Genomic DNA, 461,373 nt, shown 5'->3' with positions numbered 1-461,373 from the left:
GTACGGCGAACAATAGAGGCCTGCAGGGCAACCGTATCTCCATCGGCCAGCTCCAGGATTTCCCGTGGCTTGGCATAGGGGATATCTTCTTTAGTGAGCCCCATTCCGGCTATAAAAGGCTCTACCGGGGGAAGCTCGTTGTGCATTCCCGGCAACATTGGCATTTCCATATCCATGGGAGGCATCCGCCAAACTGCTTTGGAAGTATCCATGTCCATAGCCCCATCATTCATATTGTGATGTTCATGCTGGGCTTGTAAAGGATGGGTGAGTCCTGCTAAAATCAGCAGCAATAAGAAAGTGTTAGAATACAACTTCAGCATTAATAATATCCGTATTTAGCACATGGTTCCTCGGCAAATGGACCATGACCGGCCATGGTATGCATGAATCCACTCCTGGATAACCCACGAAAAGCAATGGTCCCGGACCACATAGAAGAATTGTTAGCCGGCACGTCCTCCTCCAGTGTGATAACAACAATGTATTTATTCCAATCCACCGTACCACTTGCCTTGAAATCTTTATCCAAAGTGCCCAGTAATTTTATCCTGTCTAATGAAGGAGTGGTCACCCAGGCTACAAAGGTCCCATTCTTCGGTGTATTAGCTTTATGTATTTGAATATCCAATCGGTGGCGATATGAACCGTCTTTAGCAATGGAAATACCAAAAGGATTAGGATTGAATTTCATTACTGCCTTGCCCGTGGCTTGTCCGGTACCGGGAATATTCTTGGTGGTCACAAGATCAATCGTGTAGTATTCGGAGCCGGGCTCTCCACATCGTAAGGGTGGATCTAATATATCTGTTCCAGCCTTCAGCTCGACACCTAAGGCTGTACAGACGAACAGTAAAGCAATAATGAAATTTCTTTTCCTAATCATAACTAAAAACTAATCAGCTGACTTTAAAAATTTAGTTCGCTGTAGGTCCTTCGTCCCAGTTTTGCGCACTTGAGATATTTGGCATACCCCATCCCCGGCCATTCCAGCCCTGGAAATCTTCAAGACGGAAAGCCCAGAATCCGGTCCCCATATCACTTACCACAATCAGGCCGTCTTCATTCCGCACATCTACGCCAAAAGCCCCATTACAGGTTCCATCACCGCACATTCCGGATTGATGTTTACCCAGAAAGGTATCATAATAGGCTACCGTTTTAGGTTCATCAGGACTAAATAGATCAACCACTAACAGCCCATCTTCGTAACCGGATACAAACAGATACGGCCATCTTACTTCGTGGTTATGCACCAGGTTTTCATAGTCAAAATTCCAGGAACTTATCGGCTTACTAATGTTTTGAACATCACCATCCAGGGCAGGCTTCAAATCAAAAATACGCAGCGGGGCATGCATGTATTCTGCCTCACCAACCATATAGCGACCATCAGGGGAAGGAGTAACCGTATGTCCCCAAACTATACCACTGACACCCGTTACGGAAGCTAACATACTCACAGAATCCATTTCGGTTACATCAAATACAAAATATCCGCCGGCTCCCCCTCCATAAAAGCGATCCTGCTGACTATCAGGATGGTAGCCTACATAAAAATCATGATATCCCAGTGAAGCACCGGCCCGACGGGCAGGTGTATCCGGGTTTGGAATAGTTCCGGCAAGAATATCTTCTTCACCTTCTACAAACTTGCCTAAATCATAAACATAGGCATCATCTCCGGATGTGGTAGCAAATAAAAGCGGACGTCCGTCAGAATGTTTGTACATAAATATATTGTGGAATCCACCCGGATGTTCTGAGTTCCGTACATAACCAACTGTTTCGACTTTACTCACATCCGGCAACCCCGTCACATCCACGACAACAGCTCCTGCATCGGTATTTGGTCCGCCCTGAAAAAACTGTAGTGATTGTACTACATAGTAGCGATCGTTATGCTTAAAATATTTAGGATCCATTCCGCCAAGCCCAACATGAAGTTCTTCGTTAGGCATTCTCCAACGGTAAATTACCTCTGCTTTTTCGGGATTGGAAAGGTCAATGATATCAAACCCTTTTTCTGCCTGCATCCTGCCTACATAGGCATATGGGCGGTTTAATTCCTGTTCAATTACAATGTCTGTTACACTTAATGGTGCCCCCAAAGGAACATGGGAAAGCACCTCCAGGTTATCACTCCGCTTTGGCAACTCATCATTTTGCTGAGCCATTACGGAAAACCCGCCCACGTTTAGAAAAATAATTACCAGATAAATAAATAGCTTATACATGTATCTCGATTTTAGCATTATTGAATATTACTAATTACGAAATACCTGCGGGAAATGGAAATCACTTCGGAAATTTTATCAACTTTAACAGAGCTAAAAAAGTCAGATCAACCTTCCCTTGCCCTTCGTAACTGCGCCAAGAATAGCCGTAAATAAAGTGGCACCAATAATAGACCATACTATTGGAAACGGACTCCCGTCAATATTTACCGTCCATAACTCTGGAAGCCCCAGCTCGCCGGCTATCCATTGGCCAATAATAGCGCCGATAAATCCCACTCCGGCTGAAATCAAGCATCCGCCAAAACTGTACCCGCTTATGCTTTGACCTATACCCCCACAAATAGCAGCGATCAGAAGTAATAACAAAAATCCAAATAGTGACATTTTATCTATCTCCGGTTTTATTTATTGAATTGATAATTGTTAATCATGCTTTCTGTTCTAATACTACAGCAGGCTCCAGAGGTTTCACAATTACATGTTCGTCTACATCAAACAGCAAGCGGTTATCGGTGTGTACAATATACCTGTCTCCCTTAAACAATACATGGTAGGTAATATCGTGGCCTCGAAATTCCCGCCCAACGATGATTCCGCTTTCCGTACCATTTGCTTTACAGCGCTCAATAGTAAGGTGTTCCGGCCGGATAGAGCACAGTATTAACCCTTTCGCTTCCTTGTTAATTTTAACCGGGCCCAGTCGTGTTTCTACATTATCGGAACCGTCTGCATGGGCGCGGAATAGATTGGTTCGCCCTAAAAACTGTGCTACAAACTGTGTTTTGGGATGATAGTATACTTCTTCAGGAGTGCCAATTTGTTCAATTTGACCATTATTCATCACTGCAATACGATCAGCAAAAGACAGGGCTTCTTCTTGATCATGTGTCACTAAAATAGCGCTCATCCCGGACTTTTTCAGAATCCCGCGCACTTCTTTCCGTGTAGAATCCCTAAGCATCGCATCCAAACCCGAAAATGGCTCATCCATGAGCACCAGCCTTGGCTTTGGGGCAATGGCACGGGCTAATGCCACACGCTGTTGCTGACCGCCGGAAAGTTCATCAGGCATTCTGTGCTTATATTTTTCCATTCCCGTTCGGCAAAGCACCTCTTCAGCAAGCACCGGCCGTTTTTTTTGTTCCACTTCCCGTAAACCAAAAGCCACGTTATCCAAAGCATTCATGTGCGGGAAAAGCGCATAGTCCTGAAATACGAAGCCAATTTCTCTTTTTTGCGGGGGGAGACGCTTATGAATGCTCTCAACCAATTCATTTTCAATATAAACTTCACCGGAATCACACTGTTCAAAGCCGGCAATAAGACGCAATGTTGTAGTTTTTCCGCATCCACTCGGGCCTAAAAGAGCAAATATCTCATTCTTCCCAACCTCAAAGTTGACGTTATTTACAACGGGTCCGCTTTGGTCGAACGATTTTGTTAATCCGGATATGTGTAAGAGAGGTTTTTCCATTTATTTACTGAACCAAAAAATCTTGATTTAGATTCAGTCTATATAAGATAAGGACTATTCCGGTACTTCTGAAAGTTTTGATAGGTGAATATTTGTGAAACAGGACGGGATGACGTAAGTTTAATTTGTTTCGGGACTATCAGTTACAGCCAAATTATCAACAAACTTATGTTTTTATGAAAAAAATTAGCATTTACTCTTTGTTACTGGCCATGGCTTTATTGAGTATACAAGCCTGTGGTCCCAGTGAAGAAGAACGCAGGGCAGCCGAACAGGCGAGGCTTGATTCACTCAGACAAGTTGAACAACAGCGCATAGCACAGCAAGTACAAGCTTATGAAGACAGCGTAGCGCGTGCAAACCAGCAACAGGAAATGCAGCAAGAAAATGAAACCGAATTTTCTTTTGCAGAAAACGGGAATTATGCCGTTCAGGTTGGTGCTTTCCGTTCTGAAGAGCAGGCAAATTCTTACAGAAACAAACTCCGCGAAAGAGATTACCCCAATGTTTATACGGTAAAAGTTGGTGAGGAAGAAACCGGGGATATTTGGTTTCGATTACGGGTAGGTTATTTTGCTTCAAAAGAAGATGCAGAAGAATTTGGCCGGCAATTGGGACAAGAACTTGATACCGGATATTGGGTTTCCAACGTTCGGTAAACAGCAGTGGCTCTTATTAAATAAGGGGGAGAATTTATAGTTGTATCTCTCCCAAGCATTTGCTTAATTGTATGTGCGCTCAAGTAGCGTCTCTCTTGATGAATAGTCAGGGCATTGCATATGAATAATGCAATGCCCTATTTTTTTGCATCTTTTTTTTTCACAATACGTATTCCTCCACCCTTAAAAACTTTTCTAATTCTACGGTTTACGTTATTATGCAACCTCAACATTATTCCGAAACTTCAATTTAAGCGAAATGAAAAATTTCAGTATCGCTACACGACAAACAGATAACGTAAGTATACTGGATATCAGCGGAGAACTTGACGCACACACGGCTTCTCATCTAGAAAATGCCTTAAAGTCTTTGATTGATAAAGAAAGCTATGCCATTGTAGTCAATTGCTCCGGCCTCGATTATATCGCCAGCGCCGGATTGGGAGTTTTTATGGCCTATATCGAAGATGTACGCAGTTTAGGCGGCGATATTAAACTCACGAACATGAACGATCGCGTTTATAACGTTTTTGATTTACTGGGTTTCCCAACTCTGTATGATATCCTGGAAGACGAGAAGGAAGCCTTAGAAAGCTTTGACAATTAAATAACAAGAGAGTGGCAGGAACCAAACGAATACAATCCCTATCTGTTGAAGCTTCTACGGAGCACCTGGCAGAAGTACGGGATTTTGTCGCTGCTCACGCTGAGAATATAGGGCTCAGTCAAAAAGACATTTCCGAAATACGCCTGGCTGTTGATGAAGCCTATACCAATATCATTAAACACGCATACAAAAACTCACCGACTGAAAAAGTAGAGATTGAAATTGGCTCAGATACCGATCATTTGTGGATTTCTTTAATGGACAAGGGTAAGAGCTTTGACCCGAACAGTTACAGTGAACCGGATCTCATGAAGCGCATCAAAGCTAAAAAACGGGGCGGAATGGGAGTCTACCTGATCCGAAAAGTGATGGATCATGTGCAATACAACCGCAAGGGCCAAATCAATGAAATACGAATGGTCAAAAACCTTTGACTTATCGTGGAAACTAAATCAACTCTTTTAAATACTGAGGAACGCCAAAGCCGGTTTGAGCTTAGAACTCTGCTCGAAACCAGCCGAATGCTTATTGAATCTCAGGAACCGGATTTTGTCTTAAATAATTTGCTGCTCATTACTATGGGCAAGCTATTGGTTCCAAGAGGAATAATCTTAATTAATAAAGGCCCTGATCATTTTTATCAAATTAGCAAAATTAAAGGCCGGAACTCACTTTCTGAGGAAGATACTATTCAGCTTCCTTTTCCTGAAGAAGCATTAGATCATTCAGTTTTAAAAGGGGAAGATCATCCTGAAATCATTGAAAAACTGGGATTTCCTGAAGGAACTATCTTATTTAATCTTCGCACTACCAATCATCACCTTGGCTTTTTATGTCTGGGGCCTAAGGGAACCAAGAAACCGCTTACCGATAGTGAGCTTGAGTTTATTGAAAGCCTGACTATTATTTCTTCCGTAGCCATTGCGAACTCCCGGATGTTCCAGGAATTGCGGTTGATAAACAGAAAATTAGACCGGAAAGTCCATGACTTGCATACGCTTTTAGAGTTGAGTAAAGATTTCAACCTGATGGTAGACCGGGAAGAAATTGCCCGCACTTTTAAATTTGCTATGCTCGGGCAGATGCTGATCCGTACTTTCTTTTTTGTTCTGGATGTGGACAATGAAAAATCAATTGTAGCCAGCAGTGGATTAAAAGAAAAACCTGCCAAAAAAGAACTGCAAACTCTATTCGAGCTAGATGATGTGTTCTATTGTGATGAAGAACATGATTGTCCATTTCTCGAAAAAAATGGCATTCGCCTGGTTATAGCCCTTCGGTTTCAGAACGAAAAAATTGGCGTGGTTGGGGTAGGCAAGCCGGCAAATAATGAGCCTTATAGAAAAGAACAGGTCGACTTCTTACAATCGCTCGGAAATTTAGCGCTTCTTACCATCCAAAAGTCGCTTTTACTGGAAGAACGTATCGAGAAAAAGCGAATGGAAGAAGAATTAAATCTTGCCAAAACCATACAGCAAGGGCTTCTTCCTTCTCCTGTTCCCACTATTGCCGGTTTTGATCTTGAAGCTACCAATATTTCATCGCGGCAAGTGGGAGGCGATTATTTTGATGTGGTAGAAACCCCTGACGGAGGGCATATTCTGGCTATTGCGGATGTCACCGGTAAAGGCGTACCTGCGTCATTATTGATGGCAAATTTACAATCTATGTTGCATGCACTGGCCCCTATTGATATTTCTTTGGCAGAAGCCACGGGGAGTATTAATGATATTATTCATACCAATACCCCTCCTGATAAATTCATTACTTTTTTCTGGGGGAAAATCTCAGCTGACGGGAAACGGTTTGATTATGTAAATGCGGGGCATAACAATCCGCTTTTATTCCGAAAGGGGGAAGAGGATCCACAAGAATTGGATGCCGGCGGCGTAATTTTGGGCGCCATGCCTTCAATGATGCCATATGAATCGGCTGTTGTGGAACTTCAATCCGGAGATGTATTGGTGCTTTATACCGATGGAGTCACCGAAGCCATGAATCCGGAGCAGACAGAAGAATATGAGGAAGAGCGGTTAATTGCTTGCCTGAAAAAAAATCTTGGAAAAACATCCAGGGAAATTCAGAATGCCATTATTGAAGATATCACTGAATTCTCAAATGGAGTTCAATACGATGACATTACCCTTTTAGTACTTAAGGTCGATTAATGGTTTTAAGCCCGAGAATTCCGGTGTTTGTCGCCTGCTTTGTTTGATTATGGGCTAAAATAGTTTGATAGGTATTATAACGATTCATAATCTCGCTTACATACCTTACCGTTTCAATACCCCTGCAAAACCCATAGCGTGCATTCTGATAGTATTTACGCTGCATCAACTTTAACAGCGACTCTGCCACATTATCCCACTCGTTGGGGTCTTGATTATGATCAATGGCAAGTCGGCGTGCATCAGCCAAATGTCCCTGACCTACGTTATATGCAGCTAAAGCAAAAGACCACTGGTTTGTAGAATCCATGTATGAATAATGTTTTAAATGTGAGGCGAGTATTTTAGCTCCCTCCCTAATATTTACTTCAGGAATGTATAAGGAGTCGGATGAAATTTCTGAAAACCTTGGCAATACCTGCATAATACCAACAGCGCCTGCCCAACTTACGGACGAAGGATTGAATTTTGATTCCTGGGCCGCTACCGCTGTTAACATTACCCAATCCACATCATGTTCAACAGCTACTTTCTGAATCATATTATCGTAAGGAGAAATAATACCGAATTGCCCACTCTGATAATTAGGATTGAAATAATCCGCTATTTGGCTGCCGGATTCAAAGTATTTTTTACGAAGTACATTCAGAAATGCTGAGCGCTTGGGCACGCCCTTTTCATTAAAGCGAAAATGCTTATACAAAAACCTGTTTAACTGATGCTCAAGATCCGGTGCATTTTTACGAACGGCCCATGCTATGGTATCACTTTCTGCAATCAGAGGCCCCTTTACCAACCCGTTCATATACTTGTTAGCCGCATCATAAATATTGTCGTCCGCTACTGTAGCCTGAAGGTCTCCATCGGCCACCTGGAAAAGCACCGATTCAGTATCCATGTCTTCAGGAATCACATTAATTTCTACCGGGAACCCCTCCTCTTTAAGCTCTTTTAAGCGTACATAGTAAGAGCTATTTCTGCGAACGCTTATTGGTACATCTTTAAGATCAGTAATGCTTTGTGGCCGGAAACCTAAATCATCAGAAACTACAATCAGCTGGTCAACCAAATTGTAGGGGCGTGTAAATTTTACAACTTGCTTTCTCTCCGGAGTGATAGTGTAATTAGCCGCGATAATATCCCCTCTTCCGCTATTCAAGAGATCATAAGGGCTTTCATCTGGCCCGGTAATCACAACTTCCAGAGCCAGGTCATTTTCTTTAGTGAAAGTTTTAAGTAACTCATACTCAAAACCAACCTGAATTCCTTTATATAAAAAATACGACCCGGAGCTGTAACTGGTAATCATGCGCAACACCCCGTCTTTCCTGATCTCAGCGAGATCTTTTTCAACAGGTTCACTTACCGTAACAGGTAATGTGATATTATTGCTTTCAGAGTCTTCAGAAGTTTTAGAAGAGCAACCAGTAAATAATGAAACCCCAACTATGCCAAGCAGTAAATACCCGACAATTCCAGTAAAATTTATTTTTTTAAAAAGCATTTTTGTGGCTGTTTTCATTATCAAGATTAAAAACTATAATGAATTTACAAATCCATATGCCGTACAAATAATACGCGTATTTACTATCAATTACTTAAATCTTAGTAATGTCTAATCGATTCAGACTTTGTAACGTTGTAATTGAGAAAAAGGTTCATTGAAAGCTATAAGTAGTTGTAAATATTTTATTTATTAATTTTAAAATATCCCCATTAATCCCTTTTTACTAACAATTAATGTGTTTTATACCCCTTCTTTTATGAAAGGAATTTAATTACCCACTTTCTGTTCGCCTGTATTTCGGCTTCTTTTTCCAGGTAAGCATAACCCCTATAAGGGTCACAAAAATGGCAACAAATGATAAGATAACCGGCAGCTCACCCAGGATGAAAAACGCCAGTATAGTTGCAAAAATTGGCTCCGTTAATATGAGGGTTGACAACAACGTTGGTGATACAAACTTTACGGCATAGTTTAACGAACCATGTCCCATCAGTTGCGGCCCCACAGCAAGTCCTAACCCTACCCAAATCACAATAGCATCCACTTGATCGGGAATTCCCTCAACTACCAACAAAATAGTAACACAGGTAGCCGCTGCATATCCATAGACAGGAAATACATAGCCAAGCCAGGATCGATTTTGGCGAATTTTTCTTCCAATTAAAAAGTAAACCGCAAAAATAGCCGCTGCCCCAAAAGCCATTGCATTTCCAAGCAAAGGGTTTGCAAATGTTGATTCCGTATTATAATCGGTGATTCCAAGTAGCACAGATCCTGCAAAAGCAACAAACACACCAATCCAAACCGTTGGTGCAAATTCCATTTTATAAAGAACCCGTTCTGCTATAATGAGCATTATGGGGTGAATGGTAACCAGTACGGACGCTGATGCAACTGAGGTGTAATAGAGGGAACTGATCCAAAGTGTGAAGTGCAGCCCAAGTGCTATTCCTGCAAAAGCCATCCATTTGGTTTCATTTCCGACAGCTTTCACGTCATATTTGTTACTCTTCTTTTGGTAAATATAGAATGGAAGCAGCATTAGAAATGCTCCAACAGTCCTGATAGCTACCAATAAAAGAGCAGAATAATCGGTAGCAAACTTCACTAATATTGGAGCAAAACCAAAGGTGGTTAGCCCAACAGCGAGAATCAGATATACTTTAGCTTTGGAATAAACCTGGCTCAAAATGCTCCTATCTTATTCGATCCATTGAACGAACTAACTCTTCATCTTTTCGAATAAACCTCATTGCAAGTATCTGAAATATCATTCCCAAAAAAACCAACCCCGTTCCCAGTGCTTCATCCCATAAATAGGTTCCTATTCCGCCCAGAGAGAGCAAAACTCCCACACAAAATCCAAACCCGATTACCTGAAACAAGGCCGACCGTTTTACCCAGGTAACCTGATTTTTGCGATTTTTGTATAAAAAGATACTTACCACATTCAGTGCCATTGCAATGAACAGAGAACTTGCTAGCCCAATGCCGATCCAAAGTTGTGGGTCATTCATGGCTTTATCATAAATGGGAGTAAAGTAGACAGAGAGGTTTAACAAAGTGGCTACTGCCAAAAATACAGTTTGAAATCGTTGTATCACGGAATTATTCCTTTTTAATTTTTCTCTTAAGATAAAAGTTTTCATTAATAAAAAAGTCTGCACATTTTTTTATGCGCAGACTTTAAATTTATACTGAATCTACTCTCATCCCGGCGTTGGCTCCAGTGTGGTTTGGGACTTTAACTCCCCATTCAGCTCACTCTGATCTTTAATAATTCCCGGTTCCGTGGTTCCGAACATTACCATATTAAGTTTTCTTCGGCCGCGTTCAATCACGCTGTACAGAACAGGCACTAAAATGAGCGTTAAAGCTGTAGCAAATATCAAACCGACGATAACAGCAATCGCCATTGGGCCCCACCAGGCGGCCTGCTCTCCACCCCAAAAAATATACTCACTGAGATTGGAGAAAAAGGTAATCGGGCTTCCAACTAAAGTTATAAAGTCAAAGTTGAAGCCGATAGCTAACGGAACTAATCCAAGAGTGGTAGTAATTGCCGTGAGAATTACAGGGCGGAAACGAACTTTACCACCTTCAATTAAGGCACTGCGAAGATCCAAACCGTCACGGGTTCTCAGAATATCCACATAGTCAATCAGTACGATGGCATTATTTACCACAACTCCTGCCAGTGATATAATCCCAAGAATAGCCATCAATCCAAGAGCCATCTGGAAAGTCACCAATCCATAGAATACCCCGGCTGTTGACATAATAACCGAGCTCAAAATGATTATCGGTTTCGCTACTGAGTTGAACTGGGATACCAATATAAACGCGATCAGGAACAAGGCAATCAGAAAAGCTTTGAATAAAAACTCGAACGACTCCTGCTGATCCTGCTGCTGCCCCGTCCACTCATAAGAATATCCGCTTGGCAATCCATCAAGATAATCCTCAAGTAAAGCCTGAGCTTCCGCTAAAACCGCGTTGGATTGATATCCCGAACGGACATCAGCGCTTACAGTAATTACACGTTCTGACTCTTTATGACGAATACCGCCAAAGCCATCACTTACCTCCCAGGTTGCCAATTCTGATAACGGAACCTGCACCCCTTCATGGAATATGGTCAGGTTAGCGAGTGTACTCAAATCATCCCTGTATTCATCCGAAAGACGCACAATGATATCGTATTCCTCTTTACCATCACGGAATTTTGATGCTTCCACTCCATTTATAGCTTGGCGAACCGTCATCCCTACCTCGTTGGTATTCAGGTCAAACAGAGCCGCTTTTTCACGATCTACCTGAACTTTAACCTCGGGTCTGGCTTCCGGTAAATCAGATTGAAGTCCATCAAGTTTGGCGAAGATTGAATCTTCTTCCAGGGTCTCAAGTACCTGATCAGAAAAACGCGTTAACAGATCCATTTGAGGACCTGAAATTTCCAGGTTAATTGGAGGGCCGGTTGGTGGTCCATCCTGTGGTTTCTCTACAGTGATTTTAGCACCCGCCACAAATCCTGCCAAATCATTCCGCATATACTCCATAGCCTCAAATACACCTTTTTGGCGCTGTTCATAATCCACAAAATTGATGGCTACCGTGCCAAGATGTGTTGAATTTCCACCTGAAGCAGTTGGATCGCTGGTGATAGCAGCGCCGGAGGTTGCTAAAATTGTATTGTAATCTACATTATAAGGCATCTGTTCCACGCGAGCAGCCACCTTATCAACCACACTTTTGGTGAACTCCACATCCGAACCAATAGGGGTCTCAATCTGTACATAGATGTCACGGGGAGGAATATCCTCAGGGAAGAATTCTGAACCCGGGAAAAACGCAATCAAAACAAAAATACTGGAAGCTAAAACAGCTATTGAAATACCAATGGTGGACAACCGATGATTTAGTGCCCATTCAAGAGTATTTTCGTATTTGCTAAGTACATTATTAAGGCCTTCGCGCTGCCACCAGTTTCCAACAGGTTCGAGAAAATATTTATTGGTAGCCCAAAGTATCACCCCTAAAATGATCAGCATCGTCCAGGTTATAAAACTGGAAACAAGCAATATCACTCCAATAACTCCTAAGAAGCTATAAAGAATTCTTTTTCCTTTCCTGGTCATTGCTGCTTTACCTTTATCGGTATCTACGCGCATGAATAACGCACAGATTACCGGATTGATAATCAGTCCTACAAACAAAGAACTGCTCAATGTGATAATCAAAGTTTTGGGAAGGTAGCCCATAAACTCACCTACGATTCCCGGCCAGAAAATCATGGGAGCAAAAGCAGCCAATGTGGTAGCCGTCCCGGAGATAATGGGCACCGCAACCTCTCCGGTTCCTTTTTTTGCTGCTTCAAAGTTGTCGTATCCCTCTTCCAAATAGCGATAAATGTTTTCCACCACCACAATGGCATTATCAACCAGCATACCCAGTGCAAGAATCAATGAAAACAAAACAATCATGTTCATAGTGATTCCCAAGGCACTCAGTATAATAAACGACAGGAACATGGACAGAGGAATAGATATTCCTACGAAAGAGGCATTTCTAACCCCAAGAAAAAAGAGAAGAACACCCACCACCAGAATTAATCCGGAGATGATATTATTCTCCAGGTTTGCCACCATACTATTAACATCTTTACTCTGATCATTTGTGATTTTATAAACGGTACTGGGTGGAAGGGTAGGTAAAGCCTCTTCAAGAATAGACTTCACAGCTGTAGATGTATCCAGAATATTTTTCCCGGTCCTCTTTTTTACCCCAAGCGTAATTACCGGTGAATTATCCAGCGTGGAATAGGTCTCCCTTTCTTTATACCCAAAAGTTACACTGGCAACATCCCGGATGTATATGGGCTTATCATCATCTGCTGTAACAACGATATCCTCGATGGGAGCAGTCGTTTCATACTGACCGGGAACACGCAATAAAAAGTTCTTGCTGCCCACCGTAATATCTCCACCGGGTATCGTTACATTTTCCTGCTGAATAGCTGTGATAATATCAGTGAAGCTGAGGTTGTAATATTTCATCTTAGGGAGATCTACATCCACCTGAACCTCACGCTCCAAACCACCGGTCAGATCAACTCCCAACACAGAAGGAACGGCTTCGATGTCTTCCTGTAAATCCTCCGCAATCTCTTTCAATATATCGAGACTGTAATCTCCTGATAAGTTTACCTGCATGATGGGGAATTCAGAAAGATTTACCTCCTGAATAACTGGCTCTTCTGCATCTTCGGGAAGTTCGGGCTTGGCTAAATCCACTTTTTCACGCACTTTCTGCAATGCCTCATCAATATCTATACCGGTATTGAATTCGAGGTTGATGTTTGAATACCCTTCAGAAGAAGTTGAGGTCATCGTTTTCACATCACTGATATTACTCAGCTCATCTTCCAGCTTTCGGGTAACCAGGCTCTCCATATCCTCCGGTGATACCCCGGGATAGATCGTGACCACAAATATATTTGGAACCGTAATATTAGGGAAGGATTCTTTAGGAATGGTGATATAGGATACAATTCCCAAAACGGCTACCAACAAAATCAATACCAACACGCTTATGCGGTTATCTATCGAGAATGTTGAAAGCCAAAACTCTTTGCGGTTCGAACCATCCGGCACCGGCCTTCCATTTCCGGCCCCATTTTTTAAGTTATCGGTACTCATCGTACTATTTCTCCAGAATATTTTTTATAAAATCTTTAGTTGGATGCAAGATCACTGCCATGTGTTTCTACGATATTTAATTTTACACCATCATTAAGAAAGGCAGACCCGATCGTGATTAACTCTTCACCGGGATTTAATCCATTTCTTATAATCACATCCGAACGGAAGGAAGGACCTAAAACCACAACTCTTCTTTCAGCAATAGGGTCGCCGTCCTCATTCTCGGTCTTTACATATGTGATGAACTCATTTTCTTCTTTGTAAATAAATTCTTCGCTTACAATCAGCACGTTTTCTTCCATCAGCGTACTCAGTCGAAGGTTGGCAATCATATCCACCTTGTAATTTTTTTGCTGAACCGGGAGAAGAACCTCAATACGAAACGTCCGGCTTTGCGGGTCGATACTATTTCCCACAAATGAGATCGTACCCTGAAGGGTGTCCGTATCTTGAGTATCAAACCAAACTTCAACTTCATCACCGGACAGAACTACATCTGCATAACGAGCCGGGACACCGGCCGTGACGATATAAGTGTTGGTTCCGATCAATCGTACCACCTGCATGCCGGGACTTGCCATCTCACCTTCTTCCAACACATATTGCTCCACTGTACCATCAAAAGGTGCAGAAATGGTGGTATTCTCCAGATCAACTTTTATTGATTCCAGTGCTGACTTACTCTGTTGATAGCTATACTTAGCATTTAGTACATCAATCTCTGAACCGATTCCACTTTCCTCATATACTCGCTGAAGGCGCTCATAATTTTCACGTGCTTGTGCTGTTGCAGCTTCAAGTTGTGCTTTTTCCTGCATTAGTTTGGCATCATCAATTCTCAGAATGGTTTGTCCTTTTCTCACTCTTGTGCCTTCAGAAACGGTTTGCTCCATAATACGCCCACCTACTTCGGCAGAAATCATAATATCGTTCTTGGTTTCAACATTACCTACCACCCGAAGCTGACTTCTGAAAGTCGAAGGTTCGAGGATTCTTGTTTCTACATTCACCGTTTTCCCAACTATCTCATCACCTGCAACTTCTGGTGCTTCTCCGGAGCAGGCAGCAATAAAAGCCGCAAAAACAGTTATTAAAATCAGATTAAATTTTTTCATTTCGATTGAGTTCGTGTCTTTAATGTTTAAAATCATTCTATTTCCGTTTCCATTGTATCCACATAGGGAACCTGACCCGTTGCCAGATCGTATTGAGCTTTTGCACTCAGATATTCAAATACCATCAGCGCGTAATTCACTTCAGCCTGACGAACCTGAACTTCAGCGTCTGTTACTTCTATCTGTGAACCGATTCCATTTTCCAGCCGCGACAATGCGCGCTGATAGCCTTCTTCAGCTTGTTTCAACGCTTGTTTTCGTGCTTCTGCTGTTTCAAAACTTTTATTCAATGCTTCAGCTGCCGAAGCTATTTGATTTTCTGCTTCGAGTTTAGCGGCTCGTTGCTGTACCTCAATATCTTTGCGGGCAATTTGGGCGCGCTGCACATCTGATGTTCGTGCAAAGCCTTCAAAGAGAGGAAGGCTCACATTAACCCCCAGGGTTTGAAACCGTGAACTGTTTTCAAAAAAAGTAGGCGTGCCAGATTCTGCCGAACTCCATTGCAAGTTGTATGAAGCCGTAATTGTCGGCAAAAACCTGCTCTTTACAGCCTGAATTTCTTTTTCATTCAGGTTAAGTCGTGCATCCAATACCCGCAGATCTCCACGATAATCCAGGAAAGACGGCCAGTCATCATTCCGTTTTTGATAGCTAAACGGGTTCATTTGATCAATCTTTTTGATATGCTCATTTTCAGCAGAAACTGCCTCCTGAGACACAATATCAAAAGCATTTAAGTTACCCTTTACTTTGAAATTTATTTCCAGTGGCAAACCAAGGGCTACTTTTAAATCACGATAAGCTTCATCCACCGCATACTGAGCTTCAATAAGTTGAGGTCTTTGATTGCTCAACTGAACTTCTAACTGAAGTACTGAATACTCATCAATCAGACCGGCTTGTTGTCTCGATCTATTTTCACGGAGATTTTGTTCCAATCGATTTATTTGTGCCTCTTGAAGGCGAAGTTGTTCCTTGGTAATCAAGACTTGGTAATATGCCGTTCTTGCCTGAGTAATAACTTGTTGAGTAGTTGCTCTTAAATTTTCCTGTTGTACCGTTTTATATATGGTAGAAGTGGAAAGCCCAACAAAAACTTCTCCCCGGAAAATGTTCTGAGTCACAGTAAAACCACCCTGCCAATTATTATCGGTTCCAAATGCCACAGGAATGAAAGTTCCCGGCTCCCCTCCAAACAGTTCACCGGGCACAAACTGAACCGGCACCTCAAAATTTCGTGTATAATTTAAAGAGGAACTTATATTCGGATACACCTCACTGTATGCAATATCAACAAGTTCGTCTGCATCTTCCAGAGACAGGAGGGCTCGATTGACCTGCGGGTTATTTGCAACGGCAACCTGAATTGCATTTTCAAGTGTCAGCTCTGCATCCTGAAGAAGTGAGTCACCTTTAATTTGAGCGATTATTGATGTGTTTATGAACAAAAATAATCCGGCGGCTATAAAAAAGATTCGCATATAAATGATGAATGTCGTGTTGATTAAAGTGGTTCTAAAATTATTTTAAAAAACGGTCGCTTCTACGAAAGAAATATTATTCTGTTTCAAAAATTGACTTCAAGTCATTATTTATTTCTTCCTCTCCGGTTGCTATTCCGCAGCCAATCAATTTCATATAGGCCGCAAACAATGACTTCATTTCAATCTTGTTCTTCTCAAACAGCCGAAAATGAGGCATGTTTTGATGCATAAAAGCCATATTTACTAATCCGTGCGAAGTACTCCAAAGCAACATGGCCAGTTCTTTAGCATCATAAGTATCCTGTATTGAACCGTCTTGCATTCCTATTTGAATAGCTCGAACCATACTGGTAAATGAGGCGTCTTTATTGCTTTGGCAAAGCTCGATATAATCACTTTCGCTTAGCTGATCGGTATCCTTCAGACTATCAAAAAAGCGCATTGAGCGAAAATACTCAGGGTGAGAACGCACAAAATTCAGATAAGCGGCCCCCATGGTATACACCATTTCAATACCCGGAATATCTTTAGTAAGTACATTTGCGATTTCCTTTGAAAGCATACCTGAAGCTTTGTGGCAAATACCTAAAACCAGATCTGATTTATTTTTGAAGTACAGATACAATGAACCTTTACTCACCTCAGCACGATCGGCCACCTCATCCATATTCAAATGATCCAGGCCTTTCTCCAAAATAAGCTCCTCGGCCGCTTCCAGTATCAGGGCCTTCTTCCTTTCTTTTTCACGTTCTTTTCGTTCTGATATTCCCATATATTGACTTTAAGTCATTTATTGAACTAAGGTCATAAAACTACATACATTTCTAAATAGTTCCCAATTTTTTAAAAAAATAAATCTTTGATGCCTGAGAAAGGAAACCGGGCGGAGCCTGATGATCCAAATAATGTCTACCAATTGACAAATTTCACCTCAAATGCATATTCGGTTCGGTTTAAAAAACAAATCACCGTACCTTTTGCCTTTTAAAAAAATCAAACTATTGAATCGCCCTTATTTAATTGACCTAAGCCTAATTCTTGTTGCCATTATTTGGGCTCTTAACTTTAGCATTGTTAAGGTATCGCTGCGCGAGATGGATCCGTACAGCTTTAATGCCTTGCGATTCATCTTTGCTACTACACTTCTTTGGTATTTTGCGCATAAAAAAGGGTATTCGCTTAAAGTAGAAAAAGAACACTTTTGGAAACTGATTGGGATAGGTATAGTCGGAAATCTTTTCTATCAAATGTTTTTCATCATTGGGTTGAACTATACTTATGCCGCAAATGCTGCTGTGATGCTCGGAACCATCCCTATTTGGGTCGCATTACTTTCTCAGTTTTTCACCGACGAAAAGCTAACCTTTTATAAGGCACTCGGGGTATTTTTCGCGTTTGCCGGGGTTGCATTTATTATTATGGGGGGGCAGGGTGATATTTCATTCGAATCTGACACCTTTTTAGGGAATGTCATCACTCTTATAGCCGCTGTTTGCTGGGCCACATATACTATTCTTTCCCGTAAATACCTTCGGGTTTACAGCCCGCTTCAGTACTCTGCTTTTATGTCGGTTGTGGGATTAATAACCTTGTTAATAGTTGGGCTGCCATTTATGATAAAATTGGATTGGGCAGCAATTTCACTGATTGGCTACGGAGGAGTTCTTTACAGCGGGGCTTTATCAATTGGACTAGCCTATATTATATGGAACAACGGGGTTAAAAAAATTGGAGCCGTTCGAACCGCCGCCTACCAAAATTTAGTGCCGGTTTTAGGATTAATATTCGGGCTGGTTTTACTGGGGGAACAACTTACAACTTTGCAATATATTGGAGCTGCCTTAGTAATTACCGGGATTGTATTGGCACGAATGAAAACCGCTGCGGATCAAAAGCTAAACCTGAAATAGTTCAGCAAACGATGCATTTTAAACCCGATTTCCACCGCTCAATAAATACAAGATCGCCATTCGAACAGCCACTCCATTTGTAACCTGATCAAGGATAACAGCACGGTCACTGTCGGCTACTTCACTCTCCATTTCCACTCCGCGGTTAATTGGGCCGGGATGCATTACTTTAAAATCAGGGTATTTTTCAAGATGAGACAGTTTAATTCCGAACCGCTCGTGATATTCCCGAAGTGAGGGAAAGAACTCAGTGCCCCGGTCCTGCCGCTCAAGTTGAATCCTTAAAGCCATGGCAATATCACACCAAGCCAAAGTTTCGTCCAGATTGTAGGAAACCTCTACCCCCATATCATTTATAAAAACAGGCATCAACGTTTTGGGACCACATAAAACAACCTCAGCACCCAATTTTTTTAATCCTATAATATTCGATCGTACTACCCGGCTATGTGATATATCCCCTATAATTGCAATTTTTTTACTCTTCAAATCCGGATAGGTAGTTTGCATGGTAAACATATCCAGCAACGCCTGAGTAGGATGTTCGTGAGCTCCGTCACCTGCATTTAAAATAGCTGCATCTACACAGTTGGTCAGAAAATGAGGTACGCCGGGACTTTCATGCCTTACCACCACCATATCAATTTTCATGGAACTTATGTTACGGATGGTATCTTTTAACGACTCTCCTTTTTTGGTACTTGATGAGCTCGTTGAAAAATTTACTACATCCGCTCCCATACGCTTTTGGGCAAGCTCAAAGGAAAGCCGTGTACGGGTACTGTTCTCATAGAACAGATTTACAATGGTTTTATCGCGCAGCGTTGGCACCTTGGGAACCGGGCGGTCGAGAATCTCCCTAAAATATTTTGCCTGCTCCAGCACATATAAAATATCTTCACGGGAATAATCCGATAAACCCAACAAATGCTTTTGGTTAAACTCGTATTCAGTTGAAGGTTTATTCATTTTCAGCTACCTCCACTTCTACCACATATACGGCATCTTCATCATCAATTTCTTTCACCTTTACCCGTACCTCTTCGTTCTCATAAGTCGGTAAATATATACCCATATAATCTGCTGAAATTGGGAGTTCCCGGTGTCCGCGATCTACCATACAGCAGAATTTTATGCTTCTTGGCCGCCCATAAGCCATCAACGCATCCATGGCAGATCGAACGGTTCGACCGGTATAGAGCACATCGTCAACTAAAACAATATCTCTGTCGTATAAATCAAAGGGAATTTCGGTGACTTGAACTTCCGGCATTTTTAATTTTGAGCGATAGTCGTCTCTGTAAAACGTTACATCCAGCACGCCAAAATCGATATCGGTATCAAACTCTTTTTTGATTTCCCGCACAATTCGTTTCCCCATATGAACTCCCCGGGTTTGCATTCCTATTATGGCGAGACGGGAAAAATCATCATAACCCTCCAGAAATTGATGGGCAAATCGCAGATACGTGCGATCCAAGTCCTCGGCAGTCATGATTTTAGCTTTCTTCAAGCGGGAACACCTTTTTGCTTTTGAGTTTCAAAGTTAGCGTTTGTAAGTAGTAAATGCCAAAGGTAAATCAATTTTGGCAGATTAGATTTATCAAAAAAATTACTTTGTCCGCCCAGATGTAAAGAATCATCCTTCTCCTTTCTTTTAGCTCCTAATCTCGGTATTATTGGCACCCCTAAAAATCGCTTTTAATACTTAAAAATGTATCCATGAAAATACACGAGTATCAAGCCAAAGAAATTCTTGAGAAATATAATGTAGCCGTTCCTGCCGGAGTTGCTACCACCACCGTTGAAGAAACGGTTGAAGCCGCTAAAAAACTAAAAGAAAAGGGAGCTAAGCTTTTTGTAGTGAAAGCTCAAATTCATGCCGGCGGGCGAGGTAAAGGCCGAACTAAAAAGAATAATGCCAAAGGAGTTGTCCTCTGTAAGACGATTGATGAAGTAAAAGAAGCCGCAGAAAACCTGCTTGGCGATGTACTCGTCACTGTTCAAACCGGAGAAGAAGGACAACTGGTTCAGCGCCTGTATGTGACTGACGGAGTGGATATAAAGTCTGAATTCTATCTTGGTATTTTGATGGATCGTGCCGTGAGTAAAAATGTAATCATGGCCTCTACCGAAGGCGGTGTTGAAATTGAAAAAGTAGCGGAAGAAACTCCGGAGAAGATCGTTAAGGAATGGGTTGAACCCGGAATGGATCTTCAGCCAAACCAAGCCCGGCGTATTGCCTTTGAGCTTGGACTGGAAGGAGAAGCTCTTAAGAATGGCATCAAATTAATTCATGCCTTATACAATGCTTATGAGGAAACGGATTCCAACATGTTTGAGATCAATCCGCTGATTGTAACACCGGACAACAAGGTTTATGCGCTGGATGCCAAAGTTACTTTTGATGACAATGCACTATACCGCCATAAAGACTTAGCAGAGCTCAAAGATGAAGCGGAAGAGAATCCATTAGAGCTTGAAGCACAAAAATACAGCCTCAACTACATCAAACTGGATGGTAATGTAGGGTGTATGGTAAACGGTGCCGGATTGGCTATGGCTACAATGGATATCATCAAGCTTTCGGGCGGTGAACCGGCCAACTTCCTGGATGTTGGCGGCGGAGCAAATGTCGATACCGTTAAGAATGGATTCCGTATTATCCTTGAAGATCCTAATGTAAAAGCCATTTTGATTAATATTTTTGGCGGAATTGTACGTTGCGACCGGGTTGCCAATGGCGTAATTGAAGCCGTAAAAGATCCTGAAATTGCAGAAAAAGTAAAGGATGTGCCCATCATTGTCCGCCTTCAGGGAACCAATGCTAAAGAGGCCAAAGAGATCATCGACAACAGTGACCTCAATGTAATTTCTGCCGTGTTGCTGAAAGAAGCAGCTGAGGAAGTTTCAAAAGTGCTGGCTTGATCCAAATCAAATAACGTAACTATAAATAAAAAGTCTCGCACATAAGTTCTGTGTGAGACTTTTTTTATATGTACGACCGTACTTTACTAAAAAACCTTGGTCAAGAAGTAGGGGACTGAGCTTTCAAACGTTCTCTTACTTCTTCATAGAAATCCTCATACTGTTTAACGATCTCATCTTGATTGAAAAGCTCGGCATGTGCCCGAGCATTTACTGACAATTCCTTGTGAAGTTCAGGATCACTCAAAATCTTTACCCCATAGTCAGCCATACAATCCACATCATCCAGATCACATAGATAACCGGTTTTACCATGCACATTCACTTCCGGAAGCCCGCCTATATTGGAACTGATAACCGGTACGCTACAACTCATGGCCTCCAATGCTGCAAGACCAAATGTTTCCGAACCGGAAGGGATTAAAAACAGATCAGCAATGGATAACACTTCCTCTACCTGGTCGAGCTTCCCCAGAAAACGCACATGATCACAAATTTTCAAGTCCCGGCATTGTTGTTCTGCTTTTTGCCGATCCGGGCCATCACCTACCAGTAATAATTTAGCATCGATCCCCGACTCTAAAATCTTGGCAAACACCGTTACTACTTCAGGGACTCTTTTCACTTTTCTGAAATTTGAAACGTGTACTACCACTTTTTCATCATTGGGGCATATCGCTTTCTTGAAGTGACTCTTATTTGATTTCTGAAAACGCTCCAAATCAATAAAGTTTGGGATTACCCTTATATCTTGTTCAATTTCAAAATATTCGTAGGTTTCTCTTTTCAGATATTCAGAAACTGCCGTAACCCCATCACTTTTATCGATCGAAAATTCTACGACATGTTTATAACTCGGGTCTCTCCCTACCAGTGTAATATCGGTCCCATGCAGGGTTGTGATAATTGGAACATGAATCCCACGTTCTGCCATAATCTGCTTTGCTAAATAAGCACTCGTAGCATGTGGCAAAGCATAATGCACGTGTAGCAGATCAAGATCTTCATATTCAATCAGATTCACCATTTGTGATGCTAGTGCCAATGCATAAGGCGGGTATTCAAATAACGGATACGAGTTGATCGAAACTTCATGATAGGTGATCCCGGTTTCCAGCGTATCAAGCCTTGCGGGGCGCGAGTAACTCATCATGTGGATGTTGTGTCCTCTTTTGGCAAGAGTTTTGGCTAATTCTGTGGCTACAACGCCACTTCCTCCAAAGGTAGGATAGCAGGCAATTCCAATATTCATTTCGGTAATTTAAACATATTCGGTTTGATGTATGCAACTCAAAAAATACACATTCTATTGCAGTGATTAAGCATTGAACACAAGCTTTAACAGATAGGTTTCCTCCCTGTAACTTTTTTATAATCCTATTTCCCTATTCCAAAAGTATTACAAATATTGAATGGCACTTATCTGCTATTTAAAAATATGCTACAAGGTTTCTTATCCATCCTCTCATTTTTGTATATTATGAAGCTTAATTAACGTAATTAATTCATTATTATCTCCTATGGCAGGACATTCGAAATGGGCGAACATACGCCACAAAAAAGCTAAGGAAGACGCTAAGCGTTCTAAAGTTTTTTCTAAACACATTAAAGAGATTACTGTAGCGGCTCGTGAAGGTGGTGGAGATCCGGAAGGAAATCCAAGGCTTTCTTTGGCAATTGAAAATGCCAAAGCTGATAATGTGCCAAAAGATAATATCGAACGGGCTATTAAGCGTGGAACGGGAGAAGATACGGGCGGTGCCAGTTATGAAGAAGCTACTTTTGAAGGCTATGGCCCCGGTGGTATTGCTTATTTTATTGAGGTAACCACAGATAACAACAATCGTACGGTTAGTGAAATCCGAAATATTTTTACCAAACACGGGGGTAATATGGGGACTACCGGTTCCGTTGGTTATATGTTCAATCAAAAAGGAATGATTCAGATTCCGGCAGGAGAATTAGATGAGGAGGAGTTTATGCTGGAAGCTATTGATGCCGGAGCAACCGATGTAGATACTGATGACGAGATGTTTACTGTTTATACCGCTCGGGAAGAACTTTTTGATGTAAGAAATCGCCTTGAAAAGGCCGGATACAATATAGAATCGGCTACCTTAATTCGTGAGGCGGTTACCGAAACCAAAGTGGATGAAAGCACCGCTGTTTCAAATCTCAAAATGATGGAAAAATTTGAAGACAATGACGATGTTAACAACGTATTCACCAATATGTTGATGGATAAAGAAACGATAGCATTAGCCGAAAACTTATAATTACTGTGATCAGAATATTTTCATATACCCTGCTTCTTTTCTTGTTTACAGCATCTGCTGTAGAGGATGGGCGTAAAGCAAATAAAGCCTACGAAGCCGGAAACTATGAAGAAGCGGAACAACTCTATCTTTCCGCTATTGAGCAGGAACCCGATAATGCCAAGTTATACTTCAATCTTGGAAATGCCCAGGCCAAACAAGGCAAAGCTGAAGAAGCCATACAGTCATTTATGGAATTTCGCAGTTTGGCAGAATCTCCTGAAGATAAAGCCAAGGCTGAATATAATATTGGCACATTACTCGCTGAACGTGAAAACTGGAAACCGGCGGCTTCTCATTTTAAAAATTCGCTGAAATTAAACCCTTCTGATACGGATGCCAAGCATAATTACGAACGTGTTTTGGCTGAACAAAAAGAAGAGGAAGGGGAAAATGGGGAGGAACAAAATCAGGAAAATCAGCCACCTCCTGAACCCAGCGAATATGCCATTGCTATGAAAAAACAGGCAGAAAAACTGGTCGCTCAGCGAAAGTATTCTCAAGCATATAACCTTATGCAACGCGCGCTTGAAGCAGATGAAACCGTTCGTGCCTTCAATGATTTTATTGCACGAACCAAAAATGTTTCTGAAATAAACTCGAATTGATTCCTATGAAAAAATTAACCCTGTTTGTTTTCTTATTATTGATATCTGCCACAGCTTTTGCTCAATCTGCTGATGAGTATTTCCACAGCGGGGCACAATCATTTATAAATGCAGATTTACAATCTGCAATCAATCAGGTTCAAAATGGCTTGGATCAATACCCAAATGATGCCAAGCTGAATGCCTTGATGGAAAAACTGCAAGAAGAGCAGGAAAAACAACAACAGCAGCAACAAAACCAAGAACAACAAAATCAGGAACAGCAGGGCGAGCAAGAACAAGAACAGAATCAAAATGAAGAGCAGCAAGACCAGGAAAACCAGCAGCAGGAAAGTGAAGGGGAAAATCAAGAACAACAAGATCCGCAAGAAATGAACCCCGAGCAATTGGAGTCTCAGCAAATAAGTAAAGAAGATGCTGAAAAAATACTCCAAGCCTTGGCTCAAAAAGAAAAAGAGCTGCTAAAAGAATTTAAAAAGAAAAAATCAGCCGGAAGTGCCAAACATGATAAAGATTGGTAAGCTAAATCGGTTTTTTTTACTGTTGATTGCTACTTTTTCCTGCTTTTTTACCGGTTATGCGCAGGATGTGCAAGTAAACGCGACACTCTCAGAGACCAATATTTTTTCCGGTGAACAGGTTAAGCTGGAGCTCAATATTAGCGGCACCTCAATGGGCTCTGTACAGCAACCCGAGCTTCCTGAATTGGAAGGGCTCCGTTGGCTGAGCGGGAGTACTTCCCGGGGTACAAAATATGCCCTTATAAACGGCAAGCCTTCTGTCACTTATACTTTTGGTTATCTCCTTATCGCACAATCCCCCGGAAACTATACCATTCCCTCAATCGAAATTTCAGTGGAGGGTGAAACTTACTTTACCGATCCTATTAATTTTAAAGTGCTGGACCCTTCCACCATTGACTCAGGAGAATCTGCCCGTGCCCCTGATATTTATGTAAGGTTAGAACCAAACACCACTTCTCCTGTTGTCGGTGAACAGGTAATTGCTGATGTGATACTCTACTTCAAAAGTGGGGTAGAAGTCTCATCCTATCAGCCCACACCGGGGTGGAAAGCGGAGGGCTTTTGGAAAGAAGAATTAGAATACCCCCAACGGGCTCAAACAACTTCCACTATTGTTAATGGTATCAGATATCAAAAAGCCCGACTTATTCAATACGCTTTATTTCCCACTAAATCAGGAGAACTTACTTTAAGCCCATTTGAAATTTCTGTTTCTGTACGGTCGCGGCGAAGTTCCTCCGATCCTTTTGGTTTTGGCTTGAACCAAGAGCGCATGAATCTTCAATCCGTCCCCGTCACGTTGAATGTTGAATCCCTTCCAAACTTGCAGAATGCAGACTTTATCGGTGCAGTTGGTGATTTTGAGATTTCCCGAACTATATCTAACCAGAATGCCTTGGTTGGCGAAAGTATTGAGATCATAACACAAGTAAAAGGAACAGGAAATGTTCCTTTGGTAAACAAGCCTGAGTATAAACTCCCCGCATCACTCGAAAAATACAATCCGCAGGAAAGTTCTTCCATTGAGCGAAATAATCGTCAAATTTCCGGAAGCCGGACTTTTACGGACATTGTAATAGCTCGCAATGAGGGTACTTATACTATTCCCGAAAAGCGTATTGCCTACTTTAATCCAACTCGAAACCAATATATTATTGAGACATTACCGGAGTTGTCTTTTGATGTGGAGCGCGACCCTGATGCAACCCTAATTGCTCAAAACGATTTACGATTTGATGTTAAGCCCATTACCGGCCTGGCCCAATGGACCGCCGCCGAAACAACGCCACTTTACCAAAGAACCTCGGTTTGGATAATGATACTATTTCCTGTTTTACTTACCGGAGGAGTTTTTGGCTATAAAAAATATAATGACCGTATGCAAACCGATACGGCATTTGCCCGTTCTCGTACTGCTTCTCAAAAAGTAAATAAGACCATAACCGAGGCAGAAAACACTTCTGATATTAAACAGGGATATTATCTTATTGAAAAAGCCTTGTTTCAGTTTATTACAGATAAATTAAACCTGCCCCCTGCCGGGTTATCCCACCGAGATATCATACAAGAAATTGAACAAGTTGCTGATAATGAAACAACAGCTGAATTGAAACAATTACTCACCAAATGTGAGACTATTGCTTACGCACCCAATGTTACCCAGGAACGCCTTGATTCCGACATCCTGAAAACAAAAGCATTGATTAAAAAAATTGGTAAACTTTCATGAAAGGGAAAATATTCTTAGTGCTTTTCCTTCTATTTTGCGGTCATAAGGTAACTGCACAACAGGTAACTTTTGATCAAGCCAATACCCTTTTTGAAAATGGGGAGCTTAATGAAGCTATGGCTTTATATAAATCTATCGAATCATCCGGACAAATTTCCGGAGCCTTATTTCTGAACATGGGTATTACTGCGGTACAACTCGATTCCATGGGACTGGCTAAATATTATTTTCTGAGAGCACAAGATTTTGAAACCACCCGTGATCGGTCTGTAGCAGCTCTTGAATACGTAAACAATCAGTTTAGCCGACAATCTGCCGTGCTGCCTAAATTACCATGGGATCGGGCTATAGAATGGATTAATGACAAAATAACTGCTTACAGGTTATTCATTTGCGGGTTCCTGGTTACACTTTCCGGACTAGTTCTTTTATACCTGGGTTGGATGAACACGTTTTCCTTACAAAAAACTTTTTCTTACATCCTTACTCTAATTATAGTTGGAACAGCCATAGCCGGGTTAGCTTTTTATGCCGATTACGTAAACCAAAGATATGATGAAGCGGTGCTTATTTCGACTTCTCAAAGGGTGTTGGAGAACCCAAATCCCGAAAGTCCTCTTATAAGTATTGCTTATGAAGGTTATGATTTAACCGTAGATCACTGGAAAACTAATGAACATGAAAACTGGCTGTATATCAGACTTGGAAACGGGCAGTTTGGCTGGATACAAAATGAAGGCATAAAAATATTATAGTTGTTAAAAGCAACAGAAGTTCTGTAACTCTATGTTTATTTTAACGAAACTATGAGGCACGAGAAAAGTGCATTCACACATACATCATTAACTAATTAAGGCAGGTAAAATAGAATGAGTGCTACTCAGGAATATATCGATTCCAATAAAGACAAATTTTTAGATGAACTTTTTGAACTGCTACGTATCCCAAGTGTAAGTACCGATTCCAGTAAAAAAGATGAAATTCAGAAAGCAGCAAATTTCCTGATTCAACAGCTTGAAAGCCTAAACCTGAATACTGTTAAGAAATTTGAGACCCCGGGAAACCCTATTGTCTATGCCGAACACTGCCCGCATGATGACCGGCCTACCGTCTTAATTTACGGGCACTATGACGTACAACCCTCCGACCCGGATGAACTCTGGGATACCCCGGCTTTTGAACCTACTGTTAAAAACGGGTTAATTTATGCACGAGGGGCCAGTGATGACAAAGGGCAGGCATTTACTCACGTTAAAGCCATAGAATCGTTTGTTAAAACCGGACAAGATATCCCGGTTAACATAAAATTTATTTTAGAAGGGGAGGAAGAAATCGGCTCTCCAAACCTGGTTCCTTTTCTTGAAAAACACAAAGACTTGCTCAGCTGCGATATGGTGCTCATTTCGGATACCGCCATGTTTGCTGAAGATCAGCCGTCCATTACTTATGGCCTTCGAGGTCTTGCTTACATGGAAGTTGAAGTAGTTGGCCCGAATCGTGATTTGCATTCCGGGGTTTATGGCGGGGCGGTAGAAAACCCAGCCAATGTTCTGTGTGAAATTATTGCCAAACTAAAAAATGAAGACGGAATCATTCAGATTCCCGGGTTTTATGAGAAGGTCGTATCACTCACCGAAGCTGACCGTGAAGCTTTTGCCCAGCTTCCTTTTGATGAACAGGAGTACAAAAAGACATTGGATATTAAAGCCGTTCACGGTGAAAAAGGATATACAACGCTCGAACGTGCCTCAGCCCGCCCTACCTTAGATGTAAATGGAATTTGGGGCGGTTACCAAAAAGAAGGAGCCAAAACCGTGCTCCCTTCCAAGGCCAATGCCAAAGTAAGTATGCGTCTGGTTCCGGATCAGGATCCTAAGGAAATTGCACAGCTTTTCAAAAAACATGTAGAATCATTGGCGCCCGACACTGTTAAAGTGACGGTTACTGAGCATCACGGCGGTCACCCTTCGATTACAGATCTCAATTTTTACGGTTTAAAAGCCGGCGCTAAGGCCTTTGAAGAAGTTTATGGAAGGGAAGTACTCTTTTCTCGTGAAGGCGGCTCCATCCCAATTGTAGCAGATTTCAAGCGCGTACTGGGAGTCGAATCCATCCTGATGGGCTTTGGCCTTACCAGTAATGCCATTCACTCTCCAAATGAAAACTTTGCTATTAAAGATTTCTATCGAGGAATTAAAACTTCGGCAAAATTTTTGGAATTGCTGCCTGATTTTTCTTCCTGAGTAAGCTTTTGAATAATCGGCCTGCTACAGATCCGTATCTAAAACAATGGGAGCATTTTCTTCAAAATCATATAAAGTAAGCCGGCGGAGATTGTAGTACCCTGTCCAGTAATTTCGAAGAGCCTGAATATAACTTCGTCGCGCGCTGTCTTTTTCATTTTGGGCGATAAATAAGTTAGTAACATCAATATTACCGATAAGGTAGCGATTTTTAGCTACATCGTAGCGGCGCTCGGCAATTTCATCGGAAGTTTCGGCAAGTTGCACCTGACTTTGAAGCTGTGAAAATTCCCGCACCGTGCTTCTCACATTAAGGTCAAACTGGAGCTTTTGGTAGGCAATGGTATTTGCCGTAGCCGCCTGCTGATTTCGTGCAGCCTGGATTTCAGCCGTATTTTTCCCCCAATTAAAAATGGGTATCTGAAATCCTATGGTAAAAAACTGACGGTTTTGCGGATCGTCATAAAGCTGACTAAAATCTTCTGAGGTCTGGTTCAATCCATAGCTGGCCTGTATAGTCGCCGAAAACCCGGCTTCTTTTCGGGCCTGATCATAAGATTGATTAGCCTGAATTTCACTCAATTCATATTCCAGAGAAGTGCTGTTATTTTCGCGCGCAAGTTCCAAGGCTTTATCAACATCGATATTTAATGCAGGAGCTTCATCCGGGATGATTACTTCTACCACAATTTGATCCGGAATACCCAACAGAGCTTTAAAGTTTTCTTCAGCTCGCTGGAAATTCAGGTTTGCGGTAGTGAGTGAAGTTTCAGCATTTCTCAATGCCAATTCACTTTGAAGCAGGTCATTTTCGGCAATACTACCCACTTGGTAACGTCCTTGCGAAATGTTGTAGATAGAATCATTTACAGTCACGTTAAACTCGGCAACTTCCACATTTATTTTAGCCAGCAGGAAATCGAAAAAACTCTGTGTGACATTGAACGCCAAATCTTCCATGTCTTCCACAAACTGCTTTTGTGCAATTTGGTAGCGAAGTGGTTCCGTCTTATTTCTCCATTTCAAACTGTTGTACTGAAATAACGGCTGAAAATAGGTGGCTACCAGCGGCGTACTTTGCCATCGATAAATATTTTCGCCATTCAGTCCTCCGTCAAATAAAATAAGCCGGTTAATACCACTTGAAAGTGAAAGATTACCGCCGGTAGGCATGATGTTTTGGTTGATCGACAAATTTACTGATGACTGAGACTGGCTCTCTTCCTGATACACAGTACTTCCATCATCAAGTCGGTTGGCGGTGATTGCACGACTGTAACCGGGTACGTTTCCGTCTAAATCAAGGCTGGGAAGTAGATCAGCGCGAAACGACTTATAGCGCCACTTTGCAGAAACAAGCTGGAAGTTAGCAGCCATGGCAATCGGACTATTTTCTTTGGCGATCGAAATACTTTGTTCCAAAGTCAGTGTTCGTTGATTTTGAGCCTGAATGTTCAGCGAGCCAAAGGTCAGGATGATGATCAGAAGTCCTAAAAAATACTTATTCATGTCTTAATGCGTGTACCGGATCGTGTTGAGCCGCTCTTTTAGCAGGGTAGTATCCAAATACCACACCAATGACAACGGCAACTCCGAAAGAAATTAAAATTGAAACAGGTGTTACTACTGTAGCTATTTCAGCAGAGGCTTCAATGGCATAGCTAAAAGCCATACCAAGGATAATTCCGATCAGCCCTCCTGAAATACTGATAGTTAATGCCTCGGTTAAAAACTGAAGTTCAATATCTCTTTTCTGGGCTCCAACGGCCATGCGGACTCCAATTTCCCGATATCGTTCAACCACAGAGGCTAACATGATATTCATAATTCCAATTCCTCCTACAATAAGAGAAATGGAAGCTATTGAAGAGAGAACCAGATTAAAAATTCGCTTTGTCCTTTGCTCTTGCTGCAAAAGTTGCTCCGGAACAATAATCTCATAATCAACCACTCCGTTGTGGCGTCGTTTCAACATCCGTGAAAGAACTTCTGCAATAGAAACACTGTACTTTGAATCTGTAACCCTGACGATGAGTTTGTCTAACTGATGATAATTATCTGAGCCAGCTTCTTCCTCTTCATTATCTCCGCCCAATATCATAACCCGCATTCCTCCCCCGGCTGAAGCGTCAATATCATCTTTAGTAACTAATCCCCGATTTTTAAACCTTATCAGAATTGTTGTGGCAGGCGTAAAGATATCAAGGTTATAGTTTCGGATCCCAAGACTTTGAATATTCTCGGTAGTCAAGTCTTTTTTCTCCAAAACACCGATTACAGTAAGCCAGAGATTACCCACTTTTATTTTCTTACCGATTGGATCCTGACCGGCGAAAAACTTAGCCCTGACATCAGAACCAATGATACAAACGGGAGCCGAGTTTTTTATCTGTTCTTCACTGAAGTTATTCCCGTTTTCTATAACAAAGTTATTAATCTCAAAATATTCGTCATTCACCCCGACAATCTTACCGCTACGCATACGAGCATTTCGAATAAAATTGGTATCGAAGATAATCTCAGGGCTGATATATTCGACCTCCGGCATAACATCTTTAATGTTATAAAGATCCTGAAGACTTAATCCAGGGGAGTATTTTCTTTGGCTTCCCTCTTTCTGCTCTTCACCAACTGCACCTTCAACCTGCTCCATTACAGGTTGAATGATGACGTTATTGGTTCCCAATAACTGCATTTGAGATAAGATTTCCTGCTGGGCACCTGTACCTATTGCAAGCATGGCAATGACCGAGGCTACTCCAAAAATAATCCCTAATGAGGTAAGTAAAGCCCTGAGTTTATTTCGCTGAATGGCTTCAATCGCAATATCAAAATTATAAAGTATTTTATTGAGCACGGAAGTTCCTTTATCGCTTAGTGATTGGTTCACTGAGCATCTTCTTCTCGACACCGGCGGTGTCCTCAGGAACGATCAAATACAACTCATCATCCATTGAGACTCCGTTGTAAATTACTACAGAGTTATCGTTCATTTCGCCCAATTCAACCTGCTGCATCAATGGATACACTCCATTTTTCTTGAATACAAAACTTAGTGAGTCAACAGCATGTACAGCTTCAAGTGGTACAAATAAGGCATCATCTATTCGATTGATTAAGATCTTGTTACTGGTGGTCATAGCCGGACGCAGCAAACTGTCTCTTTCATTTATTTCAATGATAACCTCAAAAACTTTGGAGTCATAGTTTTTCCGCTGTTCCCCAATATTAGCAACATCAGTAACCGTTCCCGTCAGTTTTTTGTCCGGAACAGCATCCAAGCCAATTGTTACTTTTTGTCCTAAAGCTACCTTTTGGATATCAACCTCATTGATATAGGTAACCGATTCCATCACTGAAAAATCGGGAAGTTCAGCCACAACGGGATTCCAGGCACTTATTTGCTCACCTTCTGTAATTTTAGATCCATCCCAGTTTCGCCGGTAAATAATCATGCCCTGATCAGGGGCGTACACAGTGAATTGTGTCATCAATTCTCTGATCTTTTTGATCTCATTTTGTTTCTTGGAAAGTTCAGCTTCTACTTCACTAAGTTTGGCCTCATTCTGCTTTACTTTCGTTTGATAGTTCTTTTTCTCCTGAGCTAATTGACGACGGGCTTTATCCAGTGCAATTTCTGCCTGCCGTTGCACAGCCGGAGATTCATATTTAGATTGATCCAGCTCAATTTGGCGTTCTTCTAAAGCAAATTCCAGGTTAATGAGATTATCACGAGCCTGAGATAATTCCAGGGTGCTGTCTAATTGTGCCTGAGTTACCTGAGATTGAGCTGACTGTAAATCAAGTTGGGCATCCTGCAGTTTACCCATAATCTCTGAGCGATCTAGTTCAGCTATAAAGTCCCCTTTCTTAACAATGGTACCTTCAGGGATCAATCGCTGAATTGTGATGTTATTTACACGAAACTCTCTTACACCCTGTGGTCCGGTTATTTCTGTTGAATTTTTTGCACGAAGTTCCCCCGTACTCGTTACATCAACAACAAACTCTCCCTTTTGGGGTGATGTTGTAAGCTCAACGGATTCAGTAGATTCCCCTCCGAAAACAAACCAAGCTACCAGGGAAATGCCTATGGCGATAGCCGGAATTAAATATCTTTTTTTCATGTACCTATAATGTTTGTAAATGGATATAAATCAAAATATAGCCTTTTCAGAATAAGACGCATATACTACATAAATAGTTTTACAATTACGACTAAATATTGTTTTTGTTGCCCCCGATTGTTCTTTATTCCGAAAAAACTAATTGAATTGCCCCCGAAATGAGGCTGCATATCGTTTATTTAATCAATTAGTGTGTTGTCAACTAAGCCGGTTTCCAGGTTAAACTTAGTTTCGGGCTGAGAATTGTCTAAAATTTTGGTTGGTTCATTATTTTCATCCACCACAACCACCCGTGGTTTATGTTTTTTAGCCTCTTCGGGTGTCATTTCTGCATAACTGATTACAATAATACGATCTCCCACCTGGGTTAACCTTGCCGCTGCACCATTGAGGCAGCATACACGGCTGCCACGTTCTCCCGGTATGGTATACGTTTCAAGGCGGGAACCATTGGTAATATTAAGTACCTGCACTTTCTCATATGGAAGGAGGTTGGCGGCATCGAGCAAATCCTGATCAATGGTGATGCTGCCTTCATACATCAGGTTGGCTTCGGTTACTGCCATTTGGTGCAGTTTTGATTTAAACATCGTTATTTTCATCGTACTACGTTCAGAGATCTAAAATTATATTGTCAATAAGGCGCGTTTTACCCAAATAAGCCGCGCCGGCCAAAATATATTTTTTACCGGATTTTAATTTTTCTACCGGTTGCATGTTTTCCATCGAAAACACATTAAGATAATCATTTTTGAAGCCTTTCGCTTCCAGTTCATCTTGCTGATGTTTTAACAATAATCCGGGCTCCATCACTCCATCACGGATCTGTTTCTCCACATACTTCAACGCACGATAGAGGCCGGGAGCCGCCTTGCGTTCATGATCATTTAAATAAGCATTTCGGCTGCTGAGGGCCAACCCATCATTTGCACGAGCAATGGGGCCTGCTATCATTTCAATGTCATGATTAAACTCTTCCACCATCCTCGATAAGATTTGAAATTGCTGAATATCTTTTTGGCCAAAAACCGCATAATCAGGCTTTACAATATTAAAAAATTTGTTCACCACCAATACAATTCCCTCAAAAAAACCCGGTCGGCTCCCCCCATCCATATGCGCATTCAATTCATCCAGTTCAATACGAAAATACTTCTTTCCCGAACCGTACATAATTTTGTCATTCGGAGTAAAAACTAAAGCTACCCCTTCTTCCTCACAAGCGTTGAGGTCATCTTCCATTTGCCGGGGATAACTGCCAAAATCCTCATTCGGGCCAAACTGCTCAGGGTTCACATAAATGGAAACTACAACTTCATCGGCCTTTTCCTTTGCCAATCGAATTAAAGATAAATGTCCTTTATGCAGTGCTCCCATGGTAGGAACAAACGCAATGGTTTTACCCTGAGATTTTAACCCAGTTACTTCAGCCCGAATTGCATCAATTGTAGAAACTTGTTTCATGCTTTAAATAAAAAGAGACGCCGTTTGGGCGTCTCCTAAAGTATTAGGTAAGAATTAAAATTACACTGAACGATCCATATCAAAGTTTTCCAAGATCTCTTTGATGCGATTTAAGAACGCTCCTCCGTGTGCACCGTCAATAATTCGGTGATCATAGCTCATGGAGAGGAACATCATTTGACGAATAGCAATCACATCTCCGGAATCTGTTTCCAGTACTACGGGGCGTTTTTCAATTACCCCCGTTCCAATAATCGCGACCTGCGGCTGATTGATGATTGGCGTCCCCATCAAGTTCCCCACGCTGCCATAGTTTGTAAGAGTAATGGTGCCACCCACTAAATCATCAGGGCTTAATTTCTTGCTTCTGGCTTTTTCAGCAACTTCGTTTACTGCTTTAGCCAACCCAACAAGATTTTTATCCTGTGCCTGCTTGATTACCGGCACAATCAGCCCGCCTTCACCACCGGTTCCCAAAGCCACGGCCAAGCCAAAGTTTATATCTTTTTTCAAGTGAATTTCATCCCCGTTTACAGAGCTGTTAATCAACGGAAATTCTAACATCGCTGTTATAATAGCTTCTACAAACAACGGAGTAAAAGTAAGCTTGGTCCCTGTTTTTTCCTGGAATTTGGCCTTATTTGCATTTCTCCACTTCACCATGTTGGTAACATCTACCTCTGCAAAAGTGGTTACGTGGGCTGATGTTTGCTTAGAACGAACCATATGATCCGCAATCATCTTACGCATGCGGTCCATCTTGATCACTTCTACATCACCGGTTGGAGAATGCTTCACATCCAGCTGCCCGGCTGATATAGAACCATCTGAAGATTTGGCTGCAGGCTTTTGCTGGGAAGGAGCAGAAACTTTACCGGCTTTACGATCTTCCACATAAGCTAAAATATCTTTTTTGGAAACACGCCCGCCTTGGCCGGAGCCATCAATCTGTTCGAGTTCTTCCTGACTTATTCCTTCTTCTTTGGCAATGGACCTTACAAGTGGAGAGTAAAACCTGCCGTCACTGCCCATACGTTGCGGCTCAGAGCCACCAGAAGAAGGAGCTCCATTTGAAGATGCGGCTACGGGTTCTTTTTCCTGTTTCGCAGCTGCTGCTTTTTCTTTTTTCTCTTCTTTTGGTGCTGATTTCTCAGCAGCAGGATCAGAAGCGCCTTTACCTGTGGCAATCACCGCGATGGTTTGCCCAACTTCAATTGTATCATTTTCTTCAGCCATTATTTCGACCAATGTTCCGGCTACAGGAGAAGGAACCTCACTATCTACTTTATCCGTCGAAATCTCAAGCAGCGTTTCATCTTCTTCTACAGAATCACCCACACTTTTCGACCAACCAATTACAGTAGCCTCAACTACCGACTCGCCCATTTGAGGCATCTGTACTTCAACACGTTCACCTTCGTCCCCACCGGATGCCGCGGGAGCCGCCTCATCTTCAGCAGGCTCTTCCTGTGCTTCAACTTCTTCTGTTTCTTCCTCTTCCGGCTCTTCTGATTTTTCTTCCTCAGACCCGCCTGATGAAACATCGCCTGCTGCATCCTTATCCGTTTCTATAATGGCAATGGCTTTACCCACTTCAATCACATCACCTTCTTCAGCTAAAATTTCTACCAGTACTCCGGCCTCCGGTGAAGGAACCTCTGTATCTACTTTATCAGTAGCTACTTCAAGCAAAGTTTCATCAACTTCTACAGAGTCTCCAACCTGTTTGGTCCACTCTATAACTGTGCCTTCCATTACCGATTCACCCATTTGGGGCATAACCACTTCTACCTTCGCCATAAAATTGTTTTGTTTTGGTGCCTATAAGGCGGTTTTAAGGAATTTTTAACGGACTCTAAAGTTCAGGATAATTCCAATTAGTTCAAAATAAGTATCGTTCCTTTAAAAAAGGGAAAAGCGCTTTTTAAGAAGCTGGAGCAACATCCAGTTTCTATTAACTTTAATTTTCATTTTTAAACCGCGATTTCAAAGCTAGTAAACGCACAAAATCTAAATTTTTCCTTTTATAATTCCACATTCAATATTCTTCCCAGTTTGTCCTCACTTCTGATTTTGTTAACTTCGCAAAGTCAGTCAACCAGTATTAAAACAACTCTTGGGATTATGATTGGGAATGAACTACAGGAAATTATCGACGAAGCAGAGCTTCATATGGATGAAGCCACAAGTTTTTTCAAGAAGGAGCTTGCACATGTACGAGCAGGAAAAGCCAGTCCTTCTCTTATTGAAAGCGTAAAAGTTGATTATTACGGCTCTCAAACCCCGCTTCAGCAGTTGGCAAATATCAGCGCACCGGAACCCCGTTTGTTGGTTGTTACTCCGTATGATAAATCAGGTATGCAGGATATTGAGAAGGCAATCATGTCGGCCGGCTTGGGATTAAACCCGAGTAACGACGGTGACCGCATCCTGATTCCGCTTCCCGTGCTCACTGAAGAACGCCGCAAAGAACTGGTAAAGCACTCTAAAGATATTGCGGAACAAGCTCGAATCAGCATCCGAAATACACGACGTAATGCTAATGACGCCGTTAAAAAAACAGTTGAAAGCGAATCACTTTCTGAAGATTCAGGTTATGAGGCAGAAGATGAAATCCAAAAGCTTACGGATACTTACATCGCCAAAGTAGAAGACCTGCTGACCAAAAAAGAAGAAGAAATAATGACGGTTTAAGGGATTCGGGTTGCGAGTTGCAGATTGCGGGTTATTTTGTTCGTAATCTGTATTGTTTGATAATAAATAATCATGAAAAGTTATAGGGACTTAGAGATTTATCAAATAGCTTACGATTTAGCTATGGAAGTCCATAAAATGACCATGGAGTTGCCTAAGTATGAATTATATGAACAGGGCAGTCAAATAAGACGATAATCAAAAAGCATAAAAGACAAGATAGCAGAAGGCTGTGGAAGAAGACGTTACAAAGATGAATTTGTTCGATTCCTGATTTTTTCTCATTCTTCCTGCGATGAAACAATTTCACAATTACAGATGATTAGCGATATTCATTTTAAGGACAAACCTCTTGCAGATTTACTACATCGATATGACACCTTAGGCCGAAAAATCAACAGTTTCATAAACTATGTTGAAACAAGCTGGAAAGTATAATCTAACTTAAAATGACCCATACCGAATCAAACCCGCAACTCACAACCCGCAATCTGCAACCCTAAATGTATATATCCGAACTTGAATTACAGGGTTTTAAAAGTTTTGCCGGTAAGACCAAGGTAAAATTTGACAGCGGGATAACCTCTATTGTAGGCCCTAATGGCTGCGGAAAGTCTAATATTGTGGATGCTCTCCGCTGGGTGCTTGGTGAACAACGGCCATCCCTGCTTCGCTCTTCGGCCATGAGCAACGTGATCTTTAACGGGACGGCTCAAAAAAAAGCACTGGGAATGGCAGAAGTTTCTCTCACTTTTGTAAACGATCAGGGAATTCTCCCCATAGAATACAGCGAGGTCACCATTACCCGCAGGCTGTACCGATCCGGAGACAGTGAATATCTCATTAACAACACCTCCTGCCGTCTTAAAGACATCATGGAATTATTCATGGACACCGGAATGGGCTCGGATGCTTATTCAGTAATTGAGCTGAAGATGGTAGAAGAGATTCTGAATGACAAGAACAACGACCGGCGCCGGTTATTCGAAGAGGCCGCCGGAGTTACCAAGTATAAAGACCAGCGTAAAAAAACTCTTCGAAAGCTGGAATATACCCGGAAGGATTTACAGCGGGTGGATGACCTTTTGGTTGAACTTCGCAAAAAAGCCCGTTCCCTGGAAATTCAAGCCGAAAAAGCTGAGAAGGCCAAAGTTTATAAAGACGAGCTGGAACTGCTTGACAAAGCACTCACGCTTCATGACTTCAATAAAATAAAAGATGAACTGGAGCCTCTCAAAGAACGCATTACCAATGCAGATAAAGAAAAGAAGGAAATTGCCAAGGCTATTGAAGATCTGGAAGAGAGTGATGAGAAAGCGCGGGCTGAGCTTATTGAAAAAGAACGCCAACAGGCAGAAGCTCAGCGCCGGGTAAGCCAGCTTCACAATGCTATCCGTGAGGCCGACACAAATCTCCGAATCACCAAAGAAAAAATTGAGAATGAGAAAAAGGTGATTGCTGAATATGCCAAAGATATTGAGCAGGGAGAAAAAGATTTAAAGGAACTGATTGAACTGTTGGATTCGAGCCGGAAGAAGCTCGAGAGCTTTGATGATGATCTCGCCAAGTCCGAAAAAGCGCTGGAAGACTCAAAGAAGAAATATGGGCAAATTCAGCAGCAGTATAACCGGGAGCGCCACGAATTATATGAAATTGAAGTTCAGCTTAGTGCCACAAATAACGAACTGAATCAGCTTCAAACAAAACGTATTAAAATTGAGAGCCGCCTTGAAAATACTGAAGGTGACCTGGAGCGCATCAATACTGAAATTGTAGATCTGAATGACGAGATCGATAACCTGAACGGTGAGCAGGGGCTGATTGAGAAGAAGCTTGAGAATTTAGTGGTTGAGCGAGACGAACTGGAGGAAGAGCTAGAAACAGCCCGCGAAAAGCGTGAACAATTCGCAGAGAAACAAAATCAGGTTAAAGACGAACTCCGTACCCTTCAAAGTAAAAAAGAATCACTTGAGTCCGAGATTCGCTTAATGAATGATCTTGCTTCCTCAAATGAAGCTTTCCCCGGCAGCGTAAAATTCCTGATTGAAAAACACCGTTTTGATTTCAAGGAAATGACTACCGTTTCTGAGATTTTTGACACAGATGAAAAGCATGCCGTGGCACTTGAAGCTGTACTGGGCGATGTTCTGAACTTTCTGGTTGTTAAAACTTTAGATGAAGCCCAACGGGCTGCCAAAATCCTGAAAGAAAATAAAAAAGGTCGTGCTACATTCATTCCGCTGGATCAACTGGCTGCTACTTATCCTGTAAAAGACGGGAGCCTTTTTGATGAGGTAAAATCCAAACGAGAATATTCTGCCCTAAAACAATTACTGCTTGGTAATGTAATGGTTTTTGATTCGGTGGAAGATGCCTATGCCGGAACCAGGAAAAAAGATGATGTTGTTGGAGTAACTTTTGACGGTGAGGTAGTTACCAATGCCAGGTTCTTCCAAAGCGGAAGCAAGAGTAAAAATGCAGGGATCCGGGTTGGGCTTAAGGATAAAATTGAAAAGCTCGAAAAAGAAGAAGCACAAACCGCCAAAGAAATTGGGAAACTCGATAATTACCTGTCTCAAATTGTCGAGAAATATGAGAAACTGGACATAGGGAAACTCAGTCAATCTCTGAAGGAAAAAGAGCAAGAAGTTCGTCGGTTAGAGCAACAGCAGCACAGTTTGAGTTCCAAAGTACAGGTATATCAAAAGAATATCGGAGAGCTGGTTAATCGCAAAGATAACCTGAAAAGCAGCGAGGGCACCGCTCAGGAAGAATTGGATTCCATCCAACCCAAGCAAAAAGAACTGCAACAAAAAATGTTGGAGTTGGATGAAGAACAAAATGAGAAAAAGGAGCTGCTTGAAACCCTGGAAGAAGAGCGTTCTATCGCCCAAAGCCGCTTTAATGATACACAGTTAAAACATCAAGACTTACGGAATAAAGTAGAAAATCTGGAACGGGACGTTCAAAGAGCCGAAACAGGAATTGAAAATGTAAAAGCCCGGATTGAAAACCGCACTTCCTCAACGAAAGAAAGTAAAGAGCGCATTGAAACCTTGAGTGGCCGTATCAAAGAATTAGAAGAAAATATTGCGTCCAACAAAGAAGCCAAAAAAGATGCGGATGAGGCATTGGAAAAAGCCGAAGAGAATGCAGCAAGGCAACGTGGAAAAATCAATGAGATTGAAAAGGAGCTGAAAGAAGTCCGACGTCGTAAAGAGGTGAATATGGAGTTGGTTCATCACCTGGATATGGCCCGCGAAAAAATGGATATGCAGAGTCAAGCATTATCTGACCACATCTGGGAGACTTACGGCATCCTAATGAAACAAATTGAAGGTGCTGAAATGCCGGATGACAAAACTCCGGAAGAGGTGAAACAGCGTATTGGATGGCTACGTCAAAAGCTAAACAGCATAGGAGAAGTGAATCCACTGGCTATCGATGAATATAAAGAAGAAAAAGAACGGCTCGATTTTTACGAAGAACAAATTCAGGATTTAGCAGAAGCCGAAGAACAGCTACTGGAAACTATCGATGAGATCAACGAAACGGCTACCAATCGTTTTAATGACACCTTTGAGAAAATCAGGGTTAACTTTCAGAGCGTATTTAAGACTTTATTCGAAGAGGATGATTATTGTGATTTGATTATTGAAGAAGATGTAGAGGATCCTTTGGAAGCCCGTATTGAAATTAAAGCACAGCCACGCGGTAAACGTCCATCAGGTATTTCACAACTTTCGGGAGGGGAAAAAACATTAACGGCCATCGCCCTCTTGTTTGCTATATACCTGGTGAAACCTTCTCCGTTTTGCGTTCTCGATGAGGTAGATGCTCCTCTGGATGACGCCAATATTGAGCGCTTTGCCAAAATGATTAAGAACTTTAGCAAAGATACCCAGTTTATCATCATTACCCATAACAAAAAAACCATGAGTAAGGCCGAGATGATGTACGGTGTTACAATGCCGGAAACAGGAATCTCCCGTTTGGTTGGAGTGAAGCTGGATGAAGTGGAAGATGTACTGTAAGAATATGGAATATTTAATATTGAAGTGATTCTCTGTTGGCGGTTATTTAAAAACTTAATTCATACTTATGTCTGTAATTCGACTCCAAATTTTCGCACTACTTTTTCTTTTCCTGGGCTGTCAGAATGAACAATCTATCCGCTTTCAGGATCTGCCCCCGGAAGCCCAAACCATTTCTCTTTTGGGTGATACTCTAGAAACGGAAATTGATTCTCTTCCGGAGACCATGGCTGCGCGTATTGATTCGCTGAGCCGGTTAGCCCTGGATGAAGACCGGATGATAGACAGTTACATTTGGGAGGCTCGAAAAACCGCGTACACCGGAGATTACCGTTTGGCACTCCACCAGCTTTCATCAGCCATTATTGAATTTCCGGAAGAGCCCCGGCTATACCGCCACCGGGGGCATCGATATATTACCCTGCGGGAATTTGATTTGGCTATCCATGATTTTCGGAAAGCAGCTGAGCTTTTTGAAGGACAGGAAGATATTACCGAACCGGATGGCTTGCCAAACGCTCAAAATATCCCCCTTAGTTCTCTGCAAACTAACACCTGGTATCATCTTGGATTGGCTCACTACCTGAAAGGTGAGTATGAACATGCAAATATGGCTTATCAAAACGGACTTGAGGTTTCTAATAATCCCGACATGCGAGTAGCTTTTTGGTATTGGTATTATATGTCGCTGCGAAAAGCAGGCAATGATGTACAGGCAGGTGAATTACTGGAAGAAGTGCCTGAAAATTTAGAGCTCATCGAAAACACAAGTTATTACGAATTGCTTATGGTTTTTAAAGGGGTATTTGATGAGAACCAACTCCTGAGTGAAGACAATTCAGAACTTGATAATGCCACTTTAGGATATGGATTAGGATTTTGGCATCACATCAACGGACGAACAGAACGAGCAAATGAAATCTGGCGGCAGGTATATGATGCAGGCAATTGGGCTGCTTTTGGGTTTATTGCGAGTGAAGCAGAATTGGCAAGGTAGTGCAAAGGTGTTACAGTGTTAATGTGTTCCGGTGGTCTACAAATCCACCGGAACACATTAACACGTTCGCACCTAAACACCATCAATTCCCGACAAAGAAAACTGCATTTCCAAATAATAGCTTTCCGTTGTGCCAAAATCCTCTGAATAACGGGTTGTCAATCATATACACAACCTGTCCGCGTCCCATATTCTGGACTCCGTATGAAAGAGTATTCTCAAGGCTTTTCTTAGCTTCACTTCCCACAAAGCCACTTCGGTGAGCACCTTCTTTGGCCACCCCTACATTCCAGCCATTTTCCAGATAATCGAAGGCTGTTGAGCCTAATTTTAATGACATGTAGGTTTCAGCGTATCCAAAAGCCAATGGGTGAGTATAATCCATCGTAGTCTCAAAAATGGAGCCGGTGTTCATATTTTTAACGCGCTCGCGGGAAGCTTCACCGTATTTCACTAACTTCGCATTCGGATCGTCACTTTCTTCTGCAGCCTCTCCTTCCTTTCGTGTTAAAGCAAAACCATCTTTCCCGGACAAGAGGTTGTTTGCCCCTTCCATTGCGATCAAAGTTCCGCCACCCTGCACCCATTCTCTGATAGCGTTGATCTCACTGTCACCGATCACACTTCCGTACATACTTGGCATGATCAACACATGGTAATCATCCCAGTTTACAGAACCAATATCATCTGTATTGATCAAACTTACGGGATAATCGATCTGCTGATCGAAGTAATTCCAAATATGTCCCACCATATTGGAGCTAGTACCATTTCCTGAAAGCAAGGCTACCTTGGGGGTTTCAATAAACCGAACGCCGGAAGAACCAAAATCCTTACCCGATTCCACAAAGCCGGTAGTGGCCGGAATTACAGTTCTGTTCAGCAAATCGGCTTCATCCTTAACAATGGCATCAAATTCGTCACCCAGGTGCTCATTTCCATTACGTGTAATAATCAAAGTGCCTGCCTTATATTCTTTTCCATTCAGGGTAAAGGCTTCCCTTGCATACCGGGCCTTCACTCCTTTTTGCAAGATCTGAGATAAGAACTTCAGATCGTCCAAGGAATTCCATTTTGCCAGATAAGCATAGGGTTTTTCAACTGAAGGAGTCAATTCATCTTCGGTAGTAGGTGTAACCGGGCCAAAATTCACTTTGCCGGGAATCGCATATCCCTCAACACCATACGCATAGTGCATTTCCCAGGCGGTGATATCGTAGGTCATGGAGTCTGCCAGCTCCGGTTTCGGCTCAAATAATACGCGAGCCAAGGTTCCTTTGGGCTGATAAGTGCTAATCACATAATCACCCTCTTCAATACTAACCCGGCCGGTTTCTCCGGTGCTGTAGTCATAACCATTGGTATTAGATGAACGGCTGGCCACACCAAATTCAATTTTCTGCTTCATCAGATATTGAAGCAAGCTCGTTACTTTATCGGGGTTACTGCTTTTCTTAACAATAAAAGTCTTGTACTCTCCGGCTCCATTTTCAATCGTATTGGTGAAATAATTCGAAAACTCATCAATTACTTTTTGATGATTTTGAGCTGTGATCTCAACCGTTGATAATCCGCTGGCAGAGTGATGTGTAAGCCGATCCTTCAGAGTCAGCGTATCTCCTTCAGCAGTCAGCACTCCCAAACCGGCTGAACCGCCCCCTGCTTGCTCGTAAGTCATCCCGATCGCTCCGTTGAATGTAGGCCAGGTATCCCCGTAACTCGGATAAAACAGGTCAAACACTTCGCGGGTAAAATACAGCCAGTTTTGCTCATCAAAATACTTGATGTGATTTTTCCCGATCATGGTTTGGAAATCGCGCTGCCAGTCAGTGATCGCAAGATGAAACGGTTCGGCTGCCGGAGCAAAATAATAAGGGGAGTTCACGCTCTGCTCATGGAAATCGACATGAACATGAGGCATCCAACTGTTATAGAGGGGAAGTCTCTGCTGACTTTCCACCTGTGTTTGCCAGGCCCAGTCCCGGTTCAGGTCAAAATAATAGTGATTAGTCCTGCCACCCGGCCACGGCTCACTATGCTCGCGTGACTCAGGATTCACATTCATGTCTTCACCAACCACGGTTCGGAACCAGTTCACATAGCGGTCACGCCCATCCGGATTTACCATCGGGTCCATGATCACAACCGTATTTTCCAGCCAATTGGCTTTCTCTGTCACTAATTTATAAATGGTATTTAATGCGGCCTCACTGGAAGAAGTCTCGTTTCCGTGCACATTATAACTGAGCCAAACAATAGCTTTTTGGTTTTGGGTAGGCTCACCGGATTCAAGTCCTGTAAGTTTTAAATTATTCAGGCGGATCTCTTCAATATTGGCTTGATTCCCTTCTGTAGTAACAACAGCATATACCAGCTCTCGACCTTCGTTGGTTTTCCCATATTCACTTAACGTAACCATAGGTGATTCTTCAGCTACATACTGAAAATAATTCAGCACTTTGTAATGAGGAGTCCATTGCTCACCCAGTTCATAGCCTAAAAATTCAGCAGGCGATTGCAGTTGAGCCAAAGCCTGACCCGACATTAAAAACCCTAAGATTAACGTACCTAATATCCCTTTCTTCATTATTCTTCCGATTTGTTTAGTTCATTGTCAATTTGTTGTACCACATCATCTACAATAGAATTTGGGATGGGAATAGTAAGGTTGTAATGGGCAATTTTCCACCCCTTTTCATTTTTTAGCAAAACCCCTGAACCCCGGCTCGGCCCCAGGTTTGGAGTATCCAGTTCTTCATCAAACCAGGCGACTTTTCCATTATCCGAAAAATAAACCTCCCTAAAAGTTGGGGTAAAGGTCCATGCTACACCGTCATCCTCAAAATAAGGCTTTGACCACGGCTTAAACACAGCTATCGTCCACCGTTCGGTAGCATCCGTTCCCATGAAAATGGAAGAGTCACTTTCAAAATAATTGAAGTAGCGTTCGAAGTCTCCTTCTGCCGCAGCTGCGTGCCAGTCATCGAGAACGACATTTACCTCATCCGGAGATGGCGGGATTTGAGTTTCTTTGGGTTGACAGGCTCCCAGTAAAAACGCAGGGATAAAAAGCAGTAACATTAAAAGTCGCATATACATACGGTTGGTTCAAGAGTTAGCCAATGGTAGCTATTCAAATCTGATTGAGCAAACGGGATTTTTAAAGCCTACTATTCTTAAATCTATCCATTGTAAAAACTGTTATCTTTTGTGTATGATTAAAAAAGCTTTAAAGATATTTATCTACCGTGATCATCAGCAGCAATAACAATCAAGTTGTTCCCATTAAACGCATTGCCGCTATTGATATCGGTACGAACTCTTTTCACGCCATCATTGTGGATATCTATTCCGACGGTAGCTTTCGCACGCTCGACAAACTCAAAGAAATGGTACAACTTGCCAAAGGAGGGATGGGGAAGCGGCTTTCCGACGGTGCTTTCAAACGCGGTCTTTCGGCTCTTAAAAACATCAAACGGTTGGCTGACAGTTATGAATGTGAGAAAATTCTGGCCTATGCAACCTCTGCCATCCGCGAAGCAGAAAACGGTGGTGAGTTCATTCAAAGAAGCATTGATGAAGTGGGTATTAAGATGCTAGCCATTCCCGGAAGAGTAGAGGCCGAATTAATTGGCCTGGCGGTTCGTCATGGGGTGAGATTAACGGGGAAACCGGTTTTAGTTGCAGATATTGGTGGAGGAAGTGTAGAATTTATTTTGGGGAATGAAGAAAAATTCTTTTACACAGCCAGTAAAAAAATCGGGGTTTCCCGAATGACAGAAATCTTTAAGCCGGCCGATCCCATCACCCCTGAAGATATCAAAAAGCTGGAATCTCATTACGAGGAACAGCTCCGGGATGTAGCCCAGGCTTTTGCTCAGCACCGCACTGATACCATCATAGGGTCTTCAGGAACCATGGAAAACATTGCCCAGATGATCGCCGCCCAAAAAGGTAAATCGGTGGATGTAACCCTGAACGAGATGGAATTTACGGCCGAAGATTTCAAAAACTTCTATGAATATTTCATCACGCTCGATAAAAAACAACGCAAAAAAGTAACCGGGCTTGATACCAAACGCATCGGGTTTATAAATACTGGAGTGGTTCTGGTTAATTTTCTGATTCGGAAATTCGGAATTAAGTCCATCAAAATATCATCTCAAGCGCTTAGAGAAGGGATTGTAATCCGTTACCTGAAAAAAGAGATGATCGGACTCCCCTGGACCGGTGCTTTTGCTGACCCTCGCCGGCGCAGTGTGTTTGAATTGCTTCGAAAAACTGACTGGCATGAGAATCACTCACGACATGTTGCTAATATGGCACTCACTATTTTTGACGCCTTGGAGGATGAGCTGGAATTACCGGAAGGCGATCGGGAGCTTTTGGAATACGCAGCTTATCTTCATGATATCGGCTATTATATTTCTCATGCCAAACACCATAAACATGCCCTCTATATCATCCGGCATTCTGACCTGAAAGGGTTTAAGGAGCATGAGATTGAGATTATAGCTAATGTAGCCCGCTATCACCGACGCTCAACCCCCAAGAAAAGGCATGGAGAGTATTGGAAGATGTCACCTGAGATAAGGAAACGAATTAAAAAGCTTTCCGGGATTTTACGGATAGCAGACGGACTGGATCGAAGTCATTATCAAAATGTAAAAGATCTTCAGGTTCAATCGGGAGAGAACGAAATCAAGATCAACATACGAACTGAGGGGGAGCCTCATTTGGAGATCTGGGGAGCGGAACGAAAATCGCAATTATTTAAGGAAGTGACGGGGAAGAAGTTGAAGATCGAGCGAGTTATTGAATCGGCCTATTCTTAGTTGAGGTTTTGTGGCCTTGGCCATGTTGATCCACTCCTCGAGCGGGGAAGCTTTTTGATTGGTTTTTGTGTTGAAATATAGATTTTAGCCATTGGCGATATCCTTTAAGCTATATCCTAATTCACCAGAGTGTCTTCCTCTCCCGGGAAAGAAAACAAAGATGAGGGCTGAAGCGGTCAAGGCTCAATAACAAAAAAAGGGACGCAGTTTATACGTCCCTTTTTCAACGATCTTAATTAAGATAAATCAATCAATAAACCGCTTATATACTTCACCTAATCTTCCGGAAACATTGGCTTTGGAAGAGTATTTATTTTTGATATTTCCGATGGTTTCAATGCGTTTTTCAGCTAATGCATTAGAGGCTTTATGAGCCGGGATTCCATGTTCATCAGAATAATTCAGAATATCAGTAATGGTGTTATAAATATTTCCGGCATTCTGGAGGGCGCGTTCTTCGTTGTACCCTTCCAATTCGCTGGCAATATTGATGATCCCACCTGCATTGATAACATAGTCCGGCGCATAGATGATGCCTTTATCCAGCAACATCTGCCCGTGTTTATCTTCCTCATCCAATACATTATTGGCACCGCCGGCAATGATATCGCATTTAAACTGATCTATGGTATCATCATTAATTACTCCGCCTAAGGCACAGGGTGTGTAAATATCCACATCCAACCCGTAAATGGAATCCGGGTCAACTACTTCGGCACCTACTTCTTTAGCCAGCGTCTTGGCTTTTTCTCCGTAAATATCGCAGATAAATAATTTAGCATCTTCTTTGGCAGCATGACGTGCGAAATAAGAAGCTACATTCCCTGCGCCTTGAAGGGCAATTTTCTTGCCTTCAAGGGAATCACTTCCATAAGCTTTTTTGGCACAGGCTTTCACACCCATGTACACTCCATAAGCTGTTACAGGAGAAGGGTTTCCGCTTCCACCTAATGCTTTTGGGATGCCGGTTACGTACTTGGTTTCAGAATAAATCCACTCCATTTCTTTCTCGGTCATCCCAACGTCTTCAGCGGTGATATAGCGCCCGCCCAATCCGTCTACAAAACGCCCAAATGCGCGAAATAAAGCTTCCGTTTTCTCAGTATGAGGATCCCCAATGATCACTGCTTTGCCTCCGCCTAAATTCAATCCGGAAATAGCAGACTTGTAAGTCATACCCCGGGAAAGGCGAAGCACATCTTTCATGGCAGCTTCTTCAGATTCATAATTCCACATGCGGGTACCGCCAAGAGCCGGGCCTAATGTTGTGTTGTGAATAGCGATGATGGCTTTTAACCCGGTTTCGGGGTCAGAGCAGATAACAACTTGTTCGTGTTCTTTATCAGCCAGTTCGTCAAAAAGGGGGAAGTTTGAGTTTTTTGTAATCAATTTTTTGGATTCTTTTACGGGTGCTTCTGTCATGTTCAAATATAGCTAATTTTCAGGGAGATAATTTAATTGGAACCGCTTCCAAAGGTCTTGATTTATTTCATGGTTCTCAACCTATGACTTCAAAATTACTTTACTCATATAAGTTTCGGCTTCCTCGCTTGTTAATAGTGATAGATAAATTCGGGTATTCTTCCATGTAAATGAAAAACAGTCTCACAGCTAATCAAGTGTAATAAAGGCCATAATTATTTGGCCAAAACGATAAAATTGTCTTTTTATGATGAATGTGGTTAATCCTTGTCTCATAATTACTTTAGCCGGGGAATATTCGGGCTGCTCAATCAAATATTTATCCAATGAAAATTTTCAAGGAACCTTCAATTCGTCAGATCACTGTATCCGTATCGATTATATTGATGTTCAGTGTAATATCGATTCAGAGCCATGCGCAACAAAATCTATACCCTTTCACAGTGGGTCTCAATTTTGGGGGCGGGCTCATTGGTGATTCTAACGCGAACTCTGCTTTTCAGCCGGAGCTTGGTTTCAACTATATGCCCGGGAAGTTTGGTGTTGGGTTAAACGCAGGCCTGCTGTCCTATAATCCTTCATTTGACGCCCAACAGTATGCGACGGGTTTTGAAGATTATACTTCCGTGTCCGGTTACGGTGAAAAATGGAGCTCCTTCTTTTTTGGTATTGGTCCCCGTTTTGAATTTGGCAGCCGACTTCCTGTTACCTTTCGCAGCAGCCTCGATCTTTCCCTTTCCTACAACTCACCACCCTCGGTTTCTGTTGATTTTAATGACCCGGATGATGGAAATGGTTTCTCGGATGCAATTGAATCAGCTACTTACAGCATTAGTAAACGCAGTGCGAGAACCGGTCGCAGTTCCGCATCCGTTAAAAAGGAAATTGAAACGATGGAGTGGAATGAAGGTGCCGCAAAGAATCAAGCCTCTGATATCTACAAATGGACGTATAATTTAAGTTCTCTCTCCGACACCGGCGATCTTGATGGTGATGCCCGCCCGGACCTGATGAAGAATGCAACAGTTACTCTCTTATTTACTGAAGGAAAGGTGCATGTAGATCTTCAGATTGATCCTATCGATCCGGATGATGACGGCGACGGATATGATGATCTCCTGCAAAACAGTTCATTCAGCATTAGCAAAAAATCTGCAAGAACAGGGCGTAATTAATTAGTCCTTATTTACCGCAGAAATAAGCATCGCCTTTTTTACTGAGTATCTTTAAAGGTCCTCTCACGGGACTAAATTTTACATTCATTGTTATCAGATACTGAACGGAAAAAGTGCGAAAATATATTTTTGTAAGGAGTTGCTGTGAAATCGCTCTTACTAAGAGAAAAGGGTTAGGTAAAATCAGACTGAGCTTGACGGCTGAATCATTCAGCTAATGCTTCCGAAAACAGTATGCTGATTTTCTCCTGTTAAATAGTATTTTATAAGTAATGAAAACGCATTTAGCGTTGGCGTACCGGCTTGACCGTCGATCAGCCTCTATGAATAAAAATAAAGCACAAAACAATCATGTCATTCCGCTGGGTATACGCGCAGCCGGAACAGGAAAAGTACGTTCTCAAATTAGGGGACAAGCTTGGAATTCCGGACAAAATAGCCCGATTACTGGCTATACGCGGCATAGAAACATACGATGATGCAAAATACTTTTTCAGACCAAAGATAGATAACCTCCACGATCCTTTTTTAATGAAGGACATGGAAGCCGGTGCCGAACGCTTGGCCCTGGCGATCCGCAAAAGTGAAAAAGTTCTCGTTTACGGCGATTACGACGTTGACGGAACTACAGCTACATCTTGTATTTATACCTTCTTGAAAGAATTTGGGGTAGATGCAGACTACTACATTCCCCATCGTTTTAAAGAAGGATATGGAATTAATCCGGATGGCATTAAATATGCCGAAGAAATTAACGCCTCCCTGATTGTTTCGGTAGATTGCGGAATAACGGCTATTGAAGAAGCTAAATCAGCTAAAGAGAAGGGGATTGACCTTATTATTTGTGATCACCATACCGTCGGTGATGAAATCCCGGATGCTGTCGCGGTTTTGGATCCCAAAAGACCGGATTGCAAGTATCCCTTTGACGGACTTTCCGGGGCCGGAGTAGGCTTCAAACTTATACAGGGAACCATAGAAAAACTTGGACTGCCTCGGTCCGTTGCTTATAAATTCCTGGATTTGGTGGCCATCTCCATTGCTTCTGACATTGTGCCCATCATTGATGAAAACCGGGTACTGATGAAGGCCGGTTTGAATATGATCCAGAAAAGTCCGCGTGTGGGAATTAAAGCACTTCTTGATCTGATCAAAGTTTCCAAAGACGAGGTAAATACTTCAAAAATTGTGTTCTCTATTGGTCCGAGGATAAATGCGGCCGGCAGAATGGGTGATGCAAGTACCGCCGTTAAGCTCATGATTTCGGAAACGGAGGCGGAAGCAAAAGCTCATGCCTATGAATTAGAGTCCATCAACCTGCGCCGGCGCGATACAGATTCCAAAACCATGAAAGAGGCGATGGAGCAAATCGACAAAGACTTTGATATGGATGAAACTTCCACCATCGTGCTATATGCGGAAGATTGGCATCTTGGGGTGATCGGGATTGTAGCTTCCCGTTTAGTGGATTTATACCACCGGCCGGCTATTATGTTGAGCAATGTGGATGGGAAAGTGAAGGGCTCGGCACGAAGTATTAAGGGGTTCAACATTTATAATGCCATTAAAAAGTGCGAAGATTTGCTAGAGCAATTTGGAGGACATGAATTTGCTGCCGGACTTACGTTGTCGGAAAAGAACCTCTCGGAATTTCGCCGCCGAATGAATGAACTGGCTTTTACCGATCTTTCCGAAAATTCTTTTGAGCCCGAGCTTACCATTGATGCCAAGCTTGATCTTAGCGAAGTGGATATGAAATTCTGGAAATTATTGAGCCAATTTGAACCCTTTGGCCCCGGCAATTTACGCCCGATTTTTGTAAGTGAGGGCGTGAAGGTAGTGGGCGAACCTACGATTGTGGGAAATGGCCATTTAAAAATGCGCATAAAACAGGAGAAGTCAGGAGTGTTCGATACCATCGGGTTTAATATGCATGAATACCTCCCCGGCGTGCGAAATGGAAATCCATTTAAAATTGCCTACGTGCTGGAAGAAAATAACTGGAACGGCCGCCGCACTCTTCAATTGCGATTGAAAGACGTTCACATCTCAGACTAAGCCTGTCTTTTTTGCTCAATATTGAATTCAATATTGTATGTAGATAATAAACCCTTTATCTTTGCCGTCCTTGTGAAAGGGACTGTAGCTCAGTCGGTAGAGCAACGGACTGAAAATCCGTGTGTCGGCGGTTCAAATCCGCCCGGTCCCACCTTTTATAAAGCCTTGTGTCGCAATAATTTAAAACGACATAAGGCTTTTTTATTTTCTTGATTTAAGAAATATAAATTTCATCGGTTACAGCTCCGTTACAGTTGATAGCTGTAATGCCCTACTTTATGTCAATTCTCGTATTTCCAGAATCCACTATAATATTCTCAGGATTTCTCTGATAAGCAATGGAGTTATATAAAGAAGTATTATTCTTTCTCAGATTCACCAATTTTCTTCATTGAAATCGCCCACAGATATAATAAACCGAAAGTAACTACTAACATCACTAACCACTCAGCATTGGTCAAATAGTCTCCTTCGGATTGCACAAATAAATTATACAGAAGAGCATAGCAAATGATAAAGAAGATCGTTGTCGCTGCTTTCATACTTTTTTACAGGTTATTCGACTTTTTATATTGATCAATGAAGTGAGAGAGTTGGCTTCTTAGGGTATCATAAATTTTATCTGGGTTCTTATTTCTCTCTTTCCCCAACACCGGCGCTCCCCATATTGGTGCAAACTTACTTAACCATTCTGAATCAGTAACTCGAAAATAGTTATTGCGATAAAACAAGACGGACATACTAAAAACGTCGAAGGTAGTAAATATATGTACTCGCAACATACCTGGATCAAATAGCGGATGACAGTTATCCGGTCTTCTATTGCTTGAATATTCTTGAGGCAGTAGGTCGTTTTCAAAAAGCATTTCTCTGGTAATACTTTTGACTTTTGATTCGTCAAACCCCCAACCATCAGAATCAGATGTTACTATTGAGTAATACACGACACTACCCATGCAGTCATTAGTTTCTAAACCTGTACTAAAAGATTGGCTGAAGGACTCGGTTTGAAAAGCAATACATATGATTACTAATAAAAGCGTTGATTTAAATTTAATCATACTCAGCTTAACTCTATTCATCATTATTTTGGCTTGGACAATTGATCCTTATTTCTTTCCGGTTAAAGCCGCTTTTCTCTTCAAGTGTCTCATACCCTGAGGGACATATCTTATTAGCTTTGTTGTAACATACATTAAAACCCGTCGATGCCCCACAGGCAATCAAGTATTCAGTAGAGCCATCAGGGCGTTGAATTTTTTGGGTTGTTGTACAAGAGACAAGGAACCCGGCCATAATTATTGGTATAAGCAGTGATTTTTTCATAACAAGGATTCTTTGGTATTCATAAATTGTGACACTTTGGGCGTAGCCCAATTAAACACATTCCCTTTACTTAGTCAACAGATGGCAAAAGAAAGGGACATAGAAAAAGTATTGGGCAGCGTGATCCGGGAACTACGTTTGTCCCGGAATCTTTCACAAGAGAAGCTTGCTGAATTAGGGGATTTTGAACGGTCTTATATATCGAAGGTCGAGAACGGGGAGAGGGCTATCCAGTTTAAAACTGTTGTGAGATTTGCTGAGGCATTTGGGATTAAAGTTTCTGAATTAGCAGCCAAGTTTGAAGAAAAGTCTCACAGTTAAAAACTAATAAACCACCTCATTCAACTCCTCTCTTACACTTTGCCAACCCGGCATGTGCTTATCCAAAAGAGCTTTAAACCTGTCATTGTGGTGGCGTTCTTTGAGGTGAACCATTTCGTGGAGGATAACATATTCAAGGCAGTGCTTGGACTTCTTAGCAAGCTCCAGGTTTAGCCAGATGCGCCGGTCTTCGATGTTGCAGGAGCCCCACTTGGTTTTCATGAGTTTGACGCCCCATTCTTCAATTTTAACACCAAGCTTGTTTTCCCACTCGACCACGAGTTCAGGGATTTGATCTTTTAGCCGGTCCCGGTACCACTCCCGCATCACTTCTTCTCTCTTGGCTTTATCATTTCCCGGCCGGATGTACAGATCGAGGTATTTCTTATTCCGTATTTCTACTTTAGGCGGGGCTTCTTTCTCGATAATGTTGAGCAGGTAGCGTTGTCCTTCTACCCAGTGACTTTCCCCCTGAATATACTCCCGTTCCGGCTCACGGATTTGGGAGTTCATGTTTCGGATGTGCTTTTTGATCCAGCCCAGCTTGGAGATAATAAACAGTCGCAAGGATTCCCTTTGCATGGTGGCTGGAGATGAAAGGCGTACTCTGCCGGTAGGCGGATAGACCGCAAGGTGGATGTTCTTGATGTCTTTCTGGACCACATCCACATCAATACCGGAGACTTCAATATGGTAATGTTCAGTATTCACGCTGATTCTTTACAACCTCCATCACTAAACTCAAATTCACACCATCGGGTAAATGTCTTTTGACAGCATTTTCTACCTGACGTTCTTTAATTTTGTTCTCTCGCCACCCGTCTTTAGCCGTGTACTTGATCGTCTCGTCAATAGTGAGCGTCAGTTCTTCATTGTTATCGAGGTTATCATACAGAGCCTTTTGTCCATTTGACTGCACCTTAGCCGGATACCGGTCTTGTCCTTCCACTCGCTTCACTTTACGGGCAAGTTCAGCCAACTTTTCAAGGTATTTAGCGTATTCGGAAGCGGCTTTCTTTCTTTGCTCGATCAATTCTTCCAGCAACTCCGACATCTTCTCAAAGTATTTTGGATTCCCTGGCCTTTCTTCAATGATCACTTTGCGGATGTTATTCTCGATGGTCTCGGCTACGGCTTCTTCATCTTTTTTGATATTTTCTGAAAGCACATCATCCAGAGAAGAAAGGCCTTTATTTACGATGAGATCCACCAGCGTGTAATCATCCAGTGACGATACTTTTCGGCTGTGGGATGCATCGATATACCGATCGATCAGGTTCCGCATACCCGGCTCGTACATTTTCAGGTCAATGTAATCGCCGCTCGCTTGCTTCACATCTTCCTTCAGGTCGGAGTAGAACTTGACCTGGTACTTGATGTCCTTGGCTTCTTCCTCGCTATAACCGGCCTTTGCCATTTCGTTAGCGATATCGGCATAGGCGCGTACTAACGAAGACACCATTTTATAGAAGCTGACTCGTCTTTCCTCATCGGCTTTGATCTGATCTTCGGTCTTACCGGCCGTTTCAGTGCCGAAGAATTTAAAGAACTCCTTCTGGGTTCTGGGGTGAACCGGTTCGCAGAGCGCAACTACCTTATCCAGATTATCATCAAGGCGCTCCTTAGCTTGTTCAAACCGATCCTTGAGCAGCCCGTCCACATCTTTCTTATCGTATCCTTCAAAAGCTCCGCTGGTATAGGTATCAATGGATTCTTCGAGGCTTTTGAACAGATCCTTATAGTCAACGATGTATCCGTATTCCTTGCTTTCATCATCGAGACGGTTTACCCGACAGATGGCCTGAAACAGCCCGTGTTCCTGCATCGACTTGTCAATGTACAAGTAGGATGCCGGAGGAGCATCAAAGCCGGTGAGCAGCTTATCTACTACAATGAGCAGTTTCATCCGCGCCGGTTCGTTGATGAACTTACGCTTGGCTTCTTCTTCAAATTCTTCGGTGGTTTTGCCGTCCAGCATCTCAGTATAGATGCGGTACTTCATCTGCTCTTCGGTTTCTCCGGCGCCGGTTTCTTCTCCTTTAATGTCGTTAGCATTAGGTTGAAAAGACGTTACAACCGCACAATGCCCTTTCATGGTATCGAACTCCTGAAAGATCTCGTAGAACTTACAGGCTTCCAGTACCGAAGAAGCGACCAGCATGGCATTACCTTCTCCGCTGTCCAGTCGAGGTTGGGTTTGAAAATCTTTGAATATATCGGTAGCGATCTTCTCCAACCGGTCCCGGGAACTGAGCACCTGTTTCATGGTTCCCCAGCGTTTCTTCAGCTCGATCTTGGCCAGATCATTCAGGCCCCTTGTTTTGGCATCAAACCATTCGTCGATGCTTTCTTGATCGGTAATTTGCTGATCAATATCCCGGGCTTCGTAGCGCAGATCCAATACGACTTTATCGGCTACGGCTTCATCAAATTTGTAGGTATGAATGAAAGGGCCAAAAGTTTCAAGGCTGGTGGCTTTGTCTTTTTTGAGCAGGGGTGTTCCCGTAAATCCAACAAACATGGCATCGGGCAGAATAGCTTTCATGGCCTTATGAAGCTTGCCGGATTGGGTGCGGTGACATTCATCCACAAACACGTAGATATCGCCCTTGGCTTTGAAATTCTTGGGCAGATGCTTTTGAATGTCTTTCAGGTACTCATCCATTTCACTTTCCTCACGGGTTCCAAACTTGTGTACTAAAGAGGAGATGAGAGGAATTTCGTGCTTGTTGAGCTTGTCAATCAGATCCGCGCCGGAGGTGGCTCGTTCCATCGGTTCTTCAGCGTCATTGAACACGCGGGTAATTTGTTTGTCGAGCTCGGTGCGGTCGGTAATCACGACTACTCTGGAGTCCGTCACATTCTCACGAATCCACTGTGCCATCCATACCATGGTCAGACTTTTCCCACTTCCCTGCGTATGCCAGATTATACCATCTTCGTGGTTTCTGATATTTGATTGCGCCGCCTTTACCCCAAAATACTGATGGGGGCGGCAGACAATTTTGTTTCCGCCATCAAAGAGTATGAAGTCGTGCATGATCTCCAGCAGGCGATCTTTTTCACATAGCTGAACCACATGCTTGTCGAGTATGTACTCAAATTCTTCATCGGTCTTTTCCTTCCAGGTCAGGTAGTATTTGGCTGGGGTTTTTGTGGTTCCGTAGCGTAGTCCGGCTGAGTCGTTCCCAGCCATCACCAACTGCATTGTGTTATAGAACGGCTTTATGAAATCGTCTCGCTGATTGTCCAGGTTTTGATAAATGCCTTTCTCAACGGCTACCTTGGATCGTTTAAGCTCTATCACCCCAACGGCAATTCCGTTTATGTACAGCACTACATCCGGGCGTTTGTCGTTGAGTCCGCGTACGGTGACTTCCTCGGCAACTGCAAACTGATTGTTATCTGAATTTTTCCAATCTATAAAATGAACGGTTTCACTGTTTTTACCTACTTCTGCCTTCACACTCACCCCATAGCGAAGCATGTTATAGACGGCTTTATTGCTATCGTACAGTTCTTCCGTTTGGACACCTGCTGCCTTCGTCAGTTCATGAACGGCTTTATCAATGACCTTTTGTTTGTATCCTTGTTTTTTCAGGAAGGCCCGAAGCAGGTCTTCTTCTATATTGGTATTTCCTTCCCGGTCTTGCCAGTCTCCCAGGTATTCATATCCCAGCCGGTCAGCAAATAGCTTGACGATCCGGTTTTGGGTGTTTCGTTCTATTTGGCCTATGTCAGTCATATATTATTTAACTGATTATAAATTCGCATCCATGTCTGAACTTTATCAGGCATTATGTCAAAGTTGTCATCTATGAAACTCTGTATCTCATGTTCTTGAATAACGGTTATTTCTGCAGTTGGTTTACCTATATACTTTCCTCTTGTGGTGAATAAATATACTTTGCTATTCAACTCTGTATAATTATCAAAATATAGGTCAACCTCACCTTTCTTAACTTGAGCTACCCCTTTGTGGCCATCTAAATTGTGCTTTAATATAAATTCATAGTTAACCGTACTTTTTTTGCAAGAACTTGGAATAATATGATAACCTTTATTCTGCAAATACATGCCTACAATATCCTCGCAGTCATCTGAATGTATCAAAGAATAGAAATCTGTTTCAACTTGCTTGATCTGGTAATGGGGCTCACAACTTATTGAGTTGTATAAATATTTTGAGAACTCTCGAATGGTTTCCCCTTTTACACGTTCAATCGTTCCTCCTCTAATAAACCGATTTACCACTTTACCAGGTACGGAATCTACTTCACCCACTTTATACCATCTACAATTTCGGTAATTAACAATGTCTGCTTGTTTATTTACTTGGTCGTTTGAGTATCTCCATTCATTATCCAGAACTCTTCCTATATAATAATTACCATTTAAATCACGAGTCCAGCATAAATCATCTGCTTTTATTCTGTTTTTAATTGCATTTAATGCTCGCCACCAACCATTGTCGTTTCTTTCCTCTTTATAAAATTTTTTAGCTTTTTTATAGTATTCATCCCATTCTATTTTTTTTGCTTTAGTATCAATTGGCCACCCTACACCCATTATATTTTGCTGAAGGCAAAATTTTCTTGGATCTATGTTCTTTGATGCCGGTTTTATATTTAGTCTCCACACTTTCACACTAATATCACCCCTCAATTAACTCAAAACTTACTTTATACCTAAAGAAACTGATCCCAGTTGTCACGGATAGCGCTCTCTTAATTCTAATGTCATCTTCCAGAGCAATGATCACACCTTTAACCTCTTGATCAGTTTCAGCCAACTCCTCTTTCACATATCCCATATATCGTTGAATCTGCCCAACAACATAGTCGCTTGCACGACCTTTTTTTAGTTCAACTACAAGAAGCGTCTCTTTATCTTTGCTTATTGCAAGTATATCTAAAGGCCCCGTATCGGTAGGAAATTGCTTGCCGATGATCTCTCCATCTTCCTTATAGATATCATAATTCTTCCCAAGGGGAGTGTTCTCCCAATTTTCAACTAAAAAGTGTTCCAAGTGTTCTTCTAAAGCAAATACAGAGGGATTTTCAATGGTCTCATCGGCTGAAATGATTTTTGGGGGCCTTTTACCACCAATCATTTGTTCAATCTCATCTGCATATTGTGCTACATCAACGATAACCCCACTCACTGTTGATTTTTGAAATGCTTCACTCATAGCTGAGCGCTCTATAACTACCGGAAGCCAACTTACACTTCTTCGATGTGGCAGGATTTCTCCTTCCTGATAGTAGTACTCAGAATCAACCTCAGCTACATAATAATTACGATCTCCGTCGGGGCATAACAAAATATCTCCTTTATCTAATCCCTTACTCACTACCCATAATGCTCCACAGGCGAGCCCGGCTGCTATTTTACTTTTATCTGGATGAGATTCAAGAAATACCGGTCTCATTTCCTTATTGAACTTCCTCCAGTCATCATATAGGTAAGGAGACAAATCTAAATTCATATCATAGTCTAAGCCAATGAAATTGCCTTTGTAACACTCTTCGGCGTGTTCACTGCCTGCCCCCAGCATTAGTCTTCGATACTGTTTCATATTCAGTCAAAAAGTTCGTTTACCTTATCCATAGCATATTCAATCTGTTCATCTGAAAATACTTTACGCTTTAATTTAGGCCGCCACTCTTCGTGATCACTAATTAATCTTTTTACAGTCATTAATGATACCGGTGTGCCTGATTCATTCAGATCCTGTATAGCAAGATCCACTGTCGTTATAAGTTCAAGCTCATCATTTTTTGCAAAACGGAATTGTTCAAGCCAATCCAAGATTTCAGTACCAAACCAATCTTTGAAATAATCGGTAGCTTCTTCAATATTAACTCCGGGCTTAAAGCCTTTAAATTTTCCTGAAGTAGCAGGGATAATATAGTTTTTATCTTTTGCTATTCTTTCCGGACCACCATATCGGGTTTGAGGGTTATATGGCCCCGCTGCTTTCTTCATGTAGTTCGTAACTTCCATCTCATTATATCGCTTAAGCAAATACGAGTACTTAACATATCGGAAACGACTTAAAAAAAAGGTTCCTTTATTAAACCGATCAATGAGTGTTGATATAATTACCGCCTCTTCAAACGCCCAGCTTCGTTTCCTTTTAGGTTGTGCTGTCTGAATTGGTTCGCTTATTGGTTTCACCAACCTCGTTTTCCCCGTCAACAACTCCTGCATCATGCCCTGCTTTATCTGCACGTACTTCTCCCGCTTTCGGCGGAGGGTTTGGAGCACCCGATCCATATCATCTAAAATATCAACTATGGCTTTTTGCTCATCAAGTTCAGAGGGAAGATTGATTTCAATATTTTCTATTGTTGAGCTGTTTAAGCTTGGCACACCTGAAGCTTCATTGTAAGATCTCCAATCAATTAGTAGAAATTTATAGTACAGAAACTTAGCGATAGCATTATTTTTAATATCTGTATAAAACAAAGTATCTATGGTCCAAAATGGCTTATCAATGTATTGTGGCCGATCAATTGTACCCTTTCTTCCGATCAGTACTGATGGTTTATCATAAAGATATTCGTTTGCCTTACCAATTTGTCCGCCCGTAGCAAATATAGGATATTCACCATCTTTCGATTCTACCTGTTTTTGTGATTTACCATGTTGAACAGAAAGCACATCCCCCAACTTCTTCACCTCCCACTCCCCATCAAACACGGGCAGGCGTTTTTTACCGGTAAGGAGCTGCTGCATGGTGCCTTTTTTGATGGCCTGCTTTTTTTGGATCAGCCCGTCAAGGGAGCGGATCAGCTCATCCATATCGCTGAGGGCCGAGGCAATGGTTTGTTGTTCGGCTAAGGCTGGAGGAGTAGGGTATTTAAAGTTTACAAAGTCTTTTTGATATAAGTGATTTATAGTAGAACCTGCGGTTAACTGGTTCAGAAAACTTTTAAATACTTTGCCTTGAAACAGGTAGTAAAGATATTTTGGAATATATTCATTGCTTCTCGGTCTAACTACAAAAACCCCACTGTTTAATGTTGCTGGTTTGGGAACCGAGCGAACCAAAGCAACTTTACCAATCGTACCATCCTTGGTGATTAGAATATCATCTCCCTTTAATTGGATATTCCTATCTTGGTCATACCTTTCTTTATCTACGAAATAGCATTGATCCCAATCAATTCTACCATTCTTGAAATCAGTTCCAGTTACTAAATAATAACTACCACTTTCTAAATACTCATCTGTTCTTAAACCCTGCCAACCAATCCTTGCTTTCAATGTGGATGTTTTTCCAAGATCGTTAACTTCCCAATCTTCTGGAATCAACCCAACGTCCGTTGTCTTAAAATCTTTCTTTTCTTCAGTCATCAATTCCATACAACCCCCATTGCTTCCAGGTGAGACTGTACACGGGTTTCCAGCTCATTCACTTCTTCATCAATCTCCACCACAGCTTTGTTGTACCGCCCGGCCAGCTCGTTCACCCGCTGGGTGAGGCTTCGGGAGATCGCTTCCACTTCGCCGTCAATTTGTCCTTTTATAGTGGGCAGCCATTTATCGTCCACCACCAGGGTTTTCACTTCGTCTTCGCTGAGCTGCGGGTACTTCTCAATAACCTGCTCATCCAGCTGCTTCTCGGCTTCCTTAACCGCCTTTTTGGCTTTCTTTTCCTTGTCGTAGGCGGATTTGTAGGTCTTCATCAGCTCGTACTCCTCCGCATAATCCGGGTCGCCTTTGATCTCTTTCATGCGCCGGGTGAGCTCGCCTTTGGTGACGTTACCGGCATCGCTTTGGGCCTCTTCCAGCAGACCGCCTTCCACCGCATGTTCCTGCTCCAGCTCTTCCATCGTTTGAGCCGCCGTTTCCTGCGTCTGCTTTAGCCCCTCGATCTCTGCTTTCTCCCGGGCAAAATAGCGGTCAATCACCAGTTCTTTGGGAATCAGCTCACAGGTAAATTCTCCTTTCTTGATCTTCCCCTTGCTGTTGCGCACCGGCTCCAGTGTGGCCGTCCAGCCATCCTCCACAATCATGTACACATCATCGCGCAGGGTCTCAAACCAGTAGTTCATCAGGTGCTGGTAAATATCATAGGGATCGATCAGCGCCTTCCCCCGGTAGCGGTCCAGGAGGTCCTCGGCTATCTCCGCAATAAACTCCTTGGGCCGTGTGTCCTCATCAATGTTTTTCATGGACTCGTAGTGAGCCGATTTCCATCCGGCAAACAACTCCGAGAGTTCCGTGCTGTAACGGCTAAACTCCGGGTGAGCAAACACCGTCTCGTTGATGGCATCCTTGTCCACCTTCAATTGCAGGTAGCCGTCTCGGAGCGGCTCAAACAGCGTATCTTTTATTCCGGGATAGACCTCCCAGAATCGGTTCATGCCTTCCACATCCCGCTCGGGAATACCGCCCTTCAGATGGCCTTCAATATCCTGAATATCCTCCTCGCTGCTATTGTCGATATAACGGGGGATGTTGAGGTTGTACTCGTTGTCGCGGATCTCCTCATTCGGCACAAAGCGGGAATAGCCGGACTCTTCCTTCTGACTGCGAAACAGATCCACGATCTTGTGAATATCCCGCTCCCGAAGCCGGTTCTTATTACCATCCTTGAGATAGCCTTCGCTGCCATCGATCATAAAAATGCCCTCGCGCGACCCGGCCTGCTCCTTATCCAGCACCAGGATACATGCCGGAATACCCGTTCCATAAAACAAGTTGGCCGGCAGACCAATAATCCCTTTAATATATCCCCGCTCGATCAGATTCTTACGGATGGTTCCCTCCGCATTACCCCGGAAAAGCACACCATGAGGCAAAATCACCGCAGCCGTCCCCGTATTCTTCAGCGACTTCACTATATGCAGCAGAAAGGCGTAATCTCCATTTTTGGAAGGCGGAATCCCAAAACCTTCAAAGCGATTATAAGGATCATTCTCCGGATCGAGTCCGTTGGTCCATGCCTTATAGGAGAACGGCGGATTGGCTACCACAAAATCAAAGCGTTTGAGCATGCCGTTATCGAGATGCATAGGACTTGCCAATGTATTCCCTCTTTTTATAGCAGGAACATCTTCTGGTCGGTTGTGCAGTACCAAATTCATTTTTGCTAATGCAGACGTTGTAACGTCCATTTCTTGTCCAAATAGCGAAATATTGATAGGGGCCTCATCGGCTACTTTTAAAATCAAAGATCCTGATCCAGCAGTTGGATCATAGACACTCATTTTTGGGCTATCAGCTTTTTCAACACCGATCACCTTTGCCAAAATACGAGATACCTCAGCAGGAGTATAAAACTGACCCTTGCTCTTGCCCGACTCGGTGGCAAAGTTACGCATCAGGTATTCGTAGGCATCGCCCAGTAGGTCATCATCCCCGGCGCGATTCTGCCCAAAATCCAGATTAGCATTCTGAAAGATCCCGATCAGGTTACTGAGTCGGTTGATCTTTTCCTTATCGGAGCCCAGCTTCTCATCATCATTAAAATCAGTCTGGTCAATCACCCCGGTAAGCCCATTTTCCTCAGCAATTGGCGCTATGATTTTCTTGTTAATATCATCACCAATATTTGAGGTCCCCTTCAGCTTCACCATATCATCAAAAGAAGAACCTTCGGGAATTCTTAGCAGAGCATCAGGATCACCGGCATACTTATCCGACACATATTTAAGAAAGAGCATGGTAAGCACATAATCCTTGTACTGCGAAGCATCCATACCTCCCCGAAGCTCATCACAAGATTTCCAAATGGAGGCGTAGAGGTCTGATTTTTTTATAGGCATTTAGAGAGATGAAATTGGTTAGTATTTGTTCTTAAACATTTTTGTGGGTCATAAATTAAGAAAACTGAATTTAGTAGTACTATCCAATTATCCCATATTTAAAACGAAGAAAGTCTTTTAAATCCTTACCTACAAAGGAGGCAATCTCCTGCCACGTGATAAATCCAACCCTTTGTCTCAGATCATGATCTACAATTGCCTGAGTAGTCTGAAATAAGCCTTGTAATAAATCAGGTCGACGGTAGTCACAAAGAAGCCTGAAGTTGAGACCTTTTTTCTCTGCCACATAAATATTTCTTAGTAACTGATAGTGCAATAACTGATCCCCATTTTGTAGCATATCCAGATCAAAAATATTTTCAACGCCCGGGTATCGTTCAAGAACCCTCTTTTTCTCTTTTTGATTGAAACCTTGTTCAGTAAGTTTAGCTTCATAAATAGTACTCCCAAGTTTCATGTCCACTTCTGTATAGCGAGGGGATGCTTCTACTTTTGGAATCCAGCCAAACTTTGGTTCTGCATTTTCAAAGCCAAGATATTTTTGGGGACCTCCCCACTTAAAAAAGTTGGGATGACAAAATATATTCATCAAAAGTGTATCTGAACTATTAGAAGAGGCCATTTCAACGGTACCATCTTCGAAGTGAGAGTGCACCTTACTTAGACGGTTTTTCCAATCATCATGTTGATTAATATGATTTAGTGTTTTTGGAAGAAAATTTTTATTACTTGCCTCATCAGTGGAAAAAATCACAGCTGAACCGACTACATTATATTTTTCAGTCGGTATACCCGCTTCACCAATATAATCTAAAGTTGACTGCTTGATACTATCTCTTAATTGATCTGAAAAACTCATCTGTCTCCTTATTTATTTCGCGCTCTATAAGAGCGTTTTGAATAATTCTATGCTCCCCGAATCGGTTATAAAATTCAGTTTTCTTAAGCCCATCAATTTCCGGTGGCTCTAATAGCTGTACGATTTTCCAGGCTAAATCAGATAATCCTTTTTCTTCAAGCCCGAATTTTTTAATTAACTGATAATGTTGGACAAATGCATCAAAATTCCAGCAATAAAGTTCATACACTTCCTGACGCTCTTCAAGGAATTGCTCTTCCTCTTTGCTGGGAGCATGGTATTCAAATTCTACCCCAAACCGCTGTTTGAGTTCTTCTATTAGTTCTGATTCGTTTGTGTTTTTATCTTTCATATACACTTAAACTACAATTCTAAAAAAATCAATCACTTTCACTTACTGATTTCCTTTTGTAAATATTCCCGGACTGCTATCCAGTCTTTGAACTCATCCGTTCCAAAATGAATATGTGTTCCCTGGAATTTGTCCACTCCTCTGGCGGTCCGATCATCAATAAGATAATCTCCCACTACCAAATTTTTGTGATGACTTAAGATCAACCGTTTATATGCCGGTTCATGCAAATATTGTTTTACCCAATTTAGCTTATCAGTCCATGCTGATGGATTTCCCCAAGGTGCGGTGGACAGTATATAGGTATCAAAATTCTCACCAAGCCAGTGGTAGGTTTCAATAGCATCTTTCATGGGTTCCATTAATTTAAATATACCCGGCACCTCATCCAGCCTTTCTTCATATTCAAGTTTTGTTTCTTCCGAAAGGCGATCAATACCTGATTGAAAATCAACCAGAACGTTGTCCATATCTACTAATACAATGTCTTTCATAGTTAAATTTATTTGTTTCCCTGATTTCCTCTTTATTAAAACCCGATACCATTCACCGCCAGCTTCCGTTGCAAACTCCCTGCATTACAAACTTCAGCTAAGGTCAAAGGCTGAGTGATTTCAATTTCTTTTCCGAGGTGACCGGCTAACTCGTGAGCCTGTGGAATGGTTAGTTTGGTGAACTCATGTATCCCCTTCAGCCGGCCTTCCCGTAGCAGGGCCGGATCAATATCATCTAAGTTGGTGTTGAAGGTGCATATAATATTCAACTTAAGAAAGTCGGCCGGGAAACCATCGGTGAGGTTCAGTAGGTTAGAGACAGCATTGGAGTTATCCGCCTGCCGTTTCATGAGAACCGTTTCGGCATCCTCAATGACCAGCACACTACCTGGATGGTCCATCAGTACCCCAATCAAATCCGGTGATGAAAGATGTTCAGCAAATCCTGGGGTGATATAGATGGCTTTGTTTTTGATTCTACTCAGCACCGTTTTTATGAAAGACGTTTTTCCCGTTCCCGGCTGCCCATGGAGGAGATAAAGTCCGCTATCACTCTTATTACCAATGGAAGCGATCATCTCTTTTCTAAGGCTCTCCACCTCATCTGCCAAAAACTTCGTGAGATCTTCTTCATACGGAGTGAATTTCCGAAACTTGAGGCGTAATGATCCCAAATCACTTTGTAAAAACCCGATCTCAAACTTAGTATCTGTTCTACGGAGTCCCTTTAGCTCTTTTTTAAAATGTTCTACGGTTTTGGCGTTACTTTCATGATCATAAAACATTCGAATGCATTCATCCTCAGAATCAAACCGAAACGTAATTCCGTGTTCCAAATGAAGGAAGTAACTACGCTTGTCAGAGGATAGTGGATGATCATACATCAATGTAATCCGGTTCTCCGGCAACCATTGATATTCTTGTTCAACCTGTGCGATCCATTCTTCCCATTTCTCTTGGTCCACACTGTTCACATAAAATTTACTGGGTATCTGATCTCTTCTCAGTACATGCAGGCTTTGGCCAAAAGTATGAGACTGTGAAAGGGCTTTAAGTTTATCCCCGATGGTTGATTGATTTGATTTCGATGAATGCTCTGTCATTATTTCTCCCGAATTGGTTGGTAGTGTCTTTTACTCTTTACTAATGTAATTACTACCCCTGACAGAATTTGTCACCCTTACTTACTAAAATATTCTGTACAAAGGATTTCCATTTCCCAGTACTCAATCCATTGTTTTGACTCCATAACCTCGCTCAATAATTCCCAGGATTCCTCCCAAGTCAAAGTACCCCGGACAAGGTTGTGTATGCCTTTAGTTAGTCTAAGCTCTTTTTCCGTCATTTAAAGCTGTTTTATGCTGAAATCCTTACTTAGTAAGAGCGATGAGAATGGGGTTCCTTACAGTAAAATTTCCTTTAAATACTTTACTGAATGACAGGACTATTCACCATGATAACCAACGTAGCGAACGGTTCCATCTTTCTTTGAGACGGCTACATATTGGTCGGCCCCAAAACCGTGGGTTTCTGCAAAAAGCGTAAACCTAACTAAAAATTCATTTTCCTGTATTTTCGGATAGATACTTATTCCTGACGGTGTCTCAGATAAGACCTCTAATTGAATGTTTTTACTGAGGAACTGTCTTGCTAATAGTTTTGCTTTATTCTTTTCCATTTACCTGTCGCTTCTTTTATCCCATAAATATTTACCTATGTACAGTAGTACAACAAGAGGCCATAATACAGAAACAGACAGGAATGTAACAACCTGACCAGATGCACCCACATCAATATTCTTGACATGGTAGTTAGCGTAAATAAGACCTATTAGGCCATATACCAAAGCAATTTTCACCCAAAGTATTTCAGTTTGCCACAGATTATAAATAATCACCCCCATACCACCAAGGACCAAGGGTAATGGCAAAAGTGCTAAGAGGTTAAGCCAGCCCGGAGAATACTTAGCCCGTAAATCTTCTTCATTAGTCTTATTTAATTGAAGATCAACTAAATCTCCCTTTGAAACATATTGCGAAACGTTATTATCCCTCACTTTGGAAACGATATTAGTCAAAAATACCCCTAAGATTATTGAGGTAATACCAAATATATAGATCATGTCTTGCCCTAATTTTTCATGGTGAACCGTTCAACAATCATATAAAAGGGGAGTGAAGTTAAAAGCTACTAAGTTCTCTTTTTCTATTTGAACTTGATGGCTGCTGCTACTGAAGATTTTTTGTTAAGTGAGCTACTTCCTCCGGCCCCCTGGACTGCCCATGGCACACCTCCATCTTTAATTTCTCCGATTATAATTGCATCGGCTCCAATGGAAGCAGCTTCCTTCTTTAATTGTTTAATGACTTTATCCTCATCAACATTTGTAAAAGTCCATCCAGCAGTTTTTTCTGCAGTAACTCTGCCGATAATTTCAAATTCTTTTTCAATTTGCCCATCTCCAAAATAGACTGAAACATCCTCAGCTTTTGTAGGTGGATAATAGTTTTCACCAATTCGAGTTGCACTTCCCGTCGCGCCACAGCTTATCATGATTAAGCTGGAGGTTATTAGCATGCCAAGAAAAGTATAATGTGTTTTCTTCATAATTTTGATCTTCGTTATAAGAAGTATAACGGTGCAGCATTTAGCACACGCAAATACTATGAACTTATTTAACAGTTAAAAATTTAATACAAGCAACCCAGGGATACAATGGGAAGCTTGCGTCAGCGGTTTGGGAATTACTTAATTTTATTTTGCTGTGAATTTGCCGCATCAAAAACTGATTCCTCAAGAACAAATGTTTCTTTCATACCGTCAGCTGTCATTGAAGTATTTAAAATTCCTCTTTGAATTAATGATTCGATTCCTGATGAGGGTAAATCTGATTGGTTAAACTGAGACCATGTCATCACACAACTTCCATTCTCTACAAAGGCTTTAACAACTTCCTTTTCTATATCACTCAATTTCTTATATGAGTTCTTAGCTTTTTCTTTTTCCTGACGCTCTTTTTCTTTGTTATCAATTTTTTTGTGGATATGAGATGCAATTAAACGGAACAGTGGAAATGATATAATCAAAGAAAAAGCTGCAATAACCCAATCATTAAATTTAATATATATGATGAGGCCGATTATTCCGGCTATTGTGGTAGCAACACTTTTACCAAAATCAGTTTCTGAATAAATTCTTTCAATCCATTTCATTTGAATACCCCTTAACTTATTAATGATGAATATTTCATCTGTAATAAATGTATATCATTCATTCCCTAATTTCATAAAAATTATTGGTTAAGGATATTGACAGTTCTTGGAAGTTCAAATAAACCGGATAATGAGCAATTTTCTTCTAAACATTCCTCTCCAAAAAATGCGTATTCCCCTCCACTCGGTATAGCGTATTCGCCTTAGAGATATACTTCTGTCCAAACCGGTTCTTAATTTCATCCATGGCTTTAACCTGGGCGACCTTTTCTTCATCATCCTGAAAGAATGCATTTAGCTGCTGGGTTTTGTTGGCATCGTGAGGGTGAAGAGCAATATTCCGGATCTCCATGCCATGCTTGCAGGCCTTTACGATGGCCGGTTCAATCTTATCCATGCAGGCTTGGTAGATGTAGTCATCAATGTTGGTATAGGCTTCGGTTACAAACCGAAATCCGACCCCTGAAAGGTCCTGTTTGTTAAAACCGAACATCCCGGAAAAGCTGTTTGCTCTCATTCCGTATGCTCGCATCCGGTAGCATACTCTGGCAATAGCTATGGCAAATTCTCCTTTAATCCGTTCCACATCCAGCGATCCTTCCGAGAAAGTGTGTCCGTATCCAGGGCCCTCTTTCGGCGTATAATCTTCTGATAATTCCTCCATAACCCGGCCCTGATCTTTACCGGTAATGGTTTGGTAGAGCATCTTCCCGAAATTGGCACCAAACAGCCGTATAAAGGTTTTCTCATTACCCCGTTCAGCTACGTCCCCGATGGTTTGGTAACCTTCCGCAAGGATATGTTCGTAGCGCCTCTTTCCAACTCCCCAGACCTCATCTAAGTCCAGGGGCCAAATTTCAGATCGTTCGTCATCATCAGATAATATCAGGGTTCGGCCTTTGGGCTTATTCAAGCTGCTGGACAGCTTAGCGTAGGTCTTTGACCGGGCAATACCCACAGAGCCAACCAGTTTTGTGGCCTGATATATCCTGTCCTGAAGGCGCCGGGCAAAATGATCGATGGCTTTCCGGGATTTGCCAAGCAGGAAATCAACCTCCATGAAATATTCATCCATTGAATATCGCTCTACGATGGGAGCAAACTCTTTGAAGATAAAATGTACCTGTTTAGAAATAGCTGTGTAAGCGTCATAGTCCACCTGTAACATGCACACATGCGGACAAAGCTGATACGCCTCAAAAGCACTCATTCCGGTCTTAATACCAAAGTTCCGGGCTTCATAGGAGGCGGTGGCTACAATCCCCTTAACCTGACCGTTATCCTTTCTCCACCCGCCAATAATCAGGGGTAGGCCGTACATATTTTTCCTTAGCTGTTCGACCTGAGCGTAGAAACAGGCAAAATCAAAGTGCAGGTACAGCCGGTCTTTTTTTGAGCGGTGCTGATGCTCAGGATAGATTGTGTTGTACAACGTTATCCTGTGGACATCTTGTTCAGGTTGGTATGGATGGGGTTTCTTTTTTGGCATTTTCTCCTTGCACATATTGATATGTATAAAATATGTGTATAGTTTAAAATGACCAAACAGATTTAATGGTCATGAACGAATTTCCTTTAGTAGACATGTTGGCAATTTTTACCCGGTACTCCGCCCTGGATCAGCTGGACTGGAGATTACCATACCGAAGAGACGTAGCCCGAGTACGTTCGTGCCATTCTAAAGAAGAGGGAGGCGTTAGAAAGTCTTTTTATACCATTGAAACCAAGTCCGGGGACATTATAGATCTCATCTTCAATGAAGAAGAACTGTTATGGTCACTGGTTCCGGCGCCGGGCTATGAAGGTAAAGCTATCGATCGGGTGCTGGTGTACGTGCAACGGCACAAACATTTGCCTTCCCGCGCTCACCGCATTATTCCCTACCGGCTTGAGCTTTTACCAGAAGAAATGGCTAAAAAGCACTATGACGGAACAGAGCGGCCGCTTATACAACGCATGCAGCCGTATAGGTTTCAGTCGGGGAAGATTAACTCAGCACAGGTAACGCGTATCCCAACCCGGCGCATGGAAGATGTGATTATTACCAAGGAATTGAACTATGTGGTTGAAACCGATGCGAACCGGTTTTTTCACCTTGTGTATATCCTTGATCAGATGGATTGGCGGTTTATGCAGGAAGTGGATGAGGAGTTGTTGTTTGTTAGGTAGTGGGCAAGGAAATTATGAGTTAATTTTCAGAATCTGATTCATGAAGTTTAACTGCAGTACCACTCGCTACTAAAAAAAGCATGGATTTACCACCGCCAGAAAATTCATTGTAGTCTAAATCAATTGCTATTACTGCATCTGCACCAAGCTCGTATGCTCTGCTTTTTAATTCTAAAAGTGCTTTTTCTTTAAGATCCATTAACACTTTTTGAGATGCATTACTTTGTCCTCCAAAAATATCCCTTACACCTGCAAAAACATCCCGAAAAATATTCATTCCTAAAACACACTCTGAAGTAACAATTCCAAGACGTTTTTTGATTCTTAAGTCCGAGGAATTCGATTCTGTTGTCAGTAATATTTTTCTAATTTCATCTGGATAATCATCGTCCTCAGGTTGTGAGTCCTCTTCTAACTTAATTTTTTCGTTAATAACTTTCTGAGCTTTTGGCGTATCAAAACAATCTTTGCAGAAAACAGTATCTAAATCACCGTACCGAGCTCCCCAAGATGAAATTGTTTTACCACAACTATCACATTCCATATCAAATTGATCCTATTTTTAGATTAATACAGCTAAAACCCAGAGTTTAAACAGTGCGGGGATTACTATTTAGTAAAAAACTTTGTTATAAGCTCAAACGGCATTTGTAATAAGAGTATTGGACTTAGTATATCAAGTAAAATCTAATAAGTTTGTGAGGAAACAGTGTCACCCTCCAAAGAAAAAATGAGCCATTCTCCCGTTCTTTGTTTGTTCTTGAAGTGGCCCCGAGCAATTAAATACTCATCAAAAAAGATTTTCAAGACTCCATCAGTAGGGATACCATCGACTACATAAAGTGTATCATTAGTGTATCCTCGATAATCACTGATAATACCTGTGAAGGGTATTTCACCACCAATAATTTTTTCCCCATTTTTAGTAATGAAAATATCGTTGGTTTCGAGGATTCTTTCTGGAACTAAAGAATCGGCTTGGGAGTCAATAACTATTGAGTCAACATTATATGTAGAATTTGGGAATGACAATATAAAACCCTTATCTGGATTAATATTGACACTCTTGTAACCATAGTTGTATTCAGTACATCCATATACTGAAATAAATAGAATTATTACCAAAAATAACTTTCCAAAACCTTTTGTATTCATATGTATTTTTCCTGCATTGTTACCTTGTTAAACTAACTATTTTACTGATGATATAAACACTCTTCTTTCATTAAGTCAATTACTTAATAACAAAATTAAAATGATCGAATTATGTAAGTTAGATCATGGATAAGGTATTCCTCTGGCACACTATCCAAAAAGATCAGCTTTTTCAATAAGCCCGGGTTGGTTATTTCTGACATTACCTACCGCTTGTGATACAATGTACTCTTCAATACCATCTTCAGGATAAGGTTTCAGGAAATCCTTCAGGAAGTTAGGATCATCATTTTCCGGGTTAAGCCAGTCATTAAACTCTTCCGGATGCAAAATCACCGGCATACGGTCATGAATATCTTCCATAACTTTATTAGGGTCTGTGGTAATAACAGAATAAGACATCCCGGCTTCAGAGTTTTCAGGGGCAAGTTCAGAGTATATACCTGCAAATCCCATTAACTTTCCATCGGTTGGATGGATAAAATGCGGGGTTTTATTTCCTTTCGGGCCTGTCCATTCATAAAAGCCATTGGCCGGGACAATACACCTGCGCTGAAGAAAAGGAGTCTTCCACATCCGGCTTTTCATAATCTTATCATCCCTGGTATTGATTGGAATGAAAGGGCGATCTCCTTCTTTAGGTTTCCATCCCATAAATCCCCAGTGCATGGGTTCAAGTATCCGTTTTCCGTCTTCATTAACCCGTGCCACAGGCATGATATTAGTCGGGGCTACATTGTAATTAGGCTGGAAGACGAACTCCCCTTGTTTTCCTGGAGTACGCCATCGGCCACTGTCTATCGCATTGAGAAAGTCATTTACATCGTCGAGCTCTTGGTATAAAACGTATCGGCCACACATTTAACAGGTGTTTTTATTTTGATTTAAAGTATTGATTAAAACTTATCTTTAAGAATATTCTTCACTCTTTGGTCATAATCTGGAACTGTATATTTAATCATTTGACCGACATCATTAAACAATCCCCCCATCAAATGCTGAACTTTCATATCAGGTAATTCCCAAGTAGTGGAATAGAAAATGTAATTATTTGCAAGTAGAAAATACTGTGAATAGGTGCTGTCAGGATCTAACTCACCATATTCACTTATCGGATGTTCAAAAATATTTATTTCTTTTTCAGCTTCTCCATATTTGCTTGCAAGTATATCGTTTATCCGGTCATAGTAGATAAGATAAAATTCCTCCGTAGAATACGGCCCTTTAAATTCGATTGTATTTTCAACTAATTCATCATCGATAAATCTGAAATGCACCCGAACATCCATTCTATCCAGCTTGTCATCATAGGCATGACTTATAATACCCGTACCATCATTAGTTATATCGTTTTCCTTTCCCATTATGCTTTGAACTTCATTTAAGCTCATACCTAATTTTGTACCATTAAACTGTGCATGTACGTCAAAGGAGACAAAACTAAGTGTTGTAACAATTAGGATGGCCAATAGATATGTCGAAGATTTCTTCATGTTCTTTAATTTAAATTTATTGATCTAAATCAATGTTTTACTCCATTCTAAAAATTGATGCTTAGTAGTTAATGTAATAAATAGGAATTCAATTTTAAGCAAACGGTTAGTAACATGCATTCAAGATTAAACTATCGCGATCTATTTCTTGTCTTAAGCTCCGAGTTAAAAACGCTGATGTATTATTTCGGAGACGATCCGAAGTATCAGGTGATACTGGAAGTGTTCGCTGAATACAGAGAGGATGAGTATAACCCTATGCCGAAGCAGAAGGATTTGTTAGAACGGCTCGGGCTAACGAGAACTAAATTAATGAAGCTACTACGCGAGTTATACCATGATTTCAAGCATTCCATATTTCAGGCTCACCGGTACCCGGTTAACAAGACTGAGTATTATGTAAGTGCAGAAACATTGGACGGTCATTGTTGGCAGATAGGTTTAGATCACTTGGAGCACCTTCCATCTCAAGGAGATGTGTTTAGGGTTCCATTTGTTAAAAGTGAGTATAGCAGCGGTTATTTTTGGGTAAAACAAGTTAATCACAGCATCGAAAATCAGGTTCATACTGTCTCAATATTTGTGAGTGCAAAGCGTGATGATGACGAGAGTAGTAGGTTTAACAGGTAATAAAATTGGCAGGGCTATATAACCCTGCCAGTTATGTTATTCATGATGCTCAAAGAATACCTCTTCCGGGATGGGAGGTTCTTCACGTTGAGTCTCTGAAGCGCCGGAGGATTCATTCAGCCAGTCCCGCAGCAGTACTCCGGTCTGCTCGGTTATCTGGAAGATCTTCTCACCAAAAAGATTGGTCCGGTCTTTCGAGGTCTGAGCCTGGTGATGCATATCCAAGTCAAATACGGCCGTGAACTCGTATTCTACGCCATCCCGCATAATCGGTGCCATTCCTACCTTTTGGGGGATCTGCTTGCCTTTCTCGTTCTCCTGAATAACGTATTCCATTTTAGAACGCATACAGACAATTACATGAATTTTAGAGAAGAGGATGGCCCTGAGAAACAGATCATACTGTTTGTTTGCTTCCGCCCAGTTCCCAAAATGATTGCCGCCTCGTTTGTCAAGCTTATCCTTGTATTCAAGAATACCATTCCAGAAGTGAGACGCGCTATCTACGATTAACACATCGTAGTCCTGACTGAGCGCTTCCTTAACCGGATTAACAAGTTTGTCAATTGTGTACGGAGCTTCTGCACTGCTCACATCAAACTCAAAGTCATTTGCGTACAGGGAGGCGCTTTCATTTTCCGTATCGATAAGTGCAATCTTGCCGTTGGGCATTAGCCCGCCGGCCAGTCTTAATGCTGAGTACGTTTTACCTGAACCGCTTGGTCCGGTAATAGCCAGTTTAATATGGCTTCCTTTTCGTGTTGCTTTCGTAAACATAATATTCTCCTATTGGTTATTTAATTCTGAGGTGGGTGCCTCTGGGTTCTATTTTGGCAAAGAGGTGTGCTTGTTCATCTCCGTCAAGAAGGGCTTCTCGAATACGGCTCATATCAGGTTCTTTAAAAACCCGAATGAATTGTTCCGGGAGGGATTCAGTAGAAACGTCTTCGTGTAACTTGACCGGGAGCAAGCCCCCGTTGCCGCAGACCGTCACGGTAAACCTTGAGGTTTCTACTTTTTCTTTGCACCGGTATTCCAGGTATAGCTTCAGTCGTTCTTTGAGGCTGCTAACCTTCTTCCGGTAACCTTGTGACCGTTCGGCCAACCGCTGTGCTTCGTCTGCGATCTCCTCAAACTTTCGGATGATGTAGCAGTAGGCATCTACTTTGTCTTCTTCCTTGCCTTCGTACTCTTTGAGCCATTGATCTATTTCCTCGGTGATTTCACCTTCGGTTTCAATAAGCAGAGTCTCAAGGGCATAGAAGTGCTCCCCGATGTCGAACAGGGATTCTTTGGTGGTAGGTGTTTCAGGTTGTGTTGTATTCATAGTTGTGACAGATTTTGTTGTATAACAAAAAAGCCCACAATCACTTGCAGGCTTTGTTATGGGTTGATATGTGAGTTTGATTTCATAGGGCAAAGACTTTTGAGGTCTTTAGTTGCAGTCGTGCCCGTTGAGGCTTGGGCACCTCGTGTGAAATGAAGTACGTGATGTCATTCAACAGCTCCCACTGCGACTTGTCCGGTAGGCGGTCGGTAGAAGTGATGGCTTCCAGCCGCTTTTTGCCAAGGGCTTTCTGAAGCTCCTTTATAAAAGCTTCTTCTAACTCTCTTGATTTAAGCTGGTCGATACGAGTCTGTACATCGGTGATTTTATCAGTGATGCTGTGGAACTGGTCTTCGAGCTTATCGAAAGAAAAGCCGGAGGTATGCCGGGCGTAAAGCGAGCCAAGAACAGACCCAAAGATCATCCCGTTACTGCAGATGCTTCTGATGGCTCCCCAATATAATCGTACTCCTTCCGATTGGTCGTAAGAGTTGTGCAAATATATCGACATCGGAATCTCCGACTGCCCGTCGTGAACTAACACGTGCGGAAAGGTCACCTGCAGGCGCATCCGGTGTGCAAGACAAAAGCTATGGCTCGGGTCAATGAACCAGTCCACTTTTAGCTTTTCCAGATTATCCATAAAGGGATTAATCAGGTCTTTGTTAGGGATGAGCTGGTAACTGTTTTTGGCTACAGAGACGACTCGCTCGGTTCCTCCGATATTAGCCACTATGGCTTTGTAACCGGATATGGGTTTAAGGGTGGAATCGGTGTCGGGGATCAGAGAAATATCCTGCTCCTCAACATCGAAAAAGTAGTTGTTTAATTTCATGGTGATATGTTGTTTTGATGGGTTAATATTTTGAAGTATCGATGGGGATAGAACCGTCCATCAATATCGATGAGATACAGCAGGGGCTCGTCCTTCGTGCAGGATACCCCTGTGATGTTGACAAAAGCGCCGGTCGGAATGAGGCGGGTGCTTCGTATGCACTGTGCTTTTATCGGACAATGCAGACGGACCAGTCCCGATCTGGGAAAGACCAACAGGCTGTCATTGGGCAAGCCCAATCGGCGATGTTCTTCTCCGGTCATGGGCTTACATTAATCCTCGGTTTCGCATCGATACGAACCCGTCCCGGGTTACCAGGATATGATCGTCCAAGGCAATGCCTAAGATCTTTAGCGCTTCCTTTATCCGCTTGGTGAGTTGTATGTCAGCGGTACTGAATTTTTTATGGCAACTCGGATGATTGTGTGCTAAAACCACAGAGTTGGCATTCCCAAGTAAAGCCGTGACAGCTACCTCGGAAACATCCACGATGGTGGCCGTTTTTCCTCCTTCCGATATTTTTGAAAATCCCAGGCAGTTTTTTGAATTATCCAGAAGTACGAGATAAAAGATCTCTTTTAGATCAAGTCTTCCGTCGGGGAAAATGTCCATAAGCATTCCATAGGCATCCTCAGGGCAGCAGATGGACCAACGAGTCCGTTCCGGCGACGCTTTATAGGTGAGTTCAACCTCAGCCATATAGGGAAATTTGTCGGTTTCAGTTTGAGTATTCATAGGGTTCTCCTTTAAATAAAAAAGGGAGATCATTTGTGGTGATCTCCCTTGGGTTGATTGATTAGTTGAATTATAGCGCGGGTTCCAGATCGTTCTTTCTGGAGGTGCCGGCAAACACATGTTTTTCCATGCTGCTTGATTTGGCCGGGGCAGGCGTAGTAGCCTCGGCGGATTCATCGACTTTACGGATATCCCAGCTATGGGTCAGACTCAATACACGGCCATCAGGGGCCTCCCATTCGTATGGATCGGTTTCCTTTTGGTAGATTTCATAACCATTCAAAACTGAGCCTGGAGGGAAATAGGTTTTGGCGGTTTTCTTATCCATACCATTTAAGGGGATGGACACCTCACGCAGGCTGAACCTGCTGTTGCCGTTCTCACTTTGCGAAAAGCTGATCCCGGCAATGATGGCTACCGGGAACATCTCACCGGTATCCTTTCGGGTTCGTTCTTCGATTCTGTCGACTGTCAAAGATTTTATTGTAGACATAGTAATTCACCATTTTGGTTTGTTAAAATTTGAACCGGGATATTCACTTTGAATAGACCCCGGGGCCTATTTGAAAGGCACAGGTTAGCCCGGGTGGATTTGCGTAGGTACTTTCTGCACACGAATGCACATAAAAAAATGGGATTACAGAACTCCTTCTTAGAAGAGGGTGCTATAACAGAATCGTAGAGTAGATGGCGGGGGTGTTTTATAGACCTACCGGAAAAGAGAAATGAAGAGCTGGCCTGAAAAATTTTTTAATAAAATTTCAGAGTAGTCTGATAGAATAGATTCTCAGAAGAGAGTTGTTGATTTGGTATCAGGAAATGGCGCTAAAATGTGGTTTTGTAGCCCGTAATTATAGCTGTTTTGGTATCCTATATTCCCTTGATGCTGCTCAAAAGTGTCATATTAATATAATGAGCATGTTTTCAGTAGGGCGATTTTATAGGGGATTTGTAGGGGGTGGGGGTAGGCGATTGGAGAAGCTGATATACTTGAAAAAATTAAGACCGCAATCGTTAGGTTAGTAACCCGTTGCGGTCTTAAAGTCTTCATGTTTGTTTGTAATAAGCGATGTTATCTTTTAGAGAAATATGGGTTAAAGGCTGGTTTGAGTGCTAATCTGTATTTTTATCAGGTTTACTCTCACCTTGGTTTTCTTCCGGATTATTTAAGACCGCAGGATCTGAATAAGGAAAGTCTGCGGTCTTAAGTTTCCATTTCCATTTACCTTCGTGTGCAGGGCTACCGTCTGCATAAGCTTGGACTCCTAACCTTTCTTTGGCTTTTTCGATAGTCCTCCAGCTTGCAACACTATCTTTTTTAGATAAGTTTTTAATTTCAGTCGATTCCATTGGCCCTTCTTTTAGCAAGGCATGTAGCCAATCCACTGCCTCATCGATTTTTGGCTTTTCTTTATTTGAATTCTCCGTGAAAGCTTGCTCAACAGTAACCTCCACTGGATCTTTTTCCCAATTTACGATTGGAAGTCCATCTCTGTTTTCAGAGATTGAATAGGCCAAACCACCAGTATCAGGTGCTAAGTTATTCTTAATGGGTAATACAAGCCGCCTTTGTGGATCATTCTTGTCCTTTACTACAATCCAAACGGATCTCGCAGCTGCGGTAAAGGCTAAAGAACCCATAATTCTATATTGTGGCTGATCACCACCCTTGTTTAAGTGAGAGACTGCAAGTACTGCTGTATGATGCCTCTTCGCTATTTCTGCTAAGGGCCTCAAGGCACTTCTTACCTTTGAGTTATTATGCGAATCTACCGTACTCATAAATGCAGAAATGGGATCGATGATTATAAGCTTAATATTTCTTTGGGTTAAAATTTCAGTGAGAGCAGCAATTCCATTCGATAAGTCGAAAAACTCCTTTTTGACACTATCTCCTTTGTTATTAAGGACAGCGTAAATAACGATTGCCTTATTGATGTCGCCATTAGCCGCTTCAAATCGAGGTCTGATTGTGTCTGCAGGGTCATCTTCAGCACTAATAATTAGTACTTCTCCCGGGTTATTATCACTTCCATCCGGCCATGTGGCGCCACTCGAAATTCTGGCGGCCATGTCAGTAGTTATTAAACTTTTACCGAGACCAGGATCACCAGCTAAAAGGGTAACTTTACCCAGTGCAATTCTACCTTGCCATAACCATTCTACTTGTTTTGACTCAATGTCACTTAACCGCTTTGTAATAGAATGATTTAGCTTAGGATTGTTTAATTCTTGATCAGGATTAGCTATATTCTGTTGAGCATTATTTTGTGAATCAGCCAGTCCTTTATTAGGGGTTGGCTTTTTCATTTTTCACCCTCCCCATCTTTGTTAAAGAGTTCTTCTACAGTAGGGCGTTCTTTTAGCCATTCCATTAAATCGGATTCCAACCACCCAGAGGTTCCTTGGGATATTTTTCTTCTTGGTGGTAGGTCGCCTCGTTTTTCCATCCGCCAAACAGTAACGGTAGAAACAGAAAGAGCTTCGGCCAGTTCAGTAGGTCGTATGATTTTGATCGTAGTTTTCATGAGTATGAAAATTTAGGTTTGGATTGTAGTTAGGATCTGGTTCAAAAGAACTGTCCTTAAACGGAGTATCTCCGCTACCTAAATTTTTCATCATGTGAGTTGTTTCACGTCATGAAACTACTGGCGAAAGTTGTGTTTCGCGAAGCTTCTTGAATGTACATCTTGCTTCAGAAAAATACAATCTATGAACTCATTTTAAGTAAATTTGTGCTCTTAACTTCTCCTCTGAGTATTTTATCTAATTTGGTGTTCCATTTGGTTAAAGCTGTTTTCTTTTCCTCCCGGTAATTATACCGGTCGTAAATGGCTGTCACCTGATCGTCACCGGCCAAGCCTTTATGATTCAAAATCTTTCCCAGCACAGTCCGGTCCGTTCTCATACCAGCCATGTAGGTGGCCGCAGTCCTTCGCAAGTCATGCAAGCGAAAGTCTTCCACCTTCGATGCCCTTCGAACCCTCCCGGCCGCCTTCTGTAGCCAATCGACAGGCTCATTATCCAGTACCGGGGACTTGAATAAATAGTCTGAATCCCAAGAATAATTTTTCACATCTCGTAGTACCTCTAATGCCATAAAAGGAAGCGGCACCTCATGTGTACGATTTGCTTTAGTTAATTCAGCAGGTATAGTCCAGACCCCTTTTTGTATATGATCCCATCTCGTTTGTCTTGTTTCACCCGATCGTTGGCCACAGATCAGTAGCATTTTAAATAATGAGCGATAAGGTTCTTCTTCAAGCTCAAAAGCATCCCATATACTTACGATTTCTTCGGGTGTATAATATCTTTTTCTCGTGCTTACTTTACCGAGAGGCTTGATGGTAAGTACGATATTATGATCAAGCATTCCCCTGTTCACGCCAAAAGAAAACATGCTTGATAAGATAGATCGGATTCGATTTGAATTTACCGGCGCATTATTATCTTCGGCAATCTCCTCCAGCAACTCTATGATATCAAGGCGAGTAATTGTTTCTAAGGGAATCTTTCCGAGCTTCGGAATAATCGTATTGTTAATTCTTCTTTTGTAATCATCCCTGGTTGACTGTCTTAGAGTGGGAAAATGCTTCTTCTCAAAGACCTTCGCTAAGTCTGCCACTGTTTTTGCTTTTGGTTTATTCCGGTTGGCAACTTTCTCAGCTTGGGGATCATTACCCAGGGCAATTTCAATTTTAAGCTTTTTAGCTACATCTCTTGCTTCAGCAAGGCCAACACTTGGAAAGGTTCCAATGGTATACCGCTTTCCTTTAGTGCCGTAAGCTAAAGCAAATGCTTTGTGTCCGGTTTTCGTGACCCGCAACAACAAACCATTGACAACTGTGTCATAATACTCAGTTCGTTTTTTTGGTTTATCAAGGTTCGTAATGAACGGGTGTGTTAATTTCTTTTTTGGCATTTCATTAGGGTTTAAGAGCGAGCATAAACCTTGCTGGGTTACAGCTCCGTTACAGTTAAATCGGCTAATGGAAACACATTTCATGTCGTTGCATGAAATTTAAAAAATTAATGTAAGTAAATGAAATTTATTTACTTATGTAACGAAAAGAAGGGTGATGAAATGCTATGAAAGGTGATGAAATACAGGCTTGAAAGCCCTGAAAATCCGTGTGTCGGCGGTTCAAATCCGCCCGGTCCCACACTCAAGTAAAGCCTCGTACACCATAAAGTGATGTGCGGGGCTTTTTTGGTTTTTGAGTGCAAACATGGGTGCAAACAATTTGCCCTGAAAATAAAATGTACAAACGGATTTTCAGTCCGTGTGGCCCATTATGACTATTTTCTTTCCCAAATGAATCCGCAGGTGCTTTTGTTGTTTTCTTAAAACAATGAAATCCGCAAGCAGATAAAGTTTCTTATGACACGTGTTTACAGCTTTTTTATGTTGCTGTTTCTGTTTTTTGCAACAGGCTGTTTGCGCCCGGTTACTGATTTATATCCCGAGGAGAAAGAACAGCGTCCGGTTCCGGCTTATGTAGTGGATCACGGCTGGCATACAGCCATTGCTTTTGAAGGTGAATATCTGAGAGAAAAAATTCCCGAACATAAGGCTCTGCCTGAAACCGAATTTTTGATGATAGGCTGGGGAGATAACAAATATTATCAGGCTGAGCAGGCGACGGTTGGACTGTTCCTCCGAGCTGCTTTCTGGCCCACCGGAAGTGTAATGCATGTAGTGGGTTTTGATGAAGGTGTGGAAAGCCATTTTGCTGGAAACGAGATTGTAATGGTACATCTTAGCGAACGAGGTATGGAACAAATGGCTTGCTACATAGAAGGCCGATTCCACGAGGGTGAGGGTGAAAAGCTGGAATATGTTGCTGCCGGATTATATCCGAATAGTGCGTTCTTCAAAGCAAAGGATTTATATTTCTTCCCCAAAACATCCAACAAATGGACGGCTCGCGTCCTTCGCAAAAGCGGGTTTCCCATCACCCCGTTTTATGCTCTTACTGCTTCGAATGTAATACGACAGGTGAAGTGATAACTGAGTAGCATGTAAACCGGAGCTTTGTAACGATGTTAACTGGTAGCAGTATTTAGCTGAAACCACATAATGCAACAAAAAGAGCTTCTTTCTTGTTGGGCTGATACGATGAAATTGGAAAAAACCAACTCATTATTATGAACAAGGAACAAGGTCTTACCGAACGCAAATGTGAAGCCTGCCACCCTGATACCCCGGTACTGAAAGGCCGTGAACTCCGGGAATACTACCAACAGCTTGGAGGCGACTGGAAGCTGGTGGATGACCATCACCTGACCAAGACCTATGAGTTTAATAATTTCAGGGAAGCTCTTGATTTTACCGTCAAAATCGGGGAAATGTCGGAAGATGAAGGGCATCATCCGGAGATAAAGCTGACTTGGGGAAAAGTAACCGTGACGGTGTACACCCATGCTATCGACGGTTTAAGTGAAAATGATTTTATCTGGGCGGCCAAAGCGGATCAGATAGACCAATGACGTCGGCTCTCACTCTCGTTGATAAGCTCGGGCTTAGCAACGCAGTCCCAGTCCCGGAAGCTCCAGCTTCCCGTGATGGGCAAGTCTTATAGCAAAACCTCATCCTAAAAGAGAAAAATCTTACTTGAATACTTCTTGAAAGATATTAATGATCTCTAATTGCTTCATTTAAAATTACATGGTATTAATTAGACATAACAAAATTTAAACGCTTTACCTATTCGGACAATAATATAAGAAGCATTGGTTTTTAAGGGTAAGTACAATCTTAATAGTTTAATATAAGTAACCATGATTAAAAATATAACGCAGCGGGTACAACTGCCTTTGCTATTTTTAACAATTATCGCACTTACATTCACAGGATGTAAGGATATGATGGCTAATAGTTCGGAGGATATCGAATCTGAGTCCTTAACTTCTGTTTTAGAGAATGAAACTGACTCCAATAATACTCCGGACGGATTATTACCAAATTCACAACAATACAATAACAGCAGCAAACCGGTTGCTACCGGAAAAAGCGGAGGAGTAACACTTACTGCAAGAGCAATGATGAACAGTCAAATGATTGTAGATCTTGAAGTAACATCTGGTGAGCTCGACTCTGATGAAGAAGCACCCGGGACCATTACCAAAGTACGGGTTAAAGCTCTTGATACCGACAATCCTGATCCGGATAATCCGGTATGGGAAGAAAACTACAATAAGCTTGATGATGGCGGCAGCTTCACTGAAAGCTTCGAAAATCTTATCCACGGTCAGCAATTGGATATACATGCAAATGTTCGGGAAATGTTTGCAGACAAAAAGAATAGTCACCGAACAGGTATTATATCCCTTTTAGAAGATGTAAAGTTTCGTCCTGATCTCGCTATTACCAACATAGATGCACCGGCTGAAGTTTTTGTTCAGGATCCTGTAATCATTGATGCGGAAGTCTCAGAAAACCTTGGAGATTTAGGGGCTACTGCAGATTGTATTCTCAGAATTGATGGAAATGAAATTGACCGGGCTGCTGGAATTTGGGTTGATGCAGGTGATGCCGTACTCTGTTCTTTCCAAACTCAGTTTGAAACAACAGGTACCAGGAATGGTGAAGTATCTGTAGAGAATGTGACGCCCGGAGATTTTGACAATGGAAATAATAGCAGCACGTTCCAGATTGAAGTAACAGAACCTAATATAAATAACTTTAATTGGTCCGGTAATGCATTGATAGATATCGAGGACTATACCGAGTATTCCAGCAACTGGAGATATGGAGATGTTAGCTCTACTCGCAATCTTACTGGGAAACGGCAGTCCCTAACGATTTACTCTTCTGTTGAAAACTCTATTGGTTTTCCTATGGATATCGATGTCAATGTGACTTCAGGAAGCTATACCTGGCTAAATGAATCATTGACGTCCGTTAACCCTGACAATAGTTATACCCGTTATGATATGCGTAGGGTTTATCTTCCAAACAACAGCTACATACAAATTATAAAGTACAATAACGATAACCTTACTCGTGTAAACTTGCGTAGATATGCCCGCAATGTGGTCTATTATGGATATGATTATTATGGTGATTACTATTATTTTGAATATGATGACACCATGCTTCCATATGGTAATGACGTAACCTTCAAACTTACATTTGACGGATCAAATGGTTTAGCAGCTACTTTGGCGGGTGAAATTCTGCTTATTGAAGGGACTGAAAGTTACAGCTATTGTTATGATTATGGATGTAAATCCCTTGATAGTCACTATCTGAGTGGTGATGCTTCCGGCTCATCTGATTAACAAAAAACTATATTTAAAACCGTATGGAATAAAACCCATACGGTTTTTTTCTAAGTATTTGGTACTTAATTGCTCTCGTTCTGATGGGCTGATCCGGAATATCTTCACGAAGGCGCTATCTGCATCCTATAATAAATAGTTGTAGCTCAATACCCCGCAGCCTGACCATCCACCCTCGACTCCGAAGCTCCAAAATACACGCCTTTCTCATGATCACGCATAATAGCCTGGAAACGGCCGAAGAAGCTGTCTCCGATCTGTACGTTATGTCCCATTTGCCGGAGGGCCTGAACTACCTGAAAATCCACACCCGACTCAATACTGACCTGTCCTGAATTGGTGAGTTTATCTGAAAGGGCATCGGTAGGTTGGGTCGATCCCGAGTGTTCCCACCGGAAGGCATCGCCGGCCTGCTGAATATTCATCCCAAAATCAATCACATTAGTGAGAATACTTACGTGTCCGATCGGCTGATAACCACCGCCCATGTTTCCAAACGCCATGATCGGCTTGCCGTCTTTCATTACAAAACCGGGGATGATGGTATGAAACGGTCGTTTGCCCGGTGCATAGACATTCGGGTGATTCGGATCGAGAGAAAATAATTCACCGCGGTTTTGAAAGCTGAATCCTGTTCCCGGTACCACAAATCCGGTCCCCATGCCCCGAAAGTTACTTTGGATAAGGGAGACCATATTGCCTTCTTCATCGGCAGTGGTAAGGTAAATGGTGTCTCCGTCTTCGAGCACTTCAACTCCGGTGGTGAGATCTCTGCGAGCCCGGTCGCCGATCAGTTCGCGACGCTCGGCCGCATATTCTTTGGAAAGCAGCTTATCATATGGAACCTCATGAAAATCGGGATCGGCATAATGCTTGGCACGATCTTCAAAAGCCAGTTTCTTAGCTTCGATCATCAGGTGCAGGGTTTCGGCAGTGCCAAATCCGGTTTCTGAAAGGTCAAATCCTTCCAGGATATTCAGTATCTGAAGAACCGCTGTACCCTGTACGTTTCCGCCCACCTGGTATACATCATAGCCCCGGTAGTTCACCGTCTGCGGCTCCACCCACTCCGATTCATGCTTATCAAAATCTTCATAGCGTAGGTATCCGTTATTCTCTTTCATCCAGACATCGATCTTTTCGGCTATCTCTCCCCGGTAGAAAGCATCGCGGCCTTCCTCGGCCAATAGCCGGAAGGTATTTCCAAGATCAGGATTGCGGAACACTTCACCCTTTTCAGGTCCGCGGCCGTCAATAGTGAAAGTCTCCTCAAATGCTCCGGGCTGTTGCTTTAAAAAAGGAACACTGCGTCTCCATGAAGCCGAAATCACCTCACTTACCGGGAATCCGTTTTCAGCATAGTGGATTGGTTCAGACAGGATATCACTCATATCAACCGAGCCAAAACGCTCATGCATTTCAAACCATCCATCCACGGCTCCCGGAACGGATACCGATAGCAGATCATAAGCAGGAATGTCATCCTCCCCTTTCTCTTCGAGGATCTCCATCATACGGTCGTAAGAGAGTCCGCGTGGAGATCGTCCGCTGGCATTGAGGGCATAAAGCTGTTCGCTTTCAGCATGCCAGATAATGGCAAAGAGATCACCGCCAATACCGTTTCCGGTGGGTTCCATAAGCCCCATGGCAGCGTTGGCTCCGATAGCTGCATCGATCGCATTTCCTCCGTTACGGAGAATTTCTAAACCCACCTGGGTGGCCAAAGGCTGACTGGTTGCCACCATACCCCGTTGAGCGATCACCTCGGACCGGGTGGAGATAAGGTTTCCGGCTTCACGGTCGATTTGTGCCAATACAGTTTCAAAAGGGATCAGCAGAAGAGCAAAAAGGACCGGAATTGTCAGAGCATAGGTTTTTTTCATCAGAAATTGGATTGGTTAATAATGCAATGGATTATACAATCTGATAATGCCTTTTACAAAACAAACCGTTCCATGCTTGCCAATTAAGCTATCATCTGTAAGCAGGAATGTACAACTTCAGAGGATTGTCCCATCAAGGAGTGATAACCAACTTCCCTCTCGTGTGAAGTTTTTCAATTTCCTGAAGTGCCTGTACGACTTCATCCAGTGAATAGGTTCTGGTAACCGGCACTTTTATCTTACCGTTATCGGCAAGTCCGGCAATATGCTCAAGCTGTTCGGCATTTGGTTCTACAAATACATACTTAAATTCAATGTCATCGCTGATATCGGGTTTACTCTTGGTTATAGAAACAACTTTTCCGCCGTCTTTTAATACATTTGTTTCCATGACTTGTGTAAAAGAATCCCCACGTGAACAATGAAAGATAAGATCAACTCCTTCAGGTTGGACTTTTTCAACAGCTTCTCCCACATGATTATCTTTGTAATCAATCGTGATATCAGCCCCGAGTTCTTTCATATACTCATGATTGGCTTCACTCGCCACACCAATTACGGTTGCTCCAACAGATTTCGCTAATTGAATAGCTAAAGTCCCTACCCCACCTGAAGCACCTAAAATTAACAAGGTCTGACCCTTTTTGAGCTCTCCAAAATCAAAAATCGATTGATAGGCTGTTAATCCCACTAATGGTATTCCACCGGCTTCTTCCATAGAAATATTGGTTGGCCTTTCAGCAAGGTAAGATTCCGGTAGGCTCACATACTCTGCAAACGTACCGTGTTTAATTTTGGGACGTCTTGCATATGCATACACTTCATCACCGGTACTAAAACGGCTGGCCGAGTGACCGGTCTCTTCCACTACACCTGCCACATCCCATCCCGGGATTAAAGGAAATTCACCGGGAATGGCATCTTTAAGCATGCCCCTTGCAACAGCAGCATCAACGGGATTTACTCCGGCAGCTTTAACCCGGATCAAAACCTCTCCTTCCCCTGCTTCGGGCTTGTCCAATTGATCGGTCTTAATATTAGTTAGATCTCCGTATTCTTCAATATAAGCAGCTCTCATTTGTTCACTCATAAATAAATTTAGTTTAAGACAATTGACTTTTCATTTCCCTCAAAAACAAGGGATGGGAAGAATGAGTTCGCAGGAAAGATTTGTTTCACCCTATGAAGGCGATGGATAAAATTGAACAGCCGGTTTCATGCACTACAGATCTTCGATCGTACCCACATCAGTAGCTTCATACCATTCTTTCTTCATGAAAAAGACAGAGGAGATTACAAATAATCCGGCAGCGATGGCGGCCGAGTAGAAAGTGGCATTAAGGCTGATTCCGGCATATACCAAGCCCAGCAAGTAAGGTCCGAGTGCCTGACCGGTACGCATAACCACCCAATTCACGGATAGGAAGGCTGCACGATATTCCTTGTCGGCATAGCCGGTTAGAAGGTTCAGAATACTAGGGATGTTAATGCCTTGTGCGGCCCCGAAGATAATTACGGGGATAATAAACCACCAAATGCTTTCAACGATAGGGAGCATGAGAAAAATGGATAAGTACAAAATAGCAGCCGTGCGAATCAGGTTGACTTCCGAAAATCGCAGGGTGAGTTTGCCGAGCTGGGAAGAAGTGTATGCGGTCATAAAAGATGAGCCGGACAAGATGATCCCAATCCACAATGAATTCTGTCCAAATCTCTCATCGAGTAGAATGGTGAAAAAGGTGATGTACCCTCCATAAAGCATGATGAAGGTCAGAAATATTCCCACAAAAAGCGGGATCACTTTTTTAGAAACAAGTGAGGAAGCTACATTTGAAAAGATCTCAGAAACATTAAGCCCGCCGTCCGAACCTGTTTTCTCGAGATGGGTGAGCACGAAAAGTCCGACCGGAATGGCGAGAAGGCTTAAGAAAAAGGGATAATGCCATCCTAACACAGCAAGTGCCCCGCCCACAGCAGGATAAAAAGCAGTACCGATACTTAAGACACTTCCATTATATCCCATCGCTGTAGCTCTGCGATTCCCGGAATATAAATCCCCGATTAGCGTAAGATTTAATGCTCCGAGAGAGGCACTGCCCATACCCTGAAACGCTCTGAATAATAACATTTGCTCAAAAGAAGTGGCGTAAGCACAAGCCGTTCCGGCAATTCCAAAAAGAAAAAGAGAGGGCACCAAAACAATTTTACGTCCGAAGCGGTCAGCTAAAAGACCAAGAACAGGTGTAATAAAAATACCGGGCAATGTGAAAAAGGTAATTAACAAACCAATTTGCTGGGCTGAAACGTCGAATGCATCAGCTATAGAAGGGAAGGCAGGAGCAATAGAGGAAACGCCCATTACAGCTGTTAGAGTAATGCCAAAAATGATGTAGAGGTTTACATCACGCAATAAACGAGGTTGTGATTCTTCAGCTGTACTGCTCAAAATAGAGTGTTATTAAAATTTCAAGTGTGTTAAGTCGAGTAGGGCTCAACCCGTTCCGTATGCCGCCAATGATACTGATATTTAAAGGGGAGTACCACTTATTCAGTTATTAGAGAGATTTTATTGAAATGATGGTGTGTTTTGATGATATTTTTGTATTCAAACTTGGAGAATTTTCATCAGGTCATGATTAGTATTATTATTACAGAATTCTCCGGCGGGATTCTAAATAAATCCTGAGATGTTGGCGTAAAATGCATGGATACGAAGTTACTTGAAAATAAAAGTGAAGTACAAAATTGAAAGCTGAAAAACAGATTTTACCGGATATTTCTAATCACCGGTACACCGTTAGTATTGCAAGAACAGATGCTGAAATTGAGAAGGCATTGGAACTCAGGTATCGCGTTTTTTATGAAGAATTGCATCGGGAGTTTAATTCTTCCAGTAATATTGATCAAGACAAGTATGATGACCAGTGTCATCATTTAATTGTTACGGAAAACCAGTCCCAAAAAGTTGTGGGTACCTATCGGCTGCAAACCTATGAACAAGCAGTTTCCGGGGAAGGTTTTTATTCTGAAAGCCTTTTTAACCTTAACGAGTTGCCGGGCGAGATTCTTTCCCAAAGCTTTGAGGTAGGACGCGCGTGTATAGAAGAAGAACATCGCAGCGGACGTGTTTTGTTTTTGTTATGGAAAGGATTTGCAGGATACCTGCAAGCATTGAATAAAAGATATTTACTGGGCAGTTTGGGAATACCGGCAAAATCACCGCAAGAAGCACTGGCTATTTACAATGAACTGGAAGAGCAAGGTGTTATCCATAAAGAATACCGGGTTAGTGCAAAAGAACCGTATCGACAAAATGGCGAGGCGAGGAAAACTGTAAGGCAGAAAAAATTCAAGGCGTCCGGACTGCTTGAAAATTATCTAAGCGTAGGTTGTGACATCATCAGTAAGCCGGCTTATCATCAAGACCTTGAGTTGCTGTATGTGATGATTTTTATGGATATTGAGAAAATCACTCCTCGTATCAAAAAAATGTTTTTTGGTTAAAAATCCACAACAAAACTCAACAGCCATTAAGCCATGAGTAAAATTCGCGGTTATTTAAAGCTTGTTTTGTTGTTGCTGTACACTCTTTTTACCTACGGTATTTATGCTGTGGGTTTACTGATTCCAAAAATCTTCAGGTTACGGTATGAACCCTGGCGGAATCTATTTATGCGGACATGGGCCCGGGGGGTCGTTGCTATTTTTAATATGAAAATTACCGTAGAAGGAATCCCTCCTAAGCCTCCTTTTTTTATCGTATCCAATCATCTCAGTTATCTGGATATTGTACCGTTATACCTGAGTTTGCGATGTACATTTGTGGCCAAAAAAGCAGTAAGAAGCTGGCCGGTTTTGGGATTTATGATCGATTCAGTTGGAGTCATATTTGTGGACCGTACCAGGCGAACGGATGTAAAAAGGGTGAATGAAATTCTTTCAAAATCTATGAATGAGTATCAAGGGCTTATTCTATTTCCCGAAGGCACTTCTTCCGGGGGAGAAGAAGTGTTGCCCTTTCATGCATCGTTGTTGGAGTATCCGGCACAAGCCAATACAGAGGTTCATACTGTTTCCATTTCATATCAGACTGCAGAGGAAGATGAACCTGCCCGCGACAGCGTGTGTTTTTTTGGCGCTCGCCATGGGTTTTTAGAGCATTTGATGAAGTTGGCTCAAACTCGCAAAGTATTCTGCAAAATGCGTTTTGGGCAACGGGCCATACAGTCTTCCGACAGAAAAGATTTGGCCGCAAAGCTTCATCATGAAGTTCAGCAAATTTTTGAACCGAGTTCCCCTTAAATCATAAAATGAATTTGTGTACCTCTGTTTACCTTCCTAATGCAAATGTTTTAACCTCTTCCCACCTTTCCCCGTCGTGTTTAAGCAGGCTGAGTGCTTCACCCGTAAAGGAAGCATTAAAAGTTCGATGCTCAAACTCCTTCCAGGCTTTATGGAAATTACTTTTAGTCAGGTCTTTAAAAGCCAGGGTTACATGGGGATGATATGGCCGTTTATCATAATTATAGTTGAAGATATCGGGGTTTGAACGAGCCATATTTTCCAATCTCTGTTGAATATTTATGAGCCCCGGCGTTTCTATTACATCAATAAAAATAACGCGTGGTGGGAAGGTTGAAAAATTATTGAGTTGTACTTCAAGAAAATCGAAAGCTTGGGTAAAGACTTCCAACAGAGAGTGAACGCTCTCCTCGTTTGCCTTATCCAATCGAAAAGGGCTTATGAGAGTAATATGTGGAGGAGCGTTTAAAGAATGTGAACTGTTAAATTTCTCTTTAACCTCAAGTTTCAGCTCCTGTATTTTATCTTTTAGCGGAGCCGGAGGAATGATTGCTATGAAATAGAGCTCATTAGACATGGTTTGAAGTCTCTCATTCGAAATTTAACATGATCTTATTTAGTCTTTTTTCAATTTTTTTGTTTCCTAAATTTCCAATACTTCCTTCATGGGTATGTTTCAGCTCTTTGGGCGGTTCAAAATTTCCATCCTCAATTTGCTGAGCTATCTTTTGATAGGCATCACGAAAGGGTGTTCCGTTCAATACCATTTCATTAACAGCTTCAACCGAAAAAATGAGTTTATATTTAGGATCACCCAGTATCTGATCGTTGATCTGTATTTTTCCGGCAGCATATTCTGTAATAAATAAACAATTTTTAAGCTCTTGTATTGCCGGGAATAAAATTTCTTTTAGAACTTGAAAATCACGGTGATAACCTGAAGTCAGGTTGGTGGTTGCCATTATGATTTGATTGGGTAATGTTCGTAGAATATTGGTTTTTGCCCGAATCAATTCGAATACATCCGGATTTTTCTTGTGCGGCATAATACTGGAACCGGTTGTAAGATCATCGGGAAGTTTGATAAAGTTGAAGTTCTGGCTGTTGTACAAACAAACATCAGAAGCCAGTTTATTGAGCGTTCCGGCAAGTCCCGCCATTGCAAAGGCCAGGGTTTGTTCGGTTTTACCCCGTCCCATTTGAGCATATACTGAATTTACATTCATGCCTTCAAAACCAAGTAATTCAGTAGTCATGGTTCGGTTTAGCGGGAAAGAAGAACCGTAACCGGCTGCTGACCCCAAAGGATTCCGGTTGATGATATGATAGGTCGATTCCATTAGTACCAAATCATCAACCAGGCTTTCGGCATAGGCCCCAAACCACAAGCCGAAACTGGAAGGCATTGCAGCTTGAGTATGGGTATACCCCGGAAGCAGAATTTTCTTGGTTGTTTCGCTCTGTACAATCAGCGTATCAAACAATTTTTCGGAAAGCTTGGCAATTTCCTTGATTTCATCTCTTAAGTACAATCTTAGGTCTACTAAAACCTGATCGTTTCGGGAGCGGCCGGAATGTACTTTTTTACCGATATCTCCAAGTTCTCTGGTCAGCATCAATTCAATTTGGGAATGGACGTCTTCTACGCCGTCTTCAATCTCAAAATTGCCCGGCTCAATAACTTCCTCCAAAATCCGGTTTAATTCCTTTGTCAGTTTATTCAACTCCTCCTTTTTCAATAAACCAACCGATTCCAGCATGGTGATGTGTGCAATGGTTCCCTTTACGTCGTACTTAGCGAGAACCAAGTCCAGTTCACGGTCTTTTCCTACCGTGAATTTCTCGATAAATTCATCGGTTTTAACTCCCTTTTCCCACAATTTTTTCATTTTTTTCAGTGTTTTGGTGCGATAGAGTTACGGTGTTATAGTGTTACCGTGCCTAACCTGAAAACGGTAACACTATAACACCGTAACACATTATATTTCTAATTGATTTAAAAGCTGAATATAGATTTTGATGCCTTCCCGTATTTCATCCAAATAAATAAATTCATCGGCGGTATGCGAACGATGAGTATCTCCAGGGCCGATTTTCACACTGTCAAAGGTCATGTGTACCTGGTCCGACATTGTTTTTGAACCATAGGTTCTGATTCCTGATTGTCTCGCTTTAATTACGATGGAATGATCCGGTGAAATACCTGAAGCATTTAAATTTGTTGACCGGGGATCCACTTCACACCCTACATGCTTGCGGATTATGTTCACTACTTCGTCATTCGTATAAAACTCATTGGGACGCACATCCACAACAAATCGGCATTCATCAGGTACCACATTATGTTGACTTCCGGCCTCAATCAAAGTCACCGTCATGTTAATTTCGCCCAGCACCTCCGATACTTTTTCAAACTGAAAAGTGCGAAACCATTGAATGTCTTCCAAAGCCTTGTAAATTGCATTGTCACCTTCTGCCCTGGCTGCATGGCCGCTTTCACCATGGCTGAGACAATCCAAAACAATTAAACCGCGCTCGGCTATGGCTAAGTCCATAGATGTCGGTTCACCAACAACGGCTAAGTCAATTTTTCCCAAATCAGGTAGTACGATTGGGACTCCATTTTTCCCTGATGTCTCTTCTTCGGCCGATGCCAGAAATACTAAATTATAGGGTTGTTCTTTTTCGCTGAGATATACAAAAGCAGCCAATAGACTCACCAGTGGCCCACCCGCATCATTACTTCCCAAGCCAAATAATTTATCATTTTCCAAAGTTGGTGTGAATGGATCCTTGATCCACTTTGATGAGGTTTTTACAGTGTCGTGATGCGAATTCAACATCAGTGTAGGTTTACTTGATTCAATTTCTCCCGCCCATGTCCAAACATTATTTCCTTTACGATGAACGGTAAACCCGAACTCTTCCAGAGCCCCTAAAAGTAAATCAGCTGTTTTATCCTCTTCACTGCTATATGATGGTATAGAAATCAGTTTTTTTAGAAGCTCAATCGCCTGTTCGCTAAGTCGTTCTATTTTATTCATGTTATTAATTGTGTGCCCGAGGTTATTTTGGAAACGGATTTAAAACTTCGAATACTCACTGTTTTTACTCCATTTTTGAGTGCCTGAAATCCGAGATCTATTTTTGGAATCATTCCATCTGTAATCAGTCCTATATCCCTTAAATGACGATAAAGAAGAAGGTTTATCTCGGTGATTAGCTTTTCCTTATTCATCACACCGGGTTTTTCAAAGCAGAAAATGAGTTCTGTTTCATTGGTTTTTGCCAATTCTGCCGATGCTGCCGAAGCAATACTGTCAGCATTCGTGTTTAGCATATTTCCCTTCCCATCGTGGGTGAGTGGGGCAAGTACCGGAGTTATATCTTGATTTAAAAAATTTAGCAACCATTTAGAATTAACTTGATCAATATCCCCAACCCAACCGAAATCAACAGGTTTAGGATTTCGTTTTTTTGCGGGAATTATATTGAGGTCGGCCCCGGAAAGTCCGACTGCATTTTTGCCAAAAGCCTGTAGTTTAGCTACAATTTTTTTGTTTACCAGGCCTCCGTAAACCATGGTTATGACCTCCAGGGATTTTTCATCCGTAATACGTCTGCCTTCTATCATATTGGGTGTAATACCGAGTTTTTTACCTATTTTGGAAGCTATAGCACCTCCTCCATGAACCAGGATTTTTGGTTCTTTAATGGACACAAAATCTTTCAAGAAAGCATCCAGTATTTGATCATCATCAATGATCTTTCCTCCAATTTTTACCACTTTCACAGAGCTCATTTTTTCATTTCCTCTAAAATATTCTTCAGTACAGTTTGCATGGAAATCACCCTGTTAGTTGCTTGCGGTATTACCAGGCTTTGATCACTGTCTAATACAGCATCTTCCACAATCACATTTCGTCGAACGGGAAGGCAGTGCATAAACTTTCCCTGATTGGTTAAATTCATTTTTTCCTGCGTCACCATCCAGTCCGGATCTTTAGATAATACTTTCCCGTAATTTGTATAGCTGCTCCAGTTTTTGGCATATACAAAATCAGCTCCATCCAATGCATTTTGCTGATTATAAACGACCGTGGCCTTTCCGACTGCTTCATCCACTAATTCGTAACCTTTGGGATGAGTAATGGTGAGATCAAAGTTTGCTGCTTGTATCCACCTGCAAAATGAATTGGCCACAGCTTGTGGAAGTGGTTTTGGGTGAGGAGCCCAGGTTAAAACCACTTTGGGTTTTGCAACCATTTTATTTTCTTCAATGGTGATAAGATCGGCAAAGGCCTGCAACGGATGCCCGGTTCCGGATTCCATATTAATAATCGGTACGGGACAGTATTTTTTGAACGATTCCATCACCTGTTCACTGTAATCTTCATTACGGTCTTCAAGCTTTGCAAAAGCCCTGATGGCTACAACATCAAAATAGGAACCGATTACTGCGGCAGCCTCTTTGATATGTTCAGCTTTGTCGGAATCCATGATTATTCCATCACCAAATTCAAGTTGCCAGCCCTGACTCCCTACATCTAAAACAGCAGTGCTTAAACCAAGATTGAAAGCGGCTTTTTGAGCACTTAGCCTTGTTCTAAGGCTGGGATTCAGAAATATCAAACACATAGACTTTTGTTGCCCAAGCTTGGCATAAAGGTGCGGATTTTTCTTTATTTCCAAAGCATCTTTTAGCAATGCCGGAAGGTTTGAAACATCTTGTATGGACAGAAATGATTTCATGTCAAAACCTCCTTTAAAGCCTTGATCAGGGTATCGCATTCTTCTTTATTAATACCAAGCGGAGGGAGTAACCGGAGGACGTTTTTATTGGCTGATGATCCCGTAAAAATGTGATGCCTATACAACAATTTTTTTCTCCATTTTTCCACCGGGGCCATAAATTCCACCCCAATCATCAACCCAAATCCCCGCACTTCTTTTATCTGTGGAAGTTTATTCAACTCTAATTTCAGGTATTCACCCATTTTCATGGCATTGTCCATTAATTTCTCTTGTTCAATCACTTCCAAAACAGCCAGCGAAGCCGCACAAGCCAGGTGATTTCCTCCAAAGGTCGTTCCCAACATTCCAAAAGAGGCTTCAAATTTGGGATGAATGAGCACACCTCCTACCGGAAATCCGTTACCCATTCCTTTTGCCATGGTGATTATATCCGGTTCAATCGCAAACAATTGATGGGCGAAAAATTTACCGGTACGGCCAAATCCGGATTGGACTTCATCCAAAATAAAGACGGTATCAGTGTTATCGCATAGCTTCCTGAGGTGTTTAAAAAACTCAGGAGATGGAGCAACAACTCCACCTACTCCTTGAATCCCTTCTATAATTACTGCACTTATATCTTCATTTTTCAATGCTGATTCAACGCCATCAAAATCTTCAAATGCATAACGCAGTACTTCGGCCCCTTCATTTACAGGAAAAAGGATATCGGGATTGTCAGTAACAGAAACGGCAAGGGAAGTACGCCCGTGAAAAGCACCAGAAAAAGCCAGGACTTTTTTACACTTGTTATGGGCAGAGGCAACTTTCAGTGCATTTTCATTTGCTTCGGCTCCTGAATTACATAAAAATAAATTCCAGTTTCTATACTCCGTAAGTTTGCCCAATTTGTCAGCCAGCTCTTTCTGGATACTGATGGGAACTGAATTGGAGTAAAAACCAATGTCGTTTAACTGTGCATTCACACGATCCACATAATGCGGATGAGAATGCCCTATGGAAATAACCGCGTGCCCCCCATAGAAATCAAGATATTTTTGACCGTCGTCATCATAGATGTAATTGCCTTTGGCTTTGACAGGCTCTACGTCGAGAAGGGGGTAAACTTGGAATAGATTCATCAGAATGCTCCTGATTTTAGGGTGAGACCGGTTGTTTCATTTAGTCCAAAAAGCAGATTCATATTTTGAACAGCCTGACCGGAAGCGCCTTTTAGCAGGTTGTCTATGACACCGGTAATAAGGATTTGCTCGTTCTCTTTTTGAATGTGAAGTAAGGCTTTGTTAGTATTTACCACTCGTTTTACATCGGGAGAGGTTTCAGAAATATGTACAAAGGGATGGTGTTTATAGTAGGTGTCGAATAATGATTTAATTTCTTGCAGGGAAGCCCCCAAGGGTAAATAGGATGTGGCAAGAATTCCTCTTGTAAAAGCTCCGCGCATAGGGATAAAATGAATGTTTTGAAAGAAATTTGGCTGAAGCTGCTGTATGCTTTGCCTGATCTCACTTAAATGCTGGTGTGTAAAAGCTTTGTAGATAGACGCGTTGTTACTGCGCCAACTAAAATGGGTAGTGTCAGTGGGATTTTGTCCCGCCCCGGTACTTCCGGTGATGGCGGTCACATGCACATCCTGATTCAATAAACCGGCATCAGCCAATGGTAATATTGAAAGCTGAATACATGTGGCAAAACAACCGGGATTGGCGATATGTTTTGCGTTTTTGATATTTTCGCGATTTAATTCAGGAAGCCCATATACAAAATCATGTTTATTGCTTTTGATGCGGTAATCTGAACTCAGATCAATAATTTTTGCGCTTTCCGGAATCGCTCTATTCTCTACAATTGCCGTGGATTTTCCGTGTCCGGAGCAAAGAAAAATAACCTCCACATCTGGTGTTAATTCCGAATCAAATTTGAGCGTTGTTTCACCTTCCAGATCAGGATGTGCAGAAGCTAGAAATTCGCCTTTATGGCTTTGACTCACCACACTTGTAATTTCCGTTTTTGGATGATTCAATAAAATACGAATCAGTTCGCCTGCCGTATACCCGGCTCCGCCAATTATTCCGACTTTAATCATTGTGCTGCTCCTGAACTTGTTTTTGAATGAGCATGGAATTAGCCAGGATTTTGGTAAATCCTTTCACATCTTCCGCACTCCAGGCTTCATTCATTTCACCGTATTGACCAAATTTTGAAGCCATCAGATCACAATCCGATTCAATGCCTTCCAGTTCAAATCGCTTGTTTTCCAGTTTCACGAATACTTTTCCAGACACACTTTTTTGAGTGTCTTTCAGGAAAGTTTCAATGTTGCGCATTACCGGATCGAGATATTGTCCTTCATGCATCAGCATGCCATACCATTCGGCAAGCTGATCTTTCCAGTACAACTGCCACTTGCCCAGGGTGTGCTTTTCCAGCAGTTGGTGTGCTTTGATAATGATCAGGGGAGCTGCTGCCTCAAATCCCACGCGCCCTTTAATACCAATGATCGTATCGCCTACATGAATATCTCTTCCAATACCGTATGGTGAAGCTATTGAGTCGAGCTTTTTAATCAATTCTATTGGCGCAAAGCGATCACCGTTTATCGTTATTGGTTCTCCTTTATCGAATCCAAGCTCTATAGTTAGCGAATCACGATTAACCGCCTCTGTTGGCCATGCTTTTTCCGGCAGGTTTTGGTGTGAATTAAGCGTTTCGGCTCCGCCCACAGAAGTTCCCCACAATCCCTTATTGATGGAGTATTTGGCCTTTTCCCACTCCTGATCGATACCGTTTTGTTTCAAGTACTCCACTTCTTCTTCACGACTTAATTTCTGATCACGGATTGGAGTGATGATTTCCATATCGGGAGCCATCACATTAAAAACCAAGTCAAAACGGACCTGATCATTTCCGGCCCCGGTGCTTCCATGAGCAATGGCATCAGCGCCAATTTCTTTGGCATATTCAGCTATTGCCACCGCCTGGAAAACACGCTCGGCACTTACTGAAAGAGGATAAGTATGATTTTTAAGAACATTACCAAATATCAGGTATTTGATGCCTTTTTGGTAAAACTCCTCTTCTACATTTAAGCATATATGGGTATCAATGCCCAATGTTTTGGCTCTTTTTTCCAGAGATTTTTCTTCAGATTTATTAAATCCACCGGTATTTATAGCAGCGGTATAAACTTCATATCCCTTTTCTTTGGCGAGATAAATGGCACAATAGCTGGTATCGAGGCCGCCACTGAAGGCGAGTAAAACTTTTTTCTTTTTCATAGCAGAGATTTTATCGGACTTAAAAATTTGAGGTACTTCACGGTTTTTAATCGAACCCAGCGATAGTATTTGGCAATGTTTTTTTCGCGTTCTTCCCTGGGCTTTTTATTTGGGTGCTTTGGATCAAAAAGCATACCTGTGCACAAACAATTTTTTCGGTTGTTACGGGTCAGAATATCGTAGTTGGGACAGCTTTGACAGCCCTTCCAAAATGTTTCATCCTGGGTAAGTTCTGAAAATGTAACCGGTTTGTAGCCTAGGTCTGAATTGATTTTCATTACCGGGAGGCTGGTTGTAATCCCAAAAATCTTTGACCCAGGATACTTTTCCTTAGAGAGCTCAAATGCTTTAGCCTTAATTTTTTTTGCCAATCCTTTGCCACGGTAATCAGGATGGACGATAAGACCTGAGTTTGCAACATACTTTTTGTCTTCCCAAACTTCGAGATAACAAAACCCTGCAAACTCGTTACGGTCAAGGGCTATAATGGCATTGCCATTACTGATCTTTTTTTGAATGTATTCAGGTTCACGCTTGGCTATACCGGTACCTCGCTGATGTGCAGCTTGTTCAATTAACACACAAATATCTTGTGAATAGATGTTATGATGCTCTGAAGTGATAAATATTTCTACGGACATGGGTATTGAAGTAATAATGAATGGGTAAACTTCGCCTGAGGAAGTTGTGGGTTAGGATCTTGCGGTAAAGAGATGAGCGCTGCAGAAAAAAGCAGCTATAGTATTATGAGTACCGCCGTCGTAGAGGCCGCCGGAGTACGGTAAAATTGATCCTATGTGTACGAGAAATTTGCATTGCCTAAAGTTAAAGAAAGGAAGAGGTCTAAAACAAATACTAAATTACACAGTTGTGTAAAGATTTGTTTCAGCCCCCCTGATTGAGCTCATTTAGAATCTTTCATTTCCTGGAAAATGAATAAGGAATCTATATGAGCAAAAATCGCACTTTCCTGTTATACTTAGCGTTATTATGAATGCTATGAAATATCATCGATATATAATTTTTGTCTTACTTTTAATGGTGTACAGTCCACTATTGGCCCAGGTACAAACCGATAGTGAGCTTTCCGGTAAAGCTGCATACATACGAGGTATTGAGGCTTTTGAGAATGAAGAATATGAGAAAGCCCGGCAGCTTTTGCTCGAAGCAAAAAGAAACCTTGCCAATGCCTCCGGGGTAGATTATGCTCTGGCGGATACCTATTTGATGCAGGATGACCTTCCTAATGCGGCTTTATATGGTAAGCAAGCAGTTGAAAGCGAGCCTGACAACAAATGGTATCGATTGAAATTAGCTCAGATTTATCGTAGTGCCGGCCAAAATAATGCTACGTTGAGAGAGTTGAATACCTTACTCGATTATCACCCGAATGATTTTGATGGTTTATATATGTTGGCGGATACCTATAAGGATTATGGAGAGTTTGTGAAATCCAACCAAACCCTTAATGAAATATTGAAGCTGACCGGGCCAGATATTTCAGTATTGTTAATGAAATTCCGAAACTTTGAAGCCCTGGTAATTCCTGATTCTGCTATAGCTCAGCTTGAAAAAATTCGTGAAGTTGATCCCGATAATTTGGACATGCTCAACCTCTTAGGACAATATTATGCTAAAACCGGTGATAAAAGTCAGGCGAAGGAAACACTGTATGATGCCTTGGCCCGAAATGCCCGGGATCCCCAGACGCTCATAAATTTAGCAGGGATTTACCTAGACGAACAAAAATGGGACAGTGCCGGAACCTTGCTTACGAATTTTATTTCGGATCCATTAATAAAAGCCGAAGAAAAAATGAATATTGCCCGGTTCATGTATTCGAGAGCTCAGAATGATTCACAAAACATTCAGCTGAGAATTGAAACAGAACGTATTCTAGACTCTTTAACTGAAAATGAATCCGAATTCGGTCCTGCATTCACACTGGCAGGAGAATTTTATGTGCAAACGGATCAACCTGAAAAAGCTCTTCAAAAATTGGAAAGAGCCAACAAGTTATTGCCTCAGGATGATATTGCGTGGCGGCAAAGGCTTCAATTATTGCTGAATCAACAGAAATTTAAAGAGACTATCGAAGTAGGAAAGCAAGCACATGAGTCGGTTCCTGACGATGCATTTATACAATTTTTTGTAGGAAGCGCCTATATGTTAACTGACCAAAATAATGAAGCGGAAAAGTGGTTGGAAAATGCAGCTCGGGCACCGGCTCGACGTCCATTCAAGTCTATTGTTTATGGTACACTGGGAGATGTAAGAGCAAATCTTGAGGAGCATGAAGAGTCAGACGAAGCTTATGAATTGGCTTTGCGCTATGACTCAGAAAATGATAATGCCATGAACAATTATGCATATAATCTATCGATACGAGGAGAAAATCTGGAACGTGCTAAAGATTTAGCACTAAAAGCCATTGAATTAGCTCCCGAAAATGCCGCTTACCTGGATACCGTAGGTTGGGTTTATTATAAATTAAAAGATTATGATCGTGCACAACGTTTTATTAAAGCAGCTATTGATACCGGTGAAGCGAGTGCCGAAGTGTTGGAGCATATGGGGGATGTATATGAAAAACTCGATAATCTTAACGAAGCCCAGAGATGGTGGGAGCAAGCACTGGAGAAAGACTCTACCCGAACCCATTTGCAAGAAAAAATTAATTAACGTGAAATTGAATTCTCACCACCTCCTGCTATATATCATCTTCTTAAGTTTTTTGATTTCTGCCTGTGGTACGTCCAGGCCGATAACAGAGGGTGATTTTAGAGAAAGTGAGGTGCCGATAGAAGAGGTTGTTTCCTCCATTCCTAATTATTTTAATGAGCTTAATACACTTTCAGGCAAGGGCAGGGCATTAGTAAGTGAGCCGGGTAATAGCGACCGGGTAACAATAGATTTTGAAGCAAATCAAAAATTAAGCTTATTGACTATTCATAACCGAATTGGTATTGAAGGTGGGCAGATGCTGGTGGATAAAGATTCCATTCTCATCTACAACCGGGTAGATAAAGAGGCTCAAAAGATTTCCATTTATGATGGACGAATGACAAGTCTGAATGAGCTGGCATCAATTAATATTCTGGACTTGATTAATTTTAAAGTAGATGCCTCAGAAGTAAATGCAATATTCGAAAGCAATAATTCTTTTCAGTTACGTTTAAATAATGGTTCACGTGTTTTTGTAAATAAAGAAGAGAGATGGGTTGAACAAGTGACTCAGACCCGGCCAGGTTTAGCACCCTACTCTAAAATTATTTACGAAAACTATGGAGAGCTGGAAAGATTCATATTACCTCGAAAAATAACGATATTCAGTGCGGATGGAGATTCCCGGGTCGTTTTTTTAGTCCGAAGCCTGACGGTTAATCCGGGTAATCTTGAATTAGAAATCAGTATTCCGGAAAATATAAAGATTCAGCGGCTATGAGAATTAACAGTTATATCAAAACAATTATCTTCGTTTGTATAACATTGTTGATGAGTGTTGATGTATTTGCACAAACTTATGAAGAACGTCGAGAAGAACTGCTAAAGCAGCAGGAAAATACGCGAGCAGAAATTAATGTGCTTGAAGCGCGGATTAAAAATTATCAAGCCAAGGTAAATCAAGCTGAGGAGCAATTTGATCAATCTTATGAAAAATTTCAATCTCTGAATAACCTCATTGCTCTTCAAGATGACAAAATTAAAAATTTGCAAGAAGAGCAAAAGCAAATTGAAGCAGAAATTGAACTTACCGAAGAGGAGATTGAACTGCGTGAGAACGAGTTGGAACATCTGATAGAAAGTTATCAGAAAATCATTTTATATGCTTATAAAAATGGGAGAACAGGAAGCCTTGAATTGCTATTAACTTCAGGATCTATCAACCAAATGTTGGTAAGGTCGAACTATCTACGCCGATTTAATGAGCAAAAAAACAAACAAGCTGAAGCCATAAAAGAAGCAAGGCTTGAATTAGATGAAGTGAAGGATGAACTGGAAGACAGTTATCAAAGAAACCGACTCGTGATTGATGAAATTCAGGATGAAAAACAAGAATTAGATAATCAGCGGCAACAGCAGGAATTAACGGTTGAGGAAATCAAAGAAGAACGCAGCACCTGGCTGGCAGAGCTAAGGAAAGTCCGGGAAGAAAAAGAAAACCTGGAGAACTCATTTGCAAATCTGATTTCAGAAGAAGAATCATTGCGGGAGGCTGAAAATGAGCGCCTGAGGAGATTAGCAGAAGCCCGAAATATTGCAGACCCTTCTCGCCGGGCAGATGAAGTTGAGAAGTATTCGACAAGCTCTGTTTTTCGTGAAAACTATGTGAGTGATGAGATTCTGTTAACCTATGAACAGTCGTTTGCACAGGCGAAAGGACAAATGCCCTGGCCTGTAAACAGTAAAACCGTAGCCAAGAAATTTGGACGAATTCGTAATCCCCTATACGGTTCGGTTACCGAACATCCCGGAATTGATATTATAAGCGATCCCGGTGCTCCCGTGAATGCTGTTTCAGATGGATATGTGATGGATATTCTTCCTATGCGCGGATATGGCGATGTGGTATTTGTGAAACACGGTTCCTACTATACAGCTTATGGCAATTTGAGTAGTATTGATGTGGAGGTAGGGGCTGTTCTAAGTCGCGGAGAAAGATTAGGCCGTTCCGGTACAAGTGAGTCTGAATTGGGTGAAGTTCTTTTCTTTGCCGTTCGTGATGGGAAAGAATTTGTGAATCCGGAAAACTGGCTTTCCGCAAAATAAAACAAATGATTTTTACCCGTGCTTACAATAATTTGAAAGATCAGGTTAAAAGATATGTTCTTATTGGAATTTGGGGTTCGTTTTTAGGAATTTCTGCCTGTCTCATTAAATCAACAAAATAAACTAACAATCCTGATTTGGATAATCTTCCACGCTTTATTTTTTATTCTTCCGGCGTGCTGATAGTTTCAGCTGTATTTACGCTCTTTTCTTCTGAATTTTTAGTTAAGATAAGTGATCCTACCTATGTAGGAACTCTTTTTCTTTTAGGGTTTGGATTGGTGTATTTAAATATTGTTTTTGTGACCGGCAGGCGTTTTATGCGTAGGCTGCAAGGTGTGAATCCGGCTCCTTACTTTTTTGGGCTTTTGGTGGCAGCACCGCCGCTGATCTGGGTTCAGATTTATGATGCAGGATTGGGAGATTTTGAACTCACTTTTATGTTTACTGTAATGTTAGCCTGTGGATTGGGTGCACTTCTTGGCCACCGGGCAGGAATAAAAGCCCAAATCAAATTTCAGCAAAATCTGCGTGAATACCTGAATCAGGATGAAGAAAAACACGAAAATTCCAATTAAAACTAATCCTATGAAATTATTTAAAGCTACTGTTCTACCTATTCTTTTTACTACTCTCCTTATTGGGATTAGTTCAGCACAAACACCTGAAACTGAAGTTTTGCGTGAAATTGGGGCGGCACCATCTGCTGACCGTATTGAGGCAGACATCACCAAACTGGTAGATTTTGGAACCCGACATACCCTTTCCGATACGACTTCCGACACAAGAGGAATTGGGGCGGCACGGCGATGGCTTAAAGCTGAGTTCGAGCGAATTTCTGAAGCTTGCGGAGGCTGTCTGGAAGTCTTTTATGTAAGTGGCGTGATTGAAGGGACGCAAAGAATTCCTGAGCCAACCAATATTGTAAACGTGGTTGCCATTCAACGCGGTACTGCCGATCCCAATCGTTTTATAATGATGAGCGGTGACATTGACTCTCGGGTCAGTGATGCTTTGGATGGAACTTCGGATTCACCCGGCGCTAATGATAATGCATCGGGCGTTGCAGGAGTGCTTGAAGCAGCTCGCGTTTTAACACAGTATGAATTTGAAGGATCTATCATGTATGCCCAACTTTCCGGCGAAGAGCAAGGCCTGTTTGGCGGACAAATTTTAGCTGAACATGCCAAAGAACAAGGCTGGGATATTAAAGGGGTGTTGAATAATGATATGATTGGCAACATTCAGGGAATCAATGGAGTTATTGATAATACAACGGCACGTGTATTTTCTGAAGGGACCCGCGCGGTTGAAACGGAGCGAGAGGCCCGAATCAGACGGTTTACCGGCGGTGAAGTGGATTCTCCTTCCCGTAATCTTGCCCGCTATGTAGACAAAATGGCTGATCTGTACATTCGCAATTTGGATGTAATGATGATCTATCGTTTGGATCGTTTTGGTCGTGGAGGCCACCATCGCCCATTTAATGATGCAGGTTTTCCGGGAGTTCGAATTATGGAGACCAACGAAGATTATAATCATCAGCATCAAGACCTCAGGACTGAGGATGGAGTCGAATATGGAGATGTTCTAAGTGAAGTTGAATTTGATTATGCAGCAAAACTTACCGGCTTGAATGCCGTGGTTATGGCCGGAATGTCATGGGCTCCGAAACCACCTGCTGAAGTGTCAATTTCCGGTGCAGTTCGTCCGAGCGCTACTTTAAGTTGGAAAGCATTGGATCCGGATAAAAACCCACAACTTGCCGGTTATCGAATCTATTGGCGACTTACTGATTCCAACCAGTGGGAAAAAAGCGTGTTCGTTCCGGCTGATGTAACCGAACACACCCTCGAAAACGTCGTCATCGACAACTATTATTTCGGTGTTGCCAGTGTTTCTAAAAGTGGTTTTGAGAGCCCGGTAGTATTCCCGGGTCCTGCCGGTTCTTTTGGGGACTAAAAAATATTAAAGTTATTTAAACGCTCCGTACATTTTGTGTTGGAGCGTTTTTTTAATGGGGTTAATTCACAATTACTGAGCTTTGACGAACCCCTCCCTCGCTTTTATTTCCTATCCCAAGAGAGGAAGACGCTTTGGTGAATTTAGATATGGTTTATAGTTTGTTGCTAGTGGCTACAATCCTCATTTTAGATATAACCTACCAAAGAGCTTCCCTGCTCGGGCGGGGATTGAGAGGTGGATCAGCATCCAAAATAAGCTTAATGCCTCAATTCAACGATGCACCGAGACCAACTTTGTGCGATGAAATTTGATATCGCTTAAAGGGTGTAACCAAAGGCTATAACAATTATTGCAATTCGCCCATCCAATAAAATCCATAATTCTGCGTATCTTTGTTGCATAATAATTTCTAAAGAGCACACAATAAATAGTATCCTATCACTTCTATGAACATCGAAGAGTATAATTTCAAGGACCGACTCATCAAGGGAATCACAAAAGACGGTCATTTCAAAGTCTCTGTGGTAAAAACCACGAAAGTTGTTAAAACTGCAAAAGACAATCACCGGCTTTCATTGCTTAATACCGTAATTTTAGGAAAAGCATTAACCGCCACCATGCTTTTAGCGTCTGAGCTTAAAGGGGAAGAGCGCATACAGCTTCGTATGGATGGTAATGGGCCCATCGGTCATTTAGTAGCTGAAGCAAATTCTGTGGGTGAGATTCGCGGTTATGTTAAGAACCCCACAGCAGAGCTCGATTATGCTGATCCTGAGACTCAACTGGGAGATGGTATTGGCCTCGGTGTGCTGACTTTTTCTAAGATATTATATAATGAAGCAGAACCTCGTACCAGCAGCATCCAATTGATAAAAGGGGATGTAACCAGCGACGTAGCTCATTATCTTGCTCAGTCCGAACAAATTCCTTCAGCCCTTCTTATTGACGTCGGTATTGATGAAGAGGGTAATGTCACACAAGCCGGTGGACTTATGATACAGCGCCTTCCCGGTGCCCCGGATGGTCAAATTGATATGCTGCAAGAACGTTTGGGGGCATTTCCTCCTATTGATGAGTTATTGTCCGACGATCAATACATTGACGAAATTATGCAAAAAGCCATTTCTCCCCTTGAGGTAAAAGAGCTAAACCGACAGCCGGTAGATTTCTTCTGCCGATGCAACCGTAAACGTTTTAAAAATGCCTTATCTATGCTGAGCCTTGATGATCTCAAGGATATGGAAGGGGAAGGACAAGAAGTGGTATGTCAGTATTGCAACAAGAGAGAGTTAATCTCGAAAGAGGAAGTTGAGAACATAATCATGGACGCTAAGGCAAAATTAAATTAGATTAAAATGAGTATTTTTCGAAAGATGAGATAAAGCAGAAAGTAAAGAGAAGCCCAAAATGAAAAAATAACCAACATATACTTGTGAACTATGGGGAAAAACGTCATCATCGTTGGGGGCGGATTTGCGGGCATCTCCGCCGCAAAAAAACTAGCTGAATCTGATTTCAATGTCACCATTGTTGACAAAACCAATCATCATCTCTTTCAGCCGCTATTATACCAGGTAGCTACTGCAGCACTTTCTCCCGGTGATATTGCCATGCCCATTCGTGGAATTTTCACCAAACAGAAAAATGTAACTGTAGTGCTTGGAGAAGTAACCGGCATAGACAAAGAAAGCCGTAGAGTTCATCTTAAAAACGGATCGAATCTCCCTTTTCATTACCTGATTTTAGCGCCCGGAGCTCAATATAACTACTTCGGAAATGACAGTTGGAAAGAGCATGCACCGGGATTGAAAACGTTATCGGATGCCCTGAAAATACGGGAACGAATACTGTTTTCCCTTGAAAAAGCCGAACAAATTATTGATCCGGCAAAGCGAAAACCCTTCCTCACATATGTTGTGATAGGCGGCGGGCCTACCGGGGTGGAGATGGCCGGCTCCATTGCTGAAATTGCCAAGCGAAGTATGATGCGTGATTTCAGGAACATCAAACCGGAAGAAACCCAAATCTACTTGGTAGAAGCAGCCGGCAGGATTTTAAATGGTTTTGATGAACCGTTGCCCGAAAAAGGCCTGAAAACACTCAAAAACATGGGGGTTGAAGTACTTTTGAATTTACCGGTTCAGGAAATCAAAAAAAATGGAGTTCAGGTTGACGGACAGTTTATTGAGACCCCCAATGTTATTTGGGGAGCCGGAGTAAAGGCTTCTCCGTTAATTCAGAAACTTGGGGTTGAAATAGATCGCATGGGACGGGCCATGGTGGAACCTGATCTTTCCATCCCCGGAGATGATTACATTTTTGTGGCAGGAGATGCGGCTCATGTCAAAGATGAAGATGGAAATCCGCTGCCCGGCCTTGCCCCTGTTGCCATGCAGCAGGGAAAGTATTTAGGAAATTTCATTAAAAATGGACAGAAACCTTCTCAGCGAAAGCCATTCCGGTATGTTGACAAAGGAACTATGGCTACTATTGGCCGGGCCAAAGCGGTGGCTGATATCAGAGGCTTTAAATTCAGCGGCTTTTTTGCATGGCTGATGTGGGGACTCATCCACATTTTCTTTCTCATCGGTTTCCGAAATCGATTTCGGGTTTTTGCAGAATGGATCTGGCACTATATTACGTTTAAACGCGGTGTGCGTCTGATTGCGAAGGAGGAAGAGGGTTAATTTATTATTGGTTATTTCGTTAATTGGCAGGAGCTATCTTCTTTTTAACCAAGAATAAATAGCCATTCATGACATCATTTTTGAGATTTGAGTGGTATTCTTAGACGATGTATATTATATACATCATATTTAGAGAGAATTATGAAACGAACACAAATTTATCTTACCGAAGAAGAAAAAAAAGCCATCGAAAAGCTTTCTGATGAGCGAGGTACGACACAGAGCAACATCATCCGCGAGGCAATTGATGAATATGTAGCGAAGGAAAAAGCAAAGCCCAGGAAAAAATCCATCATGGATTTTGCCGGCATCTGGAAGGATAAGGAAGATATTCCTGATGTGGACAAACTTCGCGATGAATGGAAAGAACGCTTAGATCAATTGAACCGTGATCATTGATTCAAATATATTGATCGATTTTTTGAAAGGTAATCCTAATGCCATTGAGTTTATCAGTCAGTTTGATGCAATTATTACTTCAGTAGTTGCTATCTCTGAATTGTATGCGGGCATTATTTCTAAAAATGAAATGCGGGAACTGAATGAATTCTTAGAAACTTCTGTAGAACAAATCCCTGTTTCAGTTGAAATTGCAAAAGAAGCAGGTTTATTGAGAAAACAATATGGGAAAAGCCATGGTATAAGGTTACCAGATGCTTTTATTGCTGCAACAGCCATTAAAAGAAATTTACCGGTAGCCTCTCTCAACAAAAAGCATTTCTCAATTTTGACCGATAATCTAATCGTTCCTTACTGATTATATAAAAAGCGCTGCAATTATTTTACCCCCCCCTCTGCGGAAATGACCTATGGGGTTTAAGGGTGGTTCAGTCACCAAAAGCCCTAACTCACCATGACCCTCATCCCTGCGCAGGCAGGGATTTTATTTAGTGATAGTGATCAAATAGCAAAAGAAGTCCCGCACCCACAATTCTCTACGGCATTGGGATTGTCAAAAGTAAAACCACGTGCATCCAGTCCGTCGGGGTAGTCGATTTGCATCCCCTCCAGGTACATAAGGTGCTTAGGGGCTACAATGATTTCAACCCCATAGCTTTCGAAGATTTCATCTTCATCGGTACGGTAATCAAGACCCAGTTTATAACTGAGTCCGGAGCAACCTCCACCATCAACGGCAACGCGCAGGTACAAATTTTCGTCCAGATCTTCTTCATTCTTGATCTTCTCAACCTGTTTGGCCGCCCGCTCGGTAAGCGTTACAGGCTCGCCGGTAAGCTCATTTTTTTGATAGTCTTCTTCCGTAATCGGTTGCGGAGTTGCAGAATCTTCCTCCTCCACATCGATCAGTGAGGAAATAACATCATCTAAACTTTCTTCTTGAACACTCATGTTTATATCGCTCCTTTTATTTAGAACGAGTCAAAATTACGAAGTTTTATGGGAAAATGTGTAATGTGTTACGCCATCTTTTTCAAACAGGTCGAGTACGCCGGCACTTACTAAATTCACCAAAATTTTAGCCGCCCGATAGGTTGTAACACTTATCAGCAGTGAAAATCTTTTAACGGTAATATCCCCGTATTCATTCAAAAACCGGAAAAGCTGTTGTTCATTTTCTCCGTATTCAAAAGTTACGCCAGTATCGGAGTAATTCTGTTTTAGCACTTCGATGTATTCGTCGCTGGCAACCACACTTTCATCTTCAACGCGAACATACACGAGACGGGTTTGCTTTCCTTTCACATAAATAGGTTTTTCTATGGCTTCAGGGACTTTTACGATCAATACATCCCGTTCCCCAACATTCAGCAATTCAATTTTGATGGGAATCTCGGGAATACATTCTTCAACAGCAGCTTGATTCAACCAAAACTCTTCCTCATGATATCCCTCAACCCCTAAAATCTCTCCGTTGTCTTCAACACCGATTAGGATGGTTCCACCCTTGGTATTTGCAAAGGCGGCCATTTCACGAGCTATTTTTTCCGGAGAAGCTACGCTGTGCTTGAATTCCAAAAAGCTGCTTTCCCCCGTTTGGACAAGATTCTTGAGATCCGATCTTGTCAGTTTAGATACTTTTACCGTATCAGAATACTGCATATAGAATTCAAACTCGTCTTTCATTAGAACAAGGGCTGCGAGTTACAGGTTTCGCGTTGCGGTGAGTTAACAGAGAAAAAACCGCAATACGAAACATGTAACCCGATTTACATTACAATTTCATTTTTAGCGTCGCGCGTCATCAGGTTGTACAACGCATCCCGCGGATCTACATTGTCAAACAAAACACTGTAAACAGCTTTGGTTATTGGCATCTCTACATTATTCTTTATAGCCCAGTCGTATACCGATTTCGTAGTTTTTACGCCTTCTGCCACCATGTTCATGCTCTCAATAATATCATCCAGCTTTTCACCTTTTCCAATACGAAAGCCGACCGATCGGTTCCGGCTGTGCGTACTGGTGCATGTTACAATCAGGTCACCCATCCCCGTCAAACCTGAAAATGTATCGGAGTGTGCACCCATCATAGTTCCCATGCGTTTCATTTCATGAAGCCCACGTGTGATGAGAGCTGCTTTGGCATTATCGCCCAGTTCAGCACCGTCCACGATACCAGCCGCAATAGCCATGATGTTTTTTACCGAGCCTCCAATTTCAACCCCGATCACGTCATTGTTCACATATACGCGAAACATAGGGGTCAAAAATGTTTCCTGAATAATCTTAGCTGTTCGGGTTGAATAAGCCGCTGCAACAACTGTGGTTGGTTTTAATGTACCAACTTCTTCAGCGTGGCTTGGCCCATAGAGAACTCCGATGTTGTCTTCCAGAGTAGTTCCTTGCATCACCTCTACCAAAACCTGAGACATAGTTTTGAAGGAGTCATTTTCGATTCCCTTAGCTACTGTGACCAGAATTTCATGTCCATCGAGGCAAGGTTTTAGTTTTGCAGCTACATCCCGGAGTGTGTGAGAGGGAGTAGCAAAAACAACCATATCCTGAGATTGCATACACTGCTCAAGATCATTGTAGGCAGAAATTGACTTCGGAAGAGCAATATCACTTAGATAAGAAGGGTTTTTATGCTTTTCATTGATGTGATTGGCAATACTCTCTTCACGTGCCCACAGCTGAACATTATTCCCGGCCTGATCCAGTACCATAGCAAGCGCGGTACCAAAGCTTCCGGCTCCAATGACGGTTACATTCCTGTTACTCATGCTTCTGCCTCTGCCAAATTTTCAACATCTTCTTTTTTCTCTTTATTTCCAGAGAAACTTATTCGACTCTCGGTACCATCAATCAAGCGACGAATATTAGATTTATGTTTATAAATAATTCCACTGGCTATAAGAATCGCAAATATGATAATACTTCCATCCACATAATATCCGAATCCATATCGCATTATCAACAAGCTAATTGGATATATAAAACTTGCGACCATGGAAGCAAGGGAAACATACCGGCTAGTGAATACAATCAAAATAAAGATGACTGATGAAATACCGATGGATATGGGCTCGATCCCATACAACATTCCGCAGGCAGTAGCTGCTCCTTTACCGCCTTTAAAATTTGCGAAAATAGGAAACATATGACCGACCACAGCAAAGAGTCCACAAGTAATCTTCAGGAAAGCATCCGCTTCCCAACCAGGGGGAGCGATGGGGCCATTTCCGATCTCAAAAGCATACATAGCTACCCAATAGGAAGCTACAAACCCTTTCATGAAGTCGAGCACTAAAACACTTACTCCCGACTTCCACCCCAAGTTCCGAAAAGCATTGGTGGTTCCAAGATTTCCACTCCCAAAATTACGGATATCCATTTTGTGGAATATTTGTCCCACCCAAAGCGAAGCCGGAACAGAACCCAGCACGTAACTAATAGCCAATACTGTAAATAATGCAATCATATGCCTTGTCTTTTTCGGAAGTTACTATAACCGAGGGTCAGTTAGTAGTTATTGATTAATGTGATTTTTCACTATTAACCAATACGCTAATAACAATTGACCAAACATATTAAACATGACGTTCGGCGTGGTAAGAAGAACGAACTAACGGGCCACTTTCCACATGCTCAATTCCAAGCTTTTCGCCAATTTCTTTGTACTCGGCAAACTGATCAGGATGCACCCAGTCCACTACCGGATGGTGCATCTTGGTTGGCTGCATGTACTGGCCTATAGTAAGCACATCTACTCCATGATCAACACAATCCTGCATGAGCTCAATGACTTCTTCACGTTTTTCGCCAAGCCCAACCATGATTCCGGTCTTGGTTCGGATACCGGCATTTTTAGTTCGCTGCAGGAGTTCAAGTGAACGTTCGTAACGAGCCTGAGGGCGTACTCTTCTATATTTACTTGGAACCGTTTCTAAGTTGTGGCTAAGTACATCCGGCGGGGTATCAAATACAATTTGAAGAGCGGCATCCCATTCACCGCGAAAATCAGGGATGAGGGATTCGATGGTTACACCGGGAATGGCTTTTCTAATTTCTTTATGACATTCGGCAAAAATGGGTGCACCCCCATCTTTGCGTTCATCACGGTTCACAGAAGTAAGCACCACATGCTTCAGCTTCATCTTAGCGGCAGCATCAGCTACGCGTTTTGGTTCGTCCCAATCCAGATCAGCCGGCGGGCGACCTGTTTTAATCGCACAAAAAGCACAGGAACGCGTACAAACATCTCCCAGGATCATAAATGTGGCGGTTCCGGCTCCCCAACATTCGCCCATATTCGGGCAGCGGGCTTCAGAACAAACCGTGTTCAGGTTATTGTCTCGAATGGTTTGTGAAACCTCTTTAAATTTCTCTCCTGATGGGAGTTTTACCCGCAGCCAGTCGGGCCGGCGGTTTTTCTCTGATGGTTTATCTACTACCTGAAGTTCTTTAATCATGGTGCTTTTTTAGTGATTTATTGGAGAGTTGAGATGGATCATGCTGCAAAGCTTGATCCCACTTTACCCTCCTCTTGATCTCCTCCCGGGAGGAGAAACTTGTTGGTGAGAATTTAGTCTGTATCGACCTCTATTCCACTCAATAAATTCAAGCATTAAAGTTACGAAATAATCTGCTCCACTTCTTGCAGAGAACCCTTGCTTAAAATGGAGACTTCAAAAACATCTTGAAAGTGAAACACGATCCGCTCTTTAACTTTATCGGGGTCAATTTCTTCGCCGGAAAGTTTTTGTAAACTTGTCACGGCTTTATCATCGATCCCACACGGCACAATATTGTTAAAATATCTCAAGTCGGTATTCACATTGAGCGCAAAACCGTGCATAGTTACCCAGCGTGAGCACCGAATGCCCATGGCACAGATCTTTTCATTGTTTACCCAAACACCGGTAGCGCCTTCAATTCTATGCGCATCAAATCCATAATCAACACATACGCGGATCATCACTTCTTCCAGGAACCGAAGATATTTGTGCACATCCGTAAAATGTCGATCAAGATCCAGAATAGGGTATCCCACAATTTGTCCGGGCCCGTGATAAGTAATGTCACCACCACGATCTATTTTGATAAATTCAGCCTCCAGTTGCTGGAGTTCCATCATGGATCGGAGCATATGTTCTTCTCGTCCGCTCTTCCCAAGCGTATAGATATGCGGATGTTCTACAAAAAACAGGAAATCATCCAGGCGCCTTCCTTGAAACTCGCCTTTCTGCTCTGCTCGCTTTTCATTGATCAGTCGCTGCTGCACAGACTTCTGCAAATCCCATATCGGCTGATATGAAGCATGGCCCAAATCGTACAGTTCGATAGTTTTTTGTGGCATTTGTTTGAATTCTAAATCAAAACTCAGCATCTCCCTCAAGGGAGGACTAATCCTAATTCAACTTTAAAACTTAATTTAAACCTGAGACAAAAATGGCTCCCGCAGGAGCCAAATTCGTTCAACTTTCGATGTTCCTTGTTGGAAGTTCGATGTTCCTACTTCTTCTTAACCGGAGTTCCCAAGTGAACACCTTCGTTATAGGCTTCAGCAACAGCTTCCATCACGGCCTCGGAGAGGGTTGGATGTGGGTGAACCGCACTAATAATTTCATGCCCGGTGGTTTCAAGATCACGAGCCACAACGGCTTCAGCAATCATTTCAGTCACTCCGAATCCGATCATGTGGCAACCAAGCCATTCACCGTATTTGGCATCAAATACAACCTTAACGAAACCTTCTTCGTGCCCGAGCGCTGTTGCTTTTCCGGATGCAGAAAGCGGAAACTTACCAACTTTCACATCATAACCTTCATCTTTAGCGGCTTGCTCGGTAAGACCAACAGAAGCAACCTGAGGCTCACAATAAGTACAGCCCGGAATGTTGTTGTAGTTGATCGGGTGTGGATTTTGTCCGGCCAGTTGCTCCGCAAGAACCGTCGCTTCATGAGAAGCTTTGTGTGCCAGCCATGGAGCACCGATGATGTCACCGATGGCATAAATACCGTCCACGTTGGTTTTGTAGGTTTTCTTATCTACCACGATAGAACCTTTTTCGGTTTTAACACCGGCTTTGTCGAGGCCAAGACCTTCGATGTTTCCGGTCACACCAACAGCGGAAAGAACTACATCGGCAGTTACTTTCTCTTCGCCTTTCTTGGTTTTGATAGTCACTTCAACGCCTTTCCCTTTCTTCTTCACATTCTCAACCGTGCTTTCGGTCATTACGTTGATGCCTTTTTTCTTGTAGATCTTGCCGAGTTCTTTTCCAACATCCGCATCTTCTACAGGCACTAAATTCTTCTGAAGTTCAACCAAAGTAACCTCTGTTCCAATGGTGTGATAGAAATATGCAAACTCAACTCCAATAGCGCCGGCTCCCACAATCACCATTTTCTTAGGCTGCTTTTCCATGGTCATCGCTTTTTCGGAATCGATGATCATCTCGCCGTCGATCTTCAGGCTTGGAAGCTCACGCGGACGTGCACCGGTAGCCACAATAAAATGCTTGGCTTTAATGCTTTCCTGCTCTTTGCCTTTGTCATCATTTACCGCCAGCTCAGACTTTGATTTGAATACGCCGGTTCCCATGAACACCTCTATTTTGTTTGCTTTCATGAGGAACTGAACGCCTTTACTCATTTTGTTGGCAACACCACGGCTTCGCTTTACCATGCCGCCAAAATCTGCTGAGTAATCCTTCACATTAATTCCGTAGTCAGAAGCATGCTCGATCGATTCATACACTTCTGCCGAACGCAACAGAGCTTTGGTTGGGATACAACCGATATTCAAACAAACACCGCCAAGATGTCTCTTTTCTACAATTGCGGTTTTAAAGCCAAGCTGAGAAGCGCGAATGGCGGCTACATATCCGCCGGGGCCTGACCCAATTACACATACATCAAATTCTTTTGCCATGGTACTTTTTTGATAATAGTTTTGAAATTTGGCGCCATCCTCAGAGAAACCAAGCATAGCGGACTTTTAAAAGCCCTAAAAGGTAAGGGTTTTTGGGTTGAACTTCGAATGAACATTCAACATTGAACAAGGAATAATGAATATTGAAGTTTTGTCTATTTAAAAATTGACTCACTCCGATAGAGCGAGTCCTAAAATCAATTTCGAGATCGAAAATGTTTTACGTGATCTTGGTGATTTTTATCCACCCCTCAATCCCCGCCCGACCGGGGAAGCTCTTTGGGATATTTTTGTTCTGAATTGAAGATTACCCCCGTCGACAACAGCCTCTTATATGTCTCAGATTTAGCTAAAACGCCCTCCTCTCCCGGGAGAGGAAAAAAAGGTGAGGGTCGTTGTATGCATGGCTGAGTTTTTTTGATCGAAAAATTCAAAATCTTTAATTCTCTATTCCCTATAGTTTTGTTATAATGAAGCAGAGAGACGATAAAATCCGTTATAGACTATGAAAAAGACAATCATCACATTATTACTGTTATTTATTACCGCACCAACTCTGGCCAATTTCGGCCTCACTGATCCATTGAAGATGGAGGAGAACATCAAAGAACTGGCTGCTTATTTTGAAGCAAAGGGCTACGCGTTTAATGAAATGCTCGAAGATTCCCGCTTTAAGTTAGTGGAGGATATCACCGGGAAGTTTACGCGTGCTGCCGAGGTCAGGATCGAGAGTTTTGAGGATTATCAGGGAGCGGTTGGATATGACAGCAAGAAAGACAATATCCGCAGTTTTATGACTGAGTACGCCACGGAGCTTGACGATGCTGAAAAAGAATATGGAATTCCCAAAAATATAATCGCCGGGATCCTGGGGATTGAATCAGAATTTGGAAGATATAGAGGAAGCTACAATCCGTTCAACGCTTATGTGTCGATGTATGCAGAGGGGCATAGAAGTGAATTTGCCAAAGCCCAGCTGGAAGAGCTTCTCATTTTTGCTAAAAACAATGATCTCGATGTATTGGCAATGGAATCCAGTTATGCGGGGGCCATGTCTTACGCTCAATTTATTCCTTATTCGCTGAACCGATGGTTTGTTGGAAAGGATCTGTATCACATGCCAAACAATATTAAGTCCGTGGCTAATTATTTGGCCCATTTCAAAGAAATAACCGGATCAGTAGAAAAAGCCATTTTTCGCTATAACCCAAGTACCATGTACACGAAAGTGGTGCTGGCTTTGGCTGATGAAGCAGTGTTGGTAATGGATGGGACGGAATGATCTTGAGCTTTCAGGCGTCAGCACTCAGCTTTCAGTTTTTCTTCATAAAACTGAAAGCTGATCGCTGAGAGCTTCCCCTACTCCAAATACTTCGCCAGCGTCTCTATCAAATTATCTGCAGAAAGCGCCATTCCGTATTCCACAATTTCTCCATCGGGGTTGACCAGGTAATAGGTAGGATAGGAATTCACCGAATACAGTTCCTGGATCTCATTGTTCTCTTCGTAGATCTCAGGAATTTGCGGCCAATCGAGGTCTTCACGTCCTACAAAATCTTCGAACCGCTCCATACTGGGTTCATTCGCAATCCCTACGATCTCGAAATTCTCCCCAGCATAGGTATCATAAGCCTCTTTTATAACAGGCAATGCTTCGATACAGGGAGCACACCAGGTTCCCCAAAAATCGATCATCACATATTTACCGCGGAGATCTGATAACGTGAGTTTGGTGCCGCTCAGGGTTTCAGCAGTGAAATTCGGGGCTTCCGTTCCGGGGCGTAAAGCTACTTTGGGATCCACTTCCTCTTCCGAATCTACAATGGTTATGGAACTTCCATCCGCCGCAATTTCCGAGATCTCCCAGCTTTCGCCGGCAATATTAAAAGGCTCGGTTACGGGATAGGCTTCAAATCCATCGTCCATGATGTCGAACTGACCATCTTCATCGAGGTCAATGTAGAAGTAGGTGTAAGGCTCGATGCGATACGGCGGAGCACTTTCTTTGATGAGGGCTACATCGAAGGTTTGATCGTTGACGGTCCATGACCCCATTCGAAGATGATTAAAATAAAGCTGCAGGCTTCCCGAAGGTTTGGTATCAGAAAGATAGAGTAAACTGGCCGGGCCTTCATAACCTACAATTTCCTTCCCATTGAAATACTCCATTCTTGCCGTTACACTCGCCTCCATTACTTCAAACACATTATCCTGAAACTCCACCGTTGACGGCTCAAAATAAACAGGATTCTCTTCATCAAACTCCCCGTTTTCGTCTTCCACAAACACCATCATATCCCCATTTTGATCTTCACCTACGACTACCGTAAAGATTACATCCACCCATTCTTCTGTAACCGTTTCTTCCTCAATCAGCATCATATTCCGCTGATAGATCGATGAATCTATAAATCCTTCCGCATAGCCCTGAACTACATATTGCTCAAGATCCAAAATCCCATGAATAACCTCACCCTCTTCCATTCCATTGGGAAGCTCCGACGGCTCTCCGGGATATTGAGGATCAAACACATAATTACCTCCCATGGTGAGTGCTAAAATAGGCGGAACCTGCCCTGTGTTCTCCGTAAGCGGAAGCTCTACCTTAAAAGGAGGCCCGGTCTTTTCCTCCGTGCAGGAGATCAGCAGAAATATTACAGAAAATAAGATGAATAGATTTTTCATTGAATAAGAAATAGATAGGGTTGGACTAATACAGCAGAATTATAAGAAAATTTTGGAAGTTTGATTTTTTATTCTACATTTGTAGAAACAATTCTAATTTTGTAGAACCTCATGCAATTATCCCAAACTGAAGAAGAACTGATGCAGTACCTGTGGAAGCTCGAAAAGGCTTACATGAAAGACCTGCTGGATGAATATCCTGAACCCAAACCGGCCCCAACTACAGTAGCAACCCTGTTAAAACGCATGACCGAGAAGGGCTTTGTGGATTATAAGCAAATGGGACGCTCGCGGCAATATTATCCGCTGGTGAGGAAGTCAGATTATTTCTCGAAGCATGTGAATGGATTGATCAAGAAGTTCTTCAACGACTCAGCTCCGCAGTTTGCTTCGTTTTTTACCAGGGAAACCGATCTAACAAAAGAGCAGCTTGAGGAACTACAGGATATTGTTGAGCAAGAAATAAAGAGGAGGAATAAATGATCGCTTATTTCATCTACTCGTCAATAAGCTTGGCACTTTTGCTATTTGTATATCGGATTTTTCTGGAGAAGGAAAAGCGATTTTCCTTTAACCGGCTATTTCTTCTCTGGAGTCTTGTTTTCTCATTCACTATTCCCATAATTCCGGTGGGGATCGCGCCGTTGGAGATTTCCTGGTCCGCACTTTTCTCTTCCGGGGAAACAGTATCTGCCACAAGCTATCAAAATTTAAAAGACTTGAGGTTAGACTCAGAAGTTTCGCCAACAGCCACGGAAAATAATTCTGCAGCTATTTCAAGTGAGACACTCTTTGGGATCGCCTTTCTCCTCTGCTTTACGATCTCGGCTTTGCTGCTTATCAGACTGATGCGGATCGTTCATAGAATTCAGTTAAAGATCAGAAGAAATTCAAAACGGTATATGCAAGATTGCAGAGTAGTACTGTTGAAGGAAAAGGTGGTGCCGCATTCGTTTTTCAATACTGTTTTCCTAAACAAAAAACAGTTTGAAAAGGGAGAAATTCCGGAAGAGGTACTCAATCACGAGTTTACTCACGTAAGACAGAAACATTCGCTGGATATCCTCTTTGTGGAGATTTTAAAAGCAATCTTTTGGTTCAACCCGCTGCTTTATTTCTACAAAAACGCTATCGCCCTCAATCACGAATACCTTGCTGACGAGGCGGTAATATCTAAAGGCACTATCATAAAAAATTATCAGCGCATGCTGCTCAATACAATGGAGAGAAATGCTCTACACGGTTTGGCAAGCAGCTTCAATTTTTCATCAACCAAACGGAGATTACAAATGATGACTCAATCCAAAACAAAAGTGAAGTTTCTGATAAAACTTGCAATGCTGGCGCCACTCTTTGCGGGTCTTTCGCTGATCCTGGGATGTGAGCCTGCATCGAATGAAAACCCCTCTGATATTCAATTAGCTGATGAAATTAGCATTGAAATTCTGGATAACAATGCAATGCTCGTGAATGAGAAAAGTATGACATTAGATGAATTGGAGGGCCTTTTGTCAGAAATGCCTGAAAGTCCCGAATTGGTCAGGATGAATGTCAGTCCTGATGCCCAGTTTGGAGTTGTAACGGATGTTCAAAGTATCTTAAAAAGATATGAGATATTTAAAATTAATTACTCTTCCAAAAAAAGTAATGATAGCAGTGACCTGACACTACCACCTGCTCCTCCTGAGCCACAGGCTCCCATGGAAGCTCAAAATCAGATGCTGATCTTAATGAACAGTGACGGTAAGCTTTTAATGAATGAAGAACCTGTGACATTGAACAAGATGAGAGAAAATATTAAACAGTTTGTTGATAACAGCAGTCCGAATTCAAGTGAGGCCATTGTTGTCGTTAAAACTTTACCGGATACACCTTATGATCAATATCTTGAATTGCTGGATGAAATCAGATCAGCATATAGCGAACTAAGAAATGTAGCTGCTCAAGATCGATTTGGTACGGATTTTTCAAATCTTGAAGAGAGCAGTTCAGAAAGAGAGACAATCCGGAAAATGTATCCAATGAAACTGTCTGCTGTTCCACCAGAACTTGAATACCGAAAATTAATTAACAGTCCCGAGGTCTTGGAATTAAAATCTAAGATGGATGAAGCTCTTCAAAATTTGAGACTAAAATCTAGGGTATATATAAATATTGAACCCACTGAATTCAACTCTGAAGATCTAAAGGCATCCTATGATGAAATAATGGAAAGCCTCAAAAATTTTGAAGATACTCAATCTGCCTACTACAATTCCATTAGCAAACAGACTCCCCCCTTGCCTCCGATTCCCCAAAAACCAGAAGATAGAATCAAAAACAACTAAACTTTGCATTCCTGGCTTGAATTTCTCCAGAAACTCAAAGCCATTGTTAAAAAAGAAATAGAGAGGAAAACCAATGATCATCTATTTAGTTAAATCCACTTTACTGCTTGGGCTTCTCTTCGGGGTTTATAAGCTATTGCTCGAAAATGAAAAGATGCATCGCTTCAACCGGTTCTTTTTGTTGTTCGCTTTGATATTTGGACTTACAGCGCCATTGATATCTTTTGAAATCCAGCCTGAACAGTCCCTTGCCGGAGTAAATATGCAGCAGATGGAACGGGTGGTCAATGCGCCGGCTGAGGCGGTAAGCAGATCCGTTGAACCGCTGATCGCTCCTAAACAAACACAGGAAGCTTTACCCAGAGCTGAGATCACCCCGGTTGTTCCCGAAGAGCCCGGCTGGCAGATAAGTACCTTGGATGTTTTACTTGGGATCTATGGATCGGTCACACTATTTCTTTTGTTCCGGTTTGTGGTTGGTTTGATTGAGATCCGTAATAAAGTCAAAGCAGGAAGTCATCAAGAAACAGGTCATGCGACCCTGGTGTTGCTGGATGAACCGATCACCCCGCAATCCTTTTTGGGATACATTTTCCTGGAGAAAAGGCGATTTGAGTCCGGAGAGATCGAACCGGAGATCCTCGACCATGAGATCACCCACATCCGACAGCTTCATTCTCTGGATGTGTTATTTATTGAGTTCCTGAAAGTCATCTTCTGGTTCAACCCGCTGATGTATCTTTTCAAACATGCGATTCAATTGAACCATGAGTTTCTGGCGGATGAGTCGGTAGTCAGCAACGGTTCATCGGTAAGTGACTATCAAAAAATGCTGATCCGGGTTTGCGCCGGGAATAAACCGATGAATACAACCAGCAGTATTAGCTACTCACTGACTAAAAAACGGTTTAAAATGATGAAGAAAGAACTCTCAATTCCAAAAATACTTGGTCGTAAAATAGTACTCATTCCGGTTTTGAGTGCTCTGCTGCTAACCTTTTGTACTTCCGTAAGTGAAAATGGGAATGAGAGAAACAGATATGATGTGGAACTGACTAAAAAAGTGATCAGTGATCACCGATACGCCACTTATGTTTGGTTTGATGAAAAGGGGGAGCGTTATACCGGAACTCAAAAAACAATCTCTAAAGAAACCGGGGAAATCATCAAAGAGAACATATATGAAAACGGACTGCTAATAAAACTAAAATATCATTCCGGAGAAGACTCCAACATCTCTCATTCTGAATATGAATACAAAGACAGTACCGGAATTAAACTTGCCTCACGAACTTATTACAAAAACGGTCAGATCATGATGGAAGGAATTTATCCGGTAGTTTCTAATGATTTCATTGGGACTGGCAGGCATTGGCATCCAAATGGGGTGCTGCAGTTTGAAATGAGCTACAAGAACGAGTTCATCAACTATCACGGAATCATGACTACCTATGACGAAGAGGGAAATATTATCGAGCAAGAACGCTATGAGGATGGAGAGCTCATCGAAAAAATAAAGTAAATGCCATGAAACAGTTTACCAGCCATATAGATTTTTCGTTAACAAGGAAGAGATTCAAAATGATGATCAAGCATTATTCTCCGATCCGTTCCTATTCCATAAAGATGATCCTGCTTCCGGTGCTTTTGATCGTTACAGTTATGTTTTGTACACGGGAGCCTGATTATCCCATGAAAATGACCGGAAACAGTGATGTCCTATATTCAACTGTGGATCTGTATGTCAATCCCCCGAGATCTGAAGAATTAAACATTAAGAAAAGAGGGCTGGGAATAAGATACGATTCCGAAGGCAACCCTTTTACCGGGGCTCAACAATACAGATATGTGAAAAATGACAGTCTGTTCAATGAAGTTGTATATGAAAATGGAATAATGAAAAGTAGTGAAGCTTACATCAAAGATGGAGATTCATTAGACATATATAAATCTGAGTACGACTATATAGGAGAGCACTATAAAGGAGTAAAATACTACAAAAACGGAGTACTTCTCGAAGAATGGAAAGATGCCGAATCCAATGAATTGGGTTATCACAAACAATGGTACCTAAATGGTCAATTAAAATATGAAGCCTATTTTGAAGGTAATATCGAATATGAAGGCTTGATGACTTTGTATGATGATGAGGGGAATATTATTGAACAGGCACGCTATCAAGATGGATCTCTCATCGAAAAAATAAAATAAATACCATGAGACAGTTCACCAGCCATATTGATTTTTCATTAACCAGGAAAAGATTCAAAATGATGGTCAAGAATGTTTCTTCTTTCCGTTCCAATTCAAAAAAGCTGTTATTGATCCCATTATTTGTCGTAATAACATTTACATTTTGCACAAACTCAAAGCATTCAAATGGGTTTTCATTCTATACGGATACAGAACTATCAGCTAATATAGTAAATGATGGAGGGGTTTTTGGCGGCCCGGTGCTTAGGTATAAGGGGACTGACGATAATTACCATTCCGGAACCCGAAATCACTACCATAAAGGTTCTAATGAACTTGCATTTTCAGATACATTTGAAGACGGATATCGAGTTACAAGAATTGACTATGATGATAGTGTTGAAATATCATCTCGATACGAATTTGAATACGACGACAGTAACCTGATTTCAAGAAGAAAGTTTAATGAGTCAGGCACATTGATTGAAAAGTGGACTGCTCCCATAGATAGAAAACCCGGGTCCATTAAAGAATGGCATCAGAACGAACAACTTAAGTTTGAAGTCCATTATCTTGACAACCTGGAATATGAAGGTTTAATGACCTTATATGATGAGAATGGAGAAATAATTGAGCAAGATCGATATGAGGGTGGAGAATTGGTAGAGTCGATCAAATAGCGAAAAACCGTGAGTCTTAAGAACTCAAAGCCTGCCATTGGCCGTAACGCTTGAAGGACCTCCGGACGCTTCAAGGTTACTCCTCCTGCTGCAATGCACGGACAGATCAAAAATATCCACATAAAAAAAGCCTCTTCCGTTCAGAAGAGGCTTTACTTCAACATTCAATATTGAATGTTCAATATTCGTTATTCACTTCACGCCAGGTCTTTGGTCATGAAGTACCATTTGGGATCACCATACTCGAAACCTACTTTTTCATAAAGGTTACGTGCAGGATTGTCTTCCCGAACTTCCAAAGTAACTTTGGAGCAACCCATTTCCCGGGCCTCTTCTTCAATGGTTTCCAGCATCATGGTTCCGATTCCCATTCCGCGTGCATCGGGGTGAACCGCTACATCATGGATTTTGAAAACTTTGCTTGCGGTGAAGGTAGAAAAACCTACAAAACAGGTTACAATACCCAGGGCCTTTTCATCGGCATATGCGATGTAGGTCATGGTGGTGGGAATTTTTTTCATCTCTGCGATCATATCTACCCGAACTTCTTCTTCGAGCGGTTCGTCCTGACCCATGGGGTCGCGGGCAAAAAGATCAACTATCTTGACTATATCTGAGGCGTGTTTAGGGTTATTTAAATCGGCTTTTAAAATCTTGACATCGGTTGCGACGTCTGCTTCTGCAATCACTCTTGTTTTGGTTTAATTAAAATGAACCTAAAGTTAAAAAGATTAGGCGCCGGTTTAAAGTTTATATCCCCTTTCTAACTTTTCTTAGCAATTTGATAATTTGGCTTTAATAGATTTATGGCAGAATTGAATATCGAACGCCGATCAAGGAACTTCCAACATCGAACGAATACTTCGATGTTGGAAGTTCTAAAACTCTTCCGCTACCGCTTGAACTTCATCAAGTACACGAAGCAAGTTTCCGCTCCAAAGCATTTCGATTTCTTCTTCGGAATACCCTCTTTTTACCAGCTCATGGGTCACGTTGAAGGTTTCGGAGGCATCCATCCAGTTATAAACTCCGCCGCCGCCGTCAAAATCAGAGCTGATTCCAACGTGTTCAATACCAATTAATTCCACCATATAATCAATGTGATCCACAAAATCAGCAACGTTTACGGGGGGAGCTATTTCATTGACTTCAGCTTCAATTCTTGGCTCGGCATTATCCTGAGCGGTCCGGTACATTTCCATATATTCCTCTCTCTCAGCTGCGTCCATTTCACGAATATCACCCCAATTTAAAAGCTCTAAACCAATTTTTTCCGCTTCTTCCTCTAAAATTGTGCGCGAAGCTTCCTGCCAGGCCGCATGTTTTTCGCCATCCACATAGCCACGAAAAGCAACGGTCTGAACTACTCCGCCGTTCTCTTTGAGCTTCAGGAGTTCATCATCACTCAGGTTTCGGCTGTGATTGTAAACATTCCGTGCGGATGAATGAGAAGCGATCACAGGAGCTTTTGACAACTCCATGGTTTGCATGTTGGTAGTTTTAGCCGGGTGAGAAATATCGATCATGATTCCGACTCGGTTCATTTCGGCAATAGCTTCACGCCCGAGATCACTTAAACCGTCGTGCTTCCATTCACCATCTCCTTCCCCTGTATTGGAATCACCAAACTGATTGTGACCATTGTGGGTAAGCGACATATACCGGGCTCCACGATTGTAAAATTCTTCAATACGGGAAAGATCTTCTCCAACCGGATAGGCATTTTCAACCCCGATCATGGCTACTTTTTTACCCTCGGCAATAATTCGCCTAACATCTTCAGATGTAGTAGCAAGTTCAATTTGATCGGGAGCAATTTCTTCCGTTAAGCGGTGAATAGCATCAAATTTACTAATAGCATTCTCATAGGCATCCGCGTATCCCTCTTCACTAAGGGTATCCTGCCCGGTATAAACTATAAGCCAAACCACATCCAACCCGCCTTCTTCCATTTTTGGCAAATCAACCTGTGTGTTCAACCGTTGGGTATAATTAGTTTCTTCGGTGAAATTATCCACATTGATATCGACATGGGTATCCAGTGTAATTACACGCTCATGGATTCCCATGGCTTTCTCAAATATTTCCTGATCACTTGTTGTACATCCGAAAATGAGAAATACGGCGAGCAGCGAAGAGCTTAGTAGTTTTTTCATGGGTATAAGTGTTTTTTAAAATGATTTTGAGTAAAGAATCTATGTTAATTTTAGCAAAGTTGGGTGAATAATCGGAACGTAATAGGCCTGCATCCCATTATTTTAATACATATTAACAAACAGGAGGCCGTTTTGACAATCATGAATCTGTTAGCATATATCACTATTGGACTGGTAATTGGGTGGTTAAGCCGTGTGATCACAAAAGACCGGGGTGTCACTATGTATCCCAGTCTTGCATTTGGCGTACTTGGTGCACTATCCGGAACGGCCATTGTTCAGTTTCTTGATTTAGCCGGAGCTGCTTTTTATGCGGTTGTAGGTGCTGTGGGAGTTTTATTTACCGTGAATGTATTTCGCCAGGACGAACCAATTTTTTCGGACACTGAAACACTTTAATAAACTGCACTTTTACGGGAACAAATCACTTGGTTTTGAATTAGGTATTATTGAGATATCATCCAATCCTTAAATTTGTATATGAATGACTGTTAAAGACCGCAGAATTCATCTCTTCCTCCAAGTATTTTTTCTATTCGTTGGCTTGTACCAAATCATATTGCTAATTAATTCTCTGCAAACCGGACAATTTTCCGGGAATTTATTCGAGTTTCAAAATAATAACTTACCTGCTCTTTCAATGGGAGCCACTATCATTGTTGCCTTAACTTCACTTGTAAGCAGCTTCTCACTTTGGACCCGTGCTACATGGACCTATGGCTTTACCCTGTTCTCTTCCGGAATTTTGTTCAGTTATCACCTCATCAATTTAGGGCCTGCTATTCGTCAAAACTCATATGAAATTATCCCCATCATCTTTGTATTGATTGTAATTTTACAGAGTTTTCCCTTTTTGATACGAAGATCTTACCGCAGCGCGTAACTCAATAGCTTTTCATTCGTTGAATAAATCATGAGCAAGATCTCTCAAAAGGATATTGACTGGTTATTGAATCTGGACCAAACCGGAAGGGATGGGATTGCGAAAAATTTTACCCCACAAAAAAATAAAACCTTGCTCAAAATTTTGTTTTGGGTTTTAATGGTTTTTGGTCTCGGGGTTCTGCCTTTTATTTTACTCATTCGCACTTCTATATTTTTAAATTTCAATTATTCCTGGAATGGATGGCTTGCATTGAGCGGTGGTATTTTTGTCACCATCATATTGCTGCTTCTTTATATTATCATCTTATTTCGCCGGGTTTCTAATAAAAAAATGTTATTGAAATATAGCCTGGGCGGCATAGGAGTGTTGGTTTTTGCTTTCTGTTTTTACGGAGTGATGTATATCTCTTCCGTAAATGCCAAAAATGATCAAATTCGACAAGTGTATCGCTCCATGCACCCTATCCTGCGAGTAGCCGTTGCAACAACCACGCTTGCAGATGGAAATCTGGTTATTACTGATATTCAGCGCCGGCCGGAGGATTATACAGCGATGGGGATTCCGGTTAACCATCAATCACTCCATTTTCCCCAACAAACAGGATACGTACATGCAATTGACCTAAGAACATCCGGAAGAAATGAATTTCGAAATTTTCTTCTTCGATCTTCTTTTGAAATCATGGGACTGAATACCATTCGCCACGTTGGCACAGCAGATCATTTACATGTAACTCTTCCTTCATCTCATAAATGACCGCTTTTCCTTGTTTCTGTGTTAGATAATTGCGACCATCAGTCACGCGTAAAACAAGCAATGGAGAAAAGGAATATGTCCACTTATAAATTCTATGAGCAGGTCAACAAAAATTTTGATAAAGCAGCCAAATACACTCGATTTGATAAAGGGATTTTGGCCCAAATAAAAATTTGTAATACCATATATCACGTAACATTTCCTGTTCAGAGAGATGACGGAACCATTGAAGTTATAGAAGGGTGGCGAGTTGAACACAGCCATCACAAAACCCCGACAAAGGGTGGTATTCGTTTCAGCCATAAAGTGGATGAAGATGAAACCATGGCATTGGCAGCATTAATGTCTTATAAATGTGCCATTGTAGATGTTCCTTTTGGGGGCGCAAAAGGCGGTGTCAAAATCAGTACCCGGGAATATTCCGAAACTGAGTTGGAACGCATAACACGGCGGTATACCTACGAACTTATCAAAAAAGGATTTATAGGACCGGGGGTGGATGTTCCCGCTCCCGATTACGGTACGGGTGCCCGTGAAATGGGATGGATATTGGATACCTATCGCCAAATGAAGGATGATTTAAATGCCGAAGGATGTGTAACCGGAAAACCAATTGAGCAGGGCGGAATTCGCGGACGCACAGAAGCTACCGGACGAGGTGTTTATTTTGGTATTCGAGAAGCTTGTGATGTAAAAAAGGACATGAAAAATATAGGCCTTGAAACCGGGGTGGAAGGAAAAACATTTGTAGTTCAGGGACTCGGTAATGTAGGGTACCATGCCTCAAAATACCTCACCGAAGCCGGGGCTAAGTTAATTGGAATAGCCGAAATTGAAGGTTCCATTTATGATGAAAATGGAATTGATCTCGAAAAACTAATGGCGTATCGTAAAGAAACCGGGTCTATCATCGGATTTGAAAATTCGAAAGAGCTGAAAGAACGAGACGATGCTCTTTACCTTGATTGTGATATCCTTATTCCTGCCGCACTCGAAAGCCAACTTACCGGTGATAATGCCGACAGGGTAAAAGCTAAGATTATTGCTGAGGCTGCTAACGGACCTACAACAGCAGATGGACATGACATCCTGAAAAAACGCGGAGCCCTGATCCTTCCGGATACTTATCTGAATGCTGGCGGTGTAGTCGTTTCCTATTTCGAGTGGCTCAAAAACATACAACATGTGCGCTATGGAAGAATGAGTAAGCGTTTCGATGAAACCAGCCTAAAGAAAATTCTTGGGGTAATCGAAAATATATCCGACCGTAAATTCACCGATACCGAATTGGAAAACTTAGCACACGGTGCTGAGGAATATGATTTGGTAGATTCCGGGCTTGAAGAAACCATGATCACTGCCTATCAGCAAATCACTGATACTCGAAATGAACATGATTTGGACGATTTACGAACAGCTGCTTTCATTAATGCCATCAATAAGATCGGCATCATGTACGAACAAATGGGTATTTTCCCGTGATATATTCAAATTCCAATTTTCAAATCCCAATGACCAAATTTTGCGCCATTGGAAATTGGGATGTGATTTTTGGAATTTCTCCCCATGGATGAACTGAATACAATTACCATTGACGGAAGCAGCTATGTTTTAGCCGCATTTATAGGATATCTCATTATCCTATTCGGGATCGGTATCTACTCCGCCCGGTTTTCATCCGAAGGCATTTCCGAGTTTTTCATTGGCGGAAGAAAAATGAACCGTCTGGTTGTTGCCCTTTCGGCAGTAGTTTCGGGACGCAGTGCATGGCTGCTTTTAGGGGTAACCGGCATGGCTTATGCACAAGGTGCTTCCGCCCTTTGGGCTACTGTTGGGTATATTGTGGTAGAATGGTTTCTGTTTATGTACTACGCAAAACGACTTCGCACCTTCACCGAAACATATGATTGCATCACTGTCCCTGATTTCTTTGCTGAACGTTTTGACGACAAAAATGGCAGTCTCCGACTCATCCTCGTTGTCATCTTCCTGATTTTTATGGTGGGATATGTTTCAGCCCAATTTGTGGCAGGCGGTAAAGCCTTCGCTTCCAGCTTTGGGATCACAGAAACTACCGGAGTCATATTATCAGCGGCAATCATTCTTCTTTATACGGTTTTGGGCGGGTTTATGGCCGTCAGTCTGACTGACACCATTCAGGCTTTCTTTATGATTATTGCGCTCGTTTTTCTGCCGATCATCGCAATTTACAATATGGGTGGATGGGGCATGATGGCTGAACAACTGACCCTGCATGAAATTGGTTTTATTGATCCATTCGCCATTGGCTTTGGGGCTTTCATCGGTTTTATTGGAATTGGATTAGGCTCTCCTGGAAATCCCCACATTCTCTCCCGATATATGTCTATTGATGATGCCAAACAGCTGAAATATGCTGCGGTTGTGGGTACCATTTGGAATGTGTTGATGGCCGGCGGTGCAGTTTTAATTGGTTTGGCTGGCCGGGCTTATTTCCCTGAAGTAAGCATGCTTCCCGACGCCGACGCCGAGAATCTATATCCGCTTTTAGCACAAACTCAGCTTCATCCAATTTTATTTGGAGTTGTTATTGCATCTATTTTTGCAGCAATTATGTCCACGGCCGACTCACAGCTTTTAGTTGCCGCTTCCAGTGTAGTCCGGGATGTATATGATAAACTCATTAAAAAAGATGAGGAACTTCCTCAAAAAAAGTTGGTGCTTTACAGCCGTGTAGTAGTCATTGTTTTGGTGATTCTCTCCTTGATCTTCGGTCTGGTTGCCGAAAACATTGTCTTTTGGCTGGTATTATTCGCCTGGGCAGGACTCGGCGCCTCCATCGGCCCTACTTCTATCATGGCACTCTACTGGAAAAAGACAACCAAATCCGGGGTAATTGCCGGTCTCATCACCGGAACCTTAGTTACCATCATCTGGTACTTTGTACCGGTCTTGAAAGACAATATGTACGAATTAATCCCGGGCTTCTTTCTCGGATTATTTGCTACCTGGCTGGTAAGTAAACTCACCAAAACTCCCGAGAAAATTGAAGAGCATTTTGAGGAGATGGTTAAGGAGTAAACCCCAAGGTCCAAGCTTCAAGTTCCAATGACCAATTTTGTTGAGTTATAGAAATCAGTCGGAGGTCCAATATCCAACCGCAATAAACGAAAGAGCCGAAGCAAATATGCCAAATACATTTGGGTCAAGAGTGTAAGGAAGACTTTCTGCGCCAACCCATAGCTGGAGAATTAGAGTAGTACATCCCCCAACCAACATGGCAGTCATGGCAGCTGCAGGGGTACTTCGTTTCCAATATAAAGCACCTATTACCGGCACAAACAACCCCGAAACCATGAATGCGTACGAGTATAACATTAAAGTAAGTACGTTTTCCATGGAGTAAGCCAAGAGAATCGCCATTGCACCAATAATTAGGGTAACTGCCTGCGAGATTTTCAAAAAAGAACCACTTTGGTGATCCATTTCGCGGATTTTGGCAATAATATCGGTCACCACGTTTCCGGATGAAGCCATCAGGCAACTGTCGGCCGTGGACAGGATAGCAGAAAAGTAGGCCGCAAGCATTATGCCCATAAAACCTACGGGAAGGACCGTCCGCAGTAACATCGGGAGGCCGGTCTCAGGGTCAGCCTCAGTGATATTGGCAGCTCCAAGATAATCGAACATCCCCTGATCAGCAGCTACACGGGCAAACAAGCCCAGCAACACGCCCATAAATGCCATCACCGGCCATTCAAATAATCCCGCCATATACCAGGCACGCTTAGCCGTTTTTTCATCCCGGCAGGCATATATCCGTTGGTATAGAGTCATCCCGACATACCAAATCGGAAAGATGGTAACGAGCCAGTATACAAGGTCTTGCCAGGAAATATTTGTCAGCGAGAGCATCTCCGGCGAAACGGTTTCCCGGATAGCTTCCAGGCCTCCCACCGCATGATATGAAATCGGCAGTCCTACAAACACCAAGCCGAACATTAGAATCGTCCATTGAATGGTATCGGTATAAATTACGGCCTTTAATCCGCCCATTACGGTATACACTACCGCAACAATTCCCATAATCAGTACCGCATTATCCAAACTTAGGTTTGCAAAAGTACCATTGGCCAGCTTGGCTCCCGCCAATATCTGGGAACTGGTGAAGCCGGCATAACCGATGGCTGAAATAACTGCAGCAACCATGGCTACGCTTGCCGAATAATGATGTTCAAAAACCTGGGGAAAGGTAAATGCTTTTTTAAAAACCGGGTTACGCTTTACCTTTGGAATAAGTAATACGGCCGCTGACCATGCGCCAAGCAAACCTGTAAAAAGCATCCATGAACCCGAAATCCCCATCGTAAACCCTAGTCCTCCCAAGCCAATAGAAAAGCCCCCGCCTACATCCGTAGCCACTACCGATAACCCTATGTGAAAGCTATTCATTTTGCGGCCACCTACGTAATAATCATCACCGCCTTTATTCTTTCTGTAAAAATAATATCCAAATGCCAATAGCCCGATGATGTAAACAACAAAAATCGCTAAATCGACTGGATGCATAATATTGTTAATTTAATCTTGTCACCTTATAAAAAGGCAATAATCTATCTCACTGATTTTACATACCTAATAAATGATAAATCAGCATAGTATAAGATTAATAAGACGGAGCTTCAATTTGCACGGCTTTAGTCAATTTTTTCTTCTATCCTTTCATTTTGGGGAGAGACAGATTAAAGCGGATAGAAACCGTTCGTATCGTAATAATGACAGCTGTAGTAAGCAGGTAGTTCAAATTATCGGGTAAGTTGAGTTCCAGTCCCAAATAAAAAACTACAGCACCGGTAAGGCAGGCTGTCGCATAAATTTCTTTGCGAAAGATCAGGGGCACTTCACGACACAATACATCACGGGTAATGCCACCCACCACAGCTGAAATCATCCCCATCATCCCAGCCATAAATGGGTTTAACCCAAACGAAATCGCCTTTTCCATCCCAATGATTGTGAACAGCGCAATCCCAATCGTATCAAAAATGAAGAGTGTTTTACTGTAGTTGTTGAGTTTCTTTCCCATCAGGAACGTAAAAGGAACGGCAGCCAAAATCACCAGTGGATACGTCATATCCGCCATCCAGGTAATGGGGTGACTGTCGAGCAGAAGATCCCGAACGGTTCCACCTCCGATTGCCGTTGCAAAACCTACCACCGAAGCCCCGAAAATATCCATATCGGTACGGGCTGCCAAACGAATGCCGCTGATCGCGAATACGAATGTACCGAGGAGGTCGAGTAAGTAGATTATGTCCATGGTTTATAACTCACTGATCAGTAATAAATCCCAAGAACCAAATTCCAATGACCAACTAATTAGAAATTGGAGCTTGGGATTTGGGATTTAACCCTTTATGGCCGGAATTTAATATCCACTTTCTTAGTCGGGGCCTGATCTTTTAAACGCACGGCCAGCTGTTGCTGCATATTTCCGGTTACTTCCATCAATGCAGTTGCTGCCGGTGATTCTGTATCTTCCAGTACAATCGGTTTTCCTGAATCACCGCCTTCCCTCAATGTTTGCTGAAGCGGAACTTCTCCCAATACCGGCACGTTCATTTCCTGGGCAAGATGGGATGCTCCTCCTTTTCCAAAGATGTAATATTTTTTATCCGGCATATCAGGTGGAGTGAAGTACGCCATATTTTCTACCACTCCTAAAACCGGTACATTCACTTTCTTAAACATCGCCACCCCTTTTCGGGCATCATCAAGGGCTACGGTTTGAGGGGTTGAGACGATAACTGCTCCGGTCAGCGGCACCGTTTGCACAATGGTAAGCTGTATATCACCGGTTCCGGGAGGCAGATCCATGATAAGGTAATCCAGTTCGCCCCATTCCACATCTGTCATAAATTGCTTGACGGCACTCGTTGCCATCGGCCCGCGCCATACCATCGCTTGATCCACATCCACCAAGAAACCCATTGAGACCAGCTTGATTCCAAACTTCTCATGAGGTACCAATTTCTTTTGTGTAGTGATATTCGGACGGTCGTGAATATTAAACATAGTTGGGATGCTTGGCCCGTAGATATCAGTATCCATCAATCCCACTTTTAGACCTTTTTTGGCAAGAGAAGCCGCAATGTTTACCGCTATCGTAGATTTACCCACCCCACCTTTTCCTGAGGCCACAGCAATGATATTCTTCACTCCGGACAGAATTTCCTGTTGCTGAGCTTGTTGTTGCCCAGGCTTGGATGCTTCCATCTCTCGCTTTTTGGAAAGATTTACCGCTGCCTGAATATCAACAATAGCTTCCTTGTCAATAAACTTCTGAATAGCTTCTTCACATTTTTGTTTAAGCTGATTTTCGAGCTCCTCATTCTTCTCAGGAAATTCGAGGGTAAATGATACATATTTATCCTGAGCGATTACATCCTGAACCATATCCAGGGAAATGAGATCGCGTTGTTCTTCGGGGTGTAAAACCTGGCTGAGTGCTGATTTTACCTGCTCTTTTTTAATAGACATGAATTAGTTTGAACCTAAATTTTAATGATATGTCTTAATTTCTTTTTTTTACGCCCATAAAGATAAGGATTCTTTAAGAGGGATATGAGTAACAGTTGTCAACTAAAAATAAATCCAAAGGAAACTTAAGAAATACTCTAATTTCAATGATGTTTGCCAATAAATCAGTAAGTTTAGGGGGTAATAATAAATGTGTTAGGATACCGTGATATAAAATAATTGAGTGGTTTTTCTCGGGAGATAAATCTTAAAACCACAATGCAATTGAAATTCAACAAATGAACACCAACGAATTTTAGTACAGTTAATGTCAAAAAAGACTCCTTTCTACTCCATACATGAAAATGCCGGTGCCAAACTGGTTGATTTTGCCGGTTTTCAAATGCCGGTTCAATACGCAGGAATTAAAACCGAGCATGCTGCTGTGCGCGAAGCCGTGGGAATATTTGATGTTTCTCATATGGGCGAGTTCTACATCAGCGGCCCCGAAGCATTGGACCTCATCCAGAAAGTGACGGTGAATGACGCCTCAAAACTGGTGGAAGGCAAGGCTCAGTACACCTGTATGTGTTACGAAGACGGAGGGATTGTGGATGACTTGATTGTGTATAAACTTTTTGATGATGCCGGTTACATAGCCGTAGTTAATGCTTCAAATATTGAAAAAGATCTCAACTGGATTTTAGATAATAATTCCTTCGATGCGGAAGTACATGATCAATCTGATGATACCTGCTTGCTCGCTGTTCAGGGGCCGAAGTCAATTGAAACCCTTCAGAATCTTACTGACCTGGATTTAAGTGATATCGGTTTTTATTCATATAAAACAGGCCGCCTCGCAGGAATCGATAACATTGCTTTTTCAGCTACGGGGTATACCGGCGAGAAAGGGTTTGAACTTTATTTCGACAAAAATACCGCAAACCCTGAAAAAATCTGGAGTGCCATTATGGAAGCAGGCGAAGAATTCGGTATTGAGCCATGTGGACTGGGAGCTCGAGATACTCTCCGCCTCGAAATGGGCTACGCACTTTATGGAAATGATATCACCAAAAATACGCACCCATTAGAAGCCCGGCTTGGCTGGATTACAAAATTTGAAAAAGGACACTTTATCGGAAAGGAAGTCCTGCAACAGAAAAAAGAAGAGGGCTTAAAGCGGCAGCTCGTTGGCTTTGAGGTGGAGGGTGAACGCAATATTCCGCGCCAGGGCTATGAGATTCAAAACGATGCGGGAGAAGCAATTGGAGAAGTTACAAGTGGAACAATGTCTATCACTTTGGGTAAAGGCATTGGGATGGGCTATGTTGCTAAAGAATATGTAGCTGAAGGAACCAATATCCAAATCGCCATTCGCAAAAAAACGGCTACTGCGAAAGTAACCCGTCCGCCTTTTATCAAGAAATAAATCAATAATAAAGAGAGAATATGCCACAATTAAGCTACATCGACGTTTTCTTTTCCGTACAGGCTTTTCAGGAAGAAGAGCTTCGTGGAAAATCTGCGGTTATTATTGATGTACTTCGGGCATCGTCATCTATTGCCACTGCAATCAGAAATGGGGCTAAGAAAATCATACCGGTTGCAGATATGAGTGATGCCATGAAAATTGCTACAACCATGGATCAAAAGGATTATTTGCTATGTGGTGAGAAAAACGGGAACAAAATTGAGGGATATCATCTAGGAAATTCACCCGCCGAGTATACCCCGGATACCGTAAAAGACAAAACCTTGATTTTTAATACCACCAATGGTACAAAAGCTATTAAAAAAGCATCTTTGGCTAATAAAGTATATATAGGAAGTTTCTTGAATCAACAAAGTATTTTGGACATACTCCAAGAGCATGATGATGAAATTGTATTGATTTGTTCAGGCTGGCAGGGCCGGCTTTCTATTGAAGACACCCTTTTTGCAGGCGCGTTATTGTATGCTATTTCGGGAGGAAACCTGCCGGATTCAGCTAAAGACGGTGCAAAAGTAGCATTTGGTCTTTTCGAAAAATATGGGCATGATTTAGAAGGTGCTATCAGTAAAAGTGATCATGCAAAAAGATTGGCTGAGCTGGTGCCAAATGACGATATTTCATTTTGTTGTAAAGTAAATGAATTTGACGTACTTCCCGGAATGCGGGATGGAATTCTGACAAACTTGAATGGCTAGAAATAAACTAAATACATCTACAAATACACCCGGATTAGATTCGAACCGGAAAAAGGAAATCATAGGTATTATTGTGATGTCCATCGCGGTGTTGCTGGGATTGAGTATTCTCTCCTACAATCCCGAAGACTATCAATATGCGCGCAGTATATCTTTCCTGGATTTATTTAACCCGGATGCCAATTCCCGCCTGGTAAAAAACTGGCTGGGTCCGGTTGGCGCATACCTTTCTCATTACCTGGTACATACCTTATTCGGCTATACCAGCATCATTCTGGGATTGATCATTGGGTATCACGGCTGGCATACATTTCGCCGGCGCGACTTTAAAGAACTCGGATGGCTTACCGTACTTAGTATTTGGGGAATGATACTCCTGTCTACTTTTATCGGCTGGTTAAATACTAATGCCGACTTTCCGGATGATTCTATCTGGAGCGGTACCGCCGGAATTGCTATTGCTCAGGTACTCTATAACATCACTAACATTGGGTCCATAATCATTCTCTCTGTTCTGATGCTCGTGACCCTGCTGATGTTTGTAGATCGCGACCTTCAAAAAACCATTGATAACATAAAACTTTGGATTGAGAATATTCAAGAGAAAATGGAAGAAAGACGCGTGGCGCGCCAGCTTCGAAAAGAAGAAAAGGCAAAAGAACGTGAAGAGCGATTGGCAGCAAAACGTGAAGCGAAAAAAGAACAGGAAGTAGCCGAAGAAGAAAAAGAGCTGGAGAAAAAGGAAATTGCAGAAACTGAAAGTGAAGACGAACCGGTAAAACCGGCCCCGTCTATTGATGATTTAGTGGACCAATCGGAAGAAGAAGAACAGAAGCAGCGAGAAAAAGAGAAAGCGGAAATCAACACGCTGGATACCCGTCAGCGAGCCTCCCTCGAAAAAGAAGAAGAAATTGATGATGAGGAAGATGATATCGAGGTTTCGGTTTATGTAGGAAAAGGGGATGAACAAGCCGATGAAAAGGATCTAGATAAGCAAAACCGACAGAAAGCGAAAGAAATACCGGTCATCAAATACAAATTCCCGAAAGTAGATTTACTGGATTCACCACCAGACGAGGGTAATGAAGTAGACCTAGAGGAGATTAAAGAAAATAAACGGATAATCCTCGACAAGCTAAAACGCCATAAAATTGAAATTGTGGGCATTAACGCCATTGTAGGCCCTACGGTTACTCTTTATGAATTGGAGCCCGCGCCGGATGTAAAAATCTCCAAGATCGAGAGTTACTCTAATGACCTCAAAATGGCTACGGCTTCAAAAGGTTTGCGCATGCTTTCTCCAATCCCGGGCAAATCGGCTGTGGGAATTGAAGTACCAAACAGCACACGGGAAACGGTGTTTATCAAATCGGTTATCAACACCAAAAAATTTGTGGAGACCGACTTTACCCTGCCTATCGCTTTTGGTAAAACAATTGAGAATGAAGTGTTCATGATCGACCTTACCAAAATGCCCCATTTGTTAATTGCAGGGGCAACCGGTTCCGGTAAATCAGTTGGAATTAATACCATTATCACTTGTCTGCTGTACAAATGCCATCCGGATGACCTGAAGTTTGTGATGATTGATCCGAAGAAAATCGAGCTTTCATTATACCGTAATATTCAAAATCACTTTTTGGCGATGCTTCCGGATTCTGACGAGCCTATCATCACCGATACATCCAAAGCCCAAGAAACCCTGGAAAGCCTCTGTAAGGAAATGGACGAACGATACGACCTCCTTAAAATGGCGCAGGTTCGGGATATCAAATCTTATAATAAAAAATATAAAACCGGCGAACTGGAAGACGAACTCGGTCACCGCCACCTGCCTTACATCGTGGTAATTATTGATGAGTTGGCCGACTTAATGATGACTGCAGGCAAGCAAATCGAGGAACCTATTGCCCGTCTTGCACAGCTTGCCCGTGCCATTGGAATTCATTTGGTAGTGGCCACACAGCGACCGTCTGTAAACGTAATTACCGGTACCATTAAGGCCAACTTTCCTGCCCGAATTGCTTATCAGGTAGCTTCGAAAGTAGATTCCCGAACCATTCTTGACATGGGAGGAGCTGATCAGCTGATTGGGATGGGCGATATGCTTTTCAATAACGGAACCGGCATGATTCGCATCCAAAATGCTTTTGTTTCTACCGAAGAAGTAGAAAGAATAAACAGCTTTATTGGTCAGCAGGCAGGCTATAAGCAGCCTTTCCACCTGCCCATCATAAAAGATGATACCACAGAGATACCTGATCCGTTAGATGATATAGATGAATACTTTGAGGCCGCTGCTAAACTGGTGATTCTTCACCAACAAGGATCGGTTTCATTGTTACAGCGCAAACTGAAAATCGGTTATAATCGCGCCGGACGAATCATAGATCAATTATTTAATGCAGGCATTGTTGGACCATATCAAGGCAGTACCGCACGTGATGTTCTTATCAGTGATGAAGAAGAACTACAGGAACTTTTGGACGGATTGGATGAGTATAATTAAAAGCTTTCAGCTTTCAGACTTAAGCTCTCTGTTGTCGGCTCTTATTCCGAACCTGAGGTTAGAAGCACCTTCCGGAACCTTCGGTTCCAAAGTATTTGTACAGAGACTTCTATCATTTATTACCGTAATCCTGATTTCAAGCACCGCCATCCTTGCTCAAACCCCGAATTTTGACCAGTTGAAACAGCGTTTTGACAGGGGAGACGTTTTTTCAGCCGAATTTAATCACACTTACACCGATTCCTATACCGGAGAAGTTGTTACAAGTGATGGAAATATTTGGATCGACCAGGCTCGATATAAGCTTGAAAGTGACGGGCAAACTATCGTGGTTGACGGGAAAACTTCCCGTGTCTATGATCAAAATCGTAATCGTGTAATCATTGACACTTACTATCCCGAAGACGATGATTTTGCACCCTCTCGAATGCTTAGCGGTATCGATTCAACCTATACGGTTTCTGAAGAAAAAACAGGTAACCGCACAAAAATCACCTTAACTACGGATGATGAATTTGCGGTTTTTGCACGGGTTGAAATCTTAATCGATGCCCAACGCCATCCTCTTAAAATAAGTGCCTGGGATATTTCTGATAATGAAATTGTAACTAATTTTAAAAATGGCACTTTTATACAGCCCGAACCCGACTTATTTAAATTAGAATACCCCGGAGATGCTGAAATAGTGGACATGAGGTATTGATTTGGCTGAAAGTTATTTGTGCATTTATTTATACCCGATCCTGTCAAACTGCTCCATTAGCTCTTAACGTTTATCTTATAATAGGATGCAAACTAAAAAATTTCTAAAAGTTCTTGGCAGCGTAGCACTTGGCGTGCTTTTTTTATGGCTTGCTTTTCGGGAAGTTGAATTTTCAGAATTGATTGAATCAACAAGGGGGATGTCTTGGTTTTGGATATTGCCCTTTACGGCTGCGACCCTTCTGGCACATTACATCCGGGCTATTCGTTGGGAAATGCTCTTTACTAACAAGGAGAAAGTCCCTGCAAAAACCACTCTATTTACCGGCGTTTTGTTTGGCTACCTGGTCAATATTCCCCTTCCGCGGGTAGGTGAGGTAGCCCGGCCGGTTTATGTGGCTCGACAAGTGGATGAAAGCAACAGTAAAATCATTGGTACTATTGTCTTGGAACGGGTCGTAGATTTATTGGGAATGTTGCTTTTAATGGCTTTTGTAGTCGTATTCTTAATTGCTGACCCTCAGGTTCTATCCCGTTTATTCGGAATTGACATAACGAATCCGGAAACGCAGTTTAATTTTATTCTAACTCTTGGAAAGTATGGATTGATAGCGTTTGCAGGGATTGGAGTCTTGTATTGGCTTTTCAAAAAAGCCAGTGAAAGAACAGAAGGCCGGGTTTCTGATTTTGTATATAAAATTCAGCGCATTATTAAAACCTTTGTTGACGGATTACTCGCTATACGAGAGCTCAAAAACTGGCCCCTTTTTATCTTTCACTCCATACTTATTTGGGTGTTTTATATTGGCATGACTTACATCGGGTTCTGGATGTTTAATATGCAGGAAGTATTTGACCTTGGAATCACAGAAGCGATTGTTTTGACGGTTGTCAGCGCGGTCGGGATTTCAATTCCAACGCCTGGCGGTATTGGTACCTATCATCTATTTATTACAAAAGCCCTCTTCATTTTTTATGCTGTCCCGGAAGCTACCGGCCTCGCTTACGCCACCATTGCCCATGCCACAACCCTCATCATCATCATTATCAGCTCGCCCCTTTTACTCACAATTGATAAGTTTGTGATGATGAAGAATGAAGAGCAGAAATCCACAGAAAATATTCCGGATTAAAACAAATTCATCCCGAATAAGTAAGCATTTTTCCAAAAGGGTTTTATTCCAACCTTATAATTTTTTGATCTCCCGTTATTATTTACCGGGGTTCATTTCAATTTTATAATAAAATTCACTCGGTTCTTCTTTTAAAAAGTTTAATTCAAAAAGCTCACCAGAAAGCCAAGGTTCAACCATGGAATCATAGTTGGGGGAGCCGGGATTTCCGGATTGTCCGCCGGGATAAACACCCCATCCTTTTACTTCAGGTCCAAGTTCTACAATCATTCGCCATGAGGGACCGTGTGTTCCGCGTACAGCATTTATGGCCTCGGCCGAGCCGCTGCTGAATAAGTTTTGCGCACCAAGGCCTGGTATATTTGCAATATGATTCAGGTCATTGTCGATATCATACCCCCACTTCCAATTTTCACTATCCTCACCATACATTCTAGTAAGTCTCGAAATAGTTTCTTTGTAGCTTCTTGTGACGATATCTTCCAATACCTCTTCTTCCTTAGTAATGATATCATCTACAAAAGCCATATTGGGTTCTTCTTTAATAATCTCAACAAAAATATCACGTGAAGGATAACGCAGACTAGCTTCTGTACCATTAAACTCATCATAAAATACTTCACGATAAAATTTATTGAACCAACTCAAATAAACAGTTGGCTGAATGAGTTCAGCTGCCATCATAAAATCCCAGTTCCTAATTATTTCCAGAATTTCAACTTCCTGTTCGCTCAACTCCTCCAAACGAGTCCACTCAATCATTTGTGGGATGATATTAGAAGCGTTATAGGCAAAGTTATCCAATTGCATGCGCTGCATATCTTGCGGGGTAATGTTCTCCATTTCCGCCAATAGATCATTGATCCTGCGACCACGTTCATAGGGGGCAAAATCATCATCCAGATAGTAGGGATAATCAGGTGCAGCTGATTCCTGATTAGCCGAGCTAACAAAGCCCCTTTCAGGGTTTTTGATATGAGGGTTATGACCAGTTGGGATCCAACCTTGCCAATCATATACCGGATCAGTTCCATCACTTACCGTGCGACCCTGAAATTTCCATTTTTGGGGAAGCTTTCCTGAAACCCAAAGTGCGATGTCTCCGGTTGCATCTGCGAATACAAAATTCTGTGCAGGTGCTGTATAATTATTGACCGCTTCTATGTAATCATCATAATTCTGCATTTTGTTGAAGCCGTAGAATGTGCGAAGATCATTGGAGGGTTCATGAGCGATCCATTTCAACGCATGATAGACCGGTTCATCCTCACCTACAGCAGAATCAACTTCGAACACCGGGCCGTGATGAGTATAGATCACCGTATCCAATACCGTTTCCCGGCCTCTGACTTTTATTTCTTCAACTCTGCTTGTGGTGGGCTTCCACTGTCCATCGTGCCAGTATTCCTGTTTGGTTTCGTCCCGGAATTTAATTTCATACCAGTCCATCACATCGGAGCCCACATTGGTGGTTCCCCACGCTGATTGTTCATTAAACCCAACGATAATAGCCGGTGAACCCTGCAGAGTAACCCCATACGAATTATAACCGGGAGCATTCAGCTGCATCTCATACCAAATTGATGGGAGGGTAAGTCCCAAGTGAGGATCATTTGCCAGAATAGGATATCCGGAGGCGGTCTTTTCACCGCTAACCACCCAATTGTTGCTTCCAATCCCCTCTTGGTGGGGAAAGGGATCGATCACTTTTGAAACACCCGAGACAAAAAGTGAATCAGGTGCTTCGGGAACATCCGCTTCAAAATCCCATTCCCGGGATGGCGGTATAATGGGATCATTAAGTTCAGGTTTTTGGGTGAAATATTTCTCCACGAAATCTTCACCAAAATATCGAATGGTATTGCTGGTCCGAACATCATTATGCCCACCGGCCAGTGTGCGGGTCATATTCTTTAGCAAATAAGCTGTCTTTGCTGCATGCCATTTTTCCGGAGCGAAATCCAGTACTTTATACTCCACGGGATATTCCGCCTGTGAAAGCTGATCGATCCAAGCATTCACCCCATCAGCATAGGCTTGTGCCACAGCGAGCATTTCCGAATCTTTCCGAATCTCCTCAAAAGCCTTTTCGGCACCGTAAACCATACCCAGCCTGCGGGTATTCAAATCTCTGTTTATCAGATCAGCCCCCACAATCTCAGCCAACCTTCCGGCTGCATCATACGTTTGCATCTCCATTTGGAAGAGCCTGTCTCTGGCTACTATATAACCTTGAGCTAAAAATAAATCCCGTTCGTTTCGAGCAAAGATGTGAGGAACCCTGCGCTCATCAAAATACACCGAAACCTCTTCTTCCAACCCTGGAATATCTAACACTTCCGATTCCGGCTCTGAGATTTCTGCATTCGCCCAAAACCCTGATTCCGGATCAAAAAACTTTCCTAATGGCGGAACAGCCCCAAATTTGGTATTGAGGGAGATGATAAGGGCGAGAAGGAGGATTCCGGAGATGGAGGTTTTTATAAGGTTCATAATGTGCTTTGTGCTTTGTGCTTTGTGCTATGTGCGAGGTGCTTTGTGCTTGCTTTGTGCTTTGTGCTTTGTGCTTTGTGCTTTGTGCTTAATTAAGAATAAATAAAAAACTTTTTGTAAGGAATGTATTTGAAATCGCTCTTAAGAAGAAAAGGAATAATTATGGGAACTGTATATAAATTTGAAGAATTAGAGTGTTGGCATAGTGCCAGGGAACTTGTTGCTTTGGTTTACAAGTATACACAAAATGGTGAAATATCTAAGGACTATGGATTTAAAGATCAAATAAGAAGGGCTTCTATCTCCGTTATGAATAACATATCAGAGGGGTTTACTCGCTATGGGAGAAAAGAAATGATCCGTTACTTCAATATTGCTCAAAGCTCAGCTTCTGAAGTTATGAGTATGACATATGCTATGGATGATCTTAATTATCAACCAACAGAAATATGTGAAATGATAAGGGCCAAAGCTTTTGAAGCCCGAAATAAGACGTTAGCCTTTATGCGATATCAAATAGAAAAACCTTCTTAATTAAACACATCGCGCAACTTTGACCCCAGCACAAAGCACATTACCAAAGCAACATCTTCATACAAAATACCGAACCGCCGCTTTTGAGAAATTCATAAGTGCTGAATTCGTGGACTTTAAACCCTGCTTCTTTCAGTTTGTGATTTACATCTACACTTCCCTGCTGAATAAATACATTCTTCCCATCAGGGCAGATGGCATTACAAGCAAATAACTTTTCTGCCTCATATTTTGAAGCTTCGATCACATTTTTGAAACCTGAGCGAATGAGTTCCAGACCTTCATCCGTGAACGCTTTTGGGTAAATAAGAGCTGTTTCGGAATCCAGAATGCATAAGCAAGTATCTAAATGATAAAAACGATCGTCAATTAACTCCAATGCAATAACCGGGGTTTTAAAAGTCTCTGAAATCACATCATATACCTCTCTGGAAGACCGATATCCATATCCTCCCCAAATCAAGCGTTTTTTGCTGTGCCAAATAGCATCTCCCATACCTTCAAAATCGGTAAACCTGGTTTCATCAAGATGAACAATTTCATAACTGCTATCTTCATATACTTTTTGAATAAAAGGCACTTCTCCTTTGCGTTGCTTAGAGTGCATAACGCTCATTATCACCTCTTTCTTTCCGTCCTTAGTGATATTAGGTAAGCTCTGGTTAGCACAAAAAACCATATCCGGATATCCGCGCTGCCCCTCTTCAACATGCACATAAAAGCCCAGCTCTTCAAAAGCAGACTTCAGGTGCTCCCATTCATTTTGAGCAGCCAATTTATCCACATCCCCGATATTTCCTTCCATATGCGGATTAATCACATATTCAACCGAAAAATAAGTCGGTTTAACCAACAATACCTTTTCCGGAGCCGGCATTGACTCCAGGTCAGAAATTTTAAAATCTAATTGGTTTACAGATGTGATTACTTTGCTCATGCACTTTTAATTTTAGAATTTTAGACAGACTTATAAATATTGAAAATATCAAAACGAGGAACAAGTACAAGTTTCAACAAATATTATTGCAAGAGAACACTGGATTCTGAATCCTGAATTCTTTTATTCTATCCTATTAACAATTAACCTTAAACAATCCTATTTTCGGCTATAATCTTACTTTATCGATATGTCCCAAAAAAATCTCATTGTTGCCTTCGGAGGTGTTTCCCCCGAACACGAAGTTTCTGTTTTAACAGCTATTCAGGCTATTTCTGCACTTGAAGAAAGCACATATAATTGTATCCCTCTTTATGTAACAAAATCAGGACGATGGCTGACAGGTAAGAAACTTTTAGACCTAAGTAATTATAAAGAACTTTCCTCCCTTGAAAAGGAATCAATTTCCTGTGCATTTGTCAAAGATGAAACAGGTAAAACATTTCTTAAAGAACAAGAAAGCAAGGGACTCTTTTCTAAGCCAAAAAACTATCCGGTATATGCCGTTTTATGTGCTTTTCATGGCAGTGAAGGTGAGAATGGAGCTTTTCAGGGTGTTTGTGAGATGATGGATGTGCCATATTCAGGAAGTGGGGTTTTAGGTTCTTCATTAGGAATGGATAAAGTAAAAGCCAAATTAGTTGCAGCGGCAAATGGCATTCCGGTTACCAAAGCAGTGAATTTTTATGAAAGCGATTGGGAGCAAGAGCAGGAAGAAATTTTGAATGTTGCAGAAGATTTTGATTACCCGTTGATTGTAAAACCCGTTTCATTGGGCAGCAGTATTGGGGTGGCCATCGCAAATGACCGCGAAGAATTGATCAATTCAGTTGAAACCGCATTTCGTTACGATGCTCATCTTCTTATTGAAGAAGCTGTAAATCCTTTAATGGAAATCAATTGTTCGGTGATAGGAACCCCCAGCGACTGCAGACCAAGTATTTGCGAAAAACCTCTTGGACAAACTGAGACTCTTTCTTTTGAAGATAAATACCAAAGCGGAGAAGGAGCAGAAAAAGGAATGGCTTCTGCCGATCGTGAGATACCGGCTGACATCTCCAAAGAACTGACGAAAAAGATTCAGAACTTAGCTACTAAAACGTTTTCAGCTTTGGATGCTTCGGGGCTGGCCCGTCTCGATTTCCTTGTAAATGCAAACACCAAAGAGGTCTATTTCAATGAAATTAATACTATTCCAGGCTCTTTTTCTTTTTATTTGTGGGATAAGTCGGATCTTCCTTTCGATAAACTATTGGAAGAACTAATTGAAATAGGTCTAAAGAAGCACAGGGAGAAGAACGGTCGTGTTCGCAGCTATGAAACCAACTTACTCAGTGAAAAAGCCATTAAAGGCATTAAGGGCTTAAAAGGAAGTAAAAATTGAATTAAAACCACCATATATGGAATGTTTTTCACCGTTCATATCTTTACCTAATAAATCTTAAAGCATAACTTGATGAAAAAACTATTTCTATTTTTACTTCCATTTTTTCTCGTCATTTCTTGTGGAAAAGGTCCGGAAACCGTCACTATTCAGTCGGATCCTTCTGACTTATTCACTGCTCCGGATACTTCAAATGCTGAAGTGGACACCTCAGATGAAGAATTTGTACATGTGAAACTGGGAGAAATAGCTGCCATAGAATCCCTTGATCCTCTTTTTTCTTTTTCTAACAGCGAATGGAGAATTATTAACCTTATTTACCAAGGGCTGGTAGAAATAGGCGAAAACGGGACCCTAATCCCCGGTTTAGCAAAAAGTTGGGACATAAATGATGATTCCACTCAATTCACTTTTTATCTAAAAACCGATGTTTACTTTCACGATTCTCCTGTTTTTGAAAGTGCCACCGGCCGAAGATTCGTCGCTCAGGATGTAAAATATATTTTTGAGCGAATGGCTCATAATAACGTGCCTGACTTTACAGCCGATCATTTTGAAGATATTCATGGTTTTTCTGCCTTTCATAACGAGCAGACTTACGTAAAGAATCCAAGCCGAAGAGTCTTGAACACGGTAGATGGGGTGCAGGTTCGGAATGATTCTACTGTTAGCTTTATTATGAACAGGTCTGCACCTGATTTTCTAACACGGCTCGCCCATCCTATGGCTTCAATTTATCCAAAAGAAATTGTTTCCTCTGCAAATGACCCCATTCAGCAAGCAGTGGGAACCGGGGCCTTTCGATTCGTGAGCAAAGAAGGGAATGCACACCTTTTAACTCCCAATGATGATTATTCGAAGGATATTCCGGCTATTAACCGGTTGGATATAATTTCAGGGCTAACAGAAAGAGATTTATTCCAGGAATTTGCCCGAAACAATCTGGACGCACTCATTGAATTAGGACCTTCAACCCTGCTTACGGTAGCTGATTCTACCGGAAACCTTTTACAAAGCTATTATGAAAACTATACGCTTGACCAAACTTCCGTTTCTGCAAAATACCAATTGTATTACAATGAAAACTCAGGTCAAAGCAGGCAGGTAAGTCACCTCATATCTTCTATTGATCCCCAATCATTATTAACAAATAAAATAATTGGAACCGTTTCTGTTAGTGAAGTAGATACTGCAATAGCCAAAAATATTGACAAGACTCAGCTGATTGTTACACAAACCACACACCCACTTGAGATTTTCTTTTTAAACAACCTGGCTCCCAAAGCTAATGAATTGGGATACACATTTGCTATGAATGCTTCATATGCAATATCGAACGAAATAACTTTCTCTACAAAGCCTTTTCCCGGCACCCAACCATTCCTGACTTGGGAAACACCCATTTTCATTTTAAGTCACAGCTCAATTACAGGTGTCACGGTTCGCCATAAGCCCTGGCTTCTTGATTTATCTTCAATTCAACTCAAACAGGATAATTGATGAAACTTGGTATCATTGCAAATCCTAAAAAGTATGAGGTTCGGGAGGTCTTGTTCAAGACTATTGAATGGGCTGAAAAAAAGAACATCTCATTGTTTATAAATTCAGAAATTTGCAAAGAAACCGGGCTTAATGACAACGCTATCCTCCAAAAAACAAAGTCTGATGAAGACTCCATAAAAGCCTGCGACATTATTCTTGTAATGGGCGGTGACGGTACCATTTTATATACTGCCCGCATTGCCAAAGACTTTGGAAAACCTATTTTGGGTATTAACAGTGGCCGACTCGGTTTTATGGCCAATACTCAAATCGAGGACTTGGAACGAGCCCTGGATTGTTTGATAAAAAATGAATTCACCTTGGATAAACGCTCGTTTTTGAAAGCCACCACTCCAGAAGGAAACGTATTTCACGCTCTGAACGAATTTCTTTTTACCCGAAAAGATTCTATATCAATGGTGAATGTGACTGCAGAATATGATGGCAGTTTAATCAACACATACTGGGCAGACGGGTTGATTGTGGCTTCTCCAACCGGTTCTACCGCATACAGTCTAGCTTCCGGTGGCCCCATCGTTGCACCGGGCACCGATATCTTTTTGGTAACCCCCATTAACCCACATACACTTACAACAAGGCCTTTGGTGTTAAACTCGAATCACCCTTTGAGAATAATTATTGAAAAGCAGGAAAGTGAAATTCTATTTTCCTACGATGGGCAAGTTCATGAAATCAAACAATTCCCTTTTGAAGTAGAAATTTTGAAGTCGGATTTAACCTTTAATCTCGTTCATCTTCCCGGGCATGACTATTTTGAAACCCTTCGCAATAAATTAATGTGGGGCATGGATCGAAGGAGAACTAAAAACTGAAAACGGGAGTCTGTGTTCTGACTCCTGTGTTTTGATTTTGTATCTTTATACCAAGTTCATATAACGAAATTATTTTAATCGAAAACCGAACACTAAAAATACACCCCAAATGAAAGTAACAGTAGTTGGAGCCGGAGGTAACGTTGGATCAACGGTAGCCGATGCCGTAGCGCAACGTGATTTTGCAAAAGAAGTAGTTGCCGTAGACCTCGAGCGTAAAGACGGAGACAAAACATTTTATCCTTCAAAAGGCCGGGCACTTGACCAGTGGGAGTCTGCCCCCATTCATCTTTTTGATACACGCATCAAAGGCACCGTAGATTATGCTGATACAGCCGGTTCAGATGTTTGTGTGATTACAGCCGGCGTGCCCCGCAAACCCGGAATGAGCCGTGATGACTTGTTAGAAATTAATGCAAATATTGTTCGCAGTGTAACCGAACAGTTGGTAAAATATTCACCTGATACCATTATTATTGTAGTTTCAAATCCACTCGATGTGATGGTTCAAGTTGCTAAAGATGCCAGCGGACTCCCATATGAAAAAGTAATGGGGATGGCCGGCATATTGGATACTGCCCGTTTCCGTGCATTTATTGCCGAAGAACTGGATGTATCCCCTAAAGACATTCAAGCTTTACTGATGGGTGGACACGGAGACACTATGGTTCCCCTGCCTCGTTTTACGACCCTCTCAGGTATGCCTATTACACATTTCATAGATGAAAAGCGACTTGATGAAATCGTAGACCGCGCCAAAAAAGGGGGTGGCGAGATCGTTGGCCTAATGGGAACATCAGCATGGTATGCGCCGGGAGCTGCTGCAGCTCAAATGGTGGAAGCTATCTTACTTGATCAAAACCGGATTTTCCCTGTATGTGCCCACATCGACGGTGAGTACGGAATTGATGACCTTTACATCGGTGTGCCCGTGAAGCTAGGCAATGGCGGAATCAAGGAAGTAATTGAGGTTGCATTAAACGAAAAAGAGCAACAACTTATGAATGAATCAGCCAAAGCCGTTCGCGGCACCTTGGATGACTTCAAAAAACTGATGAACAAGTAAATTAAACAAACGAGGACTAAGGTCTTCACTACTTGCACTAATCCCTCACATGATTTTTCGTGTGAGGGATTTTTATTTTCTTTTTAAAACATCATTGGATCTATTTTATATGGATCCAACAATGTTTAATAATGTGAAAACGGTGTAAAGAACAGAAAATATACTTAAACTATTTTTTTAGTATATAATGTAACTAACACAAACCAAATCAAGGAATTGTTTGGAAAAAATTGTTTCTCTGTTGAAAATAAGCTTAGGAGGATTCCTTCTATCAGCAATCTTTATTGGCAGTGCGGGAGCTCAGCAAGCTTCCTTAAGTGGTTTAGTAACTGACTATCAAACCGGAGAACCACTTGTAGGGGCTAACGTAACTCTTATAAACCTTGTGAATGAAGATAACCTGTTTGGTACAGCAACCGACAGAGACGGGCTTTATTCAGTAAACCGCATTAACCCGGGAACTTATCGGGTTGTCATTAGTTTTTTGGGATACACCTCAAAGGATGACACCCTTACATTTGAGTCTCTCGAAAACAAAACCCTGAGCGCTGCTCTTAAAACTGATGATGTTAATCTTGGAGAAGTTATTATAAGTCAAAACACCAGTGCTGCAAGAACAGAAATGGGCCGCCAGCGAATATCTTCTGTTGATGTAAGCCGAATCTCATCTCCGGTAGCCGGTGGAGATTTGGTAAACTATCTGCAAATAATGCCCGGGGTAGTGTCACTCGGGAACCGGGGCGGACAGATTTTTATCCGGGGAGGGACTCCTTCAGAAAACATGGTCATGGTAGATGGTGCTTTAGTCTACAAGCCCTTTCACATACTCTCATTTTATTCCCCCTTCCCAGACAATCTGGTATCCTCAGCAGACTTTTATCCGGGTGGTTTCACCTCTGAACACAGTGGAAGAATATCGTCTGTACTTGATGTAAACATGCGTAACGGTAATAGATTTGAATATAGCGGATCTGCATCTTTAAGCCCTTTTATGGCAGATATCATGGTTGAGGGGCCTCTTAAAAAAGAGGAAACATCTATGGTGGCCTCCTTTAAAAAATCTTTGATCAATGAAACCAGTTCCTGGTATTTATCAGAACAACAACCCCTTAAATTCGAAAGCCAATTCATTAAAGTAAGTGATATCGGTGAATATTCGAATTGCTCCGGGATGCTATTACGAACAAAGGATGAGGGAAAGATAAACTCCCAAAGAGAAGAAACTCTTCAATGGAATAATTTTGTGACCGGAATAAAATGCAGGGCACTGCAGGATCAAAATTTATTTCAGGTAAAATCAAATATTTCAAGTATGTCTAACTCCTCAATCTATGAAGATCGTTCTTATTATTCAGGGGTTACTCAATTTCGTACCGATTTTTCACTTTCCAAGTATTATGGTAATGTCAGAGCCGAATATGGCGTGCTATTTAGAATTGAATGGATCGATTACGATTTAACAGGCAGGGTGAGCGGGTTAACAGCAGAAGAATACAATATGAAGAGCACCGGCGGACATATTCAGTTTTCCATACCAATTGGAGATAATTTAACTATTGAACCCGGAACTGTGGTTTCATTATACAGCAATTATCCTGTAAGTCTTGAGCCCAGAGTTAGGCTATCCTATTTTCCCTTTGGTGAAGATGGTGGAGAAATCAGTGCGGCAGCGGGTATATATCGTCAAGCTATTTATGGATTTAATGATGCCAGAGATGCTACCGGAGTATTTGTAACATGGGCAAAAGTACCGGGAGAATCCAAACAGGCTGAAGCAAGGCACGCTCTTTTAGGCTGGCAACAAACTATCAGTTCAGGCTTTAGCTACTCAATGGAAGTATATTATAAAAACCTTTATAACATTCCAGTTTCCACCTGGAGTCCTATTGCAAAATTTTCAACTGATCTTCAACTTGCCGACGGGACCGTCTATGGAACGGACCTTCGCCTTGAGTATAATATGGGAAGACATTACGGATTACTCAGCTATGGCTATACAAATACAACTTATGAAGCATCCCAGGATAATTTTGGAGAATGGTTTGGGGAACCCGTAGTTGAATATAATCCCTCTCATGACAGAAGGCATCAGGTAAATACCGTGTATAGCTTGGAATTAGGTCGATACACTTTGGGTGCTCGATGGCAATTTGGCTCCGGTGCTCCTTTTACGCGCCCTCTTGGATTTGATGAAATTCTTTGGTTTGATCGCAAATTTCCAGACGTAACAAATACAACCGGCGAACAGCGGGTACTTGTTGACCGGCCGTTTGAAGGAAGACTCCCCACATACCACAGCCTTGATGCCTCAATAGAACGAGTATTCCAGTTCTCAAATGACTCAGGCAGCATTACAACCAAAGTTGGAGCTATTAATCTCTACAACAGAAAAAATATGTTTTACTACGACATATTTACACAGGAGCGAATCAATCAGCTTCCGCTAACTGCTTATATTTCATTAAGAATCGATGTTTAATCAATCTTTTTTAAAATCCAAAGATGCCGGGTCAATGCATTTATCATTGCATTACCTGAGCTTGGTATGCATTATAGCAATTATTTTCCTTTCCGGTTGTAATGAACCCTTTCAACCGCTCGAAGAAAATGATAAATACTTCTATTCCGTATATGGATACCTGGATGCTTCTGCAGATACTCAATGGGTCCGGATCATGCCGGTACGGGAAACGACCAACTATTCTGATGAACCGATTGATGCCATCGTTACCCTCACAGACCTCGATACCGGTCAGGAAACCGTAATGAACGATTCATTATTCAGACTTCCCCAAGTTGCACCGGGAGATGCATTAGTTTGGAATTTCTGGACCACATATGATATTACTCCATCCAATGATTATAAGCTAACTGTGGAACGATCGGATGGAGCCACAACTACAACCACTGTAAATATTCCCGATGACTATCCAGAGCCTGTGGTGGATGGACGATATGTAACTGTTACAGGAGTAGAGCATATTGCAGAAGCCCGTTTAGACTGGAAGGTGCTGGACAAAAGAGATAATACTATACATGAATTTGCAATAACTCATACCCACAGGTTAGTTTATTATAACAACTCCAATAAATACCTTTTAAGAATCTCCCCAAACGATGATTTTGCTAACGAGATACTACAAACTCTGGATGCTATCCAACCTCAAATAGAAATACTGGAAACCAACGTGGTTATTATTGTAGCAGGGGATGATTGGATTAATTTTTCAGAACTTGATAGAGAAGTCATTGCCTTACCAAAAGAAACCTCCAATATTGAAAATGGAGTTGGTTATCTCGTGGGAACAGTCATCAAAACTGTGCCATTTCCGGTATGCGTTGGTGATTTCGGTGAAATTATTGAATGTTACCCATAAATAGGCAAGTCACTCGATATTCATTTATTTCAATAATAATATCCCCCGCTTTTAATCCTGCCTTCTCGGCAGCTCCGCCATTACTCAGACCTGTGATACGAAATCCCTCACCATCATAGCCATAATCAGGTAGTACGCCTAAGGTTGGTCCCTTCATCCGCATGGATTGCCGCTGCTCACCCGGGACTTCGACAAAAGCCAACTTTTCTTTATCTATTTTATCCAACCGCTCAATTACACGGACTATATGTTTCAGCAATTTTGACTGTCCTTTAGCATTAATCCATTCAGCATCATCAGAAGGGCGATGGTAATCGGCATGAGTATCCGTAAAATAGTGAAGAACGGGGATGCCTTGATCATAAAAACTGGTGTGATCACTAGACCCCGTCCCGTCCGGCACTAAATCCAGCTCCAAAGAATCCACATTGGCTTCTATTAAAATTGACTCCCATTTCTCTGCAGTTGCCACCCCAAAAATCATCAAACGATTTTCATTCATACGGCCGATCATATCCATATTGATCATAGCCAATGTGTTTTCTAGATCTATCGTTGGATTCTCCACATAATATTGCGAGCCCAATAGTCCCATTTCTTCCCCGGAAAATGCTATAAACAACACATCGGTTTCAGGGCGACTCTCGGAAAAATATTCCGCTAGCTCAAGTAACCCGGCAGTTCCTGAAGCATTATCATCGGCGCCATTATGGATGGTAGAATCGCTGCTGCTCAGTGAACCGAATTCGCCCAGTCCCAAATGATCATAATGTGCTCCAATAATAATCGCTTCATCAGAATCTCCACTTCCTTCCAGTAATCCGGCAACATTTTTAGCAAGCCTTTTATCGGATGCATCATTGTTTTCAGAAGTATGTGGATTGTCGAGCACGGACATATTCACCGTAAATTCCTGAAAATAGGTCTCGTCATCGCCCGCCGGTTCAAGGCCATAACTTTTGAACAGATCTGCAATATAATTAGCTGCGATGGCTTCCTCCGCCGTTCCGGTTTCACGCCCTCTCATTTCATCACCGGCTAAAAAATTAATATGAGACTGTATATCTAAAAAGGAAATCTCAGGAGCAGTAGAATCTGAAATTTTTGGTGAAGAACAGGAAATCAAAATGAAAACCAAAAGTGATGAAAAAATATATTTGAACTGCATTTCTGAAAAACTTTGGAGTTGAAGCGCTTATTTTATTGAAGATAACATTTTAGTCCGCCTATTTAGAATCGGCAATTTTTTTGAGAATAAATTAAGCGATCAAAATTCGATAAATTCTGTATCGGTAAGTTTATCTAAAAGATCTGCAAATATGATTTACAATTGTGGAACATCCTCTTATCTTAACCCTTCACAAGGTTGGGGGTGCTTGCACCACGGGCTGAGATCATACCCTAATACCTGAACCGGATAATACCGGCGTAGGGAAACCTGTTTAACCGTACAGTACGCAAGTTAACCTCCTCCATTAATCAGCAAATTAAAATGGAGGATTTATGTTTAATCTATTCTTTTCGAAGTCGTTTTTAGCGACCTTTTTGTTCACTATACCGCTTTTCTTTACTACTGAAATTCAGGCACAGACCATCTCTGGTACTGTGTTTGATGCACAATCCAAACAACCACTGGCCGGGGCTGCCATACGGCAAATAGGGACTTCCCGTGGCGTGGTAACCCAGGATGACGGCTCATTCGAAATCCGTCTTTCTGAAAACGGAGACCGGGCCTTACTCATTACATACCTCGGATATAAAGATCAGGAGGTCAATGTTACCAACACCAACCGGTCTTACGAGGTTTTCATGTACCCTGAAACCTATATCACCGATGATGTTTTCGTAAATGCCACCCGTGCTGATGAAACGTCTCCCATCACCTACAGTAATGTGGAGCGAGAAGAAATCGAACGGCGTAACCTGGGACAGGATGTTCCTTTTCTGTTGAAAAGCACTCCCTCAGTTACCACTACCTCTGATGCCGGAGCAGGGATCGGCTATACAGGCATTCGCATTCGCGGCGTAGACCCGGCCCGAATTAACGTAACCATTAATGGTATTCCGGTAAATGATGCCGAATCACATGCCGTATTTTGGGTGAACCTGCCGGACCTTTCTTCATCCACGGAGAACATTCAGATTCAGCGTGGAGTAGGAACGTCCACCAACGGGGCCGCTGCTTTTGGGGGTACTATCAACCTTCAAACAAGTTCATCAAGGATGGAGCCGTTTGGAGAAGTAAACACCGGTATCGGTTCGTTCAACACACAAAAATATAATGTAAAGTTAGGTTCAGGCCTGATGGAAAACGGGTGGCAATTCGAAGGCCGTTTGTCCAAAATCGATTCTGACGGATTCATCGACCGAGCCAGCTCGGATCTGGATTCCTATTTTCTCTCGGCAGCCCGGCATGGCAATCGCAGTTTGTTAAGGGCTGATGTTTTCTCTGGAAGGGAACGAACTTATCAAGCCTGGTACGGAATTGAGGAAAGCGTACTCGAAAATGACCGGACCTTTAATGAGGCCGGAACCGAAAAGCAAGGCGAGCCGTATGAAGATCAAGTCGATAACTATCAACAGAATTATTATCAGCTGCATTATTCTTACCGGCTCACCGATCAATGGAATGCCAATATCTCTGCTTTCTATACCAAAGGATTCGGTTATTATGAGGAATATAAAGCCGATGAAAACCTGGCCGATTATAGCATCGACCCACAGAATCCCGGGGATCCCGCGGAATCCGATCTCATCCGCCGCCGCTGGCTCGATAATGATTTTTATGGCACCATCTTCTCAACCAGATTCACTCCGAACGAAACCTGGAATTTAACGCTAGGCGGTGGATACAATTACTATGACGGCGCCCATTTTGGAGAAGTAATCTGGGCTCGTTATGCCGGCGACAGTGAATCTGAAGATCGCTATTATGATAATGATGGTGTCAAAAAAGATTATAACCTGTACGGTAAACTTCAGTATCAACTCACTGAAAACCTGAATTCCTATGTGGACCTGCAGATACGCGGAGTCAATTATGAGTTTTTGGGGAACGGATTCGTCCGAAGCGCCGGAAGTTCTGTGAGGGATAGCCTTGTAACCCTTCAACAAACCGATAATCTTATGTTCTTCAATCCAAAATTCGGATTCGTATATAACCTCCCGCAACGTCAGCGTTTGTATGCTTCTTTTGCCGTCGGAAATAAGGAACCTACCCGTGATGAGTATGTGGATTCATCCCCAGAAAGCCGTCCTGATCCTGAACGACTCTATAATGTAGAAGCCGGCTACCGCGGTGATTTTAACCGTTACTATGTTGGCGCAAATGTGTACGGCATGTTCTATCGTGATCAGCTGGTACCTACCGGGGCGATCAATGATGTGGGTGAGATCGTTCGGGAAAATGTACCTGAAAGTTACCGGATTGGGTTGGAGCTTCAGTCCGGGGTGAGTCTTTCTCAGCACTTGAGCCTCTCTGCCAACGCTACTTTTAGTCAAAATAAGATCACCGAATACACACAATTCACTGATCAATATGATGCGAATTTTAACTATCTCGGGCAGCAGGCTACTGTTTATGAAAATACCGACATTGCCTTTTCACCATCGGTAATTGCCAATGGGATCATTGGATATCAGGCTGGCGGTTTGAATGCAGAGCTGATTAGCAAATATGTATCGCGGCAGTATTTGGATAACACCCAAACTGAGAGCCGCTCTATAGATCCGTATTTTGTGAATGATCTTCGTATCAGTTATTCTTTGAATGAAGTGCCTTTATTGGAAGGGATTACGGCTACACTTCAAATCAATAATATTTTTGATCACGAATACGAAACCAATGGTTACACCTTCGGATGGCTGCAGGGGGGGAACCCGGTTCACTACAACTATTATTACCCGCAAGCCGGAACTAACTTCCTGTTTCAGGTTAAGTGGTCATTTTGATCGCAGATTAATTTGATTACGCAGATTTCACTGATTTAAAGGCGCATCGTTGATGCGCCTTTTTTTGTGTTGTCAGAATTATTTAGCTTTTTAGTGTTTCCAAAGCTTATGATCAAGGCTGTATTTACCGGGACCGGCCATCATCAACCCAAAAAATACAACCGCCATTTTAAGGGCATGAGAGGAAGCACCCCAGGGATCGCCTTCGCTGACATGGGCAATTACCGCTACAATCATAGTAATTCCAAGTAAGGCTGAAACCGGCCGATATAAAAGTCCAAAGGCAAAAAGTACGGCGCCGAGCGTTTCCGTTAAAGCAGCCATCAATCCCCAGAACAGGTAAATACCCTCCATGTCGAAACCCGGCATGGCAGTTCCGAGCCGGGCCCAGCGTTCAGGACCGCCTGCGAGCTTATTCCAACCGTGCAAAAGCAGGAAATCAATTCCAACACCAACTCTGAAAAACAACAGTCCGGCTTCTTTGTATTTCTCAAGAAAGGTTAAGTGCGCATCAGGAAATTTCATATCACTTGTACCCCTCTACATTTCGCCCAAGTATGATATCCCGTTTACCCACCAACAGGTCATTTTCTTTTTGAAGCTTTAATATTCCATTACTACCTCCTCGTGGATTTTGCTGATCTAACTGCCTGCGGGAAAGGTTTGGATCGTCTTCAAACAAATAACTTCCCAACCAGTAATATCTTCCGTTTGGCTCCAGGATTATGGGATGAATATGTGCGGGATTTCGGCTGTAGGAACCCGGTTTGTAGGTGTAAAAAGTATATCGTCCTTTGGCTCCGGTTTTCAGCCAGGCACGGATATATCCGTGCCTGCGTGCCCATCCGGTTTCATCTCCGCGGGTGGCATATTCGCCCTCTCGGTTGGTGTGATAAACATACAAGATCACTCCCTCGGCCGGAGTTTTTCCATCCTGTTCATAAATGGTTCCGGAAATCTTGATCTTAGGTTCGTTTTCATGGAAACCAGGGAGGGTGTCTGTAGCGGTAAGCTCGCGATCGCCATATTCAAAAACGGCTTCACATCCTTCGCAGATTCCAATTAAGGTACCTTGCGCTTGTAATGGAATGGATATCATGAAGAGCACAAAAAAAGTTATACAGGTTTTCATTGTTGTCCTTTTTTAGATTAAAGTTCACCTGGAAATACAAATCCTGTCGTTCTTTTTTGCGACCTCGGGCTACTTGACCGGCATGCGTTGCCAAATAACTCATTTCACCCTATCAGTGACGTTTAGCTTTTTTCAGGGGTTGTTCAACCTTCAGAATCAGTTGTCCGCCGAACCGGACCCTATAATATCCGTTTCATTCCAACTTAAATGCTACATTTACCGGATATGCTGAACATTCTAAAGAAATATCATCTTACCCCGGTGCGGATCTCCTGGCACGTTCTGTTTTGGACTGCGTTTGTTGGAGCTCACACGCTTTTCTATGGGTATGCTGATGGCTCCTACGCCGAAGAGTTTGCTTTTGTAATCAGATACCTTCCGTTTAAGATGCTGATCACGTATTTCACATTATATATTACCATTCCGAATTTTTTGCTTACCAAAAAGTATATAAAGGCATTTTTCGTTTTTGTTATCTCAATTGCCGTGGGTACTCTCGTTCAGCAAACAAGTGAATATTTTATACTCGCCCCAATTCTTAATCCAAACTGGACAGAAACTCATTATCTATTCTACCCCTCCAAAATATTCCGGACGTTTTTGGGAATGTATCCGGTTGTCATTATCGCAGCATTCATCAAACTGGCAAAGCATTGGTACGAAAAAGATCGCCAGACTCAAGAACTCAAACAGCAAAAGCTGGAAGCTGAACTCAACTTTTTGAAATCCCAAATTCATCCCCATTTTCTATTTAACACGCTGAACAATCTGTATGCACTAACACTCAAAAAATCGGACGATGCTCCGGAAGTGGTGATGAAGCTTTCGGAACTACTGAGCTTTATGTTGTATGAAGGCAGTGCAACCGCCATCTCCCTGGAAAAAGAACTCAAACTAATTGAAAACTACATTGAGCTTGAGAAGATCCGATATGATGAAAGGCTGGATATTCAGTTCAAAAGACAGGGCGAATTTAAATCCAAACAAATTCCGCCTATGCTACTGATGCCTTTTGTGGAAAATGCATTCAAACATGGAGCCAGTAACGAAATAGAGGAAACCGAAATCCATATTGAAATAAAAGTACAGGAAAATACGCTCGACTTTAGTGTTGAGAATTCAAAAGTCGAAAATGAACCTTCAGAAAGGTATGGCTATCAAAAGGGAGTGGGACTGATAAATGTAAGGCGCAGGCTGGAATTACTCTACAATGGATATTACACTTTAGATATTCACGAAAATGAAACGCACTACCATATTTCCCTTAACCTGAAACTCGACAAACTTCGACAAGAGTAAAAATGAAATTATCCTGTTTTATCATTGATGATGAACCGCTCGCAATAGAGATACTGGAGTCTTACATCTCCAAACTTGATTCCATAGAAATAGCCGGTACCTTCGGGAATGCCATCAAAGCATTTGAGGCTTTGAAAAAGGCAGAGGTTGATGTTTTATTCCTTGACATACAGATGCCTAAGCTAACGGGCGTTGAGTTCCTGAGGTCACTGAAAAATCCACCGCTTGTGATCTTTACCACAGCGTATCGCGATTATGCCGTAGATGGCTTTGAACTAAACGCAGTAGATTATTTACTAAAGCCCATTTCTTTTGAGCGATTTTTAAATGCCGTAAATAAAGTACAGGATCTAAAGATAAGGCCGCCAGATCAAAAGCAAGGTTCACCGGATGAAAAAGGATATTTCTTTGTGAATTCAGGAAAAGAGAAGGTTAAGATCCGGCTTGCAGATGTTCTATGCTTGGAAAGTAAAGGAGACTATGTGTTAATCAAAACCTTGGATAAAGAAGTGCAAACCCATGCTACGCTAACTTCCATGGAGAAAAAACTGGCTGGAGAAAATTTCATTCGTGTGCACCGATCCTTCATGGTAAACATCAACAAAATTGAACGCTGGTCTCAAACAGATATATGTATGGAAGGACAAATCATTCCCATTGGCCGATCTTACAAACAGCAGACCATACAGTGTTTTAACAAAAAATTTGATGCATTGTAGATTACTTTATTTCAGACTCTTCTCAATATGGTTAGCAATCTGCAGGGCATGGATCCTGGAGTTTTCGATGAACAGGCTGCTGGTATCCTTTCCGCCACAAACAACACCGGCTACATATAGCCCTTTCTGCTTGGTTTCCAGGCTGTCTTCGTCATATACCGGCATACATTTTTCATCTTCGGTAAGCTCAATTCCAAGGTTCTCCATCAGCTCATAATTGGGATGATAACCCGTCATGGCCAGCACAAAATCATTTTCAAGAATGACTTCGCCATCAGGGGTATTCAGTACCACTTCTTTCTCTCGAATTTCCTTCACTTCTGAATTAAAATAAGCAGGTATTTCTCCATTCTTAATTCGATTTTCGATATCCGGCTTTACCCAATATTTCACAGTGGGTTTAATCGTATCATACTTCAGCATCATTGTAACCTCAGCTCCGCCGCGCCAACACTCGAGAGCTACATCCACCCCGGAATTTCCCCCGCCTATTACCAGCACTTTCTGCCATGCATACGGGTGAGGCTCATCATAATAGTGTTTCACTTTTGGGAGGTCCTCGCCGGGAACACCCATCATATTTGGTTTTCCATAAAAGCCGGACGCTACGATCACTTTATCGGCTTTATAGGTATCCTTATCTGTTTTTACGGTGAAATTACCATCCTCTCCTTCCATAGATTCCACCCTCTCATAGAGATGCACCGGCAGCTTGTAGTGCTCGGCGACCCGACGGTAATATTCAAGAGCCTCAGCTCGGGTCGGCTTAGAGCCATGAGAGATAAACGGAATATTTCCGATCTCGAGTTTATCGGAGGTAGAGAAAAAGGTCATATTGGTAGGATAGTTGTAGATCGAGTTCACCAAACAACCGCGTTCGATAATTTTAAATGGGATGTTTTTCTCTTGAAGGGCAATTCCGGTTGCAAGTCCAATGGGCCCTGCACCAATAATGATAACCATGTGAATATCTGTCGTTATAAGTTCGAGTAAATGAATTGAATTAACAGCCTGAAGATACGAATCGTTTGTGTTTTTATGGAATGATTCAGAATCGAACGATTTGGGAACAATTCTTGATATTGTACCTTTCAACGAAATCAAAATCACCGCTTAATATTCATTACATGCGTGTATTTATTCCATCCGTTCTAATCGTATTTCTTCTTGTTTCTGCACCTGTTCATGCCCAGCTTTTGAATGTGGAAAGCGTTCGTGCCAATGCCAACACAGCCGGGTGGCATGGAGAACTGGAATTTGACCTTTCTTTGAACCAATATAATGAGCAGGTTTTTGAATTCTCCAATGAATCCAACCTTTCCTACTTCACGGAAAGCCATGCCTACATGCTGCTCAATAAACTAAAGTTTGTGAATCTGGATGGAACATCACTTATCAGCAGTGGATATATCCATCTTCGCTCAACCTTGCTGCAAAATGAAAGGCTCTCCCCGGAAATCTTTCTACAATATCAATACAATAATAATCTCGGATTGAATAACCGTGCACTCGGAGGAGCAGGGGTCAAGTATCGCTTTTACAGCACGGATAACTGGCAGGCGAGTATTTCCACAGGCCTCATGTATGAATTTGAAGAATGGCAACTTGCAGATCAGCCTGCCATCAAAAATGAGTTTTTGAAAACTACGAGTAATCTTCGCTTAAACGGTAAGATCAGCGGCGATGCTACCTTCCTGCTGGTGGGATATTACCAAGCCAGACCCGACCAATTTTTTGAAGCCCGCTCCATCCTTGAATCAAAATTAAAGATGGACCTAAGTAAACGAATAGCAATATCCATCAGCTTTGTGGCATCCTACGATGCAAAACCTATCATCGATATCCCTCACTGGACCTATGAGCTGAGCAATGGATTGGTAGTGAAATTTTAAGGTGTTAGGTGTTAGATTCATGGTTTCAGTGGGATTCAGCTAACCAAATTACCCTTTGTCCCAGCCAGGAATTCACTCCGTGTTTTGGGGCTGTTGATTTACAATTTAGGAACAGTAATTGAAGATCTATGCATTCAGCCACTTTAGAATTATACGAAAAAGCCAGCCCGGGTTTGAGCTTAGAAACCCTACGTGCCCACCTTCTTCAGTAAAGCAGGTTTGTATAAAACGATTTTTTTCAATTGTTTTAAAAGGAGCAAACTCAATAGGACACAAGGTATCCTCTTTACTATGAACGACCAATAAATCTGTTTTTACGTCTTTATAAAAATGCTTGCTTGAACACTGATGATAGTAGTCATCAGCCCCTTCAAATCCATGAAGCTTCGCTGTAACCTGGTCGTCAAATTCATAAATCGTTTTTCCGGTAAATTCCGGCATTTCCGGAATCTTTCTGCGCTTTTGCTCCAATTTTTCTACCAGCGTTTTTAAAAAATTGATTTCATATATACGGTTAAACCCTTCTTGTAATTTCAGCGAGCCGGCTTTCAAATCATACGGCGGAGATACTGCTACAGCACGGCACACCTGACTCTGATGCCCTTCTTCCCCCAAATACTTTACCAACGCATTAGCACCCAGCGAGAAGCCAATGGCATAGATTTTTTTACTGGGATAAGCCTTTGAAATCCAATTAAAAAATGTTCGGTAGTCTTCTGTTTCCCCCGAATGATAAAAACGGGGCTGTTCATTCATCTTACTCCCACATCCCCGAAAATTTAAGGCCGCAGACGAAAATCCAATGGCCTGCAATTCCCTCATCAAATTCCCTATGTAATAGCGATCAGCAGAACCTTCCAGGCCATGAAACAAGGCAACAATTGGCTTTTCATTTTCCAGTATGCAAGTATCAATTTCCAAAAAATCAGCATCCGGTGTTGATATCTCAATTCGCTTGTGATCAGGTTTCACCACCTTCGAAAATTGCGATGCTACAATAGTGTGAACATGCGCATTCCATGCCCACCAAACGGACTCAAAAGGTTCCAGTAAAATTTCAGATTGGATATTCTTGTTCTGTTGCATAAATACGTCAATTAGCTGGCAAAACTATGGAGAATTGACGTATGATTCCATTTACCATTTTTAGTCAAGCTTCGCTTCCGGTATATTCGGATTCAAAATTCAATCTGCGTATGGCAACTACTCTGACTCCAATTGAATACATTCGAAGCATATTGGCCATCTTGGTGTTCTTCCTGATGTTTGCCATCTGTACCCCTGTAATAGCTTTATTGTTATTGTTTACTTTTGGGAAAGCTACCAATTTCATTATTGAAAATTTCGGGCCACTGATAGCCTATCCTGTTTTATGGACTCTGGGCATTAAATTCAATGTAATCCAACACGGCGAGCCCATTGCACCACCCGTCATTTATACCATCAATCACAGTTCCACTTTAGATTTGGTAACAATGATAGCATTGGGATTACCACATATTCGGTTTGTGGCCAAGTGGGAACTACAATATAACCCCCTCTTTTTTATTGTAGGCAGACTTACCGGGCAAGTTTTTATTCAGCGCCAAAAAACTGAGAAAGCGGTCCGTAAAATTCGAAATACTTACGACCGATTGAAACGGGATAAGCTTTCCATTATGGTAGCTCCCGAAGGCTCCCGAAAACATCCCGGTGTTATCGGGCCGTTTAAAAAAGGAGCATTTCATATGGCCATCGATCTGGGTTTCCCTATCGTCCCTATTTATTTTGACGGGAATCAGGAACTGAGTTTAGGCAGCTCACTTCTTAGTAAAAGTGGAACCATCAATGCCCATATTCATCCACCTATTGACACTTCAAATTGGCAAAAAGAAACCATTGATGAGCACATCACCGAAGTAAGATCAAAATATTTGAAATGGGCCGGAATCGAAGAGTAATTATTCTAATTCAGACATCAAGCCTTGATGCTTACTTGTCTCTGTAAAAATATATTTTTTTGTTGTCTGCATCTCTTCGGCTTTTCACTTTAAAATCATTTTGTTTCCCAAACTGATAAACTGCCGTACGCATTGAGTTAATATTTTTTTCGTTCGTATAGCTCACTTCAACCGCTTGTCCACCGGGCTTCAGCTTTTCAATTGCTTCAAGAAGTGGTTTAAATTTTGACGTTCTTTTTTTCGATGACTTTACATTCGAACGTTTTACAAACTTAATGTCCATTGGTCTTTATTTAATAATAATATTTACACATAAATATAATAAATGATTTTATACATGTATTCATTATTAAAATATTTTACAGTCTTATATGATATTTTAATAAATCTTATACTATTTCTGCATTTTCATTTTATAATACTCTTCCTTAAAAAGGGCAATTTTTAATCATTATAAATGCTAAAATAATCCAACAATTTTCAGCAAATGTCCTGATAGAAATTTACCTTATGAGAGTTTTATCACTCACTTAACAACATACAGTTATGACTGGAATAGATATTGCAGTATTCACAGCTTATTGCCTATTGATCGTTGGAATCGGACTTTGGGTTTCCCGGGAAAAAGAAGGACATCAGAAAAATGCTGAAGATTATTTTTTAGCGGGTAAATCACTTCCTTGGTGGGCTATCGGCGCATCACTTATTGCTGCCAACATTTCAGCCGAACAAATTATCGGAATGTCGGGATCCGGATTTGCGGTTGGCCTGGCTATAGCCTCTTATGAGTGGATGGCAGCCATCACCCTCATTATAGTGGGTAAATACCTGCTTCCGATTTTTATAGAAAAGAAACTTTATACTATTCCTGAGTTCATTGAGCACCGTTTCAATACCACATTGAAAACCATTCTCGCCATATTCTGGATTGGTTTATTCGTATTTGTAAACCTCACCACGGTCATCTTTTTAGGAGCCAAAGCACTGGATACTATCATGGGAACCGGAGATGGCAGTTTGTTGATTTATGCTCTTGTCGGACTGGCTCTCATTGCCGCAGCTTATTCATTGTACGGGGGGCTTTCAGCTGTTGCCTGGACCGATGTACTGCAGGTTAGTTTACTTGTTCTTGGTGGGTTTGTAACCACATTTATAGCTCTTCATAATATCACTCCGGAAGGAGGTATCTTTAATGGGTTTGCTCATTTATATGATGTGGCCGGAGAGAAATTTCATATGATCCTGGACCGCTCCAATCCTGAATATGCCAACCTTCCCGGCATAGCCGTTTTAATAGGGGGCATGTGGGTGGCCAACCTCTATTATTGGGGCTTTAACCAATACATCATCCAACGCACACTGGCTGCTAAATCATTAAAAGAAGCTCAGAAAGGAATCATTTTTGCTGCTTTTCTGAAGCTGTTAATTCCGCTGATTGTAGTTATTCCAGGCATCATTGTTTATGTGTTGTACATGCAACCTGAGGGTACTGCCCAAATTCCCGGTATTTTCGATGTCTTTACCAAAGCCGATGGAAGCGTAAACTATGACAATGCGTATCCATGGCTTATAAAAGTGTTTTTATCGCCCGGCTTTAAAGGCTTGGTTGTTGCTGCCCTGGCTGCTGCTATTGTTTCATCATTGGCTTCTATGTTGAACTCCGTTGCCACCATTTTTACCATGGATATTTACCGGCCTTATATCAACAAAAATGCCACCGACAAACAAACGGTTAACATGGGTCGGATAACGGCTGCTGTTGCACTGGTTACCTGTGTTCTTGTAGCTCCACAACTTCAAAACGTACCCCAGGTTTTTCAGTATATTCAGGAATATACCGGTCTGGTAAGCCCGGGAATCCTCGCCGTATTTATGATGGGATTATTCTGGAAGAAAACCACAACACAGGGAGCTATTTATGGCGTACTTTCTTCTATCGTAATTGCTCTCTTGTTGAAAGTCCCCTCACTTGAACTTCCGTTCCTTGATCAAATGTACTACACACTAATTCTCACAATCGTAATTATTGCCGGAGTAAGTTTAACAACCAACCCCGCAGATGAGGATCCCAAGGCCATTCATACCACGGCAAGCATGTTCAAAACCGGCCCGGCCTTTAACATAGGCGCTTATGCCATTTTGATTATTACCGCCCTGCTTTATGCCATTTTTTGGTAAGAAGAGTTTTAGCATTAGTATTCATTCAGGATTAGGGGGCTATAAGGGCGTATCGCAACACGCCCTTACTGTCACTTAACTCTGAAAATAGATTCTATTTATGCTTATAGTGTACTTCGGAGAGTTCTCTTAATAATCCGGCACTGTATTCAGCCGTAACATCACGCTGAGAATTAGCCAGCATTTCGTAGCCCACCCTGAATTTTTTAATCGTAGCCGATCGTAACAATGGCGGATAAAAGTGCATGTGAAAATGCCATTCGGGATGTTCTTCTCCATCTGTGGGGGCAGGATGGAATCCGGCAGAATAGGGGAATGAAACTTTAAATACATTATCGTATTTAATCGTGATTTTCTGAACAATGTCAGCAAGTCCCTTTTTCTCTTCTTCACTCATATCGGTAAAACGGGCAAATGGTCGTTTGCTGATTACCAAGGTCTCGAAAGGCCAGAATGCCCAAAAGGGAACCACCACAGCAAAATGGTCATTTTCCACAACCAGTCGTTCTTTTCGCTCCAGCTCCAGTTTCAGGTAATTGGATAAAAGCGTGTGTGTATGCTTCTCATAATAATTTTTAAACTGTTTGAGCTCTTTGGCAGGCTCTTCGGGAATAGTTTCCTGAGCCCAAATTTGCCCGTGCGGGTGTGGGTTGCTGCATCCCATCACCTCTCCTTTATTCTCAAAAATCTGAACATAGTTGATGAAAGGTTTTGCACCTAATTCACGATATTCTTTTACCCATAAATCCACCACATCTTCAACCTGAGAAATTTCCATTTCGGGCAGGGTTAAATCATGCCTGGGAGAAAAACAGATTACCTTGCACATGCCACGCTCTCCTTTGGAAATCAAAAGATCGTTGTCGTTAATTTCCTCGTTTGAGGTATCCGGCAAGAGGGCACTGAAATCGTTTACGAATGAAAATGTAGAAGTATATTCCGGATTAGAGGCGTCTCCGGCACGATCATTACCGGGACACAGGTAGCACTTTGGATCATATTCCGGTTTTCCATCACCGGAAGTTTCCTCTTCCTGTCCCTGCCATGGACGTTGAGTTCTCTGCGGCGATACTTGTACCCATTCACCTGTTAACAAATTTAATCTTCGGTGTGGATGCTTAGTGAAATCTAACTTCATAGTTACTCCTCTGTTATTTCAGTACCGCCGTTAATTTGTGTGATATAGATTTCTGCCTTAATGCCGGTTCGGGATTTATATTCCCTGGAAACCGTTTCTTTAAAATCTTCTACAAATGCTTCCTCAACCAGGTTGATTGTACATCCACCAAAACCACCACCCATCATTCTCGAACCTAAAAGCCCGGGTTGATCTTGCGCAATTTCAACCAACACATCCAGTTCTTTACAGCTTACTTCATAGTCTTTACTCAATCCCTGATGAGATTGAAACATGCGGTTTCCGAATGACTTAAAATCCCCTTTTTCTAAATCCCTGCAGGCATCATGTACCCGCTGATTTTCTTCCAATACATATTTACATCGGCGATAAACTACTTCGTCCATTTCATTCCGATGTGCTTCCAGTAATTCCAAATCTGCATCTCTCAGATTTTTTATCTTCGGCTCATATTTCTGAAGTACTTCAACTCCGGATTCACATTGCTCCCTTCGGACATTGTATTCAGAATCGGCAAGATTATGACTCACTTTTGAATTGCAAAGTACAATCTTAATATCATCCCGCTCAAAGGGGTATAGATCATATTCCAGGGACCGGCAGTCCAATTTCAGCACTTTGTTAGCTTCGCCATGAAGGTTTATAAACTGATCCATAATTCCACAGTTAACACCCACATGGTTATGCTCGGTTAGCTGGCCAATTCTCGCCATCTTTTTGCGGGTAAAGCCAAGCTTAAATAACCGGTCTAAACCGACCAACAGCCCACCTTCCAAAGCTGCTGAGGATGAAAGTCCCGCGCCGATTGGGATATCACCTCCAAAAACCAAATCAAATCCCTTTAGTTTTTTTCCTTCTTTTTGAGTCTCAGAAATAATGCCTTTAACATAGTTGGCCCAATGCTTATCACTTTTATGGAGATCATCCAGATCCATTACAACCGATTCATTCATGTCCACAGAATATGCCCGCGCTTTTCCCGCATCATTTACCGCCATGGCCAACACTATCACTTTATCAATCGCCGCAGGTAATACAAAGCCGTCATTATAGTCTGTATGCTCCCCGATCAAATTTACCCGGCCCGGGGATTGCACCATCAATGGCTCCTTATCAAATTTTGAGAGAAATAGCCTTCGTATTTTTGGTAATAAATCAGTCATTTCAATTTTAAAAATTATTTCACTTACTCTTGATGAATCCTAAATTTTCTCGAAATCAATATAGTCTAGTCCAAAAAAAGCTTGTTCAGAATCAGGACTGTTTTTTTGAATTTCTACTTCTAAGTAGTTGTCCCCTTTCTCTAATTCAAATTCCCCAAGTTCTATTTTTTCAGTTTTAAAAGATTCGGAATAACCGTTAAAATCTTTGGACACTCTTTTGCCATTTACCCATATTCTGACCGTGCTGAATTCCGGTGCTTTTGTCAGGTTTGCCATCAGTTTAAAAGTACCATCTTCTTTTGATTTAAACCGAAGATGAAGTTTATCGCCCGGTTTTGCCTCATGCCACCAAAGATGTTTATTGCCTGTAAATCCGACATCATATAAATACTGGAAACGCATTTTTCCACCGGAAAAAAAATCAACAATCAAGTTTTGACCATCAATTTTATTATGTTCGATCCATGATGAAAATACATCTTCCCGTTTCAAATTAACTTCACGCTTTACATTAGCAGTATCATTCTTTACCAGTATATCCCCGGCCGGACGAAGATAGAAATAGGTGACTGGAGCATAATCAATCAGAGTACTTGTCCAATGCCAAAGCTCCATGTCCAACTTTAGTTCTTTATTAAAGGGAATAGCATCCAATACTCGGAACCGAGTATTTATAGTATAACCCGGCGTGATGTTTCCGCTTCCATCTGGCTGGGCGATAAATGGATGATTATTGAAGATCTCTGGACGAACCCACGCATATCCGTAATAATCTTCAGTTCCTGTTCCAAAATGAGAAGGGAAATCCTCCCCATCAACATAGATCTTCTCGTCTCCTTCGCCCCACCAGTCATAGGCGGTGTTGAACAAGGTCAGAACATCTCCTACAAACACACCTTGCCCCTTAAGATGAGTGAAGCTTACATCAAATGGATCTCCTATACCCTCCATGTTTTTTTGTTCTCCGGTGTATAGATTCGAATATTGTTTCCAGCTTGAGCCGAAATACATGCTTCGCTCATCCCAATTCCAGTCAGAATAACTTACAACTGCATTTTGAAGATGAACGGTTTGTTCTCCCATGTTATGAAAAGTGATCTCTGCATTCCTCTGAAACGGCATTACCCAATAGGCACTCATCATTCCATGAGAAGTAACGGTGGTATACCAGGTGTTCGATTCTCTGATCTGATACCCCGTTCCAAAAAAATCGCCTACCGGTACCCAAAAGGTTTCGTTGCCATCAAATCGTATTTCCATTACCGTTGACCGCAGTGCCTGTTTTACATTATCCGCTAAAAGTTGAAGCATGACCTTGCGAATTGCTGCCGGTCCTTCAACTTCTTTAGTAAAATTATCACCCGGCTTCAGGGTTCTGGATAATGGGAGATGAGCCAGCTCAAATTCTTCCAGTTCTTGCTCTTTATCTTTTTCGGCCAGTTTTTGCTGCACTTCATCCAGTAAAGGTTCTGCCCCTTCCAGCTGCTCTGTTGAAAAAGAATGTACATTAACTTCGGGAGGATAAGAACGATAGTTAATATTGTAGTACACGTCTTCAGAACCATGTTTGGCCCCATTCTCGGCAACATTTTCACTTTCGTAAGTGATCTTAAGATTTTCAGCGTAGGGAATAGGTAAATATAAATTATGCCCTCTGCGGCCATAATCAGTCAGGGGAGAAACGGAAGAGGAAAGTGGTGCTCCGGTGATAATTCCGCCACTCAATACTTCCATGGCATTGCCTTCTATTACCGGTTTTTCAGATCCGTCAATATAAAATCTAAGGATGCCTTCTCCCGCACCGGGGCCACCAAAGGTCATCCAATAGCGAACCATCACACCGGGGCCATCCGCATCATAAAGCACAAATTCCCGACGCCCTGAGTTGTTCTCTTCTCTTAGAAAGTTGGTGCGATCCCAGTTAGCAAACCATTCCTGAGTACCGGCCTCTTCAGAGGCACGGTCATAACTGCTGAATTGTTTATTTATGTATTCAGGATCAGGAAATCTGGCAATTTGATCTCTGTCCACCATTTCCTTCAGCAATGACTCCAATGATATTTGCTGAGCCTGAACCCCGGTTGGTAGCACAAACAGAATCGCTGTAAGTAAAGTAGCGAAAGACCTTATTGTCATTTTGCATATTCGCATAAAAACCTGATCACAGGGATTACTGATTATAAATTCTATTCCACACTAAACCTGTACACTGAAACAGTGTTATAGGTCTCACCCGGCTCCAATGTGATAGAGGGAAAGTTGGGCTGATTTGGTGCATCCGGAAAGTGCTGGGGTTCCAGACAGAATGCTTCTCTGAATTCAAGCGGTTTTCCGAATTTACCGGTGTCACTTCCGTCCATGAAATTTCCCCCATAAAACTGAATTCCAGGTTCGGTTGTTAAAATTTCCATAGTTCTCCCTGAGTTTGGCTCATGTACTTTTGCTGCTAATGTCAGATATTCTTCATTTTTGTTCAGAACAAAATTATGGTCGTAACCCATACCATATTCCAACTGAGTATTATCTGATTCAACACGTTCTCCGATCGCTGTCAGCTCACGAAAATCAAACGGAGTTCCTTCAACCGAAGCGATTTCTCCAAATGGAATTAAGGTTTCATCCACCGGCGTATACCGGTCTGCATTGATCATTAGCTGATGATCATTTATTGTTCCCCCTGCTTCTCCTTTCAAGTTGAAAAAGGTATGATTAGTAAGATTTACCACTGTTTTCTTATCCGTAGTTGCAGTGTACTCAATCCGAAGTTCATTTTCATCCGTAAGGGAATACATTACTTCAACATCAAGAGTGCCGGGAAATCCTTCTTCGCCATCTTCTGAGGTGTAGCTCAATTTCAGGTTTTTATTGTCAATCTGCTCGGCATCCCAAACTACGTTATGAAATCCTTGCGGACCTCCATGCAAGCTGTTTGGCCCGTTGTTCTGTTCCAGGGTATAAGTTTCACCGTCGAGAGAAAATTTCCCGTCGGCAATCCGATTTCCTACGCGACCAATTAGCGCTCCATAATAAGGTTCATTGGCTTCCAGATAGGCTTCCACATTATCAAAACCGATAGAAATGTCAGCATATTCTCCATCTTTTCCGGGAACCATCCAGCTTACAACACGGCCTCCCAAATTTGTAATAGCCAGTTTTATTCCATTATCACTTTCAACGATAAAAAGGTCGGTTTTTTTACCATCTATGATTGATTGAAAGTCAGCTTGATTCACGGGTATTTCTACATTTTTTGTTTCTGATTTTTCACTTCCACACCCGGATATCATCAGGGCTATGGCCATTAAGCATAGGTTTAAGTTGGACTGTTTTTTCATGGTTGGCTTTCCTTTAGTGATCAATTCGATCCTTTTGTCATGCTTTTTATGAACTCCACTTCTTCCTCATCATAGGGAGTACCATTATTTCGGAGTATGTCATGGAACCACACATCAGGCTCAGCTGTGTAAGTACTGTCCCAGGAATTCCATGGGTAAATAGTTTGTGATTTCCCTGCTACAAATCCCCAGTTATATGCTCCAACATTCTCTTCTTTCAAGATCGGGAGCTCAGCTTCAAAGGTGCTTCCTCTTGGGCGAGCCATATATTCTGTACAGAACATCGGGCGGTTGTATCGCTTTAAATTGTCAATGCGTTCCTGCATTACTTCCGGACCTTCATAGGCATGGAAAGTGATGACATCAGAGTTTTCTACCATGAACTGATCCATCTCTTTCATCTCTTCATGCTCAGACCAATCGCCATACCATAGTCCTGATGTAATTGGCTGACTTGGATTCGCTTCTCTTGCCCACTCAAATGACGCTTTAAGCAGTTCGAAGGCCCGCTCTTTTTTATCCTCGAGTTCAATATCACCGTAAGCACGGTCATTGGTGTTATCTGGTTCATTATAGATATCCCAAACATCCACGCGTTCATCATTGGCAAAATGCCCGATCACACCTTTTACATAATCTTCCAGATGATCCCATTGAGTTGAATCTGCCAATACATCAGCACTAGGACTTTGAACCCAACCTGAGTTATGAACATGCGGGGTTGGTTCTGGTTGTTCCCCCAATTCAGGATATGGATGCCAAACTCCATCAAACAATACAAACATGGTTCCGATATTGTGACTTTCGGCAATATCCAGATATTGCTCGATCCGTTCTATAAATCCTTCCGGATCTTCTTTCCAAACCAAATCATGCAAGTATACACGCATGGAATTAAACCCAAGGTCAGCCGCCCAACCCAGTTCCCGATCAATCACTTCAGGATCAAAGTCATCCTTCTGCCACATTTCAAGCTGATTAATAGCTGTACTTGCATTAAAATTTGAACCAACCAGCCAACCTTTTTCTTCATACCACTCATTAGCCTTTTCTTCCGACCATCGACCATTATTAGCATCAGGAGCTGTATTTGTACACGAGACCAATAACCCTATAAAAAGTCCTAAAATTATATTTCGTTTGTTCATAGCTGATTCTATTAGTAGTTAATTGAATTAAATTCTTTAAAGTTTATGACGGCACCATTTTCCCCTTTAGCAGTCAGGCCAAAACGGAAACCCATTCCCCATGGCACCAAATGGGAAGCGTCTATGTTTTCGGCTACCACTTCTTTTCCATCACTTTTTGTAATGGAAAAAGTAAGCATATAACCATCCTTAACGCTCATACTAAGCTCAACTGTTTCACTAGAGCCATCCAGTGAAGCTGTTTCCATGATGGTGGTTTCACGATTCCGAGTTTCCCAAACTTCAACCTCACCAGATTGGGCTGAAATTCCAATAGCTGCAACCGGGGCGCCAAACCCATTATTCGCAGCTCCAACAAGAGCCACTCCACCTTTTGCATTTTCATCAGAGTTAGAAACATCAATTACGGCAGAAATATCATAATCCGGCGACCTAGTTTGCTGTACCAAAAGTGTTCCAAGGTCTTCATTTTCACGAGACGCATGAATTATTAGCCCGTTACTACCGGTTTCAAACTCAATATCTTGCGTTACCCTCCATTGCCAAAGCAGATTTAGCTCATCTCCTGAAAAGTTATCAGAAAAGTCCCATGCCCCACGTGAACGATTATATTCGGCATCGTTCTCAAATACTGGCCATCCGTCTTCCGTCCACACAAATTTTTCCAATACTGCTTCACGGCCTACATACACGCTTCCATCCCTGCTGTATGCATGATACAGATAGTAATAGTCACCGTCTTTTTTGGCAACGGAGCCGTGACCTGTACATTTCCAGTCGTCATTGTTGGTAAGAGTAGGATTGCCTTCATATTTTTCCCAAGGTCCCAATAAATTTTCAGCGCGGGCTACACCAGTGCGGTAATCACAAGCAACATCACAGCAGGAGCCTGCAGAATACACTGCATAAAAGTAATCGTTTTCTCTGAACACACTAACTCCTTCAATTAAATGGGCTTCCCATTCCTCATCATTTCTGAATAATTCAATCTTTTCACTAAGCAGTTTTGTTCGTTCTTCATTTATTTGCTGTGCCCACATTGGGGTGGGCTCTCCTCGGCTATTCCCGTCTTCTTTCCAGAGCATATAAAGTGTTCCATCCAGATCACGAACTTCATATGCGTCTATTGACCCAAGCTCTTGAGCAACTAACGCTCCATGATCAGTGTAAGGGCCCTCAGGGCTGTCGGCACTTGCTACGGCTACACTTAATCGATCCGATTCTTTATCTCGAGCAGTGTAATATGCATATACTTTGCCTTGCTCTTCATCATAAGCAAGTTCAGGTGCCCAAAAATTATTTCTCGCCCAATCAGGTGCGCCTTCAGGAAATACATAGGAAACTAACTCCCAATTTTGCAGATCCGTAGATTTAAAGATCGGAAATAGGGGAGACCATTCGTTTGAAGTAGCTGATGCCCAATAGGTATCTCCGATCTGAATAACGGTTGGGTCAGGTCGATCTCCGGGTAAAATTGGGTTCTGAATCTCAGAGGAAGCTTCCTTTGTCTGATTCTCTGAGCAACCACTCCAAAGCATTGTACCGAAGATTATTGCCACAAATAAGAATACATATCGTTTGCTCATAAACTTTAAATCTATTGTTAATTTTTTGGCCTTATATAGCCATCAATAATGTAAAATTCACTTTGTCCAGTGTTGCTGTATGCATTTGTAGAAGTTACGGCGGTTATGGTCGTATCGTTCTTTATAAATACTGAACTCCACATGGCTGAACGGCCTTCCGGAACATCAAAAGGTTTAGATATTTCAGAAAAATTCTTTGCTTTCTCATCTCCCAAAGTTACGGCCATTGTCGAATTGGTCCAGTCTCCGGAGCGACCTTCATTGGTCTGAAATGATAACACTGTCTTCCCACTTGGCAGTTGACGCAAATAAGGAGCACCCCCATATTTATCCGCGCCAATCTCATGTTCTTCTGAAAGAGCCCCCCAACGGTTGCGTGAGTCACCCGTTATCACATCAGGCCATCTTTCTTCCAGGGAAGTCCATACAATAGCAGGCTTGAAGGTGTTCCCATAGAGTCCGTTGTCTTCAATGGCTACGGCAATTCCTTTTTCATCTTGGAGAATCAACGGAACCGGCATGCCATCTCTGAATCCTTCCCGGTAACTAATGGTTTTGGGATCACTCCAGGTTTCTCCGTTGTCCTCGGAATGAACCATGCTGATTTCCTGATCTTCGCTGTTTTCGTAGGGATGTTCATTGGCAAAGAACAAATTAATTTCTCCATCCGGAAACTGTATCATAGCCGGTTCCCAAACTCCACGATTCCATTCAAATCCGCCTTCATAGATATTCTTTTCTTCACTCCAGGTTTCCCCATTATCTTCACTTATCTTGATCTTGATCCCAAATCTTCGATCCGGGTCATCATTATCTTGAGGGGGGCGGGTGTTATAGGCCACAATAATATTACCGTTTTGGAGCTGGATCACTTCCGGCACTGCAGCATTTATTCCATTTTCTGAGCTTGCCACTTCTAACGGCTCCGACCACGTACTGCCTTCATTATCACTTTTTGTAACCATAGTAGCACCCTGACTTTCAAATACTCCCATCAATGTTTGATCTTGAAGGCGAGTAATTCTCGGGTAGAATGCAGGACCATTATACACTTTCGTAAGGGTGTTCCGATCCCAAGCTATTGGCGGTACTTCAATAGAGTCTCTATTTTCAGAGTTTCTGTTGTTTGAATTTGGACTGGCACATCCCTGAATTAAAAAACCCGCAATTAGTAATAGTGTCACATCTTTAATTCTCATACTCTACTCCGTTTCACATTCGCCGGATGGTCGTTGCAGTTCGTTTCCGGGTTGTACAGGTGTTCCAAAATCGGGAGAGCCATCTTCATTCCAGCTGAAAGACTGCAGATATACTACACGATCCCAGCCCGGTTCTTCATCTATTTTAGTATGAAATGCGATCCAGCTCTCTGAACCATCGGGAGATTTTGTGAAACTGGCATGGCCGGTTCCATATACTTGTCCGCTGCCACTAAATACGGATCCTGATTTCTCCCAGCTTGCCGGATCCATAGGGTCATCGCCAACCAGCTCAAGTTGTCCAAGGTTATACGCCGGCAACCATGATTCACTTGCAGAGTAAATAACAAAAGTTTGGCCTCCATTTTTCAAGATCTCCGGACCTTCATTGATTGCCAATTCAGTTCCGGTTTCCCATGGTTCTTCAGGTGAAGAAATTTTAACCCGGTTGCTGCTTATCGTCCATGGGTTTTCCATTTCAGCTATATATAAATGTTGGGGAGTACGGTCTGTCTCAGCATTTTCTTCCCAGCCCGACCAAATCGCATATAAATTACCGGCATGCTCAAGAACGGTAAGGTCGATAGCCCATTTTTCATTTTCCAGAGTTTCAATATTATCCCCGGTATAAAGCATACCCATGTCTTCATAATCACCAAGCGGGTCACCGGATGTTGCCCGCAATACTCCGGATCTTTGTGAAATAAAAGGCGGGCCTGATTCCCCTGCCGTATAGTAAATGAACCACTCACCCTGCACATAATGGAGTTCAGGAGCCCAAAGATGCTGCCTATTCCACCCTTGAGAAGGCTGACGCCATACTTCTGCTCGTTGTTGTGATTTAAGAACCTCGGTTAAGTGCTCCGATTTTGATACCTGAATACCTCCGCTGACAGATTTAACTGAGTAATACACTTTGTCCTTCCGGATGATCCAGGGATCCGCCCCCTCTGCCACGGGATTAGTGAAAACACATGAAGGTTCTTCTTCCCCCTTTGGAGGGTCTACAGATTGGGAGCTGCATCCCACAAATGAAAAAGAAAAAATAATAAGCAGTAAAAGGGATTTCATAATAATATGTTTTAAATACCTATGCCGGGACTTGCCATCTAAAAGTCCCGGCCCGGTATTTGCTACTCGAGAGTTAAGCTATATATGAACATACAGCAAGCTACTATGAGTGATTTTTTTTATTCTAAAGGAGTCGCTTTTGCCTCTGTGCGAGGTTGTTGCACCTCCAGTGTAAACCTGTTTTCTCCTTCAACTTCTTTGAACGTAACCGGATTGTAATACGCCTTCCTTGGGTGAACTTCTTCCGTTGAATTATGTGCATGATATACCATATGCAATTGATCGGCTTTATCTCTAAAAAATGCACTGTGCCCGGTTCCTACCAGACTATCCGGATTTTGGAGAATGGGGTTGTTTTCATCTTTGGTCCAGGGGCCAAGTGGATCGTTAGCATATGCAAGGCCAATACCATAATCCGGGCTGGCATAATGATTTGCTGAATAGATCATGTAAAACATGCCTTCATGTTTTATTACATGGGGGCCTTCGTTTACCGTGCCAACCGGCTCTTTTGTGCTCTTTTCCCAATTCTGAGATTGTGACAATCCTTTTTGCATCGTTACTTCTTTGATTCCTGAGAGGTCGTCTTCCATTTCGGCAACCCATATTTCCAATCCTTCTTCAAATTTAGCAAAATATAAGTACTTGCTGCCGTCATCATCTATAAACAAATGATGATCTATGGCATTGAATTCTTCCAGGTATCCCGGATCTTCTTGTATAAAAGGCCCTTCCGGAGTATCGCTTACTGCAACAGCCATGTGTTCCTGAACACTATAGAACATGTAAAACTTACCGTCTAACTCATACACTTCAGGCGCCCAAAAGAAATGATCGCCATACACATCGTCTTCATGTAAAGCGAATCCTTGCGTAGGACCTACCGGGCCAACCCAATTCTCAAGGTCTTCGGATTTATATACTTTGATTCCGGTATCACTGTCCGGTCCGGTACCATACATGTAATAAGTTCCGTCAGCTAATGTAATACTTGGATCTCCAAAAAAGATGTTGGTTTCCGGAGCCTCATCACCAAAATAATTTTCGGTATCATTTTGTGATGCACAGCCTACTAAGCCGGCTATAAGTACTGCTGTAATAATTAATTTCTGCATAGATCAGAGATATAAAATTTGCTTGCAAGCTGCCAAGAAAACAGCTTTGCAAGCAAATTAAATGAAAGTTAGTTATAGCTGTTAGTACTCGGGGTGTTGATCCAGATTTGGATTATTCTCTACTTCACTTTGAGGAATGGGAAGACGATGATGTTTGCCAACTACAAAGTTGTTAAAGCTTGGGTCGCGTTGAGCAAGTTCATCAACGGTTGTTTGACTGTCAAACATCCCCCATCTCTTCAAGTCCATAAAACGAACGCCTTCATGGTTCAATTCAAGTGAACGCTCAATTTTCAAACGCTCTCTGAATGCATCGCGAGAATTCATGGCTGCTGAATGCACACTGGTTTCAAGTGGAGCCAGATTAGTTGATGGACGTTGGCGAACTCTGTTCAAATATTGGACAGCTTGTGCGGGCCCTTGCAATTCGTTAATGATCTCGGCATAACTTAGCAGAACATCAGCATATCGAATCACCCGGAAGTTGTTAGGGGAGAAGTAGTCTTCGAAATCCCGGAAATAAGATGAAGAATATTTACGTATAAAGGCGTCATTACCCCATGCTCCTACATCCCATGGACGGCCATAAACCAAATTATTATTAGCGAAATCATTACCCATCTCTTGGTAATAAATACTCCATTTTAATCGAGTATCAAATCCGCCATCCAGATTATTCTCCGTTTTATATTCATCAATGATCCACTTGTTGCTTTGGCCATCAGACCATCCTATTCCTCTGGGCGCAAAAAATTGCGGGCGTTCATTTGATAAACTTGAATTACTACCATCGCCTTTGCCGCCACGGTTTTCGTCAGAAAATTGAACCTCAAATACTGACTCTATGTTGTTTTCCGTGGTGTGCCTGAAATTATCCTCATAATTATCTACAAGGCCATAATTAGCGGCTCCAGGGCCTTCTACCAACCACTCCATTGCATCCTGAGCTAAATCCCACTCTTGCTGCTGCATATAAACCTTTCCTAGCAATGCGTGAGCTGCCCCTTTGGTTGCACGCCCTACATTATCTGCAGACCAGGTTGGTGGAAGATTATTCATAGCAAACTCCAAATCAGTAACGATTTGCCCCCAAACTTCCTCTAAAGGTTTTTGTTCAGGTTTGTCATCCGGACTTGAAGGCTCCAATACTATCGGAACATCTTCATAAAGAATGGCCAAATTAAAATAATAGAGAGCCCGTAAGAACCTTGCTTCTCCTAAAATCTGATTTTTCCGGGTCGTATTATCGAATTCAATATCCGGTACGTTTGCCAATACCTGATTTGCTCTAAAGATACCTTTATAGTGATCTCTCCAGTGAATTGCGTTTCCTTCCCAGAAGTTATAATTCACATAATTGAAACGAGTCCAATCAGCTAATTCCGTCCATGGACTTCCGCTGAATCCTTCATCAGATGAAAGGTCATATCGAAAGAATATCCAACGTGAGTAAGTTCCCGGTTGAAGTAATTGATGGTAAACAGCATTAATTCCTAACTCAGCATCCTCCGGAGTCTCCCAAAATGCCGTATTCGTAGGTGCATTTGGATTTTCGTAATCTAGCAAACTGTCATCACATGCACTCAGCGATACGAATAAAGCAAGTACTATCGGTATAAATAATCTTCTTGTTTTCATAGTTCTTTTATTATGCATTTGAATTATAGTGACAGTTGTAATTTGAATGACACATTTCTTGTACTTGGATACATGAAATCGTCATGTGTTCTTCTAAAGATATTTGGAGCGCTGAACTCAGGATCCAGCCCGCTGTAGTTAGTAAATGTGAACAAGTTTCTGCCTGTTACAGATACTCTTAACTTTTTAACGGCAGCTCCAAATAGTTGCTCGGGAATGGTATAACCCAATGTAATCTGCTTAATTTTGAAGAAAGAACCATTTTCCAACCATCTGTCAGTGTCTCCTCTGGCATTTCTTTGATCTCCATAAATTATTCTGGGGAAATCTGTGTCTGGATTTTCCGGCGTCCAAGGCTGAATTCCGTCTCGATAATTTGAGTTATCATCAAACCTGTCCATTAAACTTTTCGGACCGTTGAAGATATCAAACCCAAAAGAACCGAACCCCTGTACCATAAAGTCTAAGTTCTTCCAGTTTCCATTGAAACTTAAGCCAAGGTCGAAATCCGGCCACGGGTTGCCTGCAAGTTGACGATCGCTTCCGGTAATCTGTCCGTCATCGTCAGCATCTAAATAGCGAATGTCTCCAGGCTCAGCATTTGGCTGAATGACATCACCATTACTGTTTACGTGATTATCAATTTCCTGCTGAGTTTGAAATAATCCGTCTGTTTTAATTAAGTAATACATGCCGATCGGCTCGCCTACTTGATTGATGGTTTGCCAGGTTAAAAACTCAACCTGTCCATCTCCAAGTTCCACAATTTCATTTTTGACCGTAGCTACATTCATCCCAACTGAATAATTGAAATCTCTATCATCCTGATAATTTCTCCAGGTAAAGTCTGCCTCAAAGCCTTTATTTTTCAAGCTTGCAGCATTCACAAAGGGATTACCGCCATCGTTTCCTGTAGTCATTAGAATTGGCAGTTCAGTCAACACTCCATCAGTCTCAGAAATAAAATAGTTCATTTCTGTTGAAAACCTTCCGTCCAGGAAAGTTGCTGCAAATCCAACGTTTGTTTGTGTAAGTACTTCCCATTCTAAATCTTCGTTTACAAGCTGAACTTGAGTGGCACCGTTTCTGACTTCCTGATCAGTCCCATAAACATATTGTGGATTAATATTTAAAACGCCCTGATAATCGTAGAAACCAATATTAGAACTACCTAATTGGCCCCAGCTGGCATTTATTTTCAAATCATTAACCCAGCTCACATCAAAGAAGTCCTCATTGCTAATTCTCCATGCACCCGATACAGAAGGAAAGTTGCCCCATCTGTTATCTTCATTAAACCTGGAAGTACCATCCCAACGAATAGTGAATTCAGCTATATATTTGTCATCATGATTCAGGTTAACACGACCAAAATAAGATAGAATGGCACCCTCAGTAATGTAACCTCCTACTCTGTCATTTTGTGTAGCAGCATCCAATACAGAATAATATCGGTCTCCAACTTGAGCCAGGTTAGTCCCTTCTGCAAATTCTCTGTTGTTATTAAAAGTTTGATAGGATTGACCCAGTAATATCTGCCCCCTTGTTTCTTTATAACTCTGAGTATAATCAATCGTATTTTCAAACAAGTGCGACACATTGCTGCCTCTTTGTACGGCAACCCTGGAAGGATCATAAGGCTGATTCAATGTCCAATTGCCCTCTCTTCTAAGAAAATCAAAATTATGTACATTGTAATTTATACCGTAATTAAATCTGTACTGCAGGTTTTCCATAAAGTCCAGATTTGCATATAGATTACCTCTGACACGTTGATTTTCTGTCGTTCCGTCTTCAAGAGCTTCTCTTGCAACCGGGTTGACACCAAATGTCCTCGCACGCGCTTCATCACCATAGCCAAAACCCCCAGGATTAGATTCGTCATAAACCGGAATAGTGGGTAACATCCGGGTCACATCAGCAATTGGGTTTGTATTAAGTTCCTCTACACTGAAGTTTGTAAAAGCCAGATTTTGACCTATTTCAAGTATCCCTTTGTTTCTGGATGAATTTAACCGCAGGCCTAGTCTTTCTGATTCGCTGCCAATAGTTGTCCCATCATTTGTTTGGTAGTTTAATGAAAGTAGATACCGGCTGTCATCAGTCCCACCTGAAAAGGTAAGATTTTGTTCTTGTCTTAATCCGTTTTGAAAGGTCACATCCTGCCAATCTGTATTCGCATCAAAATGATTTTGCCGTGGGATACCAGCTTCATCATAGGCTCTGTTATTAAAATCAACCCACTGATCTCTTCCCATAAGGTCAAACTGCGGAATCCATTCCCGGCCAACAGTGGCATTATAATCAATTACAAGAGGACCTCTTTGGCCGCTTTTCGTTGTAATTAACACAACGCCATTTGCAGCCCTGGATCCATAAATTGCTGCAGCTGAAGCATCTTTCAGAATCTGTACTGATTCAATATCATTCACATTAAAGTCTCGGTTTGCACGAGAAGGCACACCGTCAATAACAAACAAAGGCTCATTATTGGTAAAGTTGCCAAGCCCCCTTATCTCCATGGATGGCTCTGAACCTGGGGCACCGGTACTTCTAATATTCACTCCGGGAACCACGCCTTGAATAGCATCCCCAAAATTTGTCACCGTCACATCACCAATATCTTCAGTAGTTACTGTAGAAATAGCCCCGGTAATATCAGCTCGACGCTGTTGACCATAACCCACAACAACTAATTCTGTACCTTCAATGTATTGAGATTTTAACTCTACATTGATTTCAGTATTTCCATCAACTGGAATTTCCTGGGTTATATATCCAACATAACTAAACACGAGAACATCGCCTTCAGCCACATTAAGGTTATAATTCCCATCCACATCTGTTGTAGTACCCCGATTTGTTCCCTGCACTAAGATGCTAACTCCCGGAAGTGGGATTCCGTCATCTGCATCAACAACAACACCGGATACATTAAAATTATTCTGCGCAGTTGCCGTTTCCATTGCTCCAATCAGCAAAAACGACAGCACGAACATTGCCATTGCCGTAGCTCTATTTAACATGTGATTTCTCCTAAAACGTAGTTTTATTTTTTATTCCTTTTAACACGCTGCCATTATTTGAAACCGCTTCCACAAGCTTCAAAAAAAACATGTGTGTTATCGTTAACATCACTTCTGATAAAAAACGAATAAGAGTTATCATAGTCAAAATAATTTTTCAAAAGTTTAAAATGTTTTTAATAGTGAGCCAATCAAATTATTGATTTTATATATTTTATAAACTTAAGAAAAGAACCCGATAACAACCTGATACTTTATAAATGAGCTTTATAATATTAAGCTATTTACAGTAAAATATTAGATTCACCTTAAACTTATTCTTTATTATTATGTTATCGATAACAATTTCGAAAAAATAAATTTAGAGTTTTCTATCCATAATTGTTTCCGCAAGTACGCTATCTGTACCTGATTTTGTATTACTTTTATATATAACAACGAGAACAGCTTGAAAAAATAAGGCTCTTCACAGACATAACGTAAAATACCTGTTCTTTAGCAGACGCATCTTATTTGTTCAACAACCTTCGATGCAGTTCCCTTAGGAAATCATACTCAAATTTTACGATTTCCCGATCATAGGTCATAATACCATTTACTTCTGATTCTACATCGGTTGTTTGTGTATATACAGCACCGGCCAAACCTTTATCTCGAAGCTCAATCAGCTTAATGAGCAAATCTTCATAAGTTTGAAACAGTTCTTCTTTAGATTGAGATGTTTCATAGTGGCTGGGGGCTTTTGAGAAATCCTGAACCCACAAATTTCCCTCTACTACAAGTGCCTCTCCTCCAAATTCACCGAGAATTGCGGCTCGATCTTCTTCCGGTTCCGGCATATCAGGACCCGGATAGCTGTGAATATCATGCATATCACTTACCCCTCGATCTTGCCATCCACTTACTACATTAACCAACCGACTAGGGTCTAACTTTTGAGTAAGCTCTGCGATCTTCTTTGTCTGAAATTGCCCCCAACCTTCATTAAATGGAACCCATGTAACAATTGAAGGGTGATTATAAAACTGTTCAATCAATTCCTTGTATTCTTTTTTGAAATTGTAATCTGATTGAGCCACACGGTCAATATCATCTTCGCCCGGTACTATATGCCGGTCTCCATTTGGCATATCTTGCCATACTAAAACGCCTATTTTATCAGCCCAATAATACCATCTTGCCGGTTCCACTTTGACATGCTTCCGAATCATGTTGAACCCAAGATCTTTAGTAACCTGGATGTCGTATTTAAGAGCTTCATCTGTTGGAGCTGTGTAAATTCCATCCGGCCAAAAACCCTGATCAAGCAGTCCATAATGAAACAATGGCTCATCATTTAAAAACAAACGCACAAACCCATCCTCTGCTTTATCAATTCGAACTTCTCTCATGCCAAAGTAGCTTTCAACTTTATCAATCTTTTTTCCATTTTTATGAAGTGATATTTTCAGATCATATAAAAAAGGACTGTCCGGCGACCAAAGCTTCATGCCTTCCACTGGTAGCCTTAGATTTTCTCCAAGAGCCCCCTTCACCTCTCCAACTTTTCTTCCATTATCGAAGGCGGCAGCTTTAACGATAAAATCGCTTTCTTTTTTATTTCCTATTACAGTAAGGCTTAAATACTCCTCATCTATATCAGGGGTCGTCTTCACATCCTCAATCGCAACATTTGGAAGCGGTTCAAGCCATACCGTTTGCCAAATACCTGTGGTGGGAGTGTACCATATACTTTCCGGGGAGCGAACCTGCTTGCCCCTCGGCTGGAACCCCTCATCTGTAGGGTCCCAAACCGCTACGGTAATTGTTTGCTCTCCTTCACCTTTCAGAACCTCAGAAATGTCTAACGAAAACCCGGTATAACCACCATCATGGCTTCCGACTTTTTTACCATTCACCCAAACTTCTGCCCGCCAGTCTACCGCGCCGAAATGTAACGCAACTCGCTTATCAGCCCAAGCTTCCGAAACTGTAAATGACCTTTGATACCAAAGTTTATTATCCGGGCCTACCCGTCTCTTTACACCCGATAGTGCTGATTCAATGCCAAATGGGACCAATATTTCTCCCTCCCAGCTTTCCGGCTTATCATCCAATGCCGGCGCCACAGCATACTTCCATAACCCGTTAAGGTTTTTCCATTCCGGCCTTGCCATTTGAGGGCGAGGATACTCTGCCAGTGGCTGCTCCGGATTAATATCTTCTGCCCATCTTGTCATAAGCGGATTTTCAGCAGGCTCCCAACTTATATTTTGTGACTGTATAGACAGAGGAACCATTAACAAGAAGAATAACAGGGTAGTTGCAACAAGCGATTTTATTTTAAGCATTGGCTCTCGGTTTTATATATGAAACACGCTATAACTTGAAAGCGACAATTATCAAGATTGTATTTTTCAATACAGTTCGTGTTATCGTTAACATCTTAAAATACAACCTCTCGAATAAGAGTCAAGTGTAACCCCTAAAAACAGGTTAGTGAAATAGCCACTTCATAGTCTAACTCTGCGAGATATAAAACCGCTTTACTAATTAAGTATTTTCATGGCTTCCACATGATGAGCGAATTTTCAAATTCGTGTGCAGCTCTATATTTTCTATAGGTTCGTCATCGCTCTCAATTGATTTAATCAGTTTTTCTGCTGCTTTTTTTCCAAGCATGAAGGCCGGTTGCTGGACAGTTGTAAGGGGGCAAGACATTAATTCTGCTCTTACATCATCACTAAATCCAACTATAGCTATATCATCAGGAATGGAAAGCCCCTGTTCCTCGATGGCTTTCATTGCTCCAAAAGCGGCCGGATCATTTAAAGCAACAACGGCTCTGGGCCACTCACTTTTTGGTAAGGCAAAAATAGAGTTCATAGCTTTATATCCTCCTTCTTCACGAAAACCACTTTCTACTATCCACTCATCTTTGACGGGAAGGTGATTTTCCTCCAAAGCCCTCTTATATCCCCTTAAACGCTCCCGACCCACTGACAGGTTTTTTGGCCCGCTTAAATGAGCTATTGAGGTGTAACCATGGTTTATCAGATGTTCTGTAATCTGATATGAACTTGTTTCATCATTAACACTCACGCAACTCGCCCCAATATTTTCCACACACCGATCAAAAAATACTAAGTTTAGTCCGGATTTGATCAACCGTTTATAGTAGCCCAAGTCTTCTGAGTTCTCCGCACAGGATATTAGAATACCATCAACCCTCTTGGATCGAAGGGCCTCTATCACATTTTTTTCTCTTTCGGCATTTTCAGCTGAGTTTGTTAAAAAAAGCTGATAATCGTTTTCGTACACCACCGCTTCGATTCCACTTACTACTTCTGAAAAGAATACATGGTGAATTTCAGGGATGACAACCCCGATGGTATGAGTTTTTTTTGACACCAGACTTTTAGCCACATGATTGGGAGTATATCCCATGCTCTTCGCCTTCTCAAGTACCCGCTTCCTGGTCTTTTCATCAACATTGGCTTTATTATTTATAACCCTCGATACGGTCATTGCAGAAACACCGAGGGCTTCAGCAATCTGCTTCAATGTTACATTAGAACTCAAATCAACTCTTTTTTATAATATTATTAACCTTTCTTAAGCAGAAATTTTGTCTCGCCAAACTAATTACTTAAATAATAAATGCAAAAGCATCATTAATTTTTAACCATTGAAGATTGGCTTCATTACTGCCTTTTATATTTATCAAAAACATTAATCACCGGTAAGGCATTTCCTTCATCATCAAAATAACCCCTTGAGCGAAGTCCTCCGGTAACAGCCGGCTCCCACCAGAAAATTCCTTTTATTCGTGTGCTGTTGATATTGATCAGGGTTTCATGAACCGATTCCAGAAAGTCTTTCTGTCCTTCCGGGGTTTCGGGCCAGGGGGCTAATTTACCCTCCTCAGTATATTCAGAAGGTCGCCAGTTATAGGCTGTTTCTACCAAAATGATATCCTGATCGTAATGCTGCATCAGGGAAAGTAAATTTTCCCGGAGTTCCAGTAAATTTCCATGCCACCACGGATAGTAGGAGAGTCCAATAAAATCAAAAGGAATACCATAGGACTCGATCTTATCATAAAACTGACGGTTCCCTTTTGCATCGGCTCCGTTATCATAATGCACCATGATAAGAGGACGCATTTCCTGTCCGCGCCCTGCATCCACTCCGTCGATCCCGGCTTTCAGCAATCCGGCAAAAGCATCCCAGTTATCGGGGAGTTTTCCGGTGGGCCACATCATGCCATTTCGGATCTCATTCCCGATCTGCACCATCTCCGGCATCACCCCTGCCTTCCGAAAAGCTTCGATGGTTTTTTTTGTGTATTCATAGACGGAATCACGCAGGGTTTCATAATCCAATCCCTCCCATGCTGCAGGCAGTGGCTGTTTCTGAGGATCGGCCCAACTGTCGGCATAATGATAGTCGAGGAGGAATTTCATCCCTCGTTCCCGGGCTTCCTGTGCCAGCTCGATCGTATATTCCAGGTCATTGGGAAGCCGGTCGGGGGTATGGAAGAGGCGAAGACGAATCCAGTCATATCCATGATCCCGAAATATATCGAGACCGGGTTTTACGACTCCCTCATCTTTGAATTCCGTTCCGTTATCTTCGGCCATTTTTAAAAATGACATATCGGCTCCAACGGCATAATTCAAATGAAAAGCTTCAGAATTTGATTCCTGGGCAAATGCATTTGAAAAACCAATACTCACGGCTAACACAAAAATAGTTGTTTTGAACTTCATGACTTCCTCAGTTTATGGTTAATTGGATGGAACCGGCTTCAAGTCCTTCTGAAAAGGCTTTAATGGTTACCGTCCCGGGCACTTCCCCGGCTCTGAAAAGAATGGTTGCGATTCCTGCTTCGGCATTTATCGGGTTATGGCCAATCAGCTCGCCTTCGCCTTCCAGTCTAAATTCTACCGGGTTTTCCGCATCCCAAACAGTGGTGCCATCTTCATCGGTAATATTAGCATAAATAAATACCGCATCATTCACGCCACTTTGAATTTCTTTGCCGCTCAGATCCACGCTCATCTCTATTTTTGCGGGATCTTGTGGAGTGATGCGTTCGTCAGTGGCTACCACTTCACCATCGATGTAGGCTTCTGCTTTTAACGTTCCCGGTGTGAATTCATCCAGTTCAAATGTAAAAGGAGGGTGATTCAATTCAGTGGAAACACGGTTAATATCCGGCTGCTTACGGGCAATTTCTTCTCCATTCAAAAGCAGCGCCACTTCTTCGGCATTGCTGTAAACCCTGACCTCGGTAAAGTCGGGGTCAGACCAATAATTGGCGATGTATGCCATCGGGCCATAGAACTCGGAGTTACTTTCTTCCAGCTCCGGCCCGGCCTGACTTTGATAGAAATAGTTCGCGAATTTCGGGATGCGAAAAATATCCCAAATTCCGGACGATTCAATATCCGGAGCATACCCACGATTGTAGTCAAACATCACCCAGTTGGCATCCCCAAAGGAATTGCCTTTCAGGTTTGAATTATGTGCTTCCTGAAAATTAAGAGCCTGCTGTGCCAGTCTGCGTTGACCGTCACCCCGCAATTGACGGGAAGTCCGTTCTTGTTCCTGAAGATCTTCAAAAGCATCCTGATTGAAGCCGGCATTTTGCGCATAATATTCCCAGTCGCCATACTCTGCAATGAACAGGGGCTTGTCCTTGGAATATCCACTCCAATACTCGGGCGGAGTGGAATGCTGCCGCGCCGGGATAAAAATATCGTAGGCATAATCAGCCCAGCCACTGGTGTAATTATCTTCAATCGGAAGTTCTTCCTTTACAGCCTGATGTGCCTGGTCCATGAACTCCTCCGGCATTTCGGATTCATTCAGCGATGCTTCCCAGAATATAATACCGGGGTGATTGCGGTCGCGCCGGACCATCTTACGCACATCCTTCAGGGCGCGTTCTGCAAATAGCCCGTCTTCATAATACTGCCAGCCGGGGATGGCATCCATGAACAACAATCCCAGTTCATCGGCCGCTTCCAGGAATGCGGGATCGGGCGGATAGTGAGCAATGCGGATGAAATTAAATCCGGCTTCCTTAATCTTGTAGGCATCCCGGTATTGAGCCTCATTTGAAAGGGCATATCCAATGTATGGATAATCCTGATGACGGTTCGTTCCCCGCAAATACAGACGCTCACCATTCAGCACAAACTGATTTTCATCGTCAAAACCGAACGTTCGAATTCCAATTCGCTGCTGTTCACTATCTATCAATTCTTCTCTTTCAAATAACTGAACCGTGAGGGTGTAAAGATAAGGAGAAGCAGGCGACCAAAGATTCGGGTTCCGTACCATCATTTTTTCGGTTTGAAGGCGGTTTGATCCAGACTCAAGTTTAACCTCTGCTTCTGCTGAGGTCACTGCATTTCCATCCGCATCCTGAAGAATATATTTCAATCGGGCATTGGCAGATTCGGTCCGGCCGTTTTCAATATCGGTTTGAACCGAAACCGTAGCTTCGCTGTCTGATACATTTTCGTAAGACACCAAGATTCCGCCGCCTGCCACACGATCCGCTTCAATGGGATCGGAAATTCGCAGCAGATCTTTGGCTGCCAGGTACACATCCCGATAAATCCCTCCGTAATAATTAAAGTCTAGCACTTCGATGGCTTTGCCCGGAGGGATCTGACTGTTGTCTTCATTATTCAATTTCACCAGCAGCACATTTTCTTCATCAAACTTCAGGTGGTCCGTGATATTTACCACGAATGGAAGATATCCCCCGGCGTTGTATCCAACCTTTTCCCCATTCAAATAGATGTCTGCTTCATGCATCGCTCCCTCAAATTTCAGGGTGATGTGCTTGCCTTTCATTTCAGGATCTACCTCAAAAAACTTTCGGTAAAACATATCGCCCTGCCACTGCTGATCTTCAATCACCAGCGGTTCGATATTGGCCGTGTGGGGAAGCCGGGTCTGCTCCCATTCCAACTCACTTTCAGACTGTTCAAAAAGCTCATCAGTGATGGTGGTGTCCATGTCTTTCACAAATTCCCATTCGGTATTAAAATCGAAGTGGGTTTGTACGGTTTCTATTTCCCGGGACTGATTACATCCGTAAATGAATCCCACCAAGAAAAACAGATATATAAAAACTCGGGATATCGACTGACTCATACTATTGATAAATTTTAGTAAATCGGATTGAGATTCAAACAGACTTTAACCTCTCCTGAAGTTTATTGTTACCGCTAACAAATATAATTATAATTCGAACACTTCGGGGGGTAAATGATCATCAAAAGCTAATAATTCAGTTTATACCTGCGGACTTCTTCGGTATACTTTTTTCTGTTCAGTGCTTTGGTATACACATACCCGTCTTTGATAAGCATAATCTCACTTTCTCTTGGCAGATCAAAAACAGCAACCGGTTCTCCGGAAGGTTCAAGAACGAACCATCGGTATTGGCTTAGATCCGAGATTATTGTGGCCACCCAAAGTCGATCCTGATCGTCTGTTTTCAAAGCGGCTAATGCCGGCCATTTTGCAGGGAGGCTTGCCCGGCGAATGGCCCGCCGCCGATGGGTGTCCGTGTACAGATCAATAGCGTCAGACCGGTTTAAATTATATTTTTCGAACGGGTAATAGCGGGACTCCACATTTTGTCCGGCACGGTCGGTAACCTTGATTAAAAAATGATCTGAAAATGCGGTGTAGATCAGGCCGCCGGAATCGGTTACAGTCAATGTTTCCGGCTCATAAGGCAGCATGATGATCAACGGCGGGGTGACGGCCTCATCTACATAAAGCCTTTTGTTTTTGAAAGCGAGCAGCTGATTTGAAATAACTTCTCCCTCAGGATTTACTTTGTAGTACACCAGTTTTCTGTCTTGAGGAGTATTAACTGTTTGAAAAGCCACGAGATAATTTCCGTCATTCAATACCTCGAAGGCAAAAGGTTTGGCCTCACTCAGTGAATCCACTCCCAAGGAGCGGGCGGTAAATTCCAGCTCTGTTATTTCTTCAAGCTCTAATTCGGGGAGGCTGTACCTGTAAGCTCTGAATAAACTTTGGTCGTACGCGTATAAATTCTGTCCCTCCACTTCCAGGTACGCCGGATTCTGAAAATCCCCGGGGTCTCTCCCTAAACTCCCCAGACTACCGATATTATTTCCTGAACCGTCAAAAACCCCGATCTTTTTTCTGTGCTCATCAACCACATAAACTGTTTCTTCCCCGTCCACAGCTATGGCACCGATGTTGTTTACCGTCTCATGAGATCCTACTGAAAAATCCCGGTCTCTGATCAATTCAGCGGGAGCCGCTTCATCCGGGTTAAATTTTTGGGCTTCGGAAATTTGTTTTGAAAGCCCTTCTTCTTGCTGACACCCTGCTGTTAATAATAACAGGATGATACAAGGGGCGACTCTAAATAATGATCTCATCCTGATAAACTAAAAAATTGCCGCTCCATTTGTTTACTATTTATAGTAATGATGTGCAAAAAACAGGTATTGATAGTTGCTTGTCTGTTTCTGATAATGTCCTCAGAACATTAATTTAATAAAAGATATGTCCTTTAAATTTGAACAACTTCAAAATATATCTGAAGAAGAACTGATTAAAAAACATGATGATAATTCAGGAACACTGAATGGTCAATCAAATAAGGAAACACCTGAAATGGTAAGAAATGAATTATTTAGAAGAGAGCTGAGAAAATTAGTTGAAGAGGTAAATGATGGGAATAAAACTATGACTCGTTTAACTGGGGTTATCACTTTCCTTACATTTTTGATATTTGCCTTAACAATTGTTTTGGTGATAATCGAATTTCAGTAAGTTTATAATTTCCTGTTTCTGAAATTCTTTTTGTTATACTCGTCAAATACTTTCTGTCGTTTTTTGTATGACTTGATTTTTGATTCTACTTCAAAATATCTCGCTTTTAACATTTCTTTTTCTTCATCCGAGTTTTCAGTTATACCTAATTCTTCATGTTCTTTTATTTCTTTTAGTCTTTCTTTTATTTGGGATAACTCTTTATTCAATTTATGGGTCTTTGATTTATAATTAGGTAATACACTTTTTTTAGTCTTTTGCACTCTTTTTGATGATAGACCTATAAGGATTCCAATTATTGGGGAAAGCAAAAGTGATAACCAAAATACATTCATCTGACCTATCTCTCGATCATCAAAAAAGGTAGAAATTACATATGATAATCCTCCCCAAAACCCTACTATTAATAAGACAATAAGTATTTCCATTTTTAATCAACTAAATGTTTAAAAATACATATGATAATACAAAATATTGTTTAGACCCTTACAAAATCAAAAGCCCTTCATCTATTTCCATTTTATATTGTTTCTTCTAAAAATCAAATTCAGTTCTAACTTAGAATCTAAGATTTGAGGTTTAATAATTATCCTTCATTTGACTATTCTATTTAAAAGTAATTCTTTTCACAGACACATAAGTTTCATTAAACAATAAAATTATCTTAGGGGTACATATGGAAGATTTATTATTTGAAATTGAAGCTCAAAATTATAGTAAAGCCTATCAATCAATTTCGGAACTAAGTAATGAAGACCTAACAGACGAACAATGGTTTTTAAGGGGAATTGCATCAATTGGTTTATCTGATCCTGACAATGATAAAACTAAAGAAGCATCCATGTGTTTAAGCAAAGTCACACAGGTAGATAACACATTGATTTCTCATTTAAATGATGCAGTAGATTCTTTGACGAAAAAATATTCACAAAGATTTCTTGATGTCTATAATGGGAATATGCAAAAAGATAAGCCTGATAATGTAGACTATGGACTGCAAATGCTCGGTGGGGACATACAAAAGGCAGGCTATATATTGAAAAAAGCTGATGTGTTAGAAAATGTGAGTGAATGCTATATCATTATTTCTGACTTAATCGGGGACGATAAAAAAGCATTGAAAAATTCAATTAATACATTCAAGAGTTTCTTAAACACAGGGTTTAGTAAAGCACTCAACCAATCCGATAGAACATGGAGGACAGCCCTTAAAAAGCTTGAGAACAAATATAAAGAGTTAGAACCTGAGTATGTTACAGGTCAGGGAACAGGTGAAGGAGCATGTTTTATAGCATCTGTTGTATATGGCTCTTACAACTCTTCTGAAGTTAAGGTTCTTAGAGATTTTAGAGATAACAATCTATCAAATAGTAGAGCAGGTAGTAAGTTTATCAAACTGTATTATACATACGGTCAATATCCCGCTAATTACCTATCAAACAAATCAAAGATAAAACGTGGTTTGAAGATTTTGATATTTGATCCTCTTGTGAAAATCTTATCTAAACTTTAAACGGGAAATATCTTGATTGACAGGGAACTCAATAAAATGTTGGAGAATTTGAACATAGACTCTTCATTTACAGATAGTACTTACTTAAAAATTGAACTACTCAAATCAATGAAGTTAATTCCTATTGAGCTGTTAGAAATTTGCGGGTTACTCAATAGCATTAGGAACAAATTTGCTCATCATTTAGAGGCAGATTCATTTGAAAAAGAACCTATTAAAAGCCATATGAATAACTTAAGGAAGCACTACAAATGCTTCTACCCAAACAGTAAGGACACCTATGGTGATTATGATTACTTCAGGGGTATAACTATAGCTACACAAACGATGATTATTGAGTACAATGCTTCAATTTATCTTTACGGAAAGAAAATAAGAGAACAATCAATCCTTGATTCACTTAAATGAAAACAGGGTTATATATCTAACCAAATTTTAAGGAGTATGCTTCTCTAATTCTGGCTACCTATATTAATACCTCGAAAGGTAGCCACTCAAGGACTCAGTTGTCCTATAGTTGTTCTTATTGAAATATTGACTCAGATTAGCAGATATAAAAAAACCTTTGTCTTGATGTAAGTACATGCAAAACAAAGGTTTTATTTCGGTGGGCAATGAGGGACTCGAACCCCCGACCCCCTCGGTGTAAACGAGGTGCTCTGAACCAACTGAGCTAATTGCCCGACTTGCTTGAAGGGCGACAAATATAAGAACATTTCAAACGCAGACAAAGAAAAATAACACTACATCTTGATTTATTAGTTAACACTGTTAACTTATGGGTGCAATTTTGCTTTTTAATTCAGCAGGGACGTACTGTGATACGCCCCTGCCGGACAATTTATTCACCCAGATTAATTATGAATAAAAGCCAAAACGACTCCCCAAAAGCTGTTCTTGTAGATGGATGCCGAATCCCCTTTCAGCGCTCCGGAACAAATTACAACGACCTGATGGCTTACGACCTGGGCCGAATGGCCATCGAAGGATTGCTTGCCCGAAACCCGGTAGATCCTGCGGACATCGATCGCGTGATTATGGGGACCGTCATCCAGGAAGTGAAAACCAGTAATGTGGCCCGTGAATGCGCACTTGGCGCCGGCATCCCGAATTCTGTCCCTGCTTTTACCATCACCATGGCGTGTATCTCTTCCAATCAGGCCATTGCCAGTGGGATAGATTTAATCAGATCCGGACAGGCTAAGATTATATTAGCGGGGGGAACCGAAACCATGTCCGACATCCCGGTTCGATTCAAAAAGAAATTCCGGCAAAAGGTATTGGAGGCCCGCAAATACAAGTCACCCCTCGATTTTCTGAAATTTTTTAAGGGATTGGGATTCAAAGATTTTCTTCCGGAGCTACCGGCTATTGCTGAGTTTTCCACCGGGGAAGTAATGGGCGAAAGTGCCGACCGGATGGCCGCGCGGTTTGGGATCTCACGGGAAGATCAGGATGAATATGCGATGCGTTCGCACCACCTGGCTGCCAAAGCCACCAGTGAAGGCTTACTGGATGGCGAACTTATCCCCGCCAAAATTCCCCCTGAATTTGATGTGGTGAAGCATGACAACGGCTTCCGCGAAGATACCTCCATGGAAAAATTGAGCAAGCTGCAGCCTGCATTCATTAAACCACATGGAACCGTTACTGCCGGCAATTCCTCTTTTTTGACAGACGGAGCATCGGCCGGCTTCATCATGGAAGAACAAACAGCCCTGAAGTTAGGATTGAAACCCAAAGCTTATATCCATGAATACAATTTTGTATCTCAGGATCCCGGTGAAGAATTGTTGCTCGGCCCGGCTTATGCCATCCCTAAAGTGTTGGACGCCATGGGGCTTTCATTGAATGACATGGACGTAATTGAATTGCACGAGGCCTTCGCCGGTCAGGTTCTTTCAGTTTTAGCCGCTTTAGATTCCGATGCCTTTGCAAAAGAATCGCTGGGCAAAGACAAAAAAATCGGTGAAATACCCATGGATAAGCTGAACACGCTGGGTGGCTCTCTTTCTTTAGGGCATCCATTCGGAGCCACCGGCGTTCGGCTTGTCACCACCGCCGCTAACCGGCTCATTCGTGAAGATGGAAAATATGCGCTGGTTTCAGCCTGTGCTGCAGGCGGGCAGGGGCATGCGGTGGTCCTGGAAAGGTATTCCAATTAATCAAAATTTAACACCCTTAGGTAGAGACGCGATGCATCGCGTCTCTACCTAAGGGTTCATATATAAATAGATATCATGAGCTACCTAAACATCACCCATAAGAATTCTGTCGCCATCATCACCCTCGACCTACCGGGCGAAAAGGTGAACAAGCTGAATGAGTCTATGATGGATGAATTTTCTTCCTTCCTGGATGAGCTTGAGTCAAACAACGAGCTGAAAGGAGCTGTTCTCATTTCCGGAAAGAAAGACAACTTCATAGCCGGGGCCGATATCGATATGTTTCAGGAGCGGGATACAGCTGAAGAAATTGAACAGCTCAGTAAAGACGGGCACAAGATTCTGAATCGTATTGCGGATTTCCCAAAGCCTATTGCCGTGGCAGTGCATGGAAGCTGCATGGGGGGCGGACTCGAGCTCTCTCTCGCTTGCCATTATCGCGTCTGTTCCGACAGTTCAAAAACCGTCTTTGCTTTGCCCGAAGTGAAGCTGGGATTACTTCCCGGTACCGGAGGAACACAGCGGCTGCCGCGAACCATCGGTCTTCAAAAATCTCTTACCTATATGTTGACGGGTAAAAATATCTACACCCGTCAGGCTAAAAAAATGGGATTAGTGGATGAAGTAACTCATAAAGATGCCATTGAAACTGCCGCCATCAAAGGCATTAACAAAATAGTTGAAGGAAAATTCAGCAGAAAAGATAAACGGTCTTTAACGGAGAAACTACTCGAAGGAAACCCTGTCGGAAGAAAGATTATTTTCTCACAAGCACGCAAAAAAACAGCCGGTCAAACAAAAGGAAACTATCCGGCTCCGCCCAAAATCATTGATGCGGTTGAATACGGGTACAAACACGGGTTAGAAAAAGGGCTGGAAAACGAAACCGTTTTATTTGGTGCGTTGGGAGCAACACAAGAATCCCGAAACCTTGTGAACCTGTTTTTTGGCATGAATGCTTCCAAAAAAGTACCGAATCCGGATCTGGTGAAACCGGTGGAAAAGATCGGTGTATTGGGTGCCGGATTAATGGGATCGGGGATCGCAGAAGTCAGTATGGATAAAGGAGGTTACCGTGTATTGCTGAAAGATCAAACGATCGACCAGGCCGCGGAAGGTGAAAAAGAAATCTGGAAATCACTTAATGAGAAAGCTCAAAAACGCATCATTTCTGAATTTGAACGAGATAAAATGGCCAGTAAAATCACCGGGGTCGATTCTTACGATGGATTTGATTCCGTTGACCTTGTCATCGAAGCTGTATTTGAAGATCTGGAACTCAAACGAACCATTGTAGAACAAATAGAATCAAATGCGTCTGAAAGTACTATCTTTGCATCTAACACCTCATCCCTGCCAATCTCAGAAATCGCCAAAGGCGCCAAACGCCCGGAGAATATCATCGGGATGCATTACTTTTCCCCAGTTCAAAAAATGCCTTTGCTGGAGATCATTGCTACTGACCAAACCGCTGACTGGGTCATACAAACGGCCTTTCAGGTTGGAGTAAATCAGGGTAAAAATGTGATCGTAGTTGGGGATGGCCCCGGGTTCTACACTACCCGAATTTTAGCCCCTTATATGAATGAAGCCCTCAAACTTCTGGAAGAGGGAGCCTCCATCGAATTTCTGGATAAAATCATGAAAGATTGGGGATTCCCGGTTGGCCCTATGGCCCTTTTTGATGAGGTAGGCATTGACGTGGGGGCGCACGTAGCTGAAACGATGTCGCCCATGTTTGCCAAGCGCGGGGTGGATACAAAAAACCAGGCTCAGGAATTACTGGACGCCGGATACAAAGGCCGTAAAAATAAACGCGGAATGTACAAGTATGCTTCCGGTAAGAAGAAAGAAGTCAACACTGAGATCTACAAATATTTCGGTGGCCGGAACCGAACGAATCCCGACAAAAAAACAGCACAACAACGGATGGCTTTAACCATGATTAACGAAGCGGCCTGGTGCCTGGAAGAAGGTATTCTGAAATCTCCGACTGATGGTGACTTAGGGGCTATTCTTGGTTTGGGATTTCCTCCCTTTCTTGGCGGCCCTTTCCGGTATATAGATCAAACAGGAGTACAAGATATTATAGACCAATTGAATGATTTTAGTGACAAATTTGGAATTCGATTTAAGCCGGCTGAAATCTTAACGAATTATGCCAAAGAAGCTAAACAGTTTTATAAATGACATCTTACTTTTCTGAAATTTGAAAGTAATCAGCCTTTTCTGTAGGCTTTAGGGAATTATTCTTCGCTGTATATCTTTCTTATAATCAGTTATTTCAATAAGCTGATTCTATGTGGCAATAATTATTGTCCGAATTTGGAGTACATGAAGCAATGGAATTTAAACTTCGGAAATATTCCGGTACGATTATTTGGGGTGAAAATATGCCCTGTACCTTTTCCATGTATCCAAATCGATTCGCGGCTGAGTTGAGTATTGATGGCAATTATTGAGTTAATTTTAACTTTTTAAATTTACGAACATGGCAATACGAGGAGACGAGGAGAAACCCGGTAAAAAAGCAGGGATAAATAAATATTTTGATATTCATAAACCGGTTTTTTGGCCTTCGGTCATACTTATCACTGCAATGATAGCAGGAACCCTGCTCTTAGGTGATCAAGCGGAAGATTTATTTAGTTCAATACAGTCCGGCATTACAGATACCGGTGGTTGGTTCTTTGTAATCGCTGTTAACATCTTCATTGTGTTTTCTTTGTTTATTGCCTTTAGCAGGTTTGGGGTCATACGATTGGGGGGAGAAGATGCAGAACCTGATTTTAGCACAATGGCATGGTTCGCTATGCTGTTTAGTGCAGGAATGGGTATCGGAATTATGTTTTGGAGTGTAGCTGAACCCATTTTCCATTATTTATCACCTCCCATGGCCGATGCTGAAACTGCTTTAGCTGCTCAGGAGGCTATGAACATTACCTATTTGCATTGGGGTTTTCATGCCTGGGGAATTTATGCGGTAGTAGGTCTTTCTTTGGGGTTTTTTGCCTTCAACCGCGGCCTTCCACTTTCATTTCGTTCTGTTTTTTACCCTCTGATAGGCGACCGTATTAAAGGATGGATGGGGGATGTGATTGATACCCTGGCTGTATTGGCTACCTTATTTGGTTTGGCCACCTCACTTGGTCTTGGAGTCCTCCAGGTAAGTGCCGGGTTAGATCATGTGTTCGGGCTCCCCGATAATATATACCTGCAAGTTGGAATTATTTTTGTAATCACCCTGGTAGCTACCGGATCGGTTGTACTCGGCATTGACAAGGGGGTTCGGGTGCTGAGTGAACTGAATATTCGCATTGCAGCCGTTTTCCTTCTTTTTGTAATCTTAGTAGGGCCTACCATTTTCATTATGGATTCTTTTATACAAAACTTTGGAGGGTATATAAGTTCAGTAGCAACCTTCAGCTTTTGGACAGAATCTTATTCAGGGACCAATTGGCAAAGTTCATGGACTATATTTTATTGGGCCTGGTGGATTTCCTGGTCTCCCTACGTTGGCATGTTTATCGCACGTATCTCAAAAGGACGAACCGTTAAAGAATTTGTCCTGGGAGTATTAATTGTTCCCAGTATCATCACCTTTTTATGGATGTCGGCTTTTGGCGGATCCGCGATTAACCTTGAAATGTCCGGAATTGGCACCATCGGGGAGGCCGTTAATGAAAATGTAGCGACCGCTCTTTTTGTTTTCCTTGAACAATTTCCTTTAGCAATGGTTACTTCAGTGATAGCTATTGTTCTTATACTCAGTTTTTTCGTCACCTCATCCGACTCAGGTTCTTTGGTAATCGACGGCTTAACCAGTGGGGGAAAATTAGATGCCCCAGTCGGTCAACGAATTTTCTGGGCTCAAACAGAGGGACTTGTTGCGGCAATTTTATTAATTGGAGGGGGATTAAGCGCCCTTCAGACAGCTTCCATAAGTACGGGATTACCTTTTGCACTTATTTTATTGGTCATGTGTTTCAGTTTACACCGGGGTTTAAAACGAGAGCACAAGGAGAATCAGCAGAAAGTAAAAGACAAAGAGCGGGATTCGTATAAAAAACTTGTTGAAGACGCCATCAGAAACCAAAAAGAAGAAAATTAAGGAGTCTTATTATGAAAAAATTTGAACACTGGTTTGTATGTTTAGACTTATCCAAGATGGATGACATTCTTATTGGATATACTCATTTCTTAGCCTCTGTCATTAAACCAAAAACCATTTCTTTTTTGCACGTAATAGAATCGGGAGCAGTTGCACAAGAGATGGTAGAGCTCTTTCCTGAATTGGAAAACAATGAGGATTTTGAAGATGTTATCCGAAAGGAATTAAATAATAAAATTGATGCTCAGTTTGAAGACTCCCCGCTGGAAACTCGCCTTATTATAAAAAAAGGACGACCAACCGATGAAATCATTGAGATGATGAACACCATGGATCCCGACCTTCTCATGATGGGCAAAAAAACCGGGTATGTGGGAGAAGGAATCATTGCCCGCCGCATTGTAAAATATGTGCCGGCATCTATTTTATTTGTTCCGGAAAACAGCCGCTATTCAATTAATACCGTTCTTGCCCCGGTTGATTTTTCAGAGCAATCTGCCAATGCCGTTAAAATAGCATCAACCATGATGGAAGTTAATAATGGCTCCGTAAGGGCGCAGCATATTTTTAAATATCCTACTCATTTTTTCCCTTACATGCCTACCGATGAGGAAAAAGATAAAATCAATAAACATATCCAGGACCAAAAAGAAGAGTTTATTTCGGAATATAACATTCCGGAAAATGTTGATTTCACCCTCACTCTGCACAAAGAAGGCCGGATCGGCGATGAAGTATATGATGAAGCCGTTCGTAATCAAGCTGACCTTATTATTGTCGGGGCTAAATCCAGTAAAAAAATCACGAGCATTTTACGGGATGATTTCACCGATAAAATGACGTATTACTCATTCGGCATTCCTTTACTGATTGTGAAGAATAAAGAACGACATCAAAAATTCCTGAAGTCTTTATTTAACTAAACTCTCCGTATCAAAAAAAGATGGGCATCTTCAAGTCATTGAACAATGGCTAAAAAACCTTTGGTTTATCCATACAGTTTATTCTGCATGAATAATCGTCATTGAATTCAGAAAATCGTATCTTTTGCCCGCTAAAATACAATCGCACACTAATTTAATAACTATGCAATTTTTACCTTTATTTTTAATGGGCAACCCCGACGACCCTAATGCAGGAATTATCAATTTGGTCTTCCTTGGGGCTATTTTCCTGGTTTTCTATCTCTTCATTATTCGCCCCCAGAGTAAACGCCAAAAGGAAATTCAACAAAAAGTTTCTGAAATGAAGAAAGGTGACAAAATTGTTACTTCTTCAGGAATTATCGGTATTCTTGATAAAATCGAAGAAACAGAAGTTTTGGTTGATGTAGACAGCGGAACAAAAATCCGTATGCTTAAATCTGCCATCACGGATGTGAACCCAAATAAACCCGATAAAAAATAATTCTCAGGCACGGCTTTTATCGTTTCTGTGTTTAGAAACACAGATTTTTCACTATAAGTATTTGTCATTATGAGTCAGGAATTTCATTTCAATACTATTCCCGAAGCCATTGAAGATATCAAGAATGGTAAAATGGTCATCGTTGTAGACGATGAAGACCGTGAAAATGAAGGAGACTTCCTGATGGCCGCAGAGATGGTCAGCAAAGACGCCATTAATCTTATGGTTACACACGGGCGTGGGCTTGTTTGCGCACCCATCACCAAAGAAAAAGCCGATAAGCTTAAGCTTCGTCATATGGTACAGGAAGGTGCCGATCCCGATGAGGCTAACTTTACCATTTCCATTGACCACAAGCGTCAAACCACCACGGGAATTTCTGCACAAGATCGAGCTAATACCATTCGGGAATTAGCCAATGATGAGGCCAAGCCGGTTGATTTCCGTCGGCCGGGGCATGTATTCCCTTTACTTGCTGCTGAAGGCGGTGTGCTGCGCCGTGCCGGACATACCGAGGCTGCCATTGACCTTGCCCGGCTCGCAGGATTGAAGCCGGTAGGCATTATTTGTGAGATCATGAAGGAAGACGGTGAAATGGCTCGCGTTCCTGATCTCATAAAAATGGCGGAAGAATTTGAGATGAAAATCATTACCATAAAAGATCTCATTGCTTACCGAAATGAAAACGAGACCCTTGTTCATGAGGTAATGGATGTCAATCTTCCAACCATGTATGGCGATTTCAGCCTCCGTGCATTTAAAGAAAAGCTGACCGGAGATATTCATCTTGCCCTCACCAAAGGCAGTTGGACCAAAGAAGAGCCTGTACTCACCCGTGTTCATTCTTCAGATTTAATTGGAGACATTTTTGGTGCCCGTAATAAAGACACCAGTGAACAGCTTCATCAGGCAATGCTTCAGGTTGAGCGGGAAGGAAAAGGCGTTGTATTATACATGAACCGAAACCAGCGTGGCTCAGTTTTAGTAAATCAGCTGAAAACACTAAAAGCCCTGCAAGAAGGTAAAATGGGGAAAGAAGATGATATCAACCCCCGGAGTGATGCCCGGGATTATGGAGTAGGTGCGCAGATTTTACGCTCACTGGGGATTCGGAAATTGAAGCTAATGACTAATAACCCTGTTAAGAGAATTGGCATAAAAAGCTTTGGGCTGGAAATTGTAGATCAGGTCCCCATCGATCACAATTTTGATTTTTCGACTCAAAGCCTTCCTTTTGAAAAAGAATAGCTTAACTAACTGAGCTCAGATCCTGTTGGATTTACTTTAGAGTCTGAGTTTGGAACTTGCCCATCCAGACTTTCAGCCGACTGTGACTTATCATTTTTTTGCGTGATAAAGAACCTTCGGTTAAAGATCAGCAACAGTATGATAGATACTGAAATTGCAATATCAGCTACGTTGAAAATGTAAGGGAAAACAGTCCAGTCACCAATTTGCAGAGAGAAGTAAATAAAATCTACTACATGGCCTTCAAGCACCCCACCGTAGTCCCCAATTATTCCCATAAAAATTCGGTCTGCAATATTTCCAAAAGCGCCGCCTACTATTAAGCCCATGCACATTAAATAGCCAACCGTAGCCTCTTCTATGTTCTTCAGGATATAAATTAAAATTCCTGATACGGCAATAATAGCAATGCTGCTAACGACCGGAGTGGAAAGCACATCAATCCCCAAAGCCATACCGGGATTTTTGGTGTAATAAAATTGCAACCATCCATCAATCAGGATTTTATTTTGCAACTCAGGTGAAGTCCTGATTAGCCATTTCGTAATCTGGTCAATAACCAGTACAAATATGGCCGGGACAAAAATAGCAGTCAGTTTTTTTTGGTTCAAATCGGAAGAATTATCTGCGTTTCAATTTTGCATCAATACTCAATTGAGTATGCGGTACAGCTTCCAGGCGGCCCTTGGAAATTTTCTTTCCGGTTACCTTGCAAACACCGTATGTCTTATTGTCAATGCGTTTAAGGGCATCATCCAAATACTTTACGAACTTCTTAGTCCTGTTGAAAAGCATATAGGTTTTTTCCCTTTCCTGAGCATCAGTTCCGGCATCAGCCATATGGTATGAATAGGCAGATTCATCCGAAGCGTTTTCCATACTTTCGCGCAGTGTACGCTGTAAAGTATTTAACTCTTCTTCAGCCTCTTCCATTTTTTTGATGATTATCTCGCGGAAATATTCCAGCTCTTCATCGCTATAAGGAGATACTCTTTCGTCGTTTTTAGGTTCTTTCTTAGCCATAGCTGCTTAGTTATGAATTAATATTTCTTCGGATGGAGATCGTACATTCTTCATCTCCAATTTCCCAAGCTTTTGTAAAATCTGAAACTTCAAGTTCTGTGATTTGGATTTCTTCAGCCAGTGTTTCTTTTTTAATATAATCACTCATTGAAACAACAGCTTCTTTAATCGTATCGGATCCTGTAAAGCCAATAGCAATTCGGTCTGTCACCTCAAAATTGGCTTCTTTTCTCATATTTTGGACCCGATTCACAAATTCACGTGCAATACCTTCCTGAATTAATTCTTCACTTAATGCGGTATCCACTGCAACGCTAAATCCTTTTTCTGTTTCAACAGTCCAGCCTTCCAAGCCTGTTCGCACTATCTCAAGGCCTTCAGAATCAATACGGATCGTTTCTCCTTCTATGTCGAGATCAATCCATCCGTTCTTCTCAAATTGAGTAATTTCCTCCGTACTCAACTGATTAACCCTGGCTGCAACAGCCTTCATTTTTGGTCCCAGGCGCTTTCCTAAAACCGGGTAATTAGGCTTTGCTGACTTATGTACAATACCGGAGTCGTCGTCCACAAACTGGATGTCTTTAACGTTTACTTCTTCCAATATAATGTCCCGAACCGACTCAATAGCCTGCCGCTCGCTCTCATCTTTTATAGGAAGAATAATCCGCCCTAATGGTTGCCGAACATTCAGATCGATCTGATTTCGTACACGCAATACGATGTATGAAATCAACCGAGCCATTTCCATTTTATGCTCGAGGCTTTTATTAATAGCTGTTTCTTCTACCGTCGGGAAAAATGACAAATGTACAGATTCTTCATCCTGATGAGTCACTTCATTCAGCCTTTGATACAGCCATTCACCCACAAATGGCGCAATAGGGCTGATTAATTTACTAAGATTACTCAAACATTCGTAAAGAGTTTGGTAAGCAGCCGTTTTGTCGAGGGTATTTCCTTCTTTCCAGAAGCGCCGGCGGTTTCTCCGTACATACCAGTTACTGAGTTCCTCCACGAAATTCTCTAATTCCCTGGCTGCTTTTGTCGGTTCATAATCTTCCAAATACCCTTCTACCAACTTAACGGTAGTATTGAGCCTTGAGATTACCCATTTGTCAATTTCAGGACGATCGGCAATCGGAATGGCCGTTCCGGAAAATGTAAAACCATCAATGTTAGCATACATTGCAAAGAAAGAGTACGTATTTACAATCGTATTAAAGAACTTACGCTGTACTTCTTTGAGACCGTCTTCACTGAATTTCAGATTTTCCCAGGGAGAAGAATTGCTCATCATATACCAGCGAACCGTATCGGCTCCAAACTCCTGAATAACTTCAAAAGGATCTACCGAGTTTCCTTTTGACTTACTCATTTTCTCGCCGTTCTCATCCAGTACCAAACCGTTTGAGACTACATTTTTATATGCTTCTTCATTAAAAAGCATCGTTCCCAACGCATGAAGGGTATAAAACCAGCCTCGTGTCTGGTCCACTCCTTCGGCAATAAAATCAGCCGGATAATTTACCTGAAAGTCATGGTCATTATCATAAGGATAATGCCATTGAGCAAAAGGCATGGCGCCGGAATCAAACCAAACATCCAGTAAATCCGGAATACGGTGCATGGTTCCTCCATCAGGGGCTTCCCAGGTCAAATCATCTATATAAGGCCGGTGAAGGTCAATTTCAGCCTCTTCATCTAACCCAGCTTTTTCCCGTAACTTATCAATGCTGCCGATGCATTCTACATATTCAGGGTCTTTATCACTCACCCAAATAGGAATTGGCGTTCCCCAGTAACGCTGACGTGAAACAGCCCAGTCCACATTGTTTTCCAGCCAGGTTCCGAAGCGGCCGCTCCCGGTGCTTTCGGGCTTCCAGTTAATTTTTTTATTAAGCTCCACCATTCGGTCTTTTACTTTGGTGGTTTCAATAAACCAGGACTCTACCGGATACGACATTAACGGAGTGCCTTTCCGCCAGTCAAATGGATAGTTGTGAACCATGGTCTCATGTTTATACATGAGGTTTTTTTCCTTAATAGCGCGTGCAATCTCTTTGTCAGCCTCTTTAAACCACTGTCCTTCAAAATCAGGTGCCTGAGCGGTGAATTTACCCTCTCGGTCAACTGGATTGAACATTGGGATATTCGCCTTTTGACAAGAATCATAATCATCTGCACCAAAAGCAGGCGCAGTGTGTACTACTCCGGTTCCATCTTCGGTAGTAACATAATCAGCCGGAATTACCCTCCACGCCTCGGACTTATCAAACTCTTTAAGCGCAAAATCAAAAATAGGTTCATAGGTTTTGTGTAAAAGCTGAGAGCCTTTCATTTCTTCCTGAATGATATAATCCTCACCAAGTACCTCTTCTACACAATCCTTTGCCATGATGTAAGTCTCGTCAAAATGACCAACTTTTACATAGTCCAGATTTGGATTTACCGCAATAGCCATATTCGAAACCACCGTCCATGGGGTTGTAGTCCATGCCAGGAAGTAAGTATTTTCTTCGCCATCCACTTTAAACTTGAAATAAATGGAAGGATCCTGGGTTTCTTTATATCCCAAACTCACCTCGTGGGAAGAAAGCACGGTTCCGCTTCCGGGTGAATACCACTGAATTTTATATCCTTTATATACCAGTCCTTTATTGAAAAGCTTATTAAAAGCCCACCATACGGATTCTATATAGCTGTTTTCAAATGTAACATAGGGATTCTCCTGATCTACCCAATAGCCCATCCGGGAGGTCAGTTCATCCCAAAGATCTTTGTATTTGAGAACACTTGTTCGGCATTCAGCATTATATTTTTCAATACCATATTCTTCAATCTGAGCACGGCCTTCCAACCCCAGCGCTTTCTCAACCTCAATTTCTACAGGGAGCCCATGTGTATCCCATCCGGCCTTCCGTTCTACTTTAAAACCCTTTAGTGTTTTATACCGACAGAACATATCCTTAACCGTTCGGGCCATTACGTGATGAATCCCCGGCTTTCCGTTGGCGGTAGGAGGGCCTTCATAAAAGGTAAAAGGAATCCCATCCTCGCGAGTAGTAAGGCTTTTATCAAAAATCTTATGGTCTTTCCACCAATTCAGAATTTCTACTTCTGATTTAGGAAAACTTAAATGCTTTATTTCTTCGAATTTTTTTGCCATAAAAAACTTAGTTCAGGCGAATAGTTTTAAGCCTCAAATATACAAAATATCAGGGAAAAGCATGTACTCACTTCAATCAAAAAAATCTGGAACTTGACGCTAAAGACCAGACGTTATACTATCAAAGGATATTTTTAAAGATGAAAAGCTATTCATCAACGCATACCTTCCATAAAAAACAAAATTTTGTGAGCGTGAATAAAACTAATTTTAAAACCATTACAAAAGAAGAACCCTACAAACTTGTATTTGTATGCCTTGGTAATATTTGTCGCAGCCCAACTGCTGAAGGGATTTTTATACATACGGTTCAGGAAGCCGGATTAGAGGATTACTTTTATATCGATTCAGCCGGCACAGCTGCCTATCATGTGGGAGAATCAGCTAACAGTAAAAGTCAGGCTACTGCTAATAAACATGGAATCCACCTTCCTTCCAAGGCCAGAAAATTTGAATATTCAGATTTAGAGGAATTTGACCTTATTTTGGTTATGGACTCTGAGAATCTCAAAAATATCAAGCAGTTAGACCGAAAAAATCGTTTTTCTGATAAAATTAGAATGATGCGCGAGTTCGATCCCCAACCGGAAAGCGGAGAAGTACCTGACCCATACTATGGCGGTCTCGAAGGCTTTGAGAATGTTTTCCAGGTATTGAACAGAAGCTGTAAATCACTTTTGAAAGAATTAAAACTTCATATTGACAACTAATTATGCTTCCTGAAGCTTTGCAACATAGAATTGAGTCTGAATTGAATGCCGAAATTCTGTCTCAGAAATCGGTGCATGGCGGAGATATTAATCATGCAGTTAAATTAACTTTAGATACCGGAGATCCGGTTTTTGTAAAATGGAATGAAAATGCTCCTGAGAATATGTTCTTGGTGGAAGCGAGGGGGCTGGAATTACTTTCTTCGGCTGGGGCCGGCCTTCAAATTCCTGCTGTGCGGGTCACATCGGATAATTTTCTTGTATTGCAGTGGATTGAAGAAGGAGGAGGGCGGCAAAATTCAGCTTATGATTTTGGAAACGGATTAGCCAAGGTTCATAAAAGTACTACCAATTACTTTGGACTTGACCATAATAATTTCATTGGGCGTTTACCTCAATCTAACACCAAGCATGCCACCTGGCCCGATTTCTTTGCCCTGGAGCGAATTGAGCCGCAAATTAAAATGGGGGTTGAGTCCAATAAGTTAACCCGCTCTGTATTAAGAGACGTGGAAGCCCTTTATAAAAAACTTGGTTCTATCTTTCCAAGTGAGAAACCTGCTTTACTCCATGGAGATTTGTGGAGCGGAAATTATATGTTTACCAAAACCGGGGTGGCAAGTATCTATGATCCGGCTGTTTACTATGGCCACCGAGAAATGGACATTGCCATGACCCGGCTGTTCGGAGGATTTTCAGCGAATTTCTATGAAGGTTATAACGATGAATTTCCGCTCGAAGCCGGTTTTGAAGACCGGATTACACTTTGTAATCTTTACCCAGTTTTGGTCCATGCCAATCTGTTTGGCGGCAGTTATTGCCGTCAGGCTGAAAATATTATACACAGTTATGCCTGATTTACCTTATCAACGAATAATTTCTTTGGTCCCAAGTTTAACGGAGCTTTTAATTGATCTGGGGCTAAAAGATCATCTTGCCGGGCGTACCCGTTTTTGTGTTCACCCTAAAACAGATGTGGATGATATTGAGATTATTGGGGGCACAAAGAATCCCCGCCTGGGGAAAATTATTGAGATGGATCCTGATCTAATTATCGCCAATAAAGAAGAGAACCGTAAAGAGGACATCGAAGATCTAAGCAAATACACTAAAGTTCAAGTTACGGAAATTGACACCATTCAAGATGCATTATTGGAAATAAGCGGTTTGGGACTGTTGTTGGGCGTCAATGAAACAGCTCAACAACTCATTACCAATATCACCGATCTGCTTTCAAAAAAGCCGGAAGTCCAACCTTTATCTACGGCTTACTTCATCTGGAAGGATCCATGGATGACCGTTGGAAGTGACACTTATATCCATAATGTGATGCAGGAATATCAGTTGCATAATGTATTTGGAGATCAAACACGTTATCCCCAAACTTCGCTAAAGAGTCTTGCATCAAAAAACCCGGATCTCATTTTGCTAAGCAGCGAACCCTATCCATTCAAAGAGAAACATATCAAGGAAATACGCAAAGCTTGTCCCGTATCAAAAATTGAATTGGTGAACGGAGAGTGGTTCAGCTGGTATGGTTCACGCATGATCAGCGCTTTTAAGTGGCTTAATAACTGGCGCAGCAAAATCTAACCTTCACTTTTATTGTTTTCAGAAAAGGTCATGGATTCAACAGATCTTGCCGTCTTTAGGATTTATATAACACCCGTCTCCACTCAATGACCGCTGCCAGTCAAGTTCTTCCTTAATTTCCCTAAACCAGTCTTCTATTTCTTCATCGGTTTTAAATACTTTACCATCTTCTTCTATAAACGGAAGTCCTTTTTCAGCTTGCGAATAAATCTTTTTCTTAAACGTAATTACTAACTCTGCAAGCCTTTCTTCGAGCAATTCAGAATTACGGTGGGAGTCTTTTTTATGAAGTACAATCATAAAGTGCTGTATTGTTGCTTGTTGCAACCAAATTTTAAAGAATTACATTTTTGTTGGAAATATTAAAAACTTCTAATATATTATCATTAGAAAATTTTAATATACGTGGTGAATTATGGGACTACTTAATAAGGTAATGATTGTGGAGGATGATCCGTTGCTTTCCATTGTAGAAGAAAAAATGGTTATAAAGCTGGGTTATAATGTTGTTGGTAAAGCAAAAAGCGGAGAAGAGGCCTTGGCTAACATTCAAGATATCGATCCTGAAATTTTAATTATCGACATTCAGCTTGCAGGGACTTTGGATGGGATTCAAACCGTTAAAAAACTTCGGGAAAAGCACCTGGACATACCCGTTATTTTTCTGTCCGGTGATAAATCGAATGCCGTGCTTCAGGATACAAAAGGCATTAATTATATCGACTTCCTCTTGAAGCCGGTAACACCCAAAGAATTATCTGTTCCGCTAAAAACAGCGGCAGAACAAATTGCAATGCTTTCACAGAGCGCTGCCTAGCAAAGAACTTAGATCAAACATATACCCATAACTCACATAAAGTAAGCTTGAGGGCTGCTTTATGATTATTAAGAGCCTGCTATTTGAAAGTAGCAGGCTTTTTTATGCTATTTATGTTCTACAACAACTCTGCCCGACTGCTGCCCCTTTAAAATAGTTTCCACTTCTTCCTGAAGCCCCTTCAAATTAACTTTTTTGGAAAAATCATCAGGAAGCTTTTTGTGATTTATCGCCGCAATAGATTCCCAGATTTTCAATCTCATCGGCATCTTGCAAATTGCTGAATCAATCCCCAACAAACTTACACCCCTCAAAATAAATGGATAAATACTCGTTTTAAGTTCGTGCCCAAGAATATTTCCACAACAAGCTACCGCACCATCATGATTGGTTTGGCGAATAACCGCATCCAGCATTTTACCTCCCACAGTTTCAATGGCACCATTCCATTCACGGCTTAATAAGAAACTATCTTTCACATCCGTAATTTTATCTCGATGTATCACCTCAGCTGCCCCAAGCTCTTCCAAGAAATCGGCCTTGTCGGTTTTACCCGTAGCTGCAACCACCTCATATCCGAGTTCAGATAAAAAGAATACCGCCAATGAACCTACCCCGCCTGTTGCACCGGTAACCAGCACCTTTCCATCCTGAGGTGAAATTAACTCCCGCTGTAATCTCTTTATTCCATACATGGCAGTAAATCCGGCGGTTCCGTATTTCATAGAAATTTCTAAATCCAGTCCACTCGGTAAACGCACTACCCATTCTTTGGGAACACGGATCAATTGCCCAAATCCACCGGGAGTATTTGATCCCAAATCCTGTCCTGTTACTATAACTTTTTGCCCTTCTTTAAAAAATCCTGAAGAATCTTCGACCACTGTTCCCGCCGCATCAATTCCGGGAATGTGCGGATAGTTTCGGGTCACCCCTTTATTACCTGAAGCCGATAAGGCATCCTTATAATTCAATGAAGAAAACTGAACCTGTATCAATACTTCATGGTCGGGTAAAAATGAAACCGGAACTTCAGTTACATTTGAACTGAAATTGCCTTCAGAATTTTCTTCTACCAGAAAAGCCTTAAAAGTCTTACCACTCATTTTAATTCAATATCTTTTTTAACCATTTCAACTTTCCATTATAGGGAGGATACCGAAAGGGAAGATCCGCCCAAAAGGTTTTCTTCATTATCCCTTTGCTGTGTGAAAACGTTTCAAAACTTTGCTTTCCGTGATAAGCACCCATTCCGCTTCTTCCCACCCCGCCTAAAGGTAAGTAATGACTACCAAAATGAGCTACAACATCATTTACTGCGCCTCCGCCAAAGGAACACTTCTCCAACACCAGGTTCTCCGTCTGGCTATCTGTTGTGAATATATACAAGGCCAGTGGCTTTGGCTTCTCCTGTATAACAGCAATAGCTTCCGATACTTTCTCAAAGGTCAGAACCGGTAGAATCGGTCCGAAAATCTCTTCCTCCATTATTTTTGAACCGGGTTTTACCTCCGTTAATACCGTTGGTTCTATATAGCATTCAGACCGGTCTGTTCTTCCGCCATGGTAGAGGTGGCCGTCTTGTAAATACCCTTCCAACCGGTTAAAGTGGGATTCATTCACAACTCGCGTATAATCCGGGCTAATTTTGGGGTTTACTCCATAAAACTCCCGCACTATTTCTTTAAAATATTCCAGGAATTCTTTCTGAACCGAAGCTTGCAACAACAAGTAATCAGGAGCCACACAAGTTTGCCCGGCATTCAAAAACTTACCCCATGCTATGCGCTTAGCCGCCGTTTTCAGATCTGCCGTTTCATCTACAATACAAGGGCTTTTACCTCCCAATTCCAGTGTCACCGGAGTGAGGTTTTTAGCTGCAGCCTCCATTACAATTTTACCCACACGCGTACTGCCCGTAAAAAATATATAATCAAAATCCTGGGCTAGAAGATCCTGAGTCACTTCCACTCCACCTTCGGCCACCGCTATAAATTCTTCTTTGAACCATTTACTCATGATCAGGTTCATAACTGAAGAAGTATTTGAAGTAATCTCAGACGGCTTCACCACAACGGTATTACCTGCTGCAACGGCCCCAATCAATGGCATCAGGGTAAGCTGAATGGGGTAATTCCAGGGAGCAATAATCAGCACCGAGCCATAAGGTTCCTTGAAAACAAAATTAGAAGATGGGAAATTAACCCAATCCCTCGAAACACGACGAGGTTTCGCCCATTTTTTTAGATTTTTTATTGTGAAACTAATCTCCTGATGAAGCAAACCCAGTTCAGTGGCATAGGTTTCAAAAACCGGTTTTTTAAAATCTGCATAAAGTGCATCATTCCATTCTTCTTCATGCTCAATAAGTAATTTTTTTAGTGTTTCAAGCTGATGAATTCGAAACTCCACACTTTTGGTTGCCCCTGATTTAAAATACGTTTTCTGTCGCTCTAATAAGCTTGCTGCGTCCATCAATCTTCCTTATTTCTTCCAATAAATGTATTCATAGAGTCATAAACTCCAAAAATCTTACCTGCTACAAAATCATATATTTTCGCTGGAAGTACTCCGCGAAAAAAAGGTGTCAATTTCACCATAAAAGGCTCCCTGAGGCGAGCTTTCCCGCGCTCCACGGCATCCAGTATCTTGGTTGTAATATCATCGGGATCAAGAAGCGGCATCAGTAAAGGGGCTGTAACCCCGGCAAACATGCCGGTATTAATATAACTAGGCATAACCGTAAGCACTTTTACAGGAGCTTTGCTTTTCTGAAGTTCTAAATTTAAAGACTCAGACCAACCCACTGCGGCCCATTTACTGGCCGCATAAACTGTCATTCCCGGATTGGGTGTAAGTCCTGCCGCTGAAGCAATATTAATAATATATCCATCGCCGTTTTTAATCATAGCGGGAAGAAAAGCCCGGGCTACATACATCAACCCCAAGCTGTTAACATCCATAGTTTTTTTGATATTTTCCATCGTTTGTTCGTCAAATTTTCTCCCCGTTACAATGCCGGCATTGTTAAACAAGATATCAATCGAATCATGCTCTGCGAGTACTTTTTTTGCAGATTTTAGAACACTTTCATGATCACTGACGTCCACAACATCCGTAAACACTGAGTATCCCAACTTTGATAAACGGGAGGCAGCAGCTATAAGCGCATCTTCATCTACATCCCAAATAATTAATTTTACTGCACCTCTGTCGAGTGCTTTTCGCCCCATAAGTAAACCAATACCCCGGGCACCGCCTGTTATTAAAACGTTTTTATTTTTAAAAGAGGACATATAAAAACCTTATATTTGAGACTTGAAATTAACCAAAAACTGAACACAAATTTTCACGTTTGTTGAAGTGTTCAGGGTAATCAAAAACCAGACAATAAGTCCATTATTATACAAATGAAAAGAATATTATCACTATTAAGCCTTGTAATTTTTGTGGCATCCTGTCAGCAAGCACCTAAAAAAGTATCGATAAATTGGTCAGAAGCTGCACCTTTACCGATGCCCATTTCGAATAACGCCGTAACCTCTGCTGTTATTGATGGCAGCCCCTACCTGTTTACCTTTTTGGGACTTGAAGAAGGCAAAACTTACGAAGATGTTACCGACTTCACCGCCCGCTTTGATGTTCAAAATGGTACCTGGGAAGAAATCCCGGGTGTTCCTGATGAAGTTGGCCGCTTGGCAAGTACTGCAGAAACCGTAAATGGAAACATCTACATTTTTGGCGGTTATACTGTTGCTGAAAATGGAGATGAAGTTTCTACTCATGAAGTTTTCAAATATGACCCGGTTGCCAATACCTACGAACAAGTGGCTGACATGCTGTTGCCGGTTGAAGATGCGGTTTCGCTTGTTTACCAAGATCGCTACATCTATTTGGTAAGCGGTTGGAATAATACCAACAATGTTTCTAATGTACAGGTGTATGACACTGAAACTAATTCCTGGGAGCATGCCACTCCGTATGCAGGACCTCCCGTATTTGGCCATGCCGGCGGAATTGTTGGAAATACCATGATTTTATCTGATGGGGTGCAAGCTATTGTTGATGAAGGTGAGCGTATTTTTAATATGTCGCCAGGAAGTATTATGGGTGAGATAAATCTGCAAGACCCTACCGTAATCAATTGGACAAGAATTAAGCAACATCCCGGAAAAGCCCGATACCGCATGGCTGCTATTGGTGTTGACAGCCCGGTTGAGATGGTTGTATTTGTCGGCGGTTCATCAAACCCCTATAACTACAATGGTATTGGATATAACCTGAAGCCTTCTTTCCCGGACAGCACTGTTTTTGCCTATCGTCTGGATACAAACGAGTGGGTAGAGCTGGGGAAACAACCTACGCCAAGCATGGATCATCGCAGTATCGCTAAAACCGAAAATGGATACTATATCATTGGCGGAATGCTCGATAACCAACAGGTAACTGACTTGGTTCAGAAATTTACCATTGAAATTGAAGACCGACTCTAATTCCTGATTTTTACAGTGAATTTTTAAAAGCGAGGGGTTAAGAGCCTCTCGCTTTTTTTGTTTTTAGCGGGTGGTTAGTCCTATTCAACAAAATAATTGCCTCCACCTTTAACTTTTTTTGATGAACATTGAGAGCTATTTTTAGCTATAATCTACAGCACACTAATTTCACATTAAAATTCATTCCGACATGAAATCGTTTTATTTAACTCTTGCCTCTCTTTTTCTATTTGTTGGCTGTAACACATCTCCCGCCGACAAAGCCGCTAAAAGCATTCACAAAGATTCCCTGCTTCGGCATATTGAAACTCTTTCTTCCGATGAATTCATGGGCCGGGGCACCGGAACACAGGGGGAACAGGTGACCGTAGATTACCTGGTTGCTGAATTTGAAGCTATGGAAGCAGCACCCGCTGCCGGTGATGGAAGCTACGTTCAAGAATTTCCGTTATTAGGCCAAACAACTTCCAATGCTAAAATGTCGGTTTCAACAGACGGAAGAACCCCATTTGCATTACAGTATTATGATGAATTTATGGCATGGCCCGCAAACCAGGCAGAACAAGTGGATGTGCAAAACGCAGAACTGGTTTATGTCGGATATGGGATTCAGGCACCGGAAGAAAATTGGGATGACTTTAAGGGCGTTGATGTGGAAGGAAAAATTATCGTGATTAAAAATAACGACCCCGAATATGATCCTGACCTTTTCGGAGGAAAAGCCCGTTTATACTACGGCCGGTATGATTATAAATATGAAAAAGCCAAAGAACTTGGCGCATTGGGAGCCATTATCATTCACACCGATGAAACCGCCGGATATGGATGGAATGTAGTTGCAAATAGCTGGAGCAGTGAACGTTTTTATTTGAAAGGAAACGGACGGGCTTCAACTTCTCAAACCGAATTTAACGGGTGGCTTACACTGCAGGCAAGCCGATTGCTCTTCGAAGAAGCAGGACTAAACCTAAATGAACAGCTGGAAGCCGCCGACAGTCCTGATTTTGAACCTGTATCCCTAAACAATCTTTCCATGAATGTAAGTATGGATGCCGATTACCGGGAAATCAATTCCAAAAATGTTGTAGCTGAAATAGAGGGAACTGATCCGGAATTAAAGGATGAGTATTTACTGCTTACCGCACATTTTGATCATCTCGGAATAACAGACCCGGTTGACGCCGATTCTATCAATAACGGCGCTTCCGACAATGCAGCGGGAGTCAGTGCTTTACTGGAAATGATGGAAGCATATAAGTCCATTCAGCCCGTTTTAAAACGAAGTGTATTGGCCGTTGTGGTCAGTGCGGAAGAAGTTGGATTGCTGGGCTCTCAATATTGGGCCGAAAACCCGACGGTTGAGCCGGGCAAGATTACCGCCAACATCAACCTGGATGGAATGAATGTATATGGCCAAACTAAAGATGTGGTTGTGGTTGGTTATGGTCGTACATCACTAAGTGATTTACTGGAAGAGGAAGCCCAAAAACAGGGCCGCACAGTAAAACCCGATCCATATCCCGAAAGAGGATATTTCTACCGTTCCGATCATTTCAATATGGCAAAAGTGGGGATCCCGGCTATTTTCCCAAATCCCGGAACTGAATATATAGGTAAAGGCGATGACTTTTTAGCACTGCGCGACAGCGTGGCCGATGCCAATTACCATACCGTAAATGACGAAATAAACGAGTATTGGGATTTAGCGGGAGCCGAAATTGATACCCGTCTATTTTTTCTTACCGGTTTCAGGGCTCTCAATGCTGAAAAACTTCAATCCTGGAAAGCCGGAGATGAATTTGAAGCCACCCGTTTACGGATGCTGGGAAGGGTAGAGGAGTAACTCCCAATCCTTATACCTTGTTAGTTTTTACCAATCTGTCTTAAACATTATTAACATTGACTATTCCTTTGATTTAATATCATATTTTGTCACTTGTTAGAATTGAAGGGAGACTTTTACCCTTTGTAAAGGCAATGGTAGTTAGCAAGAGATAAGATGAGTGGAGACATAATAAGTGGAAAGCATAGGGAGGTAGCCTACTGGTCATGGGAGGTTTCTACCGGAAAAATAAAACTGGGTAAAGCTTTTTCAGATTTTTTTGGATGTAAGCCCGGGGACTTCCCAAAAACATATAAAGAATCAGCTCCTTTCTTTAGTAAAGAAGATATTGGCCAGCTAAAGGAAACTTTTCAGGCTCATGCCGGCAGCCACGGAGAAACAGATTTTCACTGTGTAACGTCCCATCATTCGGTGGATGGAGAACAAACATTTAATCTTCAGTGGCGGGGCGAGGTTATCCAATGGGATGAAAATGGTGAACCCCTTCTTATGATTGGTGAAACAACGAAAACTGCTCAACCGGAACCCGGCAAGGTTACCTGGCGTCAAAAAGCAGTTTTATTCCAACAGATGATGGAATACATCCCGGACAGCATCTACTTTAAAGATCGTCAAAGTAGGTTTTTAGCCATAAACAAAGCCTGTGCAGAAAAATTTGGGCTTAACAGTCCGGAAGAAGCTATTGGAAAAACTGATTTTGATTTCTTTGATGATTCGCATGCAAAACAGGCCCGGCAAGATGAAAAACAGGTTATGCAAACAGAAAATCCAATTGTTCACAAAGTAGAAAAAGAGGTAACCTCTGATAATGCGTCAAAAGAACGCTGGGCTTCAACTACTAAGCTGCCTCTTTATGATAATGAAGGACAAGTAATTGGCACATTTGGAATTACCAGTGATATCACAAAGCAAAAGAATACAGAAGAGGAATTACAACGTAATGATGCCATGATTTCAAAGCTCTCGGAGCAGGTGCCGGGCTTCTTCTATTTATATCATTATGTTTCTAAAAGCAAAAGCTATTGCCCCTTTGCCAGCCATGGAATCAGGGATGTTTGTGAACTTCACCCCGAAGATGTTTCAGAAAGCATAGACCCTATCATTGACAGAATACATAAAGACGATGTAGAACGTGTCAAAGAATCTATCTTTGAATCGATTAAGACCCTTAAAAACTGGAAAATTGACTTCAGGGTTAACTTACCAAATAAAGGACTGCGATGGCTCAGAGGTAAGGCAAAGCCTGAAAAACAGCCGGACGGTTCTGTCATGGGATACGGCTACATCACAGACATCACCGAAGAAAAAGAAATTTACAGGATTAATGTTCGGCTTAAACGTCAATTTCAAGCTATATTTGATTCGGTTCCTAACCTTATCTTCGTAAAAGATCTCCAGGGAAAATACCTGATGGCTAACAACGCTTTCGCCGAGTTCTTTGGATATGAACCGGAAAATATGATCGGCAAAAAAGACACTGATTTTGGTATTTCAGAAGAAAAGGCACAAAGATTTTTAGAAGCCGACAAAAAAGTCATAAAAAACAACGAGCCTTTCTTTATCCCTGAAGACAAAACGAAACACCCGGATGGTACCGATGTTTGGCACCAAACTATTAAAGTGCCTTTTCAGCATACCGAATCGAATAACCCGGCCGTACTCTCCATCGTAACTGATATCACTCAAAGAAAGAAAAAGGAAGCTCAACTCAGCAATTCGCTCGACATTATTGGGGAGCAAAACAAGCGATTGATGAACTTTGCCCATATTGTTTCTCATAACCTTCGAAATCACGCCGGCAGTATCTCCATGGTACTGGAGCTTTTTGCGATGGAAGAATCGGAAGAAGAAAAGAAAACCTTGCTCGAACAATTACAAAAAGCAGCCAAACGCCTTAATGAAACTATTACTGATTTAAATGAAATAATTGATGAGCAGTATAAAAACATCCATGATGAAAAAAAGGTGAGCTTAGGCGAGTTTATCGACAGAACAAAACAGATACTGACTTCAGATATCGACGCCCATAAGGTGACATTTGAAGAAAATATTCCGGAAACCCTAACCTTCAAATACAACCCTGCCTATCTTGAGAGCATTTTGCTGAACCTATTGTCTAATGCCATAAAGTATCGCCATCCGGATCGTAATCCTGTTATTAAAATTCATGCATATACCAAAGGTGATAAAGTCCATTTAGACATTACAGATAATGGGCTCGGAATTGATCTCGAAAAACACGGAGATAAACTTTTCGGGATGTATAAAACCTTCCATCAAAATGAAAATTCAAAGGGCATTGGCTTATTCATTACCAAAAACCAGATAGAAAGTATGGGCGGGTCTATTGAGGCAGAAAGTGAGCCCGGCAAGGGCACCACGTTCAAATTAGTCTTGAATTGATTCTTTCCTGAATTAATTCTTATCAATTCAATCTAAGATCATCTCTGCCTCGCATAGAAAGACCCTATCTCACCGATGGAACATTACTATGAATTTTAAATATAGATTAATCTGCAATAGCCGTTTTTTTTGGTTTCTATTTTTTTAATGAGACAGAATTTCTAATTCATTGCATTACTTAACATTTGTACTTCAAGAGAGAAAAATACTGAGCTTCGGGTTGTCCTTTACCTTCTTTTCCAGTTTTGGTCAAACGTTCCTGATCTCTTTATTTGTACCGTTTTTCCTGGCTGATTTCAATCTCACCAATACTGCCTTTGGATCCATTTATTCCATGGCAACACTCACCAGCGCCGCCTCTTTGCCCTACCTGGGCAAATGGATTGATGTTCTTCCTATTGGCCGATACAGCCTGTATGTAGCGTGTGGACTGTTGATCGCTTCCCTGACTATGGCTTTATCGTGGCACATAGGATTTTTATTTGCGGGGATATTAATGCTTCGTTTGGCCGGACAAGGACTCAGCAGTCATACAGCCGAAACCGCTATGGCCCGGTATTTCAAACTCCAGCGGGGTAAAGCCCTGAGTGTTTCAAGTCTTGGACATCCTATTGGTGAAGGGCTCCTCCCTACAGCTGTAGCCGGAGCATTGGCCGTCATGAGTTGGCGTTCTGCCTGGGGCTTGATTGCTGTTATTATTGCGCTCTTATTTATTCCTTTCATTCTATTTGTATTAAAGAAAACGAAAATTGAACAGGTCAATCAAAAGTTTAAAGAAATCACGGATGAACAGAATATAACTTCAGGCCAACCCTACAAAATGATTATTGAGGAACCCCGTTTTTGGCTGATTTTGCCCGCCGTCATCATTCCGCCTTTTTGGTTAACCGCGCTATTTCTCTACCAGGTTTCTATTGCTGAACAACTGGGATGGACGGCAACAATCATTGCCTCCGCCTTTATCTTTTTTGCAGGAACCCGGATCATCAGTTCGCTCAGCATCGGACCGATTATTGACAAATTGGGTGCACAGTCCATTTTCCCATTCTATATTCTTCCTTTTGGAGCAGGGCTGCTGGTTGCTTCCCTTCACCCGGGAATTTGGTCTGCTTTTTTGTATATGGCTTTGGTTGGGGTAACTATGGGCTTCAGCAATGCCTTAAAATCAGCACTGTGGGCTGAACTTTACGGGGAAAAAATGATTGGAACCGCGCGTTCATTATTTGCTTCCATCATAGTTTTCAGTACCTCCTTAAGCCCGTTTTTGATGGGATGGATGCTGGATCACGGGGTTTCGATGGAATCTATCCTGTTATCTGCGATAGTCTCAATATCAGCCGGAACTGTTCTTGCTTTTATAGGCCTATCCGATTCCGATCCCCAGCCGAATTCATGAAATCATTCTGAACCTTCTGATTCTTGAATGAGTTATAATTATACCATTAATGAAAAATATCAGAATGAAAATTGAAATTTGGTCAGATGTAGTTTGTCCCTTTTGTTATATAGGTAAAAAACATCTTGAAAAAGCATTAGTGCAACTCCCGGATCTGAAGGTTGATATAACCTGGAAAAGCTTTGAATTGGATCCCAATGCGCCGGTAGATTCCAACCTGGACATCTACGATACGCTGGCCAAAAAATATGGGCGGGACCGGAATTGGGCAATACAAATGAATGCCAATGTGGTGGATATGGCATCCAGTGCCGGGCTTGATTATCACATGGATGAAGTAAAGCCAACTAATTCTTTTAATGCCCATCAACTCATTCATCTTGCAAAAGAAGTAGGTAGACAAAACGAAATGAAGGAAGCCCTGCTTTCTGCATATTTTGTAGAAGGAAAACATATTGGTAAGGAAGAAGTGTTATCAGATTTAGCTGTTAGCGCCGGATTAGATGAAAGCAAAGTCCGGGAAGCACTTCAAAATAATACTTACTCAGACAAAGTAGTTCAAGATATTGAAGAGGCACATCGTATAGGTGTTCAGGGAGTCCCGTTCTTTTACATTAACAATAAGTACGGCCTTTCAGGAGCACAGCCGGTTCAGGTTTTTGTAGAAGCACTTTCAAAAATTGCATCCGAAGAATAATTTTCTGCTTTCAAACTTTAATGCCTTTTATTTGACGGTTTAAAGATTTTAAAATAGATTTTAACCTAAATTAAATCATTTAGAGTATCATGAAAAACTTATTTATTACTCTCTTACTTGCAACTCTTTTTGCAGCATGCAGCACTTCTGATTCTGATAATGCTGCATTTGTAACCTTACTCGGCAGCGACACTTTGGCCGTTGAACAACTCCATAAAACGGACTCAAGTATTACTGCACAGGTAATTCTAAGAAGTCCCGAAACCAGGTTTTCCACCTATCATCTGGACCTTGACGAGACCGGGGGCATCAAAGAGATGGTTCGTACGGACTATCCTCCAACTACCGGCTTTACGGGAGAAGGAGCTATTGGCCAAACTATTATACGCTCGGGTGACAGCCTGGCGATAGAAGTAATGCGTGATAATGAGATGACAAGCTATATGGCTCCATATCAGGAAGGAGTGCTTCCTTTTATTGATATGGTCCATTGGCCATTTGAAGTGGCTTTCAACCACGCTGCAGAAACCGGACAAGACTCAGTAAATCAGCCTATGCTGAGCGGTAATCGAATTTCTAATTTTGTTATAGTTGCCATTGAAGATGACTCCATGACCATCCGGCATCCTTTCCGCGGAGTTATGGGCGTAAATGTAAACCCCGAAGGTAATCTCGAATTTCTTGATGCCGGACTTACCACCCGAAAACTAAAAGTTCATCGTGTGGCCGAACTTGACATAGACGCCCTTAGCTCTCGATTTGCAAATAATCCTATCGGTGAATTATCAGGAGCTGTGAGTGCCGAGTTCTCCTTTAAGGACACTGATTTCCGTGTTGATTTCGGCTCACCCCAAAAACGAGATCGTGAATTATTTGGCGGAGTAGTGCCCTATGGTGAAGTCTGGAGAACTGGGGCGAATCGTGCCACGCACTTTTACACTTCAAATGACCTCCGCTTTGGAGACCTTGAAGTGCCGGCCGGCGAGTACACGCTTTTCTCCATCCCGGAACCAGATGGCGGAACACTGATCATCAATGCTCAAACCGGGCAAAACGGAAATTCTTATGATGAGTCCCGTGATTTAGGCCGGGTTCCTATGGAAGTTTCAACCCAGGATGAAGTAACTGAAGCCTTCACCATTACGGTTGAGGAAACCGATGAAGGCGGAAGAATTAATTTGATCTGGGGAGATACTCTTTATTCTTCAGATTTCGTGATCGAGTAATTTTTACTGATCACTTTTCATCTAAGTAACCAACCAGTAGGGGCGTATGCGATATGCCCTTACTGGTTTTTTTGTGTTTTCTTATCCCTATAATTCATAACAATTGAAACCAACAAAGCCCCGACTCCCAATACCGCCACTAAAATGTCCACAGTAAGAGAATCCCAGCTAAACCCAAACAACTGATCCAGATAATATTTTATATACGAAGCAGGAAGTCCGGTTTCGCCCAGTTCACGCTTTACCTGCCAATGCCAATCGGTACAGGGACAGTAACCCCATCCATAAAAAAAACCCAGTCCAATCCACGAAAAAATAGTAACTGATATTACGTATAAGTGAAGCTTTCTGGTTTTCTGCCATATCCACCCTGTGAGGTTGAAGAGGATCAACGAAAAGTGAAAGATAACGAAGAAGTAATCCAGAATTTGGTAGGCGGTTTCCGATAACATGATAGGTCAAAATAATGAATACCTCTTTTTAAAGAAAAGGCTTGGGGTATTTTAAAGACTTGGCAATTTAAACCTCTTATCCTTTCTTATTCATAAACTTCTCCACTCTGCTAACATGCTGTTCATCCACCCAAAGTTCAGAAAATGGTGCGATTTCAGCCTCCAAAGCCTGTTCTCGGTGGACTGAAAACCGCATAGCTCCCTGTTTCAAAACCCGGATAAACTTTCGGTCGTTTTTAGTAAAATTTTCTGCCCATTCAAGGGTTTCTTTCTCCGGTGAATTCCCTGGTAGAATGTGTTCAATCAAGTCATAAGCTAATACGATATTGGTGGAAAGAACTTCAGATTTACCCAGCCATTCCAGAGCTTTAGCGCGGCCAACTTTTTCTACCAGTCTTGTTAGTCCTCCCCAGCCCGGAACCAAGTAAAAGCGACCTTGAGTGAAACCAAATTTAGCATCCGGTACGGATACTCTGAAATCAAAAGCCAGCATCAGTTCGATGCCTCCACCGTACGCATCTCCATTTATATGAGCAACGGTCCAGCAGGGAAGTTCTTCAATGCGAGTCAATAATTGCTGCATTCGTTTGGCCTTTTCTATCGCCTTGTCTTTAGATTTGATGGTATGAAACTTCTTTAAATCCCCTCCCGATACAAACGATTTTTTTCCGGCTCCGCTTAGAATTAAAACCCGAATCTCCTCATCCCGTTCAACTTCATCAACCAAAGACTCTAATTTTTCCATCACCTCAAAGTCAATAGCATTTCGGGCATCGGGACGATTAATAGTCGTCCATAAAATTTGTTCAGATATACGCTTTTGCGTCAAAACCATAGTGCGTTTTTTCTTTATAAAATAGACAATTTGACGATCTTGATATTACGAAATCAAAAAATCTTATCAAGATTATACCTTCATGTGGTAAAAAAGCGCTTGCAAAAAATTAAATGTACTTTTCTGAATCCAGCTATTGAAAAAACCTTTTGAATGTAAGATAATGAAGCATGGAATCTCTTCGGGTAAAACAAATAAATAAGTTGCTTTTTGCAGCTCACAATGATGTCAGGATTGCCCATATCCTGAACAAATATCAGGATAAGGTCCTCATTACAACTTCTTTCGGAACCACTTCTGCATTGTTGATTCACATGATCAGTCGTATTCGTCAGAATCATCCCATTCATTTTATTAATACCGGACATCTTTTCCCGGAAACGCTGAAATATAAAAATCGACTTATTGAACGATATGGGATCAATGTCATAGAACATGTTCCCGATAAGGAAAAACACAGCATCACTAAGAAAGAAAAACTTTGGAAGTCGAATCCAGATTTATGTTGCCACTACAACAAAGTTGAGCCGCTCGAAAAAATAAAAGCTAATCACGAGGTTTGGATATCCGGATTAATTGGCTACCAAAACAGCTACCGAAGCGAACTCGAAATCCTTCAGCAACGTGATGATCTGCATCGCTTTTATCCCCTTATAGACTGGACACCCGAAATGGTGGATGATTATTTTGAAAGTTATGGTATTCCGCGTCATCCTTTAGAGCGCTTTGGCTTCCACTCCATTGGCTGTACTCATTGCACTACAAAGGGGGATGGACGTGATGGGCGCTGGGGTGATTCTGATAAAACCGAATGCGGATTGCATTGGTAATAAATTTGACCCTCTCGCATATTAATTGCTAAAGTTCAAACGGTTGCTTCGACGTTTTTTCGAGCCATTGCAAGTACTCTTCATTTCCTTCGTCTTCCGTTATGGTAAACGAAATCACGCACGGACACTCGTAGCTATGCATCTCCTTGATAAGTCGGGTTACTTTTCTGACCCTGGAATAATGGGTTTTAACAATGAGTATGCATTCATCATCTTCCTGAATTTCCCCATTCCATTTGTAGACAGACTGCATCCCATCAATAATATTTGCACAGGCCACAAGGTTTTTTTCAACCAAAGCACGGCCTATTTTCCGGGCTTCATTTTTGTCTGATGTTGTGATATAAAGCAGGCGAAGGTTTTTATACATGATGATCCAAAATTCTATATTTCATGCTCCAAATTCCAATGCTTTTTCTGCTCCATTTACAGGATTATATTAAGATCTCTTCAAGCAACACTTTCTGAGTCAATTTGGTTGAATTCAGAAGTTTAAACCCTTATCTTTGCAAGCTCTGAATTTTGCGAGAGTGGCGGAATTGGTAGACGCGCTAGATTTAGGATCTAGTATCTTAACCGATGTGGGGGTTCGAGTCCCCCCTCTCGTACTTCCTTCCTGTTAATAAAAATTGAAACCCTGTTCATTTATTGAATTTAGTTAATTAAAGCGGAGAACACGTGGACATTTCTGTAGAAGAGCTCACATCAGTAGACAAAGAAGTTACTTTAAAAGCAAAAAGAGAAGATCTTCAAGAGGACTTCGATAAGGCTTACAAAAAATATAAAAGCCAAATTCAATTGCCCGGATTCCGTCCCGGAAAAGTACCAATGGGCATCGTTAAAAAGCGGTTTGGTAAAGAAATAGAACAAGAAGAAATCAGTAATATCATTCAGAAGTACTTCGAAAAAGAAGTCGTTCCTGAATATGAACCGGTTGGCGAAACTGAAATGCTTGACTTTACGTGGGAAAACGACCAATTGGAAGTAAAATTCAAAATTGGCTCAAAACCGGAAGTTGAAATTTCTGACCTCTCCAAAATCAAGGTGAACAAAATGGTTCACGATGTAACTGAGGAAGAGGTGGATGAAGAAATAGAGCGTACACTCGAAAGAGAAGGCAACTGGGAAGAAGTAGATGAAAAAGCAGAAGAAAAATCCAAGCTGATTGTTGATGTTGTTACTTTGGATAAAGATGGAAATCCGGTTGACGGAGAAGTAGATGAAAATCAGGAAATTGATTTACGTCAAGAAGGTGCCAAAGAGTTTCGCAAAGAATTAACCGGAAAAAAACCCGGTGATGTCGTTGACATGAAAATGGGGGAAGGCGATGAAATTGACCGCTTCCGCGTTACAGTCAAGAAAGTCCAGAAACTTCACAAAGCTGAGTTAAACGATCAGCTCATCAAAGAACAAAGTAACGGCGAAGCCGACAATGAGGATGAGTTTAGAAGCTATATCAAAAGCCGGATGCAGCAGTATTACGATCAAACTGCAGAAGATTTATTTAAGAATGATGTTGCTGATGCTCTTGTTGAAGAACATGACTTCGAAGTTCCCGAAACTTTTGTGGCACAAATTCAGGGTTCTTATGTTGATCAGTTGAAACAGCAGCAAGGCGGAGAACTTCCCGAGCATTTTGATGCCGAACAATATAAAGCCGGCATGAAGGATAGGGCGGTGCGTGAGGCTAAGTGGTCGTTTATAAGCCAAAAATTGCAAGAAATATTTGAAGAAATCGAAATAAAACCCGAAGATATCGATGAACATCTCGGTGTGGAGGCAGCACGATATGGCGTTGCCCTTGATCAGCTGAAGCAATATTATGCGCAACAGCCTCAAATGCTGGAACAACTTCGAAGCAGTATTCGCGAAAATAAAGTATTTGATATACTACAGGATAAAGTAGCTATCAAAGAAATTGGCAAAGACAAATACCGGGAATTGCAGGAAAAGAAAGACAAGAAGAACAAATAACCGATTATTCAGGACAACATGATTACTAAGCAACCTCTTTTTGAAGATCCAAATTTAGATTCAGTGAAACCTATCCAAAATAACCTGGTGCCTATGGTGGTTGAAACAACCAGCCGGGGAGAACGTGCTTATGATATTTATTCACGCCTGCTTAAAGACCGGATTATTATTCTTGGGTCTGCCGTAAATGATGCTGTAGCAAGTTCCATTATGGCTCAGCTGTTGTTCCTGGAATCAGAAGACCCTGAAAAAGACATTAGCTTTTATATTAACAGTCCGGGAGGTGTAGTATCTGCCGGTTTGGCTATTTATGACACTATTCAGCATATTAAATGTGATGTATCTACAACCTGCATGGGAATGGCGGCAAGCATGGGAGCTGTACTTTTAACAGCCGGAACCAAAGGGAAAAGAAATTGTCTGCCGCACTCCCGGGTTATGATTCACCAACCTCTTGGCGGAACCCAGGGACAAGCCAGCGACATTGAAATTGAAGCCCGTGAAATTATTAGGGTTAAAAAAGAATTAAGCCAGATTTTAGCTGATCACAGTGGTAACTCAGTGGAACAAATTATGGAAGATTCAGACCGCAATAAATGGTTGACAGCAACTGAAGCTAAAGACTATGGCTTGGTTGATAATGTACTTTCTAAACCTAATGGTTCTAAATAACCGGCATTTTCATTAAATTTAGCTTGTTATGAGCGAAAAAGATAAAAACAGCGATATTGTACACTGTTCATTTTGCAGTCGCTCCAGCCTGGAAGTGAACAGTATGGTAGCCGGTCCCGGAGTTTATATTTGTGACCGTTGCGTGGAAGACGCTTCAAGTATTATTGAAAGTGATTTGGCATCGCTTGCCCGCCGCAGGGAAAAAAGCTATAAACCGATGCTCAAGCCCGTTGAGATCAAAAATAAGCTTGACGATTACGTAATTGGGCAGGAACTCGCTAAAAAAACCCTCTCCGTTGCCGTTTACAATCACTATAAGCGTATTTCTGCAGAAAGTGCTGAAATTGATGATACTCAGATTGAAAAGTCTAACATTATGTTGCTTGGGCCAACCGGAAGTGGTAAGACGCTTTTAGCCCGCACCCTTGCTCGTATTATTGATGTTCCTTTCACGATAGCCGATGCCACTGTATTAACGGAAGCCGGATATGTTGGTGAGGATGTGGAAAGTATTCTAAGCAATCTTTTACAATCTGCCGATTACGATGTTGAGCGTGCAAAACGCGGAATCGTATATATTGACGAGGTGGACAAGGTGGCCCGCAAGAGTGATAACCCTTCAATAACCCGTGATGTAAGCGGAGAAGGCGTACAGCAGGCTCTTCTGAAGATTTTAGAAGGAACTGTGGCAAACATTCCGCCTAAAGGCGGCAGAAAGCATCCGGAACAGAGTTTTATTCAACTTGATACTTCCAACATCCTATTTATTTGTGGCGGTGCTTTTTCCGGTTTGGAACAAATTATTTCTCGCCGGCTTTCTACCAGTGTGATGGGATTTCATACCAAAGAGCAGGTAAAGTTCGATAAAGATGATCCGGAGATTTTCACTCACGTGGAGCCCGAAGACCTGCAGCATTATGGGTTGATTCCTGAACTTATTGGGCGATTACCTGTCATCTCAGGGCTTCATGAACTTTCTGATGATGCCATGCTCGATATTTTAACCGCTCCTAAAAATGCATTGGTTAAGCAATACACAAAATTGTTTAATATGGAAGACGTGGAGCTGGAAATTGAAGAAGAAGCACTGAAAGCGATCGTAAAAAGGGCCAAAGCCCGGAAAACGGGAGCTCGCGGTTTGCGTTCCATCATGGAAGCCGCCATGCTTGATATCATGTTTACCCTTCCTTCAATGAAAAATATTGCACGATGTGTAATCACCAGAGAGACTATTGAGAAACAAGCCCCTCCGGTCTATGAAAAGCAAAAAGCATCTGCTTAAGCTAAACTAATTATAGCCTCCCTTTTTGTTAATTCATCAGGGAGGCTTTTTTATGCTGTTTCCTTTTTATTTTTGGCTAAAAGGATTACCCTTTACTTATGAAACTTTTCGTCCCCTCAAATAAGATTAAGCTTATCCTGGTCTTTTTGCTCATTTTTTTGGGAATTGGATCGGTGGTTTATAATCAATATTTGGTTTCAAAAATATTGGAGCAAGAGCGGGCAAGTGTAGAACTTTGGACTCGCGCTATAGAGTTTAACAGCCAGCCGGTAAATGAACAGGCAACCACAATGTTGCTGAAAGCCATTGATATACTTGAGGGCATTAAAGAGGTGCCGGACAGTGTTATTGCATTGATCGAAGAAGCAGATGCTACGCGGAGCTCTAATGATTTTGTCAGTGAAGAAATCATACTGCAGGATCGGTTTCGTATCCCAACTATTCTTATTGACTCCAGTGATGTCATCCTTGCCCAAAGGAACATTGATTCAGTACGACTGGCAACCCCTGAAAACCGGCGTGAGCTTGTGCGTGAGCTTAAAAGCCTGAATAACCCCATCAATTTCGTATATGGAGATGAAAAAAGACAAATTACTCAGTTTGTTTATTATGGGGAAAGCCCAACCGTACAAATGCTTCGCTACTTCCCTTATATACAAATATTACTGTTAGGCCTGCTCCTTGGTATAGGTTATACCACATACCGAAGCATCACTCGTTCCGAACAATCTAATTTATGGGTGGGGATGGCGAAAGAAGCCGCTCACCAATTAGGCACCCCCATTTCTAGTTTATATGGATGGTTACAACTTCTAAAAGATGAATATCGCTATGAAGAAACCGCTGTTAATATTGCCAATGAAATTGAGAGAGATATTCAGCGGTTACGCGGTGTTGCTGAACGTTTTGGAAAAATAGGTTCCGAACCTGAACTCAGGAAATTACAAATAGGTCCTGTTTTGGAGCAGGTTATGGTGTATATGGAGCGAAGATTACCGCGACTTGGCAAAGCCATTGAAGTGCGTAAAAACCTAAATGCCCAAGCAACAGTTCGTGCTAATCCCGAGCTCCTGCAATGGGCTGTTGAAAACCTGGTCAAAAATGCAATGGATTCGCTTCGGGATATAGAAGGCGATTCATATATCTCAATCTCCTCAAAAGTACAGGAAGGAGAGGTAATAATTGACATTGAGGATTCAGGAACCGGAATTGATATCAAAAACGTTAAAAATATCTTCAAGCCAGGCTTTAGTACAAAAAAGAGAGGGTGGGGATTAGGACTCAGCCTTACCAAACGTATTATCGAGGAATATCACAAGGGAAGTGTTTTTGTTTTACGCTCTGAACTCAATGAAGGAACAACCGTACGGATTACACTTAAAGTTCAAAAAAATGAAGAAACAGTGTATCCCATGGTTGATCAGTCTCCGGTGTAGCCTCTCTTCTTAGCGTATTCCAATAATTCCGTTTTAAGTAAATTCCGTCCACGATGTAGCCTTGATCGTATGGTTCCAATAGGTACATCAAGCATATTAGCGATTTCTTCATAGGTGTACCCTTCAACATCACATAATAAAACTACCGTTCGAAAATCTTCAGGCAAACGTTTCAAAGCCGTCGACAGGTCATCATCCATCATCTCCCGAAACATCAGGTTTTCCAGGTCAGAAGTCTCTGTTCTTTCTGCCCGAATAGATTCATAATAGGAGGAAACCTCATCGTAATCTACCTGAGATGGTTTTTTTGAGGTTTTTCGATAATTATTGATGAATGAATTCTTAAGAATCCTAAACATCCATGCCTTGGCATTTGTCCCCTTTTCATAGCTGCTGAAGAACCGGTATGCTTTTACAATAGTATCCTGAACAAGATCTTCTGCATCATTGGGGTCCGTTGTTAACCTAAGGGCAAAGTTATACAACGCATCCATATGAGGGATAATCTCTTTATCAAAATCCTTCTGTTTTTTTATTTCATCTCTCGTTAATTGAGACATTTACCCATCCCTTCTTTACCGATACGTGTTAACTGCTTTGTTACTTGGACGATATCAATCTATTAAATATTACTGCTATAATACTTTAATGTTAAATAGATTCTATTGATCAACCCGTTAATAAATACCTTTTATGATAGAAAGACGATCACCATTATATCATAAATTGCATGGGTCCATGCAGCTACACCAAATCCTCTCCAAACATATATTCCATTAAGTATTATACCAAATAAAAACCTGTAAAGAAATGACCCGAGCGTAAAAGCATCGCCCATCGAACCAATGTAGTGAACGGCTGAAAATAACAGCGCTGAAAGCACTACTGCTGCTGTAATTCCTGCCCATTTTTTACCCAACAGTTTGGAAAAAGCGAGTATGAACAATGTTACAAGTATAACCCTAAAAAACAGTTCCTCATACAAACCTGCCCCCAACGATAATGCAATTTTTTGAGCCATCGATAAGCTATTGATAGGGTCTGAAGCTGCCATATTAAGAATAAATGACACCATCGACTGGCTAATTATTGCAACTACTATTGCATAAACGGTAGCTTCTAAAATCAATACCGGAAAGTAGGTGAATTGAAGCTCTTTCAAACGGTGCCGTTCTTTATATAGGATAAAAAGTCCAATAATCGCTACCAACAGCAGTGAAAATGAAACAGCATTTACTCCGAGATAAGCAAAAAGCGTTTTGATCCACACATCTACACTTATGCGAACAATGGCTTCTCCGGAAGGCTGGGAAATGATAATTAATAATTCATATAACAAAAATAACGGCAAGCTTACCAGGAAGCTGTAGAGTAAGGTATTTGTGTTCTCAAAATATTTTTTAACGTGGTTAGTCATTCACTTCTGTGTAAATAGTTACCGCCGGCTGAGTAGCCTGATTGAGTCGAAGTGTACTAAATGCTCTATGCGAAAGTTTCAATCCTGCCCCGGTAATTCGATCATTTATTCTAACATACACACCATTTCCGGTTTGCACGTTTTCCACAAAGATAATGCTCCCCAAGGCAATATTAGAATGCGCGGCAGTCAGTGCTTCAGGATCATATAACTCGCCATTTGTGGTCGTCTCGCCAAATTCAGAATCATCATAACGGTTAACCCGAACTTCACCTAAGTCTTGTAAGTTTGCCTTTTGCAAATAGGGATTCTCATAGTTTCGCGATGGAGGCAAGAGAACCGTCACATCCTGGCCTGTCGGTAGCCTGCCAGAGTTTAATTCCGGATTGAGTTTTTTAAATTCATCTTCAGTCATTTTAAAACGGGTAAGAAGTTCTGCAAATGAATCTCCCCTTTTCACCTCATAAACTGAAAAAACACCTTGTGGTGAAGATTCTTCGGAAAATCGCGCAACTGAAGGAGGGGCTTCATTTAATTTCTTCACGGCGAGCTCTTGCCCGATGCGAATATTATTATCCGTCAGGTTGTTCAGGCTTTTTAGTTCTTCAAGGCTCATGTTATGCGTCCGGGCTATCCTAAATAAGGTATCCCCGCTTTTTACAACATAAATTACATTTTGATTGCCGGACGAATTAGTTACTAAAGGATTGGATGGTTCTTCAGGCAACTCTTCATTTCGAACGCTTTCATCACGAAGATAATAGATCAACTCTTGCCCTAATTCTATTTCATTACCGGAAATGTTATTCCATTGTTTAAGTTCAGCAATTGTTACATCCAGTTTTTTTGAAATTCCATATAAGGTATCCCCTTGCTTCACCAAATATGTGGCTTTTTCCTGACCCATTATATTTGTGCTCAGCAAAAAAAACATTATAATCGCAACCGGAGCTAATTTTTTTAAAAAACTGAATATTTTATTCATAACTAATCTGCCATTTCAATTTCAAGGTTCAACAGAGCCGCTGATAATTCTGACTTTGTATGCTGATCGTTCTGATTTTCAGCCATTTTAATCCCCTCTTTATAGGAACCCAATGCCTTTTTGTTCTCTCCCAATTCAATATAAAGTTTAGCTAAATGATAATATACGCCTACATATTCAGGATCATCCTGTCTGATAGACTCAAATAAAACCCTCGCTTTTTCAGGTTGACTTATTTTCAACATTTCCAGTGCCAAAGTAAACTTGTAGAAAGAATCTTCCGGATGTTCTTTTACCGCCTTTGCCAACGTTGAAATCCTGGAACTCATTGTGTATTAGTTTTAAAATTTGCTTCAATTTCCTGAATCGAATCTCCGCCAAATTTCTCTAAGAAAGCGTTCGCTATTATCGGGGCTACAACACTTTCTGCAACAACTACTGCACGGGGTAAAGCACAAACATCAGAACGTTCATAGCGGGTTTCGGTTTCTTCTTTTGTTTGCATATCCACAGTACGCAGTGGATTCAGCATAGTAGGAATCGGCTTCATAACACCTCGGATTATAATAGGCATTCCTGTACTCATACCACCTTCAATGCCTCCCATACGGTTGGTTCTTCGGCTAAATTTATTTTTTTCATGAGTTATTTCATCATGAACTTCATGCCCCGGCTTGTGTCCCGACTCAAATCCAAGCCCAATTTCCACACCCTTCATCGCTTGTGTACTCATGATAGCCTGAGCCAGCATGCCGTCTAATTTTCTATCCCAGTGAACATAACTTCCCAGCCCAACCGGCAACCCTGTAATCACAATTTCATAAATACCACCGAGCGAAGAGCCTTCTTTTCTGCGCTTTTTAATTTCTTCTCTCATTTCTGCCGAAAGCTTTTCATCCAAACACCGAACATCAGATTCATCCGCTGCTTGGTAAATCTTCTCAGCACCTTGTTCGGCCAGGGGGTCGGTAAGCGCTCTTACTTTTTCCCAACTGTCGAATCCTACTGACCCAATTCGTAATACATGCCCGCCAATTTGAATTCCAAAATGCTTTAGAAACTTCCGTGCTATACTGCAGCACGCTACACGCATAGCTGTTTCCCGGGCACTTGATCGTTCAATCACCGGACGGATATCATCGAAATTATATTTTTGGGCCCCTACAAGATCCGCATGCCCCGGCCTGGGGAGTGTGATTTTTTCAATCCCTTCAGCTTCAATTTCTTTATTCATCACAGTTGGCCAACCTGCATCATCCTTTTCAAAAGCACGATTAGGCATGTTCATAGCAATAGGCCCACCCATTGTTTTACCAAAGCGAAGTCCGGAGCTGATGGTTGCAAAATCTTTCTCAAAAGCCATACGCCCACCTCGGCCATAACCTTGTTGACGACGCACTAAATGAACGGCAATATCTTCTTCCGTAAGAGGGAGCCCCGCCGGCACGCCTTCTACAATTCCAGTGAGTCCCGGCCCATGCGATTCTCCGGCTGTTATATATCTGATCATATGATGAATTACTTTTAAATAATTATAAACTAAAGTATGGGTGAAAGGTAATTAAAGCAGCTTTACTTTAAAGCTAAATATCGTAATTCCTCCCAAATTTGATATCAGTTCCTGCTGAGATTAAACAACATTTTTAAAATATTAGATCCGGCATCTTAAACTAACCAAGAAGCCTTAAAATCTCTCTGTGTTCTAATCTTTTTTGTTGCTAGTTAATCACCCTGAACAACCTTATCTGAACCCTTTCGATTACCACGATGTTGTTCAAAAAGAAAATGATTAAAACACTTGATGTATTTAACCTGGCTGTCGTAAGTTCAGTTGTTGGAAAATTATCGGCAACCGATGGCAACCGCTGAACTTATTAACTATTTATAAATCACAATTGGCAAAAATGTTTTGTAATATAATCAAATGCTTCGGCAATACGTCAAGATTATTAATTAAGAAATGATTACCAATTTACCTGGGGCTGCCGGATTAAAACAATTTGGCAATTACGCCCTTCTATTATATCAGGCATTACGTTCGTCTACAGAATTCAGCACCTATCGCAAAAATCTGTTTCAGGAATTTGTAAAGGTCGGCTATGAATCTATCCCTATTATCTTTCTGACAGGTATTTTTACCGGGGCTGTTTTGACGTTACAAACTGCCTATCAATTAGATACTGATATATATCCAAGTACAATAATTGGCTCTATTGTTGCCCAATCTATTGTTATCGAGCTCGCCGCGGTAATCAGTGCCCTTGTCTTATCCGGAAAAGTTGGGGCACGAATTTCAACAGAGCTTGGCACCATGCGTGTAAGTGAACAAATTGATGCACTTGAATCTATGGGGTTTAATTCTGTTTCTTTCCTGGTGGTTCCGCGAATATTAGCCGGTCTGTTAATGTTTCCAATTTTGTATACCACTGCTGCGGTTTTTGGAATTATAGGGGGAGTTTCTGCAGGGGCTTTAGATGGCATTCTACCTGCAGCTGAATTTATGGAAGGGGCACGCGCTTTCTTTTTTGAATCAGATATTATTTTCGGTTATATAAAATCTATCGTATTCGGATTTGTAATCACTTCCATAGCCTGTTACAAAGGTTATTATGCTTTTGGGGGCGCCGAAGGAGTGGGGAACGCTACTACACAAGCAACAGTATTAAGTTGTATCTTTGTACTTTTAGCTGATTTTGCACTAGCCGCTATATTGCTATAACCCATGATTGAGATTAAAAACCTGACAAAAAGTTTTGGCGAGTTGCTTGTTTGGAAAGATGTTTCTTTTGATATCCACGATGGAGAAACTACAGCTGTAATCGGTAAATCCGGTTGCGGGAAATCAGTATTGCTAAAACACCTGAATGCTTTATTATACCCTGATGAAGGGGAAGTATTGATTGACGGAAAGTGTGTATTTGAGCTTAGTTATTCTGAACTCAGAAAGGTTCGACAACGTTTTGGCATCTTGTTTCAAGGCGGGGCCCTCTTCGATTCCATCAGCACTTTTGAAAATGTGGCCTTTCCCTTACGATATTTTACTGAGCAAGGGGAGGAGGAGATTACCCATAATGTAAATGAAGCGTTAGAAATGGTAAATCTTAAAGAAGCTGGAGACAAATCAACTTCAGAACTTTCCGGTGGGATGAGAAAACGAGTCGGATTAGCACGCGCCATTATTTTGAAACCAGACTATCTTTTGTATGATGAACCTACATCCGGGCTCGATCCCAAAACTTCCGAAGAGATAAATGAACTGATTATGACTATGGCCGATAACCTCGATATTACTTCCATTGTAATCACTCACGACATGCACAGCGTTTTAGCGATATCTGATAAGGTGGCTTTTTTGGATGACCAAAAACTCAGCTGGGTTGGGAAAACCGATGACATGAAGCATAGTGACAACCAGAATCTGCTCGAATTCATCACAGCAAGTGAATATCAAATAAATTCTTAAACTGCATAGGAGATCTGTTTTGGCAAAAGTTTCGAACGAACTTAAAATTGGGCTTACCATATTAGTGGCTACCATCGTAGCCTTTGTAGGCTATAATATTATGAAAGACATACCGCTTTTCAGGTCTTCCACAGTGGTATATACCAAATTCGATCAAGTGTATGGGCTTATTCCCGGAAATGTGGTAAATGTAAAGGGGTTCAAAATCGGTACAGTTAAAGAAATGGACCTCCTCGCTTCCGATTCTACATTAGTGACCCTGAATATTGAAGAAGGCTACCGGATACCTAAAGGCTCCATTGCAGTTTTGAAGTCGAGTGGAGTTCTCGGAGGAAAGTTTATTGAAATTGAAAAGTCTGATTCAGAAGAAATGGTGCCAAATCAAGGAGCCATAAAAGGCGTTTTTGAGCAAGGGATGATGGATACTTTTGCTGAAGAAGGTGAAAAAATCAGTAATGATATCTCTGCATCAATTCGTGGAGTTGAACAGTTGGTCGGCAGCCTAAATGAAACCCTTAATGAGGAGAACAAAGAAAACATCTCCGGTATTGTCCGCAATTTGGAATCAACTACCGGTTCGCTCAACGAACTCATCCAAAAAAGACAAAGTGATTTAGACCAAATGATATTGGACGCAAAAAGCACTCTGGAAAATCTTAATGATCTCAGTGCAGAAAATAAAGAGCAGCTCACTTCACTCATAAATAACCTGGAAGCTACAAGTGCGGAATTAGAAACTTTAAGCCGAGGCTTAAATGAAACCAACCTCACTTTAAGTGAAGTACTAACAAAAATTAACGACGGGGAGGGAACCCTTGGAAAAATGGTAAATGACTCGTCTTTATATAATAATATCGACAGCCTTTCAGTTAATCTTAACAAGCTGATTAAGAATATTAACAATGATCCCGGCAAGTACTTAAAGCACATGCGCCTGATTGAGGTATTTTAACCTGAGATTGGTTTTAATTTCTTTCAATTCCTTGGGTATTCGCTTATATTTCCAAGCTTACTGTCAAAGGTTCAAAACAGACACCGGCAGTATCCAAATCGCAATTTATAAATGTTTTTTTAGAGGTAACCTTTTATGGGTGTAATGGAAAAAATGAGAAATAGCACCGGATTTATCCTATGGGTGCTGATAGGTTCTTTTGGCCTTTTGTGGGTTTTGGCAGATGTTAACTTTTTTGACGCAATGCAAGCCGGGCCAAACGCTTTAGGCAGTGTAAATGGTGAAAAGATTTCGAATGAAGAATATCAAAGCCGTGTCCAATACTATACGAATGCGTACAGCCAGCAAACCGGCAACTCCATGACTGCCGAAATGAGGGCTAATTATGAGAATCAGGCTTGGGAAGAATTGGTTAATTCCAGATTACTGAACCAAAAAATGGATGAGTTAGGAATTACTGTTTCAGATCAAGAAGTGCTGGATATGGTTTTCGGTGACAATCCCGCCCCCATTATCCGACAAAATTTTACTCGTGAAGACGGAACTATTGATCGTGAAGCCATCCAACAGGTTCTTTCTTCCAGTGAGTTTTCTCAACAAGCTGTAGCCCTTGAGCTTCAATTGCGTGAGCAACGCCGCCAGCAAAAATTAAATAATTATATTTCTGCAGGCCTTCAAGTAACTGAATCAGAGGTTGAGCAAGAGTTTATCAAAAACAACAGCACAGCTAACGTAAATTACATTCGCTTTCCATACAGTGAAGTTACTGAGCAGGAACTTGAGATTTCTGATCGCGAACTGCGTAATTATTACAATGACAACAAAGAACGTTACACCAGGGAAGAAAGCTATCGCTTCAGATATGTAACTTTCAGCAAATTACCCACTGCGGCGGATACTGCTCAGATTATTGAGGATGTTAGGGAACTCAAAACAGCTTTTGAAAATGCTGAAAATGACTCGCTATTTTTGGTAAGGCAAGCCTCAACAACCAATTATCGCTCTTCATTTGTAAATAGTGCTGACATTCGAGAAGAATACCAGGCAGCAGTCGATTTAAACGTTGGTGAAGTTTCAGATGTGATACTTACATCAAATCAGGCAGCCATTTTGAAAAAAGAGGCTCAGCGTGGAAACGAGATAAAATTTCAGATTATGAGCTATAATATCCAAGCTCTTCCTTCTACCATTGATGAAGCAAATGACAATGCCGCTGACTTTGAGTTTTTCGCTTCAGAAGAAACCGGTTTTGCCGAAGAAGCTGAAGCACGGGATTTGGAAGTGAAAGAAGCCTTTGCTACCAAAGGGAATAACTTTATCTCAGGTCTTGGAAGCAGTCAACAAATTATGAACTTCCTGGAATCAGCCGACGAAGGTGATATTTCAGATATACTTGAATTAAATTCTGATTTTGTAGTTCTAGAAGTTTTGGAAGTGACTCCGGAAGGCTATCGGCCACTTGATGAAGTGCGGTCTCAAGTTGAAAACATGGTAAAAATTGAACGCCGCAAGGAATTAATTAAAGAACAGGTTCAAGAACTGCTTCAGCAAAACCAAACTCTGGAAGCTCTAGCTGAAGCAGCTGACAAAGAAATTCAAAATGAAAGCAATTTGAGAGCCAGTGCCACTGTGCTTTCCGGAGCCGGACGTGAACCGATGATTATTGGAGCAATCTTTGCCCTTAACGAAGGCGAAACTTCCGATGTTTTAACCGGTAACAGTGCTGCTTTTGTAGTCGAAGTTTTAGATAAAATGGAAGCTGATATTGCCAATCTTGATCAACAAACACGCAGAGATATCAGACAGCGCTTAGAGCAACGTAAGTCTCAAGAGTTTTCTTCTGTTTGGTTAGAACAACTTCGGAAAAATGCTAAAATTGTAGACAACCGATCTCGTTTACTTCGATAAAATAAACACATCGTTTTAGATACTGAGGGTGAGGGGTTTCTTCTCACCCTTTTTTGTTATATCTGATATACAAGTAATAACAAAAAGTGTAGATTTAGTCTATGGCTTCTTCAAATACACCCTCTGACAGCTATTGGATGCAACAGGCACTCACGCTTGCCAAGAAAGGAAAGGGATACGTATCCCCAAATCCTATGGTAGGGTGTGTTATTGTCTCTAAGGAAGGTGAAAAAATTGGAGAAGGATATCATAAAAGCTTTGGAAAAGCTCATGCTGAAGTCAATGCTGTAGAGTCTGTTCAGAATAGAAAAGAACTCAAGGATGCCTCAGTATATGTTACGCTTGAACCGTGCTCTCATTACGGAAAAACACCGCCTTGTGCAGAAATGTTGGGTAAGCTTCCAATAAAAAAAGTAATCGTTGCAATGCCTGACCCAAATCCGGCGGTAAATGGAAAAGGCATCCTTCATCTTCGAAACAAAGGTATTGAGGTGGAAGTCGGGGTTTTGAAACATGAAGCAGAGGAACTCAACGAGTTTTTTATTCATCACCAGACTTTTGGCCGTCCCTTCATCACTCTTAAAATGGCACAAACTGCTGATGGTTTTCTCGCTGCTGCTGATGGTGAATCGCAATGGATAACCGGAAAACAATCTCGAAAATTGGTCCACAAATGGCGCACTGAATATGATGCCGTATTGGTAGGCAGAACTACCGTTATGGTTGATAATCCGAGCCTCACTGTCCGGCATGTTTCCGGCCGGCAACCGCAGCGTATCGTAATTGACGGCCCTTATGAATTACCTAAAGAGTTGAACCTTTTTTCCGACAAATTCGAAGAGAAAACCACCATTATTACATGGAATAAAGAGGCCTCAGCCACTGATGCAGACCCTATGTTAAAGGTGATGCAGCAAAATTATTTTCGCGGAGAAGTACTCCAGGTTTCTAAGGTTGACGGCCATGCTGACCTTAGACAGGCGTTAAAACTATTAGGTGAAAAAGGAATTTCATCCATTTTAGTAGAAGGCGGCCAGCAATTATCCTCCGCTTTAATACGTCAGGGTTTGGTAGATAAACTTGAATTATTTATTGCTCCAAAATTGTTGGGTGCAGGAACACGGTCGTTGATAAATATTGGTATCGATAAAATGAAAGAAATTGCCGAACTTAAAGAGGTTAAATGGACCCAAGTTGGAAATGATATGTTATTAACCGGATATTTCTAAAAATATGTTTACAGGAATTGTACAAGAAGTTGGGAAAGTTGTTGATATCAAATCTTTAAATGCTGGCGGACAGGAGATGAAAATTGCCTGTTCCTTTGCAGACAGCTGCCATGAAGACGAAAGCATTTCCATTAACGGAGCTTGCCATACCGTAACTGCTTTTGATAAAAAAACTTTTACTGTACAAAGCGTTGAAGAAACCTTGCGAAAAACATCCCTTGGAGCGCTCGAACAAGGCAGCCCTGTTAATCTGGAACGCTCACTTTCTTTGCAGGGCGGTATTGAAGGTCATCTTGTTCAGGGACATGTGGATATAGCCGGCATAGTAACAGAAATAGAAAAAGAAAAGACAGGCTGGTTACTAACTATTGAATATCCTGAAGAATTTAAAAATATGATTGTGGGGCGCGGCAGTGTAACCATAGAAGGAATTAGTATGACCGTTGCCCGTGATACAGGGAACTCTTTTGTTGTGGCCATTATTCCTTACACATGGAATCATACTAACTTAAAAGACAAAAGTGTGGGCGATGCCGTAAACCTTGAATTCGATATTATCGGAAAATATGTAGTAAAGTATCTGGCCGGTATTGGGCGGGATTCACTTTAGTTAATTTATACCACCAAAGCCTCTTCTGCCCGATCCACCCCTTCGCCCTGCCCCAGATGGGCTTGAGCTTCTCTCCAGATTTTTGAGGACAGGAAGTTTCTGGAATAAGCTCTGAATTTGAGAGCTATTCACGCTCAGGCGAAAGAAATAATACTGAAACTCTCCAAAAGGATTAATCTGGAATGAAAGATCCCAACACTCCAGATTCCGGGTAAGTGAAAATTGGGATGGCGTAAACTCACTTTCTATAAAATCATACCCTACATCTGTGTTAAAACGCCATTTTGGAGTTAAATTGAAAGATATGCTTGAAGCACGTAAAGTTGCTCTCTTTTCTGGCTTTTCCCCAAAGCGATAACGCCAACTATAACTGAAATTCAATGATACACTCCAGGGAGAATTTACCGGTGGAATCGGCTCATATCCAAACCGGGAATCAACAGGATGAAATGTAGATTGGTTATAGGGATCATACCTTCGGCGATACTCAGGGGTGTATACCTTAATTCCATTCCCTCCCCTGAACGAGGTACTTGCATTGACCGAGAATGATCTCATTTGAGCCAGCTTTTTCCCATCTTCAATAAAAAACCTGTCATATTCTCTTCCCGTAGAGTCAAATTGATAGAATGAAAAGTCAGCAGAAGCTCTCAGATTTAATCCCGGAATCGCACTGGAACTTATGCTTGTATTTAATGAACTGAGCTTCAAGCTATCGGCCGCAAAATTATATGATGAACTCAAAGAAAGGTTGTCAATAAATCGAATATTATTTTCTGACACTTCGCCGGTGCTGTCTCGCTTTACCATCTTTGTTTCAAATACATTTCTGACAGAGAAATTAAGTGACCGTTGTTCTCCTCTTCCCGGACCTCTGAAAATCTCATTCTCAAAAATTGAGTATTGTCGTGTGTTTTCCAAACTATCCGTTTGTACCGTTCTGTAATATCCCCACTTTTCCTTGCTGAAATCCGGCCGGTAACTAAAACCAATAGAAGGGCGCACCGTATGCCGAACTCCTTCAAAGTTTCCTATTTTCATGTTTGAAATTCCATAAAACGTAGTTCCAAAATTCATGCTGGTGCTAAAGTCCCGGGCTGCTTTAAACCCATAAACTTTTTCCGTTTCAACCCGGTTTGAATCAGCATTCCATGACTTTCTGGTTGACGACGGATACCAGTATTCATTCATATTTAAGCCTGCGGAAATATTCAAAAACTGGCTTGGGATTACTTGGCCTATCTGCAGCCCGGCTGATTGTTGAAATCCGGCCTGGATATAATTGTCGTTCCCGGTTGCTTCTTCATATAAATCGGGATCCATCAGAGCATCAAAGAAAGAAATTTCGGAGCTGTCCGCATCAATCGGATCAAAGTTAAAGCGAGACCGGAGTGAATTATCGTAACTTAAGCTAATGGTTTCATACCAGCTTTGACCTCCGGTTGTGGAATTACCCTGAAATGGAGAAAATGTTTTTAACCTGAAATTAGCCGTGGGGCCACTAAGACTGGTAGAGTAGTTTGTAAAGTTTTGAGCCAACTGAGCATTGGTACTGAAAGTAAACAGATTTTCAGGGTGTTTATAATTGTAAGATAGCTTTGAATTGGAGTTAGTTTCTGCCCTATCGTTAATATCGTATGAGTTTCTTTTATTATAGTCCGCAGTTCTCAAGTTTACATTTGCAGATAATGAAGAAAAAGGAGAGATCGTCTGATTGTGTTGAATTGATAGTGACTTCTGTATCGTTTCCGTAAAGCCGGGGTCTGTAGGTTCCAACCCCCTATCTTTCGAATATCCTAACCGAACTGAACCATTATACTGGTTTGTGTTACTGTATTGCACTGATCCATTTACATAAACGGTACCTGAAGTATAAATATCTCCATCAACCTGACCGGTGAGATAATCGTTAAAGTATTGGAACCAACCTACATTTTGCAAGCCAAGCCCCCGGTTATTTTGATTTTGGAATGCATAAGTAGGGGTTAAAAGTCCCGAACGTTTTTGATCAATATCTGTGGGGACATATCCAAAAGGAAAAATAATCGGATATGGAATATCCAGGATATAAAGCTGAGCATTGCTAAAAAATAACTCATCCTGATCTACCACCTTCATTTTTTTTGCCTTTAGATAGTAATACATGTATTCCGGAGGACAAGTAGAATAAATACCATCTTCTATAAAAACTTCACTTTCATTAATGTTTTTAATTTTTGAGCCTATCAGGTGTCCCTCTGCGACTTTAACCTGGGCAGCCTCGAATTTTCCTTTTTCGGTTTTATAATTGAAAAGTATCCGGTTACTTTTAATTTCATCCGATTCCCGAACCAGAACAGGACGGGAAAGAGTATCTTCAGGAGTTAATGTTTTAGCCTCTACTGTTGTTTTTTCAATGTCCATATTAATTTCACCGGCCCGCAATTCACCTGAACTGTGCTTAACCTGTGCAGAGCCGAATAAAAAGGCTTTTTTTCCGCCTTCAAAGTCAATAATCAAGGAATCAGACGATTGAAACCGGACGGCATTTTCCGGTACAGATGAACCCGGTCTTGCACCTGAGTTCTGGGGAGGTGTATCCGTAGTATCAGCAGCTGTTACATTGGTATTTACCCTATCCTGATTCTGACGAACCAAAGTGGTATCCGTTTTTTGGGCTAAAACAGGGATACTCATCAAAAAAAACAGGCAAATAGCTGAGGTGTATTTGCCTATATGTTTCTTTTTGACGAAAAGCATGAGAATTATTAATTAAGAAAAAGAATCAAAAGCCAAGCCGGCAGCACCTAACAGAGCACTGTCATTTCCAAGGTCTTCATAAACGAGCTCAAAGCCTTTTTTGAACGGCTCCATCATGTGTTTTCGTACAATTTCTTTTGCCGGTTCAAAAAGAAAGTCCCCGGCTTTAGAAACTCCGCCGCTTACCACAAACTTACGAATGTCCATCATATGCACATAATTTATAATTGCATAACCCAACCTTTGACCACTTTTCGCCAAAATCTCTATAGCCAGTTCATTTCCTTGTTTTGCCGCATTGGTTAGATCAACCGGTTCCAGCTTATCAAAATTGTTTGCAAATTTTTTATAGAGAGGATTCGACGGATTTTGAGAAATCAAATCGGTAGCAAATCTGCTCAAAAATCTTTGTCCTAAATACGCTTCTACTGTTCCACGGGTAACACTGTTCGAAAGGGGACCGTGATAATCTATAATCACATGACCAAGTTCTCCGGCCATTCCTTCAGTGCCTTTGAACAGACTTCGTTCATAAATGATCCCTCCTCCCACACCGGTTCCCAAAGTAATCATAATAAAGCTGTCAAATCTTTGACCTATCCCAAAATGCATAGAACCCAAAGCAGCTATATTGGCATCATTTTCAATTTTACAGGGGATGTTTGTTCTACTTGTAATCTCTTCAGCGGCATTCACCGACTCCCAACCCGGCAAATTCGGAGGATTGTTAACCGTTGTTTGATCTTTAGACACCATTCCGGGCAATCCCATCCCTATGCCAATGATTTCATGGTCTTTTTTTAGGTCTTTTGCCGTTTCAGCAATACGATCCAACAAGTGATCCCGTCCCAGATTTGCTTGTGTGGGCGTGGTAACTTGTTCAATTATACCTTTTTCTTTATCCACTACGGCGGCTTTAATATTCGTGCCGCCTAGATCTACACCAATAGCTTTCATTCTGTCTGGCTTAGAAGCTTATTTTTTCTTTCCGAAGAAGATAATGGGCATCTCTGCACGAACCAAACAGAAGTCCTAATTCTCACGCTTAACTTTATAGACAGTTTCACCGGGTTTTCTCATACCATATTCTTCGCGGGCAATCTTTTCGAGGAGGGCAGCATCGTTATTCAAATGCTCAATTTTTGTTTTTAGCTCTTCCGATTGGGTATTTAGTGTTTCAGTACGTTCCCTGAGCTCTTTTTTTTGAGAGTTTAAATCCCAGCGCGTTTTTAGGCTATATGAGTCAATAAAAGCAAACCAGACAATTACAAAAGCGGTGAGTAACATCACCAAGACAGATTTCTTCCACCGAAGAGGGTTTAAAAATTGTAGGTTCATAAATAGGCCTGTAGATTTCTGTTATCAATATAAAATACATTATTTTGATTATTAAGTACAATGAGGTGTTTTTCTGTTTATTCTCAAAACGAAAAACGGATTGGGGTTTCCTTTAATGTGTCGACTGATTACTCTAATACTTACTACACATTATGAAGGAACGGCTCGAAAACAGAAAAAAGAATTTTGGAAAAGACCGGTAAAAATTACATCCTATCGTTGCTATAGATCAGCTACTGTAATAAAAAACCCCATCCGAGGTCAATCGTATGGGGCTGGTCAAGAGAGAGTCATTATGAAAATCTTAAAAAAATAGTGTGAATCGGGAGGGGCTCGAACCCTCGACCCACGGCTTAAAAGGCCGTTGCTCTACCAACTGAGCTACCGATTCTCAATTCAGATTCCAAAGATAAGGCATTTATCAATTAGAGTACAACGAAAAAACTTACTTTTTTAGTCATTATTTCTCATTGCCTTTCAGAATCTGAACCAAATCAGTTTCAATCAGCTGGTGTGGTTTTTCTTCAATTCGTCCTAATTCAACATCGCCTTTTAAAACCACAACGGTCGGAATATATTTGATCTCAAACTTTTTTAAAAATGATTCTGGAATTTTTTTTTGAATATCCACACCAATGTACTCAGGCTGTATAAAAGACGTGTTTGCCAACTTTAATGATTTCATTAGTCCGGGAATATATTTTTTTGATTCCCTGCACCAATTTCCGAAAAACACATACAAAGTTACAGAATCCTGTTGAGTACTTAAATATTCGACGGCCTTTTCGTCCGGTTTGTACCTGTTTATATATATTTCAAAGATTCGGTCTTGCTCCACAATTTCTTCTGCTGTAACCGGCCCTGTCAAATCTGAAGTCTGTCCATAAGCAAAATCCATATTCAACATTCCAAATAAAACAATAGTAATAAATAACGCTTGTCTTGCAGAGTTCATAAGGATTTCTGTTTTTTGGATAGTATCTTCACTCAAATTAACATCTTTCATACAGAATTATGTCGAGTATTTTCACCAAAATTGTTAAAGGCGAAATTCCAAGTTATAAGATTGCTGAAGATAAAAAGCATTTTGCTTTTTTAGATATCAATCCGGCAGCTAAAGGACATACCCTCTGCATACCAAAAAAAGAGGTGGATTATCTTTTTGACCTGGAACCTGATGAACTTGCTGCTTTAACACAATTTTCACAAAAAGTAGCTATGGGCATAGACAAGGCGTTGAAACCTATTCGCACAGGAGTAATAGTTGAGGGGTTGGAAGTACCCCATGCACATATTCACCTTATCCCCATTTATAAAGAATCACAAGCATTCAGTCTTGGGAAGAAAGTTGAATTAACTAAAGACGAAATGAAAAAACTGGCAGATCAAATAAGCCAAAACATCACATTATGAAAATCCTGATTATTAATGGACCGAATCTGAATTTATTGGGAAAGCGCAATCCCGGGTTGTATGGCTCCGGAAGTCTTCAAGAACTTCAAGATTTCCTAAAAGCTGAATTCCCCAATCATTCTCTCGAATTCTTTCAAAGCAATATTGAAGGGGAACTCATCGATAAAGTACAGCAAGCCATGGAAGATAATACGAATGGATTAATTATAAATCCCGGCGGATATTCTCATACCTCAGTGGCACTTCGGGATGCATTAGAACCTTTAGAGGTACCCAAAGTTGAAGTTCATATTTCCAATATCCATGCCCGGGAAGAATTTAGAGAAAAATCTATCACCGGAAGTGTTATGAGCGGTATTATAACAGGGTTTGGTAAATACAGTTATGTATTGGGAATTCAGGCATTGGAAAAACTTGAAAAACAGCAGTGATTACTTCCACTTAATTCAGATATAACCAAATTACCGCATTGACTAAACTCAAAGAACTTTTTTCTGACACCTTGGTTTACGGCATCAGCAGCGTGCTGGCAAGGTTTATCGGGTATCTTTTGGTTCCACTGCATACCGGGGTTTTTGATCAAGATCAGTATGGGGTAATCAGCTTGATTTTTGCGGCTATAGCCCTATTCAATGTACTTTTTACGATGGGGATGGAATCGGCCTACATCCGCTACGGCAAAGACCGTGATGAAGCCAAAAGTATTTTTAAAACCTTACAGCTATTTCTGTTAGGCACTTCCGGCATCTTTGTATTGGTAATCTGGATGGCACAGCCGCTTATTTCTCCAATGATCGGGCTTGAACCCGGCGACCCGATATTATGGATGATGTTGGGCATTCTCTTTTTTGATACCATTGCCGTGGTTCCGTTTGCAGAGTTACGGCTGGTACGTAAATCCCTCTCGTTTGCTATCATCAAAACCGGGAATGTATTAGTAAATATAGGTCTTAATTTTTATCTCATCCTTGGGCTTAACTATGGCATTGAAGCTGTGTTCATAAGCAATCTGGCGGCTTCACTTTTAACAGCCCTGGCGACCTGGCTGATAACCCTTCCCATGTTTGCAGGGACCTGGAACAAAGAACTGCTCAAGAAAACCTTATTTTTTGGTTTGCCCTTTGTACCCGCGGGTTTTGGACATGTGATTAATGAACTGATGGACCGTTTTTTCCTGAAATCCATGGATCCTGAAACTGTAGAAGTACTTTATGGGCCGGACTATTCTCCAGACGATATTGTCGGAATATACAGCGCCTGTTATAAATTGGCCGTTTTCATGCTGTTGTTGGTACAAATGTTTCGAATGGCATGGCAGCCCTTTTTTATGCGGCAGTCAGAAGAAGAATCGGCGCCAAGAACATTTTCTCAAACTTTTTCACTATTCAATTTTGCTGCAGCAGTTATTTTTCTTTCTGTAGCCCTTTTTGCTGAACAAATTGTATCTATAAAAGTACCCTTCCTCGATTTTTATTTAGTAGATGAAAAATTCTGGGGTGGACTAGTTATTGTTCCCGTTTTGCTGTTGGCATACTGGTTCCAGGGTTGGTATATAAATTTTTCAGCCGGAATTTTTATCAGTGAAACCACAAAACGCTTACCCCAGATCACCCTAATTGGTGCCGGTATTACCATTATAGCAAACCTGATTATGATTCCATTTTTCGGCATGATGGGATCTGCCCTAGCCACTCTAATGAGCTATTCTGTAATGGCCCTGCTGATTTATTATTACTCAACCACTGCTTTTTCAGTGCCTTATAAATTGGTTTCCGGTTTTGGAGTTATGTTGCTTGCTGCCGGCTTTTATTATCTTAAACCTACGGTCATTAACTTTGGATTAAGTGACCTTGCCGCTTCTGTTTTATTGTTAATAGCCGGATTACTGTCCATCAGTTTAATCACATACAAAACTTTAGTTCTTTCCCGGGAATCCTAATTACTTTTAAGATTATTGATTAATTAATTAGGTTGATTCTGTGCTATTTTTTTGAGTTAATTGATTGGTGGACTTAGAGTTAATATATACGTAGGCAACTCTCTTCCATTCGATATTATTTATTAAAATTACCAATACCCGGATATTATTATGAATACAAAAGAGCGCGTGGGAATTTATGTGGATGCCGTTAACGTCACTATGAATGGAGGTTTCGGGCTTCGATACGATATTTTAAGAATGTTTGCATGCCGAGGTGGCGGTGTGGCCTCCCGTTTAAATGTATATCTATGCTATGATGCCGATCGCCTTAAGGAAGATCATGACTATCGTAAAAAAACCCATCGATTTTGTGAAGTACTTCGGGATTTTGAATACAAAGTGACCGAGAAACCGGTTCAAACATATACAAACCACGAAACCGGGGAAAAAATATCAAAGTCTACCATTGACATGGATATGGCGGTAGATATGCTGGTGCAAGCCGACTATCTTGATAAAATTGTGCTGCTCAGCAGCAGTGGAAGCTACGTGAGTGTAGTAAATGCTTTACAAAATAAGGGTTGCCGTGTAGAACTGGTTGGTTTTGATAATATCTCTTCCTCCCTAAAAAGAACTGTTGATTCATCAGTATCCGGATATTTAATTCCGGGGTTGTTACCCATTGAATCTCCTTACGAATGGGGGGAAAATGGTTCACGTGTTCGGGGTGTTTGCTATGATTTTACTCAAGATGAAGGTTATGGCTTTCTTCGGTTTCTCACCCGCAAAGAAGATTGTCTGTGGATAACTGACTCCCGAGAGGAAAGCTCACCCTACAAAACCGTATTTGCCCACATCTCACAATTTGAAGGTGATTTTGATACCAGCTATCTCCCCAGTCGTGATCTCATTTTTGAATTTGATATCACCGAAAATGACAAAGGATTAATTGCGGAGAATATTGTTTTAGTAAGTGCACCTTAAAGCATTCCCATTATTTCCTTAACATTTGGGAATGATCTTACAGCTTTCCTACCTTTATTTCATATGGATCATCAACACTTTCACATAAAAAACATGGTATGCAGCCATTGCGGCGAAGTGCTCCGGGAAAAACTGGATCAGGCCGGGTTTCCCGTAAAGAAAGTAGAGCTCGGGGAAGTCACCTTGCAAAACCCTATTGATAAAGACCAACAAGAGGATTTTACCGAATTGGTTCGCAAGCATGGATTTGATGTTATTAATGACCAAAACAGCCGACTCGTTGAGCAAATAAAACAACTTATCATTCAATTGGTTCGTACAGGACGCAAACTTGAAAGCCCGCTTTCCGATTATCTCGCCAAAAAGCTTCATAAAGATTATCAACAACTGAGCCGTTTATTTTCAGGGGTAGAGGGAAAATCCATAGAACGCTACTACATCCTTCAAAAAATTGAGCGCGCTAAAGAATTGATAGTGTATGGCGAGCAAAGCCTAAGTGAAATTGCCTACAACCTTGGCTACAGCAGTCAGCAACACTTTTCCAGGCAATTCAAAAAAGAAACCGGCTTATCCCCCTCACATTTCAGTGAGATCAAAGAAAACCGACGTATTTCCATTGATGAGGTCTAACACAATCCTGCACAAGAAAGACAGAAAAGTGTAAGACTCCTTTTTCCCTTCTTAATACTTTAGGACCCGATATTAAAAAACCACTCCTTCTTACATGGAATTCATAAAAAAGTACTATGAGGTTGTTTGGTCGGCCGTTTTTTTAATTGCGGCTTTGGCCGTTCAGCATTGGATTGACTTTTCCGGAAATGAGTATGTATTCTTACCCTTCTACCTCATTTCCTACCTGTTTGTGGGAGCGCCGGTTTGGATTAAGGCTTTCAAATCCATCCAAAAAGGAACCATCTTCAGTGAATTCCTGCTAATGGGAATTGCAACGGTTGGGGCGTTTATTCTTGGGGAATATGCCGAAGGAGTCGCTGTAATGCTCTTCTATATGATAGGAGAATATGCCCAGGGAAATGCTGTACGAAAGGCACGCCATTCTATTGAATCTCTCATTAACCAGCAACCGGATATTGCTGCTGTGGAGCGAAACGGGGGGACAGAAGAAGTTCATCCTTCAGAAGTAGAAAGCGGAGAGATCATTCAAGTAAAACCCGGTGCCAAGGTTCCGCTCGATGGTGAACTGCTCACCAATCGGGCTTCATTCAATACCGCCGCTTTAACGGGAGAATCCAAGCCGATGTCCCGAAATGCCGGAGAGGAAGTTTGGGCCGGATCTGTCAACGAACTCGTTCCGGTACGCATAAAAGTCACCAAGGGTTATGAAGATTCGCGCCTTTCCGATATCCTAAATATGGTACAGGAAGCTTCACAACGCAAAGCCCCCACTCAACGCTTTATGACCCGTTTTGCCAAAATTTATACCCCGATTGTGGTATGGCTGGCCGTAACTCTCACATTCCTGCCCTGGCTGTTTGTTGAATCATATGTATTTGAAGATTGGTTTTACCGCGCATTGATCTTTCTTGTAGTTTCCTGTCCGTGTGGGTTAGTGATTTCTATTCCACTGGGATACTTCGGGGGAATAGGGGCCGCTTCCCAGAATGGCATTCTCCTGAAGGGTTCCGATTATCTTGACCAGCTTCGGAAAATGAAAACCCTGTTTTTGGATAAAACCGGAACCATGACCGAAGGGGTTTTTGAAGTACAGGAGATCCATTCCGTAAATGGGCATGAAACTTCCCAAATATTGCAATTAGCTGCTTCACTGGAACAACACTCATCTCACCCTGTAGCAAAAGCCATTATCCAGTTTACCAACGGTCAGGAAATCCCGGAAGCCGACGATATACAGGAAATACCCGGCCGTGGCCTTAAAGGAACTATCGGGGAAGAGGAAATTCTGGTAGGCAATCGAAAATTACTGGAGGAGCATGAAGTTTCTGTTTCTGAAATTGATAATGGCAAACCATCTGCCTTCGTATATATAGCTGCTGATGGAATACATATCGGAACCATTTTGATTTCCGACAAAATAAAAACAGATGCCATACAAGCCCTTAAAGAACTTCGGAATTTAGGTGTTAGTGAATTGATCATGCTATCCGGTGATAATCAGCAGACCACGGATTCTATAGCCAAAGAGCTTGGTATCGATCAGGCCTTTGGCGGATTGCTTCCTGACGGGAAATATGAGAAAGTAAAAGAATCCTTACGTTCGAATCACGTTGTTGGGTTTGTGGGAGACGGGTTGAATGATGCGCCGGTAATCACTCTGGCCGATGTGGGTATTGCCATGGGCGGCATGGGCTCGGATGCTGCTATCGAAACAGCGGATGTGGTCATCCAGACTGACCAGCCGTCAAAAATTCCGCAGGCTATCCGTATTGCAAAATTTACACACAAAGTGGTTTGGCAGAATATTGGCTTTGCCTTGGGAATTAAGATCTTGGTGATGGCTCTTGCCGCCGTTGGCATTGCAACCATGTGGGAAGCTATTTTTGCGGACGTGGGCGTTGCTTTAATAGCAATTGCGAATGCCATTCGTGTTCAGAGAAACTTCTCAGATGAAAAATTATCGCTTTTGGCTTTCTTCGGAATCGATAAAACATACTCCGAATCAAATAAAGCCTCCGAAAACTGTTGTGAAGTTTGCTGATAAATGCAGCCATCAAATCCATCGACGGACTTCCTTTTTATACTCCAAAAATTTATCCCCGAACTTCTGCTTCATGGCCTCTTCTTCTGGTTTGATCTGAAATTCATTCATGTACCAAACAAAAAGTGGAAGAATTATCAGGATAAATGCATTTCCCCAATAAAACACCGGGCTCAACAAAACAATCAGCAGCCCCAAATACATTGGGTTTCGGGAGAATTTATAGACTCCTGACTGAACAAATTTTTTGGTGTTCTCAGGTTTATGTGGATTTACCGTAGTGGATTCTCGGGCAAACTCTATCACTCCAAGTACACCGATCAACCCACCTAAGGTCATCAACCCAATAGCGATGAATTTTCCTGCTTCAAATAGAACGCTTTGGTTAGGGATAAAATGATGGATTGTCCACATCAAGCCAATGCAAATCAGGAAAATAATGACGGGTGGTATTTTCAGTTTTAGCATGAGTTTATTATTGAGCTTTCAGACTATAGTCTTCATTTCTATAAAACCCCAACTTTCGATAATATCATATACACTCCGCTGATCACCATAACGCCGAGGACATATTTTCGGAAGGTTTCATCAGTCATGAAGCTAAGCAATTTCTTGCCGATTAGGTTGCCGGCTGTGGCCCCCAAGCCGAGAATGATTCCAAAGACCCAAAGGTCTCCATACAAAGCCCCGATAAAAGTATAAGTTCCGATCTGCACGGCTCCCATAAAAAAGGAATTGGCAGTTTTAGTGGCAATCATTTCTTCTTTCAGGATACCGGCATTCAGGTAAAAAGGATTGAGAACGGGGCCGAGTCCGCCAACTATGGTTGAGATCGTTGCCACTCCGACACCAAGCGGAAGCCAATACCATTTCTTCATCTCAAATGTTCGTTCTTTCTTCCCAAAACGATATTGAAAAACCGTACTGACCAAAAATACCCCTATAATGACCTGAAACCAATCAGCCTCAACCCGGGTAAACAACCATCCGGCCAGCAGTACGCCGGTTACGGCAGCTGGGGCGTACCATTGCACCACATCCCAACGAATATCTTTCCAAAAGATGATCAATCTTGATGGCCGCCCAATCATATCTCCCAGATTTATGATAGGAGCCACCGCTTTTGAGCCTACCATAAAATTCATAACCGGGATCATGATTAATGAACCTCCACCCCCAGCAATTACTGAAATAATATATGCTCCCATACCCGCAAAGAAGACACCAGCATACATCCACCAGGGTTCTGTAAACAGGGATTCGATCATTGAATGAATCTATTTTTGAAAATGATCTTGGGCCAGTAAAGAGCGCGTTGCAATGCTTCCTTACTAACTTTTCCAAAGTTAGTATGAGTAGAATTATATTTACGCATCCTTTTTAACTTTGGAAAAGTTGTTGTGGTATCTTCATTTATAAAAATCTGCGACAATCCGTCCAATCCCCGTTCCATTATGAAATCTTATCAAGGGATTTGCGCTCGGGATTTTGCAGCTTTTGATATTCACTCATACTCATCCCCGTTATTTCCTTAAACTGCCGGGAAAGATGTTGCAGATTTTTATATCCAAGTTTATAAGCAATTTCGCTAAAGCTGAGATTCCCATATTCTACTAATTCTTTAGCTTTTTCAATTTTAAGCCGGATGAAATATTTTTCGATGGTGATTTCTTCCTTTCTCGAAAACACCCGGGATATGGACGTGTAGCTTTTTGTCAATTTTTTTGCCAGATAATCCGAAAGCGAGACCTCCTCCGTTTCCAGGCTGCCCGAATCTACCCACTCAATCAACGTAGTTTTCACCCGTTCGACCAAAACTGACTCATCATCTTTAATCAACCCAAAATTGAACCGTTCCAGTTCTTTTTCGATTTCATGCATGGTCGGCTTTTCCCCTTTTCGGGTGACTTCCGCTTTCCCCAATTGCACGTGATTGACTTCCAGCCCAAGCGCCGTAAGCGCAGTTTCAATAACCATCTCACAGCGGTCACAAACCATGTTTTTAATATGCAGTGTCATTTTTTCCATAGCCTTAATGTAAACAGAAGTAGAAGAAACTGCATTCAACGAAAATCAGCCTTACAGGATTTAAAGAAAGACTTATCTAATTTTGAATATTCATTTTGTAAAAACTTTATTCGGTTTTTTTAGTGCTAGAAATAATCAGTACGTTCAAAACGGCAAATCTTTTCTTTAAACCGCCTAAACCTTGAATTTCAACTTCTTACCAATGAAACAGCTTTCTCTCTTAGCACTAATTTTTTGTTTGGGAATATATTCGCCCACAAATGCACAGGAAACAATATCGAATTATCCTGTTGATGAAACACTCTATGAAACTTTAACATATCGAAATATTGGCCCTTTTCGTGGAGGCCGATCAACTACGGTTACTGGTATTCCGGGAGACATCTATACCTATTACATGGGTACAACCGGAGGTGGTGTTTGGAAAACAACTGACGGTGGTACAACATGGCATGTTATCTCTGATGGTTATTTTAATACCACAGGAATAGGTGACGTTACAGTAGCCCCTTCAGATAATAACATCATATACGTTGGAACAGGTGAAGGTCCCGTTCGCGGGGTTAAAACATCTCATGGTGATGGTGTATATAAATCAACCGATGCTGGTGAGACATGGACACATATTGGGCTGGAAGCTACTCGCCATATTAGTAGAGTTTTTATCCACCCAAAAAATCCCGATGTAGTATACGTAGCTGCACAAGGTAACCCCTGGGGACCAAATGAAGAACGAGGTATTTACTTAACCAAAGATGGTGGTGAAAACTGGGAGAAGATTCTATATGTGAATGAAAACTCAGGTATTGCTGATTTAAGTGTAGATCCATCCAATCCTGACATTATGATGGCTACTTCCTGGGATTTTAATCGAAAGCCATGGTATGTTCAAAGCGGCGGGCCGGGAAGTAAAGTTTGGAAAACAACTGATGCCGGTAAAACCTGGAAAGAAATAACCAAAGGGCTCCCGGAACTGAAAGGGAAAATGGGGATTTCTATATCACCTGCAAACCCAAAGATAGTTTATATGGCTATTGAAGCATTGGGCAAAGAAGGAGGAGTTTATCGCTCAGATGACGGTGGTGAAAGCTTTGTGCAGACATCAAATGACCCAACAACTTATGCTCGGGCTTGGTACTACATGCATATTGTGGCAGATCCATCTGATGAAGACGAACTATGGGTTTTAAACAGCTTCGCAATGAAGTCAATCGATGGCGGTAAAACATTTTCCGGAAGTATGTTTACTCATGTTGATCATCACGATATGTGGATCAACCCGGAAAATAGTGACAATATGATCAATGCCAATGATGGTGGTGGTGCAGTCACTTACAACGGTGGAGAAACATGGTCATCAATTAGGAACCAGCCTACCGGACAGTTTTACCGTGCAATAACTGATAATCAATATCCATACCGTGTTTATTCCGGACAGCAAGATAATAGCTCTATCGTAATTGATAGCAGAACATCTGATGGTGGAATTGGTGAGATGCATTGGAATATTATCCGTGCCGGTGAATCCTCCACTGTTGGATTTGACGCTGACAACCCTCGATTTATTTATTCTACCTATTTTGCCAGCAACTTCATTGAGTGGGATAGCGAAATTGATAATGTTAGAATGGTTAGACCCTACCCAGAACGAGTTAGTGGCGAACAACCTAAGAATTTAAAATATAGAGCCAATTGGAATGGACCCGTACTCGTTTCTCCACACAACCCCTCTGTAATCTATTATGGTTCTCAGTATGTGATGAAATCATCTGATAGGGGAGTAACCTGGGATGTAATAAGTAAAGATCTCACTAGAAATAATAAAGATCATCAAGGTAAAGGCGGAGGCCCAATTTCTAACGAACAAATTACTGCCGAAAGTTATAACAACCTTTTCAACATCGAAGAATCTCCAATTAAGGAAGGTGTTATTTGGGTAGGCTCTGATGACGGTTTAGTACATGTTTCTAAAAATGCAGGCGAAACATGGACGAATGTAACCCCGAAGGGTTTACCGGAAGCTATTATTAATGTTGTTGAGCCATCTCCTCATGACCCCGCTAGCGCTTACATCGCTGTGGCTGGATATAAAATGAATGATTTTACTCCTTATATATATAAAACCAATAACTATGGATCATCATGGGAAAAGATAGTAACTGGTATTCCGGGTAATACATTTGCTCGCTCAGTAAGAGAAGACCCTGACAGAAAAGGATTACTTTATGCGGGTACAGAAACCGGAGTTTTTGTTTCTTTTAACGATGGGGAAAACTGGCAACCTCTTCAGAATAACCTTCCGGAAGTGCCCATTACCGATCTTAGGGTTAAACGAAAAGATTTAGTGGTAGCCACTCAGGGACGTGCATTATGGATTTTAGATGATCTGACTCCATTACATCAGATTTCTGATGAGGTAGCAAATGCAGATTACTATCTATATAAGCCCCGTGACTTCAACACTGGGGTTTCCATTTCATATAGCGTAGATGTAGCTCCTGGCGAGAATGCTCCCTCTGACTTACAAATTACATATGTGCTTAATAAAGAAGTTGGTAAAGATGTTCCGATGTCATTGGAAATAATAGATAGTACAGGAAAAGTTGTTCATTCCGAAGCTTCTAATGAGCCTCCAACACAATGTGATTCTATGAAAAGACCACAACTAGAAAGAAGTTCAGGCGCTCATATTTACAGTTGGAATATGCGAGTTGGCATGTTCGATTGTATTAAAGAAGTTACAACTACCAGCCGTAATTTGAGCGCATATGATGCCGCACCCGGCAAGTATAAGGTGAAATTGAGTATCGGTGATTTCAGCCAAACTCAAGATTTTGAACTTAAAATTCACCCAAATATTCTCAAAAGTATTCCAAACGCTGCCTCTTCATTCGATGAACGCGATAAACTTTCTGCTTCTTTATTTGTGGCTGCAACCGAAATGGCTAAAGGTGTTCGCGACCTTCGTCAAGTACAACGCCAAATTGATTTTGCTTTAGATGTTTCAGAAAACAAAGAAGTAAAGGATAAGGGCGCTGCTTTAAACCAAACTATTGAAGATTGGATTGCAGAAATCTTACAAAAAGAGATGCGTACAGGGCAACACAATTACCAATTTGAAGCAAGACTACTACTTAAATACAAGGATTTCTTAAACCAAATGAGTAAAAATATTCCTGTTACAGCTGGCTCAAGGGATGTTACCAGAGATTACTTAAAAGAGTGGTCTGATCTAAAAATGAAACTTAATTCTATAAAAAATCAATCGGTGAAGAATTATAGTAGTTTATTAGTAAGCAATGGTTTGCCTGAAATCTATTGGCCTGAATAAGCTTATAATTTCTTGGACTACTAATTACAATTATTAAGGATTGGATCTCTTGAGGTCCGATCCTTTTTTATTTCAACAATGAAAGTGTTCTTGTCCTAGGTAGTATTTCAGGCTTAGAACGTGAATGAAAGAAAAAACCGGCGAGAATCCTTCCTAATATGATCATTGCCGGGTCTACCGTATTATTAGTTTCTTTGGGTAGATTTATAATTGTTGGCTTCAATCAGTTTTATCTGACCACACTGCAAATTCATTCCCACTGGGTTCAGTGAAATGAAACCGACGCCCTCCTGGAAAAGAGTACGTGGTTTTAACGATCTTACCACCGGCTTCTTCCACTTTCTTTTGCGTAGCCTCCAGATCCTTACTGTAAAAAATAATGAGCGCGCTTCCCGTTTCAGTAGTTCCTTTTTTATTGGATTTGAAAAATCCGCCGTTTATTCCTTCATTCGCAAAAGAACTGTACTCAGGACCATAGTCTGTGAACCCCCACCCGAATACCTTGGTAAAGAATTCTTTGGTAGCGTCCAGGGCACTGGCCGGAAATTCTACATAGTCTATTTTTTCGTGTTCTTGCATAGACACCTTCTTTTTTTAAAAATGTAACTAACCACATCATAAAGAACAATAGACATTAAACTAATAAACTAGCTATATTGTAATGTGTTACGAGACAAGAGACATTTATACTCAAATAATTTTTATAAAATGAATAACCATGAATACTGATAAAAAAGTTAAGCCGATTCATCCGGGAAAAATATTATTAGAGGAGTATTTAGAGCCCCTGAATATAAGTCAGCGTGAATTTGCTCGCCGAATTTCGGTATCACCTAATCGTGTAAATGAGATCGTTCGAGGAAGGCGTACTGTGACGGGAGACACTGCACTACGATTTTCAATAGCCCTCGGTACCAGCGCTGAGATGTGGCTTGGCTTACAAGCTCATTACGAACTTGGTAAGGCACGCAAAGAAATGACAGATGAGGTGAGAGAGAGCATTGTAAAGTTTGAAGGTGAGTTACAGTAGAATCAAAGTTTCAATCATAGGCTCCGCAGCAAAGTAGCGGAATCAAAATGAATACATAAAGATGAAGAAATCACGAATCTTCGTAAATGATCCTGTCCTTTGCCGCGCCCAAACCAATAACAAGCTGCAGAGCTGCAATGACCAACATGCTATAAAGCGGAATGCTCCAGCTATTAGTCAGATCGTGGATTAAGCCAAATAGAACAGGCCCGAAGGCGGCTATAAAGTAGCCGACAGACTGAGCCATCCCGGAAAGCCCGGTGGTTAGCTCGGGAGAATCAGCCCTTAACACCATGAATAGCAGCGCCAGACTGAAGTTCCCGCCCAAACCAAATCCCAATATTCCGGCCCATGTAGAAACCAAAAAAGTATCCGTAATCAAGATTCCTGTAATTCCAATAACTTCCATAGCTCCGGTGACCATTACAATTCTTCGCTGATCGCTAAACCTTCCTGCTATTACAGGAATTATCAGCGAACCTAGAATACCGGTTCCCTGGGAAATAGACAGCACCAGTCCTGCCTTAGTTGGTGTCATACCTCTGTCGATCAGAATCTCCGGTAGCCAGGCAAGAATAGCATAGAAAATGAGGGATTGCAGTCCCATAAAGAACGCGATTTGCCAGGCAATGGGTGAGGAGCTCAGCTTTTTGATCGCCGAAAAAATATGAATCGGATTTTTGGGGTTTGTTCGGTTTCTGAGTTGAGGGATCCAGAATAACATCCCAAGAAAGGCCAAAATAGCCCAACTTCCCAGCGAAAATTGCCAGTTAGTGGCGTGGGCCAAGGGCACACTTACTCCGGCGCCCAACGTAGCCCCGACTCCCATTACCCCGGAATACATACTTGTCATCAATCCCGATCGCTCCGGGAAATCTCTTTTTACGATGGAGGGCATCAGCACATTCATGATAGCGATTCCGATCCCTACAAATAGAGTTCCCATATATAAAGCCGGAATATTTACAAAAGACCGGACAACTGTACCAACAGTTAAAATGAAAAGGGCAGCTCCCAAGGTGACTTCCAGCCCAAATCGTTGCGTAAAATACAGCGTAAAACCGGACAAAGCAGCAAAACAGATCAGGGGAAGGGTGGTGATCAACCCGATCATACTATAGGAAAGCCCCAAAGCATTTTGGATAAATTCGGTGAGCGGCCCCACACTCGACAACGGCGAACGCATAGACAATGCAATGAATACGATACCGAGAATCAGGATATAGCGTTTTTTAGAATCGGGACTGATGAAGGGGCCTCTTGCTTGAATATGTGATCTTATTGATGTGAAATATCGAGGCCAAATATACGGATGTTAGGATAATTTTTTTGAGGGGTCTTCTTGTCTTGGAGGTCTTGTCTGTTAGGAAAAAGAGATAGAGAAAGTGTCCGGTGGGACACGGTAATCAATTAGTCCCACTATGGGAACCAGAGGTTCCCTCAGGCAACAAGCTAAACAAGTTGTCGGCTCTTAAATTATTTTCAATCAACCTTTGTGTTTTAGTGCTTTTGTGCCCAACCTCATTTGCAGAATATGACCTAAAATTTATCAAATCCTGACTTCTTCCCCGCCCCGCTTTGAATTCACTGCCCACTTGACTAATTTCAGTTCGTGAAAATTTCTGCCACATATCGGTTTATCGCCTCGGTACTCAGTTTGAGTATCCTGATTGGGGTTTCTGTACCTATGGGACTTCATGCCATGTCGGAGGAAGTATGTGATGAGATGCAGGAAATGCATCATCCCATGCAACCAATGAGCCAACATGCGGAAGATTGCCCCATGAACGGCCAACCTGCTGAGAAACCGGAACACCAACATCACCCCAAAACGGATAAAACCCACCACAAAGCCCACGATCTTGGTTTTGCCTGTGCCTGTTCCTTAGAGGAAGCGCCGGTTAAGACCGAAGCAAAAGCTCAGCTTAAAACCAAAGTTCCGGTATTGCGCGTAGTGCAGGTCCTGGCGGAAATTCACACCGATGAATCCGAAGCCCATGCTTTTCAAATCCCGGTTTCGGATGCTTATTCACCCCCGCCTATCTATCTCCTTAACGAGACTTTTCTCAAATAGGGATTGGCATACCTAATTGAGTCAGTTGCCTTACCACTGACTATCCTCCCTGCAAAATCAACAAGTTGATTTTCCGGTCCCTCCAGCGGGACACAGGTTTCTTGCCACTTTCAAAGCATTATTTCGAATTCAAAAATCAGAATTCAGCAAGAACCTATCTCTCTTTGGAGAGAGACCGGAATGTGAACTCGTTCACATTGCAAAGAGAGGAAAACTAAGGGCAACCAAGCTTAATCCAACACTTTGGAACCAGAGATTCCCGCATGCATTCCGAACGAGACTTTCGGAACGAGCCCTAAGAGTAATAAATACCATCAACCAATTCCTAATAACCAAATCATGCTAAACAAAACCATCCGGTTTTTCCTGGAAAACAAACTTGTGGCTGTACTGCTTTTGCTAGTCCTGACAGGTTGGGGGCTGTCCGTAACCCCCTTTAACTGGAATCTGGACTTCCTGCCCCGTGACCCCGTTCCGGTAGATGCCATCCCCGATCTCGGTGAGAACCAGCAGATTGTGTATACCGAGTGGGAAGGTCAGTCACCACAGGACATTGAAGACCAGATTTCCTATCCGCTGACTACACAGTTACTGACTGTACCCGGTGTAAAAACTGTCCGGAGTTCTTCCATGACCGGCGTCTCCAACATATATGTGATTTTTGAAGAGAATGTGGAGTTTTATTGGAGCCGCTCCCGGATTTTGGAGAAGATAAACTCTCTACCCGCAGGCACTTTGCCTCAAGCCGCAAAACCTGCTTTGGGCCCGGATGCCACCGCACTGGGTCAAATATTTTGGTATACGCTTGAAGGCAGAGATAAAGACGGTAATCCAGCGGGGGGATGGGATCCGCAAGAGTTGCGCTCCCTTCAGGATTTTTATGTCAAATACGGACTTTCCGGCGCACAGGGGGTCGCTGAGGTCGCTTCCATTGGTGGCTATGTGAAAGAGTACCAGGTCGATGTTGATCCCAATAAACTAAAAACCTATGAGGTCACCTTGCCGGAAGTCATTGATGCCGTGCGAAAAGCCAACGCCGAAACCGGGGCGCGTACTATAGAAATGAACAATGCCGAATATTTGGTGCGTGGTTTGGGCTACATTGAAAACCTGGAAGACCTGGAGACGGCTGTAGTAAAAGTGATAGATAATACTCCCATCCGTATTCAGGATATTGGTTTTGTGAGCATGGGACCAGCTCCGCGCAGAGGTGCGCTGGATAAAGCCGGAGCCGAGGCCGTGGGTGGCGTGGTGGTAGCCCGGCAGGGAGCGAACCCCCAACAGGTTATCGATAATGTGAAAGCACAAATCGAAGAGATATCAGCCGGGTTGCCTTCTAAAACCCTGGATGATGGCATCGAATCTAAAGTTACCATTGTGCCTTTTTATGATCGATCCACACTGATTGGTGAAACTTTGGGTACCTTGGAAGAAGCCCTCTCCCTCCAAATCCTGATTACCATTATTGTGATCATCATTATGGTGATGAACCTGAGGACTTCAGTTTTGATCTCCGCCATGCTGCCCATTGCCGTACTCATGACTTTTATAGCCATGAAATACTTCGGCGTGGACGCCAACATCGTGGCGCTTTCAGGAATTGCCATTGCCATCGGAACCATTGTAGATATGGGGGTGATTCTCTCCGAGAATATGCTCCGGCATATGGAGGAAATGGAAGAAAATGAATCACTGCTGGAGGTGATTTACAACGCCACGGTTGAAGTAGCCGGGGCCATCTTAACGGCTATCACCACCACTATTGTGAGTTTCCTTCCCGTCTTCACCATGATTGCCGCCGAAGGTAAACTCTTTAAGCCGCTAGCCTACACCAAGACTTTTGCACTGATTGCCTCCATTATCATCACAATCACACTGATTCCACCATTTGCTCACTGGTTTTTCGGACTGAAAATTAACAACCGTAAGCTCAAACTGGGCTGGAATGGATTGTTAGTTATTGGCGGGGTGATAACAATCTTCACCATTTCAAGCTGGGGTGGATTTTTGATTTTAGGTTTTGGCCTCATCAATGGTGCCGGATTCTTTTTGGATGAAAATTATCAACGACAAATTCCGTTGCTGAATAATGTCCTCTCAGTTGTGGTTGTTACCTGGCTTTTGACGGTATATTGGCTGCCGTTTGGCCCGTCCGTTTCTTTCGCCGGCAACTTGTTTTTTATCGTGATATTGATTGCCCTGATCTTAGCCGCCTTCTGGCTCATCATCAAATATTATCAATCCATCATTGGGTGGTGCCTCGACCATAAAAAAGCCTTCCTCGCCATCCCATCCGCATTTATGTTGTTTGGGGTAATGATCTGGCTGGGTTTTGCCACTACCTTCGGTTTTGTAGCCAAGAGTTTTGATATAATCGGGGTGGATGTCCGCGAAACTTCTGTTTGGGTCTCTGCTTCTGAAACTTTCCCTGGACTGGGTGAGGAATTTATGCCCGCTCTCGATGAAGGCGCCTTCCTTCTCATGCCCACAACCATGCCGCACGCCGGAGTGGAAGAAGCGGAAGACGTGATGCGTAAAATTGATATGGCTGTAAATGCCATCCCCGAAGTGGAAATGGTCGTTGGGAAAATGGGCCGAACCGAATCTGCCCTCGATCCGGCCCCGGTTTCCATGTTTGAAAATGTCATCATCTACAAATCGGAATACAAAACCGATGAAAATGGAAGGCGGGTTAGATTTAAGGTCGATGATACGGGCGAGTTTGTGGAAGATGAAAATGCCGAACTCATTCCCGATCCCGACGGCGAATATTACCGTCAATGGAGAGATCACATTCAATCACCGGATGATATTTGGAATGAAATTATTTCCGTTTCCCGGATTCCCGGAACCACTTCCGCTCCCAAACTTCAACCCATAGAAACACGTCTCATTATGCTGCAATCAGGAATGAGAGCACCGATGGGCGTAAAAGTGAAGGGAGATGATTTAAATGAAATTGAAAGTTTCGGCTTGGAACTGGAAGAAGTGCTTCGTAAAACAGAGGGCGTCAAGGCCTCTTCCGTTTTTGCCGAGCGCATTGTTGGGAAACCATACCTGGAAGTGGATTGGGATCGGGAGCAACTGGCCCGCTACGGACTTTCTGTTCAGGATGCACAACAGTTCATGTCGATGGGTGTGGGCGGAATGGCCGTGTCTACATCCGTAGAAGGACGCGAACGCTATCCTATCCGTGTGCGATTTGCACGGGAGTTGAGGAGTGACCCCGAGGCGTTGGGAGAGCTCTTGGTTCCGACTAAGACCGGAACCGAAGTACCACTGGCTCAACTTGCTGAAATCAAATACCGACAGGGTCCACAGGCTATTAAAAGTGAAGACACCTTCCTGGTAGGCTATGTGATTTTTGACAAAGTGGACGGCTACGCCGAAGTGGAAGTAGTAGAAAATGCCCGGCGTGAAATTCAGGATAATGTGGATTCCGGAATTCTAACGATCCCGTCCGGCATCAACTTTGAGTTTGCGGGAAATTATGAAAATCAGGTGCGAGCTGAAAAGCGGCTGAGTATCATTCTTCCAATTGCATTGGCCATCATTTTTCTGATTATGTACTTCCAGTTCCGTTCGGTGAGCACTACCGCCATGATCTTCAGCAGCATTTTTGTGGCGTGGGCAGGCGGTTTTCTGCTCGTATGGCTGTACGGACAAGGCTGGTTCCTGAATTTCGATGTGTTTGGCCAAAACCTGCGCGACCTCTTCCAGATGGGAACCGTAAACTTGAGTGTAGCCGTGTGGGTCGGCTTCATTGCCTTATTTGGAATCGCAGCTGATGGAGGAGTGGTAATGGCCACTTATCTCGATCAGCTTTTCGATCGGATCAAACCAAAAACATCGGCAGAACTGAGAGATGTAGTGATTGAAGCAAGTACCCGAAGAATCCGTCCTACACTGATGACGACGGCCACTACCATCCTAGCCTTGCTGCCTGTCCTAACCTCTAGCGGGCGCGGTGCGGATATCATGGTCCCGATGGCGATCCCCAGTGTAGGCGGGATGTTTTTGCAGGTTGTCACCCTGCTGGTCATCCCGGTACTGTATTACATGTGGAAAGAATTTAAAATGAAACGGAGTTTGAAATGAGAGAAGAATATCGAACAAGGAACATCGAACATCCAACTTTGAACGAGCACGAAAAAAAGCCCTCCGCTAACTTTGCGAAACCTTTGCGTTCTCTGCGGTTAATAACAATGGTGATTTTTATTTTATTGCCCATCACGGCAACCGCGCAAATAATCACCCAATACCAACAGGAAGCCGCCGAAAACAATCCGGAAGTGAGAGCAAAATATCAACAGTACTTATCGGCTCTGGAAGAAAATCCTATTATGGGAACCTTGCCCGATCCGGAAGTTTCATTTTCCTATTTCATAAAGCCCATCGAGACAAGAGTGGGGCCGCAGCAAGGACGGATCTCCGTTTCTCAAATGCTGCCGTGGTTTGGCTCTCTGAAGGATCAGCGATCAGCTTCTGACCTGCGGGCAAAAGCAGCATTTGAATCTTTTCAGGAAAGCAGAAACAGATTGTTTTATCAGGTTGAACAGACTCTTTTAGAGCTTTTTGAATTGGATGAAAGCATTCGCATTGCCGAAGAAAATCAAATGATCCTAAATTCCCTGGTGGAATTAAGTCTGTCTCGTTATGAAACCGATCGTGCTACCCAAGTAGATGTTCTGCGAGCCCAAATTGAAGAGGAAGATCTCAATATACAGATTGAACTGTTGAAGGATAATCGGGAGGTATTGCTTCAGCGAATGAATGAGTTATTGAACCGTATTGAGGGATCTAAGATCATACTGCCGGATTCTTTGGGAGAAACTGAAATCAAATCCCGAGAAGAACTCATGGTTCAAATTCGGCAACAAAACCCGAATTTAAACCGACTTCGATATCAAGAAGCCTCTTCAAAGGAAATGAAATCACTGGCTCAAAAGCAGAACAGACCGAGCATCAAACTTGGAGTGGATTACATCTTTACCGGTGAAACCGATATGCCGAACGTAGCTAACAGCGGAGAAGATGCGCTCATGGTCATGGCCGGATTTAGAGTGCCCCTATTCGGGAAAAAGAATAACGCCAAAGTGCAGCAGGCTGAACGAAATATTCAGGATTCTCAATATCAGATCTCATCCCGAGAAAATTCACTGCAAACCGAATTGGATGCATCCCTCCGGGACTACGAAGATGCCCAAAGACGATTCAATCTCTACAACGAAAAACAAATTCAGCGCATTACCCAAGCCATCGACATCATGATGGAATCCTATTCCTCAGACAGCTCCGAATTTGAAGAGATCCTGCGGATGCAACGTAAACAACTGGAATATCAACTCAAACGCATTCAAGCCCGAACAGAACAACACAAAGCAGCGGCTTTTATCAATTATCTGACTGGAAAACACAATCTCACTACTCAATACTCGAAACCATGAAAACTAAAAACACACTTATTTACACCGGACTTATTCTTGGCGGACTCTTCCTCGGATACCTGTTCTTTGGAGGCCAATCCGAACCACAATCAATGGATGAACACATAGCGGAAACTCACACCGATGAGGAAGGAAACATCGTGTACACGTGCAGTATGCATCCCCAGGTGCGTGAAAATGAGCCCGGCGATTGCCCAATTTGTGGAATGGAATTAATTCCCGTTGAAGAGCTTGAGGAAGATAACGGCTCAACCCAAAACCCAAATACCCTCAGAATTTCCCGGGCCGCAATGGCTTTGGCTGATATTCAGACTTCCGAAGTACGACTGGAAACCCCGGTTCAAGAAACCCGGCTTCCCGGGAAAGTTGTAGTGAATCAAAATCTGGTTTCCAATATTACCGCACATTTTCCGGGTCGTGTTCGGGAGCTGTACGTAGATTATTCCGGAGACTTCGTCAGGGAAGGGCAGCGACTAGCTTCCATTTATTCCCCGGAGCTTATCACCGCCCAGAGGGAACTGCTGGAAACTGCTCGATTCAAAGAGCAAAATCCGCGGTTGTATGAGTCGGCAAGGCGAAAGCTCATGCTTTGGGAATTCCCGGAAGAAACCATAGATCAGATCGAACGATCCGGTGAAGTTATGGAAGAGCTGGATTTCTTTGCCCCGGTTTCAGGCTATGTATCGGAAATCAGCATTACCAGAGAAGATCATATCAACGAGGGGATGGTGATGTATCGCATTGCGGATCTTTCGGAAGTTTGGATCGAGTTTGAGGCGTATGAATCTGCTATCGGCGGACTTTCGAAAGGAGATAGAGTGAAGTTCCGGATTTCATCCTTAGGTGGGCAAACATTTAACGGGGAAGTGGATTTCATTGAACCATTCCTGAATGCTGGTTCACGCACCGTCAAAGTCCGTGTTACCACTGATAATCCCGATGATCGAATGAAGCCGGGCATGTTTGCGGAAGGAGTGATCTCATCCGGTTCAACCCAAACAGAAAAACTTTTGGTGCCACGATCAGCCGTTATGTGGACCGGCAAGCGTTCCATCGTCTTTGTGGATGTTTCCGGCGGTGATAACCCCGCATTTGAAGCCCGAGAGGTAGTGTTGGGAGGCAGATCCGGCAATGATTATGTGATCGAAGACGGGCTGCAACAAGGCGAGCTCGTAGTTACCAACGGCACCTTCAAAGTGGATGCCGCTGCTCAGCTCTCCGATAAACTCAGCATGATGAACCGCGAGCCAGGAACCGGAGTCAATCAGGGAGCTCACAACCACGGTGATATGGAGATGGATGATTCTGAGATAGATCAAACTGAAGATCATTCCGAACATCAAATGCAGGAAGATCTGGAAGTACTCGTTCCGGAGTACCTGAAACTGCGGGAAGCTTTAGCCAGCGATGATTTTGATTCAGCCCAGGAACATATTACCGTGTTTTCCGAAGAATATTTCAGTGACATTGAGGAACTGCGAGCTGAGTTTAAGTCTATTTCAGAAATGTTGATTACACGGGTTGAGAAAGAAGGATATGAAGGAACCTTATTCAAACAATACTGCCCGATGTTTGACGGCGGAAGTTCCTGGATAAGTGATAAGGAAGATATTGAGAATCCATTTTATGGATCTCAGATGCACAACTGTGGAGAAACTGTTGAACAAATGAATTGACTTTTCAACCCGAAAAAGGAGGCATTATGAAATTAGTAAAGGCATACATACGACCCATATTACTCGAAGATGTATATAAGGCACTTCGGGCTGAAGGCCATTGTTGCATTACCGTATTCAGAGGTGAAGGAGCGGGACAATATACGGATCCGAATCATGCTCATGGTTCTTTGGAGTTCCCGGCCCTGCATTCTAAAGTTGTAAAAGTAGAAATAGCTGCAGTGGACAAAAACATTGAACCTATCATTGACATCATTCAACAGACCGCCTCCACAGGTTCACGAGGTGATGGGATCATATTTGTCATTCCTATAGAAAATATGACAAGGATCAGGGATGGTAAGCAGGGTGCTGAAGTGATAGAATAGCAAAATCTTTCATTAATCGACAAATATGAATCAATATCGTGTAAGATAAAGCAATTAATAAATAGTATACTAAATACAATAATAATAACTAAATAAATAGAGTCATGAGAAAGATAAAAGCAATAATCCTGTTACTGTTGATCAGTTTTGGGTTTTCACTAACAGTCGCAGCACAACAACAAAATATGGAACAGAAGAAGCAACAAATGATGACCATGATGCAGGACTCATCCATGCAATCCATGGTGATGGATCACATGCTGAAGGATCCGAAAATGCGTGTTAAGATGATGCAAAGAATGATGAGTTCGAAAGACATGGATCACTCCGCTATGATGGAAAATATGAACTCCATGATGAACAACCCTGAAATGAAAGAACGCATGAAAAAGCACATGGATATGATGCAGTCTATGATGGATGGTGAAATGGATCATTCCAAGATGATGAACATGATGGACGATTCCTCAATCATGAAAATGCACATGATGTGTATGCAAATGATGCTGGGAGGCATGATGGATTCCGATATGAAGATGAAATCAGATTCCACCAACAGTAACAAAATAAAAGGACATCACTAATGATGATATGGAAGCTAAGAGGTCGCCTCTATTTTTTAACACTAAAGCTTTAGATACTATGCATGATTTTCATTTTTTCGGAGGAGGCTGGATGATGTTTTTCTGGTGGTTTTTAATAATTGCATTGATCGTAATTATCGTGAAGGCGTTCTTCAGTTCAACTAAGCAAAATTCAAATAATGAATCTCCACTTGAAATCCTTAAACGAAGATATGCAAATGGTGAAATTGATAAGGAAGAGTTCGAGGAGCGAAAAAAGGAATTGCTCTAACTATTTGTCTATACCCAATTACTTTAAACTTAAATAAACAAACATGGACCTATTTATTACGCCCGATTGGGCTCCAAACATCCACCCACTACTGGTACACTTTCCTATTGCACTGTTAGTGGTTGCAGCATTAGGAAATCTTGTCACCTTTTTTGTCCCGGACAAATGGTGGGATGAAACCAAAAATACAATCCTGTATGTAGCAGGAACATTACTTACCGGTGTTACTTATTATAGTGGAACCGTAGCCGCAGATACTGTTTTTCTTCCAACTGAAGCCCAATCAGTACTCAGTGAACATGCCGACTGGGCGGAATATCTTCTATGGTTCTTTGTTCTCTACTCAATATTAAGGATTGCCTTTCACTGGTTTGATCTTTTTGAAAAGAAAAGCTTTAAGATCATTTCTTTCATAACGGTTTTACCGGGATTGTTTATGGTATATGAGACCGCGGAATACGGCGGGAAAATGGTCTTCGGTTACGGAACCGGAACCGGTCAACTTTTGCAACAGGAAGAACCTGAATCATCCGTACCAATGGATAGTACTTCAAACATCTCATCTTTTGTAACTAAAGAGAATGGAAACTGGACCTGGGACATAAACTCAAATTCAGTCAGTGATCTAATCGCTAATTTTCACTGGGTGGAGGGTTCTGTTCAAGACTTAAACCCGGCAACAATTTCAGCGGAATCTCCACTACTTCGCCTTGAGGCCTCAGAACAAGCAAACCTGTTTGTGACCCATGACTCTTTCCAAGATGTACAAATCGATTATTATCTCAACTTAGATGATTTAGATGGAAAAGTAGAGCTTATACATCATTTACAGAATGCGAATAATTACGATTTTGTATCCCTGAGTTCAGATGGAAGCATCCGCCAAGGAAGAATCCAAAATGGCGACGAAATCATATTTCAAGAAGGTACATTTAAAATCAATGGAGAATTATTCCTGCGTGTTGTTGGAGACGGAACTCATTTTCGGGGTTATGTGAACCGTGAAATGAAAGTACACGGCCACGGTGATGCCCCGGAAAGTGGAAATGTGGGACTAAAGCTACAGGGAAGTGGCACAGTACTGCTCTCTCAAATTGAAATGACTCAACTCTAAACAAAAAAAACAACCCTATGAAATCACTTATAAAGATAACCGGTATACTTTTTTTGCTCTCCGGAACTTTAATGGCTCAAACGAACCAGACAAAAACAAACGTATTAAACGCGTTAGGAGATTTTAAAACAGCGATCATAGATAATGACTCTGAAACCGCCAGCAATTTATTAGCTGATGATGCCTTGATACTGGAAGGAAGCGGAATGGAGACGAAAGAGGAATACCTCTCCCATCACTTTCACTCTGATGGCAGGTTCCTGAAGGCTATGAATCGTGAGATCCTTACCCAAAAAGTTACAACTGAGGGTGCTGCTGCCTGGGTAAGCACCGTGAGTACCATGAAGGGAACGTATTCTGAAAGAGAAATGGACCTGACCTCGCTTGAACTTGCCGTATTGAGAAAAGATGGGGACCATTGGAAAATTACAGCCATTCATTGGTCATCCCGATAAGCAACAAACGACCATTAATTTAAGCGGAACTTAAAATGGACCACCAACACAACCATGATAGTCACAATGATCATGACCATAGGATGGATCACAAGCACGAAAATGGTGACCATGGTAGCCACTCCCACCACGAGCACCACAAGCAGATGGTGCAGGATTTCAAATGGCGCTTTTGGTGGGTGCTTGGGCTGACCATTCCAATTATGTCACTTTCCCCAATGATCCAGGATTTTCTGGGCGTGGACTGGAGATTTACGGCCGACAAATGGATACTCGCCGCTCTTTCTACCTTGGTTTATTTCTTTGGGGGATGGCCGTTCCTAACCGGCTTAGTAGATGAGTTAAAGAAAAAGCAGCCGGGCATGATGACACTTATCGGCCTCGCGATCTCCATAGCTTATCTCTACAGCACAGCCGTGGTTTTTGGTTTTGAAGGTGACCTGCTGTATTGGGAACTTTCAACTCTGGTTGGGATTATGCTTCTGGGGCACTGGATAGAAATGCGTTCCGTAATGAGTGCTTCGTCGGCATTGGAAGAATTGGCTGAGCTATTACCCGGCGAGGCGCATCGCGTGAACGAAGACGGCTCAACTGAAGATGTTCCCATTGACGAATTGAAGCAGGGTGACAAGATTCTTATCAAACCCGGAGAAAAAGTTCCTGCTGATGGTATTGTTGTGAAGGGGGAGTCAAGTGTGAACGAAGCCATGCTTACCGGCGAATCTAAACCCATTAACAAAGCTAAAGACGATGAAGTGATCGGCGGCTCAGTAAACGAAAAAGGCTCCATCACAATTGAAATTTCGAAGACAGGTGATGAGTCCTTCCTATCTCAGGTTATGAACCTGGTAGAAGAAGCACAACAGAGTAAATCACGAACTCAGGATCTAGCGAATCGAGCCGCTTTTTGGCTGACCATTGTAGCGATCACAGCCGGACTGATCACCTTTGGAGCGTGGATATTCTTTACCGGACAAAGTTTTGATTTTGCCATGAACCGAACCGTAGCAGTAATGGTGATCACCTGTCCGCATGCTTTGGGGTTAGCGATTCCACTCGTAGTTTCAAGATCCACCAGTATTGCTGCTACCAATGGATTTTTGATCCGCGACCGCGCTGCTTTTGAACAGGCCCGCAATCTGGATGCCGTCATCTTTGACAAAACAGGAACGCTTACAGAAGGAACCTTCACTGTAACTGATATCCTAAATTTCGGAGATGACTTTTCCGATGATGATATTCTGAAATACGCGGCTTCGTTGGAGAAAAACTCCGAACATCCACTAGCCAAGGGTATTTTAGAGAAAGCTGAGGAAACCTGGGAGCCCGATGAATTCAACTCCATCACCGGCAAAGGAATCGAAGGCACAGTGAATGGAAAATCGATCAAAGTAGTAAGTCCGGGTTATATCCGTAAAGAAGAAATGGACTATCCGGAAGATGATGTTGAAGGGCTTTCATCCCAGGGAAAAACGGTGGTTTTTGTGATCATTGAAAATGAGTTGGCAGGAGCCATTGCTTTGGGAGATAAAATTCGTGAATCCTCTAAAAACGCCATCAAAGCACTGCATGATATGGGTATCGAGTGCATTATGCTTACCGGTGACAATCAGCAAACCGCCGATTACGTGGCCAAAGAATTAGGTATCGATCAGGTTTTTGCCGAAGTGCTCCCGAATGAAAAAGCCGATAAAGTGAAGGAAGTTCAGGGGCAAGGAAAGTTTGTTGCCATGACCGGAGATGGAGTGAATGATGCTCCCGCCCTCGCCCAAGCCGATGTCGGCATTGCCATCGGGGCCGGCTCCGATGTAGCTGTTGAAACCGGGGATATCGTTTTGGTAAAGAATAATCCTGAGGATGTTACTGCACTTATTAAACTCTCGAAATCTACCTATCGAAAAATGGTGCAGAACCTGTGGTGGGCTTCAGGGTATAACATCGGAGCCATCCCCCTGGCCGCAGGTGTTTTATTTACCTGGGGCATTATTTTGAGTCCGGCCGTAGGCGCAATCTTGATGTCTTTAAGTACGGTGATCGTTGCCATCAACGCCCGTTTTCTGAAGATGGAGGAAGAATAGTTCTGAGTTCTGAGTTCTGAGTTCTGAGTTCTGAGTTCTGAGTAACAACATTCAATTTTTAAAAATAAACACACTAATTAAACTGACGATGAAATCAATACTAACACTGACACTATTATCCCTTATCAGCTTTACAGCTATTGCTCAGCATGAAGATCATGCCAATCACCAACAAGAACAACATCAGCATGCAGATCATCTTGAAACATTGATCCTGCATTATCTGGAGGCCAAGAATGCTTTGGTTCACGATAATTTTGTATCCGCTAAAGAACATCTCCAGAAATTTTTGGAAGAAGTGCATAGCAGCGGAGAAATGAATGAGCATAAAGAACATGCTGAAAAACACGCAGATCATCATTCAGAAATGCTTGCTGCCGTACAGGAAGCTTTTGATTCGGAAGATATTAAAGCCTTGCGATCCGCATTCAAAAAGATCTCAGGTGAACTTATTACAGCTGTTCAAAATCAGGGATATGAAGGAAAGTTGTTCAAGCAATACTGCCCGATGTTTGAAGGTGGAAGCAGCTGGCTTAGCACCGAAGAGGAAGTTGAAAATCCATTTTTTGGACAGGCCATGCACAGTTGTGGAGACTCCTCTGAATTGATCAACAAAGATTCAGATGAAAGTTAAAACCTCTTCAACAATATCCTGTCCGTTGTGTGGGAATCAAGCTTCGGAAACAATGCCGGAAGATTCCTGCCAGTACTTTTGGGAATGTCCGGGTTGTGGAGAAATCATTAAACCGAAACAGGGAGATTGCTGTGTTTTCTGTTCTTATGGAGATATTGATTGCCCGCCTGTTCAACAAGATAAATCATGTTGTTAATTAATTTATCTGCACCTTTGATAACCTTTTAATTTAATAGATTAATTTTTTCTTTAATTGCTCATTCATATATGGAATCTTTCGTATATGAAATAATAGCCTCACTCAATCTTTACAGTTCTTTTGTATACTTTTTGTTAAACACAAAAACGGCAGCGTAACACATGGTTCCATTTGAAGTTATAAAGGCTACAGGTGAAAGAGAGACTTTTCAGCTATCCAAACTAAAACACTCATTGAGTAATGCAGGAGCTCAGTCAGATGTTATGAATTCTGTGATCAAAGACTTGGAAGATACTGGCTTATTTACAGACGGTATATCTACCCAAAAAATTTACCGGGAAGCCTACCGGCTGCTAAAGCAGAAATCTATCCGAATTGCAGGGCGGTATAAGTTAAAAGAAGCTTTGCTTGAACTGGGGCCTTCAGGTTATCCATTTGAAATTCTGATCTCAGAAATCTTCAAAAAGCTTGGATACGCAACACACGTGGGTAGTTTAATTAAAGGAGAATGTGTTTCTCACGAAATTGATGTGCTCGCCGAGAAGGATAATGAATATTTAATGATGGAGTGTAAATTTCACAACAGACAAAATCATCACTGTAATGTTACCATTCCCCTTTATGTGAGATCCCGTTTTGTAGATGTTAAGAATGCGTGGGTCAAACAGCCTGAGCTCCAATATAAAAACCATGCGGGGTGGGTAGTTACTAACACACGGTTTACTACCGATGCCTCAGATTATGCAAATTGTATTGGACTCAAGTTATTGAGCTGGAGTTTTCCAAAGAACAACGGTCTGAAAGACCTGATCGGTAGAACCGGACTTCATCCCATAACCTGTTTATCAGTTATTGATAAATCTGAAAAACAGCTTCTTTTGAAAAACGACATTGTATTGGTCAGACAGATTCGTAATAATATGCAGGTCCTCACCCGGCTTGGTTTTGATAAACCGCGGGCAGAGCGCATTCATAAGGAAGCAACTGAAATTTTAACCATAACATGAGCTGATCATGAGCAAATCCATTAAGATCCATTTTTTAGGAGCTTCAGGGACAGTCACTGGTTCCAAATACCTTATTGAAACTCCTGAAAAAAATCTAATGATAGATTGCGGGATGTTTCAGGGAATAAAAAAGCTGCGGGAATTAAACTGGCAACAGCTTCCTGTTAAAGCTTCAACAGTTGATCTTGTTTTATTAACGCATGGTCACCTTGATCATAGTGGATTTCTTCCACGACTCGTTAAAATGGGATTTAATGGTTCAATTTGGGGAACAGCTCCAACCCTCGACATAGCTGAGATCATATTGCGAGACAGCGCCAAAATTCAGGAAGAAGATGCTGAAAGAGCCAACAAAGACGGGTACTCCAAACACGACCCGGCCGAACCTCTTTACAATACGGATGATGCTGAAAAGGCCATAAGCCGATTTCAAAAACGGGAAGAAGCCGAGTGGATTGCGGTTGACAACAACACTAGAGTTCGATTTCAATACAACGGACATATTATAGGAGCTACTTTCATTGAGATAGACATCTACGGAAAACGATTTGTGTTTTCAGGGGATATTGGCCGGCCTAACGATGCATTGCTTAGGGCTCCCAAGAAGCCTAAAAGTGCTGATATACTGTTCATAGAATCAACCTACGGAAACAGGAAACACATTGAAGAAGATACTTTAGGAAAACTTAAGCAGCTCATTGATGAGACTATTCAAAAAGGCGGAACACTCATCATCCCGAGCTTTGCCGTTGAACGCGCTCAGTTGCTGATGTATCTGATCTGGCAGCTTCACAAAAAGAACCTCATCCCTGCGTCACTTCCTGTTATTTTGGATAGCCCTATGGGAGCCCGGGCCCTGAGTACTTTTAACAAATATCCGGAATGGCATAAATTAACTGAAAAAGATTCTGCTGATATGAAGGACCGCGTTCACATCGTGGAATCTTTTAAGGAAACCTGGAAGATTATAGATGATTCAAGGCCAAAGGTTATCATCGCCGGAAGCGGTATGGTGACGGGTGGCCGGGTTCTCACCTACCTTCAGAAGTATATTGGCAGAGAGGAAACCACTGTACTTTTAGCCGGCTTCCAGGCTGAAGGCACACGAGGGCGCCAGCTGTTAGACGGGGCTGAAGAGATCAAATTCTATGGAAAATATCATCAGGTCAAAGCCTGTATCGATATCCTCCACGGCCTTTCGGCTCACGCAGATCAAACAGAATTGCTGGACTGGGTTTCTGATATCAAGAAAATGCCCGAACATGTTCTCCTGATTCATGGCGAACCTCAAAGCCTGGACATGATGCGCGTTAAGTTGAAGGATACCTACAACTGGAGCGCCCACATACCTGAGTTATATGAGATTGCTGACATTCAACTTTAACGAAACCGGCACATGATTTTTTACACTTTCTATTCCTTTTGGTTCAAAACTCTCACTTAATTATAATGATGTATAACTTAAAACCAATCTAAGATCTCTATGAAAGAAAAGATCCTGCAATACTCAACCGATGAGCTGAAAGTTACCTGGGATAAAGAACGATGTATTCATGCTGCCGAATGTGTGCGGGGATTACCGGGTGTATTTGATCCAAAGCGAAAACCATGGATAAAACCGGAACTGGCCTCAGCAGATGAGTTGACCGAAGTGATTGAACGCTGTCCGACCGGAGCATTGCACTACGAGCTTAAAAGCTCCGATAAAACGGAAACACCACCCGGGCAAAATATTATTACCATTGAAAAGGACGGACCAATTTACATTCATGGAGAGGTGGTTGTTAAGGATATGGATGAAAATATAGTACTAAAAGATACCCGCATGGCTCTGTGCAGGTGCGGGCAGTCCAAAAACAAACCATTGTGTGATAACTCCCACATCTCTGCCAATTTTAAAGCTGATACTTCTTACAATGCTGAGCGCTTAAGAGTTGAACCAGTGCAGGGCAAAGGAGGAGAATTATCTGTTAAGCTAATTGATAACGCACCTTTTGTGGTAGAGGGAAATTATGACTTAGTGGGCGAAGCCACGGGCCGAGAAACCTGCAGCAAGAAGATGAGTTTTTGCAGATGCGGCGGTTCAGAGACGAAGCCATTTTGTGACGGTACCCATAAGAAGATCGGCTTTGTTTCTGATTAATTAGGGCTATTCGTTATTGGTGGAATCGTTAATCCTCTATTTGTTAACTTCATAGATACTATTTTCCCAATAACGAATAACCATTAACGAGTTTACGAAATGTCTAATCCGAAGATTATTATTGCCATTGCCGCCATCCTGTTAGCTCTTGCCGTAGCCGCCGGAGCTTTTGGTGCTCATGCCCTGAAAAATATACTGTGTACTGAGCGTCTGGAAACCTGGCAAACCGCCGTTCAATACCATGCATGGCATGCCCTGGGGTTGATGTTGATCGCCCTGATCGGAGTTCAATTTGACCTCGTTATTACCTGGCCGGCTTCTCTTATTTTAACAGGAATTGTGATTTTTTCCGGAAGCCTGTATACACTCTGTTTATCGGGTATTGGCTGGCTTGGTGCCATTACCCCATTTGGCGGGATTGCTTTTATAGCCGGTTGGGTTTTGTTGGGAATACAAGTTTTAAAAAGTAACGGGTAAACAATTTTTTCTTCATCGCATAGTTTTTATAACAAATTCAATGCCATGAAAAACCTTTGCTGCTACTTATTGCCGACTTTCCTTTTTTTAATAGCAGGATGTGATTCTTCCTATGAAGAAACCGTAATTGCTACACCCCAACCACCCGAGCTGGAAATATTGAATGACACGGATAAACCAGTTTTTTATTTTGTTATTGAAACAGAAGATAGCTATCTGATAGATTTAGCTGATCCATGTGAAAACTTTCAACCGAATCTTCACCCTAAAAGCACAATCGCAATTCCTTATGACCAGATTTCCGGTATGGACAAGAATGCTGATTCTGTTTGGTTTATGTGGACAGACTGTCAGGGAGAATCAGAATTCATGACTATTAAGCTATATTAGCTGATCACTCAAACTTAAAAAAATGAAAACCCTGTATTTTTTAATACTTACAATCTACTTTTTTTTGTTTAGCACTATTAATTCATATGCTCAGAATGAAGTGCTTCGCGAGCAAAATTCACTTTATGGAATCTCCGAATTTGGGGTAGTTGTGAATGTGGAAAAACCTGAAAGTCTGGATAACGTCTCTATTCCTGTTGATAGCGTTAGAAGTCTGATGCTTAAAGAGCTAAACAGTCTTCCTGTTACTATTTTAGAATATGAGACACTTCAGCAATCCGATCAGCTTCCAATTCTTTATCTGCACATCAATATTATGGAAGGAATGGCCGAAACCCTTGCCTTTACTGCACAACTCATGTTCTATCAACCGGCCAAGCTACCACTGAACAATGACGTTCGGACCATGGCCTCTACCTGGCATGATAGCTTTATAGGAGTGATTACACCTGATCTAGCAAACTACATCACTTCACGATCGTCCCGCCTTTCCGCCAACTTTCGTATCGATTATGAAAGCGTAAACTGAACCATGCATATAGAAGCCTTTTACAACTACTGTCTTTCCCTGCCCGGTACCGCTGAGGATTTTCCTTTTGATGAACAAACCCTGGTTTTTAAAGTAATGGGAAAAATGTTCGCCCTTACTGATGTTGATGAATTCGAGAGCATTAACCTGAAGTGCGATCCTATAAAGGCACTAGAACTGAGAGCCGAATATGAAGAAATTAAGCCTGGATATCATATGAACAAAAAACACTGGAACTCGGTGGATACAACAGGATCTCTAGAAGATGACTTCATCCTTGAGCTTATAAAACACTCTTATGACTTGGTGGTCGCCAAGCTTCCCCCAAAAAACCGCGCTACACTAGCCAGATAAGATCCTGTTTATTTTAACATTACTTACTATTTTTAAATATTATTTATTGGGTACAAATCGGCCCATCATCTTCTTAAAAAATCTCCAGAAAAACTTAAACTGGCCAAAAAGAGCAGCATAGGTCAATAATAGAATGTTGTAAATAGGAAAAATGGTTATCAGCCACATAATTGTTTTATACCAAAACGGATCTGAGGCCTCAATACCTAAAAGCGGAAAAATGAAACGTCTTGCAAAAAGTGCCGTAAAGCCTGTCAAAGAAAACACAAAAAGTATAATAATGATCTGCCAGTTGCTCTCAATATCCCAACGGGCTTTCAATTTTTTGAATATTTGCATGAAATAAAATTTATTTTCCTGAAAATATCCTTTTTCTAAGCCTATATGAAGTCAAATAGTTAGAAATATGCACAATACTTTTTTTACAAATTATGCAAATGCCTTCTTGCAATTTCTCCTTCCTGCAAGTAGTTTCAGCCGCAGGTAAAATATTTAGTATTTTAGGAGGACTAACATACAGGGTATGCACGCTTACATAACAGAAGCGCTCGGAGCCTTTTTTCTCGTATTGGTTTTTGGCTTTACGGGGGATCCGCTCGCCATAGGTTTAACATTAATGGCTTTGGTTTATATTGGTTTCCCGATATCGGGGGCTCATTATAACCCTGCAGTTTCTATAGCTTTTTTCTTAAAGCGTAAACTCCGTGCGGCCGATTTTCTGGGTTATATAGTGAGTCAGGTTATGGGGGGCTTTTTTGCCGCTATTGTTATCTATTTCTTATCCAGCTCCGTTTTTTATGTAGAGCCTCCAACAGATACCGGCCTCTATCAACAAACCTTTGTTGAAGTCTTCTTCGTATCCATTTTTGTTATGGTGATGTTGATGCTTTCCCTTTCTAACCTGCACCGAAAAAACCAATTTGTTGGAATAATAATAGGATTAACATTCACCGGTATGCTCATGGTAAGTACACCTGTATCGGGCGGTGTGTTAAACCCAACTATTTCTATCGGCACAGCACTGTTTGATTTTATAATGGGAGGAGATTCTTACAAGCATATTTTATTGTATACCATTGCCCCTCTCTGTGGCGGAGCGTTAGCTGCTTTCACTTTTGCCTATTTCAATCCAAAATGGGGAGAGTGAAATAAAAACGGCTGCCTTTGCCAACGGTGCTTTCTACTTTTATATCACTTTGATGTGCATTTAAAATTCCCTTTACAACCGAAAGTCCCAATCCTGTGCCCCCCTTATCTCTCGAACGGGCTTTATCGGTACGATAAAATCGATCAAACAAGCGGTCTAAGTGTTCTTTTCCAATTCCCGGCCCGGTATCTTTAACGTAAATCTCCGCAACCTCTCCCTTCTTCTCAAATCCAATTTCAATTTTTCCTTTCAACGTATATTTAATCGCATTTGAAATAAGATTATCCAAGACCTGTTCAATCTTATCCGGATCGGCATTTACTTTACAGGAACAGATGTTTGTTGTAACCAATTCCAGCCCTTTTTTTTCAGCAATGGGCTGATATGCCTGCTCTGCTTCATTTATTAATTCTTTCAGATCAATCTTTTTTCGGGTAATAAAACTCTCGTCAAAATCATATCGTTGTAAGGTTTTGATATCCTCAAACAAACGGGCTACCCGAAGAATCTGTTTTTGAGCCGTTTTCATGTACTGCTTTTTCTTCTCCGGCTGAAGATTTTCCAGCTCCAGCATTTCTAAAGCACCGGAAATAGTATGAAGAGGATTGCGAACTTCGTGAGTGATATCTGCAAAAAACTGGCTTTGTTTTTCATTTAAGCGTTTTAATTTTTCATTATCAGCTCTCAGTGTACTTGCCATGTGGTTAAGTGAGTCAGCCAATGTTCCAAATTCATCATTCCGTTTGAGATCAATTTTACGATCTAAATTACCTCGGGCAATATCCAAAGCAGCTGCATTAAGGTGCAAAATCGGGGCAGCAATATAGCGGGCAAACAAAAAGCTTACGATGATTACAGCTCCAATCGAGAAAAACATTCCTGCATAAATAATATGCCTGATACTTGCTACTGCTGCGTAATACTGTCCCTTATCCTGGCTTATTCGCAAATATTGAGCTGCGTTATCAGACTGGCCTAAATCAACATAGGCAATAAGTTTTGGAGATTGCTCCTTATTTTGAATGATAGGGTTTCCATCGCGCTGTTCCAGCTCTGTCATTAAAGAATCACCGAGATAAGGAGCTACATTTTCGAAAGCCTCTTCAGGAAAAGTAAGAAAACGAACTCCGTCTTTGTCATAAACAGCCATTTCATAACGGGAGAGCTGAGCTTGTTGCTGAATTCTTTCATCAAACTGTTCATCATTTTTAAAACTGCTTGCCGCTAATGCCAGCGAAAGAGCATCTCTTTCAAATTGTTTTTCCCCTTCCTCCAGTAAAAAACTTCGAATAGTAAGAATCGAGTAAGCGCTTATGGTAATAATCCCAATAACTAATAGAATTATATAAGTCCATGCCAGTTTGGAGCGTATTTTCATGCGTGGAGAAATTCTTTATTAAACCCATACCCTACGCCTCGATAGGTTTTAATTAGCCTACCCTCATCGCCCATTTTGAGACGCAAATTTTTAACATGAACATCTACCGTCCGGTCAAATACATATTTTTCTTCATCCGAAATTTTCTCCAGAATCTGCTGACGACTGTACACCAATTTCGGGTTTTGAAAAATCATTTCTGCAATGGTGTATTCCGTATGGGTAAGATCTATCAATTCATCATTGATATACATTTCTTTAGAATCCACATCTACATATACCCTGCCATACTGTATCCAATTACTTTTTTCAGGAGATCGCCGGCGTAATTGAGTTTCCACATGGGCTTTCACCAAGTTTAAGCTTGCCGGTTTTTTGATATAGTCATCAGCCCCCAGCTCTAAGCCTTCAATTTCATCCTTTTCTTCATCACGAGCAGTCAAAAACAATACCGGGATATCATAAATAACAGGGTGTTGCCGAATATGTCTGCAAATATCTTTTCCATCATGATAAGGAACCATGATATCCAAAATAGCTAAGTGAATATCATTCGCGTTGTCATCTATATAGTTAAAGGCTTTTTTTCCGTCTTTTGCCCAAAGTACTTTGTAGTTATTCAATTCTAAAAAGTTTGTCAGCATCTCGCCGGATTCTTCCTCGTCTTCCACTAAAAGTATGGTGTGTTTATTGCTCATCGTGTATGTTTTGTCTGAAAGTGTTTATGTGTTACGGTGTTAAGGTAATCGAGAAAATATTACCTTAACACCGTAACATTATAGCACTGTATTGTATAACTATTTCTTTAAAAATCAGAATTTACGCATGAATTACCAAGGAAAAACAGTATGGATTACGGGAGCTTCCTCAGGCATAGGAGAAGCTTTTGCAAGAGCCTTCTATAAAGAAGGAGCAAACCTAATTCTTTCCTCTCGGAGAAAAGGGGCTCTGCAGGAAGTTAAAAATAGTTTAGGGGAGGATACACCCAATGTTAAAATTATCCCTCTGGACTTAACGGAGAGCGACTCTTTCGCTCAGAAGACGAAAGAAGCTTTAGCCGCATTTGGTAAAATTGATGTATTAATTAACAATGGAGGAATTAGTCAGCGAGCTACCGTGAAAGAAACCGAAATGAGCACTTTTCGACGGCTGATGGAAATTAATTATTTCGGGGCTGTGGGCTTAACTAAGCAAGTGCTTCCCCACATGATGGAGCGAAAATCGGGACACATCATTGTAACCAGCAGTGTGGCCGGTAAAATTGGCACCAAGTATCGTTCAGGATATGCTGCCAGTAAACATGCCGTACAAGGATTTTTTAATTCTCTCCGCCAGGAAATGTACGAACATAATGTGGCCGTAACTTTATTATGCCCCGGATTTATCAAAACCGAGATCAGTAAAAATGCGCTCACGGGTGATGGCTCTAAATTTGGGGAGATGGGGGATGCCCACAAAAAAGCCATGACCCCTGATAAAATGGTGAAAAAAGTGATGCCAAAGATTAAATCAAAAAAAGAAGAAATTTATGTGACCGGCTTTAAGGAAGGGCTGGCTATTTGGGTTCAGCGTGTTTCACCGACGTTGCTGAATAGGATCTTAAAGAATCAAAAGGTGACGTAAATTCGTTATTCGTGTATTCGTTAATGATTATTAGCTTGCTGATTATTACCCCAATCTTCTACGCTTGGTAAGATAGGCCAGCAAAGACTGATCAAAAGGGCTTTGGGTATCCATCTCTTCAAAATCGATCTCGAACTCACTGCAAGCCATTTGGAATTTCTTGGTGTATTCAGCTACTTTTTCCTGATAATCCTGGCGCACCTGAGCCGGAAGCACCTCCACTTCATCCCCTAACTCCATGTCCTCAAATACAAAGCGCCGATCCGGGAAATCAAGATCGCGCTCACTTTTCTTTTCCAGCACATTAAACAACAATACTTCATGTTTTCGATGACGAAGATGTTTTAAAGCAGAAATCAATTCTTCATGTTCCCCGGAATTTTCAAAAAGATCAGTAATGATTACCACCAAACTTCGGTGATTCAACCGCTCTGCTACTTCGTGAATTGCCTGAGCTGACGCCGTTTGTCTTCGTTCAGCATCTTTATTCTCCTCATGAATCAACTCTCGCTCCAATTCTGTGTAAATTTGCCTCAAATGGGCATAAGTTGACTTGGCCGGAATAAAGGCATCAATCTTTGAGTTGAATGGGATCAGCCCGCAAGCATCTCGCTGACGATGCATCAAATACATCAATGAAGCTGCATAATGAATCCCATATCTAAGCTTACTCCATTCTGAAAAATGCCTGAATTGCATGGATGAGCTCGTATCCAACATGATATAGGAACGAAGATTTGTTTCCTCTTCATACCGCTTCACATAAAACCGTTCTTTCTTGGCATATACTTTCCAGTCTATATGTTTGAAATCATCACCGGGGTTGTAAGGACGATGCTCCGCAAACTCCACGCTAAATCCATGAAACGGACTTTTATGTAATCCGGAAATGAAACCCTCCACGATCTTCTTCGCACGCAGTTCAAGCGAGGATAGTTTGGACAGTATATTTGGTTCTAAGATCATAATTCATGGTACTATTATAAATTTATTTATGAAAGGCAGATTCAGTAATAAACGCTCCTTTTCTTCACAATAATTTCGCAAAGATAGCCTATACTCTTATCGGTTCAACTACCATTTGAAGAATCTATTGCCGTTATCATGAAGGTCTTTTCTAAACAATCGGTTTCTATTCTGCTCGGGATCATTGGTTTTATGATTCCTTTTTTTCTGAACATCTCCGGTTTGTCCGAGGCTGGGCATGTTGCTCTCAGTATTTTCTTTATTGCCGCAATTTTTTGGATGCTGGAGCCGGTTCCGATTTATGCTACTTCAATCCTGGTTATTTTACTTCAGGTTTTCTTCCTGAGTAAACAAGGAGTACTTTTCCCGGAAATAACCGCTGATTATAACCCAAACCCTTACACTGATTTCATTGGCACGCTTGCAAACCCCATCATCATTCTTTTTTTAGGTGGCTTTGTTCTCGCTGATGCCGCAGTAAAATATGATCTCGATAAAAACCTGACCCGCCTTTTACTCAAACCCTTTGGTTCAAAACCTAAGTTCATAATTCTCGGGTTGATGGCGGTCACCGCCGTGCTTTCTGCTTTTATGAGTAACACCGCCACTACCGCTATGATGATGACTGTCATTCTCCCCATCATAGCCAAAACCGATCTGGATGATCCACTGAGGATTGGCCTCGCACTCAGTATTCCTTTTGCAGCAAATATTGGTGGCATTGCTACCCCCATCGGAACACCGCCCAATGCTGTAGTCATCGGGGCTCTTTCAACCCAGGGAATAAATATTGCATTTACCGAATGGATGATCCTGGCTGCCCCGTTGGTTATGCTGGTCCTCATTGCAAGCTGGTTGATCCTTTTGTGGATGTTCAAACCAAAATCTGGTTCTCTATCAATGGATATGAAAGGAGCCTTTCAAAAAAACAGCTCTGCTATCTTGGTGTATTTCGTTTTTGGCGCTACCGTTTTACTTTGGATAACAGAAAGTTTTCACGGTATTGGAAGTAGCATCATTGCACTTATCCCGGTAGCTGCTTTAGCTCTCACGGGTATTTTAGATAAAGACGGTATTCGCCAGCTTCCCTGGGAAGTATTATGGCTGGTAGCTGGTGGAATATCACTCGGTATTTCGATGGAAAGTACCGGTCTCGCAGAATGGATTATCACCAGCATTGAATGGAGTGCTTTTTCTACATTATTTATGATTATTGCCTTTAGTTTGGTTGCCATCGTGATGTCAAATTTCCTCTCAAATACGGTTTCTGCTACTTTACTGATTCCACTTGCAGTCAGTTTAGCAAAATCAGGTGTAGCGGGTGAAGGGTTCAGTTTAATCCTTATCAGCCTGGTGATCGGGGTAAGCGCAAGCATGGCAATGATGCTCCCCATTTCAACCCCGCCCAATGCCATTGCAATGAGTACCGGCACCCTAAAAACTAAACATATGACCCGCGCGGGGTTAGTGATCGGGCTTTTCGGGTTATTGATGGTGACTCTTTACGCACTCTTTTATTGGCCATTAATCTTAAATTGAGGGAACTGTTATGGATGAAAAAATTTACATATTGATAGTAGAAGATGAGCTGGAAGTAATGGAAGCTTTGATAAAAGACCTTGAAAAATTTGAGTCTTACTTCCCTGTTGAAACGGCTAATAATGTATCGGAAGCTACAGAGGTGATTGATTACATTATTGACCACGGGCATAAAATCGGTTTAATCTTATGTGATCATGTTCTCCCGGGAAAAAACGGAGTAGATCTGTTGATTGATATGCAGAACAGGCCTGAAACGATGAAAAGCAAGAAAGTACTTGTGACCGGTCAGGCAGGGCATGAAGACACCATTCTCGCTATCAACAAAGCAGATTTAGATCATTACATTGCAAAGCCCTGGGGTCAGGAAGAGCTCGAGCGAGTAGTGGTTAATGAGCTTACCGACTTTGTGATAGCTAATGAAAAAAACCTGCTCCCCTATATGCAAATATTAGATGCAGCCCGGCTTTCCGATGCGCTCCGTAAAAACAGAATGACCGACCATTAGAAATTAGCCATCATGAGTAAATCCACCGGCATCCCCTGGTTAAATGATAATGCAGCCATCCTTAATTTCATTCACAAGTTAGTAGATGAACTAGATGAGTTGCAGGATCAGCTTATGGCGCTGAATGAGGGAGAGCTTTTGTTTTCACAAGGAGAACCGTTGGAGTTTATGTATCTCATTTTAGAAGGAAATATCCAATTAACACGCACTCAGCCTGACGATACTGAAGTTGCCCTCATTACATTGGGCCCCGGAAGCTTTGCCGGGCTGATTGCTTTTACAACCGGAGAACCAACCCTGACAAGTGGGCGCATCACAACCAAGGGATTAGCCTTAAAAATGCGCCCCCAGCAATTCGAGCAATACCTGAATGATCATCCCAGGCTTAAACACCCTTTGCAGCAGCTGATGCTCAATAATATGATCCTGCGATACAAAAGCAATCTGCGCCTTCAAACAAAAACACACCTGTTAAGCAAAGAACTCAACAAAGATCGTAATAACCTAAAAGCCGCTTATAAACAATTAGAGGAAACCCACCAGATGCTCGTGCATCAGGAGAAGATGGCTACGCTCGGAGAGTTGGTTGCCGGTTTTGCCCATGAGGTAAATAATCCTGCTTCAGCCTTAATGCGTTCCGCTGAAAACCTGGTAGAAATTTACACCGGATTTGAAGATTCCGATGCTGCATTCAAGCTATTTAAGTTTGGACTTAACAGTGAACCGGTAGATAGCTCTACTTTACGAAAACGCATGCTGGATATGGAAAAAAAATACCCCTGGATTCATGAAAGAGCAACCATTCGGAAACTCGCTCATATGCCGGATAAAGCCCTGGCCTTGATCAATGAATTCAAGAAAAAAGGGACTCTTCCTGACTTAGTCAATCATTTTGAAGCCGGAAAGATGATTCAAAACATCCGTATTGCAAGTCGCAGAATTGCAAATCTTGTGAAAAGTCTGAAAAGTTATAGCAGACAAGATCAAAATAAGGAACAACTCGCTGACATCCGGGAAGGAATCAATGACACCATACTTGTATTAAGCAATCGGTTAAAATTCGTAGATCTGACTCTACAGCTGAATGAAATTCCAAAAACTTGTGTGTTTGTGGGCGACCTTAATCAAGTTTGGACTAATATTATTGTGAATGCCTGTGATGCCATTGAAGAAAGGGGAGCAATTTCAATTTCTACAAGTTATGATGACAACCTAATCAAAGTTAAAATATCTGACAGCGGCCCAGGAATACCAGATGAAATCATGCCCCACATTTTTGAGCCTAACTTCACAACTAAAAACCAAGGGGCTAAATTCGGGCTGGGGCTTGGACTAGCTATTTCTAACGAAATTATTTTACAAGCCGGGGGAAGCATCACCGCTGAAAATAGAAAACAAGGTGGTGCTGAATTTACGGTAACTCTTCCGGTACGTGATGACTGTTAGTCCTAATTCTTTTCCGCTGCTTTGTTCGCCATAAAATAAAGCTGCATAATGCGAATCTGGTCGTAGCCTATTTTCTTATTCATCCGATCATACACCACCTTCAACATATGCGCTCCTTTTTCATCAAAAATCTTAATAATCTCATCCTGTTGACGAAGCGAGAGTGAGGTTGCCTCGGTAATGCCATCTAATCTCAGTCCATTTCCATCTTTCAGGTAATCCTTCAAATGATTTAGAATGGTGACTTCCTTCACGCCATGTTCTTCTGCAAGGTGCTCTATGGATTGCCCGTCATTAAACGCTTTACCAATCTGAACATGTTGTTCTTCTTTTTCAAACTCCTCGGCCTTCTCCTGAAGCGATGCTTCCCTGGCTTCAATTCCGTGTTCACTGGTGTATTTTTTGATCACTCCGATAAAAACAGAGCCGTATTTTTTTAGCTTTACTTCTCCAACACCATAGAGCGGTAACAAATGCTCTTTGTCTTTGGGGTAGTAATAGGCCATTTCCATCAAAGTGGTATCGGGGAAAATAGTATAGGGAGGGATTCCCTTTTCATCAGCTAATTTTTTTCGTTCCTTCCGTAATATTTCAAATAAAGTCTCATCATATTGAGCTTCTACTTCATTAGCCACTCGTGAAGCCTCCTCAGTACTCATCGTCGTACTGGTTCGGTCCAATGTGCCGAACACATTTTCATCCCCCTTTAAAACTGCCTGAGCTTTTTCTTCCAGCTTTAATTCAGCGTGCTCACCCTTGGCAAGATAATCCTGACGAATTAGCATCCTTGAAAGTTGTTCCCACTGATCTTTAGACCATTCCTTGCCCGACCCGTATGATACCAGCTTATCATGCTCCAATTCTAATATCTTTTTGGCTTTTGAGCCGCGCAGCACATTCACAACCTGGGTTTTTCCGAAACTTTCTTCTAATTCAGAGATACATTGCAATAGCTTTTTGGCCTGCAAAGTGAAATCCTCTACATCCGCATCATCTGCAAGACAATTATCACACATTCCGCATTCATCTTTGGGGTATTCTTCCCCAAAATATTTCATCAACGGAATACGCCGGCATTTTTTTGCTTCTATAAATTTGAGCAGGTCTTCCAAATGTTTCTCTGCTACCTCTTTTTCCTGTCCCTCTTTTTTATTGATGAAGTATTTAATCTTCTGGGTGTCTGCATAGCTGAAAAGCATTACGCAATCTGAGCGCAAACCATCCCGGCCGGCACGGCCAATTTGCTGGTAATACTGCTCTATATTTTGCGGCATATCATAATGCATAACAAACCGAACATTGGGTTTGTTGATCCCCATCCCAAAGGCAATTGTTGCCACAATTATAGATACATCATCCCGAATAAATGCCCGCTGATTAATGGAACGGTCTCTGGATGAAAGTCCGGCATGATATGGCCTTACCGAATAGCCTTCATCATCTAGTTCTTGCGCTAACTCATCTACCTGTCGGCGGGAAATACAATAGATAATTCCCGATTGGTTTTTGCGTGTGTACAGAAAATCGAGTACCTGATTTACGGGGTCATCTTTATCGGCAATTTTCAGAAATAAATTAGGTCGATCAAAGCTGGCTATAAACTCCTCAGATTCCCCAAAGTCTAAGGTTTTTTTGATGTCTTCACGCACCCGAGGAGTGGCCGTTGCCGTAAGCGCCATGCACGTAGCTTCAGGGAAAAGCTCTTTACGTGCAGCAGCCAATTGGCGATAATCCGGACGAAAATCATGTCCCCATTCTGAAATACAATGAGCTTCATCCACCGCAAATAAATCAACCTTGATGTCAGCCAGCAGTTCTTTGGTTTTACCCATGAGCAGTGTTTCCGGAGCGATGTACAGTAGCTTTGCTTTACCCTGCAGCACTTGACGGCGATTATAACCATAAGCTTCCGGAGATAACGAACTGTTCAAATGAACTGCATTAATATCATATTCCCGGAGTTGCTCCACCTGATCTTTCATTAGAGAAATAAGTGGAGATACCACTACCGTTAAACCATCAAATAACAGTGCCGGAATTTGGTAGCAAAGTGATTTTCCTCCACCGGTAGGCATTATTACAAGTGCGTCTTTTCTTTGGGTAACCTGACTGATAATGTCTTCCTGAAGGGGGCGAAAGGTGTCGTAGCCAAAGGTTTCTTTTAGGGTCTCTTTTGCCTGAGTTATCATAGGGTGTTTTTCGATCGCTGATTTCGCGGGTTGCACAGAAGAATTTCTGTATTAAATTATTTTTCTTTTAATGTTAAGATAAGTCTTTTGAATTGCAGGCTTTCCGTTCCAAAATTGATTAGCAAGCCAATCTCTTTTTTATAGGCTTCCAGATAATTCAAAACCTGATTAAAATTGCCTTTGTCCAATTCACTTATTGCTTTGAGCTCTAAAACTACGGCATTTTTAACAATAAAGTCAGCCCGCCTTAGGCCAACCTGAATACCATCATACATTATTGGAATATCAATCTCTCTTGAGAAACTAAGACCTGCTTTATCCATTTCATAAGCCAAAGCCCGCTGATAGATCACTTCCGGATATCCCGGCCCTAACCCTGAATGAACACGCATTGCACAGCCAATGATATCACCTGTGATCTCGCTGTGTTTATAGTCTTTATTTTTTGATTGATAAGATTTCATAAGAAGTACCTCGATTTAGTTTGCTCTTTTATTAGTAAGAGCAATTTCAAGGCAACTCCTTACAAGATTGTTCGAAATCTAATCTGCGACATTCAAAAAATCAGTGTAATCTGCGAAATCAGCGATCGCAATAACCACCCATTCTACTTCGATAAGTACAAGCTCTTGAACTCATACGGTTTCTTAAAGTGCTCATCATTAAAGTCCTTAGCGAAGTAGATGCTTTCACCCGTTGATTTCATCTCGGGACCCAGCTCTTTCTTCACTTCCGGAAATTTATCGAATGGGAAGACCGGCTCTTTTATAGCCCAGTTTTCCAGCTTCGATTCCAGGTCGAAGTCTTTGAGTTTAGCACCCAGCATCACTTTCACACCAATAGCGGCTTCCGGGCGCTGTGTGGCTTTGGCAAGAAATGGGATCGTTCGAGTTGTTCGAGGGTTGGCCTCAAGAACATAGACCTTATTATCTTTGACGGCATACTGTACATTCAGGAATCCAAGGATCTCCATATTTTCAGCGATCTTCAGCTGATATTCTTCAATGGTTTTGATGATCTCATCACTCAGGGAATATGGAGGCAGCACCGCAGTGGAATCTCCGGAATGAACTCCTGCCGGCTCAATATGCTGCATGATTCCTGCTATGTGAAGCTGCTCGCCGTCATACACTGAATCCACATCCACCTCGATGGCATGTTCCAGGTATTTGTCAATTAAAAATGCGTTTTCAGGATGGGTTTTAAGTATGTTAGCTACATATTTTCGCAGTTCCTCTTCTTTCACCGCAATCCGCATTCCCTGGCCACCCAACACATAACTTGGGCGAATAAGTACCGGATATCCAATTCTTCCGGCTATTTTTATGGCTTCCTCAACTTCCCTTGCCGTGCCATATTCCGGGAATGGAATATCGAGTTTCTTCAGGAAATTAGAGAACTCCCCACGGTCTTCGGCAAAGTCGATCATCTCAAAAGCAGTTCCGAAAATTTTAATTCCTTCTTCAACGAAACGTTTTCCTAGTTTGAGGGCTGTCTGACCACCCACCTGAAGGATCACCCCTTCCGGTTTTTCATGGTCAATGATATCCAGCACTCGTTCCCAGTATACCGGCTCAAAGTAGAGCTTGTCAGCAAAGTCAAAGTCTGTAGAAACCGTTTCAGGATTACAATTCACCATTATGGCTTCATAACCCATTTCTTTGGCTGCCAGTACAGCGTGTGTACAGGAATAATCGAATTCGATTCCCTGTCCGATTCGATTCGGGCCACTTCCCAAGATCAGCACTTTTCTCTTATCAGTAACCTCACTTTCATTTTCTCCTTCATAAGCAGAGTAGTAGTAGGGCGTTTGCGCCGGGAATTCTGCTGCACAGGTATCTACCATTTTAAATGAAGGGATGATATTCAACTCTTTACGCCGATCCCGAACTTTCTTGTCATCTAATTTCTCGCCGCTTTTACTTAACAGGTAGGCTATCTGGGAATCGGAAAAACCGGCTTGTTTTAACTCAAAGAAATCATCTTTGGAAATCTCTTTCAGCGTCTGTCCTTCGGTGCGATTTTCAAGCGAGACCATATAGCGTATCTGCTGCAAAAACCAGGGATCTACTTTGGTGATATCCGCTATTTCCTCAACGGATGCTCCCATTTTGAAGGCATTCCGAATCTGCATCGAACGATCCCAGTAGGGTTTGAGCAGGCGCTCACGGACCGTTTTTCGATCGAATTCCTCGTAACCGTCGGCTCCCAATCCATCGCGTCCCACTTCCAGTGATTGCCAGGCTTTATTAAGCGCTTCCGGGAAATTTCGTCCGATCGACATTACCTCACCTACCGCTTTCATTTGGGTGGAAAGCTCTTCATCCACCCCAGGAAATTTGTCGAAGTTGAAGCGGGGAATTTTGCAAACTACATAGTCTATACTTGGCTCAAAACAGGCTGATGTAGTTCCGGTGATCTGATTCTTAAGTTCATCCAGTGTGTAGCCCACCGCCAGCTTCGTTGCTACTTTTGCGATCGGATATCCGGTAGCTTTCGACGCCAGTGCCGAGGAGCGACTTACCCGCGGATTGATCTCGATGGCAACCAAGCGATCCGAACCCGGCTCCATTGCAAATTGCACATTACAGCCACCCGCAAAGGTTCCAATACTGCGCATCATCTTGATGGCGGCATCCCGCATATTCTGGAGCTGCTTGTCGCTGAGCGTCTGGGTTGGTGCCACAGTTACAGAATCCCCGGTGTGAACACCCATCGGATCCATGTTTTCGATGGAGCATATGATGATCACATTGTCGTTGGCATCACGTAAAAGTTCTAGCTCGTATTCCTTCCACCCAAAAATGGATTCTTCGATCAGCACCTGATGAACGGGGCTCATTTCCAATCCACGCAGTACTTTTCGCTCAAATTCATCTTCATTCCAAACGATGCCGCCACCGGCCCCACCCATTGTAAAGGAAGGACGGATAACGATCGGGAGTCCTCCCAATTCTTCTTTGATCTCTTTGGCATCCAGTAATGATTGTGCGGTACGACTTTTACACTGTTCAATACCAATTTCTTCCATTTTATCCCTAAACAACTGGCGGTCCTCGGTCAGTTCGACTGCATCAATATCCACTCCAATAATTTGGATGTCGTTATCCTTCCAGAAGTTTTCTTTTTCAAGATCACGGCAAAGATTCAATCCGGTTTGACCGCCCATGGTTGGGAGTACAGCGTCGGGTTTTTCTTTGGCCACAATTTCCCGGATGGAATCGGTGGTCATTGGCAGCATATATATGGCATCAGCCATGATCGGATCCGTCATGATGGTAGCCGGATTCGAATTGATGAGCACAATTTCATATCCCTCTTCCTGCAAAGAGCGGCAGGCTTGAGAACCGGAGTAGTCAAACTCACAGGCCTGGCCAATTACAATGGGTCCTGAACCAATGATCAAAATTTTATGTATGTCGTCGCGTCTGGGCATGGGTTTTGTTAATGGTTATTTGTTATTAGTGAAATGAGTTAGTTCAATGTTGGAAGTTGAATGTTCCTTGTTCGATGTTCATTTTTTCATCATATCTATGAACTGATCGAACAGATACGCTGAGTCGTGCGGGCCGGGAGACGCTTCGGGATGATATTGCACCGAAAATCCCGGGAAATTTTTGAACTTCAACCCTTCTATAGTTCCATCATTCAGATTGATATGGGTAACTTCCGCCACCTTCTCATCCATGGAATCCTCATCCACAGCAAATCCGTGGTTTTGAGTTGAAATTTCCACCAATCCGGTTTGCAGATTTTTCACGGGTTGATTGGCTCCACGATGACCTACAAACATCTTGGTGGTTTTGAGTCCCTCACTGAGCGCCATCAATTGATGACCGAGACAGATACCGAACATCGGTTTACCGGTTTCCTTCGCGTAATTCACAGCTTCAAGAGCATACTCAGCTGTTGCAGTGGGGTCGCCGGGACCGTTGCTGAAAAAGTAGCCATCCGCTTCCCATTCTTTGATCTCATCTACTGTTGTTTTAGCCGGAAAGATCCGAAGTGTACAACCACGCTTATTTAAATTGTTAATGATGTTTTGCTTGATGCCATAATCGAAAGCGGCAACTCTGAATTCATCTTTGCCATTCACGGTTTGGGCTTCGGAACGAGTGACTTTAGTAGCCAATTCAAGGCCTTCCATATCTTCCCAGTCCTTAGCCATTTGAATAAGCTTCTTTTCATCCATTTCGGTGCTGGAAATGACGGCATTCATTACCCCTTTCTCACGAACATGACGAACAAGTTTACGGGTATCAATACCTGAAATTCCTGTGATCTCATTGTCTTCCAGGTATTCCTGAAGACTGCGATCCGCCATGGTGTTACTGTATTCGTGAGAGAAAGCCCGGCAGATAATACCGGCCACCATCACTTTTCGAGCTTCATCATCGCGTGGCTGGGTTCCATAGTTTCCTATGTGTGGATAGGTCATCATCATCAGCTGACCGTAGTAACTGGGATCAGTGAAGATCTCCTGATAGCCGGTCATGCTGGTGTTAAAACACAGCTCACCGCCGGTGATACCTTCATGGCCAACGGCCTTCCCGTGAACTACGGTTCCGTCAGAGAGTGCAAGTATGGCTTTTTTTCTTTCGTTTAGTGACATGGATTAAATATAGTTCTGGATTGGTGAAATTGGTTGTTGATGAAAATCTGGATTGCAAAGGACAGGCCGGGCCTTGGTTACCTTTACCCACACCTTGATCCCCTCCCAAACGGGTAAACTCTTGGCCTTGCTCAATACGTTCTGCGTTGGAGTGGGTTGGTTACGACGCAGAGCGTCATAACCAGGCAGAAATAGATTTTTTAGCTCAAAAAAAATCCGACTACGGAAACCGCGTCGGATTTGAAAAGTGATATGGGCAAATAATAATGCCATCAATCGCACGACCTCCATTTTTGGGTGTGCGCCGACAATGCTTCAAATCTATGGATTGCTAAATCGTTAATTTTGGTATGAGCTTTTTTGAAGTTTGTCTAAGATAAGGAGTGGGAAGATTGGATTCAATTTTTGATTGTAATATTTGTGAATCTTTGAGGAAGTTTCGCTATTAACATTGGGTTTTGAATCGCAGATTACGCGGATTCAAAGATGAACGCGGATCGTCAATGGAATCCGTGAAATCCCGTAATCCCCTTAATCTGCGATTCAAACCCTCAACTAAACTTCCTCGGAGTCTCCTTCACCAAAGATCCCGTCACAGTAGCCAGCCCACTTACCAACCCTCCAATAATTCCGGTGATCAAAACAACTAATAATGGCGAACCGACAGACAACATTTCAGCGATGCGGGTAGAAAGAATCCCATCATTAGCAAAATGAATATACAGCGCCTGTCCTCCCCAAAGCAGGAATACGGCCAAAAACCCCCAACCAAAAGAAGCAAGAGCCTTTTGATTAAACCAATAACCAAAGATCAATCCGGGAATAGCAATGCTCCACCAGGGCAAGAACAGGTTCAGTAAAAAGGCGGTAATTAATACAAGTGCGGATAGAAGCATTTCTCTTAGTTTTAAAATTTTAAAAATCAGCAAAAGAGATTTTTACCAATCTTCATCAATCGGTGGAACGCCCTCGAAGTGTATGACATATTCGCCATAAATGGGATCATAATAGTGGCCGTTTTCTTCATAGTCAGAATTCCACTCCTTACTTCCATCTTCATTCATTCGATACAGAAATGGCGATAAATGCAAACGCTCTACATGCCAGCGGCCTTCTTCTCCGGATAAAATTTCCTCGCCCTGACCATATACCATCAAACCGCCTTCGGCATATACTTCGTGCTGCGGGCTGATATCCTTGTACTCGTGACTTACGTTGATGGCTTTATGCCCAATTTCATGTGCTATGGTTCTTCTGAACCGATCCGGGCGGTCCAGGTTGGTGATTGTAATAACCCCTCGGTGTTCTTTCGGGATGGTGCCGGGATAGGAATAGGTGGGAAATGAAAGTCCGCCGGTTCGTACTGTTTTCATCATCCAGTTTCTTCCTTCCGATACCGTCAAAAATGGATAGAAGACATCTTGTAATGCCACCAGGTAAATGGTTCGGTCATTATTTGGCGCCGGTTCTATGATGCTTTCAAATGCTTGTTTGGTTTCTTCGGTTAGTTTAGCCGGATTTCGGTAGCTGTGCTCATATAAATTAGTGTATCCGGTATTGGGAATACCCGGCACTTCATTGGCTTGAATGGCAAAATACTTGGGATTGACTTCCCCTGTTTTCACCCATAATAAATTTATCTGAACACCGGTGGGCTCGTAGATTTCTTTTGCAACTTCTAAACCCTCCATCATCCGGTTTAAGGTTACTTTCTCAAAAGAATCATCAAAGTTGGATGGAAAATATATTCCAACATCCATGGTTAACTTGCCCGGCTCCAAATCACTGTTGAATGCTTCTACATCAATGCTGTCCACTTCGGTCCATTCGACCTGATCAACCGAATCTTCATTATTCGTTTTTGTATTTTTTTCTGAACAAGCGCTAAAGAGTACTAAGGCAACTACAGACAGGCGTATCAAATTTTTCATTCTTCTTTACTGATCTCTATTTTCAAAAATTATGATTGAGGAAGTGTAGTAATAATTCCTGAAAACTGTAACCTGTCTCTATACTCGATTAACTATTGATTTTTTAGGACCAATTTATACCGAACCACATATTCAGTTTTATCTTCATCCGTAAAAACCGCCCACACCTTGTCATCCTTTGCCTCTAAAAATACCGCTCCCATTGGCAATGTGACATTTCCATAAAAAGAACCATCCGGGTTGAAAACATCAAATACAGGAGGCTCCCATACTTGAATTCTTGAAGAGAATATCCCTCCATCTACCGGTTGGGCTTTTGTATATCTCCAAACCCATATTCTTCCCTGCGAATCCGTTAACAATTCTTTAAATGGTGGTTTTTTATCCGGAATAGAAGACTCAATATTATATCCGCCTGAAGTAAATCTTTTTTTAAAATTTTCCCATTGTTCTTCTTCTTCAGAAGTCACTTCTAATGGAGAATATTCTCGCTGAATTAGTACCGGCCCGTCCTCTTTATGCAAAACAATTTCATACTGATTATTTACAGCCGTAATGACATGGCCGCTTGAACTAAAATTCTCCAACATCTGTGTATTAAAAGGATAACCGGCTCCTGCATCTGTAAAAATCACAAAAGATTGAGGATAGTCTTCTTCACCCTGAGGTACATGTAGAGTATCAACCAGCTCTCCGGTAGGCGAAATTTTATACCAGGCTTTCGGGGGATTCATATTACTTTGTGGGTTATTACGATCAAAGAACATGACCTTTAAATAAAAATTACCTTCATGATCCACTTCAAAAGTTTTGTAAGATGAGTGCAAGCCTGAAGTTACCAAAAAACTTTCTGCAAAATCCCCATTTGGTTCATACACGTTAATTCGCTGATTGCCTATATCCCAAATGGCCAATCTTCCATCCGGAAAAGACCCTATTCCTCCAATCCTGCCATATTCTCCGGGACCCCGACCATCCCTACCAACATATTTTATGAAAGAGCCATTCTCGTCAAATAATCTAACCACAGGGTCTCCTGCCGGGGAATCAGTCACAAAAATAGTTCCGTCAGCACCTAATGCAAGATCAGAAATTCGCGCAAATATATATTCAAACTCTCCATCAATAGTACCAATACGTAATTCTTCTTCCGCTTTATAGGTGTTTTGAGCTTCGGATTGGAGGGGAATCATCCAAATAAAAACACCCACGACAAAAGAGAATACTATATACTGTTTTGTACTTAACAAGATCAAATGATTAGATATTAAAACCCGAAATTTTACAAAGTTGAATGCCTGATTGTAATAATAATTTTTGAAACCTTTAAGGTTTTTGAATTAACCTTCGTTTTTGCTTCTTTCCAACATGTTTAAATACCTGTTCATACTATTTCTTTTTTTTACGGGATGCTCCGAGAAGCCTGCTTTGGAAAGTGATAAAACCTCACAACAATTCATCACAGTATTAGGCATTGCCCAGGATGCCGGCTTTCCCCAGGCCGATTGTGAAAAAGAACATTGCAAGCAATATTGGGATGGCAGGGTTGAAAAACGGCATGTTGTCAGTTTAGGCCTCTCGGATCAAACCACCGGACAAAACTGGATGTTTGAAGCCACGCCCGATTTCACGTATCAGCTTCATCAGCTTAAATCCACTTCTGCGATTGATGATCTTTCCGGGATCTTCTTGACTCACGCTCATATCGGGCATTATACCGGCTTAATGTATTTGGGGCATGAAGTGATGGGAGCCTCCGGTGTTCCGGTATATACAATGCCGAGGATGAAATCATACCTTAAAAAAAACGGTCCGTGGAGTCAATTGGTAAGTATGAATAACATTGATCTCCAACAGCAAAAAGCCGATTCAACCATCCAAATCAGCCCAAATATCTTGGTAACCCCTTTTCGGGTTCCTCATCGGGATGAATATTCTGAGACTGTTGGATATCGTATAAATTCTGAAAACACGTCTATCCTTTTCATCCCTGATATCAATAAATGGCATGTTTGGGAAAGGGATATCATTGAAGAAGTCTCAAAAGTTGATGTAGCTTTATTGGATGGTACTTTCTATGATGCAAATGAATTGCCCGGTCGCGATATGAGTGAGATTCCCCATCCATACGTTGAGGAAAGCATTAAACTTTTTAACAATCTTCCTGCTTCAGAAAAGGAAAAAATTATGTTTCTTCATTTTAATCATACCAATCCATTGATTTTAGATGGTCCTGAGCGCAGGGAAGTTGAAAATCTTGGATTTCAGGTGGCCTCAGAAGGGCAAATCATTCCATTAAATTAATTCATTATGTATCGATTACATCGCTTATTTACTGCCACTTTTCTACTTGTCATTTTCAGCTCAACGGCTTGGGCTCAAACCTACTACCCCGGAAGCTGGGGTGACTGGGAGAAACGATCTCCCGAAGAACTCAGCCTGAGTGCCGATAAAATTCAGGAAGCCATTCAATTTGCTCAGGATAATGAAACCGATAATCCCCGCAGCATGGAAGAAAATCACTATGGTACGTTTGGACGCGAACCGTTTGGAGATGGAATCGGCCCTTTTAAAGATCGCGGTGAGCAAACCGGAATTATTATCAAAAACGGATATATAGTAGCCGAATGGGGAGAGCCTTTTCGGGTGGACATGACCCACAGCGTGACCAAAAGCTTTCTCTCTACAACGGTTGGAATTGCCTTTGACCGTGGATTGATCCGGGATGTAAATGAAAAGGTGGATCAATACATGGCGCCCATCTATTTCATGGAATGGGATAACAACCAGAACAAAGCCGATGAATTCAAAGAACCCAAAGTATTTGAGCCATTCAAGGGTGAACACAATTCAAAGATCACCTGGAATCATCTGCTCCGCCAAACTTCTGACTGGGAAGGCACATTATGGGGGAAGCCGGATTGGGCCGATCGCCCTTCCGGAGATCGTTCTGAGTGGATGACCCGGGAGCGACATGAACCGGGTTCTGTGTTTGAATACAATGATACTCGTGTAAACCTGCTGGCTTTAGCCGCCATGAATGTTTTGCGGGAGCCACTCCCCAAAGTGCTTCGTGAAGAAGTGATGGATAAGATCGGAGCCTCACCAACCTGGCAATGGATGGGTTATGAAAACTCGTGGGTCATCATTGACGGACAACAAATGCAGGCGGTAAGCGGTGGCGGACATTGGGGCGGAGGGATGTTCATCAGTGCACGAGACCAAGCCCGATTTGGTTTGCTGACCTTAAGAAACGGTAAGTGGAAAGACGAGCAGATCATCTCCGAAGAATGGAATAAAATGGCCCAAACACCCACCGAGGCCAACACCAATTACGGTTTCATGAACTGGTTTTTGAATGTCAATAAAGATCGATTGCCAAGTGCTCCAACATCAGCTTTCTTTCATCTTGGCGCCGGAACCAATATGGTATATGTGGATCAGGAAAATGACCTGGTGATTGTGGCCCGTTGGATAGATGGCGGGGCGATGGATGGTGTGGTGAAAAGAGTCCTTGATTCCATAAATTAATTTTTTGGCAATTTCTTGTCTTTTCAACTAAAACTGATAGATTCCCTTAATTAATAATAAACCGGATATATATAATGAAGCTCTACTTTAAACATTTTGCATTTATTCTCTTTGTTTTTGCACTGCTAACCGGATGTGACTGGCAGCGCGAATCAACCATAAAGAGCAACATAACCAATCTTTCTGCTCCCATCGCTGAAAAACAGGATTCAGTGCTTACCATTCACGGGGACACCAGAATCGACCCTTATTTCTGGATGCGCCTTACTGATGAACAAAAAATAGCTGAAACGCCGGACGCTCAAACACAGAAAGTGCTCGATTACCTAAATAGCGAAAATGAATACACCGATCTCGCTATGAAAGATACCGAGGGGCTTCAGGAGAAATTGTACGAAGAGATTGTTGGCAGAATTAAAGAAACAGACGAATCTCTTCCCTATTTCAAAAATGGATATTGGTATTACACCCGCTATGAAGAAGGAAACGAATATCCCATTTATTCCCGTAAAAAAGGATCCCTTGATGCTGAAGAAGAAATTCTGATCGATGTAAATGAATTGGCTGAAGGACACGATTACTATTCAGCAACAGGACTTCAGGTCAGTCCTGACAACAAAATCCTGGCTTTTGGAGAAGACACTCTGAGCCGAAGGGTGTACCATATTCGATTTAAGAACCTGGAAACCGGTGAGTTTCTGGATGATAAATTAGACAATACCACCGGCGGCGGAGCCTGGGCGAACGATAACCGCACCTATTTCTATACCACCAAAAATAAAGTATCCCTGCTTTCCGAAAAGATATACCGGCATACCCTGGGTAATAATCCCTCCTCGGATAAATTGGTGTATTCTGAAGAAGATCCCTCTTTTTATTTGGGTGTTAATAAATCAAAATCAGATCAGTACATCATAATTAGCGAGCAAAGCACCCTGGCCAACGATTATCATATTCTGAATGCCGATAACCCTAACGGAGAATTCCGGCAGTTCACTCCGCGTGAAGAAGTGCATGAGTATTCTATCGATCACTTTGAGGATAAATTCTATATCGTTACCAATTGGGAAGCACCCAACTTCCGGCTTATGGAAACCTCCGAGAATGCGACTCAAAAAAGTAACTGGACAGAAATAATCCCTCACCGGGAAGATGTGCTTATTAGCGGCATCGAGGTTTTTCGGGATTACCTGGTGGTCAGCGAGCGGAGCAATGCGCTCACCAACATCAAAGTCATAAACCAAAACACAGAAGAAGAGCATTATCTGAAATTTGATGAAGAAGCTTATGTGGCTTATACCTCAACAAATCCTGAGTTTGATACTGAAACCCTTCGGTTTGGTTATTCCTCTTTAACCACCCCCAATTCTACTTACGACTATAACATGAATACCCGTGAAATGGAATTGATGAAGCAGCAAGAAGTTGTGGGCGGACATAACCCGGATGATTACACGACAGAACGTTTCTTTGCCGAGGCTCACGATGGGGTGATGATTCCCGTATCTGTTGTTTACAAAAACTCTGTAGAGAAAAGTCCCAACACCCCCTTGTTGCTTTATTCTTACGGTTCCTATGGCTCCTCAACCGATCCCCGTTTTAATTCTTCTTTACTGAGTCTTCTCGACCGTGGATTTATCTATGCTATTGCACACATTCGGGGTGGACAGGAAATGGGTCGGCAATGGTATGAAGACGGCAAGATGTTCAACAAAATAAATACCTTTACCGATTTTATTGACGTAGCCAAATATCTTGAAGACAATGGCTATTCGTCTGCCCCTCACATGTACGCCCGTGGTGGAAGTGCCGGTGGATTGCTGATGGGAGCAGTCGTAAATATGGCTCCAAACCAGTTTAATGGAGTAATCGCCGCCGTGCCTTTTGTGGATGTAGTTTCAACAATGCTGGATGAAACCATTCCATTAACTACCAATGAATTCGATGAATGGGGGAATCCCAAAAACGAAGACTCCTATCATTATATGCTTTCTTATTCCCCTTACGATAATGTTGTGGAACAGGAATATCCCAACCTATTGGTAACTACCGGATTATTTGACTCACAGGTTCAGTATTGGGAACCTGCAAAGTGGGTGGCCAAATTAAGGGATAAAAAGGCCGGCGATAATGTCCTTCTTTTGAAGACCAATATGAAAGCCGGGCATGGCGGCGCTTCAGGCCGCTTTGAGCGCTACCGTCAAACCGCATTGGAATATGCTTTTTTACTCGATCTTGAGGGAATGAGACGTTAATTCCCTGGTGATTTTTTTTGCCGTGGGATTGTTGAATAGTTGGGAAATGAGAGTTGAAAGTTGATAGGGTGATAGTTTCATTGATTGTCCCCCAGCTTGTAATTAGGCAATATCAACTTTCACCCTATCAACTTTAATTATGAATAAAACAGCTATCGTAATAGGGGCAACCGGGTTAGTAGGCTCCCATGTGTTGAACCTCCTGCTTCAGGATGAGCGCTATCAAACAGTGAAAGTTTTTCATCGGCGAAGTACAGGAATTAACCATCCCAAACTAAAGGAACACCTAGTAGATTTTAAAAACCTGGATTTCTGGAGATCACAGCTTACCGGTGATGAATTATATTCCGCTTTGGGAACCACCATTAAAAAAGCCGGAAGTCAGGAAGCCCAATACACTGTCGATTTCACTTACCAATATGAAACGGCAAAAGCTGCAGCAGAAAATGGGGTCTCTAAATTTGCACTCGTTTCTTCGGCCGGAGCCAACCCGAAATCCCGGGCATTTTATCCCAAATTGAAAGGGGAATTGGATCAAGCTGTTAAAGAATTACCATTTGAAGTAATCACCATTTTACGCCCTTCTTTCTTAGAAGGAGATCGAAGCGAAAACAGGCTAGGTGAGACGGTCGGCATTATTCTCGCCAAAATGTTTACCAAAATTCCGGGACTTAAAAAGTACCGTCCCATTTTTGCTGAAACTGTGGCCGAGGGAATGATCAATTCTCTTCAAAAATGCCCGCCCGGATATCATATTTTCGAACTGGATGAGATTTTTTATTTGTAAGCCTGTTTGGTTAATATCTGACTCAACATTTTAAATCGGATTACCCCATGAAAAAACCGTTATTGCTCTTCTTAATTTCACTTATCTCTTTAACCACATACGCCCAGGACCTTAAGCAAATCATCGATCAGAAAGCTGATGAAATTGAAGAACAGGTCATCGAGTGGCGCCGCCACTTTCACGAAAATCCCGAGCTTTCGAACAGAGAATTTGAGACCGCATCCTACATAGCAGAATACCTGAATGAATTAGGATTGGAAGTTGAAACCGAAGTTGCTCACACCGGAGTTGTCGCTCTTTTGAAAGGAGGAAAACCCGGGCCTGTAATCGGTTTGCGTGCGGATATTGACGCCCTCCCCGTTACAGAGCGCACAGATGTTCCCTTTAAATCGGTAGCAACCGGAATGTATCAGGGAAAAGAAGTTGGAGTGATGCATGCTTGCGGGCACGATACCCACATCGCCATGATGATGGGCGTTGCAAAGATCTTAACAGACATGAAAGATGAGATCAAGGGAACCATTAAGTTTATTTTTCAGCCTGCTGAAGAAGGAGCCCCTCAAGGCGAAGAAGGCGGTGCCGAATTGATGGTGAAAGAAGGAGTACTCGAAAACCCGGATGTAGATGCTATCTTCGGGCTCCATATTTGGGACAGCACGCCCGTTGGAACCATCGGGTATCGCTCAGAAGGCATTATGGCCAGCGTAAACAGTTTCAGCCTTGAGATCACCGGGAAGCAAGCTCATGGCTCTGCCCCCTGGGCCGGCATTGACCCAATTGTTACGGCGGCACAGATCATCAACAACGCCCAGACCATCGTCAGCCGAAGTATGCCTTTGACCAAACAGGCTGCCGTAGTCACCTTTGGTAAAATTGAGGGTGGAGTTCGCCATAATATCATCCCCGAAAAAGTAGAAATGGAGGGAACCATCCGGGCACTCGATGAAGACATGCGTCAGCTTATTTTTAAGCGACTCGAGACTATTGTTCAAAACACCGCTGAAAGTAACGGCGCCACAGCTAACCTTACCATCAACAAAGGCTATCCCATCACCTACAACGACCCGGATTTAACTGCTCAAATGGCTCCTACTCTGGACCGGGTAACTAATGGCAATGCTGAAATCATGGATGCTGTAACCGGAGCTGAGGACTTTTCTTTCTTCCAGGAAAAAGTCCCCGGACTTTATTTTTTCCTGGGCGGGAAAGAAGAAGGCAGGGAAGCAGCCGGACATCACACTCCTGACTTTTACATTGATGAAAGCGCCATGAAGCTGGGTGTTCGAGCTATGAGCAACCTGGTCATTGATTATATGAACTCAGCCGGAAACTAAATCTCAACAACGTCAGAAAACCTAGTCATGAAGAAGTTTTTATCCCTTACACTGCTTTTACTTTTCAGCTGTAACCTTTTTGCTCAACAGCTTTCAGATACGGAAAAGAATATCCTTGAACGTATTGATGCCAATCATGCCGATGCTCTTCAATTCCTGGAAACCAATGTAAACATCAACAGCGGTACGCTGAATTTTGAAGGCGTTAAAAAAGTCGGAGAAAACTATATAAAGGCATTCAATGAACTTGGTTTTGAAACCCGATGGATTCCCCAAGATGAAGTAAATCGGGCCGGACACTTTTTCGCTGAACAAAAGGGAAACTCCGGAAAAAAGCTGTTGCTTATCGGTCACCTTGATACTGTTTTTGAGCCGGACAGTCCGTTTCAGGAATTTGAAATGCTGAATGATTCTGTGGCCACAGGTCCCGGAGTAAATGACATGAAAGCCGGAAATGTCATGATCTTCTATGCCTTAAAAGCGTTAAAGGAAGCCAATGCCATCCCCGATGCTCAGATCATTGTTGCCTTCACCGGTGATGAAGAAAAAGCCGGAAGCCCCACTTCCATAAGCCGAAAAGACCTGGTTGATGCAGCCAGGCGAAGTGACGTCGCGCTCGGTTTTGAAACCGCCTCGGGATTCAGCTACGCCACGGTTGCCCGACGAGCTTCCTTTTCATGGAAGCTTGAAGTAGAAGGTAGACAGGCTCACTCCTCAGGAATTTTCAGTGATTACACCGGAGCAGGTTCCGTTTATGAAACCTCCCGAATTCTGAATCGCTTTTATGAGGAACTCCGGGAAGAAAACCTCACCTATAATGTGGGCGTTATTTTGGGTGGAAATGAGGTCGATTATGATGAAGAAAATATTCGCGGGTCCGTAAGTGGCAAGACCAACATTGTCCCCAAAAAAACCCTCGCGCATGGTGGGATCCGATTTTTAACTACAGAACAAGGCGACCGGGCCTTTGCCAAAATGCGAGAAATTGTATCTGATCACCTGCCCCGAACTTCGGCTGAGCTTACTATCTATGAAGGCTATCCACCCATGGAGCCTACCGATGGAAATATGGAATTGCTCTCTGTACTAAGTGAACTCAGTCAGGATCTGGGACTGGGTGAAGTTGAAGCCTACGATCCCGGAAGACGCGGTGCTGCAGATATCTCTTTTGTAGCTAACTATGTGGACGGCCTTGATGGACTCGGAGCCATGGGCAGCGGAGCTCACGGTCCAAACGAGACCATCAACCTAAAGACCTACAAAGAACTCACTAAACGAGCAGCTCTGTTGATCTACAGACTTACCCAATCTGAATAATCCATTTTAAACAATCTACTTCCCATGAGAAAAATTACGCTCTACTTCATTCCATTACTTTTCATCTGGATCGCCGGATGCAACACTCCCGACCCGGAAACACAACAAGACATCAGTGCGGCAGATGAAGTCGTACGATCCTATGTGGAAGATCATAACATCCCCGGAATGAGTGTCTCCGTTTATCGGGATGGAGAGATCATCTGGTCGAAAGGATATGGATATTTGAACCTTGAGGATCAGGTTCCCGTCGATCCTGCCTCAACCCTTTTTCGAATCGGAAGTGTTTCCAAAACATATACCGCAACCGGGGCAGGGCTACTTTTTCAAGATAAGAAATTAGATCCCGAACAACCGGTTCAAGCCTATGTCCCCGATTTCCCTGAGAAACAATATGAGATTACCGTTGAACAAGTAGCAGGTCATATTGCAGGAATTCGGCACTACAGAGGCGATGAGTTCATGAGTGATAAAAAGTATACCTCTATTACCGAAGGGCTCGAAATTTTTAAAGATGACACGCTGCTTTTTGAGCCGGAAACCGATTACTCCTATTCCAGTTATGGATGGAATTTAATAAGTGCTGTAATAGAGGGGGCCTCAGGTCAGAAGTTTTTACCTTTTATGGCAGATGAAGTATTTGGTCCCCTAAATATGACTAACACTATGCCCGATTATGCCGATCAGGACATTCCAAACCGCACGCTTTTTTATGTTTATAACGACAGTACCGATACCAATGAGGAGGCTCCTTACGTAGATAACAGCTACAAATGGGCCGGGGGCGGATTTTTGTCAACCACCGAAGACATGACTCAATTCGGGAAAGCTCACTTATCTGCAGGTTTTTTAGATCAAAAAACACTCGACCGGTTTATGGCTCCTTTGCAGACTTCTGATGGAGAATCGACCGGTTATGGGTTCGGATGGAGTACTATTATCGACTCGGAGGGAAATGAGTGGAAAGGCCATAGCGGAGGATCTGTAGGCGGAAGCACCATGTTTCTGCTGCATCCGGAAAACGAGGTTGTTATCGCATTTGCCATCAATCGCTCCGGAGCACCCATGGCAGACCTGCGAGATGAGCTGGCTAAGATCTTTATTGATTAAATTAATAAGTCCATTTCAAACTACTCATTAATCTAATATGTAAGCATTTACATAAGAAAAAGTCTTGGCTGATCTTTATTATCCATCTCGTTGGAATTAACTAAAGATCTTCATGAAAAAACTATTCTCACTCACTCTTGCACTTTTTCTTTTAGCGCCCGTTCTTCAGGCTCAAACACCTGAGGAGATTCAGGTTATTGACCCACCGTTTTGGTGGACCGAAATGCCGGTAAATGAACTGCAGCTTCAGCTTTATGGAGATAATTTAGGTTTATACCGAGCAAGTACTGATCACCCCGGGGTAAAGATAACCAAACAGCTTGCGGTAGATTCTCCCAACTATCTCTTTCTCTATTTCGATATTTCGGATGAGGCTGAGGCCGGTGAAATGGAAATCGTGCTCATCCATCACAACAAGGAGATTGTATTTAATTATGAGCTAAAAACCCGAGAATCTATGAAAGGCCGGAATAATGGCTTTGATCCTTCCGATGTGATATACCTCATGATGCCCGACCGCTTTGCCAACGGAGATCCTTCCAACGATACCGTAGAGGGCATGATCGAATCGGCAGACCGCTCAGACCCTCGGCGCCGACAAGGGGGAGATATTCAGGGTGTGATGGATCATCTGGATTACATTGAAGATCTCGGCATGACCGCCATCTGGTTCACCCCCATGTTCGAAAATGATATGAGCGTGGAGTACGGAGCCTATCACGGGTATGCGGCTACTGATCTCTACAAAGTGGATCGCCGTTTTGGCTCCAATGAATTGTATAAGGAGCTGGTTTCCAAAGTTCAGGAACGCAATATGAAGGTGATCATGGATATGATCCACAACCACATTGGTGATAATCACTGGTGGATGGATGACCTGCCCACGAACGACTGGGTGTTTGATTATGAGGAAGTGGGGCAAACCAATTATCGAGGGGTAACCGCCTCCGACCCATATGCTTCGAAATATGATTCCGTAAAGCTTACTTCCGGCTGGTTTGTACCGGAAATGCCCGACCTGAATCAAAACAATGAACTGCTGGCTGATTACCTCATTCAAAATACACTCTGGTGGATCGAGTATTCCGGGGTTGACGGCATCCGCATGGATACCTACGTCTATCCCGACAAAGACTATATGGCGCGCTGGGCGAAAGAAGTGCTCGAGGCCTATCCTGATTTCAACATTGTGGGAGAATCCTGGGTAGAAAATGTTCCTGCTGAAGCTTACTGGCAATACGACAAAGCCGGAGTAGATGACGGCTACCAGTCTCACTTACCGAGTCTCACCGACTTTCAATTCGCTTTTGCTGCCCGGGATGCTTTCAATGAGGAATTTGGCTGGACCACCGGACTGAGTCAGCTGTATTACGTGCTCTCTCAAGACTTCCTCTATTCCGATCCTATGGGAAATATCATTTTCCTGGATAACCATGATATGAGCCGCTATTTCGAGCACATCGGCAAAGACGAAGATTATTTCAAAATGGCATATGCATTTTTGATGACCACACGAGGAATCCCACAGGTTTATTACGGAACGGAACTGATGATGGAGCATGAATACCGGGGCGGAGATGATGAAGCCTGGCGGCAAACCATGCCCGGCGGCTGGCCCGATGACGACCGCAGCGTGTTCACCGAAGAAGGCCGCACTGACAAAGAAAATGAGATCATGGAATACGTAACCAAACTCACCCAATGGCGAAAAAATGCTATTGCCACACACGAAGGCAAATTGGTGCATTTTATCCCTGAAAATAATACCTACGTCTATTTCCGCGTCCACGAAGACCAAACCATTATGGTGGCCATGAATGCGAATGAGGAAGCTGTTTCGTTAGATAGAAATCGTTTTGCTGAGATCCTGGATGATTTTGAGATTGGGATTGATGTGATTTCCGATGAGCAGATAGATGTGTCAGATGATATAGAGGTGCCTGGAAAAATAGCGGTAATTTGGGAGTTAAAATAACCCGTTTAACCTCGTTCCCAACCTCCCGGTTGGGAATACCTGCCGGGACCTCCCGGTCCCAGTGTACAACAATGAGCTGATCAGCAAAATAAAGCTTTCAAATCCTTAGTCAGCTTTAGCTCTTTTTTCGCAGCCGGTAGCTTTTGTTTCTTTTGTCGGTACAAAAGAAAAGTAAAAGTAGCAGCAGTTTACCTTATATAAGATTTGGATAAAATACGCGTCGACTCATTGTATCAAGCTTAATTCAAACACAAACGACTCAGCGAGTTGATCTACGTTTCACCCCTCACTCTCCACTACAAACTTCACTCAAAAGGCCGTATCTTTAAGGCTTCAATAAAGCTGAACGAGATACTATGAGCACGGCCACTGCCGAAACACAAATTACCAAAGAGGCGAAAAAGAGGCGAACCTTCGCCATCATTTCGCACCCCGATGCGGGTAAAACCACTCTCACCGAGAAGCTATTGCTGTATGGCGGAGCCCTGCACGAGGCCGGATCGATCCGTGCCCGAAAGGCCACCCGGCACGCAGCCTCTGACTGGATGTCGATTGAGCAGGAACGCGGGATTTCTGTAACCTCCTCCGTGCTCCGGTTTGAAAAGGACGGCATCAAATACAACCTGCTGGACACCCCGGGTCACAAAGACTTTTCTGAAGATACCCTCCGAACCCTGGTAGCTGCCGACAGCGGTCTCATGGTGATTGATGTGGCTAAAGGCGTTGAGGAACAAACCGAGAAATTATTTGAAGTCTGTAAGCTGCGGAAAGTACCGGTCATTACTTTTGTGAACAAGTGCGACCGTCCCGGTATGGATCCGCTGGAAGTACTCAGCAACATTGAAAATAAGCTGGGCATAGAAGCCGTACCGGCCAGCTGGCCGATGGGTTACGGGCAGAAGTTCCAGGGCATCTATGATGTGATTGACAACAAAGTACACATGTATCAAAAAACGGATCACGGGGCTAAAAAAGCGGTGACTGAAATTTTGAGTGTGGAAGATGCCATCGCTGCCTCTTCGCTTTCAGATGCTGAAAAAGAAGCTTTCCAGGAAGAGGTGATGCTGATTGAAGACATGTACGAGAATATGAGCAAAGAAGATTATGCTACCGGAAAGGTTACACCTGTTTTCTTCGGTTCAGCCTTGCACAACTTTGGACTGGATGTCTTTCTGAATTATTTCCACCAGCTGGCTCCGCATCCCCAGCAGTATAAAACACCTAATGGAGTTGTTCGTGACCTAAATGACGGGTTTTCCGGGTTCATCTTTAAGATGCAGGCCAATATGAATCCCGACCACCGCGATTGCGCCGCCTTCATCCGTGTCGCTTCCGGTAAGTTTGAACGAGGGCAGCAGGTCACCATCGCATCTACCGGCAAGAAAGTAAAAATGTCAACTCCCCATACGTTAATGGGCGATGATCGCCAGCTTATGGAGGAAGCCTATCCCGGTGATATCGTATCTATTTTTAATCCCGGTTCATTCCGTATCGGCACCACCATTTATGAAAAAAATGAGGTGGATTTTGACGTAATTCCGCTTTTTACTCCCGAACATTTTCAGAAAGTAGCTACCAAAGACCCTTTCAAGAGAAAGCAGCTGCGCGAAGGGTTAAAACAGCTTTCGGAAGAAGGGGTAGTTCACGTATTTGAAGTGCCGAATGGAGTTGGAAACGAACTTCTGTTAGGAACCGTAGGTGTACTTCAATTTGAAGTGGTGGAACACCGCATGCTCACTGAATATGGCGTTGAGCTTATAAAAACTCCCGTTTCTTATTACTGCGCCCGATGGCTGCCTAATGACCGTGATGACATCACCGACAAACTGGAAGCCAGTTACTCCACCCATGTAACCAAAGACATGGAAGAAAACCCGATCGTCCTTTTTGATTCTATGTATGCTTTAAATCAAGGAGAAGAAAAAGTCGGTAAGGAAAACCTTTTCAAGTTCAAGCAAGGGTAAGGACTTCCAACACCGAATAATGAACGTTTCATATAGAACTGTTAGCTTTTAAAGCACTTTTTTCTTTTGCATTAGCTTGATCAGACGTTCATTTGTATTCACTCTTTTTTTGTTTAGATCAGCTATAGAATCGATGTTCTCAATGAAATTGGTATACTCAGAAGGGAAACCCAGAAACCGACTGCCTTGAGCCACCAATTGCTTATACCAGTGAAAAGGCTGACAGGTATAATCCACGTACTCACGCATTCCCTGATAAGTGAAACAGGTTATCTCTTCTCCTTTCTCCAACTCCACTTCAACTATCAATTTATTGTAGCCAAATCCTAACGATTCAAATTTATCGAGCAGTTTTTCCTGACTTTTGGATAGCTCATACATAGCTCCCAATACATATTTGCTGCGCTCAGAAGAACTTTCAATCGTTGCTTTTCCGGAACCATCACTCCCGGTTTTATGAAAGTGTATTTCCGTGTAGCTTAACTTTCCGATTCCATGGAAATCCACTTTTCCCAACCGGTCTTCCAGTCGGATGGGGTGAAGGTTTGATCCATAAGCAAAATAAAGATTCTTTTTTTTATACTTTTTGCTCAACGGCACGGATATCTATTTTCCTCCGTTAGCCTGAAGGTCCGCTATACAATTGGCATCCAATTCAGCCACACTCTCATCAAAGAATTGAGAGATCAAGTCGGATCGCTCCATGGCGTAATACATCAGGCAATTCTCATTATCGCAATGATGGCCATTTTCTTCGTCTTGGTGATCGGTTTGCATATCGGTTCCTGACCCATCAATATTTACCAACCCAAATAAATGGCCAAACTCATGCCGAAAAGATGTAGACTCTACCTGATAGCGTGATGGTGCACCAAAACCACTGGTTGCATCATCATAAGCCACACCGAAAAAAGCATTAGAAGTATTGTAATATGCAATCCCCAACACATTACTTTGCGAATATCTGCCATCCAGTATAATCATGTAAGCAGTCAAAGTTTCTCCCTCACTAAATTGATCACGATGCTGGCTTTCTAAATCTCGAACTTGATTGGCTGTATATGCATTCTGATCTCCGGAAGGAATTTCAGTCGGCTCTAAAATAGTAACCGATGTTTTGTTTAGCCTTTGTTCCAAAAATGCCTGTAAACTATCCAAAGCCCGTTCATTGGGAGGATAATTGGGCATGTAATCTATTTCTATTACCAACTCTGTGAAATCAGAATCAGAAAGAAAGGCATTTGCAGAAATACCCGGATTTCGGGTATGAGAAAATTCATCTTCACCATTTTCATTTCCCGGATCAGATGGATTCTCAAAACAACTGACTGTGGCAAAAATCAGGGTCAGAATAAATGTGCAATAAATAACAAACTGCTTTGATAGCTTCATATAAAAGAATGTTTTTTTGATCTTTTCTAATTTAATGACTTTTCGGAAACTTATGTTCCATAAACTCTCAATACAAGCCTTTCTAACAATGCTACTACCTCTTTATTATCTAAGTTTTATGCTATTGCATTTTTGTATATGAGAATATATGTGTAATTTATGTTATGGAATCAAATTATCCTTGTCGCAAAATTATCCATATTGATATGGATGCTTTTTTTGCTGCTGTAGAGCAGCGGGATAATCCTGAATTGCAAGGAAAACCGGTGATTGTGGGAGGCTCCCCAAATGGCCGCGGAGTCGTATCAACTGCAAGCTATGAAGCTCGAAAATTTGGAGTTCATTCAGCGATGCCCGCATCCCAGGCTGCACGACTATGTCCGCAAGGTATTTTCGTCAAATCTCATTTCGATGCTTATAAAAAAGCTTCTCAGCAAATTCGTGAGATCTTTTTTGAATACACGGATTTAGTAGAGCCGCTTTCCTTAGATGAGGCTTTCCTCGATGTCACTGAAAATCATAAGAATATCCCGTCCGCCACGCTGATTGCTAAAGAGATCAGGGAACGGATATATGAAACAACCAAGCTGACGGCATCCGCTGGTATTGCCCATAATAAGTTCTTGGCTAAAGTAGCTTCAGATATCAACAAACCTGACGGAATGACGCTCATCCCCCCTGAAAAAGCAGAAGCATTTTTGGAAGAGCTGGAAATCAGTAAATTTTATGGGGTTGGGAAGGCAACGCAAAAAAAGATGCATGCGGTAGGTATCAAAACCGGGGCAGATTTAAAGAAATGGACTGAAATTGATTTAGTAAAAGCTTTCGGTAAATCCGGAAGATTTTATTATCGGATTGTCCGGGGGATTGATCACCGGGAAGTAAAACCACACCGGGTTCGAAAATCGTATGGCAAAGAGCGTACGTTTTCCGATGACATTGAGAGCCTGGAATGGATTTATAATTTCTTAGATGAACTTGCTCAAACCATTGCCGAAGGGATGAAGAAAATAAACGCTGCAGGCAAAACCATCACCCTGAAAGTTCGTTATAAAAATTTTGAGACTATTACCCGAAGCTCCTCCCTGCCACATTACACCAATCGATATACTGATATCACTGAAACCGTCCGAACATTACTGGAAGAAACAGACGTTGGAAATCGCTCCGTTCGTTTATTGGGGATTACGTTGTCTAATCTAAATCTGAATGAGGAGACAGTTTGGGAGCAGTTGGAGCTTTCGTTTTTGTGATGAAGTGACAAGTGATAAAGTAAATTTTTCAAACAATATGAGCTTTTCTTCTGTCGGAAATCATATTCAACAACAGTTTTATGATTTTTGTGATCAGGCTAATTCTTTGTTCAGCTAATTCAGGAGTGAGGATATGACGACTTTTAAAATACCATCCGCGTGCTTCACGTGCTGAACCAAATGCAATCTCGTAAAATCGTGCTTTTTCCTTATTTGAGATTCGGGAATAACCTTCAGAAATATTAGCACTTATTGAGCCGGAAGACCTAATCAACTGATCAGCCATGGAGAAATACTTCTCTTGTAAAATTTTTTGTGTATCAAACCAACATATATCTGCCAGATATAGTGAAAGTCGATATGCTTCAACTTTCCATAAAACATCATTTTTAATGTCTGGATGCACTTCTTTTTCCCAATCTTTTAAATTCATACAAGCTCCTTTTTACTCTAGTAAGAGCCTCCAAATTCGAATTCCTTACAAAAAATTCTTTAAAACCTACTTTATCACTCGTCACTTCATCACTTTATCCATACATAACTATCATTTTACCGAGATTATCGTGAATTTCCCCGCATACCATTCAACAATAAGAAATTGACATACAATGAGTGACGGTTACGGATTATTAAAAGGAAAAAAAGGAATTATTTTCGGAGCATTGGATGAGCGCAGCATAGCCTGGCGAATTGCCCTCGCCTGTAAACGCGAGGGGGCTGACTTTGTGCTTTCAAACGCGCCCATTGCATTGCGTCTTGGAACATTAGATGCTCTTGGAGAAGAAACAAATGCTCCCATCATTCCCTGTGATGTTTCAAATGATGACGATGTTGCAGAGCTTATGGCTAAAACAAAAGAGCACTTAGGCGGTATTGATTTCATACTTCATGCCATCGGGATGTCTCCCAATATCCGCAAGAAAAAAGAATACACTGACCTAAACTACAATTGGCTTCAGCAGACGCTGGACATATCCGCTATTTCTCTGCACCGCGTTCTTCATCACGCAGAGAAAGCAGAAATTTTGAATGATGGCGGGAGCGTTGTAGCACTTTCATACATAGGGGCACAACGTATTTTTTCCAAGTATTCGGACATGAACGATGCCAAAGCTTTGCTGGAGAGTATTGCCCGCAATTACGGAAGTCGCTTAGCCAAACGAGGCATTCGTGTGAATACCGTTTCCCAAGCCCCGACTAAAACATCCGCCGGAACCGGGATTAAAGGTTTTGACGGAATGTATACTTTTGCCGATATGATTGCCCCCATGGGGAATCCTACGGCCGATGAATGTGCCGACTACTGTGTAACCCTGTTCTCGGACCTCACACGGAAAGTAACCATGCAAAACCTGTTCCACGATGGCGGTTTTGTAAACTCCGGTATTTCAGAAGAAATGATCAACGATCTTGCTAAAGTTTACGGCGACAAAGAAGACAACAAATAATATATGCCTGATATAATCCTCGGTATTGATCCCGGCTCCCGAAACACCGGTTACGCCCTGTTGACGGAAGAAAACGGAAAGCTGATCGCCTTAAGGTGTGATGTAATCCGTATGGCCGATATCGATGATCACGCCGAGCGACTGCAGGTTATATTTGATAAAATCTCTGCTATCATCCGCTCTAACAAACCAACTTCCTGTGCAGTAGAAACCCCTGTATATGGAGTTGACCCTATGGCAATGCTGAAACTGGGCCGGGCCCAGGCTGCTGCCATGTTGGCCATCACTAACAACGGACTTCCTGCAGTAGAATATTTTCCAAAAGTGGTAAAAAAGTCTATCACCGGAAATGGAAACGCCAGCAAGGAACAGGTTGCTTTTATGCTGAATAAAATGGTAACACTCCCCGACGAAAAATTATCGAATGATGCCACAGATGCTTTGGCGGTGGCTTGGTGCCATATGATGAAGGCTAAAGGAATCCCCGGTTCCTCCAAAAAGAAAACGCATCAGAATAATAAGAAGGGGGATTGGGCGAGTTTTGTGGCAGATAATCCTGATCGGGTGAAGGGGTTGTAATTTGAGATAATTACCGTAGGGGGCGTATCGCATACGCCTAAATTTGTTTGATTCAAACATCAGGGCGAATGCGATTCGCTCCTACAATAATAAATAACACATGATCGCATTTTTGAAAGGTTACATCGAAGAAAAGAAAGAAGGGCTAGTGCTCCTTGATGTGCAAGGCGTGGGTTACCGGGTTGAAATTTCTTCGATCACCCAAGAGCAATTGGAAAGTGCCGGCTCAGAAGTAAAGCTGCTGATTTATCATCACATCACCGACAGCGATCAGCGGTTGTTTGGGTTTTTCTCTTCGGATGAGAAGGCGTTGTTTGAGAAACTGATCACTGTAAAAGGCGTTGGCCCCAAACTGGGACTTACCATCTTATCCGGCTTGCCGGCCGATCAGCTTATTGGTGCCATAACCGGTTCTGATTCCGCAGCACTTTCTAGGGTAAATGGAATCGGAAAGAAAACAGCGGAACGCATTATTGTAGAATTAAAAGATAAACTCGCAGAATATGCTGCATCGGCCGGCGTTTCCCCAACCGGCTCTAAAGACGCAGGAGTAACCGGTGAGGCTATATCTGCCTTAGAGTCGCTTGGCTTCAAAAAGAAAGAATCGGAACAAGCTGTGATGAGAGCTCTCAAAGAAACCGGAAGTGATAATGCATCGGCAGTTATTAAAAAAGCCCTGGCGAGTTTAAATAAATAGCATTCCCTGATTTAGAAATTTTGAAAAACTCCCCGGCTTTCCCCGGAGGGTAATCTTAGCCTAATTGACTCTTTGGCAATCAGTTTTAGATCGCTATAATATCTGTTGTTATCTTCCCACACATTTCAGCACACCAATGCATACATAATGGCCGATAATTTTTTCGATTTACTGCAATTAAATCGGTTCCCTGGGAATTTTTATTTACGGAATGAAGGTCTTCAGTGACGGGCTGCAAAAGGTAGCAGGTAATAAACTGAGAGCTATTCTCAAAAGGATGACCACCACCCGACTCCGTGGGCTTTTTACCGGGTTTACTGCCACTACGATTACATAGTCATCGTCAACAACTACGGTAATGGTGGTTAGTTTTGTAAATGCCGGCCTTATCACCTTTGTAGAATCAACCGGGGTAATTATGGGGGCCAATATTGGAACCACAGTGACAGCTAATATTGCCGCAATTATTGGGAATGTTTATGCTAAAAGAGCCGCCCGGTTTCACTTTGTTTTCAATGTGTTTGGGGTAATATGGATGCTCATCCTTATGCAGCCATTTCTTATCGGCATAGACAATGTTATGGGATATTTTTTAACGGATGCCGATTCTGTTCTTCAAGCCACGGATCAAATCGGCAGGGCTAATGCAACGTTAGCGCTTTCTTTATTTCACACCACCTTTAATGTTATAAATGTATTGCTTCTTTTTGCTTTTGTGCCGCGCCTTGTTCGATTTGTTGAGAAATATCAGAAAGAAAAACCCGGGGCCGACAGCACTTATCGTTTGCAGTATATTTCATCAGGAATGATGTCTTCTCCCGAATTGTCTATTTCTCAAGCTCATAAAGAAGTGGAGCTTTTTGCCAAGTTGATCGAAAAATGCATTTCAGCATACAGGGACTCCTATTTAAAAAGCAGAATAAACAGGAACAGTTCCTAAAAAAGATCAAGAAGAGAGAAGAGATTACCGATACCATCGAGCTTGAAATAGCTGAATACTTAACAAAAATATCCAGCTATAATTTGACAGAAACAGCCACACGGCGTATTCGCGGGATCCACAGCATGATAAATGATCTTGAACGGATTGGTGATATCTATTACCAAATGTCAAAAACATTCGAACGAATGCAGAATGAAGGCACCATGTTAAACGAAGACTCAATGGAAGGGATTCGAAAAATGCTCAACTTAATCCATGAGGCCATACGCAACGTCCGGGATAATTTGGAAAAGGATAGTGAAAACATTGACCTTGAAAAAGCAATGGAAATTGAAAACGCTATCAATGACTATCAGGATAAATTACTGGAATATCATTACAATCAACTTGAGAATAAGGTGTATTCAAACTAAAGTAGGGTTTGTATTTCTTGATTACCTGAATCGCCTCGAAAAAATTTGGGGATCACTTGTTTAATGTAAACGAAGCCATTGCCGGGGTGAAGGTAAAAGCCGCATACGAAAAAGTGGTCGAAGAAAGAGGGTAATTAAAGTGAATGAATGCCGGTGAATAATCTGTGATTACTTTATTTTTTTCTTTCTTCTTCTAACACAGAAATAAATTCTTTAGGGTTATCCGGAGAGATAACAACCGGCTCATCATTTGAGTTTTCAGCTTAATTCTTCCTATTCAATGTTCAGCACGCTGTGGTCTCCTACATCCACTTTTCCCTTCACATTTTTGAGTAAAGTATGGGCACCAATAGTAGATCCTGAAGTTTCCACATTTTCCAGGGTGGCGTTGTTGCGAATAATGCAGTTATCTAATTTAGAGTTTTTAATCACCGTGTTGGCTTCTATGCTTACTTTCGGGCCAATGGTGCTGTTTTTGATTTCTACTCCTTCCCCGATAAAAACAGGAGGTATGATTTTAGAGTCAGGATACTTGTAAACATCGATGTCATCAAACTCTTTTTCTGTTATAATGCCGGTGGTTTCGAGCCAGGCAGGTAAGGTTCCGCAGTCCAACCACTCGTCAACAGTAGCTGTTTTAAAGACTTTACCTTCTTTGATCATCATATCCAAAGCAGCAGTTAAGAAGTATTCTCCCCCCGGCCCTTTCATGTCTTTCTCAATTACCTCATTAATTTTCTCCTTAAGAGCATTTCCGCTCTTGAAATAATAAACCCCTATAATGGCTAAGTCTGAGATAAATTCTTCCGGTTTTTCTACAAATCCGGTGATTGTATCCCCTTCATATACCGCAACCCCAAAACGAGATGGATCTTCCACCTTTTTTAGCCAGATTACACTATCTGCCTCACCAAGATCAAAAGGTTTTTCACTGTCAAAAATAGTATCAGCAAAAGCAATTATTACTTCGCCATCCAAATGCTCATTGGCGCAAGAAACAGCGTGGGCAGTTCCCAATGCCTCGGCCTGCACTTCAAAAATAGCTTTGGCATCATGCCGTTTGCTCATTTCACGGAGGGGTTGTTTGATATCTTCACCAAAATCAGGCCCGAGTATGTACACAATTTCATCAATTTTACGATCAAGTGTGCGGTTAAAGGTTTCCACAATGCGCTCAATAATCATAGTTCCTGCAACGGGCAAGAGCGGTTTGGGTACAGTATGCGAATGTGGACGAACACGAGTTCCTCGGCCGGCCATCGGGATAATTAATTTCATATATTTGTTTTCGATTTTTGAAACAATTTTGTTGAAGTGACGGTGAATATAGGAAGGTTATGAATCGATTTCGACTCTCTGCCTAATTCATACCTTCCTTATATTCCCCGGCGGCTATTAACCTTTTAACTAAACCTTACTAATTTGAGTTGGTATTACACGCTTCTTAATGTCGGCGCTATTCTTTTTTGTCTCGTATTTCTACGGTACACTTGGTATCGCATGCGCTTTTTTCTGCACTCTTATCAACAAGTTGGCTATAAAAACAACGAGTTCTGGCAGTGGATGAAAGCTCATTGGGACGAAAAAATCATTCCTTCCAACATTGCCCTAATCAACATTTTCATTTTTCTTTTACTTTGGTTTGATGAGTGGGTTTTTGAAACCATCACTTATACTTCCCTCAGTCTTGTTTTCTTTGTTTTTACCTTTTATTGGTTTGGCTCCGTTGCGCGATACCGTCCTAAAAAGGTAAAAAAACCCTTAATTTATACTTCACGGGTTAAACGACTGCTGGTTCCGTTTGTAACTTTATCTTCTCTTTTCCCCGGCTTGTTCACTTATATGAGTTTCACAGGAACCCTCCCATTTTTAAACCTTCCTCTCCCGAATCATTTTACAGGACTCCTTTCTTTTGATTTATTAATGCTGCTGATCGGATGGGGGTTTGGAGCCGCATTTATTCCTTTTTATCTCCTTTTAGCAGGCCTGACTACCAAACCAGTTGAAAAATACATTCAAAAAGGATTTAAGAAACAAGCCCGGGCAAAGCTGGCTTCTATGCCGGATCTAAAGGTAATAGCCATCACCGGAAGCTATGGAAAAACCAGCACTAAATTTATGATCCGGGATTTACTGAAAGAGCGTTACAGCGTATGCTCAACACCCGGCAGCTATAATACTCCAATGGGAATTTGCAAAGTAATTAACAACGACCTGCAATCTCACCATCAAATCCTGATCCTGGAAATGGGGGCTCGGTATAAAGGAAACATTCAGGAGTTATGCGATATAGCGAAACCTGATATCGCAGTAATTACAAATGTTGGGGTTGCTCACTTAGAAACATTCGGCTCACAAGATGTAATTGCCAAAGAAAAAGGCACCTTAGTGGATAACCTGGCGGAGGGTGATGTTGCTGTCTTAAATGCAGATGATAGTCGGGTTGCTAAAATGGGAGCCGGTCGGCCTGAAATTTCCCGCATTTTAGCAGGACTGGAACACGGTGAAATTCGCGGAAGCTCCATTTCTTACGGCACTTCAGGTATGGAATTTGATGTTCAGGCAGGAGATTACAAAGAGCACTTCCAAACGAAGCTCTTGGGCGCTCATAATGTGCAGAATTTATTGCTGGCGGTGGGAGTAGCCAGCCATTTTGGGATTCGCCTGAAGACCATGGCTATAGCCGCGGCAAATATTAAACCTATTGAACATCGCCTTGAATTGAAACAACAGGGGGATATTTTTGTAATTGACGATGCCTTCAACTCTAATCCTGTTGGGGCTAAAAATGCCGTTGAAATTCTTTCACAATTTAACTCCGGGCAGCGCATAATTATCACTCCGGGCATGATAGAATTAGGAGAAATTGAAGCTGAAGAAAACTATAAATTTGGAGAAACCATAGCTAAAGCCAACCTGGATTTTGTTGTGTTGGTTGGTGAGGAAAGGGTGCAACCTATCTTGGAGGGAATTAAATCAAAAGACTCTGCTTCTTTAAATGTCCGGGTCGTCAATTCTTTGTTTGAAGCCAATGAACTGGTTCAAAAACATGCGCGCCCCGGAGATATCATTCTCTACGAAAACGATCTCCCGGATGTATATAATGAGTAAGTAATTTTAAATTATTGAATGCTAAATGTTAAATGAGTCCATTATTTAACATTTAAAACTCAACATTATACATTATCTCATTCATATCGAACGGCATCTGCCGGCTGAACTTGAGCGGCCCGATGTGCAGGATACCAACTGGCCAATACGCAAAGCAGTAAGCTGGCTGTTAAAATTATCGTCACGTCAACCGGACTTATTTGCACCGGATAGGCATCAATAATAAACGCGGATGAAAGCTTAACCAATCCAAATTTCATCTGTGCCCAGCTTAACAATAAGCCGAGGGTTCCTCCAATACCGCAGCCAATTAATCCAATATATAACCCTTGCTTCCTAAAAATAGACTTGATGCCTTTTTTACTGTATCCCATCGACATCAAAATCCCAATATCTCGCTGTTTTTGAATTACAATCATTGTCAATGATCCTATGATATTCAGCACGGCGACAATTACTATAAGAATTAAAACCACAAAGGAACCCCATTTCTCCAGGTACATGACATCGTATAAAGGTTTCTGAAGATCATACCATGTAGAAATTTCGAAATCGTCTCCAAGTATTGTCGATAATTTCCCTTTTACCTGTTCCGCATCTTCATTATTGTGAAGTTTTATATCCATTCCTGTAATTCCATTTCGAACACGAAAAAGCCTTTTTGCGGCTTCAATATCCACAAATACTTTAGGTCCGCCGGCTACCTGTTGTAAAAAATATGCCCCGCGTAAGTCAAACCGATAGGTTTGGGGAACCGTTATTTGAGTAAGGGCATTTTTCATGCCTGCCGCGCTCAATAAGGCAATGTCATCTCCTATATTAAGTCTCAAGCGGTTTTTGAGTTCTTCATGAATGATAATACCCGGGGTTTTATCTCGTACTGAAACATCAAATACACCTGTTGTTACGCTTTTTTCAATGTCGACCAACTGAAAAAACAACTCCCGCTCTATACCTTTGACATCCACAACTTCATTCTGGATGCCCTCTAAAGCCAACAATGCCTTCCCTTCTACATAAGGAGATATAATTCGCACTTCTGGGAGTGAGCGTATTTGCTCCATTTTTTTCTCATTCTGTGCGAAGGTCTCAGCACCGGATGCTTCTATTCTTACATCAGGATCATAAGAAAGCAAGAAGCTTTTGATTACATCAAAAAAACCATTGAATACAGACAGAACCACAATGAGCAGGGCCGTACCGATAGTTATACCGGTAATACTAATAAAGGTAAGTGTGGAAATCAGCGATATATGTTTTCGGGAAAACAGATATCGCCTTGCAATAAATCCGGAATTATTCATAGACCCAAAATATATAATCAAGCAATTGAAAGCACTTTAAATGAACACATACATTTCATAAACTTTTAGTATCTTTATCGCCCTTTCTAATCCAATAACGGTGATGAGTTCTACACTTACAAAAGAAATTATTACTTCCCTGTCAGACGGATCACATGGTGATCCTTTTTCGGTTTTAGGACTGCATGAAGTTGACGTTGCCGATAAAACAAAATTAGTACTGCGGACTTTTCGCCCAGAAGCTAAATCTGTAACGGCCGTTATTGGTAAAAAGAAGTATGAACTGACTCAAATATCGGAAGAGGGCCTTTTTGAAAAAGTTTTTTCCAGGCGCAAAAATCGTTTTAATTATAAACTGGAAATTACTCCGCACAAAGGGAAAACATTTACTATCACCGATGCCTATCAATTTAATTCATTAATCAGTGATTTTGACCTTCAGCTTTGGGGGGAAGGGAATCACCATCAGGCTTATGAGTTTATGGGAGCCCATGAGCGAAGTATTAATGGGGTTGACGGAACCCATTTCGTGGTAACTGCTCCCGAAGCTACACGAGTCAGTGTAATTGGCGAATTTAACGGCTGGGATGGTCGTGTCCACCGAATGCGTAAATTTCACGATCAGGGAATTTGGGAGCTTTTTATTCCACATGTCAGGAGCGGAGATTATTATAAATATGAAATTAAATCCCCTGTTCAAGATCCGCCGCTAAAAAAAGCCGACCCATTTGCTTTCTATTCAGAGTTACGCCCGGGGACAGCTTCAATTGTCTCTAACATTGAGAATTATTCCTGGAATGATGACAAATGGCTTAAATCTCGAGAGAAAAACCAAGGGTATAGTCAGCCAATCTCTATTTACGAAATACACCTGGGCTCGTGGCGCCGTAAAGTTGGAAAAGAACCCGGATTCTTAACTTACAGAGAAACGGCAGACCAACTCGTTCCATACTTGAAAGATCTTGGATATACCCATGTTGAGCTGATGCCCATTGCAGAGCATCCTTATGATCCTTCCTGGGGGTATCAGATCACCGGTTACTTTGCACCGACAAGCCGTTTTGGCACGCCTGAAGATTTCATGTATTTTGTTGATCAATGCCATCAGGCGGGTATTGGTGTTATTTTGGACTGGGTGCCCGCTCACTTTGCTAAAGACGATCATGGACTTCGCCGTTTTGATGGCACTGGCCTCTTTGAACATGACGATCCCCGAAAAGGTGAACATAAAGATTGGGGAACCTGCATTTTCAATTTCGGGAGAACGGAGGTGCAAAACTTCTTGATCTCAAATGCCATTTACTGGTGTGAAAAATTTCATATTGACGGCCTTCGGGTTGATGCAGTAGCTTCTATGCTTTATCTGGATTATTCCCGTGATGAAGGCGAATGGGTTCCCAATAAATATGGTGGACGAGAAAATATTGAGGCTATCGATTTCTTAAGGAGATTCAACGATTCTGTTCATCACCATTTTCCCGGCGTAATTACTTTTGCTGAAGAGTCCACTTCTTGGGGAGGAGTTTCCCGGCCTACTGAAACCGGGGGGTTGGGCTTTGACTTTAAATGGAATATGGGATGGATGAATGATACCCTCACATATATCGAAAAAGATCCTCTTTACCGAAAGTACCATCAGGATCAATTGACTTTTTCTTTGATATACGCATTCTCAGAACATTTTACACTTCCATTTTCTCACGATGAAGTTGTCCACATGAAGCAATCTATGCTTTCAAAAATGCCGGGCGACGATTGGCAAAAATTCGCAAACCTTCGTTTACTTTATTTATACATGTATGCCCACCCGGGCAAGAACCTGCTTTTTATGGGGAGTGAGTTTGGGCAATGGGCAGAGTGGAGTGAAGCACGATCCCTCGACTGGCATTTACTTGAGTGGGAAAAACATCAAGGACTTAAACTCTTGCTCAAAGATCTAAACAGACTTAATAAACAAGAGAAAGCCCTGCACGAAGTAGATTTTGATTGGCGCGGATTTGAGTGGATCGATATAAGCGATGCCGATAACAGCATTATTTCCTTTATCCGGAGAGCAAAAGACCCGGAAGATTTTATCGTTGTAATTTTGAATTTTACCCCCAAAGTGCATTATGGGTATAAAGTTGGTGTTCCTCACGCAGGGGAATATGAAGTGCTTATGAACAGCGACTCTGAATTTTATGGTGGCAGTAACGCCGGAGACAGTAAGATTCATGCAGAATGGGGGGAATGGCACAGCCAAAAAGCCAATATCGCAATAACAGTACCGCCATTAGCCGGTATAATCTTAAAACCAAAGAGTTAGACATTAAATGAGGTTTCCACGATCTTGCGGCTGCTTAGTTCATCCAACCTCGTTTCCCGGAAAGTATGGTATGGGAGACTTTGGATTTGAAGCCCGTAATTTTATTGATTTTTTAACACGCACCAATCAAACCATTTGGCAAGTATTGCCACTCACTCCTACAGGATATGGAAATTCTCCTTATGCCAGTTATTCTGCATTTGCAGGGAATGTTTATCTTATCAGCCCGGAAATCCTTCATAAAAAAGGATTACTCACACAAGAAGAAATTAAATCCATTCAGCTTCCCTCTGAAACAGTAGCAGACTATGAAGCTTCTTTTGAGAATAAAGACCGGGTATACAAACTTGCTTCGGAGCGCTTTTATAAACGGAAAATTGAGGAGGAAGAACTAGCTTTCAATGCTTTTAAAGCTCAAAATAAACATTGGTTAGATGACTATGTGTTGTTTATGGCTTGTTCTCTCCATTACGACAAACAGCCCTGGAATACCTGGGATAATGATATTGCCTTGCGAAAGGCAAAAGCACTCGAAAAATATCGTGAAAAATTCCAGGACGAAATCGAGTTTCAGTACTGGTTGCAATTTGAATTCAACAATCAGTGGATTGACTTAAAAAAATATGCAAATGAACGCAGAATTCGGGTTGTAGGGGATATTCCAATCTTTGTAGACCACAACAGTGCCGACGTTTGGGCCAACCCAAAGTATTTTGAAGTCGACGAAGGGGGAAACCGTCAATTAGTAGCGGGTGTGCCCCCTGACTATTTCAGTGAAACCGGACAACTTTGGGGCAATCCTTTATATAAATGGGATGAGCTTGAAAAAGACGGGTTTTCTTGGTGGGTAGATCGCTTCAAGCATATGTTTAATGCGTGTGATGCTATTCGGGTCGATCATTTCCGTGGGTTTGATGCTTATTGGGAGGTAAATGCCTCCGAAAAAACAGCAGAGAACGGCCGCTGGGTAAAGGGGCCGGGTGAGAAGTTATTCGATACCATCCTGGAACAATGTGGAGAACTGCCCATTATTGCTGAAGACCTTGGGTTTATGACTGAAGGTGTGCAAAAGCTTCGGGATAAATACAATTTTCCGGGCATGAAAATCATTCAGTTTGCTTTCGATTCTGATTCTTCAAACAGTTTTTTGCCTCACAATTATTCGCAAAACAGCGTAGCTTATTCAGGAACGCACGATAATGACACGGCATTAGGCTGGTACAATACCACTGCTGAGAAAGAAAAACACCGAGCACGCACATATACTCGTTCAAATGGCGAAAATATCCATTGGGAGTTTATTCGATTAGGGATGCTTTCGGTTTCAGATCAAGCTATATTCCCGCTGCAAGATTTTATGGGATTAGACAGCGCGCATCGTATGAATATTCCCGGAACATCCTCCGGTAACTGGCTTTGGAGATATACTACAGAAATGTTAGATAATATTGATGAAGAACAAGTTCAGCATCTTGTAGAACTAAGTAACAGACAAATTAAACCTAATACTTAACCTTACAAATGCTTGATTTCATATACAGACTGTGTTTTTGTATATTTCAGGCTTAGAAATTTTAACATACACATATGGCATTTTCACTTAATCACTTACCTAATCGAACTGATAAACCAAGAAAAAAGGGGCTTACCCTAGCCTTAGATAAAGGATATAGCGTTCGGCAAGCTGAGGATTTTGTAGAGTCGAGCTCCAATTACATTGATGTGGTAAAACTGGGTTGGGGAACTTCGTATGTAACTCAAAATCTTGAAGAAAAGATTGCGGTGTACCAACAAGCTAATATTCCTGTTTATTTTGGTGGTACTTTATTTGAAGCTTATGTCTTAAGGGATCAGCTGGATGGTTATGTTGCATTAATGAAAAACTATGGCATTGAGCACGTAGAGGTTTCAAACGGAACTATCTGGCTGTCTGATGACCGAAAGCAATCTATAATAAAGGATCTGAGTAAAGAGTTTACGGTCTATTCAGAAGTTGGAAGTAAAAACCCCAACGATATTATTCCTCCATACAAATGGGTAAGAATCATTGAAAATGAATTAAAAGCCGGGGCTCAAAAAGTTATTTGTGAAGCCCGTGAGAGTGGAACCGTTGGTGTTTTCAGGCCTAATGGAGAAGTTCGATCTGGGTTAATAGAAGAAATAACCGATCAAATTCCGGAAGAAAAGTTAATTTTCGAAGCTCCTCAAAAAGAACAACAAGTTTGGTTCATTCGTAAATTCGGAAGTAACGTAAACCTTGGCAACATTCAACCTGCCGACGTCATTTCCGTTGAAACCTTACGACTTGGTCTCAGGAGCGACACTCTGTTGGATTTTTACTCATTGGATGACGATGAAGATCTAAACAAAGTTATGAAAGACAGTAATACAATATCTAACAAAGAGTAATCACTGAGAGCTAATATTTATGAAAATTCTTTACGTTGCAGCAGAAATTTCCCCTTTCGCACGCATGACTTATACGGCCGATTTACTTCGGTTTTTACCTGCTTCATTACAAGACAAAGGATTCGAAATTCGAATTCTGCTTCCTAAATACGGAACTATTAACGACAGAAGGAACAGGCTGCACGAAGTAATCCGCCTTTCCGGTATTGAAGTGGAAGTAGGAGACAAGGTAGAAACCATGAAAATTAAGGTAGCCAGCATTCCTAATGCCAAGCTACAGGTTTACTTTTTGGATAATGACACTTACTTCAAGAGAAAGGGACTTTTCAGGAAACCGGATTCTGAAGAATTTTATGAAGATAATGACGAACGTCTTGCCTTCTACAATAAAGGCGTACTCGAGACAGTTATTAAGCTCGGCTGGGAGCCGGATATTATCCATTGCCACGACTGGCCGGCTGGATTAACTCCGCTTTTAGTGAAAACACTATATAAAGACGAAGACATTTTCAAAAACACAAAAATCGTATATAACTTACATCACCCCATAAATGAAGGTGATTCTGATTCTGCGAGAGTATTGGAGCTTCTCGGATTACCGGCCGATACCGATATCGATAATCTTACAGAAGAAGGAAAAGTGGATTTACTGAAACTTGGATTGAAATACAGTGATCACGTGGTAACAGGCAATTACCTGAAAGATGAATTTGACGACATTTTCAAAGAGCTGGGTATCAAGCCGGAGAAAATCCAGGGATCCCCGGAAGATGTATCTGATAAATTTGCCGAATATTATCGGACTATTTCCGATGCAGAATAGAATAAAAGACTAGATAGAGAACATTTAAATATTTTTTTAATGACCAAACCAAATAAGGGTTTTGTTTCCTTATATATATCGCTTTTAACGCTAATTTTAATTTTTAATGGATGTGAGGACCCTGGAAGTGTCGGCAATAGTTATATTGACGAGCCTACTACGGTTATTGACACCTTGTTCCTGGACAACATAGCAGTTGAGAACTTTCAGGGATATTCCGGGAACTTACAATCCATCAGCATCGGAAAATATTCAGATCAGATGTTTGGAGATATTCAAACTACTGGCTTGGTAAGGCCTATCCGGAACCCAAATATTCCTGACAGTTTAAATATTGAAGGCAATAATTTTTCTTTAAAGCTTGAAATCCAATTGGATAGTGTCAATACTTATGGAGATACATTGTCTGTTTCTGAATTTTCTATCTATGAAATAACTTCCCTTTGGAGAGGCAATTCCTACCGTCTTGACTCTGAATTAACTTATGACGAGGGGACCGAGATTGGCAGCTTTACCATCGGACAAGAAAAAAATATTATAGTAGATCTTTCAGATTCCTGGAAGGATAAATACGCAACTTATTTGAATAGCGATGAAGCGAATATAGATTCTCTCTACCAATATGAATTCCATGGGTTAGCAATTGTCCCGACAGGTAACACCAACAAAATATCTTTCCCAAATACTTCAAACAGTCGCTTTCTTATATTAAACGAAGGCATGACTGATACTGCTGCTGTACGACTTAGAAACTGGGCTTATAACTCAGAACGGACGAATGTTCCTCAAAATGCTGTTAAAACTTCTCTTCATTCTACGATTGAAGAAATGATGAAAATAGACATTCCTTTTTCACAAATTCGGGATAAGCATCAAACATCAAATATTCTAAAAGCAGAATTAGTCCTTTACGAAGACAGCATTGGGTTAGCACAAACTTTGCCAACTAGCCATTACAGACCTGATGTTAACTTTATCAATATAGACCTTGCGACCACCTCTCAAAAAGAGTTTCAATATCAGTTATCAGAGCATGCTTTTTTTGGCTTTAAATCTCAGGATGCTCCATACTACAAGGCCAATGTCACAAATTATCTAAATAATTTACTTTTTGGACAAGAAAACAACAGTGAAATTCTCATCGGCCTTGGATCTACATCAGGCATCCTTCGGTCTACATCATTATACAATCAATCTGCGTCCCAACAACTACGACCAAAATTAATTATTACAACGATAGTGAATGAAGAAAATTAAACTTTATAAGCCCTTTTATTTAGCCTTTATAGTCGTCTTTGCCTTTACTTTTAATCAAGCTTTTGGGCAAATTGATGGGAGAAGTATAAGTAACAGCGGTTCTTTTTATTCTCAGTTTGGAGTTGGCTTTCCCTCAGAAAATAATACAGCACGGGAACTGAGCTTGGGCATATCAGGGGTTTCTTTAGACAATTCTCAGTCAATTAGCCTGAGCAATCCTGCTTTATGGGGTAAAAACTCATATACCACCACTTCTTCAGGTTTTCAGCTTTCGCAACATCAATCGGTAGATAATACCTCTGAAAGTATTAACTCTAACTTACAAGCCGGATACTTGCAGCTTACATTACCTATTATAAGAGAACGCTTTGGAGTTTCTGCTTCTCTATACCCCGCTACCCGTTCTAATTATCGATATTTTTCTACTTCCTCCATGATCACCTCTGAAAACGAGACTATTGAATATGCTTATGATATTACCGGAAAGGGGGGTATAAACAAATTCGAGGTTGGTTTTGGCTGGAATATTAACAAGAATATTGCCATTGGTTATGCTCCATCTTTAGCATTTATAACCCAGGAAAATTCCCAGGAATTGTTTTTTAATCAGCAAGACCTTGATTATAACTATACTAATTCTAAAATATCCGGCTCTGCTTTCAGCCACCGCTTTGGCGCACTGCTGACTTTCCGGAACCTTTTAAAAACAAGAGACAAGCTAAGTATTGGATCTTCATTTAACCTCCCGCTTGATATCTCTACCAAAGAACAGATCGTAAGCGCACGAGAGGTCAACGGACAAACAAGGGATGTAATTCTTGATGAAAATATAGGCGGAAATGCCCGGTTACCCCTTGAGGTTAATGCAGGACTGAGCTACTACCCAAGCTATGTAGTTAACTTTTCTATTGAAGGAAAACTGCAACAGTGGAGTGAAGCTCAATCCAATATCAGTACCAACAATCAATCATTTGAACTCTCTGACAGGGCTAAATTAGGTTTGGGCGGTGAATACCACCCATATAGAACAAATTCAACCAGTTTCTTTTCCAATTTTAGATACAGTGGTGGTATTTCTTATGATTCCGGCCACTTAAAATCCCAAAATCACGATATTAATACGCTTTGGTTTTCTGCCGGTTTAGGAATAATTTCACCGTTCTCAAATTCTTCTATTGGTTTAAGTGCTCAATATGGGCTGAGAGGTACTACCTCTGATAATCTGATAAAAGAAAAAATTTGGGCCTTTAATTTGTCAGTTAACTTAACCGAATTTATGTTTCGCAGACCCAAACTGAACTAAAAACAATATTTATAATATAATAATTAAACATTCTGCTTAGTTTTAATAACTAACAGCATTAATAATAGCGAAGACCGATGAAAAAATTAATAACGCTTTTAGGGATTCTTTTTGTTAGCACTCCCCTTACACACGCTCAGGCAAACTGTAACCCAGAGCCACCAAGTGGTTTATCTCCGTTAGCTGCCTATTCCATTTTTTACGAAAATTACAGATCCGGTGATTATGAATTTGCCCTGGATTATGGGCGATGGATGATCTGTGCAAAACCTGAAAAACTTGAAGGAAACCCACGTTTTAGCCTTCTAACACAATACGAGCGCATGGCTAAGATTTACCAAGAGATTGCTCGAAGCAAAGAAGACCCTAGTGAGAAAAGAGCATATGTCGATTCCGCGCTGACCGTCCTTAATGAGGCAATAGAGCTTTTTGGAGAAGATCCAAAAGCAAAATTTGACCTGACTTTTGATAGGGGGCGATTTTATCAGGAAAATTACAATAACATGGATGACGGGCTTCAAAAAGCTTATTCTGACTACGAACAGCTGTTTGAATTAGATCCTCAACGCGCTCTTAATATGGGCGATGGTTATTATCTGCGACAAGCGCTGAATAACATTATCAAACAAGACAGGACAGAGGACGCACAGGCATTTATTGATAAGGTTAAACCTCATGCAGAGGGCGATGCCCTTGAATTTATTGAAGAGAAGCAACAAGAAATTTTAGGGTCTCCTGAGGAACAAATTGCCTATTTCTCTCCTCTTGTGGAAGAAGATCCCGAAAATATTGACGCATGGAAAGCCCTTGAATCTGCTTATGAAAACCTGGATAACCGGGAAAAACTCAATGAAGTAAAGCTTAAAATTAATGAGCTTGAGCCAACCTACGATAGTGCATTAGATTTGGCTGAATTTGCCCGCAGTAATGCAAACTATAGCAATGCTGTTAAGTACTATAAGGAAGCCCTTGACAGAGCTTCTGAAGATGCTCAAAAGAAAGATTTGTACCTGAGACTGGCTGACATGCATATAAGCCTGGAGCAACTGAGTACCGCTAAAAGCTATGTTCAGGATGCTCTTGCCATCGACCCTAATGATGGGCGTGCTTATATAAAAATGGCCACTATTTACGGCGCGGCTGTAACACAATGTACTGAAGGACGCAAGCTTGAAGCCGAAGATAAAGTGGTTTACTGGCTTGTAATTGACTACTTAAACAAAGCAAAGAATATTGATTCTTCGGTTGCTAATACCGTAAATCAACAACTTTCTACTTATGAAGACGTTACCCCTAATTCCGAAGACAAATTCTTTACATTGAATCTTGAAAATGGGCAAAAGATAACTGTTGACGGCTCTTTAAGAAGCTGTTATAGCTGGATTAACGAAACAACTACTGTTCGATAATTTGGTATCAATAAAAACATTTGTATCTTTTCTCATCCACTAAGACATTCAGGTGCGGATAATTAATCCGCACCTCTTTTTTCTCTCCTTCCTTTTTAGTACACAAAAACATCTTTAGTTTTCACTTATCGATACCGGGGGAAGGATTAAACAACATTGCAGTAAGTAAATGGCACGTAAAAAAAATTATAAAAACCGCAATAAGAACAAGCGAAATAATCGCGGAAACAAGGGGGACAATGTATTCATCCCGAAATTTCACTGGAAAAATAATCAGGGTGTAGCCGGTCGCTATGCCGGAGTCCTGGAAATTAATTCGAAAGGATGGGGGTTTATTCGCAAGCTTGATTATGAATTTTCATACCAGCCGCAAGATCCTTTTTTAAAACCGGAAGAGGTCAAAGAGCTGGATCTTCGTCCGGGCCTGGTTCTGGAAGGTGAGTTTGAAGAAGACAACAAAGGCCACAAGCATGTTGCTAATGTAGACGTTATTAACGGAAGACCCGTAGAGGCCTGGACAAAATCCAGTCGCTTTGAACGTCAGACCCCCATTATGCCCGTTGATTGGATAAAACTTGGTTTTAACGCCGATGATGTTGAAATGCGAGTGATGGATTTAGTTGCCCCTATAGGCAAAGGCCAGCGCGCACTTATTGTAGCACCGCCCCGAACCGGTAAAACCGTTTTGCTAAAAAAGATCGCCAAGTCATTAAATGAAAATTATGATGATCTTCACGTAAGTGTGCTTTTAGTGGATGAGCGCCCGGAAGAAGTTACAGACTTTATTAGGACTACTCAGGCTGAAGTTTTTGCCTCCTCAAACGACAAACAAACCCAAAGTCACATTCGCATTACCGAAATGGCCTTAGGCTATGCTAAAAGAAAAGCCGAAATGGGTGAAGATGCCGTTCTGCTAATTGACTCTCTTACACGATTAGGGAGAGCTTATAACGCTATTCAAACCAACAGCGGGAGAACGCTTTCCGGTGGTTTGGATATCCGTGCGCTTGAAATCCCAAAAAAGATTTTTGGTTCCGCTCGTAAAATTGAGGGTGGCGGCTCTTTGACTATCATCGCCACTTGTTTAATTGAAACTAATTCAAGAATGGATGATTTGATCTTTGAAGAGTTCAAAGGGACCGGGAATATGGAATTGGTTTTAGATCGTGAATTGTCAAATGACCGTATTTATCCGGCCATTAACATCGCGGCTTCAGGGACAAGGAATGAACACAAATTTATTACAGATTCCCTGGAAGAGCGAAATATGGTACGGCGATACCTGCTTAAGAAATCTCCAAAAGAATCTATGCTTGGTCTTCTTAAAGTACTGAAGAATACAGATAGCAATCAGGAGCTACTGAATCAGATTGCTGCTTTAGCCTGATCTTTTCTCTGCTACTTATTTTGGGAGTTTTTGGGAGTGATAGTTTTTCCAAAAAGATTCCTTGTAAGCTTTCCGTTTGCCAATGCCTGCTTACCGTTTATAAAGACAAACTCAATACCGGCTGAGTGTTGATGAGGTTCAAAAAAAGTGGAGAGATCCTGAATTGTATTCATATCAAATACCACCAGATCAGCGTAATATCCTTCTTCAATTAATCCTCGATTCTCGATACCCATAATTTGGGCAGGAAGTGAGGTAGAAGAGCGGATAGCATGTGCAACACTAATGGTCTCATCCATAAGTGCATACTTATGGATCTTTCTGGGAAATGTTCCATAATAACGTGCGTGAATATCCTGCCCATCTTCTGGCAGGGTAATCATTCCATCGGTGGTGGTAGCGGTCCAGTCTGTCTTAGCTATAGCATCCAGATCATTTTGATGCATTGAAAAACTTCTCAATCTTGCCCCTCCCGGTCTATCTTGAAAGCCCCTCCGCTGCAATTCTATCACCATATCTTCAGGAGCTATCTCATTTAACCCGGCCAGTTCTTTAATACTTTTTCCAATGTAAGTAGAATCTGGATGTTCAAACACTACAATGCGTTCCGCTCCTCCCCGGTAAGCGAGGGAATGTCTAATATCTTCATATAAAGCTGTTCTTAACTCCGGGGCCTCCAATACTTTGTTCAAAGGAAGGTTATAATTTGGTGATCCACTTTCTTCCAATCCAAACCTTTCAAAATCAAAAACCCACCGAGGTAACAACCTGGTATTGCCATCACTTCCACTGGTATTATAAGGATATTGATCCGCGTAAACAGACACCCCTTGGTCTCTTGCCTGTTGAATCAGTGATACTGCGGCGATACTTCCACCCCAAAAATTTGACCCTCTCGCCTTGAGATGAGAGGCTACTACGGTCGCTCCTGTTTGTCTTCCTATTTCAATGGTTTCCTCTACTGCGTCCAAAAGAGTTGGAGGAGTTGGAGTATTATCACTTGGCAGCCAAAGCATCGGTGTTTTAGCTTCACTCCTTTGGTGTGAAATGTAAACGCCTCCAAATGGAGTAATTTCTTCTACAAGAGCTATTAATTCATCTGTATTACTCCAGCGGCCCGGAAAATACTCTAACCCGGCTGACATTCCGAAAGCGCCTTCTTCCATCGCCTTTCTAACCAACCCCTGCATTTCTTTGATCTGGCTTATAGTAGCCGGCTTCTCATACTCGTCACCCATCACTTTACTTCGGATTGTATTGTGCCCCACCATGAGAGCCGTATTTACCCCAATACCTTTTTCCTTAAGCTCTGCCAGTTGTTGATCAAACGGTTCATCAACCGACCGGCCATCATGGTTCCCAACAATTGTAGTGATACCCTGAGAGATCAAGTTGGGGGCCTGTCTTCTTCTCACATCATCTGAAGCAATACCTCCTTTCATAGCTATTGGTCCATAGGCATGAGAATGAATATCAATAAAACCAGGGGATACATATAATCCCGACAAATCAATCACTTCTAAGGCAGAGGCTTTTTCAAGGTCGCCAATTCGTTGTATTCTCTCTCCTTTAATTCCAATATCTGCTTTAAACCACGGGTTTCCTGACCCATCATATATGTAACCATTTTTTAATAAAACATCGAAGGAATCATTTTGAGCTTTTAGTCCCTGCCAGCTTGCTAAAAAAACAATAAAAAATATAAAAAGGATCTTTAGAACTTTTTCTTTGAAGTAGTTTGGCATGGCAGGCAGTCTATTTAAAGGTTTATATTACCGGAAGTGAAGGATCAATCTCCTTAGCCCATTTTTTCATTCCGCCTTCTAAGCTAAAAACATTTTTGAATCCAGAGTTAAGAAGTGTTTCAGCCGCATCTTTGCTTGTATTTCCGGAGCGACACATTACAATTACCTTCGAATCTTTGTACTCTTCTATTTCATTCATTCTGCTTTCAAGATCATTATAGGGAATATGATGCCCTCCAATATTGGATACCAAATATTCGTGATATTCACGAACATCCAGTAAAAAAAAAGATTCTTCGTTTTCCTTTTTCTTATTTAATTCATGAACAGTAATCGATTTCATAGGATGTTGTTATTCTCAGGTGTAACGGTCTAATTTGAATTGTTTGCCCAAATACAGGTCTTTAGCTTTTTCGTCTTCAGCCAAACGGTCTGCCGAACCTTCCATTAGTATTTTTCCTTCAAACATAAGATAGGCGCGGTCTGTAATGGCCAATGTCTCATGCACATTATGATCTGTAATTAAAATTCCAATATTCTGATGTCGCAACCCTGATACTATCTCCTGTATATCTTCAACTGCAATGGGGTCCACACCTGCAAAAGGTTCATCCAGCAGTATAAATTTCGGATCGGTTACTAAAGCACGGGCTATTTCCGTGCGTCTCCGCTCTCCTCCGGACAAACTGTAACCTTTGCTATCTACCACTTTATGGAGCCCAAATTCTTCAATAAGCTTGTCAACCTTCAGGTCTATTTCTTTTTGGGGAATCGATAAGAACTGAAGAACAGATTCAAGATTTTCGCGTACAGTAAGGCTTCTAAAAACGCTGGCCTCCTGGGACAGATATCCAATTCCCATTCGGGCTCGTTTGTACATGGGTTCCCGGGTCAGGTTTTTATCATTTAGGAAAATTTTACCGGCATTTGGCCGAACTAACCCCACCATCATATAAAAAGTTGTTGTTTTACCCGCCCCGTTTGGGCCTAATAAACCAACCACTTCCCCCTGGCTAACATTAATAGATACATCATCCACAACCGTACGTTTTCGATAACGCTTCACCAGTCCTTCGCTGTGCAACATCAATTTCGGTTGTGTTTCAGTAATCATTATAGCTTGCTTTTAAGCAATCGAAAGTGAATTGAGGATGGATTCAAAAATTGGTTTTCCGTCTTCGGAACCTAAAAGTTTTTCCATTGCTCGTTCGGGATGAGGCATCATTCCCAAAACATTTCTCTTCGAGTTGCAAATCCCGGCTATATGATCGATAGAGCCGTTAAAATTCGCTTCTTTAGTTAATTTTCCTTCGACATCACAATACCTGAACAAAACCTGATCATTGTCCTGAAGTGACTTTAATCCATCATCATCTATGAAGTAATTTCCTTCACCGTGAGAAACAGGGATATCTAAAACACTTCCTTTCTTTAAAGTATTTGTGAAAATAGAATCAGTAGATTCTACCCGAACAAAAACATTCTTGCAAATAAACTTAAGCTTTTCATTGTGCATCATGGCTCCGGGAATAAGTCCGGCCTCAAGTAAAATCTGAAATCCATTACAAATTCCCATTACCGGCCCTCCTTTTTCAGCGAATTTCACCACTTCCTGCATAATTGGGGAGAAGCGGGCGATGGCACCGGACCGGAGATAATCTCCATACGAAAATCCGCCGGGGATAATCAAAAAATCAACTCCCGAGAGATCCATTTCTTTATGCCAAAGGAATTTCACCTCTGAGTTCATGACATGTTTCATGGCATGATATGCATCATGATCGCAATTAGAGCCGGGAAATACTACTACGCCAAATGTGGCCATTATTTTATCCTTTTATTTCAGTAACCAATTGAATTTCTTTTAGTACGCTGTCAATACGGAGGCATTCTTCAAACTCCCCTTCATGCACCAGTGCTTTCCCATCATTATGAACTTTCCATGTCATGTCTTCCGCTTCAGATAAACTGCATCCGGTAGCTTTCATAAGCTGAGAAATCACTTCATCAAAAGTGTGAACGTCGTCATCATAAAGAATTAGCCGCCAGGGGGTTTGAATCTCCTCTTCGACTTCTTCCTCAGTTTTAGTTTCCGTCGTTTCCTCTACTTCCACCTCAGACATCACGATTGTATCGATATGTTGAGTATGAGAAAGCATTAATCAGGATTCTATTATGATTTCAAAGTCTTCCATTACTTCATTTGCCAATAATTGTGCACAGGCAGATTCTACAATTTCTTTTGCCGCAGACTCATCTTTAGCATCTACATCCAATTCAATAAACTTACCAATTCGAACTTGCTGAACTTCATTCAAACCCAGGTTTTGTAATGCATGGTGAGCGGCTTTTCCTTTAGGATCCAAAATAGATGGACGGAGCGTTACATTTACTTTCGCTTTGTACATAGTCGGGCTTCGTTTTAAGTGAATGCCAAAGTTAACCTTTCTGTAACTTAGCTGCTAACTTGTATTTGAGAATTCAGGAGTCAGAACCCAGTATTCAGGATTCTTTTCTGAGTACAGAATCCTGAGTTCTGACTTCCTTTTAATCTTTACTCCTTCAGTTCAATCTATTTAAAACCTCTTCTTTCATTTCCTCAGCACTCATTTCATCAGCATCCAGCCAATGAATAAAATCCCAGCGCTTATACCAAGTCATTTGTCTTTTAGCATAGCGACGGGTGCTGGTTTTGATCTTTTCAACTGCTTTTTCTAACGTCCATTTTCTATCCAAGTACTTTATAATCTCCTGATAGCCCACCGTATTCAGCGATTGTAAGTCTTTAGGATGGCCGGCATCCAGAATAGACTTCACTTCTTCAATCAAACCTCGTTCAATCATCCCATCTACACGCTCATTAATCCGATCGTAAAGTTTTTCTCTTGGCCACTTCAACCCAAAAACAATGGTGTCTTTATCGGGCTGAATTTCACCCTGATTATGAAAGCTGCTAAAGGGTTTTCCGGTTTGCATCCATACATCAAGTGCTCGAATAATACGCTGCGTATTCATCCCATCCATTTTATGGATGTACTCAGGGTCAATCTCTTTCAGCATACCGTATAACGACTCTATTCCCTCAGCATCAATCCTGTTCTCCAGTTTCGCAATGTTTTCTTCATTCGCTTCCGGCATATCGTTAAACGGCTGTATTAAACTTTGGATATGAAGCGTACTTCCTCCCACATAAAAGACATGATCCGCATTTTTCAGAATTTCCTTCTCCCATTTTGCCGCCCGCTTCTGAAACTCCATGGCGCTGTCTTCTTCCTCCAAATCCAAGAGGGAAATATTGTAGTGAGCAACCTTTTCTAATTCTTGAGGTGATGGCTTTGCTGTTCCAATGTTAAGGTGCTGATAGCATTGGCGGGAATCAGCCGAGATGATGGAAGTATTAAGTTCTTCTGCAAGCAAAAGAGAAAGCTTGGTTTTACCCGCGGCAGTAGGGCCCAAAAGTATAATTCTCAAAATATAACGTTATGGTATTTTGTGTTTGGTGAAGTGAACAAGTTAATAATTTTGATGAAAGAAGAATTAATACTTAAACAGGAAACCCATACTTCAAGAAACTATAACAAAAATTATAGGTTACTGTAGCACTTAAACGATATATTCACAGACTTATTCACGTTGAAAATTGCTCTTTCTTAGGTTGCAGAGAGAGTCAGTATTTCTTAGTATAAGCACACTCCACAGAAAGGGCAATTTTGGGTGATTTTTGCTCTTTAACCTATTTAAATAATGAATTTATGAAATTTTCTGTATCGAGCAACGAACTTAACAAGGGGCTTTCGGCCGTGATTGGAGCCGTGCCTTCAAAAGCAACTCTTCCCATCCTGGAAACCATCCTTTTTGAAAGTGAAGACGGCAAACTTAAACTGACCGCAACTGATCTTGAAATTTCCATCATTGAATACATCGATGCCGACATTGAAGAAGACGGAGCAGTAGCCATACCCGCCCGGCGACTGTTGGAAACCTTGCGCCAGCTTCCGAATATCCCTGTATTCTTTGATGTGGATGACCGGAAGAATATTAATTTCCGTACCGATAAAGGAACTTATAAACTGGTCGGAGATGATGCTGACGAGTTCCCCGAAGTTCCAAATCTTGATGATGGAACTAACATCAGCACCACTACCGAGCTGATGAATAATGCGATTCATAAAACACTTTTTGCCGTTTCCAGTGATGATTTACGGCCTGCAATGATGGGAGTTTATTTCCAGATTGGAACTGATGAAAGTAAATTTGTGGCTACCGATGGCCATCGTTTGGTAAAGTATTCCAACAAAGAAATTACTGCGGATAAAGAGGTGGATTTCATTGTCCCCGACAAAGCCCTTAATCTTATCCAAAAAACCATTGCCGGCGACAAGTGTGATTTAACGGTAACAGAAGACCATGCCCGTTTTAAAAGTGAAAGCACCATCGTAATTACACGCCTTATTAATGAGCAGTATCCAAACTACGATTCTGTAATTCCCCGTGATAACGACAAGTTTCTCACCATCAGTAAAGACCAAATGCTTTCCACCGTAAAACGAGTGGCTATCTTTTCCAGTACCACCACTCGTCAAATTCGTCTGCAGCTGAATTCTGACAAACTTACCATTCGCGCAGAAGATTTAGATATGAGCAGCGAAGCTAAAGAAACCATTGAGTGCGAATATTCCGATGAAGAAATGGAAATCGGGTTTAATGCCAAATATCTTGGAGATGTTCTCAGCAATATTGATGATGAGGAAGTTACATTTGAATTTTCATCACCCAATCGTGCCGGCATTGTAAAGCCGTCTAACAAAGATGAGAATGAAGACATCCTGATGCTTGTTATGCCGGTTATGCTCAACAGCTATGCTTGATGAGTCAAATAATTACCCTCACAACTGATTTTGGACTACAAGACCATTACGTGAGCGCTATGAAAGCGATCATGTTGGGAATAGCTCCTGATGCCCGATTTGTGGATGTTTCTCATGAAATTCCCCCACAAGATATTATGGCCGGAGCTTGGGTAGTTCGTAATACTGCTTTTCTTTATCCCCCCGACACCGTGCATTTAGTTGTGGTTGACCCGGGCGTGGGAACTGCTCGTCATCCGGTTGCCCTAAAAATAAAAGACCAATTTTTTGTTGGTCCCGATAATGGCATTTTTTCACTTTTTTTTAATGAATACAACTACAAAGCATACAAGCTGAATAACAATAAATATTGGCGGGAAAGTGTCTCAAAAACTTTTCACGGGCGTGATATTTTTGCCCCGGTTGCAGCACACCTCAGTAACGGGGTTTCATTAAAAGAAGTAGGTGAGCCCATAGATGAACTGGTAACCTATCATTGGGCCGTACCTATTGCCGATAGAGATGGCCTTCAAGGGTGGGTGGTTCACATCGATCGTTTTGGGAATCTGATCACCAACATTTCTGAGCAATTAATTGAAGACCACCTCAAGAGGAAAAATGTGAAAATTTATGTGGGCAACACTATGCTCAAAAAAATTGTAACGACGTTTGGCGACGTGGAAGAAGGCGAGCCCGCAGCTTTCATTGGAAGCTCCGGTATGTTGGAAATCGGGATCAACAAAGGAAATGCCGGGCGCATGCTAAGTGTTGACAAAGGTGCGCAGATCTCAATCGTGTTGCAGAAATAGGGGGTCCCTTTGCTAACTTTTCCAAAGTTAGCTTAACTTCTGGTTGCTGTAACACTAAGGTTTAATTAGCGTATCCCAACAAAATTAAATGATTAGTTTATGAAACTTGAATTACGCTCACCCATTGATGAACGCGCCGGAATTTCAATTCCTGATGAAGTTTCCAACCTTTCTACGCCTTTTAATGGAACAATCGGATCAAAAGAGGGAGATGAATATCAGGTAAAGAATAACATCATCGACTTACTGGGTAAAGAGCCTGAATTCACATCCATTGCCCAGAGCACCAATCACTGGAAAATTACGGCTGCTATCTACGAAGACATCTGGCGAAAGCGTTCGCTCTCATTGCTTTCGGGCGAAGAGTTTCCTATCGAAAAAGAACATGAGTTACTTATCGACTGGACCGCTCCAAAAGAAGATGGCTGGTATCTGGATTTAGGATGTTCAACTGCATTATATGGCCGGGCCCTAAAAGCTGCTCAGAAAAAGGCCAATATCGTCGCCTTGGATTTCTCCTACCAAATGCTCGAAGAAGCCCGCCTAAAGGCTGAAGCAGATGAAACGGACATGACATTCATCCGGGCAGATGGGAGAGAGCTGCCATTCTTTTCCAAAACCTTTGACGGGATTGTCATGGGCGGAACGCTGAATGAGCTTACAGAAGAGCTGAAGGTTTTGTATGAAGCCAAGCGCGTTTTAAAAGAAGACGGTGTATTCTTCATGATGCACCTTATCAAATCGGACGCCTGGTATGGTCGTTTGCTTCAGGAGTCTGTAGCTATTGGAGGTATCAACTTCTGGTCTGTGGATGAAAGTAATAAACTCTTTAACCAGGCCGGTTTTGATGTGGAAGAGCAGCTGGTGAAGGGTATTGTTTGCTTTACGAAATTAAGGCCGGCGTAGCCGAAATGAGAAATTTTAATTGTTGAATGTTAAATGCACTAAGCGCCAACGGCACAGTCCCATTTAAGATTCAGCATTCCCTCATTTAAAACTAACTACATTTGTTCAGGTGCCAATATCCCCAAAATACCCAATCCGTTTCTGAGCACTTGCTGCGTGGCCTTTGCCAACTCCATTCTGGCCTGGGCAAGCTTTTCATCCTCACCCAAAATTCGGCAGTCGTGGTAGAAGCTGGTAAATGCAGATGCCAGCCCATCCAGATAGGTAATTACATGATGAGGTTCTCGGAGTCGTGCCGCATTGGCTACGTTTTCAGGAAACTTCAGCATGGTTTTGATAAGCTTGATCTCACTGGGGTGGGAAAGCAAGCTAAGATTCGCCGTTTCCGAAAAATCATATTCCTCTTCCACTTTGCGGAGGATACTTGAAATACGGGCGTGTGCATATTGCAGATAAAACACCGGGTTTTTCTCGCCGGCTTCTTTGGCCTGGGCGATATCAAATTCCAGGTGAGTATTGGGCGATCTCATCAGGAAGAAAAAGCGGGTTACATCGGCGCCTACCTCATCCATCAGATCATCCAGCGTAACAAAGTTCGCTTTTCGCGTGCTCATTTTGAACGGCTTTCCATCCTTTACCAACGTCACAAACTGGTAAACCACCACATCAATTTTTTCCGGATCATATCCAAGTGATTTTATCCCATTCAACACATCCGGATAAGTGGCAATATGATCCGCGCCAAACACATCAATACAAAGGTCGAAACCGCGATCCAGTTTATTGGCGTGATAGGCGATATCGGGAAGGCGATAGGTAGGCTCTCCGCTGCTTTTTACGAGTACCGTATCTTTATCCTTACCAAACTCTGTGGTTTTGAACCAAACCGCTCCATCTTTATCATACACTAACCCTTTTTCGCGAAGCCTCTCGATGGTTTCTTCAATTTTCCCCTCTTCATACAAGCTGTGCTCATTAAAATAGGAATCCATTTTGATCTTCATGCGCTCAAGCGTGCCGCTAATGTCCGCAAAAATCTCCTGCTCTGCTTTTTCCTTGAATGGCTTTTCATCTTCTGTTTCAGCGAGTTCTTCTCCCTTCTCATCCACTAAAGCCTGAGCGATATCACGGATGTATTCTCCCTCGTATCCCCCTTCAGGAAATTCCGATTCCTTTCCTAATAGTTCCAGATACCGGGCACGAACGCTTTCTCCCAAAACACGCATTTGCCGACCTGCATCATTGAAATAATATTCGCGCTCCACCTCGGCACCGGTCCATTCCAGGAGCCGGGCTACCGTATCACCCAAGACGGCGTTTCGACCATGACCAACCGTAAGCGGACCTGTTGGGTTGGCACTTACGAATTCCACCAACACGCGCTTTCCTTTATTTGACTCACTTTCTCCAAAAGCTTCGCTCTTTTTCAGTATTTCATTCAACTCATCAAATAAATAATCTTCTGCAAAACGAAAGTTGATGAATCCCGGTCCCGCTATTTCTACAGCCGATATTTTTTTCTCATCGTAATTTAATCCCTCAACAACCTGCTGAGCTATGGCTCTTGGATTGTTTTTAAGCGGCCGGGCCAACAGCATCGCAATGTTTGACGATGCATCTCCGTGTTCCGGTTGTTTGGGGTCTTCAATCTGTACCTGAGGCACTTCTTCTAACTGAAACTGCTCAAGAGATTTACTAATGATCTCAACTAAATATTCTTTCATGGAGTAATAACTTTCAAATTCATCCAAAGATAAGGGAATTGTGAATTAGGAATCAGGACAGATTAGAATTCTTGCTCATAAAAAAGGGGCAACGCAAACGCATTACCCCTATAAGTACTTAAGTATGCTCTTTATTCTACTATATTGTCGATAATAGCTTTAAAAGCCTCAAACGTTCTCGGATTTTGTTCAATCTTAACCCCGTTTATATAGAAGGTGGGTGTTGAATTCACGTTCAAATTTAATCCTTCTCTTTTGTCTTGCATTACAATCCGCTGCATGTCGGCAGAGTTCATATCGCTTCTGAATTTTTCAACATCCATATCTAAACTTCTGGCATAACCAATAAACATCGCCTCCGCATTTCCGCGAGCCCACTGCTCCTGTCCTGCAAAAATCATGTCATGCATTTCCTGGTATTTGCCTTGCACCCGAGCTGCTTCAGCTGCCCTTGAAGCTAGCTGAGCATGCTCATGCATATTCAAAGGAAAGTGCTTCGTTGTAATGGTAATATCGCTTCCATATTCTTCTTTTAGCTGTTCTTCAATGGAAACAAAATATTTGCAGGCCGGGCACTGATAATCGCTGTACTTAATAATATTAATTTTTGCTTCTGATTCACCAGCATCTTGTGCTATAGCTGTACCGCCAAATATTAATGCAAAAAAAGTGAGTAAAAATAATCCGCGCTTCATCGTTTTATCCTTTCGTTCTGTAATGATTTACTTTATCAAAATGTCGTTGTAAGATACTATTCATTTTCTCAATTATCTCCGAAATCTGTTTTTCATTATTCTCTTTTCCAAATGATAAACGCACAAACTCCCGTGCTTCTTGTTCACTTTTTCCAATTGCCATCATCGTTTTGTTTGGCTGATCAGACCCCACCTGACAAGCACTCCCTGTTGATATAGCCAAACCGGCCTGATTACATTCCAACATTAGAAACTGACCTTCCATCCCGGGAAACCTGAGCCCTAAAATATTTGGGATTTTTTGATCTGGGTGCTCCTCAACTTCAACCTCAAAATCCATCTTTAAAATTTCAGCGACCAATTTTGTTCGAAAATTCCATATTCGTTCTTGTTCTTCTTCCCTTCTTTGGGTGATCTCTTTTGCGGCTGTGGCAAAAGCAGCTATTGAAGGCACATCGCTTGTTCCCTGTTTTAATTTTTTGGGAGTTTCCGGGTCAGGAAGCATTGGCTTCCAATCAATTTCAGGGTTCACCCAAACTGCTCCAACACCTTTGGGCCCATATATTTTATGGCTTGAGACAGAAATGGCATCAACATTTAATCTCTGAACATCTACGGGTATGCGGCCGTAACTTTGTACACAATCGCTATGCAGAATTACCTTATGCTCTCGTAAAACACCCCCTAATTTGGCAATATCCTGGATGGTTCCGGTTTCAGAATTAACATGTTGTATGGAAGCTAACACTGTATCATCCCGAAGGGCCTGTTCCAGCTCTTTAGGACTAACCGCACCAAATTCATCCACGGAAAGGAACGTCAACTCATATCCTTCCTTTTGCAATTTCAAAAATACATTCCACACTGAAGAGTGCTCGAGAGGCGTGGTGATTATGTGTTTTCCCTTTTTTGCCGCCAACAAGGAATAAATAGCTAAAAAATTGGACTCCGTGGCTCCCGATGTAAAATAAATATCCCGCGAACGGGCATTGAGTGTGCTTGCAATTGTTTTTGCAGAGGCCTCCAAAATTTGCTTTGCCGCGGAACCCTCATCGTGTAAGCTGCTCGCATTTCCATAATATTGCTTGGCCACTTTGGTATAAACTTCCAGAGCCCCATCACTGATAGGGGTTGTGGCGGCATGGTCCAAATAAATCATCCATTATCGCTCTTAAGATTAAAAAAAGGTATCTTTGTTACCCCTTGAAAATAGACAAATAAAACGGCCTTATCATCAAAATGAATCAGCTGGAACTAACCAAGATTTTGCAAACTGCCTTTGCCGAAGATATTGGAATGGGCGACCTTACTTCAGAATCTATTTTCACCGAAACACAGCAAAGCAAAGGGGTGTATACCGCAAAAGCAGATGGCGTTGTTGCAGGGCTGGAAACGATCAGGGTTGGATATCAGCTTTTGGACTCTTCTTCAAAAACCACCCTTCACAAAAAAGACGGGGATTTCGTTGAAAAAGGAGAAAAAATCGCAGAAGCAGAAGCTTCGGTGCGCACTCTGCTTACCGGTGAGCGGGTCATTTTAAATCTAATTCAGCATCTCAGCGGGATCGCCACCGCTACACATCAAGTTATCCGGCTCTTGGACGATCCTAAAATTACCGTTACTGACACACGAAAAACTTTACCCGGGTTACGCATTTTTCAAAAATATGCCGTGCGATGTGGCGGCGCAAAGAATCACCGGTTTCGCCTGGATGATGGCGTCATGATTAAAGATAACCATATCAAAGCGGCGGGAAATATTAAGAGCGCTATTGAATCAGTACGTGCCCGGTGTGGGCATATGGTAAAAATTGAAGTTGAAACAGAGAACAAAGAACAGGTATTGGAAGCTATCGAAGCTAAAGCAGATGTGATCATGCTGGACAATTGTTCTCCTGAAGAAGTAAAAGAATTAGCTTCGATTATTCCCGAAGGAATTGTGATTGAAGTTTCAGGAGGAATTACTCCCAAAAATATCGCCGGTTACAGAAATTGCGGAGCCAATGTAATCTCACTTGGGTGGCTTACTCATTCTGTAAGGGCACTGGATATCAGCTTTAATTTAGTATAGATTAAATTCTTCAGAACCACGAAATCAGCAAATATTTTTCATAACTTTATCGCTGTTCAATAATTTTGACCTAAATAAGCTTCTAAAACATTTGAACACTTTTCGTGCTTTTGTGTTTTCGCAGCAACTATAAATTCTATGGAAGTTTTAGACCTTTTAGAGATTGAATCAGAAGTCACCCTCCCAAAACGATACAGCACCCTTTCCGTTAAAGAAATGGAGGTGCGCGTTCAGGAAATCAAATCTAAATTCGGTGATCGCTTATTTATTCCCGGCCATCACTATCAGAAAGACGAGGTTATTCAATTTGCTGATGCTCGAGGAGACTCCTTAAAACTAGCCCAAATATGCTCCCAAATGCCGGATGCAGAATTTATTGTTTTTTGCGGAGTCCATTTTATGGCAGAAACAGCTGACATGCTCACCAAACCTGACCAAAAAGTAATCTTGCCTGATTTACGCGCCGGCTGTTCCATGGCTGATATGGCTGATATTGATCAAACCGAAATCGGCTGGGAGAAAATGCAGGAGATTTGGGGCGATACCATCCTTCCTCTTACATATGTGAACTCAACGGCCGCGATCAAAGGGTTTGTGGGCAAACACGGTGGAGCTACAGTCACCTCCTCTAATGCAAAAAAAATGCTGCAATGGGCTTTCACACAAAAAGAACGCATCCTGTTTTTACCCGATCAGCATTTAGGACGTAACACTGCTTTTGACTTAGGCATCCCTTTAGACCAAATGGCTATTTGGGCTCCGCTCGAAGGGACGTTTGAGTACGATGGAAATTTTGAAGATGTCAAGGTAATTTTGTGGAAAGGGCACTGCTCGGTCCATGAAAAATTTAACCTCAAGCATATCGAAAATCTGCGTAAACAAGAACCGGAGACGAAAGTGCTTGTCCACCCGGAATGTACTTACGAGGTTGTTCAGGCCTCTGATTTCAACGGTTCAACCAGCTTTATCATTGATACCATTAAACATGCAGAATCCGGATCAAGATGGGCCATTGGAACAGAAATGAATTTGGTGAATCGATTAGCCGATGAAAACCCTGACAAACAGATTATATCCTTAAATCCATTTATGTGTCCCTGCCTTACCATGAACCGGATTGATCTTCCTCATTTACTATGGTCGCTTGAAAAACTTGAAGAGGGTGAAGTGGTAAATCAAATTAAGGTTCCGGAAGAAGTTTCTGAGTATGCAATATTAGCATTAAACCGTATGTTAGAGCGATCTTAACGGGTGCTCTTCATCACGCAAAAAAATCAGTATTAACGGTAAATTTTTTATTTCTTTGGTGGACAGCAAACCGGAACATGAGCCCATACTCAGAGTACATCTTTTTCGTTAGCTAAGCCTTAAACCTTCTATCAATTTTTAGTACCTTCAGGAAACGCAGTCCAATGATGAGAACAAGACCGCTATTATTTCTTCTTTTTGCTTTTTTAATCCCTGTACTGGCCACCGCTCAAGGTGGGCAGGCAGGGGGTGATAATTCCTTATTGCCCGAAATTAATCCACAGGATATAGAAATAAGGAGTGAATTTAAGGCACGCTTTCCGGGCCTTAGAAGGCAACCTATTCTTGGATTCAATCCCAAACCCCGGGTTTTTCAAATTGATCCCAACCGCATGCCTTTTATGGAAACCCCGGAAGAAGCCGTAGCTGATATCTCCATTACGGAATTAGGCCGGCCTGAGCCTCCTTATAGAACTAAAATGAATACCCCGGAACGTATGAACGGATATGTGAGGGCGGGTTTTGGAAGCTTCCTGACCCCGGAAATAAACGGCTATGGGTTTTATGAATTAAGTGAACAAAGCCTTGTTTCCGGAAATTTAAATATGCGGGCTTCTGACGGACATCTTGATACTCAGGAAAGCGGCTTTCGCTATTTAGATGTTAATGGTACTTATGTTACAGAAGTTAAGGAAGGCTTGAAATTGAGTGTAGATGTAGGGGCCCTCAGCGACTATAATTATCTTTTTGATCTCAGCGATAATATTCAACAAAATATAGGAGAGACTTCTGATAAAGATTATACCGGATTAAGCGGTCAGTTATCCCTTCAGAAAATGAAAAACACTTTGACCGGCTGGGATTTTACAGCAGGAGGAAGTGTTTTTGCCTCCAGCCTGAATGCCGGAGCATCTAATTTTTCCGGAAACCTTGATGAGCAAGTACTCCATTCTTCTTTTTCTTATTATTGGCCCGGACAAAAAATGTACGAAACATTTAAAGTGTCCGGAAGTGTGGCAGGCGGTAATTATAACTCTTCCTTTTTTGATGCTCAAAGCTGGATAAATGCCCGGGCCTCTGTAACTTATGAACGGTTATTTAATTTCACCACTCGCGTTAAAGCAACAGGAGGAATAGAGTATATTTCTGACAGCTTTTCTAATAAAATTTATGCCGCCCCGGAAATAGAGGTCAAGCATCATTTAAACGAAAAACTTTCTGTTTCCGGAACAGCTTTTGCCAGGCCTGAACTGCAAACAATGCAAGAACATCACCAATCCAACCGCTTTCTGAACATGCAGATCCAGTTACAACATGCATATGATGTTGGCGCTTCAGGTGAGGTTAACTTCCAGCTATTTGACGGTAACAGGCTTTTCGGGGGGATAAACTACACCCACACCAATGATTATGCCTATTATACCCGTGAGGAAGTTTTACCTACAAACGATTATGGTTTTTATAATGTGAACTATGGAGATGCTAACATTTTTGAACTTTATTTTGGAGCAAGTCAGCAGTTGGTTCCCGAGAAGTTCTGGGCAGATGTCAAGCTTTATGCGCGAAGTCCCAATTTAAAAAACGGGGGAGAAATCCCTTATGAAGAAAAATTAGGAATAAAGGGGGCTGTTTCATTCAGGCCTTTAAAAGAACTTACAATTAATGGCTGGACAGAATATATTGGGAGCAGGGAATCTCCGGAAACAAATACAACATTAGATGCCTTTTTATTGCTTAATGCCGGAGCCGAATATCAGATTAATGAAACATTTGGCGTTTATGCTAAACTGTTGAATCTTATGGGTCAGGAATATGAAATTTGGAACGGATACCAAGAACGGCCACTCCAGATTTTTGGAGGGTTAACTATTAAATTTTAATTATTATGACTAAAGATTTTTTAGAAGTATTGGGAATTGTTATCAGAGACCAAATTATCATGAAAAATTCTGTGGAAATAAAAGGGTTGGGTACGTTTAAACCGGTTCACCATAATCAAAAACAAGAAAAAAGAACCGATGGCACCAACGTGATGATTCCGCCAAAAGACACCATAGAATTTACAGCTGAAAATAAGGGGTAAACTACTATGCACATAGATCATGCAAAACTTGTTGAGATACTTGTTGAAGCTTCGGGCATTGAAAAAGAAAAAGTTGAAAGCCAGCTTAGTGAATTTGTTCAGGAAATTACCGAGGCTCTGGAAGAAGGGGATGCCTATGAATTAGAAGGATTTGGGGTCTTCAGCGGAATTGGAAATAATGTGATTTTCATTCCCTCTGATGAACTTGCAACCGAAATTAATTATAAGTACGTAGGCATGGAGCCCATTGAGATGGATGAGCCTTCTGAAAAAGCCATGTCTCAGGAAGAAGCTCCCGCTCAAGATCAGGAAGCGGAGTTGGAAGAAGAGGATCCTTTTGCCGGATTGCTGGATGAGGATGAGGATGAAATCCCACAAGAAGCCCGTGCTTCTTTTGAACTTGATGTAGAAGATGATGACGATGATGTTAAGCAGGCTGAAGAGGAAAAAGAGCCTGCGGATATTGAAGACTTCGCAGATGAGGATGCTGAGGAAGCACCTTTTGATTTAGCAGACGAAGAGCTGGAAGAGGGAGCAGAAGAAATTCCCGAAAAACCCGGCCCCGAAAAATGGGGTATTGATACTTATAAAGATGACAGTGCCGAAAACATGTTTTCAGGCCTTTTGGGTGATAAAGGAGAGGGGGGACAATCTGCTGAAGATGAAAGTGAAGAAGATTTAAAACCTTTGTTTAACGATGCTGACGAATCTGATGATGACAATCTATCCTCTGAAATTGGCAAACAACTTTCTGAAGATGTAGAAGAAGAGGCCTCACTAAATGAAACATTCAACGCTGATGAAGGCACAAAAAAAACCTCTGAAGGGATAAGCGAAGATGAGAACTCCTATCCTGAAGAAGAGGAAGATTTTGATGATGATCCTTTTAAAAGCCTTGCAGAAGAATCAAACGAAGAAGAAGACCGGCGGGATGAGGCTTCTTCTAAAAAGGAAAAAGAAGCCAAAGATGAAGACATTGTTCCTGTAATTAAAAACCTCGCCTCCAAAAGTTCTAAAAAGAAAGAAAAAGAATCCAAAAAAGAAGACCCCAGACCTGTGTTTTCGAACAATAAAGCCGCCAAGAAATCCAAATCTCAACCTGTTATGCTTTGGATCATATTAATTATTTTATTGCTTGGCGGTGCAACTTATGGTTTGGGTTACTATGGTTTTATTAACATCCCCGGCGTTACCCCATATTCTCAAACTCAGATAGCCAGATCTACTACCCCGGCAACGCCCCCGCCCACAGAACCACAACAGCCTGAACAACAAACAACGCAACCTGAAGCAACGACAGAGCAACAATCTTCACAGCCTCAAACCGCTACTCCTGAACCGGAACAGGAGAATGTTGTTCCGGAGGAACAAGAAGCTCAATCTCAGGTATCACAAAATGAAGTGCCCCCAAACCAACCTACTTACGGGTTGAATGGAGTACCGGTCCCCGAGGCTAATGACGGCTACACTATTGTCATTTATTCGTTGACAAAAGAAAGTAATGCTGAGGCTGTACGAAATGAATTATCCAACGCTGGCTACCGTGTTTTGATTGCTGAAATCCCATCACGGCAATATGGAACACTTTGGCGCGTAAGCTTAGGGCAGTTTAATTCTACAAGCGATGCCGTACTTGCTGTTGAAAACATTGATGCATCTTATACAGAAAATTATTTCATAACCAAAATTCAATAAACAATAAATAAATCATCTACATGCACCCATTGCTGATATTTTTGCAGGATACTACTGCCGTTGACTCCCTGATGGCTATGCAGGAAGAAACCACCTCCTTTTTTGACTTATTAGTTGAAGGCGGTGTTTTAATGATTCCCATTTTTATACTCTTTATGATAGCAATGTATGTAATCATAGAGCGCTGGAGAGCCCTAAACCGTTCCCATGTTGACCCCGATAAATTCCTGGGTACCGTAGGAAGTATGCTGAAAGCGGGTAAAGGCGGGGCCACAAATGCCATGAGCTACTGTGATGAATTCGATAAACCCATTGCTCGCATTATTAAAGCCGGCATTAGAAGGCTCGGTCGCCCCATTCGCGATATAGAAGACGCCATAGATAACGCCGGGAAAAAGGAGATTTTCTTCCTGGAAAAGCGCATGAACTGGCTGGCTACCATTGCAGGTGTAGCTCCTTTGTTGGGCTTTACCGGAACCGTAACCGGTATGATTGAAGCCTTCATGGATATTCAATCCTTGCAAGGAAATGTGAATCCGAGCGTATTAGCCGGCGGTATTTGGGAAGCTTTAATTACTACTGCAGCCGGACTTATTGTGGGGCTAATTGCATATGGCTTTTATAACTTTCTTTTAGGAAAAATAAACCGCTCTATTTTTGAAATGGAAAATGCTTCTGCAGATTTCCTTGATTTATTACAATCACCCGCTAAAAAGGATGAAGATTAATTATGGCCAGAGATTTTAGAAAAGGAGATAAACGGCTTCCGCCATTGTCGCTGTTTTCACAGTCGTCATTGACAGATATTGTGCTGTTATTGCTTATTTTCTTTCTCCTTACATCCTCTTTTGTTTCTAATTTTGGGATACGTGTTGAGGTTCCAAAAGCAGAAAGCAGTGCTGCCACAGATTCTCAATATATTTCTGTTGCTATAACTAAAACCGGTGAGTTTTATGTAGATGGGAATTTAACTGCCCGCGGGTCATTAGCAACGGCCATAAGAAACGCTCGAAATAATAAGCCCCAGGGAACCGTTGTATTAAGAGCAGATAAAGATGCTAAAGTTGATGACGCCGTTCGCGTAATGAATGTCAGTAAAGCTCTTAATCTTAGAATTATAATGGCTACCGAACAAGGCTCGTAATAATTATGGGAAAATATAATTTCACAGAAAATGATAGGTTTGCACTAAAAGTTACTTTTGGTGTTAATCTTGTTCTGTTAATACTTTCTCTTTTATACACTTTCGATATGAATGCTAATGTTCGTCCTTCTTATATAGAAGTGGAATTCGGAGAATTTCAGACCGGACAACTGGCAGAGTATTCGGAAGTTAAAAATGAAGAAGTTGCCCAGCGCCCCAACCCCTCTGAAACTGAGCCGGATGAGCCGGTAGAAGAAGTGCCCGAACCGGACGTAACCCCACAAACTCCCACGGAAGAAGATACAAAACCGGTTGATTTAGCTGACCAGTTAGAAGAAGTAGTGGAAGAGGAAATTAATACCCCTGAAACGGATAAGATTGACCCTAATCAACAGGAAACCGAGCCCCAGAAAGAAGAGGTTGAAATTCCTCCTGTAGCCCAGGAAAATGAGACTACAACCGAGGGCGCTAAAGAAAGCGGGGATGAGGATGGAGCTGTTGGCGACGTAAATTCTGATCAGGGTATTGGTAATGATGAGGATAAAACCTCCCCTTATGATTTGCAATGGGAGGGAGAGCTTGACCGGGCGCCGATGGTACAGCCGTTGCCCGAAAACACCTCCAACTCTGAGGCTGTTATTACCGTTCGTTTTGAAGTTCGTCCGGACGGAACCGTTGGGCGCGTAATCCCCCTAAAAAAAATGAACCCTGAGCTGGAACGTGAAGTTATGAGTACGCTTCGAACCTGGCGTTTTTCTCGACTTCCAAGCGGTGCTCCTCAGCAAGTTCAATGGGGTACTATTACCTTCCGCTTTGTTTTTGACTAAACTATAATTCTTAGAAGGCAGCTGCTATGTATAAAAGACCCCTTTCTCTTTTACTCGTATTTATCACCCTGTTATTCATTGCCTCTTCTTGTAAAAACAATCCCTCCGGAAATGATAAGGGAGAATACCTTGAAATCAATAGCTGGGTCCAATCTCAAATGGAACGCTATTATTTTTGGAATGAATTGGTGCCTGAAGAAGTAGATGGCGTTCTCCCTCCTGAAGACTTTTTTGCTTCTATGCTGGAGCCCAGTGATAACTTCTCATATATCTCGGATGACGCGCAAAGCTTGTTGGCTGAATTAAATGGTTCCTCTTATACGGCAGGGTTCTCTCCGGCTTTTGGGCGTTTTTCCGGCACTGATGATGTCTTCATTGTTGTTGAGTTTGTATATCCCGGTTCACCGGCTGAAAATGCCGGAATTGAACGGGGAGATATCATCCTTGAGATCAACGGTCAAGGCCTAACCATTGACAACTATCTTGATTTATATTACGATGAGTCAGAAACAACCACCTATACCTTTGGGGAATATGATCCCGAACAAAATTCAGTTTCACTGGGAGGAAGCACAACTCTTACAAAAGCTGAATTGAGCCTCGACCCGGTTGTATATACCGATATAATTGAGGTAAACAGTCAAAAAATCGGATACCTGTTCTATGCCCGATTTTTGACCGGTGAAGAAAATCAATTTATTGAAAGTGTAGATAATGCACTTTCAGAATTTGCAAACCAGGGGATTACCGAACTGGTGGTAGATTTAAGATATAACCCCGGAGGAAGAATATCGGCTGCCAAAAATCTTGCAAACTCCATTGCTCCTTCTGCTGTTACTGCTAATGAAGAGGCTTTTATTCGGTACAATTATAATGCCGAGCTAGAGCAATATTACATAGAGCAAGAAGGGCTGGACTCTCCAAATCTGGTTTCCCGTTTTTCAGCAGATCCAACAAATCTAAACCTGGAACGAGCCTATTTTTTAACCACATCAGGTTCTGCTTCAGCCAGTGAGTTACTCATAATTGGCTTGAGGCCATATATGGATGTGATTATGATTGGCACCCCGACTTATGGAAAATTTTACGGGTCTTATGTGCTTACCGGTGAAAATGCTTCCCCACCAAATAACTATGCAATGGTGCCCGTCACCCTTAAGTATGAAAATGCGAATGGGTTTTCTGACTTCAGAGATGGACTTGCTCCCGATTATACTGTTGAAGAAGACTTGTTTCAGCCCAAAGCCATTGGGGATACTACTGATGTTCTTTTGGCTAAAGCCATACAGCTTATTACCGGCGCAGATGAGCCCGCAGCCAAAGTTCCTTCCCGGATTCCATACCAATTACTGGATGATCCAATAAAACTTAGAAAAGGAAACGTGCTTTTTGAGGATGAGAAACTTAAATAATTTTTTTCTTTCCGGCTAAGATAAAGGGGGGTTTCATACTTACATGAAAGGAAGATTAATCTTTTCCTTCCCCGGATTTATCTTCCGATGTTTTTGAATCTTCGGAGCCGTGTTTTACCTCTTTATTTTCCTCATTTAATCCAGATCGCACATGTAAATCTCGTTGCGGAAACGGTATTTCAATCTCGTATTCTTTGAATTTCCGGACGATCGCCTGATTTAGTTTATTTTGTACTTCGTAGCGTTTTTTCACATCCGGAACCCACACAAATAGCTTCATCTCCCAGGCAGAATCCCCAAAACTTCTGAGCTGTACATCGTGTTTTATGTTTTTTAAAACATCATCACTTTCATCAGCCACCTCATTGAGTGCTTTTAGCACGTTATCAAGATCAGAAGAGTAGGAAACCCCGACATCAATACTAAGCCGGTAAGTAGGATCTCCATGAGAAAAGTTGATTACATCTTTAGAAACAAATTCAGAATTGGGCACAATGATGGAGATATTATCCAGGGTTTTTACTTTTGTAGAACGGATGTTAATCTCCTCAATATCTCCTTCGATATTACTTACTGAAACCCGGTCGCCCACGCTGATGGGGCGTTCAAAGAGCACGATTAAGCCCGAAATAAAATTGGAAGTCACATTCTGTAGTCCAAAACCAATCCCCACGGACAAGAATCCGAAAATTACCGCCAGCCCGGTCATATTTATTCCCAAAAACTGAAAGGATATAAAAATCCCGATCACTACTATTATGTATTGAGACATCCTCGAAAGGGTATACCTGAGTCCGCTGTCGTTTACAAAGCGAGGTAATATCCGGTTGTTAAGCATGCGCTTCACAAAAGAAGCCATCATCGAGAAACCAATAATGAGCAGTACAAAAATAACCAGCTTCAAAAAGGTAACCGGGTTATTCTGAATGCTGAACAACTGCACCTGTAAAAGGTCCCAAATATATTCAAAGGTTTCTGCCCATGAATAATTGCTGGGATTTGGTATTTGAAATGCAGAATCCGCAGAAACGATTGAATCTACACTGTCAGGAGCCAGGGTATCTGCCGGATTTGATACGGGGAATTGAATCATAATGCCAAATGTAATGGATTTACTTAAAAAATCATGATGATTTTATCTCAAATAATAAAAAGAGGAGGACTGTAAGCCATCCTCTTAATATATCTTATCAGGAAGCATCATCCCAACGAGTTAAATACCACCAAGCAGTATTTCACATTTAATCCTTTAGACTTACCGTCGGCGCTTTCCAGATTTCATCATTATAGTCATTGATGGTACGGTCACTGGAGAATTTCCCTATATTGGCGGTGTTTAAAATAGCCTTTCTATTCCACTCATCTTGGTTTTTAAACAACTCCGAGACTTCTTTCTGTTTTTCAACATAGGCTTTGTAATCGGCCAACACCATAAAGTAATCCCCTTCATGTAAAAGAGCATTGATAATCGGTTCGAATAGCTTTTTATCCCCATTACTGAAAAACCCGTCCCGAATTTGATCCAATGCCTGCTTTAATTCATCATTGGCATTATAAAAATCCCAAGGGTTATAGCCTTCCCTGCGCATTCGTTCCACATCCTGCTCTTCCAGCCCAAAAATGAAAATATTTTCGTCTCCAACTTCTTCTTTTATTTCAACATTGGCGCCATCCAGTGTGCCGATGGTAAGCGCGCCATTCAGGGCAAACTTCATATTTCCTGTTCCGGATGCTTCCATTCCCGCCGTAGAAATTTGCTCCGAGAGATTTGCTGCAGGGATTAAGCTTTCAGCCATTGTTACGCTGTAATTTTGCAAGAATACGCACTTCAGTTTCTCGTTTACTTCCGGGTCATTGTTTACCACTTCCCCGATACTGTTGATCAGTTTTATATGAAGCTTAGCCATTGTGTAGCCCGGGGCCGCTTTACCTGCAAAAATAACCGTTCGGGGAGCTATATCCAGATCCGGATTTTCTTTCAGGCGATTATACAGGGTAATTACATGCAGTGCCGCCATCAGCTGACGTTTGTATTCGTGAATACGCTTAATTTGAATATCAAACATAGAGTTTGGGTCTATATCTACATTATTATTTTCTTTGATGTATTCCGCCAATCGTTTCTTATTCTCAATCTTTATCTCTGCAAATTTTTTACGGAACTTCTTGTCATCCGCCAATTTGTTCAGGCCTTTAAGCTCATCTAAATCCGTTACCCATGAATCTCCAATTTTTTCCGAAATCAAATCCGACAGGCTGGGGTTACACTGTTTCAGCCATCGGCGAGGAGTAATTCCGTTTGTTTTATTGGTGAATTTATCCGGATACATTTCGTCAAAATCGCGAAACATAGAGTCTTTTAATAGCTGCGAGTGCATCGCCGCCACTCCATTTACTTTACGGGCACCTACAATTCCCAGGTGCGCCATATGTACAACGGGGTGTTCTCCTTCGCTTACAATACTCATCCGGCTTTGGAGGTTTTTATCACCGCCGAGCTTCACTTTTACTTCATCAAGGAAGCGCCGGTTAATTTCATAAATGATATTGAGATGGCGCGGAAGCAAGTTTCTTACCAGGGAAACGGGCCATTTTTCCAATGCCTCCGGAAGCAAGGTATGATTAGTATATGCCATGGTGTTTACGGTTATATCCCAGGCCTTATCCCAATCCATATGTTCCTCGTCCAGCAGGTAGCGCATAAGTTCGGGAATAGCCAGATTCGGGTGGGTATCGTTACACTGGATGGCAACCTTTTCCGGAAACTTGGTAAAATCAGAAGACTGCTTTTTGAACCGCCGGATAATATCCTGCATAGATGCCGATACAAGGAAATATTCCTGTTTTAATCTCAGTTCCTGCCCCACAAAAACCTTGTCGTTTGGATATAATACGCGTGATATATTTTGCTCCAGCTGGTTGTCCCGAACAGCATCAATGTATTGGCCCTGATTGAAGCTTTTCAGGTCAATAGACGCTGATGATTCTGCTTTCCATAGCCGGAGGTAATTAACAATACCGTTATCATAGCCGGGAATTGGGGTGTCGTATGCAACGGCTTTAACTCGCTGAGTATTTTCCCAATTGTAATGTGTATTCCCATTGCTTAATTCTGCCATTCCCTGATTTCCATAAAACTCTACCGGGTACTGTACTTTGGGGCGAATGGTATCCCATGGGTTCCCATATTTCAACCACAAATCGGGCCGTTCCACCTGAAACCCCTCCTGGATCTTTTGATAGAAAATTCCATAATCGTAGCGGATACCATGGCCAATAGCAGGGATTCCCAAAGTAGCCATAGAGTCTAAAAAGCAGGCCGCAAGCCTGCCAAGCCCCCCGTTTCCAAGCCCGGCATCCCACTCTTGATCGCGAATATCTTCATATGAAAGGTCCAGGTCCTCAAGAGCTTCAGCAACAAGATCCCGAACGTTCAGGTTTACCAGCATATTATCCAACAGCCGCCCAATCAGATATTCCATCGAAAGGTAATACACCCGCTTGGCATTGGTTTTATAGTAATGCTGTTGGGTTTTGAGGAGCCGGTCGTTGAGGCGATCCATTATAGTTAGCGCCACACTCTGATATTTATCCCAGCTGGTAGTGGAATATTCATCTTTAGCCAAAGTATGCCGCAGATGCAGTTTAATATCTTCGCGAAGTGAATCTTTATCCATTCCGGAGCGGATGTTCACTCCATTTGTTTTATCTTTACTCATAATGTTTTTCTGATCTAAATAGTCTTTAAAGTGATGAAGTGAGGAGTGATAAAGTAGACTTTGGTTAGTGTTGATTCATCTGCTTACAGCGATGTATCTGTTAAACGGATACCAAAACACTTTTAGAGATACTTAATCACTCCTCACTTCATCACTCATCCTTTAAATAAATTCCTAAATCCGGTTTAAATTTTGGTCTTGTCAGGTTGGCCGGAAATCCAAGCTTATGAAACGACTCGTAGGCATTAATTGCAACAAAATCCTGCTTAAAAACACCAAAAACACTGGAACCGCTTCCACTCATGCTGGCGTATTCAGCCCCAAACTCGTAGAATTGATCTTTCAAGTTTCCCACCAAATGATGTCTGGGAAATACCGCTTTCTCCAAGTCATTTTCTAACAGATATCTCCACTCTTCCGGCTCTTCTTCCATCAATAAATTTCTGAGTGAGAATTCCGGCTCGGGTTTCGGTTCACACATTTGGTAAGCTTCAGCCGTGCTGCTCTCAATATTTGGAAATACGGATACAATCCACGCATCAGGCTGAAGATCAAGCTCCTCTATTTCATCACCTAAACCTGTTGCAAACCCCGGCGTCCCTTTGATGAAAAAGGGGACATCAGCACCCAGCTTTCTTCCCAGGTTTAATAAATCCTGTTGCGACAGACCAAGGTTGGCAACTTTATTCATCATGCGAAGGGTGGTTGCCGCATTACTGCTTCCTCCTCCCAAGCCTGCCCCGGCAGGGATATTCTTCTCTACTTTGATATTATACTCATCTTTAAGCCCAGCCTCTTGCTGCAGCAACTTTATAGCCTTTACAATTAGATTAGAGTCGTCTACAGGAATTTTAGGGTCTGACATTTCCAGGTGCATACGCCCCGGCTTTACTTCAAAACGGTCGCTCCATTCAATAAAACAAAAACCTGTCTCAATAGCGTGATAACCCTTTTCAAGCTTTTCGAGTACATTCAGCCCGAGGTTAATTTTAGCGTACGAATTTGATATCCAGAGATTAGCCATTGTTTAAAAAATCATCTTTATGAGTCATCATATATTCATAAGCCGCATCATGTTCATTTGGAATCTCCCCATTTAGAATTGCCTCTTTTACGGCATCTTTAATCAGCCCAACCGTTTTTGAGGGTTCAATATTGAGAGCCTCCATTATTTCTTCTCCTGAAAGCGGGTTCTTCCACTTCCGAATGCGGTCTTTTTCTTCTACTTCTTTGATCCGTTGTTCAACATAGTCAAAGTTTTTCTGATAACGCTCTTGTTTGTATTCATTTTTTGTGGTGATGTCTGCACGGCAAAGCTTCATTAAATCATCAATATCGTCTCCAGCTTCATAAATCAATCGGCGGATGGCGCTGTCCGAAACTTCATCAGAGACTAATGCAATGGGCCGGAGGTGCAGCCGTACTAATTTTCTCACATACCTCATGCGCTCGTCCAGGGGAAGGCCTAAGCGGCGAAATATTCGTTTAGTCCATTTAGCCCCGAGCGCATCGTGGCCGTGAAAAGTCCAGCCTATTCCTTCCTGAAAACGTTTGGTGGGGGGCTTGGCAATATCATGCATAATGGCTGCCCAGCGGAGCCACAAATCGGCACCGAGTTCAATTACATTATCCAATACTTTCAATGTATGCCAGAAATTATCCTTGTGTCGCACTCCCTTTACTTCTTTAACTCCCTGAAGATTGTGCATTTCCGGGAAAAACTCCTTGAGTAAACCGGTTTTGAAAAGCATAGTGAAACCCAAAGAAGGGTTGGCGCTCATTATAATTTTATTCAGCTCATCTATAATGCGCTCTTTGGAAATTATGCTAATCCGGGGCGACATTTCCGTAATCGCTTCAAACGTTTTTTCTTCAATACGAAAGTCGAGCTGAGAGGCAAACCGGATGGCCCGCATCATCCTCAATGGGTCGTCATCAAAAGTCCGGTGCGGGTCGATTGGCGTCTTTACCAGTTTGTTCTCCAAATCTTCCATTCCCCCAAAAGGATCCTTCAGCGTTCCGTAATCTTCTTTATTAAGGGACCAGGAAAGTGCATTTATGGTGAGATCACGACGAAGCTGATCGTCTTCCAGCGTTCCGTCTTCCACAATAGGCTTTCGCGAATTTTTACGATAACTTTCTTTCCGGGCACCGACAAATTCCAATTCCAGCTCTCCTGATTTAACCTGAGCGGTTCCGAACTGTTTGTAAACCGCCAGTGAGGAGCCGTTTATTCTGCCCGAAACTTTTTTTGCGAGCTCAATTCCCGACCCCACTGTAACAAAGTCGATGTCCATCTCTCCTTCTTTCAATCGGTTCAGGTAGTAATCGCGAACGTAGCCGCCCACAACGTAGACCGGGCAGTCCAGTTTCTGCGCAGCTTCGCTGATCGTTTCAAATATTTTTTGATGTAAAGGCGGTATGTTTTTCATGTGTTTCAAAGCATCGCAAAGATAGGAATGTTAACGATTGCTTTCAGAGGATTACTGAGATATTTTCACTACCATTAATTTCTGCTTTATATTAAGTGCATTAATTCAAAATATTGATATGGGAAATACAAAAAAATGGGTAATCGCCACCAATGGCACAAAATACGCCAGCGCCGCTGTTAAATATGCCGCTGAATTATTTCGGGATTTACGAGCAGAGCCGGAAGTCTATATTTTAGTGGTAGCAGTGGATGATGAATCAATTACAGAGGCCAAGGCTATAACAGAAATGGCTAAATATTCGTTTGAGGATATTGCCGGTAAAGAGGGCTCTTTGACGATGATGGTTGAAACCGGAGAACCCGGTAAAGTGATTATTGATCAAGTGAACAAGCTAAAAGCCGATCATCTTTTTATCGGCGGAGCTGACTTTAAATGGGATATTAATGATGACAGTCCGGGAGGAATCAGTAATTATCTTATTGAGCATATTTCGGGCGGGGTTACCCTGATTAAGTAATAGATCTTAGCTTGATTCACGATTGTGATGATTCTTCGGAAGTGTCCTTAGAAAGACTTAAAAAAAGAACTCTAGAGTCCAAAACTCTGTACTCAAGCGGAGTGGATTATCTGTACTAATAAACCATTTACGTTATGAAAAACACAGCTGCTCTCGCCGCTTTTCTTCTTATCCCATTTTTATTGATGGTCTCCTGTACACCTTCTGACCAATTTTCTTTGAGCGCCCCCGAAATTATCACAGCCGGCTATGAATTTACAGAAGGTCCCCACTGGCTGGATGATGGCAGCCTGATCTTCAGTGACATACCGGCAAATAAAGTCTACCGGTGGCGACCCGGTTCGGCAGAAACCTCTGTGTTTATAGACTCCTCCGGGCGATCTAATGGTATTGATGGCATGCCAGACGGCACCATTGTTCTTACCCAACACGAAGGCCGGGTCTCAAGGTTAATGGAGAACGGAGGCTTAGAAGCCCTGGTAACTGAGTATGAGGGAATGAGGCTGAATAGCCCCAACGATCTTGCCATCCGCTCTGATTCCCTTATCTATTTTACCGACCCACCATTCGGGGTTTCCCCTGAGGATCAGAAGCTAAGTTTTGCCGGCGTTTATAGAATAAATAAAGCCGGGAAATTGACGCTCTTATATGACCAACTTTCTCTACCTAACGGAATCGCTTTTTCACCTGATGAATCCCACTTATATGTCAGTAATTCAGAAACCGGGGATATTCTTCGGTTTGACGTACTTGAAAACGGCGACTTATCTAACAAAGAAGTATTTGCAAATATAGGGGCCCCGGCCAATAACGGTGCAGCAGATGGTATGATCACTGATTCCGATGGTCGCCTTTATACTACCGGCCCTAATGGTTTGATCGTGTTTGATAACGAAGGCAACCGGTTGGCCAATATTAAATTTGAGGAGCAGATTACCAATGTAGAATGGGGAAGTGATGAAACAGAGCTCTTTATTACTGCCGCCCATTCTGTTTATCGTGTCACAGTAAATAATTAACGGGTTTGAGGCAGAGTCTCAGTTAGGTATTACCGGAATAATGCCCCATAACAAAGTTGCGCTGAAAAAAGGCTCTGTTTTTCCGGGTTCATTTGCGTTTTAGAACTTAGACGTAATTCAAAATAGCTCCATCTTCTAGCCATTGATGGATTGCATTTACTCCTACTTTTCTAATAAGAACCTCTTTCTTTCCTATTTCAATTCCTTCTTTAAATTCCATTGAGCGCCTGAAAACAATTATTTGAGGAACCGCCGGTTGTAATACTTCTTGATTCCAAATAAAGTTAATAGAGCCTGTATTTGTCCACTTTTTTCCTATAATAGCTTCATCGAAATAGCCCGTACCGTTCAACAGCCCCCAACCTTTTTCTATAGACTGGTCATTGGCAATTCCTATAACTGAATAATTCATCTCATTGTTTTTTGCCTCTTCATATAGCAAAAGTTTAATCTTTTCAAGGTCTTGTTTAAGAGAATCATCAAGGCAGGGAACGCACCAGCTTGCACCAATGTATACCAGGTTCAGTTCTTCTTTAAGATCACGATCGACTTCATAATGATCGGGACCATAAGCTGTTGAATCTTGTGCTTGTACCGGGCTGGCAATTATTATTAGTATGAGTATAATCGATATGATTGGACTTAATAGTTTCATTTTTTAATGATTTAATTAAGATCCGTACAAAGGTCTAAAGACCAAGCATATAACGGACATGTATTACAATAAAAAGCTGATATATTAAAACAATTAAGTTTTTTAAAATCAACAACAAAAGCTTCTATACTAGGACTGTGAGCCTAAGCTCTGCGCCTGGATCAGGTGGGCCTGACCGGCTTTCCTTACCCGCTGATTGAGAGCTGAGTTAAGTTGATGCTATTTTTCTCCAATGTCGCATAGTGAAATAAAAGTTCTGATTCTTGACCTAAAAACCATTGAGTCTGTAATCACAGTATTATCTTGCCAACCCGTGGCACAGAATTTCCATCGTTTTCTATTAAAGCCCTTGCATTAAGTATTTAAGCTGATCTTCTTCCAAGCAATTTATTATTTATATTTTTGGAGTTATATCATTGGTTAATTGATCTTATACGAAGCTTCATAAATTATCTTTTGTGAGCCCGTATATATTATTTGAAGTAGTTATATTATAAACCATATTAACTGTATGGAACAACAATCAACAGATAATTCCAAACTGTTCAAAGCAGCCACGCTACTTGTTATCGGCACGTTGACAGTTTATATCATGATTGAGGCTCAGTTCATTTTACTTCCCTTGGTTTGGGCTACATTTATTGCGCTCCTTATCCTGCCATTAACAGAAAAGCTGGAAAAGATCCGGTTTCCTCGCTGGCTATCGATAATTACCGTTCTGACTGTTTTTACTACTGTCTTGAGTGTGATCCTGTATTTGCTATCCATTCAGGCAGCCGGATTACTCAGCGATATTCCTGCTGTAACAGGTAAAATTGATATATGGATCTCAGACTTGCAATATTTCCTTGAGGAGAATATCGGTATTTCCCACGAACTGCTAACCCGACAAGCCACAAACTCCGTTTCTCAGATTATCAACACCGGACTGACAGAACTTAGAAATTCACTTTTTTCTGTATTCCGACTGTTAACCGTGATTAGTGTTATCCCTATTTATATTTTCTTTTTGCTTTATTACAGAGATTCATTTTATCGCGGTTCAATGCAGATCTTTGTCAATTACCATGACCAAACGCGATCTCTTTTCAATAAAATCATTAAAGTTGCTCAGCAGTACTTGCGTGGGCTGATGTTGGTCACTATCATCGTAGGTATTTTATTCTACATTGTACTGACCATTTTCAATATCAAATATGCCTTCTTCTTTGCAGTTTTACTGGCCGTATTTAACCTGATACCCTACATCGGTGTTTTTATTTCGTCATTATTAGTGGTTCTATACTCTGTCACCATATTTGATTCCATGTTTTACCCGGTGGCAATTCTTATCTCACTTTGGCTTATTCAACTTCTTGAAAACAATCTAATCACACCCTTCGTGGTCGGCTCACAGGTTAAGATCAATCCCCTGGTTGCATTAATCGCTGTCTTTATGGGAGCATCAATCTGGGGGATCTCCGGAATGATCTTATTCATTCCTATGGTTGGTGTGCTCAAGGTCGTATTTGATGAATTTGAAGGACTAAAACCTTTTGGATTATTTCTTGGCAAGTCCTGAATAGAAGAGTAAATGCAAATAAGACTCTGAGTATTTTGGGACAAAGCAACCCAGGGATAAAAATTACATATTTTTAATCTTCTTCATTTGTGTCATAAAAACCCCTCTCCCGATTGTTGCCTGCTCATTGACCTGTTTATACAGGGTCACCTTTGTTTTCTTTCGAAAATCCTTTGCCCTATTTTAGCTCTGTTTTTAGCAATCATAATAAAAGAATTCCTGCATGACCTTAGATCTCTTTGAACCTGCCGCCGTTACCCAAAAGGAGCGGGTGAATAATGCTATTGATGAACTTCCGCCTCATGAGCCCGGCGTATATACCATGTATGATAAGCACGACCAGGTACTGTATGTGGGTAAGGGGAAAGACTTGCAGCAGCGGGTAACTTCATACCGTTATTCCAAATCAAAGAAGATTCAGAGAATGATTGCTCACCTGGAACGAATCAGTTATGAAGTCTGCAATTCGGAGACAGATGCCATTTTGCTGGAAAATCTGCTCATCCGCTCGCTCCGCCCGCCCTTTAATCACGCCAATAAGAAACCGGAGACCTATTATTACATCTCCACTGCGCGCCGGGGGAATAAACGTGAATTTCGCTTATCTATGCGGGTGCCGGATGATTACCCAAATGTGTACGGCTGCTTTAAGGGCCACCTGAAAACCCGGAAGGGGCTCGGTGCTTTGTTGAAGCTGCTTTACGTCCTGAAGCGCCCTATATACAGCGCACACTATTTGCCCAGTCAATTACTTAACCGGATTACTCCCCAAAAATTTCAGCTTACCCTTGATACACAAACCAGCGTGCTGGTGGATCAGTTCTTAAAAGGTTCGTCCAACTTGCTGGCAGAGGAGTTTGAGGATTATATCTTAGGACAGAAGTTCAACGACCGTTTCACCGAAAACTATTTCGATAATGAGCTTGAAGTGCTACGAATGTTTTTCACCCTTGGGCCCCAGCGCAATTACCGAATAAAAAAAGAATTGAGACTGCAAACCGAACTCATCAACCAGGATGAGATTGATGATTTGCTTGTGTTAATGAAGGGATAGAGGAAATTAAATATCCAATAACCATTACAGAGTATTCAATATTCAAGGTTTTCTACATGGATATTCCGTGTTGAATATTGGCTATTGGATATTCTCACCAACTTCAATCCAATCCATAAAGTCACCAGCCTCCCCTCGCTTATCTGCATTCATTCCGGATTGAGTGTCAACGCTTTCGGGAAATTCATCCGGGAAAAGGAAAACGGCACCAAGTAGAATCTCGTGGTTCGGGATGCCGAGAAATTCCAGCACTTTTGGTTTGCGGATAATTCCCCCGGAAGACCAATAGGCATTGACGCCTCTCGAAGTAGCCGCCAGAATCAGGTTTTGAATAGCCGCACCGGTAGCAGCAATATGCTCCATGTTTTTCAGGTTGGGATGAAATTTCCGGGACAGCTTCCGACTGCGTTCGGGCAGCCAGGTGGCAAGAATTAACGCATCTGATGCGGCCAACATTTGTTTGATCCCTTCCGGGGCTTTCATGGGTTTTTCTTGTTTCAAGGCTTTAAGAAAAATCCGGCAGCTTTCTCCATCCAGAACATGGAATCGCCACGGCTCATTTCCAATTAATTTATAGGAACGTTGCCCTTTAGCACTTTCATAATGAAACGGGGCTTTTCCCGCCAGCTCTATGAGTTCTTCAATTGTCTTTTTAAAGTCCTTTCCTTTGGTAACAGGCAGGGGATTATCAGGATTAGCTCTGAGCTTCAGGGTTTTTCGTGAACGAATGGATTCTTCGGTGGTCATATTATCTTTTAAACTGATTTTTGATCAAAGATACGGAAGAATTGGATTTATCTTACGGAGGCAGGAGTTACCGCGCACCTTCCCAGAAGCAATGAGCAAGCTCATTCTTCCTGTCCCTCCGAAGTGACACAGGTTCTTAACCTTGGCAGGCAAAGTGGAGTAAGTCTAAACACTTTGATCTGACAAGAACCGATCTCTCTTCGGAGAGAGACAGGATTTGGCTTGCCAAAATCCAGAGAGAGGGCCGTGGTGGATGCTAGCAATAAATTTTCAATATCCATCACGGAATATTCAATGTACAAGTGGTTTCTACTTGATCATTCCGTGTTGAATGTTGTTTATTGGATATTCGCCCCCAATCACTCCAGTATATAATTCTTCGCTATCTGTTTATATTCCTTCACTTCCTGTTTTACCCAGTCTTCGTCTTTACCAAATTCTTTAGCAAGTAACCGGCCTACTTCAGGCGCCATTTCCAGGCTGGCTTTGGCGTCTAAAAGAAGGGCACGGGTTCTCCGGGACAGAAAATCTTCAATCGTTTGCGCCATTTCATTCCGGACCGCCCAGACAACCTCCGCTTTTATATAGGGGAGTTTGGGATGAAGCTGTTCGGCCAATGATTCATTCTCTTCAATCAGTTTCATCAATGCTACCTTATCGGAACCGTACACAAAAAGGTGGTCGTCCCGATCTACATTTTTCAGCCATCCGTGAATTCGCAGATCTTTGGTTGGGCATTCTTTTACTTCCAGCCCCGCAACCAACGCGGCGCGGTCTACCGTGTCTTCCGCCATTTTACGATAGGTAGTCCATTTCCCGCCGGCTATAGTCACCAGGCCGGATTCTGATACCTGTATATGATGGCTTCTTGAAATTTCCGAAGTACTTTTGGCGTCTGCCGGTTTGACGAGTGGGCGCAAGCCCGCGAACACACTTTTCACGTCACTCCTCTTCGGATTTTTAGTGAGATACTGAGCCGCATGCCGCAATAAAAATTCTACTTCTTCTTCCAAAGCCACCGGTTCCAGAGCCGGTTCTTTGATCGGCGTATCTGTGGTTCCCACAATTACTTTATCATGCCAGGGCACTGCAAAAAGTACGCGGCCGTCATCCGTGTGGGGAACCATAATGGCTGAGTCGCCCGGCAAAAACTCCTTATCCAACACAATATGAATTCCTTGTGCACATTGTATAATATTTTGATGGCCCTCTTCGTCCATTTCCAGAATTTCGTCTGCGAATATACCTGTTGCATTTACAACAACTCGTGCATTGATTTCATAATCTTTCCCATCCAGCATATCTCGGGCTTCTACACCTTCAATTAAACCGTGACCATTTTTTTTGAGGGAGGTAACTTTCATATAGTTAAGGGGAGTACCGCCTTCATCTTGTATAGTTTGGGCAAGATTAATGGCCAGACGGGAATCATCAAACTGTCCGTCGTAATACATTACTCCTCCCCGTAAACCATCCGGTTCCAGTGTGGGTATTTTCTCCAGCGTTTTTTCCTTGGATAGGTTTTTAGATTTGTTTATTCCCAGTTTTCCAGCCAGGGCATCATATACTTTCATCCCAACTCCATAAAAGGGCCCATTCCACCACTCATAGCTTGGCACTATAAAAGACTGATGGCTTACCAGGTGGGGGGCATTTTGAATTAGAAGTCCCCGCTCATGTAACGCCTCAATAACCAGTGAAACATCACCTTGCTGTAGGTAGCGAACACCGCCATGAACCAATTTAGTGCTGCGACTGGATGTTCCTTTGGCAAAATCGTGCATTTCCAAAAGCAACGTTTTATACCCGCGTGAAGCGGCATCAATTCCCACCCCGAGTCCGGTAGCTCCCCCGCCAATTACTACCACATCCCAATAATCATTATACTCGCTTACTTGACCGAGAAGATCTGTTCTTTTCATAAAATCGATTCCTTGATTTCTCTTTGCTTCAAGAGTATGCTGGTATTTACCTGCTCCAATATGTAGCAAAATGGGATAAAACGGAAAAACGTTCTTTTACGATTCTTCCCCGGTTGAGTTCATCCCTTTTTGATACGCCTTTTTTCCTATTTCCAGGATTTTTTTTGCCTGATCAAAATCAAACATCCCGGAACTATTTCTGGGGATTTCAATAAGTTTATCAGGTTTATAGACTTCAATCATGAGGTTGGTAAGCCGATCTTGGGTAAAGCTGAAAGAACTGTCCATCAGCTCTAATAATGAAAACGATTCTTGTCTCGGTTCTAATTCCGGCTTTTTCTCTCTTCTTCCCATTATTGAGTCTGGAAGCAGGTTTTCAAACCATTTTTGCATTTCATCTATTCTATCTGGCTCCGGCTTCTTATCAAATACAGCCAGTGATTTTCCATTTAGATTTACCGCGACAATAATAGCATCTTCTTTTTTATTTACCAGATTTATAGGTAAGGGGTTCAGCACCCCGCCATCTACCAATACGCGATTATCCTCTACTACCGGCACGAAAAAACCCGGGATAGAAACTGATGCCCGCAGCGCTTTATATAAATCCCCGCTTTTGAAATGTACTTCTTCATGGTTTTTCATATCCGTTGCTACTGCAGTAAAGGGAATGCGGAATTCTTCAATATTCTCTTTACCGGTCACCTCTAGGTGTTTGGCAAACAGTTTTTCTCCCTTCACAAAGCCCTGTTTTGTGAAGGTAAAGTCCAGTAGATCAAAAACCCCTTTTCGGGAAAGACTTATCAACCATTTTTTATATTCTGAAAGATGTCCGGCCGCATAAATTCCCCCAACAACAGCACCCATCGAGCAGCCTATTACCTCAATGATCTCATAGCCTTCTTTTTCCAGTTCTTCAATGACTGCAATGTGAGCAATACCCCGTGCGCCGCCGCTTCCTAAAACAAGATGAACTTTCTTTTTCATTTTTCCTTACACCCGCTCGTTTCTTCTGCCATTCTTACCAATTCCCAATATGGAGGAGTATAATTCTGTCTTTCTGAAAATCCAGCCGCCTGTGTCCTTACTTTTTCTTTCAATGTCACATGCCGGTCGATAAAAGCTTCACTTTTAGCCGCCTGCATGGCGCTCATTCCTTCGGGAACCGGTCCTGTTTTTCCAATTAAATTCATTAAATAACTATATGCTTTTGCCATTCTAACTACGGGTAAAAGCCATTTGTTATACTTTATTTCTTTTCCATTTTCGGCACATACCAGCATCGCATCAATCACAGCATTATACAGGTGATCTTCAAAAAGTGCTTTTGTATCTCTCCACTCACCCACTACGGAAAGTTGAGGATCATACTCCAGATCGGAGGGCATTTGAGTCACAAAGTGTTCTACACCAAAAGTGTTTAACAATGTCACCACACCATATGAAGATATTGTGGATTCGGATTGCCAAAGCTGAATACCATATTTTTTATACGCATAGGACCCCACTTCCGAGCAAAACATTGCTCCGGGATCAAAAAAATTCATTTTAAAATCATACGGGATATGGCGTTTTTGTGCCTCTTCAAACATTAGCTTTGCAGCGATATGGGGTATCCTTGGGTTTTCTTTCATTTCGGGCAGATCCTGTCTCGGGCGAAGTACCATAAATCTTAACTTTCGATCATTGATATATTCTTCAGCAGTTGCTATTGCTACCCCGCGTTCAATATGTGCCTCGATCAAATACGGATCATTGGTTTCTTCTTCCACATAGATAAGTGCCACATGTGAGAAATTACCGGGGTAATCATTCCCCCTTGAAATCAGGGCCGACACTTCTGCTCCGCCACGTGAAACCAAAAGATCTCCGCTGTGAACCTCTATTCCTAAAATTTCGGTTGAAGGGGTGACCGACCCTTCTTCTTGTACATATAGAACCGGGTCTATCTCTTCTTTGGACTGAAGTAATACTTCTTCAACAGTCGCCCTCATGCCATACAATGACTTGTACAAAGCTATTCTGGTTTCTGCTTCATTTATATCCCAGTTAACCGACTCCTCTTTTATAATTCGCCTGCTGCGGTTGTAAAGCTCTGTGAAGTCTTTATTTTGATTTCCGCGGGCCGCAATCAAAGGGGCAAGCTCAAAAAATTGATTTAACAACTCGTTCAACCGAACATCAGAGGGATTAAACCCGGTGTTTTCCAACTCATCCAGCAAGTCATTAACAGCTGAAACCTTGACTTCAATTAAACCGGGATTAATCAGTTCTATATTCGTTCTGGCTTCATTGAACCGCTCCTCCAATTGATCCCATTTTTCATCCTGATCCCAAATAAAAGGAGTGGCACCGGCTTCACTTTGTATACCAATCGAGGTGTTTATCGGGATCAGCAACAAGCCGTATAACAAAAGAATAGCAAAAAGAGGATAAATTATTTTTTTATTCATGATTCAATTTAATGAAACTCTGTTATTCCTTCCTATAGTTTCATAAGCTATTGCTGTTCCGAAAAAATGTTTAAGATATTTTCTTTAACCTGAACAAGGCTTTCCACTTCATTGAAATTTACTGTTCCTTCCCCCATTACAAACAAAGGCACCTTATTCCGGGTATGCGTTTTTGTGGAGAGGTCTTCCAGATTTCCATGGTCACTGGTAATTACTAAAGTATCTGAACTTTTTTTGTGTTTTATGATGTGCAGCAGAAATTCATTCAGTGGACTTAGTACCCGCTCTGCATCTTCTGGGCGTTGGTTGTGGCCGGCTTTGTCGGTGAGGTAATATTCATACAGCACCAAATCATAATCCGGTACCACATTCAGTAATCGCTTGGCGGCATCCGTGGGAGTAATTTTTGGGATATCGATGCCAAGCTTTTCCCTCCAGGCATTTTGTACGATTTCTGCCGTCAATGCCGATTCGTTTAATACTTCTTCCGTAGAATTTAATTTCAAACCCACACTTTTAGTCATAAGGGTAGTGCAACTCCAGCGATTTCGCTTTGCGGCGTGCTTAAAAAAGATAGGGGGGTAGGCATTCATGAAATAGGGGTTTTTACCTAATTCCTTCACTGCATGAAATATGCTTTCTTTCTTAAGAAACGGCTTGATTCCGGAATGAGGAAAAGGCCCAAAGTGCTTCCCGATTTCTTTGGCTGCATTTTTACCGGTAAATAACGTGGTTTGACCCGTTCCGCTTTGTGGTAACCCCTTCACTCCAAGATTGGCATCAATAGGCTTAAAAAGCTGATCTTTATTTATAAACGGATTGGATTTTTTATTAAAGAAACCGCCGGTCAGTATTTCAAATGATTCGTACCTATTTTCAGAAAACGGATTTGAGGGCTCATCTTCTCCCAAGCCAACCCCATCAATAAAAATGAATATTACTGACATTTTAAATTTCCTCATTTGAAAGATTGATAGTTGATCGGGTGATTATCACTTTATTAGCTATCGCCTTTCATTTTTTACTTCTCCAGGATGATGGTTACCGGTCCGTCATTTTCCAGTTTTACACTCATCATAGCACCAAATTCACCGGACTGTATATCTAAATTCGTATTATTTTTAAACCATTCAATCATGTCTTCATACATCGGTTCGGCTTTTTCCGGCCGTGCTGCTTCTATAAAACTGGGGCGGGTTCCTTTATCTGAATTAGCATATAAGGTAAATTGGGATACCACTAAAATGCCTCCGCTCACATCCTGAACCGATTTATTCATTTTACCCTCTTCATCTTCAAAGATGCGGAGTTTGGAAATTTTATTGCACATCCATTCCAATTGCTCATCAGAGTCATTTTCATGGATCCCCAATAAAACTAAAAGTCCTTGATCAATCGCTCCTGTTATTTCATTATCTACCATAACCGAAGATGATCTCACGCGCTGAATAACTGCTTTCATAAAGTGTGTATATGTGGATTACTATGTGGATTACTCATTAATAAAAGTTGGATAACTTAAATGCCCCAAAGTTGTACACAAGTTTCCACATTCTTTTCGCTTAATCAACATTCAAAAAGAATAACTTTTAGTGTTGATGAGTTTTTTGATGATTTTATGTAGAATATATATGCAGATGTTAGTAATTAAAATCAAAACTTGATAAGTGATTGATTTTTATACTCGAGTTACTCACAAAACTATCCACATGTTTTAAGGGCTTCGAAATTAAATCAGGATAAAAAAGTTATCCACTTATCCACACGCTCTATTACTACTACTAAAATTTATCAATCTCATTTTTATAATATTCTGGTGTGGAAAAGTATGAGAAAAAGTTCTCAAAACACTCTTTCAAAGATTCTATATTTGTGTAACAAATTTATGTGTTATGAATAAACAATTTCCTATAGGCAAACTTACTTTTTCAGAAGATTACAGTTCAGATCAACTTGAGCAATGGCTGGATGATATTGCACTATTACCTGAACGTATCCGAAATGAAATTGACGGTTGCTCAGATGATGTATTGCTTTCTTCCTATCGTGAGGGAGGCTGGACCGTAAGACAGGTAATTAGTCATTTATTGGATAGTCATTCCAATGCCATTATGCGCTTAAAGTTGGCTTTAACTGAAGATAATCCCACCATTCGACCTTATGACCAGGATGGCTGGGTAGATATAGAATTCCAGTTTGAAATTCCCCTGGAGCTCACGCTTGATATGCTGGAAAATACCCATGAAAAAATGGTGCGAATTTATCAAAGTCTGGATGATGAACAATGGAAAAGAACATATATAAATCCGGAAGCAGGAAGTTTCAGTTTAGCAAAATCAGCTGCTTTGTATGCCTGGCACTCCAATCATCATTTAGCACATATTCGGTTAGTAACTCAAAGTCAAAAGTGATGAAGTGATAAGTCGGATGAAAAAATATGTTTATCAGATAAAGGTCAGACACTAAAATAATCAACGAAATCAGTGAAATCAGCGATCGCATGAGTGACAAGAAGCAATTTACATACAAAGATTCCGGTGTAGATATCAAAGCCGGGGAAGAAATGGTGGAATCTATCAAAGGAGTGGTGAAGGATACCCACGGACCGGAAGTACTACATAACATTGGAGGGTTTGGAGGATTTTTTAAACCTGATCTCGGCTCCTATAAAAAACCCGTTTTCATAAGTTCGGTGGATGGGGTTGGTACTAAATTGATTGTGGCTTTTAAAGCCGGAAAGTATGATACCGTTGGTCAGGATCTGGTAAATCACTGTGTGAATGACATTGCTGTATGTGGAGCCAAACCACTGTTCTTCCTCGATTATTTCTCAACCGGAAAGCTGGAACAGCATGTTGGGGTAGATGTGGTAAAAGGATTTGCCAAAGCCTGTAAAGAAAATGGAGTAGCGCTGATCGGGGGAGAAACTGCCGAAATGCCGGATATTTATGATGCCGGTGAATTTGACCTGGCCGGAACCATCGTTGGAATTGTGGATGAAGATAAAGTGATCAATGGAGCTGATATTCAAAAAGGAGATGTTCTGCTGGGATTCAAAAGTTCGGGATTGCATACCAATGGATATTCTTTGGCCCGGAAAGTCCTCTTCAGTAAATACAAGGTCGAAAATTATGTGGAGGAACTGGGCAGTACGGTTGGGGATGAATTACTGAAAGTGCACCGTTCGTATTTATCGCTTATCACTGAATTAAAAGAATTGCCCGGCGTAAACGGATTTTCTCACATAACCGGAGGTGGCATTGTGGGTAACACCAAACGGATTCTCCCCGAAGGAATGAAACTGGATATTGACTGGGAGGCCTGGGAACGTCCACCTGTATATAAAATGATTAAGGAAATCGGTAACGTCCCCGAAGAGGATATGCAAGCGACTTTCAATTTAGGAATTGGATTGATCGCTGTGGTTTCTGAAAGTAAAGCGGATGCGGTTAAGAAAAAGGCTGAGGAGTTGGGGGAAGAGGTTTTTGAGGTTGGTTCTGTAATTTGAAATGAGGAATGTTGGATTTTGAATTAAAATCCAACATATTCGCGTCCATAACCCTACTTTCAGCTTACAACTCTCCACCTTATTTTGGTTTCATGGAAAATGAAACCCGGCCTGAACAAACAAATAATGAACTGTCCGGACTGACCACCGGAAGGCTGCTTATAATGTCGGTGGTTTCAGCTAATATCTACGTATTCTTTTCATTTCTGATTATCCGGTACTGGCATGAAGGCGGATTGAATGAAATTTTTGAAAGTACGTTTCTTGATTGGGAACAAGTGGGTATTGGGTTGGCGGCCGGCTGTGGAGCCGCGGGATTAATTTTTATTGTCATCAACCTGCCACCCGTATCTAAAGTATTGTCCGATTTCACCATTTTTGAGGCTTTATCAAAAGCTAACTTTTCTTTTTTTGATAATACTCAGGTTTCATTGTTTGCAGGAGCCGGAGAGGAATTATTATTTCGCGGAGCTATCCAGCCTTTGCTCGGGAATACGCTAACATCCTTCATCTTTATTGCCATTCACGGATATTTCAAATTCAAATCACCCGGACATATTCTTTTTGGATTAATGATGTTTGGACTCAGTTTTATGCTGGGATTTCTTTTTGAGTATATTGGTTTGATCTCTGCCATGATTGCCCATTCGGTTTATGATCTGATAATGCTTCAGGTTATTCAGAGAAAAGAAGCAATTTCTAATTGAGCCATACCTACCCTATCTTAAATCCGGTTAAATTCAGTATTCATATAATCAAAAATGGTTAAACGATATCAGGCTTTTGTGAGGGCGAATCAGCGGTACCTGCCGGTGATATTTTTTATGATGGGTTTTTTGTGGGATTCACTCACCCTGGGCCGGATCGATCGTCTGTATGATCAGGTTATTTTATGCACCTATCTTACCTCACTGACACTATGCTTATACCTGTTCAATCTCTCCGGGGATGATAAATGGAAGGGAACCTTTTTTGAGAAATATGAAGATTATCTGCCTTTAGCCATTCAGTTTTTTCTGGGGGGATTGTGCAGTGCGTATGTCATCTATTATTCGCGGAGTGTTTCCTTTTCCAAAACCATCAGCTTTTTCATAATCCTGTTAGTATTACTGTTTGCCAATGAACTGCTCAAAAAACGGATTTCCAATAAATATCTGCAGTTCAGTGCTTATTTTTTTGTGAATTTTACCTTCTTCACATTCTTTATTCCAATGATTGTAAATAGCATGAATACTTTTCTTTTTATGCTTTCAGGAACCATAAGTTTGGGAATTACACTGGCCCTCATCATTTTTATCTACAACACAAGTCCTTCTACTCAAAAGGAAATCAGCATGGGCAAAATGTCCGGTTTGATACTTGGGATTTACCTGCTTATCAATGTCTTCTATTTCTTCAATTTGATTCCACCCGTTCCCCTGGCGATGGAATCAGGACTGGTAGCTCATAATGTTGAACGTAATATTGAAACGGATGAATACTTTGTGACCTATGAGCAAAACCCCTGGTATAAAATGTGGAGAGATAACCGGCATGAATTCTCATACGAGACGGGTTCTGATGTATATGTTTTCACAAGTATTTTTGCTCCTTCAAAACTTAGTGAATCGGTATTACATCGATGGAAATGGTTTAGTCCGCATACCAATCAATGGGAAGTAATCGATGAAATTGGATTCGAAATAACCGGTGGCCGGGAAGGTGGATTCCGTGGTTATACCGTCAAAAACAAAATGATGGAGGGAGAGTGGAAAGTTGATGTGATCACAAATGACGGGCTGGTTTTAGGGATCATCAACTTTGAAATAGACTCAACTTCAACAGCTGAGCCCAAGCGATTGGGAACCCGGGTTTTTTGATAAGCCATCAAAGTGATCTTTAGTTTTTAAAAAACAAATCAGCTACCATCTGCCCAATCCACCTCATCCACGTTCCATTCCCATCTCAATACCGCGAATTTCTATGCTTCCGAATAATGGGTTTCAAAATATCATCCAATCCGTTGGTTTTTATCTCAAACATGGTCGCTAAATATTGCCCGAGCTGTCCATTTGGCCAACCCTGCCTCGAAAACCATTCCAGATAATGCACCGGCAACCCGGTGATATACCGATCCTTGTATTGACCAAAAGGCATTTTGGTTTGAACCAGCTTTATAAGAAAATTAGGATCGTGCATTGTTTAGATTTGATAATTCGTTTCTTCGACCTCTTCTGTCTTCTCCTTAGCAAGGAGAAGGACTCGTTGATTAATCTCTGATATATGAAATAGTAGCAAAATTATTATAAATAACGGAAAAGCCTCTCCTTGAGAAGGAGAGGTCGAAGTATAAGGCTGGATCGCGTTTAATAAAACCACTCTGATTTTAGAGTTAGTATGGCACAAGAAGCTTGCATCAGAAAGCGAAAAATAGTAATTAAAGCGCAGTTAATTAGAGTTCATAAAAATTAATCCGTAATAAATTTATGCAAGCAAGTTGGGTCGCAGCCTTATCGCTTTTTCTTTTCTTTATTGGATACAGATATTATTCCAAATTCCTGGCTGAAAAGATCTATCAACTCAACCCGGATTATATGACGCCGGCCCATGAGTTCAAGGATGATGTGGATTATGTGCCGGCCAATAAATTCGTTCTGCTGGGACATCATTTCACTTCCATAGCAGGAGCCGCACCTATTGTTGGTCCGGCCATAGCGGTGTACTGGGGATGGCTGCCGGCCATGTTGTGGGTGGTATTCGGAACCATCTTAGCTGCCGGAGTTCATGACTTTGGAACGATGGTTTTATCAGTCCGACATAAAGGCCAGTCGGTAGGAACGCTCGCAAATAAATTAGTAGGCCATAGGGCCAAGCTGCTTTTCCTGTTTATCATTTTGATTCTCGTTTTAATGGTGAACGCGGTTTTTGCGTGGGTGATTTCCAATCTCTTTATCAATTTCCCGGCAACGGTTCTTTCCATTTTTATTCAAATTCCTTTAGCTATCTGGATCGGTGTTCGGGCATATAGAAAGACGGGAAATATGGTGATTCCATCCGTGATTGTTCTTTTTGTGATGTACTTCACGGCCATTATCGCCAGTTATGTTCCGGTTCTGCAAATTGACCTGATACAGTATTTTGGGGGGGCTGAAAATATTGTCCTTTTTGGGCTGACAGGAATCGAGATGGCATTCTTTGTGTGGATCACGGTTTTAATGATCTATGTGTATTTTGCTTCTACTCTTCCCGTTTGGAAATTGCTTCAACCCAGAGATTTGATCAATGCATATCAGTTAGTGCTGGGTTTGGGAATTTTATACCTGGGATTGTTTATCAGTAATCCGGAGATCACCGCCCCAACCACCAATGTGGAAGCCACGGATGTAAGCTGGTTTCCGCTGCTTTTCATTACCATTGCATGTGGAGCTATTTCAGGGTTCCATGGACTGGTTTCTTCCGGAACCACCGCAAAACAGCTGGATAAAGAAACTGATGCCCGTTTTGTGGGATATTTGGGAGCGATCGGTGAAGGTTCTCTCGCTTTAATCACCATTGTGGCAGTTGTAACCTATTTCAACACCTCAGGGGAATTCATGGATGTATATCATTCCTTTTCTGAGGCGGGGGCCGTGGGATTAAATATTTTTGTGGAAGGAGCGGCTCAGCTCGCAACGGCATTACTCATTCCGCTGGAAGCCGCTAAAACCATCATTGCAGTCATTGTGATCAGCTTTGCTGCAACTACCCTTGATACTTCCGTTCGACTGATGCGCTATATCCTCAACGAACTTGGGGAAGAATATAAAATCAAGCCCCTCACGAAGGTACATACGTCTACTTTGATCGCGGTGGGAGCGAGTGCGGCCTTGGTTTTACTTCCCGAAGGCCCGCGCGGATTAGGCTCCGGCGGATATTTATTATGGCCGTTGTTTGGAACATCCAATCAGTTACTTGCTGGAATCAGTTTGTTACTGGTTACCATCTGGCTGAAGCGACAAGGCCGTTCTATTATTTATACGTTAATTCCGATGGTCTTTTTAATGATCATGACACTCTGGGCTATGACCGAACAAGTGATCTTTGATTGGTCGGGATGGGGAAGCAATGATTCCAACATGCTGCTTTTTATTTTTGGTGCCATCATCCTCGGGTTCACCATTTGGATTATTTTAGAAGCCGTGACGTTGGTACGCAAAGAAAAGGGTCAGCCCGATTTATAGAAATCAATGAATCGTTGTTCATCTTCAGACTGGCCAATTAAGATGATCTCACTGTTTTCAGGGATCGGCTTGTTGGGGTCCGGGTTGATATCCTGTTCTCCGTCAACCTGATAAGCAATTACATTACATCCGGTTTTGTTTCGGAGATCAGATTGAATTAATGATTTGCCCACAAGTTTATTGGGAGTATCTAAACTAAATACATTAAGCCCCTGTGCAATCATCACAATATCATTTTCCTCAAAAATGTTGAAGATGGCATTGGCACCCATGGAAGCATAGCTCATCACAAAATCGGCCCCTGCCCGATGAAGAGTATTTACATTTCGCTCTAAAGTAGAGCGGGCAACAATATGAATGTTTGGCCTTAGGCTGCGACAATAAATAGTGAGATAAATATTTACATCATCCTGATTTGTAGTGATAATGACGTTGGGGGCTTCCTCAATCCCGGCTTTTTTAAGGGTATCAAGGTCGGCGGCATCACCAAACACAAAATGAGCAGAATCTTTAATACGATCCGGATTTTTATCGATGATTTTATACTTAATATTTCGCCGTTTTAAATGAAGTGCGGTGGCGCGGCCCACTCTTCCGGCACCAATAATAACTACCGGTTCATCGCTTACGCCGTATATCCCAAACAATTCATCATATTTTCGTAGTTGTTCAACCGTACCGGCGAGTACCAAAACGCTATGATTATGAATTTCGACTCCGGGATGGGCACTTTTGAAATTTCCTCTTTCCCAAACCCCAACAACATTAATGCCCAGATCTTCACGAATACGACTTTCTTTTAATGTTTTACCAACTAATGGAGTGGCATATGTGGTTGCCTCTGCAATTACTAATTTTCCAAACCTTCCAACGGTATGGACCCGGGCATCCTGCCCAAGTGTTCTACGTGATAAGGCCCGTCCTAAAATGTTACCCATGTGCAGAACGTGGTCACTTCCGGCTAATTTCAGCAGATCTATTGAATCGTAAGAGTTAGCCGTAGAGATAATTTTTACATCATCGGAAAATTCGCGGATGGTATGTGCAACGTTAGAATTAAACATATCGGTGCCACCGGTGAAAACAAGTGCTGCTTTTTTAACATACATTTTAAGGTAGGCTTCCGGATCATCCGGTTCCCCAAGCATGACCCGATAGCCCTGGTCATACAATTCAAGAGCTTGTTCAAGCTCATTTACCAGCAAAACATATTCATGCCCATACTGGTCAAGTTTTTGAATTAAAGCTTTTGTAACAGCATCAAAACTAGTGATGATAATATGGTCTTTGGTTCCTTTTGGAAGTTCCCGGGGTGCACGAGCCCGGTGCTGAGCTTCCATCCAGGGAGCGTAGAAAAATTCAATAAAGGTAAAGGGAAGCATGATTAGCAGGGAAATAACGCCTGAAATCAACACAAACACAGAAAAAATGCGCCCGAGGTCGGAAGTAAAAGTGATGTCTCCAAAACCAAGGGTGGTCATAGTGGTTAGGGTCCAGTAAAAACCGGTGACCCAGGAATGCTTTTGCCCTTCATACTCCATGATCTCATGAAAGAGCACGCCATAGACAATGATCATGGCGAACAAAATCAATACAAAACGAATAAGCCGTTTTATGTTTGTTTTGGTATTCCGGTTAGAAATGAAGTAGCTAATCTGTGAAGTAAAAAATTTCATGACGGAATATGAGTGTTAACCTATTGAAAAGAAAGGGGTTTCATGGTAATAAAATATAGGATAAACCTATTCTTTCCTTTTTAAAAACAATGTATCTTTAATATGACTCAAGAGAAAATAACTACTTATCCTATTAAAGGCGTATGAAATACTCTAACGACCAATGGCTTGACTGGATGGACCGTCTCGCCGAAAATGATTTCGTAATAGTTGATGATTTCATCAGTGATGAATTGTTTGCTGATATCATGCACTTTTTTGGTGAAATGGAAGCAGCAGATAAATTGAAAAAAGCAGGCATTGGTACACAAGATGATTTCCAGGTAAAGGCTGAAATACGTGGAGATTTCATTTACTGGCTCGATGAAAATCGTGATACAGCTATTTCTCCTTTTTTTGGACTGATGGATGAGCTCTCTCAAAACTTAAGACGTTTTTGTTATTTAAGCCTCTCAGATTCAGAATTTCATATTGCCAAATATCCGGCCGGCTCGTACTATCACAAGCATTTAGATCAATTTAAGGAGCGTTCAAACCGGCAGATTACCGTTCTCATATATCTGAACAAAAACTGGAAGAAGGGAGATGGGGGTGAACTGGTAATCTTTAAAGATGGACAGGAAATTATGGTTGAGCCGATAGCCAAACGACTGCTTGTTTTTAAAAGTGATGTAATTGAACACGAAGTACTCACAACAAATGTGCCTCGATACAGTTTAACGGGATGGTTGTTGCATCAACCGGCCGGAGTTGGCTCTATTTTAGGCTGAGGCAGGTAACAATTTCTTAACGTCCGAACATTTTCTATTAATGCAGTACATTAGTACCATTGTATATCTGAAACCCTAACAAAATCCCAATCCCGTGGCTAAGAAAACCATACTCGTAGTTGATGACGAAAAAGACTTGTTAGACCTGATTGAATACAATCTTAAAAAAGAAGGCTTTGATGTTCTTAAGGCAGAAAACGGGGAAGAAGGCATTGAAATAGCCAAGAAACATAATCCGGATTTAGTGCTCATGGATATCATGATGCCAAAAATGGATGGTATGGAAGCGGTTGAGAAAATGAGAGGGGATGATAAGCTTAAATCGATTCCAATTATTTTTCTTACAGCCCGGAGTGACGAAAAAACAGAAGTGGAAGGACTAAACAAGGGCGGGGACGATTACATAACCAAGCCGATAAGTACCACAAAATTGATCTCCAGGATAAAGGCGGTTATGCGTCGCTTTGAAGACACGGAGGAAGAAGAAATTAACCGCCTTGATGTTCATGATCTTTCCATAGACAAGGATCGTTATATAGTAACGCGAGGGGAGGAAGAATTTCAGCTGCCAAGGAAGGAGTTTGAGCTTTTGTATTACTTAGCAAGCCGAAAAGGAAAAGTAAGAGACCGGCAGACACTTCTTAATAAGGTGTGGGGTGATAATATTTACGTAGTCGATCGCACGGTGGACGTTCATGTCCGGAAGATCAGAGAAAAACTGGGCGATCACTATATTGAAACGGTGAAAGGAGTGGGCTACCGATTTAAGGAATGAGTACATCTAAAAATAAAAAAAGAAAGGGAATATACAGGTTTGGCCTTAGGATAGGCTTGTTTGTTTCGGTTATTTCTTCCGGAATACTGTTTTTTGGACTATGGCTGGGATATGATTTTACTCCAAATGAAGCCGTAATCTCAAGTGCTTTAATGGGGGGGATAATATTCATGATAACTTATGCTGTAAGTTATTATAACACGCACAAGCGGTTGGAGGTGCTGGAGCAGCTTTTTAAAAACATTGCCCGTAAACGGTTTATAGAATACGAAGATGTAACCTCTTACCGGAATGATGAAATAGACTATCTGGTGAAACAGGGAATTAAATCGAGCCGAACAATAGAGAGGGAAATACAGCGACTGAATCGTATTGAGAACTATCGAAAAGAATTTATTGGGGATATTTCTCATGAGCTAAAAACACCAATTTTTGCGATTCAGGGATTTATCGAAACCTTATTAAACGGGGCTTTGGAAGACGAAGAAGTTAACCGTGATTTTCTCCGCAAGGCCATGCGAAATGTAAACCGGCTTATTTACCTCACCAAAGACCTTATGGAGATTTCTAAACTTGAAACCGGGGAGTTAAAGTCTGAAATCGAAGAAATTTATTTGTATGAAGTGCTAAATGACATCATAGAAAGCCTGAACTACAAGGCTGAAAAAGAAAATATTCAGCTGATTGTTGATGAATTTGATAAAAATATTCAGGTTAAGGCCGATAAAAACCAGGTAAAACAGGTGCTTATTAATCTGATTGAGAACGGCATAAAATATAATGTGCCGGGTGGAAAGGTTGAGGTAACGGTATTTACCAAGCCCAAGCACCCTGAACGAGTGTTTGTCTCTGTGAGGGATACCGGAATCGGAATTGATGAAAAGGATATACCCCGGGTAACGGAGCGATTTTTCAGAGTGGATAAATCCAGGTCAAGGGAGAGGGGGGGAACCGGCCTTGGACTTGCGATTGTAAAACATATCATGGAAGCACATGGAGAAAAATTCACCATTGAAAGTGAGCCCAACAAAGGCTCTACATTTACCATCAGCCTGAGAAAGTTGGATAAAGTTCACGTTTGATTAGATATATCGTAACTTACCGTTTGAATTTAAAATAGAATTTATAGCATGGTCTACGCAGTAATAATGGCCGGAGGATCGGGAACACGGTTTTGGCCAAAAAGCACAAAAAAGCTTCCGAAACAATTTCTGCCCCTTTTCGGAAAGGGGACAATGATCCAGAATACCGCCGGAAGAATTGAGCCCCTGATCCCTCAGGAACGAATTTTGGTTGTCACTAACGATAACTATGTGGATATCGCAAAAGAACAACTACCCTCGGTTCCGGATGAGAATATTGTGGGAGAACCGGTTGCAAAAAACACCGCACCTTGCGTAGCAATTGCGGCTGAAATGCTTTACAAAAAAGACCCCGAAGCTGTTATGGTTGTTTTACCCGCCGATCATCACATTGAGGATCCGGTGGAATTCAACAAAATTTTGAAGGCCGCAATTGCGAAAGCAAAAGACGGGGAACACCTGGTAACTATTGGTATCAATCCCAGCCGCCCGGAAACGGGATATGGATATATTCACGGTAATAACTCGGTAAGTGAATCTTTTCACGGGAAAACGGTTCACCCGGTAAAGGCCTTTAAAGAAAAGCCCGACGCTGAAACGGCACAACAATTTTTAGAATCAGGGGATTATTACTGGAACAGCGGTATGTTTATTTGGTCGGCAAAAACGGTTCTCAATCAGTTTCAGAAACACTTGCCGGAGATGTACACTCAGGTCAAGAAATCGGGTAAAGAATTGTTTGGAAAGAATCACGAATCAGCGATCAACTCCTTTTACCACGATTGTAAATCTGTATCCATAGATTATGGGATCATGGAACACGCAGAAAGTGTATTTGTGGTTCCGGGTGAGTTTGGTTGGAATGATGTGGGAAGCTGGACTGCTGTTTACGAACTCGGAGATAAAACTAAGGCCGGGAATGTAATTCATGCAGAGCATTCAACATTCAGTGAGTCAAAGAATAATTACATTTATACGGAAAGTGGAAAAATGATTTCGGCGGTAGGTTTAGAGGGTGTTGCGATAGTAGAAACAGAGGACGCTATTTTAGTTTGTAAGCTGGATAAAGCTCAGAATGTTAAAGAAATTGTTGAGCAGCTTAAAGAGAACGAAGATTTTAGGCGATTTCTTTAATCCTCAATATGAAGGACTTGCTGATCATAAGCCAGATTGATGTTTTCAGGAAGTCTTTGGTTGGTAGGCTCATGGTCTACATAACTGTTCATGTGGATTAGGTAAGCTTCCGGGATATCTAACTCTTCCAATATTTCAACAGCCTGTGGGATGGTAAGATGGGTTGGGTGTTCTGGTTCCCACCTGAGGGCGCTTAATGCAACCACCCTGGAACCCCGGATTTTTTCTTTTGTCTTTTCAGGGATGTGTTTTACGTCAGTGAGATATGAAAAATCATCTATTCGGTATCCCAGAATATCCAGATCGCCATGGGTGACGGGAAGAGGGGTAATTTTAATGTTTTCAACCCAAAATTCCTCCGGGGCCTCTATCAAATCCAGGGAAGTGGACCCGGGATATTTGTCTTCACCAAACATGTAATCAAATCTTTTGCGAATGGATTCTATACATTGTTTTGATGCATGAACAGGAATAGGAGCTTTTTTAAGATATGAGTACACCCTTAAGTCGTCTAGTCCTGAAATATGATCCATATGTTGGTGAGTTACGAGTAAATGATCAACATTTTGGATCTTAGCCCGAATACTTTGTATCCGGAACTCAGGGCCGGCATCAATCAGAATGGACTTGCCCTTTGATTGTATCCATGCGGCACAACGGGTACGTTCATTTCTTGGGTCATGGGTTAGTTTTTCTCTTCGAAATCCCCCGGCGACAGGCACTCCCATGGATGTTCCGGTTCCTAAAAAAGTAACTTTCATTCTAATTCAAAATCTTCTGTAGAATCGTCGGGGGCTACTTCAAGCTGATCCCATAATTCTTCTAACTTTTTTCTAACGGCAGGTTTTATATAAACTCCGGCTAGGTCAATTTCTCCCAATACCCGCCCCATGGTACCGAGCTGTGATTCTATGGGTTTGTTTTTATTAACAACGACTAGTTTTTGTCCTTCAATAATACATTCATCCCCGCGGAAGGAACCCCTTTCTTTGCGCAGGGTATACCCTGCTTGTTCTAATATTTGTTCCAGTTCAAGAAGAAATTTATCAGGTTTCAAAGTGATATTCCGATAGTTAATGAATGTCCGGCAAAATCGTAATCATATTCTTCTCCGTCAATGTTGTAAGAATCGAAGTTATAGTCATATCCTAAACTAATGTTTTTACCAAAGATGAGTTCGTAAAAATTGATACGGGCTTTCCCCGACAATGAAAAAACATTACCCCCAATAAAGCCACCGCTTGCCGTGCTGAATCCAATACTTGGAATTAATTGAGTGCTGATTCCAAACTTTTGAGGGACCTCTGCTCTCACAATTAACCCTGCTCCGGCACTTAGGTTGGTTTGAGAAAACCCTTCACTTATAACGTCACTTCGGACAGAGGTTAGTTTTGTCTCTAATTTTACCGGTATGCCGGCACTAAAATTTTCATTTCCGAGAAAATAGAATGGATTAGTAAAATTTAAATTAAGATTGAAGTATCGACGATTGTCTAATTGTGTAAGGTTATTACCCAAAGCCAATATAAGATTAAGGCCTCCGGACTCGTAAGCTATTTGTGCTGCAGCCCCGGTAAAAGCCAGAGAACTGGTTCCGCTGAGTTCAGATGGATCTCCCGTATATTGAAAGTCAACCAACTGAACACCGGCTCTTAAGTACGGAGAAAATTGGTTGGATCGCTGATTGGCTCCTTCGTTGACAGAGAACATTTGAGCGAAGCTGAAAACTGGAGCTAATAAAAAGAAGAATAGAAAAAATATTTTAAAAAAAGCTTTATTCATTTGGAATGATTTAGATTATATATTCAGTTTAAACACTAACGCTCCAAGAAAAAAATAATTCGATGAAAATTTTACTCTCATTAATAATCCTGTTTATGACATCTGCGCTGAACGATAACAAGCAAACTTCTATCTACAATTTTGAAATGACCGATATTGATGGCAATGAAGTGTCATTGAGTAAATATAAAGGTAATGTAATTATGGTTGTGAATGTTGCCTCTAAATGTGGATTTACTCCTCAATATGAAGGACTGCAGAATATTTATGATAAATATAAAGAGGAAGGCTTTGTGATATTGGGTTTTCCGGCAAATAATTTTAAAGGACAAGAGCCGGGAAGTGACGAAGAAATAAAGCAGTTTTGTACACTTGAGTATGGAGTAGAGTTCCCCATGTTTTCCAAAGTTTCGGTAAAGGGTGAAGACCAGTCAGAATTATTCAGGTATTTGACAGCACAACCAAACCCAGATTTCGAAGGTGAAATTAAATGGAATTTCGAGAAATTTTTAATTGATAAAAATGGTTCTTTGAAAAGAAGGTTTAGAAGTGATGTAAAACCGGAAAGTGATGAAGTGATTTCCGCCATTAAAGAAGAGTTAGGCCGATAAATATTTTATTTCATTACCATCCCGATAAGAGGGTCGCAATTGATTTTGCGATCCTCATTTTTTAAAAGAGTTTTAGAAATAGCTTGACTTCCAATCGATATGGTCAGTATATTTGATGCTCTCAAAAAGGTCCGGTAGTTCAGTTGGTTAGAACGCCTGCCTGTCACGCAGGAGGTCGAGGGTTCGAGTCCCTTCCGGATCGCAAATAAAAGCTTCCATTTTTGGAAGCTTTTTTTGTTTATAGAAGCTTTGTAATAAAACAGAATTTTTAAGTGCCTCAGTTTGTTGGATGTGTTTCCCTGGTACGACTTTGTAGTTCTGGGGGGCACAATTTCTTATCTTTAGGTTTCCAGAGGTTGGTTTAAATAGTTAAGTTAATAAAAAACAGAGAGTAATGTCAGTTTTAGATCCTACATATGATGTGATAGTAGTTGGAGGAGGACATGCCGGTAGTGAGGCTGCAGGAGCAGCAGCACAAATCGGGGCAAAAACACTTCTGATTACAATGAACCTGGAGGCGATTGCGAAGATGTCTTGCAATCCCGCAATGGGTGGAGTTGCCAAGGGGCAGTTAGTCAGAGAAATTGATGCTCTTGGAGGATTGTCCGGAATTGTTAGCGATGAGACGGGGGTACAATTTAGAATGCTGAATCTCAGCAAAGGCCCTGCTATGTGGAGTCCCCGTTGCCAAAGCGACCGAATGCTTTATGCTCAGAAGATGAGAGAGAAGCTGGAGCAAAAAGAGAACTTGTTCTTTCGTCAGGATAATGTAGTTGATTTAATTTCGGACGACGGAAAATCTATTAAAGGAGTTGTTACCCAAACAGGGCAAAAGTTTTTTGCGAAAGCAGTAATACTGACAAGCGGAACTTTTTTAAATGGGCTTATTCATATCGGGGAGTCAAATTATGGAGGAGGCCGTTCCGGAGAAAGAGCATCTGTTGGAATTTCTGCGGCATTGGAAAATATGGGCTTCGAAGTAGGTCGATTAAAAACAGGAACGCCTCCGAGGGTTGATGGACGAACGGTAGATTATTCCAAGTTAGAAGAACAATTTGGAGATGAAGATCCTTCGGGTTTTTCATTCCTGACCGAGGAACTTCCTTCATTAGATGAGCAACTTTCCTGTTGGATAGGATATACAAATAAAGAAGTTCATGAAGTTCTGAAGACAGGCTTCGACCGGAGCCCAATGTTTAATGGCAGAATTAAATCTATAGGGCCAAGGTATTGTCCAAGCATTGAGGACAAGATTAATCGATTTTCAGATAAAGAGCACCATCAGTTATTTCTGGAACCGGAAGGGTGGAATACTTATGAAATGTATTTGAATGGGTTTTCAACTTCTCTTCCTGAAGATGTTCAATATAAAGCGTTAAGAACAATTCCCGGGTTTGAGGAAGTCATAATGATTCGTCCGGGCTATGCAATTGAATATGATTATTTTCCTCCCCATCAAATTAAGAGATCCCTGGAAACTAAAATAGTGGAAGGCCTTTTCTTTGCAGGGCAAATAAACGGGACAACCGGTTATGAAGAGGCAGCCTGCCAGGGATTAATGGCCGGGATAAATGCCGGGCTCTTTGTGCAAGATAAAGAACCTCTCATTCTTCAAAGATCAGAGGCCTACATTGGGGTTCTTATTGATGACCTTATTAATAAAGGCACAGAAGAGCCGTACCGAATGTTTACTTCAAGGGCAGAGCACCGGATATTATTACGACAAGATAATGCTGACTTGCGCCTGACTGAAATCGGTCACAAAATAGGGTTAGCTTCAGATGAAAGGCTGCAGAAAGTAGAGGAAAAACGTAAGGCAATTGGCGAGCTTGATGATTTGATTAAAGACTATACGGTTCGTCCGGAGCAAATGGACCCTATGCTGGAGAGTAAATCCAGCTCCCCGATGAGCCAGCCCATGAAGGCGGTAAAGATATTATTACGCCCTGAAGTCTCTTTGCAGGATATGATGGATTATGATTCAGAGCTATCTGAACAAATACAAGCCATCAGCACAGACGGGAAAGTTCTCGAACAGATAGAAATTCAGGTTAAATATGCCGGGTATATAGAGAAGGAATTTGAGATGGTTAAGGAGATGGAGAAACAAGAAAACATGTTGATTCCTGAGCAAATTGAGTACTCTAATATTAAGAGCCTATCTACGGAGGGAACTCAAAAGCTTGCTAAAATACGCCCGGAAACAATTGGGCAGGCAGGCAGAATTAGTGGAGTTTCAGCCAGCGATTTGTCTGTTCTTATGGTCTACCTCAAAAATTAAACGGGATGTTTCACGTGGAACACCAGGTCTCCCGCCTCGATTTACCCTTTGAAATAGCGGGTAATACCCGGAAAAATTTCAGCAAAAAAAGAGCGACTCTCGAGGACTATATAGACCGGCTGCTTTGGTGGAATAAAAAAATTAATCTGGTGAGTCGGGATGTTTCACGTGAAACCATACTCCGGCACGTAGAGCATTCACTGGTAATTTCGGGTTCCGGCTTGCTTAAAGAAGCAGAAGAAATTATTGATTCTGGTACCGGAGGAGGCTTGCCGGGGATCCCTCTTGCAATTGTATGGCCGGAGAAAAGGGTGCTGCTTAATGATGTGGTTTCAAAAAAAGTGATGGCCTGTAAGCATATTTCGGCTGGATTAAAACTAAACAATATTGACGCGGTGGCGGATTCTGTGAAAAATATTGAGATAAACAAGGGTGCGGTTATTGTTTCGAAACACGCATTTAAAATAAATGATCTCCTGGAAATGATCCGCGAAAAACCCTGGAAGAACATTGTTCTTTTGAAGGGGGGGGATGAGGTAGAGCAGGAGTTATCGGGTATAAATGAGAAGTTAATAATTAAAATCATTGACCTTGAGCCCGGCTTTGAGCATCCTTTTTATCAGGGGAAAGCAATGGTTGAAATAACTAAACAGGGGACAGAATGAACAGCTCTGAGCGAAGATTAAAATTAATGCTCCTGCTTCAACAGCCCGGGAAAAAATTAACCGTTGATGAATTGGCCGACCGGTTTGACGTAAGTCGTCGCACAATCTTCCGGGATTTTAATGCTTTGCAGGAAATTAATGTTCCGGTGACTTGGGACCGGTACTCAGGTTATGGTCTTATTGAAGGATATAAAATTCCTCCGCTTATGTTTACTTCGAAAGAGCTCGCAACCATCATGGTTGGCTTGAATTTCGTAAAGTCCCAGGTGGACCAGGGGTTGGTGGAAGATGCGAAAGGGGTTGAGGTAAAAATTAAAAATGTGCTGCCGGATGAGCTAAAAGATTTTATGAATTCACTTGAAGGGAGAACCATCGTAGATCCTTATTTAAGATTTGGCGGGCAAAAAAAGAAAGGTGGAAGCTGGTATTTAATAAGCAGCGCAATTGCTCAGCAAAAAAGAATGCAATTTCAGTACACTACAAAATCCGGAGAAACAGGAATCCGAAAAATCGACCCCTATATTTTGGTTTTTTACCAAGACCATTGGAATGTGATCGGAAAATCTCATCTTCGGGGAGAAATTCGAAATTTTATACTGGAAAACGTAGAAGAGGTCAAAATTTTAGAGGAACCATTCCAACTTAAAGAGGAATTGGACGTAGAGGGGCTTATTTTTCGATCTGACGAGAGATCTTATTCTGTGATACTACAGGTCAAAAAAGAAGAGATAACGCGGCTAGAGGCGAATTTACCGGCTAAAATATTTAAGAAAACAGCCCTGAATTCTAAATATTTTAAAGTAGGGTTCGAATTCGATAATTTGGATTATATTAATGAATGGCTGCTTCAATTCGGTAATAAAATTAAAATTGAAGAGCCGAGGGAATTGATTGAAAAAAGAAAAGAGTTACTCAAAAAAATGTTGAGTCAGTAAGAAAGATTAGAGATTTAAAAATTAAATAAAAAAGGGCTTCAAGAATTGAAGCCCTTTTTGTTTGATAGATTTTTAGAAATAGTCAGTGTTAACTAATCTTCATCTTCTCCATCTTCATCACCTTCCGTTTCTTCTTCATTCACGACTCGGGTGACTGCAGCAATAGCGCCATCTGAATCAAGGCGCATAATTCGAACTCCCTGAGTATTTCTGCCCATGGTTCGAATGCCGCCACAACTCATACGGATGACTTTTCCGGCCTCAGTTATGATCATCAGATCATCTGAATCCGTAACTTCTTTGAGGGCTATTAAATCACCGGTTTTTGGCGTTATCTTCAGTGTAATCACACCTTTACCGCCACGCGACTGTTCTCGATAATCATCAACCATTGACCGCTTACCGTATCCGTTTTCTGACATTGCAAGCACAGTGGCCTCATGGGTGTTTTTGATAACAACCATATCGACAATCTCGTCTTTTTTGGAAAGCGTCATTCCTTTAACGCCGGAAGTATTTCTACCCATTTCACGAACATCGCTCTCGTGGAATCGAATAGCTCGTCCGTTTTTGTTGGCTAAAATAATGTTGCTTTCTCCATCGGTAAGCTCTGCCGCAAGAAGGCTGTCGCCATCTTTTACGTTAATGGCAATGATTCCATCCCGGCGAGGACGACTGTAGGCCTCAAGAGTTGTTTTCTTAACAAGGCCGCCTTTTGTAGCCATGATAATGGAGTGATTGTTGATGTATTCTTCATCCTCTAAGGTTTTGACGGGGACAAATGCTTTAATTGCATCATCCTTATCCAATTCAATTAGATTTACAATTGCGCGGCCACGAGCTAATCTTCCTCCCTCAGGAATCTCATATACCTTAAGCCAGTAACACATTCCTTTTTCGGTAAAGAAAAGAATGTAATTATGGGTGGTGGCAACAAATAAATGTTCTACGTATTCTTCATCACGCGTAGTGGTTCCTTTCATTCCTTTTCCGCCACGGCGTTGACGACGATACCCGGTTACCGGCATTCGTTTTATAAACCCTTTGTTAGAGATAGTAACAACGACGTCCTCATTCGCAATCATGTCCTCGATATTAAAATCATCCGCAGAGTGAACCACTTGAGTTCGTCGCTCATCGCCATATCGCTTTTTCAGATCAGCAAGCTCTTCTTTAATAATCTCAGTTTGCTTATCACGGTTTGTGAGAATTTCGCGATAATCGGAAATCTTGTCTATGATTTCCCGGTATTCGCCGTCAATTTTCTCTCTTTCGAGGCCGGTTAATTTTTGAAGGCGCATATCCAGAATTGCCTTGGCCTGGATATCAGTAAGGGCGAATTTCTTGCGAAGTTCTATATTTGCTTCTTGTGGATTACTGGAAGCGCGAATGGTTTTTATAACTTCATCAAGATTATCCAGAGCAATCTTCAGGCCTTCAAGAATATGGGCACGAGCCTCAGCTTGATCTAAATCATAAATAGTACGGCGGATAATAATATCTACCCGGTGTTCTACAAAGTGATAGATCAGCTCTTTAAGATTCATCACTTTTGGTCGGCCCTTAACCAAAGCCAAGTTGATGATACCAAAAGTGGTCTGCATTTGGGTGTACTTATAAAGCTGATTCAGTACAACACCGGCATTGGCAGATCGCTTCAGAATAATTACAACACGAATACCTTCCCGGTCAGACTCGTCTCGAACTTCTGAGATCTCAGTGATTTTCTCGTCATTTACCAGGCTGGCAATTTTTTGAATAAGCGTACTCTTATTAACCTGATAAGGAATTTCCGTAATTACAATTTGTTCTCTGTTTCCGCGAAGTTCCTCAGTATTAGCCCGGGCCCGGAGGGTTACTTTGCCCCGGCCTGTTTCATAAGCTTCCTTAACTCCTTCATATCCATAAATAATTCCGGCAGTTGGGAAATCCGGCGCTGTGATATGTTTCATCAACTGCTTGATTTCAATCTCCGGATCTTCAATATAGGCCGTAATTCCGTCGATCACTTCCGTTATATTGTGAGGCGCCATATTTGTGGCCATCCCTACGGCAATTCCTGAAGCTCCGTTAAGCAAAAGGTTAGGTAACATACTTGGCAGAACGGTTGGTTCTTCAAGCGTATCATCAAAGTTAAATTGATAATCTACCGTCTCTTTGTTGATGTCAGCAAGCATTTCTTCAGAAAGGCGATCCATGCGAACTTCAGTATAACGCATGGCGGCTGCACTATCACCGTCTATGGAGCCAAAGTTACCCTGCCCATCCACTAAAGGGTATCGTAGTGAAAAATCCTGAACCATTCGAACAATGGAGTCATACACGGCAGAGTCACCATGAGGGTGATACTTACCCAACACTTCCCCGACTATACGGGCACTTTTCTTATAATTTCTGTTGTGCAACATCCCCAGATCGTTCATGCCGTAAAGAATACGCCGGTGAACGGGTTTTAGTCCATCACGAACATCCGGCAGGGCCCGGGAAACAATAACCGACATCGAATAATCGATGTAGGACGATTGCATTTCGTCTTCAATGGTAATAGGTATAATTTTTTCTCTAGCCATAAATCAGGTGGTAAAAACGGTTAGTCTGTGTTCAGATTAAAATGATTAAATATCAATGGTGGCGTATTTGGCATTCCGCTCGATGAACTCGCGACGAGGTTCAACATCTCCGCCCATCAGAGTAGAGAACAGTTTATCTGCCCCGGCAGCACTTTCAACATTTACTTGCTGAAGAGTCCGTGTTTCAGGATCCATTGTGGTTTCCCAAAGCTGTTCGGGATTCATCTCACCAAGACCCTTGTAGCGCGAGACATCAAATTTCTTGCGGGTTTTCTTGAGTTCTTTTATCAGCTTATCCCTTGTTTCATCATCCCAGGCATACTCCAGGTCCTTACTGGTGGTAATTCTGTAAAGAGGAGGGGTTGCTATATAAACGAATCCATTTTCTATGAGCGGGCGCATGTATCGATAGAAAAAGGTTAACAATAATGTTCTGATGTGAGAACCATCCACATCGGCATCTGTCATGATGATGATTTTGTGGTATCGAAGTTTGTCTACTTCAAAGTCTTCATCCCCGTGTCCAACTCCTGTGCCCAAAGCAGTGATCATCGCCTGAATTTCCTTATTCTCCAGAATTCGATTGATCTTTGCCTTCTCAACATTGAGGATTTTACCTCTTAGCGGAAGAATTGCCTGAAAACTTCGGTTACGGCCCATTTTTGCAGAACCGCCGGCAGAGTCCCCCTCAACAAGATAAATTTCACTGTGTTCAGGATCTTTGATAGAACAGTCGGCTAATTTTCCGGGAAGACCGCCGCCACTCATTACGCTTTTACGCTGAACAAGTTGTCGGGCTTTTCGCGCGGCCTCTCTGGCCTCGGCGGCAATAACAACTTTCTCTATCACTTTCTTAGCCGCCTTTGGGTTTTGCTCCAGATACTCATTAAGCTGATCATAAACAACAACTTCAACGGCACTTTGAACTTCCGAATTACCTAGTTTTGTCTTGGTCTGTCCTTCAAACTGAGGTTCCTGAACTTTAACACTTAATACAGCCGTCATACCCTCACGAAAATCTTCTCCGGAAACCGAAATCTTACTGTTCGATTTAATAAGGTTATTTTTTTCAGCATAAGATTTAAGCGATCGCGTTAAAGCACGTCTAAATCCGGATACGTGTGTACCTCCCTCCTTAGTATTGATATTATTAACATAAGAATGGACGTTTTCTGAAAAAGAGCTGTTGTACTGAATGGCGATCTCTACAGGAACTTCATCAACTTCTCCGGTAATATGAATCGGAGATTCCAGCATGGATTCACGGTGCTCATCCAAAAATTCAACAAAATCTTTAACCCCGCCTTCGTAGTGATAAACCTCTTTTTTGAGCTCTTCGTCCTCTTCGCGCTCATCAATAAGCTCAATAGTGATTTCAGGATTTAGAAAAGCCAATTCACGCATTCGCTCGGCTATAATATCGAACTTAAACTCCACGGTTTGAGTAAAAATGGTTGGATCGGGAGTAAATGAAATCCTGGTTCCCGTTTCTTTTGTTTTTCCTTTTACCGAAAGGGGAATAGTAGTTGCTCCATGTTCGAATTCCATAACATGGATTTCACCATCACGATGAATTTCAGCTCTAAAATTACTAGACAGGCCATTCACACAACTTACACCAACACCATGCAATCCCCCGGAGACTTTATAAGTATCTTTATCAAATTTTCCACCGGCGTGTAGCTTGGTAAGTACAACTTCAACCGCGGGTATCCCGAGTTTTTCATGAGTATCAACCGGTATTCCGCGCCCATTATCTTCAATGGTCATGGAGCCGTCTTCATTAATAACAACTTTTATGTGATCGCAATAGCCGGCAAGCGCCTCATCAATGGAGTTATCAACCACCTCATTAATTAAGTGGTGAAGGCCGCGCTGGCCCGTGTCCCCAATATACATTGCAGGGCGCTTTCTTACCGCTTCAAGACCCTCCAAAACCTGTATGTTTGACGCCTTGTAGTCGGATCCTTGTTTTTTTGCCATAATTATGGAGTGATAGCTTTGTTAGATGAGTTTATTAACGTCGGAAAATAGAGCTTACACAAGCAAAATCAAAAAAAGGAAGGGTATTTGTTTAAAATATTCGAGTTGAGCTTTCTGGGGGTAAATTTAAGAGGGGATTCACGGGTGAAATTGTGGATAATTCGAGAAAATGTTAATAATTAAAATTTTCGTGGTTGCTGCCGTTGAACTTTGATGTTTATAGCTCTATCTTTGGAGTCTATTTTCATTATGAATTAACCGAATTATACAATGTCGCGAAAAGACGATATTACAGGCAAAGGAGCTTTGAACGGTTACCGTTCATCTAAGTCGAATAATAAAACAAAACACCGCTTTCAGTTAAATTTACAAAAGCGCCGTTTTTATGTTCCTGAGGAAGATAAGTGGGTAACACTTAAAGTTTCTGCAAAAACAGTGAGAACCATCAACAAGAAAGGAATTTCTGCGGTATTGAAAGACGCGCGGAAAAAAGGAACTCTTTTAAAAGAAGTATAGAACTATGGCAAAAGGAAACAGAGTTCAAGTGATTTTGGAGTGCACCGAAAAACCCGGTTCATCTCGATATGTTACAACAAAAAACCGAAGAACCACTACGGATAGACTTGAACTTAAAAAATACAATCCGGTTCTTCGCAAACATACTGTTCACAAAGAAATTAAATAACCAGAGATATGGCTAAGAAGCAAGCATTTGGAGAAGAAGCATTACAAGCGAAAGCGGCTCACCGCAAAATGGCAAAGGTTATTATTTCTACCAAGAATGATAAGGGGAAATATGCCTATAAAGAGGTGATGATGGATCAGGAAAATGTGAGAGAATATATTCAGCAAAACAAATCCTGATAATCAGCTCGCTGATAAATATTTTTTAGGTTACGCAATAATGATTGTGTAACCTTTTTTTTTGGTTATTTTCTGCAAGGAGGAATTATCTTATGACTATACAAGAACAAATAGTTGCTGACATTAAAGAGGCGATGAAAGCAAAGGCCCAGGATAAACTGCGGGTTTTACGCTCTTTGAAAGCAAAATTAATGGAAAAAGAAATCAGTGAACGAAAGGAAGGGGAGGCTAAACTTTCGGATGAACAAGCGGTGGAGGTCTTAATGAAAGCTGCAAAACAGCGGAAAGAATCCATCGAGCAGTTTGAGGAAGGAGGCAGAGAGGACCTGGCTGAAAATGAAAAGGCAGAATTAAAAATAATTGAAACCTATTTGCCTGAAATGATGGATGAAGAGGAGGTCCGCTCTATAGTAAAAGAGAAAATAACGGCAGTTGGAGCCTCAGGAATGCAGGATATGGGTAAAGTAATGGGGCCGCTTATGGGGCAATTAAAAGGGAAAGCCGATGGTTCTTTGGTTAGCAAGATTGTGAAAGAGGAACTCGGGGGATAATAGGAAATGCTAATCCTGGACCTCATTATTGCTGTACCCCTGCTTTATTTCGGTTATAAAGGTGCGGTCAATGGGTTGGTTAAAGAAGTGCTTAACATTGCAGGCATAATCCTCGCCATATTTTTGACCTTCAATTATCTTGACGCTTTTACGGGAATCCTGGCTCCCATGTTTGAAGAAGGAGCTTCTTACGTTCCTTTTGTCTCCGGAGCCATTTTGTTTATTGGTACCCTGGGTGTTGTAGCCTTGATTGCTTACGCTACAAAGGAATTATTAAAAGCCGTGAAACTAAGCATGGTAAACAGAATTCTGGGGGCTGCTTTTGGAGCTTTGAAAAGCGGCTTGGTAGTTAGTGCAGTCCTTTTACTTTTAGCCGGATTTAATGTGCCGGGGGACAAGGCGCGAAATAAATCTTATTTATATCCCGCCGTTATCTATTTAGCCCCGCTGACCTATAATGCGGTTGCTTTTATCTATCCAGGAGCAGAAAATTATACGGAAACGCTCAAAGCAAATATTAGCGAACATAACCCATTAGAAAACATCCCATTCTTAAACGATAATTAATCAAAATGTCATTTAAATCTGTTGAAGAACAATTGGAAATTATCCGTCGCGGTACGGTCGAAATTGTTCCTGAAGAAGAACTCATTAAAAAACTCAAAAGATCCAAAAAGGAAAACAAACCCCTTAAGATCAAGTTGGGAGTTGATCCTACGCGGCCGGACTTGCACTTGGGGCACTCGGTCATCCTGAGAAAAATGAGACAATTTCAGGATTTGGGACATGAGGTAATATTGATTATTGGTGGATTTACTGCAATGATCGGGGATCCCACCGGGCAAAACAAAACCCGTCCGCCACTCACGCCGGAGGAAGTAAATGAAAATGCCCAAACCTATATTGAACAAGCCAACAGTATTTTGGATGAAAGTAAGCTCACTCTCACCAATAACAATGATTGGCTGGGTGAAATGAATTTCATGGATGTGGTGAAATTATCTTCCAAATTGACGGTGGCCCGGATGATAGAGCGGGATGATTTCTCCAAGCGTTTTGAGAAAAACGAACCTATTTCTCTTCATGAATTTTTATATCCACTTGCGCAGGGACAAGATTCCGTTCATCTTAAATCAGATGTTGAGTTAGGGGGAACAGATCAGAAATTTAATTTACTTGTAGGCCGTCAGCTTCAAAAAGAAGATGGTCAAGAGCCTCAGGTTTGCCTGATGATGCCGCTTTTGGTTGGCACCGATGGCTCAGCAAAAATGTCGAAGTCTTATGATAACTACATTGGGATCAATGAGCCGCCGAATGATATGTATGGGAAAGCTCTTTCTATCCCCGATGATTTAATCTACACCTATTATGAATTGGTAACAGATGTAGAAACGGCGAAACTTCCGGCGATCAAAGAAAAGATCGAATCCGACCCTCGTAATGCAAAACACGACCTGGCATTCACCATTGTGAGAATGTATCACGGAGAAGAAGCGGCCAAAGCAGCTAAAAATCATTTCGAACAAACCGTTATCAACAAAGAAGTGCCTGATGACGCTCCTGAGTTTTTCTTTGAGACAGGTCAGGAAATTCGTCTGCTGGATATCGTGGCAGAAACCGGTTTTTCACCGAGTAACGGAGAGACCAAGCGGATGATAAAGCAGGGCGGAATCAGTATTGACGACAAAAAAGTTACGGACAAAAACTATACACTCACTTTTTCAGAGGGAGATGAGTTTGCGTTGAAAGTTGGAAAGAGAAATTTTGGAATTCTAAAAGCAAAATAGTCGGTTTGGTTAAAATAAGTTCGTATAACGTAAATGGAATCAGGGCCGCACACCGAAAGGGATTTGTAAATTGGGTTGAAGAAAGTAAGCCCGATGTGATTTGTATTCAGGAGCTAAGGGCGCTGGAAACGCAAGTCCCCGATGAAGTAAGAGAGCTTGATTACCATGAAGCCTATCATGTAGCAGAAAAAAAAGGATATTCCGGGGTTGCTATTTATTCCAAAGAAAAGCCCATTAAAGTTGAGGAAGGACTGGGGGTAGACTGGATAGACAGTGAAGGGCGGGTGCTGATGGCTGAATTTGAATCTTACAGGGTATTTAGCGTTTATGCGCCAAGCGGAACGACCGGTGATATCCGGCAAGATATGAAAATGGATTTCCTGGAGAAGTTTATTCGGTTCGGAACGCAGCTAAGAGAAGATAGTAAACCCACGGTTTTTTGCGGGGACATTAATATCTGTCATACTGAAATTGATATACACAATCCGGATAAACAGCACAGAACCTCCGGCTTTTTGCCGGAGGAGCGTGAGTGGGTGTCAGAATTTTTGAATGTTGGGTACGAAGATGTATTTAGAAATCTACACCCAAATAAAACAGACTTGTATAGTTGGTGGAGCTATAGAGCTGCCTCGAAGGAAAGGAACAAAGGCTGGAGAATTGATTATCATTTAGCCACCCCTGCACTGGCAGAAAAAGCAAGAAAAGCCGAAATTGAAATGAAGTGGGATATCTCAGATCATGCCCCTGTAAGTGTCATTTATGACCTGTAAATGAACGCCTTGTGATGGGATACGGTTAACCCTATAGAAAACAAACTGAAATTATGGGAACACATTTTAAGGGCAGTAAAGAAGAGCAGAAGACGCTGAATGCGTTTATTAAACTAACTCGTGCCAGTGAAAGTGTAAACGGACGCCTTTCCCGCCACCTTTCAGATGCAAATCTTACAGTAAGTCAGTTCGGTACGTTAGAGGCATTGCTTCATTTAGGTCCGTTAAACCAAAGAGAGCTGGGGCAAAAGCTATTGAAAAGCGGTGGCAATATTACCCTGGTCATTGACAACCTGCAGAAAAATGGCCTGGTTGAAAAAAAAACCGATCCCAAAGACCGAAGAGCCGTTATTATTAGCCTCACAAAAAAAGGCCGTGATTTCATTGAAGATTTTTTCCCCCAGCACTTAGCCAGAATAAAAGAAGAGTTCTCGGTGTTAACCTCCGACGAAAAGGAACAGTTGGCATCTATTTGTAAGAAACTTGGGGTTGGTAAAGAAAAGTAGCCTCTAAAAAGCATTTAACTTTCTTAAAAATTTCTTATTTAAGAAGGTCAAAGAATTGAAATGGAGGTACCATGCGCTTCAGCATATCACTACTATTATTCTCAGTAATAACGGTGTCTTTTGGATGCTCCTCAGAACCTGAAAGAGGCAGTACAAATACAGAACGAATACTCATTGCACATGAAGAGCTGAGAATCGGCACGGAGGATGGCGATGAAAACTATATGTTTGGTAACATAAAAGAGGTTGCTTTAGGAACTGAAGGCAGGATGTTTGTAGGGGATCAACAAGGCCCGATTGTCAGGATGTATGATAAAGACGGAAAATTCATCAAGAATATTGGAAGAGAAGGTAGAGGGCCTGGGGAGTATACATTCATAAGCGGGATGAAAGCTTTTCAGGATGGAAGGTTAGCCATTTGGAATGTTGGATTGACAAATATTAGTGTGTATAGTGCTGTAGGAACATATTTAGAAACGCATACAGTGAATTCTACATTGAATGCCCCGGATTTATTTGAAGTTGGCAAAACTGGAGAGTTCTATGTAAAGACAAGGATCAACAGAAACCCCGATGAGCCAAACTGGCAGTTTGGTTGGCTTAAAGTTTCCCCGGAAGGAGAAATAATAGATACCCTGGAAGTTCCGAGAGATGAAGTTGACCGCCCGTTAACATTCGTCCTTTTTACTGCACAGGGTAGTAATCACGCATTTATTACCGAGCCCAGAAGTACAATGAGTTCAGAAAATTATATCGTTTATGCAGAGGACAACAACAAGTATGAAATTGAGTTTTTGAATAAAGAAAGGCCGGATAAGGCTATAAGCCAGGAATTTGAACCAGTTCCTTTGCATCCGGAAGAAAAAAAACAATGGGAAGCCTGGACAAAGGTTTTTGCTCAAAGAGGAGCTGAAAGTGTTGTTCCGGACTATAAACCGGCTTTCAGGCAGATTTTTACAGACAGGGAAGGAAGAATTTGGGTTTGGAGATATGCGGTAGCGGAACTCACGGATATGAGAATAAACTCAACTAATAACCCCGAAAGTAATTGGTGGGAACCCCCAACTTTCGATGTTTTTATGCCTAATGGAAGCTATTATGCGACCGTATCACTGCCTTTAAACGTGAATTTCAAAGATGCAAAAGGAGATAAAGTAGTGGCGGTTGTTACAGGAAATATGGGCGAAGAATATGTGGTTCGTTACGGCCTTAAAGAAAAAAAATGAAGGCAAACTATTTTATATTCATAAAACGACCATAGAAATTATTTAAAAAAAGATGTTTATAAATTTTCAGATAAATACGCAGCGAAAGTCCAAAGAAAGGCAGCTCATAAATGCGTTGCTTACACTGGCAACCGGCATATTAACGTTGGTTTTCCCAAATTTTTTGTATCTGATTGCGGGAGGGTACCTGCTGGCACTTGGACTGATGTTTCTGGCATTTAAATTTCCGGGGGCAGTAGCAGCTTTGCCTATCGTAGCCGGAGCGTTAATCTTTATTTTTCCGGAACTAATTCCCTTTACCTTTGCCGGTTTCCTGGGATTATTCGGGCTGATTATGCTCTTCTCTTTTCAGTTAAGTTTCTTGGGGATTTTAACTTTGATCATCGCCGTTCTTATTGTAATGAACCCTGACTCTGTGGCCTATTTTATCGCCTTTTTTATGTTGGTTTATGCCGTCACTAATCTTATCCAATTCTACAAAGAATGGAAGAATAAGGGGCCCAAAGAGACACGTGATGGGGAGATAATTATCGAATGAGGATTACATTAGCCATTATTTACGGCATCGTAAATGAAATAAGGCGGAATGTTTTTCCAGCAGAACTCAGTGGTATAATTTCCAAACGATTCAGTTAGCGGTTCTTTCAAATGTCCCGAAGTTTGGTAAGCTAAAAAAGAACCCTGAGGCCGTAAAACAGCTTTAGTTTTAGTTAGAATATCGATCTTCATGTTCCAGTCAAAAAAGGAAAAGGGGATCCCGGAAACCACATGGTCGACCGAGCCGAGAAGATCTTCGGGCAATAAGTTCAAAATATCTTCCACGGTTTTATGAAAAACTGTAAGCCGCTCGTCATCAATCGCATTTAACTTTTTGTAGAAATTATCATTGGTCTCGAAAACAAAAAGTTTAGCATCAGGACGCATTTTTTTTAAAAACTCTTTGGTGAAAACCCCGGTTCCCCCACCGTATTCAACAATTACATTTGTGGATGCAAAATCAATATGCTCACATAATTTTCGCACGCAATATTTAGAAGAAGGCGTGATGGAGGCAACGTCTTTATCTTTTACAAAAGATTTTAGAAATGTGATGGTTCCGTTCATGAATGCTAATTATAGTTCGTCTTCTAGTTGTGCAATTTGATCTCTGATTCTGGCGGCCTCTTCAAACTCCATATTTTTCGCAGCATGGTACATGGTTTCGCGAAGATGCTCAATCAATTTATCTTTGTTTTCAAAAGTAACTTCCTTCATCGCCGGACTTGCTTTATACTGAATGCCGTCTTCAGCAACTTTTACCACTTCAAGGGCATCATCGTCCGTTTCTTCACCCGGTTTGGCGAAGTCGAAACTTTTGTTAGATATTAACGCCGGGTCAACCAAAGGTTTTAACTCTTTCTTGATGGTTTCAGGGGTGATGCCGTGCTTCTTGTTGTAATCCTCCTGAACTTTACGTCTTCGTTTCGTTTCGTCAACAACTTTTTGAATGCTTTTTGTGATTTTATCCGCATATAAAATGGCTTTACCGCCAACATTTCGGGCTGCCCGTCCGACAATCTGAAACAGTGAAGTTTCGGATCGAAGGAAGCCTTCTTTATCAGCATCCATAATTGCAACTAAACTCAATTCGGGAATATCAATTCCCTCACGAAGCAAGTTAATACCTACCAATACGTCAAAGTCACCGCGGCGGAATTTATACAAAACTTCGATTCTTTCAAGGGCATTTAATTCACTGTGCATATAAGCAGCACTGACACCAAGGTTTTTTAGATATTCACTGAGCTCTTCACTCAATCGTTTTGTCAAAGTGATGACTAAAACCCGCTCTTTTTTCTCAACCCGTTCCTGAATTTCTGCCAATAAATCATCTACCTGATTGCCAAGGGGACGAATTTCAATTTCAGGCTCCATAAGCCCGGTTGGACGAATAATCTGTTCGGTATAAACACCGCCCGATTTCTCTAGCTCATAATCACTGGGCGTAGCACTCACAAAAATAACCTGGTTAACCAGCGACTCCCATTCATCAAAAGTAAGGGGGCGATTGTCCAAAGCAGAGGGAAGCCGAAACCCGTGTTCTACCAATTCCATTTTTCGGGAGCGATCTCCACCGTACATGGCATTAATCTGTGGGATCGTTTGATGACTTTCGTCCACAACCACTAAAAAATCATCCGGGAAATAATCGAGCAAACAATAAGGCCGCTCTCCGGGTTTTCGGGCACTCAGGTAGCGCGAATAGTTTTCAATTCCGGAGCAATACCCGATTTCCTGGATCATCTCAATGTCAAAAAGTGTACGCTGCTCAATACGCTTGGCTTCCAGAAATTTTTCCTCATCAATTAAAACCTGCCGGCGCCACTCAAGTTCCTCGCGAATCTGATCAATGGAGGTTTCCAGTCGTTCTTTTGTGGTAACATAGTGCGATGCCGGGTATACACGAAATTCATTTACGGATTCAATGATGGAGCCATCGTCCACATTAAAAAGCTGAAGCGATTCAATTTCATCGCCCCATTGGGTAATACGCAACCCTTCATCAGAATAAGCTGGAAATACATCAATGACATCACCGCGGACACGAAAGGAACCGCGTTTAAATTCCAGGTCATTACGGTTATAGTGCAAATCCACTAAATCGTAAAGGATGGTATTCCGCGGAATCTCCTGCCCCGTCTTTAAAGTCAGGATTAGTTTTTCATATTCTGAGGGGGAACCGATACCGTAAATACAGCTCACGGAAGAAACAATAATGACATCACGCCGCCCGGATAACAGTGAACTGGTGGCGCGAAGACGTAAACGCTGAATTTCTTCATTAATGGAAAGGTCTTTCTCAATATACTTATCCTGAGAAGACATATACGCTTCCGGCTGGTAATAGTCGTAATAGGAAATGAAAAACTCTACGCGGTTTTCCGGAAAAAAGTCACTAAGCTCGCGATACAGCTGTGCCGCAAGCGTTTTGTTATGGCTCATTACCAAAGTAGGTTTCTGAACCTCTTCGATAACACTGGCCACGGTACGGGTTTTTCCGGAACCGGTAATTCCCAGCAAAGTTTGGAATTTGTCACCGGAACGAAGGCCCTCCGAGAGCTCGGCTATGGCGGTGGGCTGATCGCCCGCTGGTTTGTAAGGAGAGTGAAGTTTGAATTGCGACATAAATATCTTTTAAAGGTACAAACTGTAACGTAACTTAGGAAACCATAAAATGGATAAGTTATTTGCAATGGAATCACTAAAACGTGAAAGCGGAAATATAATTCCATAATGGCAGTTAAGGGTTATTGGCGTATTGAATTGCAGAAACCAGAGCGTTTATAAAAGAACCAATAACAAATACACAAACAACAAACAATCAAACCAAATGTCTCACCGACATAAAGATTTAGAATCACCACGAAAACGAATTGATGAAATAGATGAACAGATATTAGACCTGCTTTCTGAGCGGGGTGAAATTGTTCGGGATGTCATCAGGCGAAAAGTTGAAAATCAGCTTCCGGTTTTCGTGCCTGCGCGCGAGGAGGAAAAATCCAAGGCCTTTAAAGATTTGGCAAAGAATAAAGGGATTGATCCTGAGTGGGCAGAAGATTTTCTGCGGATGATAATGACGGCTTCAAGAGCAACACAATCTCAGGAAACCTTCCCCATTGCAACCGAGGCCCCCAAACATATTCTGTTTATTGGAGGCGAAGGCGGTATGGGGAAATTGTACAAAAGGATTGCAGATCAAACGGGGCATGTAACTTATTCCATTGATAAAGGGAATTGGTATGAATTAGAGGAAATGGCACCAAAACTGCATATGGTGATTGTTACCGTACCAATTAATGTAACGGAAAATGTGATTGAGCGACTGACCGGGCGGCTGAAAAAGGAAACCATTTTAGCCGATTTTACCAGCAATAAATCCAATCCGATTCTGGCAATGCTCAAGGCACATGATGGGCCGGTAATTGGCCTTCACCCTATGCACGGCCCCGATGTTCACAATCTATCCAAGCAATTGATGGTTTTTTGTGATGCGAGAACCGGAGAAAAAGCAAATTGGTTTAAGGATCAATGTGAGCTTTGGGGGATGCGGGTGATTGAGGCTGATCCGGAAAAACATGATCATGTAATGCACTTGGTTCAAGGATTACGCCACTTTGTAGCCCTGCTTCATGGATCTTTTATGGAGCATTATGACTTGAAACCTTCTGATATGCTTGACTACTCCTCGCCAATTTATCGGGCTGAACTAATGATGACCGGCCGTATTTTTGCGCAGGATGCAGAACTTTATGCAGACATTGTTTTTGCCAACAAAGAAAGGCGAGACTTACTGATGAAATTTTTTGATCATCATAAAAAGCTGGCTGAATTAGTGGAAAAAAATGATCGAGAGGGCTTTATTAAAGAGTTTGAAGGTGTAACGGACTTCTTTGGAAAATTTGCAACTCAAGCGCTAACGGAAAGCGGATACCTGATAAACCGCCTGGCAGATCGGTTTGCATAAAGCATCCTGTTTCAAATAATCCGGGAATACTGAACAGTCAATTATTTTTGGGGTTTCATCCGGCTGAAACGAAGGGCATTAATGATCCAGTTTGGTAAGTTTTTTTCAGGATCACGCTTGGTCATATCAATATACCATCCAAGCTTTTTCATGATAGGTACTTTGTGCGTTTCCACAAACTCAATGAGGGTACCGTCGGGGTCTTCCACGTAAGTAAACCGGCCGGCGGCTTCTCCCATATCAAAGCTGTTGGCAGAGTCAACGGTGAATGGGAAGCCGTTTGATTCAAGTTCTTTTTCCAGCATATCCATGCCCTGAATATCAAAGCAAAGATGGATGAATCCCAAATCACCCCAATAACGATCTTTAAAGAGTTTGCGCGGTTTTCTTCCATGCACCTCAATCAGCTCAATTTCTGTAGGGCCAAACATTTTGCCAAAGCCCCCTTGCCGGGGCTTTGAATGTTTGAGTAGCACTCTGCGGAATGTGTGCTCTCCGCCGGGCAGCCCCTTGAAATCACTAAAAGAACCGGTTTCATCATACACCACTTCATTATATCCTAAAATGTCAGAGTAAAGAGTCCGGGATTTTTCAATATCTGTGGAGCCAATTACAGCCCCGGAAACCCCGCCGGTAGATGTCGGGGTTTTTTTCTTAAAGAAGTCGTGCCCCTGAACCACATGAAAAATATTGCCGTTAAAATCTTTCACAAAAAAGTTATAATTACCAGCCGGACTTTTTTCCAGTGACGTTAAAACCTGCAGGCCTGCTTTTTCCATTTCTTCAAAGGTGTCCGGAACATCTATGGATTTTATTTTGGCACAGTTAATGCCAAGATCTCCAATCATCAGGTCAAAATCAGCAGGTTGAGGAGTTCGGCTGGTATATTGCCAGATTTCAAACCCGCCGCCGCCTTTCATGTTTAGTGTAAGTATAGCGGTGCGGTCATGGGGCTTCCCCCCCGTATATGGAAGCATTAATTCTGCGGTGGCAGCATCTTCAAAAACCTTGATATCCATGCCGAAATATTTTCGGTACCACTCTGTTGCCTTGTAAACATCAGGAATACCGATACCAATCTGTTGAATGCCTGAAATTACTTTTTCCATATATCTTTTTAATTGAAAAATGAAGCCTAACTCAACATCAAGGTAAGCGTTTTTGAAGGATGGCTACAAACGGAAAATTGACTGACTAACTATCTTTTTGTTTGGCGACAGCGATTAAAAATTCTTTAAAATCATTGGTATCGTATTTTGCCATTCCGCGGTGTTCCATCAGAATATTCCCTTGCGGAGAAATAACGTAGGTGGTCGGTACTACTGAACTATCATATATACGGGGCTTTGCAAGAACTGAATAAACCGGGAATGTGAATCCTTTCCGGGCTATGAAGTCCCGCGCTTTTTGGGGATCATCATCCAGTGAGGCCATTACAAACACTATATTTTCATCTTCAATATTATCATATAACCGTTGGATATTCGGCATCTCAGCTATACAGGGCGGACACCAAGTGGCCCAAAGATTCATAAAGATGGTTTTTCCTTTGAATTCGGCAAGTGAAGTACGTTCTCCGTCAAGGGTGAGAAGAGGCATGTTGTAGTCTGCACTGCGGCCATGAACAACAGACTCCTCCGTGTCGGGCTGGAGAATACCGGTATAGAGTAATACGCTTTGAAGCTTGCCAATTACTTCGGTATGATATCCGGTAACATACAAACCGGCACCAATCAAAATAATAACAGCCCACTGTATGAGTTCTTTTTTAAAGGCAGATTTTTTGGAATGAGGATCTTTTTCAGTCATTCAATGAATATCAGAATAAACATAAAGAGAAACAGGGTTGTAGTTACAAGCAAAATACGACGGAAATAGGAAGGTATTCTCAGATAAAAGTAGAAATTTCTTCCAGCGATTTTTTAGTGATGTCCGGCACTTTAACCCCCTCCTCCGGATAACCAACAACGAGTAACAAAAATGGTTTTTCATAGGAAGGCCTTCCCAAAATTTCATTTAAAAACCCCATGGGGCTTGGGGTGTGCGTAAGTGTTGCCAACCCGGCATTATGGAGTGCGGTTATTAAAATCCCGGTGGCTATACCAACAGACTCTTTTACGTAATAATGCTTCTCTTTTTCTCCGTATTCATCAATTTTATAGCTTTGGGCAAATATTCCGATTAAGTACGGAGCTTTTTCAAGGAAGGGCTTATTTTCATCCGTTCCGAAGGGTTGGAGATCTTCGAGCCAGTCTTCGGGAGCACGGCGATTGTAAAATTCCCGCTCTTCCTTTTCTGCCTCTTGGCGAATTTTCTTTTTCACTTCAGGGTCGCTTACAGCCACAAAATGCCAGGGCTGTTTATTAGCCCCATTTGGAGCGGTTCCGGCTGCTAACAAACAATGTTCAATGATTTCTCGAGGAACAGGCCGGCCAGAAAAATCCCGCACAGTACGGCGATTTTTCATCTTATTATAAAATTCCGCTGCCTGCCGCTTCATTTCTTTCACCGGCATCTCTTTGTAAGAAGTTAGAGGGACAAAAATGGCTTCTCGCATAATATAGAGTTCTGAATTAAAATTATTATTCCCCGGAACCTTTGGCAAGCCATCATGGGGGAACTTCAATAGCTAATCGGTTTCTTCGTTAGCAGTTGTATTATAAACTGAAAATGGGCGAAAATCAGCAGGGATTATTTTCCAATCGTTTTATTTAATTCTGAGGTACTAAAGGAAATGGTTAGTCGCTAAAAACGAATATAAGAGAGTGGGTTTACATGTTTTCCGTCCTTAATAATTTCAAAATGAAGATGTACACCGCTTGAGGTTCCTGTATTACCCGCCTTGCCAACGACATCGCCCTTTCGGATACGGTCTCCCTCTTTTACATTGATACGGCTCATATGTGCATAAACCGATTCAAATCCGCCGGAATGTTTTATACGAACCATCTTACCATAGCCCCGTCCATTTCCGGCCTTCACTACAATTCCCTGTTCCACAGCGAAAATATTATCTCGTAAACCGGCATTTAAATCTATTCCCTGATGTTCACTGTTCCATCGGGGGCCAAATTCTGAGGTAACAAAAGTGTCCTTTAGCGGGGAAGAGAAATTCACAGAGGAGACACGCATAAGAGGGGGAAGCTTGGTTTTAGTTCGTTTTTCGCTCTTTTTGGGCCGGCTCCAAGGGAGGCCTATTGAAATACCCACAGAAAATGAAACGGGATTGAAGTCAAAGGATCTAAAAGCCGGGTTTTCGGTGAAACTGCCCTGAGGAACAATATTTTTGGGAAGGTTATAGGTTTGATTAACCTCAGCTTGCAACCGGACAAAATTGAGTAAATAATATTTGATACCCACCGTAAAACCAGTAGTAAACTGACCGGTGAATTTTTCCGGCGCTACCCAAGTTTGGTTTCTATTCGTTGGGCTTGTAGCCCGAACGCGGACATCCCAAACACCGCCTAACTTAACCCCACCATACACTCCAACTTTGGGCCATTGCAATCCGGCTAAAGCCCCCAGGTTAAATTGCTCGTAATTAACGGGGCCGCCAATGAAAAGGCTTTGTTGGTTATGAACTAAAAACTCAGCTTTTCCGGCCAGATAAGCCCTGTAAAACAGATATCGCTCAAGTTCAAACTCAAGTATTCCTTTAGAAACAGCTCCGATATCGCCGCGATAAGTTCGGTTGGGGACATAATTGAGGCTTACGCTTTGAATGTTATAGTTGGCAGAAAGCCTCCAATCCTGGGCACTGGCAGCTTGAGGTAAAGCAGCAAGAGACAGCCATAGCATACAGACCCAACCAGAGAAAAAGTAGATGCTTTTATTACCCATCAAACCCGGCATATCCTATTAATTATTGGCCTAAACATGATTATAAAACGTCTAATCTGCAACAGCATTATAGTTAGAAAGAAAATTAACCCACTCTTGTTGTTCTTGCAGCCGTTCAGAATAACGAAGCCGCAGGTTCAAAGAAGAGGTTCTTTCTATCCATTTTTTTGACAGCTCAAAATGTCCATGATAGGCCAGCTTATTTATAGTGGCCTCATATATATCAAACCAGTCAGTATCAGTAGGATAATTCAAAAGCAATGACGCATAAAGGAAAATCAATTGAGGGCGGTTTTCTTCCACCGCTTTGTTTAAACTCAGCATTTGGTTTGGAAGGTTATGAGAATGGAACTCTGAACTATCAGGTAAAATGGTTGCAAAGCGCCTGTTTGTATGATAAAGCCACTGTAAACTGTCCTGCCTCATTTCCAGCGTATATCGAAAGTTTCGGGCTGTTGAAGACTGTATATCAGGGGCTAAGTTTTTGAGAAGTGAATCGGCCTTTTGATAACCCTTAGCTAAATACAGGGCATCTGTTTTCAGAACTTGAAGGGTTAAGAGGGTATCGTTTGAGGAGATGGCGTTAACTGCTGCCGCATAATTTTTCCGGACTAACTGAGAGCGAACCCAGGCCTCTAAAACCAAATCATTATCAGGAGTAAAGACATATAGCTCATCCAGGTTATTGTAGGCTGCAGAACTATCATTTTCAGACAGTTGAAACTGATAGGTATCCCATAACCGTAATCCCTTGTCTACCGAATGCGGGCAGGGCTTTTCGAACAGAGAGCGTTGAGCAAATATAAATTCAGAGACTTGCCGGTCAACAGAGTCGAGGGGCGTATTATCAAGCGTTTGATGCCAAACGGAAACGAGTTCTTCAACAGGTTTTGGGTAAGCGGATTTTATATTTGCCGATTTATAAGCCTCTTTAAAATACCCAGCGGGATATTCAGCCAGTAAATATTCGGTAAAAGAACCCATGGTTGTATAGCTGATAGCACCGGCACTCCCATAAAACCCCCACATGGATAAGGCTGATTGTATTTCCTCTGCTGTTGGATAGGGTTTCTCTGCAGCTACAATTTGATGTAAGGTGGAGCGAGAAGAAGCGTCTTTGGCAATGCCTTCTGCCAATCCCTCAATTAATCCAATATTCCAGCTCCCGTTAAAAAGATTATTGCCAAATTGTTTGGAAACAACATGTACCAATTCGTGTTTCAGGACATCATCCAGCTGTTGCTTGGCAATGTGAAGTTGATCTTTTTCCAGCCAAATAGGGACATAACTCGTGAACTTTGCCCCGGTAATTTTCTTTTTTTGCCAGGCATGAGCATACAGATAACTTTCTATTTTTCGATTGTCTGGCCAGGTAATATTTAACTGCTCAATGATTTGTTGAAAGTGAAATTCATGTCGAGCAGCCCAATACGAGATTTCTTCCGTTGAATAAAACGTATCATCGTAAAAAAGCTCAAAATGTTTAGTCTGAAACTCTCCTCCCAGTTGCTGCTGAATAATTTGACGAGGGCTGATAATACCGGCTTCATCCAGATTCGTATAGCTGAAAATGAGGCTTAAAAGGGTGAGCGCGGTAATGAGCTTTGTTTGCCGGTTTCTGCTCCACACGGGAATAACCCAAAGCATGACAATCCACAAAAAAGTAAGCCAGCGAAAGTAGAAAAAAGAACCCGTTAAATGAACAGCTTCATCATAAATAGGCCCCGGCCAAACTCCCCAAACGTGATTATAAAAATAGACTTGAGGGAATGTAAAAAACTCAATCAGCCATAATCCGATTGCGCAAAAAAGAAGAACCAGAATAGTTCCCGTTTTAGGAAAGGGAAACCGAAACTTACGAGTCAGACGCCCGATAGCAGTCCCGAAGAAAACACTGGGTAGGGGAATGAATAGCCAAAATCCAATTCCATCAATCGTAAGGCACCCGGTGATAAGGGAATACACAAAAAGAGGAAGGCCTGCGAGGAACAATAACCCGAGAATTTTGAGTGCTGAGAAAAAATCTTGTTTAGCCGTTTGTTGTGAAGAGCGAATTCCGGCCCAAAAGCATCCAATTATTCCGGCTAACATAGCGGATTCAAAATGGAAATCACGAAGGAGAGGAATGCCTAATAATAGCAGACCAATCAAAATGGGCAGAAAGTTTTTTATAGAGAGCTTCAAGTCAGTGAAGTAATAAAGTGATCCGTGAGGCAGTAAGTTAGAAAAACTGACGGTAACGAATAAGTGAGATTAGCTCTGTTTTTTCGAAAGTCTGCTTTATCACTAAATCCCTGCCCAATATACCCACCAGATTAACACAAATTGAAGTGGAAGGCGGGCAATAAGCAGCCAGGTATAAAGGGTGAGGCCATGCTTTCTGTATCCTTTCCGGGCCATCTCAATATTTGCAGGGAAAACGACAATAAGGAGGAGAATCAATCCCCAGGCCGCGTAAATTCTAAGAGCAGGAACCAAAAAGCCAATGCCTCCCAATATCTCAAACACCCCGCTTATAAAAACCATAGCGCGGTGGTAAGGAATGTAATCGGGCATAATCTTGCTATAAACTTGCGGTTTTATGAAATGCAGAATCCCCGCAAGGATAAAAAGCGACCCGATCAGGTAACGATGGAATTCAGGATCAAAAATGGTTGATAAAGTGAGATTAGAGAAAATGATAAGCATCATAAAATATTCATTTGAACGTAAATTTAGTACAAGCCTACTTTATTACTCATCACTTTTTTATTAACTCACTTCTTAAACATAGTGCTGAAAATGAACCAAATATTTTCTTTTCGCTCCATGAGCCTGCGGGTGAAATAGGGAAACCAATCGGTACCAAACGGAACATAAACACGAGTACAATACTCTTCATCCGTAAGCTGAACCATGGTTTCTTCCCGAAGTCCGTATAGCATCTGAAATTCGAACCGGTCTTTGGGGATGTTTTTATCAGCAGTATAGCGCTTTAGCCAGTCGATAAGTTCATCGTCGTGAGTTCCAAATCGGGGGAACTCTGTTTTTTCCAACAAAACTTTGGCCTGTTCCTTAAAGGCTTCACGAATGGCGGGCATATCCTGAAGGGCAATTTTTGCCGGTTCTTTGTACGCACCTTTCACGAGCCGGATATCTGCGCCCATTTCGGCCAGTTCGTTGATATCGTCTTTGCTTCGGAATAACATCGACTGAATTACCGTGCCCACATGTTTACCGTATTTCTGAAAAGCTTCCTTAAAAATATCAAGGGTAATCTGCGTGCAATCGGAACCCTCCATGTCAATTCGAACAAACTGGTTTTGCTCTTTCGCCACATCCAGCAAACGGAATAAATTTTCCTGGCAAAAGTCATGATCGATATCGAGCCCCATCATTGTAAGTTTGATAGAGATGCTACTGATTAACCCATGTTCTTTGATTCCTTCGAGTAACCGAATATATGCATCTACGGTGTCGGTGGCGGTTTGGCGATCTTTTACGTTTTCACCCAAAAGATCGAGGGTAAGCTTGAGGTCTTTATTATTTAATTGTTTTGCTTTGGGAATAGACTCTTTAAATGACTCGCCGGCCACAAAACGCTTTGCAAGAAAGAAAGGTAATTTCATATGATTCCAATTTATTAAGCGCGCAAAGTTAAACAATAGTTAACACTCAAACACTATTCGAAGGTGTAACTATCCGGAATTTTATTCGTGTAAATGAACAGATCTTTAAAACTAATGGAAAAATATTATGAGTACAGATAAAAGATATATATGGAGTCTGGCAATTTCATGGACTGCTTTTCTTGCCCTTATGCTGCTGGCAGTTCAAACCGGCTTAGCTCAGTCAAGTGAGGATGCCTATAGAACTGAAACATTCGGCGTATCCGGAGCGGTGAGCCTTGAGGTTCAGACGTCTGGAGGCAGTATCAGTGTGGTGGGCACAAACAAGGATGAAGTTGTAGTTGAAATGTTTGTACGCCACCAAGGGAATTACATTGAGCCCGGACAAGCTGACCTGGATGATTATGAAATCAGCATTAGCCAGGATGGAAATACCGTTAAGGCGATTGCAGAACGGAAGTCAAACCGAGGGTGGAACTGGAATGACAATTATTCGGTCTCTTTTCTTGTGCATGCCCCCAATGAAACCCGCTCCCGCTTGAAAACCAGCGGAGGCAGCCTAAGTGCGAAAAACCTGCAGGGTTCACAAGAATTGAGGACAAGCGGAGGAAGCATTACCACAGAAGGCATACAAGGCCGGATGATTCTGAAAACGTCCGGAGGCAGTATTACCATCACGGATGCTCAGGGTGATGTAGAAGCCAATACCAGCGGAGGGACAATTCGGGCCGAGATGTTGGTTGGTAATTTAGATGCCAGAACAAGCGGGGGAAGCATCAGGCTAAGCGGAGTAGAGGGAAATGTAGAAGCTAAAACCAGTGGGGGCTCAATACGGGCTGAAATCCTTGCTCCTTCTGAGGTCATTGATTTAAGAACAAGTGGCGGAAGCATCACCATTACCGTACCACAGGAAAATGGATATGACCTGGACCTGGACGGAAATCGCGTTTATGCCGACTTGGTGAATTTTAGCGGAAAAGCCGAAAAAGATGAAATTCGCGGATCATTTAACGGTGGCGGAACAAAGATTAGTGCCAAAACAAGTGGTGGCTCTGTTCGCTTAGAATATTTGTAATTGCACCAAGGAAGAAATTAGTAGCTAAAGTAAAAAGCGAGGGATAGGTTCTCTCGCTTTTTTTGTTGTGAGATGGTGTCGGTTTGCCGACGTTAAATCCTTATATTCAGGGTTCGACGAATTCAGAATTCAATTTCTATATGTCCACAACAGAAACGGCTTCCAAAAAAGCAAAAGAACAAGAAGAAGAGCGCCCGATCATTATTAAGGGTGCCCGGACCCACAATCTCAAAAATATTGATGTAGAGATTCCCCGCGGCAAGCTTACGGTGGTAACCGGAGTGTCCGGCTCAGGTAAATCAAGCCTCGCTTTTGATACTATTTATGCAGAGGGGCAACGCCGGTATGTGGAAAGCTTGTCAAGTTATGCCCGGCAGTTCCTGGAACGCATGGATAAACCCGATGTAGATTTTATGCAGGGTATTTCTCCCGCCATGGCCATTCAACAGAAAACCACCTCAAGCAATCCGCGTTCTACGGTAGGTACGACTACCGAAATCTATGATTATGTCCGGCTGCTTTTTGCACGGATTGGAAAGACGATTTCTCCTAAATCGGGAGAGGTAGTAAAGAAAGATTCCCCACGAACGGCCATTAAGAAATTATTTGAGACTCAGGAGGAAGGAGAGCGGTTTTATGTATTGCACCCCATTCCTCATCACGACAAAAAGAAACTGGATGAAGAGCTGAAAGTGCTCAAAGAAAAAGGGCTTACGCGTCTGCTGAATATGGATGACGAGAGTTTGATAGACTTGACAACAGATGAGGTGAACCCCAAAAAATTCAAGGCAGACAAGCACCGGGTTTTAATTGACCGGTTGGTTTTGAAGGATGATGAAGCCACCCGAACTAGAATTGCGGACTCTCTGGAAACAGCTTTTCAGGAGGGTGCCGGCCGTTGCTCTATCAAAATGAGAGGAGGTGAAGAACTTTCATTCAGTGAAAGGTTTGAAATGGATGGCATTGAATTCACCGAGCCCACCCCTCAAATGTTTTCTTTCAACAATCCATTTGGTGCTTGTGATGAATGTGAGGGCTTTGGCCGCGTAGCCGGAATTGATGAGGACTTGGTGATCCCGGATCATCAAAAAACCATACGAAATGGAGCCATTGCCCCATTTACTTCCCAAAAATTCAGTATGCATTTGCGGGATTTGATTAAAGTGTGTGCCCGTGAAAAATTTTCAATCGACACACCATATGCAGAGCTCCCCAAAGAAGTGAAAGACATCATTTGGAAGGGAAAAGATGAATATATAGGTATCTGGAAGTTTTTTGATGAGATAAAAAATCAATCGTATAAAGTACATATGCGAGTCTTGTATTCCCGCTATCGCGGCTACAGTCGCTGCCCGGAATGTGAGGGTTATAGGGTGCGAAAAGATGCGTTATACGTAAAAGTGGGCGACTTGCATATAGGCGAAGTTTCGGAGCTGACCATTGGCCATGCCCGGGAATATTTTGACGGGCTGGAGCTCACCGAGTTTGAAGAAGAGGTGGCCGGGCAGATCTTGTATGAGATCAGAAAGCGTTTGAAATACCTGGATGAAGTCGGTTTGGATTATTTAACCTTAGACCGGCTTGCGAACACGCTGAGCGGGGGAGAGTCTCAGCGAATCAGCCTTGCAAATGCCCTGGGGAGTTCCCTGATCGGAAGTTTATATGTATTGGACGAGCCTACAATAGGGCTTCATCCCCGCGATAATGATCGTCTTATTAAAATTCTGGAGTCTTTGCGCGATATCGGAAATACTGTTCTGGTGGTAGAACATGATCCCGAAATGATTAAGGCGGCCGATAATGTTATTGATATAGGCCCCTTTGCCGGAACACATGGCGGAGAAGTGGTTTTCAGCGGAACGGTAGATAAGCTTTTAAAAGCGGATACGCTGACAGGTAAATTTTTAAGCCGGCGAAAAGAAATTCCGGTGCCGCAAAAAAGAAGAAAGGGAAGCGGAAAAACCTTGTCCCTTGAGGGGGCTTCTGAACATAACCTGAAAAATATAAATGTAGAATTCCCACTGGGTATGATGACTGTGGTTACGGGTGTTTCCGGTTCAGGGAAATCAACCTTGGTACATGACACATTGTATGCCGGAATTCAAAAACACATTGGTACTTACAATGATAAAGTAGGCCGTTTTTCTGACCTCTCGGGGATGGCTGCAATACACGGTGTTGAAATGGTGGATCAAAGTCCGATTGGGAGATCCTCCCGGTCAAACCCCGCCACTTATACCAAAGCGTTTGATGGAATTCGGGATTTGTTCTCGAACACTAAGCAGGCCAAAATTATGGGTTATACTCCGGGGCATTTTTCCTTTAACGTACCTGGGGGAAGGTGTGAGAATTGCCAGGGAGAAGGAGTTCAGCGTATTGAAATGCAGTTCATGGCAGATATTGAATTAACCTGTGAAGTATGTAATGGCACACGTTTTCGAAAAGACGTACTCAACGTAAAGTATCGGGGCAAAAACATTCATGATGTATTGGATATGCCTGTTTCAGAAGCGATCGAGTTTTTTGTGGATGAAGCTACCATTATCAATAAGTTGCAGCCGCTGGAAGATGTGGGTTTGGGGTATTTAAAACTGGGACAAAGTGCTACCACACTTTCAGGCGGAGAAGCTCAAAGGGTCAAACTCGCACGTTTCCTGGCAAAAACATCCACGGATCATACGCTTTACTTTTTTGATGAGCCTACTACCGGTCTCCATTTCGAAGATGTAGCCAAACTCCTTGATTCATTTAATGAATTAGTTGCGCAAGGCCATTCGGTTATTATTATTGAGCATAACCTCGATATCATAAAATGTGCTGACTGGGTCATTGATTTAGGCCCTGAAGGAGGCTTTGGTGGTGGACAGGTGATTGGCGAAGGTACGCCGGAAGATCTTATGAAAATGGAAGACAGTCATACAGGTCAGTTTTTGAAAGACTACCTGAAAGGGTAGCAGTAAAACCCCGCAAGTTGTTAAGGAACTTAGAACAAATTTACAGGTAAGTTTCAGAAGCTGGTTTAAAGCTTTTATTGTAAAGAGAAGCCAATATTATTACTATACAAAAGCCGGGCGGATAAATAAGACTAGCCGGTTTCAACAACAACTAAAAAAGAGCTAAGATGAATTTAAAGAAAATACTATGTGGAGTACTATTCGGTGCGTTTATAGTAGCAGGAAGCACAGCCCATGCACAGGTGTTACCAAAATTTGGTGTAAAAGCAGGACTCAATTTCGCCACTTTTAATAATACTGACAATGCGGAATACAAAACAGGGTTTTTAGGCGGGATTTATGCCAATATTAACATCCCGGCTACGCCCATGGCCATACAGCCTGAAGTTTTATATGCACAATATGGAAGTAATTTCGAAAACACTGATGCTAACTACTCTTTGGATTATATTCAGATTCCTGTACTGGCAAAATTTGGTTTTGGAGCGCCGGCAGTACCGGTAAAGCCCGAAGTTTTCTTTGGTCCTTATGCCGGGTTTAATATCAATTCAGAATTCGATGACGGGAGTGGTTCCGCGAATGCTGATGACTTATTTGAAGGGACGGATTTCGGAGTTGTTGTAGGTGCGGGGGTATCAATTAGCCGCCTTAGCTTGGAATTTAGATATACAGCGGGTCTAACCAATGTTATATCTGAGCCCACACTGGAAGACGGACAAAAAAATGGAGCGTTTGCATTAACGGCGGGCATACATTTTTAAATATTTAATGTTTTTAACGAACTTAAAAGGCGGTGTGCAAAGCATCGTCTTTTTTTATTGAAAAAACGATCTGCAGCCTACTCTCCGTAAAACCGAATAGGAATATCTACCCGAACCCGGTCCCATTTTAGCGACATGGTTGACATGCTGTATTCCGGTTCCGAAAACTCAATAGTGAAAGCCTCCACCGGCGTGGATAATTTTTGCACGGGGAATTTCATTCGTTTATAGTCTCGTTCAGGATTATATTCAAAAGCTCCCCACTGGCCTAATTCGTGGTTTAAAATAACAGTGAAAGAATCCGGTCCAGGAATGGTAAATAAAGTATAGGTTCCACTGTTAATGGCTTGGTCTCCCATTAAAACAGGATCAGTTATGGTAATTTCCGTAGCTTCATTGGCGCCGGTTCTCCAAACCTCACCCCAGGGCTGCAAATCACCAAAAATAGTACGCCCGCGACGATAGGGCTGCCCGTAAACTACTTTGACATAGGAACCATCTCCTTTGACTGAAGCTATGGCAATAGGGCTTTTTCTGCTTTCCTGAGAGGGTCGGGGGTTTTCAGATCCTTGATTTTGACAGCCGAAAAAAACGCCTAAAAAGAGCAGGGTTACGATAAAGTGACTAAAACGGATAGTATGTTGATTGATCAAAATTGCCCAAATATAAATTGAGAGTTATCCCGGGTAGGTTCATATGCGAAGCCAACCCCTAAATCGAATAACACGTTCGACACTTTAAACTGAACATGAAAACCTGCGCCAAAAATACTTCGACTGGAGTCTAACAGGTTATCAGCATTCAGGTCAGTGAGCGTGTGGGTAAAAGTAGTTAAATATATGCTGCTTAAATAAAAAGGGATGGTGAGCCCGCCGTTATCAGGATAAAAGAGGGGGATGGTATATCGTGTACTGAGCCGCCCAATATTTTGGAAGCCGGAATCATCACTAAGGTCATAATTTGGGAAAATGTCATCTGAAAAGCCCATTGGTATAATGGAACTGTTAGAGTAAATGGGAGAGTCACTTTGCTGCAAAAACTGCATGTCTATCCTCATGGATTGATTCCATCTTCGCAACGGTGAAATAAAGCCAAAAATGCCATAAAGAGCTGACCACTGATTGGTGAAGGTTCTTGCTACCGGCCCACCTGGAAATTCAATTTGAGCGGTTGGTTCATTAAGTGTTTGCTCGTATAAACCAAAAAGCGAAATTCCAGAAGAGGGCTGAACGTCGCGCGGTAAATTCAGAATTCCGAGGCTAAGCTGAGAAAAAACGCCGGCGCGATATCGGGTTGAGAAATCAGAAAGCTCCTCCGCTTGCAGGTTATAATATTTGAACTGTTCAGCTTTGATTTCAGGTCGAACAAAAAGAGCGCTATATCGGGTGTCTCCGCGAAATGTGTAGTCAAAGGGCAGGCTTAAATTAAACCCCCGGTCCTGTCTCATGAGTGAAAAGGCTTCATCGGTATTGGGATCCCGGGTGGCAAAAAACTCGGGATCACTGTATGCAGAAATTTCTAATCCGGGGTAAAACATTTTATTGGTATAAGTGAAGTCATACCAAAGCCGATTTTGAATTCCTGTTATTTCTGCGGAATAGGCCTGCCGGGAAAGAGGATCTATGCTTGATATAACCACACCCGCCTGCGTTGTATTTGCCTTTTCTTCGTAGGCGGGGAAAATAGTTCGTGGTTTAAGCCAGCTTAAATTTCCACGATAGGAAGTTTTAGGATAGCTTTTAACTGAGTCGGAAATTGCGCTACCCAGCAGGGGGCGGTCAAATTCCCGCCGTAATTCTTTTCCTCGCAACAGGCGGGAGTTTGACACGGGCTGATTCAAGAAATCGTCTTGATGCAGCAAAGCAATTTTACGCTCACTTTTTTGCTGAATAACATAGGCTATTTGTTGTCCGTCCGGAGAGTAAGAGGCTTCAAAGGCATTGAATAGAGAGCTTGTGATCTGAAGAATTTCTTTGGTATCCAGGTTGTATTCATACACATTCATGGCCGGAGGAGCATCCAGTGTAAAAAGGATTTTATTTTCATGGGGATGCCATTCTGCATCATGAATAGAAGCGTCGGTAAATGCCAGCTCAGGTATCGCATTCAAGTTTGAGGAAAGAGAGTTCAGGTCGGCTATCCAAAGAGCCTGTACACCCCGCCTGTTAACAGTTACAGCAAGTTGGTCAGGTTTGTTTGGGTTGAATTTGAGGCTAACTGGCGACGCGTCCTGAAACCGCATTAATTCCTTAATGCTTCCGTCAGGAAATATTTCAACAATTTTTCCACCCGGTCCTTCTCCTTGTATTCCCAGTAATCGTTCTCCGTTTGAAGTCGGGGCGTAGACTCGTTCTTTTTTACTTAGCTGCTTACTTTTCCCGCTTTTAAGGTCTAATTTGTGGATATCGGTTTTGTAAACCCCGGAATAAAGCGGGTCTCGTTTGTAACTGCTGAAATACAAGTCTTTCCCATTCTCGATTTCAAAATTGTAGTCACCAACCCCGAAAGTTTCTTTTATAAGCTCAAAGTCTTCCGTGTCGGTATCATATCTGTAAAATCCAATACGCCCATTATAATAAGAGCCGTAAAAAAGCAGGCTGTTCTCAGTAATCCACTTTGGAGCATGCGTTTCTTCCCCACGATATGGGGTATCTATAATTGTGGATTTTTCAGCCGTATTTACTGGGATTTGGGCCAATCGCTTTTGTTCTTCTGCTTCTAAATCTTCCTCATAGAGTTCATAAAGCTGACCGGGCCACTTGCCTGTTTTTCTGCGGAGTGCATAGCCGTAACCCAGGAAAAAATTGTGGTAATGAAAGCGAATAGCCTCTCGGGAAATTTCATCTCCATAGTTATCATGAAGCCAGTCAACAAAAGAATACCCGGCGATATAATGGCGGTTGTAGGGTTGAGTGTAATCAGAGGGAATCAAAGTTTGCCCCATATTCCACCGATTTGAACCGGCGAAATTTGAGTTAAACCGATTGGTAGAAAAAGTGTAGTTGCCACGGCCGCCCATAGGGGCTACGGATTCTGTTTCATAGTAAACAGCCAACCCTTCATGCAAACCTACCGGCGGAAAACCATGAAAGGTTCGGGCCAAATCGGGTGAAAAAATACTGATGAAATTGGGAATACTGATTTTTTTATCGTCCCAGGGTATTTGAACATTGAAATGTGTGGCGTGGACAAGCTCATGAGGCAAAACAATTTCAAGCCAATCTCCTGTCTGCGGGTTCATTCCCTTTCCTTTAAAATCTGCCAGGTCAATTTCAGAGCGAAAGTTAAAAGAGTTTACAAATCCGTTAGACAAGTCATTATAGTTATTCAGAATAACCGGAAAGTTTTTGAGCTTCCCTCCCGTCAATTCAGAAGTTTGGTCATAATGGCTTTCAAGAATTGCGGCAGAGCGGTAAGCGAGGGAATCTTCACCATCTGGAAAAATAATCCGAAAATGCTCCGTTTTAATTTGCTGCCAATTTAATCCTGCCGGCCTGTTGAAGGTAAATGGATTATATGACTGGGCAAAAGCCAAGGCAGGAAAAAGCGATAAAACTATGATTATTTTTAAGAGCTTCATTAAGCCGGGAAATTAAATTCAGGTAAATATTTATAAATTGCCCAATAATGAGAAAAAGCACCGCCCAAAACAAATAAATGCCAAATTTCATGGAATCCAAATGCTCCGGGAATAGGGTCTGGTTTTCTGATTCCGTAAATAATGGCACCAACAGTATAAAACAAGCCGCCCAATGCAATCCAGTATACAAAGGCATGGGGAAGAAGCCTCCAAACCTGGGGGAGAATAATCAGGGAAACCCATCCCATCAACAAATAAATGACGGTGGAAAACCATCGCGGGGCACTCATCCAAAAAGTTTTCTTTAAGATACCGGCCAGAGCAAAAAGCCAAATACCAAGCAGTATACCCCATTGCCACCCCCCCTCCAAAGCAACGACACACATCGGAGTGTATGAACCCGCGATTAAAACGTAAATCAAAATGTGATCAAATAGCCTGAAAAGTTCTTCGGTTTTGTTTTGCACATTCAGCGTATGGTAAATGCCGCTGGATAGGAACATCAATATCACAGAAATTCCATAAACCAGATAAGAAATTTTATGTGAGGTTGGGCTTTCAGCAGCTGCTTTCATTAAAAAAAACAACCAAATTGCAGCGATTAAAGCTCCTAAATAGTGTGAATAGGCGTTAAAAGGCTCTCTTGGTGGAAACAGTGTTTGCAAAGCAGTGAGATAAAATGGTTATCAGTTAACTAGTTGAAATATAGAGTTTCTCAGGAAATTATGAACCACCGACAAAAAGAACCTCCAAGCGTCTGAAAGACCTTGGAGCGTTCGTTGTTTAAGTAGGTTGAGGAATTCATGAACGCCTCTGCAACACTTCCAAGACCTTCGGAGGCCGGCAGGTTGTTGCTAAACAAAAAACCGCCAGTAGAAAAACAGCAGGGCAAAGGCAGTAAGAAAGATTATCCCAAACCAGCTTAACACCCTGAGCCATACCGGAGGCCTATGCTCATCAGGAAAGTACGAGGACATGATGAGCCGGTAATTAATGAAGGCCAGTGCCGGCGCGGTCAGAAATGAAAGTGAAGTGGCCAGGTCAATAATATAGGTAAACTGACTTCCGGTGAGGTAAAGCACGAGCATGGAAATGAGGGAAATGATGATGAGCAACCCCTTGTAAGAAAAAAGCCAGAAACCGGTTACAGGTCCTCCCTTCATTACCTTAAAAATCTCGCGGCTGACCCTCGGATAAGAATCTGTGACCGTGAGTGTGGTGCTGAACATGGTGGTAAAAGCGCAAATAATGATAATCCAGTGCGCCCAATCCCCCAGGGTTTGCGTGTAGAGATCGATAAGTTGTTGGGCAAAAGCAGCGCCGGCCGAAGAAAAACTAACGCCGGAACCAAACATGACTAAAGCTCCCAATCCCAGAAATATAAGAGCTAAAATGGCCGACCCGATGTAGCCGATGTTAAAATCCAGCAGACTTTCCTTCAAACTGGCTTTGTGTTTGGTTTGTTTGCCGCGTTCCAGGGTCCATAAAGAATGCCAGGCCGCCGCGTCAATGGGGATGGGCATCCAGCCCATGAGTGCTATGAGAAAGGTAATGCCGGCCACATCCCAAACGGAAGGAGCTTCATTAAGGGAGGGGGAATGCCCGTCAAATAAGGCCACAAAAAAAGCGGCAATAGTAGAAAGCGTGAGCACGACCATCACTACTTTAATAAGAGAGTCGAGCGCGGAATACTGCCCGCGAAAAAGAATGCCGATACAAATGGCTAAAATGATGATACTCCAAACCAGCAGGGGCAACTCAATACCGGTGAGCTCCACAGCCAGGCTTGCCGTAACAATGGTAACTGCCGCCTGAATGGCGAACATGGTTCCTACCGTAAAAAAGATATAAATCCATAAAGCCCAACCCCCAAGCTTTTTATACCCGGCGATCAGGCTTTCTCCGGTTGCAGAGGCATAACGAGGGCCGTATTCCAGGAAGGGGTATTTCATCAGGCTGGCGATAATTACAGCCCAAACGAGGGTAAAGCCATAATCCGCTCCGGCGCGGGTAGATTGTACCAGGTGCGAAACCCCGATGGCCGCTGCTGCAAGTATCAACCCCGGCCCGAAGGCATATTTAAAAGTTGAGGCTACTTTTTCCGACTTCATGTCCGATTCTTTTATCACAAATTTTGGCGGGATTATAAAGAAAAAATAAACGGTATGATATTTAGCATATGTAAGTGGAAATTCAGGAAGCATTTGTGAACGGTTATTTTTATAACTTTTTTCATTTTGAAACAGTACCATACAGCCTGTTATTTTTAGACACCAACACTTAATAAATTCCTTCCATTATGAAAGCTTTTTCTACTATTCTTTTCTCTTTGATTTTTGGGGTGATGGCTCAGGCTCAGGTATTGCAGCCTGAACCGGTTTCTCTCGATTATTTTCTTCCTGATGGTGTAACGTACAATTCACAAATTCCAACTCCGGAAGAAGTCTTGGGTGCCCAGGTTGGGGAATGGCATGTGCGCCACGATCAACTGGTGAATTACATGTATGCAGTGGCGGAAGCCTCTGATCGGGTTACTATAACCGAATATGCACGTACCTATGAAAACCGGCCGCTGCTGATGCTGACAATTACTTCTCCTCAAAACCACCAAAATATTGACGCCATTAAAGAGGAGCACCTGAAGCTTACCGATGCTTCTGTTTCTGACGACTTAAATCTTTCTGAAATACCGGCAGTAGTTACCATGAGCTACAGTGTGCATGGAAATGAACCCAGTGGGTCAAATGCCTCGCTGGCGGTTGTGTATCACCTGGCGGCGGCACAGGGTGCAGAGATTGACGCAATGCTGGATAATACCATCATCAATGTGGATCCAAGTATAAATCCGGATGGGCTTGACCGATTTGCACATTGGGCGAATACCAACAAGAGCAAAAATGTGTTGGTTACGGACCCTCAAAGCCGTGAGTTTGATGAAACCTGGCCGGGCGGTCGAACCAATCACTATTGGTTTGACCTGAACCGTGACTGGATGCCGATGATCCACCCTGAAAGTCAGGGACGAGTGGCTAAATTCCATGAATGGGTGCCACAGGTACTGACCGATCATCATGAGATGGGAACCAATTCCACCTTTTTCTTTCAACCCGGCATTCCATCCCGTACACACCCGCTTACCCCGCAGCGTAATCAGGCTTTGACCGGTGCCATTGCAGAATATCATGCTGAAGCACTCGACGACATACAATCGCTGTACTATTCAAAAGAAAGCTTCGATGATTTTTATTATGGAAAAGGATCTACCTATCCTGATGTAAATGGTTCGATCGGAATATTGTTTGAGCAGGCGAGCTCCCGTGGCCATGCTCAGGAAAGCATTCACGGTATAGTGGAATTCCCTTTCACAATTAAAAATCAATTTGTGACCTCACTTTCTACCCTTGAAGCGGTGCAGGCACTTAAAGAAGAGTTATTGGCCAACACCCGTGAGTTCTACAAAGAAGCGGCTCAGGAAGCCGGTAATGCTCCGATCAAAGCCTATGTATTTGGGGAAGAAGCCGATCAGGCGCGCACCAAACACCTGGCTGAAATGTTGGATCGAAATCAGATTGACGTGTATAAGCTTGATCGTGATTATCAGGACTTCAAAGCCGGCAAGGCATTTGTGGTTCCAACCAATCAGAAACAGTATAAGTTACTGACGGCCATGTTCGAGCGACGTACTGAATTTACGGACAGCCTGTTTTATGATGTTTCTACCTGGACCATGCCATATGCATTCAATCTGCCTTTCGCAGAATTGAACCGGGACTACAATTCCAGCATGCTTGGAGAGGAATTTTCATTGGATGGATTTGAGTTGATCGGTGAATTAGTAGGTGATGAAGCCCAATATGCCTATGCATTTGAGTGGGATGAGTATTATGCTCCCCGTGCGCTGTACCGATTGCTTGCTAATGGTGTGAGAGCTAAAGTGGCCTCTCAAACATTCAAAGCTGTCGTCGAGAATGCAGTCAAAGATTTTGATTATGGCACCATTATGATCCCAATGGGTGTTCAGGAGGATCCTGATAAAGTGCATGAGATCATTCAGACTATCACCGAAGAAGACGGTATCACCGTTTATAATTTGCCAACCGGGCTTACACCTTCAGGAATGGACCTGGGAAGTGGAAACTTCGAAAATCTTGAAGCACCAAAAGTTGCCATGATAGGTGGCTCAGGAAGTAATTCAAGCGAAGTTGGGGAAGCATGGCACTTATTCGACCAGCGCTACCACATGCCATTGTCGATCATCAAAAGTGATGATGTTGACCGAACCGACCTCAGCAGATACAATGTGATCATCTCCAGCGGATATGGTATTTCTGATGGTGCGGCAGAGAACCTGAAAGAATGGGTTCGCGGTGGCGGCACGTTGATCGTCTTTAAGAATGCAATACGCTGGGCTAAATCACTCGGACTCGCAAATGTGGAGTATGTTGAAGAGGAAGAAGCCGATGAAGAGGAAAAAGAAGAAGTTAAAACTCGTCCTTATGTGAAGGCAGGAGAAGATCGCGGAGCCGGTTTTATCGGTGGAAGTATCTTCAACGCCAAACTGGATCTTACCCATCCCATGGGATATGGGTTCAATGATGAGAATATCACCCTTTTCCGCAACAGCACTCTGTTTATTGAAAAAGGTGAGAACCCGTATTCTACTCCATTGTATTACACCGACGATCCGCTGGCAAGTGGGTATAGCAACGATGAGAACCTTGAGTTGATCAAAGGTTCCGGCGCCGTAGTGGTAAGCGGTTATGGAAGAGGAAATGTGATCTCCATGACGGATAACCCAAACTTCCGTGCCTTCTGGTATGGCACCAATAAACTGTTTGCCAATGCCATATTTTTCGGCCACACGATCAGCGGCGGAACCACAAACTAATTAATTACTTAATTAAAAAAACAGACCCTGCAGGGAATTTTTTGGCAAATCTCTGTGGGGTTTTTTATGTCTATGAATCCCGTGGTGGAAGCCCCAACAATTTTCGGAAATCAAACTCATCTTCAGGCAAAGCTTTTAAATTATTGATCAGCATAATAGCCCGGTCTATTTTCTTTTGACTGCTTTTAACCTGTGAAACATAGTGGATGATATATCGCTGTTTACCGGGAGTAAGCATTTCAAATCTGTGTGCCCCTTCGTCATCCTGTTCCAATAAAGCCTCAAGTTCTTCCGGCATCTCCATTCCGTACTTACTGTTATCCAGCTCTATGGTGGCTTCAACTTCATCTCCCTTTTTTATCCCATACTTTTTCATTCGCTTTTTGTTTACGGTGATGTAAGCGGCACCACCACCCAGGGCAACCATTCCGGCATGGAAAGCTTTATTCCCATTGACGGAACACATCAACCGGGTTCCGATTCCTCCAACTTTGTCTACAATTTCAGCGGGTACGGTGATATGGTGCAGCTTTAATTTTGGGAGGTGGTCGATATGGGATGAGAAGGTTATAGGTTTCATATAGACTTTTTGATTCGCTACTCACGGCTCAGCGAGCCGTGGTACGTATATCGGCTCGCTGAGCCGATTTGTGTTAAAAGACAAAATATTCAATATTCAAAACCGAATCGAAAGTTCTTTTTTGCAATAACTATGCGGCCACTTTCTCCAATTATCTGTCAAGCCGGCCTTAACAGGGTTATGAAGTGTATAAAGAATCACTCTTTCCAATTCATCTGAATCCCTGACAACATGGTCAAAACTTTCAGCTTGCCAAAATGAATTGCCTGTTCTATCTAATTTTTCATTACATAATCTTGAGGTGTATTTTTTGAATGAGGCTAAAATATCTGTTATGGGGTATTCATCATTCTTTTGTTTCAACTTGTTCGACAAATGTCTAAAAACAAAGTGAACATGATTAGACATTATACAATAAGCATACAATTCATAATCCTTGTTATCTCTAAAATGGAGAGATTCTTTAATAATATCTGCTATTTCAACTGATTTTAGCCATGTTGGTCCTCTTTCAGCTTTATCCAGTATTGTTTCATACTTTTTAAATATTCGGCGGTTTATTTTCGTCCGAAGATCTTTTTTATCACCATTCCCATCTTGAAGCAATCGGACCTTTTCTTTATTGAGCTTCTCAATGATTTCTTTAGGTAATGTGCCTGCTAAACGTAAGGTGATAAAGTAATCACCACCTATAGGCTGCCAATGCGGTAAGTTTCTTCGATAGAATGACATTTGTACGTATGTAATATTTATTAGAATAAATAAAACAATCATTCTTAATCATACAACACGGCTCAGCGAGTCGTGGTACATGCGTTTATGATCTAATAATAGGCCCAGGATTTATGAGCCACTCCCGCAGCATCTCCAGAACCTTCGGACGCCGGAAGGTTGCTTCAAAAAAAAGAGCCGAAATTTCTTCCGGCTCTTTCGCTTTTTAAATGTAGTTGTTGTAATAAAGTTACTTCACCTTTTCACCGTTGATGATAACGCCGGTTACGTTGGTAATGTATTCAAGCGGATCCCCGTTGAACATCACCAAGTCGGCATCTTTGCCCCTTTCGAGGGAGCCAACACGGTTATCGATGCCCAGAAGTTTGGCGGCATCAATGGTCAATACTTTGAGGGCGTTATCTTTTCCTAAGCCATTGGCAGCAGCAACTCCTGCTTCATAATGTACCACACGCGTTTTAGGAACGTAGCCTTCATAACCGCTTTGGAAAGCGATCGGAATACCGGCCTCGTAAAGCTTAGCTGCAGTTTCCAGAGATGCATTTTTGGCATCGCCACCCGGACGAATCATAGATGGGTGAATGATGACAGAATAACCGCGGGATTTGATCTCGTCAATGATCATATATGCTTCAGCCACTCCATCCAGAACCATTGGGAAGCCAAACTCTTCCTGAAGTCGAATGGCAGACATGATGTCGTTGGCTTTGTGAACGGTGACCAAGGCCGTTTTCTTGCCTTCAAGTAAATCAGCTAAGGCTTCCATTCCCAGGTCCATGCTGTAGTCTTCCTCACCATTTCTTTTTTCCAGATAGGATTGGGCTTTGATCAGCTCCTGTCTCAGCATAGCAATACCTTTTGCTCGTGTACCCGGCTTGCTGAAAGCACGGCTCAGATTATCGCCTAAAGTGAAAGCAAGCATTTTAGACGGTTCGATCAAATTGTCGTTAACCGTTTCACCGGTGGTTTTAATGATCATGGTTTGGCCACTGATAAGTGCACCCGGTCCATGCCCGGTATGAACGGTGGTTACTCCCTGATCACGCAGAAAATCAACAAGTGCTTCCTGAGCATTGTAGGCATCAATAGCTCTAAGCTCCGGTTGTATAGGATTAGATGTTTCAAGCTGATCCTGATCGGCATCAACATTCAGGTGGCCGGCAAGACCTACCACTGAGTGCGCGTCAATAAAACCGGGTGTTACAACCTTGGCCTCATACACCTCATAATTGGAAGGTATATTTATTCCTGAACCAATACGTTCAATTTTTCCATCCTTAATAAGGACTACTCCATTTGAAATGGGTTGACCGGCCATGGTATAAACCGTTTCCCCTTTAACCGCGATCTGTGCTTCTGCAGTAAAATTAATTACGAGTAATAACGCCGGCAGCAGTATTAATTGTTTCAAAAATTTCATTTCAAACCTCCTTCACCGTGATGTGTATGGATGGTACCGGGATAGATCTGATATCCGCCGGTAGCATATTTTTTGTCCTCTTCATTATTGCGATCCCAGACCTTCTGGCCTTCGATCCAGGTTTGCTGAACATGTGTGTACACACTAAAAGGATCCCCATCAAGAATAACAAAGTCGGCATCTTTGCCTTTCTCAAGGGTTCCGACACGGTCATCAATATCCATCATTACGGCATTTGCAATAGTAACCGCTCTTAATGCTTCATTGCGACTCATTCCTTCTTGTATACCCAAGGCTGCATGACGTAAAAACATTCGGGAGTCCGTAATACCATCATCGGTGTGGAAACCAACAAGAGCTCCGGCATCTTCCAGATATTTACCATTTGAGTTCTTAATCTCGGCTGCTTCAACTTTTCCACCGAATGAATCGAGGGTGATGATAGAAGCTCCCAATACATTCTCTGAGTTTGCAATTTCATCGGCTACTTTCCAGGCTTCACTTACGTGTTGCAACACAAGGCGGTAGTCGAATTCCTCGGCCAATCGCATAGCTGTTAAAATATCCTGATGTTTATGGGTGTGATTGTGAACAATGCGCTTGCCTTCCAAAACTTCCACCAGCGTTTCCATTCCAATATCCCGCGGAGGCATTTTACTTTCGTCACCATCGGCAGCTTCAATTTTTGCTTGATATTCCTGAGCTTTTATATACAACTCACGAACCATTGAAGCGGCTTTAGCCCTTGTTCCGGGTGAGGGAGGGTTTCCTCGGGGGTTGGTCCCGTTCGCCATTTTCAGTCCGCCATAAATAGTCTTTTCATCATCTGTGTAAAGCAGCATGTCTTCTATGACATTAGCATCACGCAGTTTTAGGTAAACGGTTTGTCCACTCATCAAGTGACCTGATCCAGGCATTACATTTACAGAGGTGATACCACCTGCCAATGCACGTTTAAAAGATGGACTTCTCGGATCAATGGAATCCATGATTCGCACATCAGGATGGAGAGTGGCTGAACGATCGCCGCCGTCACCATCGCCAATGTGAGAGTGAGTGTCAACCAGGCCGGGCATGATTACATGTCCGGATACATCGTGAACATCGGCTCCTCTGGGAATCCGGGTATTGGGACCACCAACTGCGGTGATCTTGCCGTGTTCAACAACAAGAACGCCATTATTGATAGGCTCGCCAGAAATAGGTATGATCTGAGCACCTTTAAATATTTGAGGAGTGGATTGAGAAAATCCCTGAACCCCAAAGAAAAGCACACAGACCAATGCGAGCAATAAGCTTCGTATCGGTTTCTTCATAAGAAAATGGTTAGTTAATATTTGCTGTGCACAATTTATAAAAAAAGAAGTGCCATAAAAGAACTGCTTCGTAAAAAGAGGAAAATGAAACAATATTCTGTAGCTTGTATTTAAAGTGGTACAATAAACCAGTGAGGAAAAAATCATGAAAAATAAAGCAGCAAAAATAATTGGCGGATTAGTTGTGATAATTTTAGCGGCTTTAATAGTGATTACCCTGTCATTAGATGGTATGATTAAATCCGGCATTGAAGAAAACGGCTCAGAATTATTACAAACCCCGGTTACTGTGGAAAATGTAAGCGTTTCGATCTTTGGAGGGAGCGGAACTATTAATGGATTCACTGTTCAAAATCCTGAGAATTTCAGCGATGAGCCGGCCCTTTATATTCAGGAAGCATCAATGAAGGTTGATATTCGGTCACTTTTCTCTGATCAGATTGTGGTGAATGAAATCATAGTAAAAAATCCTGAGCTGTTTTTTGAGCAAATAGGAGTTGGTGTCAACCTCAAAACGTTGAATGATAACATGGATTTGGCTTCTGATGACCCCTCAGTTCCTTCCTTAATTATTAATCATTTATTAATTGAGGATGGAAGCGTAAAAGTGAGCAGCAGCTTAGAAAGAGAGCGAACAACCGAAGTAACTCTTGCTGAATTCACCCTAAACGATATTGGACGTGATGGAAACAATACCGTGAAACAAAGTGTACGTCAGGTTTTGAGGCCATTACTGCAAAAGGCTATGAAAGAAGCTCTGAAAAGCGGAGTTACCGAACAACTCGAAAATAAAGTCAGGGATTTGCTAGACAATTGATAACAGAGAGTCTGTGATTATTTAGAGTTCATTCGGCGTAATAAGCCTCAATTTCCTTTAGTTTGTTATCAATCATTTCCCGGGAGTACCATTTCCCCTGAACCATCACGCCCAGGTGATTTTGTATATGAGACAGATCTTCCATTGGGTTTCCGGCAAGTAAAATCAGGTCGGCCCGTTGACCCTCAGCGATGGTTCCAAAATCATCCTGCTGTGCAAAATACTCGCCTACATTTTTGGTGCCGCTTTTGATGATTTCATAATTACTCATTCCGCCTGCTTTCATATGCGGCAGTTCGCGGTGAATAGAAAAACCGGGAACGCTGAATAATTGCGGGGCATCGGTTCCCATCAGAATTTTAACTCCGGCTTTATTCATTTCATCTAGGATCTGCCGGCGCAGTTCGGCATGTGCTTGAGGGTTTTCGGAGGTATAACCACTTTGGGGATTATCTGCGAAATTGAAATAATTTTGCTTAACGGCCTTTGGGATATACTTCAGTTCATCATACTGTTTCATGGTTTCGAAATCGGCAGCTCCGATGATGGTTTCCCACAGCGCCATCGTCGGGACGATCCACACGTTATGTTCTTTGGTAAGCTGAATAACTTCCGCCAATTTCTCCTCCATTTCTTCATTCCCGAACTGCTGCAGGTAATTCACATATCCATCCACGTGATCAATGGTGATCTGCCCGGATTCAATGGCATGGATTACGCCGACCTCTTCCGGAACATGCCCGCCAAAAGTTATACCTACTTCATGTGCGGTCTCAGCCATGGCGTCATATTCTTCGAGGGATAAACCGGGGTGAACTTTGAGCAGATCCCAGCCTTCCTCTTTGTGTTCGCGCACCCGCTCAGCGGCTTGTTCAGGGGATGAAATGGTATTCCCGTTAAAACTCGGGCCTGCCAGGTATAGATTTGGGCCGACCAATTCTCCGGAATTAACGCGATCTTTTAGTTCCAGCTGATTTTCATATCCTAGCATTCCTCGGACTGTGGTAATTCCGGCGGAGATATATAAGAATAACGTGCTTTCCACGTATTCATCATCAAAATAATCGGGGGTGTCAGGTCCGGGATCCGTAGGGGGGACATGCCCATGCATTTCAGCCAGGCCGGGCATCAGGTACTTTCCGGAACCATCAATGATGGCAGCTCCAGGTGGTAAGGTTATTTCATCTGAAGGAACCAAATCAACGATCCGGTCACCATCAATGATTACGGTTTGATCCATCAGGACTTGTTCACTATCCATAGGGATCACATTTACATTTGTGAATACCGTTATAGTATCCTGAGATGGATCAGAAGAACAGGCAGTTAAGATCAGGCTGATGGAGAGAAGGATTAATTTTTTCATGGAATCGGAGATTTGTTGAAGTACAAAAACTAATATAATATTTAAGTTAGTTCTGTTATCTGTTCTTACTGTAAAACTTTCTTTAGCCTTTTAGGGCATCCCTTACAGCCTCACCAAAGGTCCCTTTTTCTTCTTTAATATCTTTCGACTTAAGCACCTCCAGTTTCCGGGCACCACGATAAAAACAATACATGCTGATGGCCATAACGGTATGCGCCACATCCAGGTGGTTGAACCAGGTGTGAACGCCAATCTCACTGGTATAGAAGAAGGCAGCAAGGGTAGCGAAAATTACAGTGAGAAAGAAAATACGACTGCCCTCATTTCGTGTTCGCCAATAAACGAGAAAGTGCAGAGGCAGAACAACCAAGCCAAGACCATAAGCAGAGTGGACCTGTATAAAGAAGAAATTCAAAGTAGAGAAAGTGATTACCGCAAAGGTAAGGAGTTCAACCACATTAGCCACTTCCAGGAACTTGCCGAATTTTTTATTAATGACAGGTTGGGCGTGCATGATAGATGCGCGTTCTATGGCCATAACTGCCAACATACTAATAAGCCAGCCGGGGAGCTTCCATTCCAGTCCGACTGCGTATTGAAAAGCGTGACCCAAAACTCCGCCCAAAAAAGTAGCCAGTGCCATGATCCCAAAATACCAGCGCATGTACTGATGGACTTTTCCCTTTTTATTAAGTTTTATCAGTTTGAGAAGGGCAAATAAACAAACGGCGGTGATCCAAAGGTCGGTGAAGGTTACCATCGGTTCCATGATGGTGATATCAAAAATCTCTATTGATGGCTGACCGGAATCAGACTGAAAGCGCTCGTTATCCATGAACTCCATTGAATTAAGAATTCACGGAAAATAACAGAATTGAGGAGATTGTCGAAGAGAAAGAATATTGTGCTTGGAACCGGAGGCACCGCGATACATTTTCAACTGGACATCGGACATTCAATCTCAAACTTCGAGGTTGAATGTTCCTTGTTCGGTGTTCAAGATTCTCTAACCCAGTTTATCCACATAATCCAACTTCTCCCACGGAAATTCCTCTCTTCCAAAGTGACCGTAAGCGGCCGTTTCTCTGTAAATGGGAGATTTCAGGTTGAACCGCTCAATGATTCCTTTTGGAGTACAATCGAAGGTTTTAGCCACTTTGTCGGCTAGTTCCACATCACTCATTTTCCCGGTTCCATACGTATTTACGTTGATGGAAACGGGTTCCGCAACACCGATGGCATAAGCAAGCTGAACAAGGCATTCATCGGCGAGACCGGCAGCCAGGATATTCTTTGCGATATGCCGGGAAGCATACGCTGCACTTCGGTCCACTTTGGATGGATCTTTTCCGGAGAAAGCACCACCGCCGTGTGCGCCAAATCCGCCGTAGGTATCTACAATAATTTTACGTCCGGTAAGGCCGGTATCGCCATGCGGTCCGCCGATCACAAATTTGCCGGTCGGGTTTACGTGATAGATGGTGTCATCATCCAATAATTCGGCAGGCAGTACTTTGGAGGTCAGGTACTTTTTGATGTCCGATTTAATTTGTTCCTGCTCTACGTCTGCATCATGCTGGGTTGAAAGTACAATGGTGTGAATGCGTTTAGGTTGGTTGTCATCGCCATATTCTATCGTAACCTGACTCTTGCTATCCGGGGCAAGATAAGGCATCAGGTCCGTTTCCTTGCGAATCCGGGCCAACTCGCGCAGTAAATTGTGTGAATACTGCAGTGGCATAGGCATGAACTCGGGCGTTTGCCGGGTAGCATACCCAAACATCATTCCTTGATCTCCGGCGCCATTTCGGTCAACCCCCATAGCTATATCAGGGCTTTGGGTATGAATGGTGGTCAACACCCCACAACTTTCAGAATCAAAACGATAAGAGGGTTTGGTATAGCCGATCTCACGGATTACCTGGCGAACAATCTCCTGCACATCCACATAAGCATCGGTAGTAACTTCTCCGGAAACTACAGCAAGCCCGGTGGTTACAAGAGTTTCTACGGCTACACGGGATTCGGGGTCGTCGGTGAGGAGGGCATCTAAAATGGCATCGGAAATTTGATCGGCTATTTTATCCGGATGTCCTTCGGATACAGATTCTGAAGTAAAGAGATTTTTCATGCTAATAATATATTCTGAATAATAAGGTGCTTTCGGTTAGGAAAATAATGGGCCGTTAAATTCAGGCGGTGATCATAAAGGGCGCAAAGTTAAAAAGATTTGAGGAGAAAAAAGCTATGAACTAAATAAATCCCCATCCTTTTTACTGGGGTCGATACCGAGGTACTGATAGGCCTTCTTCGTACAAATTCGTCCTTTGGGCGTGCGCTGCATAAAGCCTTCTTTGATGAGGAACGGCTCATAAACTTCTTCGATGGTACCTTTGTCTTCGCCAACGGCCACACCCAAGGTGCTCAAACCAACCGGCCCGCCGTCATAGTTTTCAATGATGGCTTTGAGAATACGTATATCCATTTCATCCAGGCCGTTTTGATCCACATCGAGGGCGTTGAGTGCCTTGTCGGCAATTTTCTCGTCTATGGTTTCTACATTATCAACCTGTGCGAAATCTCGGGTTCGCCGAAGAAGCTTGTTCACAATTCTTGGAGTCCCCCTGCTTCTCCGGGCAATTTCGTGAGCACCGGCATCCGTGATGCCCAAACCCATGATATCAGCCGTTCGCAAGGCAATCCGCTGAAGCAGCTCCACATCGTAATAATCCAGCCGCATATCAATTCCGAAGCGAGCACGGAGCGGAGCCGTTAACAATCCCTTACGGGTAGTGGCTCCAACCAGGGTAAAGTGGTTCAATTCAATCTGAATACTTCGGGCATTAGGGCCCGAGTCGATGACAATATCCAGCTTATAATCTTCCATCGCTGAATACAGGTATTCTTCGATCACAGGGTTGAGTCGGTGAATTTCATCAATAAAAAGCACGTCGCCTTCTTCCAAATTGGTAAGCATACCGGCAAGGTCGCCGGGTTTCTCCAAAACCGGGCCTGTGGTCGGCCGAATTTTTACCCCCATTTCATTGGCGATGATATAGGAGAGAGTTGTTTTGCCCAAGCCGGGAGGGCCGGAAAGAATCACATGGTCAAGTGCATCCCCCCGCTGTTTGGCGGCTTTTATAAAAACAGAAAGATTGGAAATGGCTTTTTTCTGCCCAATAAATTCTTGAAGGGAGCCGGGACGAACCGTCTGTTCAAAAACTTCTTCTTTTTCTTCGGGATTTAAAAGCGGGTTATTCACGTTATATTGTTGTCTATTTGTTAACGCTAAGTTTACAGAATTATACTTAGTTTTAAGGCTAAATGCGCATGCTAATTAATTTGTGGCTCTGATGAAAAAGTCCTCGTTATCACCGGATGAAGTTTCTTTGACTCAACCGGGGAACCAAAAAACCAAAATTGCCAAGAAACTGGCAAATCCCAAAAAGAATGAGATTCTTAAGCGGAAGGGTATGCAAAAAGACCTGCGCTCCAGCAAGTTAAAAATTTTTGGCAGTGACTATTTCTTCAATTACGAACTAAGCTGGCTTAAGTTCAATGAACGTGTTTTGGCTGAAGCTCAGAACCAAAAAAATAAAATTCTCGAGCGAATAAAATTTCTTTCTATCGTATGCTCTAACCTGGATGAATTTTTTCAAAAGCGTGTTGGCGGTCTCAAAAGGCAATTAATGGCAGAAGTGAAGGAGCTTTCCGTAGATGGAATGACCCCTTCCGATCAGCTTAAAGTCGTGCGGCATGAAGTTCATAAGATGATCGAAGCTTATCGCGGCTGTTTTTTTGATGACTTGTTGCCAAAATTGTCGAGCAAAGGAATCCGGATCTTATCTTATAGTGAGCTTACAGAATATCAAAAAAGTGTGAGTGACCGATATTTTCAAAAGCAGGTATATCCCATTGTGACACCGCTGGCTGTAGATGAGTCTCACCCTTTTCCCTTCATTTCTAATAAAAGTCTTTCTTTTGCCATAGAATTATTAAATCCGCGAACAGAGGAAAAATCTTTTGCACGGCTCAAAATTCCCGCAAACCGAAACCGATTTGTAGAGGTGCAGCGCAAGGGCAATAATGTAATTTTAATTCCTATTGAGGGATTGATTCGCGAGAAAATGAACCAGTTTTTCCCGGGAATGAAGGTGCTTTCTGCACACATGTTCAGGGTTACACGAAATGCTTCGGTGGACCGAAATGAAGAAGAGGCAGAAGACCTGCTGGAGACCATTGAAGACGAATTGCGGGAGCGAAAATTTGCTGAAATCGTTCGTTTGGAAATTGACGCAGAGATGCCCAAGCACCTGAAAAAATATCTGGTAAAAAACCTGAATATTAATTGGAATGACGTATATGAAATGAAAGGCACCATTGGGTTGGCTGATGTAATGGAAATAGCCCGGCTGAGTGGATTTAACCGCCTTAAAGAACGCAACTGGACCCCTGTTCTGCACCCTGCTTTGAAACATAATCCCGAGGAAGAAATACCCAGTATCTTTGAAGTAATTAAGAAGGGAGACTTTATGGTCCACCATCCCTACCATAGCTTTGAGCTTTCTACCCAACGGTTTATTGAGGAGGCCGCTCGTGATCCTAATGTTTTGGCAATAAAGCAGACCTTGTACCGGACTTCCAAAGATTCTCCACTGATGCACTCATTGATGAATGCCGCAGAAGAGGGAAAACAAGTAGCCGTACTTGTTGAAATCAAGGCCCGGTTTGATGAGGAGCGTAATATAACCTGGGCACAAAAACTGGAAAATTATGGAGTACACGTAGCCTATGGAATCCCAGGACTTAAAATTCATACCAAATTAACGATGGTGGTTCGTGAGGAAAGTGACGGACTTCGGACCTATTGTCATATCGGAACCGGAAACTATCATCCGGATACTGCACAGCTTTATGAAGATTTAGCCTTGTTTACCTGTGATGAACAGCTTGGCTCTGATGTTACGGATGTATTTAACCTGTTGACCGGATATGCTCCGGAACAGTCGTTTGAAAAATTACTGATTGCCCCTCATCATATGCGCAAACAAATGGATGCGTTGATCGAATATGAAATTGAAGAAGCCAAAAACGACAGGCCGGCGCGCATTATCGCCAAAATGAACAGCCTGGAGGATCCGGTAATAATTCAAAAATTATATGAAGCATCTAATGTCGGAGTTAAAATTGATTTAATAGTTCGGGGTGTGTGTCGATTAATCCCAGGAAAAGAAGGACTAAGTGAAAACATTACGGTACACTCTATTATCGGTCGTTATTTAGAGCATTCAAGAGTCTATTACTTTAACCATCGCGGCGAACATAAATATTTTATAGGATCGGCAGACTGGATGCACAGAAACCTGGATGCCCGTGTTGAAGCTATTACCCCAATTGAGAATGAAAATCTAAAAAAGTATCTGCAGTTTGTGCTTAATATTTATTTTAATGACAACAAACAGCGATGGCTGTTAAATGCTGACGGAAGCTATGATCGAGCTAAAAAAATAAAGGGAAGCTCGAAATTAAGTGCACATGATTTTTTAATGAATCATATGAAAGAATCTGACGAACCCATCCCTAAGGCATAGTGACACTTTTGGTTAATCTGAATTATTCAACATAAAAGGTTTCATCGCCGATTTCTTCATTTAACTTTTGCAGCAACCTGAAAGCCGGGTTACGGAAAACCCCATCCAGTTGATAAGCCTCGAACACCGCCTCCCGGGCAGCTTCAAGATCGCCTACATTAATTAGGGCATTCCCAAGATACCAATATGCTTTTTCGGTTATCATGCGGCTGCTTTCTGCACGACTAGCCGCTTCTCTAAAGGCCAAAATAGCAGCCTCATAATCGGGTTCGTTGTAAAGTATAATTCCCTTATTCAGAAAAGCTTTTGAGCTATACGGTTCTTCATCAAAATCATTTAAGACTTCATTAAAAAGCTCGAGTGCACGTTTCTCATTCCCGGAAATAGCAGCTTCAAAACCAAGGTTAAGTAATGAGTCAGCGGTAGTAATCCGTAAATCCTTGGCCCGGACACCGTCAGAGGTTTCAATCTCGCCAAGATTAATTTTTTGTACTACAAGTTGATTTAAGTCTGAGGAGGGATCAACTTTAAACAGCTGAATAAGAGCAATAATAATGATAACGGCAGCTGCAGCGGCACGCCAAGTCCATGTTGGCAGTTTATTTATACGAGCTCCGATAGTGTTTTTTTGGACTTTGCGCTCTATTAATGTCTTTATGTTCACTTCCAATTCAAGTACATCCAGCAATTCAGGATTCTTTGCTATTTCATTCCATAGATCCTGGATTTCTTCCTCGTTAAGCCGCCCTTTTATATAGGCATCGATACGTTGTCTTATTTCTAATTCTCTCGAGTTATTCATCAGTAAAAGTTTTTATTATAATCAGAACAGAATGTATTTAACAAATACATTCTGAACGCTGAACTCATATAGTAAGAGCGATGAAAAAGGAATTCCTTACAGTTAAAGTTGAATTTTTTTTTCGAAGCATTCTTTAAGCACATTTATGACCCGATGTTTTTTGGTCCAGGCATTGTTTACGGAGATACCAAAGTGCTCGGCAACAACGGAAGTTTCGTAGCCGGGGTTTTGAAACCAGTATTCAATATATTTTTTATAATCGGCTTTTAAAGCCTCAATACAGCGCTCCAGGATGGTCATTTTCTCATTATCCACCAATCGGTGAAGTTGATCCGGTTTCTCAAAATGATGCTCAGGAAGGTCTTCATAATTCACTTCCCGTTCCTTTGAAAGTTGCTTAAAATATTCATGTTTTGCGGTAGTGAACAGGTAGTTTATAACGGCATCCGGGTGAGACAATTTGTCATTTCGGATTTTTTCTATAGCAATCATGAGCGTATTTTGTGCGCAATCTTGAGCATCTTCAATGGAGGCATCCATCCGAACCGTTAAGAATTTTATAAGCACAGCAGTAATCACCTTAACCTGTTTATTTATGACAGATTGATCATTCTGTAATACAGCATCTACAAATTTTGAATAATCCATGCTCATAATTATGCTAAATTAAAACAAATGTTAAAATAACATTCAGAATGAAAAAGAAAATAAAGAAATTTAGTTCTTAACAGTGTAGTTTTAGTGTATGTATCGAGTCCAGCTAAATAACTTTGAAGGTCCTCTCGACCTCCTCCTGTTTTTCATTAAAAGAGATGAATTAGACATCTACGATATTCCCATCTCTTATATCACAAAACAGTTTTTGGAGTATATTTATGTGCTTGAAGAATTAGACTTAGATGTAGCAAGCGAATTTATCCTGATGGCCAGTATGTTGATGTCGATCAAAGCGAAAATGATGCTGCCGAGAGAAGATTCTGAAGATGATGAATTAGATGAAACGGACCCACGCTATGAGCTCGTTCAGCGATTATTGGAGTATAAGAGATATAAAGAAATGTCAGAAAAAATGGCTGACATGGATGAAGAAACCCGTAAAAAATATATGCGTGGTTATCCCGAGGCCGATGTCGTAGAAAAACAAGCCACCGGAGAAGCCCTGCAGGATGTAACGATGTTTGATTTAATTGCAGCGTTCAAAAAAGTTCTGCAAGATATTGAAAGAAAAAATGTTGTCCATCATGTTGAAAAAGTAAGTACCACTGTTGAAGAACAAGCTGAATTTGTATTAAACAGACTTCATGAAAAAGGCCGGCAAACATTTATGGAAGTCTGTTCTACACTTAAGAATAAAATTTATGTTGTAGTGACATTCTTGGCAGTATTGGAGATGATTAAAGAGCAACAAATCAATTTATTTCTCGAAGAAGACCCTACCGAATTTTATATCGATTTAAAGCCTGTAGATGAAATTATAGGTGTTTAACCCAAACCGGATTACCGTAATGATAAAAAAAATTATTTTACTGACAGCAATTGCTACCGTTTCAGCTTGCAGCGTTTTTAACAAAAGTTCTCAAACCCCGCCAAATATTTATTCATTTTCATCAACGATTACGGAGAGTGGGCTTTATAATGATTTGGCTGTATTAGCCCATGATTCGCTTCAAGGTCGTGAAACGGGGACCATTGGGGAAGAGAAAGCAGCCCGTTACCTGTCTAAGCGATATGAGGAAATGGGATTGAAACCGGTGGGAGATGACGGTTCTTATTTTCAGCATTATGAACTTATTCAGCCTACCGTAGAACAATTTAATTATGAGCTGAAAAGTACTGCTGCAGACTCTGTTGTTGACAATTCAACTCACAATAAACAGGAGGATGCAAATTTCGTAACAATTTTTGGAGGCAGTGATTCATTATCAGGTTCTGTTGTATTTGCAGGGGCCGGAATGTTCGATGAGGAAGAGGGAATCAACCAATATCCCGAACAAACGGCAGGAAAGTGGCTTTTTATATTGTATGACCGAGACCATACTAACATGAACCATTTGCAAACGATGCTTTCTGGAGATGCTTTGGGAGCAATAATATTAGTGGGAACAGATGTAGCTGATTACGAGATGGAAGCTGAGAACCGCAAGGCCGGTTTTGGTATGGGCAGGGGACTGTCTCTTAAATATCTTCAGGAAAACGGAGGAGGATTAGCACCTGCTTTTAATCGAATTCATCCCGAATTGGCTGCTACGTTGTTGGGGGTTAAAGAAGTAGAGGCTTTGGAGGAAATCCAGAAAAAAATTGTTACCGAGCCCGTGTCTTTTGAAGCGAAAGCGTTAGATTTTACTCTTGATCACAATCCTTTAGTTAATGAAAACACAGTAGTTACAAAAAATGTTGTAGGTTTTTTGGAAGGCAGCGATCCGGATCTTAAGGATGAAGTGATAGTATTAAGTTCTCACTATGATCATGTTGGAATTGGCCAACCGGATTCAACCGGGGATAATATATATAATGGTGCTGATGATGATGGAAGTGGAACCGTTGCAACTCTTCAAACAGCAGAAGCCATGGCCGCTGCAAAAGAAGCCGGGGTTGGGCCAAAACGAAGTGTGCTCTTTTTGAATGTATCAGGTGAAGAAAAAGGGTTGCTGGGGTCCCGATACTATTCAGACCACCCCATTTTTTCAATCGAAAATACCGTAGCCAATATTAATATTGATATGATTGGCCGGGTGGATGAAGAGAATATAGCGGATAGTAATTATGTTTATATCATCGGCGGAGAAATTATTTCTTCCGGCTTGGATAGCCTCACTCAAATGGCTAATACCATGGGGCCAGATCTGACGCTGAGCAAAAGGTATAATGATCTTAACGATCCGAATCAGTTTTACCGCAGAAGTGATCACTGGAACTTTGGCCGACTTGGAGTTCCATTTGTATTCTTTTTTACCGGTGTACATGCCGATTATCACCGGCCATCTGACCATATAGAGAAGATCACTTTTGGGCCGCTCACCAAAAGAACACAGCTGGTGTATAACCTAACGGCCTTGTTGGCGAATTCGCCTGATCGGCCTGAAGTTGATAACCAGGAGTTTATCGAAAAAACGCAGGTTCAGCCGAGATAGAATGTCGGACACTGAATATTGAGCAAGAAGAACTTTCGCAGCTCTTTATTGGGGTATTATTTACCAATTAAGATGAAAGGAGCCCAATAAACCGGGTGTTTGTAGTATGGATGGTCGATCATGTAAAGTTTGGCATCGCGAAGGGCTTTAGCCTTATAATCAAACAGCGGATGTTCATACATCCCGAACCAATCCAGGGTTTGATTCCACAGACCATAATCTTCCTGTTCGTGAGCCAGCATTTGCTTGTAAAAGGTTGACATGAACACAGAAGTGCTCCGGTCAAAAACGCTCCAAAGGCTAACCATCACAGAAGATGCTCCGGCTGATAGAAATGAACGCTGTAAACCTAGTAATCCCTCACCCGTTACAATTTTGCCCATTCCGGTGTTACAAGCGCTTAAGGTCACCAGGTCCGCATTTAATCTAAGGCCGGAAATCTCCCGGCTGTTTAAATAGCCATCTTCTCCAAACAAGGACTCCATCTCCGTTTTTTTTGAAAGGAGTAATCCGCTTCGGGCCGGATTTTCTTCGTTGACTTCGGCATGAGTTGCAAAATGAATAAACCGGAAATCACCCAATTCATGAGACTTTAAAGCAGCTTCGGTAACATCTTCATTCTTAAGAACTTTTAAATTGGTAAAATTCACTGAAATGGAATCCACTTCCAATAAGGTGGATGGTAAGGAGGCAAAGGAAGCCTGGGAGCTGGAGGGGCTGGCATTGCTGCCTCCTTCAAAACCGGAGCCGGCCAGGGCCAGTAATTCAAAACTTGTAGTTCGGTGAGGATTGTTTATAAATGAATAGATAGAAGCGGATGGAAGATATTTGATATGTAAGTCTTCGATTAAAAAACGCTTGTTATTGCTCAGCGACTCAAATGGTAAAAAGGTGAGTGCTCCACCGGGAATAATAAGTAGGTTGGTAATTTTAGTATCATTGTTAAGCTCCAAACCGGGAATAAGTTCATTATATAGACCTGCCCCAAGCTTCGCTATCTTATTCATTGGATCTTTATTGGTAATCGCTTCACGGTAACCCCTTATTTGTTCCGTAAAGTATTGGTTTGCTGTTAATGGATCATTTGGGGTAAAGACGCTTCCCGAGATTCCGGTTCTGGTAATAAAAAGCCGGATTAGGCTGTTTTCAGTAAAAGCATATTCCAGAATAGCTGTCTCTGAGTCCAGCATGACTTGAGCCTGTTTGAGGGTAACCGGCTGGGGATATTTAAAATCTTTAAGATGTGCGTTACTTGTCTGAATTTGATTCAGAAATGCTTGGTACTCAAACTCCAGGTCTTTGAGTTCATCCCGCAGGGAGTTTTTCTCATGTACTGATTTAGCCACTTCAAGCTGATTATACAACCGGTCCAATTGTTTGGCTTTTTGTTGTTTCTTAATGAGGGTGGGTTCGTCCAGAGATGCGAGCTCATTTTCCCGATCCTCAGCCAATTCATCCATCAATACTCGTGCCTTAGCAGACTCGATCAGCTCAAAGGCTTTTTTGGGGTTGTTTTTCCGGTTGATATACCAAGAGGCCACTTCATTATAAAAGCCAGCATGTTTCCGGAAAAAACCGGACCTGAAAGTGAGTCCGGCTACGTTGGTGCGAATAGAGTCGATAAGAGAAAAGGTTTCTTCTGCAATTATAAAGGCACTGTCTGAAGAGACTTCATTATAAGCTTTAGCAAGATTCATTGAGGGCGAAATTCTAGAAGGTATAGACGAAGAGGAGGAAAGTTTATAAGCTTTTTTATACTCCTTCAGACTGTTTTGCAGATCCCCTTCAATTTTATAAAGTTTCGCAAGCAGATTATGTGATCTGACTTGCCGCAATTGAAACTGCTTTTCAAAGGCGATATCATGTGCATTGGAAACAAATTCTTTTGCCACTCCATAATTTCCTTTTAAAAGCTCCAGGTTGGCAATATCCAGGTATAAATTAGAAAGAATTTTTGGATCATTGACCTCCTGCATCCATTCCAAGGCCTCATTATAGAAAGCCGTTGCATTTTCAAGGTCGTTGTTTCTAATAGCAATACGTGCAATTCGAACCAAGCCATCTGCCGTGGAGACCGGGCGGTTAATTTCACGATTAATGGCCAAGGCTTCGTTATAGTAGCTAAGGGCGGTTTCAAAATCTCCTGAACGGTCGAATAAACTCCCGATATTTTCCAGCGTTTGGGTGATATCGTAGGGGTTTTCAAGCATCCTGGACAGCTCCAACGACTTTTGGTAGTAAATGATGGCACTGTCTCTTTTTCCCTGCCGTTCAAAATTCCAGGCCAGATTGTGATAAGCGATATCCAGTAAGCGAGGGTCTTCTAATTTTTCACGTATCTTAAGGCTTTTGCGGATATAGGGCTCTGCTTGTTGATGGAGTCCTAACTCCATCATAGTCAGAAAAATCCCATTTAAGACATACGAAAGACGTGCATCATTATTTAAATCGGTATAAATTTCTTTGGCTTTTTGCTGATGAAAAAGGGCAGTCTCATAGTCACCTGTATTTTGGTAGGTATAGGAAATATTATTATTAAGCCGTGCGATCAAGCTGGAATCAGTTATTCCTTCAGCAACTTTCAAGGCATCCAAATAAAACTTCTGTGATTCATCATACTGCTCGGAACGCCTTAGTATAAGACCAATGTAATTTTTGATGTTTATTTGTAAAGATGTGGGAATCTGCTGGAGAGGTGTTTTGTCGAGTGTACGAAAAATTTCAAGAGCCTCATTCACAGATCCACTTACGTAAAGCGTTTTTGCATATTCAAAGGAAGCTTCCATCCATTTTAAAGAATCACTTTTTTGCAGAAAAAGGTCTATAGCTTTTTGGTAATGCTCAGCGGCACGGGCATAATCTCTGTCGGAATAAGATTCATTTCCAAGGACAAAGAGAGAGTCACCCTGAGATACCTGGGCATTTAAAATTTGCCCAAATCCAAAAGTGATCAAAAAAGTTATGGTAAGTACGTTTTTCATTTAAGAAATATTACTCCTTCCTAATTGAATGTGCTGATAATAAATTGTTTTTTGGTAGAGAACTATTAAGAAATAATATTTAAAAATGAAAAATAACTATTTACCCAACATATATTTTAAAAATACTGATCCTGATGATAGCGGTGAGGATGATGGAGGAAAAGGAGGGGGTTCTGGCAACGGGGAAACCGATGACACAAATCCGGTTTAAAATACTTAAGCTAAAAAAAGCCGGGATTCCCGGCTTTTTTTATTCCCCGAACAAAGCATTCACAAAATCAGCACGGTCAAATACCTGCAAGTCTTCAATTTTTTCACCAAGTCCGATATACTTAACCGGTACATTCAATTCGTGCGAAACGCCAATTACAATCCCTCCCTTTGCTGTCCCGTCTAATTTTGTAAGCGCCAAGCCCGTGATATCAACTGTTTCGGTAAAAGCCCGTGCTTGTTGAAGGGCATTTTGCCCGGTGGAGGCGTCCAGAACCAGGATGACTTCATGAGGGGCTCCTTCTACCACTTTGCCCATAACCCGTTTGATCTTGGCTAATTCTTCCATCAGCGCTTTTTTGTTATGAAGACGTCCGGCGGTATCGATTAAGGCTACATCACTGCCGCGGGCTTTAGCCGCTGCAACGGTATCGTATGCCACTGAAGCCGGGTCAGCATTTTGTCCCTGTTGGATGATCGGGACATCTGCTCGTTCACTCCAGATCTTAAGCTGATCAACAGCAGCAGCGCGGAAGGTGTCAGCGGCTCCCATGATCACTTTTTTACCGGCTTTTTTATAGAGATGAGCCAGTTTTCCAATAGTGGTAGTCTTGCCCACACCATTTACACCAACCACTAAAATGATGTGCGGTTTTACGGGAAACTCAGCTTCAAACTCAGCGGGCTTGTCAGGGGCGTTGTTTTCGAGCAGGTCTACAATTTCTTCACGGAGCATGGTCTGAAGCTCATCTTGGGTCACGTATTTATCTTTGGCTACCCGGGCTTCAATTTTCTTAATAATCTCGATGGTGGTGTTTACACCGACATCGGAAGTAATAAGAATTTCCTCGAGGTCATCCAGGATGGCATCATCAACTTTGTCTTTTCCGACAAATGCCTTACCGATTTTGTTGAGCAAGCCATCGCGACTTTTTTCAACGCCTTCATCCAGCTTCTCTTTTTTCTTAAGTCCTAATTTTTCGAGAAATCCCATGTATAAAACTAATTGAATTTTGCCCCGCGCATAATCAGGCGGTAGCGATTAAAGTAATCGATCCAAGATATGACCATTAAAGTTACCGAACACGCCATCAAAAACATGTGTGTGCTTTGAGCCTCAGGAAAGAAAAATACCGAAATCCAGTATAGTGCTAAAACATTTACTGAAATTTTTCCGGACATGATTGCCATGGCTACTTTATCATATTTCTTTTTAATATAGTATGAGCCCAACATGATTAAGACATCCCGGATCACGGCAACAATCAAAAACCAGAGCGGGATCCAGCCAATCCATACTGTATAAATAAAAAGTACCAAGGCACAGAGCTTATCGGCAATAGGGTCAATCATCTTGCCAAGTTCAGAAATAGTATTGGTCTTTCGTGCAATGAAACCATCCAGATAATCTGATATGACACCATAGGCAATCAAAATTAATATGGCAGTATCTACTTGGAAATTATTTTGATAGTGCAAATACACAACCGGAAAGGCAACCAATATGCGGGTAAAAGAAATGGTATTAGACCAAGTGAGGACTCGTCCGGTAACCTGAACTTTTTTGCCGTCTATATTTTGAGTTGTACTAGCCAAACCTTGTTTTTATTTGCGATATTGCCGATCCAAATTTACAGTCATTGTAGTACATAAACCAATATGAACGAGCATAAATTACTGGTCGAAAAAAAGCTGACATCAAAAGAAGTTTTTAAGGGAAAACTGCTTCATGTTTTTTATGATGAAGCGAAACTGCCGGACGGAGGGGTATCATCACGCGAATGGATTAAACATCCGGGTGCCTGCGCAGTAGTACCGGTTTTTAAAAATGGGGATTTGATGATGATTCGACAGTTTCGCTATCCCATGTCGCAGATATTTTGGGAAGTTCCTGCCGGTAAAATTGATTTCGGAGAAACGGAAGACCAAACGGCTTTGAGAGAATTACAGGAAGAGGCCGGCGTGAAAACCGGCGACTTTGCTTATATCGGGCATTTCTATCCCTGCATTGGCTATTCGGATGAAGTGATCCATATTTATGTGGCTTGGAATTTAGCGCAGACTGCTCAAAAAGTAGATGAGGATGAATTTGTAACCAAAGAGCGAATTCCTTTTAAAGAAGCGGTAAAGATGGTTCACTCCGGAGAGATCAATGACGGGAAAACGGTGATTTGCTTGTTACGGGCATGGAAGTGGTGGCAGGGCGAAGGACCGTTTAAATTAACTAAATAGTCTGCCAAGAAATCGGCGGCTCAGCGAGCCGCGGTACGTATATCGGCTCGCTGAGCCGATATGTCTGGGCTGCCCCAATGTACTATCGAATAATCCCTTCTTCCTTCGCCAGCTCAAACATGCTTTCATGGAGATTTTCGTTATCGAGATCTCCCCGCATACACAGTTCTGCAACTTCCAGGCCATTAAGCATGAGGATACAGCCCATTTCATTAAGTATGGAATCAAATTTCATGGGGTTGGCCTTGCTGAGTTTCTCAACATCAATTCCGTCCGGACTGATTTTCTTATTTACCAATACATAGAATTTATCATCAGAGTCTTCTCCAAAAGAAAATTCCTCCAATCCGGTGTCTTTAAGCTTTAGCATGTTTGTCTAAAAAATCTCTGGCTTTAATGATTTCTGTGATCTCATCTGTCTCCCGGTTCACAATGCGAATCTGGAATAAACTGATAATAGCTTGCTCGTTCAATATCTGAATAACTTCATCAATGGTTTCACATTCTTCAGTTTCACTCACAAGATCATTGATGCCCTGAACAATGTATCGATACTGTTTTTTTTTGTTCTTCTTTTTTTGGGTAGTGCCGGAGTCCGGCTGAGGCTCTTCAAAATATTCCCGGATGGCCTCTTCGGTCACATACCAACTCACCCCCAATTTACGGCCGCGAATTCGGCCTTCGCGCAGGTAGGTGCGAAGGGTCATTTTTGAAATTCCGAGTTGTTCATGCAGATCATCAACGGAATAAAGGGTAAGATTTCCAATTTTTTTAGGCATTACGTCTCTAAATTGAATGAATAAATATTATTGTTACCAACCATTAAACTACAAATAATTTTACATTAGTTACTATTACTTATATAAAAGAAATTAGATTTGGTTGAGGCTAGGCTTCCGCCGTATATTGAGTACAGTTATTCAAAAAACAAGGCAGCGGGTCCCAAAAAGGCCGGCTTTTTTTATGTCTGAGATTTACCTTCCTTTCGCTCCGAGGCATGAATTTTTAGTAACGCACAAAATCACTCCTCTTCATCAATATTTTTGTATGCCTGAGTGATACGCTGATTCATCAACCTGCGATAGTTTTTAAACTCATATTCACTAACTGTAAATTCAGAGTGATATTCCCCGTCAAAGCATTCTACATTAAGTTTGTTGGGTTTATCGGTTTCTGTAATGGTTACCTGCACTTTCCCCAGGCGATAGGAATCTCTTTCTTTCATAGAATAAATTTTTTCTGAAGGTAAAAAAATCTGTCTTTAGCTTTTGAACTTTAACCTGTTTTAAATTCGTTCAGTTAAATCACACGTTAACTTTTAGTATTTTAGAATGTTCAATCTAAAAAACGTCATGAAAAAGAAGAATATTTTCATAATAGTGGTAAGCATTTTCTTAGGGGTCTTTGTGTATGTTTCATTGAGTAATGTACAGGCCCCGGTTAATGATAACTCTCCGGAATGGATCCCAATTCACGAAGCTCAGCAAATGGCAGCTTCCTCTGACAAACTTATTTTTGTGGATGTTTATGAAATTGGCTGCAAATACTGCAGGGCTATGGATCGGGAGGTGTTTCCGGATTCTACAGTAAGGCAGGTGATGGATGCCAACTACATTCCGGTTCGAATAGACGGAAACTCTATGGAGAAGATTCAATTTAACGGAAAGGAAATAGCCGCTAAAGATTTTGCGCAAAGCAAAGGGGCTTATGTATTTCCGACGTCCCTGATTTTGGATGTAGAAGGAAACGTTATTAAGAAAAAAACCGGTTATATGGGCGTGGATGAATTCAGACAATTTTTATATCAATAACATTAATTAATCAGGGATTATTATGAGGATGAAAAAAATTACTGCTAATATGGGCATGGTATTAGCGATCTTTTTGATTGCAGCCGGCTGCAATGGACAAGCCGGAGACCAAGCCCAAAAACCACCGGCTGAAGATTTGCAAGTGGAAGCTGAAAAGGTAGCATCCGGAATCCAGATTGGATGGGGCATTGCTTTTCTGCCTGATGGTGATATGCTGGTAACAGAAAAGTCAGGCTCTTTATACAGAATTCAAGATGGAGAAATTATTGCTGAAATTACTGAGGGAATTCCATCAACACTTCATGTAAACGGACAGGGTGGGTTTTTGGATATAGAGCTTCATCCCAATTATGAAGAAAATGGCTGGATATATTTCTCCCATTCATCAAGTGCGGGCGAAGGGGAAGGAAGTAACACGGCTATAATCCGCGCTAAACTTGAAAACGATGCATTAGTAGATACGGAAGTGCTTTATAAGGCTGAGCCAAATTCAACCCGAGGACAACATTACGGCAGTCGCATTGTTTTTGACAACGAGGGATATTTGTTTTTCTCGATTGGAGACCGTGGTAACCGCGACGTAAACCCTCAAGACCTATCCAGGGATGGCGGTAAGATTTATCGGTTGAATGATGACGGAAGCATTCCCTCAGACAACCCTTTTGTGGGTGAAGACGGGGTTAAAGAAGCTACATACTCTTATGGGCACCGAAACCCCCAGGGAATGGCCTTAAATCCTGAAAGCGGAGTATTGTGGGCGAACGAACATGGGCCTCGCGGCGGTGATGAAGTGAATATAATTGAGCCTGGTAATAATTACGGATGGCCGGTTATCAGCTATGGCATCAATTATAATGGAACCGAATTTGCAGAAGACACTGCCAGGGTAGGAATGGAACAACCGATTTTGTATTGGGATCCATCTATCGCCCCTGCCGGAATGGCTTTTATCACAAGTGATAAATACCCGGGATGGGAAGGCGATTTATTAGTTGCATCGCTCAAATTTTCCTATATAGCGCATTTAGATGTGGAAGGAAATGAAATTCTTGGTGAGACAAAACTGGTAGAAGGTGTAGGCAGAATTCGTGCCATTGAAGAAGGTCCGGATGGCTATATTTACTTTACCGCTGAAGGCGACGGGGTTTATCGTTTAGTGCCGTCTGAAGATTAATCCGGTATCATAGGACTCCCTGGAAAATTCTTCCAAAGCCTGTAAAGTTGTTTGCAATGTGTGTTAATCAGCTTTTGCTGATTTAAAGCAAACATCGATAAAAAAATTTGTAAGGAATTGGGTTTTTATCGCTCTAACTAATATGGAGCGACGATCATCATATCAATTTCCATTTAGCAGATATCCGGCGGTCAGAATTGCCTTAATGCTGATCGCGGGCATTCTGTTTTTTTATTTTTATAACCCCTCTCATTCTCTGGTTACAAGTTTTTTTGCTTTTTCAGCAATTACCTATGGCCTCATAGAATGGCGAAATACCTATGTAATCAGCGCATTTCTCACAAATCTAAGCTCCTTTGCCTTTCTTCTGACAATCATTGCTTTTGGCGTTTTTCGAATGAGCATTGACTCAGAAAAGGAGACCTCCGAAACCATACGGTTGCTCCAGGTCTTTTCCTGGGAAGAAGTTCAGATAACGGGTACGATTCAATCCATTTCTAAAACGGCTGCCGAAAAAGTACGATGGGATGTTTCGGTTGAGGAAACAATTTTTGGACAGGTTTCTTCTTCCCAAAAATATATAGCACGGATTTTGGCAGACGAGCTGTCTGTAAAGCCCACGCTGGGAGACGAAGTGGTATTCACGGGTACGATTATTCCCATTTCCGAAAAACGAAACCCTCAGGATTTTGACTATAAAGGTTACTTACAATCACAGGGAATTTCGGTGCAGATAAAAGCGGTCGATCTTCATAAAATTATACCTAATGATGAGCTGACAGAATGGGTTTGGTGGCGGGAGAAAGCTTTAGACTTGGTGGATAAAAACTTTAACGAAGCAACGGCACCCATTGCCAAGGCTTTGTTGGTTGGCTATAAGCAGGATTTGGACTCCGAATCTAAAGCAGCTTTTGCCCGGGCGGGGCTTTCTCATATTATGGCTGTTTCGGGTTTACACGTGGGCTTTATCGTGGCCCCGTTCTGGGTTATAATTCCATATTTCTGGACCAGGAAACACGGTAGTAAAGTTGGGCTGGCTCTGCTGATTATATTGCTGTTTTGTTATGCGGGAATCACGGGGTTTTCCCCTTCAGTTATGCGGGCATCCGTAATGGCAGGGTTTCTGAGTTACGGCAAATTGTTTCATCGCATAAATGATTCGATAAACCTGACGGCAGCGGCAGCAATTGCTCTTTTAATCATCAATCCGGCTCAGCTGTTTGAAATTGGGTTCCAGTTATCTTTTTCAGCGGTACTGATAATTTTGTTAATCCTGCCTGTAATACAAAACATCCTTCCTTATTGGGTCAGAGTTCGCTGGTATGGGAAACCCTTGATGGTAGTTATTGTATCATTGGTGGTTCAATTTGGCCTTTATCCTCTGCAAGTATATTATTTTGGGGAAATTTCATTAGTAAGCCCCATAGCCAATGCCCTGTTCGTTCCGTTTTTGGGGATAGTAGTCCCTCTTTCATTAGTTGCACTGTTTATAGCAGCAGTTCTTCCGGGCCTTGGTTTTATCCTAAACTACCCTTCATTTCTTTTCTTAGGATGGATGAGTGATTTTGTAAATATAGCGTCAACATGGGATTGGGCGTGGACAACCGCTAGCCTGAAAAGTAATCTCATTTTTGTGCTTTGGCTGTTAGTGATATTCACCATTTCTTCCTGGCAAATTACAGCTCTTAGATGGAAATTAAGCATCGGGATCTTAATGACGGCTTGTTTAATGTTGTCATTTCACGTAATTCAGAAAACTCAACCCGCCAAACTTAAGGTCACTTTTTTTGATGTGGGTCAAGGTGATGCTGCCCTGCTAAGCACCCCTTCCGGAAAGCATATTTTGATTGACGCTGGAATTTGGTCTCCCGGTTATAACAGTGGGAAATCCGTTATTGTTCCACATCTGAAATCATCCGGAATTGAAAAACTGGATGCCGTGATTCTCAGTCATCCGCATGCTGATCATATTGGAGGGATTCCGGATTTAATAGAAGAAGTGCCCATTAATGTGATCTATGATTCAGGCTATGAGTATGATTCTAATCTTTATCAAAGGTATAAGACTTTGGCCCGGGAGAAATCAATCCCTGTCAAACCTCTTCAATCAGGGGATACTTTGGGAATAGATCCGGCGATGCTGTTTTTAATTTTAGGGCCCGACGGTAAATTTTATAATTCTGATCCCAACGAACACTCTGTGGTTTTGAATGTTATCTATGGTGAATCAGAGTTTTTGTTCACCGGCGATGCAGGCGAAAATCAAGAAGAAAGGCTGGTACGTAATTATGGAGACCTATTAGATACAGACTTACTGAAAGTGGGCCATCACGGCAGCAGAACCAGCTCAGGGGTTGCTTTTCTGAACTATGTGACCCCCGAAAAGGCATTGGTTTCCCTTGCTGAGAATAACCGGTTTCGGCATCCTCATAAAGAAGCTCTGCAACGATTAAGCCAAACAGAAGCTCAGGTGTTATTCACAAGCCGAGAACGAGCTATTATTTTTGAATCGGACGGGGAAAACATTAAAAGGGTTGGTTGGTGATACATGGTATAAAAGTTGAGATAGTGAGTTCTGTGTGCTGGCAGTTTTAGTAAATAACTTTTGTTATAATCCTATTCATCCAAAAAAGAACTTTTCTAATCATATCATGAAAAAATCCATTCTTACTATAGTCCTTGCATTTGTATTTAGCAGCCCTCTTTGGGCTCAACAACTTGAACATAAAAATTATGCATTTGTAAATGGGCACCTTGTTGATCAAGAAAGTGAAGAGATAGTTAAAAATGCGATGATATTAGTATCCGAAGGAAAAATTGAGAGAATTATCCGCGGTGAAAATCAAGCCCCGGAAGGATATAATTCCATAGATTTAGATGGCAAGTATATACTTTCAGGTTTCATGGATGCCCACACCCACCTTAGTTCTATGTCTGCCGCTGAACGAGCTTTGCACTCCGGCGTCACGACTGTAAGAAGCTCAAGCGTGTCTTATTTCCAGGATGTAGCGATTAAAAATTTAGTTGATAATAACTATTTGGCCGGGCCGGATATGATACCAGCCGGCATATTCGTAACCCCTGATTTAGGTGAAAGTATTTTGGCGGACCCTGAACTTGCTTCACTTTTTAATGGTGTGACCAGTGAAGAAGCTCTGCGGAAGCTTGTCAGGGTCAATGTTGAACGAGGAGCGATGTTCATTAAGACAAGGGGAACGGAAAGAGCCGGTTTGCCAAATACGGACCCCCGCAAGCAAACGTATTCTCAGGAACAGCTGAAAGTTGTTGTAGATGAGGCTGCCAAGTATGATGTCCCAATCCAGATTCATGCCCATGGAGATGAAGGTTCATACGCAGCGGTTCGGGCGGGAGCAAGGAGTATAGAACATGGAACTTATTTAAGTGAGCAAACACTGAAGCTAATGGCCGAAAAGGGAACATTTTTTGTACCAACTTTCAGTACAGTGTATGATCTAACACAGCCCGGCGGCGATTATGATAATCCCATTCTCAGAAACCGCGGAAGACACATGTTGCCGGAATTGGAAGAAACAGTAAAAAAAGCACGAGAACTGGGAGTAACGATTGTTACCGGGGCAGATACCGGTTATGGACCAAACAGCCTTACACGCGTTAGCCATGAAATGACCTTTTTTGTAGAAATGGGCTTTTCCCCTTTTGAGGCATTACGGGCGGCAACAACAGATGCAGCCAGGTTATTGCAAATTGATGACAAAACCGGCCAAATTGCCCCGGGATTTGAGGCAGACCTGGTTGTCCTAAACAGCAACCCGATTGAAGATATAAAATCTACTCAGGATGTTATCCTGGTTATGAGTAATGGGCATCTTGTTCTAAACAGGTTGCCTTATAGGCTGAAAGAATAAATTATTTTATGAGATAGAATTTATTTTAGGGCTTACTGGTGTTTCAAAACATGCCTTTTTGCTAAAAAACCGGTATCCTTCAGGGTTATTGAAGGTTATAATTAAATTGTTGAAGAAAACTTAATGTCAGAAAAGGAACGACTTAGCTTCGAAGAGGCTTTAAAGAAATTGGAATCTATAGTGGAACAACTTGAAGACGAAGACATTACACTGGAGGATTCCGTTAAACTGTACGAGGAAGGCGTTAAAATGTCTAAATTTTGCACGGAAATTCTTGAGCAAGCCGAGCTTCGTATAGAACAGGTAAACGAAGCTAATACGCAGTAATAGAAAAAATTATGGATCATAAACAACCCAAACCGGGGAAACTGCTGGCAAATATCAATTCCCCATCTGATCTTAAAAAGCTGAAGCCCATACAACTTCAAGATGTATGCGACGAACTTCGTCAATACATCATAGATATGGTTTCTGTAAATGGAGGCCATTTTGGCGCCAGTTTGGGAGTAGTGGAATTAACTACGGCCCTTCATTATGTGTACGATACTCCAAAAGATCTGTTAGTATGGGATGTAGGGCATCAGGCATATGGACATAAGATTTTGACAGGCCGGCGCGATCAGTTTCACACAAATCGGGTTTATGGGGGATTATCAGGTTTTCCCAAACGTTCTGAAAGTGAATATGATACTTTTGGTGTAGGGCATTCAAGTACTTCTATTTCTGCGGCTTTGGGAATGGCTGTTGCCCGTGATCTCGATAAGTCTGACAAGAAAGTGGTCGCTGTAATCGGCGATGGAGCTATGACCGCCGGGCTTGCATTTGAAGCCATGAATAATGCCGGCGCTATGAACAGTGATATTTTGGTTATTCTGAATGACAATAATATGTCGATTGACCCCAATGTTGGTGCACTTAAAGAATATTTAGCCGATATCACCACCAGTAAGACGTTTAATAAAATGAGGGATGATATCTATGATATGTTGGGGCATTTCAAATCGGCGGGGGAGAAAATGAGGAAGGTGGCGTCGAGACTTGAAAAAGCTATGACGGCTGCACTAACACCCGGATCTTTATTCCGGGCGCTCGGTTTTAAATATTACGGTCCCACAGACGGGCATGATGTAGATGGTCTCCGCGGTATCTTAGAAGACCTGAAAGATGTAAAAGGCCCGAAATTACTTCATATTGTTACCGTAAAAGGAAAAGGATTTGCTCCGGCTGAACGGGAGCAAACCAAATGGCACGCATCCAGCAGCCCGTTTGATAAAATTACTGGGAAATCCTTGGTTGCCCCCAAGCCGACAGCCTCAAAGTCAGCTCCTAAATATCAGGATGTATTTGGTGAAGCATTGGTTGAGCTTGCTTCCAACGATGAACGAATTGTAAGTATGACCCCGGCCATGCCCAGCGGCTCCAGCCTGCTGCCAATGATGAATACTTTCCCGGAGCGTGCGTTTGATGTGGGTATTGCCGAACAACATGCTGTTACTTTTGCTGCGGGATTGGCAGCCGAAGGTAAAAAACCATTTTGTGCTATTTACTCATCTTTTTTGCAACGAGGATATGATCAGTTAGTTCACGATGTGGCGATCCAAAACCTTCCGGTGGTTTTTTGCATTGACCGTGCCGGATTAGTGGGCGCTGATGGGCCGACACATCACGGGGCGTATGATATTTCCTTTATGAGAGCGATTCCGAATATGGTTATTTCGTCTCCTTTGAATGAGCAGGACTTACGGGATATGATGTTCACTGCTTCTAATTATGATGAAGCCTCGTGGGCCATTCGCTATCCCCGGGGCAGAGCTACAGGCATGCAAGTTCAAGAAGGGTTTAAATCAATTGAAATTGGAAAAGGAGTTCAATTGAGAGAGGGAGAAGATGTTGTCATTCTGAGCTTTGGGCCGATTGGGAAATATGCCATAGAAGCAGCCGAAAAATTATCAGGAGAGGGTATTGAGATCGGGCATTATGATATGCGCTTTGCTAAACCGCTTGATGTTGATTTGGTGGATGAAGTGTGCCGGAAATATGAGCATATCATAACTTTGGAAGATGGCTCACAGTTGGGTGGTTTTGGCAGTGCAGTTGCTGAATATATTGCCGAAAAGCCGGATCGGCCGACCCTTAAAATAATGGGCATTCCTGATCGTATAATAGAACACGGCACACAGGAAGAACTCCATGAGGAAATTGGAATTGGTGTTGTCGGAATCATACACAGCGTAAAACAAAAAACTCACTTGAAGGTATAATTTTGAAGACTAAACAGTTACTTTTTTTAGTCGCACCATTTTTTTTGGTGACCGGTTGTTTGAATAATAGTGACAAACCCCCGGTTTATGAAGATGTGGAAGGGATGGTCACGTCTAACGGTGAGCCCGTAAATAATGCCAGCATTCACATTCGCAATCATTTTAACCCGGGTGGCTTTATCGTTAGTGGACAGGGAGAAGAGGATCTAACCATTTCAGTAAACATACAAGATGAAGGGCTTTATACAGGTAACTTGTATAGAAATGGAAGTGATACCGTGTTGGCAACTTTTTTCAATGATTCATTACAAACAGGGCAACAAGAAATTAGTATCCCGGATTCATTACTAAGTAATGGAATCTTTGGCTATGAAGTCAGGAACACAGCCGTACAAGTAGCAGGAAATCTGTTTGTAATCAGTAAGCCGGATACCGCACTGCCTGAAAGCCTTCCCTTTACAAGAACAAATGCCAACGGCGAATTTAATTTAAACATTCACTACTTATCTATAGGGCAATCGTTTATCACAGGTAGCGGAGGTTTTGAAGTCACGGACAGTCTTGAAATTATTATAACGGATGGTGAAAATGTCCTTGAAACGGAAAAAGTGAAGGTTGAACCGAATCAAGTAAATTACTTTGAGATTATTCTCAATTAAGTTGACCTTTGGGGAATGAAGTTTACCCTCTCAGATTTTGATTACGAGCTCCCCGAAAAACTTATTGCTCAATCACCGGCCTCCCCGCGTGACCATGCACGCCTGTTGGTTTATGATCGAAGCTCGGGGAAAATTACCGACGACCTGTTTTATAATCTTGGGAATCACCTTCCCAAAAATACCACACTGGTAGTAAATAACAGCAAAGTAGAAAAGTGTCGCTTGTTGTTTGATGAGGGTAAAAAAGAGCTTTTTGTAACCTCAGTACGAAATAATAATACGATAGAGGCTTTAGTGAGGCCGGGTAAAAAGTTTAAGAAGGGAAAAGAGATTGAATTGGCGGAAGGCGTTACCGCCGAAGTCACAAATATAACAGAAGACGGCTTGCGTACTTTAATTCTTTCCTGTGATTTAGATTCCGCCAAACTCGAACCCTATAAGTACACTCCTTTTCCACCTTACATCGAACAGGATGAATCACTGGCCGACGAGTATCAAACGGTTTATGCCAAAGACCTTGGCAGTAAAGCCGCTCCCACGGCGGGATTGCATTTCACTGATTCTCTCCTTCAAAAATTAGAACAAAAGGGCGTGCAAAAAACAGAGGTTACCCTGCATGTAGGACTGGGAACATTTGCTCCAGTGAAAACTGAAAACCTGGACGAGCACAACATGCACAGCGAGTGGTATCAGCTGAATTCAAAAACCTGTGATGCACTGAATTCAGCAGAACACAAAACGGCTGTCGGAACCACCAGTGTGCGAGTGTTGGAGAGTGCTGTTGATGGTGACGGTTTATTCTCTCCAGAGAGCAGGGATACCGATATTTTCATCACGCCGGGCTATAAATTCAAAGCCACAGATTCGCTGATTACCAATTTTCATTTACCAAAAAGCACCCTGCTTATGCTCGTAGCTGCTTTTATGGGTTTTGAGGAAATGAAGAGATTATATGAACACGCCATCAAGGAAGAATACCGGTTTTATTCTTTCGGCGATGCCATGCTGATCCTCTGAAAAAACCATTCTTTTTAGGGATGTTTCTGAATGCATGGATTCTTATATTTACTGCTCTTTGAAATTCGAACTATAAACAAGTTCAACATTCAGTGTTCCTTGTTGAATGTTCGATGTTCACCTGCGCCCGTAGCTCAACCGGATAGAGCGTCTGACTTCGGATCAGAAGGCTGAGGGTTCGAATCCTTCCGGGCGTACATAGACGTACTAATACCAAGCCCTAAGATATTTACTTACAATATCTTAGGGCTTTTGTTTTTTTAGGAGCGGCAAACATACGGCAAACATTTTCACTTAAATGCACTCTGTTGCCTGCTAGGGCTTATTTATATTACAGAGTTGCTTATTTCAGTTTTTTCACCGTTTATTCACTGTTTACTACCGCGAATGCATTTCTAGTAAAAAACTATCGGGGTTATGCTGCGGGCCGTTATGTCACTTTATTCTTATGGGATGGACTATATGAAACAGAGAGGCCGTCTAACTTCAATCTCTATTATCCTGATGCTATTTACAGCGTTGCCGTTGTTTGCTCAGGATACAGGTCCGGTACGCTCGAATGATAGCAATACCAAACTTGCATTTACCAACGTCACCATCATTGATGTTGAAGAGGGCGTAGCCAAACCCGATATGTCCGTCATCGTTACGGGAGACCGCATCACAGCCGTCGGAACCACAGATGAGATTGAAGTTCCAGATGAGGCAACCATCATAGACGGAACGGGCAAATATCTCATTCCCGGACTGTGGGATATGCATGCGCATATAGTCTCCGACGATTGGGTCCTTCCGCTTTTGCGGGTAAACGGTATCACGGGGCTGCGTTCCATGCATGGCGGAGCGCGCATTCATGATGTAATAGATAAACGAAAAGATGGCAGCTACCTCGGATTTAATTTCCATTACTCCGGTCCCATTGTTGACGGGCCTCCGGGACTGTGGGACGGGAGTCTTATCGCCGCCACGCCCGAGGAAGGAAGAGAGGTCGTCCGCGACCTTTATGCTGCGGGCTATGATTTCGTGAAAGTCTACTCGAACCTATCTAGGGAAACGTATTTTGCCATTGCTGAAGAATCCCGCAAGCTGGGTTATACCTTTGCCGGGCATGTACCCTGGTCGGTCACGACTGCTGAAGCAATGGCCTCCGGTCAGAAAAGTATTGAACATATGATCGGCTTAGAGCATCTCGTGAAAAACCCGGATGAACTTCAGCAACTGATCAGGGATAATGATACCATTATTGTAAATTCAACAGGTCAAATCGATCTGTTTAAATGGTTTGAATATGTACTGGAGCATCATGAACCAACACGTATTCCGGTACTGCTGGAGTCTGTCGGCAGTTCGGATGCCTGGTTTTGTCCAACCCTTGTAAACCTGAGAGCCTCTTCCTATTCAAATGATCCCGGTTTTATAAATGATGAGCGGTTAAAATATATACCGGAAGAAGAACGCTCAATCTGGCAGGCCCCTATGGAGTCGGAAGAATTTCCGGAAGAATTTATAAAACAAAATGAGCGGCAATACGAACTTTCCAGTCAGTATTATCACAAGGTATCGTCATTGCTCAACCCCATGCTTAATTCGGGGGCAAATTTTTTGGCTGGTACCGACATCGGTAATCCGTATCTATATCCGGGTTTTAGTGTACACGATGAGATGGAATTGTTCGTAGAAGCCGGATTTACACCGCAGGAAGCCCTCCGCACGGCTACGCTGAACCCTGCCAGGTATCTGAATGTGATCGACTCGCTTGGCACTGTAGAAAATGGCAAACTCGCTGATCTCGTTCTGTTGGACGCCAACCCGCTGGAGGACATCACGAACACGCAGAAAATTCATGCTGTGGTGGCAAACGGCCGCTATTTCGACCGGCAGGTGTTGGATGAGCTTTTGAAAGAAGCAGAAGCTGCGGCCAAAAAATCGAAGACAAATGATGAATAACAGAAGATCATAAAAATCAGACACAGGACCATGAAAACAATCAAACCAGCCCTAATTCTCTCCTCTCTCCTGCTTTTGGCAAGCGGTTTGGTGACGGCCCAGCCTATTGTATTCACCAACGTCACCATCATCGACGTCGAAGAGGGTGTGGCTATGCCCGGTATGTCCGTCATCGTTACTGGAGAACGTATTACCGCAGTCGGAACTTTAAATGAGATCAAAGTTTCTGACGGGGCAACAACAATCGATGGAAGGGGCAAATACCTCATTCCGGGCCTGTGGGACATGCATATCCACAATGTCAACGACGTGTATAAACCTGTACCTTGGGATTTCCACACTCCGGATCCGGAAGGTGCCGAACAGCGTGAAATTTACATGCCGATCTATCTCGCCTTTGGCGTTACCGGCACCCGCGAGCTCAGCGGAGGCCTTGAGTCCATCGAGCTACGGAAACGAATCGAAGCCGGAGAGATTTTGGGGCCACACATGGTAATCGGTAGTCCTCTTCTCGATGGTCCTATTCCGATTTTTCCTGATGCAGCCGTTATGAGAATCGACGGACCTGAGCGTGCCAGGAATGTGGTGACCAAACTCCATTCGCAGGGATTCGACTTTCTAAAACCGTACAGCCTCCTTTCCGCCGAGTCCTATCGTGCCCTCCATGAGCGAGCCCGGGAACTTGAAATGGAAGTTGCCGGCGAAATTCCGATCAGTGTAAGCCTGTGGGAAGCTGCGGAACTTGGCCAGCGATCGGTTGAACATCTCACGGGTGTCGAATTCGCCTGTTCCAATCGGGAGGAGGAGCTGCGCGCTCACTATGTATCTCGGCTCCGTGACCTAAATACTGATCCGTCCTCTGAGGGTGCGCTGGACATCTGGAACCGGAGTGAATGGGAACCTTTTGAAAGTCTCGATCCGGAGCGGTGCCGTAAGCTGTATGGGCATCTCGCAGCGCACGGCACCTGGGTCGTTCCCACGCTCATCATTCAGAAAATGATCTCTCATGCCAATGATCCCCGGTGGGCTAACAATCCGAACTTCCGGTATACATGGCCGATGGATCTGGAAGCATTGGCTGACGAATTCGATCCCGAACGCCGTCTCCGTCCGCTTCACGACTATCGAATGAGTGTGATCAATGAGCTGCATGATGCCGGTGTTGGGGTTCTCGCAGGCTCAGACGTATCCGGAGGTTTCACACTGCACCAGGAGCTGGAAATCTTCGTCGAGAGTGGAATGACGCCGCTCGACGCCCTGCGAACGGCAACCATCAATCCCGCACGCTATCTCGGGCGCGAAAACGACCTCGGATCCATCACACCTGGCAAGATCGCCGACCTCGTACTGTTGAACAAAAACCCTCTCGATGACATCCGCAACACGCAAAGCATTGAGGCCGTCGTATTCCGGGGACACCTTTTGGATCGACCCAACCTCGATCGAATACTTCGGCAGCTGGAGGTGGAGGCGAACCATTTGAAAGATTGATTCATGCGGCTATTGAGCAAAATAGTACCAGCCGTCAAAGCAGGTAGAGTTCAAAAAATAGAAAGAAAAAAGCTTACACCTGTGAAATTTTAACAACCAAATAAAACCCTATAATGATTACTTGGAACTACTCGGCCAGAACGTGTTGGCTACTCGTCACCTTCTCTCTTTTGTTCCTGACATTGTTCATCAGTGAAGCACGTTCTCAGGAAATACCGGCCAACTATTTGGAGTTTGATTTTCCCCAAATGCATATCGGCATTGCCGAATATGAGGAAGGGCCCACCGGTACCACTGTCTTTTATTTTCCGGAAGGAGTTATTGCCGCTGCGGATATACGGGGAGGCTCACCCGGAACGGTAAACGCACCGGCCGTGAGCCTGGGCTACGAGGAGGATTTTATTAACGCCGTCGTATTTTCCGGCGGCTCGTGGCACGGATTGTCCGCTGCCACCGGAGCGGCCGATGCCATTAAAGAGAAAAGGCTCTCCCAAGGCGAGCATAATTTCATTGCAGGGGTATTGGGCGGGATCATATACGATGTGGGTAATCGACGTTTCAGCCGTGTCACACCTGATCATGAGCTAGGCGCCAAGGCATTCCGCGATGCCGTGCCGAATCGCTTCCCTCTGGGAGCACGCGGTGCGGGACGGTTCGCGATGCAGGGGATCTACTACTACTGGGGCGGCGGCGCGGATCACTTTGCCAGCTGGCCACATTCCGGACAAGGGGCTGCGTTCAGACAGGTAGGGCCGACCAAGATCGCCGTATTCACGGTAGTGAATTCACTAGGTACGATCGTTGATCGTGACGGGCGGGTGGTGCGCTGCCACCGCAACGATACTTTGGTAGGGTGCCCGCAAATATCTGAATTGATTACCGGGAAGCTCGGCTCCCTTAATGAGAGCATTAAAAAGACAGGGGGACCGACCAGCAACACGACCCTGACTCTGGTAGTAACCAACCAAAAACTTCCGTACGTGCAGTTGCAGCGATTGGCGATGCAGGTGCATACCTCCATGGGTCGTGCCATCCAGCCGTTTGCAACCGACTTCGATGGAGATGTACTGTATACGGTGACCACGGATGAGGTCGAGAATCCCGATCTCTTACCACACGACCTGGCATTTATTGCTTCTGAACTGGCGTGGGATGCCGTTTTAAATAGCCTGCCAACCCTGCCTGATCGCCCAAAAGAAACGAATGGTTCATTGGAAACCGAAGCCCTTCAAAAGTATGCGGGAACGTATGAATTTCCCGGCGGAAGCAGCCTGGCTATTTCGGCCGATGCAGGGAAGCTTACTGCGCGGTACACCGGTATGGAAAACATCTATTTTGACGAAGAACGGACCTATCGCCTGATACCGGCAGGAACTGAACAGTTCATAATTCAGTCGGCAGCCAGTGATGTAATTCGATTTGATCTGCGGGAAGGAGAAGTAACAGGACTCACCCTGAATCCCGGTCCTTGGAGAATCAGGTCCGAACGTATTAAATAGCCACATTCATGTTTCACTAATCTATATGGAATAAAAATGTCGACAAAACATACATTTCTGATGATCCTTATTCTGACGGGAAACCTGGTGCTCTGCCTCTTTCCCTTTCAGAATACACTTTTTGCGTATGAGGTTTCTGATACGCTATACATCGCTCTGCCGACAGGCGAGCTAGAAACCGACCGAGCAAGCATTTTGACCGCATTGGAGCAGGCTGAGCCTGGCGTCACTGTTCAGTTCGCGACGGGTACGTACTTGGTTGGCGAGGTCATCCAGATCGCGACACCCGGTCTCACCCTCCTCGGACATCAGGAGGGCACTGTGCTTAAAGGCTGTAAACTCGAAGAGTACAAGGCTGCCGAACAAGAGATCATCGAAGCCGAAGGTGGGTTTGTGCGTGAAGCGATCTCCAGGTGCGGGATGTTCGAGCTGACCGGCGGCGGAGTCACCGTCCATGGTCTCACCTTCGAGCAGACCCGTGGGGGCCTGATGCTCGGTTGCTGCCATATGGAGCCGCGCTTTCAAATAACTCCTGTGACTATATTATCGAGGTAAATGTCTCCGCAACTCGTTGAACGGCATCTGCCGCTGTATTTTTGGAGGGCGACAGCAATAGAGTGGAGCGAAGCGTTCCGTCAGATAGTTTTCACTTAAATGCTCTCTGTTGCTTCCAGGGTGTTTATTCATAATTTAGCCCACCAATTTCCAGATATTATTGTTGACAGAATATAAAAACAGCGGTCCTACTTGTGATAAAACTACTGCTCTTCTGTCTCTATTTTAATGTGTGTTTAGATTACTCTGTCTCAAACTGTGCCAATAAAGCCGGAATTACGACCATATTCAGCAAGGTAGAACTCAATAGCCCACCAAGAATAACCTGAGCCATAGGAGACTGAATCTCATTTCCCGGTTCACCGGCGGCAAGAGCCAGCGGGATGAGAGCAAGTCCTGCAGTAAGGGCGGTCATCAAGATAGGATTGAGTCGTTCCATCGCGCCCTGACGTATTGCTTGCAGAAACTCCTTCCCTTCTTTTCGAAGCTGTTGGTAGTGAGAGACCATCAGAATACCGTTTCGAGTCGCAATTCCAAATAAGGTGATAAAGCCGACCAGCGAGGCGATGGAAATGATCCCGCTGGTAAACAGCACGGTATAAATACCACCGATCAAGGCAAACGGAAGGTTTACCATGACAAGCAAGGCGGTTTTGAGAGAACCGAATTCCAGGTACAGCAACAGGTAAATGACCGCAATGGCAATGGTGCTGAGCAACGAAATAGTTCGGGTGGCCTGGGCTTCGCTTTCAAACTGCCCGCCGTATTCCACAAAGTAGCTTTGCGGGAAACTAACGTTTTGAGACACATTGGCCCGGATCTCATCCACCGTACCACGCAGATCTCTTCCCGCAACATTAGCTGAGACTACGATCTTGCGCTGCACATTTTCGCGACTGATGGTACTGGGGCCACTTCGGGATGTCACCGAAGCCAGTTCTGCCAATGGCACAATGGTTCCATCCTCCAGATTAAAGGTAGCTTTTCGCACTGATTCAATGCTGCCACGGTGATCCTCATCGAAGCGAACCAGCAGATCAAACATCTTATCGCCTTCCAACACCTGTGACACCACCTCGCCTGCAAACGCTACATCTACCATCTCAGCGAGTTGCTGAATAGTAATGCCGTATCGCGCCAAAGCTCTGCGGTCAGGTCGGATCTGTATTTGGGGTACATTTTGCTGCTGTTCTACCGATAGATCCACCACTCCTTCGACGGTTTCCATTTGCCCACGCACTTCCTCGGCCAATGCTCGGAGTCGGAACAGGTCGGTTCCAAAGATCTTCACAGCGATGTTGGCTCGTGTTCCCGAAAGCATATGATCAATACGGTGACCGATAGGCTGTCCAATGGTAATATTGGTCCCCGAGACCACAGTTAGGTCTTCCCGGAGTTCTGCCAACACTTCTTCTTTGGTGGTTCCTTCTGGGATATCCAGCTTGGCATCAATTTCTGAGGCATTAACTCCCTGGGCATGTTCATCCAGCTCGGCTCTTCCGGTTCGGCGTGAGGTAGAAGCGATAGCCGGATGTTCCAGTAGAATTGTTTCTATGCGTTTACCGATTTCATTGGATTCGGTTAGTGAAGTACCCGGAATGGTAACTGCACTGATCACCAGCGTGCCTTCATTAAACTCGGGAAGAAATGATCTTCCCAGAAAAGGCAACGCCACTAATGTTCCAAAAAACAGTACCAAAGTTCCAACCAACACGGTCTTCTTGATGCGAAGGACGACATTCAGTGCGTGCTCGTAGCCTGATTTTAACTTTTTGGTGAACCAGCTTTCTTCCAGTTTCCCTTTGGAGGCCTGACCGGGCAGCAGGTAATAACACATGGCCGGTGTAACGGTCATGGCAATTACCAGCGACGCCCCAATGGAAATGATGTAGGCAAGTCCCAGCGGCTGTAACATCCGCCCTTCGATTCCACTTAAGAAGAATAGCGGCAGAAAGACGATCATGATGATCAGCGTGGCATTGATGATGGAAGAACGGATTTCCTTCGACCCTTCAAATACCACCTCAATGGCCGGTTTCTGCTTGGTTTCCGGCAGCTCTGAGTTTTCCCTGAGTCGCCTGAACACGTTTTCCACGTCAATGATGGCATCATCCACGATCACCCCGATGGCAATAGCCATCCCACCCAAGGTCATCGTATTGATGGTGATATCAAAGAATTCCAACACAAAGATCGAGAAGATCAGGGCCAGAGGTATGGCGGTTAGAGAAATTAGTGTCGTTCGGAAATTCCCAAGAAACAGGAATAAGATCACGATCACCAAAAAGGCTCCATCCCGCAGGGCTTCAATGACATTGTCGATAGCCAGTTCAATAAACTCGGCCTGTCGAAATAGGTGCGTATTGATCTCAAATCCGGCCGGGAGGCTGGACTCAATCTGTGCCAGTGTTTCATCCACACGGGAGGTCAATTCCAGCGTATTGGCTCCAGGTTGTTTTTGTATGGAGATGATCACGGTCGGTTCTGCGTTCACTGAAGCATCCCCGATTTTTTGAGCTGCTGCAATTTCTACCGTTGCCACATCGCCGATGTTAATCGGAATGTTATTGCGCTGGGTAATGACTGACTGCTCCAGGTCTTCCACTGAATATGCCCGGCCTATCCCACGAATGGTGTATTCCTGGCTGTATTCTCTGAAGAAACCTCCTGAGAAGTTTTCATTGGCCTGCTCGGTAGCCTGTAATACCTGGTGCAAGGTTATATTGTATTGCTTCAGTTTATCAGGGCTAACTCTTACCTGATACTGCTTTTGTCCACCCCCAATAGGAATGACCTGCGCCACTCCTGGAATAGCCAGTAACCGACGACGAATTTCCCAGTCGGCGGCCGTTCGTACTTCGAGTTCGGAATGTTCATTGCTGTTCACACTCACCAGCATGATCTCTCCCATGATGGAGGAGATCGGTGCCATGATCGGTGGCGGGACTTCTTCTGGCAGACTGGTAGCTACCAGTTGTAGTTTCTCATTCACAATCTGCCGGGCCCTAAAAATATCGGTTCCCCAGTCAAATTCTACCCATACAATGGATATGCCTTTTGCGGTGGAAGAGCGAACCCGTCGCACGCCCGTCGCTCCATTCACCGAGGTCTCGACCGGAATGGTTACCAGTCGCTCTACTTCTTCCGGAGCCATTCCATGGGCTTCGGTCATTACCGTTACGGTGGGAGCCGTAAGATCGGGGAACACATCCACTGGCATGCGGTCCACGATGTAAATTCCAGCTGCCAGTATGACCAC

Annotated in this window: 413 protein-coding genes, 6 tRNA genes, 2 pseudogenes and 1 riboswitch (2 of these 422 only partly in view); of the genes and pseudogenes, 217 read left to right on the top strand and 204 right to left on the bottom strand. The window is 42.1% G+C overall.

Annotated features, from left to right (window positions below; translation table 11 throughout):
* The 5 genes from HUJ22_RS13190 to HUJ22_RS13170 all read right to left on the bottom strand — a co-directional run.
* Positions 1-323, bottom strand: partial view of a multicopper oxidase family protein gene (locus HUJ22_RS13190; protein WP_290878168.1) — the start only. 1,375 nt of this gene lie to the left of the window's left edge; 323 of the gene's 1,698 nt are visible here — the first part of the coding sequence; the start codon lies at positions 321-323; its stop codon lies beyond the left edge, outside the window.
* Positions 323-886 (bottom strand): hypothetical protein, encoded by a 564-nt coding sequence (locus HUJ22_RS13185; protein ID WP_290878167.1) that lies wholly within the window; start codon positions 884-886, stop codon positions 323-325. The genes HUJ22_RS13190 and HUJ22_RS13185 overlap by 1 nt, the downstream gene beginning before the upstream one ends.
* A 31-nt stretch (positions 887-917) precedes the next feature.
* The gene (locus HUJ22_RS13180; RefSeq protein WP_290878166.1) at positions 918-2,237 is read right to left on the bottom strand and encodes a hypothetical protein; all 1,320 of its coding nucleotides are present in this window, start codon (positions 2,235-2,237) and stop codon (positions 918-920) included.
* Positions 2,238-2,339: 102 nt separating this feature from the next.
* Positions 2,340-2,624: a hypothetical protein gene (locus HUJ22_RS13175; protein ID WP_290878165.1), complete on the bottom strand. Its 285-nt coding sequence runs from the start codon at positions 2,622-2,624 to the stop codon at positions 2,340-2,342.
* Between the two features lie 43 nt (positions 2,625-2,667).
* The gene (locus tag HUJ22_RS13170; RefSeq protein WP_290878164.1) at positions 2,668-3,714 is read right to left on the bottom strand and encodes an ABC transporter ATP-binding protein; all 1,047 of its coding nucleotides are present in this window, start codon (positions 3,712-3,714) and stop codon (positions 2,668-2,670) included.
* Positions 3,715-3,890: 176 nt separating this feature from the next.
* Between HUJ22_RS13170 and HUJ22_RS13165 the strand changes: the two genes are divergently transcribed.
* The 4 genes from HUJ22_RS13165 to HUJ22_RS13150 all read left to right on the top strand — a co-directional run bounded on the left by HUJ22_RS13165 (position 3,891) and on the right by HUJ22_RS13150 (position 7,148).
* Positions 3,891-4,373, top strand: a complete 483-nt coding sequence (locus HUJ22_RS13165) for an SPOR domain-containing protein (RefSeq protein WP_290878163.1) — start codon at positions 3,891-3,893, stop codon at positions 4,371-4,373.
* 259 nt (positions 4,374-4,632) lie between these two features.
* Positions 4,633-4,980, top strand: coding sequence for an STAS domain-containing protein (locus HUJ22_RS13160; RefSeq protein ID WP_290878162.1), 348 nt, complete (start codon positions 4,633-4,635; stop codon positions 4,978-4,980).
* 11 nt (positions 4,981-4,991) lie between these two features.
* Entirely contained in the window at positions 4,992-5,414 is a 423-nt protein-coding gene (locus HUJ22_RS13155) for an ATP-binding protein (protein WP_290878161.1), read from the top strand.
* Between the two features lie 6 nt (positions 5,415-5,420).
* Positions 5,421-7,148, top strand: coding sequence for a SpoIIE family protein phosphatase (locus HUJ22_RS13150; RefSeq protein WP_290878160.1), 1,728 nt, complete (start codon positions 5,421-5,423; stop codon positions 7,146-7,148).
* Here the strand turns inward: HUJ22_RS13150 and HUJ22_RS13145 are convergent.
* The 7 genes from HUJ22_RS13145 to HUJ22_RS13115 form a co-directional block, all read right to left on the bottom strand.
* The gene (locus HUJ22_RS13145; protein ID WP_290878159.1) at positions 7,135-8,652 is read right to left on the bottom strand and encodes a transporter substrate-binding domain-containing protein; all 1,518 of its coding nucleotides are present in this window, start codon (positions 8,650-8,652) and stop codon (positions 7,135-7,137) included. The two genes, HUJ22_RS13150 and HUJ22_RS13145, sit on opposite strands and share 14 nt — an antisense overlap.
* A 274-nt stretch (positions 8,653-8,926) precedes the next feature.
* Complete coding sequence (locus HUJ22_RS13140) at positions 8,927-9,844, bottom strand: DMT family transporter (protein ID WP_290878158.1); 918 nt, start codon at positions 9,842-9,844, stop codon at positions 8,927-8,929.
* Between the two features lie 7 nt (positions 9,845-9,851).
* A complete protein-coding gene (locus HUJ22_RS13135) occupies positions 9,852-10,259 on the bottom strand; it encodes a DUF4293 family protein (RefSeq protein WP_290878157.1) in 408 nt (135 codons plus the stop codon).
* A gap of 105 nt (positions 10,260-10,364) precedes the next feature.
* Positions 10,365-13,853 (bottom strand): efflux RND transporter permease subunit, encoded by a 3,489-nt coding sequence (locus HUJ22_RS13130; protein WP_290878156.1) that lies wholly within the window; start codon positions 13,851-13,853, stop codon positions 10,365-10,367.
* Between the two features lie 35 nt (positions 13,854-13,888).
* Positions 13,889-14,971 (bottom strand): efflux RND transporter periplasmic adaptor subunit, encoded by a 1,083-nt coding sequence (locus tag HUJ22_RS13125; protein ID WP_290878155.1) that lies wholly within the window; start codon positions 14,969-14,971, stop codon positions 13,889-13,891.
* A 32-nt stretch (positions 14,972-15,003) separates the two neighbouring features.
* On the bottom strand, positions 15,004-16,452 hold the full coding sequence (locus HUJ22_RS13120) for a TolC family protein (RefSeq protein ID WP_290878154.1): 1,449 nt from the start codon (positions 16,450-16,452) through the stop codon (positions 15,004-15,006).
* Between the two features lie 76 nt (positions 16,453-16,528).
* Positions 16,529-17,227, bottom strand: a complete 699-nt coding sequence (locus HUJ22_RS13115) for a TetR/AcrR family transcriptional regulator (RefSeq protein ID WP_290878153.1) — start codon at positions 17,225-17,227, stop codon at positions 16,529-16,531.
* A 205-nt stretch (positions 17,228-17,432) separates the two neighbouring features.
* Here HUJ22_RS13115 and HUJ22_RS13110 point away from each other — a divergent pair, with 205 nt between their 5' ends.
* On the top strand, positions 17,433-18,365 hold the full coding sequence (locus HUJ22_RS13110) for a DMT family transporter (RefSeq protein ID WP_290878152.1): 933 nt from the start codon (positions 17,433-17,435) through the stop codon (positions 18,363-18,365).
* Positions 18,366-18,383: 18 nt separating this feature from the next.
* Here HUJ22_RS13110 and HUJ22_RS13105 read toward each other — a convergent pair whose 3' ends face one another.
* Positions 18,384-19,334 carry an aspartate carbamoyltransferase catalytic subunit gene (locus HUJ22_RS13105; RefSeq protein WP_290878151.1) on the bottom strand — a complete coding sequence of 317 codons (951 nt, stop codon included), beginning with the start codon at positions 19,332-19,334 and terminating at the stop codon, positions 18,384-18,386.
* Positions 19,327-19,878, bottom strand: coding sequence for a bifunctional pyr operon transcriptional regulator/uracil phosphoribosyltransferase PyrR (gene pyrR / locus HUJ22_RS13100; RefSeq protein ID WP_290878150.1), 552 nt, complete (start codon positions 19,876-19,878; stop codon positions 19,327-19,329). The genes HUJ22_RS13105 and pyrR overlap by 8 nt, the downstream gene beginning before the upstream one ends.
* A 209-nt stretch (positions 19,879-20,087) precedes the next feature.
* Here pyrR and sucC point away from each other — a divergent pair, with 209 nt between their 5' ends.
* Entirely contained in the window at positions 20,088-21,293 is a 1,206-nt protein-coding gene (gene sucC / locus HUJ22_RS13095) for an ADP-forming succinate--CoA ligase subunit beta (RefSeq protein ID WP_290878149.1), read from the top strand.
* Between the two features lie 100 nt (positions 21,294-21,393).
* On the opposite strand, the gene bshA is transcribed toward sucC, so the two are convergent.
* On the bottom strand, positions 21,394-22,545 hold the full coding sequence (gene bshA / locus HUJ22_RS13090; RefSeq protein ID WP_290878148.1) for an N-acetyl-alpha-D-glucosaminyl L-malate synthase BshA: 1,152 nt from the start codon (positions 22,543-22,545) through the stop codon (positions 21,394-21,396).
* Positions 22,546-22,813: 268 nt separating this feature from the next.
* Between bshA and HUJ22_RS13085 the strand changes: the two genes are divergently transcribed.
* The 6 genes from HUJ22_RS13085 to HUJ22_RS13060 all read left to right on the top strand — a co-directional run bounded on the left by HUJ22_RS13085 (position 22,814) and on the right by HUJ22_RS13060 (position 28,712).
* Complete coding sequence (locus HUJ22_RS13085; protein WP_290878147.1) at positions 22,814-23,569, top strand: YebC/PmpR family DNA-binding transcriptional regulator; 756 nt, start codon at positions 22,814-22,816, stop codon at positions 23,567-23,569.
* 5 nt (positions 23,570-23,574) lie between these two features.
* Positions 23,575-24,216 carry a tetratricopeptide repeat protein gene (locus HUJ22_RS13080; protein WP_290878146.1) on the top strand — a complete coding sequence of 214 codons (642 nt, stop codon included), beginning with the start codon at positions 23,575-23,577 and terminating at the stop codon, positions 24,214-24,216.
* Between the two features lie 5 nt (positions 24,217-24,221).
* A complete protein-coding gene (locus HUJ22_RS13075; RefSeq protein ID WP_290878145.1) occupies positions 24,222-24,737 on the top strand; it encodes a hypothetical protein in 516 nt (171 codons plus the stop codon).
* On the top strand, positions 24,721-26,469 hold the full coding sequence (locus HUJ22_RS13070; RefSeq protein WP_290878144.1) for a BatD family protein: 1,749 nt from the start codon (positions 24,721-24,723) through the stop codon (positions 26,467-26,469). Before HUJ22_RS13075 ends, HUJ22_RS13070 begins: the two co-directional genes overlap by 17 nt.
* Positions 26,466-27,224, top strand: coding sequence for an SH3-like domain-containing protein (locus HUJ22_RS13065; protein ID WP_290878143.1), 759 nt, complete (start codon positions 26,466-26,468; stop codon positions 27,222-27,224). Before HUJ22_RS13070 ends, HUJ22_RS13065 begins: the two co-directional genes overlap by 4 nt.
* Before the next feature lie 114 nt (positions 27,225-27,338).
* On the top strand, positions 27,339-28,712 hold the full coding sequence (locus HUJ22_RS13060) for a dipeptidase (RefSeq protein ID WP_290878142.1): 1,374 nt from the start codon (positions 27,339-27,341) through the stop codon (positions 28,710-28,712).
* A 24-nt stretch (positions 28,713-28,736) separates the two neighbouring features.
* Here the strand turns inward: HUJ22_RS13060 and HUJ22_RS13055 are convergent, their stop codons facing one another.
* The 6 genes from HUJ22_RS13055 to sucB all read right to left on the bottom strand — a co-directional run bounded on the left by HUJ22_RS13055 (position 28,737) and on the right by sucB (position 36,103).
* A complete protein-coding gene (locus tag HUJ22_RS13055) occupies positions 28,737-30,221 on the bottom strand; it encodes a TolC family protein (RefSeq protein ID WP_290878141.1) in 1,485 nt (494 codons plus the stop codon).
* Positions 30,214-31,602 (bottom strand): ABC transporter permease, encoded by a 1,389-nt coding sequence (locus HUJ22_RS13050; RefSeq protein WP_290878140.1) that lies wholly within the window; start codon positions 31,600-31,602, stop codon positions 30,214-30,216. Before HUJ22_RS13050 ends, HUJ22_RS13055 begins: the two co-directional genes overlap by 8 nt.
* Positions 31,580-32,839, bottom strand: a complete 1,260-nt coding sequence (locus tag HUJ22_RS13045; protein ID WP_290878139.1) for an efflux RND transporter periplasmic adaptor subunit — start codon at positions 32,837-32,839, stop codon at positions 31,580-31,582. Before HUJ22_RS13045 ends, HUJ22_RS13050 begins: the two co-directional genes overlap by 23 nt.
* 179 nt (positions 32,840-33,018) lie before the next feature.
* Positions 33,019-33,441, bottom strand: a complete 423-nt coding sequence (gene panD, locus HUJ22_RS13040; RefSeq protein ID WP_366871095.1) for an aspartate 1-decarboxylase — start codon at positions 33,439-33,441, stop codon at positions 33,019-33,021.
* A gap of 10 nt (positions 33,442-33,451) precedes the next feature.
* Positions 33,452-34,303 carry a pantoate--beta-alanine ligase gene (panC, locus tag HUJ22_RS13035; RefSeq protein ID WP_290878137.1) on the bottom strand — a complete coding sequence of 284 codons (852 nt, stop codon included), beginning with the start codon at positions 34,301-34,303 and terminating at the stop codon, positions 33,452-33,454.
* Positions 34,304-34,363: 60 nt separating this feature from the next.
* Complete coding sequence (sucB, locus tag HUJ22_RS13030) at positions 34,364-36,103, bottom strand: 2-oxoglutarate dehydrogenase, E2 component, dihydrolipoamide succinyltransferase (protein WP_290878136.1); 1,740 nt, start codon at positions 36,101-36,103, stop codon at positions 34,364-34,366.
* A gap of 324 nt (positions 36,104-36,427) precedes the next feature.
* On the opposite strand from sucB, the gene frr reads away from it, so the two are divergent.
* The 4 genes and pseudogenes from frr to HUJ22_RS13015 all read left to right on the top strand — a co-directional run bounded on the left by frr (position 36,428) and on the right by HUJ22_RS13015 (position 42,028).
* Positions 36,428-36,997, top strand: coding sequence for a ribosome recycling factor (gene frr / locus HUJ22_RS13025; RefSeq protein ID WP_366871102.1), 570 nt, complete (start codon positions 36,428-36,430; stop codon positions 36,995-36,997).
* Between the two features lie 72 nt (positions 36,998-37,069).
* Positions 37,070-37,435 (top strand): annotated as a pseudogene (locus HUJ22_RS14980) (four helix bundle protein).
* A 65-nt stretch (positions 37,436-37,500) separates the two neighbouring features.
* On the top strand, positions 37,501-41,031 hold the full coding sequence (gene smc, locus HUJ22_RS13020; RefSeq protein WP_290878134.1) for a chromosome segregation protein SMC: 3,531 nt from the start codon (positions 37,501-37,503) through the stop codon (positions 41,029-41,031).
* A 67-nt stretch (positions 41,032-41,098) separates the two neighbouring features.
* Positions 41,099-42,028, top strand: a complete 930-nt coding sequence (locus tag HUJ22_RS13015; RefSeq protein ID WP_290878133.1) for a hypothetical protein — start codon at positions 41,099-41,101, stop codon at positions 42,026-42,028.
* An 82-nt stretch (positions 42,029-42,110) separates the two neighbouring features.
* Here HUJ22_RS13015 and HUJ22_RS13010 read toward each other — a convergent pair whose 3' ends face one another.
* Entirely contained in the window at positions 42,111-44,615 is a 2,505-nt protein-coding gene (locus HUJ22_RS13010) for a M14 family zinc carboxypeptidase (protein WP_290878132.1), read from the bottom strand.
* Positions 44,615-45,121: a nuclear transport factor 2 family protein gene (locus HUJ22_RS13005; RefSeq protein WP_290878131.1), complete on the bottom strand. Its 507-nt coding sequence runs from the start codon at positions 45,119-45,121 to the stop codon at positions 44,615-44,617. Before HUJ22_RS13005 ends, HUJ22_RS13010 begins: the two co-directional genes overlap by 1 nt.
* Before the next feature lie 155 nt (positions 45,122-45,276).
* Between HUJ22_RS13005 and HUJ22_RS13000 the strand changes: the two genes are divergently transcribed.
* Positions 45,277-46,863: a Ppx/GppA phosphatase family protein gene (locus HUJ22_RS13000; RefSeq protein ID WP_290878130.1), complete on the top strand. Its 1,587-nt coding sequence runs from the start codon at positions 45,277-45,279 to the stop codon at positions 46,861-46,863.
* A 246-nt stretch (positions 46,864-47,109) separates the two neighbouring features.
* On the opposite strand, the gene HUJ22_RS12995 is transcribed toward HUJ22_RS13000, so the two are convergent.
* On the bottom strand, positions 47,110-48,285 hold the full coding sequence (locus HUJ22_RS12995; protein ID WP_290878129.1) for a Glu/Leu/Phe/Val dehydrogenase: 1,176 nt from the start codon (positions 48,283-48,285) through the stop codon (positions 47,110-47,112).
* Positions 48,286-48,611: 326 nt separating this feature from the next.
* Between HUJ22_RS12995 and HUJ22_RS12990 the strand changes: the two genes are divergently transcribed.
* The 3 genes from HUJ22_RS12990 (at position 48,612) to HUJ22_RS12980 (ending at position 51,669) form a co-directional block, all read left to right on the top strand.
* Positions 48,612-49,460 carry a hypothetical protein gene (locus HUJ22_RS12990; RefSeq protein WP_290878128.1) on the top strand — a complete coding sequence of 283 codons (849 nt, stop codon included), beginning with the start codon at positions 48,612-48,614 and terminating at the stop codon, positions 49,458-49,460.
* Between the two features lie 351 nt (positions 49,461-49,811).
* Complete coding sequence (gene recJ / locus HUJ22_RS12985; RefSeq protein ID WP_290878127.1) at positions 49,812-51,518, top strand: single-stranded-DNA-specific exonuclease RecJ; 1,707 nt, start codon at positions 49,812-49,814, stop codon at positions 51,516-51,518.
* Positions 51,519-51,596: 78 nt separating this feature from the next.
* Positions 51,597-51,669: transfer RNA gene (locus tag HUJ22_RS12980), tRNA-Phe, on the top strand.
* Between the two features lie 208 nt (positions 51,670-51,877).
* Here the strand turns inward: HUJ22_RS12980 and HUJ22_RS12975 are convergent.
* From HUJ22_RS12975 to HUJ22_RS12965, 3 genes are read right to left on the bottom strand one after another with little or no spacing between them, the layout of a single operon-like run.
* The gene (locus tag HUJ22_RS12975) at positions 51,878-52,060 is read right to left on the bottom strand and encodes a hypothetical protein (protein ID WP_290878126.1); all 183 of its coding nucleotides are present in this window, start codon (positions 52,058-52,060) and stop codon (positions 51,878-51,880) included.
* Between the two features lie 6 nt (positions 52,061-52,066).
* Positions 52,067-52,579 carry a hypothetical protein gene (locus HUJ22_RS12970; protein WP_290878125.1) on the bottom strand — a complete coding sequence of 171 codons (513 nt, stop codon included), beginning with the start codon at positions 52,577-52,579 and terminating at the stop codon, positions 52,067-52,069.
* A gap of 13 nt (positions 52,580-52,592) precedes the next feature.
* Positions 52,593-52,844 (bottom strand): hypothetical protein, encoded by a 252-nt coding sequence (locus tag HUJ22_RS12965; protein WP_290878124.1) that lies wholly within the window; start codon positions 52,842-52,844, stop codon positions 52,593-52,595.
* An 81-nt stretch (positions 52,845-52,925) separates the two neighbouring features.
* Between HUJ22_RS12965 and HUJ22_RS12960 the strand changes: the two genes are divergently transcribed.
* Positions 52,926-53,165 (top strand): helix-turn-helix transcriptional regulator, encoded by a 240-nt coding sequence (locus HUJ22_RS12960; protein ID WP_290878123.1) that lies wholly within the window; start codon positions 52,926-52,928, stop codon positions 53,163-53,165.
* 3 nt (positions 53,166-53,168) lie between these two features.
* Here HUJ22_RS12960 and HUJ22_RS12955 read toward each other — a convergent pair whose 3' ends face one another.
* From HUJ22_RS12955 to HUJ22_RS12885, 15 genes are all read right to left on the bottom strand, one after another.
* Entirely contained in the window at positions 53,169-53,876 is a 708-nt protein-coding gene (locus HUJ22_RS12955) for a SprT family zinc-dependent metalloprotease (protein ID WP_290878122.1), read from the bottom strand.
* Positions 53,866-56,910 (bottom strand): HsdR family type I site-specific deoxyribonuclease, encoded by a 3,045-nt coding sequence (locus HUJ22_RS12950; protein WP_290878121.1) that lies wholly within the window; start codon positions 56,908-56,910, stop codon positions 53,866-53,868. The genes HUJ22_RS12955 and HUJ22_RS12950 overlap by 11 nt, the downstream gene beginning before the upstream one ends.
* The gene (locus HUJ22_RS12945; RefSeq protein ID WP_290878120.1) at positions 56,907-57,812 is read right to left on the bottom strand and encodes a hypothetical protein; all 906 of its coding nucleotides are present in this window, start codon (positions 57,810-57,812) and stop codon (positions 56,907-56,909) included. The genes HUJ22_RS12950 and HUJ22_RS12945 overlap by 4 nt, the downstream gene beginning before the upstream one ends.
* Before the next feature lie 7 nt (positions 57,813-57,819).
* Entirely contained in the window at positions 57,820-58,743 is a 924-nt protein-coding gene (locus tag HUJ22_RS12940; protein WP_290878119.1) for an endonuclease NucS domain-containing protein, read from the bottom strand.
* A gap of 2 nt (positions 58,744-58,745) precedes the next feature.
* Positions 58,746-60,536: a restriction endonuclease subunit S gene (locus tag HUJ22_RS12935; RefSeq protein ID WP_290878118.1), complete on the bottom strand. Its 1,791-nt coding sequence runs from the start codon at positions 60,534-60,536 to the stop codon at positions 58,746-58,748.
* The gene (locus HUJ22_RS12930; RefSeq protein WP_290878117.1) at positions 60,527-62,944 is read right to left on the bottom strand and encodes a type I restriction-modification system subunit M; all 2,418 of its coding nucleotides are present in this window, start codon (positions 62,942-62,944) and stop codon (positions 60,527-60,529) included. Before HUJ22_RS12930 ends, HUJ22_RS12935 begins: the two co-directional genes overlap by 10 nt.
* A gap of 79 nt (positions 62,945-63,023) precedes the next feature.
* Positions 63,024-63,803: a hypothetical protein gene (locus tag HUJ22_RS12925; RefSeq protein WP_290878116.1), complete on the bottom strand. Its 780-nt coding sequence runs from the start codon at positions 63,801-63,803 to the stop codon at positions 63,024-63,026.
* Positions 63,775-64,155, bottom strand: coding sequence for a hypothetical protein (locus HUJ22_RS12920; protein WP_290878115.1), 381 nt, complete (start codon positions 64,153-64,155; stop codon positions 63,775-63,777). The genes HUJ22_RS12925 and HUJ22_RS12920 overlap by 29 nt, the downstream gene beginning before the upstream one ends.
* A 38-nt stretch (positions 64,156-64,193) precedes the next feature.
* Positions 64,194-64,649, bottom strand: a complete 456-nt coding sequence (locus HUJ22_RS12915) for a hypothetical protein (protein ID WP_290878114.1) — start codon at positions 64,647-64,649, stop codon at positions 64,194-64,196.
* A 35-nt stretch (positions 64,650-64,684) separates the two neighbouring features.
* Complete coding sequence (locus tag HUJ22_RS12910) at positions 64,685-65,752, bottom strand: AAA family ATPase (protein WP_290878113.1); 1,068 nt, start codon at positions 65,750-65,752, stop codon at positions 64,685-64,687.
* A gap of 341 nt (positions 65,753-66,093) precedes the next feature.
* Positions 66,094-66,327 (bottom strand): hypothetical protein, encoded by a 234-nt coding sequence (locus HUJ22_RS12905; protein WP_290878112.1) that lies wholly within the window; start codon positions 66,325-66,327, stop codon positions 66,094-66,096.
* The gene (locus tag HUJ22_RS12900; protein ID WP_290878111.1) at positions 66,328-66,771 is read right to left on the bottom strand and encodes a hypothetical protein; all 444 of its coding nucleotides are present in this window, start codon (positions 66,769-66,771) and stop codon (positions 66,328-66,330) included.
* Positions 66,772-66,854: 83 nt separating this feature from the next.
* Positions 66,855-67,256 (bottom strand): hypothetical protein, encoded by a 402-nt coding sequence (locus HUJ22_RS12895; RefSeq protein WP_290878110.1) that lies wholly within the window; start codon positions 67,254-67,256, stop codon positions 66,855-66,857.
* Positions 67,257-67,393: 137 nt separating this feature from the next.
* Entirely contained in the window at positions 67,394-67,861 is a 468-nt protein-coding gene (locus HUJ22_RS12890; RefSeq protein WP_290878109.1) for a hypothetical protein, read from the bottom strand.
* Between the two features lie 145 nt (positions 67,862-68,006).
* Positions 68,007-69,350: a hypothetical protein gene (locus HUJ22_RS12885; protein WP_290878108.1), complete on the bottom strand. Its 1,344-nt coding sequence runs from the start codon at positions 69,348-69,350 to the stop codon at positions 68,007-68,009.
* A 71-nt stretch (positions 69,351-69,421) separates the two neighbouring features.
* Here HUJ22_RS12885 and HUJ22_RS12880 point away from each other — a divergent pair, with 71 nt between their 5' ends.
* Entirely contained in the window at positions 69,422-70,030 is a 609-nt protein-coding gene (locus HUJ22_RS12880; RefSeq protein WP_290878107.1) for a hypothetical protein, read from the top strand.
* Positions 70,031-70,049: 19 nt separating this feature from the next.
* Here the strand turns inward: HUJ22_RS12880 and HUJ22_RS12875 are convergent, their stop codons facing one another.
* The 4 genes from HUJ22_RS12875 to HUJ22_RS12860 form a co-directional block, all read right to left on the bottom strand.
* Positions 70,050-70,574 (bottom strand): YbjQ family protein, encoded by a 525-nt coding sequence (locus HUJ22_RS12875; protein WP_290878106.1) that lies wholly within the window; start codon positions 70,572-70,574, stop codon positions 70,050-70,052.
* Positions 70,575-70,717: 143 nt separating this feature from the next.
* Positions 70,718-71,185, bottom strand: a complete 468-nt coding sequence (locus HUJ22_RS12870) for a hypothetical protein (protein ID WP_290878105.1) — start codon at positions 71,183-71,185, stop codon at positions 70,718-70,720.
* A 150-nt stretch (positions 71,186-71,335) separates the two neighbouring features.
* Positions 71,336-72,046 carry an SOS response-associated peptidase gene (locus tag HUJ22_RS12865; protein WP_290878104.1) on the bottom strand — a complete coding sequence of 237 codons (711 nt, stop codon included), beginning with the start codon at positions 72,044-72,046 and terminating at the stop codon, positions 71,336-71,338.
* Between the two features lie 35 nt (positions 72,047-72,081).
* Positions 72,082-72,678 carry a hypothetical protein gene (locus HUJ22_RS12860; protein ID WP_290878103.1) on the bottom strand — a complete coding sequence of 199 codons (597 nt, stop codon included), beginning with the start codon at positions 72,676-72,678 and terminating at the stop codon, positions 72,082-72,084.
* A gap of 114 nt (positions 72,679-72,792) precedes the next feature.
* On the opposite strand from HUJ22_RS12860, the gene HUJ22_RS12855 reads away from it, so the two are divergent.
* On the top strand, positions 72,793-73,308 hold the full coding sequence (locus tag HUJ22_RS12855) for a hypothetical protein (RefSeq protein ID WP_290878102.1): 516 nt from the start codon (positions 72,793-72,795) through the stop codon (positions 73,306-73,308).
* 36 nt (positions 73,309-73,344) lie between these two features.
* On the opposite strand, the gene HUJ22_RS12850 is transcribed toward HUJ22_RS12855, so the two are convergent.
* From HUJ22_RS12850 to HUJ22_RS12815, 8 genes are all read right to left on the bottom strand, one after another.
* Positions 73,345-74,085 carry an ATP-binding protein gene (locus tag HUJ22_RS12850; protein WP_290878101.1) on the bottom strand — a complete coding sequence of 247 codons (741 nt, stop codon included), beginning with the start codon at positions 74,083-74,085 and terminating at the stop codon, positions 73,345-73,347.
* 16 nt (positions 74,086-74,101) lie between these two features.
* Positions 74,102-74,635: a siphovirus Gp157 family protein gene (locus HUJ22_RS12845; RefSeq protein ID WP_290878100.1), complete on the bottom strand. Its 534-nt coding sequence runs from the start codon at positions 74,633-74,635 to the stop codon at positions 74,102-74,104.
* Between the two features lie 82 nt (positions 74,636-74,717).
* On the bottom strand, positions 74,718-75,470 hold the full coding sequence (locus tag HUJ22_RS12840) for a DUF932 domain-containing protein (RefSeq protein ID WP_290878099.1): 753 nt from the start codon (positions 75,468-75,470) through the stop codon (positions 74,718-74,720).
* Between the two features lie 267 nt (positions 75,471-75,737).
* Entirely contained in the window at positions 75,738-76,205 is a 468-nt protein-coding gene (locus tag HUJ22_RS12835; protein WP_290878098.1) for a JAB domain-containing protein, read from the bottom strand.
* Positions 76,206-76,275: 70 nt separating this feature from the next.
* Positions 76,276-76,680 (bottom strand): hypothetical protein, encoded by a 405-nt coding sequence (locus HUJ22_RS12830; RefSeq protein WP_290878097.1) that lies wholly within the window; start codon positions 76,678-76,680, stop codon positions 76,276-76,278.
* A gap of 638 nt (positions 76,681-77,318) precedes the next feature.
* Positions 77,319-78,515, bottom strand: coding sequence for an AAA family ATPase (locus HUJ22_RS12825; protein WP_290878096.1), 1,197 nt, complete (start codon positions 78,513-78,515; stop codon positions 77,319-77,321).
* The gene (locus tag HUJ22_RS12820; RefSeq protein WP_290878095.1) at positions 78,512-78,733 is read right to left on the bottom strand and encodes an AlpA family phage regulatory protein; all 222 of its coding nucleotides are present in this window, start codon (positions 78,731-78,733) and stop codon (positions 78,512-78,514) included. The genes HUJ22_RS12825 and HUJ22_RS12820 overlap by 4 nt, the downstream gene beginning before the upstream one ends.
* Positions 78,734-78,915: 182 nt before the next feature.
* The gene (locus HUJ22_RS12815; protein WP_290878094.1) at positions 78,916-80,127 is read right to left on the bottom strand and encodes a site-specific integrase; all 1,212 of its coding nucleotides are present in this window, start codon (positions 80,125-80,127) and stop codon (positions 78,916-78,918) included.
* A 459-nt stretch (positions 80,128-80,586) separates the two neighbouring features.
* On the opposite strand from HUJ22_RS12815, the gene HUJ22_RS12810 reads away from it, so the two are divergent.
* The 3 genes from HUJ22_RS12810 (at position 80,587) to HUJ22_RS12800 (ending at position 83,489) form a co-directional block, all read left to right on the top strand.
* The gene (locus HUJ22_RS12810; RefSeq protein ID WP_290878093.1) at positions 80,587-81,213 is read left to right on the top strand and encodes a DUF2459 domain-containing protein; all 627 of its coding nucleotides are present in this window, start codon (positions 80,587-80,589) and stop codon (positions 81,211-81,213) included.
* A gap of 140 nt (positions 81,214-81,353) precedes the next feature.
* The gene (locus HUJ22_RS12805) at positions 81,354-81,695 is read left to right on the top strand and encodes a 4a-hydroxytetrahydrobiopterin dehydratase (protein WP_290878092.1); all 342 of its coding nucleotides are present in this window, start codon (positions 81,354-81,356) and stop codon (positions 81,693-81,695) included.
* A gap of 291 nt (positions 81,696-81,986) precedes the next feature.
* The gene (locus HUJ22_RS12800; protein WP_290878091.1) at positions 81,987-83,489 is read left to right on the top strand and encodes a hypothetical protein; all 1,503 of its coding nucleotides are present in this window, start codon (positions 81,987-81,989) and stop codon (positions 83,487-83,489) included.
* Positions 83,490-83,635: 146 nt separating this feature from the next.
* On the opposite strand, the gene ggt is transcribed toward HUJ22_RS12800, so the two are convergent.
* From ggt to HUJ22_RS12785, 3 genes are all read right to left on the bottom strand, one after another.
* Entirely contained in the window at positions 83,636-85,372 is a 1,737-nt protein-coding gene (gene ggt, locus HUJ22_RS12795) for a gamma-glutamyltransferase (protein WP_290878090.1), read from the bottom strand.
* A 133-nt stretch (positions 85,373-85,505) separates the two neighbouring features.
* A complete protein-coding gene (locus HUJ22_RS12790) occupies positions 85,506-86,462 on the bottom strand; it encodes an NADP-dependent oxidoreductase (RefSeq protein WP_290878089.1) in 957 nt (318 codons plus the stop codon).
* A gap of 132 nt (positions 86,463-86,594) precedes the next feature.
* Positions 86,595-87,818: an MFS transporter gene (locus tag HUJ22_RS12785; protein ID WP_290878088.1), complete on the bottom strand. Its 1,224-nt coding sequence runs from the start codon at positions 87,816-87,818 to the stop codon at positions 86,595-86,597.
* Positions 87,819-88,117: 299 nt separating this feature from the next.
* On the opposite strand from HUJ22_RS12785, the gene HUJ22_RS12780 reads away from it, so the two are divergent.
* Complete coding sequence (locus tag HUJ22_RS12780; protein ID WP_290878087.1) at positions 88,118-88,876, top strand: GNAT family N-acetyltransferase; 759 nt, start codon at positions 88,118-88,120, stop codon at positions 88,874-88,876.
* A gap of 33 nt (positions 88,877-88,909) precedes the next feature.
* Positions 88,910-89,674: a lysophospholipid acyltransferase family protein gene (locus HUJ22_RS12775; RefSeq protein WP_290878086.1), complete on the top strand. Its 765-nt coding sequence runs from the start codon at positions 88,910-88,912 to the stop codon at positions 89,672-89,674.
* A gap of 28 nt (positions 89,675-89,702) precedes the next feature.
* Here HUJ22_RS12775 and HUJ22_RS12770 read toward each other — a convergent pair whose 3' ends face one another.
* The 9 genes from HUJ22_RS12770 to HUJ22_RS12730 form a co-directional block, all read right to left on the bottom strand.
* Complete coding sequence (locus HUJ22_RS12770) at positions 89,703-90,251, bottom strand: 2'-5' RNA ligase family protein (RefSeq protein WP_290878085.1); 549 nt, start codon at positions 90,249-90,251, stop codon at positions 89,703-89,705.
* 13 nt (positions 90,252-90,264) lie between these two features.
* Positions 90,265-91,563 carry an argininosuccinate lyase gene (argH, locus tag HUJ22_RS12765; RefSeq protein WP_290878084.1) on the bottom strand — a complete coding sequence of 433 codons (1,299 nt, stop codon included), beginning with the start codon at positions 91,561-91,563 and terminating at the stop codon, positions 90,265-90,267.
* Between the two features lie 90 nt (positions 91,564-91,653).
* Positions 91,654-92,718, bottom strand: a complete 1,065-nt coding sequence (locus HUJ22_RS12760) for a M20 family metallo-hydrolase (RefSeq protein ID WP_290878083.1) — start codon at positions 92,716-92,718, stop codon at positions 91,654-91,656.
* A complete protein-coding gene (argB, locus tag HUJ22_RS12755; RefSeq protein WP_290878082.1) occupies positions 92,715-93,476 on the bottom strand; it encodes an acetylglutamate kinase in 762 nt (253 codons plus the stop codon). Before argB ends, HUJ22_RS12760 begins: the two co-directional genes overlap by 4 nt.
* Entirely contained in the window at positions 93,473-94,426 is a 954-nt protein-coding gene (locus HUJ22_RS12750) for an N-acetylornithine carbamoyltransferase (protein WP_290878081.1), read from the bottom strand. The genes argB and HUJ22_RS12750 overlap by 4 nt, the downstream gene beginning before the upstream one ends.
* Positions 94,423-95,550 carry an aminotransferase class III-fold pyridoxal phosphate-dependent enzyme gene (locus HUJ22_RS12745; RefSeq protein WP_290878080.1) on the bottom strand — a complete coding sequence of 376 codons (1,128 nt, stop codon included), beginning with the start codon at positions 95,548-95,550 and terminating at the stop codon, positions 94,423-94,425. Before HUJ22_RS12745 ends, HUJ22_RS12750 begins: the two co-directional genes overlap by 4 nt.
* Positions 95,550-96,515: an N-acetyl-gamma-glutamyl-phosphate reductase gene (gene argC, locus HUJ22_RS12740; RefSeq protein WP_290878079.1), complete on the bottom strand. Its 966-nt coding sequence runs from the start codon at positions 96,513-96,515 to the stop codon at positions 95,550-95,552. The genes HUJ22_RS12745 and argC overlap by 1 nt, the downstream gene beginning before the upstream one ends.
* On the bottom strand, positions 96,508-97,707 hold the full coding sequence (gene argG, locus HUJ22_RS12735; protein ID WP_290878078.1) for an argininosuccinate synthase: 1,200 nt from the start codon (positions 97,705-97,707) through the stop codon (positions 96,508-96,510). Before argG ends, argC begins: the two co-directional genes overlap by 8 nt.
* Positions 97,704-98,348, bottom strand: coding sequence for a GNAT family N-acetyltransferase (locus HUJ22_RS12730; protein WP_290878077.1), 645 nt, complete (start codon positions 98,346-98,348; stop codon positions 97,704-97,706). Before HUJ22_RS12730 ends, argG begins: the two co-directional genes overlap by 4 nt.
* Positions 98,349-98,706: 358 nt before the next feature.
* Between HUJ22_RS12730 and HUJ22_RS12725 the strand changes: the two genes are divergently transcribed.
* The 9 genes from HUJ22_RS12725 (at position 98,707) to HUJ22_RS12685 (ending at position 107,886) form a co-directional block, all read left to right on the top strand.
* Positions 98,707-100,389, top strand: a complete 1,683-nt coding sequence (locus HUJ22_RS12725) for a tetratricopeptide repeat protein (RefSeq protein WP_290878076.1) — start codon at positions 98,707-98,709, stop codon at positions 100,387-100,389.
* A 1-nt stretch (position 100,390) separates the two neighbouring features.
* The gene (locus tag HUJ22_RS12720; RefSeq protein ID WP_290878075.1) at positions 100,391-101,152 is read left to right on the top strand and encodes a DUF4292 domain-containing protein; all 762 of its coding nucleotides are present in this window, start codon (positions 100,391-100,393) and stop codon (positions 101,150-101,152) included.
* Positions 101,153-101,202: 50 nt separating this feature from the next.
* A complete protein-coding gene (locus HUJ22_RS12715) occupies positions 101,203-102,477 on the top strand; it encodes a peptidoglycan DD-metalloendopeptidase family protein (protein WP_290878074.1) in 1,275 nt (424 codons plus the stop codon).
* Positions 102,478-102,614: 137 nt separating this feature from the next.
* The gene (locus HUJ22_RS12710; protein WP_290878073.1) at positions 102,615-103,055 is read left to right on the top strand and encodes a hypothetical protein; all 441 of its coding nucleotides are present in this window, start codon (positions 102,615-102,617) and stop codon (positions 103,053-103,055) included.
* A 10-nt stretch (positions 103,056-103,065) separates the two neighbouring features.
* The gene (locus tag HUJ22_RS12705) at positions 103,066-104,439 is read left to right on the top strand and encodes a M28 family metallopeptidase (protein WP_290878072.1); all 1,374 of its coding nucleotides are present in this window, start codon (positions 103,066-103,068) and stop codon (positions 104,437-104,439) included.
* Between the two features lie 449 nt (positions 104,440-104,888).
* The gene (gene hslO, locus HUJ22_RS12700; RefSeq protein ID WP_290878071.1) at positions 104,889-105,791 is read left to right on the top strand and encodes an Hsp33 family molecular chaperone HslO; all 903 of its coding nucleotides are present in this window, start codon (positions 104,889-104,891) and stop codon (positions 105,789-105,791) included.
* Positions 105,792-105,881: 90 nt separating this feature from the next.
* Entirely contained in the window at positions 105,882-107,129 is a 1,248-nt protein-coding gene (locus HUJ22_RS12695) for an NAD(P)/FAD-dependent oxidoreductase (RefSeq protein WP_290878070.1), read from the top strand.
* A 141-nt stretch (positions 107,130-107,270) separates the two neighbouring features.
* Complete coding sequence (locus HUJ22_RS12690; RefSeq protein ID WP_290878069.1) at positions 107,271-107,528, top strand: CopG family transcriptional regulator; 258 nt, start codon at positions 107,271-107,273, stop codon at positions 107,526-107,528.
* Positions 107,518-107,886, top strand: coding sequence for a type II toxin-antitoxin system VapC family toxin (locus HUJ22_RS12685; protein WP_290878068.1), 369 nt, complete (start codon positions 107,518-107,520; stop codon positions 107,884-107,886). The genes HUJ22_RS12690 and HUJ22_RS12685 overlap by 11 nt, the downstream gene beginning before the upstream one ends.
* A gap of 143 nt (positions 107,887-108,029) precedes the next feature.
* Here HUJ22_RS12685 and HUJ22_RS12680 read toward each other — a convergent pair whose 3' ends face one another.
* The 7 genes from HUJ22_RS12680 to lpdA all read right to left on the bottom strand — a co-directional run bounded on the left by HUJ22_RS12680 (position 108,030) and on the right by lpdA (position 114,467).
* On the bottom strand, positions 108,030-108,479 hold the full coding sequence (locus tag HUJ22_RS12680) for an iron-sulfur cluster assembly accessory protein (RefSeq protein WP_290878067.1): 450 nt from the start codon (positions 108,477-108,479) through the stop codon (positions 108,030-108,032).
* 36 nt (positions 108,480-108,515) lie between these two features.
* Complete coding sequence (locus HUJ22_RS12675) at positions 108,516-109,214, bottom strand: ATP-binding protein (protein ID WP_290878066.1); 699 nt, start codon at positions 109,212-109,214, stop codon at positions 108,516-108,518.
* Positions 109,215-109,297: 83 nt separating this feature from the next.
* Complete coding sequence (locus tag HUJ22_RS12670; RefSeq protein ID WP_290878065.1) at positions 109,298-110,314, bottom strand: NAD(P)H-dependent glycerol-3-phosphate dehydrogenase; 1,017 nt, start codon at positions 110,312-110,314, stop codon at positions 109,298-109,300.
* On the bottom strand, positions 110,311-111,012 hold the full coding sequence (gene plsY, locus HUJ22_RS12665; RefSeq protein ID WP_290878064.1) for a glycerol-3-phosphate 1-O-acyltransferase PlsY: 702 nt from the start codon (positions 111,010-111,012) through the stop codon (positions 110,311-110,313). Before plsY ends, HUJ22_RS12670 begins: the two co-directional genes overlap by 4 nt.
* A 109-nt stretch (positions 111,013-111,121) precedes the next feature.
* Complete coding sequence (gene lipA / locus HUJ22_RS12660; RefSeq protein WP_290878063.1) at positions 111,122-112,003, bottom strand: lipoyl synthase; 882 nt, start codon at positions 112,001-112,003, stop codon at positions 111,122-111,124.
* A 161-nt stretch (positions 112,004-112,164) separates the two neighbouring features.
* Positions 112,165-112,890: a lipoyl(octanoyl) transferase LipB gene (lipB, locus tag HUJ22_RS12655; protein WP_290878062.1), complete on the bottom strand. Its 726-nt coding sequence runs from the start codon at positions 112,888-112,890 to the stop codon at positions 112,165-112,167.
* Positions 112,891-113,045: 155 nt separating this feature from the next.
* Positions 113,046-114,467 carry a dihydrolipoyl dehydrogenase gene (lpdA, locus tag HUJ22_RS12650; RefSeq protein WP_366871101.1) on the bottom strand — a complete coding sequence of 474 codons (1,422 nt, stop codon included), beginning with the start codon at positions 114,465-114,467 and terminating at the stop codon, positions 113,046-113,048.
* Positions 114,468-114,972: 505 nt separating this feature from the next.
* Here lpdA and HUJ22_RS12645 point away from each other — a divergent pair.
* Positions 114,973-115,749: a lytic murein transglycosylase gene (locus HUJ22_RS12645; protein ID WP_290878060.1), complete on the top strand. Its 777-nt coding sequence runs from the start codon at positions 114,973-114,975 to the stop codon at positions 115,747-115,749.
* Between the two features lie 77 nt (positions 115,750-115,826).
* Here the strand turns inward: HUJ22_RS12645 and HUJ22_RS12640 are convergent, their stop codons facing one another.
* Positions 115,827-117,152 carry a TlpA disulfide reductase family protein gene (locus tag HUJ22_RS12640; RefSeq protein WP_290878059.1) on the bottom strand — a complete coding sequence of 442 codons (1,326 nt, stop codon included), beginning with the start codon at positions 117,150-117,152 and terminating at the stop codon, positions 115,827-115,829.
* Between the two features lie 111 nt (positions 117,153-117,263).
* Between HUJ22_RS12640 and HUJ22_RS12635 the strand changes: the two genes are divergently transcribed.
* The 5 genes from HUJ22_RS12635 to HUJ22_RS12615 all read left to right on the top strand — a co-directional run bounded on the left by HUJ22_RS12635 (position 117,264) and on the right by HUJ22_RS12615 (position 122,352).
* Positions 117,264-117,635 (top strand): BlaI/MecI/CopY family transcriptional regulator, encoded by a 372-nt coding sequence (locus HUJ22_RS12635; protein WP_290878058.1) that lies wholly within the window; start codon positions 117,264-117,266, stop codon positions 117,633-117,635.
* Complete coding sequence (locus tag HUJ22_RS12630; protein ID WP_290878057.1) at positions 117,632-119,479, top strand: M56 family metallopeptidase; 1,848 nt, start codon at positions 117,632-117,634, stop codon at positions 119,477-119,479. Before HUJ22_RS12635 ends, HUJ22_RS12630 begins: the two co-directional genes overlap by 4 nt.
* A gap of 73 nt (positions 119,480-119,552) precedes the next feature.
* Complete coding sequence (locus tag HUJ22_RS12625; RefSeq protein WP_290878056.1) at positions 119,553-121,001, top strand: M56 family metallopeptidase; 1,449 nt, start codon at positions 119,553-119,555, stop codon at positions 120,999-121,001.
* Between the two features lie 5 nt (positions 121,002-121,006).
* Positions 121,007-121,690 carry a hypothetical protein gene (locus tag HUJ22_RS12620; RefSeq protein WP_290878055.1) on the top strand — a complete coding sequence of 228 codons (684 nt, stop codon included), beginning with the start codon at positions 121,007-121,009 and terminating at the stop codon, positions 121,688-121,690.
* A gap of 5 nt (positions 121,691-121,695) precedes the next feature.
* Complete coding sequence (locus HUJ22_RS12615; protein WP_290878054.1) at positions 121,696-122,352, top strand: hypothetical protein; 657 nt, start codon at positions 121,696-121,698, stop codon at positions 122,350-122,352.
* Positions 122,353-122,549: 197 nt separating this feature from the next.
* Here HUJ22_RS12615 and HUJ22_RS12610 read toward each other — a convergent pair whose 3' ends face one another.
* The gene (locus tag HUJ22_RS12610; RefSeq protein WP_290878053.1) at positions 122,550-123,041 is read right to left on the bottom strand and encodes a GNAT family N-acetyltransferase; all 492 of its coding nucleotides are present in this window, start codon (positions 123,039-123,041) and stop codon (positions 122,550-122,552) included.
* Between the two features lie 189 nt (positions 123,042-123,230).
* Entirely contained in the window at positions 123,231-124,508 is a 1,278-nt protein-coding gene (locus HUJ22_RS12605) for a dipeptidase (RefSeq protein ID WP_290878052.1), read from the bottom strand.
* A gap of 141 nt (positions 124,509-124,649) precedes the next feature.
* On the opposite strand from HUJ22_RS12605, the gene HUJ22_RS12600 reads away from it, so the two are divergent.
* From HUJ22_RS12600 to HUJ22_RS12580, 5 genes are all read left to right on the top strand, one after another.
* Positions 124,650-124,907, top strand: a complete 258-nt coding sequence (locus HUJ22_RS12600) for a hypothetical protein (RefSeq protein WP_290878051.1) — start codon at positions 124,650-124,652, stop codon at positions 124,905-124,907.
* 85 nt (positions 124,908-124,992) lie between these two features.
* A complete protein-coding gene (locus tag HUJ22_RS12595; RefSeq protein ID WP_290878050.1) occupies positions 124,993-125,391 on the top strand; it encodes a hypothetical protein in 399 nt (132 codons plus the stop codon).
* 30 nt (positions 125,392-125,421) lie between these two features.
* Positions 125,422-126,150: a hypothetical protein gene (locus HUJ22_RS12590; RefSeq protein WP_290878049.1), complete on the top strand. Its 729-nt coding sequence runs from the start codon at positions 125,422-125,424 to the stop codon at positions 126,148-126,150.
* 75 nt (positions 126,151-126,225) lie between these two features.
* Positions 126,226-127,632, top strand: a complete 1,407-nt coding sequence (locus HUJ22_RS12585) for a Glu/Leu/Phe/Val dehydrogenase (RefSeq protein ID WP_290878048.1) — start codon at positions 126,226-126,228, stop codon at positions 127,630-127,632.
* A gap of 84 nt (positions 127,633-127,716) precedes the next feature.
* On the top strand, positions 127,717-129,210 hold the full coding sequence (locus tag HUJ22_RS12580) for a sodium/proline symporter (protein WP_290878047.1): 1,494 nt from the start codon (positions 127,717-127,719) through the stop codon (positions 129,208-129,210).
* A gap of 54 nt (positions 129,211-129,264) precedes the next feature.
* On the opposite strand, the gene HUJ22_RS12575 is transcribed toward HUJ22_RS12580, so the two are convergent.
* From HUJ22_RS12575 to HUJ22_RS12565, 3 genes are all read right to left on the bottom strand, one after another.
* Complete coding sequence (locus HUJ22_RS12575; protein WP_290878046.1) at positions 129,265-130,698, bottom strand: sodium:solute symporter; 1,434 nt, start codon at positions 130,696-130,698, stop codon at positions 129,265-129,267.
* A gap of 145 nt (positions 130,699-130,843) precedes the next feature.
* Entirely contained in the window at positions 130,844-131,449 is a 606-nt protein-coding gene (locus HUJ22_RS12570) for a trimeric intracellular cation channel family protein (protein WP_290878045.1), read from the bottom strand.
* Between the two features lie 95 nt (positions 131,450-131,544).
* Complete coding sequence (locus HUJ22_RS12565; RefSeq protein WP_290878044.1) at positions 131,545-132,669, bottom strand: Mrp/NBP35 family ATP-binding protein; 1,125 nt, start codon at positions 132,667-132,669, stop codon at positions 131,545-131,547.
* A 307-nt stretch (positions 132,670-132,976) separates the two neighbouring features.
* Here HUJ22_RS12565 and gcvT point away from each other — a divergent pair, with 307 nt between their 5' ends.
* The 5 genes from gcvT (at position 132,977) to HUJ22_RS12540 (ending at position 139,179) form a co-directional block, all read left to right on the top strand.
* A complete protein-coding gene (gene gcvT, locus HUJ22_RS12560) occupies positions 132,977-134,077 on the top strand; it encodes a glycine cleavage system aminomethyltransferase GcvT (RefSeq protein WP_290878043.1) in 1,101 nt (366 codons plus the stop codon).
* Between the two features lie 20 nt (positions 134,078-134,097).
* The gene (locus HUJ22_RS12555) at positions 134,098-134,835 is read left to right on the top strand and encodes a 2-phosphosulfolactate phosphatase (protein ID WP_290878042.1); all 738 of its coding nucleotides are present in this window, start codon (positions 134,098-134,100) and stop codon (positions 134,833-134,835) included.
* Entirely contained in the window at positions 134,828-137,344 is a 2,517-nt protein-coding gene (locus HUJ22_RS12550) for a DNA translocase FtsK (protein ID WP_290878041.1), read from the top strand. The genes HUJ22_RS12555 and HUJ22_RS12550 overlap by 8 nt, the downstream gene beginning before the upstream one ends.
* The gene (locus HUJ22_RS12545) at positions 137,331-138,047 is read left to right on the top strand and encodes an outer membrane lipoprotein carrier protein LolA (protein WP_290878040.1); all 717 of its coding nucleotides are present in this window, start codon (positions 137,331-137,333) and stop codon (positions 138,045-138,047) included. The genes HUJ22_RS12550 and HUJ22_RS12545 overlap by 14 nt, the downstream gene beginning before the upstream one ends.
* 85 nt (positions 138,048-138,132) lie before the next feature.
* Entirely contained in the window at positions 138,133-139,179 is a 1,047-nt protein-coding gene (locus HUJ22_RS12540) for a lysylphosphatidylglycerol synthase transmembrane domain-containing protein (protein WP_290878039.1), read from the top strand.
* 78 nt (positions 139,180-139,257) lie between these two features.
* Here the strand turns inward: HUJ22_RS12540 and HUJ22_RS12535 are convergent, their stop codons facing one another.
* The gene (locus HUJ22_RS12535) at positions 139,258-141,672 is read right to left on the bottom strand and encodes a penicillin acylase family protein (RefSeq protein WP_290878038.1); all 2,415 of its coding nucleotides are present in this window, start codon (positions 141,670-141,672) and stop codon (positions 139,258-139,260) included.
* 162 nt (positions 141,673-141,834) lie between these two features.
* On the opposite strand from HUJ22_RS12535, the gene HUJ22_RS12530 reads away from it, so the two are divergent.
* Complete coding sequence (locus tag HUJ22_RS12530; RefSeq protein ID WP_290878037.1) at positions 141,835-142,206, top strand: four helix bundle protein; 372 nt, start codon at positions 141,835-141,837, stop codon at positions 142,204-142,206.
* Between the two features lie 40 nt (positions 142,207-142,246).
* Here HUJ22_RS12530 and HUJ22_RS12525 read toward each other — a convergent pair whose 3' ends face one another.
* Positions 142,247-143,143 carry a dimethylarginine dimethylaminohydrolase family protein gene (locus HUJ22_RS12525; RefSeq protein WP_290878035.1) on the bottom strand — a complete coding sequence of 299 codons (897 nt, stop codon included), beginning with the start codon at positions 143,141-143,143 and terminating at the stop codon, positions 142,247-142,249.
* Positions 143,144-143,333: 190 nt separating this feature from the next.
* Between HUJ22_RS12525 and HUJ22_RS12520 the strand changes: the two genes are divergently transcribed.
* The 6 genes from HUJ22_RS12520 to HUJ22_RS12495 all read left to right on the top strand — a co-directional run bounded on the left by HUJ22_RS12520 (position 143,334) and on the right by HUJ22_RS12495 (position 151,345).
* A complete protein-coding gene (locus HUJ22_RS12520) occupies positions 143,334-144,527 on the top strand; it encodes a D-alanine--D-alanine ligase family protein (protein ID WP_290878032.1) in 1,194 nt (397 codons plus the stop codon).
* A 72-nt stretch (positions 144,528-144,599) separates the two neighbouring features.
* Complete coding sequence (locus HUJ22_RS12515; protein ID WP_290878031.1) at positions 144,600-146,027, top strand: ABC transporter substrate-binding protein; 1,428 nt, start codon at positions 144,600-144,602, stop codon at positions 146,025-146,027.
* The gene (locus HUJ22_RS12510; protein WP_290878029.1) at positions 146,027-146,902 is read left to right on the top strand and encodes an NAD(+)/NADH kinase; all 876 of its coding nucleotides are present in this window, start codon (positions 146,027-146,029) and stop codon (positions 146,900-146,902) included. The genes HUJ22_RS12515 and HUJ22_RS12510 overlap by 1 nt, the downstream gene beginning before the upstream one ends.
* 109 nt (positions 146,903-147,011) lie before the next feature.
* Positions 147,012-147,968 (top strand): malate dehydrogenase, encoded by a 957-nt coding sequence (mdh, locus tag HUJ22_RS12505; RefSeq protein WP_290878027.1) that lies wholly within the window; start codon positions 147,012-147,014, stop codon positions 147,966-147,968.
* A 241-nt stretch (positions 147,969-148,209) separates the two neighbouring features.
* Positions 148,210-150,447, top strand: coding sequence for a TonB-dependent receptor (locus HUJ22_RS12500; RefSeq protein WP_290878025.1), 2,238 nt, complete (start codon positions 148,210-148,212; stop codon positions 150,445-150,447).
* Between the two features lie 34 nt (positions 150,448-150,481).
* Complete coding sequence (locus HUJ22_RS12495; RefSeq protein ID WP_290878023.1) at positions 150,482-151,345, top strand: hypothetical protein; 864 nt, start codon at positions 150,482-150,484, stop codon at positions 151,343-151,345.
* On the opposite strand, the gene HUJ22_RS12490 is transcribed toward HUJ22_RS12495, so the two are convergent.
* A complete protein-coding gene (locus tag HUJ22_RS12490; protein ID WP_290878021.1) occupies positions 151,326-152,513 on the bottom strand; it encodes a M28 family peptidase in 1,188 nt (395 codons plus the stop codon). The genes HUJ22_RS12495 and HUJ22_RS12490 overlap by 20 nt on opposite strands.
* Before the next feature lie 190 nt (positions 152,514-152,703).
* Positions 152,704-152,797, top strand: a riboswitch (TPP riboswitch).
* 51 nt (positions 152,798-152,848) lie between these two features.
* Between HUJ22_RS12490 and HUJ22_RS12485 the strand changes: the two genes are divergently transcribed.
* Positions 152,849-155,296: a TonB-dependent receptor gene (locus HUJ22_RS12485; protein WP_290878019.1), complete on the top strand. Its 2,448-nt coding sequence runs from the start codon at positions 152,849-152,851 to the stop codon at positions 155,294-155,296.
* A 90-nt stretch (positions 155,297-155,386) separates the two neighbouring features.
* Here the strand turns inward: HUJ22_RS12485 and HUJ22_RS12480 are convergent, their stop codons facing one another.
* Positions 155,387-155,821, bottom strand: a complete 435-nt coding sequence (locus tag HUJ22_RS12480) for a DoxX family protein (RefSeq protein ID WP_290878017.1) — start codon at positions 155,819-155,821, stop codon at positions 155,387-155,389.
* Between the two features lies 1 nt (position 155,822).
* Positions 155,823-156,428, bottom strand: a complete 606-nt coding sequence (locus tag HUJ22_RS12475) for a hypothetical protein (RefSeq protein WP_290878015.1) — start codon at positions 156,426-156,428, stop codon at positions 155,823-155,825.
* 225 nt (positions 156,429-156,653) lie between these two features.
* On the opposite strand from HUJ22_RS12475, the gene HUJ22_RS12470 reads away from it, so the two are divergent.
* Together HUJ22_RS12470 and HUJ22_RS12465 are read left to right on the top strand one after the other, a co-directional pair.
* Positions 156,654-157,727 carry a histidine kinase gene (locus tag HUJ22_RS12470; RefSeq protein WP_290878013.1) on the top strand — a complete coding sequence of 358 codons (1,074 nt, stop codon included), beginning with the start codon at positions 156,654-156,656 and terminating at the stop codon, positions 157,725-157,727.
* Between the two features lie 2 nt (positions 157,728-157,729).
* Entirely contained in the window at positions 157,730-158,446 is a 717-nt protein-coding gene (locus HUJ22_RS12465) for a LytTR family DNA-binding domain-containing protein (protein WP_290878011.1), read from the top strand.
* A gap of 6 nt (positions 158,447-158,452) precedes the next feature.
* Here the strand turns inward: HUJ22_RS12465 and HUJ22_RS12460 are convergent, their stop codons facing one another.
* On the bottom strand, positions 158,453-159,409 hold the full coding sequence (locus HUJ22_RS12460; RefSeq protein WP_290878009.1) for a YpdA family putative bacillithiol disulfide reductase: 957 nt from the start codon (positions 159,407-159,409) through the stop codon (positions 158,453-158,455).
* A gap of 164 nt (positions 159,410-159,573) precedes the next feature.
* Between HUJ22_RS12460 and HUJ22_RS12455 the strand changes: the two genes are divergently transcribed.
* The gene (locus HUJ22_RS12455) at positions 159,574-160,338 is read left to right on the top strand and encodes a DUF481 domain-containing protein (RefSeq protein ID WP_290878007.1); all 765 of its coding nucleotides are present in this window, start codon (positions 159,574-159,576) and stop codon (positions 160,336-160,338) included.
* A 126-nt stretch (positions 160,339-160,464) separates the two neighbouring features.
* Here the strand turns inward: HUJ22_RS12455 and HUJ22_RS12450 are convergent, their stop codons facing one another.
* On the bottom strand, positions 160,465-161,424 hold the full coding sequence (locus HUJ22_RS12450) for an alpha/beta fold hydrolase (RefSeq protein WP_290878005.1): 960 nt from the start codon (positions 161,422-161,424) through the stop codon (positions 160,465-160,467).
* A 41-nt stretch (positions 161,425-161,465) separates the two neighbouring features.
* On the opposite strand from HUJ22_RS12450, the gene HUJ22_RS12445 reads away from it, so the two are divergent.
* Entirely contained in the window at positions 161,466-162,278 is an 813-nt protein-coding gene (locus HUJ22_RS12445) for a lysophospholipid acyltransferase family protein (protein ID WP_290878003.1), read from the top strand.
* 31 nt (positions 162,279-162,309) lie between these two features.
* Here HUJ22_RS12445 and HUJ22_RS12440 read toward each other — a convergent pair whose 3' ends face one another.
* A complete protein-coding gene (locus HUJ22_RS12440) occupies positions 162,310-162,561 on the bottom strand; it encodes a hypothetical protein (protein WP_290878001.1) in 252 nt (83 codons plus the stop codon).
* Positions 162,562-162,824: 263 nt separating this feature from the next.
* Between HUJ22_RS12440 and HUJ22_RS12435 the strand changes: the two genes are divergently transcribed.
* Positions 162,825-164,456 (top strand): sodium/sugar symporter, encoded by a 1,632-nt coding sequence (locus HUJ22_RS12435; protein WP_290878000.1) that lies wholly within the window; start codon positions 162,825-162,827, stop codon positions 164,454-164,456.
* Positions 164,457-164,550: 94 nt separating this feature from the next.
* Here HUJ22_RS12435 and HUJ22_RS12430 read toward each other — a convergent pair whose 3' ends face one another.
* From HUJ22_RS12430 to HUJ22_RS12355, 16 genes are all read right to left on the bottom strand, one after another.
* Positions 164,551-165,594 carry a UDP-glucose--hexose-1-phosphate uridylyltransferase gene (locus tag HUJ22_RS12430; protein WP_290877998.1) on the bottom strand — a complete coding sequence of 348 codons (1,044 nt, stop codon included), beginning with the start codon at positions 165,592-165,594 and terminating at the stop codon, positions 164,551-164,553.
* A 2-nt stretch (positions 165,595-165,596) separates the two neighbouring features.
* Complete coding sequence (locus HUJ22_RS12425; RefSeq protein ID WP_290877997.1) at positions 165,597-166,757, bottom strand: galactokinase; 1,161 nt, start codon at positions 166,755-166,757, stop codon at positions 165,597-165,599.
* Positions 166,758-166,796: 39 nt separating this feature from the next.
* Positions 166,797-168,908 carry a glycoside hydrolase family 172 protein gene (locus HUJ22_RS12420; RefSeq protein WP_290877996.1) on the bottom strand — a complete coding sequence of 704 codons (2,112 nt, stop codon included), beginning with the start codon at positions 168,906-168,908 and terminating at the stop codon, positions 166,797-166,799.
* Between the two features lie 35 nt (positions 168,909-168,943).
* On the bottom strand, positions 168,944-170,092 hold the full coding sequence (locus HUJ22_RS12415; protein ID WP_290877994.1) for an aldose epimerase family protein: 1,149 nt from the start codon (positions 170,090-170,092) through the stop codon (positions 168,944-168,946).
* 20 nt (positions 170,093-170,112) lie between these two features.
* Positions 170,113-171,240, bottom strand: a complete 1,128-nt coding sequence (locus HUJ22_RS12410; protein ID WP_290877992.1) for a hypothetical protein — start codon at positions 171,238-171,240, stop codon at positions 170,113-170,115.
* An 11-nt stretch (positions 171,241-171,251) separates the two neighbouring features.
* Entirely contained in the window at positions 171,252-172,826 is a 1,575-nt protein-coding gene (locus tag HUJ22_RS12405) for a family 43 glycosylhydrolase (RefSeq protein WP_290877991.1), read from the bottom strand.
* A 17-nt stretch (positions 172,827-172,843) separates the two neighbouring features.
* Positions 172,844-174,025, bottom strand: a complete 1,182-nt coding sequence (locus tag HUJ22_RS12400) for a sialidase family protein (protein ID WP_290877990.1) — start codon at positions 174,023-174,025, stop codon at positions 172,844-172,846.
* Positions 174,026-174,028: 3 nt separating this feature from the next.
* Entirely contained in the window at positions 174,029-175,096 is a 1,068-nt protein-coding gene (locus HUJ22_RS12395) for a glycoside hydrolase family 43 protein (protein ID WP_290877989.1), read from the bottom strand.
* Positions 175,097-175,215: 119 nt separating this feature from the next.
* The gene (locus HUJ22_RS12390) at positions 175,216-176,211 is read right to left on the bottom strand and encodes a glycoside hydrolase family 43 protein (protein ID WP_290877987.1); all 996 of its coding nucleotides are present in this window, start codon (positions 176,209-176,211) and stop codon (positions 175,216-175,218) included.
* Between the two features lie 81 nt (positions 176,212-176,292).
* Positions 176,293-177,849, bottom strand: a complete 1,557-nt coding sequence (locus HUJ22_RS12385) for a RagB/SusD family nutrient uptake outer membrane protein (RefSeq protein ID WP_290877985.1) — start codon at positions 177,847-177,849, stop codon at positions 176,293-176,295.
* Positions 177,850-177,872: 23 nt separating this feature from the next.
* Complete coding sequence (locus tag HUJ22_RS12380; RefSeq protein WP_290877984.1) at positions 177,873-180,875, bottom strand: TonB-dependent receptor; 3,003 nt, start codon at positions 180,873-180,875, stop codon at positions 177,873-177,875.
* A gap of 509 nt (positions 180,876-181,384) precedes the next feature.
* Entirely contained in the window at positions 181,385-183,205 is a 1,821-nt protein-coding gene (locus HUJ22_RS12375; RefSeq protein WP_290877983.1) for a sugar-binding domain-containing protein, read from the bottom strand.
* Between the two features lie 202 nt (positions 183,206-183,407).
* Entirely contained in the window at positions 183,408-184,436 is a 1,029-nt protein-coding gene (locus tag HUJ22_RS12370) for a LacI family DNA-binding transcriptional regulator (RefSeq protein ID WP_290877981.1), read from the bottom strand.
* 122 nt (positions 184,437-184,558) lie between these two features.
* Positions 184,559-185,626 carry a glycosyl hydrolase 53 family protein gene (locus tag HUJ22_RS12365; RefSeq protein ID WP_290877979.1) on the bottom strand — a complete coding sequence of 356 codons (1,068 nt, stop codon included), beginning with the start codon at positions 185,624-185,626 and terminating at the stop codon, positions 184,559-184,561.
* 7 nt (positions 185,627-185,633) lie between these two features.
* The gene (locus HUJ22_RS12360) at positions 185,634-188,030 is read right to left on the bottom strand and encodes a glycoside hydrolase family 2 TIM barrel-domain containing protein (RefSeq protein ID WP_290877977.1); all 2,397 of its coding nucleotides are present in this window, start codon (positions 188,028-188,030) and stop codon (positions 185,634-185,636) included.
* Positions 188,031-188,158: 128 nt separating this feature from the next.
* On the bottom strand, positions 188,159-189,301 hold the full coding sequence (locus HUJ22_RS12355; RefSeq protein WP_290877975.1) for a hypothetical protein: 1,143 nt from the start codon (positions 189,299-189,301) through the stop codon (positions 188,159-188,161).
* Between the two features lie 127 nt (positions 189,302-189,428).
* Here HUJ22_RS12355 and HUJ22_RS12350 point away from each other — a divergent pair, with 127 nt between their 5' ends.
* Positions 189,429-189,698 carry a hypothetical protein gene (locus HUJ22_RS12350; protein WP_290877973.1) on the top strand — a complete coding sequence of 90 codons (270 nt, stop codon included), beginning with the start codon at positions 189,429-189,431 and terminating at the stop codon, positions 189,696-189,698.
* 2 nt (positions 189,699-189,700) lie between these two features.
* Here the strand turns inward: HUJ22_RS12350 and HUJ22_RS12345 are convergent, their stop codons facing one another.
* Positions 189,701-190,126 (bottom strand): hypothetical protein, encoded by a 426-nt coding sequence (locus HUJ22_RS12345; protein ID WP_290877972.1) that lies wholly within the window; start codon positions 190,124-190,126, stop codon positions 189,701-189,703.
* A gap of 248 nt (positions 190,127-190,374) precedes the next feature.
* Here HUJ22_RS12345 and HUJ22_RS12340 point away from each other — a divergent pair, with 248 nt between their 5' ends.
* Positions 190,375-191,211, top strand: coding sequence for a CFI-box-CTERM domain-containing protein (locus HUJ22_RS12340; RefSeq protein ID WP_290877970.1), 837 nt, complete (start codon positions 190,375-190,377; stop codon positions 191,209-191,211).
* Between the two features lie 12 nt (positions 191,212-191,223).
* Positions 191,224-191,619 (top strand): hypothetical protein, encoded by a 396-nt coding sequence (locus tag HUJ22_RS12335; protein ID WP_290877967.1) that lies wholly within the window; start codon positions 191,224-191,226, stop codon positions 191,617-191,619.
* A 200-nt stretch (positions 191,620-191,819) separates the two neighbouring features.
* On the opposite strand, the gene HUJ22_RS12330 is transcribed toward HUJ22_RS12335, so the two are convergent.
* Positions 191,820-191,894, bottom strand: a tRNA-Val gene (locus tag HUJ22_RS12330).
* A 177-nt stretch (positions 191,895-192,071) separates the two neighbouring features.
* On the opposite strand from HUJ22_RS12330, the gene HUJ22_RS12325 reads away from it, so the two are divergent.
* The 6 genes from HUJ22_RS12325 to ribB all read left to right on the top strand — a co-directional run bounded on the left by HUJ22_RS12325 (position 192,072) and on the right by ribB (position 200,142).
* Positions 192,072-193,376: an acetyl-CoA C-acyltransferase gene (locus tag HUJ22_RS12325; protein WP_290877965.1), complete on the top strand. Its 1,305-nt coding sequence runs from the start codon at positions 192,072-192,074 to the stop codon at positions 193,374-193,376.
* A 75-nt stretch (positions 193,377-193,451) separates the two neighbouring features.
* On the top strand, positions 193,452-195,566 hold the full coding sequence (fadJ, locus tag HUJ22_RS12320) for a fatty acid oxidation complex subunit alpha FadJ (RefSeq protein ID WP_290877963.1): 2,115 nt from the start codon (positions 193,452-193,454) through the stop codon (positions 195,564-195,566).
* Positions 195,567-195,867: 301 nt separating this feature from the next.
* Entirely contained in the window at positions 195,868-197,487 is a 1,620-nt protein-coding gene (locus HUJ22_RS12315) for a BCCT family transporter (RefSeq protein ID WP_290877961.1), read from the top strand.
* Between the two features lie 11 nt (positions 197,488-197,498).
* Positions 197,499-198,410 carry a universal stress protein gene (locus HUJ22_RS12310; RefSeq protein ID WP_290877959.1) on the top strand — a complete coding sequence of 304 codons (912 nt, stop codon included), beginning with the start codon at positions 197,499-197,501 and terminating at the stop codon, positions 198,408-198,410.
* A gap of 163 nt (positions 198,411-198,573) precedes the next feature.
* On the top strand, positions 198,574-198,894 hold the full coding sequence (gene yajC, locus HUJ22_RS12305) for a preprotein translocase subunit YajC (RefSeq protein WP_290877958.1): 321 nt from the start codon (positions 198,574-198,576) through the stop codon (positions 198,892-198,894).
* A 69-nt stretch (positions 198,895-198,963) separates the two neighbouring features.
* Entirely contained in the window at positions 198,964-200,142 is a 1,179-nt protein-coding gene (gene ribB / locus HUJ22_RS12300; protein ID WP_290877956.1) for a 3,4-dihydroxy-2-butanone-4-phosphate synthase, read from the top strand.
* Between the two features lie 5 nt (positions 200,143-200,147).
* Here the strand turns inward: ribB and HUJ22_RS12295 are convergent, their stop codons facing one another.
* Genes HUJ22_RS12295 through ileS form a run of 3 tightly spaced genes read right to left on the bottom strand, consistent with a single transcriptional unit; the run spans position 200,148 to position 204,334 of the window.
* Complete coding sequence (locus tag HUJ22_RS12295) at positions 200,148-200,753, bottom strand: signal peptidase II (protein WP_290877954.1); 606 nt, start codon at positions 200,751-200,753, stop codon at positions 200,148-200,150.
* Between the two features lie 10 nt (positions 200,754-200,763).
* Positions 200,764-201,165, bottom strand: coding sequence for a TraR/DksA C4-type zinc finger protein (locus HUJ22_RS12290; protein ID WP_290877952.1), 402 nt, complete (start codon positions 201,163-201,165; stop codon positions 200,764-200,766).
* Positions 201,166-201,175: 10 nt separating this feature from the next.
* Entirely contained in the window at positions 201,176-204,334 is a 3,159-nt protein-coding gene (gene ileS, locus HUJ22_RS12285; RefSeq protein ID WP_290877951.1) for an isoleucine--tRNA ligase, read from the bottom strand.
* A gap of 140 nt (positions 204,335-204,474) precedes the next feature.
* Between ileS and HUJ22_RS12280 the strand changes: the two genes are divergently transcribed.
* Genes HUJ22_RS12280 through HUJ22_RS12270 form a run of 3 tightly spaced genes read left to right on the top strand, consistent with a single transcriptional unit; the run spans position 204,475 to position 206,637 of the window.
* The gene (locus tag HUJ22_RS12280; RefSeq protein ID WP_290877949.1) at positions 204,475-205,044 is read left to right on the top strand and encodes a low molecular weight protein-tyrosine-phosphatase; all 570 of its coding nucleotides are present in this window, start codon (positions 204,475-204,477) and stop codon (positions 205,042-205,044) included.
* Between the two features lie 2 nt (positions 205,045-205,046).
* On the top strand, positions 205,047-205,901 hold the full coding sequence (locus tag HUJ22_RS12275) for a fructosamine kinase family protein (RefSeq protein ID WP_290877947.1): 855 nt from the start codon (positions 205,047-205,049) through the stop codon (positions 205,899-205,901).
* Positions 205,894-206,637 carry a helical backbone metal receptor gene (locus HUJ22_RS12270; RefSeq protein WP_290877945.1) on the top strand — a complete coding sequence of 248 codons (744 nt, stop codon included), beginning with the start codon at positions 205,894-205,896 and terminating at the stop codon, positions 206,635-206,637. Before HUJ22_RS12275 ends, HUJ22_RS12270 begins: the two co-directional genes overlap by 8 nt.
* A gap of 36 nt (positions 206,638-206,673) precedes the next feature.
* On the opposite strand, the gene HUJ22_RS12265 is transcribed toward HUJ22_RS12270, so the two are convergent.
* Positions 206,674-206,937: a hypothetical protein gene (locus tag HUJ22_RS12265; RefSeq protein ID WP_290877944.1), complete on the bottom strand. Its 264-nt coding sequence runs from the start codon at positions 206,935-206,937 to the stop codon at positions 206,674-206,676.
* A gap of 115 nt (positions 206,938-207,052) precedes the next feature.
* Here HUJ22_RS12265 and HUJ22_RS12260 point away from each other — a divergent pair, with 115 nt between their 5' ends.
* Positions 207,053-207,454 carry a response regulator gene (locus HUJ22_RS12260; RefSeq protein WP_290877942.1) on the top strand — a complete coding sequence of 134 codons (402 nt, stop codon included), beginning with the start codon at positions 207,053-207,055 and terminating at the stop codon, positions 207,452-207,454.
* 107 nt (positions 207,455-207,561) lie between these two features.
* On the opposite strand, the gene HUJ22_RS12255 is transcribed toward HUJ22_RS12260, so the two are convergent.
* From HUJ22_RS12255 to HUJ22_RS12245, 3 genes are read right to left on the bottom strand one after another with little or no spacing between them, the layout of a single operon-like run.
* On the bottom strand, positions 207,562-208,560 hold the full coding sequence (locus HUJ22_RS12255) for a YhdH/YhfP family quinone oxidoreductase (protein WP_290877941.1): 999 nt from the start codon (positions 208,558-208,560) through the stop codon (positions 207,562-207,564).
* 1 nt (position 208,561) lies between these two features.
* Positions 208,562-209,929, bottom strand: a complete 1,368-nt coding sequence (locus HUJ22_RS12250) for an aldehyde dehydrogenase (RefSeq protein ID WP_290877940.1) — start codon at positions 209,927-209,929, stop codon at positions 208,562-208,564.
* Positions 209,929-210,750 (bottom strand): SDR family oxidoreductase, encoded by an 822-nt coding sequence (locus HUJ22_RS12245; protein WP_290877938.1) that lies wholly within the window; start codon positions 210,748-210,750, stop codon positions 209,929-209,931. The genes HUJ22_RS12250 and HUJ22_RS12245 overlap by 1 nt, the downstream gene beginning before the upstream one ends.
* A 114-nt stretch (positions 210,751-210,864) precedes the next feature.
* Here HUJ22_RS12245 and HUJ22_RS12240 point away from each other — a divergent pair, with 114 nt between their 5' ends.
* The 6 genes from HUJ22_RS12240 to HUJ22_RS12215 all read left to right on the top strand — a co-directional run bounded on the left by HUJ22_RS12240 (position 210,865) and on the right by HUJ22_RS12215 (position 219,512).
* Positions 210,865-211,947, top strand: coding sequence for a kelch repeat-containing protein (locus tag HUJ22_RS12240; protein ID WP_290877936.1), 1,083 nt, complete (start codon positions 210,865-210,867; stop codon positions 211,945-211,947).
* Positions 211,948-212,137: 190 nt separating this feature from the next.
* Positions 212,138-213,790 carry a M28 family peptidase gene (locus HUJ22_RS12235; protein WP_290877934.1) on the top strand — a complete coding sequence of 551 codons (1,653 nt, stop codon included), beginning with the start codon at positions 212,138-212,140 and terminating at the stop codon, positions 213,788-213,790.
* 156 nt (positions 213,791-213,946) lie between these two features.
* The gene (locus HUJ22_RS12230) at positions 213,947-216,193 is read left to right on the top strand and encodes a PAS domain S-box protein (protein WP_290877933.1); all 2,247 of its coding nucleotides are present in this window, start codon (positions 213,947-213,949) and stop codon (positions 216,191-216,193) included.
* Positions 216,194-216,413: 220 nt separating this feature from the next.
* Positions 216,414-217,589, top strand: a complete 1,176-nt coding sequence (locus HUJ22_RS12225) for an MFS transporter (protein WP_290877932.1) — start codon at positions 216,414-216,416, stop codon at positions 217,587-217,589.
* A 64-nt stretch (positions 217,590-217,653) separates the two neighbouring features.
* Positions 217,654-218,286: a DsbA family oxidoreductase gene (locus HUJ22_RS12220; protein WP_290877931.1), complete on the top strand. Its 633-nt coding sequence runs from the start codon at positions 217,654-217,656 to the stop codon at positions 218,284-218,286.
* Positions 218,287-218,375: 89 nt separating this feature from the next.
* Positions 218,376-219,512, top strand: coding sequence for a DUF2911 domain-containing protein (locus HUJ22_RS12215; protein WP_290877930.1), 1,137 nt, complete (start codon positions 218,376-218,378; stop codon positions 219,510-219,512).
* Between the two features lie 59 nt (positions 219,513-219,571).
* On the opposite strand, the gene HUJ22_RS12210 is transcribed toward HUJ22_RS12215, so the two are convergent.
* Positions 219,572-219,964, bottom strand: a complete 393-nt coding sequence (locus HUJ22_RS12210) for a DUF2784 domain-containing protein (RefSeq protein WP_290877928.1) — start codon at positions 219,962-219,964, stop codon at positions 219,572-219,574.
* Between the two features lie 76 nt (positions 219,965-220,040).
* Positions 220,041-220,799 carry an enoyl-CoA hydratase/isomerase family protein gene (locus HUJ22_RS12205; protein ID WP_290877927.1) on the bottom strand — a complete coding sequence of 253 codons (759 nt, stop codon included), beginning with the start codon at positions 220,797-220,799 and terminating at the stop codon, positions 220,041-220,043.
* 170 nt (positions 220,800-220,969) lie between these two features.
* Here HUJ22_RS12205 and HUJ22_RS12200 point away from each other — a divergent pair, with 170 nt between their 5' ends.
* Complete coding sequence (locus HUJ22_RS12200) at positions 220,970-221,629, top strand: phosphoadenylyl-sulfate reductase (protein WP_290877925.1); 660 nt, start codon at positions 220,970-220,972, stop codon at positions 221,627-221,629.
* Positions 221,630-221,657: 28 nt separating this feature from the next.
* Here the strand turns inward: HUJ22_RS12200 and cutA are convergent, their stop codons facing one another.
* The gene (gene cutA / locus HUJ22_RS12195) at positions 221,658-221,999 is read right to left on the bottom strand and encodes a divalent-cation tolerance protein CutA (RefSeq protein ID WP_290877923.1); all 342 of its coding nucleotides are present in this window, start codon (positions 221,997-221,999) and stop codon (positions 221,658-221,660) included.
* Positions 222,000-222,153: 154 nt separating this feature from the next.
* On the opposite strand from cutA, the gene HUJ22_RS12190 reads away from it, so the two are divergent.
* The 5 genes from HUJ22_RS12190 (at position 222,154) to HUJ22_RS12170 (ending at position 226,993) form a co-directional block, all read left to right on the top strand.
* A tRNA-Leu gene (locus HUJ22_RS12190) sits at positions 222,154-222,237 on the top strand.
* Positions 222,238-222,307: 70 nt separating this feature from the next.
* A complete protein-coding gene (tig, locus tag HUJ22_RS12185) occupies positions 222,308-223,603 on the top strand; it encodes a trigger factor (protein WP_290877922.1) in 1,296 nt (431 codons plus the stop codon).
* 18 nt (positions 223,604-223,621) lie between these two features.
* Positions 223,622-224,275 (top strand): ATP-dependent Clp endopeptidase proteolytic subunit ClpP, encoded by a 654-nt coding sequence (gene clpP / locus HUJ22_RS12180; protein ID WP_290877920.1) that lies wholly within the window; start codon positions 223,622-223,624, stop codon positions 224,273-224,275.
* A 28-nt stretch (positions 224,276-224,303) separates the two neighbouring features.
* On the top strand, positions 224,304-225,557 hold the full coding sequence (gene clpX / locus HUJ22_RS12175; RefSeq protein ID WP_290877918.1) for an ATP-dependent Clp protease ATP-binding subunit ClpX: 1,254 nt from the start codon (positions 224,304-224,306) through the stop codon (positions 225,555-225,557).
* 98 nt (positions 225,558-225,655) lie between these two features.
* The gene (locus HUJ22_RS12170) at positions 225,656-226,993 is read left to right on the top strand and encodes a HAMP domain-containing sensor histidine kinase (RefSeq protein WP_290877916.1); all 1,338 of its coding nucleotides are present in this window, start codon (positions 225,656-225,658) and stop codon (positions 226,991-226,993) included.
* Here HUJ22_RS12170 and HUJ22_RS12165 read toward each other — a convergent pair.
* From HUJ22_RS12165 to aroC, 5 genes are all read right to left on the bottom strand, one after another.
* Positions 226,978-227,553 (bottom strand): sigma-70 family RNA polymerase sigma factor, encoded by a 576-nt coding sequence (locus HUJ22_RS12165; protein WP_290877914.1) that lies wholly within the window; start codon positions 227,551-227,553, stop codon positions 226,978-226,980. The two genes, HUJ22_RS12170 and HUJ22_RS12165, sit on opposite strands and share 16 nt — an antisense overlap.
* A 131-nt stretch (positions 227,554-227,684) precedes the next feature.
* Positions 227,685-228,410, bottom strand: coding sequence for a CPBP family intramembrane glutamic endopeptidase (locus tag HUJ22_RS12160; protein ID WP_290877912.1), 726 nt, complete (start codon positions 228,408-228,410; stop codon positions 227,685-227,687).
* Complete coding sequence (locus tag HUJ22_RS12155) at positions 228,403-229,395, bottom strand: LysM peptidoglycan-binding domain-containing protein (protein ID WP_290877911.1); 993 nt, start codon at positions 229,393-229,395, stop codon at positions 228,403-228,405. Before HUJ22_RS12155 ends, HUJ22_RS12160 begins: the two co-directional genes overlap by 8 nt.
* A gap of 2 nt (positions 229,396-229,397) precedes the next feature.
* Positions 229,398-229,724, bottom strand: a complete 327-nt coding sequence (locus tag HUJ22_RS12150; RefSeq protein WP_290877909.1) for a tetratricopeptide repeat protein — start codon at positions 229,722-229,724, stop codon at positions 229,398-229,400.
* On the bottom strand, positions 229,721-230,905 hold the full coding sequence (gene aroC / locus HUJ22_RS12145; RefSeq protein ID WP_290877907.1) for a chorismate synthase: 1,185 nt from the start codon (positions 230,903-230,905) through the stop codon (positions 229,721-229,723). Before aroC ends, HUJ22_RS12150 begins: the two co-directional genes overlap by 4 nt.
* Positions 230,906-231,355: 450 nt before the next feature.
* On the opposite strand from aroC, the gene HUJ22_RS12140 reads away from it, so the two are divergent.
* From HUJ22_RS12140 to HUJ22_RS12115, 6 genes are all read left to right on the top strand, one after another.
* Entirely contained in the window at positions 231,356-232,114 is a 759-nt protein-coding gene (locus HUJ22_RS12140) for an ABC transporter permease (RefSeq protein WP_290877905.1), read from the top strand.
* 3 nt (positions 232,115-232,117) lie between these two features.
* A complete protein-coding gene (locus HUJ22_RS12135; protein WP_290877903.1) occupies positions 232,118-232,858 on the top strand; it encodes an ABC transporter ATP-binding protein in 741 nt (246 codons plus the stop codon).
* 19 nt (positions 232,859-232,877) lie between these two features.
* Entirely contained in the window at positions 232,878-233,810 is a 933-nt protein-coding gene (locus HUJ22_RS12130) for an MlaD family protein (protein ID WP_290877902.1), read from the top strand.
* Between the two features lie 153 nt (positions 233,811-233,963).
* Positions 233,964-235,718: a SurA N-terminal domain-containing protein gene (locus HUJ22_RS12125; protein WP_290877900.1), complete on the top strand. Its 1,755-nt coding sequence runs from the start codon at positions 233,964-233,966 to the stop codon at positions 235,716-235,718.
* A 101-nt stretch (positions 235,719-235,819) separates the two neighbouring features.
* A complete protein-coding gene (gene ribD / locus HUJ22_RS12120; protein WP_290877899.1) occupies positions 235,820-236,947 on the top strand; it encodes a bifunctional diaminohydroxyphosphoribosylaminopyrimidine deaminase/5-amino-6-(5-phosphoribosylamino)uracil reductase RibD in 1,128 nt (375 codons plus the stop codon).
* A gap of 4 nt (positions 236,948-236,951) precedes the next feature.
* Positions 236,952-237,557 (top strand): riboflavin synthase, encoded by a 606-nt coding sequence (locus tag HUJ22_RS12115; RefSeq protein ID WP_290877898.1) that lies wholly within the window; start codon positions 236,952-236,954, stop codon positions 237,555-237,557.
* Here HUJ22_RS12115 and HUJ22_RS12110 read toward each other — a convergent pair whose 3' ends face one another.
* The 5 genes from HUJ22_RS12110 to HUJ22_RS12090 form a co-directional block, all read right to left on the bottom strand.
* Positions 237,558-240,296, bottom strand: coding sequence for a putative LPS assembly protein LptD (locus HUJ22_RS12110; RefSeq protein ID WP_290877897.1), 2,739 nt, complete (start codon positions 240,294-240,296; stop codon positions 237,558-237,560). It lies immediately after the preceding gene.
* Between the two features lie 12 nt (positions 240,297-240,308).
* Positions 240,309-241,253, bottom strand: a complete 945-nt coding sequence (locus HUJ22_RS12105) for an ROK family protein (RefSeq protein ID WP_290877895.1) — start codon at positions 241,251-241,253, stop codon at positions 240,309-240,311.
* Between the two features lie 75 nt (positions 241,254-241,328).
* Positions 241,329-241,634 carry a septum formation initiator family protein gene (locus HUJ22_RS12100; RefSeq protein WP_290877893.1) on the bottom strand — a complete coding sequence of 102 codons (306 nt, stop codon included), beginning with the start codon at positions 241,632-241,634 and terminating at the stop codon, positions 241,329-241,331.
* 318 nt (positions 241,635-241,952) lie between these two features.
* Positions 241,953-242,025: transfer RNA gene (locus HUJ22_RS12095), tRNA-Lys, on the bottom strand.
* A 69-nt stretch (positions 242,026-242,094) separates the two neighbouring features.
* On the bottom strand, positions 242,095-242,589 hold the full coding sequence (locus tag HUJ22_RS12090) for a hypothetical protein (protein WP_290877891.1): 495 nt from the start codon (positions 242,587-242,589) through the stop codon (positions 242,095-242,097).
* Between the two features lie 59 nt (positions 242,590-242,648).
* Between HUJ22_RS12090 and HUJ22_RS12085 the strand changes: the two genes are divergently transcribed.
* From HUJ22_RS12085 to HUJ22_RS12060, 6 genes are all read left to right on the top strand, one after another.
* Positions 242,649-243,047, top strand: a complete 399-nt coding sequence (locus tag HUJ22_RS12085; RefSeq protein WP_290877889.1) for an HIT family protein — start codon at positions 242,649-242,651, stop codon at positions 243,045-243,047.
* Positions 243,044-243,478, top strand: coding sequence for a type II 3-dehydroquinate dehydratase (gene aroQ, locus HUJ22_RS12080; RefSeq protein WP_290877886.1), 435 nt, complete (start codon positions 243,044-243,046; stop codon positions 243,476-243,478). The genes HUJ22_RS12085 and aroQ overlap by 4 nt, the downstream gene beginning before the upstream one ends.
* Before the next feature lie 38 nt (positions 243,479-243,516).
* A complete protein-coding gene (locus HUJ22_RS12075) occupies positions 243,517-244,986 on the top strand; it encodes an oligosaccharide flippase family protein (protein WP_290877883.1) in 1,470 nt (489 codons plus the stop codon).
* A gap of 150 nt (positions 244,987-245,136) precedes the next feature.
* Positions 245,137-245,952, top strand: a complete 816-nt coding sequence (locus HUJ22_RS12070; RefSeq protein WP_290877880.1) for an NYN domain-containing protein — start codon at positions 245,137-245,139, stop codon at positions 245,950-245,952.
* A gap of 63 nt (positions 245,953-246,015) precedes the next feature.
* The gene (locus HUJ22_RS12065; RefSeq protein ID WP_290877878.1) at positions 246,016-246,582 is read left to right on the top strand and encodes an AraC family transcriptional regulator; all 567 of its coding nucleotides are present in this window, start codon (positions 246,016-246,018) and stop codon (positions 246,580-246,582) included.
* Positions 246,583-246,676: 94 nt separating this feature from the next.
* The gene (locus tag HUJ22_RS12060) at positions 246,677-248,626 is read left to right on the top strand and encodes a heavy metal translocating P-type ATPase (protein WP_290877876.1); all 1,950 of its coding nucleotides are present in this window, start codon (positions 246,677-246,679) and stop codon (positions 248,624-248,626) included.
* 12 nt (positions 248,627-248,638) lie between these two features.
* Here HUJ22_RS12060 and HUJ22_RS12055 read toward each other — a convergent pair whose 3' ends face one another.
* The 3 genes from HUJ22_RS12055 to HUJ22_RS12045 all read right to left on the bottom strand — a co-directional run bounded on the left by HUJ22_RS12055 (position 248,639) and on the right by HUJ22_RS12045 (position 250,654).
* On the bottom strand, positions 248,639-249,094 hold the full coding sequence (locus tag HUJ22_RS12055) for an isoprenylcysteine carboxylmethyltransferase family protein (RefSeq protein ID WP_290877873.1): 456 nt from the start codon (positions 249,092-249,094) through the stop codon (positions 248,639-248,641).
* A gap of 38 nt (positions 249,095-249,132) precedes the next feature.
* On the bottom strand, positions 249,133-249,894 hold the full coding sequence (locus HUJ22_RS12050) for a sulfite exporter TauE/SafE family protein (protein WP_290877870.1): 762 nt from the start codon (positions 249,892-249,894) through the stop codon (positions 249,133-249,135).
* Positions 249,895-250,078: 184 nt separating this feature from the next.
* Positions 250,079-250,654, bottom strand: a complete 576-nt coding sequence (locus HUJ22_RS12045) for a helix-turn-helix domain-containing protein (protein WP_290877867.1) — start codon at positions 250,652-250,654, stop codon at positions 250,079-250,081.
* Between the two features lie 238 nt (positions 250,655-250,892).
* Here HUJ22_RS12045 and HUJ22_RS12040 point away from each other — a divergent pair, with 238 nt between their 5' ends.
* Positions 250,893-253,985: a glycosyl hydrolase gene (locus HUJ22_RS12040; RefSeq protein ID WP_290877865.1), complete on the top strand. Its 3,093-nt coding sequence runs from the start codon at positions 250,893-250,895 to the stop codon at positions 253,983-253,985.
* Between the two features lie 219 nt (positions 253,986-254,204).
* On the opposite strand, the gene HUJ22_RS12035 is transcribed toward HUJ22_RS12040, so the two are convergent.
* Entirely contained in the window at positions 254,205-254,564 is a 360-nt protein-coding gene (locus tag HUJ22_RS12035) for a VOC family protein (protein ID WP_290877862.1), read from the bottom strand.
* Positions 254,565-254,703: 139 nt separating this feature from the next.
* Here HUJ22_RS12035 and HUJ22_RS12030 point away from each other — a divergent pair, with 139 nt between their 5' ends.
* The gene (locus HUJ22_RS12030; protein WP_290877859.1) at positions 254,704-255,015 is read left to right on the top strand and encodes a HigA family addiction module antitoxin; all 312 of its coding nucleotides are present in this window, start codon (positions 254,704-254,706) and stop codon (positions 255,013-255,015) included.
* Between the two features lie 70 nt (positions 255,016-255,085).
* Here HUJ22_RS12030 and HUJ22_RS12025 read toward each other — a convergent pair whose 3' ends face one another.
* Positions 255,086-256,201: an MFS transporter gene (locus HUJ22_RS12025; RefSeq protein ID WP_366871091.1), complete on the bottom strand. Its 1,116-nt coding sequence runs from the start codon at positions 256,199-256,201 to the stop codon at positions 255,086-255,088.
* Between the two features lie 426 nt (positions 256,202-256,627).
* Between HUJ22_RS12025 and HUJ22_RS12020 the strand changes: the two genes are divergently transcribed.
* The 19 genes from HUJ22_RS12020 to HUJ22_RS11935 all read left to right on the top strand — a co-directional run bounded on the left by HUJ22_RS12020 (position 256,628) and on the right by HUJ22_RS11935 (position 274,815).
* Positions 256,628-257,089 carry a hypothetical protein gene (locus HUJ22_RS12020; protein ID WP_290877856.1) on the top strand — a complete coding sequence of 154 codons (462 nt, stop codon included), beginning with the start codon at positions 256,628-256,630 and terminating at the stop codon, positions 257,087-257,089.
* 339 nt (positions 257,090-257,428) lie between these two features.
* Positions 257,429-261,187 carry an efflux RND transporter permease subunit gene (locus HUJ22_RS12015; RefSeq protein ID WP_290877853.1) on the top strand — a complete coding sequence of 1,253 codons (3,759 nt, stop codon included), beginning with the start codon at positions 257,429-257,431 and terminating at the stop codon, positions 261,185-261,187.
* Entirely contained in the window at positions 261,184-262,536 is a 1,353-nt protein-coding gene (locus HUJ22_RS12010; protein ID WP_290877850.1) for a TolC family protein, read from the top strand. The genes HUJ22_RS12015 and HUJ22_RS12010 overlap by 4 nt, the downstream gene beginning before the upstream one ends.
* Positions 262,533-264,212 (top strand): efflux RND transporter periplasmic adaptor subunit, encoded by a 1,680-nt coding sequence (locus HUJ22_RS12005; RefSeq protein WP_290877848.1) that lies wholly within the window; start codon positions 262,533-262,535, stop codon positions 264,210-264,212. Before HUJ22_RS12010 ends, HUJ22_RS12005 begins: the two co-directional genes overlap by 4 nt.
* A gap of 26 nt (positions 264,213-264,238) precedes the next feature.
* On the top strand, positions 264,239-264,580 hold the full coding sequence (locus HUJ22_RS12000) for a P-II family nitrogen regulator (protein ID WP_290877846.1): 342 nt from the start codon (positions 264,239-264,241) through the stop codon (positions 264,578-264,580).
* A gap of 104 nt (positions 264,581-264,684) precedes the next feature.
* Complete coding sequence (locus HUJ22_RS11995) at positions 264,685-265,164, top strand: hypothetical protein (RefSeq protein ID WP_290877844.1); 480 nt, start codon at positions 264,685-264,687, stop codon at positions 265,162-265,164.
* Between the two features lie 58 nt (positions 265,165-265,222).
* Entirely contained in the window at positions 265,223-265,435 is a 213-nt protein-coding gene (locus HUJ22_RS11990; protein WP_290877841.1) for an SHOCT domain-containing protein, read from the top strand.
* Positions 265,436-265,478: 43 nt separating this feature from the next.
* The gene (locus tag HUJ22_RS11985; RefSeq protein WP_290877840.1) at positions 265,479-266,549 is read left to right on the top strand and encodes a DUF2231 domain-containing protein; all 1,071 of its coding nucleotides are present in this window, start codon (positions 265,479-265,481) and stop codon (positions 266,547-266,549) included.
* A 17-nt stretch (positions 266,550-266,566) separates the two neighbouring features.
* The gene (locus HUJ22_RS11980; RefSeq protein ID WP_290877837.1) at positions 266,567-267,004 is read left to right on the top strand and encodes a nuclear transport factor 2 family protein; all 438 of its coding nucleotides are present in this window, start codon (positions 266,567-266,569) and stop codon (positions 267,002-267,004) included.
* A 35-nt stretch (positions 267,005-267,039) separates the two neighbouring features.
* Positions 267,040-269,082 (top strand): heavy metal translocating P-type ATPase, encoded by a 2,043-nt coding sequence (locus HUJ22_RS11975; RefSeq protein ID WP_290877835.1) that lies wholly within the window; start codon positions 267,040-267,042, stop codon positions 269,080-269,082.
* Between the two features lie 88 nt (positions 269,083-269,170).
* Positions 269,171-269,716: a DUF3347 domain-containing protein gene (locus HUJ22_RS11970; RefSeq protein WP_290877833.1), complete on the top strand. Its 546-nt coding sequence runs from the start codon at positions 269,171-269,173 to the stop codon at positions 269,714-269,716.
* Entirely contained in the window at positions 269,706-269,912 is a 207-nt protein-coding gene (locus HUJ22_RS14975; RefSeq protein ID WP_366871090.1) for a GDCCVxC domain-containing (seleno)protein, read from the top strand. The genes HUJ22_RS11970 and HUJ22_RS14975 overlap by 11 nt, the downstream gene beginning before the upstream one ends.
* A gap of 164 nt (positions 269,913-270,076) precedes the next feature.
* The gene (locus HUJ22_RS11965; RefSeq protein ID WP_290877830.1) at positions 270,077-270,922 is read left to right on the top strand and encodes a restriction endonuclease; all 846 of its coding nucleotides are present in this window, start codon (positions 270,077-270,079) and stop codon (positions 270,920-270,922) included.
* 7 nt (positions 270,923-270,929) lie between these two features.
* On the top strand, positions 270,930-272,306 hold the full coding sequence (locus HUJ22_RS11960) for an MBL fold metallo-hydrolase (protein ID WP_290877829.1): 1,377 nt from the start codon (positions 270,930-270,932) through the stop codon (positions 272,304-272,306).
* Positions 272,307-272,405: 99 nt separating this feature from the next.
* Complete coding sequence (locus tag HUJ22_RS11955; RefSeq protein ID WP_290877827.1) at positions 272,406-273,065, top strand: CDGSH iron-sulfur domain-containing protein; 660 nt, start codon at positions 272,406-272,408, stop codon at positions 273,063-273,065.
* Between the two features lie 99 nt (positions 273,066-273,164).
* Entirely contained in the window at positions 273,165-273,542 is a 378-nt protein-coding gene (locus HUJ22_RS11950; protein ID WP_290877825.1) for a DUF423 domain-containing protein, read from the top strand.
* 45 nt (positions 273,543-273,587) lie between these two features.
* Entirely contained in the window at positions 273,588-273,932 is a 345-nt protein-coding gene (locus tag HUJ22_RS11945) for a hypothetical protein (RefSeq protein ID WP_290877822.1), read from the top strand.
* Positions 273,933-273,954: 22 nt separating this feature from the next.
* Positions 273,955-274,461, top strand: coding sequence for a hypothetical protein (locus HUJ22_RS11940; RefSeq protein WP_290877820.1), 507 nt, complete (start codon positions 273,955-273,957; stop codon positions 274,459-274,461).
* Between the two features lie 3 nt (positions 274,462-274,464).
* Positions 274,465-274,815 carry an MmcQ/YjbR family DNA-binding protein gene (locus HUJ22_RS11935; RefSeq protein WP_290877817.1) on the top strand — a complete coding sequence of 117 codons (351 nt, stop codon included), beginning with the start codon at positions 274,465-274,467 and terminating at the stop codon, positions 274,813-274,815.
* A gap of 39 nt (positions 274,816-274,854) precedes the next feature.
* Here HUJ22_RS11935 and HUJ22_RS11930 read toward each other — a convergent pair whose 3' ends face one another.
* On the bottom strand, positions 274,855-275,154 hold the full coding sequence (locus HUJ22_RS11930; protein WP_290877814.1) for a DUF6787 family protein: 300 nt from the start codon (positions 275,152-275,154) through the stop codon (positions 274,855-274,857).
* A gap of 184 nt (positions 275,155-275,338) precedes the next feature.
* Between HUJ22_RS11930 and HUJ22_RS11925 the strand changes: the two genes are divergently transcribed.
* Positions 275,339-275,962, top strand: coding sequence for an aquaporin (locus HUJ22_RS11925; RefSeq protein ID WP_290877811.1), 624 nt, complete (start codon positions 275,339-275,341; stop codon positions 275,960-275,962).
* Here the strand turns inward: HUJ22_RS11925 and HUJ22_RS11920 are convergent.
* Both HUJ22_RS11920 and HUJ22_RS11915 read right to left on the bottom strand, forming a co-directional pair.
* Entirely contained in the window at positions 275,940-277,340 is a 1,401-nt protein-coding gene (locus tag HUJ22_RS11920; protein ID WP_290877809.1) for a HAMP domain-containing sensor histidine kinase, read from the bottom strand. The two genes, HUJ22_RS11925 and HUJ22_RS11920, sit on opposite strands and share 23 nt — an antisense overlap.
* The gene (locus tag HUJ22_RS11915) at positions 277,337-278,038 is read right to left on the bottom strand and encodes a response regulator transcription factor (protein WP_290877806.1); all 702 of its coding nucleotides are present in this window, start codon (positions 278,036-278,038) and stop codon (positions 277,337-277,339) included. The genes HUJ22_RS11920 and HUJ22_RS11915 overlap by 4 nt, the downstream gene beginning before the upstream one ends.
* Before the next feature lie 127 nt (positions 278,039-278,165).
* Here HUJ22_RS11915 and HUJ22_RS11910 point away from each other — a divergent pair, with 127 nt between their 5' ends.
* Positions 278,166-278,963: an SDR family oxidoreductase gene (locus tag HUJ22_RS11910; protein ID WP_290877804.1), complete on the top strand. Its 798-nt coding sequence runs from the start codon at positions 278,166-278,168 to the stop codon at positions 278,961-278,963.
* 45 nt (positions 278,964-279,008) lie between these two features.
* Here the strand turns inward: HUJ22_RS11910 and HUJ22_RS11905 are convergent, their stop codons facing one another.
* The gene (locus HUJ22_RS11905) at positions 279,009-279,929 is read right to left on the bottom strand and encodes a DUF58 domain-containing protein (RefSeq protein WP_290877802.1); all 921 of its coding nucleotides are present in this window, start codon (positions 279,927-279,929) and stop codon (positions 279,009-279,011) included.
* A 138-nt stretch (positions 279,930-280,067) separates the two neighbouring features.
* Between HUJ22_RS11905 and HUJ22_RS11900 the strand changes: the two genes are divergently transcribed.
* The 3 genes from HUJ22_RS11900 to HUJ22_RS11890 are packed head-to-tail and all read left to right on the top strand — an operon-like array spanning position 280,068 to position 283,422.
* Positions 280,068-281,468 carry an SLC13 family permease gene (locus HUJ22_RS11900; RefSeq protein WP_290877799.1) on the top strand — a complete coding sequence of 467 codons (1,401 nt, stop codon included), beginning with the start codon at positions 280,068-280,070 and terminating at the stop codon, positions 281,466-281,468.
* Between the two features lie 10 nt (positions 281,469-281,478).
* Positions 281,479-281,976, top strand: a complete 498-nt coding sequence (locus tag HUJ22_RS11895; protein WP_290877796.1) for a response regulator — start codon at positions 281,479-281,481, stop codon at positions 281,974-281,976.
* A 12-nt stretch (positions 281,977-281,988) separates the two neighbouring features.
* Entirely contained in the window at positions 281,989-283,422 is a 1,434-nt protein-coding gene (locus HUJ22_RS11890) for an ATP-binding protein (RefSeq protein ID WP_290877793.1), read from the top strand.
* A 2-nt stretch (positions 283,423-283,424) separates the two neighbouring features.
* On the opposite strand, the gene recQ is transcribed toward HUJ22_RS11890, so the two are convergent.
* The 7 genes from recQ to HUJ22_RS11855 all read right to left on the bottom strand — a co-directional run bounded on the left by recQ (position 283,425) and on the right by HUJ22_RS11855 (position 293,404).
* On the bottom strand, positions 283,425-285,611 hold the full coding sequence (recQ, locus tag HUJ22_RS11885; protein WP_290877790.1) for a DNA helicase RecQ: 2,187 nt from the start codon (positions 285,609-285,611) through the stop codon (positions 283,425-283,427).
* A 56-nt stretch (positions 285,612-285,667) separates the two neighbouring features.
* Complete coding sequence (locus HUJ22_RS11880; protein ID WP_290877787.1) at positions 285,668-286,075, bottom strand: GxxExxY protein; 408 nt, start codon at positions 286,073-286,075, stop codon at positions 285,668-285,670.
* Positions 286,076-286,218: 143 nt separating this feature from the next.
* A complete protein-coding gene (gene carB / locus HUJ22_RS11875) occupies positions 286,219-289,047 on the bottom strand; it encodes a carbamoyl-phosphate synthase large subunit (RefSeq protein ID WP_290877784.1) in 2,829 nt (942 codons plus the stop codon).
* Positions 289,048-289,125: 78 nt separating this feature from the next.
* Complete coding sequence (gene carA / locus HUJ22_RS11870) at positions 289,126-290,223, bottom strand: glutamine-hydrolyzing carbamoyl-phosphate synthase small subunit (protein WP_290877782.1); 1,098 nt, start codon at positions 290,221-290,223, stop codon at positions 289,126-289,128.
* Between the two features lie 551 nt (positions 290,224-290,774).
* Positions 290,775-291,119: a hypothetical protein gene (locus tag HUJ22_RS11865; protein WP_290877780.1), complete on the bottom strand. Its 345-nt coding sequence runs from the start codon at positions 291,117-291,119 to the stop codon at positions 290,775-290,777.
* A gap of 42 nt (positions 291,120-291,161) precedes the next feature.
* On the bottom strand, positions 291,162-292,154 hold the full coding sequence (locus HUJ22_RS11860; RefSeq protein WP_290877778.1) for a hypothetical protein: 993 nt from the start codon (positions 292,152-292,154) through the stop codon (positions 291,162-291,164).
* A gap of 92 nt (positions 292,155-292,246) precedes the next feature.
* On the bottom strand, positions 292,247-293,404 hold the full coding sequence (locus HUJ22_RS11855) for a 6-bladed beta-propeller (protein ID WP_290877776.1): 1,158 nt from the start codon (positions 293,402-293,404) through the stop codon (positions 292,247-292,249).
* Between the two features lie 178 nt (positions 293,405-293,582).
* On the opposite strand from HUJ22_RS11855, the gene HUJ22_RS11850 reads away from it, so the two are divergent.
* From HUJ22_RS11850 to HUJ22_RS11810, 9 genes are all read left to right on the top strand, one after another.
* Complete coding sequence (locus tag HUJ22_RS11850; RefSeq protein ID WP_290877773.1) at positions 293,583-294,458, top strand: MBL fold metallo-hydrolase; 876 nt, start codon at positions 293,583-293,585, stop codon at positions 294,456-294,458.
* A 6-nt stretch (positions 294,459-294,464) separates the two neighbouring features.
* Entirely contained in the window at positions 294,465-295,685 is a 1,221-nt protein-coding gene (locus HUJ22_RS11845; protein WP_290877771.1) for a serine hydrolase, read from the top strand.
* Between the two features lie 74 nt (positions 295,686-295,759).
* Positions 295,760-297,940 carry a S9 family peptidase gene (locus tag HUJ22_RS11840; RefSeq protein WP_290877769.1) on the top strand — a complete coding sequence of 727 codons (2,181 nt, stop codon included), beginning with the start codon at positions 295,760-295,762 and terminating at the stop codon, positions 297,938-297,940.
* Between the two features lie 139 nt (positions 297,941-298,079).
* Complete coding sequence (locus tag HUJ22_RS11835; RefSeq protein WP_290877766.1) at positions 298,080-298,727, top strand: NAD(P)H-binding protein; 648 nt, start codon at positions 298,080-298,082, stop codon at positions 298,725-298,727.
* Between the two features lie 47 nt (positions 298,728-298,774).
* Positions 298,775-300,061: an amidohydrolase gene (locus tag HUJ22_RS11830; RefSeq protein ID WP_290877764.1), complete on the top strand. Its 1,287-nt coding sequence runs from the start codon at positions 298,775-298,777 to the stop codon at positions 300,059-300,061.
* A gap of 27 nt (positions 300,062-300,088) precedes the next feature.
* On the top strand, positions 300,089-301,378 hold the full coding sequence (locus HUJ22_RS11825; RefSeq protein WP_290877762.1) for a M20/M25/M40 family metallo-hydrolase: 1,290 nt from the start codon (positions 300,089-300,091) through the stop codon (positions 301,376-301,378).
* Between the two features lie 24 nt (positions 301,379-301,402).
* Positions 301,403-302,488, top strand: a complete 1,086-nt coding sequence (locus tag HUJ22_RS11820) for a serine hydrolase domain-containing protein (protein ID WP_290877760.1) — start codon at positions 301,403-301,405, stop codon at positions 302,486-302,488.
* A gap of 112 nt (positions 302,489-302,600) precedes the next feature.
* The gene (locus tag HUJ22_RS11815) at positions 302,601-304,463 is read left to right on the top strand and encodes a glycoside hydrolase family 13 protein (protein ID WP_290877757.1); all 1,863 of its coding nucleotides are present in this window, start codon (positions 302,601-302,603) and stop codon (positions 304,461-304,463) included.
* Between the two features lie 356 nt (positions 304,464-304,819).
* The gene (locus tag HUJ22_RS11810) at positions 304,820-306,427 is read left to right on the top strand and encodes a peptide chain release factor 3 (protein WP_290877753.1); all 1,608 of its coding nucleotides are present in this window, start codon (positions 304,820-304,822) and stop codon (positions 306,425-306,427) included.
* Between the two features lie 48 nt (positions 306,428-306,475).
* Here the strand turns inward: HUJ22_RS11810 and HUJ22_RS11805 are convergent, their stop codons facing one another.
* Complete coding sequence (locus HUJ22_RS11805; RefSeq protein WP_290877750.1) at positions 306,476-307,021, bottom strand: gamma-glutamylcyclotransferase family protein; 546 nt, start codon at positions 307,019-307,021, stop codon at positions 306,476-306,478.
* 12 nt (positions 307,022-307,033) lie between these two features.
* Positions 307,034-307,819 carry a hypothetical protein gene (locus HUJ22_RS11800; RefSeq protein WP_290877746.1) on the bottom strand — a complete coding sequence of 262 codons (786 nt, stop codon included), beginning with the start codon at positions 307,817-307,819 and terminating at the stop codon, positions 307,034-307,036.
* A gap of 164 nt (positions 307,820-307,983) precedes the next feature.
* Between HUJ22_RS11800 and dinB the strand changes: the two genes are divergently transcribed.
* The gene (gene dinB, locus HUJ22_RS11795) at positions 307,984-309,072 is read left to right on the top strand and encodes a DNA polymerase IV (RefSeq protein WP_290877743.1); all 1,089 of its coding nucleotides are present in this window, start codon (positions 307,984-307,986) and stop codon (positions 309,070-309,072) included.
* Between the two features lie 28 nt (positions 309,073-309,100).
* Here dinB and HUJ22_RS11790 read toward each other — a convergent pair whose 3' ends face one another.
* Positions 309,101-309,505 (bottom strand): four helix bundle protein, encoded by a 405-nt coding sequence (locus tag HUJ22_RS11790; RefSeq protein WP_290877741.1) that lies wholly within the window; start codon positions 309,503-309,505, stop codon positions 309,101-309,103.
* A 175-nt stretch (positions 309,506-309,680) separates the two neighbouring features.
* Between HUJ22_RS11790 and HUJ22_RS11785 the strand changes: the two genes are divergently transcribed.
* From HUJ22_RS11785 to HUJ22_RS11765, 5 genes and pseudogenes are all read left to right on the top strand, one after another.
* Positions 309,681-310,520 carry an enoyl-ACP reductase gene (locus HUJ22_RS11785; protein WP_290877738.1) on the top strand — a complete coding sequence of 280 codons (840 nt, stop codon included), beginning with the start codon at positions 309,681-309,683 and terminating at the stop codon, positions 310,518-310,520.
* 3 nt (positions 310,521-310,523) lie between these two features.
* Positions 310,524-311,099 (top strand): crossover junction endodeoxyribonuclease RuvC, encoded by a 576-nt coding sequence (gene ruvC / locus HUJ22_RS11780; protein ID WP_290877736.1) that lies wholly within the window; start codon positions 310,524-310,526, stop codon positions 311,097-311,099.
* Positions 311,100-311,199: 100 nt separating this feature from the next.
* Complete coding sequence (ruvA, locus tag HUJ22_RS11775; protein WP_290877734.1) at positions 311,200-311,796, top strand: Holliday junction branch migration protein RuvA; 597 nt, start codon at positions 311,200-311,202, stop codon at positions 311,794-311,796.
* Positions 311,797-312,007: 211 nt separating this feature from the next.
* Positions 312,008-312,736: pseudogene (locus HUJ22_RS11770) on the top strand (Na/Pi symporter).
* The gene (locus tag HUJ22_RS11765) at positions 312,676-313,152 is read left to right on the top strand and encodes a PhoU domain-containing protein (protein WP_290877732.1); all 477 of its coding nucleotides are present in this window, start codon (positions 312,676-312,678) and stop codon (positions 313,150-313,152) included. Before HUJ22_RS11770 ends, HUJ22_RS11765 begins: the two are co-directional and overlap by 61 nt.
* 273 nt (positions 313,153-313,425) lie before the next feature.
* Here HUJ22_RS11765 and HUJ22_RS11760 read toward each other — a convergent pair whose 3' ends face one another.
* Complete coding sequence (locus HUJ22_RS11760; protein WP_290877729.1) at positions 313,426-314,430, bottom strand: sugar phosphate nucleotidyltransferase; 1,005 nt, start codon at positions 314,428-314,430, stop codon at positions 313,426-313,428.
* Positions 314,431-314,652: 222 nt separating this feature from the next.
* On the opposite strand from HUJ22_RS11760, the gene murF reads away from it, so the two are divergent.
* Positions 314,653-316,263, top strand: a complete 1,611-nt coding sequence (gene murF, locus HUJ22_RS11755; protein ID WP_290877726.1) for a UDP-N-acetylmuramoyl-tripeptide--D-alanyl-D-alanine ligase — start codon at positions 314,653-314,655, stop codon at positions 316,261-316,263.
* A 77-nt stretch (positions 316,264-316,340) separates the two neighbouring features.
* Here the strand turns inward: murF and HUJ22_RS11750 are convergent, their stop codons facing one another.
* Positions 316,341-317,567, bottom strand: a complete 1,227-nt coding sequence (locus HUJ22_RS11750; protein ID WP_290877723.1) for an FtsX-like permease family protein — start codon at positions 317,565-317,567, stop codon at positions 316,341-316,343.
* 103 nt (positions 317,568-317,670) lie between these two features.
* Here HUJ22_RS11750 and glgB point away from each other — a divergent pair, with 103 nt between their 5' ends.
* The 8 genes from glgB (at position 317,671) to rho (ending at position 328,460) form a co-directional block, all read left to right on the top strand.
* Positions 317,671-319,872, top strand: coding sequence for a 1,4-alpha-glucan branching protein GlgB (gene glgB / locus HUJ22_RS11745; RefSeq protein WP_290877720.1), 2,202 nt, complete (start codon positions 317,671-317,673; stop codon positions 319,870-319,872).
* Between the two features lie 7 nt (positions 319,873-319,879).
* Entirely contained in the window at positions 319,880-321,385 is a 1,506-nt protein-coding gene (gene malQ / locus HUJ22_RS11740; RefSeq protein WP_290877717.1) for a 4-alpha-glucanotransferase, read from the top strand.
* Positions 321,386-321,459: 74 nt separating this feature from the next.
* Positions 321,460-322,281 carry a phosphosulfolactate synthase gene (locus tag HUJ22_RS11735; protein ID WP_290877715.1) on the top strand — a complete coding sequence of 274 codons (822 nt, stop codon included), beginning with the start codon at positions 321,460-321,462 and terminating at the stop codon, positions 322,279-322,281.
* Positions 322,282-322,300: 19 nt separating this feature from the next.
* A complete protein-coding gene (locus tag HUJ22_RS11730; RefSeq protein WP_290877712.1) occupies positions 322,301-323,104 on the top strand; it encodes a glycogen/starch synthase in 804 nt (267 codons plus the stop codon).
* Positions 323,105-323,143: 39 nt separating this feature from the next.
* A complete protein-coding gene (locus tag HUJ22_RS11725) occupies positions 323,144-324,361 on the top strand; it encodes a hypothetical protein (RefSeq protein WP_290877709.1) in 1,218 nt (405 codons plus the stop codon).
* Entirely contained in the window at positions 324,348-325,664 is a 1,317-nt protein-coding gene (locus HUJ22_RS11720; protein ID WP_290877706.1) for a hypothetical protein, read from the top strand. The genes HUJ22_RS11725 and HUJ22_RS11720 overlap by 14 nt, the downstream gene beginning before the upstream one ends.
* Before the next feature lie 77 nt (positions 325,665-325,741).
* Complete coding sequence (locus HUJ22_RS11715) at positions 325,742-327,073, top strand: tetratricopeptide repeat protein (RefSeq protein WP_290877703.1); 1,332 nt, start codon at positions 325,742-325,744, stop codon at positions 327,071-327,073.
* Between the two features lie 169 nt (positions 327,074-327,242).
* On the top strand, positions 327,243-328,460 hold the full coding sequence (gene rho, locus HUJ22_RS11710) for a transcription termination factor Rho (RefSeq protein ID WP_290877701.1): 1,218 nt from the start codon (positions 327,243-327,245) through the stop codon (positions 328,458-328,460).
* Between the two features lie 11 nt (positions 328,461-328,471).
* Here rho and HUJ22_RS11705 read toward each other — a convergent pair whose 3' ends face one another.
* From HUJ22_RS11705 to miaA, 7 genes are all read right to left on the bottom strand, one after another.
* On the bottom strand, positions 328,472-330,205 hold the full coding sequence (locus tag HUJ22_RS11705) for an amidohydrolase family protein (RefSeq protein ID WP_290877699.1): 1,734 nt from the start codon (positions 330,203-330,205) through the stop codon (positions 328,472-328,474).
* Positions 330,206-330,227: 22 nt separating this feature from the next.
* A complete protein-coding gene (locus tag HUJ22_RS11700) occupies positions 330,228-330,548 on the bottom strand; it encodes a rhodanese-like domain-containing protein (RefSeq protein WP_290877696.1) in 321 nt (106 codons plus the stop codon).
* 15 nt (positions 330,549-330,563) lie between these two features.
* Positions 330,564-331,319 carry an LPS export ABC transporter ATP-binding protein gene (gene lptB / locus HUJ22_RS11695; RefSeq protein WP_290877692.1) on the bottom strand — a complete coding sequence of 252 codons (756 nt, stop codon included), beginning with the start codon at positions 331,317-331,319 and terminating at the stop codon, positions 330,564-330,566.
* Between the two features lie 12 nt (positions 331,320-331,331).
* Positions 331,332-332,030 carry a phosphoribosylformylglycinamidine synthase subunit PurQ gene (gene purQ, locus HUJ22_RS11690; protein ID WP_290877689.1) on the bottom strand — a complete coding sequence of 233 codons (699 nt, stop codon included), beginning with the start codon at positions 332,028-332,030 and terminating at the stop codon, positions 331,332-331,334.
* 4 nt (positions 332,031-332,034) lie between these two features.
* Entirely contained in the window at positions 332,035-332,364 is a 330-nt protein-coding gene (locus tag HUJ22_RS11685; protein ID WP_290877686.1) for an ATP-dependent Clp protease adaptor ClpS, read from the bottom strand.
* Positions 332,365-332,367: 3 nt separating this feature from the next.
* Positions 332,368-332,613, bottom strand: a complete 246-nt coding sequence (gene purS, locus HUJ22_RS11680; RefSeq protein ID WP_290877684.1) for a phosphoribosylformylglycinamidine synthase subunit PurS — start codon at positions 332,611-332,613, stop codon at positions 332,368-332,370.
* A 154-nt stretch (positions 332,614-332,767) separates the two neighbouring features.
* Positions 332,768-333,676 carry a tRNA (adenosine(37)-N6)-dimethylallyltransferase MiaA gene (gene miaA / locus HUJ22_RS11675; RefSeq protein WP_290877682.1) on the bottom strand — a complete coding sequence of 303 codons (909 nt, stop codon included), beginning with the start codon at positions 333,674-333,676 and terminating at the stop codon, positions 332,768-332,770.
* A 281-nt stretch (positions 333,677-333,957) separates the two neighbouring features.
* On the opposite strand from miaA, the gene dnaN reads away from it, so the two are divergent.
* The 3 genes from dnaN to HUJ22_RS11660 all read left to right on the top strand — a co-directional run bounded on the left by dnaN (position 333,958) and on the right by HUJ22_RS11660 (position 336,767).
* Positions 333,958-335,073, top strand: a complete 1,116-nt coding sequence (gene dnaN / locus HUJ22_RS11670; RefSeq protein WP_290877680.1) for a DNA polymerase III subunit beta — start codon at positions 333,958-333,960, stop codon at positions 335,071-335,073.
* Entirely contained in the window at positions 335,073-335,861 is a 789-nt protein-coding gene (locus HUJ22_RS11665) for an SAM-dependent chlorinase/fluorinase (protein ID WP_290877677.1), read from the top strand. The genes dnaN and HUJ22_RS11665 overlap by 1 nt, the downstream gene beginning before the upstream one ends.
* Positions 335,862-335,960: 99 nt before the next feature.
* A complete protein-coding gene (locus HUJ22_RS11660; protein ID WP_290877674.1) occupies positions 335,961-336,767 on the top strand; it encodes a class I SAM-dependent methyltransferase in 807 nt (268 codons plus the stop codon).
* 95 nt (positions 336,768-336,862) lie between these two features.
* Here HUJ22_RS11660 and argS read toward each other — a convergent pair whose 3' ends face one another.
* The 3 genes from argS to HUJ22_RS11645 form a co-directional block, all read right to left on the bottom strand.
* Positions 336,863-338,491, bottom strand: a complete 1,629-nt coding sequence (gene argS / locus HUJ22_RS11655; RefSeq protein ID WP_290877671.1) for an arginine--tRNA ligase — start codon at positions 338,489-338,491, stop codon at positions 336,863-336,865.
* 131 nt (positions 338,492-338,622) lie between these two features.
* On the bottom strand, positions 338,623-339,186 hold the full coding sequence (locus tag HUJ22_RS11650; protein WP_290877668.1) for a thioredoxin domain-containing protein: 564 nt from the start codon (positions 339,184-339,186) through the stop codon (positions 338,623-338,625).
* 4 nt (positions 339,187-339,190) lie between these two features.
* Complete coding sequence (locus HUJ22_RS11645; protein WP_290877665.1) at positions 339,191-340,345, bottom strand: IscS subfamily cysteine desulfurase; 1,155 nt, start codon at positions 340,343-340,345, stop codon at positions 339,191-339,193.
* Positions 340,346-340,425: 80 nt separating this feature from the next.
* On the opposite strand from HUJ22_RS11645, the gene nadC reads away from it, so the two are divergent.
* From nadC to HUJ22_RS11600, 9 genes are all read left to right on the top strand, one after another.
* Positions 340,426-341,256, top strand: a complete 831-nt coding sequence (gene nadC / locus HUJ22_RS11640) for a carboxylating nicotinate-nucleotide diphosphorylase (protein WP_290877663.1) — start codon at positions 340,426-340,428, stop codon at positions 341,254-341,256.
* Positions 341,257-341,394: 138 nt separating this feature from the next.
* On the top strand, positions 341,395-342,504 hold the full coding sequence (gene nadA, locus HUJ22_RS11635; protein ID WP_290877661.1) for a quinolinate synthase NadA: 1,110 nt from the start codon (positions 341,395-341,397) through the stop codon (positions 342,502-342,504).
* A gap of 164 nt (positions 342,505-342,668) precedes the next feature.
* Positions 342,669-344,384 (top strand): hypothetical protein, encoded by a 1,716-nt coding sequence (locus HUJ22_RS11630; protein ID WP_290877659.1) that lies wholly within the window; start codon positions 342,669-342,671, stop codon positions 344,382-344,384.
* Positions 344,385-344,389: 5 nt separating this feature from the next.
* Complete coding sequence (locus HUJ22_RS11625; protein ID WP_290877657.1) at positions 344,390-344,587, top strand: HU family DNA-binding protein; 198 nt, start codon at positions 344,390-344,392, stop codon at positions 344,585-344,587.
* A gap of 6 nt (positions 344,588-344,593) precedes the next feature.
* Complete coding sequence (locus tag HUJ22_RS11620) at positions 344,594-346,282, top strand: SPOR domain-containing protein (protein ID WP_290877655.1); 1,689 nt, start codon at positions 344,594-344,596, stop codon at positions 346,280-346,282.
* Between the two features lie 20 nt (positions 346,283-346,302).
* On the top strand, positions 346,303-347,010 hold the full coding sequence (locus HUJ22_RS11615; protein WP_290877652.1) for a MotA/TolQ/ExbB proton channel family protein: 708 nt from the start codon (positions 346,303-346,305) through the stop codon (positions 347,008-347,010).
* Between the two features lie 2 nt (positions 347,011-347,012).
* A complete protein-coding gene (locus tag HUJ22_RS11610) occupies positions 347,013-347,426 on the top strand; it encodes a biopolymer transporter ExbD (RefSeq protein ID WP_290877649.1) in 414 nt (137 codons plus the stop codon).
* A 5-nt stretch (positions 347,427-347,431) separates the two neighbouring features.
* Entirely contained in the window at positions 347,432-348,253 is an 822-nt protein-coding gene (locus HUJ22_RS11605; protein ID WP_290877646.1) for an energy transducer TonB, read from the top strand.
* Between the two features lie 26 nt (positions 348,254-348,279).
* Entirely contained in the window at positions 348,280-349,665 is a 1,386-nt protein-coding gene (locus tag HUJ22_RS11600; protein WP_290877644.1) for a S41 family peptidase, read from the top strand.
* Positions 349,666-349,720: 55 nt separating this feature from the next.
* Here HUJ22_RS11600 and HUJ22_RS11595 read toward each other — a convergent pair whose 3' ends face one another.
* The 4 genes from HUJ22_RS11595 to HUJ22_RS11580 form a co-directional block, all read right to left on the bottom strand.
* On the bottom strand, positions 349,721-350,758 hold the full coding sequence (locus HUJ22_RS11595; RefSeq protein WP_290877642.1) for a mechanosensitive ion channel domain-containing protein: 1,038 nt from the start codon (positions 350,756-350,758) through the stop codon (positions 349,721-349,723).
* Between the two features lie 148 nt (positions 350,759-350,906).
* A complete protein-coding gene (locus tag HUJ22_RS11590) occupies positions 350,907-353,384 on the bottom strand; it encodes a glycogen/starch/alpha-glucan phosphorylase (protein WP_290877639.1) in 2,478 nt (825 codons plus the stop codon).
* A gap of 151 nt (positions 353,385-353,535) precedes the next feature.
* On the bottom strand, positions 353,536-354,408 hold the full coding sequence (ispE, locus tag HUJ22_RS11585; RefSeq protein WP_290877636.1) for a 4-(cytidine 5'-diphospho)-2-C-methyl-D-erythritol kinase: 873 nt from the start codon (positions 354,406-354,408) through the stop codon (positions 353,536-353,538).
* Positions 354,401-355,816, bottom strand: coding sequence for an HD domain-containing protein (locus HUJ22_RS11580; protein ID WP_290877633.1), 1,416 nt, complete (start codon positions 355,814-355,816; stop codon positions 354,401-354,403). Before HUJ22_RS11580 ends, ispE begins: the two co-directional genes overlap by 8 nt.
* A 118-nt stretch (positions 355,817-355,934) precedes the next feature.
* Here HUJ22_RS11580 and HUJ22_RS11575 point away from each other — a divergent pair, with 118 nt between their 5' ends.
* Both HUJ22_RS11575 and HUJ22_RS11570 read left to right on the top strand, forming a co-directional pair.
* Positions 355,935-356,336, top strand: coding sequence for a universal stress protein (locus HUJ22_RS11575; protein ID WP_290877630.1), 402 nt, complete (start codon positions 355,935-355,937; stop codon positions 356,334-356,336).
* A gap of 134 nt (positions 356,337-356,470) precedes the next feature.
* A complete protein-coding gene (locus tag HUJ22_RS11570; protein WP_290877627.1) occupies positions 356,471-357,355 on the top strand; it encodes an SMP-30/gluconolactonase/LRE family protein in 885 nt (294 codons plus the stop codon).
* Positions 357,356-357,461: 106 nt separating this feature from the next.
* On the opposite strand, the gene HUJ22_RS11565 is transcribed toward HUJ22_RS11570, so the two are convergent.
* Positions 357,462-358,010, bottom strand: a complete 549-nt coding sequence (locus tag HUJ22_RS11565; RefSeq protein ID WP_290877624.1) for a hypothetical protein — start codon at positions 358,008-358,010, stop codon at positions 357,462-357,464.
* 511 nt (positions 358,011-358,521) lie between these two features.
* Here HUJ22_RS11565 and HUJ22_RS11560 point away from each other — a divergent pair.
* Together HUJ22_RS11560 and HUJ22_RS11555 are read left to right on the top strand one after the other, a co-directional pair.
* Entirely contained in the window at positions 358,522-359,571 is a 1,050-nt protein-coding gene (locus HUJ22_RS11560) for an AI-2E family transporter (RefSeq protein WP_290877621.1), read from the top strand.
* A gap of 223 nt (positions 359,572-359,794) precedes the next feature.
* Complete coding sequence (locus HUJ22_RS11555) at positions 359,795-360,625, top strand: nucleotide excision repair endonuclease (RefSeq protein ID WP_290877617.1); 831 nt, start codon at positions 359,795-359,797, stop codon at positions 360,623-360,625.
* A gap of 81 nt (positions 360,626-360,706) precedes the next feature.
* Here HUJ22_RS11555 and HUJ22_RS11550 read toward each other — a convergent pair whose 3' ends face one another.
* The 6 genes from HUJ22_RS11550 to dtd all read right to left on the bottom strand — a co-directional run bounded on the left by HUJ22_RS11550 (position 360,707) and on the right by dtd (position 367,209).
* Positions 360,707-361,372 carry a nitroreductase family protein gene (locus HUJ22_RS11550; protein ID WP_290877614.1) on the bottom strand — a complete coding sequence of 222 codons (666 nt, stop codon included), beginning with the start codon at positions 361,370-361,372 and terminating at the stop codon, positions 360,707-360,709.
* Between the two features lie 359 nt (positions 361,373-361,731).
* On the bottom strand, positions 361,732-363,294 hold the full coding sequence (locus tag HUJ22_RS11545) for a glycerol-3-phosphate dehydrogenase/oxidase (protein ID WP_290877611.1): 1,563 nt from the start codon (positions 363,292-363,294) through the stop codon (positions 361,732-361,734).
* Between the two features lie 96 nt (positions 363,295-363,390).
* Positions 363,391-364,281 carry a patatin-like phospholipase family protein gene (locus HUJ22_RS11540; RefSeq protein ID WP_290877608.1) on the bottom strand — a complete coding sequence of 297 codons (891 nt, stop codon included), beginning with the start codon at positions 364,279-364,281 and terminating at the stop codon, positions 363,391-363,393.
* Positions 364,278-365,747, bottom strand: coding sequence for a YiiX/YebB-like N1pC/P60 family cysteine hydrolase (locus HUJ22_RS11535; protein WP_290877605.1), 1,470 nt, complete (start codon positions 365,745-365,747; stop codon positions 364,278-364,280). Before HUJ22_RS11535 ends, HUJ22_RS11540 begins: the two co-directional genes overlap by 4 nt.
* A 47-nt stretch (positions 365,748-365,794) precedes the next feature.
* On the bottom strand, positions 365,795-366,694 hold the full coding sequence (locus HUJ22_RS11530; protein WP_290877602.1) for a hypothetical protein: 900 nt from the start codon (positions 366,692-366,694) through the stop codon (positions 365,795-365,797).
* Positions 366,695-366,768: 74 nt separating this feature from the next.
* Positions 366,769-367,209 (bottom strand): D-aminoacyl-tRNA deacylase, encoded by a 441-nt coding sequence (gene dtd, locus HUJ22_RS11525; RefSeq protein WP_290877599.1) that lies wholly within the window; start codon positions 367,207-367,209, stop codon positions 366,769-366,771.
* 430 nt (positions 367,210-367,639) lie between these two features.
* On the opposite strand from dtd, the gene HUJ22_RS11520 reads away from it, so the two are divergent.
* The 4 genes from HUJ22_RS11520 (at position 367,640) to HUJ22_RS11505 (ending at position 371,114) form a co-directional block, all read left to right on the top strand.
* Entirely contained in the window at positions 367,640-368,158 is a 519-nt protein-coding gene (locus HUJ22_RS11520) for a YfiT family bacillithiol transferase (protein WP_290877596.1), read from the top strand.
* Positions 368,159-368,247: 89 nt separating this feature from the next.
* Entirely contained in the window at positions 368,248-369,255 is a 1,008-nt protein-coding gene (gene purM, locus HUJ22_RS11515; RefSeq protein WP_290877594.1) for a phosphoribosylformylglycinamidine cyclo-ligase, read from the top strand.
* A 92-nt stretch (positions 369,256-369,347) separates the two neighbouring features.
* Complete coding sequence (locus tag HUJ22_RS11510) at positions 369,348-369,962, top strand: CPBP family intramembrane glutamic endopeptidase (protein ID WP_290877592.1); 615 nt, start codon at positions 369,348-369,350, stop codon at positions 369,960-369,962.
* A 54-nt stretch (positions 369,963-370,016) separates the two neighbouring features.
* The gene (locus HUJ22_RS11505; RefSeq protein ID WP_290877591.1) at positions 370,017-371,114 is read left to right on the top strand and encodes a DUF2914 domain-containing protein; all 1,098 of its coding nucleotides are present in this window, start codon (positions 370,017-370,019) and stop codon (positions 371,112-371,114) included.
* A gap of 85 nt (positions 371,115-371,199) precedes the next feature.
* Here HUJ22_RS11505 and HUJ22_RS11500 read toward each other — a convergent pair whose 3' ends face one another.
* On the bottom strand, positions 371,200-371,433 hold the full coding sequence (locus HUJ22_RS11500; RefSeq protein WP_290877589.1) for a DUF3820 family protein: 234 nt from the start codon (positions 371,431-371,433) through the stop codon (positions 371,200-371,202).
* A 287-nt stretch (positions 371,434-371,720) separates the two neighbouring features.
* Here HUJ22_RS11500 and HUJ22_RS11495 point away from each other — a divergent pair, with 287 nt between their 5' ends.
* Positions 371,721-373,454: a carbon starvation protein A gene (locus tag HUJ22_RS11495; RefSeq protein WP_290877587.1), complete on the top strand. Its 1,734-nt coding sequence runs from the start codon at positions 371,721-371,723 to the stop codon at positions 373,452-373,454.
* Here HUJ22_RS11495 and HUJ22_RS11490 read toward each other — a convergent pair.
* Positions 373,439-375,130, bottom strand: coding sequence for an NAD-binding protein (locus HUJ22_RS11490; RefSeq protein ID WP_290877585.1), 1,692 nt, complete (start codon positions 375,128-375,130; stop codon positions 373,439-373,441). The two genes, HUJ22_RS11495 and HUJ22_RS11490, sit on opposite strands and share 16 nt — an antisense overlap.
* A 143-nt stretch (positions 375,131-375,273) precedes the next feature.
* Here HUJ22_RS11490 and HUJ22_RS11485 point away from each other — a divergent pair, with 143 nt between their 5' ends.
* The 4 genes from HUJ22_RS11485 to HUJ22_RS11470 all read left to right on the top strand — a co-directional run bounded on the left by HUJ22_RS11485 (position 375,274) and on the right by HUJ22_RS11470 (position 378,891).
* Positions 375,274-375,900, top strand: coding sequence for a 2OG-Fe(II) oxygenase (locus HUJ22_RS11485; RefSeq protein WP_290877583.1), 627 nt, complete (start codon positions 375,274-375,276; stop codon positions 375,898-375,900).
* Between the two features lie 94 nt (positions 375,901-375,994).
* Positions 375,995-376,675, top strand: coding sequence for a response regulator transcription factor (locus tag HUJ22_RS11480; protein WP_290877580.1), 681 nt, complete (start codon positions 375,995-375,997; stop codon positions 376,673-376,675).
* Entirely contained in the window at positions 376,672-377,757 is a 1,086-nt protein-coding gene (locus HUJ22_RS11475) for an ATP-binding protein (protein WP_290877577.1), read from the top strand. The genes HUJ22_RS11480 and HUJ22_RS11475 overlap by 4 nt, the downstream gene beginning before the upstream one ends.
* Before the next feature lie 48 nt (positions 377,758-377,805).
* Positions 377,806-378,891, top strand: a complete 1,086-nt coding sequence (locus HUJ22_RS11470) for a mannose-1-phosphate guanylyltransferase (protein WP_290877575.1) — start codon at positions 377,806-377,808, stop codon at positions 378,889-378,891.
* On the opposite strand, the gene HUJ22_RS11465 is transcribed toward HUJ22_RS11470, so the two are convergent.
* Genes HUJ22_RS11465 through HUJ22_RS11455 form a run of 3 tightly spaced genes read right to left on the bottom strand, consistent with a single transcriptional unit; the run spans position 378,888 to position 380,601 of the window.
* Positions 378,888-379,652, bottom strand: a complete 765-nt coding sequence (locus HUJ22_RS11465) for an MBL fold metallo-hydrolase (RefSeq protein WP_290877572.1) — start codon at positions 379,650-379,652, stop codon at positions 378,888-378,890. The genes HUJ22_RS11470 and HUJ22_RS11465 overlap by 4 nt on opposite strands.
* On the bottom strand, positions 379,649-379,948 hold the full coding sequence (locus HUJ22_RS11460) for a hypothetical protein (RefSeq protein ID WP_290877570.1): 300 nt from the start codon (positions 379,946-379,948) through the stop codon (positions 379,649-379,651). Before HUJ22_RS11460 ends, HUJ22_RS11465 begins: the two co-directional genes overlap by 4 nt.
* Positions 379,945-380,601, bottom strand: coding sequence for a hypothetical protein (locus tag HUJ22_RS11455; protein ID WP_290877568.1), 657 nt, complete (start codon positions 380,599-380,601; stop codon positions 379,945-379,947). The genes HUJ22_RS11460 and HUJ22_RS11455 overlap by 4 nt, the downstream gene beginning before the upstream one ends.
* A 134-nt stretch (positions 380,602-380,735) precedes the next feature.
* Here HUJ22_RS11455 and HUJ22_RS11450 point away from each other — a divergent pair, with 134 nt between their 5' ends.
* The 5 genes from HUJ22_RS11450 (at position 380,736) to HUJ22_RS11430 (ending at position 385,165) form a co-directional block, all read left to right on the top strand.
* Positions 380,736-381,284: a glutathione peroxidase gene (locus HUJ22_RS11450; protein WP_290877566.1), complete on the top strand. Its 549-nt coding sequence runs from the start codon at positions 380,736-380,738 to the stop codon at positions 381,282-381,284.
* Positions 381,285-381,412: 128 nt separating this feature from the next.
* Positions 381,413-381,486 (top strand) — tRNA-Asp (locus HUJ22_RS11445).
* 192 nt (positions 381,487-381,678) lie between these two features.
* Positions 381,679-383,565: a tRNA uridine-5-carboxymethylaminomethyl(34) synthesis enzyme MnmG gene (gene mnmG / locus HUJ22_RS11440; RefSeq protein WP_290877564.1), complete on the top strand. Its 1,887-nt coding sequence runs from the start codon at positions 381,679-381,681 to the stop codon at positions 383,563-383,565.
* Between the two features lie 5 nt (positions 383,566-383,570).
* Positions 383,571-384,230: an RsmG family class I SAM-dependent methyltransferase gene (locus tag HUJ22_RS11435; protein WP_290877562.1), complete on the top strand. Its 660-nt coding sequence runs from the start codon at positions 383,571-383,573 to the stop codon at positions 384,228-384,230.
* Positions 384,227-385,165: a YafY family protein gene (locus HUJ22_RS11430; protein WP_290877560.1), complete on the top strand. Its 939-nt coding sequence runs from the start codon at positions 384,227-384,229 to the stop codon at positions 385,163-385,165. The genes HUJ22_RS11435 and HUJ22_RS11430 overlap by 4 nt, the downstream gene beginning before the upstream one ends.
* Positions 385,166-385,257: 92 nt before the next feature.
* On the opposite strand, the gene gyrA is transcribed toward HUJ22_RS11430, so the two are convergent.
* Positions 385,258-387,735 (bottom strand): DNA gyrase subunit A, encoded by a 2,478-nt coding sequence (gene gyrA / locus HUJ22_RS11425; RefSeq protein ID WP_290877557.1) that lies wholly within the window; start codon positions 387,733-387,735, stop codon positions 385,258-385,260.
* A gap of 45 nt (positions 387,736-387,780) precedes the next feature.
* Entirely contained in the window at positions 387,781-389,718 is a 1,938-nt protein-coding gene (gene gyrB, locus HUJ22_RS11420) for a DNA topoisomerase (ATP-hydrolyzing) subunit B (RefSeq protein ID WP_290877555.1), read from the bottom strand.
* A gap of 270 nt (positions 389,719-389,988) precedes the next feature.
* On the opposite strand from gyrB, the gene rpmB reads away from it, so the two are divergent.
* The 10 genes from rpmB to HUJ22_RS11370 all read left to right on the top strand — a co-directional run bounded on the left by rpmB (position 389,989) and on the right by HUJ22_RS11370 (position 395,963).
* On the top strand, positions 389,989-390,234 hold the full coding sequence (gene rpmB, locus HUJ22_RS11415) for a 50S ribosomal protein L28 (RefSeq protein ID WP_290877553.1): 246 nt from the start codon (positions 389,989-389,991) through the stop codon (positions 390,232-390,234).
* Between the two features lie 4 nt (positions 390,235-390,238).
* Positions 390,239-390,403 carry a 50S ribosomal protein L33 gene (rpmG, locus tag HUJ22_RS11410; protein WP_103664281.1) on the top strand — a complete coding sequence of 55 codons (165 nt, stop codon included), beginning with the start codon at positions 390,239-390,241 and terminating at the stop codon, positions 390,401-390,403.
* An 8-nt stretch (positions 390,404-390,411) separates the two neighbouring features.
* Positions 390,412-390,582, top strand: coding sequence for a DUF4295 family protein (locus HUJ22_RS11405; protein WP_290877550.1), 171 nt, complete (start codon positions 390,412-390,414; stop codon positions 390,580-390,582).
* 92 nt (positions 390,583-390,674) lie between these two features.
* Positions 390,675-391,133: a GatB/YqeY domain-containing protein gene (locus HUJ22_RS11400; RefSeq protein WP_290877547.1), complete on the top strand. Its 459-nt coding sequence runs from the start codon at positions 390,675-390,677 to the stop codon at positions 391,131-391,133.
* 6 nt (positions 391,134-391,139) lie between these two features.
* A complete protein-coding gene (locus HUJ22_RS11395) occupies positions 391,140-391,700 on the top strand; it encodes a CvpA family protein (RefSeq protein ID WP_290877545.1) in 561 nt (186 codons plus the stop codon).
* Positions 391,701-391,705: 5 nt separating this feature from the next.
* Positions 391,706-392,920 (top strand): tyrosine--tRNA ligase, encoded by a 1,215-nt coding sequence (gene tyrS, locus HUJ22_RS11390; RefSeq protein WP_290877543.1) that lies wholly within the window; start codon positions 391,706-391,708, stop codon positions 392,918-392,920.
* Positions 392,921-392,925: 5 nt separating this feature from the next.
* Complete coding sequence (locus HUJ22_RS11385) at positions 392,926-393,693, top strand: exodeoxyribonuclease III (RefSeq protein ID WP_290877542.1); 768 nt, start codon at positions 392,926-392,928, stop codon at positions 393,691-393,693.
* Between the two features lie 53 nt (positions 393,694-393,746).
* Complete coding sequence (locus HUJ22_RS11380; RefSeq protein WP_290877539.1) at positions 393,747-394,199, top strand: MarR family transcriptional regulator; 453 nt, start codon at positions 393,747-393,749, stop codon at positions 394,197-394,199.
* Positions 394,200-394,270: 71 nt separating this feature from the next.
* A complete protein-coding gene (locus tag HUJ22_RS11375) occupies positions 394,271-395,425 on the top strand; it encodes a 6-bladed beta-propeller (RefSeq protein WP_290877536.1) in 1,155 nt (384 codons plus the stop codon).
* 52 nt (positions 395,426-395,477) lie between these two features.
* Positions 395,478-395,963, top strand: a complete 486-nt coding sequence (locus HUJ22_RS11370) for a hypothetical protein (RefSeq protein WP_290877533.1) — start codon at positions 395,478-395,480, stop codon at positions 395,961-395,963.
* A gap of 8 nt (positions 395,964-395,971) precedes the next feature.
* Here the strand turns inward: HUJ22_RS11370 and HUJ22_RS11365 are convergent, their stop codons facing one another.
* Both HUJ22_RS11365 and uvrB read right to left on the bottom strand, forming a co-directional pair.
* On the bottom strand, positions 395,972-396,529 hold the full coding sequence (locus HUJ22_RS11365; RefSeq protein WP_290877531.1) for an rRNA adenine N-6-methyltransferase family protein: 558 nt from the start codon (positions 396,527-396,529) through the stop codon (positions 395,972-395,974).
* Between the two features lie 9 nt (positions 396,530-396,538).
* Complete coding sequence (gene uvrB / locus HUJ22_RS11360; protein ID WP_290877528.1) at positions 396,539-398,590, bottom strand: excinuclease ABC subunit UvrB; 2,052 nt, start codon at positions 398,588-398,590, stop codon at positions 396,539-396,541.
* 205 nt (positions 398,591-398,795) lie between these two features.
* On the opposite strand from uvrB, the gene tyrA reads away from it, so the two are divergent.
* Entirely contained in the window at positions 398,796-399,929 is a 1,134-nt protein-coding gene (gene tyrA / locus HUJ22_RS11355; RefSeq protein ID WP_290877525.1) for a bifunctional chorismate mutase/prephenate dehydrogenase, read from the top strand.
* Positions 399,930-399,970: 41 nt separating this feature from the next.
* Here tyrA and HUJ22_RS11350 read toward each other — a convergent pair whose 3' ends face one another.
* The 7 genes from HUJ22_RS11350 to HUJ22_RS11320 all read right to left on the bottom strand — a co-directional run bounded on the left by HUJ22_RS11350 (position 399,971) and on the right by HUJ22_RS11320 (position 407,377).
* Positions 399,971-401,038 (bottom strand): VOC family protein, encoded by a 1,068-nt coding sequence (locus tag HUJ22_RS11350; protein WP_290877522.1) that lies wholly within the window; start codon positions 401,036-401,038, stop codon positions 399,971-399,973.
* An 85-nt stretch (positions 401,039-401,123) separates the two neighbouring features.
* Positions 401,124-401,738, bottom strand: a complete 615-nt coding sequence (locus HUJ22_RS11345; protein WP_290877519.1) for a TlpA disulfide reductase family protein — start codon at positions 401,736-401,738, stop codon at positions 401,124-401,126.
* Positions 401,739-401,817: 79 nt separating this feature from the next.
* On the bottom strand, positions 401,818-402,486 hold the full coding sequence (locus tag HUJ22_RS11340; RefSeq protein ID WP_290877516.1) for a nitroreductase family protein: 669 nt from the start codon (positions 402,484-402,486) through the stop codon (positions 401,818-401,820).
* Positions 402,487-402,674: 188 nt separating this feature from the next.
* On the bottom strand, positions 402,675-403,769 hold the full coding sequence (locus HUJ22_RS11335) for a M23 family metallopeptidase (protein WP_290877513.1): 1,095 nt from the start codon (positions 403,767-403,769) through the stop codon (positions 402,675-402,677).
* Positions 403,770-403,820: 51 nt separating this feature from the next.
* Complete coding sequence (locus tag HUJ22_RS11330) at positions 403,821-405,953, bottom strand: hypothetical protein (protein WP_290877511.1); 2,133 nt, start codon at positions 405,951-405,953, stop codon at positions 403,821-403,823.
* A gap of 102 nt (positions 405,954-406,055) precedes the next feature.
* Positions 406,056-406,460 (bottom strand): DoxX family protein, encoded by a 405-nt coding sequence (locus tag HUJ22_RS11325; RefSeq protein ID WP_290877509.1) that lies wholly within the window; start codon positions 406,458-406,460, stop codon positions 406,056-406,058.
* A 65-nt stretch (positions 406,461-406,525) separates the two neighbouring features.
* Positions 406,526-407,377 carry a proline dehydrogenase family protein gene (locus HUJ22_RS11320; RefSeq protein WP_290877506.1) on the bottom strand — a complete coding sequence of 284 codons (852 nt, stop codon included), beginning with the start codon at positions 407,375-407,377 and terminating at the stop codon, positions 406,526-406,528.
* Between the two features lie 127 nt (positions 407,378-407,504).
* Here HUJ22_RS11320 and HUJ22_RS11315 point away from each other — a divergent pair, with 127 nt between their 5' ends.
* The 3 genes from HUJ22_RS11315 to HUJ22_RS11305 all read left to right on the top strand — a co-directional run bounded on the left by HUJ22_RS11315 (position 407,505) and on the right by HUJ22_RS11305 (position 412,167).
* Positions 407,505-408,452, top strand: coding sequence for a DUF4097 family beta strand repeat-containing protein (locus tag HUJ22_RS11315; protein WP_290877504.1), 948 nt, complete (start codon positions 407,505-407,507; stop codon positions 408,450-408,452).
* A gap of 140 nt (positions 408,453-408,592) precedes the next feature.
* A complete protein-coding gene (uvrA, locus tag HUJ22_RS11310; RefSeq protein WP_290877501.1) occupies positions 408,593-411,406 on the top strand; it encodes an excinuclease ABC subunit UvrA in 2,814 nt (937 codons plus the stop codon).
* 167 nt (positions 411,407-411,573) lie between these two features.
* Positions 411,574-412,167 carry an outer membrane beta-barrel protein gene (locus tag HUJ22_RS11305; RefSeq protein ID WP_290877498.1) on the top strand — a complete coding sequence of 198 codons (594 nt, stop codon included), beginning with the start codon at positions 411,574-411,576 and terminating at the stop codon, positions 412,165-412,167.
* A 77-nt stretch (positions 412,168-412,244) separates the two neighbouring features.
* On the opposite strand, the gene HUJ22_RS11300 is transcribed toward HUJ22_RS11305, so the two are convergent.
* From HUJ22_RS11300 to HUJ22_RS11285, 4 genes are all read right to left on the bottom strand, one after another.
* The gene (locus HUJ22_RS11300; RefSeq protein WP_290877495.1) at positions 412,245-412,820 is read right to left on the bottom strand and encodes a DUF2911 domain-containing protein; all 576 of its coding nucleotides are present in this window, start codon (positions 412,818-412,820) and stop codon (positions 412,245-412,247) included.
* Entirely contained in the window at positions 412,817-415,747 is a 2,931-nt protein-coding gene (locus HUJ22_RS11295; protein ID WP_290877492.1) for a hypothetical protein, read from the bottom strand. Before HUJ22_RS11295 ends, HUJ22_RS11300 begins: the two co-directional genes overlap by 4 nt.
* Positions 415,747-416,412 carry a hemolysin III family protein gene (locus tag HUJ22_RS11290; RefSeq protein ID WP_290877490.1) on the bottom strand — a complete coding sequence of 222 codons (666 nt, stop codon included), beginning with the start codon at positions 416,410-416,412 and terminating at the stop codon, positions 415,747-415,749. The genes HUJ22_RS11295 and HUJ22_RS11290 overlap by 1 nt, the downstream gene beginning before the upstream one ends.
* 189 nt (positions 416,413-416,601) lie before the next feature.
* A complete protein-coding gene (locus HUJ22_RS11285; RefSeq protein WP_290877487.1) occupies positions 416,602-417,858 on the bottom strand; it encodes an Nramp family divalent metal transporter in 1,257 nt (418 codons plus the stop codon).
* 188 nt (positions 417,859-418,046) lie between these two features.
* Here HUJ22_RS11285 and HUJ22_RS11280 point away from each other — a divergent pair, with 188 nt between their 5' ends.
* Entirely contained in the window at positions 418,047-420,635 is a 2,589-nt protein-coding gene (locus HUJ22_RS11280) for a M14 family metallopeptidase (protein ID WP_290877484.1), read from the top strand.
* Between the two features lie 70 nt (positions 420,636-420,705).
* Here HUJ22_RS11280 and HUJ22_RS11275 read toward each other — a convergent pair whose 3' ends face one another.
* The 4 genes from HUJ22_RS11275 to HUJ22_RS11260 form a co-directional block, all read right to left on the bottom strand.
* Positions 420,706-421,215, bottom strand: a complete 510-nt coding sequence (locus HUJ22_RS11275; protein ID WP_290877481.1) for a YdeI/OmpD-associated family protein — start codon at positions 421,213-421,215, stop codon at positions 420,706-420,708.
* 96 nt (positions 421,216-421,311) lie between these two features.
* Positions 421,312-421,947 carry a transposase gene (locus tag HUJ22_RS11270; RefSeq protein ID WP_290877478.1) on the bottom strand — a complete coding sequence of 212 codons (636 nt, stop codon included), beginning with the start codon at positions 421,945-421,947 and terminating at the stop codon, positions 421,312-421,314.
* Positions 421,948-422,176: 229 nt separating this feature from the next.
* Positions 422,177-423,367: an amidohydrolase family protein gene (locus HUJ22_RS11265; protein WP_290877475.1), complete on the bottom strand. Its 1,191-nt coding sequence runs from the start codon at positions 423,365-423,367 to the stop codon at positions 422,177-422,179.
* Positions 423,364-424,683: an amidohydrolase family protein gene (locus tag HUJ22_RS11260; protein WP_290877472.1), complete on the bottom strand. Its 1,320-nt coding sequence runs from the start codon at positions 424,681-424,683 to the stop codon at positions 423,364-423,366. The genes HUJ22_RS11265 and HUJ22_RS11260 overlap by 4 nt, the downstream gene beginning before the upstream one ends.
* 145 nt (positions 424,684-424,828) lie before the next feature.
* On the opposite strand from HUJ22_RS11260, the gene HUJ22_RS11255 reads away from it, so the two are divergent.
* Entirely contained in the window at positions 424,829-425,500 is a 672-nt protein-coding gene (locus tag HUJ22_RS11255; RefSeq protein WP_290877469.1) for a hypothetical protein, read from the top strand.
* A gap of 28 nt (positions 425,501-425,528) precedes the next feature.
* On the opposite strand, the gene HUJ22_RS11250 is transcribed toward HUJ22_RS11255, so the two are convergent.
* The 4 genes from HUJ22_RS11250 to ruvB form a co-directional block, all read right to left on the bottom strand.
* Positions 425,529-426,866 carry an amidohydrolase family protein gene (locus HUJ22_RS11250; RefSeq protein ID WP_290877467.1) on the bottom strand — a complete coding sequence of 446 codons (1,338 nt, stop codon included), beginning with the start codon at positions 426,864-426,866 and terminating at the stop codon, positions 425,529-425,531.
* A gap of 82 nt (positions 426,867-426,948) precedes the next feature.
* Entirely contained in the window at positions 426,949-427,701 is a 753-nt protein-coding gene (locus tag HUJ22_RS11245) for a hypothetical protein (RefSeq protein WP_290877466.1), read from the bottom strand.
* Between the two features lie 171 nt (positions 427,702-427,872).
* Positions 427,873-428,997, bottom strand: a complete 1,125-nt coding sequence (gene metK, locus HUJ22_RS11240; RefSeq protein ID WP_290877465.1) for a methionine adenosyltransferase — start codon at positions 428,995-428,997, stop codon at positions 427,873-427,875.
* A 114-nt stretch (positions 428,998-429,111) separates the two neighbouring features.
* Entirely contained in the window at positions 429,112-430,128 is a 1,017-nt protein-coding gene (gene ruvB / locus HUJ22_RS11235) for a Holliday junction branch migration DNA helicase RuvB (RefSeq protein ID WP_290877464.1), read from the bottom strand.
* A 91-nt stretch (positions 430,129-430,219) separates the two neighbouring features.
* On the opposite strand from ruvB, the gene ppk1 reads away from it, so the two are divergent.
* Positions 430,220-432,457 carry a polyphosphate kinase 1 gene (gene ppk1, locus HUJ22_RS11230; RefSeq protein ID WP_290877463.1) on the top strand — a complete coding sequence of 746 codons (2,238 nt, stop codon included), beginning with the start codon at positions 430,220-430,222 and terminating at the stop codon, positions 432,455-432,457.
* Positions 432,458-432,479: 22 nt separating this feature from the next.
* Here the strand turns inward: ppk1 and HUJ22_RS11225 are convergent, their stop codons facing one another.
* Together HUJ22_RS11225 and HUJ22_RS11220 are read right to left on the bottom strand one after the other, a co-directional pair.
* The gene (locus HUJ22_RS11225; RefSeq protein ID WP_290877461.1) at positions 432,480-433,259 is read right to left on the bottom strand and encodes a tetratricopeptide repeat protein; all 780 of its coding nucleotides are present in this window, start codon (positions 433,257-433,259) and stop codon (positions 432,480-432,482) included.
* 102 nt (positions 433,260-433,361) lie between these two features.
* Positions 433,362-433,907 carry a sigma-70 family RNA polymerase sigma factor gene (locus HUJ22_RS11220; RefSeq protein ID WP_290877459.1) on the bottom strand — a complete coding sequence of 182 codons (546 nt, stop codon included), beginning with the start codon at positions 433,905-433,907 and terminating at the stop codon, positions 433,362-433,364.
* Between the two features lie 97 nt (positions 433,908-434,004).
* Here HUJ22_RS11220 and HUJ22_RS11215 point away from each other — a divergent pair, with 97 nt between their 5' ends.
* Together HUJ22_RS11215 and HUJ22_RS11210 are read left to right on the top strand one after the other, a co-directional pair.
* Positions 434,005-434,745, top strand: coding sequence for a segregation/condensation protein A (locus tag HUJ22_RS11215; protein ID WP_290877457.1), 741 nt, complete (start codon positions 434,005-434,007; stop codon positions 434,743-434,745).
* A gap of 19 nt (positions 434,746-434,764) precedes the next feature.
* Positions 434,765-436,390, top strand: coding sequence for a M28 family peptidase (locus HUJ22_RS11210; RefSeq protein ID WP_290877454.1), 1,626 nt, complete (start codon positions 434,765-434,767; stop codon positions 436,388-436,390).
* Between the two features lie 56 nt (positions 436,391-436,446).
* Here the strand turns inward: HUJ22_RS11210 and HUJ22_RS11205 are convergent, their stop codons facing one another.
* A complete protein-coding gene (locus HUJ22_RS11205; RefSeq protein WP_290877451.1) occupies positions 436,447-439,371 on the bottom strand; it encodes a CHAT domain-containing protein in 2,925 nt (974 codons plus the stop codon).
* 85 nt (positions 439,372-439,456) lie between these two features.
* On the opposite strand from HUJ22_RS11205, the gene HUJ22_RS11200 reads away from it, so the two are divergent.
* Positions 439,457-439,582, top strand: coding sequence for a hypothetical protein (locus HUJ22_RS11200; protein WP_290877448.1), 126 nt, complete (start codon positions 439,457-439,459; stop codon positions 439,580-439,582).
* 39 nt (positions 439,583-439,621) lie between these two features.
* Here the strand turns inward: HUJ22_RS11200 and ftsY are convergent, their stop codons facing one another.
* Positions 439,622-440,575: a signal recognition particle-docking protein FtsY gene (gene ftsY / locus HUJ22_RS11195; protein ID WP_290877445.1), complete on the bottom strand. Its 954-nt coding sequence runs from the start codon at positions 440,573-440,575 to the stop codon at positions 439,622-439,624.
* 8 nt (positions 440,576-440,583) lie between these two features.
* Positions 440,584-441,177: a CDP-alcohol phosphatidyltransferase family protein gene (locus tag HUJ22_RS11190; RefSeq protein WP_290877443.1), complete on the bottom strand. Its 594-nt coding sequence runs from the start codon at positions 441,175-441,177 to the stop codon at positions 440,584-440,586.
* A 63-nt stretch (positions 441,178-441,240) separates the two neighbouring features.
* On the opposite strand from HUJ22_RS11190, the gene HUJ22_RS11185 reads away from it, so the two are divergent.
* Positions 441,241-441,813: an NUDIX hydrolase gene (locus HUJ22_RS11185; protein WP_290877440.1), complete on the top strand. Its 573-nt coding sequence runs from the start codon at positions 441,241-441,243 to the stop codon at positions 441,811-441,813.
* Between the two features lie 82 nt (positions 441,814-441,895).
* Here HUJ22_RS11185 and HUJ22_RS11180 read toward each other — a convergent pair whose 3' ends face one another.
* The 3 genes from HUJ22_RS11180 to HUJ22_RS11170 form a co-directional block, all read right to left on the bottom strand.
* Entirely contained in the window at positions 441,896-442,183 is a 288-nt protein-coding gene (locus HUJ22_RS11180; RefSeq protein WP_290877437.1) for a hypothetical protein, read from the bottom strand.
* On the bottom strand, positions 442,170-442,592 hold the full coding sequence (locus HUJ22_RS11175; RefSeq protein ID WP_290877435.1) for a helix-turn-helix domain-containing protein: 423 nt from the start codon (positions 442,590-442,592) through the stop codon (positions 442,170-442,172). Before HUJ22_RS11175 ends, HUJ22_RS11180 begins: the two co-directional genes overlap by 14 nt.
* Positions 442,593-442,834: 242 nt before the next feature.
* Positions 442,835-443,038 carry a hypothetical protein gene (locus tag HUJ22_RS11170; RefSeq protein WP_290877431.1) on the bottom strand — a complete coding sequence of 68 codons (204 nt, stop codon included), beginning with the start codon at positions 443,036-443,038 and terminating at the stop codon, positions 442,835-442,837.
* 127 nt (positions 443,039-443,165) lie between these two features.
* Between HUJ22_RS11170 and HUJ22_RS11165 the strand changes: the two genes are divergently transcribed.
* From HUJ22_RS11165 to HUJ22_RS11105, 13 genes are all read left to right on the top strand, one after another.
* Positions 443,166-443,624: a DUF255 domain-containing protein gene (locus tag HUJ22_RS11165; RefSeq protein WP_290877428.1), complete on the top strand. Its 459-nt coding sequence runs from the start codon at positions 443,166-443,168 to the stop codon at positions 443,622-443,624.
* 28 nt (positions 443,625-443,652) lie between these two features.
* Entirely contained in the window at positions 443,653-444,798 is a 1,146-nt protein-coding gene (locus HUJ22_RS11160; protein WP_290877425.1) for a PQQ-dependent sugar dehydrogenase, read from the top strand.
* 142 nt (positions 444,799-444,940) lie between these two features.
* The gene (locus HUJ22_RS11155; protein WP_290877422.1) at positions 444,941-447,343 is read left to right on the top strand and encodes a DNA internalization-related competence protein ComEC/Rec2; all 2,403 of its coding nucleotides are present in this window, start codon (positions 444,941-444,943) and stop codon (positions 447,341-447,343) included.
* Positions 447,344-447,449: 106 nt separating this feature from the next.
* Positions 447,450-448,685 carry an amidohydrolase family protein gene (locus tag HUJ22_RS11150; RefSeq protein ID WP_290877420.1) on the top strand — a complete coding sequence of 412 codons (1,236 nt, stop codon included), beginning with the start codon at positions 447,450-447,452 and terminating at the stop codon, positions 448,683-448,685.
* Between the two features lie 123 nt (positions 448,686-448,808).
* Entirely contained in the window at positions 448,809-449,012 is a 204-nt protein-coding gene (xseB, locus tag HUJ22_RS11145; RefSeq protein WP_290877417.1) for an exodeoxyribonuclease VII small subunit, read from the top strand.
* A gap of 11 nt (positions 449,013-449,023) precedes the next feature.
* Positions 449,024-450,946: a 1-deoxy-D-xylulose-5-phosphate synthase gene (gene dxs, locus HUJ22_RS11140; protein WP_290877413.1), complete on the top strand. Its 1,923-nt coding sequence runs from the start codon at positions 449,024-449,026 to the stop codon at positions 450,944-450,946.
* 2 nt (positions 450,947-450,948) lie between these two features.
* Complete coding sequence (locus HUJ22_RS11135; RefSeq protein WP_290877411.1) at positions 450,949-451,605, top strand: hypothetical protein; 657 nt, start codon at positions 450,949-450,951, stop codon at positions 451,603-451,605.
* A gap of 15 nt (positions 451,606-451,620) precedes the next feature.
* Entirely contained in the window at positions 451,621-452,622 is a 1,002-nt protein-coding gene (gene queA / locus HUJ22_RS11130; RefSeq protein ID WP_290877409.1) for a tRNA preQ1(34) S-adenosylmethionine ribosyltransferase-isomerase QueA, read from the top strand.
* Between the two features lie 123 nt (positions 452,623-452,745).
* Positions 452,746-452,819: transfer RNA gene (locus HUJ22_RS11125), tRNA-Arg, on the top strand.
* Positions 452,820-453,054: 235 nt separating this feature from the next.
* Positions 453,055-454,569: an amidohydrolase family protein gene (locus HUJ22_RS11120; protein ID WP_290877407.1), complete on the top strand. Its 1,515-nt coding sequence runs from the start codon at positions 453,055-453,057 to the stop codon at positions 454,567-454,569.
* A 30-nt stretch (positions 454,570-454,599) separates the two neighbouring features.
* Positions 454,600-456,060 carry an amidohydrolase family protein gene (locus tag HUJ22_RS11115; RefSeq protein ID WP_290877404.1) on the top strand — a complete coding sequence of 487 codons (1,461 nt, stop codon included), beginning with the start codon at positions 454,600-454,602 and terminating at the stop codon, positions 456,058-456,060.
* A gap of 113 nt (positions 456,061-456,173) precedes the next feature.
* Complete coding sequence (locus HUJ22_RS11110) at positions 456,174-457,559, top strand: P1 family peptidase (RefSeq protein ID WP_366871088.1); 1,386 nt, start codon at positions 456,174-456,176, stop codon at positions 457,557-457,559.
* A 36-nt stretch (positions 457,560-457,595) separates the two neighbouring features.
* Positions 457,596-458,114 carry a hypothetical protein gene (locus HUJ22_RS11105; protein ID WP_290877401.1) on the top strand — a complete coding sequence of 173 codons (519 nt, stop codon included), beginning with the start codon at positions 457,596-457,598 and terminating at the stop codon, positions 458,112-458,114.
* A 241-nt stretch (positions 458,115-458,355) separates the two neighbouring features.
* Here HUJ22_RS11105 and HUJ22_RS11100 read toward each other — a convergent pair whose 3' ends face one another.
* On the bottom strand, positions 458,356-461,373 hold the 3' portion of the coding sequence (locus HUJ22_RS11100; protein ID WP_290877398.1) for an efflux RND transporter permease subunit. It continues 60 nt past the right edge of the window; only the last 3,018 of its 3,078 coding nucleotides appear in the window; its start codon lies beyond the right edge, outside the window; it ends in the stop codon at positions 458,356-458,358.

Source organism: Gracilimonas sp. (assembly GCF_014762685.1).
In the GTDB taxonomy this organism is placed as follows: domain Bacteria; phylum Bacteroidota; class Rhodothermia; order Balneolales; family Balneolaceae; genus Gracilimonas.
The sequence above is the reverse complement of the archived record's forward strand: the minus strand, read 5'-3'. Positions and strand labels throughout refer to the sequence as shown.

Coding starts and splice junctions, on each gene's coding strand:
- HUJ22_RS13185 (WP_290878167.1), bottom strand. CDS start 886: ATGATTAGGAAAAGAAATTTCATTATTGCTTTACTGTTCGTCTGTACA.
- HUJ22_RS13180 (WP_290878166.1), bottom strand. CDS start 2,237: ATGTATAAGCTATTTATTTATCTGGTAATTATTTTTCTAAACGTGGGC.
- HUJ22_RS13175 (WP_290878165.1), bottom strand. CDS start 2,624: ATGTCACTATTTGGATTTTTGTTATTACTTCTGATCGCTGCTATTTGT.
- HUJ22_RS13170 (WP_290878164.1), bottom strand. CDS start 3,714: ATGGAAAAACCTCTCTTACACATATCCGGATTAACAAAATCGTTCGAC.
- HUJ22_RS13165 (WP_290878163.1), top strand. CDS start 3,891: ATGAAAAAAATTAGCATTTACTCTTTGTTACTGGCCATGGCTTTATTG.
- HUJ22_RS13160 (WP_290878162.1), top strand. CDS start 4,633: ATGAAAAATTTCAGTATCGCTACACGACAAACAGATAACGTAAGTATA.
- HUJ22_RS13145 (WP_290878159.1), bottom strand. CDS start 8,652: ATGCTTTTTAAAAAAATAAATTTTACTGGAATTGTCGGGTATTTACTG.
- HUJ22_RS13130 (WP_290878156.1), bottom strand. CDS start 13,853: ATGAGTACCGATAACTTAAAAAATGGGGCCGGAAATGGAAGGCCGGTG.
- HUJ22_RS13125 (WP_290878155.1), bottom strand. CDS start 14,971: ATGAAAAAATTTAATCTGATTTTAATAACTGTTTTTGCGGCTTTTATT.
- HUJ22_RS13120 (WP_290878154.1), bottom strand. CDS start 16,452: ATGCGAATCTTTTTTATAGCCGCCGGATTATTTTTGTTCATAAACACA.
- HUJ22_RS13115 (WP_290878153.1), bottom strand. CDS start 17,227: ATGGGAATATCAGAACGAAAAGAACGTGAAAAAGAAAGGAAGAAGGCC.
- HUJ22_RS13105 (WP_290878151.1), bottom strand. CDS start 19,334: ATGAATAAACCTTCAACTGAATACGAGTTTAACCAAAAGCATTTGTTG.
- sucC (WP_290878149.1), top strand. CDS start 20,088: ATGAAAATACACGAGTATCAAGCCAAAGAAATTCTTGAGAAATATAAT.
- bshA (WP_290878148.1), bottom strand. CDS start 22,545: ATGAATATTGGAATTGCCTGCTATCCTACCTTTGGAGGAAGTGGCGTT.
- HUJ22_RS13085 (WP_290878147.1), top strand. CDS start 22,814: ATGGCAGGACATTCGAAATGGGCGAACATACGCCACAAAAAAGCTAAG.
- HUJ22_RS13075 (WP_290878145.1), top strand. CDS start 24,222: ATGAAAAAATTAACCCTGTTTGTTTTCTTATTATTGATATCTGCCACA.
- HUJ22_RS13070 (WP_290878144.1), top strand. CDS start 24,721: ATGATAAAGATTGGTAAGCTAAATCGGTTTTTTTTACTGTTGATTGCT.
- HUJ22_RS13065 (WP_290878143.1), top strand. CDS start 26,466: ATGAAAGGGAAAATATTCTTAGTGCTTTTCCTTCTATTTTGCGGTCAT.
- HUJ22_RS13060 (WP_290878142.1), top strand. CDS start 27,339: ATGAGTGCTACTCAGGAATATATCGATTCCAATAAAGACAAATTTTTA.
- HUJ22_RS13055 (WP_290878141.1), bottom strand. CDS start 30,221: ATGAATAAGTATTTTTTAGGACTTCTGATCATCATCCTGACCTTTGGC.
- HUJ22_RS13045 (WP_290878139.1), bottom strand. CDS start 32,839: ATGAAAAAAAGATATTTAATTCCGGCTATCGCCATAGGCATTTCCCTG.
- panD (WP_366871095.1), bottom strand. CDS start 33,441: ATGAAAATAACGATGTTTAAATCAAAACTGCACCAAATGGCAGTAACC.
- panC (WP_290878137.1), bottom strand. CDS start 34,303: ATGAAACAAGTTTCTACAATTGATGCAATTCGGGCTGAAGTAACTGGG.
- sucB (WP_290878136.1), bottom strand. CDS start 36,103: ATGGCGAAGGTAGAAGTGGTTATGCCCCAAATGGGTGAATCGGTAATG.
- frr (WP_366871102.1), top strand. CDS start 36,428: ATGATTGGGAATGAACTACAGGAAATTATCGACGAAGCAGAGCTTCAT.
- smc (WP_290878134.1), top strand. CDS start 37,501: ATGTATATATCCGAACTTGAATTACAGGGTTTTAAAAGTTTTGCCGGT.
- HUJ22_RS13015 (WP_290878133.1), top strand. CDS start 41,099: ATGTCTGTAATTCGACTCCAAATTTTCGCACTACTTTTTCTTTTCCTG.
- HUJ22_RS13010 (WP_290878132.1), bottom strand. CDS start 44,615: ATGAAGAAAGGGATATTAGGTACGTTAATCTTAGGGTTTTTAATGTCG.
- HUJ22_RS13005 (WP_290878131.1), bottom strand. CDS start 45,121: ATGCGACTTTTAATGTTACTGCTTTTTATCCCTGCGTTTTTACTGGGA.
- HUJ22_RS12995 (WP_290878129.1), bottom strand. CDS start 48,285: ATGACAGAAGCACCCGTAAAAGAATCCAAAAAATTGATTACAAAAAAC.
- HUJ22_RS12990 (WP_290878128.1), top strand. CDS start 48,612: ATGAAAATTTTCAAGGAACCTTCAATTCGTCAGATCACTGTATCCGTA.
- recJ (WP_290878127.1), top strand. CDS start 49,812: ATGTCATTCCGCTGGGTATACGCGCAGCCGGAACAGGAAAAGTACGTT.
- HUJ22_RS12975 (WP_290878126.1), bottom strand. CDS start 52,060: ATGAAAGCAGCGACAACGATCTTCTTTATCATTTGCTATGCTCTTCTG.
- HUJ22_RS12970 (WP_290878125.1), bottom strand. CDS start 52,579: ATGATTAAATTTAAATCAACGCTTTTATTAGTAATCATATGTATTGCT.
- HUJ22_RS12965 (WP_290878124.1), bottom strand. CDS start 52,844: ATGAAAAAATCACTGCTTATACCAATAATTATGGCCGGGTTCCTTGTC.
- HUJ22_RS12960 (WP_290878123.1), top strand. CDS start 52,926: ATGGCAAAAGAAAGGGACATAGAAAAAGTATTGGGCAGCGTGATCCGG.
- HUJ22_RS12950 (WP_290878121.1), bottom strand. CDS start 56,910: ATGACTGACATAGGCCAAATAGAACGAAACACCCAAAACCGGATCGTC.
- HUJ22_RS12940 (WP_290878119.1), bottom strand. CDS start 58,743: ATGAAACAGTATCGAAGACTAATGCTGGGGGCAGGCAGTGAACACGCC.
- HUJ22_RS12935 (WP_290878118.1), bottom strand. CDS start 60,536: ATGGAATTGATGACTGAAGAAAAGAAAGATTTTAAGACAACGGACGTT.
- HUJ22_RS12930 (WP_290878117.1), bottom strand. CDS start 62,944: ATGCCTATAAAAAAATCAGACCTCTACGCCTCCATTTGGAAATCTTGT.
- HUJ22_RS12925 (WP_290878116.1), bottom strand. CDS start 63,803: ATGAGTTTTTCAGATCAATTAAGAGATAGTATCAAGCAGTCAACTTTA.
- HUJ22_RS12920 (WP_290878115.1), bottom strand. CDS start 64,155: ATGAAAGATAAAAACACAAACGAATCAGAACTAATAGAAGAACTCAAA.
- HUJ22_RS12915 (WP_290878114.1), bottom strand. CDS start 64,649: ATGAAAGACATTGTATTAGTAGATATGGACAACGTTCTGGTTGATTTT.
- HUJ22_RS12910 (WP_290878113.1), bottom strand. CDS start 65,752: ATGACAGAGCATTCATCGAAATCAAATCAATCAACCATCGGGGATAAA.
- HUJ22_RS12905 (WP_290878112.1), bottom strand. CDS start 66,327: ATGGAAAAGAATAAAGCAAAACTATTAGCAAGACAGTTCCTCAGTAAA.
- HUJ22_RS12900 (WP_290878111.1), bottom strand. CDS start 66,771: ATGATCTATATATTTGGTATTACCTCAATAATCTTAGGGGTATTTTTG.
- HUJ22_RS12895 (WP_290878110.1), bottom strand. CDS start 67,256: ATGAAGAAAACACATTATACTTTTCTTGGCATGCTAATAACCTCCAGC.
- HUJ22_RS12890 (WP_290878109.1), bottom strand. CDS start 67,861: ATGAAATGGATTGAAAGAATTTATTCAGAAACTGATTTTGGTAAAAGT.
- HUJ22_RS12885 (WP_290878108.1), bottom strand. CDS start 69,350: ATGCCAAAAAAGAAACCCCATCCATACCAACCTGAACAAGATGTCCAC.
- HUJ22_RS12880 (WP_290878107.1), top strand. CDS start 69,422: ATGAACGAATTTCCTTTAGTAGACATGTTGGCAATTTTTACCCGGTAC.
- HUJ22_RS12875 (WP_290878106.1), bottom strand. CDS start 70,574: ATGGAATGTGATAGTTGTGGTAAAACAATTTCATCTTGGGGAGCTCGG.
- HUJ22_RS12870 (WP_290878105.1), bottom strand. CDS start 71,185: ATGAATACAAAAGGTTTTGGAAAGTTATTTTTGGTAATAATTCTATTT.
- HUJ22_RS12865 (WP_290878104.1), bottom strand. CDS start 72,046: ATGTGTGGCCGATACGTTTTATACCAAGAGCTCGACGATGTAAATGAC.
- HUJ22_RS12860 (WP_290878103.1), bottom strand. CDS start 72,678: ATGAAGAAATCTTCGACATATCTATTGGCCATCCTAATTGTTACAACA.
- HUJ22_RS12855 (WP_290878102.1), top strand. CDS start 72,793: ATGCATTCAAGATTAAACTATCGCGATCTATTTCTTGTCTTAAGCTCC.
- HUJ22_RS12850 (WP_290878101.1), bottom strand. CDS start 74,085: ATGTTTACGAAAGCAACACGAAAAGGAAGCCATATTAAACTGGCTATT.
- HUJ22_RS12845 (WP_290878100.1), bottom strand. CDS start 74,635: ATGAATACAACACAACCTGAAACACCTACCACCAAAGAATCCCTGTTC.
- HUJ22_RS12840 (WP_290878099.1), bottom strand. CDS start 75,470: ATGAAATTAAACAACTACTTTTTCGATGTTGAGGAGCAGGATATTTCT.
- HUJ22_RS12835 (WP_290878098.1), bottom strand. CDS start 76,205: ATGAATACTCAAACTGAAACCGACAAATTTCCCTATATGGCTGAGGTT.
- HUJ22_RS12825 (WP_290878096.1), bottom strand. CDS start 78,515: ATGAAAAAGCCAACCCCTAATAAAGGACTGGCTGATTCACAAAATAAT.
- HUJ22_RS12820 (WP_290878095.1), bottom strand. CDS start 78,733: ATGAAAACTACGATCAAAATCATACGACCTACTGAACTGGCCGAAGCT.
- HUJ22_RS12815 (WP_290878094.1), bottom strand. CDS start 80,127: ATGCCAAAAAAGAAATTAACACACCCGTTCATTACGAACCTTGATAAA.
- HUJ22_RS12810 (WP_290878093.1), top strand. CDS start 80,587: ATGACACGTGTTTACAGCTTTTTTATGTTGCTGTTTCTGTTTTTTGCA.
- HUJ22_RS12805 (WP_290878092.1), top strand. CDS start 81,354: ATGAACAAGGAACAAGGTCTTACCGAACGCAAATGTGAAGCCTGCCAC.
- HUJ22_RS12800 (WP_290878091.1), top strand. CDS start 81,987: ATGATTAAAAATATAACGCAGCGGGTACAACTGCCTTTGCTATTTTTA.
- ggt (WP_290878090.1), bottom strand. CDS start 85,372: ATGAAAAAAACCTATGCTCTGACAATTCCGGTCCTTTTTGCTCTTCTG.
- HUJ22_RS12790 (WP_290878089.1), bottom strand. CDS start 86,462: ATGAGTGAACAAATGAGAGCTGCTTATATTGAAGAATACGGAGATCTA.
- HUJ22_RS12775 (WP_290878086.1), top strand. CDS start 88,910: ATGAGTAAAATTCGCGGTTATTTAAAGCTTGTTTTGTTGTTGCTGTAC.
- HUJ22_RS12770 (WP_290878085.1), bottom strand. CDS start 90,251: ATGTCTAATGAGCTCTATTTCATAGCAATCATTCCTCCGGCTCCGCTA.
- argH (WP_290878084.1), bottom strand. CDS start 91,563: ATGAAAAAATTGTGGGAAAAGGGAGTTAAAACCGATGAATTTATCGAG.
- HUJ22_RS12760 (WP_290878083.1), bottom strand. CDS start 92,718: ATGAATAAAATAGAACGACTTAGCGAACAGGCGATTGAGCTTCTAAAA.
- argB (WP_290878082.1), bottom strand. CDS start 93,476: ATGAGCTCTGTGAAAGTGGTAAAAATTGGAGGAAAGATCATTGATGAT.
- HUJ22_RS12750 (WP_290878081.1), bottom strand. CDS start 94,426: ATGAAATCATTTCTGTCCATACAAGATGTTTCAAACCTTCCGGCATTG.
- HUJ22_RS12745 (WP_290878080.1), bottom strand. CDS start 95,550: ATGAATCTATTCCAAGTTTACCCCCTTCTCGACGTAGAGCCTGTCAAA.
- argC (WP_290878079.1), bottom strand. CDS start 96,515: ATGATTAAAGTCGGAATAATTGGCGGAGCCGGGTATACGGCAGGCGAA.
- argG (WP_290878078.1), bottom strand. CDS start 97,707: ATGAAAAAGAAAAAAGTTTTACTCGCCTTCAGTGGCGGCCTCGATACC.
- HUJ22_RS12730 (WP_290878077.1), bottom strand. CDS start 98,348: ATGTCCGTAGAAATATTTATCACTTCAGAGCATCATAACATCTATTCA.
- HUJ22_RS12725 (WP_290878076.1), top strand. CDS start 98,707: ATGAAATATCATCGATATATAATTTTTGTCTTACTTTTAATGGTGTAC.
- HUJ22_RS12715 (WP_290878074.1), top strand. CDS start 101,203: ATGAGTGTTGATGTATTTGCACAAACTTATGAAGAACGTCGAGAAGAA.
- HUJ22_RS12705 (WP_290878072.1), top strand. CDS start 103,066: ATGAAATTATTTAAAGCTACTGTTCTACCTATTCTTTTTACTACTCTC.
- hslO (WP_290878071.1), top strand. CDS start 104,889: ATGAACATCGAAGAGTATAATTTCAAGGACCGACTCATCAAGGGAATC.
- HUJ22_RS12695 (WP_290878070.1), top strand. CDS start 105,882: ATGGGGAAAAACGTCATCATCGTTGGGGGCGGATTTGCGGGCATCTCC.
- HUJ22_RS12690 (WP_290878069.1), top strand. CDS start 107,271: ATGAAACGAACACAAATTTATCTTACCGAAGAAGAAAAAAAAGCCATC.
- HUJ22_RS12680 (WP_290878067.1), bottom strand. CDS start 108,479: ATGAGTGTTCAAGAAGAAAGTTTAGATGATGTTATTTCCTCACTGATC.
- HUJ22_RS12675 (WP_290878066.1), bottom strand. CDS start 109,214: ATGAAAGACGAGTTTGAATTCTATATGCAGTATTCTGATACGGTAAAA.
- HUJ22_RS12670 (WP_290878065.1), bottom strand. CDS start 110,314: ATGAGTAACAGGAATGTAACCGTCATTGGAGCCGGAAGCTTTGGTACC.
- plsY (WP_290878064.1), bottom strand. CDS start 111,012: ATGATTGCATTATTTACAGTATTGGCTATTAGTTACGTGCTGGGTTCT.
- lipA (WP_290878063.1), bottom strand. CDS start 112,003: ATGATTAAAGAACTTCAGGTAGTAGATAAACCATCAGAGAAAAACCGC.
- lipB (WP_290878062.1), bottom strand. CDS start 112,890: ATGCCACAAAAAACTATCGAACTGTACGATTTGGGCCATGCTTCATAT.
- lpdA (WP_366871101.1), bottom strand. CDS start 114,467: ATGGCAAAAGAATTTGATGTATGTGTAATTGGGTCAGGCCCCGGCGGA.
- HUJ22_RS12645 (WP_290878060.1), top strand. CDS start 114,973: ATGAAAAAGACAATCATCACATTATTACTGTTATTTATTACCGCACCA.
- HUJ22_RS12640 (WP_290878059.1), bottom strand. CDS start 117,152: ATGAAAAATCTATTCATCTTATTTTCTGTAATATTTCTGCTGATCTCC.
- HUJ22_RS12635 (WP_290878058.1), top strand. CDS start 117,264: ATGCAATTATCCCAAACTGAAGAAGAACTGATGCAGTACCTGTGGAAG.
- HUJ22_RS12630 (WP_290878057.1), top strand. CDS start 117,632: ATGATCGCTTATTTCATCTACTCGTCAATAAGCTTGGCACTTTTGCTA.
- HUJ22_RS12625 (WP_290878056.1), top strand. CDS start 119,553: ATGATCATCTATTTAGTTAAATCCACTTTACTGCTTGGGCTTCTCTTC.
- HUJ22_RS12620 (WP_290878055.1), top strand. CDS start 121,007: ATGAAACAGTTTACCAGCCATATAGATTTTTCGTTAACAAGGAAGAGA.
- HUJ22_RS12615 (WP_290878054.1), top strand. CDS start 121,696: ATGAGACAGTTCACCAGCCATATTGATTTTTCATTAACCAGGAAAAGA.
- HUJ22_RS12605 (WP_290878052.1), bottom strand. CDS start 124,508: ATGAAAAAACTACTAAGCTCTTCGCTGCTCGCCGTATTTCTCATTTTC.
- HUJ22_RS12600 (WP_290878051.1), top strand. CDS start 124,650: ATGAATCTGTTAGCATATATCACTATTGGACTGGTAATTGGGTGGTTA.
- HUJ22_RS12595 (WP_290878050.1), top strand. CDS start 124,993: ATGACTGTTAAAGACCGCAGAATTCATCTCTTCCTCCAAGTATTTTTT.
- HUJ22_RS12590 (WP_290878049.1), top strand. CDS start 125,422: ATGAGCAAGATCTCTCAAAAGGATATTGACTGGTTATTGAATCTGGAC.
- HUJ22_RS12585 (WP_290878048.1), top strand. CDS start 126,226: ATGTCCACTTATAAATTCTATGAGCAGGTCAACAAAAATTTTGATAAA.
- HUJ22_RS12580 (WP_290878047.1), top strand. CDS start 127,717: ATGGATGAACTGAATACAATTACCATTGACGGAAGCAGCTATGTTTTA.
- HUJ22_RS12575 (WP_290878046.1), bottom strand. CDS start 130,698: ATGCATCCAGTCGATTTAGCGATTTTTGTTGTTTACATCATCGGGCTA.
- HUJ22_RS12570 (WP_290878045.1), bottom strand. CDS start 131,449: ATGGACATAATCTACTTACTCGACCTCCTCGGTACATTCGTATTCGCG.
- HUJ22_RS12565 (WP_290878044.1), bottom strand. CDS start 132,669: ATGTCTATTAAAAAAGAGCAGGTAAAATCAGCACTCAGCCAGGTTTTA.
- gcvT (WP_290878043.1), top strand. CDS start 132,977: ATGTCAAAAAAGACTCCTTTCTACTCCATACATGAAAATGCCGGTGCC.
- HUJ22_RS12555 (WP_290878042.1), top strand. CDS start 134,098: ATGCCACAATTAAGCTACATCGACGTTTTCTTTTCCGTACAGGCTTTT.
- HUJ22_RS12550 (WP_290878041.1), top strand. CDS start 134,828: ATGGCTAGAAATAAACTAAATACATCTACAAATACACCCGGATTAGAT.
- HUJ22_RS12545 (WP_290878040.1), top strand. CDS start 137,331: ATGAGTATAATTAAAAGCTTTCAGCTTTCAGACTTAAGCTCTCTGTTG.
- HUJ22_RS12540 (WP_290878039.1), top strand. CDS start 138,133: ATGCAAACTAAAAAATTTCTAAAAGTTCTTGGCAGCGTAGCACTTGGC.
- HUJ22_RS12535 (WP_290878038.1), bottom strand. CDS start 141,672: ATGAACCTTATAAAAACCTCCATCTCCGGAATCCTCCTTCTCGCCCTT.
- HUJ22_RS12530 (WP_290878037.1), top strand. CDS start 141,835: ATGGGAACTGTATATAAATTTGAAGAATTAGAGTGTTGGCATAGTGCC.
- HUJ22_RS12525 (WP_290878035.1), bottom strand. CDS start 143,143: ATGAGCAAAGTAATCACATCTGTAAACCAATTAGATTTTAAAATTTCT.
- HUJ22_RS12520 (WP_290878032.1), top strand. CDS start 143,334: ATGTCCCAAAAAAATCTCATTGTTGCCTTCGGAGGTGTTTCCCCCGAA.
- HUJ22_RS12515 (WP_290878031.1), top strand. CDS start 144,600: ATGAAAAAACTATTTCTATTTTTACTTCCATTTTTTCTCGTCATTTCT.
- HUJ22_RS12510 (WP_290878029.1), top strand. CDS start 146,027: ATGAAACTTGGTATCATTGCAAATCCTAAAAAGTATGAGGTTCGGGAG.
- mdh (WP_290878027.1), top strand. CDS start 147,012: ATGAAAGTAACAGTAGTTGGAGCCGGAGGTAACGTTGGATCAACGGTA.
- HUJ22_RS12495 (WP_290878023.1), top strand. CDS start 150,482: ATGCATTTATCATTGCATTACCTGAGCTTGGTATGCATTATAGCAATT.
- HUJ22_RS12490 (WP_290878021.1), bottom strand. CDS start 152,513: ATGCAGTTCAAATATATTTTTTCATCACTTTTGGTTTTCATTTTGATT.
- HUJ22_RS12485 (WP_290878019.1), top strand. CDS start 152,849: ATGTTTAATCTATTCTTTTCGAAGTCGTTTTTAGCGACCTTTTTGTTC.
- HUJ22_RS12480 (WP_290878017.1), bottom strand. CDS start 155,821: ATGAAATTTCCTGATGCGCACTTAACCTTTCTTGAGAAATACAAAGAA.
- HUJ22_RS12475 (WP_290878015.1), bottom strand. CDS start 156,428: ATGAAAACCTGTATAACTTTTTTTGTGCTCTTCATGATATCCATTCCA.
- HUJ22_RS12470 (WP_290878013.1), top strand. CDS start 156,654: ATGCTGAACATTCTAAAGAAATATCATCTTACCCCGGTGCGGATCTCC.
- HUJ22_RS12465 (WP_290878011.1), top strand. CDS start 157,730: ATGAAATTATCCTGTTTTATCATTGATGATGAACCGCTCGCAATAGAG.
- HUJ22_RS12460 (WP_290878009.1), bottom strand. CDS start 159,409: ATGGTTATCATTATTGGTGCAGGGCCCATTGGACTTGCAACCGGAATT.
- HUJ22_RS12455 (WP_290878007.1), top strand. CDS start 159,574: ATGCGTGTATTTATTCCATCCGTTCTAATCGTATTTCTTCTTGTTTCT.
- HUJ22_RS12450 (WP_290878005.1), bottom strand. CDS start 161,424: ATGCAACAGAACAAGAATATCCAATCTGAAATTTTACTGGAACCTTTT.
- HUJ22_RS12445 (WP_290878003.1), top strand. CDS start 161,466: ATGATTCCATTTACCATTTTTAGTCAAGCTTCGCTTCCGGTATATTCG.
- HUJ22_RS12440 (WP_290878001.1), bottom strand. CDS start 162,561: ATGGACATTAAGTTTGTAAAACGTTCGAATGTAAAGTCATCGAAAAAA.
- HUJ22_RS12435 (WP_290878000.1), top strand. CDS start 162,825: ATGACTGGAATAGATATTGCAGTATTCACAGCTTATTGCCTATTGATC.
- HUJ22_RS12430 (WP_290877998.1), bottom strand. CDS start 165,594: ATGAAGTTAGATTTCACTAAGCATCCACACCGAAGATTAAATTTGTTA.
- HUJ22_RS12425 (WP_290877997.1), bottom strand. CDS start 166,757: ATGACTGATTTATTACCAAAAATACGAAGGCTATTTCTCTCAAAATTT.
- HUJ22_RS12420 (WP_290877996.1), bottom strand. CDS start 168,908: ATGCGAATATGCAAAATGACAATAAGGTCTTTCGCTACTTTACTTACA.
- HUJ22_RS12415 (WP_290877994.1), bottom strand. CDS start 170,092: ATGAAAAAACAGTCCAACTTAAACCTATGCTTAATGGCCATAGCCCTG.
- HUJ22_RS12410 (WP_290877992.1), bottom strand. CDS start 171,240: ATGAACAAACGAAATATAATTTTAGGACTTTTTATAGGGTTATTGGTC.
- HUJ22_RS12405 (WP_290877991.1), bottom strand. CDS start 172,826: ATGAGCAAACGATATGTATTCTTATTTGTGGCAATAATCTTCGGTACA.
- HUJ22_RS12400 (WP_290877990.1), bottom strand. CDS start 174,025: ATGAGAATTAAAGATGTGACACTATTACTAATTGCGGGTTTTTTAATT.
- HUJ22_RS12395 (WP_290877989.1), bottom strand. CDS start 175,096: ATGAAATCCCTTTTACTGCTTATTATTTTTTCTTTTTCATTTGTGGGA.
- HUJ22_RS12390 (WP_290877987.1), bottom strand. CDS start 176,211: ATGCAGAAATTAATTATTACAGCAGTACTTATAGCCGGCTTAGTAGGC.
- HUJ22_RS12385 (WP_290877985.1), bottom strand. CDS start 177,849: ATGAAAACAAGAAGATTATTTATACCGATAGTACTTGCTTTATTCGTA.
- HUJ22_RS12380 (WP_290877984.1), bottom strand. CDS start 180,875: ATGTTAAATAGAGCTACGGCAATGGCAATGTTCGTGCTGTCGTTTTTG.
- HUJ22_RS12375 (WP_290877983.1), bottom strand. CDS start 183,205: ATGCTTAAAATAAAATCGCTTGTTGCAACTACCCTGTTATTCTTCTTG.
- HUJ22_RS12365 (WP_290877979.1), bottom strand. CDS start 185,626: ATGAAGTTCAAAACAACTATTTTTGTGTTAGCCGTGAGTATTGGTTTT.
- HUJ22_RS12360 (WP_290877977.1), bottom strand. CDS start 188,030: ATGAGTCAGTCGATATCCCGAGTTTTTATATATCTGTTTTTCTTGGTG.
- HUJ22_RS12355 (WP_290877975.1), bottom strand. CDS start 189,301: ATGAGATCATTATTTAGAGTCGCCCCTTGTATCATCCTGTTATTATTA.
- HUJ22_RS12350 (WP_290877973.1), top strand. CDS start 189,429: ATGTCCTTTAAATTTGAACAACTTCAAAATATATCTGAAGAAGAACTG.
- HUJ22_RS12345 (WP_290877972.1), bottom strand. CDS start 190,126: ATGGAAATACTTATTGTCTTATTAATAGTAGGGTTTTGGGGAGGATTA.
- HUJ22_RS12340 (WP_290877970.1), top strand. CDS start 190,375: ATGGAAGATTTATTATTTGAAATTGAAGCTCAAAATTATAGTAAAGCC.
- HUJ22_RS12325 (WP_290877965.1), top strand. CDS start 192,072: ATGAATAAAAGCCAAAACGACTCCCCAAAAGCTGTTCTTGTAGATGGA.
- fadJ (WP_290877963.1), top strand. CDS start 193,452: ATGAGCTACCTAAACATCACCCATAAGAATTCTGTCGCCATCATCACC.
- HUJ22_RS12315 (WP_290877961.1), top strand. CDS start 195,868: ATGGCAATACGAGGAGACGAGGAGAAACCCGGTAAAAAAGCAGGGATA.
- HUJ22_RS12310 (WP_290877959.1), top strand. CDS start 197,499: ATGAAAAAATTTGAACACTGGTTTGTATGTTTAGACTTATCCAAGATG.
- yajC (WP_290877958.1), top strand. CDS start 198,574: ATGCAATTTTTACCTTTATTTTTAATGGGCAACCCCGACGACCCTAAT.
- ribB (WP_290877956.1), top strand. CDS start 198,964: ATGAGTCAGGAATTTCATTTCAATACTATTCCCGAAGCCATTGAAGAT.
- HUJ22_RS12290 (WP_290877952.1), bottom strand. CDS start 201,165: ATGGCTAAGAAAGAACCTAAAAACGACGAAAGAGTATCTCCTTATAGC.
- ileS (WP_290877951.1), bottom strand. CDS start 204,334: ATGGCAAAAAAATTCGAAGAAATAAAGCATTTAAGTTTTCCTAAATCA.
- HUJ22_RS12280 (WP_290877949.1), top strand. CDS start 204,475: ATGAAAAGCTATTCATCAACGCATACCTTCCATAAAAAACAAAATTTT.
- HUJ22_RS12275 (WP_290877947.1), top strand. CDS start 205,047: ATGCTTCCTGAAGCTTTGCAACATAGAATTGAGTCTGAATTGAATGCC.
- HUJ22_RS12270 (WP_290877945.1), top strand. CDS start 205,894: ATGCCTGATTTACCTTATCAACGAATAATTTCTTTGGTCCCAAGTTTA.
- HUJ22_RS12265 (WP_290877944.1), bottom strand. CDS start 206,937: ATGATTGTACTTCATAAAAAAGACTCCCACCGTAATTCTGAATTGCTC.
- HUJ22_RS12260 (WP_290877942.1), top strand. CDS start 207,053: ATGGGACTACTTAATAAGGTAATGATTGTGGAGGATGATCCGTTGCTT.
- HUJ22_RS12255 (WP_290877941.1), bottom strand. CDS start 208,560: ATGAGTGGTAAGACTTTTAAGGCTTTTCTGGTAGAAGAAAATTCTGAA.
- HUJ22_RS12250 (WP_290877940.1), bottom strand. CDS start 209,929: ATGGACGCAGCAAGCTTATTAGAGCGACAGAAAACGTATTTTAAATCA.
- HUJ22_RS12245 (WP_290877938.1), bottom strand. CDS start 210,750: ATGTCCTCTTTTAAAAATAAAAACGTTTTAATAACAGGCGGTGCCCGG.
- HUJ22_RS12240 (WP_290877936.1), top strand. CDS start 210,865: ATGAAAAGAATATTATCACTATTAAGCCTTGTAATTTTTGTGGCATCC.
- HUJ22_RS12235 (WP_290877934.1), top strand. CDS start 212,138: ATGAAATCGTTTTATTTAACTCTTGCCTCTCTTTTTCTATTTGTTGGC.
- HUJ22_RS12230 (WP_290877933.1), top strand. CDS start 213,947: ATGAGTGGAGACATAATAAGTGGAAAGCATAGGGAGGTAGCCTACTGG.
- HUJ22_RS12220 (WP_290877931.1), top strand. CDS start 217,654: ATGAAAATTGAAATTTGGTCAGATGTAGTTTGTCCCTTTTGTTATATA.
- HUJ22_RS12215 (WP_290877930.1), top strand. CDS start 218,376: ATGAAAAACTTATTTATTACTCTCTTACTTGCAACTCTTTTTGCAGCA.
- HUJ22_RS12210 (WP_290877928.1), bottom strand. CDS start 219,964: ATGTTATCGGAAACCGCCTACCAAATTCTGGATTACTTCTTCGTTATC.
- HUJ22_RS12205 (WP_290877927.1), bottom strand. CDS start 220,799: ATGGTTTTGACGCAAAAGCGTATATCTGAACAAATTTTATGGACGACT.
- HUJ22_RS12200 (WP_290877925.1), top strand. CDS start 220,970: ATGGAATCTCTTCGGGTAAAACAAATAAATAAGTTGCTTTTTGCAGCT.
- cutA (WP_290877923.1), bottom strand. CDS start 221,999: ATGTATAAAAACCTTCGCCTGCTTTATATCACAACATCAGACAAAAAT.
- clpP (WP_290877920.1), top strand. CDS start 223,622: ATGATTACTAAGCAACCTCTTTTTGAAGATCCAAATTTAGATTCAGTG.
- clpX (WP_290877918.1), top strand. CDS start 224,304: ATGAGCGAAAAAGATAAAAACAGCGATATTGTACACTGTTCATTTTGC.
- HUJ22_RS12170 (WP_290877916.1), top strand. CDS start 225,656: ATGAAACTTTTCGTCCCCTCAAATAAGATTAAGCTTATCCTGGTCTTT.
- HUJ22_RS12165 (WP_290877914.1), bottom strand. CDS start 227,553: ATGTCTCAATTAACGAGAGATGAAATAAAAAAACAGAAGGATTTTGAT.
- HUJ22_RS12160 (WP_290877912.1), bottom strand. CDS start 228,410: ATGACTAACCACGTTAAAAAATATTTTGAGAACACAAATACCTTACTC.
- HUJ22_RS12155 (WP_290877911.1), bottom strand. CDS start 229,395: ATGAATAAAATATTCAGTTTTTTAAAAAAATTAGCTCCGGTTGCGATT.
- HUJ22_RS12150 (WP_290877909.1), bottom strand. CDS start 229,724: ATGAGTTCCAGGATTTCAACGTTGGCAAAGGCGGTAAAAGAACATCCG.
- aroC (WP_290877907.1), bottom strand. CDS start 230,905: ATGATCAGATATATAACAGCCGGAGAATCGCATGGGCCGGGACTCACT.
- HUJ22_RS12140 (WP_290877905.1), top strand. CDS start 231,356: ATGATTACCAATTTACCTGGGGCTGCCGGATTAAAACAATTTGGCAAT.
- HUJ22_RS12135 (WP_290877903.1), top strand. CDS start 232,118: ATGATTGAGATTAAAAACCTGACAAAAAGTTTTGGCGAGTTGCTTGTT.
- HUJ22_RS12125 (WP_290877900.1), top strand. CDS start 233,964: ATGAGAAATAGCACCGGATTTATCCTATGGGTGCTGATAGGTTCTTTT.
- ribD (WP_290877899.1), top strand. CDS start 235,820: ATGGCTTCTTCAAATACACCCTCTGACAGCTATTGGATGCAACAGGCA.
- HUJ22_RS12115 (WP_290877898.1), top strand. CDS start 236,952: ATGTTTACAGGAATTGTACAAGAAGTTGGGAAAGTTGTTGATATCAAA.
- HUJ22_RS12110 (WP_290877897.1), bottom strand. CDS start 240,296: ATGCTTTTCGTCAAAAAGAAACATATAGGCAAATACACCTCAGCTATT.
- HUJ22_RS12105 (WP_290877895.1), bottom strand. CDS start 241,253: ATGAAAGCTATTGGTGTAGATCTAGGCGGCACGAATATTAAAGCCGCC.
- HUJ22_RS12100 (WP_290877893.1), bottom strand. CDS start 241,634: ATGAACCTACAATTTTTAAACCCTCTTCGGTGGAAGAAATCTGTCTTG.
- HUJ22_RS12090 (WP_290877891.1), bottom strand. CDS start 242,589: ATGAACTCTGCAAGACAAGCGTTATTTATTACTATTGTTTTATTTGGA.
- HUJ22_RS12085 (WP_290877889.1), top strand. CDS start 242,649: ATGTCGAGTATTTTCACCAAAATTGTTAAAGGCGAAATTCCAAGTTAT.
- aroQ (WP_290877886.1), top strand. CDS start 243,044: ATGAAAATCCTGATTATTAATGGACCGAATCTGAATTTATTGGGAAAG.
- HUJ22_RS12070 (WP_290877880.1), top strand. CDS start 245,137: ATGAATACAAAAGAGCGCGTGGGAATTTATGTGGATGCCGTTAACGTC.
- HUJ22_RS12065 (WP_290877878.1), top strand. CDS start 246,016: ATGGATCATCAACACTTTCACATAAAAAACATGGTATGCAGCCATTGC.
- HUJ22_RS12060 (WP_290877876.1), top strand. CDS start 246,677: ATGGAATTCATAAAAAAGTACTATGAGGTTGTTTGGTCGGCCGTTTTT.
- HUJ22_RS12055 (WP_290877873.1), bottom strand. CDS start 249,094: ATGCTAAAACTGAAAATACCACCCGTCATTATTTTCCTGATTTGCATT.
- HUJ22_RS12050 (WP_290877870.1), bottom strand. CDS start 249,894: ATGATCGAATCCCTGTTTACAGAACCCTGGTGGATGTATGCTGGTGTC.
- HUJ22_RS12045 (WP_290877867.1), bottom strand. CDS start 250,654: ATGGAAAAAATGACACTGCATATTAAAAACATGGTTTGTGACCGCTGT.
- HUJ22_RS12035 (WP_290877862.1), bottom strand. CDS start 254,564: ATGCAAGAACACGAAAAAATAGACTATGTAGAATTTCCGGCCAGTGCC.
- HUJ22_RS12030 (WP_290877859.1), top strand. CDS start 254,704: ATGAATACTGATAAAAAAGTTAAGCCGATTCATCCGGGAAAAATATTA.
- HUJ22_RS12025 (WP_366871091.1), bottom strand. CDS start 256,201: ATGCGTTCGCCGTTGTCGAGTGTGGGGCCGCTCACCGAATTTATCCAA.
- HUJ22_RS12015 (WP_290877853.1), top strand. CDS start 257,429: ATGCTAAACAAAACCATCCGGTTTTTCCTGGAAAACAAACTTGTGGCT.
- HUJ22_RS12010 (WP_290877850.1), top strand. CDS start 261,184: ATGAGAGAAGAATATCGAACAAGGAACATCGAACATCCAACTTTGAAC.
- HUJ22_RS12005 (WP_290877848.1), top strand. CDS start 262,533: ATGAAAACTAAAAACACACTTATTTACACCGGACTTATTCTTGGCGGA.
- HUJ22_RS12000 (WP_290877846.1), top strand. CDS start 264,239: ATGAAATTAGTAAAGGCATACATACGACCCATATTACTCGAAGATGTA.
- HUJ22_RS11995 (WP_290877844.1), top strand. CDS start 264,685: ATGAGAAAGATAAAAGCAATAATCCTGTTACTGTTGATCAGTTTTGGG.
- HUJ22_RS11990 (WP_290877841.1), top strand. CDS start 265,223: ATGCATGATTTTCATTTTTTCGGAGGAGGCTGGATGATGTTTTTCTGG.
- HUJ22_RS11985 (WP_290877840.1), top strand. CDS start 265,479: ATGGACCTATTTATTACGCCCGATTGGGCTCCAAACATCCACCCACTA.
- HUJ22_RS11980 (WP_290877837.1), top strand. CDS start 266,567: ATGAAATCACTTATAAAGATAACCGGTATACTTTTTTTGCTCTCCGGA.
- HUJ22_RS11975 (WP_290877835.1), top strand. CDS start 267,040: ATGGACCACCAACACAACCATGATAGTCACAATGATCATGACCATAGG.
- HUJ22_RS11970 (WP_290877833.1), top strand. CDS start 269,171: ATGAAATCAATACTAACACTGACACTATTATCCCTTATCAGCTTTACA.
- HUJ22_RS14975 (WP_366871090.1), top strand. CDS start 269,706: ATGAAAGTTAAAACCTCTTCAACAATATCCTGTCCGTTGTGTGGGAAT.
- HUJ22_RS11965 (WP_290877830.1), top strand. CDS start 270,077: ATGGTTCCATTTGAAGTTATAAAGGCTACAGGTGAAAGAGAGACTTTT.
- HUJ22_RS11960 (WP_290877829.1), top strand. CDS start 270,930: ATGAGCAAATCCATTAAGATCCATTTTTTAGGAGCTTCAGGGACAGTC.
- HUJ22_RS11955 (WP_290877827.1), top strand. CDS start 272,406: ATGAAAGAAAAGATCCTGCAATACTCAACCGATGAGCTGAAAGTTACC.
- HUJ22_RS11950 (WP_290877825.1), top strand. CDS start 273,165: ATGTCTAATCCGAAGATTATTATTGCCATTGCCGCCATCCTGTTAGCT.
- HUJ22_RS11945 (WP_290877822.1), top strand. CDS start 273,588: ATGAAAAACCTTTGCTGCTACTTATTGCCGACTTTCCTTTTTTTAATA.
- HUJ22_RS11940 (WP_290877820.1), top strand. CDS start 273,955: ATGAAAACCCTGTATTTTTTAATACTTACAATCTACTTTTTTTTGTTT.
- HUJ22_RS11935 (WP_290877817.1), top strand. CDS start 274,465: ATGCATATAGAAGCCTTTTACAACTACTGTCTTTCCCTGCCCGGTACC.
- HUJ22_RS11930 (WP_290877814.1), bottom strand. CDS start 275,154: ATGCAAATATTCAAAAAATTGAAAGCCCGTTGGGATATTGAGAGCAAC.
- HUJ22_RS11925 (WP_290877811.1), top strand. CDS start 275,339: ATGCACGCTTACATAACAGAAGCGCTCGGAGCCTTTTTTCTCGTATTG.
- HUJ22_RS11920 (WP_290877809.1), bottom strand. CDS start 277,340: ATGAAAATACGCTCCAAACTGGCATGGACTTATATAATTCTATTAGTT.
- HUJ22_RS11915 (WP_290877806.1), bottom strand. CDS start 278,038: ATGAGCAATAAACACACCATACTTTTAGTGGAAGACGAGGAAGAATCC.
- HUJ22_RS11910 (WP_290877804.1), top strand. CDS start 278,166: ATGAATTACCAAGGAAAAACAGTATGGATTACGGGAGCTTCCTCAGGC.
- HUJ22_RS11905 (WP_290877802.1), bottom strand. CDS start 279,929: ATGATCTTAGAACCAAATATACTGTCCAAACTATCCTCGCTTGAACTG.
- HUJ22_RS11900 (WP_290877799.1), top strand. CDS start 280,068: ATGAAGGTCTTTTCTAAACAATCGGTTTCTATTCTGCTCGGGATCATT.
- HUJ22_RS11895 (WP_290877796.1), top strand. CDS start 281,479: ATGGATGAAAAAATTTACATATTGATAGTAGAAGATGAGCTGGAAGTA.
- HUJ22_RS11890 (WP_290877793.1), top strand. CDS start 281,989: ATGAGTAAATCCACCGGCATCCCCTGGTTAAATGATAATGCAGCCATC.
- recQ (WP_290877790.1), bottom strand. CDS start 285,611: ATGATAACTCAGGCAAAAGAGACCCTAAAAGAAACCTTTGGCTACGAC.
- HUJ22_RS11880 (WP_290877787.1), bottom strand. CDS start 286,075: ATGAAATCTTATCAATCAAAAAATAAAGACTATAAACACAGCGAGATC.
- carB (WP_290877784.1), bottom strand. CDS start 289,047: ATGCCCAGACGCGACGACATACATAAAATTTTGATCATTGGTTCAGGA.
- carA (WP_290877782.1), bottom strand. CDS start 290,223: ATGTCACTAAACGAAAGAAAAAAAGCCATACTTGCACTCTCTGACGGA.
- HUJ22_RS11865 (WP_290877780.1), bottom strand. CDS start 291,119: ATGCTTCTATCCGCACTTGTATTAATTACCGCCTTTTTACTGAACCTG.
- HUJ22_RS11860 (WP_290877778.1), bottom strand. CDS start 292,154: ATGAAAAATTTGATACGCCTGTCTGTAGTTGCCTTAGTACTCTTTAGC.
- HUJ22_RS11845 (WP_290877771.1), top strand. CDS start 294,465: ATGTATCGATTACATCGCTTATTTACTGCCACTTTTCTACTTGTCATT.
- HUJ22_RS11840 (WP_290877769.1), top strand. CDS start 295,760: ATGAAGCTCTACTTTAAACATTTTGCATTTATTCTCTTTGTTTTTGCA.
- HUJ22_RS11835 (WP_290877766.1), top strand. CDS start 298,080: ATGAATAAAACAGCTATCGTAATAGGGGCAACCGGGTTAGTAGGCTCC.
- HUJ22_RS11830 (WP_290877764.1), top strand. CDS start 298,775: ATGAAAAAACCGTTATTGCTCTTCTTAATTTCACTTATCTCTTTAACC.
- HUJ22_RS11825 (WP_290877762.1), top strand. CDS start 300,089: ATGAAGAAGTTTTTATCCCTTACACTGCTTTTACTTTTCAGCTGTAAC.
- HUJ22_RS11820 (WP_290877760.1), top strand. CDS start 301,403: ATGAGAAAAATTACGCTCTACTTCATTCCATTACTTTTCATCTGGATC.
- HUJ22_RS11815 (WP_290877757.1), top strand. CDS start 302,601: ATGAAAAAACTATTCTCACTCACTCTTGCACTTTTTCTTTTAGCGCCC.
- HUJ22_RS11810 (WP_290877753.1), top strand. CDS start 304,820: ATGAGCACGGCCACTGCCGAAACACAAATTACCAAAGAGGCGAAAAAG.
- HUJ22_RS11800 (WP_290877746.1), bottom strand. CDS start 307,819: ATGAAGCTATCAAAGCAGTTTGTTATTTATTGCACATTTATTCTGACC.
- dinB (WP_290877743.1), top strand. CDS start 307,984: ATGGAATCAAATTATCCTTGTCGCAAAATTATCCATATTGATATGGAT.
- HUJ22_RS11790 (WP_290877741.1), bottom strand. CDS start 309,505: ATGAATTTAAAAGATTGGGAAAAAGAAGTGCATCCAGACATTAAAAAT.
- HUJ22_RS11785 (WP_290877738.1), top strand. CDS start 309,681: ATGAGTGACGGTTACGGATTATTAAAAGGAAAAAAAGGAATTATTTTC.
- ruvC (WP_290877736.1), top strand. CDS start 310,524: ATGCCTGATATAATCCTCGGTATTGATCCCGGCTCCCGAAACACCGGT.
- ruvA (WP_290877734.1), top strand. CDS start 311,200: ATGATCGCATTTTTGAAAGGTTACATCGAAGAAAAGAAAGAAGGGCTA.
- HUJ22_RS11765 (WP_290877732.1), top strand. CDS start 312,676: ATGCATTTCAGCATACAGGGACTCCTATTTAAAAAGCAGAATAAACAG.
- HUJ22_RS11760 (WP_290877729.1), bottom strand. CDS start 314,430: ATGAAATTAATTATCCCGATGGCCGGCCGAGGAACTCGTGTTCGTCCA.
- murF (WP_290877726.1), top strand. CDS start 314,653: ATGCGCTTTTTTCTGCACTCTTATCAACAAGTTGGCTATAAAAACAAC.
- HUJ22_RS11750 (WP_290877723.1), bottom strand. CDS start 317,567: ATGAATAATTCCGGATTTATTGCAAGGCGATATCTGTTTTCCCGAAAA.
- glgB (WP_290877720.1), top strand. CDS start 317,671: ATGAGTTCTACACTTACAAAAGAAATTATTACTTCCCTGTCAGACGGA.
- malQ (WP_290877717.1), top strand. CDS start 319,880: ATGAGGTTTCCACGATCTTGCGGCTGCTTAGTTCATCCAACCTCGTTT.
- HUJ22_RS11735 (WP_290877715.1), top strand. CDS start 321,460: ATGGCATTTTCACTTAATCACTTACCTAATCGAACTGATAAACCAAGA.
- HUJ22_RS11730 (WP_290877712.1), top strand. CDS start 322,301: ATGAAAATTCTTTACGTTGCAGCAGAAATTTCCCCTTTCGCACGCATG.
- HUJ22_RS11725 (WP_290877709.1), top strand. CDS start 323,144: ATGACCAAACCAAATAAGGGTTTTGTTTCCTTATATATATCGCTTTTA.
- HUJ22_RS11720 (WP_290877706.1), top strand. CDS start 324,348: ATGAAGAAAATTAAACTTTATAAGCCCTTTTATTTAGCCTTTATAGTC.
- HUJ22_RS11715 (WP_290877703.1), top strand. CDS start 325,742: ATGAAAAAATTAATAACGCTTTTAGGGATTCTTTTTGTTAGCACTCCC.
- rho (WP_290877701.1), top strand. CDS start 327,243: ATGGCACGTAAAAAAAATTATAAAAACCGCAATAAGAACAAGCGAAAT.
- HUJ22_RS11705 (WP_290877699.1), bottom strand. CDS start 330,205: ATGCCAAACTACTTCAAAGAAAAAGTTCTAAAGATCCTTTTTATATTT.
- HUJ22_RS11700 (WP_290877696.1), bottom strand. CDS start 330,548: ATGAAATCGATTACTGTTCATGAATTAAATAAGAAAAAGGAAAACGAA.
- lptB (WP_290877692.1), bottom strand. CDS start 331,319: ATGATTACTGAAACACAACCGAAATTGATGTTGCACAGCGAAGGACTG.
- purQ (WP_290877689.1), bottom strand. CDS start 332,030: ATGGCCACATTTGGCGTAGTAGTATTTCCCGGCTCTAATTGCGATCAT.
- HUJ22_RS11685 (WP_290877686.1), bottom strand. CDS start 332,364: ATGCTTTCTCATACTCAACATATCGATACAATCGTGATGTCTGAGGTG.
- purS (WP_290877684.1), bottom strand. CDS start 332,613: ATGTACAAAGCGAAAGTAAATGTAACGCTCCGTCCATCTATTTTGGAT.
- dnaN (WP_290877680.1), top strand. CDS start 333,958: ATGAAATTTTCTGTATCGAGCAACGAACTTAACAAGGGGCTTTCGGCC.
- HUJ22_RS11665 (WP_290877677.1), top strand. CDS start 335,073: ATGAGTCAAATAATTACCCTCACAACTGATTTTGGACTACAAGACCAT.
- HUJ22_RS11660 (WP_290877674.1), top strand. CDS start 335,961: ATGAAACTTGAATTACGCTCACCCATTGATGAACGCGCCGGAATTTCA.
- argS (WP_290877671.1), bottom strand. CDS start 338,491: ATGAAAGAATATTTAGTTGAGATCATTAGTAAATCTCTTGAGCAGTTT.
- HUJ22_RS11650 (WP_290877668.1), bottom strand. CDS start 339,186: ATGAAGCGCGGATTATTTTTACTCACTTTTTTTGCATTAATATTTGGC.
- HUJ22_RS11645 (WP_290877665.1), bottom strand. CDS start 340,345: ATGATTTATTTGGACCATGCCGCCACAACCCCTATCAGTGATGGGGCT.
- nadC (WP_290877663.1), top strand. CDS start 340,426: ATGAATCAGCTGGAACTAACCAAGATTTTGCAAACTGCCTTTGCCGAA.
- nadA (WP_290877661.1), top strand. CDS start 341,395: ATGGAAGTTTTAGACCTTTTAGAGATTGAATCAGAAGTCACCCTCCCA.
- HUJ22_RS11630 (WP_290877659.1), top strand. CDS start 342,669: ATGATGAGAACAAGACCGCTATTATTTCTTCTTTTTGCTTTTTTAATC.
- HUJ22_RS11625 (WP_290877657.1), top strand. CDS start 344,390: ATGACTAAAGATTTTTTAGAAGTATTGGGAATTGTTATCAGAGACCAA.
- HUJ22_RS11620 (WP_290877655.1), top strand. CDS start 344,594: ATGCACATAGATCATGCAAAACTTGTTGAGATACTTGTTGAAGCTTCG.
- HUJ22_RS11615 (WP_290877652.1), top strand. CDS start 346,303: ATGCACCCATTGCTGATATTTTTGCAGGATACTACTGCCGTTGACTCC.
- HUJ22_RS11610 (WP_290877649.1), top strand. CDS start 347,013: ATGGCCAGAGATTTTAGAAAAGGAGATAAACGGCTTCCGCCATTGTCG.
- HUJ22_RS11605 (WP_290877646.1), top strand. CDS start 347,432: ATGGGAAAATATAATTTCACAGAAAATGATAGGTTTGCACTAAAAGTT.
- HUJ22_RS11600 (WP_290877644.1), top strand. CDS start 348,280: ATGTATAAAAGACCCCTTTCTCTTTTACTCGTATTTATCACCCTGTTA.
- HUJ22_RS11595 (WP_290877642.1), bottom strand. CDS start 350,758: ATGATTCAATTCCCCGTATCAAATCCGGCAGATACCCTGGCTCCTGAC.
- HUJ22_RS11590 (WP_290877639.1), bottom strand. CDS start 353,384: ATGAGTAAAGATAAAACAAATGGAGTGAACATCCGCTCCGGAATGGAT.
- ispE (WP_290877636.1), bottom strand. CDS start 354,408: ATGGCTAATCTCTGGATATCAAATTCGTACGCTAAAATTAACCTCGGG.
- HUJ22_RS11580 (WP_290877633.1), bottom strand. CDS start 355,816: ATGAAAAACATACCGCCTTTACATCAAAAAATATTTGAAACGATCAGC.
- HUJ22_RS11575 (WP_290877630.1), top strand. CDS start 355,935: ATGGGAAATACAAAAAAATGGGTAATCGCCACCAATGGCACAAAATAC.
- HUJ22_RS11570 (WP_290877627.1), top strand. CDS start 356,471: ATGAAAAACACAGCTGCTCTCGCCGCTTTTCTTCTTATCCCATTTTTA.
- HUJ22_RS11565 (WP_290877624.1), bottom strand. CDS start 358,010: ATGAAACTATTAAGTCCAATCATATCGATTATACTCATACTAATAATA.
- HUJ22_RS11560 (WP_290877621.1), top strand. CDS start 358,522: ATGGAACAACAATCAACAGATAATTCCAAACTGTTCAAAGCAGCCACG.
- HUJ22_RS11555 (WP_290877617.1), top strand. CDS start 359,795: ATGACCTTAGATCTCTTTGAACCTGCCGCCGTTACCCAAAAGGAGCGG.
- HUJ22_RS11550 (WP_290877614.1), bottom strand. CDS start 361,372: ATGACCACCGAAGAATCCATTCGTTCACGAAAAACCCTGAAGCTCAGA.
- HUJ22_RS11545 (WP_290877611.1), bottom strand. CDS start 363,294: ATGAAAAGAACAGATCTTCTCGGTCAAGTAAGCGAGTATAATGATTAT.
- HUJ22_RS11540 (WP_290877608.1), bottom strand. CDS start 364,281: ATGAAAAAGAAAGTTCATCTTGTTTTAGGAAGCGGCGGCGCACGGGGT.
- HUJ22_RS11535 (WP_290877605.1), bottom strand. CDS start 365,747: ATGAATAAAAAAATAATTTATCCTCTTTTTGCTATTCTTTTGTTATAC.
- HUJ22_RS11530 (WP_290877602.1), bottom strand. CDS start 366,694: ATGTCAGTAATATTCATTTTTATTGATGGGGTTGGCTTGGGAGAAGAT.
- dtd (WP_290877599.1), bottom strand. CDS start 367,209: ATGAAAGCAGTTATTCAGCGCGTGAGATCATCTTCGGTTATGGTAGAT.
- HUJ22_RS11520 (WP_290877596.1), top strand. CDS start 367,640: ATGAATAAACAATTTCCTATAGGCAAACTTACTTTTTCAGAAGATTAC.
- purM (WP_290877594.1), top strand. CDS start 368,248: ATGAGTGACAAGAAGCAATTTACATACAAAGATTCCGGTGTAGATATC.
- HUJ22_RS11510 (WP_290877592.1), top strand. CDS start 369,348: ATGGAAAATGAAACCCGGCCTGAACAAACAAATAATGAACTGTCCGGA.
- HUJ22_RS11505 (WP_290877591.1), top strand. CDS start 370,017: ATGGTTAAACGATATCAGGCTTTTGTGAGGGCGAATCAGCGGTACCTG.
- HUJ22_RS11500 (WP_290877589.1), bottom strand. CDS start 371,433: ATGCACGATCCTAATTTTCTTATAAAGCTGGTTCAAACCAAAATGCCT.
- HUJ22_RS11495 (WP_290877587.1), top strand. CDS start 371,721: ATGCAAGCAAGTTGGGTCGCAGCCTTATCGCTTTTTCTTTTCTTTATT.
- HUJ22_RS11490 (WP_290877585.1), bottom strand. CDS start 375,130: ATGAAATTTTTTACTTCACAGATTAGCTACTTCATTTCTAACCGGAAT.
- HUJ22_RS11485 (WP_290877583.1), top strand. CDS start 375,274: ATGAAATACTCTAACGACCAATGGCTTGACTGGATGGACCGTCTCGCC.
- HUJ22_RS11475 (WP_290877577.1), top strand. CDS start 376,672: ATGAGTACATCTAAAAATAAAAAAAGAAAGGGAATATACAGGTTTGGC.
- HUJ22_RS11470 (WP_290877575.1), top strand. CDS start 377,806: ATGGTCTACGCAGTAATAATGGCCGGAGGATCGGGAACACGGTTTTGG.
- HUJ22_RS11465 (WP_290877572.1), bottom strand. CDS start 379,652: ATGAAAGTTACTTTTTTAGGAACCGGAACATCCATGGGAGTGCCTGTC.
- HUJ22_RS11455 (WP_290877568.1), bottom strand. CDS start 380,601: ATGTTCTCTGTCAACGAAGGAGCCAATCAGCGATCCAACCAATTTTCT.
- HUJ22_RS11450 (WP_290877566.1), top strand. CDS start 380,736: ATGAAAATTTTACTCTCATTAATAATCCTGTTTATGACATCTGCGCTG.
- mnmG (WP_290877564.1), top strand. CDS start 381,679: ATGTCAGTTTTAGATCCTACATATGATGTGATAGTAGTTGGAGGAGGA.
- HUJ22_RS11435 (WP_290877562.1), top strand. CDS start 383,571: ATGTTTCACGTGGAACACCAGGTCTCCCGCCTCGATTTACCCTTTGAA.
- HUJ22_RS11430 (WP_290877560.1), top strand. CDS start 384,227: ATGAACAGCTCTGAGCGAAGATTAAAATTAATGCTCCTGCTTCAACAG.
- gyrA (WP_290877557.1), bottom strand. CDS start 387,735: ATGGCTAGAGAAAAAATTATACCTATTACCATTGAAGACGAAATGCAA.
- gyrB (WP_290877555.1), bottom strand. CDS start 389,718: ATGGCAAAAAAACAAGGATCCGACTACAAGGCGTCAAACATACAGGTT.
- rpmB (WP_290877553.1), top strand. CDS start 389,989: ATGTCGCGAAAAGACGATATTACAGGCAAAGGAGCTTTGAACGGTTAC.
- rpmG (WP_103664281.1), top strand. CDS start 390,239: ATGGCAAAAGGAAACAGAGTTCAAGTGATTTTGGAGTGCACCGAAAAA.
- HUJ22_RS11405 (WP_290877550.1), top strand. CDS start 390,412: ATGGCTAAGAAGCAAGCATTTGGAGAAGAAGCATTACAAGCGAAAGCG.
- HUJ22_RS11400 (WP_290877547.1), top strand. CDS start 390,675: ATGACTATACAAGAACAAATAGTTGCTGACATTAAAGAGGCGATGAAA.
- HUJ22_RS11395 (WP_290877545.1), top strand. CDS start 391,140: ATGCTAATCCTGGACCTCATTATTGCTGTACCCCTGCTTTATTTCGGT.
- tyrS (WP_290877543.1), top strand. CDS start 391,706: ATGTCATTTAAATCTGTTGAAGAACAATTGGAAATTATCCGTCGCGGT.
- HUJ22_RS11380 (WP_290877539.1), top strand. CDS start 393,747: ATGGGAACACATTTTAAGGGCAGTAAAGAAGAGCAGAAGACGCTGAAT.
- HUJ22_RS11375 (WP_290877536.1), top strand. CDS start 394,271: ATGCGCTTCAGCATATCACTACTATTATTCTCAGTAATAACGGTGTCT.
- HUJ22_RS11370 (WP_290877533.1), top strand. CDS start 395,478: ATGTTTATAAATTTTCAGATAAATACGCAGCGAAAGTCCAAAGAAAGG.
- HUJ22_RS11365 (WP_290877531.1), bottom strand. CDS start 396,529: ATGAACGGAACCATCACATTTCTAAAATCTTTTGTAAAAGATAAAGAC.
- uvrB (WP_290877528.1), bottom strand. CDS start 398,590: ATGTCGCAATTCAAACTTCACTCTCCTTACAAACCAGCGGGCGATCAG.
- tyrA (WP_290877525.1), top strand. CDS start 398,796: ATGTCTCACCGACATAAAGATTTAGAATCACCACGAAAACGAATTGAT.
- HUJ22_RS11350 (WP_290877522.1), bottom strand. CDS start 401,038: ATGGAAAAAGTAATTTCAGGCATTCAACAGATTGGTATCGGTATTCCT.
- HUJ22_RS11345 (WP_290877519.1), bottom strand. CDS start 401,738: ATGACTGAAAAAGATCCTCATTCCAAAAAATCTGCCTTTAAAAAAGAA.
- HUJ22_RS11340 (WP_290877516.1), bottom strand. CDS start 402,486: ATGCGAGAAGCCATTTTTGTCCCTCTAACTTCTTACAAAGAGATGCCG.
- HUJ22_RS11335 (WP_290877513.1), bottom strand. CDS start 403,769: ATGGGTAATAAAAGCATCTACTTTTTCTCTGGTTGGGTCTGTATGCTA.
- HUJ22_RS11325 (WP_290877509.1), bottom strand. CDS start 406,460: ATGATGCTTATCATTTTCTCTAATCTCACTTTATCAACCATTTTTGAT.
- HUJ22_RS11320 (WP_290877506.1), bottom strand. CDS start 407,377: ATGAAATTACCTTTCTTTCTTGCAAAGCGTTTTGTGGCCGGCGAGTCA.
- HUJ22_RS11315 (WP_290877504.1), top strand. CDS start 407,505: ATGAGTACAGATAAAAGATATATATGGAGTCTGGCAATTTCATGGACT.
- uvrA (WP_290877501.1), top strand. CDS start 408,593: ATGTCCACAACAGAAACGGCTTCCAAAAAAGCAAAAGAACAAGAAGAA.
- HUJ22_RS11305 (WP_290877498.1), top strand. CDS start 411,574: ATGAATTTAAAGAAAATACTATGTGGAGTACTATTCGGTGCGTTTATA.
- HUJ22_RS11295 (WP_290877492.1), bottom strand. CDS start 415,747: ATGAAGCTCTTAAAAATAATCATAGTTTTATCGCTTTTTCCTGCCTTG.
- HUJ22_RS11285 (WP_290877487.1), bottom strand. CDS start 417,858: ATGAAGTCGGAAAAAGTAGCCTCAACTTTTAAATATGCCTTCGGGCCG.
- HUJ22_RS11280 (WP_290877484.1), top strand. CDS start 418,047: ATGAAAGCTTTTTCTACTATTCTTTTCTCTTTGATTTTTGGGGTGATG.
- HUJ22_RS11275 (WP_290877481.1), bottom strand. CDS start 421,215: ATGAAACCTATAACCTTCTCATCCCATATCGACCACCTCCCAAAATTA.
- HUJ22_RS11270 (WP_290877478.1), bottom strand. CDS start 421,947: ATGTCATTCTATCGAAGAAACTTACCGCATTGGCAGCCTATAGGTGGT.
- HUJ22_RS11265 (WP_290877475.1), bottom strand. CDS start 423,367: ATGAAATTTTTGAAACAATTAATACTGCTGCCGGCGTTATTACTCGTA.
- HUJ22_RS11260 (WP_290877472.1), bottom strand. CDS start 424,683: ATGAAGAAACCGATACGAAGCTTATTGCTCGCATTGGTCTGTGTGCTT.
- HUJ22_RS11255 (WP_290877469.1), top strand. CDS start 424,829: ATGAAAAATAAAGCAGCAAAAATAATTGGCGGATTAGTTGTGATAATT.
- HUJ22_RS11250 (WP_290877467.1), bottom strand. CDS start 426,866: ATGAAAAAATTAATCCTTCTCTCCATCAGCCTGATCTTAACTGCCTGT.
- HUJ22_RS11245 (WP_290877466.1), bottom strand. CDS start 427,701: ATGGATAACGAGCGCTTTCAGTCTGATTCCGGTCAGCCATCAATAGAG.
- metK (WP_290877465.1), bottom strand. CDS start 428,997: ATGAAAAATCTCTTTACTTCAGAATCTGTATCCGAAGGACATCCGGAT.
- ppk1 (WP_290877463.1), top strand. CDS start 430,220: ATGAAAAAGTCCTCGTTATCACCGGATGAAGTTTCTTTGACTCAACCG.
- HUJ22_RS11225 (WP_290877461.1), bottom strand. CDS start 433,259: ATGAATAACTCGAGAGAATTAGAAATAAGACAACGTATCGATGCCTAT.
- HUJ22_RS11220 (WP_290877459.1), bottom strand. CDS start 433,907: ATGGATTATTCAAAATTTGTAGATGCTGTATTACAGAATGATCAATCT.
- HUJ22_RS11215 (WP_290877457.1), top strand. CDS start 434,005: ATGTATCGAGTCCAGCTAAATAACTTTGAAGGTCCTCTCGACCTCCTC.
- HUJ22_RS11210 (WP_290877454.1), top strand. CDS start 434,765: ATGATAAAAAAAATTATTTTACTGACAGCAATTGCTACCGTTTCAGCT.
- HUJ22_RS11205 (WP_290877451.1), bottom strand. CDS start 439,371: ATGAAAAACGTACTTACCATAACTTTTTTGATCACTTTTGGATTTGGG.
- HUJ22_RS11200 (WP_290877448.1), top strand. CDS start 439,457: ATGAAAAATAACTATTTACCCAACATATATTTTAAAAATACTGATCCT.
- ftsY (WP_290877445.1), bottom strand. CDS start 440,575: ATGGGATTTCTCGAAAAATTAGGACTTAAGAAAAAAGAGAAGCTGGAT.
- HUJ22_RS11185 (WP_290877440.1), top strand. CDS start 441,241: ATGAACGAGCATAAATTACTGGTCGAAAAAAAGCTGACATCAAAAGAA.
- HUJ22_RS11180 (WP_290877437.1), bottom strand. CDS start 442,183: ATGCTAAAGCTTAAAGACACCGGATTGGAGGAATTTTCTTTTGGAGAA.
- HUJ22_RS11175 (WP_290877435.1), bottom strand. CDS start 442,592: ATGCCTAAAAAAATTGGAAATCTTACCCTTTATTCCGTTGATGATCTG.
- HUJ22_RS11170 (WP_290877431.1), bottom strand. CDS start 443,038: ATGAAAGAAAGAGATTCCTATCGCCTGGGGAAAGTGCAGGTAACCATT.
- HUJ22_RS11165 (WP_290877428.1), top strand. CDS start 443,166: ATGAAAAAGAAGAATATTTTCATAATAGTGGTAAGCATTTTCTTAGGG.
- HUJ22_RS11160 (WP_290877425.1), top strand. CDS start 443,653: ATGAAAAAAATTACTGCTAATATGGGCATGGTATTAGCGATCTTTTTG.
- HUJ22_RS11155 (WP_290877422.1), top strand. CDS start 444,941: ATGGAGCGACGATCATCATATCAATTTCCATTTAGCAGATATCCGGCG.
- HUJ22_RS11150 (WP_290877420.1), top strand. CDS start 447,450: ATGAAAAAATCCATTCTTACTATAGTCCTTGCATTTGTATTTAGCAGC.
- xseB (WP_290877417.1), top strand. CDS start 448,809: ATGTCAGAAAAGGAACGACTTAGCTTCGAAGAGGCTTTAAAGAAATTG.
- dxs (WP_290877413.1), top strand. CDS start 449,024: ATGGATCATAAACAACCCAAACCGGGGAAACTGCTGGCAAATATCAAT.
- queA (WP_290877409.1), top strand. CDS start 451,621: ATGAAGTTTACCCTCTCAGATTTTGATTACGAGCTCCCCGAAAAACTT.
- HUJ22_RS11120 (WP_290877407.1), top strand. CDS start 453,055: ATGTCACTTTATTCTTATGGGATGGACTATATGAAACAGAGAGGCCGT.
- HUJ22_RS11115 (WP_290877404.1), top strand. CDS start 454,600: ATGAAAACAATCAAACCAGCCCTAATTCTCTCCTCTCTCCTGCTTTTG.
- HUJ22_RS11110 (WP_366871088.1), top strand. CDS start 456,174: ATGATTACTTGGAACTACTCGGCCAGAACGTGTTGGCTACTCGTCACC.
- HUJ22_RS11105 (WP_290877401.1), top strand. CDS start 457,596: ATGTCGACAAAACATACATTTCTGATGATCCTTATTCTGACGGGAAAC.